The 461,373-nt window shown below is 29.1% G+C and carries 373 protein-coding genes, 38 tRNA genes, 8 rRNA genes, 1 other RNA gene, 10 pseudogenes, 4 riboswitches and 2 other annotated features (1 of these 436 only partly in view); of the genes and pseudogenes, 381 read left to right on the top strand and 49 right to left on the bottom strand.

All coding sequences use genetic code 11. The annotated features are described in order from the left end of the window. The 33 genes from dnaA to addA all read left to right on the top strand — a co-directional run bounded on the left by dnaA (position 1) and on the right by addA (position 38,438). Positions 1–1,359, top strand: a complete 1,359-nt coding sequence (gene dnaA, locus BTM21_RS00005) for a chromosomal replication initiator protein DnaA (RefSeq protein ID WP_021876887.1) — start codon at positions 1–3, stop codon at positions 1,357–1,359. A 257-nt stretch (positions 1,360–1,616) separates the two neighbouring features. After that, entirely contained in the window at positions 1,617–2,717 is a 1,101-nt protein-coding gene (gene dnaN / locus BTM21_RS00010) for a DNA polymerase III subunit beta (RefSeq protein WP_021876888.1), read from the top strand. A 58-nt stretch (positions 2,718–2,775) separates the two neighbouring features. Then, positions 2,776–2,982: a S4 domain-containing protein YaaA gene (yaaA, locus tag BTM21_RS00015; RefSeq protein ID WP_021876889.1), complete on the top strand. Its 207-nt coding sequence runs from the start codon at positions 2,776–2,778 to the stop codon at positions 2,980–2,982. An 84-nt stretch (positions 2,983–3,066) separates the two neighbouring features. Further along, positions 3,067–4,152: a DNA replication/repair protein RecF gene (gene recF, locus BTM21_RS00020; protein WP_079480989.1), complete on the top strand. Its 1,086-nt coding sequence runs from the start codon at positions 3,067–3,069 to the stop codon at positions 4,150–4,152. Between the two features lie 15 nt (positions 4,153–4,167). Continuing rightward, the gene (gene remB / locus BTM21_RS00025) at positions 4,168–4,428 is read left to right on the top strand and encodes an extracellular matrix regulator RemB (protein ID WP_021876891.1); all 261 of its coding nucleotides are present in this window, start codon (positions 4,168–4,170) and stop codon (positions 4,426–4,428) included. Positions 4,429–4,487: 59 nt separating this feature from the next. Beyond that, entirely contained in the window at positions 4,488–6,404 is a 1,917-nt protein-coding gene (gene gyrB, locus BTM21_RS00030) for a DNA topoisomerase (ATP-hydrolyzing) subunit B (protein WP_274536739.1), read from the top strand. Positions 6,405–6,425: 21 nt separating this feature from the next. After that, positions 6,426–8,987, top strand: coding sequence for a DNA gyrase subunit A (gyrA, locus tag BTM21_RS00035; protein WP_021876893.1), 2,562 nt, complete (start codon positions 6,426–6,428; stop codon positions 8,985–8,987). A gap of 586 nt (positions 8,988–9,573) precedes the next feature. Continuing rightward, positions 9,574–11,088 (top strand): 16S ribosomal RNA (locus tag BTM21_RS00040). Between the two features lie 230 nt (positions 11,089–11,318). Then, positions 11,319–14,221: ribosomal RNA gene (locus BTM21_RS00045) — 23S ribosomal RNA — on the top strand. A gap of 113 nt (positions 14,222–14,334) precedes the next feature. Continuing rightward, positions 14,335–14,451, top strand: a 5S ribosomal RNA gene (gene rrf / locus BTM21_RS00050). A 7-nt stretch (positions 14,452–14,458) separates the two neighbouring features. After that, a tRNA-Ile gene (locus BTM21_RS00055) sits at positions 14,459–14,535 on the top strand. Between the two features lie 5 nt (positions 14,536–14,540). Further along, positions 14,541–14,616: transfer RNA gene (locus BTM21_RS00060), tRNA-Ala, on the top strand. A 600-nt stretch (positions 14,617–15,216) separates the two neighbouring features. Further along, positions 15,217–16,731: ribosomal RNA gene (locus BTM21_RS00065) — 16S ribosomal RNA — on the top strand. A gap of 230 nt (positions 16,732–16,961) precedes the next feature. Next, positions 16,962–19,865, top strand: a 23S ribosomal RNA gene (locus BTM21_RS00070). A 50-nt stretch (positions 19,866–19,915) separates the two neighbouring features. After that, positions 19,916–20,032: ribosomal RNA gene (gene rrf, locus BTM21_RS00075) — 5S ribosomal RNA — on the top strand. The 16S, 23S and 5S rRNA genes sit together here with 3 tRNA genes alongside, the layout of an rRNA operon. Before the next feature lie 6 nt (positions 20,033–20,038). Further along, positions 20,039–20,114 (top strand) — tRNA-Ala (locus tag BTM21_RS00080). Positions 20,115–20,230: 116 nt separating this feature from the next. Continuing rightward, the gene (locus BTM21_RS00085) at positions 20,231–20,734 is read left to right on the top strand and encodes an HD domain-containing protein (RefSeq protein WP_021876649.1); all 504 of its coding nucleotides are present in this window, start codon (positions 20,231–20,233) and stop codon (positions 20,732–20,734) included. Between the two features lie 15 nt (positions 20,735–20,749). Then, positions 20,750–21,256: a transcription repressor NadR gene (locus tag BTM21_RS00090; RefSeq protein ID WP_079480990.1), complete on the top strand. Its 507-nt coding sequence runs from the start codon at positions 20,750–20,752 to the stop codon at positions 21,254–21,256. A gap of 24 nt (positions 21,257–21,280) precedes the next feature. Next, positions 21,281–22,693: an NAD(P)/FAD-dependent oxidoreductase gene (locus tag BTM21_RS00095; protein WP_021876651.1), complete on the top strand. Its 1,413-nt coding sequence runs from the start codon at positions 21,281–21,283 to the stop codon at positions 22,691–22,693. Between the two features lie 15 nt (positions 22,694–22,708). Continuing rightward, positions 22,709–22,942 carry a DUF1667 domain-containing protein gene (locus tag BTM21_RS00100; RefSeq protein WP_021876652.1) on the top strand — a complete coding sequence of 78 codons (234 nt, stop codon included), beginning with the start codon at positions 22,709–22,711 and terminating at the stop codon, positions 22,940–22,942. 104 nt (positions 22,943–23,046) lie between these two features. After that, positions 23,047–23,248: a binding site (T-box leader), on the top strand. 68 nt (positions 23,249–23,316) lie between these two features. After that, positions 23,317–24,594 carry a serine--tRNA ligase gene (gene serS, locus BTM21_RS00105; protein ID WP_021876653.1) on the top strand — a complete coding sequence of 426 codons (1,278 nt, stop codon included), beginning with the start codon at positions 23,317–23,319 and terminating at the stop codon, positions 24,592–24,594. A 271-nt stretch (positions 24,595–24,865) separates the two neighbouring features. After that, on the top strand, positions 24,866–25,657 hold the full coding sequence (locus BTM21_RS00110) for a Rossmann-like and DUF2520 domain-containing protein (RefSeq protein ID WP_242944824.1): 792 nt from the start codon (positions 24,866–24,868) through the stop codon (positions 25,655–25,657). Beyond that, positions 25,654–26,481, top strand: a complete 828-nt coding sequence (gene panB / locus BTM21_RS00115; protein WP_079480991.1) for a 3-methyl-2-oxobutanoate hydroxymethyltransferase — start codon at positions 25,654–25,656, stop codon at positions 26,479–26,481. The genes BTM21_RS00110 and panB overlap by 4 nt, the downstream gene beginning before the upstream one ends. Before the next feature lie 15 nt (positions 26,482–26,496). Beyond that, a complete protein-coding gene (gene panC / locus BTM21_RS00120) occupies positions 26,497–27,342 on the top strand; it encodes a pantoate--beta-alanine ligase (RefSeq protein ID WP_021876656.1) in 846 nt (281 codons plus the stop codon). A gap of 13 nt (positions 27,343–27,355) precedes the next feature. Further along, positions 27,356–27,742, top strand: coding sequence for an aspartate 1-decarboxylase (gene panD, locus BTM21_RS00125; protein WP_021876657.1), 387 nt, complete (start codon positions 27,356–27,358; stop codon positions 27,740–27,742). A 124-nt stretch (positions 27,743–27,866) separates the two neighbouring features. Continuing rightward, a tRNA-Ser gene (locus BTM21_RS00130) sits at positions 27,867–27,957 on the top strand. A gap of 119 nt (positions 27,958–28,076) precedes the next feature. Beyond that, positions 28,077–28,167: transfer RNA gene (locus tag BTM21_RS00135), tRNA-Ser, on the top strand. A 30-nt stretch (positions 28,168–28,197) separates the two neighbouring features. Next, positions 28,198–28,288, top strand: a tRNA-Ser gene (locus tag BTM21_RS00140). Between the two features lie 102 nt (positions 28,289–28,390). Continuing rightward, on the top strand, positions 28,391–29,395 hold the full coding sequence (locus BTM21_RS00145) for a LacI family DNA-binding transcriptional regulator (protein ID WP_021876658.1): 1,005 nt from the start codon (positions 28,391–28,393) through the stop codon (positions 29,393–29,395). A 175-nt stretch (positions 29,396–29,570) separates the two neighbouring features. Continuing rightward, the gene (locus BTM21_RS00150; RefSeq protein WP_079480992.1) at positions 29,571–30,515 is read left to right on the top strand and encodes an ROK family protein; all 945 of its coding nucleotides are present in this window, start codon (positions 29,571–29,573) and stop codon (positions 30,513–30,515) included. A gap of 174 nt (positions 30,516–30,689) precedes the next feature. Next, positions 30,690–31,208 carry a GNAT family N-acetyltransferase gene (locus BTM21_RS00155; protein WP_079480993.1) on the top strand — a complete coding sequence of 173 codons (519 nt, stop codon included), beginning with the start codon at positions 30,690–30,692 and terminating at the stop codon, positions 31,206–31,208. Between the two features lie 43 nt (positions 31,209–31,251). Then, the gene (gene addB, locus BTM21_RS00160) at positions 31,252–34,689 is read left to right on the top strand and encodes a helicase-exonuclease AddAB subunit AddB (RefSeq protein ID WP_079480994.1); all 3,438 of its coding nucleotides are present in this window, start codon (positions 31,252–31,254) and stop codon (positions 34,687–34,689) included. A gap of 2 nt (positions 34,690–34,691) precedes the next feature. Next, the gene (addA, locus tag BTM21_RS00165; RefSeq protein ID WP_021876662.1) at positions 34,692–38,438 is read left to right on the top strand and encodes a helicase-exonuclease AddAB subunit AddA; all 3,747 of its coding nucleotides are present in this window, start codon (positions 34,692–34,694) and stop codon (positions 38,436–38,438) included. 39 nt (positions 38,439–38,477) lie between these two features. Here the strand turns inward: addA and BTM21_RS00170 are convergent, their stop codons facing one another. Beyond that, positions 38,478–39,836, bottom strand: a complete 1,359-nt coding sequence (locus BTM21_RS00170; RefSeq protein WP_021876663.1) for a CCA tRNA nucleotidyltransferase — start codon at positions 39,834–39,836, stop codon at positions 38,478–38,480. A 205-nt stretch (positions 39,837–40,041) separates the two neighbouring features. Continuing rightward, positions 40,042–41,265, bottom strand: a complete 1,224-nt coding sequence (locus BTM21_RS00175) for a L,D-transpeptidase (protein ID WP_021876664.1) — start codon at positions 41,263–41,265, stop codon at positions 40,042–40,044. A gap of 168 nt (positions 41,266–41,433) precedes the next feature. Between BTM21_RS00175 and BTM21_RS00180 the strand changes: the two genes are divergently transcribed. The 5 genes from BTM21_RS00180 (at position 41,434) to BTM21_RS00195 (ending at position 44,674) form a co-directional block, all read left to right on the top strand. Further along, on the top strand, positions 41,434–42,201 hold the full coding sequence (locus tag BTM21_RS00180) for a DUF1189 domain-containing protein (RefSeq protein ID WP_161493074.1): 768 nt from the start codon (positions 41,434–41,436) through the stop codon (positions 42,199–42,201). 139 nt (positions 42,202–42,340) lie between these two features. After that, positions 42,341–42,760 carry a sensor histidine kinase gene (locus BTM21_RS13865; RefSeq protein ID WP_242969952.1) on the top strand — a complete coding sequence of 140 codons (420 nt, stop codon included), beginning with the start codon at positions 42,341–42,343 and terminating at the stop codon, positions 42,758–42,760. A gap of 65 nt (positions 42,761–42,825) precedes the next feature. Then, complete coding sequence (locus tag BTM21_RS13870) at positions 42,826–43,224, top strand: sensor histidine kinase (protein WP_242969953.1); 399 nt, start codon at positions 42,826–42,828, stop codon at positions 43,222–43,224. A gap of 106 nt (positions 43,225–43,330) precedes the next feature. Continuing rightward, positions 43,331–43,407: transfer RNA gene (locus tag BTM21_RS00190), tRNA-Arg, on the top strand. Between the two features lie 76 nt (positions 43,408–43,483). Then, entirely contained in the window at positions 43,484–44,674 is a 1,191-nt protein-coding gene (locus BTM21_RS00195) for a Card1-like endonuclease domain-containing protein (RefSeq protein ID WP_021876667.1), read from the top strand. A gap of 75 nt (positions 44,675–44,749) precedes the next feature. On the opposite strand, the gene BTM21_RS00200 is transcribed toward BTM21_RS00195, so the two are convergent. Next, positions 44,750–45,637: a phosphatidylserine decarboxylase gene (locus BTM21_RS00200; protein WP_021876668.1), complete on the bottom strand. Its 888-nt coding sequence runs from the start codon at positions 45,635–45,637 to the stop codon at positions 44,750–44,752. Between the two features lie 417 nt (positions 45,638–46,054). Between BTM21_RS00200 and BTM21_RS00205 the strand changes: the two genes are divergently transcribed. Next, a complete protein-coding gene (locus BTM21_RS00205; protein WP_096145302.1) occupies positions 46,055–47,782 on the top strand; it encodes a ferredoxin hydrogenase in 1,728 nt (575 codons plus the stop codon). A 69-nt stretch (positions 47,783–47,851) separates the two neighbouring features. Continuing rightward, positions 47,852–48,637 carry a Cof-type HAD-IIB family hydrolase gene (locus BTM21_RS00210; RefSeq protein WP_021876670.1) on the top strand — a complete coding sequence of 262 codons (786 nt, stop codon included), beginning with the start codon at positions 47,852–47,854 and terminating at the stop codon, positions 48,635–48,637. A gap of 102 nt (positions 48,638–48,739) precedes the next feature. Here BTM21_RS00210 and BTM21_RS00215 read toward each other — a convergent pair whose 3' ends face one another. Then, on the bottom strand, positions 48,740–50,347 hold the full coding sequence (locus BTM21_RS00215) for an ABC-F family ATP-binding cassette domain-containing protein (protein ID WP_021876671.1): 1,608 nt from the start codon (positions 50,345–50,347) through the stop codon (positions 48,740–48,742). 475 nt (positions 50,348–50,822) lie between these two features. Here BTM21_RS00215 and BTM21_RS00220 point away from each other — a divergent pair, with 475 nt between their 5' ends. Then, on the top strand, positions 50,823–52,136 hold the full coding sequence (locus BTM21_RS00220; protein ID WP_021876672.1) for a sodium-dependent transporter: 1,314 nt from the start codon (positions 50,823–50,825) through the stop codon (positions 52,134–52,136). A gap of 63 nt (positions 52,137–52,199) precedes the next feature. Here the strand turns inward: BTM21_RS00220 and trhA (BTM21_RS00225) are convergent, their stop codons facing one another. Then, positions 52,200–52,847 (bottom strand): PAQR family membrane homeostasis protein TrhA, encoded by a 648-nt coding sequence (gene trhA, locus BTM21_RS00225; RefSeq protein ID WP_079480997.1) that lies wholly within the window; start codon positions 52,845–52,847, stop codon positions 52,200–52,202. A 214-nt stretch (positions 52,848–53,061) separates the two neighbouring features. On the opposite strand from trhA (BTM21_RS00225), the gene BTM21_RS00230 reads away from it, so the two are divergent. The 3 genes from BTM21_RS00230 to BTM21_RS00240 all read left to right on the top strand — a co-directional run bounded on the left by BTM21_RS00230 (position 53,062) and on the right by BTM21_RS00240 (position 56,757). Next, a complete protein-coding gene (locus tag BTM21_RS00230) occupies positions 53,062–53,643 on the top strand; it encodes a DUF1836 domain-containing protein (RefSeq protein WP_079480998.1) in 582 nt (193 codons plus the stop codon). Positions 53,644–53,655: 12 nt separating this feature from the next. Further along, entirely contained in the window at positions 53,656–55,359 is a 1,704-nt protein-coding gene (locus tag BTM21_RS00235) for an ABC-ATPase domain-containing protein (protein WP_021876675.1), read from the top strand. Positions 55,360–55,518: 159 nt separating this feature from the next. Continuing rightward, positions 55,519–56,757, top strand: coding sequence for an IS256 family transposase (locus tag BTM21_RS00240; protein ID WP_079480999.1), 1,239 nt, complete (start codon positions 55,519–55,521; stop codon positions 56,755–56,757). Between the two features lie 193 nt (positions 56,758–56,950). Here the strand turns inward: BTM21_RS00240 and ispF are convergent, their stop codons facing one another. Beyond that, positions 56,951–57,430, bottom strand: coding sequence for a 2-C-methyl-D-erythritol 2,4-cyclodiphosphate synthase (gene ispF / locus BTM21_RS00245; RefSeq protein ID WP_021874541.1), 480 nt, complete (start codon positions 57,428–57,430; stop codon positions 56,951–56,953). A gap of 375 nt (positions 57,431–57,805) precedes the next feature. Here ispF and BTM21_RS00250 point away from each other — a divergent pair, with 375 nt between their 5' ends. From BTM21_RS00250 to BTM21_RS00270, 5 genes are all read left to right on the top strand, one after another. Beyond that, positions 57,806–58,390 carry a class D sortase gene (locus BTM21_RS00250; protein ID WP_242944822.1) on the top strand — a complete coding sequence of 195 codons (585 nt, stop codon included), beginning with the start codon at positions 57,806–57,808 and terminating at the stop codon, positions 58,388–58,390. Between the two features lie 18 nt (positions 58,391–58,408). Continuing rightward, a complete protein-coding gene (locus tag BTM21_RS00255) occupies positions 58,409–59,419 on the top strand; it encodes an anti-sigma factor domain-containing protein (protein ID WP_096145303.1) in 1,011 nt (336 codons plus the stop codon). A 20-nt stretch (positions 59,420–59,439) separates the two neighbouring features. Next, positions 59,440–60,213 (top strand): 23S rRNA pseudouridine(2604) synthase RluF, encoded by a 774-nt coding sequence (gene rluF / locus BTM21_RS00260; RefSeq protein WP_021874538.1) that lies wholly within the window; start codon positions 59,440–59,442, stop codon positions 60,211–60,213. Between the two features lie 389 nt (positions 60,214–60,602). Continuing rightward, entirely contained in the window at positions 60,603–61,334 is a 732-nt protein-coding gene (locus BTM21_RS00265) for a DUF3298 and DUF4163 domain-containing protein (RefSeq protein WP_079481667.1), read from the top strand. Between the two features lie 31 nt (positions 61,335–61,365). Next, the gene (locus BTM21_RS00270) at positions 61,366–62,742 is read left to right on the top strand and encodes an aldehyde dehydrogenase (RefSeq protein WP_021874536.1); all 1,377 of its coding nucleotides are present in this window, start codon (positions 61,366–61,368) and stop codon (positions 62,740–62,742) included. A 26-nt stretch (positions 62,743–62,768) separates the two neighbouring features. Here BTM21_RS00270 and BTM21_RS00275 read toward each other — a convergent pair whose 3' ends face one another. Next, entirely contained in the window at positions 62,769–65,435 is a 2,667-nt protein-coding gene (locus tag BTM21_RS00275; protein ID WP_021874535.1) for a cation-translocating P-type ATPase, read from the bottom strand. 373 nt (positions 65,436–65,808) lie between these two features. Here BTM21_RS00275 and BTM21_RS00280 point away from each other — a divergent pair, with 373 nt between their 5' ends. Beyond that, positions 65,809–66,876, top strand: a complete 1,068-nt coding sequence (locus tag BTM21_RS00280; RefSeq protein WP_021874534.1) for a mannose-1-phosphate guanylyltransferase — start codon at positions 65,809–65,811, stop codon at positions 66,874–66,876. Positions 66,877–67,076: 200 nt separating this feature from the next. Here the strand turns inward: BTM21_RS00280 and BTM21_RS00285 are convergent, their stop codons facing one another. From BTM21_RS00285 to BTM21_RS00295, 3 genes are all read right to left on the bottom strand, one after another. Next, the gene (locus BTM21_RS00285) at positions 67,077–67,340 is read right to left on the bottom strand and encodes a hypothetical protein (protein WP_021874533.1); all 264 of its coding nucleotides are present in this window, start codon (positions 67,338–67,340) and stop codon (positions 67,077–67,079) included. Positions 67,341–67,428: 88 nt separating this feature from the next. Next, on the bottom strand, positions 67,429–67,767 hold the full coding sequence (locus BTM21_RS00290) for a hypothetical protein (protein WP_021874532.1): 339 nt from the start codon (positions 67,765–67,767) through the stop codon (positions 67,429–67,431). A gap of 41 nt (positions 67,768–67,808) precedes the next feature. Next, positions 67,809–68,024 (bottom strand): hypothetical protein, encoded by a 216-nt coding sequence (locus tag BTM21_RS00295; RefSeq protein WP_021874531.1) that lies wholly within the window; start codon positions 68,022–68,024, stop codon positions 67,809–67,811. 287 nt (positions 68,025–68,311) lie between these two features. Between BTM21_RS00295 and BTM21_RS00300 the strand changes: the two genes are divergently transcribed. From BTM21_RS00300 to BTM21_RS00485, 38 genes and pseudogenes are all read left to right on the top strand, one after another. After that, on the top strand, positions 68,312–68,899 hold the full coding sequence (locus tag BTM21_RS00300) for a zinc dependent phospholipase C family protein (RefSeq protein ID WP_242944859.1): 588 nt from the start codon (positions 68,312–68,314) through the stop codon (positions 68,897–68,899). 123 nt (positions 68,900–69,022) lie between these two features. Further along, complete coding sequence (locus BTM21_RS00305) at positions 69,023–69,382, top strand: ArsR/SmtB family transcription factor (RefSeq protein WP_021874529.1); 360 nt, start codon at positions 69,023–69,025, stop codon at positions 69,380–69,382. A 14-nt stretch (positions 69,383–69,396) separates the two neighbouring features. Continuing rightward, on the top strand, positions 69,397–71,646 hold the full coding sequence (locus BTM21_RS00310) for a heavy metal translocating P-type ATPase (RefSeq protein WP_021874528.1): 2,250 nt from the start codon (positions 69,397–69,399) through the stop codon (positions 71,644–71,646). 523 nt (positions 71,647–72,169) lie between these two features. Then, on the top strand, positions 72,170–72,841 hold the full coding sequence (locus BTM21_RS00315; RefSeq protein WP_079481665.1) for a redox-sensing transcriptional repressor Rex: 672 nt from the start codon (positions 72,170–72,172) through the stop codon (positions 72,839–72,841). Between the two features lie 257 nt (positions 72,842–73,098). Continuing rightward, positions 73,099–73,881, top strand: coding sequence for a short-chain-enoyl-CoA hydratase (locus BTM21_RS00320; protein WP_021874525.1), 783 nt, complete (start codon positions 73,099–73,101; stop codon positions 73,879–73,881). Between the two features lie 82 nt (positions 73,882–73,963). Beyond that, positions 73,964–75,103, top strand: a complete 1,140-nt coding sequence (locus BTM21_RS00325) for an acyl-CoA dehydrogenase (RefSeq protein WP_021874524.1) — start codon at positions 73,964–73,966, stop codon at positions 75,101–75,103. Positions 75,104–75,122: 19 nt separating this feature from the next. Continuing rightward, entirely contained in the window at positions 75,123–75,902 is a 780-nt protein-coding gene (locus BTM21_RS00330; RefSeq protein WP_021874523.1) for an electron transfer flavoprotein subunit beta/FixA family protein, read from the top strand. Positions 75,903–75,923: 21 nt separating this feature from the next. Further along, complete coding sequence (locus tag BTM21_RS00335; RefSeq protein ID WP_021874522.1) at positions 75,924–76,931, top strand: electron transfer flavoprotein subunit alpha/FixB family protein; 1,008 nt, start codon at positions 75,924–75,926, stop codon at positions 76,929–76,931. A gap of 79 nt (positions 76,932–77,010) precedes the next feature. After that, entirely contained in the window at positions 77,011–77,859 is an 849-nt protein-coding gene (locus BTM21_RS00340) for a 3-hydroxybutyryl-CoA dehydrogenase (protein ID WP_021874521.1), read from the top strand. A gap of 118 nt (positions 77,860–77,977) precedes the next feature. Next, on the top strand, positions 77,978–78,409 hold the full coding sequence (locus tag BTM21_RS00345) for a C-GCAxxG-C-C family (seleno)protein (protein ID WP_021874520.1): 432 nt from the start codon (positions 77,978–77,980) through the stop codon (positions 78,407–78,409). A gap of 69 nt (positions 78,410–78,478) precedes the next feature. Further along, the gene (locus BTM21_RS00350; protein ID WP_021874519.1) at positions 78,479–79,423 is read left to right on the top strand and encodes a DNA-3-methyladenine glycosylase family protein; all 945 of its coding nucleotides are present in this window, start codon (positions 78,479–78,481) and stop codon (positions 79,421–79,423) included. Positions 79,424–79,669: 246 nt separating this feature from the next. Then, positions 79,670–80,626, top strand: coding sequence for an N-acetylglucosamine kinase (locus BTM21_RS00355; protein WP_079481664.1), 957 nt, complete (start codon positions 79,670–79,672; stop codon positions 80,624–80,626). A gap of 114 nt (positions 80,627–80,740) precedes the next feature. Beyond that, positions 80,741–81,301 carry a hypothetical protein gene (locus BTM21_RS00360; protein ID WP_021874517.1) on the top strand — a complete coding sequence of 187 codons (561 nt, stop codon included), beginning with the start codon at positions 80,741–80,743 and terminating at the stop codon, positions 81,299–81,301. A gap of 289 nt (positions 81,302–81,590) precedes the next feature. After that, positions 81,591–82,067, top strand: coding sequence for a PTS galactosamine transporter subunit IIB (gene agaB / locus BTM21_RS00365; protein WP_021874516.1), 477 nt, complete (start codon positions 81,591–81,593; stop codon positions 82,065–82,067). 92 nt (positions 82,068–82,159) lie between these two features. Next, positions 82,160–82,927: a PTS N-acetylgalactosamine transporter subunit IIC gene (agaW, locus tag BTM21_RS00370; RefSeq protein WP_021874515.1), complete on the top strand. Its 768-nt coding sequence runs from the start codon at positions 82,160–82,162 to the stop codon at positions 82,925–82,927. Beyond that, positions 82,917–83,735, top strand: coding sequence for a PTS system mannose/fructose/sorbose family transporter subunit IID (locus BTM21_RS00375; RefSeq protein WP_079481663.1), 819 nt, complete (start codon positions 82,917–82,919; stop codon positions 83,733–83,735). The genes agaW and BTM21_RS00375 overlap by 11 nt, the downstream gene beginning before the upstream one ends. A gap of 166 nt (positions 83,736–83,901) precedes the next feature. Beyond that, positions 83,902–84,630: a GntR family transcriptional regulator gene (locus tag BTM21_RS00380; RefSeq protein WP_079481662.1), complete on the top strand. Its 729-nt coding sequence runs from the start codon at positions 83,902–83,904 to the stop codon at positions 84,628–84,630. Positions 84,631–84,713: 83 nt separating this feature from the next. Continuing rightward, entirely contained in the window at positions 84,714–85,877 is a 1,164-nt protein-coding gene (locus BTM21_RS00385; protein WP_079481661.1) for an SIS domain-containing protein, read from the top strand. A gap of 48 nt (positions 85,878–85,925) precedes the next feature. Next, complete coding sequence (agaF, locus tag BTM21_RS00390) at positions 85,926–86,357, top strand: PTS galactosamine/N-acetylgalactosamine transporter subunit IIA (RefSeq protein WP_021874511.1); 432 nt, start codon at positions 85,926–85,928, stop codon at positions 86,355–86,357. A gap of 26 nt (positions 86,358–86,383) precedes the next feature. Continuing rightward, on the top strand, positions 86,384–87,241 hold the full coding sequence (locus BTM21_RS00395) for a tagatose bisphosphate family class II aldolase (RefSeq protein WP_021874510.1): 858 nt from the start codon (positions 86,384–86,386) through the stop codon (positions 87,239–87,241). 21 nt (positions 87,242–87,262) lie between these two features. After that, entirely contained in the window at positions 87,263–88,600 is a 1,338-nt protein-coding gene (locus BTM21_RS00400) for a class II D-tagatose-bisphosphate aldolase, non-catalytic subunit (protein ID WP_079481660.1), read from the top strand. Between the two features lie 213 nt (positions 88,601–88,813). Beyond that, positions 88,814–90,307, top strand: coding sequence for a 4Fe-4S dicluster domain-containing protein (locus BTM21_RS00405; protein WP_021874508.1), 1,494 nt, complete (start codon positions 88,814–88,816; stop codon positions 90,305–90,307). Between the two features lie 112 nt (positions 90,308–90,419). Continuing rightward, the gene (locus BTM21_RS00410; RefSeq protein WP_021874507.1) at positions 90,420–91,127 is read left to right on the top strand and encodes a TVP38/TMEM64 family protein; all 708 of its coding nucleotides are present in this window, start codon (positions 90,420–90,422) and stop codon (positions 91,125–91,127) included. Positions 91,128–91,414: 287 nt separating this feature from the next. After that, positions 91,415–91,699 (top strand): co-chaperone GroES, encoded by a 285-nt coding sequence (gene groES, locus BTM21_RS00415; RefSeq protein WP_021874506.1) that lies wholly within the window; start codon positions 91,415–91,417, stop codon positions 91,697–91,699. Between the two features lie 13 nt (positions 91,700–91,712). Further along, positions 91,713–93,338 carry a chaperonin GroEL gene (gene groL, locus BTM21_RS00420; protein ID WP_021874505.1) on the top strand — a complete coding sequence of 542 codons (1,626 nt, stop codon included), beginning with the start codon at positions 91,713–91,715 and terminating at the stop codon, positions 93,336–93,338. A 185-nt stretch (positions 93,339–93,523) separates the two neighbouring features. After that, positions 93,524–93,937, top strand: a complete 414-nt coding sequence (locus BTM21_RS00425; protein WP_021874504.1) for a type II secretion system protein — start codon at positions 93,524–93,526, stop codon at positions 93,935–93,937. Positions 93,938–94,002: 65 nt separating this feature from the next. Beyond that, positions 94,003–94,758 (top strand): prepilin peptidase, encoded by a 756-nt coding sequence (locus tag BTM21_RS00430; RefSeq protein ID WP_079481880.1) that lies wholly within the window; start codon positions 94,003–94,005, stop codon positions 94,756–94,758. Positions 94,759–94,819: 61 nt separating this feature from the next. Then, positions 94,820–94,917, top strand: a riboswitch (purine riboswitch). A gap of 158 nt (positions 94,918–95,075) precedes the next feature. Continuing rightward, positions 95,076–96,527, top strand: a complete 1,452-nt coding sequence (gene guaB, locus BTM21_RS00435) for an IMP dehydrogenase (protein ID WP_021874502.1) — start codon at positions 95,076–95,078, stop codon at positions 96,525–96,527. Between the two features lie 109 nt (positions 96,528–96,636). After that, positions 96,637–98,169, top strand: a complete 1,533-nt coding sequence (gene guaA / locus BTM21_RS00440) for a glutamine-hydrolyzing GMP synthase (RefSeq protein WP_021874501.1) — start codon at positions 96,637–96,639, stop codon at positions 98,167–98,169. Positions 98,170–98,412: 243 nt separating this feature from the next. Next, positions 98,413–99,765 carry a glucose-6-phosphate isomerase gene (locus tag BTM21_RS00445; RefSeq protein WP_021874500.1) on the top strand — a complete coding sequence of 451 codons (1,353 nt, stop codon included), beginning with the start codon at positions 98,413–98,415 and terminating at the stop codon, positions 99,763–99,765. After that, on the top strand, positions 99,765–100,208 hold the full coding sequence (locus tag BTM21_RS00450; protein WP_079481657.1) for a YaiI/YqxD family protein: 444 nt from the start codon (positions 99,765–99,767) through the stop codon (positions 100,206–100,208). Before BTM21_RS00445 ends, BTM21_RS00450 begins: the two co-directional genes overlap by 1 nt. A gap of 147 nt (positions 100,209–100,355) precedes the next feature. Continuing rightward, complete coding sequence (locus BTM21_RS00455) at positions 100,356–102,362, top strand: triple tyrosine motif-containing protein (protein WP_079481656.1); 2,007 nt, start codon at positions 100,356–100,358, stop codon at positions 102,360–102,362. A 54-nt stretch (positions 102,363–102,416) separates the two neighbouring features. Then, positions 102,417–103,130, top strand: a complete 714-nt coding sequence (locus BTM21_RS00460) for a lytic transglycosylase domain-containing protein (RefSeq protein ID WP_021874497.1) — start codon at positions 102,417–102,419, stop codon at positions 103,128–103,130. Between the two features lie 130 nt (positions 103,131–103,260). Beyond that, positions 103,261–103,977, top strand: coding sequence for a pseudouridine synthase (locus BTM21_RS00465; RefSeq protein ID WP_021874496.1), 717 nt, complete (start codon positions 103,261–103,263; stop codon positions 103,975–103,977). A gap of 606 nt (positions 103,978–104,583) precedes the next feature. Beyond that, positions 104,584–105,408, top strand: a complete 825-nt coding sequence (locus BTM21_RS00470; protein WP_021874495.1) for a hypothetical protein — start codon at positions 104,584–104,586, stop codon at positions 105,406–105,408. A gap of 162 nt (positions 105,409–105,570) precedes the next feature. Continuing rightward, positions 105,571–107,811 carry a DNA helicase PcrA gene (pcrA, locus tag BTM21_RS00475; protein ID WP_079481655.1) on the top strand — a complete coding sequence of 747 codons (2,241 nt, stop codon included), beginning with the start codon at positions 105,571–105,573 and terminating at the stop codon, positions 107,809–107,811. 109 nt (positions 107,812–107,920) lie between these two features. Further along, a pseudogene (gene ligA / locus BTM21_RS00480) lies at positions 107,921–109,911 on the top strand (NAD-dependent DNA ligase LigA). 5 nt (positions 109,912–109,916) lie between these two features. After that, the gene (locus BTM21_RS00485) at positions 109,917–110,204 is read left to right on the top strand and encodes a hypothetical protein (protein WP_021874492.1); all 288 of its coding nucleotides are present in this window, start codon (positions 109,917–109,919) and stop codon (positions 110,202–110,204) included. Between the two features lie 68 nt (positions 110,205–110,272). Here BTM21_RS00485 and BTM21_RS00490 read toward each other — a convergent pair whose 3' ends face one another. Further along, on the bottom strand, positions 110,273–110,575 hold the full coding sequence (locus tag BTM21_RS00490) for a hypothetical protein (protein WP_021874491.1): 303 nt from the start codon (positions 110,573–110,575) through the stop codon (positions 110,273–110,275). Positions 110,576–110,730: 155 nt separating this feature from the next. On the opposite strand from BTM21_RS00490, the gene BTM21_RS00495 reads away from it, so the two are divergent. Beyond that, on the top strand, positions 110,731–112,230 hold the full coding sequence (locus BTM21_RS00495; RefSeq protein ID WP_021874490.1) for an ABC transporter substrate-binding protein: 1,500 nt from the start codon (positions 110,731–110,733) through the stop codon (positions 112,228–112,230). A gap of 42 nt (positions 112,231–112,272) precedes the next feature. Here BTM21_RS00495 and BTM21_RS00500 read toward each other — a convergent pair whose 3' ends face one another. Beyond that, complete coding sequence (locus tag BTM21_RS00500) at positions 112,273–113,946, bottom strand: hypothetical protein (RefSeq protein ID WP_079481654.1); 1,674 nt, start codon at positions 113,944–113,946, stop codon at positions 112,273–112,275. 93 nt (positions 113,947–114,039) lie between these two features. Here BTM21_RS00500 and rph point away from each other — a divergent pair, with 93 nt between their 5' ends. The 25 genes from rph (at position 114,040) to BTM21_RS00625 (ending at position 120,524) form a co-directional block, all read left to right on the top strand. Next, entirely contained in the window at positions 114,040–114,789 is a 750-nt protein-coding gene (gene rph / locus BTM21_RS00505; RefSeq protein WP_021874488.1) for a ribonuclease PH, read from the top strand. Between the two features lie 2 nt (positions 114,790–114,791). Further along, entirely contained in the window at positions 114,792–115,403 is a 612-nt protein-coding gene (locus BTM21_RS00510; RefSeq protein WP_021874487.1) for an XTP/dITP diphosphatase, read from the top strand. A 9-nt stretch (positions 115,404–115,412) separates the two neighbouring features. Next, entirely contained in the window at positions 115,413–115,895 is a 483-nt protein-coding gene (locus BTM21_RS00515) for a metallophosphoesterase (RefSeq protein ID WP_079481653.1), read from the top strand. Between the two features lie 170 nt (positions 115,896–116,065). Then, positions 116,066–116,141: transfer RNA gene (locus BTM21_RS00520), tRNA-Pro, on the top strand. 14 nt (positions 116,142–116,155) lie between these two features. Beyond that, positions 116,156–116,229, top strand: a tRNA-Gly gene (locus tag BTM21_RS00525). An 83-nt stretch (positions 116,230–116,312) separates the two neighbouring features. Beyond that, positions 116,313–116,389 (top strand) — tRNA-Arg (locus BTM21_RS00530). 3 nt (positions 116,390–116,392) lie between these two features. Next, positions 116,393–116,468 (top strand) — tRNA-Pro (locus BTM21_RS00535). A 15-nt stretch (positions 116,469–116,483) separates the two neighbouring features. Next, positions 116,484–116,557 (top strand) — tRNA-Gly (locus BTM21_RS00540). A gap of 23 nt (positions 116,558–116,580) precedes the next feature. Beyond that, positions 116,581–116,657 (top strand) — tRNA-Arg (locus tag BTM21_RS00545). Between the two features lie 4 nt (positions 116,658–116,661). Next, positions 116,662–116,737: transfer RNA gene (locus tag BTM21_RS00550), tRNA-His, on the top strand. A 5-nt stretch (positions 116,738–116,742) separates the two neighbouring features. Beyond that, positions 116,743–116,817 (top strand) — tRNA-Gln (locus BTM21_RS00555). 4 nt (positions 116,818–116,821) lie between these two features. After that, positions 116,822–116,897, top strand: a tRNA-Lys gene (locus tag BTM21_RS00560). Between the two features lie 9 nt (positions 116,898–116,906). Next, positions 116,907–116,990, top strand: a tRNA-Leu gene (locus tag BTM21_RS00565). Positions 116,991–117,028: 38 nt separating this feature from the next. Then, positions 117,029–117,103: transfer RNA gene (locus BTM21_RS00570), tRNA-Gly, on the top strand. 3 nt (positions 117,104–117,106) lie between these two features. Then, positions 117,107–117,180 (top strand) — tRNA-Gly (locus tag BTM21_RS00575). Between the two features lie 23 nt (positions 117,181–117,203). Beyond that, positions 117,204–117,280, top strand: a tRNA-Arg gene (locus BTM21_RS00580). A 5-nt stretch (positions 117,281–117,285) separates the two neighbouring features. Beyond that, a tRNA-Lys gene (locus tag BTM21_RS00585) sits at positions 117,286–117,361 on the top strand. A 4-nt stretch (positions 117,362–117,365) separates the two neighbouring features. After that, a tRNA-His gene (locus BTM21_RS00590) sits at positions 117,366–117,441 on the top strand. A 5-nt stretch (positions 117,442–117,446) separates the two neighbouring features. Continuing rightward, positions 117,447–117,521 (top strand) — tRNA-Gln (locus tag BTM21_RS00595). A gap of 4 nt (positions 117,522–117,525) precedes the next feature. Then, positions 117,526–117,601: transfer RNA gene (locus BTM21_RS00600), tRNA-Lys, on the top strand. 9 nt (positions 117,602–117,610) lie between these two features. Continuing rightward, a tRNA-Leu gene (locus BTM21_RS00605) sits at positions 117,611–117,694 on the top strand. A 38-nt stretch (positions 117,695–117,732) separates the two neighbouring features. Further along, positions 117,733–117,807: transfer RNA gene (locus tag BTM21_RS00610), tRNA-Gly, on the top strand. Between the two features lie 3 nt (positions 117,808–117,810). Further along, a tRNA-Gly gene (locus tag BTM21_RS00615) sits at positions 117,811–117,884 on the top strand. A gap of 300 nt (positions 117,885–118,184) precedes the next feature. After that, on the top strand, positions 118,185–120,152 hold the full coding sequence (gene pulA, locus BTM21_RS00620) for a type I pullulanase (RefSeq protein WP_021874485.1): 1,968 nt from the start codon (positions 118,185–118,187) through the stop codon (positions 120,150–120,152). A gap of 24 nt (positions 120,153–120,176) precedes the next feature. After that, positions 120,177–120,524: a hypothetical protein gene (locus tag BTM21_RS00625; protein ID WP_079481652.1), complete on the top strand. Its 348-nt coding sequence runs from the start codon at positions 120,177–120,179 to the stop codon at positions 120,522–120,524. A 39-nt stretch (positions 120,525–120,563) separates the two neighbouring features. On the opposite strand, the gene BTM21_RS00630 is transcribed toward BTM21_RS00625, so the two are convergent. After that, a tRNA-Arg gene (locus BTM21_RS00630) sits at positions 120,564–120,640 on the bottom strand. 577 nt (positions 120,641–121,217) lie between these two features. Here BTM21_RS00630 and BTM21_RS00635 point away from each other — a divergent pair. The 10 genes and pseudogenes from BTM21_RS00635 (at position 121,218) to BTM21_RS00680 (ending at position 133,680) form a co-directional block, all read left to right on the top strand. Next, positions 121,218–122,732: ribosomal RNA gene (locus BTM21_RS00635) — 16S ribosomal RNA — on the top strand. Positions 122,733–122,834: 102 nt separating this feature from the next. Beyond that, positions 122,835–122,911: transfer RNA gene (locus BTM21_RS00640), tRNA-Ile, on the top strand. A gap of 128 nt (positions 122,912–123,039) precedes the next feature. Then, positions 123,040–125,943, top strand: a 23S ribosomal RNA gene (locus BTM21_RS00645). 54 nt (positions 125,944–125,997) lie between these two features. Continuing rightward, a tRNA-Asn gene (locus BTM21_RS00650) sits at positions 125,998–126,072 on the top strand. A gap of 303 nt (positions 126,073–126,375) precedes the next feature. Continuing rightward, entirely contained in the window at positions 126,376–127,278 is a 903-nt protein-coding gene (locus BTM21_RS00655; RefSeq protein ID WP_242944821.1) for a polysaccharide deacetylase family protein, read from the top strand. Between the two features lie 102 nt (positions 127,279–127,380). After that, a complete protein-coding gene (locus BTM21_RS00660; RefSeq protein WP_021876647.1) occupies positions 127,381–128,061 on the top strand; it encodes a response regulator transcription factor in 681 nt (226 codons plus the stop codon). Continuing rightward, a pseudogene (locus tag BTM21_RS00665) lies at positions 128,049–129,454 on the top strand (sensor histidine kinase). Before BTM21_RS00660 ends, BTM21_RS00665 begins: the two are co-directional and overlap by 13 nt. Positions 129,455–129,460: 6 nt before the next feature. After that, entirely contained in the window at positions 129,461–130,939 is a 1,479-nt protein-coding gene (locus BTM21_RS00670; RefSeq protein ID WP_021876645.1) for a hypothetical protein, read from the top strand. A gap of 1 nt (position 130,940) precedes the next feature. Continuing rightward, on the top strand, positions 130,941–132,320 hold the full coding sequence (locus BTM21_RS00675) for a TldD/PmbA family protein (protein ID WP_021876644.1): 1,380 nt from the start codon (positions 130,941–130,943) through the stop codon (positions 132,318–132,320). Between the two features lie 16 nt (positions 132,321–132,336). After that, entirely contained in the window at positions 132,337–133,680 is a 1,344-nt protein-coding gene (locus BTM21_RS00680) for a TldD/PmbA family protein (protein WP_021876643.1), read from the top strand. Positions 133,681–133,702: 22 nt separating this feature from the next. Here BTM21_RS00680 and BTM21_RS00685 read toward each other — a convergent pair whose 3' ends face one another. Continuing rightward, positions 133,703–135,565, bottom strand: a complete 1,863-nt coding sequence (locus tag BTM21_RS00685) for an LTA synthase family protein (RefSeq protein ID WP_021876642.1) — start codon at positions 135,563–135,565, stop codon at positions 133,703–133,705. 220 nt (positions 135,566–135,785) lie between these two features. Between BTM21_RS00685 and BTM21_RS00690 the strand changes: the two genes are divergently transcribed. Beyond that, positions 135,786–136,730 carry an NAD(P)/FAD-dependent oxidoreductase gene (locus tag BTM21_RS00690; protein WP_079481649.1) on the top strand — a complete coding sequence of 315 codons (945 nt, stop codon included), beginning with the start codon at positions 135,786–135,788 and terminating at the stop codon, positions 136,728–136,730. 39 nt (positions 136,731–136,769) lie between these two features. On the opposite strand, the gene BTM21_RS00695 is transcribed toward BTM21_RS00690, so the two are convergent. Continuing rightward, complete coding sequence (locus tag BTM21_RS00695; RefSeq protein WP_021876640.1) at positions 136,770–137,342, bottom strand: GDSL-type esterase/lipase family protein; 573 nt, start codon at positions 137,340–137,342, stop codon at positions 136,770–136,772. 24 nt (positions 137,343–137,366) lie between these two features. Beyond that, on the bottom strand, positions 137,367–137,990 hold the full coding sequence (locus BTM21_RS00700) for a RusA family crossover junction endodeoxyribonuclease (protein ID WP_079481648.1): 624 nt from the start codon (positions 137,988–137,990) through the stop codon (positions 137,367–137,369). 232 nt (positions 137,991–138,222) lie between these two features. Between BTM21_RS00700 and tsaD the strand changes: the two genes are divergently transcribed. From tsaD to BTM21_RS00735, 7 genes are all read left to right on the top strand, one after another. Further along, a complete protein-coding gene (gene tsaD / locus BTM21_RS00705; RefSeq protein ID WP_021876638.1) occupies positions 138,223–139,233 on the top strand; it encodes a tRNA (adenosine(37)-N6)-threonylcarbamoyltransferase complex transferase subunit TsaD in 1,011 nt (336 codons plus the stop codon). Positions 139,234–139,260: 27 nt separating this feature from the next. Further along, positions 139,261–140,283: an alpha/beta fold hydrolase gene (locus BTM21_RS00710; protein WP_079481647.1), complete on the top strand. Its 1,023-nt coding sequence runs from the start codon at positions 139,261–139,263 to the stop codon at positions 140,281–140,283. Positions 140,284–140,439: 156 nt separating this feature from the next. Beyond that, the gene (locus BTM21_RS00715; protein WP_021876636.1) at positions 140,440–141,702 is read left to right on the top strand and encodes a S1C family serine protease; all 1,263 of its coding nucleotides are present in this window, start codon (positions 140,440–140,442) and stop codon (positions 141,700–141,702) included. 196 nt (positions 141,703–141,898) lie between these two features. After that, complete coding sequence (locus BTM21_RS00720) at positions 141,899–142,198, top strand: PTS sugar transporter subunit IIB (RefSeq protein ID WP_079481646.1); 300 nt, start codon at positions 141,899–141,901, stop codon at positions 142,196–142,198. Positions 142,199–142,310: 112 nt separating this feature from the next. Continuing rightward, positions 142,311–142,727: a carboxypeptidase-like regulatory domain-containing protein gene (locus BTM21_RS00725; RefSeq protein ID WP_021876634.1), complete on the top strand. Its 417-nt coding sequence runs from the start codon at positions 142,311–142,313 to the stop codon at positions 142,725–142,727. Positions 142,728–142,842: 115 nt separating this feature from the next. Beyond that, the gene (gene eutH, locus BTM21_RS00730) at positions 142,843–143,931 is read left to right on the top strand and encodes an ethanolamine utilization protein EutH (RefSeq protein ID WP_096145304.1); all 1,089 of its coding nucleotides are present in this window, start codon (positions 142,843–142,845) and stop codon (positions 143,929–143,931) included. A gap of 8 nt (positions 143,932–143,939) precedes the next feature. Further along, a complete protein-coding gene (locus BTM21_RS00735) occupies positions 143,940–145,076 on the top strand; it encodes an ABC transporter substrate-binding protein (protein ID WP_021876632.1) in 1,137 nt (378 codons plus the stop codon). On the opposite strand, the gene BTM21_RS00740 is transcribed toward BTM21_RS00735, so the two are convergent. After that, entirely contained in the window at positions 145,060–146,187 is a 1,128-nt protein-coding gene (locus BTM21_RS00740) for a glycosyltransferase family 4 protein (RefSeq protein ID WP_079481645.1), read from the bottom strand. The genes BTM21_RS00735 and BTM21_RS00740 overlap by 17 nt on opposite strands. Before the next feature lie 152 nt (positions 146,188–146,339). Between BTM21_RS00740 and BTM21_RS00745 the strand changes: the two genes are divergently transcribed. The 3 genes from BTM21_RS00745 (at position 146,340) to BTM21_RS00755 (ending at position 149,173) form a co-directional block, all read left to right on the top strand. Further along, positions 146,340–147,332, top strand: coding sequence for a CotS family spore coat protein (locus tag BTM21_RS00745; RefSeq protein WP_021876630.1), 993 nt, complete (start codon positions 146,340–146,342; stop codon positions 147,330–147,332). 67 nt (positions 147,333–147,399) lie between these two features. Then, complete coding sequence (locus tag BTM21_RS00750) at positions 147,400–148,134, top strand: hypothetical protein (protein WP_131431664.1); 735 nt, start codon at positions 147,400–147,402, stop codon at positions 148,132–148,134. Then, positions 148,124–149,173, top strand: coding sequence for a CotS family spore coat protein (locus BTM21_RS00755; protein WP_242944820.1), 1,050 nt, complete (start codon positions 148,124–148,126; stop codon positions 149,171–149,173). The genes BTM21_RS00750 and BTM21_RS00755 overlap by 11 nt, the downstream gene beginning before the upstream one ends. A gap of 50 nt (positions 149,174–149,223) precedes the next feature. Here BTM21_RS00755 and BTM21_RS00760 read toward each other — a convergent pair whose 3' ends face one another. After that, positions 149,224–150,345 (bottom strand): glycosyltransferase family 4 protein, encoded by a 1,122-nt coding sequence (locus tag BTM21_RS00760; RefSeq protein ID WP_021876627.1) that lies wholly within the window; start codon positions 150,343–150,345, stop codon positions 149,224–149,226. A gap of 105 nt (positions 150,346–150,450) precedes the next feature. Between BTM21_RS00760 and BTM21_RS00765 the strand changes: the two genes are divergently transcribed. Further along, a complete protein-coding gene (locus BTM21_RS00765; RefSeq protein ID WP_021876626.1) occupies positions 150,451–151,452 on the top strand; it encodes a CotS family spore coat protein in 1,002 nt (333 codons plus the stop codon). An 89-nt stretch (positions 151,453–151,541) separates the two neighbouring features. Continuing rightward, positions 151,542–152,426 (top strand): sporulation peptidase YabG, encoded by an 885-nt coding sequence (gene yabG / locus BTM21_RS00770; RefSeq protein ID WP_021876625.1) that lies wholly within the window; start codon positions 151,542–151,544, stop codon positions 152,424–152,426. A gap of 364 nt (positions 152,427–152,790) precedes the next feature. On the opposite strand, the gene BTM21_RS00775 is transcribed toward yabG, so the two are convergent. After that, positions 152,791–154,230 (bottom strand): DDE-type integrase/transposase/recombinase, encoded by a 1,440-nt coding sequence (locus BTM21_RS00775; protein WP_079481036.1) that lies wholly within the window; start codon positions 154,228–154,230, stop codon positions 152,791–152,793. 178 nt (positions 154,231–154,408) lie between these two features. Between BTM21_RS00775 and BTM21_RS00780 the strand changes: the two genes are divergently transcribed. The 11 genes and pseudogenes from BTM21_RS00780 to rho all read left to right on the top strand — a co-directional run bounded on the left by BTM21_RS00780 (position 154,409) and on the right by rho (position 167,530). Then, positions 154,409–154,645: a Veg family protein gene (locus BTM21_RS00780; RefSeq protein WP_079481644.1), complete on the top strand. Its 237-nt coding sequence runs from the start codon at positions 154,409–154,411 to the stop codon at positions 154,643–154,645. Between the two features lie 496 nt (positions 154,646–155,141). Further along, positions 155,142–156,722 (top strand): DUF3794 and LysM peptidoglycan-binding domain-containing protein, encoded by a 1,581-nt coding sequence (locus BTM21_RS00785; protein WP_021876624.1) that lies wholly within the window; start codon positions 155,142–155,144, stop codon positions 156,720–156,722. A gap of 179 nt (positions 156,723–156,901) precedes the next feature. Continuing rightward, positions 156,902–157,738 (top strand): cyanophycinase, encoded by an 837-nt coding sequence (locus BTM21_RS00790; protein ID WP_021876623.1) that lies wholly within the window; start codon positions 156,902–156,904, stop codon positions 157,736–157,738. Next, entirely contained in the window at positions 157,719–160,343 is a 2,625-nt protein-coding gene (gene cphA, locus BTM21_RS00795) for a cyanophycin synthetase (RefSeq protein ID WP_079481643.1), read from the top strand. Before BTM21_RS00790 ends, cphA begins: the two co-directional genes overlap by 20 nt. A 139-nt stretch (positions 160,344–160,482) precedes the next feature. Further along, complete coding sequence (gene ispE / locus BTM21_RS00800; RefSeq protein ID WP_079481642.1) at positions 160,483–161,325, top strand: 4-(cytidine 5'-diphospho)-2-C-methyl-D-erythritol kinase; 843 nt, start codon at positions 160,483–160,485, stop codon at positions 161,323–161,325. A gap of 61 nt (positions 161,326–161,386) precedes the next feature. Further along, the gene (gene spoIIR / locus BTM21_RS00805; protein ID WP_079481641.1) at positions 161,387–162,040 is read left to right on the top strand and encodes a stage II sporulation protein R; all 654 of its coding nucleotides are present in this window, start codon (positions 161,387–161,389) and stop codon (positions 162,038–162,040) included. Between the two features lie 80 nt (positions 162,041–162,120). Beyond that, positions 162,121–163,110 carry a DUF814 domain-containing protein gene (locus tag BTM21_RS00810; protein WP_079481640.1) on the top strand — a complete coding sequence of 330 codons (990 nt, stop codon included), beginning with the start codon at positions 162,121–162,123 and terminating at the stop codon, positions 163,108–163,110. A gap of 9 nt (positions 163,111–163,119) precedes the next feature. Further along, the gene (locus BTM21_RS00815) at positions 163,120–163,536 is read left to right on the top strand and encodes a YwiB family protein (protein WP_021876618.1); all 417 of its coding nucleotides are present in this window, start codon (positions 163,120–163,122) and stop codon (positions 163,534–163,536) included. A gap of 136 nt (positions 163,537–163,672) precedes the next feature. Further along, on the top strand, positions 163,673–163,978 hold the full coding sequence (locus BTM21_RS00820; RefSeq protein WP_079481639.1) for a hypothetical protein: 306 nt from the start codon (positions 163,673–163,675) through the stop codon (positions 163,976–163,978). Between the two features lie 169 nt (positions 163,979–164,147). Beyond that, a pseudogene (locus BTM21_RS00825) lies at positions 164,148–165,754 on the top strand (CTP synthase). Between the two features lie 381 nt (positions 165,755–166,135). After that, positions 166,136–167,530, top strand: a complete 1,395-nt coding sequence (rho, locus tag BTM21_RS00830) for a transcription termination factor Rho (protein WP_021876615.1) — start codon at positions 166,136–166,138, stop codon at positions 167,528–167,530. Between the two features lie 14 nt (positions 167,531–167,544). Here the strand turns inward: rho and BTM21_RS00835 are convergent, their stop codons facing one another. Then, the gene (locus BTM21_RS00835) at positions 167,545–168,654 is read right to left on the bottom strand and encodes an MGDG synthase family glycosyltransferase (RefSeq protein WP_021876614.1); all 1,110 of its coding nucleotides are present in this window, start codon (positions 168,652–168,654) and stop codon (positions 167,545–167,547) included. A 137-nt stretch (positions 168,655–168,791) separates the two neighbouring features. Further along, on the bottom strand, positions 168,792–168,998 hold the full coding sequence (gene rpmE / locus BTM21_RS00840) for a 50S ribosomal protein L31 (protein ID WP_021876613.1): 207 nt from the start codon (positions 168,996–168,998) through the stop codon (positions 168,792–168,794). Between the two features lie 283 nt (positions 168,999–169,281). Between rpmE and BTM21_RS00845 the strand changes: the two genes are divergently transcribed. From BTM21_RS00845 to BTM21_RS00865, 5 genes are all read left to right on the top strand, one after another. Then, the gene (locus BTM21_RS00845; RefSeq protein WP_079481638.1) at positions 169,282–169,869 is read left to right on the top strand and encodes a thymidine kinase; all 588 of its coding nucleotides are present in this window, start codon (positions 169,282–169,284) and stop codon (positions 169,867–169,869) included. A gap of 25 nt (positions 169,870–169,894) precedes the next feature. Further along, positions 169,895–171,652 (top strand): peptide chain release factor N(5)-glutamine methyltransferase, encoded by a 1,758-nt coding sequence (gene prmC, locus BTM21_RS00850; protein ID WP_079481637.1) that lies wholly within the window; start codon positions 169,895–169,897, stop codon positions 171,650–171,652. 63 nt (positions 171,653–171,715) lie between these two features. Next, positions 171,716–172,801, top strand: a complete 1,086-nt coding sequence (gene prfA / locus BTM21_RS00855; protein WP_021876610.1) for a peptide chain release factor 1 — start codon at positions 171,716–171,718, stop codon at positions 172,799–172,801. Between the two features lie 56 nt (positions 172,802–172,857). Beyond that, complete coding sequence (locus tag BTM21_RS00860) at positions 172,858–173,445, top strand: hypothetical protein (protein ID WP_079481636.1); 588 nt, start codon at positions 172,858–172,860, stop codon at positions 173,443–173,445. 19 nt (positions 173,446–173,464) lie between these two features. After that, a complete protein-coding gene (locus BTM21_RS00865) occupies positions 173,465–174,508 on the top strand; it encodes an L-threonylcarbamoyladenylate synthase (RefSeq protein ID WP_021876608.1) in 1,044 nt (347 codons plus the stop codon). A gap of 292 nt (positions 174,509–174,800) precedes the next feature. On the opposite strand, the gene BTM21_RS00870 is transcribed toward BTM21_RS00865, so the two are convergent. Next, positions 174,801–176,240 carry a DDE-type integrase/transposase/recombinase gene (locus BTM21_RS00870; RefSeq protein ID WP_079481036.1) on the bottom strand — a complete coding sequence of 480 codons (1,440 nt, stop codon included), beginning with the start codon at positions 176,238–176,240 and terminating at the stop codon, positions 174,801–174,803. Positions 176,241–176,418: 178 nt separating this feature from the next. Between BTM21_RS00870 and rpiB the strand changes: the two genes are divergently transcribed. The 21 genes from rpiB (at position 176,419) to mreB (ending at position 193,785) form a co-directional block, all read left to right on the top strand. Next, positions 176,419–176,868, top strand: a complete 450-nt coding sequence (gene rpiB / locus BTM21_RS00875) for a ribose 5-phosphate isomerase B (protein ID WP_021876607.1) — start codon at positions 176,419–176,421, stop codon at positions 176,866–176,868. Between the two features lie 46 nt (positions 176,869–176,914). Next, entirely contained in the window at positions 176,915–177,544 is a 630-nt protein-coding gene (upp, locus tag BTM21_RS00880) for a uracil phosphoribosyltransferase (RefSeq protein ID WP_021876606.1), read from the top strand. Between the two features lie 182 nt (positions 177,545–177,726). After that, positions 177,727–178,221, top strand: a complete 495-nt coding sequence (locus tag BTM21_RS00885) for a deoxycytidylate deaminase (protein WP_021876605.1) — start codon at positions 177,727–177,729, stop codon at positions 178,219–178,221. A 17-nt stretch (positions 178,222–178,238) separates the two neighbouring features. Then, a complete protein-coding gene (gene wecB, locus BTM21_RS00890) occupies positions 178,239–179,390 on the top strand; it encodes a non-hydrolyzing UDP-N-acetylglucosamine 2-epimerase (protein ID WP_021876604.1) in 1,152 nt (383 codons plus the stop codon). A gap of 118 nt (positions 179,391–179,508) precedes the next feature. Beyond that, a complete protein-coding gene (locus tag BTM21_RS00895) occupies positions 179,509–180,690 on the top strand; it encodes an acetyl-CoA C-acetyltransferase (RefSeq protein WP_021876603.1) in 1,182 nt (393 codons plus the stop codon). A 724-nt stretch (positions 180,691–181,414) separates the two neighbouring features. Continuing rightward, positions 181,415–181,777 carry a hypothetical protein gene (locus BTM21_RS00900; RefSeq protein ID WP_079481635.1) on the top strand — a complete coding sequence of 121 codons (363 nt, stop codon included), beginning with the start codon at positions 181,415–181,417 and terminating at the stop codon, positions 181,775–181,777. Continuing rightward, entirely contained in the window at positions 181,778–182,458 is a 681-nt protein-coding gene (locus BTM21_RS00905) for a F0F1 ATP synthase subunit A (protein WP_021876601.1), read from the top strand. It begins immediately after the preceding gene. Positions 182,459–182,477: 19 nt separating this feature from the next. Further along, the gene (atpE, locus tag BTM21_RS00910; protein ID WP_021876600.1) at positions 182,478–182,711 is read left to right on the top strand and encodes an ATP synthase F0 subunit C; all 234 of its coding nucleotides are present in this window, start codon (positions 182,478–182,480) and stop codon (positions 182,709–182,711) included. 40 nt (positions 182,712–182,751) lie between these two features. Then, positions 182,752–183,231, top strand: coding sequence for a F0F1 ATP synthase subunit B (locus BTM21_RS00915; RefSeq protein WP_021876599.1), 480 nt, complete (start codon positions 182,752–182,754; stop codon positions 183,229–183,231). 2 nt (positions 183,232–183,233) lie between these two features. Next, positions 183,234–183,773 carry a F0F1 ATP synthase subunit delta gene (locus tag BTM21_RS00920; RefSeq protein WP_021876598.1) on the top strand — a complete coding sequence of 180 codons (540 nt, stop codon included), beginning with the start codon at positions 183,234–183,236 and terminating at the stop codon, positions 183,771–183,773. A 10-nt stretch (positions 183,774–183,783) separates the two neighbouring features. Then, positions 183,784–185,298, top strand: coding sequence for a F0F1 ATP synthase subunit alpha (gene atpA, locus BTM21_RS00925; RefSeq protein ID WP_021876597.1), 1,515 nt, complete (start codon positions 183,784–183,786; stop codon positions 185,296–185,298). Between the two features lie 36 nt (positions 185,299–185,334). Next, the gene (gene atpG / locus BTM21_RS00930) at positions 185,335–186,186 is read left to right on the top strand and encodes an ATP synthase F1 subunit gamma (RefSeq protein ID WP_021876596.1); all 852 of its coding nucleotides are present in this window, start codon (positions 185,335–185,337) and stop codon (positions 186,184–186,186) included. Between the two features lie 15 nt (positions 186,187–186,201). Continuing rightward, entirely contained in the window at positions 186,202–187,590 is a 1,389-nt protein-coding gene (atpD, locus tag BTM21_RS00935) for a F0F1 ATP synthase subunit beta (RefSeq protein WP_021876595.1), read from the top strand. A gap of 14 nt (positions 187,591–187,604) precedes the next feature. Then, the gene (locus tag BTM21_RS13875; RefSeq protein ID WP_242969954.1) at positions 187,605–187,811 is read left to right on the top strand and encodes a hypothetical protein; all 207 of its coding nucleotides are present in this window, start codon (positions 187,605–187,607) and stop codon (positions 187,809–187,811) included. Positions 187,812–187,870: 59 nt separating this feature from the next. Continuing rightward, positions 187,871–188,011: an ATP synthase delta/epsilon chain alpha-helix domain-containing protein gene (locus tag BTM21_RS13880; protein WP_242969964.1), complete on the top strand. Its 141-nt coding sequence runs from the start codon at positions 187,871–187,873 to the stop codon at positions 188,009–188,011. A gap of 192 nt (positions 188,012–188,203) precedes the next feature. Continuing rightward, positions 188,204–188,851: a hypothetical protein gene (locus BTM21_RS00945; protein ID WP_131431660.1), complete on the top strand. Its 648-nt coding sequence runs from the start codon at positions 188,204–188,206 to the stop codon at positions 188,849–188,851. 21 nt (positions 188,852–188,872) lie between these two features. Further along, complete coding sequence (murA, locus tag BTM21_RS00950; protein WP_079481633.1) at positions 188,873–190,132, top strand: UDP-N-acetylglucosamine 1-carboxyvinyltransferase; 1,260 nt, start codon at positions 188,873–188,875, stop codon at positions 190,130–190,132. Positions 190,133–190,306: 174 nt separating this feature from the next. Beyond that, entirely contained in the window at positions 190,307–191,356 is a 1,050-nt protein-coding gene (gene spoIID / locus BTM21_RS00955; RefSeq protein WP_021876591.1) for a stage II sporulation protein D, read from the top strand. Positions 191,357–191,544: 188 nt separating this feature from the next. Then, positions 191,545–192,288, top strand: coding sequence for a peptidoglycan DD-metalloendopeptidase family protein (locus BTM21_RS00960; protein WP_079481632.1), 744 nt, complete (start codon positions 191,545–191,547; stop codon positions 192,286–192,288). An 83-nt stretch (positions 192,289–192,371) separates the two neighbouring features. Beyond that, positions 192,372–192,623 carry a sporulation transcriptional regulator SpoIIID gene (gene spoIIID / locus BTM21_RS00965; protein ID WP_021876589.1) on the top strand — a complete coding sequence of 84 codons (252 nt, stop codon included), beginning with the start codon at positions 192,372–192,374 and terminating at the stop codon, positions 192,621–192,623. 127 nt (positions 192,624–192,750) lie between these two features. Then, positions 192,751–193,785, top strand: coding sequence for a rod shape-determining protein MreB (mreB, locus tag BTM21_RS00970; protein WP_021876588.1), 1,035 nt, complete (start codon positions 192,751–192,753; stop codon positions 193,783–193,785). Positions 193,786–193,842: 57 nt separating this feature from the next. Here the strand turns inward: mreB and yyaC are convergent, their stop codons facing one another. Next, the gene (gene yyaC, locus BTM21_RS00975; RefSeq protein ID WP_079481631.1) at positions 193,843–194,373 is read right to left on the bottom strand and encodes a spore protease YyaC; all 531 of its coding nucleotides are present in this window, start codon (positions 194,371–194,373) and stop codon (positions 193,843–193,845) included. A gap of 306 nt (positions 194,374–194,679) precedes the next feature. Between yyaC and BTM21_RS00980 the strand changes: the two genes are divergently transcribed. The 7 genes from BTM21_RS00980 to metK all read left to right on the top strand — a co-directional run bounded on the left by BTM21_RS00980 (position 194,680) and on the right by metK (position 196,781). Then, a tRNA-Tyr gene (locus BTM21_RS00980) sits at positions 194,680–194,764 on the top strand. Positions 194,765–194,785: 21 nt separating this feature from the next. Continuing rightward, positions 194,786–194,860 (top strand) — tRNA-Thr (locus tag BTM21_RS00985). A gap of 8 nt (positions 194,861–194,868) precedes the next feature. After that, positions 194,869–194,953, top strand: a tRNA-Tyr gene (locus BTM21_RS00990). A 29-nt stretch (positions 194,954–194,982) separates the two neighbouring features. Further along, positions 194,983–195,058 (top strand) — tRNA-Val (locus BTM21_RS00995). A gap of 22 nt (positions 195,059–195,080) precedes the next feature. Further along, positions 195,081–195,155, top strand: a tRNA-Thr gene (locus BTM21_RS01000). 5 nt (positions 195,156–195,160) lie between these two features. Beyond that, positions 195,161–195,245, top strand: a tRNA-Tyr gene (locus BTM21_RS01005). 138 nt (positions 195,246–195,383) lie between these two features. Beyond that, a riboswitch (SAM riboswitch) is annotated at positions 195,384–195,486 on the top strand. A gap of 119 nt (positions 195,487–195,605) precedes the next feature. After that, entirely contained in the window at positions 195,606–196,781 is a 1,176-nt protein-coding gene (gene metK / locus BTM21_RS01010) for a methionine adenosyltransferase (RefSeq protein ID WP_079481630.1), read from the top strand. 68 nt (positions 196,782–196,849) lie between these two features. Here metK and nagA read toward each other — a convergent pair whose 3' ends face one another. Then, entirely contained in the window at positions 196,850–197,986 is a 1,137-nt protein-coding gene (nagA, locus tag BTM21_RS01015; RefSeq protein ID WP_021876585.1) for an N-acetylglucosamine-6-phosphate deacetylase, read from the bottom strand. Between the two features lie 132 nt (positions 197,987–198,118). Here nagA and recD2 point away from each other — a divergent pair, with 132 nt between their 5' ends. The 13 genes from recD2 (at position 198,119) to BTM21_RS01075 (ending at position 213,967) form a co-directional block, all read left to right on the top strand. Further along, positions 198,119–200,350 (top strand): SF1B family DNA helicase RecD2, encoded by a 2,232-nt coding sequence (recD2, locus tag BTM21_RS01020; RefSeq protein WP_021876584.1) that lies wholly within the window; start codon positions 198,119–198,121, stop codon positions 200,348–200,350. A gap of 11 nt (positions 200,351–200,361) precedes the next feature. Then, positions 200,362–201,378, top strand: coding sequence for a hypothetical protein (locus tag BTM21_RS01025; RefSeq protein ID WP_079481629.1), 1,017 nt, complete (start codon positions 200,362–200,364; stop codon positions 201,376–201,378). After that, positions 201,351–201,602, top strand: a complete 252-nt coding sequence (locus tag BTM21_RS13885) for a ComF family protein (protein ID WP_242944819.1) — start codon at positions 201,351–201,353, stop codon at positions 201,600–201,602. Before BTM21_RS01025 ends, BTM21_RS13885 begins: the two co-directional genes overlap by 28 nt. An 8-nt stretch (positions 201,603–201,610) precedes the next feature. Further along, positions 201,611–201,997, top strand: coding sequence for a ComF family protein (locus BTM21_RS13890; RefSeq protein ID WP_021876582.1), 387 nt, complete (start codon positions 201,611–201,613; stop codon positions 201,995–201,997). 461 nt (positions 201,998–202,458) lie between these two features. Further along, positions 202,459–202,983 carry a ribosome hibernation-promoting factor, HPF/YfiA family gene (gene hpf, locus BTM21_RS01035; protein WP_021876581.1) on the top strand — a complete coding sequence of 175 codons (525 nt, stop codon included), beginning with the start codon at positions 202,459–202,461 and terminating at the stop codon, positions 202,981–202,983. 138 nt (positions 202,984–203,121) lie between these two features. Further along, positions 203,122–205,641 carry a preprotein translocase subunit SecA gene (gene secA, locus BTM21_RS01040; protein WP_021876580.1) on the top strand — a complete coding sequence of 840 codons (2,520 nt, stop codon included), beginning with the start codon at positions 203,122–203,124 and terminating at the stop codon, positions 205,639–205,641. Positions 205,642–205,699: 58 nt separating this feature from the next. After that, positions 205,700–206,798 (top strand): peptide chain release factor 2 gene (gene prfB, locus BTM21_RS01045; RefSeq protein WP_096145305.1). Its coding sequence is split into 2 segments (ribosomal slippage): positions 205,700–205,777 and positions 205,779–206,798, totalling 1,098 coding nucleotides; the frame shifts between segments, so codons are not numbered across the junction. 396 nt (positions 206,799–207,194) lie between these two features. After that, on the top strand, positions 207,195–209,735 hold the full coding sequence (locus tag BTM21_RS01050) for an NEAT domain-containing protein (protein WP_096145306.1): 2,541 nt from the start codon (positions 207,195–207,197) through the stop codon (positions 209,733–209,735). 77 nt (positions 209,736–209,812) lie between these two features. Continuing rightward, complete coding sequence (locus BTM21_RS01055; protein WP_161493118.1) at positions 209,813–210,523, top strand: NEAT domain-containing protein; 711 nt, start codon at positions 209,813–209,815, stop codon at positions 210,521–210,523. Between the two features lie 8 nt (positions 210,524–210,531). Beyond that, positions 210,532–211,161, top strand: coding sequence for an NEAT domain-containing protein (locus BTM21_RS01060; RefSeq protein WP_021876577.1), 630 nt, complete (start codon positions 210,532–210,534; stop codon positions 211,159–211,161). 113 nt (positions 211,162–211,274) lie between these two features. Continuing rightward, positions 211,275–212,150 (top strand): heme ABC transporter substrate-binding protein IsdE, encoded by an 876-nt coding sequence (isdE, locus tag BTM21_RS01065; protein ID WP_021876576.1) that lies wholly within the window; start codon positions 211,275–211,277, stop codon positions 212,148–212,150. 47 nt (positions 212,151–212,197) lie between these two features. Further along, positions 212,198–213,157: a FecCD family ABC transporter permease gene (locus BTM21_RS01070; protein WP_479927514.1), complete on the top strand. Its 960-nt coding sequence runs from the start codon at positions 212,198–212,200 to the stop codon at positions 213,155–213,157. Between the two features lie 33 nt (positions 213,158–213,190). Further along, positions 213,191–213,967 carry an ABC transporter ATP-binding protein gene (locus tag BTM21_RS01075; RefSeq protein ID WP_021876574.1) on the top strand — a complete coding sequence of 259 codons (777 nt, stop codon included), beginning with the start codon at positions 213,191–213,193 and terminating at the stop codon, positions 213,965–213,967. A 103-nt stretch (positions 213,968–214,070) separates the two neighbouring features. On the opposite strand, the gene BTM21_RS01080 is transcribed toward BTM21_RS01075, so the two are convergent. Together BTM21_RS01080 and BTM21_RS01085 are read right to left on the bottom strand one after the other, a co-directional pair. Then, a complete protein-coding gene (locus BTM21_RS01080; RefSeq protein WP_021876573.1) occupies positions 214,071–215,414 on the bottom strand; it encodes a M28 family metallopeptidase in 1,344 nt (447 codons plus the stop codon). 85 nt (positions 215,415–215,499) lie between these two features. Next, positions 215,500–215,841, bottom strand: a complete 342-nt coding sequence (locus tag BTM21_RS01085) for a hypothetical protein (protein WP_021876572.1) — start codon at positions 215,839–215,841, stop codon at positions 215,500–215,502. A 194-nt stretch (positions 215,842–216,035) separates the two neighbouring features. Here BTM21_RS01085 and BTM21_RS01090 point away from each other — a divergent pair, with 194 nt between their 5' ends. Then, complete coding sequence (locus BTM21_RS01090) at positions 216,036–218,207, top strand: Tex family protein (RefSeq protein WP_021876571.1); 2,172 nt, start codon at positions 216,036–216,038, stop codon at positions 218,205–218,207. Positions 218,208–218,256: 49 nt separating this feature from the next. Beyond that, a riboswitch (FMN riboswitch) is annotated at positions 218,257–218,374 on the top strand. A gap of 173 nt (positions 218,375–218,547) precedes the next feature. Continuing rightward, positions 218,548–219,144, top strand: coding sequence for an ECF transporter S component (locus BTM21_RS01095; RefSeq protein WP_079481626.1), 597 nt, complete (start codon positions 218,548–218,550; stop codon positions 219,142–219,144). A 59-nt stretch (positions 219,145–219,203) separates the two neighbouring features. Here BTM21_RS01095 and rimI read toward each other — a convergent pair whose 3' ends face one another. The 3 genes from rimI to tsaE are packed head-to-tail and all read right to left on the bottom strand — an operon-like array spanning position 219,204 to position 220,811. Continuing rightward, positions 219,204–219,653 (bottom strand): ribosomal protein S18-alanine N-acetyltransferase, encoded by a 450-nt coding sequence (rimI, locus tag BTM21_RS01100; protein WP_079481625.1) that lies wholly within the window; start codon positions 219,651–219,653, stop codon positions 219,204–219,206. Beyond that, positions 219,637–220,353, bottom strand: coding sequence for a tRNA (adenosine(37)-N6)-threonylcarbamoyltransferase complex dimerization subunit type 1 TsaB (tsaB, locus tag BTM21_RS01105; RefSeq protein WP_079481624.1), 717 nt, complete (start codon positions 220,351–220,353; stop codon positions 219,637–219,639). Before tsaB ends, rimI begins: the two co-directional genes overlap by 17 nt. After that, positions 220,350–220,811 carry a tRNA (adenosine(37)-N6)-threonylcarbamoyltransferase complex ATPase subunit type 1 TsaE gene (tsaE, locus tag BTM21_RS01110; protein WP_021876567.1) on the bottom strand — a complete coding sequence of 154 codons (462 nt, stop codon included), beginning with the start codon at positions 220,809–220,811 and terminating at the stop codon, positions 220,350–220,352. Before tsaE ends, tsaB begins: the two co-directional genes overlap by 4 nt. A gap of 186 nt (positions 220,812–220,997) precedes the next feature. Here tsaE and BTM21_RS01115 point away from each other — a divergent pair, with 186 nt between their 5' ends. Beyond that, complete coding sequence (locus BTM21_RS01115; RefSeq protein ID WP_021876566.1) at positions 220,998–221,924, top strand: metal ABC transporter substrate-binding protein; 927 nt, start codon at positions 220,998–221,000, stop codon at positions 221,922–221,924. A gap of 56 nt (positions 221,925–221,980) precedes the next feature. Next, positions 221,981–222,055: transfer RNA gene (locus tag BTM21_RS01120), tRNA-Trp, on the top strand. A gap of 103 nt (positions 222,056–222,158) precedes the next feature. On the opposite strand, the gene BTM21_RS01125 is transcribed toward BTM21_RS01120, so the two are convergent. Beyond that, a complete protein-coding gene (locus tag BTM21_RS01125; protein WP_079481623.1) occupies positions 222,159–223,226 on the bottom strand; it encodes an NAD(P)H-dependent flavin oxidoreductase in 1,068 nt (355 codons plus the stop codon). 210 nt (positions 223,227–223,436) lie between these two features. Between BTM21_RS01125 and BTM21_RS01130 the strand changes: the two genes are divergently transcribed. The 9 genes from BTM21_RS01130 to BTM21_RS01170 all read left to right on the top strand — a co-directional run bounded on the left by BTM21_RS01130 (position 223,437) and on the right by BTM21_RS01170 (position 233,921). Continuing rightward, a tRNA-Trp gene (locus BTM21_RS01130) sits at positions 223,437–223,511 on the top strand. Positions 223,512–223,682: 171 nt separating this feature from the next. Further along, positions 223,683–226,862 carry a ligand-binding sensor domain-containing protein gene (locus BTM21_RS01135; RefSeq protein WP_341429543.1) on the top strand — a complete coding sequence of 1,060 codons (3,180 nt, stop codon included), beginning with the start codon at positions 223,683–223,685 and terminating at the stop codon, positions 226,860–226,862. Between the two features lie 120 nt (positions 226,863–226,982). Beyond that, positions 226,983–227,264 carry a hypothetical protein gene (locus BTM21_RS01140; RefSeq protein ID WP_079481622.1) on the top strand — a complete coding sequence of 94 codons (282 nt, stop codon included), beginning with the start codon at positions 226,983–226,985 and terminating at the stop codon, positions 227,262–227,264. A gap of 58 nt (positions 227,265–227,322) precedes the next feature. After that, positions 227,323–227,775 carry a Cys-tRNA(Pro) deacylase gene (gene ybaK, locus BTM21_RS01145; protein WP_096145462.1) on the top strand — a complete coding sequence of 151 codons (453 nt, stop codon included), beginning with the start codon at positions 227,323–227,325 and terminating at the stop codon, positions 227,773–227,775. Between the two features lie 183 nt (positions 227,776–227,958). After that, entirely contained in the window at positions 227,959–228,807 is an 849-nt protein-coding gene (gene licT, locus BTM21_RS01150) for a BglG family transcription antiterminator LicT (RefSeq protein WP_021876561.1), read from the top strand. A gap of 174 nt (positions 228,808–228,981) precedes the next feature. Next, positions 228,982–230,661 (top strand): PTS transporter subunit EIIC, encoded by a 1,680-nt coding sequence (locus BTM21_RS01155; protein WP_079481621.1) that lies wholly within the window; start codon positions 228,982–228,984, stop codon positions 230,659–230,661. 78 nt (positions 230,662–230,739) lie between these two features. Next, on the top strand, positions 230,740–232,767 hold the full coding sequence (ptsG, locus tag BTM21_RS01160) for a glucose-specific PTS transporter subunit IIBC (protein ID WP_079481874.1): 2,028 nt from the start codon (positions 230,740–230,742) through the stop codon (positions 232,765–232,767). 223 nt (positions 232,768–232,990) lie between these two features. Beyond that, entirely contained in the window at positions 232,991–233,659 is a 669-nt protein-coding gene (gene trhA, locus BTM21_RS01165) for a PAQR family membrane homeostasis protein TrhA (RefSeq protein WP_021876558.1), read from the top strand. A gap of 13 nt (positions 233,660–233,672) precedes the next feature. Beyond that, positions 233,673–233,921: a DUF1653 domain-containing protein gene (locus BTM21_RS01170; protein ID WP_021876557.1), complete on the top strand. Its 249-nt coding sequence runs from the start codon at positions 233,673–233,675 to the stop codon at positions 233,919–233,921. Between the two features lie 346 nt (positions 233,922–234,267). Here the strand turns inward: BTM21_RS01170 and BTM21_RS01175 are convergent, their stop codons facing one another. Then, positions 234,268–235,896 (bottom strand): IS1182 family transposase, encoded by a 1,629-nt coding sequence (locus BTM21_RS01175; RefSeq protein ID WP_079481873.1) that lies wholly within the window; start codon positions 235,894–235,896, stop codon positions 234,268–234,270. Positions 235,897–235,995: 99 nt separating this feature from the next. Further along, a complete protein-coding gene (locus BTM21_RS01180) occupies positions 235,996–236,880 on the bottom strand; it encodes a phosphatase domain-containing putative toxin (protein ID WP_161493113.1) in 885 nt (294 codons plus the stop codon). Between the two features lie 187 nt (positions 236,881–237,067). On the opposite strand from BTM21_RS01180, the gene BTM21_RS01185 reads away from it, so the two are divergent. The 8 genes from BTM21_RS01185 to yaaA (BTM21_RS01220) all read left to right on the top strand — a co-directional run bounded on the left by BTM21_RS01185 (position 237,068) and on the right by yaaA (BTM21_RS01220) (position 246,710). Then, on the top strand, positions 237,068–237,250 hold the full coding sequence (locus BTM21_RS01185) for an alpha/beta-type small acid-soluble spore protein (protein WP_021876556.1): 183 nt from the start codon (positions 237,068–237,070) through the stop codon (positions 237,248–237,250). A gap of 290 nt (positions 237,251–237,540) precedes the next feature. Next, a complete protein-coding gene (locus BTM21_RS01190) occupies positions 237,541–238,671 on the top strand; it encodes a metallophosphoesterase family protein (protein ID WP_021876555.1) in 1,131 nt (376 codons plus the stop codon). After that, a complete protein-coding gene (locus BTM21_RS01195; protein WP_079481619.1) occupies positions 238,661–241,414 on the top strand; it encodes an AAA family ATPase in 2,754 nt (917 codons plus the stop codon). The genes BTM21_RS01190 and BTM21_RS01195 overlap by 11 nt, the downstream gene beginning before the upstream one ends. A 77-nt stretch (positions 241,415–241,491) precedes the next feature. Beyond that, positions 241,492–242,373 (top strand): metal ABC transporter solute-binding protein, Zn/Mn family, encoded by an 882-nt coding sequence (locus BTM21_RS01200; protein WP_021876553.1) that lies wholly within the window; start codon positions 241,492–241,494, stop codon positions 242,371–242,373. A gap of 37 nt (positions 242,374–242,410) precedes the next feature. Beyond that, positions 242,411–244,210, top strand: coding sequence for a MutS-related protein (locus BTM21_RS01205; RefSeq protein ID WP_079481618.1), 1,800 nt, complete (start codon positions 242,411–242,413; stop codon positions 244,208–244,210). A gap of 186 nt (positions 244,211–244,396) precedes the next feature. Further along, complete coding sequence (locus BTM21_RS01210) at positions 244,397–245,290, top strand: 3'-5' exonuclease (RefSeq protein ID WP_021876550.1); 894 nt, start codon at positions 244,397–244,399, stop codon at positions 245,288–245,290. Between the two features lie 113 nt (positions 245,291–245,403). Continuing rightward, positions 245,404–245,811, top strand: a complete 408-nt coding sequence (locus tag BTM21_RS01215; protein ID WP_021876549.1) for a CBS domain-containing protein — start codon at positions 245,404–245,406, stop codon at positions 245,809–245,811. Between the two features lie 131 nt (positions 245,812–245,942). After that, the gene (gene yaaA / locus BTM21_RS01220; protein WP_021876548.1) at positions 245,943–246,710 is read left to right on the top strand and encodes a peroxide stress protein YaaA; all 768 of its coding nucleotides are present in this window, start codon (positions 245,943–245,945) and stop codon (positions 246,708–246,710) included. Positions 246,711–246,754: 44 nt separating this feature from the next. Here the strand turns inward: yaaA (BTM21_RS01220) and BTM21_RS01225 are convergent, their stop codons facing one another. Continuing rightward, the gene (locus tag BTM21_RS01225) at positions 246,755–247,411 is read right to left on the bottom strand and encodes a hypothetical protein (protein WP_021876547.1); all 657 of its coding nucleotides are present in this window, start codon (positions 247,409–247,411) and stop codon (positions 246,755–246,757) included. 19 nt (positions 247,412–247,430) lie between these two features. Continuing rightward, positions 247,431–248,081 (bottom strand): PspA/IM30 family protein, encoded by a 651-nt coding sequence (locus BTM21_RS01230; RefSeq protein WP_079481617.1) that lies wholly within the window; start codon positions 248,079–248,081, stop codon positions 247,431–247,433. Between the two features lie 353 nt (positions 248,082–248,434). Between BTM21_RS01230 and BTM21_RS13605 the strand changes: the two genes are divergently transcribed. Together BTM21_RS13605 and rpsA are read left to right on the top strand one after the other, a co-directional pair. Then, positions 248,435–248,686: a hypothetical protein gene (locus BTM21_RS13605; protein WP_161493119.1), complete on the top strand. Its 252-nt coding sequence runs from the start codon at positions 248,435–248,437 to the stop codon at positions 248,684–248,686. Between the two features lie 386 nt (positions 248,687–249,072). Beyond that, entirely contained in the window at positions 249,073–250,215 is a 1,143-nt protein-coding gene (rpsA, locus tag BTM21_RS01240) for a 30S ribosomal protein S1 (protein ID WP_079481616.1), read from the top strand. A gap of 47 nt (positions 250,216–250,262) precedes the next feature. Here rpsA and pyk read toward each other — a convergent pair whose 3' ends face one another. Further along, entirely contained in the window at positions 250,263–251,681 is a 1,419-nt protein-coding gene (pyk, locus tag BTM21_RS01245) for a pyruvate kinase (protein WP_021876542.1), read from the bottom strand. A gap of 163 nt (positions 251,682–251,844) precedes the next feature. On the opposite strand from pyk, the gene BTM21_RS01250 reads away from it, so the two are divergent. The 26 genes from BTM21_RS01250 to BTM21_RS01375 all read left to right on the top strand — a co-directional run bounded on the left by BTM21_RS01250 (position 251,845) and on the right by BTM21_RS01375 (position 276,509). Further along, positions 251,845–253,299: an aminoacyl-histidine dipeptidase gene (locus BTM21_RS01250; protein WP_021876541.1), complete on the top strand. Its 1,455-nt coding sequence runs from the start codon at positions 251,845–251,847 to the stop codon at positions 253,297–253,299. Between the two features lie 185 nt (positions 253,300–253,484). Continuing rightward, positions 253,485–254,186, top strand: coding sequence for an SPOR domain-containing protein (locus BTM21_RS01255; RefSeq protein WP_096145309.1), 702 nt, complete (start codon positions 253,485–253,487; stop codon positions 254,184–254,186). 247 nt (positions 254,187–254,433) lie between these two features. Continuing rightward, positions 254,434–255,003 (top strand): Maf-like protein, encoded by a 570-nt coding sequence (locus tag BTM21_RS01260; RefSeq protein ID WP_021876539.1) that lies wholly within the window; start codon positions 254,434–254,436, stop codon positions 255,001–255,003. A gap of 35 nt (positions 255,004–255,038) precedes the next feature. Then, positions 255,039–255,728 (top strand): RadC family protein, encoded by a 690-nt coding sequence (gene radC, locus BTM21_RS01265; protein ID WP_079481615.1) that lies wholly within the window; start codon positions 255,039–255,041, stop codon positions 255,726–255,728. 17 nt (positions 255,729–255,745) lie between these two features. Then, positions 255,746–256,765: a rod shape-determining protein gene (locus BTM21_RS01270; protein WP_079481614.1), complete on the top strand. Its 1,020-nt coding sequence runs from the start codon at positions 255,746–255,748 to the stop codon at positions 256,763–256,765. Continuing rightward, positions 256,765–257,616, top strand: a complete 852-nt coding sequence (gene mreC / locus BTM21_RS01275; protein ID WP_079481613.1) for a rod shape-determining protein MreC — start codon at positions 256,765–256,767, stop codon at positions 257,614–257,616. The genes BTM21_RS01270 and mreC overlap by 1 nt, the downstream gene beginning before the upstream one ends. A gap of 10 nt (positions 257,617–257,626) precedes the next feature. Then, the gene (gene mreD / locus BTM21_RS01280; protein WP_021876535.1) at positions 257,627–258,118 is read left to right on the top strand and encodes a rod shape-determining protein MreD; all 492 of its coding nucleotides are present in this window, start codon (positions 257,627–257,629) and stop codon (positions 258,116–258,118) included. After that, positions 258,115–261,042 carry a penicillin-binding transpeptidase domain-containing protein gene (locus tag BTM21_RS01285; protein WP_079481612.1) on the top strand — a complete coding sequence of 976 codons (2,928 nt, stop codon included), beginning with the start codon at positions 258,115–258,117 and terminating at the stop codon, positions 261,040–261,042. The genes mreD and BTM21_RS01285 overlap by 4 nt, the downstream gene beginning before the upstream one ends. 173 nt (positions 261,043–261,215) lie before the next feature. After that, complete coding sequence (gene minC / locus BTM21_RS01290) at positions 261,216–261,860, top strand: septum site-determining protein MinC (protein ID WP_096145310.1); 645 nt, start codon at positions 261,216–261,218, stop codon at positions 261,858–261,860. A 17-nt stretch (positions 261,861–261,877) separates the two neighbouring features. Next, positions 261,878–262,675 (top strand): septum site-determining protein MinD, encoded by a 798-nt coding sequence (gene minD / locus BTM21_RS01295; protein WP_021876532.1) that lies wholly within the window; start codon positions 261,878–261,880, stop codon positions 262,673–262,675. A gap of 17 nt (positions 262,676–262,692) precedes the next feature. Then, complete coding sequence (gene minE, locus BTM21_RS01300; RefSeq protein WP_021876531.1) at positions 262,693–262,959, top strand: cell division topological specificity factor MinE; 267 nt, start codon at positions 262,693–262,695, stop codon at positions 262,957–262,959. Positions 262,960–263,105: 146 nt separating this feature from the next. Then, the gene (gene rodA / locus BTM21_RS01305; protein ID WP_021876530.1) at positions 263,106–264,233 is read left to right on the top strand and encodes a rod shape-determining protein RodA; all 1,128 of its coding nucleotides are present in this window, start codon (positions 263,106–263,108) and stop codon (positions 264,231–264,233) included. A 95-nt stretch (positions 264,234–264,328) separates the two neighbouring features. Then, on the top strand, positions 264,329–264,919 hold the full coding sequence (locus BTM21_RS01310) for a hypothetical protein (RefSeq protein WP_021876529.1): 591 nt from the start codon (positions 264,329–264,331) through the stop codon (positions 264,917–264,919). 79 nt (positions 264,920–264,998) lie between these two features. Then, positions 264,999–265,859: a M50 family metallopeptidase gene (locus BTM21_RS01315; protein ID WP_079481611.1), complete on the top strand. Its 861-nt coding sequence runs from the start codon at positions 264,999–265,001 to the stop codon at positions 265,857–265,859. Positions 265,860–266,026: 167 nt separating this feature from the next. Beyond that, positions 266,027–267,880, top strand: a complete 1,854-nt coding sequence (locus tag BTM21_RS01320) for a TIGR03960 family B12-binding radical SAM protein (RefSeq protein WP_021876527.1) — start codon at positions 266,027–266,029, stop codon at positions 267,878–267,880. After that, complete coding sequence (locus BTM21_RS01325; RefSeq protein WP_079481871.1) at positions 267,864–268,565, top strand: TIGR03936 family radical SAM-associated protein; 702 nt, start codon at positions 267,864–267,866, stop codon at positions 268,563–268,565. Before BTM21_RS01320 ends, BTM21_RS01325 begins: the two co-directional genes overlap by 17 nt. A 12-nt stretch (positions 268,566–268,577) precedes the next feature. After that, positions 268,578–270,026 carry an Rne/Rng family ribonuclease gene (locus BTM21_RS01330; protein WP_021876525.1) on the top strand — a complete coding sequence of 483 codons (1,449 nt, stop codon included), beginning with the start codon at positions 268,578–268,580 and terminating at the stop codon, positions 270,024–270,026. A gap of 129 nt (positions 270,027–270,155) precedes the next feature. Then, entirely contained in the window at positions 270,156–270,467 is a 312-nt protein-coding gene (gene rplU, locus BTM21_RS01335; protein WP_021876524.1) for a 50S ribosomal protein L21, read from the top strand. Positions 270,468–270,471: 4 nt separating this feature from the next. Further along, the gene (locus BTM21_RS01340; protein ID WP_021876523.1) at positions 270,472–270,858 is read left to right on the top strand and encodes a ribosomal-processing cysteine protease Prp; all 387 of its coding nucleotides are present in this window, start codon (positions 270,472–270,474) and stop codon (positions 270,856–270,858) included. Then, positions 270,852–271,151, top strand: a complete 300-nt coding sequence (rpmA, locus tag BTM21_RS01345; RefSeq protein WP_066674147.1) for a 50S ribosomal protein L27 — start codon at positions 270,852–270,854, stop codon at positions 271,149–271,151. Before BTM21_RS01340 ends, rpmA begins: the two co-directional genes overlap by 7 nt. Before the next feature lie 263 nt (positions 271,152–271,414). Continuing rightward, entirely contained in the window at positions 271,415–272,704 is a 1,290-nt protein-coding gene (gene obgE, locus BTM21_RS01350) for a GTPase ObgE (RefSeq protein ID WP_021876521.1), read from the top strand. An 11-nt stretch (positions 272,705–272,715) separates the two neighbouring features. Beyond that, positions 272,716–273,021 carry a ribosome assembly RNA-binding protein YhbY gene (gene yhbY, locus BTM21_RS01355; protein ID WP_021876520.1) on the top strand — a complete coding sequence of 102 codons (306 nt, stop codon included), beginning with the start codon at positions 272,716–272,718 and terminating at the stop codon, positions 273,019–273,021. Further along, positions 273,022–273,621: a nicotinate-nucleotide adenylyltransferase gene (nadD, locus tag BTM21_RS01360; RefSeq protein ID WP_021876519.1), complete on the top strand. Its 600-nt coding sequence runs from the start codon at positions 273,022–273,024 to the stop codon at positions 273,619–273,621. It begins immediately after the preceding gene. 4 nt (positions 273,622–273,625) lie between these two features. Beyond that, the gene (gene yqeK / locus BTM21_RS01365) at positions 273,626–274,192 is read left to right on the top strand and encodes a bis(5'-nucleosyl)-tetraphosphatase (symmetrical) YqeK (RefSeq protein WP_021876518.1); all 567 of its coding nucleotides are present in this window, start codon (positions 273,626–273,628) and stop codon (positions 274,190–274,192) included. Positions 274,193–274,213: 21 nt separating this feature from the next. Continuing rightward, positions 274,214–275,563 (top strand): LCP family protein, encoded by a 1,350-nt coding sequence (locus BTM21_RS01370; protein WP_021876517.1) that lies wholly within the window; start codon positions 274,214–274,216, stop codon positions 275,561–275,563. Between the two features lie 61 nt (positions 275,564–275,624). Continuing rightward, on the top strand, positions 275,625–276,509 hold the full coding sequence (locus BTM21_RS01375) for an RluA family pseudouridine synthase (protein WP_021876516.1): 885 nt from the start codon (positions 275,625–275,627) through the stop codon (positions 276,507–276,509). A gap of 40 nt (positions 276,510–276,549) precedes the next feature. Here the strand turns inward: BTM21_RS01375 and BTM21_RS01380 are convergent, their stop codons facing one another. After that, a complete protein-coding gene (locus tag BTM21_RS01380; protein WP_079481610.1) occupies positions 276,550–277,806 on the bottom strand; it encodes a D-alanyl-D-alanine carboxypeptidase family protein in 1,257 nt (418 codons plus the stop codon). Positions 277,807–277,962: 156 nt separating this feature from the next. Here BTM21_RS01380 and BTM21_RS01385 point away from each other — a divergent pair, with 156 nt between their 5' ends. The 12 genes and pseudogenes from BTM21_RS01385 to BTM21_RS01435 all read left to right on the top strand — a co-directional run bounded on the left by BTM21_RS01385 (position 277,963) and on the right by BTM21_RS01435 (position 291,443). Next, on the top strand, positions 277,963–278,658 hold the full coding sequence (locus BTM21_RS01385; RefSeq protein WP_021876514.1) for a helix-hairpin-helix domain-containing protein: 696 nt from the start codon (positions 277,963–277,965) through the stop codon (positions 278,656–278,658). A 122-nt stretch (positions 278,659–278,780) separates the two neighbouring features. Beyond that, positions 278,781–279,443 (top strand): hypothetical protein, encoded by a 663-nt coding sequence (locus BTM21_RS01390; protein ID WP_079481609.1) that lies wholly within the window; start codon positions 278,781–278,783, stop codon positions 279,441–279,443. Positions 279,444–279,532: 89 nt separating this feature from the next. Then, complete coding sequence (locus tag BTM21_RS01395; RefSeq protein WP_021876512.1) at positions 279,533–279,943, top strand: RDD family protein; 411 nt, start codon at positions 279,533–279,535, stop codon at positions 279,941–279,943. 24 nt (positions 279,944–279,967) lie between these two features. After that, positions 279,968–281,323, top strand: coding sequence for a 23S rRNA (uracil(1939)-C(5))-methyltransferase RlmD (rlmD, locus tag BTM21_RS01400; protein WP_021876511.1), 1,356 nt, complete (start codon positions 279,968–279,970; stop codon positions 281,321–281,323). 276 nt (positions 281,324–281,599) lie between these two features. Beyond that, positions 281,600–283,063, top strand: coding sequence for a type I restriction-modification system subunit M (locus BTM21_RS01405; protein ID WP_021876510.1), 1,464 nt, complete (start codon positions 281,600–281,602; stop codon positions 283,061–283,063). A 3-nt stretch (positions 283,064–283,066) separates the two neighbouring features. Continuing rightward, positions 283,067–283,513, top strand: coding sequence for a restriction endonuclease subunit S (locus tag BTM21_RS14260; RefSeq protein ID WP_341429538.1), 447 nt, complete (start codon positions 283,067–283,069; stop codon positions 283,511–283,513). A 92-nt stretch (positions 283,514–283,605) separates the two neighbouring features. Next, a complete protein-coding gene (locus BTM21_RS14265; protein WP_221257505.1) occupies positions 283,606–284,217 on the top strand; it encodes a restriction endonuclease subunit S in 612 nt (203 codons plus the stop codon). A 128-nt stretch (positions 284,218–284,345) separates the two neighbouring features. Then, positions 284,346–285,332 (top strand): site-specific tyrosine recombinase/integron integrase, encoded by a 987-nt coding sequence (xerA, locus tag BTM21_RS01415; protein WP_079481869.1) that lies wholly within the window; start codon positions 284,346–284,348, stop codon positions 285,330–285,332. Between the two features lie 23 nt (positions 285,333–285,355). Beyond that, a pseudogene (locus BTM21_RS13895) lies at positions 285,356–285,886 on the top strand (restriction endonuclease subunit S); the annotation flags it as partial. Positions 285,887–285,988: 102 nt separating this feature from the next. Then, positions 285,989–286,702: a Fic family protein gene (locus tag BTM21_RS13900; protein ID WP_096145464.1), complete on the top strand. Its 714-nt coding sequence runs from the start codon at positions 285,989–285,991 to the stop codon at positions 286,700–286,702. 33 nt (positions 286,703–286,735) lie between these two features. Then, a complete protein-coding gene (locus BTM21_RS01430; RefSeq protein WP_096145311.1) occupies positions 286,736–290,083 on the top strand; it encodes a DEAD/DEAH box helicase family protein in 3,348 nt (1,115 codons plus the stop codon). 154 nt (positions 290,084–290,237) lie between these two features. Further along, positions 290,238–291,443 carry a PucR family transcriptional regulator gene (locus BTM21_RS01435; protein ID WP_079481867.1) on the top strand — a complete coding sequence of 402 codons (1,206 nt, stop codon included), beginning with the start codon at positions 290,238–290,240 and terminating at the stop codon, positions 291,441–291,443. Positions 291,444–291,463: 20 nt separating this feature from the next. Here BTM21_RS01435 and BTM21_RS01440 read toward each other — a convergent pair whose 3' ends face one another. Together BTM21_RS01440 and BTM21_RS01445 are read right to left on the bottom strand one after the other, a co-directional pair. Then, positions 291,464–292,390, bottom strand: a complete 927-nt coding sequence (locus BTM21_RS01440) for a DMT family transporter (protein WP_021876504.1) — start codon at positions 292,388–292,390, stop codon at positions 291,464–291,466. Positions 292,391–292,417: 27 nt separating this feature from the next. Beyond that, positions 292,418–293,173, bottom strand: coding sequence for a creatininase (locus tag BTM21_RS01445; protein ID WP_021876503.1), 756 nt, complete (start codon positions 293,171–293,173; stop codon positions 292,418–292,420). A 264-nt stretch (positions 293,174–293,437) separates the two neighbouring features. Between BTM21_RS01445 and codA the strand changes: the two genes are divergently transcribed. From codA to BTM21_RS01460, 3 genes are all read left to right on the top strand, one after another. After that, positions 293,438–294,700: a cytosine deaminase gene (gene codA / locus BTM21_RS01450; protein ID WP_021876502.1), complete on the top strand. Its 1,263-nt coding sequence runs from the start codon at positions 293,438–293,440 to the stop codon at positions 294,698–294,700. 138 nt (positions 294,701–294,838) lie between these two features. Further along, a complete protein-coding gene (locus BTM21_RS01455; protein WP_021876501.1) occupies positions 294,839–296,845 on the top strand; it encodes a methyl-accepting chemotaxis protein in 2,007 nt (668 codons plus the stop codon). A gap of 148 nt (positions 296,846–296,993) precedes the next feature. After that, positions 296,994–299,771, top strand: coding sequence for an alpha-L-fucosidase (locus tag BTM21_RS01460; protein ID WP_079481607.1), 2,778 nt, complete (start codon positions 296,994–296,996; stop codon positions 299,769–299,771). A gap of 57 nt (positions 299,772–299,828) precedes the next feature. Here the strand turns inward: BTM21_RS01460 and BTM21_RS01465 are convergent, their stop codons facing one another. The 3 genes from BTM21_RS01465 to BTM21_RS01475 form a co-directional block, all read right to left on the bottom strand. Beyond that, complete coding sequence (locus tag BTM21_RS01465) at positions 299,829–300,461, bottom strand: hypothetical protein (RefSeq protein ID WP_021876499.1); 633 nt, start codon at positions 300,459–300,461, stop codon at positions 299,829–299,831. Between the two features lie 144 nt (positions 300,462–300,605). Beyond that, positions 300,606–300,986: a DUF4363 family protein gene (locus BTM21_RS01470; protein WP_079481606.1), complete on the bottom strand. Its 381-nt coding sequence runs from the start codon at positions 300,984–300,986 to the stop codon at positions 300,606–300,608. Then, the gene (locus tag BTM21_RS01475) at positions 300,983–301,756 is read right to left on the bottom strand and encodes a YetF domain-containing protein (protein ID WP_079481605.1); all 774 of its coding nucleotides are present in this window, start codon (positions 301,754–301,756) and stop codon (positions 300,983–300,985) included. Before BTM21_RS01475 ends, BTM21_RS01470 begins: the two co-directional genes overlap by 4 nt. A 199-nt stretch (positions 301,757–301,955) precedes the next feature. Between BTM21_RS01475 and BTM21_RS01480 the strand changes: the two are divergent. The 14 genes and pseudogenes from BTM21_RS01480 (at position 301,956) to BTM21_RS01545 (ending at position 327,889) form a co-directional block, all read left to right on the top strand. Then, a pseudogene (locus BTM21_RS01480) lies at positions 301,956–303,610 on the top strand (nucleoside kinase). A gap of 111 nt (positions 303,611–303,721) precedes the next feature. Then, complete coding sequence (gene sdaAB / locus BTM21_RS01485; protein ID WP_021876495.1) at positions 303,722–304,402, top strand: L-serine ammonia-lyase, iron-sulfur-dependent subunit beta; 681 nt, start codon at positions 303,722–303,724, stop codon at positions 304,400–304,402. Between the two features lies 1 nt (position 304,403). Beyond that, positions 304,404–305,282 carry an L-serine ammonia-lyase, iron-sulfur-dependent, subunit alpha gene (gene sdaAA, locus BTM21_RS01490; RefSeq protein WP_021876494.1) on the top strand — a complete coding sequence of 293 codons (879 nt, stop codon included), beginning with the start codon at positions 304,404–304,406 and terminating at the stop codon, positions 305,280–305,282. A 20-nt stretch (positions 305,283–305,302) separates the two neighbouring features. Then, positions 305,303–305,412, top strand: a riboswitch (TPP riboswitch). Between the two features lie 78 nt (positions 305,413–305,490). Continuing rightward, on the top strand, positions 305,491–305,991 hold the full coding sequence (thiW, locus tag BTM21_RS01495; RefSeq protein WP_021876493.1) for an energy coupling factor transporter S component ThiW: 501 nt from the start codon (positions 305,491–305,493) through the stop codon (positions 305,989–305,991). Positions 305,992–306,083: 92 nt separating this feature from the next. Then, positions 306,084–306,839, top strand: a complete 756-nt coding sequence (locus tag BTM21_RS01500) for a hydroxyethylthiazole kinase (RefSeq protein WP_096145312.1) — start codon at positions 306,084–306,086, stop codon at positions 306,837–306,839. Between the two features lie 251 nt (positions 306,840–307,090). Continuing rightward, positions 307,091–308,854: a DNA helicase RecQ gene (recQ, locus tag BTM21_RS01505; protein ID WP_021876491.1), complete on the top strand. Its 1,764-nt coding sequence runs from the start codon at positions 307,091–307,093 to the stop codon at positions 308,852–308,854. Positions 308,855–309,156: 302 nt separating this feature from the next. Then, on the top strand, positions 309,157–314,361 hold the full coding sequence (locus BTM21_RS01510; protein WP_096145313.1) for a discoidin domain-containing protein: 5,205 nt from the start codon (positions 309,157–309,159) through the stop codon (positions 314,359–314,361). A 685-nt stretch (positions 314,362–315,046) separates the two neighbouring features. Next, on the top strand, positions 315,047–321,271 hold the full coding sequence (locus BTM21_RS01515; protein ID WP_021876488.1) for an Ig-like domain-containing protein: 6,225 nt from the start codon (positions 315,047–315,049) through the stop codon (positions 321,269–321,271). Between the two features lie 183 nt (positions 321,272–321,454). Beyond that, positions 321,455–323,377 carry a PrkA family serine protein kinase gene (locus BTM21_RS01520; protein ID WP_079481603.1) on the top strand — a complete coding sequence of 641 codons (1,923 nt, stop codon included), beginning with the start codon at positions 321,455–321,457 and terminating at the stop codon, positions 323,375–323,377. A gap of 6 nt (positions 323,378–323,383) precedes the next feature. Next, positions 323,384–324,556 (top strand): sporulation protein YhbH, encoded by a 1,173-nt coding sequence (yhbH, locus tag BTM21_RS01525; RefSeq protein ID WP_021876486.1) that lies wholly within the window; start codon positions 323,384–323,386, stop codon positions 324,554–324,556. A 3-nt stretch (positions 324,557–324,559) separates the two neighbouring features. Further along, positions 324,560–325,927: a SpoVR family protein gene (locus tag BTM21_RS01530; protein ID WP_021876485.1), complete on the top strand. Its 1,368-nt coding sequence runs from the start codon at positions 324,560–324,562 to the stop codon at positions 325,925–325,927. A 140-nt stretch (positions 325,928–326,067) separates the two neighbouring features. Continuing rightward, complete coding sequence (locus tag BTM21_RS01535; protein ID WP_021876484.1) at positions 326,068–326,610, top strand: rubrerythrin family protein; 543 nt, start codon at positions 326,068–326,070, stop codon at positions 326,608–326,610. An 11-nt stretch (positions 326,611–326,621) separates the two neighbouring features. Further along, entirely contained in the window at positions 326,622–327,479 is an 858-nt protein-coding gene (locus tag BTM21_RS01540; RefSeq protein WP_021876483.1) for a hypothetical protein, read from the top strand. A 62-nt stretch (positions 327,480–327,541) separates the two neighbouring features. After that, the gene (locus tag BTM21_RS01545; protein WP_079481602.1) at positions 327,542–327,889 is read left to right on the top strand and encodes a hypothetical protein; all 348 of its coding nucleotides are present in this window, start codon (positions 327,542–327,544) and stop codon (positions 327,887–327,889) included. A 33-nt stretch (positions 327,890–327,922) separates the two neighbouring features. Here BTM21_RS01545 and pssA read toward each other — a convergent pair whose 3' ends face one another. Then, a complete protein-coding gene (gene pssA, locus BTM21_RS01550; RefSeq protein ID WP_021876481.1) occupies positions 327,923–328,444 on the bottom strand; it encodes a CDP-diacylglycerol--serine O-phosphatidyltransferase in 522 nt (173 codons plus the stop codon). Positions 328,445–328,711: 267 nt separating this feature from the next. On the opposite strand from pssA, the gene BTM21_RS01555 reads away from it, so the two are divergent. The 8 genes from BTM21_RS01555 to nth all read left to right on the top strand — a co-directional run bounded on the left by BTM21_RS01555 (position 328,712) and on the right by nth (position 336,288). Continuing rightward, the gene (locus tag BTM21_RS01555) at positions 328,712–329,593 is read left to right on the top strand and encodes a YegS/Rv2252/BmrU family lipid kinase (RefSeq protein WP_021876480.1); all 882 of its coding nucleotides are present in this window, start codon (positions 328,712–328,714) and stop codon (positions 329,591–329,593) included. Between the two features lie 75 nt (positions 329,594–329,668). Beyond that, positions 329,669–330,310, top strand: a complete 642-nt coding sequence (locus tag BTM21_RS01560) for a hypothetical protein (protein WP_021876479.1) — start codon at positions 329,669–329,671, stop codon at positions 330,308–330,310. A 370-nt stretch (positions 330,311–330,680) separates the two neighbouring features. Next, positions 330,681–331,937: a magnesium transporter MgtE N-terminal domain-containing protein gene (locus tag BTM21_RS01565; RefSeq protein WP_021876478.1), complete on the top strand. Its 1,257-nt coding sequence runs from the start codon at positions 330,681–330,683 to the stop codon at positions 331,935–331,937. A 66-nt stretch (positions 331,938–332,003) separates the two neighbouring features. Continuing rightward, positions 332,004–332,241 (top strand) — a binding site (T-box leader). 110 nt (positions 332,242–332,351) lie between these two features. Continuing rightward, positions 332,352–333,257 (top strand): cysteine synthase A, encoded by a 906-nt coding sequence (cysK, locus tag BTM21_RS01570; RefSeq protein WP_021876477.1) that lies wholly within the window; start codon positions 332,352–332,354, stop codon positions 333,255–333,257. Positions 333,258–333,299: 42 nt separating this feature from the next. After that, entirely contained in the window at positions 333,300–333,884 is a 585-nt protein-coding gene (gene epsC / locus BTM21_RS01575; protein ID WP_021876476.1) for a serine O-acetyltransferase EpsC, read from the top strand. A gap of 9 nt (positions 333,885–333,893) precedes the next feature. Further along, a complete protein-coding gene (queG, locus tag BTM21_RS01580) occupies positions 333,894–334,871 on the top strand; it encodes a tRNA epoxyqueuosine(34) reductase QueG (protein WP_021876475.1) in 978 nt (325 codons plus the stop codon). A 56-nt stretch (positions 334,872–334,927) separates the two neighbouring features. Then, on the top strand, positions 334,928–335,632 hold the full coding sequence (locus BTM21_RS01585; RefSeq protein WP_079481601.1) for a lysophospholipid acyltransferase family protein: 705 nt from the start codon (positions 334,928–334,930) through the stop codon (positions 335,630–335,632). An 8-nt stretch (positions 335,633–335,640) separates the two neighbouring features. Next, positions 335,641–336,288 (top strand): endonuclease III, encoded by a 648-nt coding sequence (nth, locus tag BTM21_RS01590; RefSeq protein ID WP_021876473.1) that lies wholly within the window; start codon positions 335,641–335,643, stop codon positions 336,286–336,288. Positions 336,289–336,302: 14 nt separating this feature from the next. Here the strand turns inward: nth and BTM21_RS01595 are convergent, their stop codons facing one another. Continuing rightward, positions 336,303–337,172 carry a DMT family transporter gene (locus BTM21_RS01595; protein ID WP_079481600.1) on the bottom strand — a complete coding sequence of 290 codons (870 nt, stop codon included), beginning with the start codon at positions 337,170–337,172 and terminating at the stop codon, positions 336,303–336,305. Positions 337,173–337,405: 233 nt separating this feature from the next. Here BTM21_RS01595 and BTM21_RS01600 point away from each other — a divergent pair, with 233 nt between their 5' ends. The 10 genes from BTM21_RS01600 (at position 337,406) to BTM21_RS01645 (ending at position 352,191) form a co-directional block, all read left to right on the top strand. Next, positions 337,406–338,311 carry a D-alanine--D-alanine ligase gene (locus tag BTM21_RS01600; protein WP_079481599.1) on the top strand — a complete coding sequence of 302 codons (906 nt, stop codon included), beginning with the start codon at positions 337,406–337,408 and terminating at the stop codon, positions 338,309–338,311. 171 nt (positions 338,312–338,482) lie between these two features. Beyond that, positions 338,483–339,199, top strand: a complete 717-nt coding sequence (locus BTM21_RS01605; protein WP_079481598.1) for a response regulator transcription factor — start codon at positions 338,483–338,485, stop codon at positions 339,197–339,199. After that, positions 339,189–340,733, top strand: a complete 1,545-nt coding sequence (locus tag BTM21_RS01610; protein ID WP_079481597.1) for a sensor histidine kinase — start codon at positions 339,189–339,191, stop codon at positions 340,731–340,733. The genes BTM21_RS01605 and BTM21_RS01610 overlap by 11 nt, the downstream gene beginning before the upstream one ends. Positions 340,734–340,811: 78 nt before the next feature. Beyond that, the gene (locus tag BTM21_RS01615) at positions 340,812–341,753 is read left to right on the top strand and encodes a glycoside hydrolase family 25 protein (protein ID WP_021876468.1); all 942 of its coding nucleotides are present in this window, start codon (positions 340,812–340,814) and stop codon (positions 341,751–341,753) included. A gap of 241 nt (positions 341,754–341,994) precedes the next feature. Continuing rightward, entirely contained in the window at positions 341,995–343,395 is a 1,401-nt protein-coding gene (locus BTM21_RS01620; RefSeq protein ID WP_021876467.1) for a VanW family protein, read from the top strand. A gap of 180 nt (positions 343,396–343,575) precedes the next feature. Further along, a complete protein-coding gene (locus BTM21_RS01625) occupies positions 343,576–344,415 on the top strand; it encodes a Cof-type HAD-IIB family hydrolase (protein WP_021876466.1) in 840 nt (279 codons plus the stop codon). 52 nt (positions 344,416–344,467) lie between these two features. After that, the gene (gene splB / locus BTM21_RS01630; protein ID WP_021876465.1) at positions 344,468–345,475 is read left to right on the top strand and encodes a spore photoproduct lyase; all 1,008 of its coding nucleotides are present in this window, start codon (positions 344,468–344,470) and stop codon (positions 345,473–345,475) included. A 133-nt stretch (positions 345,476–345,608) separates the two neighbouring features. After that, on the top strand, positions 345,609–346,070 hold the full coding sequence (locus BTM21_RS01635) for a tRNA (cytidine(34)-2'-O)-methyltransferase (protein ID WP_079481595.1): 462 nt from the start codon (positions 345,609–345,611) through the stop codon (positions 346,068–346,070). 19 nt (positions 346,071–346,089) lie between these two features. Continuing rightward, positions 346,090–346,926: a DegV family protein gene (locus tag BTM21_RS01640; protein ID WP_021876463.1), complete on the top strand. Its 837-nt coding sequence runs from the start codon at positions 346,090–346,092 to the stop codon at positions 346,924–346,926. A gap of 261 nt (positions 346,927–347,187) precedes the next feature. Then, on the top strand, positions 347,188–352,191 hold the full coding sequence (locus BTM21_RS01645; protein ID WP_079481594.1) for a glycoside hydrolase family 2 TIM barrel-domain containing protein: 5,004 nt from the start codon (positions 347,188–347,190) through the stop codon (positions 352,189–352,191). A gap of 159 nt (positions 352,192–352,350) precedes the next feature. Here BTM21_RS01645 and BTM21_RS01650 read toward each other — a convergent pair whose 3' ends face one another. After that, the gene (locus BTM21_RS01650; RefSeq protein ID WP_079481865.1) at positions 352,351–353,979 is read right to left on the bottom strand and encodes an IS1182 family transposase; all 1,629 of its coding nucleotides are present in this window, start codon (positions 353,977–353,979) and stop codon (positions 352,351–352,353) included. Positions 353,980–354,238: 259 nt separating this feature from the next. On the opposite strand from BTM21_RS01650, the gene rpoN reads away from it, so the two are divergent. The 30 genes and pseudogenes from rpoN to BTM21_RS01805 all read left to right on the top strand — a co-directional run bounded on the left by rpoN (position 354,239) and on the right by BTM21_RS01805 (position 388,269). Then, positions 354,239–355,615, top strand: a complete 1,377-nt coding sequence (gene rpoN, locus BTM21_RS01655; protein ID WP_079481593.1) for an RNA polymerase factor sigma-54 — start codon at positions 354,239–354,241, stop codon at positions 355,613–355,615. Between the two features lie 206 nt (positions 355,616–355,821). Further along, positions 355,822–356,844 (top strand): sugar-binding transcriptional regulator, encoded by a 1,023-nt coding sequence (locus BTM21_RS01660; RefSeq protein WP_021876460.1) that lies wholly within the window; start codon positions 355,822–355,824, stop codon positions 356,842–356,844. A gap of 51 nt (positions 356,845–356,895) precedes the next feature. Next, the gene (gene gap / locus BTM21_RS01665) at positions 356,896–357,894 is read left to right on the top strand and encodes a type I glyceraldehyde-3-phosphate dehydrogenase (RefSeq protein WP_021876459.1); all 999 of its coding nucleotides are present in this window, start codon (positions 356,896–356,898) and stop codon (positions 357,892–357,894) included. Positions 357,895–358,103: 209 nt separating this feature from the next. Continuing rightward, on the top strand, positions 358,104–359,279 hold the full coding sequence (locus BTM21_RS01670; RefSeq protein ID WP_021876458.1) for a phosphoglycerate kinase: 1,176 nt from the start codon (positions 358,104–358,106) through the stop codon (positions 359,277–359,279). Positions 359,280–359,353: 74 nt separating this feature from the next. Further along, the gene (gene tpiA / locus BTM21_RS01675; RefSeq protein ID WP_079481591.1) at positions 359,354–360,100 is read left to right on the top strand and encodes a triose-phosphate isomerase; all 747 of its coding nucleotides are present in this window, start codon (positions 359,354–359,356) and stop codon (positions 360,098–360,100) included. A 236-nt stretch (positions 360,101–360,336) separates the two neighbouring features. Next, on the top strand, positions 360,337–361,875 hold the full coding sequence (gene gpmI / locus BTM21_RS01680) for a 2,3-bisphosphoglycerate-independent phosphoglycerate mutase (RefSeq protein WP_079481590.1): 1,539 nt from the start codon (positions 360,337–360,339) through the stop codon (positions 361,873–361,875). 201 nt (positions 361,876–362,076) lie between these two features. After that, entirely contained in the window at positions 362,077–362,943 is an 867-nt protein-coding gene (locus BTM21_RS01685; RefSeq protein ID WP_021876455.1) for a DegV family protein, read from the top strand. Positions 362,944–363,214: 271 nt separating this feature from the next. Continuing rightward, positions 363,215–364,045: a 5-dehydro-4-deoxy-D-glucuronate isomerase gene (gene kduI, locus BTM21_RS01690; protein ID WP_021876454.1), complete on the top strand. Its 831-nt coding sequence runs from the start codon at positions 363,215–363,217 to the stop codon at positions 364,043–364,045. A 13-nt stretch (positions 364,046–364,058) separates the two neighbouring features. After that, positions 364,059–365,249 carry a glycoside hydrolase family 88 protein gene (locus BTM21_RS01695; RefSeq protein WP_021876453.1) on the top strand — a complete coding sequence of 397 codons (1,191 nt, stop codon included), beginning with the start codon at positions 364,059–364,061 and terminating at the stop codon, positions 365,247–365,249. A 16-nt stretch (positions 365,250–365,265) separates the two neighbouring features. Then, a pseudogene (locus BTM21_RS01700) lies at positions 365,266–365,759 on the top strand (PTS sugar transporter subunit IIB). Between the two features lie 85 nt (positions 365,760–365,844). Further along, on the top strand, positions 365,845–366,642 hold the full coding sequence (locus tag BTM21_RS01705; protein ID WP_079481589.1) for a PTS mannose/fructose/sorbose/N-acetylgalactosamine transporter subunit IIC: 798 nt from the start codon (positions 365,845–365,847) through the stop codon (positions 366,640–366,642). After that, entirely contained in the window at positions 366,632–367,444 is an 813-nt protein-coding gene (locus tag BTM21_RS01710; protein ID WP_079481588.1) for a PTS system mannose/fructose/sorbose family transporter subunit IID, read from the top strand. The genes BTM21_RS01705 and BTM21_RS01710 overlap by 11 nt, the downstream gene beginning before the upstream one ends. Positions 367,445–367,564: 120 nt before the next feature. Next, positions 367,565–367,978, top strand: coding sequence for a PTS sugar transporter subunit IIA (locus BTM21_RS01715; protein ID WP_079481587.1), 414 nt, complete (start codon positions 367,565–367,567; stop codon positions 367,976–367,978). A 4-nt stretch (positions 367,979–367,982) separates the two neighbouring features. Then, positions 367,983–368,258, top strand: a complete 276-nt coding sequence (yajC, locus tag BTM21_RS01720; RefSeq protein WP_021876448.1) for a preprotein translocase subunit YajC — start codon at positions 367,983–367,985, stop codon at positions 368,256–368,258. Positions 368,259–368,275: 17 nt separating this feature from the next. Next, complete coding sequence (gene kduD, locus BTM21_RS01725) at positions 368,276–369,055, top strand: 2-dehydro-3-deoxy-D-gluconate 5-dehydrogenase KduD (RefSeq protein WP_021876447.1); 780 nt, start codon at positions 368,276–368,278, stop codon at positions 369,053–369,055. After that, positions 369,052–369,684 (top strand): bifunctional 2-keto-4-hydroxyglutarate aldolase/2-keto-3-deoxy-6-phosphogluconate aldolase, encoded by a 633-nt coding sequence (locus BTM21_RS01730; protein WP_079481586.1) that lies wholly within the window; start codon positions 369,052–369,054, stop codon positions 369,682–369,684. The genes kduD and BTM21_RS01730 overlap by 4 nt, the downstream gene beginning before the upstream one ends. An 11-nt stretch (positions 369,685–369,695) precedes the next feature. Then, positions 369,696–370,712: a sugar kinase gene (locus BTM21_RS01735; RefSeq protein ID WP_021876445.1), complete on the top strand. Its 1,017-nt coding sequence runs from the start codon at positions 369,696–369,698 to the stop codon at positions 370,710–370,712. 70 nt (positions 370,713–370,782) lie between these two features. Continuing rightward, positions 370,783–372,801: a heparinase II/III family protein gene (locus BTM21_RS01740; RefSeq protein WP_021876444.1), complete on the top strand. Its 2,019-nt coding sequence runs from the start codon at positions 370,783–370,785 to the stop codon at positions 372,799–372,801. Between the two features lie 36 nt (positions 372,802–372,837). Continuing rightward, positions 372,838–373,878, top strand: coding sequence for a LacI family DNA-binding transcriptional regulator (locus tag BTM21_RS01745; RefSeq protein WP_096145314.1), 1,041 nt, complete (start codon positions 372,838–372,840; stop codon positions 373,876–373,878). An 875-nt stretch (positions 373,879–374,753) separates the two neighbouring features. Beyond that, entirely contained in the window at positions 374,754–376,049 is a 1,296-nt protein-coding gene (gene eno, locus BTM21_RS01755; protein ID WP_021876441.1) for a phosphopyruvate hydratase, read from the top strand. A 290-nt stretch (positions 376,050–376,339) separates the two neighbouring features. Next, positions 376,340–376,570 carry a preprotein translocase subunit SecG gene (gene secG / locus BTM21_RS01760; protein WP_079481584.1) on the top strand — a complete coding sequence of 77 codons (231 nt, stop codon included), beginning with the start codon at positions 376,340–376,342 and terminating at the stop codon, positions 376,568–376,570. 85 nt (positions 376,571–376,655) lie between these two features. Next, positions 376,656–376,922, top strand: a pseudogene (locus BTM21_RS01765) (PH domain-containing protein). A gap of 170 nt (positions 376,923–377,092) precedes the next feature. Then, positions 377,093–379,312, top strand: a complete 2,220-nt coding sequence (gene rnr / locus BTM21_RS01770; RefSeq protein ID WP_079481583.1) for a ribonuclease R — start codon at positions 377,093–377,095, stop codon at positions 379,310–379,312. 100 nt (positions 379,313–379,412) lie between these two features. Beyond that, positions 379,413–379,883, top strand: a complete 471-nt coding sequence (gene smpB / locus BTM21_RS01775; protein WP_079481582.1) for an SsrA-binding protein SmpB — start codon at positions 379,413–379,415, stop codon at positions 379,881–379,883. Positions 379,884–380,000: 117 nt separating this feature from the next. After that, positions 380,001–381,899 (top strand): sigma-54-dependent Fis family transcriptional regulator, encoded by a 1,899-nt coding sequence (locus BTM21_RS01780; protein WP_021876437.1) that lies wholly within the window; start codon positions 380,001–380,003, stop codon positions 381,897–381,899. Positions 381,900–382,131: 232 nt separating this feature from the next. After that, on the top strand, positions 382,132–383,298 hold the full coding sequence (locus BTM21_RS01785) for an iron-containing alcohol dehydrogenase (protein ID WP_096145315.1): 1,167 nt from the start codon (positions 382,132–382,134) through the stop codon (positions 383,296–383,298). A gap of 230 nt (positions 383,299–383,528) precedes the next feature. After that, on the top strand, positions 383,529–384,416 hold the full coding sequence (locus BTM21_RS01790; RefSeq protein WP_021876435.1) for a sulfide/dihydroorotate dehydrogenase-like FAD/NAD-binding protein: 888 nt from the start codon (positions 383,529–383,531) through the stop codon (positions 384,414–384,416). Next, positions 384,416–385,807, top strand: a complete 1,392-nt coding sequence (gltA, locus tag BTM21_RS01795; protein ID WP_021876434.1) for an NADPH-dependent glutamate synthase — start codon at positions 384,416–384,418, stop codon at positions 385,805–385,807. Before BTM21_RS01790 ends, gltA begins: the two co-directional genes overlap by 1 nt. A gap of 191 nt (positions 385,808–385,998) precedes the next feature. Next, entirely contained in the window at positions 385,999–386,394 is a 396-nt protein-coding gene (locus BTM21_RS01800) for an RrF2 family transcriptional regulator (RefSeq protein ID WP_079481581.1), read from the top strand. Further along, entirely contained in the window at positions 386,395–388,269 is a 1,875-nt protein-coding gene (locus BTM21_RS01805) for a glycerophosphoryl diester phosphodiesterase membrane domain-containing protein (protein ID WP_079481580.1), read from the top strand. It begins immediately after the preceding gene. 38 nt (positions 388,270–388,307) lie between these two features. On the opposite strand, the gene BTM21_RS01810 is transcribed toward BTM21_RS01805, so the two are convergent. Continuing rightward, positions 388,308–389,582, bottom strand: a complete 1,275-nt coding sequence (locus BTM21_RS01810; RefSeq protein WP_021876431.1) for an amidase domain-containing protein — start codon at positions 389,580–389,582, stop codon at positions 388,308–388,310. A 161-nt stretch (positions 389,583–389,743) separates the two neighbouring features. Between BTM21_RS01810 and BTM21_RS01815 the strand changes: the two genes are divergently transcribed. From BTM21_RS01815 to BTM21_RS01860, 11 genes and pseudogenes are all read left to right on the top strand, one after another. Then, positions 389,744–390,736, top strand: a complete 993-nt coding sequence (locus BTM21_RS01815; protein ID WP_021876430.1) for a Gfo/Idh/MocA family protein — start codon at positions 389,744–389,746, stop codon at positions 390,734–390,736. 103 nt (positions 390,737–390,839) lie between these two features. Continuing rightward, positions 390,840–391,192, top strand: a transfer-messenger RNA (tmRNA) gene (ssrA, locus tag BTM21_RS01820). A gap of 119 nt (positions 391,193–391,311) precedes the next feature. Next, positions 391,312–392,280, top strand: coding sequence for a hypothetical protein (locus BTM21_RS01825; protein WP_021876429.1), 969 nt, complete (start codon positions 391,312–391,314; stop codon positions 392,278–392,280). Between the two features lie 18 nt (positions 392,281–392,298). Further along, positions 392,299–392,571 carry an ABC-three component system middle component 6 gene (locus tag BTM21_RS01830; RefSeq protein WP_079481579.1) on the top strand — a complete coding sequence of 91 codons (273 nt, stop codon included), beginning with the start codon at positions 392,299–392,301 and terminating at the stop codon, positions 392,569–392,571. Then, the gene (locus tag BTM21_RS01835; protein ID WP_079481578.1) at positions 392,540–394,207 is read left to right on the top strand and encodes a DUF2326 domain-containing protein; all 1,668 of its coding nucleotides are present in this window, start codon (positions 392,540–392,542) and stop codon (positions 394,205–394,207) included. Before BTM21_RS01830 ends, BTM21_RS01835 begins: the two co-directional genes overlap by 32 nt. Before the next feature lie 187 nt (positions 394,208–394,394). Next, a complete protein-coding gene (locus BTM21_RS01840) occupies positions 394,395–395,360 on the top strand; it encodes an MBL fold metallo-hydrolase (protein WP_161493110.1) in 966 nt (321 codons plus the stop codon). Continuing rightward, positions 395,361–396,725 carry a trypsin-like serine protease gene (locus tag BTM21_RS01845; RefSeq protein WP_021876425.1) on the top strand — a complete coding sequence of 455 codons (1,365 nt, stop codon included), beginning with the start codon at positions 395,361–395,363 and terminating at the stop codon, positions 396,723–396,725. It begins immediately after the preceding gene. 136 nt (positions 396,726–396,861) lie between these two features. Next, a pseudogene (locus tag BTM21_RS14185) lies at positions 396,862–397,071 on the top strand (ABC-three component system middle component 1); the annotation flags it as partial. Positions 397,072–397,074: 3 nt separating this feature from the next. Continuing rightward, on the top strand, positions 397,075–397,299 hold the full coding sequence (locus BTM21_RS01850) for a hypothetical protein (RefSeq protein WP_096145316.1): 225 nt from the start codon (positions 397,075–397,077) through the stop codon (positions 397,297–397,299). Then, positions 397,292–400,342: an AAA family ATPase gene (locus BTM21_RS01855; protein WP_161493109.1), complete on the top strand. Its 3,051-nt coding sequence runs from the start codon at positions 397,292–397,294 to the stop codon at positions 400,340–400,342. The genes BTM21_RS01850 and BTM21_RS01855 overlap by 8 nt, the downstream gene beginning before the upstream one ends. A 495-nt stretch (positions 400,343–400,837) precedes the next feature. Next, positions 400,838–401,476 carry a nitroreductase family protein gene (locus tag BTM21_RS01860; RefSeq protein ID WP_021876422.1) on the top strand — a complete coding sequence of 213 codons (639 nt, stop codon included), beginning with the start codon at positions 400,838–400,840 and terminating at the stop codon, positions 401,474–401,476. A gap of 131 nt (positions 401,477–401,607) precedes the next feature. On the opposite strand, the gene BTM21_RS01865 is transcribed toward BTM21_RS01860, so the two are convergent. Further along, positions 401,608–402,057, bottom strand: a complete 450-nt coding sequence (locus BTM21_RS01865) for a MarR family winged helix-turn-helix transcriptional regulator (protein ID WP_021876421.1) — start codon at positions 402,055–402,057, stop codon at positions 401,608–401,610. Positions 402,058–402,454: 397 nt separating this feature from the next. Next, positions 402,455–403,044 (bottom strand): annotated as a pseudogene (locus BTM21_RS01870) (integrase core domain-containing protein); the annotation flags it as partial. Positions 403,045–403,280: 236 nt separating this feature from the next. On the opposite strand from BTM21_RS01870, the gene BTM21_RS01875 reads away from it, so the two are divergent. The 4 genes from BTM21_RS01875 to BTM21_RS01890 all read left to right on the top strand — a co-directional run bounded on the left by BTM21_RS01875 (position 403,281) and on the right by BTM21_RS01890 (position 407,427). Continuing rightward, complete coding sequence (locus tag BTM21_RS01875) at positions 403,281–403,553, top strand: hypothetical protein (protein ID WP_021876420.1); 273 nt, start codon at positions 403,281–403,283, stop codon at positions 403,551–403,553. A 161-nt stretch (positions 403,554–403,714) separates the two neighbouring features. Next, complete coding sequence (locus BTM21_RS01880) at positions 403,715–404,830, top strand: deaminase domain-containing protein (RefSeq protein WP_021876419.1); 1,116 nt, start codon at positions 403,715–403,717, stop codon at positions 404,828–404,830. A 208-nt stretch (positions 404,831–405,038) separates the two neighbouring features. After that, entirely contained in the window at positions 405,039–405,974 is a 936-nt protein-coding gene (locus tag BTM21_RS01885; RefSeq protein ID WP_079481576.1) for a sugar-binding transcriptional regulator, read from the top strand. Positions 405,975–406,245: 271 nt separating this feature from the next. Further along, entirely contained in the window at positions 406,246–407,427 is a 1,182-nt protein-coding gene (locus BTM21_RS01890) for a NupC/NupG family nucleoside CNT transporter (RefSeq protein WP_079481575.1), read from the top strand. Between the two features lie 93 nt (positions 407,428–407,520). On the opposite strand, the gene BTM21_RS01895 is transcribed toward BTM21_RS01890, so the two are convergent. Next, positions 407,521–408,357: an AraC family transcriptional regulator gene (locus tag BTM21_RS01895; RefSeq protein WP_021876416.1), complete on the bottom strand. Its 837-nt coding sequence runs from the start codon at positions 408,355–408,357 to the stop codon at positions 407,521–407,523. 261 nt (positions 408,358–408,618) lie between these two features. Here BTM21_RS01895 and BTM21_RS01900 point away from each other — a divergent pair, with 261 nt between their 5' ends. The 39 genes and pseudogenes from BTM21_RS01900 to eno (BTM21_RS02090) all read left to right on the top strand — a co-directional run bounded on the left by BTM21_RS01900 (position 408,619) and on the right by eno (BTM21_RS02090) (position 449,722). Further along, positions 408,619–410,103, top strand: a complete 1,485-nt coding sequence (locus BTM21_RS01900) for an amino acid permease (RefSeq protein WP_021876415.1) — start codon at positions 408,619–408,621, stop codon at positions 410,101–410,103. A 33-nt stretch (positions 410,104–410,136) separates the two neighbouring features. Then, positions 410,137–412,203, top strand: coding sequence for a beta-galactosidase (locus BTM21_RS01905; protein WP_021876414.1), 2,067 nt, complete (start codon positions 410,137–410,139; stop codon positions 412,201–412,203). A 190-nt stretch (positions 412,204–412,393) separates the two neighbouring features. Next, the gene (locus BTM21_RS01910; RefSeq protein WP_021876413.1) at positions 412,394–413,542 is read left to right on the top strand and encodes a 1-propanol dehydrogenase PduQ; all 1,149 of its coding nucleotides are present in this window, start codon (positions 412,394–412,396) and stop codon (positions 413,540–413,542) included. 327 nt (positions 413,543–413,869) lie between these two features. Continuing rightward, complete coding sequence (locus tag BTM21_RS01915; protein ID WP_021876412.1) at positions 413,870–414,706, top strand: MerR family transcriptional regulator; 837 nt, start codon at positions 413,870–413,872, stop codon at positions 414,704–414,706. 473 nt (positions 414,707–415,179) lie between these two features. Continuing rightward, positions 415,180–416,271, top strand: coding sequence for a hypothetical protein (locus BTM21_RS01920; RefSeq protein ID WP_079481574.1), 1,092 nt, complete (start codon positions 415,180–415,182; stop codon positions 416,269–416,271). Between the two features lie 2 nt (positions 416,272–416,273). Next, entirely contained in the window at positions 416,274–416,540 is a 267-nt protein-coding gene (locus tag BTM21_RS01925) for a hypothetical protein (RefSeq protein ID WP_021876410.1), read from the top strand. Positions 416,541–416,941: 401 nt separating this feature from the next. Further along, positions 416,942–417,238 (top strand): BMC domain-containing protein, encoded by a 297-nt coding sequence (locus BTM21_RS01930; RefSeq protein ID WP_021876409.1) that lies wholly within the window; start codon positions 416,942–416,944, stop codon positions 417,236–417,238. 25 nt (positions 417,239–417,263) lie between these two features. Beyond that, positions 417,264–417,569, top strand: a complete 306-nt coding sequence (locus tag BTM21_RS01935) for a BMC domain-containing protein (RefSeq protein ID WP_021876408.1) — start codon at positions 417,264–417,266, stop codon at positions 417,567–417,569. A 77-nt stretch (positions 417,570–417,646) separates the two neighbouring features. Then, positions 417,647–419,137: an aldehyde dehydrogenase family protein gene (locus BTM21_RS01940; protein WP_079481573.1), complete on the top strand. Its 1,491-nt coding sequence runs from the start codon at positions 417,647–417,649 to the stop codon at positions 419,135–419,137. 44 nt (positions 419,138–419,181) lie between these two features. Next, a complete protein-coding gene (gene cutC / locus BTM21_RS01945; RefSeq protein WP_021876406.1) occupies positions 419,182–421,722 on the top strand; it encodes a choline trimethylamine-lyase in 2,541 nt (846 codons plus the stop codon). A 57-nt stretch (positions 421,723–421,779) separates the two neighbouring features. Beyond that, entirely contained in the window at positions 421,780–422,733 is a 954-nt protein-coding gene (cutD, locus tag BTM21_RS01950; RefSeq protein ID WP_079481572.1) for a choline TMA-lyase-activating enzyme, read from the top strand. A gap of 36 nt (positions 422,734–422,769) precedes the next feature. Beyond that, complete coding sequence (locus BTM21_RS01955; RefSeq protein ID WP_021876404.1) at positions 422,770–423,123, top strand: BMC domain-containing protein; 354 nt, start codon at positions 422,770–422,772, stop codon at positions 423,121–423,123. Beyond that, on the top strand, positions 423,120–423,560 hold the full coding sequence (locus BTM21_RS01960) for a EutP/PduV family microcompartment system protein (RefSeq protein WP_079481571.1): 441 nt from the start codon (positions 423,120–423,122) through the stop codon (positions 423,558–423,560). Before BTM21_RS01955 ends, BTM21_RS01960 begins: the two co-directional genes overlap by 4 nt. A 13-nt stretch (positions 423,561–423,573) precedes the next feature. Beyond that, positions 423,574–424,248 carry a cobalamin adenosyltransferase gene (locus tag BTM21_RS01965; protein ID WP_172000987.1) on the top strand — a complete coding sequence of 225 codons (675 nt, stop codon included), beginning with the start codon at positions 423,574–423,576 and terminating at the stop codon, positions 424,246–424,248. After that, positions 424,230–425,075, top strand: coding sequence for an ethanolamine utilization protein EutJ (gene eutJ / locus BTM21_RS01970; RefSeq protein ID WP_021876402.1), 846 nt, complete (start codon positions 424,230–424,232; stop codon positions 425,073–425,075). The genes BTM21_RS01965 and eutJ overlap by 19 nt, the downstream gene beginning before the upstream one ends. Positions 425,076–425,089: 14 nt before the next feature. Further along, complete coding sequence (locus BTM21_RS01975; RefSeq protein ID WP_096145317.1) at positions 425,090–425,392, top strand: BMC domain-containing protein; 303 nt, start codon at positions 425,090–425,092, stop codon at positions 425,390–425,392. After that, entirely contained in the window at positions 425,389–425,649 is a 261-nt protein-coding gene (locus tag BTM21_RS01980; RefSeq protein WP_079481568.1) for a EutN/CcmL family microcompartment protein, read from the top strand. Before BTM21_RS01975 ends, BTM21_RS01980 begins: the two co-directional genes overlap by 4 nt. A gap of 17 nt (positions 425,650–425,666) precedes the next feature. Then, complete coding sequence (locus BTM21_RS01985) at positions 425,667–426,995, top strand: 4Fe-4S dicluster domain-containing protein (RefSeq protein WP_021876399.1); 1,329 nt, start codon at positions 425,667–425,669, stop codon at positions 426,993–426,995. A gap of 1 nt (position 426,996) precedes the next feature. Next, complete coding sequence (locus BTM21_RS01990) at positions 426,997–427,545, top strand: BMC domain-containing protein (RefSeq protein ID WP_021876398.1); 549 nt, start codon at positions 426,997–426,999, stop codon at positions 427,543–427,545. A 54-nt stretch (positions 427,546–427,599) separates the two neighbouring features. Then, a complete protein-coding gene (locus tag BTM21_RS01995) occupies positions 427,600–428,262 on the top strand; it encodes a cupin domain-containing protein (protein ID WP_021876397.1) in 663 nt (220 codons plus the stop codon). A 22-nt stretch (positions 428,263–428,284) separates the two neighbouring features. Continuing rightward, positions 428,285–428,896 (top strand): BMC domain-containing protein, encoded by a 612-nt coding sequence (locus BTM21_RS02000; protein ID WP_021876396.1) that lies wholly within the window; start codon positions 428,285–428,287, stop codon positions 428,894–428,896. A gap of 38 nt (positions 428,897–428,934) precedes the next feature. Next, a complete protein-coding gene (locus BTM21_RS02005; RefSeq protein WP_021876395.1) occupies positions 428,935–430,497 on the top strand; it encodes an acetaldehyde dehydrogenase (acetylating) in 1,563 nt (520 codons plus the stop codon). Continuing rightward, the gene (locus BTM21_RS02010) at positions 430,498–431,148 is read left to right on the top strand and encodes a phosphate propanoyltransferase (RefSeq protein WP_079481567.1); all 651 of its coding nucleotides are present in this window, start codon (positions 430,498–430,500) and stop codon (positions 431,146–431,148) included. It begins immediately after the preceding gene. Positions 431,149–431,223: 75 nt separating this feature from the next. After that, the gene (eutM, locus tag BTM21_RS02015; protein ID WP_021876393.1) at positions 431,224–431,514 is read left to right on the top strand and encodes an ethanolamine utilization microcompartment protein EutM; all 291 of its coding nucleotides are present in this window, start codon (positions 431,224–431,226) and stop codon (positions 431,512–431,514) included. Between the two features lie 355 nt (positions 431,515–431,869). Continuing rightward, the gene (locus BTM21_RS02020; RefSeq protein ID WP_021876392.1) at positions 431,870–432,811 is read left to right on the top strand and encodes a 2-dehydropantoate 2-reductase; all 942 of its coding nucleotides are present in this window, start codon (positions 431,870–431,872) and stop codon (positions 432,809–432,811) included. A gap of 18 nt (positions 432,812–432,829) precedes the next feature. Then, complete coding sequence (locus BTM21_RS02025) at positions 432,830–433,897, top strand: PTS sugar transporter subunit IIC (RefSeq protein ID WP_021876391.1); 1,068 nt, start codon at positions 432,830–432,832, stop codon at positions 433,895–433,897. A 132-nt stretch (positions 433,898–434,029) separates the two neighbouring features. Then, positions 434,030–435,136 (top strand): DEAD/DEAH box helicase, encoded by a 1,107-nt coding sequence (locus BTM21_RS02030; RefSeq protein WP_021876390.1) that lies wholly within the window; start codon positions 434,030–434,032, stop codon positions 435,134–435,136. A gap of 323 nt (positions 435,137–435,459) precedes the next feature. Continuing rightward, a complete protein-coding gene (locus BTM21_RS02035) occupies positions 435,460–436,605 on the top strand; it encodes a PucR family transcriptional regulator (RefSeq protein WP_021876389.1) in 1,146 nt (381 codons plus the stop codon). A 191-nt stretch (positions 436,606–436,796) separates the two neighbouring features. After that, positions 436,797–438,998, top strand: coding sequence for an ornithine decarboxylase (locus BTM21_RS02040; RefSeq protein ID WP_021876388.1), 2,202 nt, complete (start codon positions 436,797–436,799; stop codon positions 438,996–438,998). A 92-nt stretch (positions 438,999–439,090) separates the two neighbouring features. After that, positions 439,091–440,434 (top strand): putrescine-ornithine antiporter, encoded by a 1,344-nt coding sequence (gene potE / locus BTM21_RS02045; protein ID WP_021876387.1) that lies wholly within the window; start codon positions 439,091–439,093, stop codon positions 440,432–440,434. Between the two features lie 160 nt (positions 440,435–440,594). After that, a pseudogene (locus tag BTM21_RS02050) lies at positions 440,595–441,559 on the top strand (tRNA dihydrouridine synthase). A gap of 96 nt (positions 441,560–441,655) precedes the next feature. After that, entirely contained in the window at positions 441,656–441,982 is a 327-nt protein-coding gene (locus BTM21_RS02055; RefSeq protein ID WP_079481566.1) for a hypothetical protein, read from the top strand. A 128-nt stretch (positions 441,983–442,110) separates the two neighbouring features. Continuing rightward, positions 442,111–442,638 carry a sigma-70 family RNA polymerase sigma factor gene (locus BTM21_RS02060; protein WP_021876384.1) on the top strand — a complete coding sequence of 176 codons (528 nt, stop codon included), beginning with the start codon at positions 442,111–442,113 and terminating at the stop codon, positions 442,636–442,638. Position 442,639: 1 nt separating this feature from the next. Continuing rightward, positions 442,640–442,978, top strand: coding sequence for a hypothetical protein (locus BTM21_RS02065; protein WP_021876383.1), 339 nt, complete (start codon positions 442,640–442,642; stop codon positions 442,976–442,978). Next, entirely contained in the window at positions 442,963–443,649 is a 687-nt protein-coding gene (locus tag BTM21_RS02070; RefSeq protein ID WP_079481564.1) for a YbbD-related protein, read from the top strand. Before BTM21_RS02065 ends, BTM21_RS02070 begins: the two co-directional genes overlap by 16 nt. 277 nt (positions 443,650–443,926) lie before the next feature. Next, entirely contained in the window at positions 443,927–445,591 is a 1,665-nt protein-coding gene (locus tag BTM21_RS02075) for a glycoside hydrolase family 13 protein (RefSeq protein WP_021876381.1), read from the top strand. Between the two features lie 21 nt (positions 445,592–445,612). Then, positions 445,613–447,268 (top strand): PTS transporter subunit IIBC, encoded by a 1,656-nt coding sequence (locus BTM21_RS02080; RefSeq protein WP_021876380.1) that lies wholly within the window; start codon positions 445,613–445,615, stop codon positions 447,266–447,268. Between the two features lie 2 nt (positions 447,269–447,270). After that, on the top strand, positions 447,271–448,059 hold the full coding sequence (locus BTM21_RS02085; RefSeq protein WP_021876379.1) for an endonuclease/exonuclease/phosphatase family protein: 789 nt from the start codon (positions 447,271–447,273) through the stop codon (positions 448,057–448,059). 370 nt (positions 448,060–448,429) lie between these two features. Further along, positions 448,430–449,722, top strand: a complete 1,293-nt coding sequence (gene eno, locus BTM21_RS02090; protein ID WP_021876378.1) for a phosphopyruvate hydratase — start codon at positions 448,430–448,432, stop codon at positions 449,720–449,722. 35 nt (positions 449,723–449,757) lie between these two features. Here the strand turns inward: eno (BTM21_RS02090) and BTM21_RS02095 are convergent, their stop codons facing one another. After that, entirely contained in the window at positions 449,758–450,063 is a 306-nt protein-coding gene (locus BTM21_RS02095) for a hypothetical protein (protein ID WP_021876377.1), read from the bottom strand. 314 nt (positions 450,064–450,377) lie between these two features. Between BTM21_RS02095 and BTM21_RS13905 the strand changes: the two genes are divergently transcribed. The 7 genes from BTM21_RS13905 to BTM21_RS02125 all read left to right on the top strand — a co-directional run. Further along, complete coding sequence (locus BTM21_RS13905) at positions 450,378–451,190, top strand: alpha-glucosidase domain-containing protein (protein ID WP_242969956.1); 813 nt, start codon at positions 450,378–450,380, stop codon at positions 451,188–451,190. Between the two features lie 56 nt (positions 451,191–451,246). After that, entirely contained in the window at positions 451,247–457,189 is a 5,943-nt protein-coding gene (locus BTM21_RS02100; RefSeq protein ID WP_242969957.1) for a discoidin domain-containing protein, read from the top strand. Positions 457,190–457,276: 87 nt separating this feature from the next. Beyond that, a complete protein-coding gene (locus BTM21_RS02105) occupies positions 457,277–457,723 on the top strand; it encodes a thioredoxin domain-containing protein (RefSeq protein WP_021876375.1) in 447 nt (148 codons plus the stop codon). Positions 457,724–457,856: 133 nt separating this feature from the next. Further along, a complete protein-coding gene (locus BTM21_RS02110) occupies positions 457,857–458,660 on the top strand; it encodes a hypothetical protein (protein ID WP_079481563.1) in 804 nt (267 codons plus the stop codon). A gap of 310 nt (positions 458,661–458,970) precedes the next feature. Further along, positions 458,971–459,783: an N-acetylmuramoyl-L-alanine amidase family protein gene (locus BTM21_RS02115; RefSeq protein WP_021876373.1), complete on the top strand. Its 813-nt coding sequence runs from the start codon at positions 458,971–458,973 to the stop codon at positions 459,781–459,783. Positions 459,784–459,917: 134 nt separating this feature from the next. After that, positions 459,918–461,084, top strand: coding sequence for a class I SAM-dependent methyltransferase (locus tag BTM21_RS02120; protein ID WP_079481561.1), 1,167 nt, complete (start codon positions 459,918–459,920; stop codon positions 461,082–461,084). A 128-nt stretch (positions 461,085–461,212) separates the two neighbouring features. Then, positions 461,213–461,373, top strand: partial view of a GntR family transcriptional regulator gene (locus tag BTM21_RS02125; RefSeq protein ID WP_079481560.1) — the beginning only. It continues 241 nt past the right edge of the window; the window shows 161 of its 402 coding nt (coding positions 1–161); it begins with the start codon at positions 461,213–461,215; its stop codon lies beyond the right edge, outside the window.

Genomic DNA, 461,373 nt, shown 5'->3' on the forward strand with positions numbered 1-461,373 from the left:
ATGGATACTGAGCTAAAATCATTATGGGAAAAAACATTAAATATTATAAAAGGTGAAATGAGTGAAGTTAGTTTTAATACTTGGATCAAAAGTTGCGAACCAATTTCTATGTCTTCCCACGAAATAAAAATCAGTGTTCCTAATTCTTTTACCCAAGATATTTTAGAGAAAAGATATAAAGATTTAGTTGTAAACTCTATTGAAGCTGCTTGCTCTAAATTATATAAGGTAGAATTTTTAATAGAATCTGATCTTCAAGAAGCTGAAGAAGAAGTTGAAGTAAAAAAAGCAAATGTAAAAAATACATCATCTGTTACTGTAAATGATGAAATGTCTTGTACATTAAATCCAAAGTATACTTTTGATTCATTTGTAATCGGTAATAGTAATAGATTTGCTCATGCCGCGTCATTAGCAGTTGCTGAATCTCCAGCTAAAGCATATAATCCGCTTTTTATTTATGGAGGAGTTGGTCTTGGTAAGACTCACTTAATGCATGCGATAGGTCATTATATACAACAGAATAATTCAAATGCTAAAGTTGCATACGTATCATCTGAAAAATTTACAAATGAACTTATCAATGCAATTAAAGATGATAAAAATGAAGAATTTAGAACAAGATACAGAAATGTTGACGTTCTTTTAATAGATGATATTCAATTTATTGCTGGAAAAGAAAGAACTCAAGAAGAATTTTTCCATACTTTTAATGCTCTTCATGATGCAAATAAGCAAATTATTCTATCATCAGATAGACCACCAAAAGAAATTCCAACTTTAGAAGATAGACTTAGATCTAGATTCGAATGGGGTCTTATTGCTGATATTCAAGCTCCAGACTTTGAAACAAGAATGGCTATTTTAAAGAAAAAAGCTGATGTAGAAAAGCTTAATGTTGCAAATGAAGTTATGGTTTATATAGCGACAAAAATTAAATCAAATATCAGAGAATTAGAAGGTGCTTTAATAAGAATAGTAGCTTACTCTTCTTTAACTAATAGGGATATTACAGTAGATTTAGCTACTGAAGCGTTAAAAGACATTATTTCAAATAAACAAAATAAAAATATTACAATAGATGTAATTCAAGATGTAGTTTCTGGATACTTTAATCTAAGAGTAGAAGATTTAAAGTCTCAAAGAAGAACTAGGAATGTATCGTATCCTAGACAAATAGCTATGTACTTAAGTAGAAAACTTACAGATATGTCTTTACCTAAAATTGGTGAAGAATTTGGGGGTAGAGATCATACTACTGTAATTCATGCTTACGAAAAGATTTCTGATAGTTTAAATACAGATGAAAGTCTACAACATACAGTAAATGATATAACAAAGAAACTCACTCAAAATTAATCAACAAATGTACATAACTTTATAGAATTATGTGTGGATAACTTTTCGAAAGCATATTGCTTGTTATTAATGTGGATAACGTATTGTTTTTTTGCTCTACTTATCCACAATATTTTTTTATAAAAAATCTAATGATTATAAGGGCTGAGAGTACTTTTCCACATATCCACAGCCCCTACTACTATTATTATTAATATATATATCTATATTATCTTATTTAGTATACTAATCATTGTTTATAACTTAGGAGGTATTTTATGATTTTTATATGTGAAAAACAAAAATTACAAGAAGCTATTTCTATAGCAACTAAAGCTATAACTGGAAAAACAACAATGCCTATCTTAGAAGGTATATATATATGTGCAACTAAACATGGTTTAACTTTAATTGGTTCAGATATGGACGTATCTATAGAAACTAAATTAATAGCAGATGTTTTAGAAGAAGGTAAAATCGTTATTGATGCTAAGATTTTTAGTGAAATAATAAGAAAGTTACCAAATTCAGAAGTAAAAATAGAAACATTAGAAAATAATATAATACAAATAACTTGTGAGAAGTCAGTATTTAACTTAGTTTATATGAATGGAGAAGACTATCCATCTTTACCAAGTATAAATGAAAATTTAACAGTTGAAGTTCCACAAAACATATTAAAAAATATGATAAAAGGAACTGCTTTTGCTATAGCTCAAGATGAAACTAGACCAATTCTTCAAGGTATTCTTTTTGAAGTTAAAAACAAAACTCTTAATTTAGTTGCATTAGATGGATATAGATTAGCTGTTAAAAGTGAATTTTTAGATAATGATAACGAAATAGAAGTTGTTATACCTGGAAAAACATTAAATGAAGTTTCAAAAATACTAGAAGATATATCAGATATAGTTAAAATAACATTTACGAACAATCATATTTTATTTAATTTGAATGATACAAAAGTTATTTCTAGATTATTAGATGGAAAATTTGTTAACTATGAATCACTTTTACCTCAAGAATATAAAATACTTGTAAATGTTAATAAACAAAAATTACAAAATTGTATTGAAAGAGCATCTCTTATGGCTAAGGACGGAAATAGTAATTTAATAAAATTAGATGTTCAAGAGGATACGTTAATTATCACATCTAATTCTCAATTGGGAAAAGTAAGGGAAGAAGTTTCGATAAATCTGCAAGGTGAAGATATTCAAATTGCATTTAATTCAAGATATTTATTAGATGTTCTTAAAACTATGGAAGATGATGAAGTAGTTATGCAAATGACTTCAAGTGTAAGTCCTTGTGTTATAAAAGGAAAAAATATGGAAAATGCTAAATACTTAGTTTTACCTGTAAGATTAATAAGATAGAGATGGAGGTGTAAATTAGTGAATAAAATTAGAATAAATATTCACTGATTAGTTAGATATGCAAGAAATAAAAATAAATACTGAGTTTATAAAATTAGATTCATTTTTAAAATGGTGTGGAGTTGCTTCTTTAGGATCAGAAGCTAAAATTTATGTTCTAGAAGAAATGGTTAAAGTAAATGGTGAAGTTTGTACCCAAAGAGGAAAAAAAATTAGACCTGGAGATATAGTAGAATTTGAAGGAGCAGAATATAAGGTTATATAGTTGATTAATCTTATTATTACTTAAAAATTTTCTATAATCACTTTTTACTCATCTAACTATGATATAATTAAATAGGTGTTAAAAATGTATATTAAAAGACTACAAATGTTGAATTATAGAAACTATAAAGCACTAGATATTGATCTTGGAAAATATGTAAATGTATTTATGGGTGACAATGCTCAAGGAAAAACTAATATACTAGAAGCTATGTATTATTGTGCATTTGCCAAATCACATAGAACTTCTAGGGATAGAGAACTTTTAAATTGGGATAGCTCGAATGCATATGTAAGTCTTACTGTAGGTAAAGATAGATTAGATAAAAAAATAGATATAACTATTTTAAAAGACGGTAAGAAGGCAATAAGAATAAATAAAGTTAAAGTTACAAAAATAGGAGAACTATTTGGAAACTTTAATGTAGTTATGTTTTCACCAGAGGATTTAAAAATAATAAAAGATTCGCCAGGAATAAGGCGAAAATTTATGGATATGGAATTATGCCAATTAAATTCAAAATATTATTATAATCTAGTTCAATATAATAAGGTTTTAAATGAACGGAATATAATTTTAAAAAATAAAAGAATAGATGAAGAAATATTAGATATTTATGATATACAATTGGCAAATTATGGTCATAATATAATAATAGAACGACTTAAGTATATAGAGAAATTAAATCTTTACGGAAAAAGTATACATAAGGATATATCCTCTGGTAAGGAAGACATTGAGTTTAAATATATAACTTTAATAAAAAATTTAGAGAACGTAAAAGCTGATTTCTATGAACTATTAAAGAAAAACAGAAAAAAGGACATAGAAAGAAGAATAACTAGCGTTGGACCGCATAGAGATGATTTTTCAACTCTTATAAATGGTGTAGATACAAAGAGTTTTGGATCTCAAGGACAGCAAAGGTCAGCTGTGTTAACAATAAAATTTGCATCTTTAAAAATAATAAAAGAGTTAACTTCAGAATACCCTGTTCTTTTACTAGATGATGTATTATCTGAATTAGATTTTAGTAGGAAAAGATATATTCTTAAGACTATTGGCGAAATTCAAACTGTAATAACTTGTACAGGGATAGAGGATTTAACAGATTATTTAGATGAAAATTCTAAGGTTTTTAAAGTTAAAAATGGAGAAATCCTAAACTAGCAAGGAGGAATTCATATGTTTTTACATTTAGGAGAAAATGTAGTAGTTCCTATTAAAGACGTAATAGGGATTTTTGATTTACAAACGACTATGTATAGCTCTGATACAAGTGCATTCTTAAGAATGGCAGAAGAAGATGGATTTGTAGAGAAGATATCTAAAGAGAAACCAAAGTCTTTTGTTATAGCGGAAGTGAATAAAATGAGCAAGATATATTTATCACCAATATCATCTTCAACTTTAACCAAAAGAACAAATATAGATTATAATCCATAAGTCCAATATTTAAACCTTCAATGTGATTATAATAAAATATGTGATTTTAGGAGGAAATTATGTTGGAACAAAATAAACAAAATTATGATGAAAGTCAGATACAGGTTCTTGAAGGATTAGAAGCAGTTAGAAAAAGACCTGGAATGTATATAGGAAGTACAAGTTCTAGAGGATTACATCACTTAGTTTATGAAATAGTAGATAATAGTATTGATGAAGCACTAGCTGGATTCTGTAAAAATATAGAAGTTACCATAAATGAGGATAACTCTATAACAGTAATAGATGATGGTAGAGGTATGCCTACAGGAATACACCCTAAAATGGGAAAATCAACTGTAGAAGTAATTATGACTGTATTACATGCTGGTGGTAAATTCGGTGGAGGAGGATACAAAGTATCTGGTGGTCTTCATGGGGTTGGTGCATCTGTTGTAAATGCATTATCAGAGTGGTGTGAAGTTACTGTAAAAAGAGAAGGCGCTATATGGCAACAAAAATACTCAAGAGGAAATGTTTTAAGTGAGTTATCTAAAATAGGAGAATCTGATGAACATGGTACACAAGTAAAGTTTAAACCAGATTTAGAAATATTCGAAGAAACGGAATATGATTTTGATATTTTATCAAATAGATTAAGAGAGTTAGCTTTTTTAAATAAAGGAATAAGCATAACACTTAAAGATAAGAGAGAAGATGAAGAAAGAGTAGAAAATTATCTTTATGAAGGTGGAATAAAAGAATTTGTTTTATATCTTAATAGGAATAAAGAAGTTCTTCATCCAGAACCAATCTATGTTGAAGGTGAAAAAGATGGAATTATAGCGGAAATATCACTTCAATATAACGATGGATATAGTGAAAATTTATATTCATTTGCTAATAACATAGACACAATAGAAGGTGGGACTCACTTAGCTGGTTTTAAAACTGCTTTAACAAGAGTAATAAATGATTATGCTAAGAAGTTTGGTCATATAAAAGAAAATGATAAAAACCTTTCAGGAGATGATATTAGAGAAGGGTTGACTGCAGTTGTATCTATAAAGATATCAGAACCACAATTTGAAGGTCAAACAAAAACAAAGTTAGGTAATTCAGAAGTAAGAGGTATTGTTGATTCTATATTAGCAGAGGGAGCTTCAGTATTCTTAGAAGAGAATCCTAACGTTGGTAAGATTATAATAGAAAAGGCTTTAATGGCAGCTAGAGCTAGAGATGCAGCAAGAAAAGCAAGAGAATTAACAAGAAAATCAGTATTAGAACGTTCATCATTACCTGGGAAATTAGCAGATTGTTCATCTAAAGATCCTATGGAATGTGAAATTTATATAGTCGAAGGGGATTCAGCGGGTGGTTCAGCTAAGCAAGGAAGAGATAGAAAATTCCAAGCTATTTTACCTCTAAAGGGTAAAATAATGAACGTTGAAAAACAAAGATTAGATAAGATACTTAATTCTGACTCTATAAGATCAATGGTTACAGCTTTTGGAGCTGGAATAGGAAAAGACTTTGATTTAGAAAAGATAAGATACAATAGAATAATAATAATGACAGATGCTGATGTAGATGGAGCTCATATAAGAACATTATTATTAACATTCTTCTATAGATATATGAGAGAGTTATTAGAACAAGGGCACGTTTATATAGCACAACCACCACTTTATCAAGTTAAGAAGAACAAAAAGGAATACTATGCTTATTCTGATCAAGAACTTGAAAAGCTGTTAATTGAAGTTGGAGGTAAGGATAACTCAACTAATATTCAAAGATACAAAGGTCTTGGAGAAATGAATGCTACTCAATTATGGGAAACAACAATGGATCCAGAAAGAAGAGTTTTATTAAAGGCAACAATAGAAGATGCTATAGCAGCAGATGAAATATTCACTATTCTAATGGGTGATAAAGTTGAACCAAGAAGAGAATTTATTACAAAAAATGCTAAGAAAGTAAGCAATTTAGATATTTAGTACTAGAACGAGGTGAAGTACATGAGTTTAAACGAGGGAAAAGTTATACCTGTTGATATAAATAGGGAAATGAAAAAGTGTTATATAGATTATGCTATGAGTGTTATAGTTGGTCGTGCATTACCAGATGTTAGAGATGGACTAAAACCTGTTCATAGAAGAATACTTTATTCTATGCAAGAATTAGGATTATCTCCAGAAAAGGGATATAGAAAATGTGCAAGAATAGTAGGGGAAGTTTTAGGTAAATATCATCCACATGGTGATTCATCAGTGTATGATGCACTTGTAAGAATGGCTCAAGATTTTTCAATGAGATATATGTTAGTAGATGGACATGGAAACTTTGGGTCTGTAGATGGTGATAATGCAGCTGCAATGAGATATACAGAAGCAAAGATGAATAAAATTGCGGCTGAGATGCTAAGAGATATAAATAAAGATACTGTTAATTTTATTCCTAACTTTGATGGCGAAGAAAAAGAACCAGAAGTATTACCATCAAGATATCCAAATCTTTTAGTTAATGGATCTTCAGGTATAGCCGTTGGTATGGCTACTAATATACCACCTCATAACTTAGGTGAAGTTATAGATGGTACTATAATGCTTATAGATAATCCAGAAACTACAGTATTAGAATTAATGACTTTAATTAAAGGACCAGATTTCCCAACTGGAGCAACTATAATGGGTAAGGCTGGGATAAGAGCAGCTTATGAAACTGGTAAAGGTAGAATAGTTGTTAGAGCAAAGGCTGAAATAGAAGAAGAAAATAATAGACACAAGATAGTGGTTACTGAAATACCATATCAAGTAAATAAAGCTAAACTTATAGAAAATATAGCTGATTTAGTTAAAGATAAAAAGATAGTTGGAATATCAGATTTAAGAGATGAATCTGATAGAGAAGGTATGAGAATAGTAATAGAGCTTAAAAAAGATGCTAATCCAAATGTAGTATTAAATCTTTTATATAAGCATACTAAAATGCAAGATACTTTCGGTGTTATAATGTTAGCTCTAGTTAACAACGAACCACAAATACTAAATTTAAAGCAAGTATTAGATAACTACATAACATTCCAAAAAGAAGTTATTACAAGAAGAACTACATTCGAGTTAAATAAGGCTGAAGCAAGAGCTCATATCTTAGAAGGGTTAAGAATAGCACTTGATAATATTGATGAAGTAATTAGCATAATTAGAAGTTCAAAAACTTCAGAGATTGCTAAAAATACATTAATAGAGAGATTTGATTTAAGTGATAAGCAAGCTACTGCTATCTTAGAAATGAGACTAAGAAGACTTACTGGTCTTGAAAGAGATAAGATTGAAGAAGAGTATGCGGAACTTATGAAGTTAATAGATTATTTAAACTCAATACTTGCAAGTGAAGAAAAACTTTTAAGTGTAATTAAAGATGAATTATTACAAATAAAGGCTAAATACAATGATGAAAGACGAACTTCAATTGAAAAAGTTGTAAATGAAATAGATATTGAAGATCTTATTCAAGAAGAAGAAGTTGTTGTTACATTAACTCATACAGGATATATAAAGAGAATATCAGCTGATACTTATTCTGCTCAAAGAAGAGGGGGAAGAGGTATTCAAGCTATGTCTACAAAAGAAGATGACTTCGTAGAACATGTTAATATAACTTCAACTCATTCAGATGTATTATTCTTTACAAATAGAGGAAGAGTATACAAGTTAAGAGCATATGAAATTCCTGATGCAGGAAGAACTGCAAAAGGAACTAATATTATAAATCTAATAGCTATAGAACAAGACGAGAGAATTGAGACTGTGTTAACAGTTAGAGATGATGTTAGTGATGGATTCTTATTTATGGGTACAAAACAAGGATTAGTTAAGAAAACTCCATTATCTGATTTCAAAAATCTTAGAAAGAATGGATTAATAGCTATAAATTTAAGAGATGGAGATGAATTACTTAAGGTTAAAGTTACTAGAGGAGATGCAGATATAATAATTGCAACTCAAGATGGTAATGCTATTAAGTTCAATGAGCAAGATGTAAGACCAATGGGTAGAACAGCAGCAGGAGTTAAATCTATAAATCTTAGAGAAGATGATGTAGCTGTGTGTATGGATATAGCTGTAGAAGGTGAAGATCTATTAGTTATAAGTGAAAATGGATTTGGTAAGAGAACACCTGTTAGTGAATATAAGAGACAAAAAAGAGGTGGAACAGGTCTTATAACTTATAAAATAAGTGAAAAGACTGGTAAGTTAGTTGGAGCTACAGTATGTAAGGTTGAAGATGAGTTAATGCTTATAAATACAAGTGGAGTAGCTATAAGAATAAATGTTTTAGATATATCAGTAACAAGTAGGTCTGCTATGGGCGTAACACTTATGAGAACTAGTGAAGAAGAACAGGTTGTAGCTATAGCTAAAATAACAGGTGGCGATGAAGAAAAGGACGTTCAAATTTCAATGGATGAAAATAATAGCGAAGTCGCAGTAGAGACATCAGAAGCTGTTTTAGATGGAAATAAGGAAATTGACAATAATCTTAATGAGCTTATTGAAAGATCTGAAGAAGATAACTAATATGAGTATATATGTGCAAGGGTTGTATGTATAGGCCACAATATATAACAATAAGTTAATAAAGAGAGATGTAATGAATAGAATTATTCTATATACATTACATCTTTTTTTATTTAATAAATTTAAAATAAATCTCAATATAGTGGGTTTTTTATAGAAAATTTATGGTTAAAGCATAAAAAAAGAGGTTTTTAAATTGATATTAAAGTAAAAAACACATACTAATTGCAGTAACCTTAACCACGTGTATCATAAATAGAAAAACTAAGTAAAAATAAGAAAAATTAAGTAAAATAAAAATAAATTCATTTAAACAACATGAAAGACGAAAACAGATTTTGTTTTAGATGGTAAGATAAATCTCGTCGCTGAGAGATGCGGCAACAAATTGAAAACAACTTAGAAAATAAATTTTAAAAAAGTTGTTGACAATAACAAAAACAAATGATAAGATAAATGAGTCGCTTGAGGGCGATGAAGAAAATGGTCTTTGAAAATTGAACAGAATAAAAGTTAAGTATAACCAGCAATTCTTTTGAAAGTCTTAAAACAAAGACTCAAAGTAATTTGAGCACAGATTAAACTTTTTAGTGAGAGTTTGATCCTGGCTCAGGACGAACGCTGGCGGCGTGCCTAACACATGCAAGTCGAGCGAGGAGAGTTCCTTCGGGAACAAACCTAGCGGCGGACGGGTGAGTAACACGTGGGCAACCTGCCTTGTAGAGGGGAATAGCCTTCCGAAAGGAAGATTAATACCGCATAATATTGCAGCTTCGCATGGAGCAGTAATTAAAGGAGCAATCCGCTACAAGATGGGCCCGCGGCGCATTAGCTAGTTGGTGAGGTAACGGCTCACCAAGGCGACGATGCGTAGCCGACCTGAGAGGGTGATCGGCCACATTGGGACTGAGACACGGCCCAGACTCCTACGGGAGGCAGCAGTGGGGAATATTGCACAATGGGGGAAACCCTGATGCAGCAACGCCGCGTGAGTGATGAAGGTTTTCGGATCGTAAAGCTCTGTCTTCAGGGACGATAATGACGGTACCTGAGGAGGAAGCCACGGCTAACTACGTGCCAGCAGCCGCGGTAATACGTAGGTGGCGAGCGTTGTCCGGATTTACTGGGCGTAAAGGGAGCGTAGGCGGACTTTTAAGTGAGATGTGAAATACCCGGGCTCAACTTGGGTGCTGCATTTCAAACTGGAAGTCTAGAGTGCAGGAGAGGAGAGTGGAATTCCTAGTGTAGCGGTGAAATGCGTAGAGATTAGGAAGAACACCAGTGGCGAAGGCGACTCTCTGGACTGTAACTGACGCTGAGGCTCGAAAGCGTGGGGAGCAAACAGGATTAGATACCCTGGTAGTCCACGCCGTAAACGATGGATACTAGGTGTGGGAGGTATCAACTCCTTCCGTGCCGCCGTTAACACATTAAGTATCCCGCCTGGGGAGTACGGTCGCAAGATTAAAACTCAAAGGAATTGACGGGGGCCCGCACAAGCAGCGGAGCATGTGGTTTAATTCGAAGCAACGCGAAGAACCTTACCTAGACTTGACATCTCCTGCATTACTCTTAATCGAGGAAGTCTCTTCGGAGACAGGATGACAGGTGGTGCATGGTTGTCGTCAGCTCGTGTCGTGAGATGTTGGGTTAAGTCCCGCAACGAGCGCAACCCTTATTGTTAGTTGCTACCATTTAGTTGAGCACTCTAGCGAGACTGCCCGGGTTAACCGGGAGGAAGGTGGGGATGACGTCAAATCATCATGCCCCTTATGTCTAGGGCTACACACGTGCTACAATGGCAAGTACAACGAGATGCAATACCGCGAGGTGGAGCTAAACTATAAAACTTGTCTCAGTTCGGATTGTAGGCTGAAACTCGCCTACATGAAGCTGGAGTTGCTAGTAATCGCGAATCAGCATGTCGCGGTGAATACGTTCCCGGGCCTTGTACACACCGCCCGTCACACCATGAGAGTTGGCAATACCCAAAGTTCGTGAGCTAACCGCAAGGAGGCAGCGACCTAAGGTAGGGTCAGCGATTGGGGTGAAGTCGTAACAAGGTAGCCGTAGGAGAACCTGCGGCTGGATCACCTCCTTTCTATGGAGAAATCTAGTTAACAAGATGATTAACTAGTATATTTCAAAAGAAGAGTTATCTTAACTTCTGTTCAATTTTGAAGGACCAAAATCCTTCAAAATTTTGTTCTTTGAAAATTGCACATGAATTAAAACAACTTTATTAACAAATGTTAATTGAGAAGTGACAACAAGCCAAGAAAAATATTCTTTGTGATATAAATTGACTCTTTGTAAAAAGAGAACCGTAAAGGTCAAGCTACAAAGGGCGCATGGTGAATGCCTTGGCATCAGGAGCCGATGAAGGACGTGATAAGCTGCGATAAGCTTCGGGTAGGCGCACATAGCCAGTGATCCGGAGATTTCCGAATGAGGGAACTCACATGGGAAACCCCATGTATCCTGTAATGAATAAATAGTTACAGGAAGGTAAACCTAGGGAACTGAAACATCTAAGTACCTAGAGGAAGAGAAAGAAAAATCGATTTTCTGAGTAGCGGCGAGCGAAAGGGAAAGAGCCCAAACCAGAGATTTATCTCTGGGGTTGCGGACAGAACATTAAATAAACTAATTTGTAACCGAAAATAACTGGAAAGTTAGGCCATAGAGTGTAATAGCCACGTAGGTAAAACAGAAAGGTTTAGAGTTCTGATCCAGAGTACCACGAGACACGTGAAACCTTGTGGGAAGCAGGGAGGACCACCTCCCAAGGCTAAATACTACCTGATGACCGATAGTGAAGCAGTACCGTGAGGGAAAGGTGAAAAGAACCCCGGGAGGGGAGTGAAATAGAACCTGAAACCGTGTGCCTACAACCGGTCAGAGCACCATATGAGTGTGATGACGTGCTTTTTGTAGAACGAGCCAACGAGTTACAGTATGTAGCAAGGTTAAGTACTTAAGGTACGGAGCCGAAGGGAAACCGAGTCTTAATAGGGCGACTAGTTGCATGCCGTAGACCCGAAACCGGGTGACCTATCCATGGCCAGGTTGAAGCGGGGGTAAAACCCCGTGGAGGACCGAACCACGTTGCTGTTGAAAAAGCATGGGATGAGCTGTGGATAGCGGAGAAATTCCAATCGAACTCGGAGATAGCTGGTTCTCCTCGAAATAGCTTTAGGGCTAGCGTCGGATATGAGTAATGGAGGTAGAGCACTGAATGGGCTAGGGGCGTATCGCTTACCGAACCTTATCAAACTCCGAATGCCATATACTATTAGTCCGGCAGTCAGACTACGAATGATAAGATCCGTGGTCAAAAGGGAAAAAGCCCAGATCGTCAGCTAAGGTCCCAAAGTGTAAGTTAAGTGGAAAAGGATGTGGGATTTCTAAGACAACTAGGATGTTGGCTTAGAAGCAGCCACTCATTGAAAGAGTGCGTAATAGCTCACTAGTCGAGAGATCCTGCGCCGAAAATGTCCGGGGCTCAAACTTACCACCGAAGCTACGGGCTCATCGTAAGATGAGCGGTAGAGGAGCGTCGTAATCGGGCTGAAGTCGTACCGTAAGGAGCGGTGGACTGATTACGAGTGAGAATGTTGGCATTAGTAGCGAGATGTGAGTGAGAATCTCACAGGTCGAAAATCTAAGGTTTCCTGGGGAAGGCTCGTCCGCCCAGGGTTAGTCGGGACCTAAGCCGAGGCCGATAGGCGTAGGCGATGGACAATCGGTTGATATTCCGATACCACTACAATCGTTATTATCGATGGTGTGACGGAGAAGGATAGGATGTGCTAGCGATTGGAAATGCTAGTCTAAGCGTTTAGGGAGTTGAAACAGGCAAATCCGTTTCAACAATTCTGAGGCGTGATGGGGAAGGCCAAAAGGCTGAAGTATCTGATTCCATGCTTCCAAGAAAAGCATCTAGAGAGAGAAGTAGTGCCCGTACCGCAAACCGACACAGGTAGATGAGGAGAGAATCCTAAGACCAGCGGAAGAATTGCAGTTAAGGAACTAGGCAAATTGACCCCGTAAGTTAGCGAGAAGGGGTGCCTACGAGAGTAGGCCGCAGAGAATAGGCCCAAGCAACTGTTTAGCAAAAACACAGGTCTCTGCTAAAGCGCAAGCTGATGTATAGGGGCTGACGCCTGCCCGGTGCTGGAAGGTTAAGGGGAACACTTAGCGTAAGCGAAGGTGTGAACTTAAGCCCCAGTAAACGGCGGCCGTAACTATAACGGTCCTAAGGTAGCGAAATTCCTTGTCAGGTAAGTTCTGACCCGCACGAATGGCGTAATGACTTGGGCACTGTCTCAACTGCAAATCCGGCGAAGTTGTAGTGCGAGTGAAGATGCTCGCTACCCGCGATTGGACGGAAAGACCCCGTAGAGCTTTACTGTAGCTTAGCATTGAATTCCGATATTGTCTGTACAGGATAGGTGGGAGACTGGGAAACTAGGGCGTCAGCCTTGGTGGAGTCATCCTTGGGATACCACCCTGACAGTATTGGGGTTCTAACCGGACGCCATGAATCTGGTGACGGGACATTGTTAGGTGGGCAGTTTGACTGGGGCGGTCGCCTCCTAAAAAGTAACGGAGGCGCCCAAAGGTTCCCTCAGAACGGTCGGAAATCGTTCGAAGAGTGCAAAGGCAGAAGGGAGCCTGACTGCGACACCCACAAGTGGAGCAGGGACGAAAGTCGGGCTTAGTGATCCGGTGGTACCTCGTGGGAGAGCCATCGCTCAACGGATAAAAGCTACCTCGGGGATAACAGGCTGATCTCCCCCAAGAGTCCACATCGACGGGGAGGTTTGGCACCTCGATGTCGGCTCGTCGCATCCTGGGGCTGTAGTAGGTCCCAAGGGTTGGGCTGTTCGCCCATTAAAGCGGCACGCGAGCTGGGTTCAGAACGTCGTGAGACAGTTCGGTCCCTATCCGTCGCGGGCGTAGGAAATTTGAGAGGAGCTGTCCTTAGTACGAGAGGACCGGGATGGACTGACCTCTGGTGCACCAGTTGTTCTGCCAAGAGCATGGCTGGGTAGCTAAGTCGGGAAGGGATAAACGCTGAAAGCATCTAAGCGTGAAGCCCCCCTCAAGATGAGATTTCCCATAGCATAAGCTAGTAAGACCCCTTGAAGAACACAAGGTTGATAGGTCAGAGGTGTAAGTGTGGTAACATATTTAGCTGACTGATACTAATAGGTCGAGGGCTTGACCAATAACGAAATGGCAAAAATTCATGTGCAATTTTCAGAGAACATCTCTGAAAAGGTAACTTAGCTATGCTAAGTGCTTTACACCAACCAAATCATAGATTTGGGGTGACAATGCATCTGGTGATGATGGCGTAGAGGAAACACTCCTTCCCATTCCGAACAGGAAAGTTAAGCTCTACAGCGTCGATGGTACTGCATGGGAGACTGTGTGGGAGAATAGAACGTTGCCAGGTAAACTGAGGATCTTTAGCTCAGTTGGTTAGAGCAACCGGCTCATAACCGGTAGGTCCGGGGTTCGAGTCCCTGAAGGTCCACCATATTTGGGGGTATAGCTCAGTTGGGAGAGCACTTGCCTTGCACGCAAGGGGTCAAGAGTTCGAATCTCTTTATCTCCACCAAAAGCTACGAAGTATTTCGTAGCTTTTTTTGTGCTATAAAATAAATTATTTTAAATTATTATTAAGAATAGAGAACTATCTAAAACAAAAAATAGTTTTATGAAGTTAGATATAGAAATAATAAATTGTACTATAAAAAAGTATTATAATGGTTAAATTAAATAAAATATCTTATATTTAATATAGATATATAAGAAGAATATTCGAACTATTAATACAAAATATAGTAACTCACCCAGGTGTATCAGTATAAGAAAAATGTAGAATAATATAGAAAAAAAGAGTATATAGCTAATAATTTGAATATATAATGGTTATACACTCGAATTATTAGCTTTTAAGATGATATCATAAGTCATGTTCTCAGCAAGAGTGCTTGAGATTACATTAAAAGATAAATCAACAACTTAAATTGTTTTAAAATAAATTCAAAAAAGTGTTGACAAAATGTTTTAATGATGGTAAGATAAATGAGTCGCTTGAGGGCGATGAAGAAAATGGTCTTTGAAAATTGAACAGAATAAAAGTTAAGTATAACCAGCAATTCTTTTGAAAGTCTTAAAACAAAGACTCAAAGTAATTTGAGCACAGATTAAACTTTTTAGTGAGAGTTTGATCCTGGCTCAGGACGAACGCTGGCGGCGTGCCTAACACATGCAAGTCGAGCGAGGAGAGTTCCTTCGGGAACAAACCTAGCGGCGGACGGGTGAGTAACACGTGGGCAACCTGCCTTGTAGAGGGGAATAGCCTTCCGAAAGGAAGATTAATACCGCATAATATTGCAGCTTCGCATGGAGCAGTAATTAAAGGAGCAATCCGCTACAAGATGGGCCCGCGGCGCATTAGCTAGTTGGTGAGGTAACGGCTCACCAAGGCGACGATGCGTAGCCGACCTGAGAGGGTGATCGGCCACATTGGGACTGAGACACGGCCCAGACTCCTACGGGAGGCAGCAGTGGGGAATATTGCACAATGGGGGAAACCCTGATGCAGCAACGCCGCGTGAGTGATGAAGGTTTTCGGATCGTAAAGCTCTGTCTTCAGGGACGATAATGACGGTACCTGAGGAGGAAGCCACGGCTAACTACGTGCCAGCAGCCGCGGTAATACGTAGGTGGCGAGCGTTGTCCGGATTTACTGGGCGTAAAGGGAGCGTAGGCGGACTTTTAAGTGAGATGTGAAATACCCGGGCTCAACTTGGGTGCTGCATTTCAAACTGGAAGTCTAGAGTGCAGGAGAGGAGAGTGGAATTCCTAGTGTAGCGGTGAAATGCGTAGAGATTAGGAAGAACACCAGTGGCGAAGGCGACTCTCTGGACTGTAACTGACGCTGAGGCTCGAAAGCGTGGGGAGCAAACAGGATTAGATACCCTGGTAGTCCACGCCGTAAACGATGGATACTAGGTGTGGGAGGTATCAACTCCTTCCGTGCCGCCGTTAACACATTAAGTATCCCGCCTGGGGAGTACGGTCGCAAGATTAAAACTCAAAGGAATTGACGGGGGCCCGCACAAGCAGCGGAGCATGTGGTTTAATTCGAAGCAACGCGAAGAACCTTACCTAGACTTGACATCTCCTGCATTACTCTTAATCGAGGAAGTCTCTTCGGAGACAGGATGACAGGTGGTGCATGGTTGTCGTCAGCTCGTGTCGTGAGATGTTGGGTTAAGTCCCGCAACGAGCGCAACCCTTATTGTTAGTTGCTACCATTTAGTTGAGCACTCTAGCGAGACTGCCCGGGTTAACCGGGAGGAAGGTGGGGATGACGTCAAATCATCATGCCCCTTATGTCTAGGGCTACACACGTGCTACAATGGCAAGTACAACGAGATGCAATACCGCGAGGTGGAGCTAAACTATAAAACTTGTCTCAGTTCGGATTGTAGGCTGAAACTCGCCTACATGAAGCTGGAGTTGCTAGTAATCGCGAATCAGCATGTCGCGGTGAATACGTTCCCGGGCCTTGTACACACCGCCCGTCACACCATGAGAGTTGGCAATACCCAAAGTTCGTGAGCTAACTGCAAGGAGGCAGCGACCTAAGGTAGGGTCAGCGATTGGGGTGAAGTCGTAACAAGGTAGCCGTAGGAGAACCTGCGGCTGGATCACCTCCTTTCTATGGAGAAATCTAGTTAACAAGATGATTAACTAGTATATTTCAAAAGAAGAGTTATCTTAACTTCTGTTCAATTTTGAAGGACCAAAATCCTTCAAAATTTTGTTCTTTGAAAATTGCACATGAATTAAAACAACTTTATTAACAAATGTTAATTGAGAAGTGACAACAAGCCAAGAAAAATATTCTTTGTGATATAAATTGACTCTTTGTAAAAAGAGAACCGTAAAGGTCAAGCTACAAAGGGCGCATGGTGAATGCCTTGGCATCAGGAGCCGATGAAGGACGTGATAAGCTGCGATAAGCTTCGGGTAGGCGCACATAGCCAGTGATCCGGAGATTTCCGAATGAGGGAACTCACATGGGAAACCCCATGTATCCTGTAATGAATAAATAGTTACAGGAAGGTAAACCTAGGGAACTGAAACATCTAAGTACCTAGAGGAAGAGAAAGAAAAATCGATTTTCTGAGTAGCGGCGAGCGAAAGGGAAAGAGCCCAAACTAGAGATTTATCTCTGGGGTTGCGGACAGAACATTAAATAAACTAATTTGTAACCGAAAATAACTGGAAAGTTAGGCCATAGAGTGTAATAGCCACGTAGGTAAAACAGAAAGGTTTAGAGTTCTGATCCAGAGTACCACGAGACACGTGAAACCTTGTGGGAAGCAGGGAGGACCACCTCCCAAGGCTAAATACTACCTGATGACCGATAGTGAAGCAGTACCGTGAGGGAAAGGTGAAAAGAACCCCGGGAGGGGAGTGAAATAGAACCTGAAACCGTGTGCCTACAACCGGTCAGAGCACCATATGAGTGTGATGACGTGCTTTTTGTAGAACGAGCCAACGAGTTACGGTATGTAGCAAGGTTAAGTACTTAAGGTACGGAGCCGAAGGGAAACCGAGTCTTAATAGGGCGACTAGTTGCATGCCGTAGACCCGAAACCGGGTGACCTATCCATGGCCAGGTTGAAGCGGGGGTAAAACCCCGTGGAGGACCGAACCACGTTGCTGTTGAAAAAGCATGGGATGAGCTGTGGATAGCGGAGAAATTCCAATCGAACTCGGAGATAGCTGGTTCTCCTCGAAATAGCTTTAGGGCTAGCGTCGGATATGAGTAATGGAGGTAGAGCACTGAATGGGCTAGGGGGCGTATCGCTTACCGAACCTTATCAAACTCCGAATGCCATATACTATTAGTCCGGCAGTCAGACTACGAATGATAAGATCCGTGGTCAAAAGGGAAAAAGCCCAGATCGTCAGCTAAGGTCCCAAAGTGTAAGTTAAGTGGAAAAGGATGTGGGATTTCTAAGACAACTAGGATGTTGGCTTAGAAGCAGCCACTCATTGAAAGAGTGCGTAATAGCTCACTAGTCGAGAGATCCTGCGCCGAAAATGTCCGGGGCTCAAACTTACCACCGAAGCTACGGGCTCATCGTAAGATGAGCGGTAGAGGAGCGTCGTAATCGGGCTGAAGTCGTACCGTAAGGAGCGGTGGACTGATTACGAGTGAGAATGTTGGCATTAGTAGCGAGATGTGAGTGAGAATCTCACAGGTCGAAAATCTAAGGTTTCCTGGGGAAGGCTCGTCCGCCCAGGGTTAGTCGGGACCTAAGCCGAGGCCGATAGGCGTAGGCGATGGACAATCGGTTGATATTCCGATACCACTACAATCGTTATTATCGATGGTGTGACGGAGAAGGATAGGATGTGCTAGCGATTGGAAATGCTAGTCTAAGCGTTTAGGGAGTTGAAACAGGCAAATCCGTTTCAACAATTCTGAGGCGTGATGGGGAAGGCCAAAAGGCTGAAGTATCTGATTCCATGCTTCCAAGAAAAGCATCTAGAGAGAGAAGTAGTGCCCGTACCGCAAACCGACACAGGTAGATGAGGAGAGAATCCTAAGACCAGCGGAAGAATTGCAGTTAAGGAACTAGGCAAATTGACCCCGTAAGTTAGCGAGAAGGGGTGCCTACGAGAGTAGGCCGCAGAGAATAGGCCCAAGCAACTGTTTAGCAAAAACACAGGTCTCTGCTAAAGCGCAAGCTGATGTATAGGGGCTGACGCCTGCCCGGTGCTGGAAGGTTAAGGGGAACACTTAGCGTAAGCGAAGGTGTGAACTTAAGCCCCAGTAAACGGCGGCCGTAACTATAACGGTCCTAAGGTAGCGAAATTCCTTGTCAGGTAAGTTCTGACCCGCACGAATGGCGTAATGACTTGGGCACTGTCTCAACTGCAAATCCGGCGAAGTTGTAGTGCGAGTGAAGATGCTCGCTACCCGCGATTGGACGGAAAGACCCCGTAGAGCTTTACTGTAGCTTAGCATTGAATTCCGATATTGTCTGTACAGGATAGGTGGGAGACTGGGAAACTAGGGCGTCAGCCTTGGTGGAGTCATCCTTGGGATACCACCCTGACAGTATTGGGGTTCTAACCGGACGCCATGAATCTGGTGACGGGACATTGTTAGGTGGGCAGTTTGACTGGGGCGGTCGCCTCCTAAAAAGTAACGGAGGCGCCCAAAGGTTCCCTCAGAACGGTCGGAAATCGTTCGAAGAGTGCAAAGGCAGAAGGGAGCCTGACTGCGACACCCACAAGTGGAGCAGGGACGAAAGTCGGGCTTAGTGATCCGGTGGTACCTCGTGGGAGGGCCATCGCTCAACGGATAAAAGCTACCTCGGGGATAACAGGCTGATCTCCCCCAAGAGTCCACATCGACGGGGAGGTTTGGCACCTCGATGTCGGCTCGTCGCATCCTGGGGCTGTAGTAGGTCCCAAGGGTTGGGCTGTTCGCCCATTAAAGCGGCACGCGAGCTGGGTTCAGAACGTCGTGAGACAGTTCGGTCCCTATCCGTCGCGGGCGTAGGAAATTTGAGAGGAGCTGTCCTTAGTACGAGAGGACCGGGATGGACTGACCTCTGGTGCACCAGTTGTTCTGCCAAGAGCATGGCTGGGTAGCTAAGTCGGGAAGGGATAAACGCTGAAAGCATCTAAGCGTGAAGCCCCCCTCAAGATGAGATTTCCCATAGCATAAGCTAGTAAGACCCCTTGAAGAACACAAGGTTGATAGGTCAGAGGTGTAAGTGTGGTAACATATTTAGCTGACTGATACTAATAGGTCGAGGGCTTGACCAATAACGAAATGGCAAAAATTCATGTGCAATTTTCAGAGAACATCTGAAACATCTGGTGATGATGGCGTAGAGGAAACACTCCTTCCCATTCCGAACAGGAAAGTTAAGCTCTACAGCGTCGATGGTACTGCATGGGAGACTGTGTGGGAGAGTAGAACGTTGCCAGGTCATTTTGGGGGTATAGCTCAGTTGGGAGAGCACTTGCCTTGCACGCAAGGGGTCAAGAGTTCGAATCTCTTTATCTCCACCAAGTAAAAGCTACGATGATATCGTAGCTTTTTTTGTTATATAAAAACTTAAATTGATAATAAAAAATATAGTGTTATTATTTTTATATATGAATTTTATATAGATATAGGTGAGATTATGTCATTATATAGAGTAAAACAATTTTTATGGGCAATAGAATCAAATTTTAAAAGAATAGATTATGATTATTTAAGGAAATATTTAAATAGTGATGAAATTAAACTTTTTGATACTTTAAAACATAATGATAAACATCATTGTATAAGAGTATGTAAAGATTCTATTTTAATGAAGGAACAAGAGAATATAGATGTAGATGATTTTAAGCTTGCTAAAGCTGCATTACTTCATGATATAGGGAAAAGTAAGTTTAAATTAAATATATTTGAGAAGTCTATTGTAGTTCTTTTAGATAAAGCAACTAATGGAAAAATTAATAAATACGATAATATAAAGCAAATAGATATTTATTATAATCATCCTAAAATTGGAGAAAAAATTTTAAGAAAATATAATTATGATGAAGAGTTTTTACAGGTTATAAAACAGCATCATAATTATAATTATGATAATAACAATAAAATTTTAGAAATAATAAGTAAATGTGATAATAAAAATTAGAAGAGAGGTGGTTAGATGCGGTCTATACAAAGAAGAGAAGAAATAATGAAATTGTTAAAGGCAAGTAATTCAGCCATAAAAGGAATGGAATTAGCGAATAGATTTGATGTTACTAGACAAATTATAGTTAAGGATATAGCTATTTTAAGAGCTGCAGGAAATTCCATTATAGCAACTCCTGATGGATATATTTATAATGTTAGTAATAATAAAGTAAAATCGATAGTTGCGGTAAATCATAATACGAATGAAACTATAAATGAATTAGAGACTGTAGTTAAATATGGTGGAATAATAGAAGATGTTATTATAGAACATCCTTTATATGGGGAAATTAGAGGTAATTTAATGATAAAGAATCTTAATGATTTAAATAAGTTTGAACATGAGTTTATTAATAAGAACATTAAACCTTTATCTAACTTAACTAATGGGGTTCATTTACATACTATATCTACAGATACAGAGGATGATATGAAGTCGATAAAGATGGAGTTAAAAGAAAAAGGTTTTTTACTGTAAGTAAAGTCAGGAGGTATTAGGGGTATGGATTATGATATTCTTATATTAGGTGGAGGAATAATAGGGTGTTCAGTAGCTTATGAATTATCTAAATATAATTTTAATATAGCTGTTATCGAAAAGGATTATGATATTGCAGATGATATATCATTTGTTAATACATCTGTTGTTTATGACGGATCTGAAACATCGGATAATATAATGGCTGGATTAGAGTATATTGGGAATTTAATATTAGAAGATACATGTAAGAAGTTTAATGTTCCATTTAAAAATATAGGAGCATTAAGAGTTGTTAATGATGAAAATGGTGTTAAGAAACTTGAAGAAATGTATGCTAGAGCAAAAAATAGAGGCATAGATGGTGTTAGGTTAATAGATTCGGAAGAGGTATATAGTATTGAACCTAATATAAATACAAATATAAAAAAAGGATTATACTCAGAGAATGTAGCTATAGTTGCCCCTTATGATTTAGCTATTGCTTATGCTGAAGTTGCCTCTGATAATGGGGTTAATTTTAGATTAGAGGAAGAAGTTTTAAATATTCAAAATCTAAGTAAGGGTTTTAAGGTTACTACGAATAAAAATAAATTTTCTTGTAAGGTAGTTATAAACACAATACCTAATGAGATATATATACAGGAAAATGGGATAGTTGAAGAAAAGAATTCAGAAGTAAGTGAAAATGAATTTAAAAATATGAGCTATTTATTAGTAGCTGATAATTACAAGAATAAATTAAATAAAATTGTTATAGAAACTTTAGATAAAAATACTTTTGTATTAAGTACTCCTACAACAACAACGGGTTCATTGATAGGAATTAAAAGTACTGAAAAAACTAGTTTAGATGATAACTTGGATTATGTAAATAATCTACTTATAGGATTAGATAAAAGTAATATAAATAATTTATTTAGAGAAAGTTATGATAAAGATTCTATTTTAATTGATGATAGTGAAATTAAAAGAGGTTATATAAGAGTTACAGGAACACACTATGGAAAAATAACCATGGCACCAGCTATAGCAAAAATGCTTTGTGATACTTTAACTAATAATTTAAAATGTACTTTAAAGAAAAATTTCTTAGACAAAAGAAGATATTTTTATAAATTTAGAGAGATGGATAGAGAAGAACTTAATGAAGTTATAGCTCTAGATGAGAGATATGGGAAAATTGTTTGTGTTTGTAATAATATATCTGAAGGCGAAATTGTTGATTGCATAAGAAGACCATTAGGAGCTAGAACGGTTGAGGGTGTAAAAAGAAGAACTGGAGCTGGATTTGGTAGTTGTCATGGTTCATATTGTTATGAAAAAATAATAAATATTTTAGCTAGAGAATTGGATAAAAAGGTTACTGATATTGTAGATGATTCAAAGGAGTCTAAAATAATATCCAGTAGAATAAAGGAATTTGACGGAGTATAAGAAAGTGGGGTAGCTATGATGGAAAAGGAGATTTTTACTTCTATTGTAAGAGTAAAAGGGAGTGAAAAATATAAAGTGGTCCCTATAAAAAGTAGTGAATTTGTAGATAAGGCTTTATGGGTAGAGTTATCTAAAGTATTAAGTAGAATTTATGTTAATATACCTATCCAATCTGGTGATATTATATGCAAAAATATACTAAATACAGGAATTGATATAATTTGTACTAGAACTTTAGAGAGAGAATAATTTAAAAAAATAAGTCAATAATATAAATAAGAATAAATTAAATACGAGTAAAATATTGACAAGTTACCTATAGTATAATATATTAAAGTTAACTAAAATGTAATATTAAACCTATGAAGAGGCTAGTAATAGTATTATTTGTTTTAAGAGAGTCGATGGTTGGTGTGAATCGATAGCAAAGTATTATGAATCCACCTTGGAGGGACTGTGATGAGCAGTACGGATTTAACCGTTATATTTTTTAAGAGGATAGTATAATATTATATTATCAATTAGGGTGGCAACGCGGAGTCTTTCGTCCCTTTTATGGGATGAAAAGGCTCTTTTTTATTTTGAAAAAATAATATTCAAGTATCAAGAGAGGAGATATATAAATGTTAGATTTAAAAAGAATTAGAAATAATCCAGAAGAAATAAAAAAAGCATTAGCTAATAGAGGGGAAGATTTTCAAGAATCAACTATAGATGAAATAATAGCTTTAGATGAGCAAAGAAGAAATATATTAGTTGAAGTTGAAGCATTAAAAAGTAAGAGAAATCAAGTATCAGCAGAAATACCTAAATTAAAAAAAGCTGGTAAAGATGTTACAGCAATAATGACTGAAATGAGAGAGCTTGGAGACAAGATAAAAGAAGATGATACTAAAATATCAGAAATAGATGAAAAGTTAGAGTATATAATGTTAAGAATGCCTAATATACCAAATCCTCAAGTTCCAGAAGGTGAAACTGACGAGGACAATATAGAAATTAAAAAATGGGGAGAGCCAACAAAGTTTAACTATGAACCAAAGGCTCACTGGGATTTAGGAACAGATTTAAATATATTTGATTTTGAAAGAGCTGGTAAGATTACAGGATCAAGATTTACTATATACAAAGGTTTAGGAGCAAGATTAGAAAGAGCTATAATAAATTATTTCTTAGATAAGCACACCTTTGAAAATGGATATGAAGAAGTATTACCTCCATATATGGTAAATAGAGAGAGTATGACAGGTACAGGTCAATTACCTAAGTTTGAAGAAGATGCATTTAAGGTTGAGAATAATGGCTACTTCTTAATTCCAACAGCTGAAGTTCCAGTAACTAATATGTATAGGAATGAAACATTAAAGAGTACAGATCTTCCAATTAAACATGTTGCTTATTCAGCTTGTTTTAGAGCAGAAGCAGGATCAGCTGGTAGAGATACAAGAGGGCTTATAAGACAACATCAATTTAATAAAGTAGAATTAGTTAAGTTCTGTAAACCAGAAGATAGTTATAATGAATTAGATAAATTAGTAAAAGATGCAGAATCAGTATTACAAGGATTAGGATTACCATATAGAATAGTAAGAATATGCAAAGGTGACTTAGGATTCACAGCAGCATTAAAGTATGATATAGAAGTATGGATGCCAAGTTATAATAGATATGTTGAAATATCAAGTTGTTCAAACTTTGAAGATTTCCAAGCTAGAAGAGCTAATATAAAATATAAAGAAACTCCAAAAGATAAACCACAATTTGTTCATACATTAAATGGTTCAGGAGTTGCTATAGGAAGAACCGTTGCAGCTATATTAGAAAACTATCAAAAAGAAGATGGAACTGTAGAAGTACCAGAAGCTTTAAGAAGATTTATGAATTGTGATATTCTAAAATAAATTTTAAAAGAGGTTATAGGAAACTATAATCTCTTTTTTACAAAAATTATTTGTTAATTATTGAGTAAAATTACAATATATGATAATGTATATGTGGGTGGTATTAGAATAAACCACACCATTAAATTTATATTTGGTTATTTTTATTAGACAGCTCATATCATTAAGAATGAGACTAAAATAGTATCACATTCTAGCTTAGGAGGTGATAATTATAAAAATCGGATTTATAGGTGCAGGAAAAGTAGGGTTTTCTTTAGGAAAATATTTTATGGAAAATAATATTACTGTAACTGGATACTATAGTAGAAATGAGGACTCCGCATATGAAGCCTCAATTTTTACAAATACAAAAAAATATAATAATTTAGAAGACATCATAAATGAAAGTGATGCTATTTTCATTACTACCCCAGATGGAGAAATTCAAAGGGTTTGGAATGAATTAAAAGAACTGTCTATTCAAAATAAAATGATTTGCCATTGTAGTGGATCATTATCTTCAAATATCTTTTCAAATATAAACAAATATGGTGCTTATGGATATTCAATTCATCCTATGTTAGCAATCTCAGACAAGTATAATTCTTATAAAAATCTCAAAGAAGCTTTTATTACAATTGAAGGACATGATAAACATATAAGTGATTTTAAGAAAGTTATAGAATCATTAGGAAATAAAACAACTGTAATAACGGAAGAAAATAAGCCTTTATATCATGCTGCTTCCGTTGTTGTAAGTAACCTTGTTATAGGTCTTATTAATAATGGAATTAATTATTTAGAGAAATGTGGTTTTAATGAAGAAGACGCTATTAATTCTTTATATCCATTAATTACATTCAATATAAAAAATATAAAAGAAAAAGGTGTAGTAGAAAGCTTAACAGGTCCAGTTGAACGAGGAGATTTAAATACTATTAAGGCTCATTGTAACTCTTTATATGGTATAGATAAAGAGTTATATAAGATGTTATCTAAAAATATTTTAGAGATTGCAAAAATTAAGAATAAAGATAGAGATTATAAAGAAATAGAAGAATATCTAGGAGGCAAAAAATGAAAAATACAGCTATTACATTTAAAGGTGCGAAAGTAAAAAATGAAAGGTTAACAATGCTTACAGCATATGATTATTCAACTGCAAAAATAATAGATGAAGCAGGTATTAATGGGATATTAGTTGGAGATTCATTAGGAATGGTATGTTTAGGATATGAAGATACTTTATCTGTAACTATTGAGGATATGATTCATCATACTAAAGCAGTATCCAGAGGTGTAAAGAATACATTAGTTGTTGCTGATATGCCATTTATGTCATATCAGACATCAGTTTATGATGCTGTAGTAAATGCAGGTAGACTTATAAAAGAGGGGAGAGCTCACGTAGTTAAGCTAGAAGGAGGAGTAGAAGTATGCGACAAAATAGAAGCTATAGTTAAAGCATCTATACCTGTAATGGCACATATAGGATTAACCCCACAATCTGTCAATGCTCTTGGTGGATTTAAGGTTCAAGGTAAAAGTGAAGAAGCTGCAAGAGAGTTAATAAAGGCAGCTAAAGCAGTAGAAAGAGCAGGAGCTTTTGCTGTAGTTTTAGAATGTGTTCCAGCTAAGCTTGCAGAAATAATAACTAATGAATTAAATATTCCTACTATAGGAATCGGAGCAGGAAATAAATGCGATGGACAAATAATGGTTTATCAAGATATGTTAGGTATGTTTAATGATTTTACTCCTAAATTTGTTAAGAAGTATGCAAAGGTAGGAGATGTAATGAAGGATGCATTTAATCGATATATAGATGAAGTTAGAGATGGTATTTTCCCAGAAGAGTCACATAGCTTTAAAATTAGTGATGAAGTAATAGAAAAACTTTACTAATTAAGGTGTATATTTATGAGAATTTCAGAAAGTATAAAAGATATTAGATTACAGGTTAAAGAATGGAAGAAGGCTGGATTAAGTATTGGATTCGTTCCAACTATGGGATATTTACATGAAGGTCATGAAAGCTTAATAAGAAGAGCGGCAATTGAAAATGATAAAGTGATAGTCAGTATATTTGTAAATCCAATTCAATTTGGGCCTAAAGAAGATTTAGATAAATATCCAAGAGATTTAGAGAGAGATAGCTGTATATGTAAAGATGCAGGAACGAATTTGATATTCTATCCTAAAAAAGAAGAAATGTATTATGATGATTTTGCTACTTTTGTTGATATTAATGGGTTAACAAAAGAATTGTGTGGTAAAAGCAGACCAATTCATTTTAGAGGGGTTTGTACAGTGGTATCTAAACTATTTAATATAGTATCAGCAGATAAAGCATATTTTGGGGAAAAGGATGCTCAACAATTAGCTGTAATAAAAAGAATGGTAAGAGATTTAAATATAGATATAGAGATAATAGGATGTCCAATAGTTAGGGAAAAAGATGGACTAGCTAAGAGTTCTAGGAATACTTATTTATCACTAGAAGAAAGAAATGCAGCAACTATAATAAATAAATCGTTGAAAATTGCAAGAAATAAATTAAATAATGGGGAAAGAAGTGCTAAAGCAATAAGGGATATAATAAAAGAAAATATAGATAAGGAACCGTTAGCTAAAATAGATTATATTGAAGTTGTTGACAGTATATCTATGGAAATTGTAGAAGAAATAGATAGAAATGTATTAGTAGCTATAGCAGTTTATATAGGAAAAACTAGGTTAATAGATAATTTTACATTTGAAGTTTAATTGGAGGGGCAAAATGAAATTAAATATGTTAAAGGGAAAGATTCATAGAGCAACAGTAATTCAAGCCGAATTAGATTATGTTGGAAGTATAACTATAGATGAAGAATTATTAGAAGCAGCTGGAATATTAGAGTATGAAATGGTTCAAATAGTTGATATAAATAATGGAAGTAGATTTGAAACATATGCTATAGCAGGACAAAGAGGATCTGGAATGATCTGTCTTAATGGAGCAGTAGCGAGATGTGTTCAAGTTAGAGACAAAATAATAATAATGAGTTATTGTCAATTAGAGAATGATGAAGCTATAGATCACAAACCAAAAGTAGTTTTTGTAAATGAAGAAAATAAAATAAGTAGTGTTACAAGATATGAAAAACATGGACAATTATCAGAGTAAATTTTAACTTTAGATAGGTAGTTATAGAAATATAGCTACCTATTTTAAAAAATATATAATTTTTTTATATAAAGTGTTGACATAATTAATAGGTGCTGATATAATAATTTTTGTCGTGAGACGTGGAAAGATGGTCGAGTTGGTTTAAGGCACCGGTCTTGAAAACCGGCGTACCTTTGCGGGTACCCAGGGTTCGAATCCCTGTCTTTCCGCCATTTTTTTGTCAAAAATTAATGGTCGAAAAATAAATAAAAAAACAAAAAAATATTTAAATATATGTTGACAGTTAAAAAATACGTTGTTATAATAATAACTGTCGTAAGACGTGGAACATGGAAAGATGGTCGAGTTGGTTTAAGGCACCGGTCTTGAAAACCGGCGTACCTTTACGGGTACCCAGGGTTCGAATCCCTGTCTTTCCGCCAGTTTTATATTTAATATAATGTAAGGCACATGGAGAAATACTCAAGTGGCTGAAGAGGCGCCCCTGCTAAGGGCGTAGGTCGGGCAACTGGCGCCCGGGTTCAAATCCCGGTTTCTCCGCCAAGAACATCTAACTTAGGTTAGATGTTTTTTTTGTATTTAAATTTTAAAAAATAAATAATATAATTGTATTAATTAACAAAAAGGGTAGAGAGGAAAGGCTATATGAAAATAACGATCAAAGATGTAGCAAAAGAGGCAAATGTATCTCCATCAACAGTATCTAGAGTATTATCTAATAGTAATAGGATAAGTGAAGAAACTAAAACAAGGGTTAATAAAGCTGTACAAAAACTTAACTATACACCAAATATTATTGCAAGAGGATTAGCCAATAATAGAACTAAAATATTAGCAGCAGTATTACCACAAAGTGCAGAGGGGTTATTTGAAAATCCATTTTTTATTCAAGCAATGAGAGGTATGAGTATATATGCTCAAAAGGAAAATTATTATATAATGTATGCCTTTAAAGAAGATGACAAAGATGATGAAGTGTGGATAAGAAGATTTATTGATAGCAATTTAGTAGATGGAATATGTCTTTTAAATTCTAAAGAAGATGATAAGTGTATAAAGTATCTAAAAGAGCAATCAGTAGATTTTGTAGTAATAGGTAGACCTGAAGAAGCAAGTGATGTTTTATGGGTTGATAATAATAATGTTAAGGCAATGAAGGATCTTGTATGTCATTTAATAAAAAAGGGGCATAAGAGAATAGGCTTTATGGGTGCCAGAGGAAATTTAAATGTTTCTATAGATAGATTAAAGGGGTATCAAGAAGCATTAATTGACAATGGTATTAAGATAGATAGTAATTTAATTATGGATTTAAAAAATTTCACTGAAGAACAAGGATATAAAGGAGCTAAGTCATTATTAAGTATAGTAGAACCTACAGCTATTGTAACAACAGATGATTTATTAGCTTTTGGAGTACAAAAATATTTATTAGAAAAAAATATTACTACAATTGATTTAGTTGGATTTAATAATTCACCGTTATCTAAATATCAAAATCCACCATTATCATCTGTAGATATTAATTCAAATAAACTAGGATATTATGCTGCTAAGTTATTAATTGATAAACTAGAAGGTAGAATTGATGGCGTATCAAATTATATAATTGAAACAGAATTAATAGAAAGAGAATCAATTAAAAAATAAATTTTGCAAAAACTGTGCAAACGGTTGTATAATGAATATTATATTAAGCTAAATAAAGATAATTTAAGATTAAAAGTAAATTTAAATTTTATAAACGATTTTATCAATGATATACTATATAGTATAGAAATGAATATATATTAAAATATATGTAAAGGTATGTATGGAGGTAAACATGAATAAAAAATTTGTAATTGGTGTTGATTTAGGTGGGACTAAGATTTATACAGCTTTAGTTGATTTAGAAGGAAATATAAAAAAAGAAATAACAATTAAAACAGAAGCTGAAAAAGGCGAAGTTGCAGTTTTAGAGAAAATATTATATACAATAGATACTGTATTAGAAGGTACAGATATAAATGAAGTTAAAGCTATAGGGGTTGGATCACCAGGACCTTTAGATGTAGAAAAAGGACTAATAGTTTATACTCCTAACTTACCATTTAAAAACTTTAATATAGTTAAACCAATAAAGGATAAATATAAGGTAGATACTTATTTAGATAACGATGCTAATGTTGCAACTTTAGGTGAGTTCATGTTTGGAGCTGGTAAAGGAAGCAAGAACATGGTATTTATAACTGCTAGCACTGGAATAGGCGGTGGTGCTATATTAAACGGAAATTTATTTAGAGGTAGCACAGCAAATGCTCTAGAAGTTGGACACATGACAGTAATGCAAGGTGGTCCAAGATGTGGCTGTGGAAATACTGGTTGTGCAGAAAGTTTAGCATCAGGAACAGCTATAATGAAAAGAGCAAATGAGGCAGTAGCAAGTAATGCAAATACAAGTTTAAAAAACTATGATAAGGTTACAGCAAGAGAAGTATTTATAGAAGCTGAAAAAGGAGATCTTGTAGCTAAAGATATATTAGATAATGCATTATCATATTTAGGTATTACAGTAACTAATGTAGCAAATATATTTGACCCAGATATTATAGTTATCGGTGGTGGAGTAAGTAATGGCGGAAGAATCGTCTTTGATAAAATTCAAGAAGAAATGAATAGAAGATGCTTAAGAACTATAGCTACTAATTGTAAAGTTGAAAAAGCTGTTTTAGACAGTAAAGCAGGTGTTTTAGGAGCAGCGGCTTTAGCAATATTAGAAAGTAAATAGGATAAATAAGAGTTCAGTATAATACTGGACTCTTATTTTTACGTTAATATGAAAAATATTGAGAAAATAGATGTTACAAAGACTTAATAGAGAGAGTTTATATTCAATAAATTGGAAAAATGTTGAATGTGGGTGTATTATTCAAGTAGAAACAAGTATAAAGGGGTTGGGATAATGATTTTTGGAAATAAAATGTATTTGAGAAGTGTGGTTAAAGAGGATATAGAGGCTTTATATAATATTTGTACAGACAAAGAAGTTTTGAAATATAATTATGGTTCTGTAGGAATTCCATCAAAGGGAACTATTATGGATCAGTTTCAACATTTAAATAGACCTAATAGAGAAGAATTAACTATAGTAAATAATGATAGACAAGTTATAGGGTATGTTTATTACAAGGAAAATAGGTACACTATAGATACTTATTCAATAGGGATTACAATAGGACGAGCTTATTGGGGAGATGGGTATGGAAGAGATGCGACAATACAATTATGCAAATATTTATTTTACAAAAAGAAAGCTCATAAAATAGAATTAGAAGTAGTTAAGGAAAATGCTAGAGCCGTTAATTTCTATAAAGAACTAGGTTTTATAGAAGAAGGAGTTAGAAGAAGTAAGTATTATTTAAAGGGAGAATATTTGGATACTATAGTAATGGGTATGCTAAGAGCTGAATTTAAATTATAATTACGGTAATAATTAAAGTATATTAATAATTAGGAGGGTGGATATGGGAATAAGATTTATATTTGGTAGATCAGGAACTGGGAAAAGTAAATTTTGCTTAGAACAAATAAAAAAGAAAATAGATAATGGGAGTGATAGAAAGTTAATTTTATTAGTTCCAGAACAATATACCTTTGATACACAAAAGAAACTTTTAGATATGGTTGGTGAACCAGGTTTATTAACATCAGAAGTTTTAAGTTTTAAAAAAATGTCACATATGGTATTTGATGAATGTGGTGGACGTACAAATATAAGAATGCAAGATACAGGAAAAAATATGTTAATTTATAAGTTGCTTAAGGATAGAGGCGAAGAACTTGAATACTTTAATAGAATGTCAAAGCAACAAGGATTTACAGGGATAGTATCAAAAGCAATAACTGAATTTAAAAATTACAACATTTCCCCGGAAATGTTAGAGGAAAATGATATAGATATAGAAGATGAAGAATTAAAAAAGAAAATTAAGGATTTAGGTTTATTATTTAGAGAATTTAATGATACTTTGCATAAGAATTATATAGATGCAGAAGATGAACTAATACTACTTACAAAAAAGTTAAAGGATTGTAATTTATATGATGACTCAGAAATATGGATTGATGAGTTTATAACATTTACTCCACAACAAATAGAAGTTATAAAAATGTTAGCTAAAAAAGCTAAAACTATAAATATAACTTTATGTTGTGATAATTTAAGTCAAGGCTCTACAAGTGATGAAACTGATGTATTTGATATAATAAAAGGCACTGAGAATAAGGTTTTAAAAATGATGCAAGAAAATAATATTGGATATATGGAGCCTATAAATTTAAATAAAGGATTTTCTTATAGATTTAAAAATAGTAAAGAAATTCAGCATATAGAAAAACACTTTTTTACTTATCCTTTTAAAGAATATAAAGAGGATGTAAAAGATATAAGAATATATAAAGCTAACAATAGTTATGATGAAATTGAAGCAATAGCAAAGGACATACTAAGATTAGTTAGAGATAATGATTATAGATTTAAAGATATTGCAGTAGTATGTAGGGAAATAGATAATTATGAAAAAATAACTTCTGTAATATTTAATGAGTATAATATTCCATATTTCTTAGATAAGAAAAGAGATGTATTAAATAATCCATTAATAGTTCTTATAATATCAGCATTAGAAATATTAATAAGTAATTGGTCTTATGAAAGTGTATTTAAATACTTAAAAAGTGGACTTATAACTATAGATTCTAATTATATAGATATACTAGAAAACTATGTATTAGCTAATGGAATAAAAGGTTACAAGTGGACTGGAGAGTTGATAATACAAGACGAAGCAACACAAAATGAAATATTAATAACTGAAATAATGGAAGAGGTAAGAAGACCTTTAATTAATTTACATAACAAAATTAAGGGTGATAAGAAAGTAATAGAGTTATGTACATCTTTATATGAGTTTTTAGTAGAATTAGATGTATTTAAGGTTATGGAAATTTGGCTTGAAGAGTTTGATAAGCAAGGCTTACAAGATAAAATAAAGGAATATAATCAAGTTCCTGCTATGGTTATGGATATGTTAGATCAAGCTGTTGAAGTATTAGGTGATGAAGTTGTAGATATTAAAGAGTTTACAAAAATATTAGTTTCAGGATTTGAAGAAAAAGAAATAGGAGTTATTCCTATGTCATTAGATCAAATTAATATTGGTAATATTGATAGAATAAAAGGAAGAGAAGTTAAGGCTTTATATATAGTTGGAGTAAATGATGGAATTTTCCCATCTGCAAATAAAGAAGAGGGTATTTTATCAGATAGAGAGAGAAATTTACTTAAGGAAAAAGGTATAGAACTAGGCGTAGATACTAAGAGTAGAGCCTTCCAAGAACAATTTATGGTTTATACAGCCTTAGCAATACCATCAGAATATTTAATGGTTACCTATCCTATGGCAGACTTTGAGGGGAAATCATTAAGACCATCTATAATAATTCCTAGGATTAAAAAGATATTTCCAAGGTTAGAAGAAGAAAGTGATATATACAACAAGGGATTAGCTAAAGATAAATTCAATAAAATAACAGCACCTACTCCAACTTTTAACGAACTTATATCAGCTTTGAGAATGGATTTTGAAAAAGAAGAAGTAGAAAGTTATTGGGCAGAAGTATTTAAATGGTTTGAAGAAAGTGATGAGTTTACTGACAAGATAAAAAGAATGTTTAATGGGTTAAATTATTCTAATTTAGTTGAAAATATGCCAAAAGAAAAAATAAGAAAGCTTTATGCAAGTGATAGTGGAAAGCTTATGTTTAGTGTTTCAAGAATAGAAAAGTATTCACAATGTCCTTTTGGATATTATGTTCAATATGGATTAAAGGCTAAGAATAGAAAGGTATATGAATTTACAGCACCTGATTTAGGGTCTTTTATGCATGATATATTAGATGACTTTACCAATAAAGTTAAAGATGAAAAAATAGCTTGGGCAGATTTAGATAAGAAAAGATGTAAGGAAATTATAGGACAGTTAATAAGTAGAAAATTAGCAGAGGATTCAAACTCAATATTAAATAGTAATAAGAGATATATGTACTTTGCTGATAGATTTAAAAGAACTATAACTAAATCAGTTATGGTAATTGCTGAACAAATGAAAAGAGGCGAGTTTGAAGTATTCAAAAATGAATTTTCCTTTGGAAACTTCAAAGATGGAGAACCTATAAAAATAGATTTACCTTCTAAGGACACTGTTTATTTAGTTGGAAGAGTAGATAGAATAGATACCTTAGAGATGGATGGAAATACATATCTAAGAATAGTTGATTATAAATCAGGAGCTAAGAAGTTTGATTTAAATGAACTTTATTATGGACTTCAAATACAACTTTTAGTTTATTTAGATGCATTACTTAAGAATTCAAAGTATCTTTTAGAAAAGCAAGCCATACCTGGTGCTATACTTTATTTTAAAATAGATGATCCAATAATAAAATCTAAAAAGGAATTAGAAGAAGCAGAAATACAAAAGCAAGTTTTAGATAAATTAAAAATGAATGGATTAGTATTAAAAGATGCTAAATTAGTTAGGGCAATGGATAAAAATATGGAGACATATTCTTTAGTTGTACCAGCAGCATTTAAAAAAGATGGTGACTTTACAAATAAAAGTTCAGTAGTTACAGAAGAGCAATTTAGAATATTGAGGGAATATGTTAATAACAAAATGATTGAGATTTGTGAAGAAATGTTAAGTGGAGCTATAAAAATAGAACCTTGTAAAACTAAACAAACTAATTATTGTACTTATTGTGATTATTCATCTATATGTCAATTTGATACAGGAATAGAAGATAATAAGTATAAGGTTATTTTAAAGAAAGATAATGATGAGCTTTGGCAATCAATGAGAGATAAGGTAGCAGATATTAAAAAGGAAGGTGAAAAGTAACTATGGGTGAAACTAGATGGACTAAAGAGCAATTACAATCAATAACTACAAGGAATTGTAATCTTTTAGTAGCGGCAGCAGCAGGATCTGGTAAAACTGCTGTATTAGTAGAAAGAATAATAAGGATAATAACAAATGAAGAAAATCCTATAGATATTGATAGACTATTAGTAGTTACTTTTACATCAGCAGCTGCTGCTGAAATGAGGGAGAGAATAGCAGCTGCTATTTCTAAAGCATTAGAGGAAAATCCTAATTCTAAGGTACTACAAAGACAATTAACATTATTAAGTAGGTCTAATATAACAACAATGCATTCATTTTGTTTAGATGTAATAAAAAATCATTTTCATACAATAGATTTAGATCCTAGCTTTAGAATATCTGATGAAACAGAAAATACTTTATTAAAGCTTGAGATTATAAATGAATTGTTTGAAGATTATTATGAAGAAGAAGATAAGGATTTTAAAAACTTACTAGAATCTTATAGTGGTTATAGAGATGATGAAAAGTTAAAAGATATAGTTTTAGATTTATATAGATTTTCTATGAGTGGACCTTGGCCAGAAAGGTGGTTACTTGAAAAAGCAGAGGAATTTAATATAAACACTTTAGAAGAATTAAATAATACTGAATGGATAAAGGTATTAAAGGATAATATAGCTGTTGAAGTAAGTGGATATTTAAGCATGCTAAGAAAGGCTGTAGATATAATAAACGAAACTGAAGGGTTAGAACCTTATTTAGAAGCCTTTATAAGTGATATAGAGGCTTTACAGAATGTTTATTATTCTTTAGATGGAGGAATAGAGGATTTATTTAAAAGTTTATCATCAGTGGAGTTTATAAAGCTTAAAGTAGTTAGAAAAAACAAAGTAGAAGATGAAGAAGCACAAAAAAACGTTAAAAATATTAGAGATGGTATAAAGAAAAAGATAAATAAGCTTATAGAAGATAGTTTTTCAATGACACCAGAAGAATCTCTAGATGGTATAAGGAACTCATATCCATATATGAAAACATTAGCTAATATAACATTAGAGTTTTCTAAAAGGTTTGCTGAAAAAAAGAAAGAAAAAAATATATTAGATTTTAATGACTTAGAACATTTATGCTTAAAGATATTAATAAAAGTAGATGAAAATGGAGATATAAAACCTTCAAAGGTATCAGAAAGCTTTAGAGAATATTTTGATGAAGTATTGGTAGATGAATATCAAGATTCTAATAATGTACAAGAAACTATAATAGATTTAGTATCTAGAAAGACTATGGAAAATCCTAATGTATTTATGGTTGGAGATGTTAAACAAAGTATATATAGATTTAGGCAAGCGAAACCTGAATTATTTTTAGATAAATATAATAAATACCCATTAACTGAAGGTGAAATCAACAGGAAGATCCAATTATATAAGAACTTTAGAAGTAGAGAAGAAGTTATAAGTGGTGTTAATTTTATATTTAAAATGGTTATGTCAAAAACAGTTGGAGAATTAGAATATACGGAAGAAGAAAGCTTAAACTTAGGTGCTAGTTATAAAGAAATAAATGAAGATAATGTAATAACAGCAGGACCTATAGAACTTCATATATTAGATAAATCAGGTATTTTAGATGAAGAGGATATAGAGGATTATAGTGATGATAATTCTTCAGAAGAGGAAGAAGAATTAGATGGAATTACATTAGAAGCTAGAATTGTTGCAAAAAGAATAAATGACCTTATAAACCCTAAAAATGGAGAGGTTTATAAGGTAATAGACAAAAGTACAGGAGAATATAGACCTTTAAAATATAAAGATATAGTAATCTTATTAAGAGCAACTAAAAATTGGTCAGAAATATTCTTAGATGAATTAGGTTATGAAGGTATTCCTGTTTATGCAGATACTGGAACAGGATATTTTGAATCTATAGAGATAAGAACTATAATGTCTCTTTTAAAAATTATAGATAATCCAATGCAGGATATTCCTATGATTGCTGTATTGAGATCACCTATTATAGGATTTACAGCAGAAGAGCTTGCAGATATAAGACTTTTAGATAAGGAGAAGTATTATTATGAGATTATTAGTGGAATAGCTAATAGTGAATATGATGTTAATTCTAAATTAAAAGGAAAATGTATTGAGTTAATAAGAAACTTAGAAGTTTGGAGAAAAAGAGCTATATATACTCCTATAGATGAGTTTATTTGGTTTTTATATATGGATACTGCTTATTATGGATATGTGGGAGCTATGCCTAATGGTAAGCTTAGACAAGCGAATTTAAAAATATTATTTCAAAGAGCAAAGCAATATGAGCAAACTAGTTTTAAGGGATTATTTAACTTTATAAACTTTATTAATAAGCTTAGAAAATCTTCAGGAGATATGGGGAGTGCAAAAATTCTTGGGGAAAATGAAGATGTAGTTAGAATTATGAGTATCCATAAAAGTAAAGGGCTTGAGTTCCCTGTTGTATTTACATCAGGAGTAGGAAAGCAATTTAATCTTATGGATTTAAATAATCCAATTTTATATCATGATGATTTAGGATTTGGTCCGGAATATGTGGATTTAGAAAAGAGAAATGCATATAGTACACTTCCTAAAGAAGCAATTAAAAAAAGAATACGTCTTGAAACATTATCAGAAGAAATGAGAATTCTTTATGTTGCATTTACAAGGGCCAAAGAAAAGTTGATAATTACAGGAGCAACTAGTAATTTAGAAAAATCTATATCTAAATGGTGTTCAGCTGCTGCTTTAGATTCAGAGTTAGTATTACCTTCAGAGGTTTTAAAGGGGAAAAGTTATTTAGATTGGATTGGAATGGCTTTATGTAAGCATAGAGATGGAAATCCACTAAGGGATTATATAGGTGCATATAAAGATATAATAACAAATGACTTTTCCACATGGAGTGTACAGTTTTGGAATAAAAACTTATTAACTGTGGATAAGAAAAATGAGTCTGTGGATGAAAGTGAAGAAAGAAAACTGTTTATAACTTCTGAAGTAGAGGTTGTGGATAAAGAAATAGAAAGAAGACTTGGGTATAAATATAAATATTCAGCGTCAGGAACTTTACCAAGTAACATTTCAGTTTCAGATTTAAAAAGAGCAGCTTACGAGGAAGAGGATGAAGACTTAAGAACAGTTAAAATATTTGGTGATAAGGAAGAGTTTAAGCCAAGATTCCTTAAAGAAAAGAAAGGTTTATCAGGATCAGAAAAGGGTACGATAATTCATTTTGTAATGCAAAAACTTGATTTAGATAAAATTAATACTTTAGAGGATATTAAACAGCAAATAGATAATATGAAAGCTAATGAATTATTAACCAAAGAAGAAGCATCAGTAATAGATTGTAATAAGATAAAAGGATTTTTTGATAGTGATTTAGGAAAGAGATTACTAAAAGCCTATTATAGTGAAGGAATGCTTAAAAGAGAATTCCCATTCTTTACAGAGGTTAGTAGCTTAGATATAGATAAGACATTACCTAAAGAAATTTATAAAGATGAGAAAATAAGACTTCAGGGAATTATAGATTGCTTTTTTGAAGAAGAAAATGAAATAGTACTTTTAGATTATAAAACAGATTATGTTGAATTAGGTAAAGAAGAAAGTATGAAGGAAAAATATAAAATTCAAATAGAATATTATAAGAAAGCAATAGAAAAAGTTACAGGTAAAAGAGTAAAGGAAAGTTACTTATATTTATTTTACTTAAACAAAGAGCTAAAGCTATAAGATGAAGGTCATATATGGAAATTCATATATGACCTTTTATTAATTAGTTTTAATGCTATTTTCTAGATATAAAAAAGCTTTATTTAGAAGAATAGCTCTATTATTTAAAGTAGGATTATCTAAGACTAAATTTAATAGATATTCTAATATCTCACCAATTATTTTACCAGGAGTTAAATTAAAATTATTCATTAAAAATTTCCCGTCAATATCTAAATCTTTTATAGATAAAGGTTCTTTATTTTTTAATATATCTTTTACTCTAGCTTCAATAAAATCAATTTTAGCAAGAAAAGGCTCAGGAGCCCATAAGGCTTTTGTATCAGCTCGTTGTAGGTCAAATAATAAATAGATATTTTCCTTTCCAACCTTATTAATCAGTCTTTTAATTTCACCATCAGTAGGTAAATAATTAACATTTAATACAAGATGCTCAGCTATTATTGAACAAGATCTTTTTATAGTATTATTATCAAAGGCTAATTCAGATAATATTTTTTTAGTCATAATAGCACTTTCTTCACTATGCCCAGGAAAATAGCAATGACCATTTTCTAAAAAAGTCATTGTATTTAATTTACCAACATCATGAAATAATGCAGATAACCTTAAAAGTAAGTCATTGTGTGTATTATCTATAACTTTTAAAGTATGTTTAAATACATCTCTATTATGATTATTACAATTAGGAGTATAATTAACTAGTTCATGTATTTTAGGCAAGATTATTTTTAAGATGCCCGTATCTTCTAACATCTCAAAGCCTTTAGATGGATTATTAGAAATAAGAATTTTACAAAGTTCATCTCGTACACGTTCAGAACTAATATTACTTATTAATTTGTGATTTTTCTTTATTGAATTATAAGTATTAACTTCAATTTCAAAATCAAGCTGACAACTAAAGCGTATTGCCCTAAGCATTCTAAGAGCATCTTCTGTAAATCTTTTATCAGCATCTCCTACACATTTGATAGTTTTATTTAATATATCATTTATTCCATTAAAATAATCTATAACTCCAGTGGTTTGATTATAAGCTAGAGCATTTACAGTGAAGTCCCTTCTAGCTAAGTCCTCTTTAATATTTCTAACAAATGTAACTGATTCAGGGTGTCTATTATCAACATAGTCACCATCAGCTCTAAATGTAGTAACTTCATAGGATTCTTTATTTATAATAACAGTTATAGTTCCATGCTGTATTCCTGTAGGAATAGTTTTTTCAAATAGTTTTAGAGTTTCTTCAGGTAAGGCAGAGGTAGTTATATCATAGTCTTTAGGGTTTACTTTTAATATGCTATCACGAACACAACCACCTACCATAAAAGCCTCATATCCATTGTTATAAAAATTATCTATTATAAATTGAACATCTTTAGGTATATAAATATTCATTAATATTAATGCTCCTTTAAATTAAAGTTTATATTAATTATATTAGCATAAATAAGTATTTAGCTTTATATAAATTAAAAGATTACCTATGAAGAAATACATAGGTAATCTATAGAATAAATTTAACAGTTAAATTTAAATATGTCTATTTCAGAATAATACTATTATTAGCTATTTTAAATTAAGTATACTAATGTAAAGTTATTTAATTAATTATTATTTTAGTAGCATTTGGAGTATTGTCATATAACCATTTGGAGGCTTCAACTTCTAATCTTATACAACCGTGAGAAGCTGGAGTTCCTAAAGTTTTATCAACTACCTTGCTTTGATCTTGATTAAAAGGTATTGAGTGGAATAAGTAATCGCCCATAAACTGAACCCAGTACTTTCCACCTTGCATAAATTCCTCAGAGAAGAACCATTCACCTCTACCTGTTATTGCAAAGACACCTTTAGGAGTCTCTTTTCCAGGTAATCCAGTTGAAGAATTAAATGTCTTAACTAAATTCCAATTATTCATTGAACCTTGGTAAACAAAGGTTTTTTGTTGATCTAAGCTTACATAGACAAAATAAGGGGTTTTACTTTCTATATTTAATGTATTTACATTATCAGTAGTAATTGTTTTAAGTATAGCAGTAGATGTATATTCACTATCTTCATTGTTGATATTAGCTAAATATTCATCCTTAACCATTTTAACAAAATGAATTTTGTCTTGTATATCTTTATTATTTTCTCCTAAAATCTTAGTATCATAAGATGATAATAAGTTAATAGCTTTAGTATAATATTTATTAGCTATTAATTCATCAGATTTATCTATTAAATCTGTTTTATATGAGTCTTTAGCTTTTGATATATAATTTTGAGCTAAATCAAAATCGTCTTTATCATCTTTAGAGATACTATTGAAATATTTTAGAGCATTTGAATAATCTTTATTATTTAATGCATCTATACCAAGTTGTAATGATTTATTAGTTGTTTCTGAATTACTTTCTTTATTTGAGATTGAATAATTTTTTTCAAAAGATACAATTAATTTATCTAATGACGAATCTAATACACTATATTTTTTTATTTCATTTAATATAGTAAGTGCTTGGTTATCTGTTATTTCACCAGAATTAACAGAAGTACAAATTTTTTCTACAACACCTGTAAAGTATTTTGTCAAATCTTCATTGACTTTATCTTTGTGTAATTTTATGTATAACCCTTGAGAATCTAATTTTTCTCTTGCAGTATTGAAGTCACATTTATTAAATGCATAATAAAATTCATTTAATTTATTATAATAAGTATTTGAAAGATGTATATTGGTAAAAATACCTAATACAATAAAAAATAAGACTACAGTAATTAATCTAAATATAACTGAAGATTTTTTTCTCTTATTTTTAGTATTAGATTTTATTTTCATTTTCTTACCTCCTTAATAGATAAAGTTGTATATATATAATAATTAACCAAAAGCTAATAGTTTAATCTAAAAAGATAAAATTTATAAAAATTACATAGGTTTATAAATTTATATATGATAGAATATTTAATAACTGAAATAATACCAATTTTGCGGAGGTATGTAAAGGTGAAATTAAATTTTATTACAAGAATGCGAATTAGTGTAGTTAAAATAAAAGATTATCCAATGTTAATAAAAGAAGGTCTAAATAAGGCTTTAACATATATATTAATCTTTAGTTTAATTATAGGACTTACACTAGGAATATCTCAAGCTATATTTTTAGGAACTTTTCAAAAAATAGCAGTAGAGTTATTACAACAAGATGAATATGAATTTGAAATGGTTGATGGAACACTAGATTTTAAAGCTTCACCATATGAACAAGAAGAAGGAAGTACTATTAGTATATTTGATACTACAAAGTCAACTGATGATGCGGAATCTTATAGAAGTACTGTAGTACATAAAGATATGTCGGTAATATTTTTTAAAGATGGAATAGTTGCAAGGAATGATGGAGACGAGTATATTGCTAAGTTTAAAGATATTCCAATGATACCTAAGTATATTAATAATGAGAGTTTTATTAATACTATTAACAAATTATCACCAGTAAAGTATATTGTTATAGTAGTTATGATTTTAACAACTTACGCTAAAATATTGTTCCAGGCATTAATTATATCTGTTGCAGGAATGTTATTTAGTAAAATGAAAAATGCAAATTTAAAGTATGTAGATGTATTAAAAATATCATTATATTCAATGACCTTACCAATAATATTAAACTTAATATTACCTATAGGAGTGCTAACAATGATAATTTCAATCATATATGTATTAAAAGTAATAAACGACTTAGCTAATAAAAATGAAATAGAAATAATATAAAACGCCATTTGGCGTTTTTTTATGTGAAATATGTAAAAAAATAGTATAAAAGTAGTTGTTTGAAAAAAATGGATATGATAAACTATAAAGTATATGGTATAGTCAAAATGTTATAAAAGTATAAGAGGGGTTTGGGGAGATGAGTGATACTAAATTATTATCAAAATCGAATATTGAATTAAACGATATTACTTTGAACGCTAATTATATAAGATTAAAAGAGATGATAGAAGAACTAAAAGAAAAAAATGTGAGGCAAGAAGACTTTTTGTTAAATATCTCTCATGATATGAGAGCTCACCTAAATGTAATAATAAGTGTAATGCAATGTATTGATTATGGAAGTGTAGATATAAGTGATAAAAAGGCACTAGAGTACATGAATATAGTTAAAAGAAATAGTTTTAAGATGTTAAAACTAATCAACAATTTAATTGATACTACTAGACTTGAAAATAATTATTACATTTTAAACAAAAAGAATATAGATATTGTTTCAATGATAGAAGGAACTATAAGTTGTATAGACAGATATGCTAAACAAAAAATATACAATTAATTTTTGATACCAATGAAGAAGAATGCATAATAGCAGCAGATCCAGAAGTAATTGATAGAATAATAATGAATTTAATATCTAATGCAATAAAGTTTTCGCCAGAGTATAAAAATATATTTATAGATCTTTATGTAAGTAGAGAAGAAATTCAAATTAGTGTAACAGATGAAGGAATAGGTATTCCAGAAGATGAACAAAAAAGAATTTTCGATAGATTTTATCAAATTAAAAAGAAAAAAAGTAATGAAAATTTAGGTAGTGGAATAGGATTAGATCTAGTAAATTACTTAGTAAAAACACACAATGGAAGTATAGAGATAATAAGTAAAGAGTCAATGGGAACAACTTTTATCGTTAAGTTACCAATAACACGGATTAAAGAAACTAAAGAAGTAGTTAAAAGAAGTAGCAGTGAAAAGATTCAAATGTTAGAAATAGAATTTTCAGATATATATTTAACTTAAAAGTTAAATATATATCTAATTTTTAGTTTATTTTAAGAGCGTTTTTAGATGCTACTTGCTTTATTTCTATCTTTATGATAAGATAAAAAATGTTAAAAGAAGATATGCGGTGGTAGCTCAGTTGGATAGAGTAGCTGGCTACGAACCAGTTGGTCGGGGGTTCGAATCCTCTCCACCGTACCATTTATAAGGCTTTGCAGTATGCAAAGTCTTTTTTGTTGTATATTAATATTTTCTAACTACATAGAAAGTTTTAACTATGGGTAAATTAATAAAAATATATTTATTAAAAGAAGGTACGGTTATGGAAGTAGATACTTTAATTAATCAGCTTGATGAACATAATGAAGGTAATATTTTAGCAACAAAGAAATTTAAATGTAAAGAAGTTATATTTATAAGAAGTGCTAAAGAAGAAAGTTCAATGAAAGCTATAAAAGAATACTATAATACTTATATGCCTCAAGTTGTTTTAAAAGAGTGCATAATAGAAGAAGGAGAAAATGACAAGCTAAGAGGTTTAATAGATAATAATAAAAATAAAAATATTTTAATTAATTTAACAGGTGGAAGAAGAATTAATTCTCTAATACTTTTAATGCTATGTAGTGAAAGTAATATTAAAAGTGTATATGTAGATATTAAGAAAAAAGTTTTATATATAATTGATGATGGTGTAAAAATTAAAAGTGAAGAATTTGGAGACTTAGAAGTAGATGATATTATAAAAGCATCAGGTGGAGATGTACTTCAAGATTCTACTGCACTATGTGATAAAGAAGATTTAGTTTATTTAACTAAGGAAATATATAGAAATTTATCATTATGGCACAAGTATAAACAAAAACTATATGATTCTAATATTTTTATTCACGATTATCAAGACTCCAAAAGAGTACTAATAAAAACAAAGTTATTAGATAAAAGTGAAAAAGATTTATTAAACAAAATATTAAATAAGCTAAAAGAAATGAATGGAATAAGATATACAAATATAAATGATGATGAGTTAGAAGTATATTTTTTAAATGAATATTTAAAGGGATTTATATTTAAAAGTGGCACTTGGTTAGAAATGGCTACTAATATGATGATACAAGATATAAAAGATATAGATCAGGTTAAAAGTGGAGTTATATTTTTATGGAATAATGATGTTAAAGTAGTGAGAAATGAAGTGGATGTTGTGGCGGTAAAGGACTCGGTTCCTATATGTATATCATGTAAAGATAGTGATAAATATAACGAAATGGCATTAAATGAATTAAATGTTTATAGTGAAAAAATAGGTGGAGAAAAAGCATATAAAATTTTAGTTGCAACTAAGGAGCCTATAAAGGCATCAGTTAGAGAAAGGGCTAAAGAAATGGGAATTCATTTAGTTATATTTGATGGAGACGAAAATAAATTTAGAAAGAGTATTCAAAGTATAGTAAAAAATAATAATTAAAGAGCTGAATTAAGTATTATAATAAGGAGTTAGGATTTGTTCTAACTCCTTAATTTTGTTGAAATAAACTATAAATTAGAATCTTTTACCTATAGTTTCTCCCATTATAACTTTAGTTTCAAAACCTAATTTAGATTGCTCTAATATATCTGAATCTATTTTAACCTTATCCTTTTCAAAGAATAGTATTGTAGTAGAGCCTCCAAATTTAAAATATCCCTTTTCATCACCTTTTTTAACAGGATTATTAGGAGTATAAGTTTGAACTATTGTTCCAACACAAGTAGCACCTACTTCTACATGAATAATATCGCCAAAATTATCAGATTTAAATACTGACCATTCTCTTTTATTTTGACAATATAATTTTGGAATTCTCTCCAATGCTGTAGGATTTACAGAATAGTAGTTTCCATTTATAAAAGTAGTTTTTAAAGGAGTTCCATTATCTACAAAATGAAATCTATGGTAATCAGTAGGGCATAATCTTAAAACAAGACATACTCCCCCTTCATATTTTTTTACAATATCATTATCAGCTAATAATTCAGAAAGACTGTAGGTAATACCTTTAACTTGAACTAATTGATTAGTGTCTATATTAGTGAATGCTAATAATCTACCATCACCAGGAGAAGTTAAAATATCAGGATTTGTATTAATAGGTCTAGCATCTGTATTTAATGTACGGATAAAGAAATCATTGAAATTATTAAAGTCGTTTACATTTTGATTACATAGATTCATATCTATATCAAAATTTTTAATGAAAGTATCAATTTTTCCTTTACTAAATTTTGTATCACAATATGAGCCATAAACTTTAGAGAAAAATTTCTTTTTAATTAATAGCTCTAGAAGACTTTTTCCAATAGGAGACTCATAAGACCAAGTTATATAGTTTTCTCCTGCTACTTTTTCTACTTCATAGCTTTGCGTATTTCTATTAAAAACCTTTATCATATATTACATCCTCTTTAATTTTATAATAATATTTTATATTACTATATTAACACAAATAAGCAAAAAAATTCTTAAAATGTAGTTTCAAAACAAAATTAAGCAATAAGTTTTAAATTGTTAATATAATAACAATTGGTTTGTAAAAAAGGTATATTTAAAGAGCCTTTTTATTTTTTTATATAAAATCAATAGAAGTTAAAGTGAAATTTACTAAATAGTTTCAGTTGTATTTACAGAGAATTTGTCGTAAAATCAAAGGCAGAATATTAATAAAAAGAATGATATAATAATATTTATTAAGTGATAATTGATTAAAAGAATAATGCTATAAAATTATAATAATAACCAATTATGAACATTAAAATTCCAACTATTATTAAGAACTATATAAATTACTAATGGAGGGACTTAATTTAGATGAAAAATATAATTATTGATGGTAAAAAGATAGAAGCTAAGGATGATCAAAGTATATTAAAAATAGCTAAAGAAAATGGTATAGAAATACCAGCATTATGTTTCTTAGAAGAATGTAACAATATAGGACAATGTGGAACTTGCCTTGTTGAAATAGAAGGTCAAGAAAGACTAGCTAGAGCATGTTGCGTTAAACCTAAAGAGGGAGATGTAATAAGCACTAATAGTGAAAGAGTTCAAGAAGAGGTTAAAAAGACGGTTTCAGCACTTTTAGATAAGCATGAGTTTAAGTGTGGACCATGTAAAAGAAGAGAAAACTGTGAATTTTTAAAGTTAGTAATAAAAACAAAAGGAAGAGCTTCAAAACCTTTTGTTGTAGCAGATAAATCAGAATATATAGATGATAGAAGTAAATCAATTGTTTTAGATAGAACAAAGTGTGTTAATTGTGGTAGATGTGTAGCTGCATGTAGAGTTAAAACAGGAACAAGAGCTATAACATTCCAAAAAGTAAATGATGAAAGAATTGTAGGACCTGAAAACTTAAAATGTTTTGATGATACAAATTGTTTATTATGTGGTCAATGCGTAGCAGCATGTCCTGTTGATGCTTTATCAGAAAAATCACATACAGAAAGAGTAAAGGATGCGTTAGAAAATCCAGAAAAGCATGTAATAGTAGCTATGGCACCTGCAGTTAGAACTTCTATGGGTGAATTATTTAAGATGGGGTATGGAGTAGACGTAACAGGAAAATTATATACCGCATTAAGAAAGTTAGGATTTAACAAGATATTTGATATAAACTTTGGTGCAGATATGACTATAATGGAAGAGGCTACAGAATTAATCCAAAGAATAAAAGCTAATGGACCATTCCCTATGTTTACTTCTTGTTGTCCATCATGGGTTAGACAGGTAGAAAACTACTATCCAGAGTTATTAGAAAATTTATCAACTGCTAAGTCTCCACAACAAATATTTGGAGCAGCAAGTAAAACTTACTATCCAGAAACATATGATATAGATCCATCAAGAGTATTTACAGTTACAGTAATGCCTTGCACAGCTAAGAAATATGAAGCTGATAGAAAAGAAATGCAAAATAATAATTTAAGAAATATAGATGCAGTTATAACTACAAGAGAGTTAGCTAAACTAATTAAAGAAGCTAAAATTGATTTTGCAAACTTAGAGGACTCAGAGGCTGATCCAGCAATGGGAGAATATACTGGTGCTGGAGCTATTTTTGGAGCTACAGGTGGAGTTATGGAAGCGGCATTAAGAAGTGCTAAGGATTTTGTAGAAGGCGAATATTTAGAGAATATAGAATACAAACAAGTAAGAGGATTAGCAGGAATAAAAGAGGCTACAGTAGAAATTGGTGGATTAGATTATAATGTAGCAGTTGTAAATGGAGCTGCCAACTTATTTGAATTTATAAATATCGGAAGGGTTAAAGATAAAAAATATCACTTTATTGAAGTTATGGCTTGTCCTGGCGGATGTGTAAATGGTGGAGGGCAACCACATGTTAGTTCATCAGAAAGAGAAAAGATTGATATAAGAGAGATTAGAGCATCGGTTTTATATAATCAAGATAAAAATTTACCTAAGAGAAAATCACATGAAAATCAAGCTTTAAAGAAAATGTATGATACGTATATGGGAGAACCAGGTAAGGGGAAAGCTCATGAGCTTCTTCATTTTAAATATAATAAAATTTAGCAATGTAATAAAACCTAGATTATAATAAAATAATCTAGGTTTTATTATAAAAGTTAAGAGAGGTATAATATGAAATATTTAGCTTGTGATTTAGATGGAACATTGGTGGATAATAATTCCATAAAAGATGAGGATATAAAAGCTATACTAAAACTTAAAGAAAAGGGATATAAATTTATAATATCAACAGGGCGAAGTTTAAGTGGCATAGATAGTGTTTTTGACAAATATCCAGAAGTAAAATATGACTATATAGTATCTTGTAATGGGTGTGTTATATTAGATGAAAATAGAGAAATTATATATGATAATCACATTACTAGCGATATAGCAGAGGCTGTTTTTAAGGAATTTATTGATGAAAAAAATATATGCATTCATTTTGAAAGTCAGGGAAAGAATTATCTTGTAGATCCTATAAAAACAGATGACATAGAAGATTTAATTAATTATTTTCAAGAGATAATTAGTATAGAGGATTTGTTTAAAGACAAGAGAGATTATGCAATCATATCCTTGTTCGCAAGAAATAAAGATATGACTACTGCTGAAGTAGCTAAAAATAAACTGATAAATAGGTTTAGTGATAAATTAGAAGCTTTTAGGAATCAATATTTTATTGATATAGTTCCTAAAGACTGTTCAAAAGGAAATGGGATACTTAAGGTTTTAGAATTAGATGGTGGAGATATAGAGAAATTATATACTATAGGTGATTCTTATAATGATATTTCAATGTTTAAAATAACAGAAAATAGTTTTACTTTTAAAAACTCAGAAGATGGAGTTAAAGCAGAAGCTAACAATTATGTAGATAGTGTAAGTGAATGTATAGAAAAAATATTAGAATATTAATCACGAAAATATCTAGGACTATAAATAGAAAAACCCTATAGGGTAGACTTTTTTATACTGTCTACTCTATAGGGTATATTTTTAATTTTTATTTAAGCTAAATTAGTTTTTACCAGCAAATTCTAAGTACTCATCATAAGTCATTGTTCTATCAACTATTGAACCATCAGCTTTAATATCGATAATTCTATTAGCTATAGTTTGAACAAATTGATGGTCATGTGAAGCGAATAGTAAAACGCTCTTATAATCTCTAAGACCATTATTTACAGCTGTAATTGATTCAAGGTCTAAGTGGTTTGTAGGTTGATCTAAAACTAATACATTTGCATTTGAAAGCATCATTCTAGATAACATACATCTAACCTTTTCTCCTCCTGATAATACAGAAGCCTTCTTTAAAGCTTCTTCTCCAGAGAATAACATTCTACCTAAGAATCCTCTTAAGTAGCTTTCTGATTGTTCTTCAACAGTGTTTCCTGAATATTGTCTTAACCATTCTACAAGACTTAACTCACAACCTTCAAAGAATTCAGAGTTATCTTGTGGGAAGTATGTTTTAGTTATAGTTATTCCCCACTTGAATTCACCAGCATCTGGTTCCATTTCACCAGTTATAATTTTAAAGAAAGTTGAAATGGCAATTTCATTGTCACCAATAAATGCTATCTTATCATCCTTATTTACTCTAAAGCTTACATTATCTAAAACTTTAACTCCATCTATAGTTTTAGTTAAACCTTCAACTGTTAATATTTCATTACCAACTTCTCTTTCAGGTTTAAATCCAACGAATGGATATCTTCTACTTGATGGTTCAATATCATCTAATGTAATCTTATCTAAAAGCTTCTTACGAGAAGTAGCTTGCTTAGATTTTGATGCATTAGCACTAAATCTAGCGATGAATTCTTGTAATTCTTTAATCTTTTCTTCTTTTTTCTTATTTTGATCTTTAGACATTTGTAGAGCTAATTGGCTTGATTCATACCAGAAATCGTAGTTACCTACATATAGTTTAATCTTACCAAAGTCAACATCAGCCATGACAGTACATACAGTATTTAAGAAATGTCTATCATGGGATACAACTATTACAGTTCCTTCATATCTAAGTAAGAAATCTTCAAGCCAATTAATTGACTTAATATCTAAGTGGTTGGTAGGTTCATCTAGAACTAAGATACCAGGATTACCGAATAAAGCTTGAGATAAAAGAACTTTAACCTTTTCAGAGCCCGTAAGCTCAGACATTTTTTTATAATGCATATCAGTTCCTATACCTAATCCTTGAAGTAATGAAGAAGCTTCAGATTCTGCTTCCCAACCATTCATATCAGCGAATTCACCTTCAAGTTCTGATGCTCTTATACCATCTTCATCTGAAAAATCAGGTTTTGTATATAAAGCATCCTTTTCTTCCATTATTTCATATAATCTTTTATTTCCCATTATAACAGTTTGTAAAACTTCAAATTCATCATATTCAAAGTGGTCTTGTTTTAAAACAGACATTCTTGTATTAGGAGCAATTATAACTTCACCTGTATTAGGTTCTATTTCTCCTGATAATATTTTTAAGAATGTACTCTTACCAGCTCCATTTGCTCCTATAACTCCATAACAGTTACCAGGAGTGAATTTTAAATTTACGTCTTCAAAAAGTTTGCGTCCACCAAATCTTAAACTTACATTTGATACAGTTATCACTAAAAACCGACCTCATTTCTAATTTTATTCATTTCGTTATTATATCATAAACTTAACATATTTTCTTTAAAGAAAAAATAAAAAAACATGAAAAATTAAGGGAAAAGTACAAATTGAAGGATAATTCTGAAATGAAGCATTGACATTTACATATTTTGGTGGTAATATTAATGGGAAATGAAGGATAAGGAGAGCAAATATGAGTAAGAAAATTGGCTTTAAAACAATTAAAGTTAATATGGCATATTATTGTAACTATTATAGGTAGGTTCTGTGTTTATAATATTAATTATAGGTACAGGCCGTTGAAGAAATTTTGGTTTGTATCTATGATGGTTATAATTATTTGACGTACTCAAATTTGTGTAATTCATGTAACCACGTAGAGAATGCTATGTGGATTTTTTTATTCCTGAGATAATTACCACATAGCAAAGGCTATGTGGTTTTATTATTTTTAGGAGGATTGTAGGTTATGAAGAAAAGAGAAAACTTTACAAGTAGAGCAGGCTTTGTTTTATCTTGTATAGGAGCAGCAGTAGGCTTAGGGAACATATGGATGTTTCCTTACAGATTAGGACAAAATGGAGGTTCGGTGTTTTTAATACCATACTTTATATTTGTCTTAATTTTAGGATCAACAGGACTTATAACAGAATTTGCATTTGGAAGAGCCGCACAGGGTGGATCTTTAACAGGTATCAAAAACTCATTTAGAAATAAAGGGTTAAAAGGTGGAGTATTAGTAGGTGCTATACCAGCAATAGGTTTAGCGGGAGTTTTTATGTTTTATAACGTAGTAGTAGGATGGATTATAAAATACTTCACATTAAGTATCGATGGAAGAATAAATAAGATTGACATCTCATCTTTTTTTGATGGATTTTCAGGAAGTCCAGAAACTATCTTTTGGAACCTTTTAGCTATAGGAATAGCATTAGGCATAGTATGTATGGGAGTAACAAAAGGTATAGAAAAAATAAATAAAATAATAATGCCATTACTTTTTGTTATATTTGTAATTTTAGCTATTAGGTCATTAACATTACCTGGAGCTATGGAAGGAGTTAAATACTTATTAACTCCTCAATGGGAATACTTATTTAAAATTAATACCTGGGTTATGGCTTTAGGTCAAGCTTTCTTTACAGTATCATTAAATGGATGTGGTATGGTCGTTTATGGAAGTTACATGAAAAAGGATATGGATATACCAAGATCAGCTATAAGTACAGCAATATTTGATACTATATCAGCATTACTAGCTTCATTTGTTATAATGCCAGCAGTATTTGCCTTTGGATTAGATCCAGCAGCAGGACCTCCACTATTATTCATAACAGTGCCAACTATATTTAAATCAATGGCAGGTGGACAACTATTAGGTATATTATTTTTCTTAAGCGTAATATTTGCAGCAATAAGCTCTTCAATTAATATGTTAGAAGGCCCGGTTGAAGCATTAATGTCACAAAGTAAAATGTGTAGAGAAAAAGCCGCTATTTTTATAGCAATGACAGCTTTTGTACTTTCAATACCATTAAATATTAATATGGGTTTATTTAATAACTTTGCAGATTTGATGACAGTAATATTATCACCTGTAGGAGCATTAATAGTATTTATATCATTCTATTACTTAAATAATAAGGATTCTGTATTAGAAGAAATAAATTCAGGAGCGACTACTTGTTTAGGAAATAAATTTATAGCTTTTGCGAAATATGGTTTTACTATAATAACTATATTAGTTATAGTGCTTGGTATTATTTATGGAGGAATAGGTTAAAAAGAAAGCAGAGAGTATGTGTGATTACTCTCTGCTTTCTTTCTTTGAATGACTAGATTCAATTTATAATAAATATGTGAAAACACTTATAAAGTGGCTTAAACTACCTAATAAAATAAAAATGTGAAAAATCTCATGGAAACCGAAAGCTCCAAGTTGAAGTTTTTTAGGTTTTAGTGCATAAAGAATTCCCCCTAGAGTATAAAGAATACCACCTAGAACTAACCAAAATATACTTTCAGGAGCCATAACTTGTGATAAAGGTTTAATTACAAATATAGCACTCCAACCCATACCTATATATAGTGCTGTTTGAAGCCATCTTGGACAGTTAAACCAACAAAGTTTAAATATAACACCTAAAATAGCTATTAATATCATAACCAAAAAGAAAGATACACCAAGCTTACCACCAAGACCTATTAAGCAAAATGGAGCATATGATCCAGCAATAAGTATAAAGATTGTAGAATGATCTAACTTTCTAAGTTTAAGAATTATATCATCACTTGAAATAACAGAATGATAAGTTGCAGATACGCTATATAAGAGTATAAGACTTATTCCAAATATAACAATTGATAGTATTTGTAAGTTGGAAAGATTGTTAGTAACTCCTTTTATAAGCATTGCAATTAAAGCAAATATTGATAATATAGCACCCACCCAATGTGTTAAGCTATTAATAGGTTCTCTTAAATGTTTATCCAAAAAAACACCCCTTTACAATAAGTAGTTTTTAAAACTACGTTTTATTATATTGATATTATCTATTAAATTTGAGCTATAGTCAAAGATTATATTATGGAATTCTAAGGAAAATACAAGAGGTTTTTATCATTTTTCTTGAAATATCTTCTTAATACTATTATTATTATATATATAGATGATAACAAGTAGTTTTAAAAACTACATGGAGGTATATATGGATTCAAATATTTTAAAAGAGAAGTTTCAAGAATTACATTTAGAAAATCAAATATCAGCACAAGAAGTACCAGAGATAGATTTATATATGGATCAAGTTATTCAATTATTTGAAAACAAATTAGGAAGCACTAAAAGAACTGATGATGATAAGGTATTAACTAAAACTATGGTTAACAATTATGCAAAAGGAAAACTTTTAATGTCTATAAAAAATAAGAAATATAGTAAAGAACATATTATATTAATGAGTATTATATGTAATTTAAAAGGTAGTTTATCAATAAGGGATATAAAGAGTTCTTTAAATAACATAATTGCTAAAATAGAAAGTGAAGAAGAATATCCATTAAGAGATTTATATAATAAATACTTAGATCAATATAATAATGATTTAATTGATGCAGAAATATCAGTTAATGAAAAGAATGAGATTATTATCGAAAAACTATCTAATTCAGAAGAAAACTTAGGGGAATTTGAAGAAACCTTTTTACTGTTATGTTCATTAGTAAATATGAGTAATATTTATAGGAGAATGAGTGAGAAGCTTATTGATGATTATTTTAATAATTTATAGAGGGTGATTGATATGAAGAATTTAAATGACTTAAAAAGAGAGCTAACAAGAATAGATGGTCGAAGTTATAAGACGTATAAAGACTTAGAGGGGCAATATGATTTTAATAAATATATATTAAGTATAGATCATGTACAAGGTGATCCTTTTGCTTCACCATCAAGAGTTAGAGTAATAGTAAAACAAGATACTGCAAAGTTTCCAAAGGAATTATTTGATAATAAACATAGAAATATAGCTACTTCTGACTTTTTAACAAGACTTTTTTACAAAAATATAAATAGATATGGTGAAAAAATATTTGGTTCAGGAAAGAGTGGGTTAATTTCTATAAGTAAATGTCCTCAAGAAATATTAGAAAGAACAGCTATAATTATCGACAAGGAAAAGATAGAAGCTAGGTTTTATGTAGGGTTTCCTGCAAGAGGAAGAATGGTTTTATCAAGAGAGCTAGAAAAAATATTATATAATGTTATACCTAGTATAGTAGAAAATACACTAATTTATAGCAATATAGAGAAAAATAAATTAATAAATAGAGTTAAGTTAGTAGAGGATCAAGAATTTATAAGAAAAGAATTAAAGGAAAGAAATTTAATTGCATTTGTAGCTAATGATTCAATGTTACCTAGAGAAAGTGGAGTATCTCAAAAACCATTAAAGAATGGGAAGGTGTTTAAATCTCCAAAAGAACTTGAAGTTGAAATAAATACACCAAATAAAGGCATTATAAAAGGAATGGGAATAAAAAAAGGTATAACCCTTATAGTTGGTGGAGGATATCATGGGAAATCAACACTCTTAAAGGCTTTAGAACTTGGTGTATATAATCATATAGAAGGTGATGGAAGAGAGTTTGTTATCACAGACAATACAGCTCTTAAGGTTAGAGCAGAAGATGGAAGATGTATAAATAAAACAGATATATCATTATTTATTGATAACCTTCCAAATGGAAAAGATACTGTTAATTTCATTACTGAAAATGCAAGTGGAAGTACATCACAATCAGCTAATATAATAGAAGCTATAGAAAGTGGATCAAAGTTACTATTAGTAGATGAAGATACATCAGCTACTAATTTTATGATGAGAGACGACTTAATGCAAAAACTAGTATCAAAAGAGAAAGAACCAATAACGCCATTTATAGAGATTGTAAAACCTTTATATGAACAAAAAGATATTTCAACTATAATAGTTGTAGGAAGTTCAGGGGACTTTTTTGATGTAGCAGATTATGTAATACAAATGGATAACTATAATACAAATGATGTAACAAAAGAAGCAAAAGCCTTAATGAGAGGTGAAATATTAAAAAGAATAGATGCTAGAAAACTTAAAATAAGTTTTAATTTTAATAGAGTTATAAAAAGAGGAACTATTGAGCAAGGTCCAAAAGGCATAAAGCTTAAAACCATGGGAGTAGATACGATTTCTATAAATAGAGAGAATATAGATTTAAGAGCTGTAGAACAAGTGGTAGATAATGAACAATTAAATACTATAGGCTCTGTTATGAAGTGGGCAGAAGGCAACCTAATGGATAAAAATTTAATCTTTGAAGATATGATAGATAAAGTTATAGAAGAAATCAATAATAATGGGTTAATTTCAATAGAAAAAATAAAAGGTGGATATGGAAGCTTAGCTATGCCAAGAAAGCAAGAAATAATGGCTACTTATAATAGATATAGAAAATTGAAGATACAATAAAAGTTGCTTATTCGTAAATATGAAGTAAAAAAAAGAGCTGTTACACTAAATAATGAGACAGTAGATAGTTTTGTGTAAAAATAAAACTATCTACTGTTTTTTTGTATTAACAGTTGGAAGTTTTGGAATAATATACTATATAAATTAGGAGGAATTATTATGACAAGAAAAATTGATACCAACTTTGATTACAATGAGGAAATTAAAAGATGTAAAACAATCGATGATGTAATGGGTAAAAACGGATTAATACAAAGATTAGTTAAAGATGTCCTTGAAAATATATTAGAAGGTGAAATGGAAGAACATCTAGGAAGAAATAAATATGAACGTGTAGAAGCAGTTGATCAAACTAAGAAGAACTACAGGAATGGTTATAGTCGCAAGAATTTAAGAAGTTCCTTCGGTGACGTCGACCTAGACGTACCCCGTGATAGAAATGCTGAATTTGAGCCACAAATTATAAAAAAATATGAAACTGTGTGTACTGAGTTAGATAAAAAGATTATATCTTTATATGCTAAAGGTATGTCAACATCTGATATTCAGGCTGAAATTGAAGACTTATATGGAATAACTATATCACCATCGATGGTATCTAAAATAACTGATAAAGTGCTTGCTAGCGCCGCCGAATGGCAAAATAGAGTATTAGATAAAATATATCCAATAGTTTATTTAGATGCTATGTACTTTAAAGTTAGAAGTAATGGAAAGATAGTTAACAAGGCTGTCTATATATGCTTAGGATACACTATGGAAGGATATAAAGATATTTTAGGTATATGGGTTGATGAAGCAGAAGGTGCTAAATTCTGGTTAGGAATTTGCAATGATTTAAAAAATAGAGGTGTAAAAGAAATTTTAATTGCTTGTATGGATGGATTAAAAGGTCTTCCACAAGCTATAAAAACAGTATTTCCATCAGTAAATATTCAAACATGTATTGTTCATCAAATAAGAAATTCAATAAAATACATAGCTTCAAAAGATAAAAAAGCATTTATGAAAGATTTGAAGGAGGTTTATAAGGCTACAACAGAGGAACTTGCGTTAGCACAGCTAGATAATTTAAAGGAGAGATGGGGAGATAAATATGGAATAGTAATAGATTCCTGGTATAACAATTGGAGTAACCTTTCAACATTTTTTGACTTCTCTCCAACTATAAGAAAGATGATTTATACTACAAATATCTTAGAGGGTTTTAATCGTCAAATACGTAAATTCACTAAAGTTAGAGTCATATTCCCAACTGATGAATCTTTAAATAAGTGTGTTTACTTAGCAACAATGGAGATACTAGAAAAATGGACTCAACCTATACATAATTGGGGTGCTACGCTAGCGGAGCTATCAATAATATTTGAAGATCAATTAAAAGATGAATTAGCTTAAAAGCTTGTACTTTTTATAAATTATATGCATACTATTAGATTTTTTTGAAATACTAAAAAAGGTAATAAGAAACATTATTAGTATTTCTTAAATATAAAAAAATATTACTGGAAATGAAAATTTCCAGTAATGTTAAAATAATAAAAATGATAATTACACAGAATTATCTATTCTCTCCTTTTGAAGCTCTTATTTATTTCTCAATTTTATTTAGTAAACAAATGCTTTGAGAAGATATACCTTCTCCATTACCTGTAAAACCAAGGCCCTCTTCTGTAGTAGCCTTAACGTTTATCTGATCTATATTAATTCTTAAAGCATCAGATATATTTTTTCTCATAGTCATTATATGAGGAGCCATTTTTGGTTTTTGTGCAATTATGGTTGAATCTATATTATTTATAGAGTAACCATTTACATTTAATAATTTTCCTACTTCTTTAAGAAGTTCTATACTAGAAATCCCCTTATATTTAGGATCAGTATCAGGAAAATGCTTTCCTATATCTCCAAGTGCAGATGCACCTAATAAAGAGTCCATTATAGCGTGAATAAGAACATCAGCGTCAGAATGCCCAAGTAGTCCCTTTTCATAAGGTATATTAACCCCACCTAATATTAAATCTCTTTCTTCTACTAAACGATGTACGTCATATCCTAAACCTATTCTCATACAATCACCCCTATGATAATATAATAAACTTATTTTATCACAAATCCTTATTATATATTAATAAATTTACCAAATAGTAATTATAATATTTTTTTAAATTGATAAATTTTAGATTCTTGGGTAGTTTCTTTTTTTAGAATATGGTAAAGTAATTGCTTTAGTTTAATACTAAACTTTGATAAAAAATGAAATTTGCTTGATGAGGTTCTTTTTTTTCTAAAAACAAAGTCAACATAGATAACTTTTTTATGCATAGAATCACCTCGTAAGATAGAATTGATAAGTTAAAATTTATAGAATATATATAACAAAAAAATACAATGTTTATGATATAATATATGTAAAAAAATAAGAAATGTTATTTGGAGGGTAATTGTGGTGAAAGAAAAAATTAGAAGGGGAACAGGATTAATTTTAATTTGTGTGGGGATTTTTCTTATAGGATTTACTTTATATAATAAAATAAATACTAGTAATAAGCAAAAAGAATTACAAAGAGTATTACAGGATGTAATAAAAGATGAAGGGTCAGAAGGTAAAGAACCAGTTACAGTTGATGGAGTTCAACCGATAGCGTTAATAGAAATACCATCTATTGGATTATCACAAGGTTTAGTAGAAGGAATAACAGATGATATTCTTCAATATTATTTAGGTCATTTTGAAGGAACTGCAAATCCGGGGGAAAAGGGAAATTTTGCAGTAGCAGGACATAGGGTTTCTAATTATTCAGAAGCGTTTATAAATTTATATAAGGCTAAAAAGGGAGACGAAATTATAGTGAAAAATAAAGGGAAAGAATTCACTTATAAAATAGAGGATAGTTTTGTTGTGTCTCCAGATGATGTTGATGTATTAGAAAATACTAAAGATGCAACTATAACTTTAGTTACATGTACAGTAGGAGCTAAAGAAAGATATATAGTGAAAGGGAGTTTAGTATCAACAAAAGATATTTAGTGCTTATGGAGGGATAAAATGAGCGGTTTTGAAAAAGATAAATATAAGTTTTCTTTACACACTCCACTTAGTATAATTAGGGAAGGTGATTCTGAGAAACGTAGGGAAGAGATAATGTTATTATCAGATGAGCTTGATAACTATCAGATTTTATTTAAAGATTTATTATCAGATGAACCTTCATATTCAACTAGAAATAAAATTTTAAATATTGCTTATTTTATAATAGAAGAAGTTGAAATATATGATCAATTAAAAGAAAAATATGATTTACCTATAGGAAAATTAATTAAAAGGACTCCTATAAATAGAGGTTTTTTAGAAACATGGAGAGATTATATAATAACATATGTAACTATTTTAGCTAATCCTAATTATAGTTATATACAAGAATGTTTGAAGATAGAAGAAAATGTGAATATACTTGGAGCAAGTGAGATACAGGAAGAAAAGAATTTAAAAAAAATAAAGGAATATAAAGGTATAGTTATATCGAAAAAGTTAAGATCTTATATTATCATTACCCATAAGGGTGAGTTTAAGAAGGTAAAAGTAAGAGAAGCATATGAAGTTGGGATGGAAGTAACAGGAGAAGTTAAAAAGAGTATCAAAAATTATAAGGTGCAAATAGCAATATTAATTACATTAATAGTACTAATGACTGGAATTATAGTATTTAAATATAAAAGTGTAGATAAAACTGTAATAATAGAAACTACTTCTTCATTAAAATTAGAAGTTAATTATTTTAATAAAATAATTAAAGTGTATAGTCCAACAGCTAAAGGTGAAGACATGCTTACTTCTATAGGTGTAGTAGATAAAGATATAGATGAAGGTATATATAGGATACTAAATTATGCATCACGAAATGAGATGATTCCAGAGGATGGGGTAACAATAGTTATAACTGGAAAGCCCATAGAGTATGGAGCTTTGCATAAATCAGAAAAGTTTATAAATGAAAGTGGAGTTTATGTAAGATATAATAATTCTGGTAATCAACATAATTTTAATCCTAAACAATAACGATACAGAAGGGGATAAAAATGTATAAGAATTCTAATGTAAATAAACCTATAATTATACATAGTGATAGAGGCGAAGCAGTAAGGTTAAATAAATATATAAGTGAAACGGGAATTTGTTCAAGGAGAGAAGCGGATAAATTAATAGAAGCAGGAAGAGTAACTATTGATGGTGAAAAGGCTGCTATGGGGACTAAGGTTTTTCCTAAGCAAAAAGTAAGAGTAGATGGAAAGCTAATTAGTAAGGAAGAAGACTTAGTTTATATTGCGTTAAATAAACCTGTTGGAATTACATGTACAACAGAAAAAAAGATAAAAGGAAATATAGTAGACTTTATAAATCACGAGAAAAGAATATTCCATATAGGTAGATTAGATAAAGATTCTCAAGGATTAATCTTATTAACTAATGATGGAGATATAGTTAATAAAATTTTAAGAGCAGGAAATAATCACGAAAAAGAATATATAGTAACTGTAGATAAACCAATAGATAATACATTTATAAATAGAATGGCTAATGGAGTTAAAATACTAGGTACTGTAACAAAAAAATGTACTGTTACTAAAGAAGGGGAGAGAACCTTCAGAATAATATTAACTCAAGGAATGAATAGACAGATAAGAAGAATGAGTTCGGCTCTAGGATATAATGTAGTGAAGTTAAAGAGAATAAGAATAATGAATATTAATTTAGGTAATCTTAAAATCGGAGAGTGGAGAGATCTTACAAGAGAAGAGCTAGAAGTTCTTAGTAAATCAATTCAAAATTCTATTAAGACTAAAGAAGAGTAATAAAAGATATATAAACAAGATTAGAGAATTTGTCGTTTTCTAGTCTTATTTTTTTATTATAAGAAATTTTATGTAGAGTATAATTTTAAGATATTTTACTGATACTAATAAAAAATTAAGGTTTTATTAGTAAGCTATATAAGTTATCCACAATAAATAAAGATGAGTTTAAATGTAGGTATTAACAGGGTTTAGACATATAAATCTATAAATTAAAATCGCTTGTCTAAGGCAAAAAATGGATTTTGTGCACATAATCCACATGGGGGTGTGGATAACTTGTGCAAAAAATGTTGATATCAACATTAATAATTATCAACATTCATGTAGATAATAAGAAAAAGAATATAAAATTTATTAGTAATTGTAGAAAAAGGAGGAACTATAAAGTGAAGGTATTCAGTAGGTTTGTGCTAAGTTTTATAGTCATTTTAGGACTTGTCCACATTTATCCACAAGCGTTGTTAATAAATTCAAAACATAATGTTGTCGAAAATATATGTGTTGTGGATAAGAAAATTATAAAGGATTACAAGTATTTGAAGGTTAATGTCAAAATACCTCAAATAACTTGTTTGAAGGATAAAGAGCAAGAAAAAGTTATTAACAACAAAATTTATGAATGGACTAATATGTGGATAATGGATGTGGAAAAGTTAGCAAAGGAGTATTTTGGTGCTCCTAAGGTTGAACAACCTACGTTTCCTTATGAACTGACATCAAATTACATAGTTAAAAATAGTAATGAGATATTAAGTCTATGTATAGATTATTATCAGTACACAGGAGGAGCTCATGGAATAACAACTAGAGTTCCATATAATATAGATATTAAAACAGGAAAGGAATTAATGTTAAAAGATTTATTCAAGGAAGGTTATGATTATAAGAGTATAATTAATAATAGTATAAATAATGAAATTGCAAAGAATCCAGATAATTATTTTCAAGGTAAAGAAGGCTTTAATGGAGTAAATGAAAAACAAACTTACTATTTAGAAGAAAATAATATTATTATCTATTTCCCATATTATGAAATAGCACCCTATGCATTTGGGATGCCTGAATTTAAAATACCTTTAAAAACCTTTGAAAACAATTTGGTATATGATAAAATTTGATTTAAATAAATTTGAATCAAGAGGTTAGGGCATGAGAGAAATACTAGATATTTTTAATGGGCAAAAGAATTTTTATAATTTAGGTAATGCAAGTGATATAGAGTTTAGAATAAATAATTTAAAAAAGCTTAAAGCAATTATAAAAGAAAATGAAGATAAAATAATAGAGTCTCTTAAAAAAGATTTAGGAAAGTCTTCATTTGAAAGTTACGCTACAGAGATTGGAATAGTTTATGATGAAATAAATCTTCATATTAAGAATATAAAAAGATGGTCTAAAAGAAGAAAATTAAGAACATCAATAATACATTATCCAGCTAAGAGTTACATATATAAGGAACCATATGGAGTAGTATTGATAATAGGTCCGTTTAATTATCCTTTTCAATTACTTATGGCACCATTAGTTGGAGCTATTTCAGCAGGTAATTGTGCTATATTAAAACCATCTGAACATACTATAAATACATCTAGATTAATAGAGAAAATAATAAATGAAAACTTTGATAAAGAATATGTACGAGTTGTTAATCCTTTAGGGGGAAAGGAAGTAGTGTCTTATCTTCTAGAGTTAAAATTTGATTATATATTTTTTACTGGGAGTGTAGGTGTTGGGAAAATTGTTATGGAGAGGGCTTCTAAAAATTTAGTACCTGTAACTTTAGAATTGGGAGGGAAAAGCCCTTGTATAATAGATAAAGATGTTAAAATTGATGTAGCTGCTAAAAGATTGGTTTGGGGAAAGTTTTTAAATGCTGGACAGACCTGTGTAGCACCTGATTATGTATATGTACATAAAGACATAAAAGAAAAATTTTTGAAAGCTGTAGTAAAGGAAATTAAACTTCAATTTGGAGAGGAAATTAAAGAAAGTGATGATTTCCCTAGAATAGTAAATAAAAATTCTATAAATAGAATTATTGAATATATAAACCAAGGGGATATTTATTTTGGTGGAAGTTATGATTTAGAAGACCTTTATATAGAACCAACAATTTTAACAAATATAAAACAAGGTAGTAGGGTTTTAGAAGAAGAAATCTTTGGCCCTATATTACCTGTATTAGAATTTACTGATATAAAAGATGTTATAGCTTATGTAAATTCCAAAGAGAAACCTTTAGCTTTATATTATTTTTCAGAAAGTAATAATGATATAGAATATGTATTGAAAAATACTACCTCTGGGGGTGTAACTATAAATGATACAGTTATACACGTTGCATCATCATATTTACCGTTTGGAGGTGTAGGAAATAGTGGTATAGGATCATATCATGGCAAGGCTAGCTTTGATACATTTACTCATGAAAAATCAGTAATAAAGAGAGGAACATTTATAGAAATACCTGTAAGATTTGCACCTTATGGAGATAAAATAAAAATTTTAAAGAAGTTAATGAAATAAGGGTGCTAAGTTAGCACCCTTTATTATTAAGCTATATTTTCAAGATTTTCTTCATATTCTGATGAAGTATCTGAACTAGGTTTTTTCTTACTACTTAAAGCATCAATAATTATTTTTGCTAATTGAATAAATATAGTAGGGATAAAGGCTAATAAATATATTGAACCAATTTGTGAAGTTGAAAGTGGAGCAACTTCAAATAGTTTTTGTAAAAATGGAACAAATAAAACAGCATTTAATAAAACTAATCCTGTACCGAATGCCATCCAACTATATTTATTTGAAAATAAGCCAAGTTTAAATACTGACTTGTTACCTCTACAGTTAAATCCATGGAATAGTCTAGCTAAGCATAATGTAGCAAAAGCCATAGTTGAGCCAACGGCATTATTAGTTTTTAAACCTATATAAAATGATATTATTGTAAAAATACCTATTATTAAACCTTCAAAACCTATTTCTAAAATAAAGTCTTTAGAAAGAATAGAGTCATTATTTTTTCTAGGAGTATCTTTTAGAAGATCCCTACGAGATTTCTCCATACCTATTGCTATAGCAGGTAAGCTATCAGTCAATAAGTTTATAAATAATAAATGTACAGCGGCAAAAGGCATTGGTAAAGCCATTAAGGAAGCATATAATACAGCAATTATACCAGAAGTATTACCGGATAAAAGGAACTTAATTGAATTTTTAATATTACTATAGATATTTCTACCATTAGCTACAGATTTTACTATAGTTGCAAAGTTATCATCTGTTAATATTACTGAAGCAGCATCTTTTGAAACTTCAGTACCTGTTATACCCATTGCTATACCTATATCAGCTTGTTTAAGTGCAGGAGCATCATTTACACCATCACCTGTCATTGCAACTATTTGCCCTTTTTCTTGCCAAGCTTTAACTATTCTAATTTTGTGTTCAGGAGAAACTCTGGCATATACAGAAATATGATCTATATTTTGTTTAAGGTCTTCATCAGACATTTTATCCAATTCTAAACCTTCAATAGCTCTATCACCATCTCTTAATATTCCTATTTGTTTAGCTATTGCAGAGGCTGTTATTTTGTGGTCACCAGTAATCATAATCGGTTTTATACCAGCAGTTATACAATCAGCAACAGCATTAGCAGATTCTTCTCTTGGTGGATCTATCATTGAGATTAATCCTATAAATGTATAGTTATGTTCATCTTCAAGGGATAAATCTTTTATTGAACTTAATTCTTTATATGCAAAAGCCAAAACTCTTAATCCGTTCTCAGATAAGCTTTTATTGGTATTTATTATGTTTTGTTTATCTTCATACGTTATCTCTCTAACACCATCAGATGTTTTAATATATTTAATTCGGTTTAATAGTACATCAAAAGCACCTTTAGTAAACATTATATTTTTATTATCAAAATTATGAAGAGTACTCATTAATTTTCTATCAGAGTCAAAAGGAATTTCGCTTAATCTTTTAAACTCATCCCTTACTAGTAGCTCATCTAATGAAAACTTATGAGATAAATTAACAAGTGCAACTTCTGTTGGATCACCAATTTCTTTACCATTTTTTGAAGTTGAATCATTACAAAGGATAGAACAATTTAATAAGTAATTTTCTACTGAGTTATTACAATTTAAATCAGTACCATTAACAAGCTTGTTATCAACAAATACTTTTTTTACAGTCATTTTATTTTGAGTTAATGTACCAGTTTTGTCTGAACATATAATAGAGACACAACCTAACCCTTCAACAGCTTTTAATTTTTTTATTATAGCATTTTCTTTAGCCATTTTTTGAGTTCCAAGAGCAAGTACTATTGTAACAATTGAACTTAGAGCTTCAGGGATAGCAGCTACAGCTAATGCAACAGCAAACATCAAAGAATCTAGCATAGGAGTACCTCTATAAAGACTAAGTCCAAAGACTAAAATACAAACAGCTAAAATAGCAAAGGCTAATTTTTTACTAAAATCATCTAAATTAACTTGAAGAGGAGTTTTCTTTTCTTGAGTTTGCTCCATTAAATTTGCAATTTTACCTATCTCCGTATTCATACCAGTATTTGTTACAACTACTAAGGCTCTACCATAAGTTACAAGAGAACCAGAGAAGACCATATTTTTTTGATCACCTAAAGCTAGTTCAGTACTATTAATAATTTCATTTGTTTTATTTACACTTTCAGACTCACCAGTTAAAGAACTTTCATTAACTTGTAAAGAAAAATTTTCGATAATTCTTCCATCAGCTGCTATAAAGTCACCAGCTTCAAGTAAAAGTATATCGCCAGGAACAATATTTTTAGATGGAACTTCAATTTTAAGACCGTTTCTAAAAACCTTAGCAGACGGTGATGATAAAGCCTTTAAACTATCTAAAGATTGTTCAGCCTTAAAGTGTTGAACTGTACCAAGTATGGCATTAAGAATAATAACGGCAAAAATAACAAGCGTACTTTCAATATTACCTGTTGTCATAGATATAATAGCGGCTCCAATTAAAATGCATACAAGTAAATCTTTAAATTGGCTTAAGAAAACTTCCAGAACAGTTTGTTTTTTCTTTTCAGTTAGTTGATTGTATCCATATTTACTTAGATTTTTATTAACTTGAGAATCATTTAAACCTTCTTTAGTAACATTAAAGTCTTTTAATATTTCGTCGGAAGACTTGGAAAAGAATTTGTTCATGTATATCCCCCTAAATTTTATTAATTATATAGCTATTAGAGTTTGTATAAAAAAAGAGACCTTTAATATAGCTTTTATAAAATAAAAACTATATTAAAAGTCTCGTAACCCAAATAGGTATATAACACCAGGCGATTAAGCCGAGTATGTTGATGCTATATTTAATACTACTCCCTCTTAATAAATATATGTTGTTTAATAAAATTATATGGCTGCAAATTATAAAAGTCAACAAGATAATTAACTTACAATTGTAAAATTTATGTAAAAAATTTCGTGAAAATATAGATTTAAGATAAATAAAACTAATATTTCACCAAAATATAATAAAGTGCATATAATTAAGTATAGTATTACATGGAGTTGAAAATTCGTGATATACGGGCTTATATTAGCTGGCGGAAAGGGAACAAGATTATATCCTTTATCAAGAGCGAATAAACCGAAGCAGTTTTTAAAAGTTATAAACAACAAAAGTTTTTTAGAAAATACTGTAGAAAGAATTATTCCTTTAATTAAGAAGGAGAATATTTATGTAGTTACAAATCAGGATTATCAAGACAAAATAAGACTAGAGCTAACTGACATAGATAATGAAAATATTTTTACTGAACCTCAAAATAAAGAAACAGCAACTTGTATAGGCTTATCAGCCGTTAAACTTTTGAAAAAAGATGGAGATGCTGTTATGGTAGTTTTACCTTCTGATCATCATATAGATGGTCAGAAAGATTATATAGAAACATTATCACAAGCAGTAGATATTGCTAATAGGAGAAGAGGTATAGTAACATTAGGAATTGAACCTAATAGACCAGAAACTGGATATGGATATATAGAAATGGGACAAAGAATACAAGGCGAACGTCCAAGTTATAAGGTTGCTAGGTTTACAGAAAAACCAAATGCCGAAGTCGCAAAAGATTTTCTATTAAAGGGAACCTATTTGTGGAATTCGGGTATGTTTGTTTTTAGAGCTGATGTTATATTAAGAGAGATTGAAAAATATCTTCCTGAGTTATACAGGTCACTTATGCAAATATATAAGCATTTAGGCGAAGAAGATGAGGAGCAAGTTATTCGAGAACAATATGATTTAATAGATGGAATTTCTATTGATTTTGGAGTAATGCAAAAGACTAGAAAAGCATATGTAATAAAAAGTGATTTCCTATGGGATGATATAGGAAGTTTCTCAGCTTTAAGTAGATATAATGATATTTTTAGAAATGATACCTCTAGCAATAATATTTATTTGCAAGAATGTGAGAATTGTTCTGTATTTGCAGAAAAAAATCTCGTAATAGGATTAGGTGTTAAAGATTTAGTTATAGTTGATGCAGGGGATGTAATATTAATAATGGATAAAAATAAAGATCAAGAGATAAAGCATTTACTTAATGATCTGAGTAAAGAAGAAGATTATGAAAAATTTATGTAAGTTAATAAATTAATTATAAATAGACCTCTTAGTAAATGATTAAACAATTATTTACTAAGAGGTCTATTTGTATTGTAATATGATGATTAATTAAGTAATTTATATTATAAAAATTAAAAGGATTAGTCCATGTTTTCAGTAGACAATGTATTTTTTAATTCTGAATATATTTCATTAAGTAAATTATCCCACAATTTATATTATTTACCTGTCAATTCTCTCATTCCAAAAGTGGTTTGATATTTTTCATCATTATGAGGCAATTTATTAATTTCGTTTTGAATATCTATAAATTTAAATAAATATTTTTTAGATAATCCAACAGTTGGAGATTCAACTTCAACTATTTTTTGAACTTCCTTTTCAATTAACTTTTCTTTTACAGGAGAAGTAAATCTTCCAATAATAATTCCAAGTAATAATGTTGATATTAAAGCTAAGGTTATAATTATGTATTTTTTCATTAGAGTAAGTCCCCCTTAAAATATTTTTTTAGTTAGTAAATAAATTATGAAAAACTAGCTTTTATGTCAAAGCTAGTTTTAAAAAAACTTAATTAAAAGAATTTCCCATATCTTTAGAATTGCCACTCTCAATTACTTCTTTAGTAGAAGAGTCAATAAAATTTACAGTAGTATTGATTTTATCCGAGCTTACGCAATTCATAGCTTGATACATATTACCTGTAAAATAAAATGCTAAAACCCCTAATGATTGTATAGAGTTATAAGATTGTTTATCCACAAATATATTAAACTCTGTTAAATCATCATTATAAGTAATATTGTCAAAAGAAGGAAAATTTTTCTTGTCTTCAATTATTTTTGCAATAGATTCATCAGTACCCTTTTTTAGATTTTCTAATAATTTTTTATGCGTACTTTTATTCATTTTATAAGTTACTGACCCATTATTATTTACTTTAACATCTTTTATTCCTTCAGCTTTAGCTTCTGTTTCAATTGTAGATGCATCTTTATCACTAAAAAACTTTTTGGTAAAGTTACTTCAACATTAAGTAAGCCTTCCTCAGAAGAAATAGTATCACCAGATGATTCTTTTGTAGAAGTATTCTTATTTTTATTACATCCTATAAAGATAATTGAAATTGATATTATTAATAAAGTAGTTAAAAATTTTTTCTTCATATTCTCCCCTCCATTCTTATTATATTAAAAAATAATTTATAATAAAATAAATTTTAATATAATAAAACAAAAAGTAAATAAAAACACTAAAAATTTATTTATTTGGGAACTTTTAGAATAAAAAAGAGTAAAATAATAAGTGAGATTTTTTAGAATAAAAGTTGCATTTTTATGTAAACTAAGTTGTGGATAATAATGAAATAAGAATTACTTGTTTTAATATTAAAATAGGACTAATATTAATGTATACATTATAGATGTATGTAAGTGAGGTGATAAAATTGCTAATGAATACTCACAAGATGCTAGCAAATAATTTTATAGAGAATGTAGATGAAAACAAACTTTTTTTAATAAAAGAATCACACTTTGTTTGGGGAAATCTTAAACCAGATTGTGCATCAAAATATAAATTAAAAAAACATTATTTTGATGAAAGTTTTGATATGATTGTTAAGAAAATAGAGTTTTTATCTTCTTTAACAGTGCATGACATATATTATAGATACTCAATAAATAAGTTTAATCAAGAACTAGGAGTTGTTTGTCACTTCTTATGTGATTACTTTTGTGTACCACATAATCAAAGATGGGAGTTTAAAAATCCTAATGCTATGAAAGATCATATTATTTATGAAAAAGATTTAGCTAAAGTAGCTAAAGAATTTAAAATTACAAAAGACATAAATTCACATTTAACTTCAGAAGAAATAACTAAATATATTTTAAAGCTTCAAGACGAGTATGAAGGTAAAATTGATTTTAATCATGATTTAACTTTTGCATACTATGTTTGTGATAGCATAATAAATATGATTTTAGATGAAGTTATGTTAAATGAAAAAATAAAAGAACATTTTTCAATGGTAATTTAGCTTGGATAATCCAAGCTTTTTTTATTTATAAAAAATAATAAAATGTTGACAATTTTACTAAGATAAGAATATAATAAATACAAATAAACATATGAGCAGTTGTTCATATGTAAGGAGGAAAATATGGAAGAAAAAAAAACTGAAGCTTGTACTTGTAATATAATTCATAAAAATATAGTAGATAAAGTTAGAAAAAGTATCCCAGATGAGGAGATTTTATATGATGTTGCAGATTTATTTAAAGCTTTTAGTGATTCAACCAGAATAAAAATAATCTGTGCATTATTTCAGTCTGAAATGTGTGTTTGTGATTTAGCGGCATTATTAGGAATGAATCAATCAGCTATTTCACATCAATTAAGAGTTTTAAAATCTAGTAGATTAGTTAAATTTAGAAGAGAGGGAAAAGTTATTTATTATTCATTAGATGATGAACACGTAAAGCATATTTTTGATGAAGGATTTAGGCATGTTACGGAATAAGAAGGAGGGGTATAATGAAAAACTCAAATATTATTAAGCTTACTTTGGAAGGTTTAACTTGTGCTAATTGTGGAAATAAAATTGAAGGAAGAGTAAATAAGTTAAATGGAGTTGTAGAAGCAAATTTAAACTTTTCCACTTCTACATTGATAGTAGAAATTGATAGTAGTGTACCTAAAGACAAAATAATAGAAGAAGTTAAAGATATAGTAAAAAAATTAGAACCAGAAGTAATAGTATTAGAAAAGGGTAAAAGCAAGATAAAAAGAGCAACTAATAAAAATATCTGCAAAGATTTTTGTTGTGATATTAAAGAAGGACATCATAACCATAATCACTCTCATAGTGGTAATTGTTGTAATGAACATCATCATCATGAAGACAATAAAAAAGGTGGACATGAACATGAGCATAATCATGAGTCTATAAGCTTTAAATTAAAGGATAATTGGAAGCTTATAATAGGTGCTATATTATATATAATAGCTATGATTTTATCTAAAGATTCTATAGTAGCAGCTATATTATTTGTAGTTAGTTATGTATTAATAGGAGGAGGAGTTGTATATTCTGCCTTTAGAAATATAATAAGAGGTGAATTATTTGATGAAAATTTCTTAATGACAGTAGCTACTTTAGGTGCTTTCTTTATTGGAGAGTTTCCAGAAGGTGTAGCAGTTATGTTGTTTTATCAAATTGGAGAAATGTTCCAAGGATATGCGGTTAATCGTTCAAGAAAATCAATAACATCATTAATGGATATAAGAGCTGATTATGCAAATTTATTAGTTGGAGATAAAGATACTAAAGTATCACCAGAAGATGTAAGTGTAGATGATATTATAATTATAAAACCAGGAGAAAGAGTTCCTTTAGATGGAGTTGTAATTGAAGGTAGTAGTTTAGTAGATACATCTGCATTAACAGGTGAATCAGTACCAAGAGAGATAAAAGTAGATGAGCAAATCTTAGCAGGTTGTATAAATAATAATGGAGTATTAAAAGTAAAAGTAACTAAAGGGTTTGGAGAGTCAACAGTATCAAGAATATTAGAATTAGTTGAGAATGCATCTAGCAAAAAAGCTCCTACAGAAAAGTTTATAACTAAGTTTTCAAAAATATATACTCCTATAGTAGTATTTTTAGCTTTAGGTTTAGCTTTAATTCCACCACTTGTAATTTCTAATGCAACTTTTGATGTGTGGATTTATAGAGCATCAATATTTTTAGTTGTATCATGTCCATGTGCATTAGTTATCTCTGTTCCATTAGTATTATTTGCAGGTATTGGTGGAGCTTCTAAAAAAGGAATACTAGTAAAGGGTGGAAATTATTTGGAAGCCTTGAAGGATGTAGATACAGTAGTTTTTGATAAAACAGGAACTATAACCAAAGGGGTATTTAAAGTGACAGAAGTAAATCCTATAAATATAGATTCTGATAAATTACTTGAAATTGCAGCTTTAGGTGAAGTTTTTTCTAATCATCCAATTGCTCAATCAATAGTTAAAGCATATGGAAAAGAAATAAATAAAGATAATATTAAAGAGTATGAAGAAGTATCAGGACATGGAATAAAGGTTTCAATTGATGATGAGGAAATTTTATTAGGAAACTATAAGTTAATGAAGAAGTTTAATATTCAATATGAAGAAGTGGATTCAATTGGAACTATAGTATATATTGCAATAAATAAAGAATATAAAGGAAATATAATTATTTCTGATGAAATAAAGAAAGAAGCTAAGGAAGCTATAAAAGAATTAAAAGAAAATGGAATAAATAGAGTTGTAATGTTAACAGGTGATAATAAAGTTGTCGCAGAAAAAGTTGCAAAGAGTGTAGGAATAGATAATGTATATTCAGAACTTCTACCAGTAGATAAGGTAGAAAAAATTGAGGGCTTACTAAAAGAAGGTTCAAATGTAAGCAAGGTTGCTTTTGTTGGGGATGGGATAAATGATGCACCAGTTCTAGCAAGAGCTGATATTGGAGTAGCTATGGGAAATATAGGTTCGGATGCTGCAATAGAAGCTGCAGATATAGTATTAATGAATGATGAACCACAGGCTTTGGTTGAAGCAATTAAAGTAGCAAAGAAAACAAATAAAGTATTATGGCAAAATATTATATTTGCCTTAGGAATAAAAATATTTGTATTGTTACTTGGAGCTTTTGGAGTAGCAACGATGTGGGAAGCTGTATTTGCAGATGTTGGGGTTACTATATTAGCTGTTTTAAATTCAACTAGATGTCTTAAATAATAGATGTATATAAATTAAATTTAATTTATAGTACACATATTGACAAAATTCATCATATTAAATATAATAAGTTAGGTTGAGAACATTCAGGCATAAGGGAAGCATACAAGATTTCTGATCTTGGTTACAAAGCTGAAAGACGCTTTGTATATACTATAGACTTATGTATAACGGATCTGCTACGTTATACATAAGTCTTATTTTTTTATAATAAACAAATCTAAATATAGAAAAATATTATATTTTGAAGTTTAATATATTTAAATAATAGGCAAAATAATAATAAATTAAAATAGAAAATTAATAATTTAGTAGACACAATATTGTTATTTAAGGTAATTAACTTTACATTTAAAAATATATTTAGGTTATAAAATATACAATGTTTGTTAAATAGATAACTAAAAACATTCAAATAGTTATATAAAAGTGTTAAAATATAGATTATATGGATTTCATATGATATTATTATGTATATACATAGAGAAATTTAAAATAATAATGGCTAAGGAGACGGTACAGTATGGAAAAAAAGAAAAATATTTCTATGGCTGTAATTAAGAGATTACCCAAATACCATAGATATTTACAGGAATTGATGAGAAATGATGTCGATAGAATATCATCAAAAGAACTTGGGGAAAAAATAGGATTTACAGCTTCTCAAATACGTCAGGACCTAAATTGTTTTGGAGATTTTGGACAGCAAGGATACGGATACAATGTAAGAGATTTATATAAACAAATAAGCATGATACTTGGATTAAATAAAGAGTATAAAACATTAATAGTAGGGGCTGGAAATATAGGTCAAGCGGTAGCTAACTATAGTAGATTTTCAGAGCTAGGCTTAAATCTTAGAGGTATATTCGATGCTAATCCAAAGCTAATTGGTTTAAGGATGAGAAGCATAGAGATTCAAGATATAGATTATTTAGAATCATTCCTAAAAAATGATAGTATAGACATTGGAATGATTTGTGTTCCAAGAATAAATGCACAAAAGGTTTGTGATGTACTAGTTCAAGGTGGGGTAAAAGGAATCTGGAATTTTGCTCCTGTAGATTTAGTTGTACCAGAAGATGTTATAGTTGAAAATGTGCATTTATCAGAAAGCTTATTAACTCTAATTTATCTACTTCATAAGGATGATAAAGAAGATGAAAAAAAGATTGAAGATGGCCAAGATAAATAAAGATAATTAACTGTAAAAAATAGTATAAAATAGAAATAGTTATTGCAAAACAAAAATCTAAAGTTTATAATCATAATTGAAGCTGGTGCTTCAATTATTTTTTTTTATTAAATTGTTACAATATTAACAAAAGAGATTTCTGAATGTTCAATTTTTTTTCGCAAAATTCAACAATCTGAATTTATCAAAAATTAAATGTTCAAATATGGTTAACATCAATTGTATTAATTTTTTATTATGAGAGGGAGGACCTGAATATGGAATTAAAAAATGTAATTCTTGAAAAAGAAGGCAACTTAGCTATTGTTACAATCAATAGACCAAAAGCATTAAACGCTTTAAACTCAGAAACTCTAAAAGATATTGATACAGTAATATCAGACTTAGAAAAGGATAGCAACATATACTGCGTAATATTGACAGGTGCGGGGGAAAAAGCATTTGTAGCAGGTGCTGATATTGCAGAAATGAAAGAATTAAATGAGGAACAGGGAAGAGAATTTGGTCTTCTTGGAAACAAAGTATTCAGAAGATTAGAAAAATTAAACAAGCCAGTTATTGCAGCGATTTCGGGTTTCGCTCTTGGTGGTGGATGCGAGCTTTCTATGTCATGTGATATAAGAATTGCTTCAGAAAAGGCTAAATTTGCACAACCAGAAACAGGACTTGGAATAACTCCAGGATTTGGTGGTACTCAAAGATTACCAAGATTGGTTGGAGAAGGTAAAGCAAAAGAATTAATATATACTGGAGCAATAATAAAAGCTGATGAAGCATTAAAAATTGGGTTAGTAAATAAGGTAGTACCACTAGAAAGTTTAATGGATGAAGCTAGGGCTGTTGCGAAAAAGATTATAGAGAATGCACCAATAGCAGTTAAACTATGTAAAGATGCAATTAATAGGGGAATGCAAGTAGATATAGATAATGCTATTGAAATAGAAGCAGGAGATTTTGGAAAGTGTTTTTCAACAGAAGATCAGTTTGAAGGAATGACAGCCTTTATTGAAAGAAGAAGTAAAAATTTCCAAAATAAATAGTCAGAAGATTAAAAAAACAGATAACGAAGTAATTTTCCAATTATTATTGAATAGAGGTTTTAATAACAAGGAGGTATAGTAAATGAATTTTCAATTAACTAGAGAACAAGAATTAGTAAGACAAATGGTTAGAGAATTCGCAGTAAATGAAGTAAAGCCGATTGCTGCAGAAATAGATGAAACAGAAAGATTTCCAATGGAAAACGTTGAGAAAATGGCCAAGCTTGGAATGCTAGGAATTCCATTTTCTAAAGAATATGGTGGAGCTGGTGGAGATACTCTTGCATATATACTAGCAGTTGAGGAGTTATCAAAGGTTTGTGCAACAACAGGAGTTATATTATCAGCTCATACTTCACTTTGTGCATCATTAATAGAACAATTTGGTAATAAGAATCAAAAAGAAAAATATTTACCAGATTTAGCAACAGGTAAAAAGATTGGAGCATTTGGTTTAACAGAACCAGGAGCAGGTACAGATGCTGCAGGACAACAAACAGTAGCAGTTTTAGATGGTGACCATTATGTGTTAAATGGATCAAAAATATTTATTACAAATGGTGGAGTTGCTGAAACATTTATAATTTTTGCAATGACTGATAAGAGTAAGGGAACTAAGGGAATATCAGGTTTCATAGTTGAAAAGAACTTCCCAGGATTCTCAATAGGAAAGAAAGAAGAAAAGCTTGGAATTAGAGCATCTTCAACAACTGAATTAGTTATGGAAAATTGTATAGTACCAAAAGAAAATCTAATTGGTCAAGAAGGAAAAGGATTTGGAATCGCAATGAAGACTCTTGATGGAGGAAGAATTGGTATTGCTGCACAAGCTTTAGGTATTGCAGAAGGTGCACTTGCAGAAGCTATAGCTTATATGAAAGAAAGAAAACAATTTGGTAGACCGATAGCTGCATTCCAAGGATTACAATGGATGATTGCAGAAATGGATACTAAGATAGAAGCAGCTAGACATTTAGTATATAAAGCTGCATGTTTAAAAGAAGCTAAGATGCCTTATTCAGTAGATGCTGCTAGAGCTAAGCTTTATGCTGCTGAAGTTGCAATGGATGTTACAACTAAGGCGGTTCAAATATTTGGAGGATACGGTTACACTAAAGAATATCCAGTAGAAAGAATGATGAGAGATGCTAAGATAACTGAAATTTACGAAGGAACTTCAGAAGTTCAAAAGATGGTTATTTCAGGAAGCGCATTAAGATAGTAAGGGGAGGACTTAGATTATGAATATAGTAGTTTGTTTAAAGCAAGTTCCAGATACAACAGCTGTAAAAATTGATCCAAAGACAGGAACACTTATAAGAGATGGAGTTCCTTCAATAATAAATCCAGAAGATAAGCATGCATTAGAAGCTGCGTTAAGAATAAAAGAAACTTCCGGTGCTCATGTTACTGTAATAAGCATGGGACCTCCACAAGCACAAAATGCTTTAAGAGAAGCATTATGTATGGGTGCTGATGAAGCAGTACTTATTACAGATAGAGCTTTTGCTGGTGCTGATACTTTAGCAACTTCAAAGGCTTTAGCAGGAGCATTAAAAAGATTAGAATACGATATAGTATTCGCAGGAAGACAAGCAATCGATGGAGATACTGCTCAAGTAGGACCAGAAATTGCAGAACATTTACACATACCTCAAGTAACTTATGTTCAAGATGTAAAAGTTGAAGAAGATGGATTACTTGTAAATAGAGCTTTAGAAGACGGATATGAATTAATAAAGGTTCAAGCTCCAGTTCTTTTAACAGCTATAAAAGAATTAAATGAACCAAGATATATGAATGTAAAATATATATTTGAAACAGCAGGAAAAGAAATAAAAGTTTGGTCAGCAGATGACATTGAAGTAAATAAGGCAGAATTAGGTCTTAAGGGTTCACCTACAAAGGTTAAAAAATCAATGACAAAAGAAACAAAGGGTGCGGGAGAAATCGTAAAAGAAACTGCGCCAGAAGCTGTAAAATATGTGTTAGGAAAATTAAAAGAAAAACACTACATCTAAGAATTATGGGAGGTAAGGAAGATGAATATAGCAGACTACAGAGGCGTTTGGGTATTTGCTGAACAAAGAGAGGGAGAACTTCAAAAGGTTTCTCTTGAATTACTTGGTGAAGGTAGAAAAATTGCAGATAAATTAGGGGTAAAATTAACAGCTCTTTTATTAGGAGATAACGTAAAAGCTTTAGCAGAAACTCTTGGTAAGCATGGTGCTGATGAGGTTTTAGTTGCTGAAAGTGAATTATTAAAAAATTATACAACTGACGGATATACTAAGGTAATTTGTGATTTAGCTAGTGAAAGAAAGCCAGGAATAGTATTTATAGGAGCAACTTTCATTGGTAGAGATTTAGGTCCAAGAGTTGCAGCTAGATTATCAACAGGATTAACAGCTGACTGTACAGGCCTAGATGTAGAAGTTGAAAATGGGGATCTTTTAGCTACTAGACCAGCATTTGGTGGTAATTTAATGGCAACTATAGCTTGCCCAGATCATAGACCACAAATGGCTACAGTAAGACCAGGAGTTTTCTCAAAAATTCCAGAAGAAGCTAGAGATTTTAATATAGAAGAAGTTGAAGTTAAATTATCAGAAAGCGACATCAGAACTAAAATCGTAGAAATTATTAAGGAAACTAAAGATGTTGTTGATATAAGTGAAGCTAACTTTATCATATCAGGTGGTAGAGGTGTTGGTTCAAAAGAAAACTTTGCATTACTTGAAGAACTTGCAGAAGTTTTAGGGGGAACAGTTGCTGGGTCAAGAGCGGCTGTAGATAATGCATGGATAGAAAAAGATTATCAAGTAGGTCAAACTGGTAAAACTGTAAGACCAAATATCTATATTGCATGCGGTATTTCAGGAGCGATACAACACGTTGCAGGTATGCAAGAGTCAGATATGATTATAGCAGTTAATAAGGATGAAAGTGCTCCAATCATGAAGGTTGCAGATTATGCTATCGTTGGAGATATTACTAAGGTATTACCTGAAATGACAGCTCAATTAAAGGCTATGAAGGAAGCAGAATAATAAGGTCAATAAATTATATGAATTTTAGGGTATAAATAATATAAAAACAAGTGGTATGAAAATTTAGGAGGTAATTATTATGGAAAAGATTTTTGTAATTGGTGCTGGTACTATGGGAGCTGGAATTGTTCAAGCTTTTGCACAAAAAGGTTATGAAGTTATCGTTAGAGATATAAAGGACGAATTTGTTGAAAAAGGAATTGCTGGAATTAATAAAGGACTTAGCAAACAAGTAGCTAAAGGAAAGATGACTGAAGAAACTAAGGAAGCTATATTATCAAGAATTACAGGAACAACTGATATGAAATTAGCAGAAGACTGTGATTTAGTTATAGAAGCAGCAATTGAAAATATGCAAATCAAGAAACAAATATTTGCTGAATTAGATGAAATCTGTAAAGAATCAGCTATTTTAGCATCAAATACTTCATCATTATCAATAACTGAAGTTGCATCAGCAACAAAGAGAGCAGATAAGGTTATAGGAATGCATTTCTTTAACCCAGCTCCAGTAATGAAATTAGTGGAAATAATCAGAGGGATGGCTACTTCACAAGAAACTTTTGATGCTGTTAAGGAATTATCAGTAGCAATTGGTAAAGAACCAGTAGAAGTTGCAGAAGCTCCAGGATTTGTAGTTAATAGAATACTTATCCCAATGATTAATGAAGCAACATTTATTCTTCAAGAAGGAATTGCTTCAGCTGAAGATATAGATAGTGCTATGAAATATGGTGCTAATCACCCAATGGGACCTTTAGGTTTAGGAGATCTTATTGGATTAGATGTTTGTTTAGCTATAATGGATGTTTTATATAATGAAACAGGAGATACTAAATATAGAGCAAGTAGCCTACTAAGAAAATATGTTAGAGCTGGATGGCTAGGTAGAAAATCAGGAAAAGGATTCTACGACTATAGCAGATAATTTTTTTAATATTAAAAGTAAGAGATTCTTGTATGAATCTCTTATTTTTTTATAAATTATACAAATACATAGTTTGGGTATGATATAATTTTAAAAAGTGAAATAGTAGAGGTGAAATATGTTAGTAGAAAAAACTAGAGAATTATATGACAAAAAACATGATTTAAATTGTGCAGAATGTATATTAAAAGCAGCAAATGAGTGTTATGATTTAGACCTATCAGCTCAGACGATTAAAGCTATGGCTGCATTTGGTGGGGGAATGGCTATAGAAAGTATCTGTGGAGGAGCTACTGGTGCTATAGCTGCTATTGGAATTATGTTTACAGAAGAGAGGGGACATCAAAGTCCACATGTTAAGATGATGACATCTGAATTTATGAGTATTTTTAGAGAGAATTTAGGTACTTTAAATTGTGATGAATTAAAGTTAAAATACAGAGAAAATGAAGAAGACAGATGTTTACATATGATGTTAGTTGCTGCAAAATCATTAGAAGAAATTATAGAAAAATACAAAGAGGATTATAAAATAATAAGAGTAAAGTAAAGGGGAGAATACTTTACTTGTTTTTGAGGGATAATTAATGTATTGATGTATAATACATGAGGTGAAAATATGGATTTTAAAGAAGTTATTTTTGAAGATAATAAGGTCATATTAAAAGGAATGAAAAATTTTAATATAAAACAAATCTTAGAATGTGGTCAATGCTTTAGATGGGATAAGATAACCGATACCAATTATATTGTAGTAGCTTGTGGTAGAGTTATAGAAGTTCAACAAAATGAAAATGAAGTAATTATTTTGAATGCAAATAAAGAAGACTTTAATAATATTTGGATTAGTTATTTTGATTTAGAAAGAGATTATAGTGTTATTAAGAGGGAATTAGCAAAAGACGAAATACTAAAGAAAAGTGTTGAGTTTGGATATGGAATCAGGATATTAAATCAAGATCCTTTTGAAATGTTAATTAGCTTTATAATATCAGCTAGAAATAGTATTCCATCAATAAAAAAGACAGTAAAGAAAATATGTGAAATATGGGGAGAGAAAATAATATATAATGATCAAGAATATTATACTTTTCCTAGACCTGAACAAATTAAAGAGGCGACTTTAGAAGAAATACAAGCAACAGGAGCTTCATTTAGAAGTAAATATATAATAAGTACAATTAATAATGTTAATGAAGCTTTGAGAGTAAAAAAGGATATGATAAGTAATCCTGATAAATACAAAGAAAGACCAGAAATATTGGATTATGATTTAGAATACATAAGCAATCTAAATGATGATGAGTGCCATATAGCTCTTCAAAAGTTTATGGGGGTTGGAGCTAAAGTTTCAGATTGTATAATGCTATTTTCTATGGCAAAACATTCAGCCTTTCCTGTGGATGTCTGGGTAAAAAGAGCGATGATTCATTTTTATGTTGCACCAGATGTTTCTTTAAATAAAATGAGAATATTTGCAAGAGAAAAATTTGGTTCTTTATCAGGTATGGCACAACAATATTTATTTTATTATGCAAGAGAAAATAACATAAAGGTAGATTAATAAAAAGTAGCTTTTAAAAGGCTACTTTTTTATTAACGAAAATTTAAATTTACAAATCGGAATTGTAAACTTTATTATAAAAATGTAAAAAAGTAATATATATTTATAGTAAGATAGTATAAAATATAATGTATAGACAAATATAAGCTACTTGAAAAGGTTTTCTGGAAATTGTACTATAGTAATAGTAAATTATAATGAAAACCACAAAAAATATTTTATCAATAGGCAATGGAGGAGAAGGGTATGTATTATTTAGGAATTGATGGTGGAGGAACCAAAACAAGATATATTCTTGTTGATGATAAGTTAGAAAAAGTTGGGGATGTTGAAAGCGGGACAATCCACATACATCAAGTAGGTGTAGAAGGAATAAAAAAAGAACTAAGAGAAAATATTTCAAAAATATGTTCTAATGTAAATATTGAACCTAAGGATATTGCATTTATATTTGCAGGAGTACCTGGATATGGGGAAAGTTTAGAAGATAAAGTAAAAATTGATCAAGCTATTAGAGAGGTTATGGAAGCTCCATATATGATAGATAATGATGCAGTTAATGGTTGGGCGGCAGGCACTGCATGTAAAGCAGGTATTAATGTAGTTGCAGGAACAGGAAGTATAGCCTATGGAAGAAATGATGAAGGTATGTTAGCTAGATGTGGTGGCTTTGGACCTGGAATTGGTGATGATGGTAGTGCGTATTGGATTGGACTAAGAACAATAAATGAATATACAAAGCAAAGAGATGGCAGAGAAGAAAAAACTGCATTATTAGATGTTTTAGAAAGAGAATATAATATTTCATATGATTATGAAATAGTTGATATAGTATTTAATAAATTGCAACGAGATAGAACTAAACTTGCAACTTTTTCAAAAATATGTTTTTTAGCAGCAGAAGAAGGATGTCCTGTTGCTAGAAAAATATTTGAAGATGTAGCAGAAGAGCTATTCAAACATATAAGATCATTATCAAAAACTTTAAAGTTTGATGGGAAGTTTGTTGTGTCATATACTGGTGGAGTATTTAAAGCTGGAAAATATGTATTAGAACCACTAAAGGCGAAGGTAGAAGCTGCAGGGTTAGATTGTATAATACAAGAACCAGAACTAGATCCTTGGAATGGAGCAGCATTATTAGCTTATAAATTAGCTGGAAATGAAGTTCCGTCAAATGTTAAAGAAATTATGTGTGATTAAAATTTATAATATAAAGGTCACTTATTCTTCTATGAGATAAGTGACCTTTAATATAATGACTATATTGGGTAAGGCTTATACATATAAAAGGGATATATAAGAGGGAGTGGGTTTATGAATTATTTAATATTAAGTGTTTTATTACTTTTATTAGTTTTTATAGCGACTTTATCATTTACAATGGTTGCGAATAAAAACAATTCTTTTAAAGAAAATATCAGATTTTCTGGAATGATGTTAGCAGTTTCTTTACCTATTATATCTTTAGTGGGAGGGACGTTGTTTTTAATATTTAAATTAGTTTCTATGGTTGTACCTATGCAAATAGATACAATTCAGGTGTTTTTGATTGCGTTAATAGGTGTTTTTATAATATTTGCTTGTGATTTGGTAAGTAAACAAATATTAGCAGGAATAAGTTCTAGAATTTTTGCAACAAAGTATAAAAATCAAGATTTAACAGAGAAAGAAATGCTAGATATAATAAATAAGTCTCAAGGAATTTTTAATATCTTTGAACTAGTAATAATGTTTTTTACAAGTGCTATTTTATATTTAGGAGTAATGAAGCTTATTTCTATAGATATAAATTTAATATTTTTATCAATTATTTCATTGATGAATGTTATAAGTTATAGAGTGTTTTTTAGGAGTAAAATATCAACTGGTAATTAACAGTTGATAGTGGTAAATTGGTTTAGTAAGTCGAAATGTGAAGAAGTACCGATTCGTTTTTAATGAATTGGTGCTTTTTTTAAGTTGAATTTAAAAAATAAAAACATTTAAAAACCCTTTAAAATACAGGATTACATAAGAAAACAATTGAATAAAATAAATATTTTGAAAATTTAATAAAATTATTGACAAGCTATCGGAAAACATTTACAATATAGATAAGTGGTACGTACCACTTAGAAATAATTTTAAATTATAAGATTTTAAAAGAACTTACGGGGGTGCAGTTATGCCAAACATATTATTAACAAGAGTAGATAATCGTTTAATTCATGGACAAGTAGGAGTAACTTGGGTAAATCATTTAGGAGCAAATTTAATTTTAGTTGCTAATGATAAAGTTTCTGCAGATCCAGTACAACAAAGTTTAATGGATATGGTAGTTCCGGATGCAATTCAAACAAGATTTTTCTCAATAGAAAAAACTATAAAAGTAATAAATAAAGCATCTGCTAAGCAAAAGATTTTCTTAGTATGTAAAACACCTCAAGATGCATTAAGATTAGTAGAAGGTGGAGTTCCAATAAAAGAAATTAATATTGGAAATATGCATTTTAGTGAAGGAAAAGAACAAATATCTTCAACAGTTTCAATTGATGAAGATGATAAGAAGACTTTAAGAAAGCTTATCGATTTAGGAGTTAAAGTAGAACAAAGAAGAGTTCCTGATGAAAGACCTGAAATTGATATAGCAAAATTTGTTTAGTTTAACTTAATACTTAAAACCTTTTAAATTAGTTTTTCATTTTTTTAAAATCATAAATTTATAAAAATCTATTAAAAGGGGGATGAATTTAAATGTTTGTTCAAGCACTATTAATCGCTATTTGGGCTGGTATAGCTGGTATCGATATGTTCGATGGATTAACCCACATACACAGACCAATAGTAACAGGACTTATTGTAGGACTTATTTTAGGAGACATGAAAACAGGACTTATTGTCGGTGCAACTTTAGAACTTGTATGGATGGGTATGGTACCATTAGCTGGTGCACAACCACCAAACGTTGTTATTGGAGGGATAATTGGTACAAGCTTAGCTATTATAGGTAAACTTGATGCCCAAGCAGCTGTAGGTTTAGCAGTTCCATTTGCAGTAGCTGCTCAAGCTGGTATAACATTACTATTTACTGCTTTCTCACCAATAATGCACAAAGCTGATAAATATGCAGAAGAAGCTAATACTAATGGAATAAATAAAATAAATTATTTAGGATTAGTTATCTTATTTGTATCATATTTTATCTGTGCATTCTTACCAATTTATTTTGGTTCAGACAAAGCAGCAGAAATAGTTCAAATGATACCACAACCAATTATAGATGGCTTATCAGTAGCAGGTGGAATTATGCCAGCTATCGGATTTGCAATGCTATTAAAGATAATGTTAAAGAAAGAATACATTACTTTCCTATTAGGTGGATTCTTACTAGTTACTTACTTTAAGATTCCAATCTTAGCACTTGCTTTAATTGGATTATGTATAGCACTTTATGATTATCACAATTCAAAGAATAATCAAACAGTACAAGTAGTAAAGGAGGAGTTTGAAGATGGAATCTAATTTAGGATATAAGAATCCGAGTACAGATAAAGTTATAACTAAAAAAGATCTTAATGCAATGGCATGGAAATCATTATTTCTACAAGCATCATTTAACTATGAAAGAATGCAAGCTTGTGGATGGCTATACTCCTTACTACCAGGATTAAAGAAGATTCATACAAATAAAGAAGATCTTTCAGCTTCAATGAAAGATCATCTTGAATTCTTTAATACACATCCATTCTTAGTAACATTCATTATGGGACTAATAATAGCAATGGAAGAAAATAAAGAAGATAGAAATACTATAAGAGCAATCAAGGTTGCAACAATGGGACCTCTTGGAGGTATCGGTGATGCATTATTCTGGTTAACAGCTTTACCAATATGCGCTGGTATCGGAGCATCATTAGCAAAAGAAGGTAATGTTGCAGGTCCGATTATATTCTTAGTATTATTCAATATTATACATTTTGGTTTAAGATTCTTCTTAATGAACTATGGTTACAATACTGGTGTTAAAGCTGTAGCAACATTAAAAGAACAAACTAAGAAGATATCACATGCTGCTTCAATTGTTGGATTAACAGTTGTTGGAGGATTAATAGCTTCAATGGTTAACTTAAAGACTACTTTAGTTATAACAGCTGGGCAAGCTGAAGTTGTTCTTCAAGAAGGGGTTTTAGATGCAGTAATGCCAAACCTTTTACCATTAGCATATACTTTCTTAATGTATTCTTTACTTAAGAAGGGTAAATCACCAGTTATGCTAATATTATTTACAATAGTATTTGGTATAGCAGGTAAATTCTTAGGAATATTATAAAATAAAATTATAGACCTATATCTAGTGAAAGCTAGATATAGGTCTTAAAAGTTAAAGGGGTAAATAGGGACTAACTTAGAAGTATGTAATATATTACATAAATATTAGTGGAATTTTAAAAAAATTATGATATAATTGGGGTATAAAATAATGAGGTGGTAGTAAAATGGGAGTTATTGATAAAAGCTCAAGGATACCATTGTATTTACAATTAATGGATATACTTATAGAAAATATCGATAAGAACCTAGAAGAACATCAACAAATTATTTCAGAAAGAGAGATATGTGAAACATACGATGTTAGTAGAACTACAGTGAGACAGGCTTTAGATGAACTTGAAAGAGATGGATATATATATAAGGTTCATGGAAAAGGAACTTTTGTATCACCAAAAAGGTTAAATCAAGACTTAATGTCATTTTATTCTTTTACAGAAGAGATGAAAAAGATTGGTAAAGAACCTACTTCAGAGGTTATTGGATTTGAAATAATACATACAGATGAAAAGTTATCTCGTATTTTTAAAATAAAAGAGACAGATCTACTGTATAAAATTACAAGAATAAGAAAAGCAGACAATATTCCAATGATGTATGAAATAACATATTTACCGTTTGAGAGATTTGAAGGGTTAACAAAGGCTGAATTAGAAAAATCACCTATGTATGATGTTTTAATAGGAAAATTTTTAGCTAAATTAACAGCAGCTGAAGAGTATTTTGAACCTATACTTACTAATAAACTAGAAAGTATATATTTAGATATAAATGAAGGAGAACCGAGTTTGAAAATCGAAAGATTTACTTATGAAAATAGTAAATTAGTAGAATATACTATTGGTGTGGCTAGAGGCGATAAGTTTAAATATAGAGTTCAATTAAAAAATAATTAGTTATTAACTTAATTTAAATAAAAAATAAAATTTTTTAAAACAACTGGTAATGACGACATTATCAGTAGTGGGAGGTAGTTTAGATGTTTTTTGGTTTGACAAAAGAAAGATTACAAGAAATAGGAGCAACTTTTACAGCTACAGAGGTTAGACAGCAACCTGAAACTTGGAGAAAGACTTATGAAATAATAAAGGAAAATAAAGAGAATATAGAAAACTTTTTAAAGAAGAATTTAAAGGCTAATACAAGAATAATATTAACGGGAGCAGGTACTTCTGATTATGTAGGAGATACAATATATCTGTATTTAGCTAAAAAATTAAAGGTAAGAGTTGAAGCTATTGCAACAACAGATTTAGTGTCCAATCCTCATGAGTTTGTTGAAGAAGATACGCCAACTATCTTAGTATCCTATGCAAGATCAGGAAATAGTCCAGAAAGTGTTGGAGCTTATGAAGTTTTTGAAAAGAATGTTAAAAATATAACACAACTGGTAATTACGTGTAATAAGGGAGGGCAACTTGCTAAAAAGGCTACACAAAATGAAAAAAATCTTTGTTTACTTATGCCAGAAGAATCAAATGATAAGAGTTTTGCTATGACAAGTTCATTTAGCTGTATGCTACTTGCATCATTATTAGTTTTTGATATTGAAAATATTGAAGAAAACAAAAAATACGTTAATACAGTAATTAATCAAGGAAATTATATTTTAGATAACAAATGGGAAGATATTAAATCATTAGTAGAACTAGGATGTGAAAGAGTAGTTTATTTAGGCTCAGGAGCCTTAAAAGGACTTTGTCAAGAAATGGCTCTTAAGAACTTAGAATTAACAAGTGGAAAAACAATAACTGTTTGTGAGTCAGTATTAGGATTTAGACATGGCCCAAAATCAATAATAAATGATAATACATTAGTGATATTTATGAATTCAACTAATGAATATACAAACCTTTATGATATGGACTTAATAAAAGAAATTCATGGAGATGTAGGAAAACATAAATTAGCAGTTATTAGTTATAAAGATAATGAGGAACTAAACAATTTATGTGACAAATATTTAAGTATAAATGGTGCAGAAGTTCCAGAAATTTATACAGTATTTAATTATATGTTATTTGGTCAAATGTTTGGTTTATTTAGTTCATTAAACCTTGGAATTTCACCAGATAACCCAAGACCAGATGGAACAGTTAATAGAGTAGTAAAAGGTGTAATTATACATCCATATAGCAAATAGATAAAACAAAAGAATATTAATTTATAAATAAGGGAGGAATCTTTAATTATGGTAGGGCTAATAGTAACAGGGCATGGAAATTTTGCAACAGGACTTTTAAGTTCATTGAAATTAATTGCAGGAGAACAAGAAAATTTAATTGGAGTAGATTTTACAGTAGATGATAATACAGAAACTTTAGAAGTAAAGTTAAGAAATGCAATTAATACATTAGGAGAAGAAATAGTAGTGCTTTCAGACTTAGCAGGGGGGTCTCCTTTTAAGGTATCTGTTGTATTAAGTCAACAATTACAAGATAAAAAAATTAGAGTAATTTCAGGAACTAACCTAGGAATGATACTTGAAGTTTCATTATGCAGAGAAGGTATGGCTGCAGATGAGTTAGTGGATTTTGCTATTAATTCAGGTAAGAGTGCAATCAAAGCATTTGAAATTAAAGTAGAAGAAGAAACAGAAGAAGACGAATTTGACGGAATTTAAATAATTGGAGTATAGGAGAGATTATAATGGGAAATATTTTATCAACAAGAGAAATGTTAAAAAAAGCACAAAGAGAAGGATATGCTGTACCAGCATTTAATATTCATAACTTAGAAACACTTCAAGTTGTTGTAGAAACAGCAGCAGAATTAAAATCACCAGTTATATTAGCTGGTACACCATCAACAATAGTATATGCTGGTGGAGAGTATATAGTAGCAATGGCTGAAGTTGCAGCCAAAAAGTATGATATTCCAGTAGCTATTCACTTGGATCATTATGAAGATGTTGATGCAATAAAACATTATGTTGACTTAGGATTTAAATCAACTATGATTGATGCTTCACATGAAGAGTATGAAAGAAATATTGAAATAGTTAAAGATGTTGTCAACTATGCACATAGATTCGATGCAACAGTAGAAGCAGAACTTGGAAGACTTGGCGGACAAGAAGATGATTTAGTTGTAGATGAAAAAGATGCAATGTACACAAATCCAGAGCAAGCAAAGGATTTTGTTGATAGAACAGGAGTGGATTCTTTAGCAATAGCTATAGGAACAGCTCATGGATTATATAAAGGGGTAGCTAAATTAGATTTTGAAAGACTAAAAGAAATTAGAGCTATAGTAGATGTTCCACTAGTATTACATGGGGCTTCAGATGTTCCAGATGAGTTAGTAAAAAAAGCTATTTCACTTGGAATATGTAAAGTAAATGTAGCAACTGATTTAAAGATACCTTTTTCAGATGCTGTTAAGAAATATTTTATAGAAAACCCAGAAGCTAATGATCCAAGAAAATATATGACACCTGGTAAAGAAGCAATGAAGAAAATAGTTGCACATAAAATAATGGTATGTGGAAGTAACGGCAGAGCTTAATATATTATGAGAGGTGAGGGTATGGTACATCCTATTAAGGAGATAGTAACTAGGTATAAAAATGGGGAAAATGTGGGGATTTTCTCAGTATGTTCTTCAAATAAATATGTAATTGAAGCTGCTATGGAGAGATTAAAGGATAAGGATATGTGTCTTTTAGTTGAATCAACTGCAAATCAAGTTGATCAATTTGGTGGTTATACAGGAATGAAACCAAAGGATTTTGTTAAGTATATTCATGAGTTAGCAGAAAAAAATAATTTTCCAATAGAAAGAATAATTCTTGGGGGAGACCATTTAGGCCCATTAACATGGACAAAGATTGCTCCTATAGAAGCTATGGAAAATGCTAAAGATTTAATTAGAGAGTATGTACTAGCAGGGTTCACTAAAATTCATATAGATACAAGTATGCCTTTGAAGGGCGATATAGAGAAGGGAATCTTTGGTGATTCATTAATAGCAAATAGAGCTTCTATTCTATGCAAAGTAGCAGAAGAATCATATTTAGAACTATTAGAACAAGAAGAAAATGCTATACATCCAGTATACGTAATAGGAAGTGAAGTTCCTATTCCAGGAGGAGCTCAAGGAGAAGAAGAGGAAGAAGAAGGAATTGTAGTAACTAAAGTTAGTAACTTTAGAAACACTATAAATACTTTTAAAGAAGCTTTTGAAAGCTTTGGTGTTGGCTTAGCTTGGGATTATGTTGTAGGTGTAGTTGTACAACCAGGTGTAGAATTTGGTAGTGATCATGTTTGGGGTTACAATAGAGAAGCAGCTAAAGAATTAACAGAAGCAATTTCAGAATACCCTGAATTAGTATTTGAAGCACATTCTACTGATTATCAAACTCCTAAAGCTTTAAAAGAAATGGTGGAAGATGGCTATATAATTCTAAAAGTAGGACCAGCTTTAACCTTTGGATTTAGAGAAGGTGTATTTGCCTTAAATGCTATAGAAAATGAGTTGTTTAAATATAACTCAGATAAAGAATTATCAAAATTTATGGAAATACTTGAGTTTAGTATGATAAAGGAACCTAAAGATTGGAAGAACCATTACTCAGGAACTAGTGAAAAAATTAAACTTGATAGAAAATATAGTCTATCAGATAGATGTAGATACTATATGCCAAAAGAAAATGTTAACTTTGCTTTAGAAAAATTATTGGATAATCTAAATGGAGTAGAAATTCCAATAACTTTAGTAAGTCAATTTATGCACAATCAATATAAGAAGATAAGAGATGGTGAATTAGAACTTACAGCAGAAAGTCTATTAAAAGATAGAATAGGTGAGTATATAGATGATTATATATTTGCTACTGAAGAAGCAAAAGTATTACAAACAATTTAGAAGTAATATAAGCTAAAATTGAAGCTCTAAATAAGTTTAAAACTTATTTAGAGCTTTTTATTTCTAAAAATAAGAATTATTTTATGCAAAATAAATAATATTATTCATTTATCTTGTGAAAAAATAATTAAAATTTAAAAAAATAAACAAAATAATCCATAATGTTGATATAATATTGTTGGAAACTTTATAATAAGAAGGGAGATTTTGTATATGTTTCAATTTGAAAGTCAATTAAAAAAGCTTAAGCATGAAGTGTTAACAGAGGTAGCAAAGCTTGCTAAAGCAGATAAAGTTACTCCAGAAGAAATTGAAAAAATTCCTTATGAAGTAATTAAAGGGGATAAGGCTAGATATAGATGTTGTGTGTATAAAGAAAGAGCAATTGTATTAGAAAGAGCAAAACTAGCTGCTGGATGTTTAGCTAATGGGGATAATATGATTGAAGAATTTGTAGATATACAAGAAGATGATCAAATAATATATGTTATTGAGGCTGCTTGTGATAGATGTCCAATAAATAAATATAGCGTAACGGATTCTTGTAGAAATTGTTTAGCTCATAAATGTAAAGAAGCTTGTAATTTTGGAGCAATATCTTATGTTGCAGGAAGAGCATATATAAACCAGGAAATATGTAAAGAATGTGGAATGTGTCAAAAAGCATGTCCGTATGATGCTATTTCAGAAGTTATGAGACCTTGTAAAAAGGTTTGTCCAACAGCTGCTATAGAAATAAGCCCAGAAGATAGACGAGCAGTCATAAAGGAAGAAAAGTGTGTTAATTGTGGAGCTTGTATGTCAGCATGTCCATTTGGAGCTATATCAGATAAAAGTTTAATAGTTCCAGTTGCTAAGAATTTAGCAAAAGGAGAAAAAGTATACGCAGTAGTTGCGCCAGCTATAACTGGTCAATTTGGTATGAAAACTACTTATGGACAAATCAAAAATGCAATAAAAAAATTAGGATTTATAGATATGGTTGAAGCGGCATGTGGAGCAGATGCGGTAACAGTTCATGAGAGTAATGAGTTTATTGAGAGGATGGAAAATGGAGACAACTATATGACAAACTCATGTTGTCCTGGATTCTTAAGCTATGTTGAAAAAATGTTCCCTTCAGAAATAGGAAAAGTATCAGGGACAGTATCGCCTATGGTAGCAGCAGGAAGATATATAAAACATATGGATCCTGAAGCTAAGGTAGTATTTATTGGACCTTGTACAGCAAAGAAAAGTGAAGCTGTGAGAGAGTCAGTAAAAGATGCTGTAGATTATGTATTAACATTTGAAGAATTATTAGCATTATTTGATGCTTTTGAAATAGAATTAGAAAAATGTGAAGAAGAGATTGTTGATGATGCATCAATATATGGAAGAGGATTTGGTGCTCATGGTGGATTAACAGCTGCAATACAAAACTATATTAGAGGAAAAGGCTTAGAAGCAGATTTTAGACCAGTAAAAGCATCTGGTGGAGTAGAAATTAAAAAAGCAATGACAATGGCTAAAATAGGAAAGCTTCAAGGAAACTTCATTGAAGGTATGATATGTGAAGGTGGATGTATAAATGGGGCAGGTACAGTAGTTACATCTATGAAAGCAAAAGCTTCATTTAATAAGACTAATGCACAAGCAACTAAAAAAGCGGTTTTAGATAATGATAAGTTAGAAGAGTATAATAATTTAAATTTAGAGAGAGAATAATAATTAAATAGAATCTTATAATAATTAGCAGTGAATAGAGATATAAATGGGAATATTTACTTATATAAATATTCATTGCTAATTATAAAATTTAAAATAGATGGGGTGTTTTATGAACAAAATAAAAGATTTTTTACATAAAAATAAATATAAGATTGTGGGGATAATTTTTTTATTAGGTTTATTAATTTGTTTTTTTGAATATTATCAAAAATATGCAGTGTTTTTCAGAAATCCTGAAAGCATAAAGAATATGATATTAGGATATGGAAAGTATTCTTTTATAGCATATATAGTACTACAATTTTTACAGATAGTAGTGTTCTTTATACCTGGAGAATTAGTTCAAATAGCAGGTGGATACATATTTGGATCTTTTGAGGGATTTTTATTATCTTTTATAGGTATTTTAATAGGAAGTGTTTTTAGTTTTTTAGTAGCAAGAATACTTGGAAAGCCTTTTGTTGAAAAAATAGTTTTTAAAGATGATAAGTGGATATTTAAAAAAATAGAGGAAATAAAAAAGGATAAAAAGAAGTTTAAAGAGCTTGTATTTATAATGTATTTAATTCCTGGAATACCTAAGGATATTTTAGGGTACATATGTGGAATAACAACATTAAGCTTAAGAGAATTTACAATAATATCAATGATAGGTAGAACTCCAGCATTATTTATATCATGTTTTTTTGGAGATAAAATGTCTTTAGATAATTTATGGATATTGATATCTATAGGAATTGTAGTAGGTTTAATATTTATAATTAGTCTTATAAAAGGTAAAAAATTTATTAGTGATTATGGTAATAAAAATAAATAACATATTTTTTATTAAAAGATATATTTTTATTAGTAATAGGGGGAGGGCCCTATAAAAAGAAATAATTAATAGAATATACTCATTTATTAAAGAAATTGGTTGATACAATAAGAGACTTTAAAATAATCAGTCCTAATTGGTAATATTTGAGGGATATAAGAGAATAATATATTAAGTAATGTTTGATAAAAATTAAATGAAATATTATTATAATTTTATTAGCACTTGGGGATAATGAGTGCTAAAATATAGATAAGAAGTAATTAATATATTGAGGAGGGGTTTTTATGAATATTAAGCCACTTGCAGATAGAGTAGTAATTAAAAAATTAGAAGCAGAAGAAACTACAAAAAGTGGAATAGTTTTAACTGGTACAGCTAAGGAAAGACCACAAGAAGCAAAGGTTGTAGCTGTAGGTCCAGGAGCTATTGTAGATGGAAAAAGAGTTGAAATGGAAGTTAAAATAGGAGATAAGGTGCTTTATTCAAAGTATGCAGGTACTGAAGTTAAAGTATCAGGAACTGAATATACTATATTAAAACAAGATGATATATTAGCAATAGTTGAGTAGGGAGGAGATTTATATGGCAAAGATGCTTATGTTTGGAGAAGAAGCAAGAAGATCAATGCAAATAGGTGTTGATAAACTAGCTGACACAGTTAAAGTAACATTAGGACCTAAAGGAAGAAATGTTGTATTAGATAAAAAATTTGGTGCACCACTTATAACTAATGATGGTGTTTCTATAGCAAGAGAAATAGAACTTGAAGATCCATATGAAAATATGGGAGCTCAATTAGTAAAAGAAGTTGCAACTAAAACTAATGATGTTGCTGGAGATGGTACTACTACAGCTACTCTTTTAGCGCAAGCTATTATAAGAGAAGGTCTTAAAAATGTAACAGCTGGAGCAAATCCAATGTTAATTAGAAATGGTATAAGAATGGCTGTTGATAAAGCAGTAGAAGAAATTAAAGGTATTTCTAAACCAGTAGCAGGTAAAGAAGATATTGCTAGAGTTGCAGCTATATCAGCAGCAGATGAAGAAATAGGTAAGTTAATTGCTGATGCTATGGAGAAGGTTGGAAACGAAGGCGTTATTACAGTAGAAGAATCAAAATCAATGGGTACTGAATTAGAAGTAGTTGAAGGTATGCAATTTGATAGAGGATATGTATCACCATATATGGTTACAGATACAGAAAAAATGGAAGCTGTATTAGATAATCCTCTAATCTTAATAACAGATAAAAAGATTAGTAACATACAAGAAATACTTCCTATATTAGAACAAATAGTTCAAGGTGGTAAAAAGCTTCTTATTATAGCAGAAGATATAGAAGGAGAAGCGATGGCTACACTAGTAGTTAATAAGCTAAGAGGAACATTTACATGTGTAGCAGTAAAAGCACCTGGATTTGGAGATAGAAGAAAAGAAATGCTTCAAGATATAGCAATATTAACAGGTGGAACTGTCATAGCAGAAGAGTTAGGCTTAGATCTTAAAGAAGTAACTCTTGATATGTTAGGTCAATGTGAAAGTGTTAAAATTACAAAAGAAAATACTACTATAGTTAATGGAAAAGGTAATTCAGCAGATATTAAAGATAGAGTTCATCAAATTAAAGTTCAAATAGAAGAAACTACTTCTGAATTTGATAAAGAAAAACTAACAGAAAGATTAGCTAAATTAGCTGGTGGAGTTGCTGTTGTTAAAGTTGGAGCTGCAACTGAAACAGAGCTTAAAGAAAGAAAACTAAGAATAGAAGATGCTTTAGCAGCGACTAAGGCAGCAGTTGAAGAAGGAATTGTTCCTGGTGGTGGAACTGCCTATGTAAATGTAATAAAAGAAGTAGCTAAGCTTAAATCAGATATTGCAGATACTCAAGTTGGTATAAATATTATAGTAAGAGCTTTAGAAGAACCAATGAGACAAATTGCAACTAATGCAGGAGTAGAAGGTTCAGTTATTATAGAAAATATTAAAAATAGTGAAGCTTTAATTGGATATGATGCACTTTATGGAACATATACAAATATGATTAAAGCTGGAATAGTAGATCCAACTAAGGTTACTAGATCAGCACTTCAAAATGCTTCATCAGTAGCATCAACATTCTTAACTACTGAAGCTGCGGTAGTTGAAATCCCACAAAAAGAAACTCCTATGCAAGGAGCACCAGGAATGGGTATGGATGGAATGTACTAAAAAGTTTAAAAAAGATTTGCAATTTGCAAGTCTTTTTTTATTTATTCTTAATTAAGAAAAGGTTATAATATGATTTGTAATAATAAGAGTTTATTTTTGATAAAAAGTTAAAAAATACAAGAATATATGTATAGATTACTATGCAGATGATAATAATTATAGAAAAATAGTAAAGGAGGGATAGCGTGAATAAAATAAAGTTATTAAATAAAAAAACATCTAAAAAGAAACCAGCATTTACATTAATAGAATTAATAGCAGTAATGGGAATAATAGCTATATTAGCTTCAGTATTAATACCTAAAGTAACAGTATATGTTAAAGAAGCTAGAAAAACACAAGTTATAGATCAAGCAAGAAAAGTTATATTAGCAGTAGAATCAGTTAATATGAAATCACCAAATACCATAGCTGATGATAGCAACGTAGAAGATGCAGTGGAAAAATCTGGTGGATTATTAACTAACGATGATATTACAAAGTTAAATGCAAGTAAAACTAATATAGCAACTTGTAAAGAGATAGTTGATACCGAAAAGTATAATTTTACTCTTGATGATAACAATAACTTAGGTGATGTAAAACCAATTGCTCAGTAAAACAGATTATATTAAAATCTCCTTTATATATTAAAAGGAGGTTTTGACTATATTTGGAGGAAGTTTTGAGTTTATTTTTTATATTATTAATAGGTTTAGCTATAGGGAGTTTTTTAAATGTGTGCATATATAGAATTCCAAGGGACGAGTCGATAATTTTTCCAGCATCAAGGTGTATAACTTGTGGTTATAATCTTAAGATAAGTGATTTAGTTCCTATATTTAGTTATATATTTTTAAAGGGCAAATGTAGGTGTTGCAAAGAGAAAATATCAATAAAATATCCAATTGTAGAACTTATAAATGCAAGTTTGTATTTAATAATATTTTTAAAGTATGGATATACACTAGAGTTTCTAAAATATTCTGTTTTAGCATCCCTTTTAATTGTAATAGCATTAATAGATTTTAATACTAAGTTTGTATATAGATCTACTGTAATGTTTGGATTAATTTCAGGGATAATATTTTGGATTGGTGAATGTTTAATAGCTGAAAAAATAATAGTAAATAATATTTTTGGTGCTTTAATTGGATTTACATTTATCTTTTTAATTGTAATAACAACAAGAGGTATGGGGGAAGGTGATATAGAGATAGCTACTATTTGTGGATTATTTTTAGGAGTAAAAGGAATAATTATTACATTATTCCTTTCTATTATAATTGCTGGAATAATAGCAATTTCTATTTTACTTTTTAAATTAAAAGATAAAAAAGATGCTATTGCCTTTGGTCCTTATTTAGCGATAGGTGCTGTTATATCAATTACATTTTCCAATCATATTTTCCAATGGTATGTAAGCTATTTATTGCAATAATTATTGCAATAAATAGCTTGACAATGATATTGCCTAGCTATATAATGATTTTAAATTAAAAATAGTCGCACATTTTATTACTCGTATATCCCCTGAATATGGCAGGGAGTATCTACCGGAAACCTTAAATTTCCGACTATGGGTGAATTTGATATAGCTATAAGTATATGTACGCATATATTTTTTTTAGCATATTAACTTCACTTAGAAAGTTAATGTGCTTTTTTTATACTTAAAAATAACTATAACTAGAAAGTTAACTTTCAATTACATAAAAAAATGAAAGAAATCTTTCATTAATAGGGAGGAACAAACTTATGGCAAAAATAATTAAAACAGCTTATACATTTGATGATGTATTATTAGTACCTAATAAATCAGAGGTGTTACCTAATGAAGTTAGTTTAAAAACTAAATTAACAAAAAAGATAACATTAAATATACCTTTAATGAGTGCAAGTATGGATACTGTAACAGAATCCAAAATGGCAATTGCTATGGCAAGAGAAGGTGGTATAGGCATAATTCATAAAAATATGACTATAGAAGAACAAGCAAAAGAAGTTGATAGAGTTAAAAGACAAGAAAATGGAGTAATTACAGATCCAATATTTTTAACTGAAGATCATACTGTAAGAGAAGCACTTGCTTTAATGGCTCAATATAGAATATCAGGTGTGCCTGTAACAAGAGGAAGTAAACTAGTTGGAATAATAACGAATAGAGACATAGTGTTTGAAACAAACTATGATAAGGTTGTTTCAGAAGTTATGACAAAGAGTCCATTAGTTACTGCAGGAGAAGGTACAACATTAGAACAAGCTCTTGAAATATTAAAGAAGCATAAAATTGAAAAACTTCCTTTAGTAGATTCAGAAAATAACTTAAAGGGACTTATTACAATTAAAGATATAGAAAAAGCTAAAGCTTACCCAAATGCGGCAAAAGATTCAAAGGGAAGACTATTATGTGGAGCATCAGTTGGAATAACTAAAGATATGTTAGAAAGAGTAGAAGCTTTAGTAAAAGTTAATGTAGATGTTATTACATTAGATACTGCACATGGTCACTCAAAAGGTGTTATAGATGCAGTAAAAACTATAAAAAATAAATACCCAGAACTTCAAATAATAGCAGGTAATATTGCTACAGCAGAAGCAACAAGAGATTTAATAGAAGCTGGTGCTGACTGTGTAAAAGTTGGTATTGGACCAGGATCAATTTGTACAACAAGAATTGTTGCAGGGGTTGGAGTTCCACAATTAACAGCAGTTATGGATTGTGCAGAAGAAGGTAGAAAATATGGTGTACCTGTAATAGCTGATGGTGGACTTAAATATTCAGGAGATATAGTTAAAGCTTTAGCTGGAGGAGCTGCTGTTGCTATGATGGGATCAATATTTGCAGGATGTGATGAAGCTCCAGGAGCTATTGAGATTTATCAAGGCAGAAGCTATAAAGTATATAGAGGAATGGGTTCATTAGCAGCAATGGAAAAAGGTTCAAGTGATAGATACTTCCAAAATGGAACAAAGAAATTTGTACCAGAAGGTGTAGAAGGAAGAATTGCTTATAAGGGATATGTTACTGATACTATATACCAACTACTTGGAGGAATTAGATCAGGAATGGGATACTTAGGAGCTGCTACTTTAGAAGATTTATATGAAACAGCACAATTTGTAGTTCAAACATCTTCAGGAATTAGAGAATCTCATCCACATGACATAAATATTACTAAGGAAGCACCAAACTATAGTGTAAAATAAAAATTAAAAAGTCTCTTTATTAAAATGAATAGTAAAGATAAAAAATAGATTAAAATCTCGTAAATTATAATACATAATATAATTATACGAATAAAACTGGAGGATACTCATGAAAAGAGAATTAGTTTTAGTTGTTGATTTTGGTGGGCAGTATAACCAATTAATAGCAAGAAGAGTAAGAGAATGTGGAGTTTATTGTGAAATAATTCCTTATACATATACTTTAGAAAAGATAAAAGAAAAAAATCCAAAGGGAATAATATTCACTGGTGGACCTAATAGTGTTTATGGTGAAAATACTCCAAAGGTAGCAGAAGGAATATTTGATTTAGGAATTCCTGTTCTTGGTATTTGTTATGGAGATCAACTTATGGCTCATATGCTAGGCGGAAAGGTTGATACAGCTCCAGTTAGAGAATATGGAAAAACTAATGTTAACTTAGATAATTCTTCAAGATTATTCAAAGGAATAGAAAAAGAAGAAATATGCTGGATGAGTCATACTGACTATGTTAAAGAAGCACCAGAAGGTTTTAAAATTACAGGTCATACAGAAGTTTGTCCTATAGCAGCAATGGAAAATGAAGAAAGAAATCTTTATGGAGTTCAATTCCACCCAGAAGTTGAACATACTCCATTCGGACAAAAAATGCTTTCAAACTTTTTACATGAAATCTGTGGTTTAGGTAATAATTGGACTATGGCTTCATTTGCAGAAGAAAAAATAAACGAAATAAAGAAGTTAGTTGGAGATAAAAAAGTACTTTGTGCTTTATCAGGTGGAGTTGATTCATCAGTAGCTGCTATGTTAGTACATAAAGCTATAGGTCATAACTTAACTTGTATATTTGTAGATCACGGTCTTTTAAGAAAAGATGAAGGTGATACAGTAGAAAGAGTATTCAAAAAAGAATTTGATATGAATATCATAAGAGTTAATGCTGCTGATAGATTTCTTGGAAAACTAAAAGGAGTTTCAGATCCAGAAACAAAGAGAAAGATAATCGGTGAAGAATTCATAAGAGTATTTGAAGAAGAAGCTAATAAATTAGGAGAAATTGATTATTTAGTTCAAGGAACAATTTATCCTGATATAGTTGAAAGTGGAACAGAAACTTCAGCTACTATAAAGTCACACCATAATGTTGGAGGACTTCCAGAAGATATGCAATTTGATCTTATAGAACCTTTAAGAGAATTATTTAAAGATGAAGTAAGAGCTGTTGGTGAAGAATTAGGAATCCCTCATAAATTAGTATGGAGACAGCCATTCCCAGGACCAGGTTTAGCTATTAGAGTTCTTGGAGAAATTACAGAAGAAAAGTTAGAAATAGTTAGAGAAGCAGATGCTATATTTAGAGAAGAAATTGCAAATGCACAATTAGATGAAAGTATATGGCAATACTTTGCTTGTCTACCTAATATAAAATCAGTAGGAGTTATGGGAGATGAAAGAACATACTCACATACTATAGCACTTAGAGCAGTTACTTCAAGTGATGCAATGACTTCAGAATGGGCAAGATTACCATATGAATTAATAGATCTTGTTAGTCGTCGTATAGTAAATGAAGTTAATGGTGTTAATAGAATAGTATATGATGTTACATCTAAACCACCAGCAACTATTGAGTGGGAATAAAAATATAAGAAATCCATAAAATTAATTTATATAGGTAGTTGTGATGAGTTTAACATAGTAAGAACATCATAACTACCTAATTATTTTTTAGATATATGCATATACAAAAATAAAATTGATAAACTAAATAATGAAAATTTAGTTTTAAAAAACAATTAATTTTTATGAGGAATTTATAAAATATGATATAATGTACTTGTTATAGATGGACAAAAAATTCCAGAAAAATTGGAGGTATTATTTATGAATAAGGGTTTAAGATTAGATCTATCAAAAGTAGAACCATATGCAAAGCAACATGAATTAGATTATATGGAAGCAATGCTAAATGGAGCACATAATGTTCTTCATGAAAAAACTGGAGCAGGAAATGACTTTTTAGGATGGTTAGATTTACCTGTTAATTATGATAAAGAAGAATTTTCAAGAATAAAAGCTGCTGCTGAAAGAATAAAGAAGAATTCAGAAGCGTTAATAGTTATAGGAATAGGTGGTTCATATTTAGGACCTAGAGCTGCTATAGAAATGTTAAATAGCAATTTCTATAATGTATTAGATAATAAGAAGAGAAATACTCCAAGAGTATTCTTTGTTGGTAATAACATAAGTTCAACATACTTAGCAGAACTTTTAGAAGCTATAGATGGAATGGATATAAGCGTAAATGTTATTTCTAAATCAGGAACAACTACTGAACCTGCTATAGCATTTAGAATATTTAAAGAATACATGGAAAATAAATATGGAGTTGAAGGTGCAAAGGAAAGAATATTTGCTACTACAGACAAGAGCAAGGGTGCTTTAAAATCTCTTTCAAATGAAATGGGATATGAAACTTTCACTATTCCAGATGATGTAGGAGGAAGATTCTCAGTTCTAACTGCAGTTGGTTTATTACCAATAGCTGTTGCAGGAATTAGCATAGATGAAATGATGCAAGGTGCTGCTGATGCTAGAGAAGCATATTCAACTTGTGATTTAAAGAACAATGATTGTTATAAATATGCTGCTATGAGAAATGCTTTATATAATAAAGGTAAGAAAGTAGAAATACTAGTTAACTATGAACCAGGTTTACATTATTTTAATGAATGGTGGAAACAATTATATGGAGAATCAGAAGGTAAGGATAACAAGGGAATATTCCCAGCAGCTGTTGATTTTTCAACTGACTTACACTCAATGGGACAATTCATTCAAGAAGGTTCAAGAATAATGTTTGAAACAGTTCTTAATGTAGAAAAGGTTAGAAAAGAAATTTCTATAGAAAAAGCAGATGGAGATTTAGATGGATTAAACTTCTTATCTGGAAAAACTATAGACTTTGTTAATAAGCAAGCATTTAAAGGAACTTTACTAGCACATAATGATGGGGGTGTTCCAAATATGGTATTAAACATTCCAGAAATGACTCCATATTACTTTGGATATATGGTTTATTTCTTTGAAAAAGCTTGTGCCATAAGTGGATATATCTTAGGTGTTAACCCATTTGATCAACCAGGAGTTGAAGCATATAAGAAAAATATGTTTGCTTTACTTGGAAAACCTGGATATGAAGAATTAAAAGCTGAGTTAGAAGCTAAATTAAAATAATGAGAATTATAGTAGATGGAGATGCCTGTCCAGGTATCTCCATTATTCAAAATATAGCCGAAGAATATAAACTTGAACTTATTTTATACTGTGATATTCATCATTTTATAATGTTGGATTACGGAGAAGTTAAAGTTGTTGATACAGGGTTCCAAAGTGTTGATATGTATGTTGTTAACAATTGTAAATCAGAAGATATAGTAATTAGTCAGGATTATGGGGTTGCTGCAATTTGCTTAGGAAAAGGTGCTAAGGTAATTAATCCTAAAGGATATGTTTATACTAACGAAAATATAGATAGAATGTTAGAAGAAAGACATATTTCACAGAAGATTAGGCGAAGTGGGGGAAGAACATCTAATCCTAAAAAGAGAACTACAGAAGATGATATGAGACTTGAAAAGAATCTAAAGAGAATAATAGAATGTAGTATAAGGAGATAAACTGTAGAAATATAAACTATAGTTTACTCCTATTTTTTTATTTCACCGACAAAATTCAGTTTATATTTTGTTATGTAATCTGTATAATATAATTAGGAAATATATGTGAATTTTTTTAGGATTTTAATATATAGAGGGTGAATGGTTATGGGAGAGGTATTAATAACATTTGACAGAGAGAGTATTGCAGAAATAAATGATGAAATAAATATAAAGGCTATAGTAGAAGAGGAAGGCATAGAATACAAATTTCTTGAAGGGGTGGATGCTTTATGGAACCCAATACAAGATTTTTCAAGTAGTAACATATGCAAATGGAGGCCTAAGGAAGAAGGTAAGTATATAATTATGGTGCAAGCTAAAAGGGAAAAATCTAAGAAATCTTTCGATTTTTTAGGAAAAAGAGATTATGAAGTTAATATAAAAAAAGGTAAAGAAATACTTGAAGATATAATATTAGATAAAAATTCATTAATGGTAGGGGAAAAAATAAATATAGAGGTAAAAACAAAGGAAGATGTAGCTTTATACAGGTTTTGGATAGGTGGAAAACAGGGATGGGAACTATTAAGAGATTACACAACAGAGAATACGTTAACTTATACAGCGTGTAATCCAGGAGAGCAAGAAGTACTTGTAGAATGTAAAATGCCAGAGTCTGAAAATAATGTAGATGAATTTAAAACTTTAAAGTTTAATGTTAGTGAAATTGTAAAAGTAGAAATAGTAGATTTTAAATGTTTAACAGAAAACCTATTGGTTGGAGAAGAAATATTATTTAAAGTAATTAGTAATTGTGATGATAGTAGGACTTTACTATATAAATTTTTAAAAGTAGACAAAAATGGAAGAGTGAAGTGTGTTCAAGATTATTCAACAAGAAACATAATAAGCTTTACAGAAAAAGAACAAGGGGAATATAAGCTGCTATGTTTAGTTAGAGATATTTTTTCTAATAAGGAATATGATGATAGAGCAATAATGCTTTACGAAATTAGACCATACAATGAAATAATGATAAAAAACTTTTCAAGTGATATTATTTCGCCACAAATTTCAGGAACTAAAATAAATTTTAAGGCTATAGTAGAGGGCGGAAAACAAAAAGTCTATAGATATATAATTGAAGGCCCTATTGCAGAAGATACAGGATATATAAGAAGAGAAGAGTTTGAATGGGAAACAAAAGCAGAGGGTGAATATAAGATAACTTTACAAGTAAAGGATTTATCTTATGATGGAGAATATGAAGATAAAAAAACTATAACTTATAATGTAGAGAAAAAAGCAGACAAGCCGGTTAAAATAGTAGATATAATATCAACTAAAACAAGAAATTGCGTCATTGGAGAACCTGTAAATATAAAAGTTAAGGCTGAAGGAGGAACTGCTATTAGATATTCTTTCTTAGTATTTAAAGATGGGGTTGAGAAAGAAAGGTCTGATTATGGTAGCTCTAATTGGGTTAATTTTACGCCAGAGGAACATGGCGAATATGAAGTGGAAATTAGAGTATTAGATAAGTATTCCTCTAAAGAGTATGATAGTCATAGCTTTTTATATTTAAGAGTTAGAGAGTATATGCCAGCAGAAATAGATTATGTACTATTATCACCGAAGGAAACTTATTTAGTAGGAGATAATGTAGAGTTAGAAACTATAGTACAAAATACTAAAAGTGTACTTTTAAGATATGTAACTAAAATAAATGGTCATGAAGTTGAAGATACTGGATATGTAAATACAAAGAGGCTTAAAATAAAACCTAAATGTCCAGGAAAATATACATTTAGTATTTATGCTAAAAATGTTAAATGTAAAGAAGAATATGATTCTAAAAAAGAAATTTCATTATATGTTCATGAAGCAACTCCAGTTACAAATACAAAGATAAAGCTTATTTCAGAAGAGGTAAAAGTAAATAAAGAGGTAGCTTTTGAAATAACTAGTGAAGGTGGAAAAGAGGTCTGTTATGAAGTATATATAATGGAAAGAGGAAATTGGGTAAGAACACAAGAATATAGCAGGAAAAATTATTATACATTTATACCTTTTTCTATGGGTAAATATAGATTAATGGTATTAAGTAAAAGCTACTATAGAAATAGTACCTATGAAGATTATGATAGTATAGAATTTGATGTTGAGTGTTAAGTAATTACAAAATAATCCGATAATTATAAAAAATGATGATCGGAGGGAGATAATTTGAAAGTACCTAAAGTTGAGGATTTGGTTAAGATGTCTTATAATAAAGAGCTTTTGAAAAAAACTATAGGCGATGGTCCGGAATTTGACTTAGTTTATGAAACTTTATTAAATAAAATGCAATCTGATCCAAAAGAAAATAATGGTGAAGTTTCAGAAGAGTATATAGCTCAACCTACAGGAGCAGGAGTTAGGATAGATAAACTTCCTATGAGAATAAGAAAAGAAAATGAAGTTTTAACAAATTACTATAAAACAAATGAAAATGTTAATATAGAAAATATTAATTTAAATATTGATAATGTTGATAATAGTGAAAGAATAAATAATGCTGTGAATAAATATTCAAAAGAATGTGGAGTAGATAGAAATTTAATTCTTGCAATAATAAAACAAGAATCTAATTTTGATCCAAATGTAGAGTCAGGTGCAGGTGCTAAAGGACTTATGCAATTAATGGATTTTAATTGTGAAGCTTATGGTGTAACAGACCCATTTAATATAGAACAAAATATTAAGGGTGGAGTTAATCATATTAAAGAGTATCTAGATATGTTTGATGGAAATGTTGAAATGGCATTAATGGCGTACAATGGTGGACCTGGTACTATGCAAAGAAGAGGGGTAACATCAACTTCTGATCTTTATAAAATGCCAGGAGAAACTCAAGCTTATGTACCAAAGGTTATGAACTATTACAAAAATGGCTTTTAGAAGATAAAAATTTTATTTTTATCTTCTTTTTTGTATATAAAATTAAATAGTTGTACTTTTATTATATTAATAATAAAATAAAGGTTATATGATAAAAATAATGTTAAATAAATAAGGATGAGGTGTTTAGATGGAAAGATTGGATAAGGTTTTATCTAATTTAGGATATGGAACAAGAAAAGAAATAAAGCAAGCTGTAAGAAAAGGTTTTATTGAGGTAAATGGAATTATAATTAAAGATAATGGAATGCAAGTAGATCCTGAAAAAGATAAAATTATAGTAAATGGAGAAGAAATATTCTATAGAAAATACATATACTTAATGATGAATAAACCAGCAGGAGTAATTTCAGCTACACATGATGGTAGGGACGAAACAGTTGTAGATTTATTAGAAATAGAACATCAAGTATTTAATCCATTCCCAGTAGGAAGATTAGATAAAGATACAGTAGGATTATTATTATTAACTAATGATGGTGAACTGAATCATAGATTAATTTCACCAAAATGGAAAGTAGATAAAGTTTATTTTGCAGAAATAGACAAAAAGGTTACTGAAGAAGATGTAGAGAAATTTAAAAATGGAATAACTTTAGATGATGGATATACATGCAAAGAAGCTAAGCTTGAAATATTAAAAGCGACAGAAGAAGGTTCAGAAATTTTAGTGACTATTCAAGAAGGAAAATATCATCAAGTTAAAAGAATGTTTGAGGCTGTAGGTAAAGAAGTTGTTTATCTAAAAAGAATAGAATTTGGAACATTACCATTAGATGAAGACTTAGAAGAAGGTGAGTACAGAGAGTTAACGGAAGAGGAATTAAGTGTTTTAAAGCAATTCTAGCGAATGATATAATAAAATGAATAAAAAACATTCATAATTATGGTAGTTTATAATAAAATTTCCTAAAAAACTTGCATTTTATGCAGAATTGGACTATAATAATCTCTGCAAGGATAAATAAAAGGAATAAATAGCCCCCTTTTTATTTATTGCTTATTGCTAAAGCGCAACCTAGCCCCAAGGGTTGCGTTTTTTGTTGTATATAAATATAATTATGTAACAAAAAATTTTAATGTAGTAAATTAGTAAGATAAATTATGAATTTTAAAAGTTAATTTGAAAATAAAATGAAATATATATTGCAAAAATACATTTACTAAGTGTATAAAGATACAAAATAGTAAAATATTAGAAAAAAACAAGTGATTTTATTAATTAAATATATTTTAATATTAAATTTAATAAAGTTTAAAAAATGAAATAAATTATGGAAAATTAATATAGTAGCATTATTATGGTTTAATTCCTAGTGAATTATAATTCAAGTTGTTAAAATAGTAAAAAAACCTTATAATTTTAAAGTACTGTTAAAACTTATAAATTGACTCTATGGGAAAATAAGGTATAATCGGGAACAGAATTATAATTTTATAAGGGGGATTTAAAATGCAAACTATACCAGCTTGGCAATATATATTTTCTATGATAATATATACAGCTATTTTATATGTAATAGTTGAATTAAGTAGAAAATACTTAAAGGCCACTACTATAGTAGGAATATTAATTTTATTTACCTTTCCATTATGGATTAAAACTTTTGGAAACGATTGGTTTAGATTAGGAAAGGTTTTAATAGTAATTATTCCAACAACTTGTTTTGTTAATGTACTTAGAATAAATAATAAATATGATGGAAAAGGAATTGCATTTTTAAAGAAAAATTGGGTATTATGGGCGTTATATGTAATACTTTTTTGTAACATATTAGAAGCGTCAATTAAAGATTTTACATTAGGAAATTATTTTAATTTTATTGCAGGAATATTATGTTGTATAACTATACCGCTTCCACCTAAAAATTGGAGGTTTGGAGCAAAAGAAGGTTTTGGAGAACTTATATGTGATATACCATTAATGTGGTGTTTACTTTATACAACTTGGAATATGGGATTTGTCTATGCTGAAAATACAGGATTTTTTGCAAGTTCATTATGTATATTAGCTGTACCAGAGATTTACTCAATCATAAGAAAAAGATCTGATCTCTGGTTACATGCTAGAGTATATACATTAGCAGCTCATATGTTTATAAGAGCTACTTTTGGTGACATATTTAACCCAATTATGGGATCAATAGCGTGGAGAAATGAAGCTATAATTCCTTGGATAGGAATATTTAATATGGTGTTTGCTATAGCTTATACTATATGGTGGTTTAGAAAGTTAAATATAGATAAAAAACAAAATCAAGGTTCTTTAACAGCCTAGAAAATGAGTCATAATGCTTTTGAGTATTATGACTTATTTTTTTTTAAAAGCAAAATAGAAGATAGAGCCATTAACTCTTTTAGTATTTTACATAGTTTTTGGCAACAATATATAAGGTATGTATGTTATAATATGTTAGTAATAGGAAAGGGGTCTATGGATATGGATTTAAAAACATTACTAAATAAAGAACAGTATGAAGGTGCAACTACTATTGAAGGTCAAGTTTTAATACTAGCGGGGGCAGGTTCTGGAAAAACTAGAGTTTTAACTTATAGAATGGCGCACATGATAGACGATTTAGGAATACTGCCATATAAGATATTAGCAATAACTTTTACTAATAAGGCAGCCAAGGAAATGAAGGATAGAGTTAAGGCTTTAATTGGAGATAAAGCAGATGATATGTGGATATCAACTTTCCATTCAACTTGTGTAAAAATCTTAAGAAGAGAAATAGATAAGTTAGGATATAAAAAAAGTTTTACAATATACGATACTTCAGATCAAAAAACACTTGTGAAAGAGTGTATTAAGGCACTTAATATAAATGATAAAGATATAACAGAGCAAGAAATAATGAGTAAAATAAGTAAAGCAAAGGATAGAATGCAAAGTCCTGAAAGCTTTATGAGAGAAAGCGAAAGCAATTTTAGAGAAAAGAAAATAGCTGATGTATATGATATGTATCAAAAGAGATTAAAAGAAAATAATGCTTTAGATTTTGATGATTTAATATCAAAAACGGTTGAATTGTTTAAAAAAGACAAAGAAACTTTAGAATTCTATCAAAGAAAATTCCAATATATTATGGTAGATGAATATCAAGATACTAATGGAGTTCAGTATGAGCTTGTAAGACTTCTTGCAGATAAATATAAAAACATTTGTGTTGTTGGAGATGATGACCAATGTATTTATCAATGGAGAGGAGCAGATATTACTAATATATTAGACTTTGAAAAGGATTATCCTAATACTAAGGTTATTAAATTAGAGCAAAATTACCGTTCAAAAGGAAATATTCTAGATGCAGCAAATGTTGTTATAGTTAATAATTCAAATAGAAAAGATAAAGCTCTTAGAACGGAACAAGAGCCTGGAAACAAAATAAAGATTTATAGAGCTTATTCAGATTCAGATGAAGGGGATTTTGTAGCTACTCAAATAAATAAAATAAAAAGTGATGAAGAGAAAAAGTTTAAAGATTTTGCAATACTTTATAGAACTAATGCACAATCACGTATATTTGAAGAAAGTCTAAGAAGAAAATCTATACCTTATAAAATATTAGGTGGAACTAGATTCTACGATAGAAAAGAAATTAAAGATATGATTTGTTACTTAAAGACTTTAATTAATCCATCAGATAGTATTAGTTTAAGAAGAATAATAAATGTACCTAAACGAGGAATTGGAGATGCAACTATAAATAAAGTAGTGGATTTTGCAGACGATTATGAACTACAATTATGGGATGCATTATCAGAAGTAAGAAGTATTCCAACATTAACTCCAAGAAACTGTGGTGGAATAGAAGCCTTTATGGAAATGATGGAACACTTTATGGATTTAAGTGAAACAGTTCCAGTTTCAGTTCTTATAGAAACTATATTAAAAGAAACTGGTTATATTTCAGAATTGGAAAAATCAAAGGATATAGAAGATAAGAGTAGAATTGAGAACTTAAAAGAATTAGTATCCGATGCTGTAGATTTTGAAAGATCTAGTGAAGATAAAAGTTTATTAGCTTATTTAGAAAAAGTATCATTAGTTCAAGATACAGACAAATTAGAAGAAGAAGAGGATACAATAGTTTTAATGACAGTTCATAGTGCTAAGGGGTTAGAGTTCCCAGTAGTATTTATGGTTGGAATGGAAAATGGTATTTTTCCAGGGAATGCATCTTTTGAAAAAGAATCAGAGATGGAAGAATCAAGAAGACTTTGTTATGTTGGAATAACAAGAGCTAAGGAAACATTATTTATGACATCAGCTGAAGTGAGAAGACAATTTGGTAGAACTGTTGCATATGCACAATCTGATTTTATTGCAGAAATAAAACAAGAGCTTAAAGAATATGTAACAGGGGAAAATGGTTCAGTAGCATCAAGAAATAAAATGTTCCAAAGAAACGCTGCGTATAGTAATCCGCATAGTTTAAGGAATAATATAACTTCAAATAAAGAAGTATCAGGAGTCAATATATCTCACGGTTCAACATCAGGAAATATTACTAATGAAGAGGCTACAGTAGGTAGAAAAGTAAAACATGAAAAGTTTGGAGTAGGGACTATAGTATCAGCAACAAATTCAGGTTCAGATAAAAAATTAACTATAGCCTTTGACAATCAAGGTATAAAAATACTATTATTATCTTTAGCTAAGTTAGAATTACTTTAGAATAAAATAGAAAGAAGGATTAAAATCCTTCAAAATGGAGGAGTTAAATATTAATTCCTCCATTTGTCCATTTAGAGATTTCTAAATTATAAGAAGAAAGGTGAGTTTTATGGATAAGGAGCAACGTATAAACGAGCTTGTAGAGGAATTAAACAAGTATGCATATGAGTATTACTCTTTAGATAACCCATCGGTATCGGATAAAGAGTATGATAAAAAGTATGATGAATTAAAGGCTTTAGAAAAGGAAACAGGATATGTATTACCATATTCACCAACATTAAGGGTTGGAGATAGAGTTTTAGAAGGCTTTAATAAATATACGCATAAGGGTAGACTTTGGAGTTTAGATAAAGCTCAAAGTTTTGATGAAGTTAAAGATTGGCATAATAGAAATGTAAAATTTGTAAATGAAATGAATGCTAATGGTGAAAATCTTCCACCATTAAGATATGTTGTAACTAAAAAATTTGATGGCCTAACAGTGAATTTAACCTATGATAATAATGGTATATTAGCAGTAGCTGCAACTAGAGGAACTGGAGAAGTGGGAGAAGATGTTACTGCACAAGTACAAACAATAAAATCAGTACCATTAAAAATAAATTGCAACGATGTATTTGAAGTACATGGTGAAGCTATAATGACTACAGAGGCTTTTGAAAAATATAATAAAACATCAGAGAATCCGCTTAAAAATTTAAGAAATGGTGCAGCAGGAGCTTTAAGAAACTTAAATGTTAAAGAAACTGCTAAGAGAAATCTTTCAGCTTTCTTTTATGATATAGGATATAAAGAAGGAACTAAATTTAAAAATTATCAAGAAATGCTTGAATTTATAAAAGCAAAAGGATTCCCTATGGATGAGTATGTTAGATACTGTAATACAATGGATGAAGTAGAAAAAGAAATAGAGTATATAAAAATATAAGATTTGATTTAAATTATGATATTGATGGAGTAGTAATTGCTATAGATGATATTAGAACTAGGGAATTACTTGGATATACAGTTAAATTTCCTAAATGGGCAATTGCTTTCAAATTTGAAGCACAAGAAGTAACAACAAAACTTCTTGATGTAGAGTGGAATGTAGGAAGAAGTGGTAGAGTAGGACCTACAGCAATATTAGAACCAGTAGAATTAGCAGGAGTTACTGTAAAAAGAGCAACATTAAATAATATAGATGATATTAGACGAAAAGGTGTAAGAATAGGAGCAGAAGTATTCGTTAGAAGATCTAATGATGTTATTCCAGAAATAATGGGCGTTGTAGAAGAAAGCTTAGAAGGGACAATAGAAATAAATGTACCTAATATATGTCCAGCTTGTGGAGGACACGTAATTCAACAAGGAGTACATTACTTCTGTGAAAATACATTATCCTGTAAACCACAAATGGTAAAAACAATAGTACATTTTGCATCAAGAGATGCTATGAATATAGAAGGATTTTCAGAAAGAACAGCAGAACAGCTATTTGAAAAATTAGATATAAAGTCAATATCAGAAGTATATAAATTAGAAAAAGAATCCCTTGTAACACTAGAAAAGTTTGGTCCTAAAAAGGCTCAGAATCTTTTAGATGCTATTGAAAAAAGTAAAAACTGTGAGTTACATAGATTTATATATGCTTTAGGCATACCAAATGTAGGTGTAAAGACAGCAAAGGACTTAGTAAATAAATTTAAATCAATAGAGGGCTTAAAAAATGCTACATTTGAAGATTTAGTGGAAGTCCAAGATGTAGGTGATATAGTGGCTAAATGTGTGATGGAGTTCTTTAAAGAAGAAAAGGTAATTAGCACAATTAACGAACTATTAAATTTAGGGGTAAATCCTATATTTGAAGAAAAAGAAATAATAGAAAGTTTATTTGAAGGAAAAACTGTAGTTGTAACAGGAACGCTTCAAAATTATTCAAGAGGTTCTATAAAAGAAAAACTAGAAGGGTTTGGAGCAAAAGTTGCAGGTAGCGTTAGTAAAAAGACAGATTACGTTATAGCGGGAGAAGAAGCCGGTTCAAAACTTAAAAAGGCTCAAGAGTTAGGCGTTAAAGTGCTTTCAGAGGAAGAGTTTGAAGAAATGATAAAGGGGTAAGTAATATGGGGAGAATAAGATTAAAAGATGTATTTACCTTCATATGTACATTAGCTGTAGTAATAACAAGTGGGATAATAATATGCACATTTTTGACTATATATCAATTCTTTATAATAGGTCAAATATTTAATTCATATTTTTTATTACAGTTAGCAATTTCTATAACTATGGCATTATGGTCAATAAGATTCTTTATATATAGAAAAGGTAAAGAAAGATATATTTATTCAGGGGCATTTATGCTAATATCCATTATATTTATATTTTTCATGTCTAATTTAATAAAATAACTTAAAAAAATGTAACCACCATTAATTAGTATTTATAATGGTGGTTACATTTTTCTATAGAAATAAAATTAAAATGAAATTATATTATGTTGGTTATCAGAATCATCATTAAATAATTCCTCTTCATTTATAACTTCATCTACATTAAATCCTTCGTTAGAAGGATCATTGTTAGGATTTTTAGCTTTAGTATAAGCTAAATGGTTAAGAGATTGGTAAACTTTATCTAATAAGAAATTTTGAATTCTTTGGTTTTTATACATTTTATTGAATATTATAAATCCCCATATACCAATTATGGTTAATGAGATCATAAATAATATTGCAACAGAATAAAATACTATTTGAAAAATTTGTACTGCTAATAACATTTAAAAACCTCCATTAAAAATATAAATCTATTATATCATAATGTTAATATTTTTACTTTATTACCAAAAAGTATTTCTTAAATTAGTATGGAGTGATTAGTTATAGGATTAAGTGGATATAATTAGAACTATAATTAGCAAAAGGAGAGACCTAAATGAAAAAGATATTAATAACAATAGTCTCAAGTATATTATTAGTAGTATTTTTATTAGGTTTTGTAGATATAGTAAAAGAGAAACCTACAGAAAGTAAAGCAGTATTAACATATTCAATATCTACAATTCCACAAGACTTAAAGGTAATAGGAAAATTAGATAAAAGGGAACAAGATATTGTATGTGCTACAAGTAGGGCCTTAGTAGACTTAGATAAGAGTGGCAATATTCTACCGTCATTAGCTGAAAGTGTAGAAGTTCATGATGAAGGGTTAGAATATGATTTTAAAATTAGAGATGATATTTACTGGAGTGATGGAAGCCAAATTACACCAAAGGATATTGCAAGTTTTTTTAGAGAGATACTAACAGAAGAGGATGAAAATAGCATAGAAGCATTATTAAATGTATATGGAGCTAGAGATTTTAGAAATGGAACAGGTTCATTTAATGAAAATGTGGGTATTAGAACAACAGATACTAATTTAGTAATTAGACTAAATACAAAAGATGAGAATTTTGTAAAAGAATTAAGTAATCCACAATATAGATTAAGAAAGAATGTTTTATTATGGCAAGATATACAAAATAATTATCAAGAATTAGTATATTCAGGAGATTATAGCATTTCATCTATGAATATAAGTGAAGTTATATTAAAAAGAAATAATAAAATAGACTCAAAATTAGTTGAATCTATACATATTGCTAAGGATGAAGGTGAAGAATTAGCAATGGCAGCTTTTGAAGTTGGAAATAGAGATATAGTTATAAATCCACCTAAAAGTCAACTAGATAGACTTAAAAGTGAAAGTAAATTAGTAACATTAGAATCAACTAAAGGGATGTATTTAGCCTTTAATCCAAATGGAGAAAGTATACCTGTAGAAGGGAAAAAGGATATTTATAGATTACTTAATGAAGCTATAGGAGAATATCAAATTCAAAATAGCTCTTTTGTTGAACTAGCAGAAGGGAGTTATTTTAGAGATGATAAGGATGATTTAGCAAAATTACAATCAAGAAAAGTTATGAGTAACGAAGTAGATAAGTGGGAGCATTTGAAAGAGGTTGTATTAATAGCAGAAGAAACTACAGAAAATAAAAATTTCTCCGAATTTTTGTCTAAATGGTTTGAAAAAAATACAGATATGATACTAACTTATAACTTAGTACCAAAAGAAGAATTTAAAAACATACATGAAGAAACTTACTATAACATAGCATTATTACAATGTGAGTCATCTTTAAGTGGTGAAAATTCATTATTTAATGAAATGATAAACTTCTTGCCAGATAATTACAAAAAAGAACTTAAGAATATACAAAGTGAAGAAGAGAGAAAAAATAAGTTTGTAAGTATTGAAGATAGTTTATTTAATACTTATCAATTATTACCAGTATTATTTTATAATGATAATATAGCCATAAGTGATAAAATAAAAAATATATCTTTAGACAGAAATGGAAATATAGATTTTAATAAATTAGAAAAATAATAAGAGACCGTGTTTAAATTTAAACACGGTCTTAAATAATAATTATTTATCATGATCTTTAGAAGTTTTATCATCTTTAATTTCTGTTTCAATTAAAGAGCTTGAGTTTTCTGAAATGACTGTTTGGCTTATTTCTTCCTCAAAAATTTCTTCTATAGAGTTCTCATTATTATTTTCAGCAATGACCTCGATGTCTTCAGTATCAGATATTATTTTGTCTTCAATATCTAAGGTTGTAATTTCTAAATCTTCTTCTAAACTATCTTTATGGATATCATCTAATTTAACAGCTTGCTTTTCTTCTTTAATATTAGTATTTAAAGTAACTTCATTCATAAAATCATCTTTAAATACTAATATTAACATATAAAATATAAACATATTTTTATAACTATCAAAGGATGAACCACTTATAGAAAAAGTATCTTTCTTTTTTACGTAATTCATAGTTTTATTGAAAATTGGTGCTACGCCAATACTATTAGGTGATGGTAAGCTAGGCATTCTAAATAAGCTTTCATCTAACATATCACTTGAATTAAGAGTTAATCCTCTATATCTTTCATAATCATCTAAAGTAGGCGCAGTTGGCCAAGTAGGTATTAAACCTGAATTTATAAAGTACTTTTTATATAAAGCAGATAGCATATGTTTATATTCATTATAGTTATTAAAAGTATTTGCATACATATTAAATGCTAAGAAATAAAAAACTATATCAAAGCAAGAATATTTTAATTCTTTTTTTCCAGAAAGCTTAAGGAAAATTTCTTTGTCATCATCATATAAGTCAGTTAATCTATTTAAAATCTCCGTAGCTTTATCACTAAAAGTGATTATTCCAGTATGTTTATAGGATAAAATTAAGTTTATTGACAATAAAGATGTAAAATCAAGAGCATCAACATAATAATCTTTTTCATCAAATTTGTTTATTAAAAAATCAGTTAAATCTACAATTAGCATTTTGCAATCTAGGTTATTAGAATATTTATAGAAAATATTAATTGCAGTAAGAACTTTACATAGTTCTTCAAAAGAACATTCATAAAGTTTTTCTTTGAAATCTACAAGCATTTGAAGAATTTCTAAAGAGAATTTTTTGTAATCTTCGGATATAGATTCTTCAGGGAATTTAGTAGCATATGAATAATAAGCTATCATCATAAATGCTTGGTCTGAGAATTTAAACTTTTTACTTTTATCAACTAGATTAAATCCTTTATAGTTATTTTCAGAGATATTTTTCTTTTCAACAAAAACACCTTCAGCATTTCTTAAATTAATAGAATAAAATTCAAGTTGATCTTTTGCAAGTTTTTTATATATTTGAGATAATGAGTAATTTCCTTTATCTACATTTTCAAAATGTCTATAATAACTAATAAGTTCTAACACATTTAGAGTCATTAAAGCATTAGTAGTTGGATTTATATCCTTTTTGAAAGTATCTTCGTCAAATCCATTTGAATTCTTGCTATGGATGTAGTTTGGTGACGATTTTTTGTAAATACATAGTAGTGGAGAAAAGCTATTAAGTGTGGTAATATCAATTGAGGAAGACATTCTTTTATAACTCTTTATAGAAGAAACTAATCCACACTTTGATTCAAGAACCAAGGTTCTTATGGCTTCTTTTGATAAATAAAAAAGTTGGCCACTAATCTCTTTTTGAGATAAACTATTCATTCTAAAAAATGGTCCGATATATCGCAATTTATTCACCTCTTAATTAATCCTTATATTAATAATATGAGGTAAGTAGTGAAATAGTGCATAAATTTTAATATATAAGTTGGAGGAATCAATATGAGAGTAGATGGCAGAAAAAATGATCAGGTAAGGAATACTAAAATAAGCAGAAATTATACAAAATATGCTGAGGGATCAGTTTTAATAGAGGTAGGAGACACAAAAGTAATTTGTACTGCTTCAATAGAAGATAAGGTTCCACCATTTTTAAAGGGAAAAGGTGAAGGTTGGATAACTGCAGAATATAATATGCTTCCAAGATCTACTGGAACTAGAAAGCCAAGAGATATAGCAAGATTAAAACTTGATGGAAGAACAATGGAGATTCAAAGATTAATAGGGAGAGCATTAAGATCAGTTGTAGATTTTAAGGCTTTAGGAGAAAGAACTATTTGGATAGATTGTGATGTTATACAAGCTGATGGAGGAACTAGAACTACATCAATAACTGGTGCATTTGTAGCTTTAGTAGATGCTGTAAATAAGATTCATAAAGAAAAGCCTTTTAAGGTATATCCTATAAGAAATTTTGTTAGTGCAACAAGTATAGGTGTAGTAAACGGTGAAAAGATAATAGATTTATGTTATGAAGAAGATTCAAATGCAACAGTAGATATGAATGTTGTAGCTACTGAAGAAGGAGAATTTATAGAAATTCAAGGGACTGGCGAAGAAGCTCCATTTAAGAGAAGTGAATTAAATGAGTTATTAGATTTAGCAGAAAAGGGTATAAAACAAATGGTACAAATCCAAAAAGAAGCATTGAAAATGGATTGTCTTTGGATAGGTACAGGGGAGAGTAAGTAACTATGAAAAAATTAATAATAGCAAGTAATAATCAAAAAAAAATAAAAGAAATAAAAGAAATTCTTACGGGGATTTCTTTAACTATATTATCATTAAAAGATGAAAATATAGATATAGATGTAGTTGAAGATGGAAAAACCTTTGAAGAAAATGCTAAGAAAAAAGCAGTAGAAATATGTGATTACTTATTAAAAAGAGGAGAAAGTAATTTTATAGTACTTGGAGATGATTCAGGTCTAGAGGTTGATTATTTGAATGGAGAACCTGGTATATACTCAGCAAGATATTCAGGTAGTCATGGAGATAATGAAAAAAATAATGAAAAATTATTAGAAAGACTAAGTGGAGTTAAGAGAGAAGATAGAAAAGCAAGGTTTGTATGTCAACTTGCTTTAGTTGATGATAAAAAAAGATATAAGGCTATTACAGGATATGTAGAAGGTTATATATTAGAGGCTTTAAATGGAGCTGGTGGCTTTGGATATGATCCATTATTTTATTATGAACCACTTAAAAAGTCTTTTGGAGAAGCGACTGCTGAAGAAAAAAATGAAATTTCACATAGAGGAATAGCTTTAAAGAAATTTAAAGAAGAAATAAAGGGATTTTTATAGGAGGGCTATATGAAAATTGCTGTTATAAGTGACTCACATTATAATGAAAGCTCAAGCGTGGCTGTAAAAGCCTATATAAAAGAGGCTGATGTGTTAATACATTGTGGAGATGGTGTACCTGATTTAGAGAAGATAGCTGAGGGATTTAAAGGAGAAGTGTACGGTGTACAGGGGAATTGTGATTTTGCTAAGGGATTTCCTAAGGAAAGGATAATAGAAATAGCCGGTCAAAAAATATTTGTGTGTCATGGACATTTTTATAATGTTAAAAATGGCTATAACAATATATTTTATAAAGCACAAGAAGTAGGAGCAAATATAGTTTTATTTGGTCATTCACATCTAGCTATTATTATAGAACATGAAGGAATACTATTAATGAATCCTGGTAGTATGTCATTACCATATGGAACTAAAAAGAAGAGTTTAGGGTTTATAGAGATTGAAGATGGTAAAATTATTAATTCATATATAAAAGAAATAGGTAAATAAGAGTAGTTTTATTTAGATTTATATACGTCAAATACCGACAAAATTTTTAAATATCTTTAAATATCTTTAATTTACTAGTATATTTAAAGATATTTTAAAAAAGGTATTGACGTATTAATATTCATATTGTAAAATAAACAATGTCGCTAAGAGATGTAGCGGAAACACTTCGGGGTGTGGCGCAGATGGGAGCGCGCGTGGTTTGGGACCATGAGGTCGCAGGTTCAATCCCTGTCACCCCGACCACTTAAAACATATATGCGGGTGTAGCTCAATGGTAGAGCCCTTGCCTTCCAAGCAAGTTACGTGAGTTCGATTCTCATCACCCGCTCCAATTTTTCAAATAACATTTGAAAAAATATGTTGACAAGTGATGAAAGATAAGTTAAAATAACAAATGTTCTTCAAAGAAAATAAGCGTCTTTAGCTCAGCTGGATAGAGCAACGCCCTTCTAAGGCGTGGGCCAGGAGTTCGAATCTCTTAAGACGCACCATATCGGGGTGTGGCGCAGATGGGAGCGCGCGTGGTTTGGGACCATGAGGTCGCAGGTTCAATCCCTGTCACCCCGACCACTTAAAACTTAATATGCGGGTGTAGCTCAATGGTAGAGCCCTTGCCTTCCAAGCAAGTTACGTGAGTTCGATTCTCATCACCCGCTCCATAAACCATTAATTTGGTTAGTAAGCGTCTTTAGCTCAGCTGGATAGAGCAACGCCCTTCTAAGGCGTGGGCCAGGAGTTCGAATCTCTTAAGACGCACCATATGGTGAACGTAGTTCAGTTGGTAGAGCGCCAGTTTGTGGCACTGGTTGTTGTGGGTTCGAGTCCCATCGTTCACCCCATATGCTGGGATATCGCCAAGCGGTAAGGCACCGCACTTTGACTGCGGTATTCGTAGGTTCAAATCCTGCTATCCCAGCCAATTTGGTTTACTAGCTCAGTCGGTAGAGCACTTGACTTTTAATCAAGGTGTCCGGGGTTCGATTCCCCGGTAAGCCACCAAATATATAAGCAGATGTGGCGGAATTGGCAGACGCACTAGACTTAGGATCTAGCGCCATTGGCGTGGGGGTTCGACTCCCTTCATCTGCACCATATATTTAATTTGAAAACTAAATTACCATAATTAATAAGCGGAAGTGGCTCAATGGTAGAGCGTCACCTTGCCAAGGTGAATGTTGCGAGTTCGAGTCTCGTCTTTCGCTCCACATGCGGGTGTAGCTCAATGGTAGAGCCCTTGCCTTCCAAGCAAGTTACGTGAGTTCGATTCTCATCACCCGCTCCATAAACCATTAATTTGGTTAGTAAGCGTCTTTAGCTCAGCTGGATAGAGCAACGCCCTTCTAAGGCGTGGGCCAGGAGTTCGAATCTCTTAAGACGCACCATTTAAGCGTTATTAGCTCAGTTGGTAGAGCACCTGACTCTTAATCAGGGTGTCCCGGGTTCGAATCCCTGATGACGCACCATATGGTGAATGTAGTTCAGTTGGTAGAGCGCCAGTTTGTGGCACTGGTTGTCGTGGGTTCGAGTCCCATCGTTCACCCCATATGCTGGGATATCGCCAAGCGGTAAGGCACCGCACTTTGACTGCGGTATTCGTAGGTTCAAATCCTGCTATCCCAGCCAATTTGGTTTACTAGCTCAGTCGGTAGAGCACTTGACTTTTAATCAAGGTGTCCGGGGTTCGATTCCCCGGTAAGCCACCAAATATATAAGCAGATGTGGCGGAATTGGCAGACGCACTAGACTTAGGATCTAGCGCCATTGGCGTGGGGGTTCGACTCCCTTCATCTGCACCATATATTTAATTTGAAAACTAAATTACCATAATTAATAAGCGGAAGTGGCTCAATGGTAGAGCGTCACCTTGCCAAGGTGAATATTGCGAGTTCGAGTCTCGTCTTTCGCTCCACATGCGGGTGTAGCTCAATGGTAGAGCCCTTGCCTTCCAAGCAAGTTACGTGAGTTCGATTCTCATCACCCGCTCCATATTAAAAGTTAGACAACTGAAATAGTTGTCTTTTTTTATTCTACTGATATTAACATAATGTGTATAAAATTAAAAGTTTTCCACAAAAATTAAAATCGAAATTTAAATTCTGTGGATAAAATTCAGAAATATAACAAAATTTAGTGGATAACTCTAAATTGTCTGTTAATAAATATAGATTATTATAAGTAGCAATTGTCTAACAATTGCTACTTTTTTTATATAATAGTATTTACAAATAATTGCATAAGGAATAAATTTTATATTATATAAGTATTAGTTAAAAGTGAGGTGAGGGAATGAAGTATAAAAAAAATTATAATACAGAAGAATTTAAAACTTTATATAAATATGATGGCAATTTAGGTGCAATTTATTCTAAAGAAAAAACTAAATTTATATTATGGTCACCAACAGCAACTTTAGTTAAATTATATTTTTTTAGAGAAAAAGGTTATAAAGAAACTATAAATATGAATAGAGAAAAATATGGAGTTTGGTCAATAGAAATAAAGGGTGATTTAGATGAAGTATATTATAACTATTTAGTCACTATTGATGATATGGAAAATGAAGTTGTAGATCCTTATGCAAAGGCGGTTGGTGTTAATGGTACTATTGGTATGGTAGTAGATTTAAAATCTACTAATCCAAAGAACTGGGATAAGCATTTTAGACCTATATTAGAAAGTCCAACTGATTCAATAATATATGAAACACATATAAGGGATTTTTCTATAGATGAGTTTTCAGGTATAAATAGTGAGCTTAAGGGGAAATATCAAGGGATGTGCCAACCTAATACAAAATTAATAAATACTAATATAAAGACAGGCATAGATCATATAAAAGATTTAGGAATAAATGTAGTACATTTATTGCCATGCTTTGATTATAAATCAGTAAATGAGAGTAATATAGATAATCAAGAGTATAACTGGGGATATGATCCACAAAATTATAATGTTCCTGAAGGTTCATATTCTACAAATCCATATAATCCAAAGGTTAGAATAAAAGAATTTAAAGAGATGATAATGAAATTCCATGAATGTGGAATTAAAGTAGTTATGGATGTTGTATATAATCATACTGCAGAAACAGATAACTTTGATAATATTGTACCTGGATATTATTATAGACAAGATATATATGGAAATTTATCTAATGCATCTCAATGTGGAAATGAAACTGCCTCTGAAAGGTATATGGTAAGAAGATTTATAATAGATTCTGTATGCTATTGGGCGAAGGAATATAAGATAGATGGATTTAGGTTTGATTTAATGGGTATTCATGATATAGAGACTATGAAAGAAATAAGAAATAGATTAAATGAAATAAATAGTAATATCTTAATTTATGGAGAAGGGTGGAAAGCTGGAGAGTCTCCTATAGACGCTGAAAAATTAGCTTTAAAGCAAAATATTTTAAAGTTTAATAAATTACAAATAGCAGCTTTTAGTGATGATATAAGAGATGGGATAAAGGGCGGTGTGTTTGAAAAATATAACAAAGGTTTTGTAAATGGAAGTTTAGGATTAGAAGAGACAATAAAATTTGGTATAGTAGCAGCTACAAAACATGAGGATATAGATTATAGTAAGGTGATTTATTCAAATAAACCATGGGCAAATGAACCTTATCAAACAATAAACTATGTATCATCACATGATAACTATACATTGTGGGATAAATTACAATTAACTAATGGAATAGATAATGAGGAGAATAAAATTGCTATGAATAAATTAGCAGCAGCTATAGTATTGACTTCTCAAGGAATCCCATTTATGCAAGCTGGGGAAGAGTTATTAAGAACAAAAGAAAGAGCAGATGGAAGCTTTGAAGACAATAGCTATAAGTCTCCAGATAGTATAAATAAAATTGATTGGAAAAGAAAAGAGAAATATTATAATGTTTTTGAATATTATAAAGGGCTAATTAAATTAAGAAAAAGTCATATTGCATTTAGAATGAAAAGTACTGAGGATATAAAAAATAATATAGTATTTTTAAAGAAAAATGAAAATTTTTATGATGATAATGTTGTAGCGTACATGATTAATTCAAAAGGAGTTATAGATAAATGGGATAATATTATTGTTATTTTCAATGCAAATAATAAAGATGTAAAAATAAATTTATCTAATGATAGATGGAAGATAATTGTGAATAAAGATTTTGCAGGAACAAAAGAGTTAAATAATATAGAAGGGAACAGCTTAATAGTCGAAGCAATTTCTGCATGTGTATTAGTAAAGTAAAATACAATGTTGAGGTAGTGAGTTATGGGAAAATTAATTATAACGCCAAAAGGTATTTTTAGAATGTTTTACTGGCAAGATATCGAAAGATCTAATATATTTATACGAATATTAAATTTAATATTTGCTATTGTGCTAAGTTTTGGAGCTTATTCAACAGTATATTTATCTAATATGAATATTATATTGAAAATAATTATTGGAAGTTATTTAATAGTTAATATTATGTCATATTGGCCAACTGAATATTTATTAGATGAAAAAAATAAAGTTGTTAGTGCTACATTTTTTATTTTTCAAAATAACTTTATTTTATTTTCATTTATAATTCTCTTAAGATATGTTCTTAAAGAACAAAAGTTATTATTATAGAAAAAGAGTATATATCAGATTCTGATATATACTCTTTTTTGGTGCACCTAGAGGGATTCGAACCCCCGACGCCTGGATTCGAAGTCCAGCACTCTATCCAACTGAGCTATAGATGCAAATTATACTTAATATATTATAATACCTTATTGAAAATATTTCTATATTGATTTTTATTTAATTGATAACTAATTAGTTTGAAACTTTTTATTAAGACTACATAGAAGTAACATTTATTTTGATATTTTATCTAAGTAAAATAGTTCTATAAAAAGTAATTTAGTTATTTTTCATAGAACTATTATCAATTAAAATACATAAATGTATTTTAATTGAATAAGTAATTTCTTAAACTTTACCTAGTGTATCAATATAAGAAAAATCAAGGAAAAATCAGTATAATTGTAGAAAAATAAGAATAATTTGATTAGAATAGAGCAAAGATATATGTATATATTAAATGCTATGATAGAATAGTCCTTGTCCTTGAGAGACGGGTCGCAAATGACTCGGAAAACTCTTTAAAACATATTAAAAAATATGTTGACAAGAAATTCTTAAGGTGGTAAGATAAACAAGTCGCTTGAGGCGATAAGATCTTTGAAAATTGAACAGAATAAAAGTTAAGTATAACCAGCAATTCTTTTGAAAGTCTTAAAACAAAGACTCAAAGTAATTTGAGCACAGATTAAACTTTTTAGTGAGAGTTTGATCCTGGCTCAGGACGAACGCTGGCGGCGTGCCTAACACATGCAAGTCTAGCGAGGAGAGTTCCTTCGGGAACAAACCTAGCGGCGGACGGGTGAGTAACACGTGGGCAACCTGCCTTGTAGAGGGGAATAGCCTTCCGAAAGGAAGATTAATACCGCATAATATTGCAGCTTCGCATGGAGCAGTAATTAAAGGAGCAATCCGCTACAAGATGGGCCCGCGGCGCATTAGCTAGTTGGTGAGGTAACGGCTCACCAAGGCGACGATGCGTAGCCGACCTGAGAGGGTGATCGGCCACATTGGGACTGAGACACGGCCCAGACTCCTACGGGAGGCAGCAGTGGGGAATATTGCACAATGGGGGAAACCCTGATGCAGCAACGCCGCGTGAGTGATGAAGGTTTTCGGATCGTAAAGCTCTGTCTTCAGGGACGATAATGACGGTACCTGAGGAGGAAGCCACGGCTAACTACGTGCCAGCAGCCGCGGTAATACGTAGGTGGCGAGCGTTGTCCGGATTTACTGGGCGTAAAGGGAGCGTAGGCGGACTTTTAAGTGAGATGTGAAATACCCGGGCTCAACTTGGGTGCTGCATTTCAAACTGGAAGTCTAGAGTGCAGGAGAGGAGAGTGGAATTCCTAGTGTAGCGGTGAAATGCGTAGAGATTAGGAAGAACACCAGTGGCGAAGGCGACTCTCTGGACTGTAACTGACGCTGAGGCTCGAAAGCGTGGGGAGCAAACAGGATTAGATACCCTGGTAGTCCACGCCGTAAACGATGGATACTAGGTGTGGGAGGTATCAACTCCTTCCGTGCCGCCGTTAACACATTAAGTATCCCGCCTGGGGAGTACGGTCGCAAGATTAAAACTCAAAGGAATTGACGGGGGCCCGCACAAGCAGCGGAGCATGTGGTTTAATTCGAAGCAACGCGAAGAACCTTACCTAGACTTGACATCTCCTGCATTACTCTTAATCGAGGAAGTCTCTTCGGAGACAGGATGACAGGTGGTGCATGGTTGTCGTCAGCTCGTGTCGTGAGATGTTGGGTTAAGTCCCGCAACGAGCGCAACCCTTATTGTTAGTTGCTACCATTTAGTTGAGCACTCTAGCGAGACTGCCCGGGTTAACCGGGAGGAAGGTGGGGATGACGTCAAATCATCATGCCCCTTATGTCTAGGGCTACACACGTGCTACAATGGCAAGTACAACGAGATGCAATACCGCGAGGTGGAGCTAAACTATAAAACTTGTCTCAGTTCGGATTGTAGGCTGAAACTCGCCTACATGAAGCTGGAGTTGCTAGTAATCGCGAATCAGCATGTCGCGGTGAATACGTTCCCGGGCCTTGTACACACCGCCCGTCACACCATGAGAGTTGGCAATACCCAAAGTTCGTGAGCTAACCGCAAGGAGGCAGCGACCTAAGGTAGGGTCAGCGATTGGGGTGAAGTCGTAACAAGGTAGCCGTAGGAGAACCTGCGGCTGGATCACCTCCTTTCTATGGAGAAATCTAGTTAACAAGATGATTAACTAGTATATTTCAAAAGAAACGTTATCTTAACTTCTGTTCAATTTTGAGGGATTTTTCCTTCAAGAGTATGGGTCTATAGCTCAGCTGGTTAGAGCGCACGCCTGATAAGCGTGAGGTCGATGGTTCGAGTCCATTTAGACCCACCATTGTTCTTTGAAAATTGCACATGAATTAAAACAACTTTATTAACAAATGTTAATTGAGAAGTGACAACAAGCCAAGAAAAATATTCTTTGTGATATAAATTGACTCTTTGTAAAAAGAGAACCGTAAAGGTCAAGCTACAAAGGGCGCATGGTGAATGCCTTGGCATCAGGAGCCGATGAAGGACGTGATAAGCTGCGATAAGCTTCGGGTAGGCGCACATAGCCAGTGATCCGGAGATTTCCGAATGAGGGAACTCACATGGGAAACCCCATGTATCCTGTAATGAATAAATAGTTACAGGAAGGTAAACCTAGGGAACTGAAACATCTAAGTACCTAGAGGAAGAGAAAGAAAAATCGATTTTCTGAGTAGCGGCGAGCGAAAGGGAAAGAGCCCAAACCAGAGATTTATCTCTGGGGTTGCGGACAGAACATTAAATAAACTAATTTGTAACCGAAAATAATTGGAAAGTTAGGCCATAGAGTGTAATAGCCACGTAGGTAAAACAGAAAGGTTTAGAGTTCTGATCCAGAGTACCACGAGACACGTGAAACCTTGTGGGAAGCAGGGAGGACCACCTCCCAAGGCTAAATACTACCTGATGACCGATAGTGAAGCAGTACCGTGAGGGAAAGGTGAAAAGAACCCCGGGAGGGGAGTGAAATAGAACCTGAAACCGTGTGCCTACAACCGGTCAGAGCACCATATGAGTGTGATGACGTGCTTTTTGTAGAACGAGCCAACGAGTTACGGTATGTAGCAAGGTTAAGTACTTAAGGTACGGAGCCGAAGGGAAACCGAGTCTTAATAGGGCGACTAGTTGCATGCCGTAGACCCGAAACCGGGTGACCTATCCATGGCCAGGTTGAAGCGGGGGTAAAACCCCGTGGAGGACCGAACCACGTTGCTGTTGAAAAAGCATGGGATGAGCTGTGGATAGCGGAGAAATTCCAATCGAACTCGGAGATAGCTGGTTCTCCTCGAAATAGCTTTAGGGCTAGCGTCGGATATGAGTAATGGAGGTAGAGCACTGAATGGGCTAGGGGGCGTATCGCTTACCGAACCTTATCAAACTCCGAATGCCATATACTATTAGTCCGGCAGTCAGACTACGAATGATAAGATCCGTGGTCAAAAGGGAAAAAGCCCAGATCGTCAGCTAAGGTCCCAAAGTGTAAGTTAAGTGGAAAAGGATGTGGGATTTCTAAGACAACTAGGATGTTGGCTTAGAAGCAGCCACTCATTGAAAGAGTGCGTAATAGCTCACTAGTCGAGAGATCCTGCGCCGAAAATGTCCGGGGCTCAAACTTACCACCGAAGCTACGGGCTCATCGTAAGATGAGCGGTAGAGGAGCGTCGTAATCGGGCTGAAGTCGTACCGTAAGGAGCGGTGGACTGATTACGAGTGAGAATGTTGGCATTAGTAGCGAGATGTGAGTGAGAATCTCACAGGTCGAAAATCTAAGGTTTCCTGGGGAAGGCTCGTCCGCCCAGGGTTAGTCGGGACCTAAGCCGAGGCCGATAGGCGTAGGCGATGGACAATCGGTTGATATTCCGATACCACTACAATCGTTATTATCGATGGTGTGACGGAGAAGGATAGGATGTGCTAGCGATTGGAAATGCTAGTCTAAGCGTTTAGGGAGTTGAAACAGGCAAATCCGTTTCAACAATTCTGAGGCGTGATGGGGAAGGCCAAAAGGCTGAAGTATCTGATTCCATGCTTCCAAGAAAAGCATCTAGAGAGAGAAGTAGTGCCCGTACCGCAAACCGACACAGGTAGATGAGGAGAGAATCCTAAGACCAGCGGAAGAATTGCAGTTAAGGAACTAGGCAAATTGACCCCGTAAGTTAGCGAGAAGGGGTGCCTACGAGAGTAGGCCGCAGAGAATAGGCCCAAGCAACTGTTTAGCAAAAACACAGGTCTCTGCTAAAGCGCAAGCTGATGTATAGGGGCTGACGCCTGCCCGGTGCTGGAAGGTTAAGGGGAACACTTAGCGCAAGCGAAGGTGTGAACTTAAGCCCCAGTAAACGGCGGCCGTAACTATAACGGTCCTAAGGTAGCGAAATTCCTTGTCAGGTAAGTTCTGACCCGCACGAATGGCGTAATGACTTGGGCACTGTCTCAACTGCAAATCCGGCGAAGTTGTAGTGCGAGTGAAGATGCTCGCTACCCGCGATTGGACGGAAAGACCCCGTAGAGCTTTACTGTAGCTTAGCATTGAATTCCGATATTGTCTGTACAGGATAGGTGGGAGACTGGGAAACTAGGGCGTCAGCCTTGGTGGAGTCATCCTTGGGATACCACCCTGACAGTATTGGGGTTCTAACCGGACGCCATGAATCTGGTGACGGGACATTGTTAGGTGGGCAGTTTGACTGGGGCGGTCGCCTCCTAAAAAGTAACGGAGGCGCCCAAAGGTTCCCTCAGAACGGTCGGAAATCGTTCGAAGAGTGCAAAGGCAGAAGGGAGCCTGACTGCGACACCCACAAGTGGAGCAGGGACGAAAGTCGGGCTTAGTGATCCGGTGGTACCTCGTGGGAGGGCCATCGCTCAACGGATAAAAGCTACCTCGGGGATAACAGGCTGATCTCCCCCAAGAGTCCACATCGACGGGGAGGTTTGGCACCTCGATGTCGGCTCGTCGCATCCTGGGGCTGTAGTAGGTCCCAAGGGTTGGGCTGTTCGCCCATTAAAGCGGCACGCGAGCTGGGTTCAGAACGTCGTGAGACAGTTCGGTCCCTATCCGTCGCGGGCGTAGGAAATTTGAGAGGAGCTGTCCTTAGTACGAGAGGACCGGGATGGACTGACCTCTGGTGCACCAGTTGTTCTGCCAAGAGCATGGCTGGGTAGCTAAGTCGGGAAGGGATAAACGCTGAAAGCATCTAAGCGTGAAGCCCCCCTCAAGATGAGATTTCCCATAGCATAAGCTAGTAAGACCCCTTGAAGAACACAAGGTTGATAGGTCAGAGGTGTAAGTGTGGTAACATATTTAGCTGACTGATACTAATAGGTCGAGGGCTTGACCAATAACGAAATGGCAAAAATTCATGTGCAATTTTCAGAGAACATCTGAAAAAATGTTCCGTGGTAGCTCAATGGTGGAGCACTCGGCTGTTAACCGATAGGTTGGAGGTTCGAATCCTCTCCACGGAGCCATTATTTTACTAAAATAGTTTTATAAGAATGGATATTATCTGTTTTTATAAAACTATTTTTTTTGTAGTAATAAAATGTAATATTATGTATTATAAATGGCGAATATTCAACTTCAAGAATAGTTAATTAATATGGAATTATGTAAGTTTATATCAAAAAAACAACTTTATAGAAAATATATAATGAAATATTGTAACTATTTTGTAACTTTTGGTTAACAAAATGTAATGATTTGAGGGGGACAAGGGTATATAATTAATTTAGATGAATTTATTAGCTTTGAATAGGAGTGTGCTAGAATATATGAAAAAAAAGAAGAGATTTATTGCATTTATAGGGGTGTTAATTCTTTGTATAGTTACAGTTACGATAATTTCTAGTAAAATAAAGAATAATACTGTGGATATAAAGGCAGATGAAATAGAACAGAAAAAAGATAAAGATGATTCTAATGCTGATAAAAATACTACAAAAGAAATTACTTTAGATAACTCAAATTATTTATCTTTAGAAAATGATCCTAATGCAGACGATGCATCAGTAGTATTACCAGAAACTATGTATAAATGGAATTTTCAAAGAACAGATAATAGAAAAATTGCATATCTTACTTTTGATGATGGTCCATCAGAAAATGTAACTATACCAATATTAGATGTCTTAAAGGAGAATAATATTAAAGCTACATTCTTTACTTTAGGAACTTCAATAGAAGATACTCCTAAGTCAGGGGAGATCCTTAAGAGAATGGCAAAAGAGGGACATGCAATAGCAAACCATGGATATTCTCATAATTATAAACTTTTATATCCAAATGGTTGGATAGATGTAAATACTTTCATGAATGATATGAATAAAAATAGACAAATACTTAAAGAAAAATTAGGAAAAGATTTTGATACAAGAGTAATTAGAATGCCTGGTGGACATTGTAGTTGGAATGGAATAACAGCATTAGATCAAGAACTAGCTAAACAAGGGCTTTATCAAACTGATTGGAATACATTAAATGGAGATGCAGAAGGAAATAATCATACTCCGGAACAATTATTATCAAGATTAAAAGATACACTTGAACAATTTGATTATGATACAGTAATAGTTTTAATGCATGATTCAACTTCAAAGCAAACAACTGCACAATATTTACAAAGTGCGATAGATTATTTAAGAGCAAAAGGTTTTGAGTTTAGAACATTAAAATAAAGAGGCGGATACACCGTCTCTTTATTTATATGTTTATATATTTGGAAAAAGCAAATAATTAAAGTATTATATAAAGTAATTAGTAATTTAAGAGGTGAGTTTATGGGGAAAATTTTATTAGTTGAAGATGAAGATAGTATTAGAGGATTTTTAAAGATAAATTTAAAAAGAAATGATTTTGATGTATTAGAAGCTGCTACTGGTGAAGATGGATTAAAAATTGCTGAAATAGAAAAGCCTTCTATTGCTATTTTAGATGTTATGTTACCAGGAATAGATGGGTTTAAGGTATGTGATAAATTAAGAAGAAAATATCCTAATATGGGAATAATAATGTTAACAGCTAAAGGGCAAGATATAGATAAAATTATGGGTTTAGAATATGGAGCAGATGATTATATAGTAAAGCCATTTAATCCTTTAGAAGTAGTTTTAAGAGTTAAAGCATTATTAAGAAGAGTTTTAGAAAAAAAAGAAAAAAAAGATAAGTTAATAGTAGGAGACTTTACGATAGATTTATATGCTCAAAAGTTATTAAAGAAGGAAGAGGAAATAGATCTTACTCCAAAGGAGTATTTATTAATGAAATTATTTTTAGAAAATCCTAACAGAGCTTTTACACGGGATGAATTATTAGATTTAGTATGGGGAGAAAATTATTTTGGAGATTCTAAAATAATTGATGTTAATATAAGAAGGCTTAGAAGTAAAATAGAAGATGATTCATATGAACCTAAATATATAGAAACTGTATGGGGAATAGGATATAGATGGAGACTTTAAAAACTAAGAGTATTAAAAGTAGATTAATAAGAAATTTTTTTGTTGTAATTTTTCTATAGTAGTATTTTTAAATATATTATTATTAATTTTTGTACGTAAGTACTATTATGATAATACAGAAGAGTTATTAAGAAATCAAATTAGGGTTTCTACCACTTTCTATAACAAATATTTTTCAGCATCATCACTTGTAGATGCTATTTATGACAATGTAGATGCCTTTTGGAATCAAAGCAATGCACAAGTTGAGATTTTAGATATTAATGGAAATCTACTTATGGATTCAATAGGGGCAAAGGATAAGGTACTTTTAAATACTCCAGATATAGAAAAAGCTATTAATGGACAAAGCAGTCGATGGATAGGTAAAGTAGATTATTATGAAAATAAAATAATGGTAGTATCATCACCAATAGTATCTAATGGAAATCCTATAGGAATAATACGACTTATTACATCATTAGAAGAGGTTGATGGAACAATAGAAGTAATAGTAGTATTCTTTCTATTTATATCTATTGTTGTATTGATAATAGGTGTAATGTTGAGTATATTATTATCTAATAGTATAACAGAACCTGTTAATTCTCTTATATTTGTAGCAGAAAGAATGGCAGATGGCGATTTAGGTATAAGAAGTACTGTAAGAGGAGAAGATGAGGTGGGCAAACTTGCCAATACGTTAAACTATATGGCTGATGAGTTAGAGAAAAGAGAGCAGCTTAAAAATGAATTTATATCATCAGTTTCTCACGAATTAAGAACACCACTTACGGCTATAAAAGGTTGGGCAATTACTTTAAATGATGAGGCTACAGATAAAGAAACCTTGAAGGTTGGATTTGACATAATAGAAAAAGAAACAGATAGATTAACTACTATGGTTGAAGAACTATTAGATTTCTCAAGATTAATAAATGAAAATATATCATTAAGGAAATCATATGAAGATGTTGATAATTTAATTGTATATATAAAAAACTATATGTCTCCGAGAGCACAAAGAGAAGGTTTAGAATTTAAAGTAAATAAAATAAATAATTTAGGTACTGCGTATTTAGATGTAGATAGATTAAAGCAAGTTTTGATAAACCTATTAGATAACTCATTTAAGTTTACTAAGGCAAATGGGAATGTATCTTTAAATGTATTAAGGGAAGATAATTATATAAAGTTTATAATAGAAGATAATGGAGTAGGTATCTCAAAGCAAGATCTTCCAAAGGTTAAAGAAAAATTTTTTAAAGGAAAAAATTCTAAATCACAAAATGGAATTGGATTATCAATATGTGATGAGATAATAAAGTTACACAATGGGAAGTTTATAATTAATAGTACTATAGATAAAGGTACGAAAGTAGAAGTAATTATTCCAGTTGATATTAAGGAGTAATATAATATGAAAAAATTTATTTATTATGTAGGAGTAATGATATTATTATTTACACTTATAGGTTGTGAAAAAATAGATGGAAAAAATATTGGAACAACTAAGATACCTAGAAATAATTTATTAAGTGTAGAAGGTGTTTGGAGAGTTGACTTAGTAAATATAGTAGATGAAACTCTAAATACTACAGAGAATGATGATATGGTAGGAACCAATATCAAAATAGGTAATAAAAGTGTTGAAATGAGAGATAAGGTATATATTAAGCCAGAGTATAAGTTAAAAGTAGTTGATAAAGATTATATATTATCATATGAAGTTGGATTAACAGTTGAGCCTTTTATGAAAAACGAAGATAAGATAGATATAATTTCTATAGTAAGTAAAAACAACTTAGTAGGTGAATTTATACTTCAAGATAAAGATAAAGGATTTTTATTATATAAAGGTTTAGTTTTAGAGTTAAGTAGAATAAAAGATAATATTGAAGAAAAGGATTATAAAAAAAATGATGAGAATCATATAGAGAGTATAATAACAGCTGATTATAATAGTGATGTTGGAGTAATGATAGGGTTAAAGGTACCAAGAAAAGAAACTGAAGATGGAGAATATACCAAAGAAGAGTATAGAACTTTATGGATATCTTTTAAAGATGGAGAATTACAACCTATAATAGAGAAAAGAGATATAATTTTTCCGAGAATGAATGGAATATGGACGTTAAATAGTAACTCTATTAACTTTAATGGACATGAGGTAGAGTACTTTAATGTAAAACCAATAGAGGGAAAAGAATCAACTAGTGTTAGTTATGATAAGAATAATAACATTTATAAAAATATAAAATTCATAGGGAATGATTATATAGCTATAGAAAAATATGAAGGAAATAATTTTAAAAATAAATTTCCAAAGTATCAAATTGTACCTATAGATAACATTAATTCAGAAAATGGTATAATAATAGAGGAGATATACTCCAAAGATGCAGTAGAAAAATATAAAATGACTTATGAAAATGAAATAAATAACTTAAGTGAAGAAAGTAAGGCAAAATTAAATACAAATATAGATTATAGTAATTTTTCTATTTTAAGAAAAGATGGTAAGTGGAAGTTAGTAGGCAAGATATCTCCATTAAATGGAGAGGATAATGGTATTGATTATATGATAGGATTAAATCCAAATAAAAAGTTATTAAATTATGATTCATTAATTACACCATGGAAAACTTTAAAGGGTGAGTTACCATTTATAAGAGATGCTTATATAGCTCCAACAGGGAGAATTGCTATAATAATATTTGAGGATAATTTAGCAGTTTACGAAGTGGAAAATAGAAGATTAAAGGGATCACCTTTAATAAATATAAGTTTAAATCATGATGAACAGGTTATAATGGCAGAGTGGAGTAGAGATAGCTATGTAGATAGCTGGTCAAAGGCATTTAGTGATGGTGTAAACATAATGGAAAAGGAGGAGTAGTATGTTATCAAAAAGTGTAGCATCTAGGGTATTAGCTAGATGTTTAATAACAGGTGGAGATTTTGCAGAAATATTTGAAGAGGATACAATAGATACCTCTATAAGTATATTAAATGGAAAAGTTGAAAATTCAGTAGCAGGTAGAAGTTATGGAATAGGTATAAGAATATTTAAAGGATTTAGAAGTATATATGCATATACAAATAGTAATAATTTAACAGATTTATTAAACACTGCACAAAAGGCGGCATTAGCTTTAGGAGAATTAAAAGAGGATGGAAAGATTATTTTAACAGAGAAATTTAATAATAATATTCATCCTATAATATATTTACCATCATCAATTTCAATACAAAAGAAAATTGGTGTTATGAAAATTGCATACGGTGCAGCAAAAGATTATAATAGTGAAATTTCACAAGTATCTGTAGGATATGCTGATAAAGAGCAAAATATATTAATAGCAAATACAGAAGGTTTATATACAGAAGATAAAAGAGTAAGAACTAGGTTAGCTATAAGCTCAGTAGCATCTCTGAATGGTGAAAATCAAACAGGTTTTGAAGGTCCAGGAAGACATATGGGATTTGAAATGTTTAAGGAAATCGATCCTGAATATTATGGAAAAGAGGCTTCAAGAGTAGCTTACACTATGTTACATGCTAAAAATTGTCCAGCGGGGAAAATGCCAGTTGCAATAGATAATGGATTTGGTGGTGTTATATTCCATGAAGCCTGTGGACACTCATTAGAAGCAACTGCAGTAGCAAAAGGAAATTCAGTATTTACAGGTATGATAGGAAAGCAAATAGCATCCTCTAAAGTAACAGCTATAGATGATGGAACAATTCCAAATGCATGGGGATCATTAAATATTGATGATGAAGGTAATAAAACTAGAAAGAATATACTTATAGAAAATGGTATTTTAAAATCATATATGATAGATAAATTAAATGGAAGAAGAATGGGTATGGAAGCAACAGGAAGTTCAAGAAGACAAAGCTATAAATATGCTCCTACTTCAAGAATGACCAACACTTATATTGCTTCAGGAAGTGATACTCCAGAGGAAATTATAAAATCAATATCAAATGGATTATATGCAAAGAAAATGGGTGGTGGATCAGTAAATCCAGTAACTGGTGAATTTAATTTTGCTGTTTCAGAAGGATATATTATTAAAAATGGAATTATCCAAGAGCCTGTTCGAGGAGCTAGCTTAATTGGTAAAGGTAGTGAAGTTCTAATGGATATTGATATGGTAGGAAATAATTTAGCTCATGGTCAAGGAATGTGTGGATCTTCTTCAGGAAGTATTCCAACTAATGTAGGTCAACCGATGATTAGAGTTAAAGAAATTACAGTAGGTGGAAGATAAGGAGGGAGGATAGACTATGGACTTTGATATTTTTGTTAAAAAGCTTTTCAAAGAAGCAAAAGAATTGGGTTTTGAAGAATATGAAGTATACTATATAGATAGAGAAAATCTAGGGATAAATATTTATAAAGAAGAAGTAGAAAAATATAGTTTAAATAGTTCTTATGGCTTATCTTTTAGAGGTAAAATGAATGGTAAAATAGGATATTCATATACAGAAATACTAGATAATGAAGCTATAGAAATGCTTGTTCAAAAAGCTAAAGAAAGTGCATTAGCTATAGAAAGTGAAGATGTTCATTTTATTTATGAAGGAGACAAAGAATATATAGATGTAAAAACTTATCATAAAGAATTAGAAAATCTTCCAGCAGATAAATTAATAGAATTAGCTATACAAATGGAAAAAGAAGCTAAGAAATTAGATAGTAGGGTTCATAATTTTAGTGGATGTGGAATAGGTTATAATACTTCTTCTTATGGAATTATTAATTCAAAAGGATTAAATATAAAAAATAAAGCTAATATATTAACAGCATATGTAGCTCCTATTATTAAAGAAGGAGAAAATATGCATGATGGATTTGGATATGTAGTAGCTAATTCTTTAGAAGATGTAAATCCTAAAAAGATAGCTGAAGATGGTGTTAAAGAAGCAATTTCAAGAATTGGAGGTAAGTCAATACCTTCTTCCAAGTATAGATGTGTAATTAGCAATGAAGCTATGGTTTCTTTATTATCAACTTTTGCCTCTATATTTAGTGGGGATGCAGCACAAAAAGGTTTAAGTCTTTTAAAAGGTAAAGAGGGAGAAGTTATTGCAAGTTCAAAGGTGAACTTAGTAGATAATCCTCATTTAGAAAATGGGTTAGCATCAGTTTCTTTTGATGATGAAGGAGTAGCTACAGTTAAAACAGACATTATAAAAGAGGGAACATTAATTACTTTACTGCATAATTTAAAAACTGCTAATAAAGGGAATACTAAAACTACTGCTAATGGATTTAAAAGCTCATATACATCTCCAGTTGGAGTATCACCTACTAATTTTTATATAGAAAATGGAAGCAAGACTTTTAAGGAATTACTTGAAAATGTAGGAGAAGGCTTATTAATTACAGAGTTTGCAGGGTTACATTCAGGAGCGAGTTCTGTAACAGGAGATTTTTCATTAGCGGCTAAGGGGTTTTATATAGAATCAGGAAAGAAGACATTCCCTGTTGAGCAAATAACAGTAGCAGGAAATTTCTTTACATTATTAAAGGATATAGAAGAGATAGGAACAGATTTAAAGTTTCCAATGAGTAGTGTTGGAAGTCCATCTGTTATTATAAAAGAACTTGCTATTGCAGGTAAATAAAAAAGGCGCTTGGCGCCTTTTTTTATTCTTTATTAAAATAATTTGCTCTAATCATTTTATCAGAAAGCTCAACCATACTCTTATAGATTTCTCTTTGTTCTTCAGTTAAGCCATTTTCAAATATATCTAAGTTTGTTGTTACTGCAAATGATCTATTTGTATTTAGTAGATTTCTTCCTAAAGCTGTACCTTCATACTTTTCATTAGGTATTCCCATTAAGTATAAAAGTGTAGGCATAATATCTATTTGACCACCAATTATATCAGATTTTTTTGGATATTGAACATCTTTTGACCATATTATAAATGGTATAGTATGATGACCATTATCTAAATACCAGTCTTCTTTTTCGCTTAGAGCTTCGATACTATGATTATAGTATTTATGAACTCCTGTATGGTCACCTTCAATAACAACAACAGTATTATCTAATATGCCTTCTTCGTCTAGCTTTTTAAGGAACATTCCTATTTGCTTATCTGTATATTTAACACTTTCAAAATAACCACCAAGTTCACTATTACCTAATTCTTCATTAAGTCCAAGTGTTCTATATTTATCTGGTAAATCGAAAGGACCATGACTTGTTAATGTTACAGTGAATGCATAAAATGGATTTGGTGTTTGTTTTAGCATAGGAACAACTTGTCTAAAATAACTTTCATCACTTAGTCCCATACCGATTTGTTCATCTATATCAAAGGAATAATAATCAGTAAATTTCTTAAATCCTATACCAGTTAAGCCATTTGTATAGTTCCAGAAAGATCCTTTATCTGGATGAATAGCAGAAGTTTCATAACCTTGTTCTTCTAATAATAAAGGCAATGAATTATATGTTGTATTAGGATATCTAAAGAAAGTACTACCCCTTCTAAGTGGGAACATTGAAGTATTTATCATTAAATCACAATCAGAGCTTGTACCTTCATTAACCTGTTCATATATATTAGGGAAATAAATACCTGTATTTACTAAGTTGTTTAAAACAGGAGTTATTTCTTGATCATTAATCTTTTTATCTATTACAAAGCTTTCTAAAGATTCTACCTGTATAACAATTAGGTTTTTACCTTTAAAAAGTCCTGCGTATTCATTGTTTGGTAAATTTTCTTTCTTAATTTCAAAGAATTTATTAACTTGTGCTTGTTCCTCATCAGTTAGTTCATAAGGTTTTGAATCTTTATATACATTGTATACATCAAAAATATGATAACCAACAGGAGATAAATATCTAGCTGTATTAGTTGGATCATAGTTATCAAAAATTGATGCATTTTTGACCTCTTTATTTCCTAATACAAATAGATTGAAAGGAACATATGCTATATATAATATACTTATAATTAATGAAATTATAAATGTTAAAGGAGCTCTTCTTTTTATTTGGAAATGTGATTTTCTTGTAATAAAAATGAATATACCCATTATTATAAAATCAATAAACAATAAGTAGTCCTTATTACTAAACATAGACATTATAGTTGAACCCATATTATCCATATTAGATGTTTGCATTAAAAGTAAAGCTGAAGGCATTGTTAAAAAGCCTCTAAAATAACCTAAATCTACTAAAATTAAAATAGTTATAATTAGGTCAACTACAAATAAGTAAATAACTCTACCTCTACCTTTAAAAAGTAAAGCAAAGCTTAAAAATAATAATGCAAAGGCATAATAATAAAGTAAGTAGCTTTTAGAAACTACATGTCCCATATGCATATCAAGTTCATATGGATTTTGATTAATTACAAATCCTTGAAATATAATTCCTTTAATAACGATTGAAACTAATGGAATCATAAAAAGAATAAATCTTACAATTCCATGAATACCTATTTTATTTTTAAAATAATCTTTTGTTTTATCCCATAGATTGTCCACAATATCACCTCTTTTGTAATTTTAAGTTCTATTATAAATTTTACAGCACTTAAATTATAGTATATAGGCTTTTATAAATCAAATATAGAAGACCCCAATTTTATAGGGAATATAAAATTAAATTTGAATATTATATAGATTTTTACAATTTTAGAGAGTAAGATAAATGTAATATGGTATAATATTGATGTATTTTTATAAAGCAATATGGAGGTATAATATGCTTCAATATGATTTAGTTATAATTGGTGGGGGAGCCTCTGGTCTTTCAGCAGGAGTTTCATCATTAAAACAAGGAATCAAAAATGTATTAATCTTAGAACGAAATAGTGACTTAGGCGGTAATTTAAATTTATTTATACATAAGGGGTTTGGGAAGTATTATTTAAATAAAGAAGTAACAGGCCCAGAACTTTCAACAATATTAATAAATGATTACAAAAGCTTAGGTGGAGCTTATAAAACGGATGCACAAGTTTTAAAAGTAACGGAAAATAAAATTATAACTTTTGTAAGTCCTAAAGATGGAGTAGTAGATATAGAAGCAAAGAGTATAATACTAGCTTCAGGATGTAGAGAAAAATATACTGGTAATGTAATAGTACCTATTCATAAATATACAGGGATTTTTACAATAGCATCAGCGCATAAGCTTATTAATTTTCAAGGATACTTACCAGGAAAGGAAGTTGTAATTTGGGGCAGAAATGAATGGTCTTTATTATTAGCCAGAAGATTAATAATAGAAGGTGCTAAGGTAAAAGTTTTAATAGATGATTCTGAAAATGAATTAATAACAGAACATGAAGAAAAAATAATTTCTGGTTTTGATATTAATATAATACAAAATTCTAGAATTATAGAAGTATCAGGTAATGAAAGAATTCAAAATGTAGTAATTGAAAATATAGATAATGGTTTATTATCTAATATTGAATGTGATTCGTTAGTTTTAACAGTTGGGTATTACCCTGAATTAGACTTTATATCAAAATCAACAAATATAGATTTGGATGAGGACTATATTCCAGAAGTATTGGATTATGAAACATCTATTAAAGGGATATATGCTTGTGGAACTATATTACATGGTGAAGATGGAATTATATATAGTGGAGAAGAAGGATATAAAGTAGGGAAGATAGTAGCAGATAATTTAAAGTAAATATGTAAAAAAAGAACTTTAGGTTTAGTATTATACTACCTAAAGTTTTATTATTTTAAGAGCTTCTTCAAAAAGTAAGTTTTGTCCATGAGAATTTAAATGTATTCCGTCAGAAAAAATATTTTTATTTAAATTATCAATTGTTAATTTATAAAAATCTATAAAAGATAAATTATATTTTTTACATAAATCCATTAATTTATTTTTTAGAATAGGTAAGGAGTGTTCACAATAATTATAGGTATTACTTGGAGCAAATAACTCATTAGCATCACATCCTATTATTGTTGGTGGAATTCCTAAAATAACTTTAGAATTAGATTCTAATCCTTCTTTAATCATTAATTCTATATTGCTAATTATAAAATCTACAGGTCTATTAGAAAGAAGATCATTTGTCCCCCCCATTAAAAAGATAAGTTTAGGTTTATTAGAGATTACATCTTCTGAAAATCTAACCAACATATCTGTAGTTGTATTACCATTAATCCCTTTATTAATAATATTAAAATCTAAAGCATCATTAAGTTTAGTTACCCAATTTTTATTTTTAGGAACTCCATAGCCAAAGATTAAGCTATCACCTATAAAAACAAAATTTTTATTATCCATAAAAAACATCCTTTCAAAAAATAATTAAAATAATTTATTAAAGCATTTTCTACAAATTAAAGTTTTTCCACCATTAGCTTTTACTGGATTATCTTCTTTTATTTCTTTTTTACAAATATCGCAACAATATTTATTACTATTTGAGGAAACTTTATTATTAGAAGTCTCTTTAGGAATAGGTATTGCCTTTTTTATTGGGGAATATAATATTTTTTCATCAGAAATATTTTTTTTTGTAATTTTATAAGAAACTTCATATTCACTTTCGCCAAAAAACTCTAACTCAAATCTAGGATTTTCTTTATCATAAAATTCTTCTGTTATAATTCTTCTAATTTGAGCATCATTTACTATTAAACCGCTTTTTTCTATTCCATCAAAAATACTTTTAGTTATATTAGCGGTATCTGGATGTCTTTTTTCACTTTTGTAATAGACTTTGAGAATTGCAATAAGTGATTCCTCTAATATTACACCAGGATTTTGAATATTTGCATAGTATGCTATTTCCTCTTCATATAAAGCATATCTATCGTGTGACTTACCAGTATTATATGGCAATATAGCTCTTCCACTTTTATTATGCAACTTAAAATTTGATTTTGAGATGGGTGATCCAGGTACTATTATTTTTGCATATGAACTCATTATGTAAACTCCCTTAAAATTTTATTAAAATATCCTTAAAAATCCATAAATACTAACAAAAAATAATGAATAAATTTCTTATTAGGTATATAATAATCATTAGTATTTTTCTCATTTAAATATACATTAGTAATTTTACTTTAACAAGCTATAAAAATTGATAATAAGCCTTTAATGGAGTATAATACTTGTGTTAAATAAAGGATTTAAGTAAAAGTTGAGGTATAGATATATGGAAAAAAAATTAATATTGTCAATAGAATCAAGTTGTGATGAAACATCAGCAGCAGTAATAAAAAATGGAAGAGAAATTTTATCAAATATTATTGCTACTCAAATAGATACACATATGAAATATGGTGGAGTTGTCCCAGAAGTAGCTTCTAGAATGCATATAGAGGTAATAAATGGAGTTGTAATGGAAGCATTAGAGAAGGCTAGCGTTACATTAGATGACATAGATGCAATTGGAGTAACTTATGGTCCAGGGCTAGTAGGAGCTTTGTTGGTAGGTCTTCAATATGCTAAAGGATTAGCCTTTGCAACAAAAAAACCTTTAGTTGGTGTAAATCATATAGAAGGTCATATTAGTGCAAATTACATAGAACATAAAGATTTAAAGCCTCCGTTTGTTTCTTTAGTAGTATCAGGAGGGCATACTTTTATAGTTCATGTTAAAGATTATGGTGAATATGAAGTTATAGGTCAAACAAGAGATGATGCAGCAGGAGAAGCATATGATAAAGTAGCAAGAGCTTTAGGACTTGGATATCCTGGTGGACCTAAGATAGATAAGTTAGCTAAAGAAGGTAACGAAAATGCTATAGAGTTTCCAAAAGCTAATTTTCATGAAGAAACATTAGATTTTTCATTTAGTGGAGTTAAATCAGCTGTATTAAATTATCTTAATAAATGTAAGATGCAAAATATTGAGGTTAATAAAGCCGATGTAGCGGCATCTTTCCAAAAAGCTGTAATAGAAGTTTTAAAAGAGAATGTAATTAAAACTTGTAAAAAGAAAGATGTTAAGAAAATAGCAATTGCAGGTGGGGTAGCATCAAATTCAGCTTTAAGAAAAACCTTAATAGATGCGGCAGAAAAGATAGGAATAGAAGTATTATTTCCATCACCAGTATTGTGTACAGATAATGCAGCTATGATAGGAAGTGCAGCATATTTTAACTTTATTAGTGGAAAGATTAGTCCTTTAAACTTAAATGCAAAACCAAATTTAAAGTTATAGTAATATAATAGGGGGAGAGGAATAAGGATGAAGTTATTGCCACATTCTAACGGGGTGTATAAAGTCAATATGAGAACGCCAATGAAACCGAAAGATATAATAAAAAGAGTATTAATTATATTAGGTATAATTTTACTTTTTGGCTTTATATTTCAAAAGGTTAGTAATTTTATCGCTAAAGAAACCCTAAAAGATAGGGTTGATTATACTAGAGTAGACGATAAAAGATTAGACTATATAGTTAAAGGGGACGGAAAATATACAGTTATTTTTGATGGGAGTATTGGTGGAAATTTAAATCAATGGAATGCAGTTTGTGATAAATTATTATCAGAATACGACGATATAACTGTATTTGTATACAATAGAAGAGGATATGGATTTAGTGACGGGGGAGCAACTAGAACTCCTTTAGATCAAGCAAATGATTTAAAAATATTATTAAGAAAAGCAGCAGCACCATCACCTTATATTTTAGTTGGGGAAGAATATGGTAGCTTAATTTTAACTAATTTTGCAAAAGAATATAAAGATACAGTAGCAGGAGTGGTTTTAGTAAATCCACTTATAGAGGAACAAATAAAAAATAAAAACTTCTCAAAAGGAATTAGGTTTGAAAAGTTTAGAAGGAAGATTGAAGACTTTGGTTCACATATAGGACTTACAACTTTATTAGATAAGTTGAATTTAGATGCTAAAATAAAAGGCTTTGAAGATAAAATAGAGGGAGACGAACTAGAAGAATTTAAAGTACATAGAACTAAAAGTGATTATACAAGTGCTGTATATAATGAGTTGGGAAATATTACTAAGGGGTTAAGTAATAGCCAAGAAGAAGGATTATTTTCAGGTATTCCATATTATCTTATTGCAAAAGAAGGACAGGAATCGTTGCAAAATTTAGGAGATTCAGCATTAACAAAAGTATATAAAACTAATTGTGAAACAAATTTTATATCATTAGAAGATCCAGACTCAGTAATAATAGGAATAAGACAAGTTATTAAGCAAGTTAATGATATAGAAAGAAAGAATAAAAAGAATAATTAAGAGGATTTTACAAAAGATGTCTATGATATTAAAATTATAATAGATGTCTTTTTAATTTTTATTAAAGATAAAATAAGAAGAGAATAATGTCATATAATTGACACAAAAACAGGGTATATTATATTCATAGAGTTAATGATTAAGGAGGCATAACATATGAGTGATGATAATAAAATATATGATGTTGATAATTATGAAGATTTAAGTAAGGTAGAGGAAAAAGAGGATACTTATATAGAAAAAGAAAATAACATTAATGATTTTGATTCGGAAGAAAAAGAAAGAGAAGAACAAGAGAGTATTAATGATGTTAATTTAGAAGATAATAATAATAGAAAGAAGAAAAAGAATGGGTTAAAGAACATAGCTCTTATATTAGTAGTAGGACTTTTAGGTGGTATAGTTGGAGGGGGAGCTACTTATTATGCTGTTAAAAATATAAATGGTAATACTGGAAATGTAACATCAACTCCAAATCCACCAACATTTAATACAGATGGAGAAAGTGTATTAACTAAAACACAAGCTTTTGAAAAAGTTGCACCAGCAGTTGTTATAGTATCTACTAAGGGAACAACTAATTATGGAGGATTTATACCACAAAAAGTAGAGGGGATAGGGTCAGGATTTATAATAAATGAAGAAGGTTATATTTTAACTAATTATCATGTTATAGAAGGAGCTCAAGAAGTTACAGTTACTTTAAGTGATAAAAGGGAAGTTAAAGCAAAAGTAGTTAATTACGATAAAAATCAAGATGTAGCAATGATTAAAATTGTTGATAATATAAAGGTTCCAGCAGTAGTTCAACTTGGAGATTCAGATGCATTAAAACCTGGAGAAGAAGTTCTTGCAATAGGAACACCACTTTCAAAAGAATTTTCTCAAACAGTAACAGGCGGTCTTGTTAGTGCTATTAACAGAAATGTTGAAACTAAAAATGGTGTTAAGTTAAACTTAATACAAACAGATACAGCTATAAACCCTGGTAATAGTGGAGGACCTTTAATAAATACAAAGGGTGAAGTTATAGGAATAAACACAATGAAGATTAGTGGTGAAGCAGAAGGTATAGGATTCTCTATTCCAATTAATGAAGTAAAAGATAGAATAGACTCTTTATCAAAACCTATCTTAAATTTAGGAGTATCAATTAGAGAAGTAAATTCAGATTTATCAAAACAATATGATATGCCAGAAGGATTATATGTAGTTGAAGTAATGCAATTCTCACCAGCAGAAAAAGCAGGAATAAAAGGTGGGGATGTAATTACAAAATTTGATGGTCAAAGAATTAAAAACTTTGATGAGTTAAAAAAGATTAGAGATTCTAAAAGTGAAGGAGATATAGTAAAAGTAGAAGTTGTTAGAAATAAAGAAAGTATAAATGTGGATTTACAGTTAACTGCACAACAATAAGGATTAATAGGGATAAGAAGTTAATTTTTAACGTCTTATCCTTTAACTATTTTTTTTGTAATAATAATAGTGTTGATTTTAAAATAATTTGTGATAAAGTAGTGTATATTGATATTTAAAATAATTTAGTGAATATATAGTTTGTAAAAAACACAAAGTATAATATTAAGATTAAATTTAAGGAGGATTACTAAATATGAAAAGAATAATGCTAGTATGCTCAGAAGGTATGTCAACTTGTTTTCTAGTATCAAAGATGAAAACAGAGGCAGATAAACAAGGTTTTGAATGTACAATAGATTCTTGCTGTGAATCGGATTTAGATTTATATAAAGATAAAGTAGATATTTTACTTTTAGCACCTCAAGTTAAATTCTTAAAAAATGCAATTAGTGAAAAGTTTAATAATATTCCAGTTGAAGTTATAAGTTCTATAGATTACGGAACAATGAATGGTGTCAAAGTATTTAATCAAATATTAAATTTATTAAAGTAAATAGACAAAAAAGTAAATTACATTTAAATTAAGCTCGTAATTCACCTTTTTACTCCTAAGGCATATTCTATATTATAAACAAATTTTAGAGATAAACTTAGGAGGCAAAGTTATGAGCGGAAGAATAGCATCATGTCCTTTAACAACAGGTGTTAATGAACAAATAGAGGCAATAGTTAGATTACCAGAAGAAAAGAGATCAGTTATATTTGGAACTGTATTAGATCCTAATGGAAACCCAGTACCAGATGCAGTAGTAAAACTATTAAAAGTAGTAGATGGATGCAAATATCCTTATCCATTAACCCATACATTCACTGATTGTTATGGTCAATTCTTATTAGGACCTTTATGTCCAAACACTAAATATATGCTAAAGATTTATAAAGATAATATAAATATAAAATTTACAACATTACAACCAAACCCATATAATGGTCAATGTTTAGGAAAGAATGTATGTGAATCTAATCCAGAACCAGAAAATCCACCATGTGGATGTGGCTGTGGCTGCGGTTGCGGTTGTTAAGATAACTGAAAAAAGTTAAATAACAAAAAAGCTTTTTACTTTTGTAAAAGGCTTTTTTGTTATTTAAAAATCTGTTAAAATCTTATTAATTGTGATAAGGAGGAAAAATTAAATTATGGAAAAAATAGTATTATATATAGTTTCTATATTTTTTATTATTGGAGTACTAGATTACATATTAGGGGATAGGTTTAAATTAGGAAGATATTTTGAAGAAGGAATTAATAATATGGGTCCATTAGCATTATCAATGGTAGGAATATTATCTGTTACTCCGATAATTTCAGAATTAATTCTTAAATATATAGTTCCTATAACTAATAAAATTGCTATTGATTCATCTATAGTGGCATCTAGTTTTATAGCTATAGATATGGGAGCTTTTAAAATAGCTGAGAATATAAGCTCTACGCAGGAGATGATTTATTTTTCAGGAGTACTAATAGCATCTATACTTGGATGTACCATTAGTTTTACCCTTCCTTTAGCATTAGGTATGATAAAAGAAAAGCGTTTACCTATATTATGTAAAGGGATTCTATGTGGAATAGTAACTATACCAGTAGGATTATTTATAGGTGGATTAATGCTAAGAATTGATTTTAAGATTTTATTGATAAATTTAATGCCTATAATATTATTATCTATCTTAGTATCTGTAGGTTTATATATTGCATTAGATAAAGTAATACGAATATTTACATATATAGGTAAGGTGATTATAACTATTGGCTTTATAGGACTTGGACTTCAGGGGTTTACTTCTATATCAGGAATCGTAGTAATAAAAAATTTATTACCTATAGGAGAAGCTTTAACTACTGTAGGAAAGATTGCAATTTTTTTAGGTGGAGCATATGTTATGCTAGAAATAGTAAAAAGATTACTAGGAAAGCAATTAGAACTAGTAAAAGAAAAAATAGGAATAAATTCATCTTCAATAGCAGCTTTGATAGGAAGTTTAGCTTCAGCTATAATAGTATTTTCAACTTTTGAAGACTTAGATGATAGAGGAAAAGTTATCTGTTCTGCATTTTCAGTAGCAGGAGCTTATGTATTAGGAGGACAGCTAGGCTATGTTGCAACAGAGGCTAAAGAAATTGTTTTGATTTATATTGCAACTAAGTTAATTTGCGGAGTATTAGCAATTATGTTAGCATTTTTAATAACTAAGAAAAATAGTATAGTGATTAAAGAAAGTTAGGAGAAAAGATGGATAAAAATAAAAAATATTTATTAGCATTAGCATTTATAATACCGTTACTTTTAATAATATATATATTTCAAATTAATTCTCATGAATCTGTAAAAGGAAATATAACAGTATGGGCAGATGAAAATACTTATGATTATTTATCTAAAATTGCAAAAGAATTTGAAGAAAGTAATAAAAGAGCTAATATTAAAGTAGTTAACATATCTAAAGAGGAGTATCTAGATAAGATAAAAGATACAGAAGAAGAAAAATTACCTAATATAGTTCATTTGGATTTTATTGGGATAAATGATTTTAAGGATAAAATAAAGATTGTTAATGAAACTAATGAAATAATTGAAACCTATAATAAAAATTTTAATAAGAATAGACTGAAACAGGTAGAATGTGATGGTCAGTATATGGGGGTTCCTTTAACTTCAAAGCCTATGGCATTATTTATTAGGGAAGATATTTTAAATAAATATGGATACAAAGTAGAAGATATAAATACATGGAATGATATGTTTAAAATAGGTGTTGAAATATTTAATAAAACAAATGGTGAAATTAGATTGTTTTCCAAAAAGGATATTGATAATTTAAAGCTTCTAATATCAGCGGAAATAATGCAAGAAAGTAATAATGAAAAAGAACTAAAAGCGAATATAGAGAAAAATATAAAATCTATTTTTAGTAGTGAGCTTATAAGTTATTATGGAGACTCTAATTATGTAGCAAGGATATCTTCTTTAGAAATTATTAAAGAACTAAATGAAGAATTAATACCAGGAAAATGGATATGTAAATTACCTCCAAGTATTAATTTAGGGGCTAATAAATTTTATGATTTAGGTGGAGAAAATTTAGTAATATTAAATTGTAATAATGATAACATAAAGTTAATAAGAAGCTTTATAAGTTATGCAGCAACAGATATAGAGTTATTACAGACTCAATTAATAGAAGGAAATATGTTTCCAAGTTCTTTATATACTTATAAAGATAAAAGTTTAGAGAGTAAAGTTAAAAATACTAATATACAAGGAAGTAGCCCTTTCGTAATATTTTGTAATATATCAGAAAGAGCTCCTATTTTAAAAGATTATAAATTAATTCAAGATATTAATAGCAAAATTATTGAAGAGAATTAAATATAGATTCATATGCTTTTAAAGTATTATTTGCTGTATGCCTCCATGAAAATTGGAGGCTTCTTTTATAACCTTTTAAGGCTAATGAGTTTTTTAAATCATCATTATTTAGTATATCAATTAAAGATTTTGCAAGTTCATCTTTATCAAAGGGATTTATAAGACTTGCTGTATCGCCTGTTACTTCAGGAATAGAAGTTAAATTAGATGTAATAACGGCAGTTTGACAGCTCATAGCTTCAAGCGGTGGTAAGCCAAATCCTTCATATAAAGATGGATAAGCAAAAACTTCAGCTCCATTATACAAAATTGGTAATACATTAGAATCTATAAATCCAGTAAAGGCTACAGAATCTTCAATATTTAAATCCTTAACTAGCTTTACTAATTTTTGACCTTCATCCTTAACAGCTCCACCAAGAAGTAAGGTATGAGGTATTTTTAAATCCTTTTTTATATTATTAAAAGCTAAAATAAGTTCTCTAACATTTTTTCGCGTACTAAATCCTCCTATGTATAGTATATAGGGGTTATTAATTTTAAAGTTCTCTTTTACATAGTTTTTGCAGTATTGTTTATCTAGAGGTTTAAAAGAGGAATTTGCAGCTAATGGAGTAACAAAAATTTTATCTTCAGGAAATCCATTAAAGAATCTTAAAATATCTCTTTTAGAATATTCAGAAACAGTAATGATACCTTTAGTTTGATTTATTATTTTAGGCATATCTCTAAGAAATCTTTCTAAGTAACCCTTACCAACAGTTTCAGGCATAAGATATGGAATTAAATCATGTATTGTGACTACACAATTAGTTTTATAATCATCAGTTAAACCTATTCCGTTTTGAGGTATATGATGTAGATCAATTTCATTATCTTTAATATAGTTAGGAAAGTAAAAATTTTCATAAAATCTACCATGTTTTCTAGAGGAAAAAACGATTTTACTATTATTATTTTTATAATTGTTATAATCTTCTCCAGTCCAAAATAGAGTATAATCATTATCTTTGTCTATATTAAGTAGTTCGGTAACTACATTTTCAGTATATGTTCCAATTCCCGTGCCTTTATACATGTTAATTCCTCTAGCATCTATTGAAATTTTCATAAAGTATCCTCCTTTTATCCTTATATTATTATAGATATTAAGTTTTTTAGTTTATATAACAGTATATTATTAATAATTTTATTAGGTGATAATAAACACAATAAAATATAAATTTCATATAATGAATTGAACCAAATCTTAAGGAGTAGTTTATGAATTTTTTAGATGTAAAAAATGTAATAGAAGATAATTACTCGTTAAATGTTATAGATATAGAAAAGGTTAAAAATACCTATAAGGTTAAGGCGGAAGAGGGAATTTATGGTGTTAAAGTAGTTAAATATGAATACCCTCATTTTTATTTCATCTTTTCTGCTATAAAGCATTTACAAAATAGAAATTTTAATAAAATACCAGAAATAATAAAAACAAATGATAGGTTAGATTTTATAAAGCTTGGAAATAACTATGCTTATTTAAATGAGTGGATACCATCAAGATCAACTAAATATGATGATTTATTTGAACTTAGTAAAGTAGCTGAAAAATTAGGAGAGCTTCATAAATGTAGTGAAGGGTTTTCTTTGGATATAAGTATGAAGCCAAGAATAGGTTGGTATTCATGGATACATGTTTTTGAAACTAGATGTGAGGAGATTTTAGATTTTAAAAAAAGAATAAGTCAAAAGGCATATAAATCAGAATTTGATAGCTTATATCTAGAAGCTGTTAATAGTGAAATAGAGAGAGGAAGAAGTGCTATTTTATCTTTAAAAGAAAATAAATATATAGAAATGATGGATAAAGAAGTATGTAAAAGAGGTTTTTGCCACCATGACTTTGCTAATCATAATGTTCTTTTAGATGAAGAAAGTAATATAAACATAATAGATTTTGACTATTGTATTTTAGATTCTCATTTACATGATTTATCTTCATTACTTATAAGAGCTATGAAAGGTGGAAAATGGAGTATTGAAAAAGCAAATTTAATATTAGAAAGCTATAGCAAAACTCATGATTTATATGAAGATGAATTAAAACTAATGAAAGGATTTATAGAATTTCCACAAGGATTTTGGCAAATAGGATTACAATATTATTGGGAGCAACAACCTTGGGGAGAAGAATTTATGGTAAATAAAATAAATAAATATTTAAGTGATAGAGAAAATAGAGAGAAATTTATAGAAGAATTTTTTTGATTGATATGGGGTGGTTAGCATAGAAAGTAGAGATATAAATACCTATTTAAAAAATAGAAATATAAAGGTGATAAATAAAAAAATTAAGAATAAAGAAAATATCAATGAAGAGGAAATAGCTAATCAAATTAATTTAATAGTACAGTTTCATAAGTTTATAGGAGAATATAGAGAAAATATAATGCCTAGAATAGGAAGCACAATAGGAAAGGATGTAGAAGATTACAAAGTTCAATTAAAAAAACTTACTTTAGATTTTAAAGAAAGGAAAGAAAAAAAAGATAAAAATGAAATAGACCTATATATAATTTCAAATGGTGAAAATTTATTAAATAAGGGTAATATTGCTATAAATCATATTATTGATAATAACTATAAGGACTTAATAAAAAGAAGTATGATAAATTATGAGGTGTGCTTAGGAAGAGTTGATGAAAGTAATTTAAAAGATTCTAAGTTAGAAAATTTTATAGAAATAAGTACGGTAAAATACCTATCTTATAATCTAATTGAACATGACCTATATAACTATATAAAAAAATTAAAGAAAAAGTTTATTCCTATAGAGGTTAATAAAATCATAGATTACTATGTAGATAAGTTAGGACTTTCAATATATAGTAAAGAATATTTAAGAGGTTTAATATATTATCCAAATGAAAGTTTAAAAGTATGGGAGAAATATATTTTAAATAAAAAAAACTTATCAAATGAAGAGTATTTAGAAGAGTTTAAAAAAGCTCAAATAATAGATGGAATATATAGTGATGGAGTGATTGGGGGAGATTTTTTTGATAAATAAAACAAGGTATATAGACAAGAGTATTTTATGTAAATATGACTTAAGTCAAGAGCTTTTCTCAGATTTGGGAATAGAGGTTGAAGATGTAATACCTTTAAGAAAAGTATTTATATTAACAACTCCTGTAGGAAAAAAAATTCTTAAAATTGTAGATTCAAGCGAAAGAAGATTAGAGTTTATAGACGAGTCTTTAAATTATGTTTCTAATAAGTACAAAAATATATTAAGTTATTGGAAAAATAAAGACGGGAAAATTTATAAGAAGTGGAATGGAAATACCTATGTTATATTAGATATGATTGAAGGAAGAGAAGCTACATTCTCAAATCCTATAGAAATTTCCATTTGTGCAAAAGCTATAGCAGGTATGCATAATGCATCTAAAGGAATATTTAAAGAATTAGATAATTCTTTAATACAAGGAAATGTAGGATGTTATTTACCAAAATATTTTGAAGAAAATTTAAATGATATGTTAGAACTAAAGAATTACGTTAGTAGATTCAAGTATAGAAATAAATTTGATGAGTTATTTTTAGAAAATGTAGATTACAATATTAATTATATAAAGAAAGCTAAGGAGCTACTTGCTTTATCTAATTATAATAGTCTTTTAGAAGATGATGATAAAAGAGTATTATGTCATAATGATTTAGCACACCATAATTTTATAATAGATGGTGAAGATGTAAAGATAATAGATTTTGATTATTGTAATATAGATACAAGAGTAGTTGATTTAGTTAATTATACGTCTAAGGTAATTAAGAATTTAGCTTATGATAGTGAAAAAGCTAAATTAATAATAGAAAGCTATAATAAGGTTAATACATTGACTAAAGATGAAGTTAAGGTATTTTATGCTTTAATAACATTTCCAAGAGATTTTGTTACTTCCGTTAAGGATTATTATTATAGTCAAAAGACTTGGGAAGAAGAAGTGTTTTTAAATAGATTTAGAAATAAATTATCAAATGAAGTATATAGAAGAGAGTTTTTAGATAAATTTATAGAAAATTTTAAGGATTATTTATACTAATAAAAAAGGTTGTATCAAAAAATATTTTTGATACAACCTTTTTATTAGTATTATGATAATTTAATTATAGATTTATATGCATCTATAGTATCTATAGCTGTGTTTTCCCAAGAATAATTAGAACTCTTTAATAATCCTTTTTTTATTAAATTATCTTTCAAAATAGGATCATTTAAAATATTTTCTATAGAATAGCTTATAGCATCTATATTAGAAGGATCAACTAAAATAGCAGAATCACCACATATCTCAGGCAAGGAAGTGACATTAGAGGCTATTACAGGGGTGCCACAAGCCATTGCTTCTAATGGAGGTAATCCAAAGCCTTCATAAAAAGAAGGGTAAATTAGAAGCTTGGAAGCATTATAAAATATGGGCAAATCATTTAAAGGAATAAAGCCTGTAAATATTACTGAATCACTTAAACCTAATTCATCTGCACGGTTTTTATATCTTTCATAGGAAATGCCTTTTTTACCTGTAATAACTAATTTAAGGTTTCTTTTTAAATTAGACTTTAAAAGTGAAAAAGCTTCTATAATACCGATTATATTTTTTCTTGGACTAAAGCCCCCAACATAAAGAATAAAATCTTTATCTATACCATATTTATTTAAAATTATTTTTCTACAAGTATTTTTATTTAGAGGTTTATATATATCTTCTGCTGCTAAATGGGTAACAAATATTTTTTCTTTTGGGAAATTAAATTCTTTTGCAATATCCTGTTTAGAGAATTCAGAAACAGTTAATATTCCTTGAGAATTATTAATAATATTAGGTAACTCATTATTAAAAATATTGAGATATCTATCACTAACAGTTTCAGGCATTCTAAGAGGAATTATATCATGTAATGTTATTGCTTTTAGACAAGATATGTTATTAGAAAGTCCTACTCCATTTTGTGGAACATGATAAAGTTCCATATTACTATCTTTTAATAGATTAGGAACTTTTACTTCTTCCCAAAAGTTATCCTTTGATGTAGATTTTAAGGATTCTATCTTAAAATTATTACCTAGATCCAGAGAGGAGCCTTCAGGTAAAAAAATAGAGTAGTTATTTTTTTTATCAAATTTATTTAAATTATTTATAAGTTGATACGTATAAGTGCCTATACCAGTTCCTCTATACCATTTAGCAGCTCTACCATCTATACCTATTTTCATAATTTAATCCTTTCAAAGTAATATTAGTTTATTATATTGTTAATAGTTAAAAAATGTTAATAAAAGTATGGATATACACATATAAATATAAAGGGGGTGAGCACTATGATGAGAGAATTCGAAATAGAAAGACAGTTTGATATTAAAATCGAAGTAATTAAGGCTAATAAAGGGGTTTACTATCTGAAAACTAATAAGGGAGAAAGATGTTTAAAGAAAATAAATTATGGTCCACAAAAATTATTATTTGTTTGTGGGGCAAAACAACACTTAATAGATAATGGATTTAAAAATGTGGACAAATATTTTTTAAACATAGACGGGGAACCGTATGCTCTAGTAAATGAGGATCTTTATACATTATCAGAATGGCTAGAGGGAAGAGAGTGTGACTTTCACAACATAGAAGAGGTTAAATTAGCAGCAAGAACATTAGCTACAATGCATGAAGCCTCTAAGGGATATGATCCTCCAGAAAATTCAAAACTTAAGAGTGACTTAGGTAGATGGCCTCACCTTATGACTAAAAGAATCAAGTCTCTAGATAAAATGAGAGACATGGTAAGAAAAAAGAATGGTAAAAACGACTTCGATTTATTATATCTAAAATCAATGGAATTTTATAAAGATATGGGAAGGAAAGCTTTAAAAACATTAGAAGAGTCTGATTATATGAAATTATGTGAGATTGCCGAGGAAGAGAAGAGCTTTTGTCATCATGATTTTACCTATCACAATATAATTTTAGATAATGAAGATCAAGCACACGTTATTGATTTTGATTACTGTAAAAGAGAAATAAGAACTTTTGATGTTTCAAACTTTATGATTAAGGTTTTAAAAAGAGTAGACTGGGATATAGAATTTGCAAAGGCGATAATAGACTCTTACAATGAAGTATATCCATTAAGAGAGGAAGAGTATAAAGTATTATATGCATTTTTACAATTCCCACAAAGATATTGGAGACTTGCAAATAGATATTATTACAATGAAGTAAATTGGGGACAAAATACTTTTAGTAATAAAATAGAAGCTATAATAAATGAACAAGATAAATTATTAAAGTTTTTAGAAGAATTTAAAAATGCATATACAATATCATAAAAAAGTGCGTAAAAGCACTTTTTTTTATTCACAAAAATATAAAATTATACATATTATGGAGAATAAACAATTTTAAAAGAGGAAGTTTTATGGTTGTAGGTGATTTAGTTGTAAGAAAATCTTATGACAAGGATATTACTTTCAAAATAATTGATATTAAAGAAGATGAAGAAGGCAATCCTATATATATTCTTAAAGGGATAAGCATAAGAATAATTGCAGATTCAACTAAAGATGATTTACAAAAAGTTGATGATGATTTTGTAGGAGAAAAAGAAAAAATACTTAACACTAGAGTAACTGAGGCAATAGATAAGGCAATTTCATTAAGGGGGGATACCAGGGCTATTAGAGCAATCAATAGCCGAGGAACCAAAAACTTAAAAGAAACACCCAATAAAGAATTAGTATTTGGAAGACCAGGAAAGATACTTCATATAGATGGCGATAAAGAGTATTTAGAAACTTGTTTAAAGGTATATAAACAATTATCTTTAGAAGCAGTTGGAATTTCTATACCTGAGAGAGAACAACCTAAAAAGGTAGTGGACTTAGTAAAAGAAATAAAGCCTGATATAGTTGTATTAACAGGACATGATGGAGTTCTTAGAGTTACAGATGATTATTTGAACCTAGATAACTATAGGAATTCAAAGTATTACATTGAAGCAGTTAGAGCTCTTAGAAATTATAATTCAAGTTATGATGAATTAGTTATTTTTGCAGGAGCTTGCCAAAGCTGTTATGAATGTATGTTAGATGCAGGAGCAAATTTTGCAAGTTCACCTAATAGAGTATTAATACATTGTTTAGATCCAGTTTTTGTATGTGAGAGAATTGCATATACAAGAATAGATAAGGTTGTATCCATTACTGATGTTATAGATAATACTATAACAGGTATAAAAGGTATTGGAGGACTTCAAACAAGAGGAAAATATAGAGAAGGTTATCCTAAATCAGCATATATTTAAAAAGATCCCTAAAATGGGATTTTTTTATTGAATATAAAAATAAATAAAATAAGTAGTATAAAAGTCTTAGATATAGAGATAATAATAAATGTATGTGTTATTTATAAATAAGTTTAAAGTTTACATTGACAAATGCATTGAAAAAATGTTAAAATATAAATTTTATTTGACAAAAATAGGGGGATGGGGTATAATGAAAAATAGGATAGTGTAAAGTTTCGTATGAAAAAATAGCTTATGGCTAATTTGGAATAATAGTTAAAAATATCTTTATAATATCTAAGAAAATTTTAAAATTGAATATGCTAAAAAGACCTTCGGTAACGGAGGCAAAAACTTAATCAATATTTGATTTTATGATTTATCAAGAAGTTTGTGATTCTTGCATATGTAATATGGTTTGTTGACCGAGACTGATAAGAATTTGCCACTTTGCAGACATATTGTCAATACCATCTAGTTGCTTTAATTCGTTTAAAGGGCGCCAGTAATTGTAAGGATGCGGGCGTAAGAAGTTGTAATAAGCAACCCAAAGGGAGAAGCCATAAAGAGCACCTTCATCACTTCCATAACCACAGGTACCCCTGTAGGAAGATTTAAAGGTACGGTTTAAACGCTCTACAACTTGCTTAACCCAACGAAATTCTTCAGATACTGGATCATCGTTAGTAAGTCCGATAACTTGAGTTAGATTAAATTCTTTATTTTTTTCTAATTCAAATTGTTGCTTCGCTAACGGATATGAACTGTAACCATCGGCAACGAAGTTTAAAGCTTTTCCAGGGAAGTCTTTAAACTTATCAAAAGCCATACGCATTGCTAGTATACAAGGGCCAGTATCTCTTGTATCAGATACTTGATAACCTAGAATAGACCTTTTACAAGCATCCATTACAATCCAGACATAATGCTTAATGCCTTTTACTTTTATATAAGTTTCATCGGCAGAAAGTATTTTAGAGGGTTTGTAATCAAAGGTATCAACAAACGGCTTAATAACAGCAGCTGCTGTTAGAGCATAATTAGCAACAGTTCTATGTGAAATTTTTATTCCATGAACTTCTTTTAAAACATGAGCTGTTTGTCTTGTAGACATTTTACAATTAACGTGATAAGTCAAGCATAGTCCCATTATATGCGGGCTAAACTTCTTAAAACTAAATCCGGTAGCATGTTTTGATATTGGATATAGATCCATTTTAAAGAAGTTAATATTAAATTCACGATATATGTAATGAAGCTTATACTTGTATTTATCACAAGGATCAATATTCTTTGGAAGATTCTTAAGATTTCTTTGATAGTATAAGCATTTAGAATTATTGCATTTATGTATTTTAAAGTGCTTGCGTTGCTTTTGTTCCGTAAGCGTAGCACCGCAATAAGGACATATAAATACTATTGGTTTAGTTGTGTGATTAGTTTCTTTAAATGTAAGACCACAAACTTTACATTGAAACTGTCCTTTACTGCCATTGTTATCGTATATATATTCATGTGGTGCACCACACTTAGGACATTTAGTTTTTTTAGGGATAGACTTCCCGTTCCGTCTTTGGACGGGTTTTACGGTCTTGTTATATTTATGTTTGTAATAAGCTAAAAGTAATATATAGTCTACCTTTTCAAATCTAATAATTGTGGGTAGCTTATCTACTTTGAATTTTTGGTATTCTGGACTATTAGAATCATCAAATATCATCTGGTTAAGTGGAATATGTTTTGAGATGAATAAAAGTAATTGACCGATAATGGCAATTAAATATTGATTATAAGTAATTAAATAAGTTATAATTGAATCCATAATAACGACATCCTTTCATGTGTGATTTTGTTTGGTTAGAGATTCAATTTTAACATGAAATTAGGGGGTCGTTATTTTTTTATACAAAAAAACTGGCGAAACCTTGATATATAAAGATTTAAAAAGAAAAGTAGTGTAAAAAACTTTACACTAACAAAAATAGAAAGAGGGTGTTTATATGGAAAAATTAAAAACAATAGCCACCATAAAAAGAGATATTGAAGATCATGTAGGCCAAAAGGTAACTTTAAAGGCTAACGGTGGTAGAAAAAAAATCCTAGTAAACAATGGAGTAATAGAAAGTACTTATCCAAGTATTTTTGTGGTTAGACTAGAAACTGACACCCAAAGGACCGTGACATATAGTTATTCAGATGTATTAACAAAGACCGTACAATTATATTTTGCTGTATAGAAGATGGAACTTCGTATTGACGAAGTTCCATATTTTTTTTTATTAAAAAACTTGGAGGTATACTTCTTCAAGTTTTTTAATATAATGTTATAGATAAAAAAATTACGTAATTCCTTTTAAATTAAAATAGTAGAATTATTATATATTATAAACGACTAGTAACTAATAAATAAATTTTTATAAAAAAAAGAAAGATGGTGGGTTTCCATCTTTCAACTATGGTATAAAAGGGTATTGAGAATTTATGAGAGGTTATATGGTCAATAACCACCTTTATAATACGACATAATTCTACTCTTGTCAACACATAAAACTAAAATAATTTTAAAAAATATTCTTTTTCGACAATCAATGCTTAAAAATAAGGAAAAATGATTATTAAATTACTGAAAATGTAAAAAAAAGAGTATGATTTTTGAAACAATATATTTATATATGAATAAATATATATCGATGTAAATATAAATTATAGTAGTTATTCTATAGGAGGGATAATATGTCACAAATAGATATAATAAAAGAGAGTGTTCAATATGAACAATTGATAAAAGAAAGTTCATCTAATCATGTGTTAAAAGGAGAATATTTAATTAGAGATTCACACCCAGATATGAAAGAAGTACTAGGGGTAGAGGGAAAAGCGAGTATTACTAACAAGGAAGTCCTTGGAGATAAAGTTATGGTAGAAGGTCAATTAAATTACACTGTATTTTATTTACCAAAAGATGAAGTAACATCTGATGCTCCATCAAATAAGATACATTCAGTAGAATTTACTGAGAAGTTTGCTAATTATCTTGATCTTGATAATGATGAACATAGAGTATTATGCGAAGTTGAATGTGAAATAGAACATATTGAAGCAAGCTGGATGAATGAAAGAAAAGTTGGAATTGATGGCTTACTTGCATTAAAGTGGGAACTTTATAGAAGTGGTGAGTTTGAATATGTAAAAGATATAGAAGGAAAAGAAGATATACAAATACTTAAAAAAGAAGAAACTATTAATTCAGTAAAAGGACAAAAAGATTTAGAGTTAATTGGAAAATCTATGATGAAGGTTACAATGGACAAACCTGAAATAGAAGAAGTATTAAAATGTTCAATGAATCTTCATAAAAAGGAAATTAAAGTTGGAGAAGATAGAATTTATGTAGGATGCTATTGTAAGATAGATGTTTTATATAAAGGGAAAGAAAATAAAGAACTTGTAACATTACAAGATGATGTTTATCTATCTAAAGAAGAAGAGTTAGTAGGTATAGGCAGTGATATGATAAGCACATTAGGACTAGAAGTTAAAAATAGTGAATGTACTATAGCAGCTGATGACTTAGGAGAAAGTAGAGTAGTTAATATTGAATTCCAAATTAAAGGTAAAGTTAAAGTATACTCTAAAGAGAAGATTGAATTATTAAAAGATGCATATTCTCCATCAATGAATGTGGAATTAAGTAAGGTTAATAATGAATTAGGCATAATTCAAGGAACAAATTCCACTGAGGTAATGGTAAAAGATAATATTTATGTGAAAGACGAAAAGGTTAAAATAGAACAAATAATTTGTACATCAGGAAATGCAAGCATACTAGAAAAGATAGTAGAAGACGATAGAGTTAGAGTAGAAGGCGTGATAAAAGCTATTGTACTATATAAATCTACTGATGAAGAAGTGTGTTATGGAATTGCAAGTGGAGAAATGCCATTTTCAACTTCAATAGAATTTAAGGGTGCAAAAGAAGGTATGGATGTAATAGCTAAAGCTTCACTAGAAAATATAGATGCAAGTATTGAAGCTAATACTATAGCTATAAGAGCTACAGTAGCTGTATCAGCAAAAGTATGTTATAAAATAAATAAAGAATGGGTTACAGACATAATAGAGGGACCAGAAGAAAAGAAAGAGAAAAAAGCTTCAGTTACTATTTATGTAGTAGGTAAAGAAGATACTTTATGGAATCTTGCTAAAAAATATTGTACAACAATAGATGAATTGATGAAATTAAATGATTTAGAAAGTCAAGAAGATTTAAAAGTTGGAGATAGAATTATAATTCCTGGAAGAGCAATATTTTAGTATATAAAAATATACAATTATCAATGGCTATATTGGTTATAAATGGATATCTAGAAACTATATGTTTTTAGATATCCATTTTTATTTTAATCCTAGAATTAACTTATAATTTTATTAGTTTATGAATAATAACAAAGAAGGGTGGATAAAATAACAAATGCAAGATTAGAGGTGAATTTATGAGAGAAAAGATAAGTGGAAACCTAATAATAATCGGGGGAGCGGAAGACAAAGAAGGAGATAAAGAAATTCTAAAAAAGGTTTGTAATTCGATAAATAAAGATAAGGACATAATTTTAGTAGCAACAATAGCTACTGAATATCCTAAGGAAGCTCTTCAAAAGTATAAAGAAGTATTTACTAAATTAGGCGTTAAAAATATAGAAAGTTTAGATATAACAAATAGAAATGAATCATTTGACAGTAAAAATATTAAAAATATTGATAAAGCTAATTTAATATTTTTTACAGGAGGAGATCAACTAAGAATAACAAGTTTAGTTGGAGGCACTCCTATTTACGATGGATTAAAAAGAGCAAGTGAAAGAGGTTGTATTATTGTTGGGACATCAGCAGGAGCATCAGTGATGAGTGATACTATGATTGTGCAAGGGGAAGATGAAGAATCACCAAGAAAGTGCACATTAAAAATGTCTCCTGGACTTGGTTTTATAGATAATGTAATTATAGATCAACATTTTGCACAAAGAGGAAGAATAGGAAGATTATTAACTGGTATAGCACAAAATCCAGAGGTATTGGGTATTGGAATAGATGAAGATACGGCTATTGTAGTAACAGATAAAGGAATAGCTGAAGTTATAGGAACAGGTGCTGTTTATTTTGTAGATGCAAGTTGTATAACACATAGTAATGTATCAGAGCAACATGGAGACGAAATATTAAGCATGTTTAATGTTAAATTACATGTGCTTAACGAAGGAAAAAAATTTAACCTTTTAAAAAAGTCACCTTGTGAGGAGGAAATTCGTAAAAATGAGAATGATAAAAACTAAAGTTTATGATGGGAGAAATATATACTCTCATAAGAAGTGCATTCGAATTGATGTAGATCTAGAAGGTTATTGTGAAATACCAAGTAAGGATATTGAAGACTTTAATTTCAATTTATTAAATATGATCCCAGAGTTAAATAATCATAGATGTGGAATTGATGAAGATCATGGTTTTGTAAAAAGACTAGAAGAGGGAACTTATTTAGCTCATATATGTGAACATATAATAATTGCAATACAAAACAATTTAGGAATTGAAGTATCTTATGGTAAATCAAGAGAAATAAAAGATGATTTATATTATATAATTTTTCAATATGGATACAAAAAACTTGGACTAGAAGTTGCTGGATTAGCTATAGATATAATAAATGCTTTAATAAATAAAGAGCCAATAAATCTAGAAGAAAGAACAGAAATATTAAAAGCAATATTAAAAGAAGAGGAAATTGGACCAAGTACAAAATCTATTTGTGATGCAGCAGTAGCTAGGGGGCTTCCCGTAACTAAATTAGGAGAAAGCGGCTTTTATCAAATAGGTTATGGTAAGCAAGGTAGAATTATAGAAGCATCTATTGCAGCTAATACAAGTTGTGTAGCTGTAGATATTTCTTGTGATAAATTATTAACTAAAGAACTATTAGAAATACAAAATATCCCTGTAGCAAGAGGCGAAAAAATATACAATATTGTAAGTTTAATTAAAAGTGCTGAAGAAATTGGGTATCCTCTTGTTATTAAACCTCAATATGGAAACAAAGGAAAAGGGGTAATTTTAAATATAAAAAATAAATATGAACTTATAAATGCATATAATAAATTATCTAGTGAATTTAAAAATTTAATGCTAGAAGAATACCATAAAGGAAATGATTATAGAGTATGCGTTATAAATTATGAAGTAGTTGCAGCTTCAAGAAGAATTCCTCCATTTATAATAGGAGATGGAATTAAAACTATAGAAAATTTAATAGATGATTTAAATAGTAGCCCATTAAGAGGAGAAGATCATGAAAAACCGTTAACTAAAGTGAAGATAGATAGGGGATTAGAAGAATATCTAAATGAACAAGGGGTAGGATTATATACAATTTTACCGAAGGGATTAAAAATAAAATTAAGAGAAAATGCTAATTTATCTACAGGAGGTGATTCTGTAGATTGTACAGATATTATTTGTAAAGAGAACAAAGAATTATGTATAAGAGCAGCTAAAGCAATAGGTTTAGATATTTGTGGAATAGATATATGTACAGAAGATATAGCGATTCCTATAAAAGATAATGGAATAGTAATGGAAGTAAATGCAGCACCAGGTTTAAGAATGCACTCTTATCCAAGTAAAGGAGAAAAGAGATGTGTAGGTGATGCTATAGTTAATATGCTATATAATAATAAACCTAAAAATATCCCAATAATATCAGTTACAGGCACTAATGGAAAGACAACTACAACTAGAGTAATTAGTCATGTTATTTCTAAAATGGGATATAAGATAGGTATGACTAGTACAGATGGAGTATATATTAATGATACGTGTATCCATAAAGGTGATGATACAGGAGCACAAAGTGCTAAAACTATATTGTTGAATAAAGAAGTAGAGGTAGCAGTTTTAGAAACTGCTAGAGGTGGTATTATAAAAAAAGGATTAGCTTATGATATAGCAGATGTAGCTGTAATAACTAATATCACTGAAGATCATTTGGGTATAGACGGGATAAATACAATGGAGGATTTATGCTTTACTAAATCTTTAGTTGCTGAAGCAGTTAAGGAAGATGGATATGTTGTATTAAATGCTGAGGATAAATGGACTAAAGAAATTATTAAAAGAGTTAAAGCACAAAAAGTATTCTTTAGCAAAAGAAAAGATAATAAATTAATACAAGAAAGTATAAAAAATGGTGGCATTGCAATATATATAGAAAATAACTATCTTACAGTAACTAATAACAATAGAGTATATAAAATATGTGATATAAATGAAATTCCTATAACATTAAATGGAAAGTTATCTTTTAATATAGAAAATACATTAGCTGTATGTGGAGCTTTAGTAGCTTTAGAAGTAGATTATTGTATGATTAAAAATGGATTAAATAGTTATGGTCTTAATTCAAAGAATAATTCTGGTAGATTTAATTATTATGATGTAAACGGAATTAATGTTATTTTAGATTATGGCCATAATATAGAAGGATATAGATCTGTTTTATCATCAGTAAAAGAAATAACTAAAGGAAAAGTATATGGAGTTATCGGAATTCCTGGAGATAGAAGTAATGTTATGGCAGAAGAAATAGGTAAAATATCATCAGGACTTTTAGATAAAATAATAATAAAAGAAGACTTAGATAGAAGAGGAAGAAAATCTGGAGAAACAGCTGATTTTATCTTCAAGGGAGTTAAAAATAATAATAAAAATATATCTACAAAGATAATATTAAATGAAGTAGAGGCCTTTAAAACTGCATTAAAAGAAAGTATTAAAGGAGATACTGTTATAATATTTTTTGAAGAACTAGAGCCTTTATTAGAGGTTATTAAAGAATATAAAGGGAATAAAAAAGAGAGTGAAAACTTAAGAATAAGTTCATTATAAAAATCTTAAATATTCTTATATTTACTATATTTAAAAAATATATATAATTAATATATGAAATTCAGGGTTATATAAAAACCCTGAATTTTATTTTAAATCTTACTTAGTAATAAAGATAAGAGTGAAAGGATTTGAATATATGAAGATTAAAGCATATGCTAAGGTCAATATATCACTAGATGTAGTTGGAAAGAGAGAAGATGGGTATCATCTATTAAGGATGATAATGCAAAATATAGATTTATATGATGAAGTTACTATAGAAAAACAAAAGGAAGGGATTTCTCTAAAGTGTAATAAACATTATATACCGATTGATGAAAGAAATTTGGCATATAAAGCAGCACAGTTATTTAAAGATACATACAAAATAAAATCAGGGGTTTGTATAAATATAAAGAAAAATATTCCCGTAGCAGCAGGATTAGCAGGTGGAAGTACTGATGCAGCAGCAGTATTTAAAGTTATGAATGATTTATTTAATATTAATGCTCCAGAAGAGGAATTAATGGAATTGGGTTTAAAATTAGGAGCAGATATACCGTACTGTATTAAAGGCGGAACTGCACTTTGTGAGGGAGTAGGAGAAATTGTTACTAGTTTAAAACCTTTTAAAAATAAAATATTAGTTTTAGTAAAGCCACCATTTGGAGTATCAACTAAATGTGTTTATCAAGAATTTAATTTGGCAAAAGCAATAAATCATCCTAAAACAGAAGAACTTATTACTGCAATGAATAGAGATGATTTAGGTTTTGTTAGCAACAATATGAAAAACTTACTTGAAAATGTAACTTTAAGAAAACATAAAATAATTATAGGAATAAAGGAAGAAATGAAAGCACAAGGGGCTATAGGGTCTATGATGAGTGGTAGTGGACCAAGTGTATTTGGATTTTTCGAAGATATGCTAAAAGCACAAAGATGTTTTGAAAAGATGAAAGAAAAATATGAAGATGTATATATAACAAGAACAATTTAAAAATCAATGTATAAACCTCCTAGAAGTGGCAATACTTTAAGTCATAAGGGGGTTTAGTATTATGAGAAAGAGATTTTTAACAGTAATTAGTTTTATAATTATAATGGGTTTATTTATAGGTTGTGAAAAGCAAAAGATTGGACAAGAAGTAGATGGAAAATTAGAAGTAAATTATGAAGATGTAGCAGATGAAATTATTAGGTTTCATGTTATAGCAAACAGTGATAGTGATGAAGATCAAGCTTTGAAACTTAAAATAAGGGACAAGGTTGTTGAATATGCATCAACTAAAGTAAGTGGATGTAAGACTTTAGATGACGCTAGAAAAGAAATTCTAAATAATCAAAAGGCTATGGAGGATATTGCCAGAGCAGTTATTAAAGAAAATGGTTATAATTATGAAGTAACAAGTATGTTATCAAGAGAGAATTTCCCAGACAAAATGTATGGTGATTTAGTATTTCCACAAGGTGAATATGAAGCTTTTAGAATATTAATAGGTAAAGCTAGTGGTCAAAACTGGTGGTGTGTAATGTTTCCGCCATTATGTTTTGTAGATGGAACAAAGGATGCTATTACAACAAATAAGACAGAAGAAAAGTTAGAAGAGTTAATGGATGAAGCTAAAGCAAAAAAAGATGAAGAGAAAAAAGTTCAGTTTAAATTTAAGTTATTAGAATCATTAAAAGGTAATTCTAATAAAGAGAGTAAATAGAATTAAATCTCTTGATTAATTCAAGGAAGAAATTTAAACTATATGATAGGTAAAATAAATTAATTTTAGGGGGAAACAAAATGACAAAAGCATTGGCTATGATATCTGGAGGACTAGATAGTATACTAGCAGCTAAGTTAATTAAAGATCAAGGAATAGAAGTTATAGGGATTTGTTTTAAATCATATTTCTTCAGTGAAGAAAGTGCAAAAAGAATGACAAAACAAATAGACATACCTTTAGAGGTTATAGATTTTTCAGAAGAACATATGAATATGGTTAAAAATCCTAAACATGGATGGGGTAAAAATATGAATCCATGTATAGATTGTCATGCTATGATGATGAGACACTCAGGTGAATTATTAGAAAAATTTAAAGCAGATTTTATAATTACTGGCGAAGTTTTAAATCAAAGACCTATGTCTCAAAATAGACAAGCGTTAAACATAGTAAAAAAAGAGTCTGGTTTTGCAAATAAAATTTTAAGACCACTATGTGCTAAGAATCTAGATGAAACAGAAATGGAACGTGATGGCTTAGTAGATAGAGAAAAGTTATTAAACATAACAGGAAGATCAAGAAAAGCTCAAATGGAATTAGCTGAAAAATGGGGAATTACTGAGTATCCATCACCTGCTGGTGGATGTAAATTAACAGAACCAGGTTATGCAATAAGATTAAAGGATGCTTTAGATCATTCTGATATAGTATCAGAAAATGAAATAGAGTTATTAAGATATGGAAGACATTTTAGAATATCAGAAAACGTTAAGGTTATTGCAGCAAGAACAGGTGATGAAGTAAAAGAAATAAAAAAATACATAGACGATAGCTTTTTAGCTATGAATGCGTCAAAATATACAGGAGCATTAGTTGTTGTTCAAGGTAAGCCATCAAAGGATGAAATTGATTTTGCAGCAAGAATAGCAGCTAGGTATAGTAAAGGGAGAGAAGAGCAAGAAGTAGAAGTTATATATGGAGTATATGGAACTAAGTTTGAAGACTCTATAAAAGTATCGCCTATAACTGATGAAGAATTACAAAAATATTTAATAGTTATTAAATAGGAGGCATATATGGAGAAAAATGCTGTTATTTCAGTAAAAAGTTTTACTGACTTAGATAAAAAGGATATTATAGAAGTTGTTACGCCGGGAAAGTTTTTAATTGATGAAGATGGATTTAAAGCAATTTATGAAGAAACAGAAATTTCAGGAATGGATGGAACTACAACAACATTAAAGATATTAGGAGATTCTTTTGTTTTAGAAAGACAAGGAAATGTAAGTACAAAGATGGATTTTAAGAAGGGTGAAACTTCTGTATCTTTATATAATACACCTTATGGAATGATGGATTTACAAATTCATACTGATTATCTAGAAATAGATATGGACGAAAATGGTGGAGATTTAATTGCTAAATATTCCATGGCTATATCAGGCCAAGAGCCGATAATGACTAAAATCTCAGTTAACGTAAAAATTCAATAATTTATATCTTAAAGACTTTGTATAATGATTAAATATACAAAGTCTTTAATTATTTTTAAAATAAAATTATCAAATAAATGTATATGGAATAAATAAATAGGACAGTATACAAAAAAAGAAGTTGTGAGGTGGTATTATGGTTAATTACACCCCAGGGATAGACAAGACAACTATAATTGTAACTGTTTTATGTAGGTATTTTAATATTACAAAAGATGAATTTCATATATTTATAAAAAAGAAAGAAAATAGATATTTATTATTGTTATTGTTAAAAAATTATAAATGTTTAGAAAAAGAAAAGTTACAAGCAATAATAAATGTAATTAGTGGAAAAACTATTAATTATAATTTAAGAAAAGCAGAGGAAAAACTCTTGATTAATAAGGATTTTAGAGAATTGTATTTTGAAATTGAGGAAGGATTAGATAAAATTATATAAAAAAACACGAAAAAAACACTAGATTTTAAAAAACAAGTGTGATAATATATAATCTATAATTTTAGACGCAAATTACCCATTTTATTTAGTGGGTGATTACTATTATATCAAGATAGAGTTATAGTGTCAACAGTAATTATAAAATATATTTCTCACAGGGAGGAAATTAATGAATACTAAATATATTTTTGTAACTGGTGGTGTAGTATCATCATTAGGAAAAGGAATAACAGCAGCTTCTTTAGGAAGACTACTAAAAAATAGAGGATTAAAGGTATCAATACAAAAATTTGATCCATATATAAATATAGATCCAGGAACAATGAGCCCATACCAACATGGAGAGGTTTTTGTAACAGATGATGGTGCAGAAACAGATTTAGATTTAGGTCACTATGAAAGATTCATTGATGAAAACTTAAGTCAAAACAATAATGTAACAACAGGTAGAATTTATTGGTCTGTTATATCAAAAGAAAGAAGAGGAGAATATCTTGGTGGAACAGTACAAGTAATTCCTCATATAACTAACGAGATAAAAGAAAGAGTTTATAGAGTATCAAAAGAAAAAGATGTTGATGTAGTTATAACTGAAATAGGTGGTACAGTTGGAGATATAGAATCATTACCATTTTTAGAAGCTATAAGACAAATAAAATACGATGTTGGTAGAGAAAATGTATGTTTTATACATGTAACATTAGTACCTTACTTAGGAAAAGCTGGAGAATTAAAAACAAAGCCAACTCAACACTCAGTTAAAGAATTAAGAAGTATAGGAATTCAACCAGATATAATTGTATGTAGATCAGAACAAGAATTATCAGATGATCTAAAATCAAAAATAGGTCTATTCTGTAATTTAGAAGGTAGATGTGTAATACAAAATTTAGATGCTGAACATTTATATGAAGTTCCACTTATGTTACATAAAGAAGGTTTAGATAGATTAGTTTGTGAAAAGTTAGAATTAGGATGTAGAGACATAGACAATAGTGAATGGACAGAAATGGTTGAAAATGTTAAAAATCTTAGTAAGAATGTAAAGATAGCTTTAGTTGGAAAGTATGTAGAATTACATGATGCATATATTTCAGTAGTAGAAGCATTAAATCATGGTGGATTAGCCAATGATTCTAATGTTGAGATAAAGTGGATTAATTCTGTTGATGTAACTAAAGAAAATGTTAATTCTTTATTATCTGATTGCCAAGGGTATTAGTACCTGGTGGATTTGGAGATAGAGGAATTGAAGGAAAGATAGAAGCTATAAGATGGGCAAGAGAAAATAAAAAACCTTTCTTAGGAATATGTTTAGGAATGCAATGTTCAGTAATAGAATTTGCAAGAAATGTATTAGGATTTGAAGGTGCTAACAGTTCAGAAATAGATAAGGATACTAAATTCCCTGTAATTGATATAATGTCAGATCAAAAGGATATTGAATATTTAGGTGGAACTATGAGACTAGGTTTATATCCATGTAAACTTAATGAAAATAGCACATCTTATAAAGAATACAATGATGAGCTTATTTATGAAAGACATAGACATAGATATGAGTTTAATAATGAATTTAGAAAGAGAATTACTGAAGCTGGAATGAAGATTGCAGGAACAAGTCCAGATGAAAGATTAGTAGAAATAGTTGAAGTAGAAGATCATCCATGGTATGTGGCAGTACAATTCCATCCAGAATTAAAATCAAGACCAAATAGACCACATCAATTATTTAAAGGATTCATAAAAGCAGCGGTAGAAGATAGTGAAAAATAATCATTAAATAATATAGAGTAGAGATTTAAATTTCTACTCTATATTATTTTTTTATACAAAATTATATCTATCGTATATCTTTATAAAGAGAAATTTTATATTATTTTAGTTTAAATTATAAAATATAGGGGAAAATTTATAGAGTAAGTAGGCAAAATTATCTTGAAAAAAGTATTTAATTACATCATAATGTATACTACAGATAGAAATCTTAAAAGCATATCTTTTAGTTATAAGTATATAACAATTTTCCCAAAATTTAAGTTTAAAATTAAATATGGTTTTAGTGTTGTATATATAAGAGAGTTTAATTATAACAAGAATAATTAACAATTTATATAAAATATGTAAATTAGTTTAATATAAGGTGGAGGTGCCATTTTGACCAAAGAGGTATATGAAAAGAAAACATTAGCTGAGTTAAAAGAAATAGCTAAAGAAAAAGGAATAAAAAACATAAGTAAATTAAAAAAGTTAGAACTTATAGATGCTATTATAGATAATTCACCTAAAGCTATAGAAAAGAATGGAGTAATTTTACAAGAAAGAATAATGCCAAAACAAGGGAACATATTAGAAAATAAAACTGATATTAGGGAAGAGAATAGAGAAGAAAAGAAAGAAAGACTTAAGGTTATGATAAATGAATCTAATACAGCAAAAGGTGTTTTAGAGATTTTAGAAAATAATAATTTTGGCTTTTTAAGATGTAATAACTATCAAACAGGTGAAAATGATATTTATGTATCACCATCTCAAATTAGAAGATTTAATCTTAGAACTGGAGATGAAGTAGAAGGTAAGGTTAGGGAAGCTAAAGAAGGAGAAAAGTTTAAAGCATTACTTTATGTAGATAGAGTAAATGGAGAAAATCCAGAAAGAGCTGTAGGAAGAAAATCCTTTGAAACATTAACTCCAATATATCCTAAAGAAAGATTACATTTAGAAACAAATAATGAAAGAGATTTATCATCTAGATTAATGGATATTGTTTGTCCTATAGGAAAAGGTCAAAGAGGTATAATAGTAGCTCCACCTAAAGCTGGTAAAACCACATTGTTAAAGAAAATAGCTCAAAATATATCTAAAAATTATCCGGAAATAACTTTAATAGTATTACTTATAGATGAAAGACCAGAAGAAGTAACAGATATGAAGAGATCTATAAATGGTGATGTTATTTATTCTACTTTCGATGAAGAACCTCAAAATCATACTAAAGTTTCTAGAATGGTTTTAGAAAGAGCAAAAAGAATGGTTGAACAAGGTAAAGATGTAGTTATATTATTAGATAGTTTAACAAGATTATCTAGAGCTTATAATCTAACTATAACACCAACAGGTAGAACATTATCAGGTGGTCTTGATCCAGGAGCATTACTTATGCCAAAGAAATTCTTTGGAGCAGCTAGAAATATTGAAGAGGGTGGTAGCTTAACTATATTAGCTACAGCATTAGTAGATACTGGCTCAAGAATGGATGATATGATTTTTGAAGAATTTAAAGGTACAGGAAATATGGAAGTACATTTAGATAGAAAACTTCAAGAAAGAAGAATATTCCCAGCTATTGATATTTATAAATCTGGCACTAGAAAAGAAGATTTAATATTAAATGAAGAAGAAAAAGAAGTAGCTTATTCAATAAGAAAAGTAATGTATAAAGAAGGTAATGTTGAAAATGTAACGGAAAAACTTATAAATATGTTATCTAAAACTAAAAATAATAATGAGTTTATAAGTATATTTAATAAAAGTGAAATAGAACGTAAATAAAAAGAAGGGACTTATTATCCCTTCTTTTTATTTATTAAACTATCAGCGAGTTTAACAATATTACTTTTAGAGTAACTACTAGCTAATAAGTTAAGTCTATCACGCATATCTTGTAATTTTTTTGGGTTATCTATTAAAGAATCTACAGCTAGATTAAGTTCTAGTAAATTATCAATATACAATGCATATCCTTCGGATGTAAGGAATTCAATGTTTTGAGTTTCTTGTCCAGGGATTGCAAAAGGTATTAAAATAGGTAACTTTTTATTTATTGATTCTGTAACTGTTAATCCGCCAGGTTTACTTATTATTAAATCTGAATAGTCCATTAATGAATCAATATCTCTAGAAAATCCTAATATATGAAGTTTTTTATCTTTAATAATATGTTTATATTCTTTAAGCAAATCTTCTTTAAGTTTATGATTATTTCCACATACAACTGTAATTCTAAGCTTATGAGAATTATTTAATAGTTCTTTTAGTACATAAGATATATTTTTAAGTCCCATACTACCGCTCATTAATAATATATTAAAATATTCATTATCTTTAGTGGCATGTATAATTGAATTGTGTTGAAGAAATTCATCTTTAACTGGGATACCAAAAGGGAAAATTTTCTCTTTAGATATTCCTCTTTTAGATAAATCTTCTTTAGTAAAATTACTAGCAGTTATATAAGCATCTATATTTTTATCTATATAAGTAGAATGGGCTTTAAAATCTGTTACTATAGATATAACAGGGGTTTGTAAGCCTTTTCTTTTTAGAGTTCCCATAATATTAACTGCAAATGGATGAGTAAGTAAAATAACATCGGGATTTACAGTATTGATATATTTAAACATTTTTTTTCTAAGTAAAAAACAAATTACTGTAAGAGCCTTATTACTAAGGAAACTATCAGTAAGCTTATAAAGAAAGCCGTAAGTTTTTTGGAAAATAGAGGCGGATATTTCATAACCACCAACAAAGGCTTTGGTTAATAATTTGCTGTTACTTACTAAGAAATCATTTATTATAACTTCATAACCATTAGCTTCAAAAGTTTTAGAGATTGACTTTGCAGCTTGATTATGACCTTCTCCGGTTGAAGTACTAAATATTAAAATTTTCTTCATAATTTAAAAACACTCACTTTTTACTAATATAAAATTTAGAATGAATATGTATAGTATTCATTATTATATCATAAATGAGAAAGAAATTATTTTAAATATAAGAAAAATGGGAAAGAACAAGTCTTTCCCAGTATTTTCTATTTGTTAAGGTTGAATCTCTTGTTGAACTTATCAACTCTTCCGCCAACATCAACGATTTTTTGTTTTCCAGTGAAGAATGGGTGGCATTTAGAGCATATTTCTACTTTAAGTTCGTCTTTAACAGAACCAGTTGTAAAAGTATTTCCACATGCACACTTAACTACAGCTTCATGGTTGTATTCTGGATGTATGCCTTCTCTCATATTTTTCACCTCTTTCGATTGTTACATAACTTCTAGAGTATAGCATAACACTAAAAAACAGTCAATAAGAATAGCTATTAAAGGAATGTGTTTAAATAAGTAATTTTTAGTAAAAGTATGTAAAGTGGGAGAAAATAGTGAGACATAAAAATTAAAAATATCAATTAATACAAGTGAAATAAATATAGCTATATGGATTACATAATAGCAAATATTTTCTTTGTTAATATGAATTTATAATGTTATAATCGATATTATATAGATAAAAAAGGAGTAGATTAGTGTGAGTAAGTTATATTTTAGATATGGGGCAATGAATTCAGGAAAATCAACACATCTCATGCAAGTTGCCCATAATTATGAAGAACGAGGAATGAAAGTAGCCTTAATAAAACCATCAACAGACAAAAAAGGTGGAGAGAAATTAGTTTCTAGACTTGGAGTAGAAAGAAGCGTTAATTTAGTAATAGGTGAAGATGATAATATACTTGAAGAAGTTAAGAAATATCGAGATAAAGTTGGTACTTTAGATTGTATATTAGTAGATGAAGTTCAATTTTTAAAAAGTTATCAAATAGATCAATTATTTGAAGTAGCAGTAGTATTAGATATACCTGTTGTATGTTATGGACTAAGAACTGACTTTAAAATGCAAGGTTTTGAAGGAAGTACAAGATTATTACTTGTTGCACATAGTATAGAAGAAATGAAGACTATTTGTAAGTGTGGAAGAAAAGCTTTATTAAATGGAAGAAAAATTAATGGTAGTTTTGTTTTTGAAGGGGAGCAAATAGCTATAGATCATATAGATAATGTAGAGTATGAATCATTATGTGGTAATTGCTATTTTAAATATCGAAATAAAAATTAAAATATGATGTGAGAGTGTGATAAAAATGAAAAAATGTGAGGTTGGGGGCCAGGCAGTTATTGAGGGTGTAATGATGAGAGGGAGCAAAGGTCAAGCTACAGCTGTTAGAACACCTAATAATGATATAGAAGTTGAGTTTGAAAAAATAATACCGATAACTAAAAGGTATAAATACTTAAATATACCCTTTATTAGAGGAATATTTATACTAATAGACTCTTTAATTACAGGTATAAAGACGTTAAATTATTCAGCATCATTTTTTGAAGAGGATGACGAGCCATCAAAATTTGAAATCTGGCTTAAGAATAAGTTTGGTGAAAAAGCAAATGATTTAATAATAGGAGCTACCTTAGCTTTCTCAATGGTTCTTGCTGTTGGATTATTCGTTGCTATACCAACAGGGATTGCTTCAATTTTTAAGGGGATAGGGCTTAATCCCATACAATTAAATCTTATAGAAGCAATAATTAGAATAACCATATTAATTGTATACATTTATGGAATAAGTAAAATGGACGATATATATAGGGTATTTCAATATCATGGAGCAGAACATAAAACTATATTTTGTTATGAATCAGAAGAAGACCTTACAGTAGAGAATGTTAAGAAACATAGTAGATTCCACCCAAGATGTGGAACAAACTTTTTATTTTTAATAATGTTTGTAAGTATAATAATTTTTACCTTTACTGGTTGGGGGAATTTTATAGAAAGATTAATTTTAAGAATAATACTAATACCTGTAGTGTCAGGAATAACTTATGAAATTATTAGATGGCTTGGAAAAAATGATAATAAGCTGGCTAGAATAATAGCTTATCCTGGACTGAAGTTACAAGAGTTAACAACTAGAGAACCAAATGATGATCAAATAGAAGTTGCAATTGCAGCTTTAATTAGAGCAGAAGGAATTGAAGAACCTAAAAAAACAATAGGTCAATTGCTTGATATTGGAGTAAAAACATTAAAAGATAATGAAATAGAAACATATCTTTTAGACACACAACTTTTATTAGGTAAGACTTTAGAAAAAGATAAACTTTATTTGATTACTCATAGAGAGGAAAAGGTAGATAATAAATATAAGATAGAATTTTTAAATCTTATAAATAAGAGAAAAGATAAGATGCCTATGAAATATATTTTAGGTGAAACTGAATTTATGGCATTAAATTTCTATGTAGAAGAAGGAGTATTAATCCCAAGAGCTGATACAGAAATACTTGTAGAAGAAGTATTGAAATTAATACCAGAAGACAGTAATTCAAAAATATGCGATTTGTGCTCTGGAAGTGGAGCTATAGGTATATCATTGGCTTATTATAGAAAGAATATAGAAGTAGATGCTATAGATTATTATGATATTCCAGAAAAAGTAACAATAAAAAATATAAAAAGAAATAATCTAGAAGAACGTGTTAACTTTATTAGAAGTGATTTATTAAATAAAGTTATAGAAGAAGGGAAAAAATATGATTATTTAGTTTCAAACCCACCTTATATTAAAGAAGAAGTAATTAATACATTAATGGATGATGTTAAAAAATATGAGCCTCATACAGCTTTATCAGGGGGTGAAGATGGCTTAGATTTTTATAAGAGAATAATAGAAGAAAGTAAAAAAGTTTTAAAAGATGGTGGCGTGCTTGCTTTTGAAATAGGACATGATCAAGCACAAGATTTAAAAACATTAATGGAAGAAAATTTTATAAACATAAAAATTATAAGAGATTTAGCAGGCTTAGATAGAGTAGTGATTGGAAACTTTCATTCTTGATAAACTGATAACTCCTATGATATAATAAAAAAATGTGAAAAAATATAGTACGGAGTGATACTTATGTTATTAAATAAATTAGCTTTTATAGAAAATAAATATGAAGAACTATCAGTAAAAATATCTGATCCTTCAATTATGGCTAACCAAAGTGAATGGAGAAAGCTATGTAAGGAACATGCGGATTTAGAAATTATAGTAACAGCATATAAAGAATATAAAACTGTAGTTGAAGATTTACAAGCTAACAAAGAAATGCTATCAGAAGAAAGTGATAAAGAAATGAGAGAAATGCTTTCAGAAGAAATTTCAATGTTAACAACAAGAGAAGAAGAATTAGAAAATGAAATACAAATACTTTTATTACCTAAAGATCCAAATGATGATAAAAACGTATTTGTAGAAATAAGAGGTGGAGCAGGTGGAGATGAAGCAGCTTTATTTGCAGCTAACCTTTTTAGAATGTACACAAGATACGCAGAAAATCAAAGATGGACTGTTGAACTGATGAGTTCAAATGAAACTGATATCGGTGGATTTAAAGAAGTTGTATTTATGATTAAAGGTCATGGTGCATATTCAAAGCTTAAATATGAAAGTGGAGTTCACAGAGTTCAAAGAGTTCCAGATACAGAATCAAGTGGTAGAATACATACATCAACTGCAACAGTTGCTGTTTTACCAGAAGTTGATGATGTAGAAATAGAAATCCATGACAAAGATTTAAGAATAGATGTTTATAGATCTTCAGGTAATGGTGGTCAATGTGTTAATACTACAGATTCAGCAGTTAGAATAACTCACCTTCCAACTGGTATGGTAGTAGCATGTCAAGATGAAAAGTCACAGCTTAAAAATAAAGAAAAAGCTATGAAGGTATTAAGATCAAGATTATATGAAGCAGCAGAAGCAGAAAGAATGGCTGGTATAGCTGAAGATAGAAAGAGCCAAGTTGGATCAGGGGATAGAAGTGAAAGAATAAGAACATATAACTATCCACAAGGTAGAGTTACAGATCATAGAATTGGATTAACATTATATAAGTTAGAAACATTTTTAAATGGTGATATAGATGAAGTTCTTAATGGATTAATGACAGCGGATCAAGCAGAGAAGATGAAACAAATGGGAAATACAGACGCTATGTAATATTAAAAGCCTTGCATTATAAATGTAGGGCTTTTAAAATAACTGGGGGAAGAGAGATGAGAATAAAAAGGGCATTAAAAAAAGAAAAGAATAGAAAAAAGCTTTTTTTTCTTATGATGTTGATACTATTTGTAATTCTTCCAACAGTATTGTATTTATCAAAAATACAATCAATATTTATATGGAGTTATTTAAGTATTATTGAATTACTAATAGTATTAGCAGTATTAATTAAAGCAAATTATTATAAATTAGATTTCACATGTAGCAATAATAAATTAAAAATGAAAAATGGATTATTCTTAAGTGAAAATTTAATATTATGTGATAAAGTAAAGATAGTACATACTGAAAAAGCAAAAGATGATTTAGAAATAATAATTGTAACAACTGTTAGATTTAAAAATAAATCCTTAAGACCAATTACGAAAGTATTTTTAAAAAGGTATCCAGAGACTGGTGATAAATATTTAAAGCTTAAAAAGCTAGAGCCTGAAGATATATATTATTTTCAAATAATTAAAAGAGGCGGATATAGGAAGTATGAGTTATTAGACTGTATTTATAGAAATTGTGTTAGAGCAACATATACCTCCTCAGCTATAGAAAATATAAAAATAGCAAGAGATCAAATTGAATTTTAATTGAAAGAAGGTAGAACTTTTGGAAACAAGGGTAGCTGTCATAAAAGATATTGACAAAGATAAAAAATATATTGAAGAAGCTGCTAAAATCATAAGAGAATCGGGAATAGTAGCTTTTCCTACAGAAACAGTATATGGTTTAGGTGCAAATGCATTAGATATAGAAGCAGTAGCGAAAATATTTAAGGCAAAAGGTAGACCACAAGATAACCCATTAATAGTACATGTAGCATCAAAGGATATAAATAATATTGTTTCTGATATACCAGAAATTGCTCAAAAGTTAATTGAAAAATTTTGGCCGGGTCCATTAACAATTATTTTAAATAAAAAAAAGGTAATACCGGATGTTACAAGTGCAGGTCTTAATACAATAGGGGTTAGAATGCCAAGTAGCGATATAGCATTAAAGTTAATAGAAACTTCAGGATGTCCAATAGCAGCACCATCTGCAAATATTTCAGGAAGACCAAGTCCTACAGAAATGGAAAGATGTGTAGAGGACTTATCTGGAAAAATTGATTATATACTAGGCGGAGAGAAAAGTGATGTCGGAGTAGAATCTACAATTGTTGACTGTACAGTAAATCCACCAGTAGTTTTAAGACCAGGTGGAATAACTATAGAGATGCTTAAAGATATTAATGAAGAGATAGAATTAGACCCTGCTATTAAAGGGAAACCTTCAGAAAATTTAAAGCCTAAAGCACCAGGAATGAAGTATAGACATTATGCTCCGAAGGCAAACTTGAAAATAATAAAAGGAAAAAATGAAAAAACTATTGAAAAAATCAATGAAATGATACACAATTATATAGAAAATCATAAGAGTGTAGCAATTTTATCTACTGAGGATAATATAAAGAATTTCAAATATGGAAAAGTAGTTTCATTAGGCAATGATTTAAATGATGTTGCAAGAAATATATTTGAGTCTTTAAGATATTGTGATGATTTAGGTGTAGATGTTATTTTATGTCAAGCCTTTGAAGAAAAAGGCGTAGGTGTTGCTATAATGAATAGATTAAATAAAGCAGCAGGATTTGATATAATCGAAGTATAGTTTAAGGGAGGAAGGAGGTAATCTTTTCTTCCTTTTTTTATAGATAATTAATGTTTAACAATTAATTATAAATATAATACTAAAAAAGGATATCTTTAAAGTATCCTTAAGACAATTAATTACTAACTAAACGATAGTGTAAAGTTTCGTATGAAAAAATAGCTTATGGCTAATTTGGAATAATAGTTAAAAATATCTTTATAATATCTAAGAAAATTTTAAAATTGAATATGCTAAAAAGACCTTCGGTAACGGAGGCAAAAACTTAATCAATATTTGATTTTATGATTTATCAAGAAGTTTGTGATTCTTGCATATGTAATATGGTTTGTTGACCGAGACTGATAAGAATTTGCCACTTTGCAGACATATTGTCAATACCATCTAGTTGCTTTAATTCGTTTAAAGGACGCCAGTAATTGTAAGGATGCGGGCGTAAGAAGTTGTAATAAGCAACCCAAAGGGAGAAGCCATAAAGAGCACCTTCATCACTTCCATAACCACAGGTACCCCTGTAGGAAGATTTAAAGGTACGGTTTAAACGCTCTACAACTTGCTTAACCCAACGAAATTCTTCAGATACTGGATCATCGTTAGTAAGTCCGATAACTTGAGTTAGATTAAATTCTTTATTTTTTTCTAATTCAAATTGTTGCTTCGCTAACGGATATGAACTGTAACCATCGGCAACGAAGTTTAAAGCTTTTCCAGGGAAGTCTTTAAACTTATCAAAAGCCATACGCATTGCTAGTATACAAGGGCCAGTATCTCTTGTATCAGATACTTGATAACCTAGAATAGACCTTTTACAAGCATCCATTACAATCCAGACATAATGCTTAATGCCTTTTACTTTTATATAAGTTTCATCGGCAGAAAGTATTTTAGAGGGTTTGTAATCAAAGGTATCAACAAACGGCTTAATAACAGCAGCTGCTGTTAGAGCATAATTAGCAACAGTTCTATGTGAAATTTTTATTCCATGAACTTCTTTTAAAACATGAGCTGTTTGTCTTGTAGACATTTTACAATTAACGTGATAAGTCAAGCATAGTCCCATTATATGCGGGCTAAACTTCTTAAAACTAAATCCGGTAGCATGTTTTGATATTGGATATAGATCCATTTTAAAGAAGTTAATATTAAATTCACGATATATGTAATGAAGCTTATACTTGTATTTATCACAAGGATCAATATTCTTTGGAAGATTCTTAAGATTTCTTTGATAGTATAAGCATTTAGAATTATTGCATTTATGTATTTTAAAGTGCTTGCGTTGCTTTTGTTCCGTAAGCGTAGCACCGCAATAAGGACATATAAATACTATTGGTTTAGTTGTGTGATTAGTTTCTTTAAATGTAAGACCACAAACTTTACATTGAAACTGTCCTTTACTGCCATTGTTATCGTATATATATTCATGTGGTGCACCACACTTAGGACATTTAGTTTTTTTAGGGATAGACTTCCCGTTCCGTCTTTGGACGGGTTTTACGGTCTTGTTATATTTATGTTTGTAATAAGCTAAAAGTAATATATAGTCTACCTTTTCAAATCTAATAATTGTGGGTAGCTTATCTACTTTGAATTTTTGGTATTCTGGACTATTAGAATCATCAAATATCATCTGGTTAAGTGGAATATGTTTTGAGATGAATAAAAGTAATTGACCGATAATGGCAATTAAATATTGATTATAAGTAATTAAATAAGTTATAATTGAATCCATAATAACGACATCCTTTCATGTGTGATTTTGTTTGGTTAGAGATTCAATTTTAACATGAAATTAGGGGGTCGTTATTTTTTTATACAAAAAAACTGGCGAAACCTTGATATATAAAGATTTAAAAAGAAAAGTAGTGTAAAAAACTTTACACTAACAACTAAACAGGAGGGACTATTATATGAAAATAGCATTAGGTTCAGACCATGGTGGAATAGAATTAAAGGAAGAAATAATTAAATACTTACAAAGTGAAGGATATGAAATAAAGGATTTTGGTACTAACACTAAGGATTCATGTGATTATCCAGACTATGCAGTACCAGTTGCAGAAGCAGTAGTAGCAAAAGAATTCGATTTTGGTATTCTAGTATGTGGTACAGGAATAGGAATTGGTATAGCAGCAAATAAAGTTCCAGGTGTAAGAGCAGCTTTATGCTCAGATACTTTTAGTGCACATGCAACTAGAGAACATAATAATGCCAATATATTAACATTAGGTCAAAGAGTTGTTGGACCTGGATTAGCATTAGATATAGTAAAGACTTTCTTAAATACTAACTTTGAAGGCGGTAGACATCAATTAAGAATAGATAAAGTATCTGAAGTTGAGAAAAAATATAGCAAATAATTTTTAATAATTATTATAGAATTATAGATTAGAGGAGGAGACAAAAATGAGTAAAGTAACACAAATCGATCATCCATTAATACTTCACAAATTAGCTTTTATAAGAAACAAGGATACAGGTGCAAAAGATTTTAGAGAATTAGTTGAAGAAGTTTCAATGCTTATGGCATATGAAGTAACAAGAGATTTAAGTACTGAAGAAGTAGAAATAGAAACTCCAATCTGTAAGGCGAAATGTCAAATGCTGTCAGGGAAGAAAATGGCTATAGTACCAATATTAAGAGCAGGTCTTGGAATGGTAGATGGTATGTTAAAGCTTATACCAGCAGCTAAAGTTGGTCATGTTGGATTATACAGAGATGAGGAAACATTACAACCAGTAGAGTATTTCTGTAAACTTCCACAAGATATTGCAGAAAGAGATGTAATAGTAGTAGATCCAATGTTAGCAACAGGTGGCTCAGCAGCAGATGCAATACAAATATTAAAGAAAAGAGGAGCCAAAAACTTAAGATTAATGTGCTTAATTTCATCACCTGAAGGAATTGAATTAGTACAAAAAGAACATCCAGATGTAGATATATATGTAGCTGGAATTGATGAGAAACTAAATGAACATGGATATATTGTACCAGGCTTAGGAGATGCTGGAGACAGATTATTCGGAACTAAATAATTAATTAAAAGGGGTTTAAAGTTTGCTATGCAATCTTTAAACCTTATTCTTTAATAAAATTAAATTTCTACATAGTTACAGTAAATGTATCATCTTTGAAAACAAAATTATTATTGGTATAATTAAAATACATAAAAATTAAACTTTTATAAGTATCATATAAATATTGAGGTGGATAAATTTTGGATAGGAGAGATAAACATAATTATTATTTAGACATTGCAGAAACTGTTCTAGAAAGAGGAACATGTCTACGTCGTAATTATGGGTCTATAATAGTAAAAAATGACGAAATAATATCAAGTGGATATACAGGAGCACCAAGAGGTAGAAAAAACTGTATAGATATGAAAACTTGTATTAGAGAAAAGTTGAATGTTCCAAGAGGAACTCATTATGAGTTATGTAGAAGTGTTCATAGTGAAGCTAATGCTATAATAAGTGCATCTCGAAGAGATATGATTGGAGCGACTTTATATTTAGTAGGAAGAGATGCTAACAGTAGGGAATATGTTTTAAATGCTAATTCTTGTTCTATGTGCAAAAGAATGATTATAAATGCTGGAATAAAAGAAGTAGTAATAAGAGATAGTAAAAATGAGTATAGGACAATATTAGTAGAGTCTTGGATAGAGGAAGATGATAGTTTAGCTATTAAATTAGAAATGGGATATTAATAGAGGAGGATTTTAAAGTGAATAAGAAAAAAATAATAACAATATTTGGTACTAGGCCAGAAGCTATAAAAATGGCGCCATTAGTGAAGGAATTAGAAAAAAGAGAAGGGTTAGAAGCTAAAGTATGTGTAACAGCACAACATAGAGAAATGTTAGATCAAGTGTTAGAATATTTTGATATAACTCCAGATTTTGATTTAAATATAATGAAATCAAAACAAACATTAACTGGAATAACTAATAGAATCTTAGAAGGTTTAGAAGAAATATTTACAGAAGAAAAGCCAGATATGGTATTAGTACATGGAGATACAACAACGACTTTTTCAAGTGCTTTAGCAGCGTTTTATCAACAAGTTCCAGTAGGTCATGTTGAAGCTGGGCTTAGAACTTTTGATAAGTATTTTCCGTTTCCAGAAGAAATGAATAGAAAACTTACTGGTTCATTAGCAGATTTACATTTTGCTCCAACTAAAGGTTCAAAAAATAATCTTCTAAGAGAAGGTATAAAGGAAGATGATGTATATATAACTGGGAATACAGTAATTGATGCTATGCTTCATACAGTAAAAGATAATTATATTTTTGACAATGAAGAACTAAATGAAATAGATTTCAAAAACAAAAAAATTATTATGATTACTGCTCATAGAAGAGAAAATTGGGGCGAAGGTATAGAAAATATTTGTGATGCTCTAAAATTAATTGTAGAAAAAAATAAAGATGTCGAATTAGTGTATTTAGTACATTTAAATCCTATAGTAAAAGATATAGTAACTAAAAAGCTAGGAGATATAGAAAGAGTACACTTATTATCACCGTTAGATACAAAAGAAACTCATAACCTAATGAACAAATGCTTTATGGTTATGACAGATTCTGGTGGGTTACAAGAAGAAGCACCACACTTAGGAAAGCCAGTATTAGTGCTAAGAGACGTAACAGAAAGACCCGAAGCTGTTAGCTATGGAACTGTAAAATTAGTGGGTACAGATATAGAAAAAATTGTATCAGAAGCAAATAAATTATTAAATGATAATGAAGCTTATAATGATATGAGTAAAGCTGTAAATCCATATGGAGATGGATTAGCATCAAAAAGAATAGCTGATGCAATAGAAAAATATTTTGGTATTAGAGAAGAAAAAGTGGAAGAATTTGTTAGATAAACTGGAAATAAATATAAAAGATTAGGTTGATTATAGAAATAAAAGTGGTATAATGAAATTGTGTTAATTGTTTAACAAATAAGAAAATTCTAACGACGAACTTAGGGAGGTTATAATAATGAGAGAAGTAGTTATTGCAAGTGCAGTAAGAACACCAATAGGATCTTTTGGAGGAGCACTAAAAAATGTATCTGTAGCAGATTTAGGTGCTTTAGTAATTAAAGAAGCTATAACTAGAGCTGGGGTAAAAGGGGAACAAATAGAAGAAGTAGTAATGGGTAATGTTATTCAAGCTGGACTTGGACAAAATGTAACAAGACAAGCAGCTGTTAAGGCTGGGTTACCAATAGAAATTCCAGCTATGACTATTAATAAAGTATGTGGATCAGGTTTAAGAACTGTAGCATTAGCAGCTCAAATGATAAAAGCTGGGGATGCTGACATCGTAGTTGCAGGTGGTATAGAAAATATGTCACAAGCACCATACCTATTAAGAACAGCAAGATGGGGACAAAGAATGGGCGATGGAAAAATGGTTGATTCAATGATTAACGATGCTTTATGGGATGCATTTAATAACTACCATATGGGTGTTACTGCTGAAAATATAGCTAAACAATGGAACATAACAAGAGAAGAACAAGATGAATTTGCTCTTCAATCACAATTAAAAGCAGAAAAAGCTATAAAAGAAGGTAAATTTAAAGATGAAATTGTTCCAGTTTTAATTCCTCAAAGAAAAGGAGAACCTAAAGTATTCGATACTGATGAATTCCCAAGATTTGGTTCAACAATAGAAGGTATGAAAAAATTAAAACCTGCATTTATAAAAGATGGTACAGTAACAGCTGGTAATGCATCAGGCATAAATGATGGAGCAGCAGCATTTGTTGTAATGAGTGCAGAAAAAGCTAAGGAATTAGGAATTAAACCTTTAGCTAAAATAATCTCATATGGACATAAAGGTGTAGATCCATCAATTATGGGATATGGACCTTTCCAAGCAACAAAGAAAGCTTTAGAAGTTTCAGGATTAAAAATTGAAGATATAGATTTAATAGAAGCAAATGAAGCATTTGCAGCTCAAAGTATTGCAGTTGCTAGAGATTTAAACTTTGATATAAGCAAAGTAAATGTTAATGGCGGAGCTATTGCACTAGGTCATCCAGTTGGAGCATCAGGAGCTAGAATTTTAGTAACATTACTTCACGAAATGCAAAAAAGAGATGCTAAAAAAGGTTTAGCTACTCTATGCATAGGTGGTGGAATGGGAACTGCTATGATAGTAGAAAGATTATAAAAATTATCTTTTAAAATAAAATAGATTATATATTAAAATAGTTAAAAAGACTTTCAATTTAATTTGAAAGTCTTTTTTGTATTAAAAAAATAAAAAAACATATAATAATAAAGAATAATATCGACATAATTATACAGTAAATTTTACTATTTTCAAAAATATTAAAAAACTTATTAAATAGAATGAAAGTTCATTATAAACATTAAATTATAAATTATTATACAAGAATATAAAACCTTTAATTTGGTGCTAAATCATTGTAATTAAAGGTTTAACAGGTATTCACCTATATTATTAATAGTATAATAATAATATAAAAATAAGAAAAAAAATAAAAAAATGAATAAATTAAAAATAAATTATTCATTTATAGAAAATATTATATTAATAAGTTTTTAGGTATATATATATAACTATAATAAAAAATGATAAAAAAAAGACTTTGTCCCAAAAAAAACGTATTTAAAGACAAATGAAAATGTTAACATAAAAAGAAAGGTGAAAATTCAATGTTTATAATATTCTGACAAATGAATAATTGTGGTTAAATTTGCCTGTTTGTTATAAAAAACTTATTATTAGTGAATTGCATTAAGTAAAATGATAATAAATGATTATAATCATTGGAAATAGAGAAAAAAGAATAAATTTAAAGAAAAACGAAGTTTTCATTAATGTTTTACGAGGTCTATAATAACAAGAGTCAGTTGGGGGGAAAGATAAAATGAGTAGAGAAATGAATAATTTGCTGAGTAAAATGATAAAATGTGATTTAGTAGGAGGAATCATTTCTGCACTTATAGTATCTTTATTAGTAAACTTACAAATTGCAAGTATATTTTTTATGGGAGTATTAGTAGCCTTAATAAATTTTATAGTTAGTGGAAAAATTTTAGAATATTCATTAATAAGAAATAAAAGACTATTAATAATATGTAGCTACTTCATAAAAATAATGGTGATAGTTTGTTTAGCACTACCATTTATGTACAACTTACAAAAATTAATAGCATATGTTGGAGGATATATAATTCATTTTGTCTTTTTAACAGGCTATTGGCTAAAAAATGAGAAAGGAAGTGATTAGGTGGAACCATTGAAGCCTATATTTTCCTTTGGACTTGGAGGGTTTACAGTAGATATAACTCCTGATATAGTAGTCCAATGGGTTATAATTGTTTTGATAGCTATCTTGGCATGGTGGGCAACCAAAGATTTAAAGGTTAAACCAACTAAAAAACAAGTAGTTGTTGAATCAATATATACTACAATTAGAAATGTAGTATTAGAAAATGTTGGTCAAAATTATAGTGATATAATTCCACTTATAGGTTCTATGGGAATTTATTTACTCCTAATGAATCTTGTAGGTTTAATCGGTATAGTACCACCAACAAAGAATTTTAGTGTAACCTTAGGTATGGCTCTTATAACATTTTCTGTTGTTCAAGCTTATGCTATTAAAAAGCATGGAGTTAAAAGCTACTTAAAGGGATATACACAACCAATTCCAGTTATGTTACCAATAAATTTATTAGAGAGAATTATGTTACCAGTTTCTCTTTCATTAAGACTTTTTGGTAACGTGTTAGCTGCTACATTTATTATAGAATTAGTATATGAAAATCTACATAAGATAGCATGGATAGCACAGATTGGTTTACCAATAGCCTTACATGGATATTTTGATGTTTTTGATGGAGTTATACAAATGGTAATATTTGTTATGCTAACAATGATAAATATAAAAATAGTTTCAGAACACTAATTTTAAGGAGGATTTTATAATGAATGAAATAGGAATGAGAGCATTAGGTGCAGGTATTGCAGTATTAGTTGGTTTAGGAGCAGGTATAGGTATAGGTAATGCTACAGGAAAAGCTGTAGAAGGTATTTCAAGAAATCCAGAAACTAATGGTAAGATCACAACAGCTTTAATCATTGGTGCAGGTTTCGCAGAAGCAACAGCTATTTATGGTTTATTAGTATCAATACTTCTAATATTTGTTGGAGTAAAATAATGAATTTTAGTGACTCCAGAAGGGAGGCAATGTATATATAATGGATATAAACATTAGTGTAGTTTTAGCAACTATAATAAATTTCATTATTCTATTAGCTATCCTAAAACATTTCTTCTTTGACAAAGTTAAGGCAATAATCAATGAAAGAGAAGCTAATATCTCACAAAAATTAGATGGTGCTGAAGAAGAACTTGAAAAAGCCAGAATGTTAGTTATTGAAAATGAAAGAATATTAAAGACTGCTAGAGAAGAAGGAAAGAAGATTACTGAAAGACATAAAGAAAAAGCTGAAAAAGTATATGAAGAAATTCTTGATGAGGCAAACCAAGAAGCTAAAATCATTTTAGAAAGAGCTAAGGTGGAAATCAATAGAGAAAAAGAAAAAGTAGAATATCAACTTAAAAAGGAAGCTATAGATTTAGCAATTGAACTTTCAAAAAAAGTTATCGAAAAGAATATTAATGAGCAAGATAATAGAGAGTTAATTGGAGACTTTATTAATAAGGTAGGTAAGTAATTATGTATGAATATCTAGACCGAAGATACGCTTTAGCTTTATATAAAGTAGCTGAAGAAAAAGGGAAAGTTCAACAATACTTACAAGACTTAAGAGAAATTTGTGATTTAATAGATACAAATAAGGAATTCTACGAAGTAATCAAACATCCGCAAATTAGTACGAAAAAGAAAAAGAAAACATTTATTAATATATTTAAAGGTCATATAGATGAAGAATTATTATCATTTTTATTAATTCTTATAGAAAAAGACAGAATACTTTATCTTAGAGAAAAGCTAAAGGAAATGGAAAAGATAGACTTAGAACATAAAAATACCTTAAATGGAATTGTAAGAACTACAGTTGCATTAACTGATGAGGAATTTAATTCTCTAAAGTCTAAATTAGAAAATAAATATAATAAGCACGTTATTTTAGAACAAATTATTGATGAAAGTATTCTAGGTGGAATATATGTAAGAATCGGTAATGATGTTATAGATGGTACAGTTAAATCCAAATTAGATGAATTAAAGGATTTAATGCTTAGCACAGAATAGAGGTGAAGTCATGAATATTAAGCCTGAAGAAATAACATCCATAATTAAAAAAGAAATCGAAAGATACGAAAAAGAGATAACAACAGTTGACTCAGGAACTATTATTCAAATAGGTGATGGAGTTGCTAGAGTTTATGGTTTAGATGACTGTATGGAAGGTGAATTATTAGAATTCCCTAACAATGTATATGGTATGGCTTTAAACTTAGAACAAGATAACGTTGGATGTGTTCTTTTAGGACCTGAAGAAGGTATAAAAGAAGGCGATATTGTAAAAAGAACAAATAAAATAGTTGAGGTTCCAGTAGGAGAAGCTTTACTAGGAAGAGTTGTAAACTCATTAGGAGAAGCCATTGATGGAAAAGGACCTATAAATCATTCAGAATATAGAGCCATAGAAGTACCAGCACCAAGTATAATAGCTAGAAGTTCAGTTAATGAACCTCTTCAAACTGGTATTAAGGCTATAGATTCAATGATTCCAATCGGTAAGGGACAAAGAGAACTTATAATTGGAGATAGACAAACAGGTAAAACTGCAATAGCAGTTGATACAATCTTAAACCAAAAAGGTAAAGATGTTATTTGTATTTATGTAGCAATTGGACAAAAACAATCAACAGTTGCTAATATAGTTAATACTTTAGAAGAAATGGGAGCTTTAGATTATTCAATAATCGTAAGTGGTACAGCTTCTGAATCAGCACCATTACAATATTTAGCACCATATGCTGGATGTAGTATGGGAGAATATTTCATGCATCAAGGAAAAGACGTTTTAATTATTTATGATGATCTTTCAAAGCATGCAGTAGCTTATAGAACAATGTCATTATTACTAAGAAGACCACCAGGTAGAGAAGCGTATCCTGGAGATGTATTCTATATCCATTCAAGATTACTTGAAAGAGCAGCTAAGCTTTCAAAAGAAAATGGTGGAGGATCATTAACAGCTCTTCCAATAATAGAAACACTTGCAGGAGACGTTACAGCATATATACCTACAAATGTTATTTCAATAACAGATGGACAAATATTCTTAGAATCAGATTTATTCCACTCAGGTCAAAGGCCAGCAGTTAACGCTGGTATATCAGTATCAAGAGTTGGTGGTAATGCTCAAATAAAAGCTATGAAACAAGTTTCAGGTACTTTAAGACTTGAACTTGCTCAATATAGAGAATTAGCAGCATTCTCACAATTTGGTTCAGATTTAGATAAAGACTCTAAAAAGAGACTTGAAAAAGGTAAGAGATTAGTTGAAGTTTTAAAACAAGATCAATATTCTCCAATGCCTGTTGAAAAACAAATCGTAATCTTATATGCAACAGTTCATGATTTCTTATCAGATATCAAAGTTGAAGATGTAAGAAGATTTGAAAGAGAACTTTTAGAATATGCAGATACTCATTATAGAGATTTATTAAAAGCAATAGTTGAAGAAAAAGTTCTTAGTGATGAAGTGAAATTTGAATTAGATAAATGTATAATAGAATTTAAAAAATTATTTTTACAAGATGCATAGCTTAAAAAGCTATGCAATTCTTTAGGAGGTGGAAGTTTGGGATCAGCAGGACTTATTGAAATAAAAAGAAGAATGAAGTCAGTTGAAAGTACAAGAAAGATAACAAAAGCTATGAATCTTGTATCCACTTCTAAACTTAGAAAGGCAAGAAAAGAACTTGCGGCTAATGAAAAATATTATAATTTATGCCATGAAATAGTAAGCGAATTAATGGCTTCTTTACCAATGGATTATGAAAGTAAATTCTTTAACAGCAAGGTAAAGACTTCTGATAAGCTTTATATTGTTATAAGTTCAGATACAGGTCTTTGCGGAGGTTTCAATGGTAACATAGCAAGTAGATTAAATGATATGATTGAAAATAAGAGTCAAGCAAAGATTGTTGTTGCAGGAAGTAAAGGAATTTCATATATGAAAAGGTATGGATTTGATACTGTTGGTGAATATGTAGAAATTCCAGATGTACCTACTGTAAGAGAAATAAAAGCAATATATCAAGATGCTCTATATATGTTTAAAAAGGGAGATGTTAGCGAAGTAAATATAGTATTTACTGAGTATACATCACCAATTAAACAAGAGGTAAAAATAGAAAGACTTTTCCCGATTGAAAGAGAAGGAAATGTTCAAAGTGACTTTTTAATTGAACCTAGCTTAGATGAGGTTTTAAATTCAAGTTTAGATGTGTATTTCAAAAGTAAGCTTAGAAGAGCAATGCTACATTCAAAGGTTAGTGAGCAAAGTGCTAGAATGACTGCTATGGATGGAGCTACTAGAAATGCTAATGATATATTACAAGGATTAAGCATTAAATACAATAGAATAAGACAAACAATGATAACTCAAGAGATATCAGAAATTGTAGGAGGAGCTGAAGCTCAAAAATAGTAAGGAGGTATTACTATGCCTAAAGTAGGAAAGGTAGTTCAAGTTATTGGACCAGTTGTTGATATAAAGTTTGATTCAGATGCACTTCCTAATATCTATAATGAAATTAGAATAGATATGGGAGACAAAATATTAGTATCTGAAGTTGAACAACATATAGGAGATGACATAGTAAGAACAATAGCTATGGAGTCTACAGATGGATTAAAAAGAGGAATGAAAGCTACTGATACAGGAAAATGTATTTCAGTACCAGTTGGTAAAGAAGTATTAGGTAGACTTTTCAACGTTTTAGGTAATCCAATAGATAATGCTGGTGATGTTGATATAAAAGAAGTTTATCCAATTCATAGACCAGCACCAAGTTTTAAAGAACAAGCTTTAGAACCTGAAATGTTTGAAACAGGTATTAAAGTTATAGATTTATTAGCACCTTATCAAAAAGGTGGTAAGATAGGACTATTTGGAGGAGCAGGTGTAGGTAAGACTGTTCTTATCCAAGAACTTATAAATAATATAGCTAAAGAACACGGTGGACTTTCAGTATTCACAGGTGTTGGAGAAAGATCAAGAGAAGGTAATGATTTATACTATGAAATGAAAGAATCTGGAGTTATAGATAAAACAGCTCTAGTATTTGGACAAATGAATGAATCACCAGGAGCTAGAATGAGAGTATCATTAACAGGCTTAACAATGGCTGAATATTTCAGAGATCAAGGTCAAGACGTTCTTTTATTCATAGATAACATATTTAGATTTACTCAAGCTGGATCAGAAGTATCAGCTTTACTTGGAAGAATACCATCAGCTGTTGGTTACCAACCAACATTAGCAACAGAAATGGGAGCACTTCAAGAAAGAATTACTTCAACTAAAAATGGATCAATAACTTCAGTTCAAGCGGTATATGTACCAGCGGATGACCTTACTGACCCAGCTCCAGCAACAACATTTACTCACCTTGATGCAACAACAGTTCTAGCAAGAAGTATAGCAGAACTTGGAATCTATCCAGCAGTTGATCCATTAGAATCATCATCAAGAATATTAGATCCAAGAATAGTTGGAAAAGAACATTATCAAATAGCAACTGATGTTAAGAATATACTTGAAAGATATAAAGAATTACAAGATATAATTGCAATTCTAGGTGTAGATGAATTATCTGATGAAGATAAAAATGTAGTTGCAAGAGCAAGAAGAGTTCAAAGATTCTTATCACAACCATTTACAGTTGCAGAACAATTTACAGGAATGCAAGGTAAATATGTACCTATAAAAGAAACTGTAAGAGGATTTAAAGAAATATTAGAAGGTAAATACGATAATTTACCAGAATCAGCATTTTTATTTGTAGGTAGTATTGAAGAAGCAGTTGAAAAAGCTAAAACCTTAGGATAAGGGGATGAAAAATTATGGCTAAGACTTTTAATGTAGAAATAATTACCCCTGGCACTGAACCAATTCGTATTGAAGTAGAGGCACTTCAAACTAATACTTCAAGTGGTGAAGTAGAATTTAAGGCTCATCATACTGCAATAATATTAAGTACTGTTCCAGCAACAACAACTATTACAACAGCAGATGGAAAAAAGAATATTTATTTACATCAAGCGGAATAGTTTATCTTAAAAATAATGTATTAAAATTCTGTTGTGATGCAGCTGAAGATGCATCAGATATAGATTTTAATAGAGCTGAAAACGCTAAGAAAAGAGCGGAAGAAAGATTAAAAGAAGATAAAGATATAGACATAGAGAGAGCAAAAATGGCATTAGCAAGAGCTAATGCTAGACTTCAAACTATAAGTATCAATCAATAAAGAGTGGTTTTACCACTCTTTTTTTTATAAATTAATTTATTAAGATATAAATTTTAGATATATACTAAATATAGAAATACTTTGACAATCTATCACAAATTTCAACTAAATTTATATACTATATTATAGGTTTAAATTTTGTATAATATTTCAAAAATTAGACAATAATTTAGAGGAAAGGTAGGGATGGATATGATAAGAAAGTTAAAACTAATCCCTTTTATAATCTTTTCTCTATTGTTTATTGGAGCAGTACCGTTAGCTCAATCAGAAGAGTATAGTAGCTTTAATAAATTAGAAGATAAAGTTATAAAAGAATGTGATTTCATTCAAAATGGAGTAAAAATGGAATATTGCTCAAAGGAATCTTTGGAATATGAATATGCTAGATTAGCAGAGACTTTAAAGAAAAATATTAAAAGCAATTTACAATTAGAACAAAATAAAATTATATACAAGGATCTAGAACGAGAAATTAGTGTAAATATATGGAGTGAAGGTAGTAAAACAAAAGTTGAAGTTATTTATTTAAATAATTTAAATACCAAAAACTCTTTTGATTTAAATAAAGAATTAGCAAAATTACAAAATAAAAAATCTATGCAAGTAAGATATTTTAGTTTCATAAAGGGAAAGATAAAATCATCAGATAGAAATTATGTACAAGAAATACTAAATAATGAAGTAAAAGAGGGTACATTAGAAAGCTTAGATATTCATAATGGTTATGTAGCAAAAGCTAAATTAAAAGATAACCAAAAAATAAATTTAAGCTATGTGAGATACAATACGGGTGAATACATAGTTGTAGGTACACCTATGATATTCATAACATACTAACAATTTATTGTGGAGGATAATATGGAAAAAATTATAGTTAAAGGTGGAAAAAAACTAACTGGTGAGGTAGATATAAGTCTAGCAAAAAACTCAGTTTTACCTATAATGGTAGCTAGTATATTAAGCCCAAATGAAGTAACAATAAAAAATGCACCTTTATTAGAAGATGTTTTAGTTTTAGCAAATTTACTTGATGGATTAAATTGTGATGTAGATTTTTCAGAAGTAACTGGAGATTTAAGAATTAATACTAATAAACTAAATCCTATGGATACAAATAATGATTTAATAAGAAAAATGAGAGCTTCTTTTTTGATTATGGGTCCTATGTTATCTAGATTTGGAAGTTGTAAAATATCGCTTCCAGGAGGCTGTAACATAGGAAGTAGACCAGTAGATTTACACTTAAAAGGCTTTAAAATGTTAGGAGCAGATATTGAAATAGGACATGGTTTTGTAGAAGCAAAGGCAAAACAATTAAGAGGTAATAGAATATATTTAGATTTTCCGTCAGTTGGAGCTACAGAAAATCTCTTAATGGCATCTGTATTAGCAAAAGGAACAACAATAATAGAGAATGCAGCGGAAGAACCAGAAATTTGGGACTTAGCTAACTTTTTAAACTCTATGGGAGCTCATATTGAAGGAGCAGGAATGGGAAGAATAACAATAGAAGGGGTAGAATCATTAAAAGGAGTAGAGTATAAACCTCTTTATGATAGGATAGAAGCAGGAACATTTATGGTTGCAGCAGCTATAACTAATAGTATAATTACTATTAATGGCGTTAATGAAGAACATTTAAGACCAACTATTGAGAAGCTAAAAGAATGTGGAGTAAAATTTGAAACAAAAGGAAATAGTATGATTGTAGATGGAAGAGGCCCTAAAAAGCCTGTTGATATAAAAACATTACCATATCCAGGTTTCCCAACAGATATGCAACCACAAATGATGAGTTTATTATCATTGACTAAAGGCTCTAGCGTAGTTACTGAAACTGTATTTGAAAATAGATTTATGCATGTAGCAGAATTAGTAAGAATGGGTGCTAATATAAAAATAGATGGAAGAACGGCAATTATAGATGGGGTAGAATCATTAACTGGTTGTGATGTCAAAGCCACAGATTTAAGAGCTGGAGCAGCTATGATTTTAGCAGGATTAACAGCTCAAGGAGAAACTCAAATTGGAGATTTATATCATATAGATAGAGGATACACTAATATTGAGGAAAAATTCAGAAAATTAGGCGCAGATGTATATAGAATTGATAAATAAAAATAAATACATCTATCCAGTTAAAGAACTTAGATTTTATGTCTAAGTTCTTTAACTTTTAAAAGATAATTTTTCATTTATATAATAGAACTTTACATAGAAAAAATAAAATAAAGTATATTTTAAAAAATAAAATAATATATTAAACTGTAGAAAATTTACAGGAGGGCGAAGATGAAAAAAGAAATAACATTACCTGAAGGAGTAACGCTTTTAATTACAATTAGTGTATTAGTTTTATTTTTTATGATTGCAATACCGGTTGTTGTTATAAATTCAGCGGATAAATCTAATAGTAAAGAAGCACCAACAAAGCCACCAGAAGTCGTTACAGAAAAAGCTACGACTATAGAAATGGATGGCAGTGAAACAATAAAGGTTTTTATAACTAATGAAAATAAGGTTATAGAAGTTCCTTTAGAAGAGTATGTACAGAGTGTAGTATCTGGAGAAATGCCTGCAAGTTTTGAACCAGAAGCTTTAAAAGCACAAGCTATAGCAGCTAGAACATATGTAGCAACTAAAAAATTAAAACAATGTGAGAAAGCTAAAAGCGTAGGAGCGGATGTTTGTGATACGACACATTGCCAAGTATATTTAACTAAGGAAAGCAGGATGAATAAATGGAGTGAAGCAGATAAGGAAAGTAATTGGAAGAAGATAGAGGAAGCGGTAAGTGCTACTAAGGGACAAGTTTTAACTTATGATGGTAATCTAGTTATGTATCCACAATTTTTTGCAACAAGTTCAGGTAAAACAGAAAATTCCGTAGATGTTTTTTCAAATAGTGTACCATATTTAGTTTCAACAGAGAGTTCAGGGGAAGAAATAGCACCTAAGTTTACAAGTGAAAAACCTATTAATATAGATGAATTTATAAATACTATAAATTCAAGTTATCCTAATGCTTCTTTAAGTGCAGATAATTTATCTGGAAATATTGAGATTATAGAAAGAAGCGAAGCTGGTGGAGTAAAACAAATAAGAGTTGGAAAAGAGAAAATTAAAGGTACAGATTTTAGACATTTACTTAAGTTAAACTCAACTAATTTTCAATTTGAAGTAGCTGGAAATGAAGTGGTATTTAAGTGCAAAGGCTATGGACATGGGGTAGGTATGAGTCAATGGGGAGCAAATGTTATGGCTAAAGAAGGAAAGGGATATGAAGAGATATTAGCGCATTACTATACAGGTATAGAATTAAAAGAATTAGTATTTAAATAATAAAATATAGTCAAAAAGAAGGTTTAGAAATGATATTTTCTAAACCTTCTTTTTATACAAGAATTTAGAAATTAGATATTAATTATCGTTATATTTGGCAAATAATGTTGAAATTTGATGTAAATAAAACTTTTAATATGTGTATTAATTCAGGAGAACAGGCAAGAATACAAAAAGGAGGTGTTGATATGGACCAAAATAAAAAAGATAAAGTAAAAAACTTTTTTAGAAAGGAGGGCTTTTATTTAGTTCTATTCCTTTGTTTATGTTTAGTAGCAACTGTAACAGTTGTAACAAGTAAGAAAAACAAGATTTCAAAAGAAAAAGTACAACAATCAGAAAAGGAATTTACATTAAATGTTGATGATAAAGCTACATCTGAGGCTCAAAAGCAAAATGCAGATAGAGTTAAAAATAATACAGAAAAAGAAGTAGCTCAAGCTCAACAAGAGGAAGAAGTTGCAACAACTGAGGAAGATACTAATGTTTCAGCAGGAACTACTACAGAAGTAAAGTTCAGTAACCCAATTGAAGGGACTATTTCTAGAGTATATTCATATCCAAAACCACAGGAAATGAAAGATGGAACAAGTAGAAACATTAGAGGAATAGACATAAAAGCTACAGTAGGAACAGAAGTTAAATCTGCTGCTGTTGGAGAAGTAAAAGAAATTTCAAAGAGAGCAGAAGAAGGGAATTATGTTGTTATTGCACATGCAAATGGCATTAATACCAAATATTGTAATTTAGGTTCAGACATGAAAGTTAAAGTTGGGGATAAGGTAACAGAAGAAACTGTTATTGGAACAGTTGGAGATACTTCAAAAATATTTTCAAATAATGAATTTGGCGAACATTTAAATTTACAAGTTCAAGATTCAAATGGAAAAGATTTAAATCCAACAACATATTTCAATTATAAAGCACAATAAAACATAAAAAAGTATTTTCATCAGTCATTTTTATAGAAAAGACTGATGAAAATACAAAATTAATTTAATAAGGAGGTAGCATTTTGAAAGATTATATTCAAGAAAGGGTATTAGAGGTAGCGCAATATATAATAGATTCTAAGGATACAATAAGAAAAACAGCAAAGGTCTTTGGTGTAAGTAAAAGTACTATACACAAAGATATGACAGAAAGGCTGCCAAAGATAAATCCAGTAATAGCAGAACAGACACATACAATTCTAGAATTAAATAAAGCAGAAAGACATATTAGAGGTGGAAAAGCCACTAAATTAAAATATAAAGCAGTAGATTAATAAGTAAGATTAAAGTGTAAAGGGTAAAAATTATTGAATCATTACCATATTCCATATATAATAAAAAAATGAGAAAAAATTTTGTGATATTTTAGTATGATTTAAATATAATAGGAGTGAGTAAGGAATGTGGTTTTGGAGAAATGGGACTAACTTAGGAATTGATTTAGGAACAGCAACGGTTTTAGTTTATGCTAAGGGAAAAGGTATAATCTTAAAAGAACCATCAGTTGTTGCTATTAATAAAAGCAATAATAAAGTACTTGCTGTAGGCGAAGAAGCGAGAAAAATGATTGGAAGAACTCCAGGTAATATAGTTGCAGTTCGTCCATTAAGAGATGGTGTTATATCAGATTATGACATAACAGAAAAAATGTTAAAAGAATTTATAAAAAAAGCATATGGAAAAAGTAAAATTACTGCTCCAAAAGTAATGGTTTGTGTTCCTTCACAAGCAACAGAGGTAGAAAAAAGAGCTGTAATGGATGCTACAAGAAATTCAGGAGCTAAAAGAGTACATATTATTGAAGAACCTTTAGCAGCGGCAATAGGTGCTGGTTTAGATATAACCAAGCCTAATGGGTCAATGGTAGTTGATATTGGTGGTGGAACAACTGATATTGCAGTAATATCTCTTGGTGGAGTAGTTGTTAGAGCTTCAATAAAGGTAGCAGGAGATACTTTTGATGATGCTATAATAAAATATGTTAGAAATAAATATAAGATTATGATTGGAGAAAAAACAGCTGAAGATTTAAAGATAACAGTTGGAGCGGCATTTGTAGGCTCAAGAGATTTAACTACTACTATGAAAGGTAGAAATTTAGTTACAGGATTACCAGATGAAGTTACAGTTGCAACGTCGGAAATAGCTGAAGCTTTAAAAGAATCAGTAACTTTAATTGTTGAACAAGTTAAGTCTGTTTTAGAAAAGACACCACCAGAACTAGCTGCAGATATAATAGAAAAAGGAATTTTAATGACAGGTGGAGGATCTTTATTAGATGGTCTAGATAAGTTAATAGAAAAAGAAACTGGCGTAGGGGTTTCTGTTGCAAATAATCCAGTGGAAGCAGTAGTAGAAGGAACAGGAAAAGTTTTAGGATATTTAGATAAATTAGATTCATCATTAATTGGACAAGAGATAACATTAATTGATTAATATTATATAACATATAGGTATAGAATTAGAATTCTATACCTTTTTTATATGTTTGTTCTAATTATCAATATTTGATAAATAATATCCTTTGCATATACCTCGAGCAATTACTTTAGCCATACTCATAATTAAATGAAGACGAATACTTCTAGATGTGAAGAATTCAGCATTATCACTAGAATCAACTATTCCTATAATTGATGTAGAACCAACGTCAGGAAGTCGTTTGCCAACCCCTTTACCAGGATGGATAGGATAGTTTCTTACGTGAATTTCACCTATTGACTTTGCATCACCTAAACAAGCATCAATTCCAATTATATTAGCGTTAGGATGAAGTTTTTTTATTTGTGATAGGCGATGTTCTATATTTAAAGCATGGATAGGTGCCTCTATGGTTCCATAAACAGGTAACTTAAATTGGTTATCTATTAAGTATGTACCTACTAAAGGTCCTAGACAGTCACCAATGCATTTATCAGTACCAATACAAACTATTACTGTATTTTTAGATATATAGTTTTTCAACACATTAGCTATTTCGTAGTAAGCTAAATCAGACTCATAAAAAACTTTATGTTTTATCAAAGCTTCACCCCCTATGGATAATATATATGAGAAGAGTATTAAGAATATAATAGTTATTGGCAAAAAATACATAAAGAAAAGTAAGGTTTTATAAGATAATAAAATAGATGAGCATTAGTAATTAAAAAAAATGCTAATAGGATTAAATGGGAGAAATATAGAGATAAAACAAGAAAAATAAAAATAATTTTAATAAATAACTATAAATAACACTTGAAATTAATACTTAATGATTATATACTAGTCATTGTCAGTTGAGCGGATATAAATTTGTTCAGGGGACATAAGAAATTAAAAGTTAATTATGGGGGAGTTCCCGAGTGGCCAAAGGGGGCAGACTGTAAATCTGTTACGTTTCGTTTCGATGGTTCGAATCCGTCCTCCCCCACCATTTTTAACTTTGAAAAAATATGCTGGCATGGCTCAACGGTAGAGCAGCTGACTTGTAATCAGCAGGTTGTAGGTTCGATTCCTATTGCCAGCTCCAAATAAAATGGGGGAGTTCCCGAGTGGCCAAAGGGGGCAGACTGTAAATCTGTTACGTTTCGTTTCGATGGTTCGAATCCGTCCTCCCCCACCATTTTATTAAAACTAACTTAAATTATTTAAGGGCGCATAGCTCAGCTGGGAGAGCATCTGCCTTACAAGCAGAGGGTCACAGGTTCGATCCCTGTTGTGCCCACCACTTAAATTAAAATAAAATATACGCTGGCATGGCTCAACGGTAGAGCAGCTGACTTGTAATCAGCAGGTTGTAGGTTCGATTCCTATTGCCAGCTCCAATAATGGGGGAGTTCCCGAGTGGCCAAAGGGGGCAGACTGTAAATCTGTTACGTTTCGTTTCGATGGTTCGAATCCGTCCTCCCCCACCATTAAAGCAAGATATTAATCTTGCTTTTTTTATTTTTCTAAAATAGTATTTTAAATAATGTTTTGAATTAACAGAATAAAAAATGTTGACCTATAGAATAAAAAATGTTATAATCTGTTTCGAATAAAATTGATATTAGTTCTTATCCAGAGAGGTGGAGGGAAAGGGCCCTACGAAACCCGGCAACCTGTGATTTCACAAAGGTGCCAATTCCTGTGGAATATTATTTCACAAGATAAGAAAGAGTTTGACGTTTATAGTCTCTTCTTATCGAAGAGACTTTTTTTATTTTAAAATTAACTTTAGATTATAACAATTGTATATAGAATTAATATCAAATAAATTGAAGGGAGTTTATTATATGAGAAGATTATTTACATCAGAATCAGTTACAGAAGGGCATCCAGATAAAATCTGTGATCAAATTTCAGATGCTGTATTAGACAGTATATTAGAAAAAGATCCTAATGCTAGAGTTGCTTGTGAAACAGCAGTTACTACAGGTATGGTATTAGTTATGGGTGAGATATCAACTAATTGTTATGTTGATATTCCAAAAGTTGTTAGAGAAACAATAAAAGAAATAGGATACGATAGAGCTAAATATGGATTTGATTGTGCTACATGCTCAGTTTTAACATCAATAGATGAACAATCAACTGATATAGCAATGGGTGTAGACGAAGCTTTAGAATCAAGACAAGGTGAGAAGGATGCTGTTGAAGCTGTAGGGGCTGGAGATCAAGGTATGATGTTTGGTTTTGCAACAAATGAAACAGAAGAATATATGCCATTACCAATAGCTATGGCTCATAGACTATCTAGAAGATTATCAGAAGTAAGAAAAAATGGTCAATTATCATATTTAAGACCAGATGGAAAGACTCAAGTTACAGTAGAGTACGATGATAATAAAGTTATAAGAATAGATGCAATAGTAATATCAACTCAACATGGAGAAGATGTTACACAAGAACAAATAAGACAAGACTTAATGGAACATGTAATAAGAGCTGTAGTTCCAGCAGAATTATTAGATGAAAACACTAAATACTTTATAAATCCAACAGGTAGATTTGTAGTTGGAGGTCCTCAAGGAGATTCAGGATTAACAGGAAGAAAAATAATTGTTGATACTTATGGTGGAGCTGGAAGACACGGTGGTGGAGCATTCTCAGGAAAAGATCCAACAAAAGTTGATAGATCAGCAGCCTATGCAGCAAGATGGGTAGCTAAGAACTTAGTAGCAGCAGGAATTGCTGATAAGTTAGAAGTACAATTAGCATACGCTATAGGAGTTGCTAAACCAGTATCAATATCAATAGAAACTTTTGGAACTGGTAAAAAGTCAGAGGAAGAAATAGCTTCAATCGTAGAAAAAGTATTTGACTTAAGACCAGGTGCAATAATAAGAGATTTAGGGTTAAGAAGACCATTATACAAACAAACAGCAGCATATGGCCACTTTGGAAGAAATGACCTTAACTTACCATGGGAACAATTAAATAAAGTAGAAGAAATAAAAAAATATATCTAATAGCAATTAGATATAAAGAAAAGATATAGAGTATGTAACTATCATATTCTATATCTTTTTTATTAATTTTATGCAGTATGAACAACTTTTCCGTTAACGATTACTTTCTTTACATTTATATTTTCATCAAATAATACTAAGTCAGCATCATAACCTTCTTTTATAAGACCTTTTCTATCTTCAACTTTACAATGTCTAGCTCCATTAAATGTTGCCATTTTTACTACTTCATTTAATGAATAGTTTGTATTGTTATACACATTTCTAATAGCTTTATCTAAAGTTAATACTGAACCAGCTAAGCTACCAGTAGTTAATCTTGCAGCACCATCAGAAACTACAACATCTTGGCCACCAAGAGAATACATACCATCAGGCATTCCACATGCCATCATAGCATCAGTTACTAATAAAACCTTATCAGTTGTTTTTTGATTATAAGCGACTCTTAATGATGGGTATGAAATATGAATTCCATCAGAGATAGTTTCAGTAGTTATATTACTATCAAAAATTGCTCCAACAACACCAGGTTCTCTATGAGAAAATGGAGTCATAGCATTAAATAAGTGAGTTGAGTGACAACATCCGCATTTAATACCTTCCATAGCTTCTGCATAAGTGGTTTTTGTATGACCCATTGAGCAAACAATACCTTCAACAGATAAGTGTTTAATTAAATCAGTTGCTCCAGGAACTTCAGGGGCAATTGTTATTGAAATAACAGCATCCTTAGCATCGCCCACCATAGAGTTATAATTTTCAATAGTTGGAGGAATTAAAAATTTAGGATTTTGAGCTCCAATAGCACTAGGACTTATAAAAGGACCTTCTAAGTGAGCTCCCAAAACTATTGCTCCATCAGTACCGTTTTCTTTACATTTTTTTATAGATTCCATAGATTTTCTTATATCATCTATAGAAACAGTCATAGTAGTTGGTGTAAATGAAGTAGTCCCATGTTTTACTATTGCTTTAGATATTTCATTTATAGCCTCAACAGTACCATCCATAGTATCGTAACCAGCAGCACCGTGAATGTGAACATCTATAAATCCAGGAGATAAATATAATCCTTCTCCATTAATAACATCATTACAGTTTATGTTAGTTGGGTTAATTTCTTTAATTTTACCATCTTCTATTAGTACAGAACCGTTTTCAATTCTGTCTAAGAAAATAATATTACAGTTTTTAATTAACATAATACACCTCCATATTTTTTTTCTTAAGTCCACAAATTATTAGATAATAAATTTTTGAAATTAGACTTATGTTATAATTATATAATAAAAAGTATAAGATTAAAATATTATTAAAAGATTTGGAGCGATAATATGGAAATCCTAAATGGAGTTATTGAAACGATTGTATTTAAAAGTGAAGATACAGGATATGTAGTTTCAAAAGTAAGAGTAGATAAAGAGTTAATTAATGCAGTTGGTGTAGTACCTTTATTAAAGGAAGGTCAGCAAGTAAAAATTAAGGGTGATTGGGTACTGCATAAACAATTTGGAAGACAATTTAATATAAATGAATATGAGGAAGTATTACCAAGTTCAGTAGAAGGAATAGAAAAGTATTTAAGTACAGGTATAATTCGAGGAATAGGTCCAGTAACAGCAAAAAAAATAGTAGGGAAATTTGGTGAAAAAACTTTAGATATTTTAGATAATCATATAGAAATGTTACAAGATATAGAAGGTATAGGAGAAAAGAAGTATAAAATAATATACGAATCTTATCTTGAACAAAAAGATCTAAAAGATATTATAATTTATTTTCAAAATAATGGTATGACAACAAATCAATGTATAAAGATATACAAAAAATATAGTAATGCAGCTATAGATGTGGTAAAAGAAAATCCCTATGTACTTTCAGATGAAATTTCTGGTATAGGGTTTATAACAGCAGATAGAATAGCGAAAAGTCTTGGTATAGAAAATACATCACCCTTTAGAATACAAAGTGGAATTAGATATGTATTAAATCAATTTTCTGCTGCAGGGAATACATATATGCCAAAGGAAATGTTAATTGATGAAACTTCTAAGGTTTTAGTTGTTGATAAGGAATTAGTTGAAGAAAATATTTATAATGCAAGTTTAGATGGCAAAATAAAAATTGAAAAAATAGGAGAGATAGAAGGTGTTTTCTTAATACCATATTATTATTGTGAATTAGGTGTAACAAATAAAATAATAACTTTAGGGATAGAAAACTTTAGAACTATAAATACAGATGTAGAATTTGAAATAAAATCCTTTGAAAAGAAAAATAATATAGAATTTGCTCAATCACAAAGAGAAGCAATAATAGGTGCTTTTGATAATGGTATAGAAATAATAACAGGTGGACCAGGGACGGGAAAAACTACAATAATAAAGGCTATAATAGAGATTTATGAAAATAACGGAATGAAAGTTTTACTAGCAGCACCAACAGGAAGAGCTGCAAAAAGAATGACAGAGTCTACAGGTAGAGAAGCTAAAACTATACATAGATTATTAGAGATGGGGGTAAGTGATGAGGAAAATTCCTTTTTTGGAAAGGGAGAAACATCACCATTAGAAGGGGATGTAATAATTATAGATGAAGCATCCATGATTGATATAATGCTTATGCATAGTCTTTTAAAGGCTGTAAAATTAGGAACTAGATTAATTATAGTTGGAGATGTTGATCAGTTACCATCAGTAGGACCAGGAAATGTCCTTAAAGACTTAATAGAAAGTGAGTTTATTAAGGTAGTAAGGCTTAAGGATATCTTTAGACAGGGCAAAGAGAGTATGATTGTAACTAATGCGCATAAGATAAATAATGGGGAAATGCCAGAAACTAACAAAAAAGAAGGAGATTTCTTTTTTGAAAATAAGCAGGAATTAGACGATATATTAAATACAATTATAGATTTAATAAATAGAAGGCTACCTAATTTTAATAAAAGTTGGGATAAACTTAGAGATATGCAAGTGTTAACTCCTACAAGAAAAGGAATTTTAGGAGTTCAAAATTTAAATAATAAACTCCAAGAAGTTTTAAACCCTAAATCACCAAATAAAAAAGAAAAAGAATCGAAAGAAATGGTATTTAGGGAAGGGGATAAAGTCATGCAGACTAAAAACAATTATTCCCTTAAATGGTTTAGAATAAATGGAGATGGAGATAATGAAGGTGTTGGAGTCTTTAATGGAGATATGGGCTTTATAGAAAAGATAAATGAATCAGAAAAGACTATAACTATAATATTTGATGATGAAAGAAGAGTTATATATGATTACATATATCTAGATGAATTAGAATTAGCATATGCAATAACAATTCATAAAAGTCAAGGAAGCGAATTTAAAGTTATAATTACACCCGCATTTATGGGATCACCTTTTTTAATGAATAAAAATCTTTTATATACAGGAATAACAAGAGCTAAGGAACTTGTAGTAGTTGTTGGTATTCCGAAAGCATTAAAGTATATGGTTTCTAATGTTAGGAGTATGGATAGATATTCTTCTCTTAAAGAAAGAATCCTAGATGTAAAATCAGAAGAAGTTTTTAGTGAAGAATAAGGAGATTTATTATGGGGTACGAGAAAATAATTAATCATAAAGAATTTACTAATTGTTTAACTAAAATAAATAAATGGTATTTAAGAAAGTCAAAAATATTAAACATTATTACAAGCCCATATAATAGCACCTTAATATATTCTAGTATAATAAATGAAATTGCACGAAAAGGCGGAAATATACTGTATATATGGGGAAATAATTCGCCAAATGATGAACTTATAAAAGAAATAAAATTAAAGGATAAAGGAATAACTTATTCTTATATAGAAAAAGGGGAATCAGAAAAAACTATAACTTTTACAAGCTTTAAAAATATGATTAATGTAAGAGGAGAATATGATTTATGTATAATAGATGATATAAGTAAATTTTCATTAATGAATAAAGATGAATTAATAGAATTAATAGAGGCTATGTATATATATAGTAAAAGAATAATAGTCTACTCTATAGAAAGAATAGTTTCTATGGGAGAAAAAGTAGAGATATCATCCTTAATAAGTAATAAACCATATGTAGAACCTAGAATATTAAATACTAGAATTAAGCTAGATGATGATATTCCATACAGTTTATATGATTATTTACTTTGGTTTAGGGATAATAAAAGCAAGGTAATTATATATGCTCCAACTGAAGAAAAAGCTAGAAGAGTATATAAGCAGTATTCTAATACAATTAAAATATCAGGGGCGAAATTTTTGTTATTACTTAGAGATGGACCATTAAAAGAGTTAGAATCATCTTTAAAAATTAAAGATAAAGGAGTCTTTATAATAACAAATTATTTTGGAGATTATTTAAAAGCAATAACAGAATTAAATATTGTAGCACTTTTTTCAGATAATAGATTTTATTCTTATAAAAAAATAATATACTTATGTGCAGAGGCAGGAAAAAATCCTGAAAAGCATGGGGAAATTCTATTAGTATCTAGAGATATATCAAATGATATGGAGGAAGCAAAAAAATTCTCAAGGAATTTAAATAAAAAGATATGGGAAAAAGGTTTATTAAGATATTAAAAAACATTATAGAATATGTATTAGACATAATATATCCACCAGAGTCACAATGTATTTATTGCTATAAAGAGGATTATATAGGCTTATGTCCTCAATGTTTAACTAAGATAAAAAGAGTTAATGATGAGAATGAAATAAAATCATTTGCTTATTATAATGGGGTAGTTAAAAAACTTATCTTGGAATTAAAATATAAAAATAATTTTTATCAGCAAAAATTTTAGGGGAATTTATGTGCAACTTAATAAAAGAGAATGAAATTTTAGCAGATATAATTTTATATGTTCCATTATCAAAAAAGTCTTTAAAAATAAGAGGTTATAATCAAGCGGAGATAATTGCAAAAGTAATTTCAGAAAAGTTAGATATTCCAATATCTAATACATTAATAAAGGTTAAAGAAACAAAAGAACAGAAAACTTTATCTAAAGAAGAAAGAAGTATTAATTTAATAAATGCTTTTGATATAAAAAAGCCTAGTGACATAGAAAATAAGAGAATTATTTTAATAGATGATGTACTAACAACAGGTGCTACACTAAGAGAATGTGAAAAAATTTTAAAAAAATTTCGAGCTAGTACAATAAATATATTGACAGTAGCGAAAAGTAATATATAATATATTATTGTAATGTTAGGTCTGTGGATGAAAGTCGATGCCAGTCGCAGGCGAAACGATCCACGTAAGTTAGGAAAAGATTCTGATGAGCATGGTGCGGTATAGATGTAAGTCCTACCAATGAAAGTTGAGAGTGTTAGTAGTGAGAGGTTAAGTCCGAGTAGCAAAAGCTCCAGTAGGCGAGTGTGGGGGCAAAATCCAGGTCAGCTAGCATTATAATGAAAAGACTATTAATTCAAATGAGTTAAGGGTCTTTTTGTTGTATATTGAATAAAAAAAGAAGAAATATGGAGTAAAAAGAAGTGATATGAAGTAATAGGGGGTAATTTTCAGTAAATTCAGAATATTAAAATTGATTAAAAGATCTACTTAGGGGTATAATATAAATAACAAAACAACATAAATTAAATTTTGAAATCTTCTAAGTAAAACTTAGAATTTAGAGAGGGGATGACCTTATTATGAAAGTAACAGTTGTAACAAGAAATACCAAGTTAACACCAGCATTAAAGGAAATGGTAGAAAGAAAGATTTCAAAGATGGATAGGTACTTTGAGCCACATGTATCAGCTAAAGCGACATTAACAGTTCAAAAGAACAGACATATTGTAGAAGTAACGATACCTTTTAATGGCATAATATTAAGAGCAGAAGAAGCTACTGATGATATGTATAAATCAATTGACTTAGTAGAAGAAAAGTTAGAAAGACAAATAAGAAAGCAAAGAACAAAACTTGCTAGAAGGAATAATGAATCATTAAGATTCTCACATATAGATGAAGTTGCAATGGAAGAAGACGACGGAAAGGTTGTTAAAACAAAAAAGTTTGGTTTAAAACCAATGTCATCAGAGGAAGCTGTACTTCAAATGGAATTACTAGGTCATAGCTTTTTTGTATATCAAGATGCAGATAAAAATAAATTATGCGTTATGTATAAGAGAAAAGATGGAGATTATGGTCTGTTAGAACCAGAATATATTTAAAAAGAAGTGCCGTGGCACTTCTTTTTTTGTTAACAATCATATAAAAACTTATTTCTTGAATTGTTTATAAATAAAATGGTATAATTTATAAATAATATAAAATGATATAAAATACAAACAGTTGAAAGGATAAGAAATATGGGATTCTTAGAAAAATTATTTGGGTCATATAGTGATAGAGAAGTTAAAAGATTAGAGAAAACAGCAAATCAAATAGAAGCACTAGATGCTGATATGCAAAAGCTATCAGATGAAGAATTAAAATCAAAGACAGACGAGTTTAAAAAAAGAATACAAGATGGAGAATCATTAGAGAGTATTCTACCTGAAGCATTTGCTGTTTGTAGAGAAGCTTCATGGAGAGTTCTTGGTATGAAGCATTACAAAGTTCAATTAATTGGTGGTATGGTATTACACCAAGGAAGAATAGCTGAAATGAGAACTGGTGAAGGTAAAACACTTGTGGCTACATTACCACTTTACTTAAATGCATTAACAGGCAAAGGAGTACACCTTATAACAGTTAATGATTATCTTGCTAAAAGAGACCAAGAATGGATGGGTCAATTATATAGCTTTTTAGGATTAACATCAGGATGCATAGTACATGGCTTAACAGCAGAACAAAGAAGAGAAGCATATGGATCAGATATAACATATGGAACAAATAATGAATTTGGATTTGATTATCTAAGAGATAATATGGTTATATATAAAGAAGAAAGAGTTCAAAGAGGCTTAAACTTTGCAGTAGTAGACGAAGTGGATTCAATTCTTATTGATGAAGCTAGAACTCCACTTATAATTTCAGGAGCAGGAGAAAAATCAACAAAATTCTATAATGTTGCAGATAACTTTGTTAAGCAATTATTAGCTGAAAGAGATTATACTATCGATGAGAAAGCTAATGCTGTAATGTTAACAGAAGAAGGTGTAGAAAAAGCAGAAAGAGCTTTTGGAATAGAAAACTATGCTGATGCAGCAAACTTAGAATTACAACACTATATTACTCAAGCTTTAAAAGCTAACTATTCAATGAAAAGAGATAAAGACTACATGGTAAAAGACGATCAAGTAGTAATAGTTGATGAATTTACAGGTAGACTTATGGAAGGTAGAAGATACTCAGATGGACTTCACCAAGCCATTGAAGCAAAAGAAGGAGTTAAGATTGAAAGAGAATCAAAAACTCTTGCAACAATTACATTCCAAAACTATTTTAGAATGTATGATAAATTATCAGGAATGACAGGTACAGCTTTAACAGAAGAAAATGAATTTAGAGAAATATATGCACTAGATGTTATAGTAGTACCAACACACAGACCAATAGCAAGAATAGATAATCCAGATTTAATATATAAAAATACAAATGGAAAATATAATGCTATAATAGAAGACATAATTAAATCATATGAAAAGAAACAACCAGTTTTAGTTGGTACAGTAAGTATAGAAAAGTCAGAAATTATATCAGCATTATTAAAGAGAAGAGGCATAAAGCATCAAGTCCTTAATGCTAAATATCATGAACAAGAAGCAGAAATAATTTCTCATGCTGGAGAACTAGGAATGGTTACTATAGCAACTAATATGGCTGGTAGAGGTACCGACATTAAACTTGGAGAAGGAGTTCTTGAAGTTGGTGGATTAAAAATTATAGGTACAGAAAGACATGAATCAAGAAGAATAGATAACCAATTAAGAGGTAGAGCTGGTCGTCAAGGTGATAAAGGTGAATCAACATTCTATATTTCATTAGAAGATGACTTAATGAGAATATTTGGATCAGAAAGAATTCAAGGATTAATGGAGAAATTAGGACTTGAAGACGATGAAGCTATAGATCATAAGATGGTAAGTAAAGCACTAGAAAATGCTCAAAAGAAAGTTGAAGGTAATAACTTTGATATAAGAAAGAATCTTATAGGATACGATGATGTTATGAACATGCAAAGAGAAGTTATCTATAAGCAAAGAGCAGAAGTGTTAGAAGGAAAAAATCTTAAAGATCAAATACAAAATATGATAAGTGAAATAGTTACATCAGCAGTTAATTCACATTTAACAGGTGAGGAAGATGATTATGAAACAGAGATAAATAAACTTCTTAAGTATTTAGAAGATATATGTTTACCTCATGGTGTAATTGCACTTTCAGACGTAGTAGACTTATCAAATGAAGAAATAATAAATAAAATAAATGCTATTTTAAGAGAAATATATACAGGAAAAGAATTAGAATTTGGTGAAGAACATTTTAGAGAAATAGAAAGAGTTGTACTTTTAAGAGTAGTTGACCAAAAATGGATGGCTCACATAGATAATATGGATCATTTAAAACAAGGAATTGGATTAAGAGCTTATAAGCAAGTTGATCCAATACAAGCATACCAAATGGAAGGTAGTGCAATGTTTGAAGAAATGATAGAAGGAATAAAACTAGATACAGTTAGATTCTTATTCCATATTCAAGTAGAGAGACCAGTTGAAAGAGAAAGAGTTGCACAAGAAACTTCAGCTAGTCATGCTAGTACAGGAGATAGCGCAGAAGTTAAAAAAGAACCAGTAAGAAACGAGGATAAAGTAGGTAGAAATGAGGTTTGTCCTTGTGGAAGCGGTAAGAAATATAAAAACTGCTGTGGTAGAGAAGCATAAAAAATAAAAGTGCCTTAGGGCACTTTTTTAATTAAGATATAGTATAGGATGTGATTAAATGTTAATTAAGCTAGAAAATGAGTTAGCAAAGCTTAGTAATATAAAAAACAATATAGAAGAAATGGGGGCTTCTCTTTGACAAAGAAGCTTTAGAAAAAAGAGTTCAAGAACTTGAAATGCAAATGCAAGAAAAAGGTTTTTGGGATAATGTAAAAAGGGCAGAAGAAGTAACAAAAGAGACTAAACAAATAAAAGGTAAAATAGAACGTTATGAATTACTTAAAAGTAGGATAGAAGATGTTGAAGTCCTATCAGAATTAATGGAAGAAGATGATCTAGAGTCAGCAGAGGAAATAATAGCTGAAATAAAGTCAATAGAAAAGACTCTAGATGAATATAAGGTAGAAATACTTTTATCAGGAGAATATGATAGAAATGATGCAATACTGACACTACATGCTGGAGTTGGTGGATCTGATGCTAATGATTGGACGGATATGCTTCTTAGAATGTACACTAGATGGTGCGAAAAGAAAGGTTTCAAAGTCGAAGTAATTGATTTGCTTCAAGGAGATGAAGCAGGAATAAAAAGTGTTACTTTAAAAGTAAAAGGTGAATTTGCGTATGGATATTTAAAAGCTGAAAAAGGCGTTCATAGATTGGTTAGAATATCACCTTTTAATGCTAATGGGAAAAGACAAACATCCTTTGCATCTCTAGAAGTTTTACCAGAGCTTACAGAGGATCAAGATATAGATATAAAATCAGAGGACTTAAAAATAGATACTTATAGGGCTAGTGGTGCAGGTGGACAGCATGTTAATAAGACAGAATCAGCTATTAGAATAACACATATTCCAACAGGTATTGTGGTTCAATGTCAAAATGAAAGAAGTCAATTTTCTAATAAAGATACGGCTATGGCAATGTTAAAATCAAAACTTATTGAACTAAAAGAAAGAGCACATAAAGAGAAAATAGAAGATTTAACAGGAGAACTTAAAGATATGGGATGGGGAAGCCAAATAAGATCTTATGTATTCCATCCATATAATATGGTAAAAGACCATAGAACTAATGAGGAAACTTCCAATTTAAATGCCGTAATGAATGGAGAAATAGATAATTTTATTAAAGCTTATTTAAATAACTTTTAATATTTTAAAGAAAAAGAGAATGGATTAATCAAATCCATTCTCTTTTTCATAAATTTTTTATTAAAATCATATTAAATATTATAAACTTTACATATTCTTTTGAGAAACAATAAATGAAAACGATTATTACGATAAATATTATCAATTAATATGAGAAAAAAATAATTATTTGATAAAAATTTCTATAATATAGCAAATGATATTGAAAATCTTTATCATCAGAAGTATAATACGGATTATACGGAAGAATAAGGATATTACACGAGAATTAGAATGTAATCTTCGAAGGAAATTTAATAAAAGGAGGATAATCTTAAAAACTGACATAATAAAATTAAAATAAAAGGGGGGAAAGTCGTACTATATAGATTTATATAGTATAGGACTGCTTTAACAATGAAAAAGAATTTATCAAAAACTTTAGCTATGCTAGTATTTATAACAAATGCAGGAGTAATGGTAACTCCAACATTTGCAGACACTCTAAATCCAGAATCAAAGGTAGTAAGTTCAGAGGGAAAAGTGGAATTAAATATGCCAGTAAAAGCATTAAAAGCCACTGCAAAGGTAATTGAAGATAAAGATAAGAGTGAAAATCAATGGTGTCATGATTTATTAATAGAATTTGATTCAAGTGATGAAGATAAGGAAAGAGATTTCTATGATAAGATTACTTCAGTTAAGGTAAACGGAGTAGAATATACAAGGAGTTATTCAAGTGAAGATAAGACTTATACAGCTAGTAAGCTTTACGGTGGTTTAGATATTAGAAGCTTAAATTTTAAAGATGATATAAATGCTATAGAAATTAAGTCTACAGGTTATTATGATACACTTATAGAAGTTAAAAAAGATGGAAGTGAATTAACTTCTAAATTAATAAACAATGAAAATGTGGATAGTGAAAATCAAGAAGATATAAAAAATAATGATAATAAATCATTAAATTCCAATGTATTAGAGACAAGTGTAAAGAAAGAAAAAACTGACAATGAGAATTTAGAAAAAGATAATACTATAGAAAATAATCTTAATAATCTTGAAGATGGAGTTTATACATTAAACTTTGAAGCTTTTAAAGAAGAGAATCCAAGTGAAAGTTCAATGCTAGGTGGATTTTTTGATAAGAATGTAAAACTTGAAGTTAAAGAAGGAAAGAAGACCTTAACATTTTTAAATATAATTATGCCAAGTATGCTTTATGATTTTAGGTTAGACTGTAATGGGGAGTTTAAAGAAAGTAAAGCAGAAGATCTTGGAAATATTAATGCAAATGGAGAACATAAGTATAAGAGTTTTACAGTAGAAGCTGGTGATTTAATGGTATCAAATACTGTAGCAGTTCTTGTTAGCGCTATGGGTGGACAAAAAAATGATATAGGTACTATGGGAAAATACAGAAAAGCTATACTTAACTTTGATAGTAATTATATAGAAGGCTGGAATGGATTTGAACAAATAAATAATGAAGTTGAAGAAGGTCAAAGATTAAATAAGGTACTTATTGAAAAAGGTTTTGATATAGATAAAAATGGTGAAGTTACAGCAGAGGAAGTAGCTAAATACTCTCAAGATACTTTAAGTTTATCAGGGAAAGAACTAACAGACATATCATTATTGAAAAATCTTAATTCAAATATAGAAGAATTAAATTTAGCAGCCAATAATATTAAAGAATTACCAGAAGGAATATTTGATAATTTAGTTAATTTAAAGACATTATCTTTAAATTCAAACTTAATTGAAAGTTTACCAGAAGGAATATTTGATAAATTAACTAAATTAGAAGAGTTACAAATAAGTAATTTAAAAATAAAAAGTTTAGATGCTAATTTATTTAAAAATCTTAAGAGTCTTAAAAGCTTAGAGCTAGTAGAAAATAAAGAATTAGAAGAATTACCAGAGGGTATATTTAACGGATTAGATTCACTTGAAGGAATTTATATGTATGATGGTTCCTTAAATAAATTACCTTCATCAATATTTACACTAACTAATTTAAATGGCTTACATTTATGGAATAATAAATTAGAAGTATTACCAGATGGATTTAATAAACTTACTAATTTAAGAGAGTTAACTTTAAATAAGAATGTTATAAGAGAACTACCTAAGTCAATATATCAACTTAAAAATTTAACTTCTTTAAGTTTAGAAAATAATGAATTAACATCAGTACCAAATAATATAAGAGAATTATTCCCTAAATTATATGGATTAGATCTTACTTTAAATAAACTTGAAAATACAAAGGATATAGATGGAGATGTAAAAGTTACACCACAAAAAAATTCAATGAATTTAAAGCTAAAAGCAGAAAATCAAAAAATTTCTCTAGAGTATGATTTATCCGCATTAGATATAATGGCTTGGGCATATTATGGTGATGAAAATATTAAAACAGTAGAAGATTATAATAAGTGGATTGACGGAAAAAACATTGTAGACTTTTTAGATGAAAAAGGTAATGATTGGAGTATAGTTACTGAGATTCAAAAGAAAGATGCAAATGGAAAGTATAAAACTATTGAGACAATATCTATATCAGACAAAGCAGATGAACCTATAGATTATATTGATAAAACTATGAAAAATGGTGATGAATATAGAATTATAAAAAAATTAATTAAAACAGGTGGAATGGATTTTGTAGTATTTAAAGATGTACAAGAAACAATTGCCAAAGTTGATAACATAGAAGTTAAGAGTGATAATGAAAATCAATCTAATGATGGGATTTACGAAATTAAAAATAGCATAGAAGATACAAGTGAAACTGGTAAGTCAATGGTAAGAAGAGTATTGAAAGATACAAGCAATATGGAAATTAAAGATGGAAAGAATTATTTAACTTTAGAATTAAACCCTCAAGGAATGTTAGATAATTATAGAATTCTTGTAGATGGGTCACAAGTTAATTATGAAAAGAAGATTTAGATAATGGATTATTAAAGATAAAGTTTGAAGTACCAAGTTTAGATTCCAAAGTATCTATGAAGTTGTATGTAATTCCAATGGCAAGAGATGTACAATTTACAGTAGCACATGATAAAGATAGTGCAAAATTAATTAGTGGTAATAATGAAAATAAAGATAATAAACCAGTAATAGATAATAGTAATGATATAAAGCCAAATACAACTAAGCCTATAGAAAATAAAACTTCTAATAATGGATTAAATATTGCAAAGGTTGATAGCAAAGCAACTGAAAAACTTGAAGATGAAGTTATAAAAGGTAAATTATATAGTGTACAAAATACAGTTTCTCATGATAGACAAATTGGAAGAGAAATGGCTAGAAAATATTTAGAAAAGACTTCAAAGATAGAAGAAATAGATGGAAATATGTATGCAACAATTACATTTAATAACTCACAATTTATGAAGGAATTTAAAATAGGAGTAAATGGACAAGATGTTAACTATGAAATAGTTGGAAGAAATGGGGACCTATTAAGCTTACGATTTGCGATTCCTAATATAGATGCTAATGTTAAAGTAAGAATGTTTGTAATACCTATGAATTCCAATGTAGAATTTGGAGTTAATTTCTTAAAGGATACTTTAAATCTTGAAAAAGAATATGAAGTTAAAAAGTCAGAATTAAAACAAGGCGGTAAGTTACCATATACAGGTGGAATGGCATCAGGTGGATTAGTTACTGCATTAGGTTCAATGTTATTAGCAGCAGGATCATTTATGAGTAGAAGAAAAAGAAAGTAGGTAATTAAATGAGACATTTTAGAATTATATTTTCAATATTTTTAATAGGAATACTTGTTAGTGTTTTTAGTACTACTAATACTAAAGCAGTTGAAAATAATGCGATTGAGAGCGGTATATATGAACTAGAAAATGATGTTTATCATAGTTCAGAAATAGGAAGATCTATGGCAAGGACATATTTAAATAATATTATGACCTTAGAAGCTAGAGGTGGAGAATTATTTTGCACAATTGGCTTTTCATCAAGTGATTATATGGAAAATTATAAAATGATAGTTGATGAACAAGAAGTTGCAAATGAGATAGTAGATAAAAATGAAGAAAATAAAACAGTTAAAATAAAGTTTAAAATTAATTCTTTAGATTCTAAAATAAACGCTAATATGTATGTAATACCTATGGGGAGAGATGTTAGCTTTGATATAATTCCTAAAAAGGATACATTAAAATTAATTGAGAAAATAGAAGAACCTAAAGTTGAAAGTAGTGATTCTAAAGAGAAAGACGTTGAAGAAAAGGACAAAGAAGAAAGTATGGGAAAAACATCAACAATAACAGTTGGAGCAATAATTATAGGGTTAGCAGCTATGGTTATAATTGGTTCAAAAGTTAAAAATAAATATAAGCAAGTGTAATTTTTATAAGTCAGTAGTTATATAGTTGTATATAATTACTGACTTATAAGCAAGTTAATTTAAAAATAATTTATATAAGTCAATATATATGGCTTTATAGGGGGAATATGACGATGAAAAGACTATTATCAGCAATAATAGTTGGTTTAGTTATGACATCTTTTACTGGATGTTATGGTCCAAAAGAGGGAAATGAAGAGTCAAAAAGCAAGCAAGAGGGTGACGTTGTAGTAGCAACATCAGTAGCTGTTACAGAAATACTTGATAAATTAGGTGTAAGTTTAGCAGGAGTACCGACTACAGCTTATACGCTTCCAGAGAGTACAAAAGATGCCGTAAAGGTTGGAAATCCTATGAATCCAGATTTAGAAAAAATAAAATCATTAAATCCAACGGTAGTAGTATCAGTAGATACATTAGGTGATGATTTTAAAAATACATTTATAGAAAATAATATACCAAGTGAATTCGTAACTCTAACGAGTTTAAAGGGATTAAAGGAAGCAATAAAAACACTAGGAGATAAATTTAATAAAGAAACAGAAGCAGATAATTTATTAAATGACATTAGTGCTAAAGAAGGAGAAATCGTTAAAAAAAATGATGGAAAAGAAAAAGAAAATATATTAATTATTTTTGGAGCACCTGGAAGCATAATGATTGGGACTAGCAAATGCTATGTAGGAAATTTAGTTGATGTTGTTGGTGGTAAAAATATAGTTGAAAATAACTCTACTTCCTTTGTGCAGTTAAATATAGAAGAAGTTTTAAAAAGCAATCCAGATAAAGTTTTAGTAATGACTCATGGAAATCCAGAAGAATCTAAAGCGATGGTAGCAAAAGAATTAAAAAATAATCCTATGTGGCAAAAACTTTCAGCAGTTAAAGAAGATAAAGTTTACTATTTAGATAGTAAAAAGTTTGGGATGAGTGCAAATCTTAAGGTTACAGAAGCTTTAGATGAATTAGCGAGTATTTTAAACAACTAGATAATTTAGGAGCAATATATGAAAAATAATAATATTAGAAAAAATATATATACATTGGAATTTCTATAATAGCTTTAATCCTTTTATCACTAACTTCGATGAAGATAGGTAGTATAGATATAACTCTAAGAGAATTATTAATAGGTATCTTTACTAATAATGGGAGCGAAACTTGGGAAATTATAAGAGACTTAAGAATGCCTAGAGTAATATCTGCAATTTTAGTGGGGGCTAGTTTGGCAGTATCAGGGGTTTTATTACAAGCGGTTATAAGAAATCCACTAGCAGAGCCATCAATTACTGGTATTTCTTCAGGAGCAAGCCTTTTTTCAATTTTAATTATGGTATTTTTACCATCATTAAATCCATATAGATACTTATTTGGATTTTTAGGTGGGATTTTAGCATGCATAATTGTTTATTCTTTAGCATTTAAAAATACATTATCTCCAATAAGGATTGTTCTCTCAGGGATAGCTGTAAATGCTATGCTTGGGGGATTTATATCTATAATGACTATATTTAATGGGAATAATGCATCAAGTGTTCAAATGTGGCTTACAGGTAGTTTAGTAGCTGTAACATGGAAAGATGTAATTCCGCTTCTTATATATACAACGATAGGGTTAGTTTGTGCTTTAATTTTATGCAAAACTTGTAATGTAATAGTATTAGGTGATAAAACTTCAAAAGGACTTGGATTTAATGCAGATAAGACAAGGATAATTATATCTTTAGTAGCTGTTTTTTTAGCTGGTATTTCAACATCTATAGCAGGAATTATATCATTTGTAGGACTAGTAGTACCACATATTTGCAGAATTATTATAGGTTCTGATCACAAATATTTAATACCATTTAGCTGTACGTTAGGTGCTATATTACTCTTAATTGCAGATACATTAGGAAGAATAGTAGCAAAACCATATGAAATTCCTGTTGGTATAGTTATGGCAATTTTAGGAGCACCATTTTTCTTATATCTTTTAAGAAAAAGTAATGTTTAAGATTAAAGTAACTATTAAAATTGAGGTGATAATATGTTAGCAGGAGAAAAGTTAAGTTTTTCTTATGATGATAAAGAATTTATAAATAATTTAGATATAAAAGTAGAGAAAGGGAAAATAACTACTATAATAGGACCTAACGGAAGTGGAAAATCAACTTTATTAAGTATGCTTTGTTCGGTTAATAAAATAAAGAAGGGTTCTATTTATATAGATGGTAAAAATATAGTTAACTATAAAAGTAAATCATTGGCACGAATTATTGCTACGGTATATCAACAGAATAATGTACCAGAAGATATAATAGTAGAGGATTTAGTTGGTTATGGAAGAATACCACATAAAGGATACTTTGAGAAAAATAATGAGGATGATAATAAAATTATAGAGTGGGCTATAAAAAGTACTAATGTAGAGCATTTAAAAAACAAGCCTATTTCACATTTATCAGGGGGAGAGAGGCAAAGAGTATTTATAGCTCTAGCTTTGGCTCAAAAGCCTAAGATATTATTTCTAGATGAACCTAATACTTATTTAGATATTTTTAATCAAATAGAACTTTTAGAATTAGTAAAGAAGTTAAATGAAGAAAATAATATAACAGTGGTTATGGTTCTTCATGATATAAATCAAGCTGTAAAATATAGTGATAACTTAGTAATTATGAAAAATGGAAAAATAATAAAAGTAGGTAAGTCAGATGATGTAATAAATGCAGAAATAATAGAATCAGTTTATAACGTAAAAGGGATTGTAGCAGAAGTAGAATCAAAGGAAAAATATTTTATTCCATTAAGTGTAGTACATTAAAATATATAAGATTACTAGCCGATAAAAAAGGGAATTCGTATTTCGAATTCCCTTTTTGTGCATAATAGTATCATTATGAAAAACTTCTCTAAGAATGTGATACCTATGCAGTTTTCTTTTTTCTTATTCCATAAGCTATTAATAAAATTAACAATACTGATGAGAATATAATTGAAACTTTATCATAGAAGAATTTAGTTAAAAATCCATAGGAAGAATCTAATATTTTTGTTTCAACTACTTGGTAAGCTGTATCAATAGCATCTGTACTAATAAATTCTACAGTATCTTTAGGAGTATGAATTTTTGATGTATCACTATGACATAAACTTACAGAATCAATTCCAGCATTATTAAAGCTTGCATGATCACTTGCATCTTCGTAAGCAACTTCAGTTTGTACACCTTTCTTTTTAGCTATCTTTTCAATAGATTTTAATAATTTAGAATCCTTATCTTTAAAAGATAGACCTTGCATAAGGGTTATAGGATAACCTTCACTACCAATCATATCGAAATTTATAACTTCAGCTCCATTTAATTTATCTAAATTCTTTTCAGCAAATTCTTTAGAGCCTAAAAGACCAAACTCTTCTGCATTTAATGCAACGAAAATTATATCTCTTTTTGGTTTTCCATAAGTAGATAAACTTCTTTGAAGTTCAAGTAAGAAAGAAGTTCCAGAAGCATTATCTAGAGCTCCAGAATAAATATTTTCTAACCCATCTTTACCTAAATGATCGTAATGGGCTGTTAACACAAGTGGTGGAAGTTTACCAGAAGATCCTTCTATAACACCAACTATATTAGAAATTGTTTTTTCCTCATTTTTAAATGGAACATGTACTGAAACTTCAAGACCTTTTCTTACAGAATCTAATATTTTATTATAGGTATCAGTAGTTATACATATCACCATATCATAAGGAAACTCACTGCAAAAAGAGCTTCTAAAAGAAAAACCATCTTTAGTATTTACATAAAATAGGCATTTTCCATTAGGAGTAATAACATCTATAGATTTTTTGTAGATATTTACATTATCAGCTTTTGAAAAACTTATAGTATTATTTTTAAAGTTAAGCATATCATCTTTAAAATCAACACCATATTTTAGTTCTTCTAAAGTAATGCCATTAGCTGATATTTGCATATATGGCATAGTATTAGTTTTAACTGGACAAATAGTATTAAAGCTTTCTTTATAATCATCATTTAAAGGAACTAGTTTATTATCTTGGAAATCTTTCCTTATTATTTCAGCAACTAAATTATTTTCGTCACTTCCAGGTAAACGCCCACTATAAGTTTGAGAAGAAAAACTTGCTATGTTTTTCTTAACGTTATCTGAGTTAAATGATGAGTATGTAATATTAAAGAAAATAGAAAAGCCAAAAGCTATAGTAATAATAAATAATAGTAAATAGTATGAAACTTTTTTCTTCATAAAAATACCTCAAATAATAGTTTTAATTAATACTATTACTTGAGGTATAAAATTATGAGAAATAATTTCAAATGGTCAAATTTAGTTAAGCTTTTTTATATACTAAATCAACAAAACCGTAAACTACAGAAAATAATATACAAGTATATAAAAATAAATTTAATTGTTTGGATATAATAGCAAATACACCACCAACAATTGAAGTAAATAATATTACACCATTAATAAATCTAGAAAGACCAGATTTATTAGTTAATAATTCTTTCATTGCAGAAATTAGAATTAAAATCATTGTAAGAAAAGCTATAACATTTCTTAGAGTAGCGGAAAATTCTACTACATAATATTCATTTAAAACTAAAAACACAACAAAAAAGATTAATAATATATTTATAGTTTTATTTAAAATTGAAGCTAATTTATTCATACCATCACCTATTTGTAAAATATTTACAATAATATTATATCTATTTATTTACATAATATCAATAGGGTAGAATAAATTTATAACTTAGTAACTTTAATTTATCATTAAGGTTATGTATAGTTGTATTAATTATAAATAATATTATAATTATAGTAGTGTTATGCAAATTTTGGTTAAGAGTTTAGGAGGAAACAATGGTTAAGATAGAAGATAGATTAGCAGAAGAACTAGGGATAAAGTTATCTCAAGTAAATAATGTAATTGGACTTTTAGATGAAGGTAATACAGTACCTTTTATATCAAGATATAGGAAAGAACAAACTGGTGGATTAACAGATGAATTACTAAGAAAATTTCAAGAGAGATTAACTTATCTTAGAAATTTAGAAGAAAGAAAATCAGATGTTTCAAGACTTATAGAAGAACAAGGTAAACTAACAGAAGAGATAACTAATTCATTAAAAAAGGCAATGACTTTAACAGAGGTTGAGGATATATATAGACCTTATAAGCAAAAGAAGAGAACAAGAGCTACAATTGCTTTAGAAAAGGGATTAAAACCTCTTTCAGAATTAATAATAAATGGAGAATTCAAAGGAAATCTTTTAGAGGAAGCATCTAAATTTGTAAATGAAGAAAAAGGTGTTAAAACTAATGAGGAAGCTTTATCTGGAGCTTTAGATATAGTTGCAGAGATGATTTCAGATGAAGCTAAATATAGAAAATGGATTAGAGAGCTTGTACTAAGAGAAGGAAAAATTGAATCAAAAGGTGGAAGTGATGATACGACTCAATATGAAATGTATTATGAATATAGTGAAGATGTTAATAAGATACCACCACATAGAATTCTTGCTATAAATAGAGGAGAAAAAGAAAAAATACTTTCAGTTAAAATTATAGTTAATGAAGAAAAAATATTAAACTACTTAGAAAGAGAAGTATTAAAAGGAAATAAGGTAACTGATGATTATTTAAAACTTGCAGTTAAAGACTCTTTAAAGAGATTAATATACCCATCAATTGAAAGAGAAGTAAGAGCAGAACTTACTAATATTGGAGAAGAGGGAGCAATAAAAATATTTAAAGAGAATTTAAAGGCATTACTTATGCAACCTCCTATAAAAGGAAAAGTTGTTATGGGGTATGATCCAGGATTTAGAACTGGTTGTAAAGTTGCTGTTTTAGATAGTACAGGTAAATTCTTAGAAAAGGCAACAGTATTTCCAACAGTACCAAAAAGGGATATAGAAGGTACTAAAAGAATACTTAAAGATCTTGTGAAAAAATATAATGTAGATGTTATTTCTTTAGGTAATGGAACTGCATCAAGGGAATCAGAAGAAGTTATATCAGAAATGCTTTCTGAAATTAAAAATGAAATGGGAAAAGAGTTAGCATATGTTATAGTTTCAGAAGCAGGAGCATCTGTTTATTCAGCATCCGAATTAGCAACAAAGGAATATCCTGATTTAGATGTTACTATAAGAGGAGCTATTTCTATAGGAAGAAGATTACAAGATCCTATGGCAGAACTTGTTAAGATAGATCCTAAGGCTATTGGGGTTGGTCAATATCAACATGATGTAACTCAAAAAAGATTAGAAGAATCTTTAGCAGGGGTAGTAGAAGACTCAGTTAATAAGGTTGGAGTAGATTTAAACACAGCAACACCTTCATTACTAAATCATATAGCTGGAATAAATACAACTATAGCAAATAATATAGTGTTATATAGAGATGAAGTTGGTGGATTTAAAACTAGAAAAGAGCTTTTAAAAGTAAAAAGATTAGGACAAAAGGCTTATGAACAATGTGCTGGATTTTTAAGAGTAATGGAAAGTAAGGAAGCACTAGATAATACTTCTGTTCATCCAGAGTCATATGATATAGCTAAAAAGTTAATTGGATTGCTAGGATATACAAAAGATGATTTACAAAATAAAAATCTTAATGATATAGAAAAAAGAGTAAATGAAAAAGGTTTAAGCAATTTAGTTAAAGAATTAGAAGTTGGGGAACCTACTCTTAGAGATATAATTAAAGAATTACAAAAACCAGGAAGAGATCCAAGAGAAGAGATGCCTAAGCCAATATTAAAGACTGGAGTAATAGAATTAAAAGATTTAACGCCAGGAATGGTTCTTATGGGAACTGTTAGAAATGTTTCGGATTTTGGAGCATTTGTAGATATTGGAGTTCATCAAGATGGTCTTGTTCACAAAAGTCAAATGGCAAATAGATTTGTAAAACATCCTTTGGATATAGTTAAAGTAGGGGATGTAATAAAGGTTAGAATAATGGAAGTAGATGAAAAAAGAAATAGGATTTCTTTATCAATGAAAGATATAAAAGAGGAAGAATAAAATACTTGAAAAATTCAGACAATAGTAATATAATGGAAGTACAATAAAATATTATCTTCAGGGCGGGGCGAGATTCCCCACCGGCGGTAAAGCCCGCGAGCTAATAATTAGCATGATTCGGTGAAACTCCGAGGCCGACAGTATAGTCTGGATGAAAGAAGGTAGAAAGTTAGATTAAAGTTAAAGGTATATTAAAATACTTTTAGTTAATCCATTTTATTTAGAAGCTTTTCGCCCTGATGTATTAAAGTGCATCAGGGTTTTTTGCATTTTGAAGTGGTAAGCATAAAATTTCTAACTTAATGCCCCAGAGGATAGACTTTTGGGAGGAGAGAAAACCATGAATAATCAAAACAAAAATTTGAACAAGTTTGTAAAAATCTCATTACTAGGAGCAATTGCCGTTGTACTAATGTACTTAGATTTTCCTGTAATACCGTTATTTCCTTGGTTAAAAATAGACTTAAGTGATGTTCCAGCACTTATGGGAGCATTTGCTTTTGGACCAGTTGCAGGTATTGTTATAGAACTTATAAAAAATTTATTAATTTTAATAGTTAAGGGAACTGGAACAGTGTTTGTAGGGGAAATTGCTAATTTTATAGTAGGAATTTCATTAGTAGTACCAGCATCATGGTTCTATCACAGAAATAAGAGTAAAAAGACAGCTCTTATAGGAATGGCATTAGGATTTATAGGAATAGAAATAATGGGAATAATAGCAAATGTATATTTCTTATTGCCAGCTTATGGAATGCATATGGAATCAGCTCAATTATTAGAATATGTAACAGTAGGACTACTACCTTTTAATGGAATAAAAGCTGTTTTAGTATGTGGAATAACTTATATGTTATACAAAAAAGTATCAATGGCAATATTTAAAGTTGATTCACATTTTGAACCTAATAAAGATAAAAATCTTACAACAGTATAATATAATTAAAATAGTCATAGTAAATTGAAGTTAATCATTTTACTATGACTATTTTTGTTTTAAAATTTATTATATTGCATTAACACAGCATTTTCTTTATTATCTTCGTAATAACCTTTTCTAAGACCTATATTTTTAAATTCAAAATTTGTATATAAATTTTGTGCTGGAATATTAGATTCTCTTACTTCTAAATTAATTGTGTTGCAATTTAAATCTTCACATAACTTAAATAAACATTGCAATAAATTAGTGGCTATATGATTTTTTCTATAGTTAGGGTGAACCCCTATATTAGTTATGTCACCTTCACCAGCTATAATCCATACGCCAACAAATCCAATAATTCTATTAGATGCTATTTCTTTAGCTACTATATATTTAGCAAGTGGATTATTAAGTTCAGATTTAATAGATTCAATGCTCCATGGCACTGAAAAACAAAGATTACTTATTTCATAAACACCATCAATATCATTAGAAGTCATAAGATTATAAGCTATTTTCATTTTTTAAAGCCAACCTTTTTTCAAGTTCTCTTTCAGCTTGAGGTTTTTTAAGATAAAATGGTGAAGAATTTATATCATCTGATTTACCTTCAAGTAACATTTTAAGTCCAAGTTCACCTAAAGATGAAGCTCTAATTATACTTAGGTGATTCGGAGCAAAGAAAGCATTAGGTAAATTGTCTTTTAAAAACTCTTTATGTTTTTCTAAACCATCACCAGTAAAAATAACTTTTTCATTTTTTTCTTTTAATAAAGCAACTAGATCACTTAAATCAAGTGCATCATAATCTGTTATTGCTTTAAGGTTTCCGTCTTCATTTTTATATAAACAAGTGTAAACACTATCTCTTAAAGCATCCATAATTGGACATATAATTCCATCGAAACATATTAAGGAATATGCAAGAGCATCTAAACTAGAAACACTTATATAAGGTTTATTTGATCCAAAACTTAGACCTTTGACTGTAGCCATTCCTATTCTTAAACCTGTAAATGAACCAGGACCTTTTGAAACAACAAAAGCATCTATGTCATCTATATCTAAATTATTATCTTTTAGAAGCATTTCTACCATGTCCATAATTAATATTGAATGTTCTCTTTTATTATTAAGAGTATATTCACCTATAAGACTATCATCTTTTACAATAGCAGCTGTAGCTACTTTAGATGAAGAATCTATACTTAAAACTATCATATTTCTAACTCCTTTACGTAATTATATCTATCTCCATATGGAGTTATAGTGATTTTTCTAAAATTTTCACCTTTGTCTAAATCTTTTTCTATTAATATATGAATATAGTCATTAGGTAAAATATCTTCTATGTAATTTGCCCATTCAATAATTGATACACCATCTGAAAAAATGTAATCATCAAAGCCTATAGCGTATATTTCATCAGGATCACTTACTCTATATACATCAAAATGAAATAATTTTAATCTTCCGGAATCATATTCATTAACTATAGTAAAAGTTGGACTCGTTATATGCTCATCTATTCCAAGACCTTTAGCAATTCCTTTAGTAATATGAGTTTTTCCAGTACCTAAATCACCAGTTAAACATACTATATCACCAGCTTTTAATACTTTGCCAAGAGCATAACCTATAGAAGTTGTACTTTCGACACTATCAACATTAAAATACATAAAATAACTCCCTTCTATAAAAATCTTATATTAATATATTCTATCCAAATTCAAGGGAAAAAGAAAGGTAATTTATTCTCATTGTAACAATATTGTAATATTATTAAAAAAGTGATATAGTATAATACTATTAGGATAATATAAAAATGGTATAGAATAAATTGAATTTTAAAAAGAGGTATTACTATGAAGAAGCTTACTTATTTAATGGTTATAGTAACTCTAGCTTTATTTTTAGGCTTAGGTTTATTTTCGAATCCATTGTTAGTAAATGCAACTAATGAGTTTGATAAAGAAAAAGAAGTGTTCTTAAATATAACAACTGTAACTAAACCACAATATTATATGGTTAAGTCTTTAGTTGGAGATAAACATAATGTAGAATACTTATTTAAATCAGAAGATGAGATAGAAAAATTTAAAGTTGATGAAAATATAATAAATAATATTTCTAATATAGATTTATTTATATATACAGGTTTAAACTATGAACCTTGGATAAATGACCTAATTGAGGATTTGAAAAAGAGTAGCTTAGGAATAATAAACATAAGTAGAGGAGTTAGACCTTTATCTTATGATTTAAATGCAGAAAATAAAGAAAATCCTTATTATTTACTAAGTTACAATGACTATAAAATAGCATTATACAATATTAAACAAGCTTTACAAGAAAGAGATATTAAAAATAAAGATTTTTATGAGAATAATTATGATAAGACTATTAAAGATTTAAATGACTCTTTAAAGGCTTTAAGAGGAGAAGTTAGTAAGTATAAGAATTATACTGTAGTAACAGATACTGATGTTTTCGATTATATATACAAAGATTTAGGAATTAATTTTATAAAGGTTAAGGATCATGAGATTAGAAAAATCTTAGAAGAAAAAAATATAGATGAGACAAAAGTTATATTTGTAAAAGATAAAAATCATGTCAAAAAATCAAATAATGAAGATAAAAAAGAAAGTGAAAGTGAAAAAATCGAAGAGCCATTAAAGTGTGAAACTATTGAATTAGTAAGATTTAATGGAGATATTTCATTTGAAGAGCTAATATTAAAGAATACAAAACTAGTGGTAGATACTATTAAAAAACTACCACTAGAATAAATTAAATAAAACAGTTGATTTTTATATAAATATGATATATAATATGTATTGTTCAAAGGGGTATGGCTCAACGGTAGAGTAGTGGTCTCCAAAACCATTGGTTCTGGGTTCAAATCCTAGTGCCCCTGCCAAGGTTCTAGCAATTAAGTTGCTAGAACCTTTTTTGTTTTAAAGTGTAATAAGTTGAAAGAAGCTATATTAGATTAATCTTAACCTAATATAGCTTCTTTATTACTATGCTAACTGCATTTCAATTGTAAGCTCATCCATAAGCTCTTGAACAGATACTATTTTATCTATTTTTGAAGCATTTTCCCCACAAAAGATTAATCCATTTTCTAGATTGCCTTTTACGGCATTAATTAATGCTTCTGTTATGCAATAGGGTGTTGTATTAGGATTACAAGGAATTAAGCAATTATAACATTTAGATACATTTATATTTCCAAGTTGAGTTTTCTTAACAAAATTATTAACAATAGCTCTTCCAGGCATTCCCACAGGACTTTTTACAATATTAATATCGGAGTCAGAACAATTAATATAGGCTTCTTTAAATTTAATATGTGCATCACATTCATTTGTAGCAACGAAACGTGTAGCCATTTGTACTCCAGATGCTCCAAGCTTTAAATATTTAGCTATATCATAACCATTAAAGACACCACCTGCAACTATAACAGGAATAACTTTATTATATTTACTTTCAAAACCTTTAACGACTTCAATGATATCAGTAATAGTTTTATTGAAGTTAGAAATTTCTTCTTCAAGTTTTTCTTTAGCAAACCCTAAATGACCACCAGCTTTGGGGCCTTCAATAACTACCATATCAGCTGTTACATTATGATGTTTATCCCAAATATTTAAAATAACTTTAGCGGCTTTACAAGAAGATACTATAGGGGCAAGTTTTACTTTATATCCTTTTGTATATTTAGGTAATTTTGTTGGTAATCCAGCTCCAGATATAATTAAATCAACTCCAGCTTCAAGAGCTGCTTCAACATGTTCTTTATATTTATTCATTGCAACCATAAGATTAACTCCAATGATTCCGTTATTAGATTTTTCTTTTGCAAGCTTTATATGTTTTTTTAGTGCCCTTAAATTTGCTTCAAGAGCATTTGTTTCAAAATCGTCTTCATTATAGCCAGTTTGTGCACCAGAAATAATACCAATTCCACCAGCTTTAGCAACAGCGGCAGCTAAATTTGAAAGAGAAACACCGATACCCATTCCACCTTGTACTATAGGTATTTTTGCTATTAAATCTCCAATTATAAGTGGTTTTATATCCATAATAAAACTTCCTTCCATATAAATTAATTTGATTATTAAATAGTTTGATTATAAAACTATTTTAAAGTTATTATAACAAATTTTCAGAAATTAACAAGGTAAATTTATATGTATATATCTTTTGTAGTAAAAAGTTAATATTTTATCATTTTTACTATAATATAAATATTGACATATGTTTAAATGTCATGGTAAAATAATTTTTGTTAAAGGGGTATGGCTCAACGGTAGAGTAGTGGTCTCCAAAACCATTGGTTCTGGGTTCAAATCCTAGTGCCCCTGCCAAAAAAGAGAGTATTTTATATACTCTCTTTTTTTTATTTGTTTTTTTATGTAAAAATAGTGATAAATTTGTTATAATTAATTTTAAGGAAAAAACTTGCTGAGAGGTAACATAATGAAAAATACTATTAAAAGGATTGGTTCAGTATTAATTTTTTTATTATTAGCTTAGGAATATTAACAGAATCAGCATTAGCTGTAAATAATGTAGATAAAAATATAAATTTTAAAAGTATTACAATAGAAGATGGTTTATCACAAACATCAATAGAGTATTTATTCCAAGATAGTAAGGGATATATGTGGATAGGAACAGTTGATGGACTTAATAGGTACAATGGACATGAATTTGAAGTTTTTAAATATAAAGAGGATAGTGAAAATAGTCTTATTGGTAATTATATAGCAGCTATAAATGAAGATACTGATGGTAACATATGGGTAGGGACGTCAAAAGGGTTAAATAAAATTAACCCAACAACTAAAGAAATAAAGTCATATTTTCCAGGAAAAGATGGCTGTAATATATCTCACTATAATATAACAGAAATATTATTAGATTCTAAAGGTGATATTTATGTTGCAACTGTAGATGGTTTAAATAAGTATGATAAAAATAATGATAATTTTATAAGAGTATATAATTCTATTAATACAGAAAAATCATTAAGTAACCAATTTATATATTCAATAACTGAAGATATTAATGGGTGTTATTGGGTTGGAACAGAAAATGGATTAAACAAAATCGAAAAAGATGGAAGGGTTACAAAGTATTATCAAAATGAATCGAAAAATAGTATTAGTGATAATGTAATATTCAAAGTTTATGCAGATAAAAGAGGTTCTTTATGGATAGGAACTTATAGTGGAGGATTAAATAGATTAGATTTAAATACTAATACTATAGAAGTATTTAAGAATATACCAGGGGATTCTAAATCTCTACCAGGAAATTATGTTAGATCAATTTTAAGAGATAGTAGAGATATGTTATGGGTTGCAACAGACAATGGGTTTTGTAAGTTAGATGAAAAGAAAAAAGAATTTACTACTTATGAAGCAAGAATATATGATCCTCAAAGTATATTAAGTAATAATATTTTAAGCTTATGTGAAGATAAATCGGGTACAATTTGGGTTGGAACTTATGATGGAATAAGTTTATTTAATCCAGATAATATATTTAGACATTATAAAAATGATCCATTTAATACTAACTCATTAAGTGAAGATATGATGGCAGGTATTTATCAAGATAATGATGGACTATTATGGGTAGGAACAGTGCATAATGGGATTAATATAATAGATAGAGACAAGAACATTATACAAAGAATTAATAGTAATCTGAAAGATCAAAATAGTATTAGTGATAACAATATAAGAGAAATTGTAGGTATAGATAATGAGATTTGGATTGCTACAGAAAATGGATTAAATAAATACGATAAGAGTACAGGGAAATATACAAGATATAATTCAAATGGTAGTGAAAATAGTTTAATACATGATGATGTAAAGAGTTTATATATTGATAATGAAGGAATACTTTGGATAGGTACTAGAGATGGATTGTGTAGCTTTGACAGAAAAAATAAGTTTACACATTATACGGATATATTAAAAGCTAATGGTGTAGATGATACTATGTTTGCAGATATTTATCAAGATAAAGATGGAATAATGTGGTTTGGACTAGGTTTAGAAGGTGGACTTATAAAATATAATAAGACTACTAAAGAAATGAAAGAATATAGAAATAATGAAAAAAATAAGAAAAGCTTATCTTATAATGCGATAAAATCTATTATTTCAGATAGCAAAGGGAATTTATGGATAGGAACTCAATATGGGTTAAATAAATTTGATAAAAATAAAGAAGAATTTACTAGATATACAGAGTCAGATGGACTTTGTAATAATTTTATATATGGGATTTTAATTGATAGTGAATATAATCCTTGGATAAGTACTAATTATGGGTTATCAAAGTTTGATATAGAAGATAATAAATTTATCAATTTTAATGTTACAGATGGGCTTCAAGGTAATGAATTTAACGGACATTCTTATTATAAAAGCCCAGAAGGAGAAATGTTTTTTGGGGGGATAAATGGATTAACTACTTTTTACCCAGAAGATTTAGTAGAAAAGAAATTTATACCTATGGTTAATATTGAAAGTATCTATAATAATGGGGAAGAAATAAATGTTGAGGATAATATTTATTTGAAATATGATACAAATCAATTTCAAATAAATTTTTTCATGCCAGACTATAGAAATACCAGTAAGATACAGTATGCATATAGATTAGAAGGCTTAGACAATGAATGGGTTTCTTCTGAAAATAGGAATTATGCTAACTATACAAATTTACAACCAGGATCATATAAATTCTTAGTAAAAGGTAGAAACTCTACAGGGGAATGGAGTGAAGTAAGAGCTATAAGAATAAAGGTCAGCAATCCACCTTGGAGAACACCTATAGCATATATAATTTATATAGTTATTTTAGTAACTGTATTATATATTGTGTGGAATAGAGTTAAAATATTAGATAGTTTAGTAGAACAGAGAACAAAGGAATTAGATAGCAAGTTAAAAGAGAATGAAGAACTTTATGCAAAGTTAATAAGAAATGAGAAGTATAAAAATAATTATTTTGTAAACTTATCACATGAGTTACGAACTCCGTTAAATGTAATTTTATCAACTCAACAACTAATAACAAAATTGAATGAGGATGAAAAGCCTATACCTAAGGAAAAAATAAACTATTATATGAATACATTAAAAAGAAATTCCAATAGATTATTAAAATTAATAAATAATATAATAGATACCTCAAAGATTGAATCAGGATCATATAAGCTAGATATTAAAGAAAATGATATTGTATATTTAGTTGAAGAAGCTGCACTTTCAATGAAAGACTTTATAGAGAATAATGGTATAGAACTTATAATAGACCCAGAAGTTGAAGAAAAAGTTATTGAGTGTGATTATACAGAGATAGAAAAATCGGTAGTAAATCTTATTGCTAATGCAGCCAAATTTACTCCTTATGGGGGAAAAATACAAGTTAAATTATTTGACTTAGGAGATATGGTGGAGATTACAGTTAAAGATACAGGCATAGGAATAGATGAAAAATATCATGAAGCCATATTTAACAGATTCGGACAAGCGTATAATGAAGCTTCAGAAGAACATGGTGGTAGTGGGCTTGGATTAACTTTAACAAAACAATTAGTAAATTTACACTATGGAGACATTAGGGTTAATAGTAAGATTGGAGAAGGTAGTGAATTTATAATTACATTACCAGTTAAGCATAATAGAAATTAGAGTATAAAGGAGATTTAATATTTTAAATCTCCTTTATAATTTGCAGACTTTCATTTTAAAGTGATATAATATAGAATGTGTTTTTTATAATTTATTTAATAGATTATGAGGGGTGGTAAAATGAGAGTAATAAAAGCAGAAGTTATTGCAAAAAGGCAAAGTGGAATTGATATAAAGTTTAGTAATGGAATGAGAGATTTTATTGCAGCCATAGATAAGGAAAATTTACAAATAGAAGACATTAAAAATCATGATGTTTTTGTAAAAGTATATTCAATGTTTAGAAACTGTTGTAATGCATATCCAACTAATGTTTTAGAAAGTGGTACTAGTAAAGAGGATGATGAAGAGATAAAAGATCTTTTAGATAGAATATTAGAATTATTAGATTATAATATATAGTTAATAAATTAATTTAGGAAGGTTTGAGGAATTAGTGGCACAAGTAAAAACAAATGCTATGAGGATACTTGATAAAAATAAAAGTATATATGATGTAATAACATATGACATTAAAGATGGTAGAATTGATGGAGTATCTGTAGCTGAAAAAATTAATAAACCTGTACAAGAGGTGTACAAGACATTAGTAACTATAGGAAATAGTAAAGAAATCTATGTATTTGTTATTCCTGTAAATGAAGAATTAGATTTGAAAAAATCGGCTAAAATAGTTAGTGAAAAGAAAATAGATATGATTCAAGTAAAAGATATTCAAAAATATACAGGTTATATAAGAGGGGGCTGTTCACCATTAGGTATGAAAAAACAATATAAAACTTTCATAGATAGTACAGCGAAAGAATTAGATAAAATTATAGTAAGTGGTGGGAAAATTGGTATTCAAATAGAAATGAACCCTAATAATTTAACAGATATTTTAAATGCACAATTTGAAAACATAATAAAGTAGCAGAAAAATATAAAAATAAAGAAAAAATGTTGACAACGCTTACTGTGAATGATATTATTAACTCATAAATCACATGTATGGATTGTTACTGTAAAGCAGGCAATACCTAAATTAAGATTATGGGTTACACATATCTTGATTTAGGTTTTTTTAATTTTCTGCTTTAAGGAGATAGAAGTTTATATGATTGTAGAAAAGATTTTAAACAACAATGTAGTTGTTTCAGTAGACCCTAGAACTAAAAAAGAAGTTATCCTTATGGGATGTGGAATTGCTTTTAAGAAAAAAGTAGGTCAGGAAGTTGATGAAAGTAAAATAGAAAAGATTTTCATGGTTGATGATAAGAGGTTAGGGAATAAACTTAAAAAACTAATCAATCAAATACCAGATGGAGTATTTGAGTTATCACACGAAATAATTTGTCATGCAAGTAAAGAATTAAACAAAAAACTTGATAAGCAAATTTATATTTCACTTTCAGATCATATAGCTTTTGCTTTAAAAAGATATAAAAATAAAATCCAAATAAAAAATGATTTATTAGATGAAATAAGGCGTATCCACAAAGAAGAATATAAGGTAGCTCATTGGGCAGTAGAATATTTAAATAAAAAATTAAAAATTCAATTACCAGAAGATGAAGCCGGCTTTATAGCATTACATTTAGTTAATGCAAGTTATAATGAGACAGCTAAAGAATCAGTTATAGCAACTAACGTTATAAAGGGTATTTTAAATATAATAAGATATTATTACTCAGTAGAGTTTAATGAAGATGACTTAAACTATGATAGACTTTTAACCCATCTTAAGTATTTTGCTAAAAGAGTAATAACTAATACCCAACATACAGAAAGTGATAACACATTCTTAGAATTAGCATCTCAAACTTATCCAGATGCATTTGATTGTGCTTTAAAGATAAGATATTATATTGAAAATAATTATGATTATGAAGTAAATAATGATGAAATAGTATATTTAACTATGCATATTCACAGAGTTATCTCAGTTTTAAAAGATAACAATTAAATAATTAGATTGTTACTGGTTATGCAGGCAAGACTTAGATTTATTGGAGTAATTTTATATCATATATTTAAACCAATTGGTTAATAATATAGGTGTATAAAAATATACTGCTCTAATAAATTTAAGTCTTTATTTTTATATTATTATATTTATAAATTAAGGAGGAATTATAAAATGCTACAACAATTACAAAGAATTGGTAAGGCGATTATGCTTCCAATAGCAGCCCTTCCAATAGCAGGTATTTTACTAGGAGTTGGTGGTGCATTACTAGGTATTGCAGGATTAACTGATCCACCAGCAGTATATCAACCATTAATAGCTTTTGTTTCTATTCCAGCAGTTACTGCTATTCTTACAATAATGAAAAATGTTGGGGATATAGTTTTCGGTAACTTGCCAATATTATTCGCAGTAGGTGTTGCTGTAGGTCTTGCTAAAAAAGATAAAGGTACAGCAGGTTTAGCAGCAGTATTTGGTTTCATAGTAATGAACCAAGTTATAGGAACACTTTTAGGATTAGGTATAACTCAATTAGGTACAATTACTCCAGATAGCGTTGGAGAATTTGGAACTTATGTAACTACTACAGTGGGTATATTTACTTTAAATATGTCTGTATTTGGTGGTATTATAACAGGTATAGTTACTGCAATATTACATAATAAGTATTACAATATTCAATTACCACCAGTAATAGGATTCTTCTCAGGATCAAGATTCGTTCCAATAATCACAGCATTAGTAATGGCTTTAGTAGGTGCAGTTTTAGCATTCTTATGGCCACTAGTTCAAAATGGTATAACTATAATAGCTAACTTTGTTAGAGATGCAGGATTCATAGGTACATTCTTATATGGTGTTGTTGAAAGAGCGTTAATCCCATTCGGATTACATCATATATTCTATACTCCATTCTGGTTTGGTTCTTTCGTTGAAGGACAAGTGTTAGTAAATGGAGCATTCCAAACAATTGCTGGAGCTAATACTGCATACTTTGCTCAATTATCAAGTATGTCTGATTTAGTAGGAGCTTCACCAGAAACAATGACTACTATCGTTCAAGGAACTACTAGATTTATGGCTGGTAAATTCCCATTCATGATGTTTGGTTTACCTGCAGCAGCATTTGCAATGTATAAAACAGCTGCTCCAAGTAAGAAAAAGGTTGTTGGATCATTATTAATATCAGCAGCAGTTACATCATTCTTAACAGGTATTACTGAACCATTAGAATTTACATTCTTATTTGTTGCTCCAGTATTATACGGAGTTCACTGTGTACTTGCAGGTTTATCATTTATGTTAATGGATATACTTAGAGTATTTATAGGTATGACATTCTCAGGTGGATTTATAGATTTCGCACTATTTGGTTTACTTCCAGCAGGAGCAGGAGTACCAACTAGATGGTATATGATTATTTTAGTAGGTCTTGTATATGCAGTAATTTACTACTTCTTATTCACATTCATGATTAAGAAATTCAACTTAAAAACTCCAGGTAGAGATGAAAGTGAAGAAGAAACTAAGTTATACAGCAAAGCTGATTATCAACAAGCAAAAGGTTCAAATAAAGTAAGTGGTTCAAATAAATCAAATGCTTCAAATGAAATAGTTGAAAAAGCTCCATTAGTTTTAGAAGCACTAGGTGGAGAAGCTAATATAGTTAGTGTTGATGCTTGTATTACAAGATTAAGAGTAGAAGTTAAAGACAAAGCTCAAGTAAATAAAGATCAATTAAAGAAATTAGGTGCAGCAGGTGTCGTTGAAGTTGGTAACGGTATTCAAGCAATATTTGGCGCAAAAGCTGATGCATACAAACATGAAATTAATGGAATTCTAGGAGAATAAACTATAATTTTATTGGTGTTCTAAAGTTGTACTTTAGAACACCTTTTTGTAGTTTAATAAGGAGCAGTTATGAAGGAGATATTAAAAAAAATATTTGGAATTCTACAGAGAATTGGTAAAGCATTAATGTTACCAGTAGCATTATTACCAGCAGCAGGACTATTGCTTGGAATAGGCGTTATGTTACAAAATCCAGATTTTTTAAAAATTATTCCAGCTCTAGACGTAGAGTGGATTCAAATAGTAGCAACTATAATGGAGCGTTCAGGAAATATAATTTTCAGTAATCTTCCATTAATATTTGCAGTAGGAGTTGCAGTTGGATTATGTAATGGAGATGGAGTTGCTGGTCTTGCAGCTATAGTTGGATTTCTAATTTTAAATGTAACTATGGGTATAGCTAAAGGAATAGAAGCAAATATGATTTTAAATAATCCAATATATACTGAAGTATTAGGAATACCTACTATTCAGACAGGTGTATTTGGAGGAATAATAATAGGGCTTGTCTCAGCTGCGCTATATCATAAATTTTATAATATTCATCTTCCAGAGTTCTTAGGTTTTTTTTCAGGTAAAAGATTTGTCCCTATAATTTCAGCAATATTTGGACTAATTATAGGATTAATAATGTCAGCTATATGGCCTACAATACAATATGCTTTATTAAATTTTTCTAGAAGTTTAATATATACAAATCAAACAATGGCATCATTTATATTTGGAGTTGTAGAAAGAGGATTAATTCCATTTGGGCTTCATCATATTTGGTATAATCCGTTTTGGTATCAATTTGGAGAATATATAAATGCTTCAGGGCAGTTGATAATGGGAGATCAAGCAATATTTTTTGAGCAATTAAAAGACGGGGTTGCTCTTACGGCTGGTACATTTATGACAGGGAAATTTCCATTTATGATGTTTGGATTACCTGCAGCAGCTTTAGCAATGTATCATGAATCCTATTCAGAAAATAGAAAGGGAGTAGCAGGATTATTATTTTCTGCAGCTTTAACATCTTTTTTAACAGGTATTACAGAACCAATAGAATTTATGTTTCTTTTTGTAGCACCAGTATTATTCGCAGTTCATTGTATATTCGCTGGACTTTCTTTTATGATAATGCAAATTTTAAATGTAAAAATAGGATTAACTTTTTCAGGGGGACTTATTGATTATTTAATGTTTGGAGTACTTCCTAATAGAACACCATGGTATTTAGTAATTTTAGTTGGGATAGTATTTTCAATAATTTATTATTTAGGATTTAGATTTATTATTAGAAAATTAGATTTAAAAACTCCTGGAAGAGAAGAAGAGGATATCGGAACAGAAATTAATATAGAGGGTGGAGATTTAGCAAAGAAAATTTTATCAGCATTGGGTGGGAAGAATAATATAACATATTTAGATTCCTGTATAACAAGATTGAGAGTAACAGTAATAGATTTGAATGTAGTTAGAAAAAACACACTAAAATCTTTAGGTGCAGCAGGGATAATGGTTGTTGGAAATAACCTTCAAATCATATTTGGGCCTAAATCAGATATAATTAAAGAGCAAATTAAAGATTTAATGGAAGGAAAAAAAATTAAAGAAACTCCTAAGAAAAAGATAAAGCAAATAAATAAAGGTATTGATACTGGGATAGAAATTTCAATTCCTATTACAGGAAAAGTTATTCAACTTGAAAAAGTACCAGATGATATTTTTTCTATGAAATTAATAGGGGATGGTTTTGCTATAGATCCTATAGATAATATATTATATTCACCAGTAGAAGGTAGAGTTGTAGCTATTCTTCCAACAAAACATTCAATTACAATAAAAACTACGGATGGATTAGAGGTATTTATGCATATTGGAATAGATACTATAAAGCTTAATGGAGAAGGCTTTAATGTTTTTGTAAAGGAAAATGATTTAGTTAGTATTGGTGATAAGTTAATAGAATTTCCTATTGAAGAAATGAAGGAAAAAATAAAATCAAAATTAATACCTATAATATTTAAAAATTTGCATAGGGGTAACTTTATATACTTTCAGCCTGAAGCATTAGTTCAAGCTACGGAAAAGAATAGGATTCAAATACATAAGAAAGAATAATTGAAATTTTAGAATTATTAAAAATTTTAGCTTTATAATAATTAAAATATAAAGTATAATTAATATTATAGTAAGCAAATATCTAAAATTTAATTATATGAACAAAAGGGAATGGTAAGCCAAACCATTCCCTTTTTAACTTATAGAATAATATAATAGCTAATGGAGAAAATTATAATTAGGAATTAGTATAATTAAAAAATGATTTTAAGGGGAAGAGAATATGTCAAAGAGAGAGATTAATAAGAGTGTAGAATATAACTTCTATACTAAGGGGGAAGAAATTGCAAATGCAATAACTCATGGAGTAGGAACAATATTAGCTATAATAGGAACTGTATTTTTACTTATGCTTGCAATTGAATCTAAAAATATGTACAAAATAATAGGGGCATCGGTATATAGCTTTTGTTTAATAATATTATATTTAGATTCTACTCTATATCATTCTTTACCAGGAAAAGTTACTAAAAGAGTTTTTAGGATTTTTGATCATTCATCTATATATTTACTTATTGCAGGAACATATACACCATTACTACTTATTTTATTAAATCAAGATAAAAGATCTATGATAATATTAACTTGTATTTGGATTATGGCGGTAATAGGGATAATATTTAAAGCTATTTGGGTTGGTAGATTTGAATTATTATCAACACTTATTTATATTTTTATGGGATGGGCTATAGTATTTAACGTAAAAACAATATTATTAGTTGTACCAGGAAATATTTTATTATATTTATTAATAGGTGGAATAGCTTATACATTAGGATGTATATTTTTTAGTTTGGATAAAATGCCTTATAATCATGCGATATGGCATTTATTTGTTATGGCAGGTAGTGTATTGCATTATATAGCAGTATTTTTATGTGTATTACTATAAAGGAGACGGTAAGATGAGGGATATTTCAAAAGCAAAAGGGAAGATATTTAGACATTTTAAGGGTGATTTATATTTATTAGAGGATTTTGTTACACATTCAGAAACACAAGAAAAATTAGTTTTGTATAGAGCATTATACGGAGAATGTGGATTATATGTTAGACCATATGAGATGTTTTTAGAGGAAGTTCCTAAAGAAAAAGTTAATCCTACTGGACAAAAATATAGATTTGAAGAATATTTAGTTAAAAGTAAGAAATAAATTATTAATAAAAAGTAAATTTAAAAGAAAAAATAATTTAGTATTAAAATTGTAACTAAGCAATTTAGTTTAGCAATTAATATTGATATTGTAATGTCTTACATTGGAATTTCAGTAATTTCAACTATAATATCAATTGTATTTTTATTAAAGGCTATAGAGAAAATAGGATCAACAAAATATCTAAATTAAAGGGGCTGTCGCATAGCGGGTAAAAAAATCCGCTAGCGATAGCTCCTTTTCTATATTTTTATAAAATTTATTACACATTTTATAATATAAATAAACTCTATTTAAAAATAGACTCACTTTAATAAAGCTAATAAAAAAGACTTAAAAAATTTAACTATAAAGCTTCTTTTAGCTCAAATAAATGCTTACCAGTTCGGTTAGATTGTATTTTGTTATGTAATTTATTAACATTATGAGCCATAGCAATTAGGATGCTTTCTGCTAAAACATTCTTTTGACCACGACACATAAATCTTCTGAAATTCATATCATGTTTTACTTGTGCAAAAGAGCCTTCTGCTTTAATACTTCTATTCATTCTAAGTAAGATGCCTTCATCAGTAATAATTCTTTCTAAATCTTCTTTTCTTTGACGATTAAACTTTTTTGAAGTTTCAAGTTTCTTAGTTCTTTCCCCCAATGGAATTTTAGAATTATTTCCTTTAATACATTTACTCTTAAAGCTACAATTACTACAGTCCTCACATGAATAAATTGTTTTTTCACTTTCATATCCTGTTTTAGATTTCTTGAACTTTATACCATTGACTTTTAGAGTCTTACCATTCTGGCAAATAAATAAATCATTCTCAGCGTCATAATCCATATTTTCTATTCTGCCAATATCATTCTTATACTTTCTTGTCTTTGATATTTCATAATTAGAAGGTTTAATAAATGCTATTTGATTATTATCCTCAATAAATGAGTAATTCTCTTCACTTTCATAGCCAGCATCAGCAACTATTTTTGAATATTTAAAATTTAGATGCCATTCCATACTTTTTAAAAAGGGTATTAATGTAGTAGTATCTGTTGGCTGTGGTCCCACAGTAAGCCACGAAATATATTCTGCATCAACACCGTGTTGTACATTATAAGCAGGTTTAAGTTGACCATTTTTCATAGCATCTTCTTTCATTCTCATAAAAGTAGCGTCATTATCTGTTTTTGAATAACTATTTCTTTCTCCGCAGGTGTATACTTTTTGGTTATATTCTTTGAATTTTGAAAGATACTCTTCAAGCTTCTCTATAGATTTTTGAAGTGGTGATTTTCTTTTACCACATCCGTGGACGAATTCAATAGTTTCAATTTTCTTTAATTCATAAAGCCTTTTCTTTAGCTTTTTTACGTGCCTCATTTGAACTTTATTTTTATAAATCAATTTAATACCATAAAGTTCTTCGCATTCTTTTACAAGGTCGCCTATTTTTGTTAATAATTTAGCCATGTTTTTTGTCACAGCTTTTTTCCAAACGAATGTATATTTATTTGCATAAGCTTCTATTTTAGTACCATCAATAAATATTGATCTGCCTGATATTTCTCCAATCTCATAAAGAAAATTAGACATTTCAGCCAATATCTTTTCAGCACATGGAGCAAAATGTAAACTTCTAAATCTTGCAAATGTTGAGTGATCCGGAGCAGATGCCCCTTCGAGTAAAAACATAAAATTTATATCTCTAAGACATGCTGTTTCCATATCTCGTGAAGAATAGAAACCATTCATATATCCATAAAGCACAATCTTTAACATGTTCGTTGGCGATACTTGATTTTCTCTTATTTTAGAATAAGTAGAATATAGGTCAGTTAAATCCATCTCCTCTACAAACTGACTTAGTAATCTCACCGAATCATTTTCTGGAATTATGCAATCTATATCAAAAGGAAGTTTTAATTGATAAAACTTTCGATTTACAGTATAATTTTGTTGTAAAATATTTTTTAGTTGCATAAAAAACATTTTACCATAAATCCTAAACTATTGAGTTTGGGATTTATTTTTTTTTGCATCAAAAAGGAGCTGTGCACTATTATTTAGTGCGACAGCCCCTTAATTTTTAATATTAGATTGAGAAATCCAAGTAGAGTAAGGGGTTTTAAAATGGGTATCTATATTCTCTAAAGTATAGTTGTAAAAATGTTCTAGAAATTTTGATCTAGATTTACTTTTAGTAAGAACTTCACCACCTGCACTTACTTGCTCATTTAATATTTCTTCTAAAGAAAGTTTATCTGTATTTTTTATCATTTGATAAAGAGACATAAATGTTGTAGTGCGACCTAAACCTTCATGACAATGAAAATGCAAATGAATTTCAGGGTCTAAATTAACAACAAAGGATACAAAATCATCAACTACTGTAGGTGTTGGAATTCCACCATCTTTAACAGCAAAACGATGATAATTAAGATTAGCATTTTTTACTGAATTATGTTCAGATAAAATTTTATTTGCATTAATAGTTTCCTTTAAATAAGCATCTTTATCATATAAATTTATAGGATTATCTTCTTTTATAGAAGAGAGAGCTTTTTTTTCAGATTTTAAAGTATCTTTAGTTGATAATCCGCAATTAATTAATTTAAAAAGACTATAAAAACTTATAGGAGTATCATTTATAAATCCATGAGATTCCTGTCTTAAATCAACAATTGTTATATTATCTGTGCCAATTTTTTCTTTTAAATTATCAAGTTGAATTGGATTAAATTGAGCACTACCAGAGATATTTAATTTTTCAATATCTCTAAACCTATTAGGCAATTCAGTTTTAACATCAGTATCTACAATTATAAATTCATCATCAATAAAAGGAGAAGATATAGATGGAATTGAATCATCTAAAATATTAGCGCTTGTAATGAAATTAGCTAATAAACAAAGGGGTAATAAGCAAAGAGAAACTTTAATAAAAAATTTTTTAGAATGAGTCAAATTAAACAACCTCCTAAAATTAAATTGCAATTATAGTTTGTACATATATAAAACAAAATATCCAACTTTTACTTAGGATATAAAAATTTAAAGTGGTTAATATAATAGTGTAAACAAAATAACTTATTAAAATTTAATAAGTTTAGTTTACAAATAAATTAGCCAAAGGCCAAAGGAGGAATTGCAAATGTCAAAGACATTAGTTCCAGAAGCAAAAAATGGATTAAGTGCATTTAAAAATGAGGTAGCAGCAGAATTAGGAGTGCCATTCTCAGATTATAATGGTGACCTAACAGCTAGACAATGTGGTTCCGTAGGTGGCGAAATGGTGAAAAGAATGGTTGAACAATACGAAAGCTCACTAAAATAAGCCATACGGACAACATTACTACAATAATAAATATGGTTATGGATAGACCACCCAAGTTTTAAGTAATGTCAACCATTCAACAAAAAGAGAGATACTTTTTAAGTAGCTCTCTTTTTGTCTATTAAATTATATAATTGTAAGTATTCTCATTAGGAATTAATATTTTATTATAAATAAAAAAGGAGCCATAACAAAATGATTAAAAATCATTTTGCAACGGCTCCTTTTCGTTGTATATGAAAATTATTTATGATAAAATTAGAACAGAAGTTCGAAAGAAGGTGATCTAAATGAAAGAAGTAAAGATATTACAATGTGGTGATTTACATTTTGATACTCCATTTAAAGAGTTAAGCAATAAACTTGCATTAATAAGTAAAGAGGAGTTATTAGAAGTTTTTAATAAAATAATAGATATATGTGAAGAAGAGCTAATTGATATTTTTCTATTATCAGGAGATATTTTTGATAATTTAACAGTTAATAAGAAAACTTTAAGTTTTATAAAAAATCAGTTGCAAAGGATACCTATGGTTAGGGTTTTTATTTCTCCAGGAAATCATGATCCTTATCATGAAAAGTCATTTTATAAAATGATAGATTGGCCAGAAAATGTCCATATTTTTAAGGGAGAAATAGAAAAAGTATTCATCGAAGAATTGCAAACAGTCGTATGGGGTGCTGGATTTAATTTTCAACATGTGAAAAAAAGTTTACTTAAAGGAATTGAAGCGGTAGAGAATTATATAAATATAGCTGTTATACATGGAGATATTTCTAATGTAGAAGGTGGAAATGAATATAATCCTATTACATTAAAAGAAATAGGAGAGTCTAATGTAGATTATATAGCATTAGGTCATAGACATGGATATAGTGGGATTTTAAGAGAGAGAAATACATGCTATGCATATTCAGGGTGTCCACAAGGTCGTGGATTTGATGAATTAGGAGATAAGGGAATAATAATAGGAAAAGTTTCTAAAGGAGCAGTAGATTTAAGATTTTCTAAAACATCTAAGAGAAATTATTATGTTGAAAAAATTAATGTTACAGATTCAGTAGGATATGAAGAAATAAAATTTAGGATTCTAGATTCCATAGATAAAGAAAAAAGAGAAAAAAATCTATATAAGATTAATTTAATTGGGGAGCTAGATGGAGCTTTTAATTTAAAAGAAGAAATTGTTTTAGATAAAATAAAAGAAGACTTTTATTTTGTTAAAATAGTGGATAATACAGAGGTAAAGTTAGATTATACAGAGATAGCAAGAGATTTTTCAGTAAGAGGAATTTTTGTTAAAAAACTATTAGAACAATTAGAAGATGCAGAGGAGTCAGATAAAGAAATTATCAAGATGGCTATTAAATTAGGTATGCAATGTCTTTCTGAAGAGGAGGTGAAAATAGATGATTATTAAAAAAGTAAATATAATAGCTTTTGCTGGGGTAACTAATAAAACAATAGATTTTTCTACTGGTGTAAATATCATATATGGAGAAAATGAAGCAGGAAAAAGTACTATTCAGAACTTTATAAAGATATGGTTATTTGGAATGAGTTCTAGAAGAAGCAAGGACATAAAAAATAATGAAAGATTAAAATTTTCTCCGCTTTCAGGAGAAAAAATACGTGGTGAATTATATATAGAGCATTTAGGAAGGCTTTACATAATAAAAAGAAGTTTTGGACTATCTAAAAAAGAGGATACATCAGAAATTTTAGATGCTTTATCTGGAGAAGTTGTAAATGAAATTCCTAAGGATGAACCGGGGAAATATTTTTTAGAAGTTAACTCATCAACATTTGTTAGAACATTATTTATTAGCCAATTAGGGGTTTCAGTTGGAAAAGATAAAGAAGATGAAATAATGGAGAAGGCTGCAAATCTATTAGGAAGTGGAAATGAGAATGTATCTATTCAAAAAGCTATGGAGAAGTTAGAGTTTATTAAAAAGACGTTAACTACACCTAGAAAGAATGGAGAATTAGATTTATTAAGAATTAAACATTCTAATTTATTAGAAGAAAGATATGAAAGATACAAATTATCAGAGCAAAATATAGACAATGAAGAAAAGATTATTTTATTAAAAGATCAAAGAAAATTTTTAAGAAAAGAACTTAAAAACTTAGATATCTATAAAAAATACAGAAAGAAAATTAAACTTCAAAAAGAGTATGAAGAAATTACAGAGTATCTTAAGAAAAGTGAAGAGCTTAAGAAGAAGGAGAGATATATAGAAGCATCTATTTCACCAAAAGGAGAAGTAATTGATTTAGGAGTCTTAAATGATATTAAAGAAGAAAATTCCTTGTATTTAAGTTTATTAGATTTAAAAGCTCAAAGTTATGAAAAAATTAACATAGATGAAAATTATTATAATGAAAAAAGAGATGAAGTTAAAGAACTGTTATTTATAGATGAATTAGATGAGAATATAAAAGAAAAGTTTTTAAGAATTACTATGGAGCAGGAAGTTTTAGAAGAAAAGCTTAAAGTTTATAATGTTTTGAAAAAAGATATTGAAGATATTAGTTTAGAAATAGAAAATAGAAAAAAGAGCATAGGGGACATAATAAAATTTAAAGATGTACGAGAAAATATATCTAATTTATTAAAGCTATATGAAGATAAATTAAAAGAGTTAAAATTCAAAATGGAAAACTATAACTCGAAATCATTAGAACAAAGTAGTTTAAAAGCTATTAAAAGGGATTTAAATTTAAATAGAGTTATTTTTTTTACATCAATATTATTAATAATACTCGCTATAACATTATTTCCAAGTAATATTTTTATAATAATTCCTTTAGTATTAATATCTATATTGTTTGGTAAAAGAACTTTTGATATTAGTGTAAATCTTAAAGGTCATGAAAATAATAAAAAAAATACATTTGATATTGAAGATATGAATAAAGAAATATCAGAAATAGAACAACGTTTATTTAGTTATAAAAATCAAGTTAAAGCAAATGATTATGAGGACTTTATAAGAAAATTAAAGGTTTTTGATGACTTTGTTGCTTATGAAGATAAACAAAAAATAAAAATATCAGAAAAAGAAATGCAGTTGGCAGTTATAGATATAAATAAAATAAAAGAAAAATATAATGAAAATCTTAAAAAATTACAATATATTTTTAATTTAGCTAAAACAGAAAATATAGATGAAATAATAAATATGTTATCAAGATATGAATTAGTAAATAAAGAATTATTATCTTTAAAGATAGAAATACAAAAGGAAAAAGAGTCTATAGAACGTTTTGAGGAAGAATTAAATATAAGAGAAGAGAGATTAAAAGATAAGTTAGAAGAAATAGGCTTAGGAAGTTTAGAGTTAATTAATTTAGAGGAAAAATTATTAGAAATAAAAAATAAAGTACTTCAAAGGGAAGACTTAAAGAGATCATTAGAAACTATAGAGGAAACTTATAAAGTTTTGACTAAGGGAAAAGATATTGAGTCAATTAAGATGGAACTTAAGGATATAATAAATGAAGATATAAGTTACTCCTATACGTCAGAAGAAGAAATTGACACTCAGATAAAAGAAAAATCTAATGAATTAATAGAAGTTGAAAAAGCTATTAAAGATGTAGAAAATGAAATAAATACTAAATTCATAGGAAAAAGAGATTTATCTACTATAGAAGAAGAATTAGAAAATACTACTTTTAAAATTAATAAAAATGAAAAAAAATTAAAAGCAACTGAAATTGCAATAAAGACATTAGAAGAGTCATTTAGAGAGGCTAGAGTAAACTTTGGACCTATGCTTAATGAAAAGGTATTAAGTTATTTTAAAGAGTTTAGTAATGATAAATATAGTGAAGTTATGGTTTCGGATTCTTACGAAATAAAAGTTAGAGATAAAAATAATACATTACTTCCAGGAGAGCTTTTAAGCAATGGGGCTAATGATCAATTATATCTTTCATTAAGGTTAGCCTTTATAGATATTCTATATAAAAACCAAGCTGTTCCTATAATTTTAGATGATGCATTCGTTCAATATGATGATGAAAGAGTTAAAAAAGTATTAATAGCATTATATAAACATGAGTTTAATCAGCTTTTAATATTCACCTGCCAAAATAGAGAAAAGCAAATATTAGAAAATAAAGAATTAGATAAAAATTATATTTGTTTATAATCTTGACAATAATAAAAAGGGAAGGTAAAATTATACCAAAATATAATGCAAATCATTTGCATTTGAAGAGGTGGATTATGAAAAAGAAATTAGTAGCAATAAGTTTAGTAATATTAGGTATGATGACAGCAATGGGATGTAGCAATAAAAAACAACCAAACAAGGAAACAGGTAAGTTAAGGGTTGGAGTTACAATAAGCCCTTTAAAAGAATTTGCAGAAATTATTGGTGGGGATAAGATACAAGTAACTTCAATTATTCCAGATGGAAGCGAACCTCATGATTTTGAGCCAAAACCACAAGATTTAGAAGCAATTAACAACAGTGATGTTTTTATATACAATGGTTTAGGAATGGAACATTGGATTGATTCAGTATTAGATACAATAGGAAATAAAGATATAGAAATAGTTGATTCAAGCGTTGGAGTTAATATACTTAAAACTGATGGAAAAGATGATCCACATGTTTGGCTTAGTTTAAAAGAAGCAACTAAACAAGCAGAAAATATAAAGAATGCTTTAGTTAAGAAAGATAGTGCAAACAAAGAATTTTATGAAGCTAATTTTAATACCCTAAAGAAAGATTTTGAAATGGTATATTCAGATTATAAAACTAAATTTGAAGGAATTAGCAATAAAGACTTTATAACTGGTCATGCAGCTTTTGGTTATCTTTGTAGAGATTTTGGATTAACTCAAAAGAGTATAGCAGATATATATGGAGAAGGTGAACTTACTCCAAAAACATTAGAAGACTTAGTGAATTACTGTAAAGAAAATAAAGTAAAAACTATTTTTAGTGAGTCAACTGCTAGCTCTAAAGAATCAGAAACTTTAGCAAAAGAAGCTGGAGCAAAAGTTGAAAAAATATATAGTTTAGAAACTAAAGAAGAAGATAAAACTTATTTAGACGGTATGAAATATAATTTAGATAAAATATTAGAAGCATTAAAATAACATATTGTGGTAAAATAAGGGTGGAGGGGTGTGGGAAATGAATAATTCTGAAAAATTTTATAAAGAAAATATAGATAAAGGTAATTTAAAAGAAGAAGAGTTAAAGAAAAAAATATCTATTTTTTCAGTTAGCAGACTTATACTAGTTATATTAGCTATATTTACAACTTATATGCTGTATAAAGCTAATAAACCTATAGAAATATTTATTGAAATAATTGTATATTTAGCTTTATTTCTTTTAATTGCTTATTTTCATAATAAAAAGATTGAAGAAAAGAGAAAAAATGATATCTTTATACAAATAAATGAAGATGGATTAAAGAGACTTAATGGAACATGGAGAGAGTTTAAAGATACAGGAAGTGAATATTTAAACGAGAAACATGGATTTGTTGATGACTTAGATATATTCGGAAAGAGTTCATTATTTCAATGGATTAACTCTACTAAAACAAAGTTTGGAAGAAAAGCACTTTCAGATATGTTGAGAATAAATAAGCTACCTACTAGAGAAGAGATAAATAAGAAACAAAAAGGGGTTAGTGAGCTTGCTAGCAAAGTAGAGTGGAGACAAAAGCTTATTATTGAATCTACCTTTAATAAAGGTGGAAAAACAGATGTTGATGAGCTGTTAAAATGGGCAAAAGAAAAGAAACAAATAGGTTCTAGTTTGAAATTTGTTCCATATTTCTTTATAGCTTTAACTATAGTATCCATGTTTTTAGTTGCAGTTAAAAAAATACCTTTTACGTATTTAATTTTAGTATTTATGCTTAATTATCTAGTAGTAAAAGTTTTAACAAAGCCATTAAATGAAGTTATACAGTTATTCCATAAACATAAAAATGATATTGAAGCATATGGAAATATATTAAAATTAATAGATGAAGAAGATTTTGAATCAGATATATTAAAAGAATTGAAATTCAAACTTAAAAATTCTAATATAAATTGTTCTAAAGAAATTAAAGCATTAAAAGAATTAGTAGATTGGCTAGGAGATAGTTCTTCTAATGCATATTATCTAATAATAAATGTAATTATGTTATCAGATACTTTTATTTTAAGGAATCTAGAAGAGTGGAGACAAAGAAATGGAATCTACTTAGAAGAATGGCTTAAAACAATGGGAGAATTTGAAGCGTTAGCTAGTATTGCCAATATATCATATGATTTTAATAATTGGAGTTATCCAAATATTTTAGATAGTAGTGAGGTATATGGTAAAAATATAGGACATCCAATGTTAGGGGTAAAGGCGAAATCAAATAATTTTAATCTTAATGGTAAAGAAAAGGTAGCATTAATTACAGGATCTAATATGTCAGGTAAAAGTACTTTTTTAAGAACTATTGGAGTTAACTTGGTATTAGCATATATTGGTGCACCAACATATAGTGATGAATTTAATTGCGGAATTTTTAGTATATATACGTGTATGAGGACTAAAGATAATTTAGAAGAAAGTATATCATCATTTTACGCAGAAATTCTTCGAATTAAAAATGTAATAGAAGCATCTAAGCATGGAGAAAAAGTATTATTTTTACTAGATGAAATATTTAAGGGAACTAATTCAATGGATAGACATGAAGGGGCTAAGGTATTAATAAATCAATTAGTTACTTTAGGGGGCATAGGACTTGTCTCAACACATGATTTAGAATTATGTGATTTAGAAAAATCTAAGGATTGGCTTGTAAACTATAATTTCCAAGAGTACTATGAAAAAGGGAAAATAAAATTTGATTATAAGCTTAGATTAGGCAGAAGTACTACGCAAAATGCAATTCACTTAATGAAATTAGCAGGAATAGAGTTTAAAGATAATTAAAGATTTTATTATAGAAAGTCTCAAGGATATATTTTCTTGGGATTTTCTATATTAAAAGTAATTAATAAGGGCAAGATAGCTATTATTTCTAAAAAATATATGAAATTAATAAAAGTAACTAATGAATTTTCTACTAATTAATGTCATAATATACCTATAAGCATAAATGGGGAAAGGGTACAATATATGGCATTTATAATAATTGATTTAGAGTTTAATAATTTAACAGGGATAACTAAGTATTATCCCGACATATATGAAGAATATTCCAATTTGAGAGATATAGAGATTGAGAATGAGATAATAGAAATTGGTGCAATAAAATTAGATAATTATATGAAACCATTATATAAGTTTAAAACTTATATAAGGCCTACAGTTCTTCCAGTTTTAAATCCTAAGGTATTAGAAATTACAAAAATAAAAGAGGAGGATTTAAATGGAGGAGTTTCCTTTGAAGAGGGAATAAATATGTTAAGAAATATTATTAATGAGGGTGATATAATATGTTCTTGGGCTAAAGATGATATAGCAGAGATAATAAGAAATGCTATATATCATAAATATAATGATTTAAATTGGATTAACAATTATTTAGATATACAAGAGTATTCTACTAAAATACTAGCGAAGAAAAAATCATTAAGTCTAAAAAATGCACTAGATGACTTAAAGATAAGAGTTGACCAGAATAAACTACATGATGCTTTAAATGATGCTATTTATACATCTTATGTTTTTAAAGCTATATACAATTCGAGAATAGTCAAGAATTATATAATTAAAGATGTATATAATATGCCAGCCTTAGAAATAAAAAACTTAAAAGATTTTCAAATAGATACTGATTTTGTAGAACAAAAGTGTCCTAAATGTAATGTAGAAGTTGAGATTGAAGTTCCACTTAAAGCAATGAGTTGGAGATTTGTATCTTTAGGTAAATGTCCAAAGTGTGATAGTAGAGTACTAAATGAAGTACAAATAAAGAAAACAATAAGTGGTCAAGAAGTATACAAAGAAATTTCAACTATAATAAACGAAGTTGAATATATGAATTACTATTATAAAATAAACAAGTAGTATGATTGATGAATTAATAATAAATATGTTTATTACAACATTTACATTGTAAATGCAATAAAGATATTGTATACTTTAGATGACTCACTAAATGTGTAAGAGGAAGGATAATAATGAATATTGCGTTTTTTTTAACACCTAAGAACGAAGTTATATATGAATATTTAGATGCAACAATGAGACAAGTAATAGAAAGAATGGAACATCATGGATATACAGCAATTCCTTTAATAGATAAAGAAGGAAAGTATGTAGGAACCCTTACAGAAGGTGATTTATTATGGAAACTTAAGAATACGCCAGAATTAAACTTTAAAAATACAGGTAGTGTAAAAGTTACAGATATACCACGTAAAAGAAAACATAGAAGTGTATCCATTAATGCTGATGTAGAAAGTTTAATATCATTAGCAACAACTCAAAATTTTGTTCCTGTGGTAGATGATGAAGGAACATTTATAGGTATAATAAAAAGAAGTGATATTATAAACTATTGTTATACTGAAATGAAAAAAATATAAAGTAGAATTTTTATGAGGATTTGTTTTGCAGATCCTTATTTTTATATAAAAGAATGATAAAAATAATTAATTGAAAGTAATTATCGATAATGGTATTATGATAAATATATAGATAAGAGAGGTGGTTTAATATGCTAATAGTTATATCTCCAGCAAAAAATCTAGATTGTGATGGAGCAAATAATAATATTCCAATGAGTGAACCTAGATTTTTGACTAAATCAAAATTTATTATAAAGGAATTAAAAAAATTAGATACTTATGCTATAGGAAAGCTTATGAAGATAAGTGATAAGTTAGCAATTTTAAATAAAGATAGATTTCAAGAATGGACAGAGAGTTTAGATAAAGCTAAACATTGTTTACTTGCATTTAAGGGGGATGTATATAGAGCTTTAGATGTAGGTAGTTTTACAGAAGAAGATTTATTTTATGCCAATAGTCATCTTAGGATATTATCTGGACTATACGGAGTATTAAGACCTTTTGATGGGATAAATGAATATAGATTAGAAATGGGTACTAAAATAAAAGTAAATGATAATAAGGATCTTTATAGTTTTTGGGGAAATGATTTAAGAGAATGTTTAATAAAAGAATTGGATACACATTCACAAAAAATACTTATAAATTTAGCTTCACAAGAATATTTTAAAGCTGTAGAAGGAATTGAAGAAAATTCAGAAATAAGGATTATTACGCCAGTTTTCAAAGAGTGGAGAAATGGACAATATAAAATAATTTCATTAAATGCAAAAAGGGCAAGAGGGCTTATGAGTAGATATATAATTCAAAATCAAATAGAAGATATAGAGATGATAAAGAATTTTTCAGAAGAAGGCTATTCCTTTAATAAAGAAATGTCTACAGAAAATCAGTGGATGTTTATAAGAGAGTAAAAAATAAAAGATGCTACAAAATAAATTTGTGGCATCTTTTAATATTAGTAATCAGATTGTTCAAAAGTATTAACAATAAAATCGAATTCATCAGCATTAGTGATTTCACCAAATTCATCAGAAGAAATTGATGGATAATAATAAAGTATGAATTTATCACTAGTATCCATTATATTTTCAAGAATTATATATAATTTATCTAATTCTTTATCTTCAAGGGTAGCTAATACTTTGTATTTACTAGCTTTTCCAGTATTATTATTGGTTAAATCTAAGGTGAAGTTGTTATGAGTTCTAATATTGATTTTTTCTTTATCACATTTTTTTATATATGAATCAGGTCTACATCCTAAGCACCCTTTAAATTCACAATCTCTAACACAATTTAAACAGGCACATTTAGAGCAACTTTCAAATTGTAAAAAAGCATCTTTATTTTGATTTTTATAATTTTCTACATCTCTATAAGAATTATCAGAGCTTAAAAAATTAAAGAACTTTTTTTTACTTGATGTACTTGAGGCTGTATTTAATTTTTCTATATAGGTTTTTAGAATGCTTATTTTAGAGTAATATTTTCTTTTAAGTAGTTCATTTTCATCTAAAAAAGGAGAAACTTCACTTATACCATAAGTTAAATCTGTATATATTTTTCCAAAGTGTTCAAGTTCTTCCCTTATGAAATCTGAATTATTAGCCATTTATATCACCTTTTATATTTTATGAATTTTTATATTTTTCAAGTTCTAAATCTAAATCCACACTATCTAGTGCTTCAAACTCGCTATCAAAAGTATCGGTATTTCTAAGTTCACCTAGGCCTTTCGCTAAAGCTTCTTGCTTTTGAATTTTTCTTTCAATATCATCTATTTTTATAGAATTTGATTTTGTTTGAACATTAGAAAGTACTTCGTTAACTTTCTTGCTTGCTTCAGCATTACTAAATCTTGCAGCAGCTTCATCTCTATAACTTCTAGTTCTAGTTATTTCATCTTCTAAATCAGATAAATTTTTCTTAATTGCATCAGCTTGATTTCTTGAAGTTTCGTAAGTTTCTTTTAATTTATTAAATTTCTTTTCAGTTTCAATCTTTTTAGCTAAAGCTCTTTTAGCTAAATCTTCATTTCCTTTAGATAATGCTAATTTAACTTTTGATTCTAAGTCATTAACCTCTAATTCAGTAGCATCCATTTTTCTTTTAACTTCATGAGCATTACCTATAATTTGAGCTGAGTTTAATTTTGCTTTATTAAGTTGATCTTCCATATCCTTAATTTTTTGATCTAGTAATTCTATTGGATTTTCCATTTCATCTAAAGCAGAATTAACCTTTGATTTAAACATATTTGACATCCTATTAAAAATTCCCATAATAAACCTCCTGGATATTTTAAATTTAATATTTTCTTTTCTTTAAATAAATTTTAATTATGATAATTATTAATACAAATATAATAGCGATGGTAAAGACTGTTCCAAGTGAAAAGCCTCTGCCGTAACCATAATTGTAGTAACGTCTGCTTGGGAAAAAGCTAAAGGGGCTTCCCGAGTTATCATTATTTTTATTTGTATTGCTCTTATAATCTTTATCTTGGGTTGTAGTTTGATTTTTATCATCATTATTAGTTGTTGAAAAAGATCCGCTACTAAATCCCTTAGAGCTATTATTTTCATCTTTTTTAGATTCACTAAAGCTACCAGATTTAAATCCACCAGTATTTTTTTTGCTAGAATCTGAATCTTTAGATGTAGTAGAAGACTTAGAACTATTATTATTAGATTTAAAACTTCCACTTTTAAAGTTGCTAGAACTTTTGGGTTTAGAGCTACTACTTTTACTTGATGAACTACTCTTACTTGAAGAACTGCTTTTACTTGACGAAGAAGCAGCTAGAACAACATTTTCTCCACCTGTGATTGAAGAAAATATAGCAAAAGTATCTATAGTAAAACTAGATATTAAAAAATTAATGTAAGAAAAAATGTTAATAAAAACTTATTTTTTTTAGTTAAGTATTTCTTTATAGTTGTTCACCTCCAAGAAAAGATTATAAACCTATATTATACTATGTATTAAAATCCTTCAAAGTTCATTTTAGGCAATTTTAGGCTGAAATAGGAATTTAACTAACAATAGTATAAAATAACTATAAATATCGTAATATATCTAATATATAAAGATAAATTAAAATATATAAAGAGGTATATTATAACCTTTAATAAAAAATATTATTTTTCTCATATTATAACATAGGATAATAATTAACAGTATTAGTAATTTATACTCTTGTAATCAATAACATATTAGCTTAAAATTATATTTATAATGAAATAAAGTATAGTTTCAAGGAGTGAAGAATACATGATTAACCAAACGGGTGAAAATTCAATGAAAGAGTTACTAAATGACTTTGATGTAAAGCGAATAAATAAAGGTGATATATTAGAAGGTAAAGTTATAGATGTTAATGATAAAGAAGTTACAGTAAATATTAATTATGCTTTTGATGGAGTTATATCAAAAGAAGAGTTAACAACAACTTCAGAAAATCCATGTGATGTCGTAAAATCAGGAGACAAGATTAGTGTATATGTTATTTCACCTAATGATGGAGAAGGATATGTATTACTTTCAAGAGTAAGAGCTTTAGCAGTAGTTGAAAAAGATCAAATAGTTAAAGCTTTTAAAAATGAAGAAGTTATAAATGTAAAAGTTAAAGAAGAAGTAAAGGGTGGATTAGTTGCATATTATGGATCTACTAGAGTATTTATACCAGCGTCTTTAGCATCAAGAGAAAGAGTAGAATTAAAGACTTTAATAGGAAAAGATTTAGAAGTTAAGTTAACAGAAGTTGATTTTAAAAATAGAAGAGTTGTTGCTTCAAGAAGAGTTTTAGAAGATGCAATTTATGAAGCAAATAAGAAAAAAATATGGAACAGTTTAAAAGCTGGAGAAAAGAGAAATGGAGTAGTCAAAAAAATATTAAAAGTAGGAGCTATTGTTGATATTGGCGGAATAACAGGACTTATTCATATTAATGATTTAGCTTGGGGTAGAGTAAAAAGAGTTGAAGATGTAGTTAATGTTAATGACAAAGTAGAAGTTGTAATTGGTCAAATAGATGCAACTAAAGAAAGAGTTTCTTTAATATTAAAAGATGTAAGTAGTGATCCATGGGTAGTAAATACAAGCAACTTAAAAGTTGGAGATGTATTAGCAGGTAAAGTAGTTAAATTACTTTCATTTGGTGCATTTGTAGAATTATATCCAGGAGTTGAAGGGCTAGTACATTTAAGTGAAATAACAGAAGAACATATAGCTAAACAATCAGATGTTTTAACAATTGGCCAAGAGGTTAAAGTTAAAGTTTTAGATTATAATAAAGAAAATAAAAAGATTGCATTAACTATAAAAGATGCAGAGGAAAAATCAAAAGAATATCTTAAATATAATGATAGTGATGAAGGTGTTTCATTAGGAGATTTATTTAAAGGGATGTTCTAAAATAAGTTTAAAAAAAGGAATTTAGCTTGGCTAAATTCCTTTTTATATTAAACTTTTTCTATTTTTAACATATTTGTACCACCAGTTTGTATAGTAGGCATACCGGCTGCAACTATAATTTCATCACCTTCATTTGCAAAGGAACAACTCTTAGCAATCCTTCTAGATTCAGATAAAATCTCATCAGTTGTTGAAAAGACTTCGCATAATTTAGGGAATATACCAAAGTTTAAGTTTAAACTACGAAGAACTTCTTCTTTTGGAGTTATAGCTATAATTGGACATTTAGGTCTATATTTAGAAATTAGTTTTGCTGTTGCACCACTAGTAGTAGCAGCAACTATTGCTTTTGCATTAAGTAGGTTTGAAGTTCTACATGCAGAATAACTTATAGCTTCTGAAAAGTCTTCTAAACCAGGTTCTTTTAATCTCTTATTTAAATAATTATAATCTAAGTGAGCTTCTGTTTCCTTTGCTATTTTTGACATGGTAGTAGCAGCTTCAATAGGGAAGTTACCACTAGCACTTTCACCACTTAACATTATTGCATCGGTACCATCAAAGATAGCATTACATATATCACAAGCTTCAGCACGTGTAGGTAATGAATTTCTTATCATTGAATCTAACATTTGAGTAGCTGTTATTACAATTTTACCAGCTTGATTACATTTTCTTATTATAGATTTTTGTATAATAGGAACACGTTCTATAGGAATTTCAACTCCCATATCACCTCTTGCAACCATAATACCATCAGCAGCTTCAATAATAGAATCTATATTATTAACACCTTCTTGATTTTCAATCTTAGCAATTACTTGAATGGAATCTCCGCTGTTAGCTTTTAAAACCTTTCTTACATCGTCAATATCTGAAGCCTTTCTTATAAAGGATGCAGCAACAAAGTCGATTTGATTTTGACAGCCAAAAATTAAATCCTCCTTGTCCTTTTCAGTAATAGAAGGTAAGTTTATACTCACATTTGGTACATTTACTCCCTTATGATTTTTAATCATACCTCCAACTGTAACTCTACATTTGATTTGCTTTCCTTCGACACCTATAATTTCAAATCGTAGTAAGCCATCATCAACTAATATTTCTCCTCCAACTACAACATCTTTATAAAGTTCATCATAAGAAATAGAACATCTTTCAGTATTACCTAAAAGTTCTTCACCACAAACAAAAGTAAATTCATCACCAGTGCGCAGTTCTACACCATCATTTATAAAGTTATGAGTTCTAATTTTAGGACCTTTTATATCTAAGATTATAGCTGTTGGGGAATTCAATTCTTTACGTACCTTTTTTAAAAGATCAATTTTCTCCTTATGAGTTTCGTGAGTTCCATGAGAAAAATTTAGTCTAGCAGCGCTCATTCCAATTTTTATAAATTCTTTTAAGGTTTCTTCATTGTCACTAGCGGGGCCAATTGTAAAAATCATCTTAGTCTTTTGCATAAAAACACCTCACAAATTAATAATATTAATGAATTAATTTATAGATTATAAAAATAATATATAATACTTAAAATTAATTTAATTTTAAGTATTATATATATTATGATATACTTATTCTTATATATTAATTCTAACATAATTTAACAGGAAGGAAGATATAAAAATGAATATTTTACAGAATATAGAACCACATGATGTTTTTAGATATTTTGAAGAAATTTCAAGAATACCTAGAGGGTCAGGAAATGAAAAAGGTATAAGTGATTATTTAGTTAAAGTTGCAAAAAATTTAAATTTACAAGTTATTCAAGATGAAGCTTTAAATGTTATTATAAAAAAACCTGGAACAAAAGGATATGAAAATTCACAAACTGTAATTATTCAAGGACATATGGATATGGTTTGTGAAAAAAATAAAGGAACTGACCATGATTTTGAGAAGGATCCATTAAATTTAAGAGTTATAGATGATATGGTATATGCTACAGACACTACTTTAGGAGCTGATAATGGAATAGCTATTGCATATGCATTAGCATTATTAGATTCAAAAGACATTCCACATCCACCATTAGAAGTTTTAGTTACAACTGATGAAGAAACAGGAATGTCAGGTGCTATGGCTATTTCAAAAGAACATATCGATGGAAAGCTTCTAATAAATTTAGATAATGAAGAAGAAGGCGATTTATTAGTTAGTTGTGCTGGTGGAATAAGAAGTAAATTTATAGTAGAAATAGAAGAAGAAGTTGCTAATGAAGATACTATTCTTTTAGAACTTACAGTAAGAGGACTAAAAGGTGGTCATTCAGGTATGGAGATAAATAAAGAAAGAGGAAACTCCAACAAAATAATGGGAAGAATTCTAAAAGATTTAATTTCAGAAGTAGATTTTAGATTAGTATCATTAAATGGTGGATCTAAAGACAATGCAATTCCAAGAGAAATGGATACAGTAATTTCTATTTCAAAATCTGATGAAGATAGAGTTAAATCCTTAGTTGAAAAGTGGCAAGAAATTTTATTAAATGAATTAAAAGCTCAAGACTCTGGAATTAAAGTTAACGCAGATAATTTTAATGAAAAAGTAGAAAAAGTATTTTCTAAAGAAACTACTGAAAAAGTAGTAAATCTTTTATATTTAATACCAAATGGAATAAACACTAGAAGTGTTGAAATAGAAGGCTTAGTAGAAAGTTCAACCAATATTGGAGTAGTTAAAACAATAGGAAATCAAGTTACTTTTGATAGTGCAATAAGAAGTTCAGTTGCATCATTAAAGGATGAAATAATATTAAGAAGTAAAACTATAGCTGAATTATTAAATGTAAAATTCCAAACAAGTGCAAGATATCCAGAATGGCAATATAATAGTGAGTCTAAATTAAGAGAGCTATGTAAAGATGTATATAAGAAAATGTATGGAAAAGAAGCTAATATAGTAGCTATTCATGCAGGTGTAGAATGTGGATTATTTAATGAAAGACTAGGTGGGTTAGATATGATAAGCTTCGGGCCTAACCTTTATGATGTTCATACACCACAGGAACATATGAGCATAGAATCAGTTAAGAATGTTTGGGAATATTTAAAAGAAGTGTTAAAAGCTTTAAAATAAAATGTTTTTTATCTCTTTAAAATCTATAAAGGATTTTAAAGAGATTTTTTCATGGAAAAATTTACATAAAATATTAAGGGTGTTATACTAAATACGAGAGGAAAAAATGTAAGTTTTTACATAATGAATATTATTGTTTATTTAGTAATATACATTAATATGAGTTTAAAGATAGGGGGAGGAGTATGAGGTACACCAAATATCAATACAAGAAAAAGAAAAATGGAATAGGTTTTGCTACATCCATAATCATGACTATAGTGGCAGCTGGAATTATTGGATTAGTAATAGCAAAGATAATATTTAAGTTTATTCCAGTAAAAGAAGATGGATCTATAAATACTGTAATAGAAACACCTACTCAGCAGCAAGTAACAGTAGAAGAGGGGAAAGAAGAAACTTTTAGTTTTGTACAATGTGGATTATTTTCTAAAGAAGATAATGCTAAAAAAGCTTTAAGTGATGTAGGAGGTGACTATAATTCTTTTATATTAGCAGATGATTCGAAATTTAGAGTTTCAGCAGGAATATTTGATGAAGAGCAAGGTAACAAAGTATCTGAAGAACTAACTAAAAAAGGAGTAACAAATGCTCAAATGAAATTTGTATTAAACAAAGGTGATGAAGTTCAAAGTCAAATAGCTGCAATTACTGATGGATATTTAGATATTATAAACGCTTTAAATGATAAAGAAGTAAAGGCGGTAAAAACTACTGATTTTAAAACATGGACAAAAGATTTACCTGAAATAAAGGAAGGGGAAAATTTTGAATTAGTAAACGAATTTAAAGAACATATAGGAGCATTACCAGACGAATTGAAAAAAGTAAACGTTATTGTAGAATTACAGTATATTTACACTATATTAGTAAAATATAAAAAGTAAAATTGTAGTAAATGGATATAATTGGATAAAATATTACAAATAAATAAAAATTAAATAAAGAAAGGCAAAGTCACTTGTTTCGATTACTATATAATGATAAACTATATGGGATATAGTAATAGGGATAATATGGCTTTGCCTTTATATTTTTAAATTAACACATTTGAAAAATTTTTTACTTTATTATGTGTAAGAAATATATGTTTTTGGCAATACTATAAAATATGTACAAATAGGATGTGATGATTTGAAGTATATTTTAGCGTCAGCCTCAGAACGAAGACAAGAATTACTACATAGATTAATAACTGATTTTGATATAAAAGTTAGTAATTTTGATGAATCAAGTATTTCTTTTGATGGTTATAATATTTCTGAATATGTTATTAAATTAGCACAAGGCAAGGTTTTAGACGTAGCAAAAACTACAAATGATGAAGCAGTTATTATAGGTGCTGATACAATTGTTGCATTAGATAACAATATATTAGGAAAACCAAAAGATGAAGAAGATGCATTTAATATGTTAAAATTACTAAGCGGAAAAACACATAGAGTTTATTCAGCAGTAGTTATTTTAAATACAGATAATAAAAAAATAGAAAAAGAATGTATTTATACAGAAGTAAAGTTTTCGGATTTAACAGATGAGGATATTATAAAGTACATAAAAACTAGAGAGCCGCTAGATAAGGCTGGAGCTTATGGAATACAGGGATTAGGAGGCATATTTGTAGAAGGCATTAATGGATGTTACTACAATGTTGTTGGATTGCCTTTAAATATCCTTAATAAAATGATTAAAAAAGTTATATAAATAGGGATGGGTATATTATTAATAAGGAGTGTTAAATGAATATTAATATTAAAGTTAGTGATATACCAAAGAACGAGAGACCTATAGAGAAACTATTACTTATAGGACCTGAAAGTTTAAGCAATGCTGAGTTATTAGCAGTAATACTTAGAACAGGAACACGAGGAGAAAATGTTATTTCATTAAGCACTAGATTGCTTGCTGAAGTTGAAGGATTAGATGGGTTATTTAATAGTAATTTTAAAGATATGACAAGCATAAAAGGTATTAAAAATACTAAAGCTAGTCAATTAATTGCAATGATAGAACTATCTAAGAGATTTAACACATTAAGAGCGAACAAAGAGGACAAAAAAATTTCTTCACCAAAGGATGTAGCAAACTTACTTATGAATGAGATGGCAAATTCTAACCAAGAGGTTCTAAAATTAATAATGTTAGACACAAAAAATAAAATTATTGGGTTTAAAGATGTATTTAAGGGAACTCTTAATTCATCTATTGTACATCCAAGAGAAATATACTGTGAAGCTATTAAGCGAAGCAGTGCAAATATAATAGTGTGTCATAATCATCCATCAGGAGATCCAACTCCAAGTAAAGAAGATATAAATATAACCATAAGATTAAAAGAATGTGGTAAAATTATGGGCATTGATTTATTAGATCATATAATCATAGGAAATGACAAATTTATAAGTTTAAAAGAAAAAGGAATAATTTAAGCGAAAGGGGAATTCAAATGGGATTTTTCAGTAGTAATAAAGACATGGGAATAGATTTAGGAACAGCAAATACGCTTGTATTTGTAAAAGGTAAGGGAATCGTATTAAGTGAACCTTCAGTTGTAGCAATAAATAGTGCAACTAGAAAACCTCTAGCTGTCGGAGCAGAAGCAAAGTTAATGATTGGTAGAACACCAGGAAATATAGTGGCAATAAGACCATTAAAAGATGGGGTTATAGCTGATTTTGACGTTGCACAAACAATGTTAAAGAAGTTAATAGAAAAAGTAATAAGCAAGAGTGCTTTTACAAGCCCAAGAATAATTGTGTGTTACCCATCAGGAGTTACAGAAGTTGAAAGAAGAGCAATCGAAGAAGCAACTAAAAATGCAGGAGCAAGAGACGTAGTTCTTATGGAAGAGCCAATGGCAGCTGCAATTGGTGCTGGACTTCCAGTAGGAGAACCAACAGGAAGTATGATAGTTGATATCGGTGGAGGTACAACAGAAGTTGCTATTATTTCATTAGGTGGAATAGTTACAAGCAAATCATTAAGAGTTGCTGGAGATGAATTAGATCAATCAATAATAGCATATATCAAAAAAGAATTTAATTTAATGATCGGTGAAAGAACTGCAGAACAAGTTAAAATGGAATTAGGTTCAGCATATAAGATAGATGATGAAGTTAAGACTATGGATATAAAAGGAAGAGATATGGTAACAGGATTACCTAAGATAGTAACAGTTTCAGAAGATCAAATAAGAGAAGCGTTAAAAGAACCTGTTTATGCTATTATAGAATCTATAAAAACAACTTTAGAAAAAACACCACCAGAATTAGCAGCGGATATAATGGAAAAAGGAATAATGCTAGCTGGTGGAGGAGCTTTATTAAAAGGACTAGATATGCTTATTAACCACGAAACAAATATGCCTGTTCATATAGCAGAAACACCACTTGATTGTGTTGTATTAGGAGCAGGAAAAGCCCTAGATAATTTTGATGAATTAAGCAAAACTCAAAGAGGGCAATAATGAAGTTTTTCAAAAACAAACTGGCAGTTACTATAATAGTGCTGTCAGTTGCCTTTTTAAGCGTAATTGTATATACAGTTAGTAGTCAACAAAAAGATATAGTATCTAGTGGCGTAGGTAGTGTGGTTAGTCCTTTGCAAAAGGTAGTCTATAAAATTAATGACAAAATAAAAGGTAGTTTGGGTTTTGTTTTTAATTTTTCAAAAGTTAAACAGGAAAATGAAGATTTAGCTAACAAAAACATAGAGCTTGAAAACAAACTACTAGAATATGATAAATTAAAAGACGAAAATGAAAGATTAAGAGAAGTTTTAAACTTTAAAAACTCTAAAAATAATTATGATTATTTAGGTTGTGAAATAATAGGATACAGTGGCGGAAATTTCACAGATGGATACATAATTGATAAGGGGGAAGACCAAGGTTTAAAAAAAGGAATGGTAGTGATTGCTAACAAAGGATTAGTTGGTCAAGTTACATCTACAGGCTCTAATTGGGCAATTGTAGAAAGTCTGATTAATGAGAATATAGCAGTTTCTGTAATGGTAAATAGTACAAGAGAAACTACTGGTATCTTAAAAGGATATAGAGATCATAATAATCAAAATCTAACTCAAGTAACAAACCTTCCAATGGATTCAGCTATAAAAGAAGGAGATGTAATATTAACATTGGGGTTAGGACAAATATATCCAAAAGAAGTTAGAATTGGGGAAGTAATATCAGTAGAAACTGATAATGTTAAAGTAATGAAAAGTGCTATAGTAAAACCATATGTAGATTTTAATAAACTTGAAGAATTATTTGTAGTTGTTCCAAAGGAAACAAGAGAAATAAAATACAAGAATTAAGAGGTAGTATATGAAAAAGTGGATTTTAATTTTAATTTCAATAGGACTATTAATTTTAGATAATTCTCTTATGCCATTTTTAGCAATAAAAGGAGCTTTTCCAAGTTTATTATTTATGTTTGCTATAGCGTATTCTATTATTAAAGGTAAAAAAGAAGCTATATTTATAGGAGTTTTAGCAGGGATACTTCAAGATATATTTTTTTATAATATGTTTGGAGTAAATGCACTATCAAACATGTTATTATGTTATTTAGCTGCAATTATAGGAGAAAACATTTATAAAAATAGAAAGTTAATACCTGTAATAACAGGATTAGTAGCATCTTTATTAAAGGTATTACTTATATATGTGATTTTTAGATTTAGTAAACAATACTTAAATATTAATATAGCATTGTTTTCAACAATATATAATACTGTTGTAATGTTTATTTTCTATAATCTTGTATTTAAACTTTGTGATAATGAATATAGTATTAATTCATGGAGGATTAAATGATAGTAAAAGGACTCAAAAAGAAAAGGACTATATCTAGATATTTGGGGCTAAATATCATAATGCTTATAATCTTTTTTGTAATAATTTCAAAACTTATATATATTCAAGTTTATAAAAATGAAGAGTATAAGGAAAAAGCTGATATTAGTTCAACAAGATTCATATCAGAAAAGGCACCAAGAGGTAAAATATATGATAGTGAAGGAAATATATTAGCTACGAATATCCAAACTTATGCTTTGACATATACAAATGCAGAAGAATCGGAAAAATATTTTTATAGAACAATGGATTCTGTATTTAAGATATTAAGTGATAATGGGGAAAAATTTCAAGATGATTTACTACTAAAGATAGATAGTAATTCGAAATTTTATTATGAATTTAAGTCATCAGATGCAGAAGTAAGAAAAAGCGTAGAACTACGTTTTAAAAGAGATAGAGGATTAAATGAGAATATAGAAAAAAGATTATATGGTAATAAGAAAGAAGATTTTACAGATGAAGAAGTAGCAAAAGTAGATGAAGAATTACTAAAAATTTCTTCGCAAGATGTTTTTTATGAGTTAGTAAAAATTTATAATATATATGAACTTATAAATTCTGAACCTACTAAAGAAGAGCAAAAAGCTTTTGATGATATGAGTGGCAAAGAAATGACAGAGTTACTCCTTCAAAAATACTCAATTTACGATATAAGAAATTATATGGTTATTAAAGATGCAATAAAAATGCAGAGTTTTAAAGGATATAGAGCTGTTAATATTTCTTCTAATATAAAGAAGGATACAGCCTTCATAATTTATCAAAAACTTAATGATCTACCAGGTATAGATGTTACACTAGAGCCAATAAGATACTACCCTTATAATAATTTAGCTTCAGCAGCTATAGGATATGTATCATCAATTGATAGTTCAAATAAAAAGAATTATGAGTTAAGAGGCTATGATGTATCATCAGATTTAATTGGGGTTTCTGGTATAGAATCAGCTTTTGAAAATGAACTTAAAGGTGATAAAGGTGGTACAACCGTTAAGGTAAATTCAAAAGGTAGAGTTACTGAAGAACTTTTTAAATTAGAATCATATCCAGGAAACGATGTTCATTTAACAATAGATAAAAGGGTTCAATATGCAGCTCAAGAAGCTATGAAAGATACTTTAGAGCGTATAAGACAAGAAGGACAAATAGGAGCAACAAGAGGAGCAGCTGTAGCTATAGAAGCTAATACAGGAAGAATTATAGCTATGGTTAGTTATCCAGACTATAATCCTAATTTATTTTCAGTTCCAGGAAGTTTAACACCAGAGGAAACACAAAAATATTTTAGTCCTGATTTAGATTCATTTGGTAAGGAATATATAGCAAAAACTAATGCCGCAGGGGGATTAAATGGCGTATTTCCTTTAAATGAAGAAACAGGATTAAGAGAAGATAAATATGATATTTATCCTAGAAGCTTCTTCAATTATGCTACACAAGGGTTAATACCTCCAGGATCAGTATTTAAGCCATTAACATCAATAATAGGATTACAAGAAGGAGTTATAACTCCAAATGAAATTATAGTAGATAGAGGAGAGTTTAAGGAACATCCAGATGTCTTAGGAGAAGGCTTTGCTCCACAATGTATGATATATACAACATCAAGATCTACTCACGGAGCAACAGATTTAAGAAAGGCTTTACAAGTTTCATGTAACTATTATTATTATGAAGTTGGATATAGATTATATATGAAAAATGGTGCTAATATTGGAGCTTTAGATAGTATAGCAAAATATGCATGGAAATTTGGATTAGGTGTTGACCCAGAAAGCAAACAAAATGCATCAACTGGATTAGAGGTAAATGAAAACTTTGGACAGACTTATAATTTTGAGTCTTGGAAAAATAGATTTATACCATCTGTTATGTTCCAATTAGTGGATTACTTAAAAACAGGTAATTATAATGGTTGTGTGTACTTTGTACCATTAGATATTGAAAAATCAGAATCAGATAGTGAAGAACTAATGGATGCAAAGAAAGCTTTAAAAGATAAAATAACAACTGCCTTAGGAAAGGTTGGAACTAAAGAACAAAGAAGAGATACTGATAACTTCGCTAAAGAGTTAGAACCAGATATTAAGAATATTATGAAGGTATCAGATAAATACAAAGAAGAAGTAAAAGCATACGAAGTTAAAAATGGTAAAAAGGTAAACTTAGATGATGAAGTTGAATCAGTAGCAGAAGCTATTGCTAGATTTACAATTGATGATAAAACTACAGAAATTATTTCAGCAGCACAAATAGTTTACGATTCAATAGGACAAAGTATGAATGCATTTACTCCAGTACAAATAGCAAATTATATGGCTACTTTAGTAAATGGAGGAACAAGATATAAAGTTCACATGGTGGATAAAATAACATCGCCTACAGGTGAAGTTATGCAAGAATTTAAGCCAGAAGTTTTAGATACTATAAATATTTCACCTGATAATGTACAAGCGATTAAAGAGGGAATGTATGGAGTTAATACAGATCCTGCCAATGGTGTGGCTTATCAATGTTTTGGAAATTTCCCATTTAAAGTAGGGGGTAAGACAGGTACGGCCGATTTTAGTACAGAAGGAACTGAGGTTGGACAATATGGATTCTTAGGAAGACAACCTTATGGTAATTACTTAAGCTTTGCTCCATTAGAAAATCCTAAACTTGTAGTATTTACAACAGTTTATGATGGTAAAAAAGGTAGTTCAGCAGCTACTATAGCAAGAGCTATATATGAGTCATATTTTAAGGATGAATTACTAAAAATGGATCCAAATTATGCAGCAAAATCAGCATCATTTAAAAAGTATGTGGTAGATTGTCCATTAAAAGATAATAAACCTAAAGATGATGTAGATAAAACAAAAGATAAAGCACAATAATATTAAAAAATAAATAAGGAAACCTAGCATTAGTCAAGGTTTCCTTATTTTTTATTTTAATATATTATTTATTGTTGTTTAATGATATAATTAAAAGGTATAATTATAAATATGGAATAAATTATTAAATAATTATAGTTTTAGAATTTATACGAGTTGGTGGAGGGTGACCAATTATGGATGACAGGATTCAAATAAGAGGTAATAAAGAAGGTATCAATGCCATAATAGAGATGGAGAAGTTTAGTAACTTTAACGAAATGTTAGACTTATTAATTGATAAGTTAACTGCTGGGAAAAGTTTTTATAAAGGTTCTTCACTTAAAATCACAGCAAACCTTAACAAGGTAAATGAAATTGATATTAAAAAATTAAAAGATACTCTTTTTGAAGAGATTTTAATTAAAGAATGTACCTTTGAGGAATACAAAAAAGATGAAGAAAAAGACAGTAAAATCTTTAATGGTGTATACGAAGGTAAAACAAAATTTATAAAAAAGACAGTAAGAGGCGGGCAACTAATAAATTACCCGGGGAATATTGTCATAATAGGGGATATAAATAATGGGGCAGAGGTACATGCTGGAGGAAATATTGTAGTTTTAGGAACAATAAAGGGGAAAGTACATGCCGGAGCATCTGGGAATAAAAAAGCGATAATTTCAGCTTTTAGTCTTCAACCAGAAATTCTTCAAATAGAAGATATTATTACAATATCACCAGAGGAAAGTTCTAAACCATTATATCCAGAAATTGCGAAGATTAAGGATGATACAATAGTTGTAGAACCTTATTTGCCAAATAAATATATATATTAACGTTGGAGGGATAAAAAATGGGAATTTCGATAGTTATTACGTCAGGTAAGGGTGGCGTTGGAAAAACAACAACTACAGCGAATATTGGGACTGCTCTAGCTGCACTAGGTAAAAAAGTAGTAGTAGTAGACGGTGATACAGGGCTTAGAAACCTAGATGTATTAATGGGCTTAGAAAATAGAATAGTCTATACTATAACAGATGTTATTGAAAATAGATGTAGACTTAAACAAGCATTGATAAAAGATAAGAGATATCAAAATCTTTGTTTATTACCAACAGCTCAAACAAAAGATAAAGATGATATTAGACCACAAGATATGTTAAAGCTAGTTAATAGCTTAAAAGAAGATTTTGATTATATTTTAATAGATTGTCCGGCAGGTATAGAGCAAGGGTTTGAAAATTCAGTTGTTGGAGCTGATAGAGCAGTTGTAGTTGTAAATCCAGAAATAACATCAGTTAGAGATGCGGATAGAGTTATCGGAAAATTAGATGCAAAAGGTTTAGAAGAACATTCAGTTTTAATAAACAGATTAAATTACGAAATGACTCAACGAGGAGATATGTTAGATATTTCAGACATAATAGAAACTTTATCTATCGAATTATTAGGAGTTGTTCCGGATGATAAAAATATAACAGTTTCAACTAATAAAGGTGAACCAATAGTATTAGATGAAAAGTCTATGTCAGGACAAGCTTTTAGAAATATAGCAAAAAGGCTAACAGGAGAAGAAGTTCCTCTAATGGATTTAAGAGAAGAGAATGAAGGATTCTTTGCGTCATTAAAGAAATTATTTAAGAGAAAATAAAAAGGGGGATGTGAGAGGTGGATTTTTTCAAGAAATTTTCTAATAAACCAACTCCAAAAGAAGTTGCCAAAGATAGATTAAAATTAATACTAATACATGATAGAGGAGATTTATCACAAGAAACATTAGAAAAGATAAGAACGGAAATATTGGGAGTACTATCTAAATATATAGAAATAGAGGCTGAAGATGTTGAAATTGCAGTAAGTAAGCCTGAGACGATAGAAGGAAATAACCCAGCGTTAATTGCTAATATTCCTATAAAAAACATAAAGGGAAGATAGTGGAAAAGTGCCTAGTGGCACTTTTTTTATTTAACTATAAAAAATTAATTATTAATTAAGATTATGTAATATAAACAGAAAAAATATAGAAAAAGTTATTAAAAAGGTTATAATATAGGTTAGAACTATTAAATAGGAGGTGAAATATGTTTTCTAAATTTAAGATAAATTTAAAGCAGTTAAAAGAAATAGATAAAGCTATTTTATTTTCTATGATATCATTGATGTTATTTGGAATATTAAACATTTATCTAGCCAGTAGAGCAGAACACGGAACACTATTTTTAGTTAGACAGTCAGTATGGTTTGTTGTATGTATGATTGCATTATATTTTATAATAGCAATAGATTATACTGTTTTAAAGGGATATACACCTATATTTTATTGGGGCTCAATTATATTATTGATTATAACTATGTTTATAGGAACAGATATAAATGGAGCTAGAGGATGGATTAGATTAGGGCCATTATCATTCCAGCCAGCAGAACTTGCTAAAATAGCTACAATTATGATGCTAGGAAGGCAACTAGATGATATGGATGGAACAATGAATGAGCTAAAGAATTTCATGGTAATGGCTTTTTATGCAATAGTACCAGCTGTATTTATTGTAATACAACCTGATATGGGAATGACCATGGTTTTATTCTTTATAGTAGTTGGGATATTCTTTATAGGTGGATTAGATATTAGAATAATTGGTGGAGGCTTATTATCCTTATGTTTAGTTGTAATACTTGTATGGAATTCAGGTCTAATACAGGATTATCAAAAAAAGAGAGTTACATCTTTTTTAAACCCTGAAGCAGATAGTTCAGCATCAGGATATCAACTTAGACAATCATTAATAAGTATAGGCTCTGGAGGAATTGCAGGTTCACAGAATGCAAAACTTAAAGAATCAAGCAATGGATATGCAGCACAATATGTTCCAGAAGTACAAACAGATTTTATATTTGCTAGTATAGGAGAACAGTGGGGACTATTAGGATCATCCTTCTTATTGTTATTATATGGAATATTGATTTCTAAAATGATTGCAATAGGCAGAACTGCTAAAGATAAATTTGGTTCAATTATTTGTGTTGGATTGGTAGCATATTTTTTATTTGCTATACTTCAAAATATAGGAATGACAATAGGGCTTATGCCTATTACAGGAATAACTCTTCCATTAATAAGTTATGGTGGTAGTTCACTTTTAACAACTGTTTTATCAATAGGATTAGTTATAAATATAGGTATGAGAAGAAAGAAGATTTACTTTTAGGAGTAAATCTTTTTTTTGTAATGAAATGTTAATTAATCATAAAAGAAGTTTTTTCTAAATATAATTTAAATATTAAGGTGTTAGGAGGAAACAGGATGGGGGACTATAGTGAAGAGTATAGAAAGTATTATCAAGAGTTAAAGAGTAAAGCAAATATAAAAGAAAAAGGTTATGAAGAAAGTCCTAAAGAAGAACCTATTATATTAAATCAAAAATATGATGTTTATCCAAATACAAGCTCTTCATATAGAGGAACTTATATTAAGAGTTATCCTGGAAACTATCAAGGCAATTATAGAGGGAATTACAGAGGAACAGGTATGGGATATAATAATAGGAATCAAGAAATCCCTAAAGTTAATAGATATGTAAGAGGAGTGATTATTAGATTAACTGGGACAGCATTGTTATTTATTTCAGTTTTGGCTTTAAAGGTAATGCCCTATGAACAAGCAAGAGGATTTTATGGAAAATGCAAAGCAGTTGTAAGTGAAAATTTTAATTATTTAGGGTTTATGGAGACTATAAAAAAGTTTGGTGGCGAAACAGCAAAAGAAGTTCAAGGAAAAATAGATGAATTACAAAAAGGAAATATGTTTGACGTTTCTAAGGATGAAGATGACGTTCAAGGATTTAAAGAAGAGGGGCAAAAAGAAAATGTTGATAATATAAATAATAAAAATTAAGAAATTGATATATTTTATTAAGAAACATTAGATAGAAGGTGATTATAGAAAGTTTATAGCAATTTTTAGGGAGATATAAATGAAGAAAGAAGCAAGAATATTTTTAGCAGAGATAGTACTAATTATATTGATATGTTCTAGCAGTGAAGTAATTTTATCGGCTTTTTTATGGGTAATTTTACATGAAGTTTCACATATAGTATTAGCATGTATGTTAGGATGCAAATTTTATAATATAGAATTACATGTTTTTGGTGCAAAAGCTGAATTAGGAGACTTAGAGATACTAACGGATGTAAAAAGAATATTTATATATTTAGCAGGACCACTATTTAATTTTATAGTATTTATAATATTTTTTATAATTAGCTTTAGATATGACTCTAAATGGATAACAACTAGTCTAAATTTAAATTTAGGGTTAGCTATTTTTAATTTGTTACCAGCCTATCCATTAGATGGAGCTAGAATATATGAAATATTGATTTCAAAAAAAATTTTATATAAAAAATCTCAAAAGATAATAAGATTAAGTAGTTACTGTATAGCTATGAGTTTTATTTGTATATCATTATTACTTTTTATATTAATACATAAACTAAATATAAGTATGGTTATTGCAGCTTTTATAATTATATATGTTACTAGAGCAGAGCAAAAAAGTACTATGTATATAACTATGGGGAATATGGTTAAAAAAAGAAAGAAGCTTATTAAGAATAATTATATTGAAAATAAAAGTCTATCTGTTTATTATAAGAGTTATCTTGTTAATGTACTAGGTTTAGTAGATAGGAATAAATTTAACACTTTTTATGTTTTAGATGATGATATGGAATTATTATATATATTACAAGAGAATGAACTTATAAGTGCATTAAAATTCTATGGTAATATAACTTTAGAAGAGTATAGGGAGATAAGAGAACAGGACAAGTAATACATTTACTTTTTATTAGTATGTATGCTAGAATAGTAAGATATAAAGAAGTATAGTGATATACTTCTTTTTTTAATTGCACAGAATTAAAAAGCATAAATAATAGATTAAGTTTAATGAAGTTAAAAGATATAAGAGTCTAACTCTAACTTATAGGAGGAAAAGTAATGAATAAAATTACAGATCATATTTTACATAGGGTTGAAAAACCATCAAGATATGTTGGTGGTGAATTAAATCAAGTAATTAAGAATCTAGATGAAATTGATATAAGATTTGCATTTTGTTTTCCAGATGTATATGAAGTAGGTATGTCTCACTTAGGAACAAGAATACTATATCATACAATAAACGAAAGAAAAGATACATATTGTGAAAGAGTATTTGCACCATGGCCAGATATGGAAGCAGAACTTAGAAAAAATAATATTCCTTTAATGACTTTAGAAACTAAAGATCCACTAACAGCCTTTGATATATTAGGATTTACTCTTCAATATGAAATGAGCTATACAAATATATTAAATATGTTAGATATGTCAGGAATAACTTTAAGAGCATCAGAAAGAAGAGAAGAGGAGCCTATAATTATGGCTGGTGGACCATGTGCATATAATCCAGAGCCATTATGTGACATTGTTGATTTCTTCGAAATAGGTGAAGGTGAAGAAATTATGAATGATGTTCTTGATGTTTATAAGAAGTATAAGGGTAAGGGAAAGAAAAAGGAATTCTTAAGAGAAATATCAAAAATAGAAGGTGTATATGTTCCTTCATTATATGATGTTACTTATAATGAAGATGGAACAATAAAGGAATTTAAACCTAAGTTTGAAGATGTAAAGCCTAGAGTTAAAAAGAGAATAATAAACAATTTCGATAAGGTAGATTTCCCTATAGATATGATAGTTCCTTATTCAGAAATAGTACATGATAGAATAGTTTTAGAAACAACAAGAGGATGTACTAATGGATGTAGATTCTGTCAAGCAGGTATGATTTATAGACCAGTTAGAGAAAAGAGTACTCAAACTTTATTAGAACAAGCTAGAAAGATGATAGATGCAACTGGATATCAAGAAATTTCATTAGCTTCTTTAAGTATTTGTGATTATTCAGATATACAAAACCTTGTAAGTAGTTTAATTCTTGAGCATGCTTCAAAAAATGTTGGGGTTGCTTTACCTTCAATAAGAGTTGATGCTTTTTCAGTTGATTTAATAAAAGAGATTCAAAAGGTTAGAAAAACAGGTTTAACTTTTGCTCCAGAAGCAGGATCTCAAAGAATGAGAGATATAATAAATAAAGGGTTAACAGAAGAGAGAATACTAGAAGCTGCAAAAAGTGCTTTTGAATCAGGTTGGAGTACAATAAAACTATACTTTATATTAGGATTACCATATGAAGAAATAGAAGATGCAGCAGGAATAGGTGAATTAGCTCAAAAGATGGCGGATGTATATTATGGAATTCCAAAGGAAAATAGACAAAAGGGATTAAAGATAACAGTAAGTACATCAATATTAGTACCAAAGCCATTTACTCCATTCCAATGGGCTAAGATGGCTAAGCCAGAAGAAATATGGCAAAAGATTGATGCAGTAAAAGGTGCAATAAAATCAAGAGCTATAAATTACAATTATCATGAGCAAAAAACTTCACTTATGGAAGCAATATTTGCAAGAGGAGATAGAAAGACTTGTGATTTATTAATTAATGCTTTTGAAAAAGGTGCTAAATTTGATGGATGGTCAGAATACTTTGATTATGATTTATGGGTTGAAGCCATGAAAGAGTGTGGAATAGATCCAGAATTCTATGTATATAGAGAAAGAAACTACGATGAAGTACTTCCATGGGATTTCATTGATATAGGAGTAAATAGAAAATATCTTGAAATTGAAAATGAAAAGGCTAAGAGAGCAGAACTTACTCAAAACTGTAGAAAAGGATGTACAGGATGTGGGGTAAATGTAAACTTTAAAGAAGGGAAGTGTTTTGAAGGTGCGTTACATAATTAAGTTTACTAAAGAATCAAGTGTAAAGTTTATATCTCATTTAGATTTAATGAGAACTATACAAAAGGTAATTAGAAGAGCAGATCTTCCTATGCAATATTCAAAGGGATTTAATCCACATATGGCATTATCAATAGCACAACCTCTATCTGTAGGAGTATATTCAGATTCTGAATATATGGATATAGTTTTAGTAGAAGAGTTAGATGAAGATGAAATAATAGATAGATTAAATAAAAGAACAGCTCAAGGTATAAAATTTATAAGTGCACATAAAGTTATAAATGTTGAGGGAGAAAAGAAGCTTCCACAAACTATGGCATTAGTAGATGCAGCAAGATTTACAGTAAAAATGCTTTGTGAAAATTCAGAAGAAGTAGCTTCAAAAATGGATTCATTAATAAAAGAAGCTACATGGACTACTATTAAAAAGAGTAAAAAAGGTGAAAAAGAAGTAGATTTAAAAACTATGATTAAAGAAATGAAATACTGGGTAAAAGATGATGAACTTATACTTAATATTTTAATTTCTTCAGGAAGTAGAGAACATTTATCTCCAGATTTAGTTGCATCATATATAAAAAGTAAAATAGACAATATAATAGAAGATGCCTTTGTAGATATAAAAAGAGAAGAAATGTATATATTAAAGGGAAAAAATTACGTGCCAATATATAAAAGTATTTAGGAAGTGTGATTTATGAAGAAGATATTCATTGAAAGGAAAAGAGACCTTTTAAGGATAGCTATAAAAGAAAAGGGGATATTATCAGAGTGCTTCGTAGAGGAGCGCTCCTTAGAGCCTCAAGTGGGAGAGATATATAAAGGGCGAGTTAAGAATATTATTCCTGCAATTAACTCAGTTTTTGTAGATATAGGGTTACAAAAAGAGGGTTATATGTATTTAAGCAATGAACTTAAAAGTGAAGGTATTAAAAAAGGTGATGATATTTTAGTTGAAGTTCTTAAAGAACCATTAAATAATAAGGGAGCTAAATTAACTAAAAATGTTAGTATTTCAGGAGAATTTATGGTTTTAACTCTAGGTGGATATGGAGTTAGTTTTTCAAAAAGAATTACAAATAGTAATGAAAAAGAAAGACTATCAGAAGTTATTAATCCAATAGATGGATATGAAATAATATTAAGAACAGATTCTATAAATGCAACTAATGATGAATTATTAGAAGAACAAAATAATTTACTTTCAAAAATGGATGTGCTTAAAAGAAAGTTACATTATAGCTTAAATCTTGGAAAAGTTTATGGAGAAAACATAATTTTAAATAAGGTTTTAAGAGATAAGATAGACGATGAAACAAGCATATTAGTTAATAATGAAGAAGATTATAATCAAATAAAAGAATTTTTAAATGATGAAAAGAAAGACAAGGTCTCTTTATTTAATGAAGAAAGAGGACTTTTACATTATTATGGAATAGAAAAGGAGATTTTAAAGCTTAGACATAATAAAGTAAACCTACCATGTGGTGGTAACATAGTAATTGAAAAAACAGAAGCAATGTATGTAATAGACGTAAATACAGGTAAAAATATTAAAGGAAGATCCTTTGATAAAACTATCCTAGAAACAAATGTAGAGGCAGCTAAAGAAATAGGCCGTCAAATACGTCTTAGAAACTTAAGTGGAATCATAGTGATAGATTTTATAGATGTTAGAAATAAATCTCATAAGTCTATAATAATGAATACATTAAGAGAAGCTTTAGCACCAGACAAAGGAAATGTTAAAGTGTTCCCATTTACAGAACTTGACTTAGTTCAAATTGCTAGAAAAAGAATAGGAAAATCAATTTATAACTATTTAGACGAGCCATGTAAGAGATGTAAAGGTCAAGGTGAGGTTTTAAAAATAGCATATATAGAAAATTTACTAGAAAATGAAATTATTAAATGCAATGAAGAAAATTCAATTACAGATTTTTATATAGAACTTGATAAAAATTATCAAGAAGAAGTAGAAGGAAATATGTTTAGTTTCTTAAAAAATATTCAAGGATTAGACAAAGAAATTTACTTAAATTTCGTTGATGGAATTGAAGGATATAAAATAGAACCATTAATTTTTAACAGTCAAAAAGAAAATGTTAAGAATTTTAAAGTTAAAGCTTACGAAAAATGTGAATAAACTTCTTTACAAGTAACATAATAATGTGATAAAATATCAGATGTTAAACCGCACATAAGAGGTTTTAAAAAACAAAGTTAAATCTTTGTACCTTAGTTGGCGAGACCGTAATAAGAGGAGGTGTTTTTAATGTACGCAGTATTAACTACAGGAGGAAAACAATACAGAGTTCAAGAAGGAGACGTAATATACGTTGAAAAACTTAACGCTGAAGTTGACTCAACAGTTGAATTAACAGAAGTTTTAGCTGTTTCAAACGGAGAAACTTTAAAAGTTGGTGCACCAGTTGTAGAAGGAGCTAAGGTTGTAGCTAAGGTTGTTGCTCAAGGCAAAGCTAAGAAAGTAACAGTTTTCAAGTACAAACCAAAGAAGGACTACAGAAAGAAAACTGGACACAGACAACCATACACTAAGTTAGTAATCGAAAAGATCGAAGCTTAATATTATGATTAAGGTAACGATATTTAAGAAAAGTAACTTAACTCTAGGCTTTAAGATTAAAGGTCATGCTTTATCTAGAGAAGAAATGAAAAAAGCAACTGGAGATGTTTTTGATTTAGTTTGCAATTCAGTTTCTGTATTATCTCAAAGTGCTGTAATAGGCATGGAGGAAGTTTTAAAACTTCCAGTTAAGTATGAAATTAATGATGGATTTTTAAATGTAAATTTATCAAATCTTAACTTAGAACAAATTAAGAGTGCACAAGTCATTCTTTTAACCTTTGAAAAAAGTTTAGAAAGTTTGATTATGACTCTTGAAGCAAGTTTTGGAAAAAACAAAGATAGTGAATATATAAAATTATTGAAAGAGGAGGTGCAAGAGATATGTTAATGATGAACCTTCAATTATTTGCTCACAAAAAAGGGGTAGGTAGCTCAAAGAACGGTAGAGATTCAGAATCAAAGAGATTAGGAGTTAAAGCTGCTGACGGAGAGTTCGTTTTAGCTGGAAACATTCTAGTTAGACAAAGAGGAACAAAGATTCACCCAGGAACTAACGTAGGTAAGGGTGGAGATGATACTCTATTTGCTAAAGAAGACGGAATCGTAAGATTCGAAAGAATGGGTAGAGACAAGAAAAAGGTTAGCATTTACCCAGTAAATGTTGAAGAAATAGCAGAATAATATTATTTTTTCATAAAGCACCCTAAACTTAGGGTGCTTTCTTTTGTTAATTTGCTATAGAGGGTTAATAATGAATAATGAATAATTAGTAATGAATAAGTTTTAAAAGTATTTATCATTCATTATTAATTATTAATAAAGTGATTATATCACTTTATTTCTTTATGGTATAATAAACATTATAAAATAATGGGATAATATAAAGATGAGAATTTATATTATTACGTGAAATAAAAAATTATTTCAGAAAGATAGGTGAGTATATGTTTATAGATAAGGCCAAAGTATTTATTAAATCTGGAGATGGTGGTAATGGATGTGTTTCTTTTAGAAGAGAAAAATACGTACCATTAGGTGGACCAGATGGAGGAGATGGAGGAAAAGGTGGAAGTGTTGTATTCAAAGTTGATACAGGATTAACTACACTTTTAGACTTCAAATATAAAAAGAAATTCGTAGCTCAAGAAGGTGGAAAAGGTGAAGGTTCTAAGTGCTATGGTAAAGATGGAGAAGACCTTTACATAAATGTTCCTATGGGAACTATAATAAGAGATTTTGAAACAAACAAAGTAATAGCTGACCTTTCACATAAAGATGACATATTTGTTCTTGCAAAAGGTGGAAAAGGCGGAAAAGGTAACTGTAAATTCTGTACACCAACAAGACAGGCACCACACTTTGCAGAACCAGGAATGCCAGGAGAAGAAAGATGGATAACTTTAGAATTAAAATTATTAGCTGATGTAGGATTAGTTGGATTCCCTAACGTTGGTAAATCAACATTATTATCAACAGTAACGGCAGCTAAACCAAAGATAGCTAACTATCACTTTACAACTTTAAAACCAAATCTAGGGGTAGTTAAGGTTGAAGGAATAAACGCTTTTGTTATGGCAGATATTCCAGGTATTATTGAAGGGGCAGCAGAAGGTGTAGGATTAGGATTAGAATTCTTAAGACATATTGAAAGAACAAGATTATTAATACATGTTGTTGATATTTCAGGAATTGAAGGTAGAGATGCTTTTGAAGATTTTGAAAAAATAAATGAAGAACTTAAGAAGTATTCAGTAAAATTATGGGATAGACCACAAATCGTTGTAGCTAATAAAGCCGATATGCTTTATGATGATGAAATATTTGAAAACTTCAAAAAGAAAGTAAATGAATTAGGCTTTGATAAGGTATTTAAAATGTCAGCAGCAACAAAAGCTGGTGTTGAAGAAGTAATTAAAGAAGCAGGTAGAATGCTTTCAGAAATTCCAATAGTAGATTTAGAAATACCAGAAGAAGAAAGATTTATACCAGAAGAAAAGAGATTTACTTACGAAGTATCTATCGAAGATGGAGAAGATGATAATAAAGTATATGTTATCACAGGTACATTCGTTGATAGATTATTAAATTCAGTAAATATCCATGATGCAGATTCATTAAGATACTTCCATAAAGTTTTAAGAAACAAAGGTGTCTTAGATGAAATAAGAGAAATGGGAATAAAAGACGGAGATATGGTTAGACTTAACGATTTTGAGTTTGAATACATATTATAGGAGGATAAAGAATGTTAACAGGAAAACAAAGAGCTTACTTAAGAGGCTTAGCTAACAGTATGGATCCTATATTCCAATTAGGAAAAAACGGAATAGAAGAAACTTTCCTAAAGCAAATAGCAGAAGCTTTAGAAGCTAGAGAGTTAATAAAGATAAAAGTTTTGGAAAATAGTGGATTAGAAACAAGAGAAGCTTCAAACTATATTTGTGAAAAAATAGGATGTGAAGGAATTCAAGCTATAGGAAGCAAAATGGTTTTATATAAGAAGTCATCAAAGAAGCCTAAAATTGAATTACCGGTAGCTAAAAACAGATAGATGAAAAGAATTGGTATAATAGGAGGAACCTTTAACCCTATTCATTTGGCTCATTTATACATAGCATATGAGGCAAAACACCAACTAAATTTAGATAAGGTAATTTTTATGCCAGCAGGAAGCCCACCACATAAGGATACCAAAGGTATCCTTAAGGCTTCCTTAAGGTATGATATGGTTAAAATGGCTATAGCTTCTTATAAAGATTTTGAAATAAGTGATTATGAGATAAAGAAACAAGGATATAGTTATACATTTGAAACATTAAACTATTTAAGTTCTCCAGATAATAAAATATTCTTTATAACAGGTGCAGATTGTTTAATGGATATAGAAAAATGGAGAGAACCAGAAAAAATATTATCCACTTGTAATTTTGTAGTTTTTAATAGATCAGGATATAATAAAGAATTATTAATAAATCAAAAAGAAAAGATAGAGAAAAAATATAAAACAAATATTAGTTTTTTAGATACAATAGATTTAGAGATATCATCCTCTATGGTCAGGGAACGAATAAAAAATAATAAAAGAGTAGATTTTTTTGTTCCAAAGGAGGTTTTGGATTTCATTAAGAAGAATCAATTGTATGAGGGGTGAGAATATGTATGATATAGATAAGATTAAAGAATATCTTAAAAAAAATTTAAGAGAAAGTAGATTTATTCATACTTTGGGAGTAGTAGAAACTGCTATAAAGTTAGCAGAAATAAATAATGTTGATTTGAAGAAAGCTGAAGTTGCAGCTTTAATTCATGATGTTGCTAAAAATTCAACAGTAGAAGAAATGAAAAATATAATAAAAGAGAATAAAATAGAATTATCTTATGATGAGGAGAAAACGCCAGAGTTATGGCATAGTATAGTAGCTCCAATTATCGCAAGAGAAGTTTTTAATATAGAAGAAGATGAAATATTAAGTGCTGTAAGATGGCATACTACGGGAAAAGAAAATATGTCACAGTTAGATAAAATAATTTATTTAGCAGATATGATAGAACCAAACAGAAGATTTCAAGGTGTAGAAAGGCTAAGAGACGTTGCTTTTAGAGATTTAGAAGAAGCAGTTTTAATGGCTTTAACACATACTACAAGATATTTATTAGACAAAGGTTTTACTATAGATATTAATAGTATTAAAGCTAGAAATTATTTGATTTTAAATAAATAAAATGTAGAGGTAATATTAAATATGAGCAATAAGAGAGATGCGATGCAACATTCAAGTCCTAAGAAAAGCTTAAAGAATGAGCAATTAAGAAGAAAAAAAATGAAAATACAGATGAGAAAAAGAAAAATTAAAAGAGCAATAATGTCTTTTATAATTTTAATATTAGTACTATTTATAGGGGGAGGCTTATATACTTACTCGTTTTTAGCAAAACTAAATAATGATACAAAGCTTTCTAACCCAGTAACTCCAGAGAGAAATGAACCAATAAATATATTAGTAGTAGGAATGGATATTGGAGATGCTGAAAACCTAGGTAATAAAACAGCTAGAAGAACTGATAGTATAATGGTAGTAAACTATAATCCATCAACTAAAAAAATGCATATAGTATCGGTACCTAGAGATACTATGATTGAAGTAGATGCTTATATTGATGATGGACAATATCAAAGATATTGGAAGATAAATGCTGCTTACACTTTAGGTGGAGAAGAAGAATTAATAACTCATGTACAAAATCTTTTAGATATTAAAGTTAACTATATGGTTGAAGTAGATTATCAAGCATTTAGAAACTTAGTAGATGCAGTTGGTGGGGTAGATATGTATATAGAACAAAATATGTTCTATGATGACACAGTTCAAAATCTTCATATAAAATTCAATGCTGGAGAAACTGCACATTTAGATGGACAAAAAGCGGAAGAATTCTTTAGATGGAGAAAAAATAATGATGGAACAGGTCTTATAAACGGAGATATAGATAGAATAAAAAACCAACAAAAATTTATTGGAAAATTAGTAGAGAAATGTTTAACTCCTTCAATAGTATTTAAAATTCCTAAAATTTTTAAGGCAATTAATGACAATGTAGATACTAATCTAACAGCTAACAGAATGGTATCTTTAGGCTTAAAGGTATTAAGACTTAAACCAGATGATATAATAATGACAAGTTTAAAGGGAGATTTCGAAGAAATATATAAACAATCATATTTAGTTGTTGATAAGAGTCAAAATAGAGAATTAATAAACGCTTTATCAACAAAAGAAGTAACGGAAGATTCTGTATCAAGCTCTAAGAATAGACAAGAAGTTAAAATCATGGTATTAAACGGAACTAAAGTAAATGGATTAGCTAGTAATATGCAAACAGAACTACATCATCTAGGATATACTTCTGTAGATGTAGGAAATGCTTTAAGTCCAAGTGAAAAGAGTATAATACAAACTAACGATAAAGAGATAAAAGAGTTATTAAAAGCTGATACTGATATAAGTAAAACAGCAAAAATTACAGATGAAGAATATAAAGACTATGATGCAGTAATAGTACTTGGAAATGATTATGCTTTATTTGGTGAGTAAATAGTAATTTAAAAGGGTAGAAGATCAGATGATTTTCTACCTTTAATATTAGGAGGAAGTAATGAGCACTATAAAAAAAGTTGTAACAAAAGATTTTGAAGGAAGAAAAATAAGAGAATACTTAAAAGAATATTTAGGATTATCATCAAGACTAATTAAAGGTGCAGCTATAGATAAAAGAATATTTGTAAACAATAAAGCGGTAAAAATGAATTATGTTCTAAAAGAAAATGAAGAAGTACTTATTAATTTATGCAAAGAAGAAAGCCAAAATATTACTCCAGAACCAATAGATTTAGATATAGTTTATGAAGATGAAGATATAATAGTAATTAATAAAAGACCTAATATGGTAGTACATCCTACTAAAAGATATCAATCAGGAACTCTTGCTAATGGATTATTATATTACTTTAAAGAAACAAATCAAAAATGCATAGTTAGATTAGTTAGTAGACTTGATATGGATACTTCAGGATTAATTATAGTAGCAAAAAATCAATATGCTCATATGGAATTATCTAAAGATATGAAAAACAATATAGAAAAAAGATATTTAGCTGTAGTTCATGGACATTTAGAAAATATGGAAGGAACTATAGATTTACCTATATATAGACCAGAAGGGGAAGGTATAATAGGTAGAGTTATAGACGAAAGAGGTCAAAGAAGTGTAACCCATTATAAAGTTGTTCAAAGATTAGAAGATAGAGATGTAGTGGAATGTTTACTAGAAACAGGAAGAACTCATCAAATAAGAGTCCATTTAAAAGCAATAGGGCATCCTATTTATGGAGATACTTTATATGGATATGAAGAAGATACAGAAATTATTAAAAGGCAAGCATTACATGCATATGGTTTAGATTTTAAATCACCAAGAACTAAGAAACCATTATCTTTAAGAGCTGACTTACCAGATGATATAAAAAGTCTTTTAAAATAAAATACATATAAAAAAGTGAGGAGAAATCCTCACTTTTCATTTAAAATCTTCTATATTTTACTTTTCTTCTTATCATAACTATTAATGTTATTATTAATATTAAAATAAATAGAGCAATACAACTAAACGTGATTAAAGCTATTTTATTTTTATTTAAACTTTGAAAAGACTCTTTAACTACTATTTTAAAAGTATAATCTCTATCAATTCCACTAGCTAAATCCATTTCTGAAACCTTTTTATTATCAGCAAGTATAGATCCTTTAAATAACAAATCACCTTTAGCTATAGCTTCTTTTGTAATATCTCTATTTTCATAATCAACTGAAATATTAGGAGCAGGATCGAATTTGCATTTTGTAAAATATACATCTTCTGTAGCTATAAGAGGTAGTGTAATTTCATCATTAATTTTATAATCAGATAAAACATCACCTTTTTTAACTATTTTAAGAGTTTCAAAATTATCAAAGCCATATTGGAATAACTCTCCAACACTTCTAAATTGAGCATCTTTGTTAACTGCATTTAAAAAAGATGCAACTAAAACTTGATTATCCTTTTTAGCAACAGCTGTATAAGTATGGTTAGCTTCAGGAGTATATCCTGTTTTACCACAAAAAGCATATTTATAATAATACGGTGTATTTTCATTTATACAATGATTTCTATTATTAGCCCATTTTTCAGTTCCGTCATCATTAGGATTCGTTTTAAAAATATAATATGGCGTTCTTGAGATTTCAATAAAATCTGGATTATTATATGCCGCCTTCATAATTAGTGATAAATCATAAGCAGTAGTTACATGACCTGCTTCATGCAAACCACTAGGATTTTTAAATACTGTATCTTTTGCTCCAAGCTCGTGAGCCTTTTTAGTCATAAGTTCGCCAAATGCAGCATTTGAACCAGAAATATGTTCAGCTAAAGCTTCTGCACAATCATTTCCAGACTCTAAAAGTAAACCAAGTAACAATTCTTTTACTGTGTAAACTTGGCCCTCTCTTACACCTATAGCAGTACCCTCTACCAAAGTTGGATTTTTACCTATAGTAACTTTTTCATCTAACTTACATTTTTCTAACGTTAACAATGCTGTCATTACTTTTGTTGTTGAAGCTGGTTCATATTTAACATGAGAGTTTTTTGAATATACAACCTCTCCTGTAACTCCATCCATTAATACTACCCCTTGAGCATCAAGTGGAGGAACCGTACTAGCGTTAGTAATTTTTTCATTAATATTAAAAATCACTAAAAATACTAGTAATAAATTTAAAATAAATTTTTTCATAATTAATCTCCCAATACTTAAAAGTTTATCAACATTTCTATTTTATCAAAAAGGTGAAAAATATTCCACTTTATAACACTAATTTATAAACATAAGGAATTAAATTACTGTGAATATGTTAATAATTATAAGAAAATATAAAAAGAGAGGATTTAAATGAAAAGTTTTAAATTAAAATATAATAAACAATTAAATTTATATAAAAATAAGAAATTTTTAGGTGGTTTAACATTGTTAATAATTTGTATTGTATTTATAGTTTTTAAATATGATTCAAATAAGGGTAAAGTTTTTAAAGATGAGTATATGAAAGATATTTTTGTTGATGAAGAGATTCAGGGGGAGGTAGAAGAAGCTATTTCAGAAGTTGTAGTAAATAAAGATGAAGTTTTAGAAAAAGAAACCTTAACAGTAGAGATAAAAGGAGAAGTTAAAAAACCAGATGTTTATATATTAAATAAAGGGAGTATAATAAAAGACTTAATAGAAGCTTCAGGTGGATTAACAGAAAATAGTGATATTTCTAAAATAAATAGAGCTGATGAATTACAAAATCATCAATTAATAGTAATACCTAATATAAATGACAAAGACAAAGAGGTAGAGGTAGTTCAAGGTGGAGATAATAATAATGTAGAAAGTAATTCTTCTAAAACATCAAATAAAGTAAATATAAATACAGCAGATTTAAATGAATTAAAAACTATAAATGGAATTGGTGATTCAAAGGCACAAAGCATAATAACTCATAGAGAAAAAAATGGAAAGTTTAAAACTATAGATGATATAAAAAATGTAACATGGATAGGAGAAAAAATATTTGAAAATATAAAAGATAAAATAGATATTTAAATTTAAGAATTGATTATTATGTGTCAAATATATGTCAGAGTCTTTTAATATACTTGGCTAGATGTTATAATTAGAGGGATTTAGGAAAGAATAAACATAAGAATAGATCCATGGAGGTCAAAATGAAAAAAAATATAATTAGTTTTTTATTAAGTGGAGTTTTAGTGATGTCATTAGTTTCATGCACTAATAAAGCTGATAAAAAAGTAGAAGAGCCAAAAACAAAGACTCAAGTAGAAGAGAAAAAAATAGAAGGTGAATGGGCAAAAAATTATTCTAAAGAAGAAGTTACAAAATATAATAATGAAATACTTACAAAAATTGAAGAGTTAACTCAAATTTTTGAATTAGAATATGAGAAAAAAGAAGTGGTAAAAGAGGAAAATGGAGAGACTGTAAACTCAAATTACATATATGTAGATAATTTAAATCCAGAACCTAATAGATTAGAAAGTATGGATTATAGATTTAAAATTTATGGATCAGATATGTCAAAGGGTCAACTTGTATTAAGAATAGGTTTTAATTTAGATAAAAAGACAATAAAAGAAGATGGAAGTTTTGACTTTAAAGAAACTTCGATAGCATCATATTCAGAAGCTATGACAGGTGTTGAAGATAGAGATTATACTGAATTAAATAAACAAATTTATGATATAGTAAATAGTGATAAATCAGAAGGTACTATAGAAAATAACTTAAATGGTTTATTAGAAACTATATCAATAAAAGACAATATTCTATTATATAAATTAGAAACAAAGAAGTATGATTTCAAAAAATAATAAATTTTATATAAATTAGATTCAAATTTAAGTTATATACATATTCAATTTGTCTTAAAATAAAGGCGGGAAATGGGAGGAAGTAAGATTTGTTAGATAAAGATACAACAAGTAATAATGAAGAAATTTTAAACTCAGAAAATAATGAAGAAGTATCAGTAGAGGAAGTATTAGTAGAAGAACCTTTAGTTGAGGAAACTTCAGAAAATACTTTAGTTACAGAAGAAAAAATAGAAGAAGATGTTGTTAAAGAAGAGTCTAAAGCTATGAGAGGTATTAGAAAGTTATTAGTTGGTGTTATAGATCAAATAGTAATTTTTGCTGCATCATTAGTAGTATTAATGATTTTTGATTTTATATTAAGATTAACAGGATTCTTTGTAGCTCAAAAAGAACAAGTAATTTTAATTATATATGCTTTATTAAATGTTATATACATTCCAATTTGTGAAGCAACAAAATTAAAAAAGACTATAGGAAAAAAAGTATTATTTAAGTAATAAACATATGATTAGGAGAAAAACATGAGAAAAGGTAGTGCACTACAAGTTAAAATAGAAAAAACAGAGTTTCCATCAGTAGGAGTAGGTACAGTTGGAACTAAAAAAATATTTGTAAAAGGAGCTTTTCCAGGTCAAACTGTAACAGGAAAAGTGAAAAAGAAAAGACAAGAATACGCAGAGTTAAAACTTTTATCAGTAGATGAAAGAGCAGACTATGAAATAGAGGCACCATGTGAATATTTTGGAGTTTGTGGAGGTTGTAGTTCACAAAACCTTACTTATGAAAAACAATTAGAATTTTTAAGTGATGAAGTTAAAGAACTATTTGAAAAAGCAAACCTACCTATGGGAGAATACCTAGGAGTTGTTGGAAGTAAGAATCAATGGGAATACAGAAATAAAATGGAATTCACTTTTGGAGATTTTGAAAAAGGTGGAGAACTTACACTAGGAATGCATATGAAAGGAAAATCCTTTGGTATCATTACAGTTGATAAGTGTATGATAGTAGATGAAGACTTTAGAACAGTTATAAAATCAACTGTTGATTACTTTAAAGATAAGGAATTACCTTATTATAGAGTAATGAGAAGAGAAGGATATTTAAGACATCTAGTTATAAGAAAAGCTATTAATACTGGAGAGTTAATGGTTAATTTAGTAACTACAACTCAAGTTGACTTTGATTTAAGTGGATATGTAGAAGTATTAAAAAGCAAGGATTATAAAGGTGAGTTAGTTTCTATATTACATACAGAAAATAATTCATTCTCAGATGCCGTTATTCCAGAAAAAATAAACTTATTATATGGAAAAGACTATATAGTAGAAAATCTATTAGGTCTAAAGTTTAAAATATCACCATTTTCATTCTTCCAAACTAATACTCAAGGGGCAGAAAGCCTTTATAGTATAGTAAGAGACTTTATGGGAGAATCTTCTGATAAGGTAGTTTTCGATCTTTATTGTGGAACAGGAACAATAGGTCAAATAGCAGCATCAAGTGCAAAAAAAGTTATAGGTATAGAGCTTATAGAAGAAGCAGTTGAAGCAGCAAAGGAAAACGCTAAACTAAACGGATTAAATAATTGTGAATTCTTAGCTGGTGATGTAGGAGAAATAATAAAAACTGTAAAAGCAAAACCAGATATAATTATATTAGATCCACCAAGAAGTGGAGTACATCCTAAGGCATTAGAATACGTAATAAAATTTAATGCAAAAGAAATAATTTATGTTTCATGTAATCCTAAAACTTTAGTTGAAAACCTAGAAACATTAATAGCTTGTGGATATGAAGTAGTTAAGAGTACTGTTAAGGATATGTTCCCTAATACACCACACGCTGAATCAGTTGTTAAGCTGATTAAGAAATAGGTATTGAACACTTAGTGAAGTGATAGCTGAACTTACTGTGAAAGCCCGTATTCTTAAGCTTGTTGTATGAATATGTTCCTTTTAAATATAAGGTTTAGCGGGTTTAAATTAAATATTGAAATATGTTCATTTTAAAAATCCCCCAAACTTAGAGTTTGAGGGATTTTTATTTAAATAAAGATTAAAAAAGAACAAAAAATTGATTTTACTATTATAAATAGAAAAAATCTGTAAAACATAGTAAAATAGAGATACATAACATAGGAGGATACAACAATGATTACAGGTGAATTAAAAAGTAAAGTAGATAAAATTTGGGAAACTTTTTGGACTGGTGGAATAACTAATCCATTAGAAGTAATTGAGCAGTTTACATATCTTTTATTTATAAAAGGATTAGATGATATTGAAACAACTAAAGAAGCAGAGGCTTCAATATTAGGGATAGACTTTGAAAGAACATTTCCAGAGAATAAGCAATATTTAAGATGGAGTAAATTTTCCAATGAAGGTGATCCAGAAAAAATGTATTTAATAGTACAAAATGAGGTATTTCCATTTATAAAAAATCTACATGGAAATAAAGAGTCAGCATATGCAAAGTATATGGGAGATGCAATATTTAAAATTCCAACACCGCTTATGCTTTCAAAAATAGTTGATGGAATTAACAACATTAAGTTTGATAAAGATAAAGATACTAAGGGAGATTTATATGAATATCTATTATCAAAAGTAGCTACAGCAGGAACGAATGGACAATTTAGAACACCAAGACACATAATTGATATGATGGTTAATTTAATGAAACCAACACCAGAAGATATTATTGTAGATCCAGCAGCAGGTTCAGCAGGATTTTTAGTTTCTTCACAACAATACTTAAGAGAAAATCATGCAAATTTATTCTTAGTTCAAGGGTTAAAAGAACATTTTAATAATAATATGTTCTTTGGATTTGATATGGATAGAACAATGCTTAGAATAGGTGCTATGAATATGATGCTACATGGTGTTGATAATCCTAATATAGAATATAAAGATTCATTATCTGAAGTAAATACTGATAATGATAAATTCACATTAGTCTTAGCAAATCCACCATTTAAAGGTAGCTTAGACTATGAAGCAGTATCAGCAGATCTTTTAAAAGTAACTAAAACAAAGAAAACAGAACTTTTATTTTTAGCACTATTCTTAAGAATACTAAAAATAGGTGGAAGATGTGCATCTATAGTACCTGATGGAGTTTTATTTGGATCAACAGGTGGGCATAAATCCATAAGAAAAGAAATAGTTGAAAATCATAAATTAGAAGCAATAATATCAATGCCATCTGGAGTATTTAAACCATATGCAGGAGTATCTACAGCAATAATGATATTCACCAAAACAGGCACAGGTGGAACAGATAAAGTATGGTTCTACGACATGAAAGCAGATGGATACTCTCTAGATGATAAAAGAAATCCTATAGAAGATAACGACATAAATGATATTATAGAAAGATTTAATAACCTAGATAAAGAAGATGAAAGAAAAAGAACAGAACAAAGCTTCTTCGTACCAGTAGAAGAAATTAGAGATAATGGATATGACTTATCAATAAATAAATATAAAGAAATAGAATATGAAGAAATTCATTATGATTCACCACAAGAAATAATGTTAAGACTTAGAGAGCTAGAAATGGAAATTACAGCTGGAATAGAAGATTTAGCAGAAATGATTGGGGAGTAGACTATGGAATATAAAAAATTAAATGAATTATGTGAAATAAATATAGGCAAAACTCCGTCTAGAAGTAAAAGTCAGTATTGGGGAGAGGGTATAAATTGGTTATCTATTTCTGATTTAAAAGATAAATTTATAAGAAAGACTAGGGAGCAAATAACTAATGAAGCCATATCTGAATGTAATATGAAGATTGTTCCTAAAGATACTGTAGTTATGAGTTTTAAACTTTCAATTGGAAAAACTGCTATCTTGAAAGAAGATATGTATACAAATGAAGCTATTGCAAATTTTCCAATTAAAAATAAAGAGTTATTTCCAGAGTATTTATATTATGCTATAAAGACTTTAAATTTTGATAATACAGATAGAGCAGTTATGGGAGCTACGCTAAATAAGACCAAACTAAACCAGTTAAGGATACCTTATTGTAAGCTAGAAGAACAAAAAAAATAGTAGAAATATTAGATAAAGCGCAAGAATTAATAGATAAAAGAAAAGAGCAAATACAAGCATTAGATGAATTAGTTAAATCACAATTTATCGAGATGTTTGGGGACCCAGTTACTAATTCAAAAGGATGGGAAAAAGTAAGCCTTAATGAGTTAGGGGAGTTATCAAGAGGAAAATCTAAACATAGACCAAGAAATGCTCCTGAATTGTTAGGAGGACCATATCCATTAGTGCAAACTGGGGATATTGCAAATGCAGGCATATATTTGAAAGAGTACACACAGACTTATTCAGAGTTTGGACTTAAGCAGAGTAAGATGTGGAATAAAGGAACTTTATGTATTACTATTGCAGCGAATATTGCAAAGACCAGTATATTAACTTTTGATGCTTGTTTCCCAGATAGTGTAGTTGCTTTCATTCCAAATGAAAAGACTAATAATATGTTTATTCAATTTTGGATGTCATTCTTACAAAAAATATTAGAAGATTCGGCACCAGAATCAGCACAAAAAAATATAAATCTTAAAATATTAAGTGAACAAAAAGTTATTGTGCCACCAATTGAACTTCAAAATCAATTTGCTGATTTTGTTGAACAAGTCGATAAATTGAAATTTGAAATGGAGAATAGCTTAAAGGAATTAGAAGATAATTTTAATTCATTAATGCAAAAAGCTTTTAATGGTGAGTTATTTAGTGAATAAATATCAATATAACTAAACAATTGGTAATCTTTAAATTAACTTAGGCAAAAGTATATTAGAAAAAATATAAAATAATAAAGTATATGGCAATAATCATTATATCTATAATATTTAAAAGTGAGGTAGATATAGTGGAAGAGGCTATTATTAAAATAGAACAAGAGATGGTTAGTTTACTTGATGATAGACAAATGAAAGAACTTCATAATGTATTAGTTAATAGTTTAGGAGAGTTTAGTATATCCAAAGAAGAAAAGAGAAAAATTATAAAAAAAGAAATAAATTATTGTGATATATTTATTTGTGCCAAAAATGTAGAAGGGTGTTCTGAAAAATCTATAAAGTATTATAAATCAACTATAGAGAAGATGTTAATTAAAATTCAAAAAGATGTGAAAGATATTACAACAGAAGATTTAAGAGAATATTTAGGTGGATATAGTAAAAAGAATAATTGTAGTAAGGTTACTATTGATAATATTAGACGTATTATTTCAACTTTTTTTTCATGGCTTGAAGAAGAAAATTATATTTTAAAGAGTCCTGCAAGACGTATTCATAAAATAAGGACAGGAAGAGTTGTTAAAGAAACTTATAGTGACGAAAATATAGAAGTAATGCGTGACAAGTGTGAAGAAATAAGAGATTTAGCTATAATTGATTTACTTAATTCTACAGGAATGCGTGTAGGGGAATTAGTGAAACTAAATATTTCTGATATAAACTTTATTGAAAGAGAATGTACTGTTTTAGGAAAAGGTAATAAACAAAGAAAAGCCTATTTTGATGCAAGGGCAAAAATTCATTTACAAGATTATTTAAATACTAGAACAGATACAAATGAGGCACTATTTGTTTCTTTATTAAAACCACATAATAGATTGGAGATTAGTGGTGTTGAAATCAGAATGAGGCAGCTTGGAAGAAAACTTAATATTAATAAGGTACACCCACATAAGTTTAGGAGAACTCTTGCTACAAAAGCAATAGATAAGGGAATGCCTATAGAGCAGGTTCAACAACTTTTAGGTCATTCTAAAATAGATACAACATTACAATATGCTATGGTCAATCAAATCAATGTGAAAAACTCACACAAAAAATATATTGGTTAACTTGTAAATCACAATTTATCGAGATGTTTGGTGACCCAGTTTCAAATCCAAAAGGATGGAAGAAAGTAATTTGCAAAGATATTACATCTAAGATAGGTTCTGGAGCTACGCCAAGTGGTGGGAACTCTAGTTATAAAGAAGAAGGAATTTCTTTAATTAGAAGTATGAATGTTCATAATAATAAATTTATTTATAAGGATTTAGCATTTATTGATGATGAGCAAGCTAAAAAGTTAAAGAATGTAATAATTGAGGAGAATGATATTCTTTTAAATATTACAGGAGCTTCAGTAGCTAGAAGTTGCATTGTGCCATCAGCTATAATTCCAGCAAGAGTAAATCAGCACGTTTCCATAATACGTTGTAAACATGAAGAAATATTACCTGTATTTTTAGTGTATCAGTTTACAAATGAAAGCTATCAAAGAAAGCTTTGGGATATTGCAACAAGTGGAGGAGCCACAAGAGAAGCTATTACTAAGCAACAATTAGAAAATCTAGAATTAATAGTACCACCTATAGAAATTCAAAATAAGTTCATAGAATTTATTAAGGTAAACGACAAATTGAAATTTGAATTTTGGATTTTAAAATTAAAAATGGAGAAGTGGGTTTATAATATTTTAATTTATGATATTGAAAGGAGTGATTTAGAAATGGAAAAATCAATAGATTATAATAGTTTTTTACAGGTATTAAATGAAACTAAAGGAATACACAATTCATTAAATGAATTATTAAAATATGATTTTATATATCATTCCAATAAAATAGAGGGAAGTACATTTACTACAGAAGCTTTACAACTATTATTTGAAAAAAATATAGTTACAGGAACTCATACATTAGATGATGTACAGGAAACAGTAAACTCTTTCTATACATTTGATTTGGTAATAGAGAGTATAGATAAGGAATTAACTTTAGATATGATAAAAGAATGGCATTCAAGCCTTATGTATAGAACTAGATTATATGATTTAGGTTTAGCAGGTGTTTTTAAAAAATATCAAAATAAAATATATGGAGCAGATTTTGATACTGCTAATCCTTGGGAAGTTGAAGATAATTTAAATGCATTAATAGAAGAGTATTATTCCTTAGAAAAAGCAACAATAGAGGATATAGCTAAATTTCATTTAGAGTTTGAAAGAATTCATCCATTCCAAGATGGTAACGGAAGAATTGGAAGGTTTATATACTTAAAACAATTATTAGAGAATAGATTAGCTTTAAAATATATGAATGGTGAAACATCAAGTGATTATAAAAATGCATTAGGATTATCATCAAGTAATAATATAAAACCATTAGTAGAGTATATAAATAAGCAAAAAGACTTTATTATTGAAAACAAAAATATGTTTTAATTATTAGAAGCATATTTAAATAAAGGGGATGAGATTTTGAGTAACTTTAAGTTTTTAAAAGGAAAAAAGAATTTTGAGAGTTTTACTAATTCTTGTTTAGAAGCAGAAAAAAGTATATTAGTTAGTCCAGCTACAACTGCAATTTTATCAAGGAGAGCTTTAGAGTTAGCTGTTAAGTGGGTATATAGTTTTGATTCAGAGTTGATATTACCATATCAAGATAATATAAGCTCATTAATTCATAATAATAGTTTTATTGAGCTTATAGATTATGAAATGTTACCTGTAATAAAATATGTTATTAAGCTTGGAAATGTTGCAGTTCATACTAATGCTAGTATTAGCAGAGGTGAAGCTATTTTATCATTAAATAATTTACATAAGTTTGTAAGTTGGATTGATTATTGTTATGCAGATGAATACACAGCAGAAGAGTTTGACGAGGATGTTTTACTTGAAGGTGGAGAAAAGAGAATTAGACCAGAAGAGTTAAAGGATTTATATGAAAAGCTTAGCTCCAAAGATAAAAAGATAGAAGAAATAAGAAAACATAATGAAGAGTTAATAAAAGAATTAACAGAGAAAAGAAAATCAAGCAAGGAAAATTATGATTTTAACATAGATGAAATAAGTGAATTTGAAACAAGAAAGAAATATATAGATGTAGAATTAAAACTTGCATGTTGGAATATAGGTTCAGATGTAGGCGAAGAAGTTAAAGTTACAGGTATGCCTAATAATGAAGGGGTAGGCTATGTTGATTATGTTCTTTATGGAGATAATGGAAAACCTTTAGCAGTAGTAGAAGCAAAGAGAACTTCTAAAGATCCAAAGGTTGGACAACAACAAGCAAAATTATATGCTGATTGTTTAGAAAATCAATATGGGCAGAGACCTGTTATCTTCTTTACAAATGGTTTTGAAACGTACATATGGGATGATTATAATGAGTATTCAGAGAGAAGAATATATGGATTTTATAAGAAATCAGAGCTTCAATTGCTTATTGATAGGAGAAAAAGTAAGATTTCATTAAGTAAAATAGATATAAAAGATGAAATATCAAATAGGTATTACCAAAAAGAAGCAATAATAAATGTATGTGAAGCACTAGAAAGAAGAGAAAGAAAAATGCTTTTAGTATGTGCTACGGGAACAGGAAAGACAAGAACTGCAATTTCATTAGTTGATGTACTTTCAAGACATAATTGGGTTAAAAATATATTATTTTTAGCTGATAGAAAAGCACTTGTAAGACAAGCTAAAAATAACTTTTCAAAGCTTTTACCTAATTTACCATTATGTAATCTTCTTGATAATAGGGACAATCCAGAAGAAGCAAGAATCATATTTTCAACGTACCCAACTATGATGAATGCAATAGATGAAACTAAATCAAAGGATGGAAAAAGATTATTTACTCCAGGACATTTTGATTTAATTATTGTAGATGAAAGTCATAGATCTATTTATAAAAAATTTAAAGCAATTTTTGATTACTATGATTCATATTTAATAGGACTTACAGCTACACCAAAGGATGAGATAGATAAAAATACATATACTGTTTTTGATCTTGAAAATGGAGTTCCAACTTATGCCTATGAGTATGAAAAAGCTGTAGAAGATGGATATCTTGTTGATTATTCTACAATAGAAGTTAAATCAAAGATTATGGAAGATGGAATTAAGTATGATGATCTTTCAGAAGAGGAAAAAGAAGAGTTTGAAGCTACTTTTGAAGAGGATGAAAGTATTGATAAAGAAATAGGAAATACAGCAGTTAATGAATGGTTATTTAATGCTGATACTATTGATTTAGTATTAAATAAACTTATGACAGAAGGTTTACGTATTGAAGGTGGAGAAAAGCTTGGAAAGACAATAATATTTGCTAAGAATAGTAGACATGCAAAAGCTATAGTAGATAGATTTAATACTATATATAAAAAATATGGTGGTAATTTTGCTAAGGTAATAGATTATAGTACAAACTATGTAGAAACTTTAATTGATGATTTTTCAGATAAAAATAAACTACCACAAATAGCTGTTAGTGTAGATATGTTAGATACAGGTATAGATATACCTGAAATTTTAAATCTTGTTTTCTTTAAAAAGGTAAGAAGTAAAACAAAGTTCTGGCAAATGATAGGTAGAGGAACAAGATTATGTGAAGATTTATTAGGTTTAGATGAAGATAAAGAGAAATTTTTAATTTTAGATTTCTGTAATAATTTTGAATTCTTTAGAGTAAATCCAAAGGAATTTGAAGGGGGAAAAGTAGAAACAATTACAGAAAAGTTATTTAATATTAAGGTAGAAATAATTAAAGAGCTTCAAGACTTAAAGTGTTCTGATAGTGAATATATGGATTTAAGAAAAGAATTAGTAGATGAGCTATTAAATAGTATTAAAGGGTTAAATGAAGATAATTTTTTAGTTAGAATGAATTTAAACTATGTGCAAAAGTTTAAAAATGAAAAAGAGTGGGAAGCTTTAGGTGCTGTTTCAGTTAATCAATTAAAAGAGTATGTTTCAATGTTGATTACTCCATTAAATGATGATGAGTTAGCTAAAAGATTTGATTTAGTAATGTATAATATACAATTTGCATACCTTAAAGGTACTAATGCCACAAGAGGAATTAAATCAGTTATAAATACAGCAGAGCAGTTATCAAAACTTGGCACTATACCACAAATTCAACAGCAAAAGTATGTTATTGAAAAGGTCATGACAGAAAGTTTTTGGGAAAGTGCAGATATATTTGAACTAGATGGAGTTAGAGAAGCGTTAAGAGATCTTATAAAATATTTAGAAAGAAAAGGTCAATTGATTTATTATACAGAGTTTAAAGATATAATAATTTCAGAAGAAAGAAACACTTCTATATATAATGTGAATGACCTTAAAAATTATAGAAAGAAGGTTGAACATTATTTAAGTGAACATAAAGATGAAATATCTATATATAAACTTAGAAATAATAAGAAATTAACTAAGGAGGATATAACCCATTTAGAAAATATAATGTTTACTGAGTTAGGTAGTTTATCAGATTATCAAAAAGAGTTTGGAGATACTCCGATTACAAAGCTTGTTAGAAATATAGTGGGATTAGATAGAACAGCAGCTAATGAAGCTTTTTCAGAGTTTTTAAATAATGAGAATTTAAACTCATTACAAATTAACTTTGTCAAATTAATAGTTGATTATGTAGTTAAAAATGGAATGATAGATGATAATAGAGTCTTAACAGAAGATCCTTTTAGAACTATAGGTAATATAGTTGAATTATTTGAAAATGATATAGATATAAGAGGTAATTTATTAAAGGTAATTAAAGAAATAAAGGATAACGCAATAGAGGTTAGTTAGATTATAAGAGCATTTTGTATGATTATTTATACTATTTTGATAATAATACATAGCTAAATTTAAGAATTACATATAAAATCATAAACCTTATTTAAATTCATAGAAGAAAATGGTAAAATTAGAAAGTCAAAATGAAACATTAGGGAGTGATTTTATGGCTCTTTGTTGTAGAGATTTATTTCAACTTAAGCATTTTTCAAAAGCAAGATTATTGGCAGGTAAGAGTGGGTTAAATCGAGAGATTTCTTTGCCATATGTAAGGAATACAGAATCAATTTCTAAATGGCTTTATGGAAGGGAGCTTTTATTTGTTACATATGAAAGTAGTAAAAAAGAAAGTGATGATCTTTTATTATTACTAGAGGAGTGTATTGATAAAAACCTTTCAGGAGTTGTTATTTTAATTGATGATAAGGATATAGAAAATATTCCTAAAAAAATGATAGATAGAGCTGATGAGGAGAGGTTACCTTTATTTATAATGCCTTGGGATATAAAATTAATAGATATAATACAAGAGATATTTTTAAAAATAGAGGAAAAAAGAGAAGAGAGCAAAAATGCAAAGCATTTCCTTGAATCTATTCTTTTTTCTCAAGACCAAGCTTATGAAGATATAAATACTTTAGCAGAATTCTATAATATAAATTTAAGACCGTATCATTTTATCTGTATATTTAAAGTAAAAGAATTTAACAATATATCTTACGAGTCAGAAAATGTTAGTAAAAGTATCTTAACTTCTTTAGAGGAAATGTTAAGTATAAAGGATCACACTATAATTCCAATGCAGTATGCAAATCATTTAATGGTATTAGTGCTTGCAGATAATAGTGAAGAAATAAAAAATTCATTAAAGGCTACAGAAGCAGTATTTAATATTATGAATTCGAGGTATTCTAATGTGGAAGTTAACTTAAGTTTTAGTAGGATTAGAGATACTTATTCTGAAATAAAAACTAGTTATAAAGAAGCATTTAAAGCATTATCGCTTATTGATATATATAGTAAAGAAACTTCGGTAATTAAATATAATGAGCTTGGGATTGTCAAATTATTTGTTGAGTTAAATGATATTAAGGAAATACAACAATACTGTTATGAAAATTTAGGTCCAATTTTAGAATATGATAAAAGTCATGGAATGAATTTGATAGGAACATTAAAATGTTATTTTGAGAATAATAGACATTTAGTAAAAACATCACAAGCCTTATTTATTCATAGAAACACATTGCTTTATAGATTAGCTACCATTAAAGAATTAATACAAAAGGATTTAGATGATGCTATGAATAATCTAGAATTATTTAATAGTATATTGATATATGAGTTTTTAAATTTACAAAATAAAAAATAGGAGCCTGTGACAATTTCTTGTCACAGGCTCTTTGATTCTTCATCTGCTTCCAATTGAGCTTCTTTATTCTTAGAAAAAGATAAAGTTAAAACACCAGCAAAAATTAATAAACATGCAATGATTTTTATTAAAGTTATTTTTTCACCTAACAAGATTGCCCCAAATATAACACTTGTTATAGGTTCAAATGTAGTTATAACAGCAGCTTCGCTGGCTCCTACATATTTTATACCAAGTTGTAATAATGATAGTGCAACAACTGTACATAAAAATGCAAATAATGCAGATATAATCCATGCTTTAGTAGTTAGAGTTGAGAATACAAGCTCTTGTGTAGCTTTACCATATAAGTACATACCTATAGTTGAAGCTAACGCTACATAGAATGTTATTTTAAATGGTGGTTCACTCTTTAGGCCACTTTTATCCATAAATATAATATAGAAGGCATAAAATACGCCTGAAACTATAGCTAAAATTAATCCCATTAACGCACTAGAGCCAAATGAGGCTGAAGTAAGTGCTGAGACAAAGAAACAACTTATACCAGACATAGCTATAATTAGAGCTAGAACTTTTTGCTTACTTAGTTTTTCCTGGAAGAACATAACACAACCTAATGTTACAAATATTGGGTAAGTAAAATGTATTGGAGTTACTATACCAACATCAATATGAGCAAAAGCCATATTTAATAATAATGTTGTAATAGCATTACCAACAAATCCTAAAATAACTAAATCTCTAAATTGTTTCTTAGTTACTTTTAAATTAATTCTTAAAAGTAAAACTATAATTAATAAGAATGGTAAACTTAAAAAGTTTCTTAAAAATGTTAAAGTTACAGGATTACTTCCTTCAACGCCATATGTTAAAGGTCCTAGGGTAAAAGCAAACCCGAATGTGATAGAGGATAGCATTGTAAGAATTATTCCTTTAGTTTTCATAATCTACCTACTTCTTTCTAATTAATTTTATTTATAAGCTTCATTAATAATCTTAACAATATTTTCTACAACGTCGTCAACCATAGTCTTTCCTTTTTCAGCTGAAGAAGACTTAGCAGATGCTAATATACCAGTTTCAGGAACGATACCTTTTTCTATTGGATATTTGAAATAAGTTCCTGGAGTAGCATTTTCAGTATCTAAAATCTTATCTTCTCTAACAAGTTCAGGTGCAAAGTACATCATTAATGAAGTTTCAGTAACAGCTGCATGTTCTAAAGCCCAACCTGGGAATGGAACTTCATCAAATATTTTATCGATTAAATCAGGTGACATTGGATCCCACCAGTTAGTAAGAACGATTTGAACTTTATCTCCATATTTAGCTGAACATAAGTCCATAGCTTCTACAACGAAAGCTTCATTTTCAAAGTGAGCACTTAAAATGAAGATTTTCTTGAAACCATCACGAACGAATTCATCAATAATATCCATTACTAAAGCTTGTAATGTTGATCCATTTAAATCGATAGTTCCTGGGAATAATGGGCCACCACCACTTAATGGTTTTGATTTGTAACCATATGAAAGAGTTGGAGCAACTACACCATTTACTCTTTCAGCTATACGATAAGCAAAGCCTTCAGCTAATACTGTATCAACACAAGTTGGTAGATGAGGTCCATGTTGTTCAGTTGATCCTATTGGTAATATGATAACATCATCCTTTTTCTTGGCAAATTCCATCCATGTCATATTTGTCATTTTTACATTTTCATACATAATAACATCTCCCTTTAGTTGTCTTCTAATATTTACAATAAATTTTTATAAATTTGTTTTGCATGCATTCAGTATACTTGAGATGGATTTTATACACAATGTACATAAAATACAAATATACCAAAAAAAATATGTTCTTTAAATGCACAGTAAAACTAAAGAAATATTAGATAGTTAGTACAATGACTCTAAGTTAGATTGGTGATAGACTTCCACATATAAGTACATTAAATATAACCTAAAAATGAAGGGAGATTATTTATAATGAAAGCTATTATATTTAAAAATGCTAGATTAAAAGGAAAGGAAAGCTTAGTAGATCTATTTGTTGAAAATGGAGCTTATAAGGAAATAGGAGAAAATCTTTCAGAAAAATATAAGAATATAGAAACATATGATTTAGAAGGAAATCTTGTTGTACCTCCTTATGTTGATCCACATATACATTTAGATTATGTATACACAGCTCGTATGCCTGGTGCAAATAATGGAACAGGAACTCTTTTTGAAGGTATTCAAAGATGGTCAGAAACTAAAGGTAATATGACAGTAGAAGAAGTAAAAGAAAGAGCTAGAATTGCATTAAAGAAAGAAATTTTATATGGAACTCAATATATTAGAACACATGTTGATGTAACAGATCCTAAGTTTACTTGCTTAAAAGCAATTATGGAATTAAAAGAAGAAGTAAAAGATATTGTAGATATACAAATTATAGCCTTCCCACAAGAAGGAATGTATTCATATAAAGATGGAGACAAGCTTGTAGAAGAAGCTTTAAAAATGGGTGCAGATGTAGTAGGAGCTATTCCTCATTTTGAATATACAAGAGAAATGGGAGAAAAGTCAGTAAAGAAATCAGTAGAACTTGCTATGAAATATAATAAGTTAATAGATCTTCACTGTGATGAAACAGATGATGATCAATCAAGATTTGTTGAGTTATTAGCAGCAGAATCATACATGAATGGAATTGGAGAACTTACAACTGCTAGCCATACTTGTGCAATGGGATCATATAATAATGCATATGCATTTAAGTTATTTAAACTTCTTAAATTATCAAATATGAACTTTATATCATGTCCAACTGAAAATATACATTTACAAGGAAGATATGACACATATCCAAAGAGAAGAGGACTTACAAGAGTTAAAGAATTAAATGATGCAGGAATAAATGTTTGTTTTGCACAAGATTCAATTTCAGATCCATGGTATCCTTTAGGAAATGGAAATCTAATGAACATTTTAGACTCAGGGATTCATATATGCCACATGATGTCTTTTGAAGAAATAAATAATGCTTTAGATTTAATTACAGTAAATGGAGCTAAAACTCTTCATATCCAAGACAAATATGGTATAGAAGTAGGAAAGGATGCAAACTTTATTGTATTAAATGCTAAAAATGAATTTGATGCAATTTTAGAAAGAGTAGGCGTTAATTGTTCAGTTAGAAAGGGTGAATTCTTATTTAAGAGAGAGCCAGAAGTAATTGATACAAATATTACATTATTAAGATAGAAAAAAGTTAAGGGTTAGGCTGTAATAGCTTAATCCCTTATTTTTTTTAGAATATATAGAAAATTTAATATAACTATATATAAATATGATTCAAAATTATCCGATAATATAAGATATAAGTTTATAGAGGGGGATAATATGAGTAAATTTAAAAAGAAAAGTTTAAAAAGTGAAATATTAAAGCTTTTACTTTTAACATCAATAATACCAATTTTAATAATAAGTATTTCAAACTTCTATATTATAAATAGAAATTTGAAAAAAGAATTAAGTACTAATATAGCAAGTGGAACAGAAGCTGTAAAGCAAGCATTAGTAAATGGTCATAAAACAAGTATGGCAGATGTGGATTATTTAGCTTTAGATCCAAGTGCTAAGGCAATGGCTAGTAATAAAAATGGTGAAGAAGCAGCTCTAAAGGAAGTTTTAGATGGATATATGAAAACTACTGAAGATATAACATGGGTTTATATTGGAACTAAAGATGGTAAATATATATCTAAGCCTGATAGTACATTAGGAGACGCCTTTGATCCAAGACAAAGAGAATGGTATCGTGGTGCAGTAGAGCATCCTTCAGAGGTTGTTATGTCAAAACCATATATAGATGTAGAAAGTAGACAAATGACTATTACATATTCTAAGGTTGTAACAAATGATAAAGGTGAAATTCAAGGTGTTGTGGCATTAGATAAAAAGTTAGATACAATGTCAGATGTTATTAATGAAATAAATTTAGGTAATCACTCATTTCAAGGTATAATAAGTGAAGATGGAACTATTGTAGCTCATAAGGATAAAAGTTTAATAGGAAAGACTTCTAAGGATTTACCATGGATAGAAAATGTTCAAAATATTGAAGATAATCAAACAGAGAAAGTTGAAATTGATGATAAAGATTATGTAGTTTATAAAAAAATAGATAGTATTACAGGTTTAAGCATGGTAGTATTTATACCTAATGATGATGTTATTAGAACATTAGTAAGGGGAATGGTTATACCTGTACTGATACTTATTATAGTTATGATATTTGCTTTAATAGCAACAAAATTTTTCACACATAAATTAACTGATCCAATTATGAAGGTTGTAAAAATATTAGATAAGATAAAAGACGGTGATTTTACTGAAAAAGTTGAAGACAAGGTTAATTACAATACAGAGATAAGTTCAATTATTGAGGCTTTAAATACAGTAATTGATGATATGACTATAGTTTTAACAGGAGTTAAGGAATCTTCTAATAATGTTAAAGAGGGATCAGAAACTCTTTTTGGAATAATAAAAGAATCAAGTTCTGTAGGTGAAGAGGTTGCAAAATCAGTTCAACAAATTGCAGAAGGTTCAACCAATCAAGCAGCTGAATTAGATACAAGTGTAAGTGTGGTAAATGTATTAGAAAATGAAGTTAATAAGTCAATAAGTAACTCAAAAAATATGAGAGATGCTTCAAATAAAGTTAAAAATTCTACAACAGAAGGTACAATTGCTATAGAAAATTTAAGTAACACATATGAAGAAAATATAAAAGCAAGTTCTAATATAGCAGCTAAAGTAGATATATTAGCTAATAAATCAGAACAAATAGGAAGTATAGTAGATACTATTGAAACTATAACAGAACAAACAAGTCTTTTATCACTAAATGCTAGCATAGAAGCTGCAAGAGCTGGAGAAGTTGGTCGTGGATTTGCTGTTGTAGCAGAAGAAGTTAGAAAGCTAGCAGAAGAATCAGCAAACTCAGCTAAAGAAATAAATAATGTTATAGAAGAAATAAAAGGTAGTATAGATGAGTTGTATAAAGAAACTAAAACTACAGATGTACTAAACAAAAAGACAGAAGAAAGTTTAAATATAACAAAAGATAAGTTTAATATAATAGATGAAATGATTGATGAGTTAGAAAAAATAATAAAAGATTTCTCATCTTCATTAGAAGTTATAAATAACAGTAAGAATACAGTTGTTAACAAAATATCAGAAATTGCAGCTGTAGCTCAAGAATCAGCAGCTATTACAGAAGAAGTTAGTGCTGCAAGTGAAGAACAATCATCAGGATTACAAGAGATGACTGTACAAGCAGAAACTCTAAATGTATATGCAGAAAACTTAAGATTACTTATAGATAAATTTAAAGTTTAATTTTAAAAGAGAAAGAGTTCTAGAAAAAAATAGAACTCTTTTTTTGTTTGAATAATTTTTCAAAAATTTTGAAAAATTAGAAGGTATATGAAAACGAATGCCGAATATGTTTAATTATCCGTAAGAGAATATTTTAAGGGGGATTTAGATGAAAAGAAAATTTTTATTTAGGTTATTTGCATCAACTATGACATTTTGTTTTTTAGCATTAGGAATGAATCCAATAGCAGCTATTAAAAAAAGTGAAATTTCACAAGAGGTAGAAAGTCCTTACGGACCTACACCTACAGAATTACAACTTAATTATCAAAAAGAAGAATTAACATCATTTATTCACTTTGGGATGAACACATTTACAGGTAGTGAATGGGGAAATGGAAAAGAATCTCCTTCACTTTTTAATCCGACAGAACTTGATGCAGATCAATGGATAAAAACATTATATGATGCAGGCTTTAAAAAGGTAATTTTAACAGCAAAGCATCATGATGGATTTTGTTTATGGCCAACTAAAACAACAGAACATGATGTATCTAACAGTCCGTGGAAAGATGGTAAAGGAGATGTAGTTAAGGAAGTTTCTAAGGCTTGTGAAAAATATGGATTGAAATTTGGATTATATTTATCACCATGGGATCAAAACTCTAAAGATTATGGAGAAGGAAATGGTGGAGATTATAATGACTTTTATGTTGAACAATTAACTGAACTTCTAGAAAACTATGGAGAAATATCAGAAATATGGATGGATGGAGCTAAAGGTTCTAATGTAGTTCAAGAGTATGATTTCGAAAGATGGTTTAAATTAATTAAAGAGAAACAACCTAATTGTATTATATGGAGTCAAGTAGGCCCTGATGCAAGATGGATAGGAAATGAAAGTGGATATGCAGGGGAACCTTGTTGGTCAACTATAGATATAGCAAAAATGAAGGAAAAAGAAGTTCCAAGTTATTTAAATACAGGAGAAGAAAATGGACCAGATTGGGTAGTAGGTGAATCAGATGTTTCAATAAGACCTGGTTGGTTTTATCATGCAAATCAAGATAACGATGTTAAGTCTTTAGAAAAGCTTATGGATATTTATTTTAAATCAGTAGGAAGGAATTCAGTATTATTACTAAATATACCACCAGATAAAAGAGGTAAATTTCATGAAAATGATGTGCAAAGAATTAAAGAATTTGGTGATGCAATAAAAGGTACTTTTGATGAAAATCTAGCATTAGGAAGCAAGATACTAGCAGAAAATGTAGCAGGTAATAATGAAAAATTTTCAGGAGACAAAGTAATAGATTATAATTATGATACGTATTGGGCTCCAAATAATGAAAATAAAACTGGCTCTTTAGAAATAGATTTAGGGGAAGAGAAAGAGTTTGATATTGTTAGTCTTCAGGAATATATACCACTAGGTCAAAGAGTAGCTGAATTTGATATTGAAGTATTTGAAAATAATGAATGGAGCAAAGTATTTTCTGGTAAAACTATAGGTTATAAAAGATTAGTTAGAATACCACCTACAACAGCATCAAAAGTTAGAATTAATATAAAAAGGTCTTTAGCAACACCTTTAATAAATAATATAGGTATATATAAGCAACCTATGGATATAGAATTACCTTCAGGTCCACCAGCAGGATTAGATTTTTTAAATGATGGGAATAAAGGTAGTGCGATTGGAGAGTTTAATTTTAGCAATGGATGGGTTTATGAGACTTTAGATAGAGATAGAGAAGGAGATTCTCATTACACAACAACAACAGGAGCAACAATAAATATAAAATTTAATGGAAGTAAATTTTATTTATCAGGGGCAAAAGATCCTAAACATGGAATAGCAGAAATATCTATAGATGGAGGAGAAGTAGTAGAGGTTGATACTTACGCACAAAGTAGAATAAATCAAAGTATTTTATATGAATCAGAAGATTTAGAAGATGGAGAGCATGAAGTTACTATTAGATGTACTGGAAGAAAAAATACAAATTCTGGTGGAACTGCTATTCATACAGATGGAGCCTTTGCATTGAATAATGGTGGAAAAGGAATGTTTGAGATGGAAAAGCTTTCTTATACAGTAAAAGAGAATATAGGAAAAGCTGTGTTTAAAGTTGTAAGAAAGGGTGGAAGTAAGGGAAGAGCAGAGATAAATTATGAAACATTACCAGGAACTGCATTAAACGCAAAGGATTATCAAACTTGGTCAGGAACATTAGCTTTTAATGAGGGAGAAACAGAAAAAACTTTCGAAGTAAATATAATAGATAATAAGGATTTAGAAGAATCAAGATATTTCTTTGTAAAGTTAAGTGATCCTATAGGTGGAGCTATATTAGGCTTTGATAAACAATCAAAAGTAACTATAGAAGATGATGAGCTTATAAAAATAGAAACAGCAGATACAGGAGATGGACTGCACAAATTTAATTTAAGTAATGGGTGGTCTCAAGAAAAAGGAGGTATGTGGACTAAGGATATGAATGCAAACTTTACTATAAAGTTTGTAGGAAGAAAAATATCATTAGTAGGTGCAAAAGATCCTAATCATGGAGTATTCCAAATTTCTATAGATGGAGGCGAATATGTAGATATAGATCAATATGCTGAAAATAGAGAAACTAATGCAACTATATTTGAAAGTAAAGAATTAGAATATGGAGAGCATACTTTATCTTATAGATTAAAAGGGGAAAATCCACATGGTGGTAGATCAGATGGTCAAATAAATTATGCATTAGTAGATTCAAGTATTGTAGAATCAGAAATAAATGGAGATTTTAATGCTAATGGGAAATATGATATAGGAGATTTATCTATAGTATCTAAACATTATGGACAAAATAAACCAGAATATGATTTAAATAAGGATAATGTTATAGATGAATTTGAAGTTAACTTTATAACAAATAAAATTCTAGAGTAATAAATAGTATAAAAAATAGTCTTGAAAAATTTTTCAAGACTATTTTTATATTAATTATTAAAATAAATGAGCAACTAATTTTCCGTCTTGTTCAAATAATGTAACAGTATAAGAGTTAAATGGAACTGCATAAGCTCCTACTTTAGATATAGCAACTCTCATTTTTAATACTATTCCAGTATTAGTTTTAGAATTTGTACCATCAAAAGTAACTGTATCTAATGATAAAACCATAGGTTCTCCATTTTCCATATGCATTTGACTTCTAAGAGATTCAAGGTCAGATTTTAAGTTGTTTTTATCTTCTTCAGTAATAGGAGTAATTCCATCTTTAGCATTAGTATCAAAAGATACTAAATGATTATAAACCTCATCACTTTGATTAACATATGAAGTTAATAAGTCTTTAGCAAAGTCAACTTCTTTATATTCTCCTTCAACATAAGGTGCATTAATATTATATATATCCGTTGATTTTTCAAAAGAAGTTATATCTTTAGAAGAAGTATAGGTTTTTCCAAAAGCATCAAAGGATGTAACTGGAGGTGGTGTTGTTTCTTCAGGAACCTTTTCCTCAATAGGAGTTTCATTAGTTGAAGGTTCTTTATTAACATTATTGTTATTAGAGTAACTTACAAAAGTTAATAAAATTAAAGATGATAATGTAATAGATAAAGTTCTTTTTAACATTTTAAATTCTCCTCTATAAATAAAGTTATGTAAATATATATTATAGTAACATATTTTGGAAGGTAATTGTTGAAAAAAATTATCTTTATAAAAAAATAGATTTAAATTTTAGAAATAATTTAAATCTATTTTTTATATATTATATTACAGTATATTTTTAAAGTTTGGCTTTTGTAAATCTTTAAGATGTTCTGCACCATATCGTAATAGATGTAATGAAGATAATGATTCAGCTTTATCATTTCCTTTGATATATAAGGATAGTTTTAAAGATTCATTCATTAACATATCATAATCAATATGATTTAAATAAATAGCAGGAATAGCATTTTTTTCTTGAATAATATTTAATAGAGAAACAGCGTCATCATAAGCTGTTACTTTATCATTTTCATCAATAGAGTTTTCGATTTCTTCGCATTTTACCATTATCTCATCACATAAAGAAACGAAATTTGAATCAAGATAGAATATTCCTCCTACTAAAAGGATAAAAAGCATTATAGAAATTATAGTATTTTTCACTGCTTACACCCCTTTTCATAATCTTCATAAAGTTGATATATAAATTTCCCTGTAGTATCTGTCATAGCAAGTAATACCTTATCCATAGAATCAATTTTATGCTTTTTAAGTTCATTTTGAATCCATACTTTATTTTTGCCAGAAGTAGTTAAGGCATTATTATTAACCTCTCCATCTAATACATAAATTACAGGCAATCTAGGTTTAGGATTATTGTTTGAAGATTTAGAGTTTCCACTAGATGTATTAGTTTGATCAGTAGAAGAACCATTAGTATTAGCTTTTTGGGTACCACAATCTGTATCGCTTGAAGAATTACTAGAGGAACTTTGAGATGTTAAAAAGGAAAGTTGACCGTTATTTTCTAATATAGCGTACTCTATTTCATTAAGGTCAAAATATCCTGCAAGTCTTAGCTCTTCCATAAGTTCATCAAGATTAATTTGTTGTTTTTTTAAGGCAGAGAAATTAACTTTACCTCTACAAATTAAAATACTTGGTTCACCCTCTATTATTTTCCTAGCAAGCTGACTTTTTAGCTGTAATTGAGTTAATAGAGTTTTAACAAATAATAAAGTTATTATAGGTATTACACCTAAAATTAAAGGTAATCTGGTATCTTGCATAGGTAATGCGGCTAAATCTGAAATCATTATAGTTATAACAAATTCATAGGGCTGTAATTCTCCAATTTGTCTTTTACCCATAAGTCGCATGACAAATACTACTAATGCATAAAGTATAATTGTTCTTATAAGTACTATAAACATATTGCCAATCACCTCTCAAGATAGTGTGTCACGCAATTTAGAATTTTATTCTAAAGGTATAAAAATCAAATAAATAGTATAAATTGTGGATTTTTAGTATATTAGCTAATTTGGTTACTTTTTCAAAATAGTAGTATAATATACATAAGGACTAATTTTTTTTAATATAATTAAATATATTAAACCTGGAGGTATTTTAATGAAGAATTTTAGCATTTTTTATAAGGATAAGGTTTTAGAAATAGGCGAAGGAACTACTTTTAAAGAATTATTAGAAAATGATTTAAAATTAAACTATCATGATATTGCATTATGTAGATTAAACGGAAATTATTATGAACTATTTAAAGAAGTAAAAGAAGATGGAAATTTAGAAATATTAGAATTTGATAGTGTTATAGGAATGAAAATATATTCAAGAACACTTCAATTTATATTTATAAAAGCAGCACTAGATTTATTTGAAAACTCTAGGATTACAATTGAGCATAGTATTAATAAGGGGTTATTTGGAGAAATTCATAAAGAAGAGGCGTTAACTAAAGAAGATATTTTAAATATAAAAAATAGAATGATTGAAATAATAAAAAAGGATATCCCTATTAAAAAGATTAAAATGAAAAGAGAAGAAGCTATAGATATATTCAAAGGATATGGAATGGAAGATAAGGTTCTATTATTAGATTATGTTAATTTCGATAACGTAAATTTATATGATTTAGATGGTAGATATGATTATTTTTATGGACAAATGGCTTATTCAACAGGAATAATTAAGGCTTTTGATTTAATGTACTATGAACCAGGTTTCATTCTAAGAACACCAGAAGAAACAAATTTAAATGAGCTACCACCATATGAAGAAAATAAAAAATTAGCTCAAATTTTCTTAGAAACTGAAAGATGGCTTGATATTTTAGAGGTAGGAGAAGTTGGTTCTTTAAATCAAAAGGTAGAAAGTAGAGAATTAAGAAATCTTATAATGGTTTCAGAGGCTTTACATGAAAAGAAAATAGCTAATATAGCAGATATGATAAATAATAGAAAAGAAACAAAGGTTGTTCTTATTGCAGGACCTAGTTCATCAGGAAAGACAACATTTGCTAATAGATTAGGAATTCAACTAAGAGTAAATGGATATATTCCAATTCCTATATCGTTAGATGATTATTTTGTAAATAGAGATAAAACTCCAGTTGATGAAAATGGAGAATTAGATTTTGAAAGTATATATTCATTAGATTTAGATTTATTTAATAAAGATTTAAATGATTTATTGCATGGTGAAGAAGTAGAAATTCCATCATACAATTTTAAAAAGGGAGAAAGAGAATGGGTAGGTAATAAATTAAAGTTACCTCAAAATGGAATAATTATTATAGAAGGAATTCATGGATTAAATCCAATATTAACATCAGCTATTGATGATAAAAATAAATTTAAGATTTATATATCAGCATTAACACAATTAAATTTAGATAATCATAACAGAATAGCAACTACTGATATAAGAAGAATAAGAAGAATGGTTAGGGATTATCTATCAAGAGGATATGGAGCAGAAGAAACTTTAAAAATGTGGCCATCTATAAAAAGAGGAGAAGAAAAAATATATTTGTATATCAAGAAGAAGCAGATGTTATGTTTAACTCCACTTTAGTTTATGAGTTATGTGTATTAAAGAAATATGCATTAGCACAACTTGAAAAAATAAAACCAGAAAGTCCAGTTTATTTACAAGCTACTAGATTAAAGGCATTTTTAGGATTTTTCAAAGAAATAGAAAAAGAGTATGTACCAGAAAATAGCATTTTAAGAGAATTTATAGGTGGAAGTATATTCTATAAATATTAATAAATATTAGTTAACGTTTATAGAAAGTTATTGTAATAAATTTAATTTTTACGTAAACTTAATTTAAAAGAGTTATAAAGAGTTAAGTAACTTATGATAAGGAGAAGTGTTATGAAAGATGTAGGTGTATTTGATATAATGGGGCCAATAATGATAGGGCCATCTTCATCTCATACTGCTGGAGCAGCAAGACTTGGAAAAATTGCAAGAGCTGTTTCGGAAGGAGATATAAAGGAAGTAAAGTTTTTATTGCATGGATCTTTTGGAAAAACGTATAAAGGACACGGAACAGATAGAGCTTTAGTTGCTGGTATATTAGGAATGGAGCCATCGGATATTAGATTAAGAGATGCTATTGATATTGCAGAGGCACAAGGTATAAAGGTAAGTTTTGAGGAATTTGATTTAGGAGACGCACACCCTAATACTGTTAAAATATTAATTACAGGAAAGACAGGTAATAACTATGAAGTAATAGGTTCCTCAATAGGGGGAGGAAGTATTCAAGTTTCTGAAGTTAATGGTAATAATGTTGAATTTACAGGTGCATATCCAACATTAATTATTTCACATATGGATATACCTGGAGCAGTCTCAAAGGTTACAGCAATTCTTTATAAAGATGATATAAATATAGCTTTTATGAAGGTATTTAGAAGTCAAAAAGGAAAAGAAGCTACCATGGTTTTTGAGGTTGATCATTCAATGCCAAAAGAAATGATAGAAGAAATAAAGCAAATAGATTCAATAAAGAAGGTAATAATGATTAATCCAGCAAAGGATGGTGAATAGAATGTTAGCAAGATCAGGAGAAGAGCTATTAAAGATTTGTAATGATGAAAAAATAAGTTTAAGTGAATATGCTATAAGATTTGAAATGGAAAACAAAGAAATTTCAAGAGAAGAAGCTTATGCTAAGATGTATAAAAATCTTGAAGTAATGAAAGCTGGAGCGTTAGAAGGTAGAGAAAAAGCTGTTTATTCTGTAAGTGGTCTTATAGGTGGAGATGGGTATAAACTACAAAAATATTTAGATAGTGGTAAATCTTTAACTGGAGATACTATGATAATGGCAATGGCTATGGCATTATCATCTTCAGAAGTAAATGCATCTATGGGGAGAATAGTTGCTTGTCCTACAGCGGGATCTTGTGGAATAGTTCCAGCTGTAATTTTAACAGCAGGAGAGAGATTATCTAAGACAGATGAAGAGCTTGTAGAAGCATTATTCTCAGCTTCAGCTGTGGGCATGATAATAGGAATGAATGCAACATTAGCAGGTGCAGAAGGTGGGTGCCAAGCAGAATGTGGTTCAGCAGCAGCAATGGCATCAGCCGCAGTTGTAGAGATGATGGGTGGAACGCCTAAAATGGCATTAGATGCTGGAGCTATAGTACTAAAAAATATTTTAGGACTAGTTTGCGATCCAGTTGCAGGATTAGTAGAAATACCATGTGCTAAAAGAAATGCATCAGGAGCAATTAGTGCTTTATGTACGGCAGATTTAGTTATGGCAGGAGTTGAATCAAAAATACCGTTTGATGATACAGTATCAGCAATGTATAAGGTTGGTAAGAGTTTACCAGCAGCTTTAAGAGAAACAGCTTTAGGTGGAGTTGCTGTTACAAAAGCTGGTCTTGAGCTTAAAAAGAAAGTATTTGGAGATAAGTAAAGTATTTAAAAATTAAATTTATTTAGAGCTAGGGGAGCTAATATTTTTAGCTGAGAATGAAGATTAAATCTTCTAGACCCTCGAACCTGATATGGCTAGCACCATCGTAGGAAAGCACAAATAATACTAAATTATTATGTTTAATTAAGGTGTAGCTATAGCTACACCTTTTTTTATTTATTTTATATATAACATTGGAGGAGACAAAATGAACAAAGAGAAAAATTTAACAAAAAGACTAGCATTAAGTGGCATATTCATTGCAATAGCCACAGTATTGGGAACATTTTCAATACCTTTTTTTGGAGCTAAAATATCACCAATTCAACATTTTATCAATGTTTTAGCATCAGTTACTTTAGGTCCACTTTATGGGGGAGGATGTGCTTTTATAACATCATTATTAAGAAATATTTTGGGGACAGGTAGTTTACTTGCTTTTCCAGGAAGTATGATAGGAGCATTTTTAGCAGGATTTATATATAATAAAGTAAACAAAGTAGAAGGGGCATTGATAGGTGAAGTTATAGGAACTGGAATATTAGGTGCAATAGTAGCATTTCCGATAGCATCTATGATACTAGGAAAGGAAGTAGCATTATTTTTTTATGTAACTCCATTTTCTTTAAGTTCTATATTTGGAGGATTGATTGCTTATATACTTATTAAAGTTCCAGCAATTAAAAAAATTTTATTAGAAAAGAAATAATACAATTTATATAAATTTTTAACATAAACAGCTAAATTAGAATAGTATAAAATAAACTTAATATTTATTCCTATTTGAGAGAGGAAACAAATATGCAAATTAGTATAGAGGCTTTAACCGATATTCTAGACGTTCAAAGGGATAACCAACCTCTTATACATTGTATTTCTAATTTGGTTACTATAAATGACCTAGCACAAAGTATTTTATGTTACAACGGTAAGCCTATAATAGCTCATGGAATAGAAGAAGTTAATGAAGTAGCTTGTAATGCTAAAGGGTTATTGTTAAATCTAGGAACATTAGATAGCAATAGGGTAGAAGCAATGGAAAAATCACTCAAGGCAACAAGAAAAAAGAATATTCCAGTGTTATTAGATATAGAAGGAATAGATATGTCTTTTTTTAGGAGGCAAACAACTTTAAGTTTTTTAACACGATACAATATAGATATATTAAAGGGAAAACTCTCTGAATTTAAGAGGTTAGTTAAAACAGATAACGTAAGTAATACTGATTCTAAAGATATTACAATGATAGGGAATCATAAAATAAGATCAGAAATTAAAGAGATAGCAAGGAAGTTTAGGAATATACTAGTAGTAATAGACGAAGAATGTTATGTAACAGATGGATTTAGTGAATTTTTTATAATGAATGGAGATAAAAAATTTAGAAATATACTTGGTATAGATAGTATATTTAATGGAGCAATTGCTACTGGAATGGCATTAGCAAATACAAAGGCAGAGATGATTAGATATATTCTAATATCTATTACAATAATAGGTGTCTGTGAAGAATTAGTAATACAAAAGAAAAAGAAAGCGATGGATTATTTACTTTAAAACAACATCTACTAGATGAAATATACAATATAAAAAAAGAAGATTTAAATAAAATGGGAAATATAATATATGAGTTTAAAAGATAAAGAATCTAGTTAGTTTTTAGCCAAAATAAGTGATATTAAGATTTTGTATCACTTATTTTTTTATTTCTCGCAAAGGAATTTTTACTATGTTATAATTTACTAAAAATAGGATAAGAATTTAAAAAGAAATACTTACTACATAAGAGGTAAAAGGAGAGACGGTAGATGAGTACTCCAATAGAGATATTAAAAAAATACTTTGGATATACTTCATTTAGAGAGGGTCAATTTGAGATAATATCTAATATTTTAAGAAGAAGAGACATTTTTTGTATTATGCCAACTGGTGGTGGAAAGTCACTATGTTATCAAATTCCAACTATGATTCAAGATGGATTAACAATAGTTATATCACCTCTTATTTCTTTAATGAAAGATCAAGTAGATAATGTAAATGATATAGGGATAGAAGCAGAATATATAAACAGTACACAATCTATGGAAGAAATTAAGAATATACTTAGAAGATGTTATAGTGGAAAAGTTAAACTTTTATACATTGCACCAGAAAGATTAGAGAATGAATTTTTCAATAGAATGTTAAGAAAGTTAAATATAAGCCAAATAGCTATAGATGAAGCACATTGTGTTTCTATGTGGGGGCATGATTTTAGAAAAAGTTACAGAAGCATAGCTCCATTTATAAACAGTTTAAATAAAAGACCAATAGTTACAGCTTTTACTGCAACAGCTACAGAAGAGGTAAGAAAAGATGTTATAAAACTTCTACAACTTGAAAATTATTATATGCATTTAGGAAGCTTTGATAGAGAAAACTTAGCTATATCAATATATAAAGAAGAAGATAAAGCAGAATTTGTTAAGGACTTTATTAAAGAAAGAGAAGAACAATCAGGAATTATTTATTGTGCCACAAGAAAAGAAGTAGATGCATTATATTATTACTTAAAAGAAAGAAATATTAACATAGCTAAATATCATGGTGGGTTAAAGGATCAAGAAAAAGAATATTATCAAGAAGAATTTTTAAAGGATAATATTCCTATAATGATTGCAACTAATGCTTTTGGAATGGGAATAGATAAATCTAATGTTAGGTATATAATTCATTTTACCCTATGCAAAAATATAGAAAATTATTATCAGGAAATTGGCAGGGGTGGGAGAGATGGAGAGAAAACAGAGTGCATCTTATTATATAATAGGGCTGACATTAGAACCTTAGAATATTTAATATATACAACAGCAGGGAATGATAGAAAAGAAATAGAAATAAGAAAGCTTCAAAAAATGATAGATTTTTGTGAAACTCATGATTGTTATAGAATGTTTATATTAAATTACTTTGGAGAAATAAATGGTGTAAATTATTGTAGTAATTGTAGAAATTGCTTAAATAATGATGATTTAAGAGATTTTACAATAGAAGCTCAAATGATATTATCCTGTGTATATAGAACTAGAGAGCAATATGGAATATCTGTACTTATAGATATATTAAGAGGGTTTAAAGGGCCCAAAATAATACAATATAAATTAGATAAATTAACTACATATGGAATAATGAAAGAGTATAATAGTAGATTTATTAGAAATTTAATAAAGACATTAATAGACTTAGGGTATGTAAACTTAAAGGAAGGAACATATTCTATGTTAAAGCTAAATAATAAATCTATAAGAGTTTTAAAATCAAAGGAAAAAGTTATTTGTAAATTGATTGATGAAAGTGAAGAAAAAGTTATAGATAAAGAATTATTTAATAAATTAAGGCTTTGGAGAAAAGAAAGATCTATTAAAGAAAATATAAAACCATATATAATTTTCTCAGATTCAACTCTTATTGATTTAGCTAATAATAAACCTAAAAATAAAGAAGAGTTGTTAAATATAAGAGGTATGGGAGAAAAGAAGTTTGAAAAATATGGAGAAGAGGTTCTTAATTTAATTAGTGGTATTTTAACTTGATAGAATAAGTAAAACTGAAGGCTAATAACCTTCAGTTTTTTTATATAAAAAACTAAAGAAAAACAGTTTAATCAATAAATGTAAAAGTTGACATAATAAGGTAAAAGGTGTCATAATATAATTAATATGGTGTTTATATAATAAGAAAGGTAGTTTTTTAAATTTGAATATTTCATAGACTTAAGAAAAATTGCATTTTAGAAGATTTAATTTTAAATTTAAAAGTTGTAATTTAGTTTTGTATGCTAAATTATTTAAAAATTTAGTGTTCAAATATATTTAAAAAGGGGAGGATTAAATTAATGCAGAGTCTAAGAAAAAGAAAGGCACTTAAAAGAACTTTACCTTTATTTCTTGTATTTGCTATGATATTTGGAAATATTTCAACTTATGCAAATGTTAGTATTATAGCAGAACGGGAAAACTTAGCACTAAACAAAGATGCATTTGCATCAAGTGAGGAAACTGCTACATTTACAGCAAGTAAAGTAACAGATGGTCAAATAGACAGAGATGGAGAGCATGTATCTAGATGGGCATGTGAAAGACATGAACAAAACCCATGGGTTGCAATAGACTTCGGATCAAAGACTAAGTTTAATGAAGTTGTAATTGAATGGGAAAGAAAAAACATTAACTCTTATAAGATAGAAACGTCAGATGATAACGAAACATGGACAACTATATATACAGGAAGTAATGTTACTGCATATAGAGATGTAATAGAGGTTGGAGAACAGGATGCAAGATATGTAAGAGTTCTAGTATCAAGTTATTCTCCAGCAGAAGAAGGTTCAGATATTCGTTGGGAAACAATTTCTATATATGAAATAGAAGTTTATAGAAACGTAGATGTTGTACAACCTGAAGAAGGAATAAACATAGCTTTAAATAAGGCAACTACAGCATCAACTGTTGAAACAAATAATTTCACTGCAAATAAAGCTACTGATGGAGTTATAGATAGAACAGGTGCTAAAACTTCAAGATGGGCAAGTGCTGTAGCATCAGATGATCAATGGCTTAAAGTTGATTTAGGTGAAAATACTCAATTTGAAAGTATAGTAATTGAGTGGGAAAGAAAAAATGCAACTAAATATAGAGTACAAGTATCAGAAGATGGTAGTAATTGGGCAGATATTTATACTGCAACTTCAGCACCAACTAACCATAGAGATGCTATTGATTTAGGCGAAAAAGTAAGTGGCAGATATGTAAGACTTTATATTGATGAGCATGTTTCTAATTCAGAAGGTGTTAATTGGAATAATATTTCTGTATATGAATTAGAAATATATAATGGTACTCTTCCAGAGCCGCCAAAAACTGCAGATGAAGTAGCTAGAAATTTAACAGTTAATGAGTTGACTTCAGAAGATACAAAACTTACAATGCCAACTGTTCCAGATGGATTTAGTATAGAGTTTATTGGAGCAGATTATGAGGAAGTTATTGATTATGATATGAACATTCATAAACCACTTGTAAATACAAAGGTAGTTGTAAATTTTGAAGTTACAAAAGGAAATGAAAAAGCAACTTCACCAGCTATTGAAGTAATAGTACCAGGAGCTAATGAAGTAACTGGAAATGCTAAACCAATAGTAGTGCCTGAACTTAGAGAGTGGGCTGGAAGAACTGGAAACTTTGAAATAACAAATAATTCAAAGATAGTAATAAATCCTGCTTCAGAAGCAGCAGTAAGAAATGCTGTAGAAGTTTTTGCACAGGATTATAAAGATATAGTTGGAAAAGAAATTGCCATAGTTGTATCAAATGAACCGAATAGCGGAGACTTTTATTTTTCATTAAGTTCAAATTATCCAGAGCTTAGAAAAGAAGGATATTATATGGATATTTCTAATGCAGTTAGTGTTGAGGCTAATGAAGAATCAGGAATATTCTTAGCAACAAGAACTATACTTCAAATTCTTAAACAAAATGAAAGTTATATACCAAAGGGATTAGTTAGAGATTATCCACAATATGATGTAAGAGGATTTATGTTAGATGTGGGAAGAAAGTTTGTTTCTTTAGATTATTTATATGAAATAATGAAGACTATGTCATGGTATAAATTAAATGATTTTCAAGTTCATTTAAATGATAATTATATCTGGCTAAGAGATGATTATGGTAGTGAAGCTTTAGAAAATGCGTATGCTGCCTTTAGACTTGAGTCAAATGATGTTGGAGAAAATGGTGTTAAATTAACAGCTCAAGATGGACACTATACTAAAGAAGAGTTTGGTAATTTTATAGATGATTCCAAACTGTATGGAGTAAATATAGTGCCAGAATTTGATACACCTGGACATGCATTAGCATTTACAAAAGCACATCCAAGCTATGCATATGAAGATGGAAATGGCGAAAATGCGGCAATGTTAGATGTTACAAATCCAGAGGTTGTTCAATATATAAAAAGCATATTCAATGAATATATGGATGGAGAAAATCCTGTATTTAGAGATTCTACAATTCATATAGGAACAGATGAATTTTATGGAAATTCAGAACAATACAGAAAATATGCTGATGAAATGTTAAAGTTTATAAGAGATGACAAAGGTGCAACACCAAGATTATGGGGAAGTTTAACTAATAAAAGTGGTTCAACTCCAGTAACAGTAGATGGTATTGAAATGAATATATGGAGCCTTGGATGGGCAAATCCTAAGGCTATGTATGATGCAGGATATAAGCTAATAAATACTGAAGATACTAATCTTTATATAGTACCAGGAGCTAATTATTATAGAAATTATTTAGATACTCAATGGTTATATAACAATTGGGAAGTAAATAAATTTAGCAATGGAACTGTTTTACCAGAAGGATCTCCAAAGATGATTGGTGGAATGTTTGCTTTATGGAATGATTTAATAGATAAAAGAGCAAATGGAATAGTACAATATGATCTTTTTGATAGAATATTCCAAGCAATGCAAGTATTATCAGAAAAAATGTGGGGAGAAGCTGATGATAAAAACTTTGATGAATTTAAACAAGCAGCTAACAAAGTTGGACTTGCTCCAAATACTAACCCCAAATATGAAGTAGAATCAGCAACTGAAAAGGTAGTGGAATATGATTTTGAAAATGCAACAGGAAATATTGCAGAAGATAAATCAGGAAATAACTATAATACAGTTACTGCAACTAATTCGGAAATTAAGAAGGGTTCAGTTAATTTAAAGGGGGAAAATAGTTATATTGAAACTCCACTTAATAATATTGGACCAAATTATTCAGTTTCTTTTAGTGTAAATAGATCAGCTGAAAGTAGTGAGGAAGAGCAAATTCTTTTCGAATCTAATGAAGGATCATTTAAAGCCGTTCAAAAAGAAACTGGAAAAGTAGGTTTTTCAAGAGAAGCTTATGATTATTCATTTAACTATACTCTTCCTAAAGGAGAATCGATCGATATAACTATAGTTGGGAAAATAAATAAAACTGAGTTATATGTAAATGGTGAATATGTAGATGAAATAAGTCAATCAAGTACAACAAATAAATTTGGAACCTTTGTATTTCCATTAGAAAAAATAGGTAGTGAAAGTAAAGCATTTAAGGGATTAATTGATAATTTATTAGTAACTAATAAAGCAGCTATGGAAGATCCAAATAAGATTCCACAAGTAGAGATGACAGCAACTGCAACTAGTGAACACCCAAATGTAGGTAATGAAGGTTTAGCAACATTTGCTATTGATGGAAATGAATCAACAATTTGGCATACTAATTATAATTCTTCAAATCCATTGCCACAAAGTATAACTTTAAGTTTAGGTGGAACTTACAATGTTGATAGATTAACTTATCTACCAAGACAAGCTGGGGGAGTAAATGGAACTATTACAGGATATGAATTACATGTAAGTACAGATGGTTCAACTTTCGAAAAAGTCAAAGAAGGGACTTTAGAAAATAACTCTAAAGTTAAAACAATAAAGCTTGATGAACCAACAGAAGCAAGTCATGTGAAATTAGTTGCAACAGCAGGAGTTGGAGGTTTTGCATCAGCATCAGAATTAAATGTTTTTAAAACTAAAGAAGCAGTTGATCCATCACCAGAACCAACAGAAGTAGGCTTTAAGGTTACAGCTAACGATAGAGTACAGGTTGAAGAAAACCTTGAAATTAAAGTTGGAGTAAATAACATAGCTTCTAACATGTATGCTATGGAATTTAATGTAGATTATGATAAAACTAAATTTGAATTTATTGAAGGAACTTCAATAGATGATTCAAAATATATAGTTAAAATAGCAGAGAAAGATGGAAAGTTAAAAGTATTAATTGCAACAAAGGGAGTAGAGATAGAAAATAGTAAAGATGTGGTAAACTTAGTATTTAAGGCAAAGGCTACAGGAGAAAATATTACATTTAATATTATTGATGGAAAGCTTGGAGATGGGGAAGGAAATGAGCATGCAGTTGATAACTCAACAGTAACGACAACAGTAATTTCAGGTGAAGTAGATCCTAATCCAAGTGTTGATAAAAAAGCATTGGAAATAGCTATAAGCTATGCAGAAGAAGTAGTAGCTAATGGAGGTCTTGTAGGAGTAGTTCCAGCAGTAGTTAACGAGTTTAATACTTCATTAATAGAAGCAAGAATAGTATATGCAAATTCAAACGCAACAGTTAGCGAAGTGGAAAAAACCTTTGATAGACTAATGAAGGCAATTCATATGCTAGAATTTAAACAAGGAGATAAGGCAGAGCTACAAAAACTAGTTAATATTATAGAAGCTTTAGATAAGACTCTTTATACAAAGGAAACATGGACTAATTTAGAAAAAGTTTTAGAAGAAGCCAAAACTGTATTAGCAGATGAAAATGCTATGGTAGATGAAGTAAATAAAACTTTTGATAAGTTAATGGATACGTATAGTAAATTAGAAAAGGCTGTAGATAAGACAGAACTTGAAAAGATGGTAAATAAAGTTGAAGAGATAGATAAGAATTTATATATACCGTCAACATTAAAATATTTAGAAAAAGCACTTGAAAAGGCTAAGGAAGTATTAGCAAAGGAAAATGCTACACAAGATGAAGTAGATAAAGCCTTTGAATACTTAGTTAAAGCTTATGCTAAGATAAGATTAAAGCCAAATAAAGATATGCTTAATGGGTTAATAGAAGAAATTAAGAGTATAGATTTATCAAAATATACTACTTCTAGTGTTTCAAAGCTTAATAAAGAGCTAAGTAAAGCTATGAATGTATTAAATAGTGAAGAAGCGACTCAAAAAGATGTTGATAAGGCCTTTAATAATCTTAAAAAGGCTAAAGATGATTTAGTAGCTAAAGCAGATAATGTAAATCCAACAAACCCAACAAATCCATCATATCCAACAAAACCAGGAAATGGAGGTAAAACTCCAAGTGGTGGAAAACTACCAAATACAGGTGGAGCTATGGGGTCATTAGGATTATTAGGAATAGGTGGAGCTTTAGCAGTAGCAGGATTAACAATAATTAAAAAAAGAAAAAATTAGGTAAGTAAAAGGAGAATGTTATGTAAAAGACATTCTTCTTTTTATTAAATAAAATAGTATAAAATGTAAATCTTGACATAATAATGTTTATAATGTCATAATATAATTATAGTCAAATAGAAGTAAATATTATTTAAGAACAACTTCAATTAAATTAATAAATTTTAGTAAATGAGAAAGGTAATTATCAAATTTATAGTAACACTTATATATTTCAAATTAGTTTGAAATACTTATTTAACCTTAAATAAGTATTCATATAAATTAGACAAATAGGGTGATATATTGATCCATAGGTGAGAAGGGGGGACGTAAAGAAAATCAATATAAAAACCAGCTATTACAACTTTATTGTGATGAATTTAATTAAGAAACTTGGCTGAAAAATTTATAACTTACAGAAGAACTAATTTGAGAAAATATTATAAAAAGTATTTTCCAATGGATGAAATCATACAAAATAACCTAATAAACAAAAGAATGAAGATATACTTAGAAAATCTAAAGAAAAACTAAAAGCCTAAGTAGCATTTATGCAAAAATGTAAAGGGTTTAAGTAAAGTAACAATGCTGAAATAATGAAAGAATTAAATTAATATATTCTTTCAAAATTACTAATAAGATTATTAGTAACTATCAAATAAAAATTATTAAACTGAAAATAATAAGGTTAGGAGATAGGCACATGAAGTATAAAAAAATAATAGCTACAATTTTATCAACATTGTTAATAACTACATCTTCAGGTATAACTACATTTGCAGAAATCATTGGAAGAGAGGGTAATGGAATAGTTAACAATATAAACAAAGAATCTCAAAGAAAAATATTATTTAATGATGGATGGACATTTAATTTAGGTGATGTTCCAGCTGCTAAAGAAAAGGATTTTGATGACAGTAGTTGGAGAAGCTTAAATTTACCTCATGATTGGAGTATAGAATTAGATTTTAATAAGAATTCTCCAGCAACACATGAAGGAGGATTTTTAGATGGTGGTATCGGATGGTATAGAAAAAGCTTTGTACTTCCACCTTCAATGAAAGGAAAAGAGTTAACAATTGATTTTGAGGGAGTTTACATGGATAGCTATGTTTATGTAAATGGAACTCAAGTGGGAAATCATCCATATGGATATACTCCATTTTCATTTAATATAACAGATAATTTAGTATGTGATGGAGTTACTGAAAATGTTATAGCTGTAAAAGTTAATAATAGACAGCCAAGTAGTAGATGGTATTCAGGAAGCGGTATATATAGAGATGTAAATTTAACTGTTACTAATAAAATTCATGTAGAAAAGAACGGAACATTTGTTACAACACCAGATCTACAAAACAATTATTCAAAAGGAAAAGCAAAAGTTAACATAAAAACTGATATTGTAAATAAGGAAAGTGAAAATAAAGAAGTAAAAGTTAAATCAGTTATATTAGATAGAGACGGAAATAATATTGGCGAAAATATAACTACAGAACTAGTAGAAACAGGCTCAACAAAGAAATTTAATGCAGACGTAGAAATTAGAAATCCTATACTTTGGTCAACTGAAAATCCTTATATGTACAAAGTAGTAACTACAGTAATGGATGGAGAAAATATTGTTGATGAATATGAAACTGATTTCGGTGTAAGATGGTTTGAATTCACAAATGATAATGGATTCTATTTAAATGGTAAGCAAATGAAACTTGAAGGTGTATGTATGCATCATGACCAAGGAGCTTTAGGAGCTGTAGATAATAGAGCATCCATAAGTAGACAAGTTAAAAAGTTAAAAGAAATGGGAGTAAACTCAATAAGAGTTACTCACAATCCAGCTTCTCAACATTTAATAGATATATGTAATGAAGAAGGAATACTTCTTATAGAAGAAGCATTTGATACTTGGTACGATGGAAAGAAAACTTATGATTATGGAAGATTCTTTGAACAAAAATCAATTCATGGAGATATGACTTGGGCAGAATTTGATATAAAACAAATGGTCAATAGAGGTAAAAATGCTCCAAGTATAATAATGTGGTCCTTAGGAAATGAAATATGGGAAACTAATCAAACTAAAGCTGTTCAAACAGCACAAAATTTACATGATTGGGTTAAAGAAGTTGATCCAACAAGACCTACAACAATGGGAGAAGATAAATTTAGAATGGGTACAGGACAAGGAGCACATGAGAATGTAGCTAATATTATCGATGTTGTAGGATTCAATTATGCTGAAGACAACTACGATAGTCTTCGTTCTAAACATCAAAATTGGAATATATATGGATCAGAAAATTCATCTGCAGTAAGAAGTAGAGGAGTTTACTCACATCCAGAACAAACTTTATCAATGCATACACATGCAGATAAGCAACAATCATCTTATGATAATGATCATGTTGGTTGGGGAAAAACAGCTGAAGAAGCATGGAAGAGAGACAGAGATAGAGGGTATGTGGCTGGAGAATATATATGGACAGGTTTTGATTATATAGGAGAACCAACTCCATATTATAATGCTTTCCCAGCAAAATCATCATACTTTGGGGCTATAGATACAGCTGGTTTTGAAAAGGATGTATTCTATTTCTATCAAAGTCAATGGTCAGATAAGCCAATGGTTCACTTATTACCACATTGGAATTGGGAAGACGATAATAGTATAAAAGTAGACGGAGATAAAATATTAGTTTACGCATATACAAATGCTAATAAAGTTGATTTATATTATAACTCAGATGTAAATAGTGAAGAATTAGGCGAATTAGTAGGAACTGATAAATATGAAGTAACTAATGCAGGATATAATGGAACTTATAAAGAAACAAATGATGGTAAGCTTCATTTAGAATTTAGAGTTCAATATAGACCAGGTAAATTAACAGCTGTAGCTAAAGATTCAAAAGGAAAAGAAATTGCAAGAGATGTAGTTAAGACAGCAAAAGAAGCTAAGAAAGTTAATTTAACTGCAGATAGACAAGTTGTAGAAGCTGATGGATATGATCTTTCCTTTATAACTGTAGATATAGTTGATGAAAATGGAAATATAGTACCTAATGCAGATAATCTAGTTAACTTTGAAATTTCAGGCAACGGAAAAATAGTTGGTGTTGATAATGGAAATGCAGCTAGTGTAGAAAGATTTAAAGATAATAAAAGACAAGCTTTTAATGGAAAAGCTTTAGTTATAGTTCAATCTACTGATAATGCAGGTTCATTTACGTTAACTGCAACAAGTGAAGGACTTTCAGCAGATAATATAACTCTTTATTCAGTTGAAAAAGATGATATGAATAAAACAGAAATATTAGGATATGATGTTAGTGATATTATTGTACCAGTTAATGGAGAATTAAATCTTCCAGAGAAAGTTACAGCATTATATAGCAACGGAAGTAGTGGAGAGGTAAAAGTTACTTGGGAGGAAGTTTCAAGTGATAAGTTATCTAAAGCAGGTATATTTAAAGTTACTGGGACTACTAAAGATAGTGAAAAGCCAGTAGTAGTTAATGTAATTATTAAAGATATTATAGGTGTATTAGATTCAAGAATCTTAACACCAGTTGGAGAAATACCAACACTTCCAACAGAGGTATCAACTGTTTATAATGATGGTGGTATCGAAAAGAATAAAGTAACATGGGAAAGAGAATTAGTACAAGCTGATGTAGATGCACCTAAAACTATTGAAATTTTAGGAACATTAGAAGGTATTGATGGCCTTAAAGCAAAAATGATAATAGTAGTTTCTGATAACTATGAACTTAAAAATATAGGATTAAATGAAGGTAGTATTTACCCAAAAGCAAGTACATCATATCAAGGTCCTGATAGTGTAAATGCTATAAATGATGGAGTAATTTCTAAAGGTAATTCTCCTAAGAATAGATGGACAAACTGGGGAAAACCAGGTGGAAATTATGATGATTATGTAACAATAGAATTTGATAAAGAACATTCAATTAATAAAGTAGGATTATCCTTATATAGAGATGGTGGAGTAGAAATTCCAAGTGAAATCATAATAGAATATTTTGATGGATCAAATTGGATTCCAGTATCAAACCAAAGTAAGAAAAATGGATTCTCAGCTGATGGAACAGAAGAAATAAGCTTTGATTCAATAACAACAAATAAAATAAGAGCTTTATTAAAAGAAGATACAAATGCAAATAAAGCTATTGGACTTACTGAATTTGAAGTTTATTCAAATGTTATAACTATGGAAGGAACTGCATTATTACAAGATATAAAAGTTAATGATGTATCTATAGAAAACTTTAATGAAAATAATGCTGAGTATATAGTAGATCTTCCATATGGACAAGAAATTCCTGTTGTTTCAGCAGTAGCTAAGGATAATGCAAGTATATTTGTAATACCATCACTTACTACAAATGGAACAGCAAAAATTCTAGTAACAGCAGCGGATGGAATAACAAAGAAAACTTATTTAGTTAAATTTAGAGAAAGTGCACCAACTTTAGAAAGTGCAAGTATTTCTTTAGATAAGGAAAATGTAGTAGAAGATGATATAGTTAATGTTTTAATTGATGCTAGATTACAAGATGGAAATAAAATTGATAGAAATAATTTAGATATTAAATATAATATATCATCAGAAAATGGAGCAGAAGCTAAAATAGTTGACAATAAGCTTTATGCATATACAGCTGGAGATATAAGTTTATCTGCAGAAGTAACTTATAAAGGAGTTACAAAAACAACAAATACTATTAATATAAATATTGCAACAAATACTACAGCTAAGAAGATAATTTCTTATGAAAAGGTAACAGTTGAAACAGAAAAGGGAATAAAACCAGTATTGCCTGAAAAGGTAAAAGCAACTTATGATACTGGATTACCAAGAGATGTTAAAGTTACTTGGAATGAAGTTAAAGAAGAAGATTATAACAAGTATGGAGTATTTGAAGTAGAAGGTACTGTTGAGGGACAAGAATTAAAACCAACTGTAAAAGTATTAGTAAAAGGAATATCAGCAGTAAACAATGTTTCTATGGCAACTAATATAGGAGTAGAACCTAAGCTTCCAGAAACTGTTAAAGCATATTATACAGATGGTACAAGTGTAGATATGCCAGTAGTTTGGGAATCATACAATAAAGAGTTATTACAAACAGAAGGAACATTCGTTATAAATGGAACTTTAGAAGGTTTAGATATTGTAGCTAAAGCAAATGTTAGAGTTACATCAAACTTTATAAAAGGAGACAATATAGCTAGAGGAAGAAATGGTTATGATTTACCAATGGCTATAGCATCATATACTAATGATAGAACAGTTGATCCAGCATCACAAGATAGCATTTTAAAGGTTAATGATGACATAATTGAACATGATCCAAGTAGAGCTAATAATAGATGGTCAAATTGGAAGAGATCAGATAAACATGAAAGCGATTGGGTTGGAATTATATTTGGATCTGGAGTTGTTGAAGAAAAATATATAAATAATTTAGAAGTTGATTATTTTGAAGATGGGGGCTCAAAGGTTCCTCAAAGTGTAACAGTTCAATATTATATTGGAGAAGAGTTACCATTACCATCAAATCAAGGTCAAATTGGAAGTGATTCTAATTCGCCTTTAAATGATGATAATAATTGGAGAGATGTAGCTAATTTAAGTGTTAATCCAGAAGAAACATCAGGATCAGCAACAAATTTATATACTTTTGATATGGTTAAAACAAAGGCTTTAAGAGTAAAAATGAATGCTAAACCAAACATGGCATTAGCAATAACTGAAATTAAAGCATTTGAACAAAAAGTAGTTCCAAATTCAGATTTTGTTGTAAATATGATTAAGGTAAATAACAAAGACTTAGAAGGATTTAGTGAAGATAGATATAATTACACAATAAAAATAAATAAAAATGACAATTTACCAGAAATAGCTGTAGATACAACTAATAATGCATCAGTTTCAACAGTATATACTACAAATGATTATGAAAAAATTGATGTAATTATTAAGTCAGAAGATGGTTTAAAAGAAAAGAAATACTCAATAACAATAGAGAGAGAAGAGAGTAAAGAAGAAGTAAGTAAAACTGCTTTAAAGATAGCTATAGATTATGCAGAAGATATTAAGTTAAATGGTGGTCTTGAAGGGGTAGTTCCAGTAGTAGTTAAGGAATTTGATGACGGTTTAAATTTAGCTAAGGAAGTTTATGCAAATGAGAATGCAACTATAGAAGAAGTAGATGCAGCCTTTAAGAAATTAATGAATGCAATTCATATGCTTGAATTTAAGCAAGGAAATAAAGATGAACTTCAAAGAATGGTAGATATAATAATTGCTTTAGAGAAAGATAAATTTATAGAAACAACTTGGGTTAAATTAGAAGCAGAGCTTGAAAAGGCAAATAAATTATTAGAAGATGAAAATGCTATGCAAGCAGAAATTGATAAAACTTTTGACTCATTAGTAAGAGCTTCTCTTGAATTAAGATTAAAGCCTAATAAAGCTTTATTAGAAGAGTTAATAAATAAAGCTAATAATATGGATTTATCAAAATACACAGAAGAAAGTGTAGGAAAGCTTAAACTTGAGTTAAATGAGGCGGGTAAAGTTTTAAATGATAAAGATGCAACTCAAGAAGTTGTAGATAAGACTGTTGAGAATTTACAATTAGCATTAGAAAATTTAGAAGAAAAGTCAGAACCAAATAAGCCAGAAGAAAAACCAGAAAACAAACCAGAAAACAAACCAGAAATTAAACCAGAAAATAAGCCGAATAACGGAAACAATAATTCAAATAGCAATGGAACTTCAAATGGTTCAAGTGCAGGTGGAAAGCTACCTAATACAGGAGGAGCTCAATTGGGTGTATTTGGATTAGTATCAGTTTTAGCTGGTTTAGGAATTTACAAAAAGAGAAAAGATAATAAATAAAATATAAAAAGGGCTGTTTAATAAAGTAACTAGTCCCTTAAACAGGAGAAGGTGGATTCAATAGAATCCACCTTCTTTGCATAAATAAATTATTAAATTTAAATATACTTTTAAAAGTAATTATTAATTTGTCATATATAACTGGTATTAATGAATATATTTTAAATATAAGGAGGGATGGCTATGAATTTCAAAGAGTTTATCCAAAATGATAGAGAGAGCCGTAATAAAGAAAAATTTGAAGGTACATTTCTTGATTATTTAGAAATATTAAAACAAAACCCTGATCTAGCAAAGCTTTCTCATAAGCGTATTTATGATATGGTTGTTAGTAAAGGGGTAGAAGTTTTAAAGGGTGAAGAAAACCCTAAAATAAAGAGAATATATGGAAATGACGTCATAAGAAGATACGGGTTCTTTAGGGATGATTTTTTTGGCATTGATAAAGTAATTATGAAATTAGTAAATTATTTTAATTCTGCATCAATGAAAGGTGAAGAAGCAAGACAAGTTCTATATCTTGTTGGACCGGTAGGAGCAGGTAAATCATCTCTAGTAGAAGCGCTTAAAAAAGCCCTTGTAGAGTGTGAACCTATATATTCATTAGAAGGATGTCCTATGCATGAAGAGCCATTACATCTAATACCAAGACATTTAAGACCTAAGTTTGAAGAATTATTGGGTGTACAAATTGAAGGGGATTTATGTCCTGTATGTAAATATAGATTAATGCATGAGTTCGAAGGTGAATATGAAAACTTCCCAGTTGTAAGAAAAGACTTTTCAATTAGATCAAGAAAGGGAATAGGTGTTGTACCTCCAGTTGATCCTAACAATCAAGATACATCTATTTTAACTGGATCTGTAGATATTTCTAAAATGGATATGTATCCAGAAGATGATCCAAGAATTTTTTCATTAAATGGTGCATTTAATGTAGGTAATAGAGGTCTAGTAGAATTTATAGAAGTATTCAAAAATGATGTTGAATATCTTCATACAATAATTACAGCTACCCAAGAAAAGTCAATTCCATCACCAGGAAAAGGTTCAATGATTTATTTTGATGGACTTATTATAGCTCATTCAAACGAGGCTGAATGGAATAAATTTAAGTCAGATCATACTAACGAAGCTATTTTAGATAGAATTGTTAAAATTGAAGTACCTTATTGTTTAGAGCTTGAGGAAGAAGTTAAAATATACAATAAAATTCTAAATAAGAGTAATTTTAATGCACATATTGCACCTCATACAATTGAGATTGCAGCTATGTTTGCTATCCTTTCAAGATTAACACCATCAGCGAAGATAGATCCAATAACAAAATTAAAAATTTATAATGGTGAAGAAATAGTTGAAAAAGGTACTACAAAGAGAATGGATATTATGGAACTTAGAGAAGAAGCAGGTCCATATGAAGGTATGAAGGGTATTAGTACAAGATTTATAATTAAAGCTATAGATAATGCACTTTCAAATTCAGAACATGACTGCATAAATCCTTTGAGCATTATGGAAAGCATAATTAAATCCGTTAAGGAAATGGATATTTCAGCAGAGGATAAAAAGAAATATCTAGGATTTATCCAAGATACAATTAGGAAAGAATATAACAAGATATTAGAAAAAGAAATTACAAAGGCATTTATACATTCCTTTAGAGAACAAGCTGATAGTTTATTTAATAACTATATAGATAATGCTGAAGCTTTTGTTAATAAGAGTAAAATAAAGGATGTATCAACTGGTGAAGAGTTAAATCCAGATGAAGACTTTATGAGAAGTATAGAAGAACAAATAGGAGTTTCAGAAAGCTCATCTAAGGGCTTCAGAGCGGATGTTACATCATATATGTTCTATTTAGTTAGAAATGGAAGCAAGATAGATTATACCTCATATGAGCCATTAAAAGAAGCTATTGAAAAGAAGCTTATGGCATCAGTTAAAGATTTATCTAGAATAATAACAAAATCTAGAGTTAGAGATGAAGAACAAAAAGAAAAATATAATACTATGGTTGAAGAAATGCAAAAGAATGGATATTGTCTACATTGTTGTGATGTAATACTTAAGTATGCAGCAAACAATTTATGGAAGGACTGATAGAAGATGGCCATTTTTAGGGATGCATCTGATAATCCATTAGAGCATGATAGATCAATAGAAGATAGAAGAAGACATAGGCAGTTAGTAGAAAAATCCATAAAAGAAAATCTAGGAGATATTCTATCAGAAGAAAGTATTATAGGGGAAAGTAAAAATAAAAAATTTAAAATTCCAATTAGGGGTATAAAAGAATACCAATTTGTTTTTGGAAAAAATAATAAAGGGGTTGCAACTGGAACTGGGGAAGAAAAGCGTGGAGATAAAATTGGTGAAGGAAAACCAGGTGGGAAAAATGGAAATCAAGGTGCTGGTAATAGTAGAGGAGAAGACATTTATGATACGGAAATAACATTAGAAGAATTAATGGACTATATTATAGAAGATCTTGATTTACCTAATTTAGATAAGAAAAAATACTCTGATATAATTACAGAAAGTGCAGGTAGAAAAAGAGGTTATCAAAGGTATGGTATAAATCCAAGACTTGCTAAAAAGAAAACTGTAATGTCTAAAATAGCAAGGAAACAAGGTAAAAAAAGAGCCTTAATTGAGGCTGGATTAGATAGTGAAATAGAAAGATTTCCATTTAGGGAAGATGATCTTAGGTATTATAAAGTTAAGAAAAAGCCTAAGAAAGAAAGTAATGCTGTAATGATATTTATTATGGATGTATCTGGTTCAATGGACTCTACAAAAAAATATTTAGCCAGGTCATTTTTCTTTGTTTTATCTAGATTTATTAAAAGAAAATATAATAATATAGCCTTTGAATTTATATCTCATACAACAGTTGCTAAACTGGTTAATGAATATGAGTTTTTTCATAAGGCTGAATCAGGGGGAACCTATATATCTAGTGGGTTAAATGTTGCATTAGATTTAATAAAAGAAAAATATTCACCAGATATGTGGAATATTTATCCGATATATGCTAGTGATGGGGATAACTGGAGTGAAGATAATGAAAGAGCCATAAAATCAGTTAAAGAATTATGTGAAGTAAGTAATATGTTTGGATATGCTGAACTTTTACCTTCAACATATTCGACTACTATGTACTATAGATTTAATAAAGAAATTCAATTCAAAAACTTTCAAGCTGTAATTGTAAAAGAAAAGAAGGATTTATGGGAAGCCTTAAAAGTTATGCTTTGCAAGGAATTAAAGGAGGAGTAGAGAGTGGAATATAATCTTAAGGATTTAGAAATTTGGAATAATATTATAGAGAAAAAAGCTATAGAAGTTGGTTTGAATTTTTATCCTCAAGAGTTTGAAATAATAGGTTTTAATGAGATGCTAGGATATGAAGCCTATGTTGGTATGCCATCTAAATATCCTCATTGGAGTTATGGTAAAGCCTATGATAAAAATAAAACTCTATATTCCTTAAATATGACAGGGTTACCATATGAGATGGTTATAAATTCAAATCCTTGCTTAGCTTATTTAATGAGAGAAAATACTTTATTATTACAAATATTAACTATGGCTCATGTATATGGACATAATGACTTTTTTGCAAATAATAGAATGTTTAAAGAAGGTACAAAAGCTAAAAATACTTTAGAAATGTTTAAATTAGATGCTGAAATAATAAGAGGATATATAAATAATCCTAATATAGGTTATGAAAAAGTAGAAAAGATTTTAGATGCAGCACATGCAATAAAGTTTCAAATTCCTAGAGCTGTTGGTATTAAAGAATTAACCCAAGAGGAAATTAGAGAAAGTATGATAAAAGATTATAACTCTAAGATAGAAAATAGAAATATTTTAGATATAGATCAAAAAATATCAATGCCTAATATTGATAAAATACCTTTAGAGCCTTGTGATGATGTTATGGGATTTATAATAAAATATAGTGACCTAGAAGAGTGGGAAAAGTCCATATTAAAAATTGTAAATAGGGAAACAAAATATTTTATGCCTCAAATAGAAACCAAAATAATGAATGAAGGTTGGGCTAGTTTTTGGCATTATAATATCTTAAAAGAATTAGAGCTAGAAGGAGGCTTATATTTAGAATTTTTAAAAAGACATAATGATGTAGTAGCACCTGTAGTAGGTGGACTTAACCCGTACTATATAGGTTTTAGGATTTTTGAAGATATAGATAGAAGATATGGAAGAGATAAAATATTTGAAGTAAGACAGTTAGAAAGAGATAATTCATTTTTAAGAAAGTATTTGACTAAAGATTTATGTAATGAATTAAATTTATTTCAATATGCAAAAAGAAGCTTTGAGTTTGTAATAGAAGAAGTATCAGATGAAGAGGGATGGAAATCAATAAGGGATAATTTAGCTATAAATTGTGGAGTTGGATCAATACCTTATATAAGAGTTATTGAATTAAATAAAAAAGATAATTCTTTAATATTAGAACACTTCTTTGATGGAAGAGAATTAGAAATACCTTATGCTAAGGAAACGCTAAAGTATATTTATGATTTATGGAAACATAGGGTGGTGCTTAGAACAAAAACTAAAGAGGGAAGAGATATTGAAATAATATGCGATGAGAGAAAAGTTTTTGTAAATTAACTTATTTAAGGGTGAGTAATATTTTATATATTATTCACTTTTTTTAGTAATAATATAGTTTTAAAAGGAGAGTTTGTTATTGTAACAAATGATAATATTATGAATAATTTATAAGGAGAAATATTTTTTAGGAGAATAAAATGGATTTAAAGGGAAGTAAAACAGAGAAAAATCTTTATAGAACTTTTGCAGGCGAATCAAGAGCCAGAAATAAATATAATTTATATGCTACTAAAGCTAGAGAAGAAGGATATCAATGGGTTGGAGAAATATTTGATGTTACAGCAATGAATGAGTTTGCACATGCTAGAGAGGTATATAAGAAATATCTAGGATTAGTTGGTACGACTAAAGAAAATTTAATTGATGCAATAATGGGAGAAACAGAGGAATATAAAGATCTATATAAGAGATTTGAAAGAGAAGCAAGAGAAGAGGGTTTTATGGGAATTGCTGATTTTTATAAAGAATTAGCTGAGGTAGAAGAACATCATCAAGAAAGATATAAAAAATTATATGATAAATTAGAAGATGGAACAATGTTTAAGGGTCCAGAAGAATCTAAGTGGATTTGTATGAATTGTGGATATATACATGAAGGTAGTGATGCACCATTAGTTTGTCCTCTATGTAAATACCCTAGAGCATATTTTAAACCATACTGTGAAATTACTAATGCTTAAGGAGGAGACTTATGTTTATTTCAATGCCTAAGGATTTTTTTGTGCCAGTACTTTTTAATGATAAATTCGAATTTGACTTAGAAACTGGGCAAATGCAATATGATACAAATAAAAGAGATAAAATTAATATAGATATTAGTATGGATAGAGGTGAAGATGCATCTACTTATCAATTAAAAGATACAGAAAAAGCTATAAAGGAAAAAGTGAATACATCATTAACACCTGCTAAAAAGGAAATCAAAAATATTAGTGAAGAAGAAGTTATAGATATTCAAATTGAAGTTCTAGAAAATATATTAATTAAGACTATAAACGATAAAGCAGATTTATGTAACTTAGATAAAGTAAGTATAAATGGTAAAACTTTTAAAGATGCTTTGGATGACTATTTAGATAGAATTGAAGATATTATAAATCAACACATTAAAAAATATTCATGTGGAAATATTCAAAATGATGAAGCTGATGAAAATAAAAAGGCAGAAGTATATAAGAAGTTATCAGATATAACTAATGAACACTTTGGTTTTATAAAGGGTATTACAGCTAATATGAAACCAGAAGAAGAGTTAGAGGTTATATTACTTTATTTTAAAGTTATTTTAATGTGCTATATTGAAAATATAGGTGGAGAAAATAATAAAAATATAAATAGCGATAAAATTGAAGAATTAGTGCAAATGAATTTAAATAAAATAAATGATATTTTTAGTAACAATTATAAGTTATTAAAATGTAATAGATGTATAGAAAATGATGAGGATGAAGAAGAACTTAATATGAAAAATATAGAAGATAAAGTTATTTATGAGGACAACTTAATAGCAGAAATAGATGATGAATATATAGATTCATTAGGTAGATAAAATTATAAACCGCTATATTTATACTAATAAATATTGCGGTTTATTTACAGATAGGGGGTATTATGTCATACAGAGAATTAATAACTGATCATTATAACGATTTAAACAACCTAAATAGTCTTTTAAGTAGTATGGTTAATTCATATAGATTATTAATTGGTGGAGCAAGTGAGCTATATAATATATCTCTAGTGAAAAAAAGTGATGTAAAAGATGCAATAGATAGAGTTGATAAACTTGGAGAGATAATAGATGATTTAATAGGAACTATTCAAAATTGTGGAGGCTCTTATTTTAAGTATTGTGAGATTATGAGTAAATATATAAAGGCTCAAACAGATAAAGATGCTATTTTAACAGAAATAGATTATGAATTAGATTTTGATAATTCTAAAAGAGAAGAGGACTAAAAACAAAAGAAAACTCCCTAAAAGGGAGTTTAGCTAGAATTTTTTAATTTCAAATGTACTAACCATTAAATATGATCCTGAAAGCATTAAAGCAATCATGATCCATACATTAATTGTTAGATTTAACGTTAACAAAATAAATAAAGCTATAAAAGCACCAGCTATAGTAATTGGAATTCCTCTAAATGTGCCATCAAAATCTGTAGCGTTATATCTAGCAAGTCTAAAAGCACCACATATTGGGAATGTTAGTAAAACTACTAATCCAATTATTCCAGCAGGACCTACTTTTATTAATTCATAGCTTATAAAAACTAATATAGATGGTGCAACACCAAAAGATACTAAGTCAGCTAAAGAATCTAATTCTTTACCTAAATCACTAGAAACATCTAGCCATCTAGCTACTCTTCCATCATATCTATCTACAAGTCCTGCAATTAGTATAAATATACAAGCTAATAAATAATTTTTATCAAATGTACATAAAATAGATATAATACCGCAGGATAAGTTAATAAATGTAAATATGTTTGGAATACAACTTTTTCTCATAAAACCACTCCTGTATTAAACCTTTAAGTTTAATTTGATTTATTAAATACTTATTATAGCATATAATACCAATAAATATAAGGGCTTTATATTTATTTAGTAAATAAATAAATATTTTATTGATAAATATATGATTTTAATAGTAATATACTATACAAGGTTATTTTGTCACAATAATTAAAATTTAATTAGGACATTCTATATGTAAACTCGACAGTATTTGGTATAAATGATATAATTTAATCAGTTTCGCCTAGGAGGGATATTGTGAAAAAGGTAAAATTTATTTATAATCCGTATTCGGGAGAAAATGCCATTTTAGATAAAATTGATAGTGTTATAAAAATACATCAAGAAGCAGGATACACTATTGTTCCTTATAGAATAGAAAAAGATGTAGATGTAATAAAAGCTTTTCAGGACTTTAAAGAAAGTAGCTATTATTACGTTTTAATCGCAGGTGGAGATGGAACTATAGATACTGTAGTAAATGCTATGGCTAAATGTGGTATATCTATTCCAATAGGAATATTACCAGTAGGAACTGCAAATGATTTTGGAAAATTCTTAGGAATGCCATCAGATATTACAAAAGCTTGTAAACAAATTTTAGGATCAGAAGTAACTACAGTAGATTTAGGAAGTATAAATGATAAATATTTTGTAAATGTAGCAAGCGCAGGTCTTTTTACAGATGTTTCTCAAAAAACAGATGTTAATTTAAAAAATACAATAGGAAAGCTTGCATATTATTTAAAGGGTCTTGAAGAATTACCAAACTTTAGGAAGTTGAAAATTAATATACGTTCAGAAGAATGTATTTATAATGGACAAATATATTTTATGTTAGTATTTAATGGACAAACGGCAGGGAATTTTAAATTAGCTACTAGAGCAAAAGCTAGTGATGGTAAACTTGACGTAATAATATTTAAGGCTATACCAATAATAGAACTTATACCGTTGTTTGTAAAAGTATTAAAGGGTGAGCATTTAGATTCTGATAATGTAATATATTTTAAGACAGATAATTTATTTATAGAATGTGATGAAAACATAGTTACAGATATAGATGGTGAAAGAGGACCGGATTTTCCATTAAATATAAAGTGTATAAAAGGTGGACTTAAAATTTTAGGTGTAAAATAATAGAAAACTAGAATAAAAGATAAAGAATTTTAATAATTATAAGTAATAGTACTGTGAAAGGGTAGGAAGTGTAAATTGATAGGATTCAGCTACTTATGCATATTATTATTTATAATTATATTTATTTTATATCTAATAAAGAAAAATATAACAAAGTCTCCTAAGAAAATAAAATTATTTGTTACAGTATCATTGATACCGTTAGTATTAAGATACTTAGTTTTAATAATAGGTGTTATAGTAGAAAAACACTCTGTTATTTATTTATTAAGACAATTAGTATTTTTAAATTATTTTAGTATTCCATTAATAATACTAGCTACATTATTTATTTTCTTAAGGGATGAAAAATTAAAATTTAATTTTAATTTTATTTTTTTAATAATATTATTAATTGGTTATATCTTCATGGTTTCATATAGCAAGATAGATATATCAATAAATAATACATTTGGTTTTGTTTTAAGCTTAGAAAATTATCTGGTACCAACACTTATATACTTAATAATAATAGCTTCTTTATCTGTATTTAATTTATTATATGTAGATAAGCCTTATAGTAATAAATCAGGAATGAAGATTTTGCTTTTGAGTCTTGTTGTATGTATAGTAGAATTTATATTGTTTTTAGGGGGAGTAAAAGTATTCCCATACCCAATAATAGGAGAAGTTTTAATATTAATATCATTATCTAAAGGATTGAGAACTTTTAAATAATATTAAATCAATTAGTAATACGAAAAGAGATGTTATGCAAAGTATCATCTCTTTTTTATAGTTAATATATAAAAAGGGTTAGTTATGATAAAAAATTAACGATTGGAAAAGTGTTGCCTTTTCATACTATTTTAATATAATATAGTATGGGAAATGAAATACCACTACTAGGTATTGTAATTTAAATTAAGAAAACTTTTTAAAAACGAGGAGTGAATTTAAGATGGAGGGTGTCCCTCAGAGTATTAAATTATTAAAATTGAATAATAACTATTTTAGAGGAGACAAATTAAGTCTAAATTCATTATTAATTTAAGAATTTTTAAAGTTGTAAAGCTTATGTTTCCTCTAGAATTAAGGAGGAAGCTATATGAAAAAACTATCAGTATTTTTATACACTAGCATACTAGGAAAGAAGATTTATGATGAGTTTGATGATGTTTTAGGAGTGTTAAGGGATGTTTATGTAACAACTGAAGACGGTTATCCTAGAATTATTGGTTATAAAGTCAAAAGAGATGGTCATATCTTTGATTACGAGTTTAGAAATATTTATTTTTACCAGAGTGAAAGTAAAGTAAAAATAATGACAAGAGGTAGTAAGGAAATACTTCCAAGAACCTATTCATATTTATTATCAGAAAACCTTTTAGATAAAAAGATTGTTGATATTAATGGAAAACAAGTTGTTAGAGTTGATGATTTAAGAATTGCTGAAATTGCTGGAGAATATAGAGTTTTAGCAGTCGAAACAGGTCCATCAGCTAGGTTCAGAAGAATTAATTGTGCTAATTTAGGAAAATTCTTATATAAAATAATAAATAAGGATTATGAAGATAAAGTATTGATGTGGGATGATGTTGAATCATTAGAAATGGTTGATAATAACTTACAAATATCAGTACCTTACAAAAAATTATCTACACTACATCCAGCTGATTTAGCTGATATTTTAGAGGATTTAGATGAAGGGTCAAGAAAACAAGTATTTGAATCTCTAGATGAAGACCTAGCAGCAGATACATTAGAGGAAATAGAACCAGAATATAAAGGAAGTATTATTAAAGAGTTAAGTGACAGTAAAGCAGCAGAACTTTTAGAAAATATGCCAAATGATGAAATTGCCGATCTTTTAGATGAATTAGATGATGAAGAAAGGGAAAAAATTCTTATAAATCTAGAAAGAGAAGATGCGGAAGAAGTTAAAGAATTACTACAATATGAAGATGAATCAGTTGGTAGTATAATGAGTAAAGATTTTATATCATTTAATATGGATATAACAATAGGTGAGATAATAGAAATATTAAGAGAAATGGAAGATCCAGAAGAAGAGGAGTTATATTGTATTTATATAACAGATGAAGAAGATAGAGTTCTTGGAGCTTTAAAGCTTATGGACTTAATATTAAATAAAAATGATATTAAAGCAAAGGAAGTTATGGATACCAACATAAATGTAATAAGACATGATGTTGAAATTCAAGAAGCTGTAGAATTAGCAGCTAAATATGACTTATTAACTATACCTGTAATAGATGAAAATGAACAATTAATAGGTGCTGTTAGCACTCATGATTTAATAGATGAAGTATTATATCCTACATGGAAGAAAAAATTTAAATAATTTTTTGTTGACAATTAAAGTAAAAGGAATATAATAAAAGTATAAAGTTTATCAATTTACTCGGAATTAAAGACTATGAAAAAGGAAAGTAACATAGAGGAAGTTTACAGAGAGAAGAGGATGCTGAGAACTTTTCATCAAGAATTTATGTGAAGTGCCCTTTGGAGTTTAAGCCTGAATTTATAGTAAGGTTTTACGGGTTCACCCGTTATAGTGATCAGGTATAGTATTGTACCGTAAGCAAGAGTGAGATTATATATATAATCTAATTAGAGTGGAACCGCGAAGTAACTTCGTCTCTATATTTATAGAGATGGAGTTTTTTATTATATATTTAGTTTATTAGGCACAAATTAAAGTAAATAGGATTTAATATGAAAATAAATATTGAGAAAGTATTAGGAGGTATTATAAATGATATATAATGGAGTATTAGAATTAATTGGGAAAACACCTATTTTAAAAGTAAATGGATTAGAAGAAAATAGTGCAGAGGTATATGTAAAATTAGAAAAGTTTAATCCAGGTGGAAGTGTTAAAGATAGAGCAGCATTAGGAATGATTGAAAAGGCTGAAAAATTAGGACTATTGAAGCAAGGAGATACAATAGTTGAACCAACAAGTGGAAATACGGGTATAGGTTTAGCTATGATAGGAAGATTAAAGGGATATAAAGTAATAATAGTTATGCCAGAAACTATGAGTAAAGAAAGAAGAGATTTAATTAAAGCATATGGAGCTGATTTAGTATTAACAGAAGGAGTTAATGGCATGAAGGGAGCTATTGAAAAAGCTAGTGAATTAGTAAAAGCAAATGGTTACTTTATGCCACAACAATTTGAAAACTTAGCCAACCCAGAAAAGCATTATGAAACTACAGCTGAAGAAATATTTAATGATTTAAATGATTTAGATGTATTTGTTGCAGGTGTTGGAACTGGTGGTACAGTTACAGGAATAGCAAAAAATTTAAAAAATAAAATAAAGAATTTAGAAGTTGTTGCGGTAGAACCAGAAAAATCACCAGTAATAAGTGGAGGAAAGCCAGGGGCTCATAAAATACAAGGTATAGGAGCAGGTTTTGTACCCAAAATATATAATGCTGAATATATAGATAAAGTAATGAAAGTATCAGATGAAGACGCATTTAAAGCAACAAAGGACTTTGCGCAAAAGCAAGGCGTATTAGTTGGAATATCTTCAGGAGCAGCTATATTTGCAGCAATCGAAATTGCAAAAACACTAGGAAAAGGTAAAAAAGTATTAGCTATAGCACCTGATGGAGGCGAAAAATATATATCAATGGGAATATATGATTAATTTTTTATTAATCTTATTCAAAAGAAAAGGAGGAGTAGAGCTGTGTTTAATAGATTAAGATATGATTTGAAAAATATACTAGAAAATGATCCAGCAGCTAGAAGTAAGCTAGAAGTCTTTCTTTTATATCCTTGTATTCATGCATTAATAGCATATAGAATTGCACATTATTTTTATAAGCATAAATTATTTTTTATTGCAAGACTAATATCTCAAATATCAAGATTCTTAACAGGTATAGAAATTCATCCAGGAGCAACCATAGGAAAGGGATTATTTATTGATCATGGAATGGGTGTAGTTATTGGAGAAACAGCTGAAATAGGAGATAATGTAACACTTTATCATGGAGTAACTTTAGGTGGAACAGGAAAAGATAAAGGTAAGAGACATCCAACTGTTGAAGATGGAGTAATAATTGGAGCAGGAGCTAAGGTTTTAGGACCTATAACTTTAGGAAAAGGTTGTAAGGTAGGAGCAAATACAGTTGTTCTTAAAGATGTACCAAAGGGTGCAACAGCTGTAGGATGTGCAGGTAAAAATCTTATTAGAAATATATGTGATATAATAGATTTAGTAGATGAAGATGGAAATAAGAAAACTATATATAACGATATGATAATATAGAGGTTAAAGATGGGAATAAAGGAAGATATAATAGCATACTGCTCCTCATTAGGTTTAGATACTATTGGCTTTATTAAGTGTAGAAGATTTGAAGAGCTAAAAAGTTTTTATGAAAATAGAAAATCTTTAGGATTACAAAATGAATTTGAAGAAGATAATATAGAAAATAGAATAAATCCAAATGTTTATATGAATGAAGGGAAAACTATAATTTCTATAGCTTTCCCTTATCTTCATAATGTAGACTATATAGATAATGGATTTTCTATGTATACTAGAGGCTTAGATTATCATAGAGTATTAAAGAGCTATTTAGAAAAAATCTGTAATTATATAAATTCATTAGGTGGAAATGCTATGGCTTTTGTTGATAGTAATACACTACCAGAAAGATATATTGCATACTTAGCTGGAGTTGGATTTATTGGTAAAAATAATATGATTATTACAAAAAAATATGGTTCATACGTATTTCTTGGAGAAATAATAACAGACCTAGAAATTAGTTGTGAGGATGTTAGAACTTTTAAAGAAATCGCTAATTTTAAAGAATGTGGTAATTGTGAACTTTGTTATAATGAATGTCCAACTAAAGCTATAAATAAATCAAGAAAAAACAGTAATATATGTGTATCATATTTAACACAAAAAAAAGATTTAGAAGATAAGTTTATAAAGCTATTAGATGGAAGAGTATTTGGATGTGATAGTTGTCAAAAGGAATGTCCCTATAATTTACATATAGAATATTCTAAAATACAAGATTTTTATCCTTTAGATTTTATGAATAAGGATAATAATGAGTTTTTAATTAACATAAACAATAAAAATTTTAAAGAAACATTCTTAACAACCTCATGTGGATGGAGAGGAAAAAATGTTTTAAAAAGAAATGCTATCATAAGAAAGAAAAATAATGGAGATAATATAGGTGACATAAAAAGTGATTCACCATATCTTAAAGATTATATAGATAGACTTTTTTAAAGGAATAAAATATAATATTACATAGACAAAATTTACAAGAAGGTGGGGGATTTACATTGTTGTCACCAACAATTGTTAAAATTATAAACATATTACCTGATGCTTTACTTATTAAAGTTATAAAAAGAACTATAAGTGGGTATCTTAAAAAACATGCAAGGTTAGACGTACAAGGAATAGAAAATATAGATAAAGCAAAAGGTGCTAAAATATTCATTTGTAATCACTTAAGTAACGCAGATGGATTAGTTTTAGATAAACTTTTAAAAGAAAAATACGATCCAACCTTTGTAGCAGGAGTAAAACTTTCAAATGATCCAGTAACAAGATTAGGAACAGAAATAATAAAACATATTAATATAAAACCAAATTCTGCAGATAAAGAAGCATTAACTAAAATGGTAGCTGTAGTTAAAGAAGGTGGAAATTTATTATTATTTCCAGAAGGAACTAGAAGTAGGAGTCAGCAAATGATAGAAGGTAAAAAAGGCGTTTTATTAATAGCTAGATTAACTAAAGCTGAAATAGTACCAATAGGTATGTGGGGAACAGAAAAATTATTACCTATAAGTGAAGAAGGAAATATGGCATCAGAAAAGTTTAACGATGCTGATGTACATGTTAGATTTGGTGAGCCAATAACTTTACCTAAAAAGTTAGAAGGCGAATCTAAACATGAATTTGAAGCAAGAAGTATGAACCATGTAATGAAATCTATTGCTAATTTGTTACCTGAAAATTATAGAGGAATATATAAATAGGTGATTATATGAAACAAAGAACTAAAACTATATTAGAAGTTTTGAAAGAAGAATATCCAGATGCACGTTGTGAATTGAATCATGAATCTCCATTTCAGTTATTAGTTGCAACTATTTTATCAGCGCAAACTACTGATAAAAAAGTAAATGAAGTAACAGAAACTTTATTTAGAGATTATAAAGATTTAGATGCTTTTTTAACTTTAACTATAGAGGAGTTAGAAGCTAGAATAAAGCAAATAGGATTATATAGAAGTAAAGCTAAGAATATTCTTATGATGTGTAATCAATTAAAACAAAACTTTAATGGAGAAGTACCTAAGACTATGGAAGAAATAACATCTTTAGCTGGTGCAGGAAGAAAAACAGCTAATGTAGTTCTTTCAAATGCTTTTGGAGTCCCTTCTATAGCTGTAGATACTCATGTTTTTAGAGTATCAAACAGATTAGGATTAGCTGATTCAGATAATGTTTTAGAAGTAGAAAAGCAACTACAAAAAGAATTGCCTAAGAGAGAATGGAGCGATACTCATCATCTTTTAATATTTCATGGAAGAAGATGTTGTATAGCTAGAAATCCTAAATGTGATATTTGTAGATTAACTAAGCAATGTAAATATTATAAAGAAAACAAAAAGATTGTTGCTAAAAAATAAGCAACAATCTTTTTTTATTTAGTATTACTATAAATTTCTTTACGTTTATTATAAAAAAACATATATATTGAAGCTCCTATTATAAATAGATAACCTATAATACTTAAATAATCAGGTATTTGATTAAATACTATAAATCCAATAATTGCAGAGAATATAATTTGTGAATAATCATAAATTGATATTTCTTTTGCAGGAGCATTTTTATAAGCTTCTGTTAATGCAAATTGAGAAGAAGATGCACAAACACCAGCAAATAAAAGATATAGTAATTGAGTTATAGTAGGTGGTTTAAAGTTTAATATTACAAGAGGTAATGTTGTTATACAAGAAAAAGCAGAAAATATAAAAACTATAGTAGCTCCCTTTTCTTTACCTCCTAAATATCTTACAAAGGTATAAGCAGCACCAGCAAATATAGCAGATGAAACACCTATTAATGCAGGAAGTATTTCAACACTAAAGGTAGGTTTTATAATAAATAAACTACCAATAAAAGCAACCATCAATGATAGGATTTGTTTATTACTAATTTTTTCTTTAAGAAAAATAAAAGAGAAAATTATAACAAAGAATGGTGATAATTTATTTAGCATATTAGCATCAGCTAAAATTAAATGATCAATGGCATAAAAGTTAGCAATTATTCCTAAAGTACCAAAAAGAGATCTAAGAATTAGAGCTTTTCTATTTTCAGCTTTACCTACAAAAGAAGCTTTACTTTTAAAGATTATATAAGTAGCAACTATAAGACTTATAAAATTTCTAAAAAAGCTTTTTTCTATAGAGGGTAAATCCCCTGCAAGTTTTACAAAAGAACTCATAAGTGCGAAACCAAGTGCGGATATGAGCATTAATATAATGGCTTTATTTTTATTTTTCATTTTTCCTCCTTATGTTAATAAAAAATTTAGATTATTATTTATAATATCATATTTATATATGTAAAATAACAATTTCATGTGAATAAAATAGCATTAATAAAATTATAGAAAAAATATGCTGTTTGTTACGGATACTAACTTTTACTATATAATATATAGTGATATAATTATAAAGACTTGTATAAGCAAGGCTTTATTTTAAGAATAAGTTTCATAAGATGGAGGAATTTAACATGAAAATCGGAGTAATAATGGGAGGAATATCTTCAGAAAGAGAAGTATCCTTAAATAGTGGAAACTCAATTGTTGAAAATATAGATAAAAATAAATATGAAGTACTTCCAATAATAATTGATAAAAAAGAAGATATTATAGAGAAGGTTAAAGGAATAGATTTTGCTTTATTAGCTCTACATGGAAAATTTGGAGAAGATGGAACAGTTCAATCAGTTCTTCAAACTCTAGGTATTCCATATTCAGGATGTGGACCATTAAGTAGTGCTTTATGTATGGATAAGGATCTTACAAAGAGAATTTTACAAGCTAATAATATAAGAACTGCAAGATGGTTAAATGTATCAAATGTAGATGAAATAGATTATGATAAAATAGAAGAAATGAAGTATCCTGTTTTTATAAAACCAACAAACGGTGGTTCAAGTGTTGCAACCTTTAAAATTACTAAAAAAGAAGATGTAGAAGAGGCTGTAAGAGAAGGCTTAAAATGGGATAATGAAGTTATGATAGAAGAATTCATTAAGGGGGAAGAAATTACTTGTCCTGTATTTAAAAATGAAATGTTCCCAATTATAGCAATAAGACCTAAAACAGACTTTTTTGATTATACTCAAAAGTATTCTGGAGATGGAGCAGATGAAATAATAATAGAACTAGAAGAAAAGCTTCATAATGAAGTAGAACAAATGGCTTTAGACACATATAAAGCATTAAAATGCTCAGTTTATTCAAGAATTGATATGATAATAACAGAAGAAGGTGTTCCTTATATTTTAGAAGTAAACACACTTCCAGGAATGACAAAAACAAGTTTATTCCCTAAAAGTGCAGCAGCAAAAGGATTTAACTTCACTCAATTTATAGATATGATAATTGAAAATTCAATTAAAGAAAATAGATAATTTATATTAAATGAAAGTAGGATGAATAATTAAAATTTATCCTACTTTTTTTGTTAAGGTTTTTTTAAGAATTAGATACAGATTTAATTAAGAATTAGTAAGTACAATAAAATTAAATAATTAATAGTATATATGTTAAAATTAATCTATATAGAATTGGAGGTTAGATTAATGAGCAGAGAAAGAATTTTAATAGTTGATGATGAAAAAGAGATAAGAGATTTAGTAGAGATATATTTAAAAGGCGAAGGGTATGATACTGTAAAAGCTGAAAATGGAGAAGAAGCTTTAGAAATGCTTAAGTTTAATAATATAGATTTAATAATTTTAGATATAATGATGCCAAAATTAAATGGAATAGAAGCTTGTTTAAAGATAAGAGAAGAAAGAGAAATGCCAATAATAATGTTATCTGCAAAATCAGAAGACTTGGATAAAATACTAGGTCTAAATACAGGAGCAGATGATTATCTAACAAAGCCTTTTAATCCTTTAGAATTAGTAGCGAGAGTTAAGTCACAACTTAGAAGATATAAAAGATTTAATAAAGTAACGGTAGTAGAAGAAAATATAATAGAGCAACAATCAAATATTTTAGAAATAGATGAAATAAGTATAAATTTAGATACCCATGAAGTTTTTAGAGATGGAGTTGAAATAAAACTTACTCCAACTGAATTTGATATTTTAGTTTTACTTGGAACTAATAGAGGAAAAGTCTTTAGTATTGAAAATATATATAATAGCGTTTGGAAACAAGAATTTATGAAATCAGATAATACAGTAATGGTTCATATAAGAAAGGTAAGAGAAAAAATAGAGGAGGATCCAAGAAAGCCTAGATATATAAAAACTGTATGGGGGGTAGGTTATAAAATTGATAGGTAAAAAAAACAAAGAAAAATTAGGATTCTTTAAAAGAATTGAAAATTTAATAATAAGACTATTTTATAAGATACATGATTCAAAATTAGGACGGTTACTTAGAAAATACTTAGATTGGATATTAAAGAAAGTTGAAAAAAGTATAAGATTTGAATTAGTTGTTGTATTCGGTATATGTTTCTTATCAGCCTTTATGTTTTATGGATTTGCTAATAACTTATTAGCAAGAGAACATACTAATACAAGGTTAGAATATGATTATGGATCAATACAATCTAATGCAAATAATATTATAAATATATTAAGCAATCAGGAAACCTATCCGATAAAAGGTTTAAGTGATAACAAGCTAATAGAAGAAATACTAAATCATTACAAGGATACTAAGGCAAAAATCTACTTAACTGATTTAGATGGTAAAGTTATTTATAAAATAAATGGTGAAACTCAAGATAAATTAGATATATATTCTATTATGGATAAAAGTAATAACAACTTAGAAAATGGAGAAGAGAAAACTTTAATATATCCAGTTAAGATAGGAGAAGATAGAGCATATCTTATATACTCTAAAGTACCAAAACCATATATTACTTATGATAATTATATAGTTGAAAATTCATTTTTAGCACTTGTTTTATCTGTATTAGTATTTATATCTATTTTTATAATAGTTACTAATAGAAAGATGAAATATATAGATGAAATAGCTAAAGGTGTTAAAATAATTTCATTAGGAGATCTTTCTTATAGAATTGAAGAGAGAGGGAAGGATGAAATAAAGAATTTAGCTACAGATATAAATATTATGGCTAATGAAATTGAAACAAGAATAGAAAATGAAAGAAAATCAGAAAAGACAAAATCTGAACTTATAACAAACGTATCACATGACTTAAGAACACCATTAACTTCAGTAATGGGGTATATTGGGTTAGTTAAGGATGGAAAATACGAGAGTGAAGAAGTTATGAGAGAATACTTAGATATTGCTTTTAACAAATCAACACAACTAAAAGATCTTATAGAAGATTTATTTGAGTATACAAAGCTTAATAATAGTGGTATACAACTTAATAAAAGCAAAGTAAATATAATAGAATTCTTATCACAACTTATAGAAGAATATATTCCTGTCTTTGAAGAGAGCAATTTAGAAGTGAAAAAGAGATTTGTGGATGATAATAGTATAGTAGAAATTGATGCAAGTAAGATGGTAAGAGTATTTGAAAATCTATTTTCTAATGCTATTAAATATTCTTTTAAACCAGGAGAAGTTATAGTATCTGTATATGAAAATAATGATTATGTAAATATTGTAATTAAAAATAAAGGGGAAAATATTCCTAAAGAAAAGGTAGAAAGATTATTTGATAGATTTTACAGAGTAGATGAATCTAGAAATTCTAATAATAAAGGAACTGGCTTAGGATTAGCAATATCTAAAAATATAGTAGAACTACATGATGGTTTAATTTGGGCAGAATGTGTGGGAAATGATGTTAGTTTCTTTGTTAAGCTTAAATGTATTAAATAAATATTTTAATAAATGTAACTTTTAATATAGAAAAATAATACTCTAATAAAGAGTATTATTTTTTTATTTGGAGGAAAAATGCAAAATAAAAATCCTAATAGCCTTTTTGGCATAGACATAAATGAGTACACTCAAGGAGCAGACTTTGCTACTTTGGCTAGAACAATAGATTTTTTATATTTAAGATCATCAGGTTCAGGCTCAGGGAGATTTAGAGTAGATAAAAAATTCTTGGAGTTTGCAAAATCTTCAAGAGAATATGGAATCCCAGTTGGAGCATATCATTTTGGAGTACCATCTTATGATTTAGTAACTGCAGACTCACAATGTGATGACTTTATAGGAATATTACAAGAGGGATTTGGAAAGAAAAACTATGGAGATTTATTTCCAGTATTAGATGTAGAAGTGCCTATAGATAAAACTATCAGTACAAAAGCTTTGGTAGATTGGATTGATAGATTTAGAAAAAGATTTGAAAGAAAGACTAGAAGAAGATTAATGCTATATACAGGTTTATTTTTTATAGACTTATATAATAACTTTACTGTTCCGGGTGGAGCACAACCTTTAAAAAATATGCCATTATGGATTGCTATGTATACTAAAGTTCCTAGTAATCCAGTTTATCCACCAGATGTTGGAGGATGGACTAAGTGGAGAATATGGCAATATAGTGAAGATCAAAAAGTAAATGGAGTAAAAAATCCTGTAGATGCAAATTGGGGTCCTGATAATATAGATCTTTTAACTCAACCTAAAAATGTAAGAAATTTAAGAGTAGAAAAGATTGGAGATAATATAAAGATATATTGGAAAAAGAATACTGATGTAGACTTATTAGGATATAATTTATTTGCTAATGGGTATTGGATAGGAACAGTAGATAAAACCGATACTAACTTTGAAGTAAGTACAAGAAACTTACCATTTATACCAAAAGGACCAATAACTATTAGCATAGAAGCTTTTGATTTTGATGGAGATACATCCCAAGATAGAACAAAAGTAACAGTTTAAAATCCAATAATAAAAACCCAGATTATTCTGGGTTTTTTATTATTAATAAATAGCAACAAAAAGTTAATATTTATTAATTAAAATTTTCGAGAAAACGTATTAAAATAAGAGTGGAAATATTATATAATAATAAATACATATTATTAATAAAAAGGTATAAACTATTAATTAGTATTAAATTTATATTGTTTATATATTAATATTTGTAATAATTAAATTAAGGATGCGAGGGTTTAAGGGAGTGGAAAATAACACTGAAAATGCTAAAGGCAAGGAATGGATAGTAAAAAATAAAAAAAATATTTATATTTCATTAGCAATAATATCTACTATTATAACAATAAGTTTCATTTACATATTTTCTGTCAATAGCAATGTAAAACAATGGCAAAGTAAAATATACCCTAATATTGTTGTTAATGGGGTGGATATTGGTGGTTTAACTAAAGAAGAAGCAAGCTTAAAATTAAAACAAGAATTATCGGCTCCAATTATGGATAAAATATTAAAAATAAGAGTTGGGGATAAAGAAGTAGATTTAAAGTATTCCGAAATAGAACCAGTATATGATATTGATTCTATAATTAACGAAGCTATTAATTTTGGGAAAATGGGTAGTATCTTTGAACAAGATAATTTAATAGAAGATGGTGCAGGACATAAAATAGATGCACAAATAGCTTATAATGAAGACAAGTTAAAAGAATTCGAAGAAAAAGTAAAAACCGAAGTTAATGTTATACCAGTAGATGCAACTATTTCAATAAATAATGGGAATATAGCAATAACTAAAGAGGTTGTTGGTAAAAAAATAAATGAAGAAAATCTTCATAATAAGCTTGTAGAAAATATAAATGGTAATCCGAAGGATTTAGTAGAATTAAACTTTGAATTAGAAGATTCATTAGCAAAAGTCAAAGCATCAGATTTAGAAAAAATAACAGGAAAGATAAGTGGATTTACAACTGGATATACTAGTACTGGCGATGGAAGAGTCACTAATATGAGTATTGCGTTGAAAGCTGTTAATGGAACAGTTTTAATGCCAGGTGAAGAATTTAGCTATAATAATATAGTTGGAGATACAACACCAGAGAAAGGATATGAAAAGGCGAATACTTATGTCGGTAATGAGATAGTTCCTGATTATGGTGGAGGGATATGCCAAGTTTCAACAACTTTATATAGAGCAGCGATGAATGCTAATTTAAAATCAACAGAAAGAGCTAACCACACATTAACAGTTTCATATTCAGATCCAGGTTTAGATGCTACAGTAGCTTATGGAGTAGTAGATTATAAATTTGTTAATTCATATGATTTTCCAGTATATATAGAAGGATATATTGGTGGAGGAACTGTAGGATTTAATATTTACGGAAATAAAGAGGCTTTAAGTGGAAAGACATATCAACTAGTAAATGAAGTACACGAAAAATATAATCCAGAAGTTGAATATATTGATAATCCAGCTTTAAAAGAAGGAGAGCAAAAAGTAAAAATTAATGGTATGCCAGGCTATAAGGCAAGTTCTTACCAAATAACATATGAAAATGGAGTAGAAGTTTCTAGAGAATGGATATCTACAGATGTATATAGAACAACTAACACTGTAATTGAAAGAGGAACTAAAAAACAGTAATAGTAAATAAAATTATGTAACATAATAAATATTAAAGTAGAGGAGTTAGTTTGTACTAATCCTCTATTTTAATATTAGATAAAATATACAAATTTATCCTGTAAACATACTCTTTCTTCAACATTAGGGTAAGTAAAATCATATAATAAAATATTACTTAAGGTTACAAAGGAGAGTTTTATGAGATATAAAATGATTTGTATAGATATGGATGGAACTTTATTAGGTAAAGGAAGAGAAATATCTGAGGAAAACAAGAGAATTATAAAAGAAGCTTATGATGAAGGGGCTAAAATTGTTGTAACCACAGGGAGAATATATAATAATGCAGCATATTTTTCAAATATTCTAGGTGTGGAATCTCCAGTAATAGCAGCTAATGGAGCAATTATAAGAGAAAAGCATGATGATCATATAATATATCAAAATACAATCCCAAAAGAAGAATGTAAAGAACTTGCAAAATTACTATATAAAAACAAAATGCACTTTCATTTTTATACTATAGACAGTATTTACTGTAGTAGTAATTTTGTTGAATTTGGGACTAAATTATTTATGACTAAACAAATAGGTTATGAAAGTTTAAAAATTAATTATTATATTGCTAAAAATATAGATGAATGGGAGGAAATATTTAATAATAATAGTGATAAGATAACAAAATGTATTGCCTTTTCTTTAAATAAAGATAAGATAAAAAACTTTAAAAAAGAATTAGATAGTATAGATGAAGTAGTTTATTTTGGAGCAGGAGCACACAGTATAGAAATCAATCATAGAGGTGTATCTAAAGGAAATGCAGTAAAAGAATTGGCTAAGTATTATGGATTTAATAAAGATGAAATAATGTGTATTGGAGATAATGAAAATGATTTGTCTATGATACAGTATGCAGGATTAGGAATAGCAATGGGAAATGCAATAGAAGCAGTTAAAAAGGCAGCAGATTATATAACAGATACAAATAAAAGACACGGTGTAGCTAAAGCTATAAAAAAATTTGTTTTAAAAAAATAAATTATAGTATTCAAAGTTTAAGCTATAAGCATAATAACATTGAGGTGATTTTATGTTTATACCAGAAAAAGTAGTTTTTGATGAGAAAGCTTTAAATTACACATTAGGAATTGAACTATTAAATAGATTCAAAAAAGAAAAGATTGAGATACAAATAAATAAAACAGGAAGAGTTACAGGAGATACTAAAGAAAGTGATACAGAAAAATTTTTTAGTGGTAAAAGAACATTAGTTGTTGGAGTAAGAGGAGATAGTAAATTTCAAACTTGTAAACCATCCGCACATTATCAGTTACCTTTAGTTAGTGGGTGCATGGGGATGTGTGAATATTGTTATTTAAATACTCAATTAGGTAAGAGACCGTATACAAAAATATATGTAGACATAGATGAAATTTTAAATAAAGCTTTTAACTATGCAGAGGAAAGATTGCCAGAAATAACTATATTTGAAGGTTCAGCAACATCAGATCCTATCCCAGTAGAAAATTATACACATGCACTTAAAAAAGCTATAGAAGCTTTTGGAAGTAACGATAACACCAGATTTAGATTTGTAAGTAAATTTAATGAAGTACATGAACTTTTAGGGATTAAACATAATGGACATACAACAATAAGGTTTAGTATTAATACAAATGAAATTATAAAGAAATATGAACATGGAACTAATTTAATTGATGAAAGGCTAGAGGCGGCTAAGAAAATAAAGGAAGCAGGATATAAGCTAGGTTTTATAATAGCTCCAGTTTTTATATACAAAGGATGGAAAGAGGAGTACTTAGAACTTATAAATAAAGTTAAAAATATGTTTGATAAAGAATATATAGAATTTGAGGTAATATCCCATAGATTTACTGAAAGAGCTAAGAAAAATATATTGTCAATATATCCAAGTAGCACATTACCTATGAGTGAAGAAGAAAGAAAATTTAAATTTGGTCAATTTGGATATGGTAAATACATATATAAAGATGAAGAACTTAAGGAAATAAAAGGATTTTTCAAAGAAACTCTTAGCAGTAACTTTGGAGAAAAAAGTATAAAATATATAATATAAAAATTAAAAATAATTAGTAAATTATTTGTATTTTCTTTGACTAATATATTAGTATATAGTATCATTTTCAGTAGACAAAATTTTAATAAGTAAGGTGAGGCCATCTTGCTTTTTTAGTTGGAGGGTGAAAAACTTGAATTTAAACATAGTATTATATCAACCTGAAATTCCTCAAAATACAGGTAATATTGCAAGGACATGTGTTTTAACAAACTCAAGACTACATTTAATAAAGCCAATGAGTTTCACTATAGATGATAAACAGGTCAAAAGAGCAGGTCTTGATTATTGGAAAGATTTGGACTTAGAGATACACGAGAGTTACGAAGATTTCATTAAGAAGTATGGAAACGAAAGAATATTTTTAGCTACAACACATGGTGGTGTACATTATGATGAAGCATCATTCAAAGAAGGAGACTTTATAATGTTTGGTAGAGAATCATCAGGTGTTCCAGAGGATGTACATAATGTACATAATGGAATAAGAGTACCTATGATTAAAAGTAGTACTAGAAGTTTAAATATATCTAATACAGCTGCAATTATAGCTTATGAGGCATTAAGACAAATTGGTTTTCCAGGAATGAAATAGATATTAGGGGGAGAGCTATATGCAAAAAATAAAAATTGTTACAGATAGTTGTCTAGATATTCCACAAGAAATAATAATGGAAAATAATATAGAAGTTTTACCAGTATTAATTAATTTTGGTGAAGAAAGTTATATAGATATAGAAGAAATAAATTTAAAAGATATGCAAGAAAGAATAGAAAGAGAAAATATTCTTCCTACAACAGCACAAATAATTCCAAGTAGATTTGAAGAATGCTTCAGTAGAAATCTTGAAGAAGGATATAAAGTTATTGCTATTATAATGTCTTCAAATATGAGTGGAACTTATCAATCAGCATGTTTAGCTAAAAATATGATAGAATCAGATGACATAGTTGTTATTGATACTCAAACAATAACTTCTGGCGAAGGATTACTAGTATTGAAAGCATGTAGATTAAGAGATCAGGGGCTATCAATTGAAGAAATAGAAAAAGAAATTTTAGATACTGTACCTAAAGTTAAAAGTTCTCTTGCTTTTGAATCTTTAGAGAACCTTGTTAAAGGTGGAAGAATTTCAAAAACAGCAGCAGCTATAGGAACTGCTCTAGGTTTAAGAATTATTTTAGAAGTTAAAGATGGTATAATGTCTGTAAAAGATAAAGTTAGAGGTGGAAAGAAAGCTTTAAAGAAAATAATCTCAGATTATGAAGCAGGAAATCCAGATCCAAATGAACCAGTAATATTACTTCAAAATGCAAATCCAGAGCTTTCAAAGGCACTAAAGGAGTATTTAACTGATAATAATATTAAACATATTGATGCAACAGTAGGTTGTGCAGTTGGAATACATTCAGGTCCTAAAGCAGGGGGATTATTCTTTATAAGTAAATAAAAATTAGTATTATATAAAAAACGCTAAGTAGTATATATTATATACAAATTAGCGTTTTTTTGAATTTGTAAATAATTAGAATAAATGTAAAGATATATTTAATAAATAGGAGGGTTTTTAGTATTTTATGTTGAATATAACAATAGTAAACTTAAGACGGAATATAAATTGCCATGGAATTTTGGCGGAAGGAGTGTTAATTAATAAAGCATTATAACAATTATTAAATATATAAGTAAAAAGAAATAGGTGGAGGGGAAAATGAGAAAAGGAAGTAAGAGGAAAATTTCGCTAGCTATGGCCACGACACTTTTTATTTTAGCATCAGAAGGGGCTTTATGGGGAGGAGAAATAAATGTAGGCGCATTTATAAGGGGAAACTCTGAATGGAATAATAACCCACAAGTCTTTCAGGTAAATAGAGAAGAAGCACATTCAACTTTTGTTTCATATAAGAATGCAAATATAGCATTGGAGTATGAACAAAAGCCAGTAGGAGAAAGAGGTATAAGAGTAAATTCAGATTATCATATGTTATTAAATGGACAATGGGATTTTAATATGGTTGATAAACCTGACTTAAGACCTATTGACATCGAAGAAAACGGTTTCGATACAATGGGATGGGATACTATAAAAGTTCCGAGCAATTGGCAAACACAAGGATTTGATTATCCAATATATACAAATGTAACCATGCCATGGACTGGAAGAGAGAATCCACCACAAGGAGGAGCACCAGTTAAATATAATCCTGTAGGAACATATCAAAGAAAATTTGAAGTACCAGAAGGGTGGAAAACAGATAGAAGAGTATATGTATCTTTCCAAGGAGTAGAGTCTGCTTTTTATCTTTGGATAAATGGAGAAAAAGTAGGGTATTCAGAAGATAGTTATACAGCTAAAGATTTTGATATAACTGATTACTTAAAAGATGGAGAAAATACTATTTCAGTACAAGTATTTAGATGGTCAGATGCAAGTTGGGTAGAGGATCAAGACTTTATAAGATTAAGTGGTATTTTTAGAGATGTTGCAATTTACTCTACACCAGAAGTACGTATAAGAGATTTTGGTGTAGTTACAGAGTTAGATGAAAATTATAATAATGCAAGTTTGGATATAGAATTAGATTTATCAAATTATTTGAAAACTAATGATAATTATACTGTAGAAGCTATGCTTTATGATGGTGATTATAATAAAGTATTTAATGAACCATTGCAAGCAAATACAGATTTTTCAGATTCAACTAAATTAAATAAAAATGCTAAAAGAACTATTTTAAATATGAGTAAAGAAATAGAGAATCCAAGGAAATGGTCAGCAGAAGATCCATATTTATATACATTAATTTTAAGTTTGAAAAATGGAAATGGTGAAGAGTTAGAAGCTGTTAGTACAAAGCTTGGATTTAAAAAGATGGAATTAAAGGATAGACAAATCCTTATAAATGGAAAACCTATATATTTTAAAGGTGCAAATCGTCACGAAACAGATCCAACAGATGGTAGAGCTGTATCTATGGAAAGTATGATAGAAGATATAAAAATAATGAAATCATACAATATAAATTCAGTTAGAACATCACATTATCCAAATAATCCTGCATGGCTTGAATTATGTGATGAATATGGATTGTATGTTGTAGATGAAGCTAACATTGAATCACATGCAGCTAGACTTTCAGGAGATCATATACCAGGTAATAAAAAACAATGGTATGAAATGTGTTTAGATAGAATAAAGAGTATGGTAGAAAGAGATAAAAATCATGCATCAGTAGTTATGTGGTCACTAGGAAATGAGGCAGGAGAAGGATCTGGCTTTGTAAAATTAGCAGATTGGATTAGAGAAAATGAACCAACACGACCAATTCACTATGAAGGAGATTATAATCCGGAGACTAGAGCCTCAGATGTATATAGTATGATGTATTCTAGTCCAGGAGCGTTGGAATCCTATAATGGTAGGAGCAAACCAGTTATATTATGTGAGTATGCACATGCTATGGGAAATAGCATAGGAGATTTAAATAGTTATATGCAAGTTTTTGAGAAATACGATAATCTTCAAGGTGGATTTATATGGGATTTTGTAGATCAAGGATTATATAAAAATATAGAAGAAAAATTTAGTGTTCTTGATTCAAGCAAAAATAATCTCAATGCAGAAGTTAAAGAAGGTGGAAAAACTGAGGGGAAATTAGGGAATGCATTGAAAGGATATGCGGTACTCCCTAAAGATGAAAAATTAAATATAACTGGCAAAGGAATAACTGTTGAAGCAACAGTTAAGCCAGAAGAATTGACAAGTGGACATAATATTTTTGTGTCAAAAGGGGATCATCAATTTGCATTAAAAGAAAGTGCTAATTATGAGAATTCAGGAAAAAGAGGTTTAGAATTCTTTATATATGATGCTAGTATTCCAGGTAGCTATACTCAATGGGTAGCTGCAAGTACAACTAACTTACCAAGTGATTGGCAAGGAAATTGGCATGATATAGCAGGAACTTTTGATGGTGAAAATGTAAGATTATATATAGATGGAAAAGAAGTTGCTGTTAAGACTAAAGCAGCTAATATAAGTTCATCAGATTATGCAGTAGCAATAGGAGGAGATACTCAGTTAAATAGAAGAAGCAATTCTGCTATAGATAATGTAAAAATCTATAATAGAGCATTATCAAAAGATGAGCTAAATAATACAGAAAGACAACCAGATGATAGTACAGTACTTTGGATTGATTTTGAAAATTGGAGATCAAGTAAACCAGAAGGAGTAGAGCAATTTATTGCATATGGTGGTGATTGGGGAGATAACCCTAATGATGGTAACTTCTGTGCAAATGGATTACTTAATGCAGATAGAACAATAAAACCACAACTTATAGATGTAAAATATCATTATCAAGATATTGAAATAAAAAATATAGATATTGAGAATAAAAAAATATCCATTGAGAATGAAAGCTTATTTACTAATTTAAACAAGTATAATGGAGTTTGGGAGTTAATTAAGGATGGAGAAATTATTGAAACTGGAGAATTAAATGTTGATATAGAACCTTTAACTACAAAAGAGGTTGTTGTACCATTTACAGTTCCAGAGGTTGTTGATAAAGGATCCGAATATTTTGTTAACATAAGATTTGCAGAAAAGGAAGCTACAAAGTGGGCAGAACCAGGGCATGAAGTAGCGAAACAACAATTTAAAGTTAATTTAACTGATGAAGTTAAAGATGTACTAGATATATCAAGTATGGAAAATTTATCAGTAGAAGAAACAGATTCAAATATAAATATTAATGGAACAAACTTTGAATTTAATTTTAATAAATCAACAGGAAATATAGACTCATTTAAAAATAATGGAAAAGAACTTTTAAGTAGCCCTATAGAACCAGATTTCTGGAGAGCACCTAATGATAATGATAGAGAAAATGGAATGAAAAATAGAACAGGTACTTGGAGAGATGCAGGTGCAAATAGAATAATAGAAAATATAACTGTAGAAAAAGGTGAAAAGCTTGTTACTATAGAGGTGGAATCATCTCTTCCTACTACAATAGAATCACAATATAAAAATACAATTAAGATTTATGGAAGTGGAGATGTTGTTATAACATCAGATTTAAAACCAGGCTCTGAATCATTACCAGAAATACCAGCAATAGGCATGGAATTTAACATGCCATCAGAATTTGAAAACTTAAAATGGTTTGGTAGAGGACCATATGAAAATTATTGGGATAGAAATATGAGCACTGATGTTGGTGTATATGAAAGTACAGTAGAGGAACAATATTTTGAATATATTGAACCACAACAAATGGGGAATAAAACAGATGTAAGATGGTTAACTTTAACTAATAATGATGGTGTTGGCTTAATGGTATCAGGTGATGATTTAGTTGAAACTTCAGCACTTCATTATACAGAACAAGAGTTAGAAACTAAAGCACATCCATATGAACTTATTAGACAAGATGAAGTTAATGTTAATATTAACTATAAACAAATGGGACTTGGTGGAGATGATAGTTGGGGAGCAAGACCTCACAATGAATTCCAATTAAAAGCTAATAGAGATTACACTTATAGAATGAGAATTAGACCTATAGATACAAAGGTTCAAAATCCAATGGAAATAAATAAATTTGCATTACCATTTGAATTAAAAGAAAATCAAGAGATTTCAGTAGATGGAATTAAAGGTCATAAGCCTACGTTACCTAACAATATAGAAGTAGAAACTACAGATGGAATAATAAAAGAAGTTTCAGTTAATTGGAATGAAATAACTGAAGCTGATTATAATTCAGTTGGAAAGTTTAATGTAGAAGGAAAAATTAATGGAACTTCAAATAAGGTAATAGCTATAGTAACAATTAAAGAATTAGAAGAACCTACTACTAATATAAGTTCAAAAATAGGTGAAAAAGTATTTTTACCAAAGGAAATAGAAGTAAAATATACAGATGGAACTAAGGTTTTGGTTCCAGTAAATTGGGCTGAAATTAGTGATGATATATTTAACACAGAAGGAATTCATAATATAAAAGGCAAATTTACTTTATTAGGAATTGAATTTGATATAACTGCTAAGTTAAATATAGCAGAAGGAGATTATGCTAGTGATTTAGAATGGGAGAGTGCAACTGTTGGTTGGTCAACCATAAAAAAAGACAAATCAATAGATGGAAATCCATTGAGATTATTACTTGGAGATAATGTAGAGATATTTAAAAAAGGATTAGGAACTCATACGGATTCTACTATAATTTATGACGTTTCAGGAAGTGACTATAAGTATTTCCAAGCGTATATTGGAAATGACCAAGAGATGGCAGGATCTAATAGTGATGGTATTAACTTCTTAGTTTATACAGATGGAGAACTTGTTTATGAAAGTGGTAAAATGATGTCTAATACCCCAGCTAAGTTTATAAATATTGATATTGAAGGAAAAAATAAAATTAAATTAGTTGCAGATAAGATAGGCAATAATGGAAGTGATCATTCAGATTGGGCTGATGCTTTATTTGTAAAAAAATCTAGTAATATAGTAGATGGAAAAGTTGGGGATTTTAACAAAAATGGAATTTTTGATATAGGAGATGTATCTTTAGTATCTAAAAATTATGGTAAAAAATCAGATGATAGAGACTGGAAAGATGTAAGTAAATTTGATGTAAATAAAGATGGAGTTATAGATGACGCAGATGTTGATTTTGTAGCAAATAAGATATTAAATAATTAATAAAAAGGGGCTGTCGCATAGCGGGTAAAAAAATCCGCTAGCGATAGCTCCTTTTCTATATTTTTATAAAATTTATTACACATTTTATAATATAAATAAACTCTATTTAAAAATAGACGCACTTTAATAAAGCTAATAAAAAAGACTTAAAAAATTTAACTATAAAGCTTCTTTTAGCTCAAATAAATGCTTACCAGTTCGGTTAGATTGTATTTTGTTATGTAATTTATTAACATTATGAGCCATAGCAATTAGGATGCTTTCTGCTAAAACATTCTTTTGACCACGACACATAAATCTTCTGAAATTCATATCATGTTTTACTTGTGCAAAAGAGCCTTCTGCTTGAATACTTCTATTTATTCTAAGTAAGATGCCTTCATCAGTAATAATTCTTTCTAAATCTTCTTTTCTTTGACGATTAAACTTTTTTGAAGTTTCAAATTTCTTAGTTCTTTCCCCAAATGGAATTTTAGAATTATTTCCTTTAATACATTTACTCTTAAAGCTACAATTACTACAGTCCTCACATGAATAAATTGTTTTTTCACTTTCATATCCTGTTTTAGATTTCTTGAACTTTATACCATTGACTTTTAGAGTCTTACCATTCTGGCAAATAAATAAATCATTCTCAGCGTCATAATCCATATTTTCTATTCTGCCAATATCATTCTTATACTTTCTTGTCTTTGATATTTCATAATTAGAAGGTTTAATAAATGCTATTTGATTATTATCCTCAATAAATGAGTAATTCTCTTCACTTTCATAGCCAGCATCAGCAACTATTTTTGAATATTTAAAATTTAGATGCCATTCCATACTTTTTAAAAAGGGTATTAATGTAGTAGTATCTGTTGGCTGTGGTCCCACAGTAAGCCACGAAATATATTCTGCATCAACACCGTGTTGTACATTATAAGCAGGTTTAAGTTGACCATTTTTCATAGCATCTTCTTTCATTCTCATAAAAGTAGCGTCATTATCTGTTTTTGAATAACTATTTCTTTCTCCGCAGGTGTATACTTTTTGGTTATATTCTTTGAATTTTGAAAGATACTCTTCAAGCTTCTCTATAGATTTTTGAAGTGGTGATTTTCTTTTACCACATCCGTGGACGAATTCAATAGTTTCAATTTTCTTTAATTCATAAAGCCTTTTCTTTAGCTTTTTTACGTGCCTCATTTGAACTTTATTTTTATAAATCAATTTAATACCATAAAGTTCTTCGCATTCTTTTACAAGGTCGGCTATTTTTGTTAATAATTTAGCCATGTTTTTTGTCACAGCTTTTTTCCAAACGAATGTATATTTATTTGCATAAGCTTCTATTTTAGTACCATCAATAAATATTGATCTGCCTGATATTTCTCCAATCTCATAAAGAAAATTAGACATTTCAGCCAATATCTTTTCAGCACATGGAGCAAAATGTAAACTTCTAAATCTTGCAAATGTTGAGTGATCCGGAGCAGATGCCCCTTCGAGTAAAAACATAAAATTTATATCTCTAAGACATGCTGTTTCTATATCTCGTGAAGAATAGAAACCATTCATATATCCATAAAGCACAATCTTTAACATGTTCGTTGGCGATACTTGATTTTCTCTTATTTTAGAATAAGTAGAATATAGGTCAGTTAAATCCATCTCCTCTACAAACTGACTTAGTAATCTCACCGAATCATTTTCTGAAATTATGCAATCTATATCAAAAGGAAGTTTTAATTGATAAAACTTTCGATTTACAGTATAATTTTGTTGTAAAATATTTTTTAGTTGCATAAAAAACATTTTACCATAAATCCTAAACTATTGAGTTTGGGATTTATTTTTTTTTGCATCAAAAAGGAGCTGTGCACTATTATTTAGTGCGACAGCCCCTTTTTGCAAAAAATTAAAAAATATTAAATTATATATTGATAAAAGTTAAAAAATAATAACTTGATATAATAATTAATTACAGTTTATACTAGTAGTAAGAATTCCTAATATATACTTATGCAAATATATTAGGTTATTTTTTTGGAATGAGGGTGTTTTAATGAAGCTAGATTTTAAATTAAATCTCTCCCAAGAGCAAAAACTTATAATGACTCAACAAATGCAACTATCTATTAAGTTGCTTCAAATGCCTGCATATGAGTTAAGAGAGTACATAGATAAAGAATTTGCTGAAAATCCTATGTTAGAAGGAAATTTTGATATGGTTCAAGAAGAAAGTGCATATCAAGATAAAATTGATTATAAAGAACTAATTAAGTATTTAGAATTTGATAATTATGGATGTAAAAATTATATTGATTATGATAATGATCAAATATCTCCATTTAATTTTATTGCAGAAAAACATACATTAAAAGAATATTTATATGATCAAATTAATGAAAGCAATGAAAATGATTTAATAAAAAATATAGTTAAATATATGATTGAAACATTAGATAGTAAAGGATATTTAACTATGTCATTATCTGAAATGGAAAATGATTTAAATATTAAAGAAGAAATACTTAAAGAAGCATTAGAAGTTCTTCAAGATTTTGAACCTAATGGAATAGGTGCAAGAGATTTAAAAGAATGTCTAAAAATACAACTTATGAGATTAGGAAAGTTAGATGAAGAAATAGAAATTATAATAGATGAGTATTTAGATTTAGTAGCAGATAATAAATTTGCAATAATAGCTAAAAAAATAAAAATAGCACCTAAAAGAGCTCAAGATTATGGGGATATTATAAAATCTTTAGAACCTAAACCAGCAAGAGGTTTTTATACTGGAGATGAAGTGAAATTTATAATTCCAGATGCGTCTATTAGAAAAATAGATGGAGAATACTTCGTTATTATGAATGACAATGTTATTCCGAAACTGTCTATAAGTAATGTTTATAAAAAAACATTATCAGAAAAAGGAGATAAAAAGACTGAAGACTATATAAAAGAAAAATTCAATAGTGCAATGTTTTTAATAAAAAGTATAGAACAACGGAAAACTACTTTAGTTAGAGTATTAGAATCTATAGTTAAAAAACAAAGAGAGTATTTTGATAATGGTGAAAAATATTTAAAGCCAATGACATTAAAAAATATTGCTGATGAATTAGGTATTCATGAATCCACAGTAAGTAGAGCTATAAAAGAAAAGTATGTTTTAACAAATCATGGAACAATTAAAGTGAAAGATATGTTTACAACTGCTCTTACAACAAAAGATGATAATGAGGATGCAAGTGTTATAAATATAAAAAAGGCTATAGAATCATTAATAGACAAAGAAAACAAATCAAAGCCTTTATCAGACCAAATTATTTGTGATGAATTAAATAAAAATGGGTTGAATATATCTAGAAGAACTGTGGCAAAATACAGAGAGGAATTAGGAATCAAATCATCGAGTAAAAGAAAAAGAATAGAATAAATAGTGAAAGTTAAAAGGGGAATATCTAAGCAAAAATTAACAGTTTTACAAAATTTATGTTAATATTTATGAAAGTTTTAGAAAAATTTTATAAACCCCTTTTAAAATATAAAGAAGTGTTTTATAATAAGAAATGTGGGACACATAAAAAATATGTGGGACATTTTAAGGCCAAAGGAGTGTTAGAAGTGCAGGAAATATTGTCTATGCAAAAAAAAATAGTTCCTGAACTTGTAGAAGTCCTAGAGAAAAGATACAATGTATTAAGAACTATATATTATAATCAACCAATAGGAAGAAGAGTTTTAGCTAATCAACTAGATTTAGGTGAGCGTATAGTAAGAACTGAAATAAGTTTTTTAAAAGCTCAAAACCTAATAGAAATTAATACCCCAGGTATGACTGTCACTGAAGAGGGACAAGAAGTAGTTGATAAATTAAAAGATTTTATACATGAAATAAAAGGATTGTCAGATATTGAACAAAATATAAAATCTTTCCTAGGTTTAAGAGAAGTAATAATTGTTCCAGGTGATGTAGAAACAAACCCTATGATATTTAAAGAGCTTGGTAAAGCTACTGCCAATTATTTAAAATCAATTATAAAAGATAATAATATAATTGCAATAACAGGTGGAAATACCATAAAGGAGTTTGTAGAAGCTTTTCCTAAGATAAATAATGTAAACAATACTCTTGTTGTTCCAGCTAGAGGTGGAATGGGAAGAAAGGTTGAGATACAAGCAAGTACTTTAGCAGCATCATTAGCTAAAAAGCTAAATGGAGCTTATAAATTACTTCATATTCCAGAAAATTTAAGTTTAGAACTTTTAGATACTTTACTTAAAGAAAAGGAAATAAAAGAAGTAATTGATTGTATTCATAAAGCAGATATATTGATTTATGGTATTGGTAATGCTCTGATTATGGCAGAGAAAAGAGGAGTTTCATCTAAAGAGTTTAATAATCTTAAAGAGCTTAAAGCTGTGGGAGAGGCCTTCGGATGCTATTTCAACAAAGATTGTGAAGTAGTTTCAGAAAATACCACCATTGGTATCAATATTAATGATGCGAGAAAAATTAACACGCATATTGCTGTAGCTGCCGGAGAAAATAAAGTAGAGTCGATTTTGGCTACTATGATGAATAATAGTAATGCTGTATTAGTAACAGATGAAGCGGCAGGAAGAAAGATACTTGATTTTATTAAGGAAAAACACAATAAATAAGTTTAAAATTTTAAATTTTAATATATAACTATTTTTAGGAGGTAATTGCAAATGGTAAATGTAGCAATTAATGGTTTTGGAAGAATAGGAAGATTAGCTTTAAGATTAATGATTGAAAACCCAGAATTCAACGTGGTAGCAATCAATGACTTAACAGATGCTAAGACTTTAGCACACTTATTCAAATATGATTCAGCTCAAGGAAGATTTAACGGAGAAATCGAAGTTAAAGAAGGAGCTTTCGTAGTTAACGGAAAAGAAATAAAAGTAACTGCTGAAAGAAATCCAGCTGACCTACCTTGGAAAGAATTAAACGTAGATGTAGTATTAGAATGTACTGGATTCTTTACATCACAAGAAAAGGCTGGCTTACACTTAGAAGCTGGTGCTAAGAAAGTTGTTATCTCAGCTCCTGCAAGCGGAGATATCAAGACTGTTGTTTTCAACGTAAACCAAGAAATTTTAGATGGATCAGAAACAGTTATTTCAGGTGCTTCATGTACTACAAACTGTTTAGCTCCAATGGCTAAAGTATTAAACGATAAGTTTGGAATTGAAAAAGGATTCATGACTACAATCCACGCTTACACTAATGACCAAAATACTTTAGATGGTCCTCACGCTAAGGGTGACTTAAGAAGAGCTAGAGCTGCTGCTGCAAGCATCGTTCCAAACTCAACTGGAGCTGCTAAAGCAATCGGATTAGTTATTCCAGAATTACAAGGAAAATTAGATGGAGGAGCTCAAAGAGTTCCAGTTATCACTGGTTCATTAACTGAATTAGTATGTAACTTAGGAAAGAAAGTTACTGCTGAAGAAATTAACGAAGCAATGAAAGCTGCTGCAAACGAATCATTTGGATATACTGAAGAACCATTAGTATCATCAGATATAATCGGAATTAGCTTCGGTTCATTATTCGATGCTACTCAAACTAAGGTTATGGAAGTTAACGGAGAACAATTAGTTAAAGTTGCTTCATGGTACGACAATGAAATGTCATACACTAACCAATTAATCAGAACTTTAAAATATTTCGTTACTAGATAATTAAATATAAAAGTTTAAGAATTTAATTTAAAAATCAAATTTTATATTTGAATTTTTAATGAGGACATAGTGATTGGTCTGGTTTTATAGTTAAAGCTATGAGGCCAGGCCAATTTTAACATAAAAACAAATTAAATAAAGTAATTTACTTGTTCTATTTATATAGAATAAGATTTCATTATATAAAAATTTATTAAGAGGTGAATAAAATGAACTTCAATAAGAAAACTATCGAAGATATCGATGTTAAAGGAAAAAGAGTATTAGTAAGATGTGACTTCAACGTACCACTAAAAGATGGCGTTATAACTGATGAAAACAGATTAAATGGTGCATTACCAACAATACAATACTTAATAAAGAATGGAGCTAGAGTTATACTTTGCTCACATTTAGGAAAAGATGCTTCAAAATCATTAGCACCAGTTGCTAAGAGATTAAGCGAAATGTTAAACCAAGAAGTAGTTTTTGCAAGAGATGAAGAAGTAGTTGGAGAAAACGCTAAGAAAGCTGTTGCTGAAATGAAAGACGGAGATGTTGTATTATTAGAAAATACAAGATGCAGAAAAGAAGAAACTAAGAATATAGATGAGTTCTCAAAAGAATTAGCTTCATTAGCAGAAATATTCGTTAACGATGCATTCGGAACAGCTCACAGAGCTCACTGCTCAACAGTTGGAGTAACTAATTACTTAGATACAGCTGTTTGTGGATACTTAATTCAAAAAGAATTAAAGTTCTTAGGAGATGCTGTAAACAATCCAGAAAGACCTTTCGTTGCTATTTTAGGTGGAGCTAAGGTTTCAGATAAAATCAATGTTATAAACAACTTATTAGAAAAAGTTGATACATTAATAATTGGTGGTGGAATGGCTTATACATTCTTAAAAGCTCAAGGATATGAAATCGGAACTTCATTAGTTGAAGCTGATAGAGTTGACTATGCTAAAGAAATGATAGAAAAAGCTGCTGCTAAGGGAGTTAAGTTCTTATTACCAGTAGATCACAGAGTTGCTGCTGAATTTAAAGATGTAGCTGCTGTAGTTACAGAAGATCAAAATATTCCAGCTGGACACATGGGATTAGATATCGGACCTAAGACAGAAACTTTATATGCTGATGCTATAAAAGATGCTAAGACAGTTATCTGGAATGGACCAATGGGAGTATTCGAATTCGAAAACTTCAACAAAGGAACAATTGCAGTTGCTAAGGCTATGGCTGATGCAGATGCTACAACAGTTATCGGTGGAGGAGACTCAGCTGCTGCTGTTAACATCTTAGGATTTGGAGATAAGATGACTCACATTTCAACAGGTGGTGGAGCATCATTAGAATTCTTAGAAGGTAAAGTATTACCAGGAATTGAAGCTTTAAATAACTAGAATTAAAAATATAAAAGTGGCGTAAGCCACTTTTATTGATAAATTTATAAATTATTAATTATGAGGTGAAGAAAATGAGAAGACCAATAATTGCAGGAAATTGGAAAATGCATTACACTCCAGAAGAAGCTGTTAAAGTAATTACAGAATTAAAACCATTAGTAAAGGATGCTAACTGTGATGTAGTTATATGTCCAACTTTTGTTTGTTTAGATGCTGCTTTAAAAGCTGCTGCAGGTTCAAACATAAAGATAGGTGCTCAAAATATGCACTTTGAAGAAAAAGGAGCATTTACAGGAGAAGTAGCTCCAGGAATGCTTCAAGCTATGGGAGTTGACTATGTAGTTTTAGGACATAGTGAAAGAAGAGAATATTTCAATGAAACAGATGAAGCTTTAAACAAAAAGGTTAAAGTTGCATTTGCTCATAATTTAACTCCAATTCTTTGTTGTGGTGAAACATTAGAACAAAGAGAAAATGGAACAACTAATGAAGTTGTTGGAGCTCAAATAAAAGCTGATTTAGAAGGATTATCAAAAGAATTAGCAGAAAAAGTTGTTGTAGCTTACGAACCAATCTGGGCAATCGGAACTGGTAAAACTGCTACTAATGAACAAGCTAATGAAACAATAGCAGCAATTAGAGGAATTCTTGCTGAAATGTTCGGAAAAGAAGTTGCTGATAAAATAAGAATCCAATACGGTGGATCAGTTAAGCCAAACACTATAAAAGATCAAATGGCTATGTCTGACATAGATGGAGCTTTAGTTGGTGGTGCTAGCTTAGTAGCTTCAGATTTCTCACAAATAGTTAATTTCTAATATTTTAGTGAGAATACTATAAAAAAGAAACTCAGTTTAGCTGAGTTTCTTTTTTATACAATTAACGACTAAATGTGAATTATTTGAAAATTGATTAAAATAATTTTTTGCAATTGTTTACGTAATTACGTATTTAGTTGTTACTAATATATAAATATAGTATAATAAAGTAGAATTTAAAGAAAGATAATATTATATATTGTCAAATATAGATTTTTTATAATTTGGAGGGACTTATGGCGAAGAAACCTGTAATGTTAATGATATTAGATGGATTTGGAATAGCTCCAAAATCAGACGGAAATGCTGTTGAAGCAGCAAAGAAACCAAATTTTAATGGATTAGTAGAAAAATATCCTCATACTGAATTACAAGCAAGTGGATTAGCTGTTGGATTACCAGAAGGTCAAATGGGTAACTCAGAAGTTGGTCACTTAAATATAGGTGCAGGAAGAGTAATATATCAAGAATTAACAAGAATCACTAAAGAAATAAATGAAGGTGGATTCTTTAAGAATGAAGCATTAAACTTAGCTATAGAAAATGCAAAGAAGAACAATTCAGCTCTTCATTTAATGGGACTTTTATCAAATGGTGGAGTTCACTCACACATAGATCATTTAAAAGGTTTATTAAAATTAGCTAAACAAGCTGAATTACAAAAGTTATATGTCCACTGCTTTATGGATGGTAGAGATGTTGCACCATCATCAGGTAAGGAATTTATAGTTGAAATCGAAAACTACATGAAAGAAATCGGAGTAGGTAAGATAGCAACAGTATCAGGAAGATACTATGCAATGGATAGAGATAATAGATGGGAAAGAGTTGAATTAGCTTATAATGCAATGGCATTAGGAAAAGGTGAAACTTCAACATCAGCAGTAGAAGCTATTGAAAGATCATACCATGATAATAAGACTGATGAATTCGTATTACCAACAGTTGTTATGGAAGATGAAAAGCCAGTAGGAACTATTAAAAACGGAGATTCAGTAATATTCTTCAACTTTAGACCAGATAGAGCTAGAGAAATAACTAGAGCTATAAACGATAAGCAATTTGATGGATTCAATAGAGAAACATTAAACTTAACTTTCGTTACTATGACACAATATGATAAAACTTTAGAAGGTGTTTCAGTAGCATACAGACCAGAAAGCTATACAAACACTTTAGGAGAATATGTAGCTAGCAAGGGATTAAATCAATTAAGAATAGCTGAAACAGAAAAATATGCACACGTTACATTCTTCTTCAATGGTGGAGTTGAAAAAGAAAATAAAGGTGAAGATAGAGCTCTTATAGCATCACCTAAAGTTGCAACTTATGATTTAAAACCAGAAATGAGTGCATATGAAGTAACTGATGAATTAATTAACAGATTAGATTCAGATAAATATGATATGATTATACTAAACTATGCAAATCCAGATATGGTTGGTCATACAGGAGTAATAGATGCTGCAATTAAAGCTGTTGAAACTGTAGACGAATGCTTAGGAAGAGTAGTAAATAAAGTTTTAGAAAAAGATGGAACAGTATTTATAACAGCTGACCACGGAAATGCTGAAACTATGATTGATTTCTCAACAGGAAATCCATTCACTGCTCATACAACAGATCCAGTTCCATTTGTTTGGGTAGCAAATCATACAGAAGGAAAAACTCTTAAGGCTGGAAAACTTGCAGATATAGCTCCAACAATGTTAACTGAAATGGGATTAGAAGTTCCTTCAGAAATGACTGGAGAAAATTTAATAGTAAATAAATAATATAAAGCAAAATATTTATACTATAATTAATACTAAAAACAGAGTGTCTATTAATAGATACTCTGTTTTATTTTAGATATAAAAATGAGGAAAATAAGAAGTCAAATATTTTGATAATCAAAACATTTGACTTGAGAATTAAATCTATGTATAATAAGTAAATAAATTAGATTATAACCTTTGATAATAGGAGTGAATAAAATGGGAATTAAAATTATAACAGATTCGGCATGTGATTTACCAATAGAGTACATAAGAGAAAATAATATAGATGTAGTATCATTAACAGTTAATATAAATGGAGAATTTATTCCAGATGATTTAGGACAAACTTTAAAATATGATGAATTTTATAAGATGATTAGAGAAGGGGGAATGCCTTCTACAGCTCAAGTAAATGTTGGAACTTTTGAAGAAGTTTTCAAAAAGTACATAGAAAAAGGTGATTCAATTATATACATAGGGTTATCATCATCTTTAAGTGGAACTTTTAATAGTTCAAATATTGCAATGCAAGGACTTTTAGAAGAATATCCTAATGCAGATATTTCAATAATAGATTCATTAAGCGTATCTTTAGGAGAAGGTGCTATAGTTTATTATATTTGTGAAATGATTAAAAATGGATCTACAAAAGAAGAAGTCATTAGATGGGCAGAAGAAAATAAAAGAAAAATAATACATGCTATAACAGTAGATGATTTAAATCATTTAAAAAGAGGTGGACGTATTTCAGGGGCTACAGCTGCAGTAGGTAGTTTACTTGGAATTAAACCAACATTAATTTTAGATAATGAGGGGAAGGTTGTACCGGGAGCTAAGATTAAGGGAAGAAAAAAAGCTATGAGATATTTAGTTCAAGAAATTAGAGATAAAGCTGTTAATATAGAAGAACAAGTATTATTTATTTGTCATGCAGATTGTATAAAGGATGCTGAAGAATTAAAAGAAATGGTTTTAGCAGAGTTTAAAGTTAAGGATGTAATATTAAACTCTATAGGTGCAGTAGTTGGAACTCATGGTGGGCCAGGAACATTAGCAACAATATTTATAGGAACAAGTAGATAAAACATATAAAAGGACATTTGATAAAAGAATTTATCAAATGTCTTTTTATATTTCTACGATTAATTTATAACTTATAGAAATATAATTCATTGTATTATGGTAAATGGTACTATTCAAACAATTTTCAAAAATAAAAAAAATATGCTACAAAAATGTTGACATCCTTTACATAGATATGTATAATAAAATCATAACAAAGGTAAACCAGTTTACTAAGTTTACTAAATTGATTTACTAAACAAAATAATTAAGTTAAATGTAGGAGGTAGTTATGAATAACAGATATGCGAATCATCCAGAGGATTCAAAAAAATACACTACAAGCGAGCTAAGAAAACATTATTTAGTAGAAGAAATATTTATTGATGATAAAATAGAGCTTACTTATAGCCATGTTGATAGAATAATTTTTGGTGGTATAAAACCGGTTTATAACGAATTAAAGTTAGAAGCTGGAAAAGAAATGGGAGTTGATTACTTCTTAGAAAGAAGAGAACTTGGAATAATAAATATAGGTGGACCAGCTGTAGTAACTATAGACGGACAAGCTTATGAATTAAATAGAAGAGATGGATTATATGTAGGAAAAGGAAACAAAGAAGTTAGCTTTAAATCAGTTGATGCTAATGAACCAGCTAAACTATATATAAACTCAGTTCCAGCACATAAAGAATATAAAACAGTAAAAATTGAAATAGAAAAAGCTAACCCAGTTAGATTAGGAGATAACAGCACATTAAATAAAAGAACAATATATCAATATGTTCATCCAAATGTTTGTGAAAGCTGTCAATTATTAATGGGATTAACTATGTTAGAACCAGGAAATGCATGGAATACAATGCCATGTCACACTCATGAAAGAAGAATGGAAGTTTACTTCTACTTTGATATGGCAGAAGATACAAGAGTATTCCACTTAATGGGAGAAGCAGATGAAACAAGACATTTAGTTGTGAAAAATGAACAAGCTTTAATTTCACCAAGCTGGTCAATCCACTCAGGAGTAGGTACAAGCAATTACACATTCATTTGGGGTATGTGTGGAGAAAACAAAACATTTGATGATATGGATGCTGTTTCAATGGAAACTTTAAGATAATCCAGGAGGAAGTATGATTAAGGAAATAAATGTAGAAGAAATCAAAAAAAGAGAAGAGTTTTTAAAGTCTGAACTTTTAAGTAAAGAAGAAGTAAAGACAGCAATAGAAGAAGCAATAAAACAAATAGATGCTAATATGGAATATTTCAACGATAAATTCCCATCATCAGCAACTAAGGAAAATAAGTATGGAATTATTGAAAATATAGAGTGGACAGATGGATTCTGGACAGGCCTTTTATGGTTAGCTTATGAGTACACAGGAGATGAGAAGTACAAAAATCTTGCTGATAAGAATGTAGCATCATTCAAAAATAGAGTTGATAAAGATATCGAAATTGATCATCATGATTTAGGATTCCTTTATTCATTATCATGTGTAAGTGGATATAAATTAACAGGATCAGAGACTGCAAAAGAAGCTTCAATAAAAGCTGCAGATAAACTAATCTCAAGATATCAAGAAAAAGGTGAATTTATTCAAGCTTGGGGAGAGTTAGGAAGTAAAGAGCACTATAGATTTATAATAGATTGTCTTCTAAATATTCCTTTATTATACTGGGCTTCAGATGTAACAGGAGATAATAAATATAGAGAATTAGCAGATAAGCACTTTGTTACTTCATGTAATAATGTTATAAGAGATGATGCTTCAGCATACCATACATTCTATATGGATCCTGAAACAGGAAATCCAATTAAAGGTGTTACAAGACAAGGTTATAGTGATGACTCAGCATGGGCAAGAGGTCAAGCTTGGGGAGTTTATGGAATTCCTTTAAATTATAAGAATACAAAGAATGAAGCTTGTTTCAACTTATATAAAGGAATGACTAATTACTTCTTAAATAGATTACCACAAGATAATGTTTGTTATTGGGATTTAATCTTTAATGACGGAGATGGACATTCAAAAGATTCATCAGCAGCTGCTATAGCAGTATGTGGAATGCATGAAATGAATAAGGTTATACCAGAAGTAGATGAAGAAAAAGAAGTTTATAAATATGCAATGCATAATATTTTAAGAGCATTAATTAACGGCTATACACATAAGGATGTGCAACCTGGTAAACCGATTTTATTACATGGAGTTTACTCATGGCATTCAGGAAAAGGTGTAGACGAAGGAAATATATGGGGAGATTATTTCTACCTAGAAGCATTAATAAGATTCTATAAAGATTGGGAATTATACTGGTAAATAGGAGCAAATAGATATGAGTAATGTAAATATTGAAATGATGAGAATAGATCAAAGATTAATACATGGACAAGGTCAAATGTGGTTAAATGCACTTGGAGTTAACACTGTTATAGTTGCTAACGATGATGCAAGTGAAGATAAAATACAACAAACGTTAATGAAAACTGTAGTTTCAAAATCAATAGCAATGAGATTTTTCTCAATTGAACACACATGTGAAATTATACACAAGGCATCACCTAAACAAAAATATTCTTAGTTTGTCAAACACCAGAAGATGCATTAAAGCTAGTAGCTGGAGGAGTTCCAGTTAAGGAAATTAATATTGGTAACATTCATAATGCTGAAGGAAAACAACAAGTTACACGTTCAATATATTTAGGAAAAGAAGATAAAGAAGCGTTAAAAGAATTATCACAAAAATACGGAGTTAAATTCAATACTAAGACAACACCATCAGGAAATGACGGAGCGCTACAAGTAGATATTACAAAATACTTAGACTAATTAATTAAAAACTTAAAGTGAGACTAACCTGCTAAAGAAATTTAGCAGGTTAAGATAAAAAATAAATCTATGGAGGGGAATTCATATGGAAATCACTTTATTTCAATGTATTCTGATTGGATTATGGACAGCGTTCTGTCTATCAGGTATGTTACTTGGAATTTATTCAAATCGTTGTATTATTTTATCATTAGGTATAGGTATTATATTAGGAGATATTCCAACAGCTTTAGCAATGGGAGCTGTATCAGAAATTGCGTTTATGGGATTCGGTGTTGGTGCCGGTGGAACAGTGCCACCTAACCCAATGGGACCTGGAATAATTGGTACATTAATGGCTATTACAATGAAGGGTCAAGGAATGGATCCAGCAACAGCATTAGCTTTATCATTCCCATTTGCAGTAGCTTTCCAATTCTTAATTACAGCTACATATACAGTAGTTTCAGGATCAACTGAATTTGCTAAAAAAGCTATTAAAAAAGGTGAATTTACAAAGTTTAGAATCGCAGCTAACTCAACAGTTTGGGTATTTGCTCTAGTTGGATTTATTATAGGATTTGCAGGAGCGTACAGTGTAGAAGGTTTAAAAGCAGTTGTAGAAATGATACCAGCATGGTTAATTACAGGCTTATCAGTAGCAGGTAAGATGTTACCAGCTATAGGATTTGCAATGATCTTATCAGTTATGGCTAAGATAGAATTAATACCATTCGTTATTTTAGGATATGTATGTGTAGCATACTTAAATTTACCAGTAATAGGTATAGCATTTATAGGAACAACATTTGCATTACTAGAATATTTCAGAAGAAATAATAAGAGCAATAATAATGATGAATCACAAGAAGAAGAGGAGGTTGTGTTTGAAGATGGAATCTAAAGCAATTTTAACTAAAAAAGATTACTTAAGAACAAGTTTAAGAGCATTCTGGTTACAAAATGGTTTTAACTATGGTAACTACCAAGGTTTAGGATATGCTAATATCTTATATCCATCATTAAGAAAGATATATAAGAATAATGAAGAAGGCTTAAAAGATGCACTTACAGACAACATAGAATTCTTCAACTCAAACCCACACTTCCTACCATTTATAACAAGCTTACACTTAGTAATGCTTGAATCAGGAAGAACTTCAGATGAAGCTAGATCAATTAAGATGGCTTTAATGGGACCATTATCAGGTATTGGTGATTCATTATCACAATTCTGTTTAGCACCTTTATTCTCAACAATAGCAGCATCATTAGCACAAGATGGAATGATTGCAGGACCAATCTTATTCTTCTTAGCAATGAATGGTATCCTATTAACTATTAAACTATTAACTGGTTTATATGGTTATAAATTAGGTACAAGTATTATAGAAACATTAAGTGATAAAATGTCTCAAATATCAGCAGTTGCTAGTATGATAGGTGTTACAGTTATCTCAGGATTAGCAGTATCATTTGTTAAGATAAACATTCCAATTAAATATGTAGCTACAATGCCAGATGGAGCTGAAAATATAGTTTCAATCCAAACTATGTTAGATAAAATAGCACCAGCATTATTACCAGCTATATTTACAATCATAGTATTTTATTTAATCAAAAAACGTAAATGGACAACATACCAACTAGTTATATTAACAATAATAATAGGTATTATAGGATCTGCAATAGGAATCCTAGCTTAGTAGATAAATCCAAATAAATCACCATAAGTAAGTTACACTGCTAGTTATTTATAATAGTTGTGTAACTTACTCTTATAAAGAAAATATAATCAAAGATTATTAAACGAGAGGATGAGCAATATGAAAATATTAATAGTAGGACATGGAGAATATGCAACAGGAATTAAATCAGCAATAAAATTATTAACAGGTGTAGATGAAAACATAGATGCGATAAACCTTAATAACGAATTAACACATGAAGATTTTACAATTATGATTAAAGAGTATGTAAAAGAAAACAAGGAGTTAATTATATTTGCAGACATTACAGGTGGAGCACCATTCCAAATAACATCAAGAGAAGTGTTATTAAATGAAGAATCTCAAGACCAATATGTTGTTGGAGGAGTTTCAGTAGCTTGTATCCTTGATATAGTTATGAATACAGTAGTTATAGCTTCAGAAGATGATACAAGACAAATAATTAATAATGCAGTAGATGGAGTAAGAGAAATGGCATCAGTAATGTGTAGAAAGGATTTAATGGAGTAGTATCATGAGTAACTGGTTAATAGGAGTTATAATTTTCTTAGCTGCTTATCCAATCATAATATCAATGATTATGCCAACAATAAATAGAAAAAAACTTCAAAAGCAAGAAGAACAAAGAGAAGAGTATTTAAATACTCTAAGAGTTAAAGACAGAGTAGTTACTATATCTGGTATTTATGGAACTATCAAAGGTATCCACAATAATATTGTAAGATTAGAAGTGGCTAAAAACGTAGAAATAGAAATAGACAAAGCCAGCATAATGGGGTCTTTGAAATAGTAAGGAGATGGATATAAATGAATAACAATAATGAATTTTCACTAAATTTCTTTAACTTAGAAGGTAAGGTAGCTATCGTAACAGGTGGTAATACTGGTTTAGGTATGGCTTATGCAGAAGCATTAGCAGCTGCTGGAGCAGACCTTTTAGTAACAACATTTGATAATAACGTAGAAGAAGTAAAAAATAAAGTAGAAGCTTTAGGAAAAAAGATTACTTTTGTACAAGGAGATTTAACTAAGAGAGAATTTGTTCAAGAAGTAGTTGATACTTGTGTAAAAGAATATGGAAAAATAGATATTTTAGTTAATAATGCAGGAACAATTAGAAGAGCACCTTTATTAGAATATAAAGATGAAGACTGGGAAGCAGTTATGAATATCAACTTAAATGCAGTTTACTACTTATCAAAGAAAGTAGCTGAAATAATGGTTGAACAAAAATCAGGTAAGATAATAAATATAGCATCAATGCTATCATTCCAAGGTGGAAAATTTGTACCACCATATACAGCAAGTAAACATGGGGTAGTAGGTATCACTAAGGCTTTTGCTAATGAACTAGCAGTACACAATGTTCAAATTAATGCAATAGCTCCAGGATATATAAAGACGGCTAATACAGCTCCAATTAGAGCTGATGAAAATAGAAATAAAGAAATACTTTCAAGAATACCAACTGAAAGATGGGGAGAAGTTTCAGATTTAATGGGAACAGTTGTATTCCTATCAAGTAGAGCATCTGACTATATAAATGGTCATGTTATAGCAGTAGATGGTGGATGGTTAGTAAGATGATAAATAAAGTTAGAGTATTAAGTGGATTAGAAAAAGAAGCATTTGTATTAGTTTTAAGAACTGATACATGTAAAGATGGTATAGAAGTTGCAAAAGCTTCTATAGAAGGTGGTTGTAATGTAATTGAAGTTACATTTACAATTCCTAATGCAAGTACTGTAATTACAGAACTTTGTAAAGACAAAAAAGATGGAGTAATAATAGGAGCAGGTACAGTATTAGATTCAGAAACAGCAAGAATAGCTATTCTTGCTGGAGCAGAATTTATTGTAAGTCCAAGTTTCAATAAAGAAACTGCAATCCTTTGTAATAGATATGGAGTTCCATATATTCCAGGATGCTTTACAGTAAGAGAAATAGTTGAAGCTAAAGAAATGGGAGCAGATGTAATAAAATTATTCCCAGGTTCAGCATTTAAACCTTCAATAATAAAAGACTTTAAAGCACCAATTAAAGGATTAAGCGTTATGGTTTCAGGTGGAGTAAGCTTTGACAATATGGAAGATTGGTTTAAAAATGGATGTGATGTTGTTAGCATAGGAAGTGCCATTGTTAAATTAAAAGATCCAAAGGTTGTAAAAGAAGAAACTAGAAAGTATATAGATAGAGTAAAAGAAATTAAAAAATAAAGAGGTATACAATGAGCAAGGTTTTAGTATTAGGAGAAGTGTTATTAAGATTAACTCCCCCAAATAATTTAAAAATAAGCCAAACAAGTAATTTAGATATTTGTTTTGGAGGAGCAGAGGCGAACGTAGCTGTAGGTCTAAGCCATTTAGGAGTTAATTCTAGAATACTGACATGCTTGCCTCCAAATGAATTAGGTAATTCAGCAAAAAGCTTTTTAAAAGCTAATAGTGTTGATTGCGAAAATATAGTAATAAAAGGCGAAAGATTAGGGTTATATTATTACGAAGAAGGCTGCTCAGCAAGAAAAGCCAATGTAATCTATGATAGAAAATATTCTTCAATAACGGAATTAAGATATGAAGATATTAATATTGATGAAGTTTTAAGAGACGTTGAACTTCTTCATGTATCAGGAATTACATTTGGATTAACTGATGAAGTAAGAAAAGTAGCAGCTAAAGTTATAAACGAAGCTAAATCAAGAAATATAAAAATAAGTGTTGATTTAAATTATAGAGCAAAATTATTTAATAGTTATGAAGAATTCGTATCTATTATGAAGCCTATAGTAAAAGATAGTTATTTATGCTTTGGTTGGTTAAGTAAGGATGTAAAAAACTTTAAAGTTTTAGATCCATCAAGTGTAGAAGTAACAGATGATATGTTAGTAGAACAATTTAAATATATGACTGATGAACTAAATGTAAAAAATGTAGCAACAACATTAAGAACAGGTTCACCATATAATTATCATTCACTAACAGGAGTTCTATTCAACGGTGAAAAGCTATATAGATCATCTAAATATGAATTTAGCATGGTTTCAAGAATTGGTGGAGGAGATGCCTTTGCAGCAGGTGCAATTAGAGGATTAATTTCAGAAAAAGAAAATATGGAAAAAATCATAGAATTTGCAACTGCAACAGCGGTATTGAAGCAAGCACAAATAGGAGATGTAAGCTTATCAACTATTGAAGAAGTAGAAGGGCTAATGAACAATAAGAATTTAGGAAGCGTAAACAGATAGTTTATGTAAAAAAAGCTACTTGAAATTTTAACTTCAAGTAGCTTTTTTATTAAAGGAGGAGTTAATAGCTATGAAGTTTGAAAATGAATTAAGACTATTAAGAAGCAATATAAAAGAACTTATGAAAGATTATAATATTGAGTTTGTAAAAAACTATATAAAAAATGAATGTAGAGAAGAATACTCAAAAAAATTAATTGGGGCTAATCTTTTGCTAAATAACTCCTTTATTTTTGATGAAACTTGGGATATGGAACAATGTAGAATTCCATATGTAAATAATCCTATCAATTGGAGTTTTACACCTAATGGAGATGAAGAATGGATATTTATGCTTAATAGACATGAATATCTAAATAAATTAATTTTAGCATATTATATTGAAAATAAAGACATCTATATAGAGAAGTGGAAACATCTAGTTTTAAATTGGATAGATAATAATGAAATAAAACTAGAGGGTGGAAAGACAATAAGAACAATTGATACTGGTATCAGATGTCAAAGTTGGATTAATTCTTTAATGCATATTATAAATGAAGATAAAATTAATGATGAGGAACTTTTGAAAATAATATTAAGCATAAAAGAACAACTTTTATACTTAAATAAAGCATATATAGATAAATATATTTTAAGTAATTGGGGAGTACTCCAAACTACAGCTATAATGAATTGTTATTTATTATTTAAAGATTTTATACAAAACGAAGAACTATTTAATTGGGCTTTAGAGGAAACATATAAGCAAATGGACATTCAAGTTTTTGATGATGGATCTCATTGGGAACAATCAGTTATGTATCATGTTGAAGTTTTAAATTGTTCTATGAAAGTAATAAGTATGTGTGAAAAGTTTAATTTTAACTTAAATAATGATTATAAAGAAAAAGTACACTCAATGGCTAGATATTTAATGTATTGTGGAGGTCCTAAATCAACACAAGAAGCTCAATGTGATAGTGATAGAACTGATATTAGAGATGTATTAGTAAAAGCCGCTATTTTATTTAAAGATGAAGAGTTAAAAGGTATGTCTTTTAATAAAATAGATTTAAGTAGCATATATATGTTTGGAAAAAATGGGTATGATAAATTTGAGGCCATAAAAGGTAAGATACCAAAAGAGAGAAATAAATCTTTTATAGATTCAGGCAATATTTATCTAAGAAGTGATTTTAAAGAAGATGCAAGTTTTACTTATATTCAAAATGGAACATTAGGTAGTGGTCATGGTCATACTGATTTAGGTCATTTTTCTATATACTACAAAGGTGAACCATTTCTTATAGATAGTGGTAGATATACTTATGTAGAAGATGATATAATGAGAGAATTTTTAAAGTCAGCTAAAGCTCACAATGTATCAGTTATAGATGATGAACCTTTTGGAATTCCTAATAAATCATGGGGATATAATAAATACGGAGATGTTCTTAAAAATTATTTTATAAATAAAGAAAACATAAACTATGCAGAAATAGCATATTTAGGAGAGCTAAAAGACAAAACACAATATACAGTTATAAGAAAAATCTTATTTATAGAACCTAAAATATGGGTTATAGTAAATGAAATAAGATGTACAGGAGAACATAATTGTAAAAACTATTATGTCTTAGATAATAATGTTAAAATTGAAAAACGTGATGATTATCTAGTAGCAGTTAATAATTCCAGAAAAATAAAGTTATATAATTATAATATAGATAAGCTTAATATTAAAAACACATATATATCTAAAAACTATAATGAGATACAAAATAGTAAAAGAATAGAGACAAATACTAAATTTAATGGTAAGCTTATAAATTATGATATAATTATAGGAGATGAAGGTTTCGAAGATATAATTATAAAAGATGGAGTATTAAAACAATATAATAGTAAAGAGCAAGTTTCTCTTGAAAGAGCAATGGTAAAAAATATTATAGTAAGTGATGAAGAAGAATACGTAGTAGTTATTTTTAATGAAGAAACCTATAAGGGTGGAAAAGTATATTTTTATGATAAAACACCAATTTACGGAAAAGTGGTAGTAATTCATAAAAATAAAGGTATGAGTAAAGTTATAAGGTTAAAGGGATAATAATATAATATGTTTAGAAAGTAGAGGCATTTACTAATGGTAAGAGAAAAAAAAGTAACAATAAATGATATTGCTACGCAGGCTGGTACTTCTAAGACTACCGTATCTTTCTATTTAAATGGTAAATTTGACAAAATGTCTCCCGATACGAGAAGAAGAATAGAACAAGTCATAAATGAAACGAAGTATAGTCCAAGTATAATGGCAAGAAGTTTGAAGTCTAAAAAATCAAATTTAATAGGGGTAGTTGTAGCAGATATAACAAATCCATTTAGCAATATTATTGTAAAAGGTATTGATGATATAGCTATAAAAGAAGGATATCAAATTTTAGTTGGAAGTAGTAATTTCGAATATACTAATGAAAAGAAGTATATAGATAGAATGTTAGATATGGGTGTAGATGGATTTATAATTCAACCTACATTAAAATTTAATAAATTAATAAATAAAATACAAGATAGAGGAAAGAAATTAGTATTTTTAGACAGCGTTATAAAAGACTTCAAAGGAAGATGGGTAAAAACTAATAATTATGATATAACAAGTGAAGCTACTAAAACTCTCTTTAATGAGGGGTATGAAGAGTTTATTTTTGTTACAGAAGATCCAGAGTTATTAATGGCGAGAATGGAAAGAAAAAATGGATTTGAAGATTCATTAAAAGCAGTAGGGGCAAAGTATTCTATAATAGTTGTAGATAATGAAATAGAATATCTAGAGCTTTCAAAAAAATTAAAAGAAAAGATAAATAATGATAAAAAGACATTAATATTTGCTGTAAATGGTAGAATTCTTCAAAAGGTATTTAAAACTGCTAAAAAGGAAAAATGGAGTGTTCCAGATAACATAGTAATTATAGGTTTTGATAATTGGGATTGGACATTTTATGCTACACCTTCAGTAAGCACTATAGATCAACCAACATATGAAGAAGGAACTTATGCTGCAAGCATTTTAATAGATATGCTACAAGAAAAAGAAATAATAGAAGAGTCAGCTATTTTTAAGTGTAATATAAATTGGGCAGAATCAACTAATATAAATAAAAAGACTTTAAAAAACAGAGAATTTTAAAGATTAATAGAGATAAAGTTTAGAGGAGCTAACTTTATCTCTATTATTTTTACATAGAACTATTAATAATAGGAACATCTATAGAATAGTATATAATAATAGGACTATTTATAAGGAGTATAGTATGGTTAGGACATATGCTTATTCTGCAAATTTAGATAGAGAAACAGAGACTTTATTTAGGGAGGCAGAATTTTAGGCGAAGGGCACAATGGTATTGTATATGAATTACCAGGAAATAAGGCTATAAAAATATTTCAACAAGCTAAATGCTGCTTAGATGAAGGAAGGGTTTTAAAAAGAGTTAGTAAATCTAAGTTTTTCCCCAATGTATATTCAGTAGGTAAGCATTATATTGTAAGAGAAAAAATAGGCGGTGAAAGATTAGATCATTATATAAAAAAACATGGTTTAAGTGATAAACTATCTAAAAATTTATATGATTTAATTAAGGAATTTAAACGTTTAAGATTTACAAAATTAGATGCAAGATGCAGGGATATTTATGTTTTAGAGGATGAAACAGTTAGAGTAATAGACCCAAAACAATGCTATACAAAAAAAGTAACTTATCCAAGACACTTAATGAAAGGATTTAAAAAAATAGATTGTTTAGATGAGTTCTTGGAAAACATTAAATCTATAGATAAAAAGATCGGAGAAGATTGGGAAAAGAAAATAAGCAGATATTTTCATGATAGCGAATTAGAATAAGACGCCTTTTGGTGTCTTATTTTATTTTGAATTATGTATATTTTGCTTTTCCTAGGAAACACTAAATAAAGTAGGAAACAATTACTAAAATATTATTAGTAAACTTTGAAGATAATAAAAAAGTATTAGTTTTAATACTTAAATATAAAGGAGGAAAAGTAATGAAAGATTATTGCGAAATAGTAGATGTTGTAGCTAGACAAATTATAGATTCTAGATGTTTTCCAACAGTAGAGGTAGAAGTATATCTTGAAGATGGAACTATGGGAAGATCAGCAGTACCATCAGGTGCCTCAACAGGTATGTATGAAGCAGTTGAGTTAAGAGATGGTGATAAAGATAAATACATGGGAAAAGGCGTATTAAAAGCAGTTGAAAATGTAAATGATACAATTGCAGAAGAATTAATAGGATGCAATGTATATGATCAAACATACATTGATAAAATGCTTATAGAATTAGATGGAACTGACAACAAAGGGAAATTAGGAGCTAATGCAATTTTAGGAGTTTCATTAGCAGTTGCTAATGCTGCAGCAAATTCATTAGGAATGCCTTTATATCAATATGTAGGTGGAGTAAATGCTAAGGTTTTACCAGTACCTATGATGAATATAATAAATGGTGGATCACATGCTGATAACTCAGTTGATTTACAAGAATTTATGGTTATGCCAGCAGGCGCTTGTTGCTTTAGTGAAGCATTAAGAATGTGTGCTGAAGTTTATCATGTATTAAAGAAGATACTTAATGATAAAGGATATTCAACAGGAATAGGTGATGAAGGTGGATTTGCACCAAATCTAAAATCAAATGCTGAAGCAATAGAAGTTATATTAGAAGCTATAGAAAAAGCAGGATATAAACCAGGAGAAGACATGTTTATAGCTATTGATGCAGCTTCATCAGAATACTATAAAGATGGAAAATATGTACTTGAAAACGAAGGAAAAACTTTAACAGCTACTGAAATGGTTGATTTCTTTGAAGATTGGGTAAACAAATATCCAATTATATCAATAGAAGATGGTATGGCAGAAGAAGACTGGGAAGGATGGAAGCTAATCACTGAAAGATTAGGAAAGAAAGTTCAACTAGTTGGAGATGACCTTTTTGTAACTAATACAGAAAGATTAGAAAGAGGAATTGAAATGGGAGTTGCTAATTCAATTCTTATTAAGTTAAATCAAATTGGTACATTAACAGAAACATTAAATGCTATTGAAATGGCTAATAGAGCAGGATATACAGCAGTTATATCTCATAGATCAGGTGAAACTGAAGATACAACTATTTCAGATTTAGTTGTTGCTGTTAATGCAGGTCAAATTAAGACTGGTGCACCAGCAAGATCAGAAAGAGTTGCTAAGTACAATCAATTATTAAGAATAGAAGAAGAGTTAGATGATGTAGCAGAATATAGAGGAAAGAAGGCTTTCTTTAATATTAAAAAATAATAATCTAATATTTAAGAAGTAGTTAATTATAAGATGCACAATATTTAATTTCTAGTATAATGTTGTGTGTCAAAATAAGACTACTTCTTATTTATTTTTATTAATTTAATTAGATTAATTAAATTAATAATTGTATTTATTATATAAATATATACAAATAGTAAATTAATAATATATGGTCAATATATTCCCTTTAATTTACAATGAATCTCTTGTTTTTTAATATTTATTATGTTATGATAACCTTACGTAAATACGACTGTTTGGAAGATATCGTGGGAGGTGTAACTATGAAGAATTTTCTATTTGTATTAGAAGGTATTTTAGGATTAATAGTTATAGTATCAATATTATTACAACCAAGTAAAGCTGATGCGTTAAATGGATTAATTCAAGGGAGTAAGACAGAAACCTTTTTCTCAAAGAATAAAACAAGAACTAAAGAAGCTATGCTTTTAAAGTTAACAGTTATTGCTATGGCTGCATTTGCTATTAATACTATTGTATTAAATTTAGTATAAGACGGAATAAGAATATAACAAGGCTACTATAAATATTATGGTAGCTTTATTTATTTAAAAAATATAAATTAAAAAGGAGAGTATTATGGGATTATTTAATGGTATTATGGGAAACGCATCTGAGGTTAAGCTTGAAGAAGTAACAAAAGAATAGGGTAAAAAAACAGAATATCATTAAATACCATATAGAGCCATAACTCATTTCAAAATAGAAACAGCAGGACATTTTGGTTTAGACGCAGAACTAAAAATTTGGATATCAGGAGCAAGTATGCCAATAGAAAAACAGTTTAATAGTAGTCTAAATATATATGAACTTCAAGCAGTATTAGCAGAGTACTGTTTAAAATAAGGTTGCCATAAGGTAGCCTTATTTTATTTATCAATAAAAATTGCTTAGAAGCATATATTATCCTAATTAATTGTATAAAATATATTGTGTATGGTACTATTATAGTGTATGATAAGAAAATTATGGATACACTTTAAATATAAATAATATTAATGGAGGAACTTAAGCATATGGGAATAAAACAAACTGTATTAAGCTTTATGAGAGAAGAAGCTTACAGACCTATGGATATTCAAGAGTTAGTTACTGTATTTGACATAAACCCAGACGAATATAAGCCTTTTAAAAAGGCATTAAAAGCTATGGAAAAAGAAGGATTAATAGTTAGAACTAAAAAAGATAAGTTTGCACTACCTGAAAGATTAGGATTAATAACAGGAAAACTTCAAGTTCATCAAAAAGGATTTGGATTTCTTATACCAGAAGTTGAAGGAGAGAAAGACGTATTCATTGCTAGCTCATGTATGAATGGAGCTATGAATAACGATAAAGTTATTGTTCAAGTAACAAGAGAAGACTTAAATGGTAAGAAAAGAGAAGGAGAAGTTCTTGAAGTTTTAGAAAGAGCAAACACTAAAATTATAGGAGTTTATGAAGACAGTCGTAACTTTGGCTTTGTAGTTCCAGAGGATTCAAGATTAAATCAAGATATATTTGTTTCTAAAAAGGATAGAGCTAATGCTAAAACTGGAGATGTAGTTATTTGTGAAGTAACTAAATGGCCAGAAAAGAGAAGAAGCCCAGAAGGAATAATAAAAGAAGTCCTTGGTCAAAAAGGTGAAAAAGGATTAGATATTCTTACTATAATAAAAAAATATGGATTACCAGAAGAATTTTCAGAAAAAGTATTAAGTTATGCTGAAAATATTTCCGAGGAAATTGACGAAAAGGAATATAAAAGAAGAAAAGATATTAGAAATTTAAGAATGGTTACAATAGATGGAGAAGACGCAAAAGATTTAGATGATGCTGTATCTATTGAAAGACTTGAAGGTGGGAATTTTAGATTAGGAGTTCATATAGCTGATGTAACTCATTATGTTCGAGAAAAGAATCCACTAGATAAAGAAGCTTTAAAAAGAGGTACATCTGTTTATTTAATAGATAGAGTTATTCCAATGTTACCTAAAAAACTATCTAATGGTATTTGTTCATTAAACCCTCAAGTAGATAGATTAACATTAAGCTGTTTTATGACTATAGATCAAAAAGGAAAGGTGTTAAGTCACGAGATTGCTGAAACAATAATTAAAACAAATGAAAGAATGACTTATACAGATGTAACTAAAATTTTAAGAGATAATGATGAAGAACTTATAAAGAGATACGACTATTTAGTTGATGATTTTAAAGCTATGGAAGAACTTTGTTTAATTCTTAGAGAAAAGAGAATGAGAAGAGGCGCTATAGATTTTGATTTTGAAGAGTCAAAAATTATCTTAAATGAGTTAGGAAAACCTATAGATATAAAGCCTTATGAAAGAGCTATTGCTAATAGAATAATAGAAGAGTTTATGTTAGTTTGTAATGAAACAGTAGCAGAGCATATGTTCTGGACTAATACACCATTTGTATATAGAGTCCATGAAGATCCAGATGAAGAAAAATTAGAAAAGTTTAAAGAATTTGTTTATAACTTAGGATATATAGTAAGATGGGGTCAAGAAACTCATCCAAGAGCTCTTCAAGATTTACTTGAAAAAATAAAGGGTAAAAAAGAAGAAACAGTAGTAAATACACTTTTATTAAGATCAATGATGCAAGCTAAATATTCCCCAGAATGTGTAGGTCACTTTGGTCTTGCAGCTAAATACTATTGTCACTTTACATCACCTATAAGAAGATATCCAGATTTACAAATACACAGAATAATAAAAGAGCATATAAATAGTAAAATAGACGATAAGAGAAGTACTAGATTAACTAATATAGTTGAAGTAGCATCTAAACAAGCATCAGAAATGGAAAGATTAGCACAAGAAGCAGAAAGAGAAGTAGATGATCTAAAGAAAGCTGAGTATATGTTAGATAGAGTTGGTGAAGAATTCAATGGAATTATATCATCAGTAACTTCATTTGGATTATTTGTTGAATTACCAAATACAATAGAAGGTCTAATTCATATAACGGCTTTAGATGATGACTACTATATATATGATGAAGCACATCTTTGCTTAATAGGTGAAAGAAGAAAGAAAGTTTATAAGTTAGGTGATGAAGCTAAAGTTAGATGTAGTAGAGTTGATATAGAGAATAGAGAAGTTTATTTTGATTTAGTAGAAGATGAAGAAACAAAAGAAGAAATAAAAGCAACTCAAGAACTAGTAGATAAGTTACCAGAAGTAAAAGAAGATATGAAAACAAATTTTTCAGAAGAAGTAACAGAGTAAGTACTTTTCCTAAGACTAAAAAAGCATAGCATAGCTACTTTAGATTATGTTATACTAGAGTTATTAATAAATAGGATAAAGAAATTGTGTGGTGAGAAATATGGTAAGAAAGAAAAATAGCAATACGTTAGCAGATAATAGAAAAGCAAGACATGATTATTTTGTTGAAGAAACTTTAGAAGCAGGAATAGCTTTAGTAGGGACGGAAGTAAAATCAATTAGAGCAGGAAGATGTAATTTAAAGGATTGCTATGCAGATATATATAATGGAGAAATATTTATTAAAAGTATGCATATAAGCCCATATGAACAAGGAAATATTTTTAATGTAGATCCATTAAGAGAAAGAAAGCTTTTACTTCATAAAGAACAAATTGCGAGATTCGCAGGATTAGTGGCACAACAAGGATATACACTAATACCTTTAGCATTATATTTAAAAGAAGGTAAAGTAAAAGTAGCTTTAGGTTTATGTAGAGGTAAGAAGAACTACGATAAGAGAGATTCTATGATTGAAAAAGCTCATAAGAGAGACATAGAAAGACAATTAAAAAATTCAGGAAGATATTAGTTAATATAAAGCATGTAGTTTTAATAGCTACATGCTTTTTTTGTGGAAAAAAGGTGTATAAAAGGTTAAAATGTTATTAGAACATTAATTCAGTTTTGGAATAAGTATGGGGGTATTATGGAAGAGAGAAGATTATTAATTGAAAAGTCCAATAAAAGAAGTGAAAGTTATGGAGTAGAAAAAAGCTCAAGTCACTCAAAGAAAATACTTATGGGAGAAAATCTAGAGAGAGTTTTAGCAAAACATAAGGAATTAATAGAAGTGTCAATACCATATATAGATATGGTATTTTCAGCAGTTCAAGATAATGAGTTTATTATAGTATTAACTGATAATGAAGGCTGCATTTTATATATAAGAGGAGAAGAAGAGGTAACAAATCACTTAAATAAGCTAAATGTTAAAGTAGGAGCTTATATGGACGAGCAGAATATAGGTACTAATGCTATGGGAACAGCTATAAAAGAAGATAAATGTGTTCAAATAACAGCAAATGAGCATTATATAGAAATATTTCAAAACCTAACTTGTTCAGCGGCACCAATACATAATGATAAAGGCGAAATTATAGGGACTTTAAATTTAACAGGTAATTGCACTTTAAAACATCCACATACATTAGGGTTAGTAGTATTTGGAGTTAAAGCAATTGAAAATGAGTTAGATAAAAGAAAAATAAATGATATTTTAAATCAAACCTATAACTACATGGAAAGTGTAATCGATAATGTGGATAAAGGTATAATGATTGTGGATATTGAAGGAAAAATAACAAATATAAATAAAGTTGCATCAAGGCTTTTAAATAAAGACAAAGAAGATTTAATTAATGAAGAGATAGATCATATAATATCAGATTTAGGAAATATATTAGAACAATTACAAGGGGATGAAAATATAATCACAAAGGAAGTTAAGTTTAAACATACAAGTAGACATAAAACAAAACTAACTTTTAAAGGTATTAGATATAAAGGAAAAGTAATTGGGATAGTAGTTACCATGAGTAAAGAAAGAGAGCAAGATGATATAAAGGATATAACAGGAGCTTTTTTTACATTCAATGATATTATTGGAGATAGTGCAGCAATAACAAATGTAATCACAAATAGTAAGATAATATCAAATAGCCCATCAACAGTACTTATTGAAGGAGAAAGTGGAACAGGTAAAGAGGTTTTAGCACAATCTATGCACAACTATAGTTTAAGAAGAAAAAATAAATTTGTAGCTATAAATTGTGGAGCTATACCAGCTAATATAATAGAAAGTGAATTATTTGGATATGAAGATGGTACATTTACAGGTGGGAAAAAAGGCGGAAAGCCTGGAAAGTTTGAAATTGCAAATGGAGGAACGCTATTTTTAGATGAAATAGGGGAAATGCCTCTTGATATGCAAGTGAATTTATTGCGTGTACTTCAAGAAGGAAGAGTTACAAGACTTGGAGGAAGCGATGAAATACCTATAGATATTAGAGTAATAGCAGCAACAAATAAAAATCTAAAGAAAGAAGTGAAAAAGGGAACATTTAGAGAAGATTTATATTATAGACTATGTGTTATTCCTATAAAGCTACCACCTCTTAGAGAAAGAAAGGGAGACGTGGAAAAGCTTATAGAATATTTTCTAAGAATAAAATCTTTTAAACTGAATAAGGAAGTTCCAGAGATAAATTCAGACTTATATAATAGATTATTATCATATGGTTGGCCAGGTAATATTAGACAACTGGAAAATTATATTGAGAATATAGTTAATTTAGATGGAAATTTATCTTTTGATATATGGGATGATAATGAAGAAAAAAAATATGAAATAACTCCTAAAGAAATAATTGAAGAAAAAAATAACAAAGAAGAGCGAGAAATTCTCAATTTATCAGCACTTGAAAAAGAAACTATAGAAAAGGCTATAAAAATTTATAAACATAATATGACTAAGGTAGCTAAGGTATTAGGAATAAGTAGAAATACATTATATTTAAAAGCTAAAAAGTATGATATAAAATTGTAATAAAATAAGACAATGTCCTAAAATGATACACATAATTTAAAAAATATGTATTATTTTAGGACAATATTATTTTATCTTATTTTTTATAAATCAAAAAACTGTTGAAAATAGGCGGTTGATAAAAAAATAACAAATTGGCACGAAATTTGCTATACATATTATTGTAAAAATAATAATAAATTATTAAGAATAAATTTTTAAATAAATTTTCATAATTTTAGGAGGCAAAATAATGGCACGTTTTACATTACCAAGAGATTTATATCATGGAGAAGGATCATTAGAAACACTTAAGACTTTAAAAGGAAAGAAAGCTTTCGTAGTAGTTGGTGGCGGATCAATGAAGAGATTTGGTTTCTTACAAAAAGTTGAAGATTATTTAAAAGAAGCTGGAATGGAAGTAAGAATATTTGAAGGCGTTGAACCAGACCCATCAGTTGAAACAGTTATGAAGGGTGCTGAAGAAATGAGAGATTTCCAACCAGATTGGATAGTAGCAATGGGTGGTGGATCACCAATAGATGCTGCAAAAGCAATGTGGATATTCTATGAATACCCAGACTTTACATTTGAACAAGCTGTAGTTCCATTTGGATTACCTGAATTAAGACAAAAAGCTAAATTTGTAGCTATCCCATCAACAAGTGGTACTGCTACAGAAGTTACTGCTTTCTCAGTAATAACAGACTACAAAGCTAAGATTAAATATCCTCTAGCTGATTTTAACATAACTCCAGATATAGCTATAGTTGACCCAGATTTAGCTCAAACTATGCCTGCTAAATTAGTAGCACATACTGGAATGGATGCTTTAACTCATGCTATAGAAGCTTATACAGCATCATTAAGATCAAACTTCTCAGATCCATTAGCTATGAAAGCTATTGAAATGGTAAGAGAAAACTTAGTTAAATCATACGAAGGAGACAAAGACGCTAGAAACTTAATGCATGAAGCACAATGTTTAGCTGGTATGTCATTCTCAAATGCATTACTAGGAATAGTTCACTCAATGGCTCATAAAGTAGGAGCTGTATTCCACATTCCTCATGGATGTGCAAATGCAATATTCTTACCATTTGTAATTCAATATAACAGAGTAGAATGTGAAGACAGATACGCTGATATAGCTAGAATGTTAAAATTAGAAGGAAATACAAATGCAGAATTAACTGATTCATTAATCAAGATGATAAATGGATTAAATGATTTATTAAATATTCCTCATACAATGAAGGAATATGGAGTTACTGAAGAAGACTTAAAGAACAATGTTAAATTTATAGCTCATAATGCAGTATTAGATGCTTGTACAGGATCAAATCCAAGAACAATAGATGATGCAACAATGGAAAAATTATTAACTTGCACATACTATGGAACAAGAGTAGATTTCTAATTTATATAGACAAAAAGATAATCAATGCACTAAAATCTAAATGAAATAAAAATCCCTAAGCAAAGGCTCTCAACGCGAGGGCTTTTGTCATTAAAAAATATAAATGTCAAAAAGATAAAAAAATACTGAATTTTATAAAAATTTATCAAAAATAGTTATACACTTATACAAAAGTTTAAATTTATGTTAATATTAATTAATGTTACAAAGATTATAGGGGGATACAGGGGATGTACAAAATAGTTGGTAAAAGAGAACTTACAAATAATATCTTTTTAATGGATATTGAGGCACCTAGAGTTGCAAAGTCTGCACAACCAGGACAATTTATAATAGTAAAGAATGATGAAAAGGGTGAAAGAATACCTTTAACAATAGCAGACTATGATAGAAAAAAAGGAACTGTAACTATAGTATTCCAAACTGTAGGAGCAGGTACAAAGGAATTAGCTACTTTTAATGAAGGAGACTATGTTTGCGATTTCGTTGGACCATTAGGACAACCAAGTGAACTAGTTCATGAAGATATAGAAGAATTAAAGAAGAAAAACTTTATCTTTGTTGCTGGAGGAGTTGGTGCTGCACCAGTATATCCACAAATTAAATGGATGCATGAACATGGAATTAAATGTGATGTAATTGTGGGTAGTAGAAACAAAGAATTATTAATATTAGAAGAAGAAATGAAAAAAGTTGCTGGGAATTTATATGTTGCAACTGATGATGGATCATATGGTTTTAATGGTAGAGTTACAGATTGCCTAAAAAGTTTAGTTGAAAAGGGAAATAAATATGATCATGCTATAGTAATAGGACCTATGATCATGATGAAATTTATGTGTGTACTTACAAAAGAATTAGAAATTCCAACAACAGTTAGTTTAAATCCAATTATGGTTGATGGAACAGGTATGTGTGGTGCTTGTAGAGTTACTGTAGGTGGAGAAGTTAAATTTGCATGTGTTGATGGACCAGAATTTGATGGTCACTTAATTGATTTTGATGAGTCAATGAGAAGACAAACAATGTATAAGACTGAAGAAGGAAGAGATCAATTAAAGAAAGAAGAAGGGGACACTCATAGCCATGGTGGTTGTGGATGTAAAGGTGATAAATAATGGATATAAAAGATAGAATGAAAAGAACGCCTGTTACTGAACAAGCACCAAAAATAAGAGCAACTAATTTTGAAGAAGTTTGTTTAGGATATGATGAAGAAAGAGCTATTAAAGAAGCTAATAGATGTTTAGGTTGTAAAAACCCTAAATGTGTAGAAGGATGTCCAGTATCAATAAACATTCCAGCATTTATATCAAAGGTTAAAGTTGGAGATTTCGAAGCAGCAGCTAAAGAAATAGCTAAATATAGTGCATTACCAGCAGTTTGTGGTAGAGTATGTCCACAAGAAAGCCAATGTGAAGGTAAATGTGTATTAGGAATAAAAGGTGAAGCAGTAGCTATAGGTAAATTAGAAAAATTCGTTGCTGACTGGGCAAGAAAGCACAATGTAGATTTAGCTCAAACAGAAGAATCAAAAGGTAAAAAAGTTGCAGTTATAGGAAGTGGTCCTGCTGGATTAACTTGTGCTGGAGATTTAGCAAAGAGAGGCTATGATGTAACTATCTTCGAAGCTTTACATGAACCAGGTGGAGTTTTAGTTTATGGTATTCCAGAATTTAGATTACCTAAAGATGAAGTTGTTAAGGCAGAAATAGAAAATATAAAGAAGCTTGGAGTAAAAATTGAAACTAACGTTATTATAGGTAGAACCATAACTATAGATGAGTTAATGCAAGAAGAAAACTTCGAAGCTGTATTTATAGGATCAGGTGCAGGTCTTCCTAAATTCATGGGAATCCCAGGAGAAAATGCTAACGGAGTATTTTCAGCAAATGAATTTTTAACAAGAGTAAACTTAATGAAGGCATATAAAGAAGATTACCATACTCCAGTTAAAGTTGGTAAGAAAGTTGCTGTAGTTGGTGGCGGAAACGTTGCTATGGATGCTGCAAGAACTGCATTAAGACTTGGTGCTGAAACTCATATAGTTTACAGAAGAAGTGAGTCAGAACTTCCAGCAAGAGCAGAAGAAGTACATCACGCAAAAGAAGAAGGTATAATATTCGATGTATTAACAAACCCAACAGAAATCGTAACAGATGAAAACGGATGGGTTAAAGGAATGAAATGCGTTAAGATGGAATTAGGTGAAGCTGATGCATCAGGAAGAAGAAGACCTGTAGTTGTAGAAGGTTCAGAATTCGTTATGGAAGTAGATACAGTAATAATGTCTCTTGGAACATCACCAAATCCATTAATATCATCAACAACTAATGGATTAGAAACAAATAAGTGGAAATGTTTAGTAGCAGATGAACACGGCTTAACTACTAAAGAAGGAGTTTATGCTGGTGGAGATGCTGTTACAGGAGCAGCAACAGTTATATTAGCTATGGGAGCTGGTAAAAAAGCTGCTGAAGCTATAGATGAATATCTTGCTATAAAATAGCATTAAATAGAACATAATATTTAATAAAGGTATAAGATATAGGAAAAAGTCTATATCTTATACCTTATTTTTTTCTTAAATAAAAATAAGGATTTTAAAGATTTTAATATAAAAATATAAAAAGCCTTTTAACTTTGTAGATAAATAGTTAAAATATGCTTATAACAATAATAAAAATGCGAGGTATAAAAATGTATTTATCTAAATTTACAGATTACTCATTTAGAGCGCTAATATATTTAGCAATTAATAGAGATAAGCTATGTACAGTGGAGGAATTAGCTTCTAACTTAGAAATATCAGAACATCATCTTAAAAAGATTATTCATAAGCTAGCCAAAACTGATTATATAATTTCAATAAAAGGCAGATCAGGGGGATTAAAGCTAGGTTTAGAACCAAAGGATATAAATTTAGGGGAAGTATTAAAAGTTACAGAAGATAACTTAAATATTGCAGAATGCTTTAACAAAGAAAACACATGCCCATTTATAGTGGGGGGCTGTAAATTAAAGGGGATAATGAATAAGTCTTTAAAGTCTTTTGTTGATGAATTTTCAAAATACACATTAGAGGATGTGTTATAGATGCCTCATAATAATTACTCAGAGATAAAAAATGAAACTAAAGGGTTATTAAGAAATACATATAAAAATTTTACTTTTAATATAAAATCATTACTATATTTTGAATTAATTTATAGACTAATAAGTACATTTTTATTTGTACCTATTAATATGTTTATTTTAAATAGATTTATGGGGCACATTGGAGTGAATAATATAACGAATAAAGATTTTCTTAAGTTTGGATTAACTTTTGAGGGTATAGTATATTTTGCTTTATTAGTAGTGGTTTCTTTTATTGCAATTTTTATAGAAATGGCAGTATTAACGTACATATCAGCTAAATCATATAAGAGAGAAAGGGTAACATTACTAGAAGCTATTATAAATAGTATAAAAATAGTTCCCCAAACTTTAAGCTATAGTATGATTTTTATAGTCTTAGTAGCAGGTATTATAGGACCATTAACTGGAATAGGATTACATAGTTCATTAATTAAAAATCTTAGTATTCCATCCTTTATAACTATAGAACTTTTTAAAACTAGCGGAGGAACTTTATTTTACTGTGGGTTTATAGTATTTATAGTAATACTATTTTTAAGATGGGTTTTATCTATACCAGCTGTAATTATAGAGAATAACAAATTAAGAGTTGCTATTAAAAATAGTATAAAGATATATAAAGGTAGTAGATTCAAGATATTTGGATATGTTTTATCATGGATTATAATATCATTTATAATACCAGCCATAGCTTTATTTATTTATACTGCTACTGGTTACTATGTTATGACTTTACTTGGTAGCGAAAGCATTTTAAGTGCAGTTTTTATGGGAATCTATATACTATTATTTTATATTGCATATATTTTAATATCTCTTATAGGTATTCCTATTTTTATTTCATTTATAGTAGAACTTTATTATAGATATAGAAATTATGAAGTTTCTGAAAGACAATTTAAGAGTATAGATGAATATAAGAATAATAAAGTATTAATATTTGTAAACGCAAAAAAGAAATTAATAAAGGTAATTACTATAGGAATATTCGTTATAATGGTTAATTTACTTGGAATTAATGCAATCTTTTTTAGAGTAGTAGATAAAGAAACTTATGTAACAGCTCATAGAGGAAGTGCTATAAGTGCACCAGAAAATAGTATTTCATCTGTGAAAAATGCTATTATGGAAGAAGCAGATTATGCAGAAATAGATGTTATGACAACAAAAGATGATGTTGTTGTATTGTTCCACGATACAACATTAAAAAGAATAAATAAATCAAATAGAGCTATAAAAGATATGACCTTTGAAGAAACACAACAAGTAGACAATGGTTCTTATTTTGACGAAAGCTTTTCAAGTGAAAGAATACCAACATTAGAAGAAATCTTAAAACTATCAAAAGGAAAGATTAAGCTTAATATTGAATTAAAACCTATGAAAGAAAAGGAGACGTTAGCTGAAGAAGTAGTAAAACTTATAGAAAAATATCACATGGAAGATGAAGTAGTTATTACTTCATTAGATTATGACATACTTCAAGAAACTAAAAAGTTAACTAATAAAATTCCAGTAGGATATATATTAATGGCAGGATTAGGGGATTTAACTAAGCTTAATGTAGATTTTTTAAGTGTAGAAAAATCAGTTCTTAAAGCAAAACTTGTATATGCAATGCATGCTTTAAATAAAGAGGTTCATGTATGGACCATAAATGATCCAGAAGAGATTGAAGAAGTAATTTCTTTAGGCGCTGACAATATAATTACAGACGATGTTGAATTAGTAGAAGACGTTAAAGAAAGTTTAAAACATTCAGGAGAAAAAGACTATATAACTATATTTTATGAAACAGTAAATACAATATTAAAATATATAAAGATATAAATAAAAGCTATCTAATTTTACTTAGATAGCTTTAAAATTTATTCAGTAATAGATAATAAGCTAAATGTAATATCATCATTACTCCAACCTAAATCAAAGGGGATTTGATATTTATCAATGGAGTTAGCATTCACTAGAGGATACCCCTTATTGTCAAAGCCTGTAATTATAGCACTATGTTCAACAGAATTATTTATATTGTAAGATATTAAATCACCAGGTTGAATCTTAGGAAAACTATCCATTAAAATTTCAAAATTTCCTGTGTTTATTAAATTACATCTGTTGTTATTTAAAAGATAATTTATTAATTTACTTGAATTAACCCAAGTTTCACTTACAGTAGGAGGTTTAGATGATTTGGGTTTATATAGCCAAGTTTTATCTTGTTTTAATTTACCTCCCTCAGTTTTATCAGCTAGACATTGAGATATAAAATTTGTACAGTTACCACAGGATGCAGTATAAACATAGTAATTACTGTTATATCCTTTAGATTTATCATTAGCCCAAGATATACCACAATATTTATTGGCATAATTAACAGCAGCTTTTCTATCATATATTTTATTAGAATCAAAATTTAAACTGTCTCTATTAAAATTAATATTATAAGTTTTAAATTTAGTTAGTGGTATTTCTTTTTCGGTAAGGTCAAATTTATAATCTTTTAAACCTTCTTGGAAACAATCTAAATAATAATCCTTTTGAACTATAAAGGAATTACCTACTCTTTTTAAATCTACAGTATGAAGTAATACCACACCAAAGTCGTTTATTATATCGGGAGTATCTTTATAAAAATATTTAAATTTATATTCTTCACTTAAAACTATAGAGTAAGTACCATTATTTATCTTAAGATCTTTAATCTTAGGAGTAGATTCAATAGTTGAGAAGGTTATAGCTCTTTCATTAGCCCAATCTCTCAAATAAGCAATTCTCTTAAATTCATGAAGAAGTGAATATTGACTATAAGTGTGAGATTTATCATAAAACTTATATAATTCTTCAACATTACCAGTCAAAAAAGCCTTATTACGAGTAGAAAATAATTCATTAAAAAAAGTTATAATTTCATCTTCAGTAGGTTCTTCACCATCAGTAATAAAAGTACCTACATTAGCAGTTGCTTCATATTCAAGATTTTCTTCAAATTGACAAGATGGAACTAAAATTAGTTTGTTAGTTCTGCTTAGAGAATAAAGAAAACTAATAAATAATGTTGCAATCAAAAATATATTTAAAAACATAGAAAAAAAGTTTTTATTATTTTTAAAAAACTTTATTAAGTCTTGAAGCCAAAGTCTCATTTTAAATCCTCCTTTATTTAATAATAGATAACAATAGTATGTGCATTACAAATATAAATATTTATCTTTAGAATTTTATATTTTATGTAAGGTTTTTATCTAGTATAATTATCTTAAAGTTCTAAGGAATAGTAGTTTAACTATAAAGGAGAGGGTTATATATGGATAATGAGATTGTTAGATTTGGGGTTATAGGTACTAATAATATTACAGAATGGTTCTTAAAAGGGGCTAAAGATGTAAAGAGGTTTAAATTAGAAGCTGTTTATTCAAGGACAGAAGAAAAAGCAAAAGCTTTTGGTGGTAAATATGGAGTTAAAAATATATTTACAAATCTAGAAGAAATGGCAAAGAGTAATTTAATAGATGCAGTATATATAGCATCTCCTAATGCATTACATGCTAAGCAAACTATTCTATTTCTAGAAAATAACAAACATGTTTTATGTGAAAAGGCTTTTGCTTCTAATGAAAAAGAAGTAAATGAAATGATAAAAAAAGCTAGAGAAAATAATGTTGTTTTAATGGAAGCTATGAAAACTACATTATTTCCAAACTTTAAGTTAATAAAAGATAATTTACATAAGATAGGTAAGGTAAGAAGATATTTTGCAAGCTTTTGTCAATATTCTTCAAGGTATGATAAATATAAAGCAGGAGAAGTTTTAAATGCTTTTAAACCAGAATTATCAAATGGATCATTAATGGATATAGGGGTTTACTGTATAGCACCAATGGTTAATCTTTTTGGTAAGCCAAATACAGTTAAAGCAACTGCAATGATGCTTGAATCAGGTGTAGATGGTGAAGGTAGCTTAATATTAGGATATGATGATATGGATGGAGTAGTAATATACTCTAAAATAAGTAATTCATATCTTCCATCAGAAATTCAAGGAGAAAAAGGAAGTATAATAATAGATAAAATAAATGCTTTTAATAATGTGAAGATAATATACAGAGATGGAAATACAGAAGAAATTTCGGTAAATCAAAAAGAAGATGATATGTGTTATGAAATAGAGGAATTTATAAATTTAATTTTAAATAAAAAATTAGAATCAGATGTAAATACTCTAGAAAATTCTAGAATAGTTATGAAAATAATGGATGAAGCCCGTAAACAAATAGGATTAAGGTATATAGCCGATTAGAGAAGCATTGTATCAAGTTGACAGAAAAACGTATATAATATATAATTACTACACAAGATAGAAACAAAATTGAATAGCGATGCGTTAAACTTAATTTTAATCTGGGGGCGTTTTGGCTTCGACGGGGGTAAGATGGGTTTGATAAGCGGGTGGAGGCAAGCATGTCACCTCCTTAATAAAGTATGCATTAAAGATAAACGCAGAAGACAATTTTGCATTAGCAGCTTAATATAAGCTACTCATCAGTCCGGGATGCCCACGTTTCGGGTAGCTGGTGTCATAGAGTGGGAAACGAAGTCTAACAAAGCTTTGAGTTAGAGGGGTATTTATGAAGCTAGGAAATAGGAAGTTTGTTTGTGAGCAACCTAGGACCGAAACCTTAATCACAAACTACACTCGTAGAAATTCAGATTGGTCTGCTTTCGGACACGGGTTCGACACCCGTCGCCTCCACCAAAAAATCCACGATAGTAATATCGTGGATTTTTATTGTTGTAAAAAGGTACAAATGATATAATTTTTACTATAGAAGGTATTAGATTAACTATTACAAAGTATGATAAAGTGGGGAAAAGATGGATAAGTATGATTATATAGAGGGAATAATGATAGCTCAGAGAGGTATAACTGGGATTAATTATCAAAAATGTTTGAGAGATATTTTAAAGAGATATTATAAGTATAAAAATAAAACATATGAAATGCCAGATGCTTATGGCGGGGATGATAAAAATGATGGATGGGTAGTTGAGGATGCTTTATTTTATCAAGTATTTGCACCTACTAGATTGAAAGAATCGTTAAGAAAAGAAATGCAAAATAAGTTTTCTGATGATTTAGAAGGATTAATAAAAAAAGTATATAAAGAAGGTAAATGGAATGGGCAAATTAAGAAATTTATTTTTCTTGTAAGTACTTTTGATGGAGATTTACCTCATGATAGTGAAAGATTTTTTGAAAATAAGGTTAATGATTTGAAGAGAATATATAATATAAGTTTTGATTATGAAGTAACTAATGGGGAATACATAAGAGATATATTATATGAGATTGAAGATATAAAGGTATTGGAACAAATATCATCTCAAATGAGGATTAGAGGACTGATAGATTATAACGCTATTACTGAAGAACTTATTATAAATTTAATAGATGAAATAGCAGGAAATATAATTACTAAATATATGACTAATGATACAATCAATACATATAATAGAGTATCAAGTCCTAGAAAAATAGAGATTAATAAATTGGATGAAAAGAAGGATGAAATTGAAGCTATAATTGAAAAATTAGATATAGTAGAGAATGCAATAAATACAATAAACCAAGATATCTTAAGTGAGGACAGGTTTGAACGGGTTAAGGGAGCAATAATAAGGAGTTATAGCGAATTGTGTTCAGAATTATCTGGTGTTGAATTGTATGATAAAATTATAGAGGAAGCATTAAAGTTTACAAATAATAAATCAGGTAAAAGTGGTCCAGTAAAATTTTTAATTGTATATGTTTTTGATAAATGTGATATATTTGAAAAAGAATAGTATAAGGAGGGATGAACAATGATCTTACCTAATAAATATGTGATATTAAGTGAGAGTTATATTGGCATTAGCGCATTAATATTAGATACATTATTAAATAAAAAAATGAAAATAGATAAGTTGTGGAATAATTTTGAAAAAAAATATGTTAAAACCAATATAGTTAAAAACCCTCCGACATATCAAAAGTTTATATATGTAATAGAGTTTATGTATCTTTGTGGAATGATATCTTATACGGAAGGAGGGGAAATTTTAAATGAAAATATTGAATTTAAAGATAATAAATAAGGAAGATATTATATTAAGAGACATAAATTTTAATGAAAATGGTATTTCATATATTTATGGAGATATACAAGATCCCAAAAATAAAAGGGGAACGAGTAACAGTTTAGGAAAGACGTTATTGTTAAAATTTATTAATTATATATATGGTGCAAATGAGGACTCTTCGATTTCTAAAGGTGAGTTGAATGGATATAAGTTGAGTGCTACAATAAAATATAATGGAAAAGAGCAATATGTTTCCAGAATAATTGGAAATTCAAAAGAAATTACATTAGATGGTAAAGTGAAGACTTTAGGTGAGTATAAGGATTTGTTAAACATAGATAGAGGACTTTATAGTAAGCAAATTATAATAAATAAAAAATCTAGCATAATCAGTTTCAATTCTAATCCAAATAAGGAAGATAATATTAATTTTATCAATTTATTAAATATTGATGGAATTATTAATAATATAAATGAAATTTATAAGGCGCAGAATAAAATAAAGAGTTTAAAGAATAATAAAATGGAACTAATAAGTCTTTATGATGGCATAAAGAGTGATACAATTGATGAAGAAATTTATTTTGTTGAAAAAGAAGTGAATAAACTTGAAAGTCAGATTGAAGAAGTTTCTAATAAGATTAAGTGTATTGAAATATCAGGGTTACAAAGAAATGTAATAGAAGAATATGAAATTAAGAACAAAGAATTAAAAAAATTAAATACTTTAATAAATAGATTAAATTTAGAATTAGAGAGATTAACTAAATTTATTGAGGATTCTAATAAAATAGATATAACAAGTGAACATATAATTGCAATATATAATAAATCTATGATAGAGGTACCACAATTAGTTAAAAAAAAGCTTAAAGATGTAGAAGTCTTTCATAAAAAGGTTTATGAAGAGAGAAAAGATTTTCTTGGCAAAAAGAAAGAGGAAATTCAGAAAGAAATTATAGAAAAAGAAGAAAAGACTTCTAAGTTAGCTAAACAAATAGATAAGTTAGGTGAAATTTTAGCAACAAATCAAATATATCAAGAATCTGTAATGTTATATGAAGATTTTAATAATAAACTTCAGAATTTGAAATTTAATCAAGGAAAACTATCTCAAATAAAAGAAATTGATGATGCTATTATGACAGAGGATAGTAAGTTAACTGATAATTTCGAAAGCTCTAGCGAAGAATTGAAAAAGTATTATAGTATAATTGAAGAGTATAGAGATTATATATATAATATTACTAAAGATATATATGATGAAAATGTAAATTCATATTTTGATATAAAGATTAGGAAAAAACATCAAACAAGCAGACCTCTAAACATTGAATTTACTTTGAAGGGGGATACTGGGGAAGGTGTAAATGAGGTTAAGAAAAATATAGTTGATTATTTAATATTAAAATATAACAATATTATTGATATATTAATACAAGATTCGGCTTGTTATAATGGAATAGATCCTAGACAAGTATGTGGACTATTACGAAATTTAAGTGAATTCTCATCGGAATTAAATAAACAAACTATAATAGCTATAAATAAGTATCAACTAGGAGATAATACAGAATTTATAAATAAAGTAATAGAAAATAGCGCAATAATTTTATCAGAAAAAGATAAATTATTGAAGTTTAATTTTTAAAATACGGATATTAAATTTATGGTGGATTTTAAAGGTTACGTATCGCCTCCACCAATAAATCCACGACAGAAATGTCGTGGATTTTTTTATGTGTATTATGTTGATAAAAAGGGAAATATATTTAAATTGGTTGTTTTATATAGTAAAATATAGTTATATGAAATAATGAGAAAATATGGAGGCAATGGTGAGTATAGAGATTAGAGTTGAAAAAGCCTTTAATGGAGATTGTATTTGGTTAAGATATGGAGGAAGAGAGAAGGCTAATATTATAATTGATTCAGGACCAGGAATTTTTGAGAGAGGTTTTAAAAAGGTAATAGATGATATAAAGGAAAAAAAGGAGGAGGTAAATCTATTAATTCTTACGCATATAGATAATGACCATATTTTGGGAGCGAAAAACTATATAGCTAAAAATGATTGTGAAGTAATAAGAAAAATATGGTTAAATGGTGAAGGTGTAAAGGTATACAGTACTAATCAGACACTGTCACCAAAAAATGTAGGAAAATTAGTAGAAGTTATTAAGGAAAAGGGAATAGAATTAATAACTCCAATATATGAAGGGTATGAGGATATAATTAATGGAGGGGAACTAAAAGTGATTACTCCTAAAAAGGAATCTGTTTTAGAAGTAGCAAAATTAGTTGATAAGTTTAATTTGAATTCAAGTAATTCTACATATACAGATTTAGAAACACTTTATTTAGAGGATAAATATGAAGAAGAAAATACACCTACTAATAAGGCATCGATATCTGTTGTTTTTAAATATGAAGATAAAAAAATAGCTTTTTTAGGCGATTCAGTTGCTACTGATGTAATAGAAGGATTAAATAAATATTTTAGTGGAGATGAAATGGATTTAGTTAAAATAGCTCATCATGGTAGTAAACACAATACAAATTGTGATTTAATAAGAAAATTAGGTTCAAAAAAATTTGTTATAAGCAAAAAAAATAAGGTTGATAAAGAGACTATAGCAAGAATAGTAAATTGTTGCGAAAAATCTGAAATATATTGTAATTATAATTGGTGGAGAAATAGAAATTATTTTAGTGAAAATGATAAATTAAGATATATTGATACAGGAAATTTATCTATAGATGAAAAAAATCTAATATTAATTTCTGATGGGGAGAGTTTATAGATGATTATAGAGAATGAATTACAAAATTTTTCAGTTAGAATAGAAAGCTTTAAATCAGAAAGTAATAATGAATTATTAGGAAGTGGAATATGGTGGGAACCAGAGGAAACTTCGGAGTATATATACATATTTACTGCGGCACATGTGGTATTAGATAAAAAAGATATAGTTGTTAGATATATAGATGAAAATCAAAATGAATTAGAGGTTAGAATAGAGGATAATAATATAGCTTATCATAAAGATAAAAAAATAATAGAAGGAGAATTACCAAGTCGAGATGTTGCTGTTCTAAGATGTAAAAGGCAGGAGGCTAATAAAGCAATTGTGAATACATACAAATTACAAAAGGTGGAAAATTTAAAGAGCAATAGGGAGATGATTTTTAGCGGATTTCCAGATGCTCTACATCAAAAGAGTTCGTTTATCTTTTCTAATAGAATTGTAAATGCTACTTTAGGAAATATAGATAAGCGAGAAAAGAGATTTACTTATGGAATTTCATCTTCAGTGATAGTTAATCCATATGAAGCTAATGAGCAATTGATTGGTTTTTCTGGTGCAGGTATATTCTTGAATGATAATTCAGAACTTTTATTATTAGGGATAAATAGTAATAGTCTTGGTAAACAGGCTGATTTAGGTACTTGTGCTGCTATGTCATCTGAATTAATAGTTGAGATATGTGAAGAAAAAAAATGGGATATACCTATTATAGCAAATAGTGTGATAGGGAATTTAGAAGATGCTATTGAAAATTTTTTAGATGAGATAGATAATGATGAACTACAGGAAATAATGAAAGAAATAATAGAGAACGATTTTGAAAAAGTAATTAAAGGTGATTTTTGCGGTATTTCTAAGGAATGTGAAAAAGCTAATTGTTCACATGAGTGTCAAACATTTAGGAATTATTTGTTAATTATTCTATGTATACTAAAATATTTAAATGATTCAATTAAATTTGAGAAAGCTTGGATAGAAAATGAAGGTGAAAGAATACCAGTAAAGTATATATGCTGTGATGGAGAATTACAATTAAATAAAGTAACTTTAAGTAGTTTTATAAATTCTTTGAAAAATGACTATCTTATAAATAATAAAATAGATGAGAAAAGTTTAATTTTATGGGGAACCAAGAAACCAGTTAAGGGGATAGAGAAATATTGCACTCCAAAAAATTTTAGAAGGATTATAAAAGATATAAAAGGAACATATACATCAGGTAGCAGATTTGATATAAAAAGAGGTCTTAGCCAACCTAAGGATTTAGCGATTATTGAAATTAGTACATTAATTGAAAAAATTAATGATCATACACTAGAAGATATGGTTAATCTTATAAAAGAAAGCCTTGCAAATTAAATTAGGAGTTCGAAATGATAAATATAAATAAAGATATAGAATTAATAAAAGAAAATATTGAATGTGATAGAGTAAAAGTTGTACGTTTTGAAGAAAAAATTAAAATAATAATAGAAAAGAATATAAACTAAATATAATATGCTGTTCTTTTGATAACGAGCAAGATTTAAAAGATTACTGGAGAATAATAGTTGATAATGTAGCTTTATATATACAAAGTAAATTAGAAAAAGTTATAGAGCTTTATAATGTTTATATAATTTTTTTTATCGATGATATTAATGAAGAACTATTATATAAAATAGAGCAAGATAAGTATTCATCTAGAAAGATAATAATTAAAAAAGCTATGCCTGAATCTGAAGAAAAATTAAAGTCTGTAGTAAACAAGAGATTATTTTATTTTAATATAGAAAAAGCAGTAAATAATTTTTCTATACTAGAAATATTAAACAATTGTGAAAAAGAGTTTTATGAATATATAGATAGTAGAGACTTGCTAAAGGATGAGAATATAGATGAAATTGTAAATATCTTAAATAAGAATAATTTAGGAGGTGATTTTATTGAGTAAAATTTCAAAAGTTAAGCTATCAAATTTTCGTATATTTACAGATGATTTTAATCAAGTAGATTTTAATAATGAAAATGGATTGCCAGCTGATTTTATATGTATTTATGGACAAAATGGAATGGGAAAGACTTCATTTTTTGATGGAATAGAATGGTTTTCATCTGGAACAATTTACAGATTTGAAGATAAAAATATGAAAAAGGAAATTAAAAGATATAAAGGATATGTTCTTTCAAATAGAAATATCGATGGAAATAATGATAAATCGTATGTTGAAGTTAATTATTCAGATAATTGTACTGTAAAAAGAACTGTTACAAAATCTAGTAAAGATATAAATGAAAAAGGATATAGAGATTATAATAAGGGAAGATTAAATCCTCAAAAATTTAAAATGAATATAATGGCCAAGCAGATATTACCTCATAATAAAATAGATAGTTTTATACACGCAAATAGTCCTAATGATAAATATGAAGAATGGGGAAAGTTTTGGGATAGTGATGGAAGTCAAAGAAAATTATTTACTAAGGTCTATAAAGTTAAAAAGTTAATTGCCAAAAGAATTGATTTAATCAAGAGAGATTGTGAAGATGCTATTGAAGAATTAAGAGAATTGACAATAAGCGATGAAAAAATAAAAGAAATAAATAATAAAATAAATGATTTCAATATTTTAGAGACAATAAGTGGATTAAAGTTAAAGGAAGTAATAAAATCTGAGAATGAAATAATCAATATTCCTGATAAAAATAAAATACGAGAATATAAAAATAGTGTAAATAAAATAATTGATAATGAAAAATTAAATATTGATAAACTTATATATCTATTGAATTATTACGGGGAGGACTATACTCAAAAAAAAATAGAGCTGAATAATAAAATCAAAAAGATAATTGATAATATTGATAGATATAAGCAATTGAATGAGGCCGGAGATATATGGTTTAAAGAGTATAATCAATGGAAGCAATTGGACTCTAACCTAAAATTAATTAATCGACAATTAAAGTTTAAATTATCAAGTCTAGAATTTAAATATAAAGAGTTAGATAATATTAATGAAGAAATAAATAAGTTGAAATCTTCTTTTGAAATTTTAAATGATAAAGAAAATTACTTTTTAACTAAATGTAAGTTTATTGAAGGAATAATAAATGAAATATCTAATAAAAAGTATAAGAATAAAGTAAATATTGATACTTTACAAAAACTTGATATTATAAAAAAACATAATCAAAAGATAATTAGTAATTTAGAAGAAGCTAAACTGAATAAGGAAAGAAAGAATTTTGATATACATATATCATCAGTAGTTGAAGATGATGAGAGATTTATTTTATTAAAAAAAATATACATTGATAAGTATAAGAACTTAAAGAATAAAATTGAAAATAATTCTAAAGAAGTTATTAAGAAAAAAGAACTATATTTTTCATGCAAGAAAAGTTTTGATGAATTACAGAATATACTTATGCAGGTTAAAGGTTACATTGAAAAAGAAGATTTAAATAATTGTCCAGTATGTCATACCCCTTTTAAAGATATTGGACTATTATTATCTAAGATTAATTTAGATGAACAAAGTAATAATTGTAAAAAACTATATGATAATTATCAATTGGCATTATCACATAAAGAAAAAGCTTTAAATGAAGAAAAAGAGTTAATAGATAAATGGAATGAAGAATGTGAAAAATATAAGGTAGTGCTTGGGGAGGAAATTTCGAATTTAACACAAAAAATAACTAGAGTTATACGTGAAAACGAAAAGTTAAAAGAGGATATAAAGTTAGATGAATTAAAAGTTAATGAATTTAAGGAAGAGTTAGATAAAATAAGTAAATATGAAAAAGACTTTTCACAAGATTCTATTAAAGAATGGTTAAATATAATTAAGAAGTCTTACAAAAGTAAGTTAGATAAAAGTATTAGAGATAAAGAAAAATTATATCTAATGGTAAGAGAATTAGATAAAGAAAGTAGAGAATTAAAATTAAATATTAAAGAATTAGAAGATAAAAATGATGATTTTAATCAAAAAGATATTAATAAAATTTTAGTTGCTAAATTAGAAGAAATAAATACTATCAATAAGAGTAAAATAAAAGAATGGATAGATTTTGAGAAATATTATAGTTCATTAATTATTAAAAATGAAGAACTTAAAAAACAAATTAAAGATATAGATAATTATATTAGAGGATATGAAAAAAATGATTACAAAGATATATTCAAAGAAAAATATTTAAAATATAATAAAAATAGTTATAGAGATTATATGTTACAAATATTTAAGGGGAATTATATTGATTTTAGTAATTTAATTCTTTTATGTAAAGAAAAGAAACATATTATCGAAAACCTTAAGAGAAATATTGATATATTAGACTATATTAATATTGAATTATGTAATTCTAACTATAATGAAAAATATTCTGTTATAAGTAAAAATATATCAATAAAAAAATATGAATTAAAAAAGTATGAAGCGTCTAAAAATAAAATTGATGGTATATTTTATAATCTAAAAAAATATATTGAAGAAAATATAGAAGAAGTGTTAGGAAGTAAGCCAATGAATCAAATTTATTCAATAATAGAACCTAATAAAGAATTTAAAAAGTTAAAAATAGAGGTTTCTTTTACTAATAGTGAAGATGGAGAAGATATACCAGAATTATATTTAAAAAGTTCTGGAGATGAGAATGAAGACATTTTACCTGAATATTTTTTCAGCACAGCTCAATTAAATACAGTAGCATTGAGTATATTTTTGGGTCAGGCCTTGTCTATGGACTTAGAGGTGAAAACTATTTTTATAGATGATCCTGTTGGACATTTTGATGATATTAATGTTTTAGCTTTTGTAGATTTATTAAGGAATATAATTAAAGATGGAGAATGGCAAATAGTAATTTCAACTCATGATGAGTCATTTTATAATATTCTAAAAAATAAAATATCAGATGAGTATTATAATTCGAAATTCATTACTTTTAGTTCTGTAGGAAAATTATCTGAATCAAATATAAATTAGAATAGTGAATTAAATATGGTGGATTTTAAAGGTAACGTATCGCCTCCACCAAATAAGAACGCAAGTAAGGATACAATGGTAAAACCTTGAAATATCAAGGTTTGGCCATTGTATTTTGCTTTTTAAGTGAGAATCCAAATTTTAATTTGGCTATTTGAACTTACTCATTCGACGACAATAGAAGGAGTTTCTTTTTAAAATAAACTGATTTTAATAGATAATTTAGCCACTTTTAGGTTTTTGAGTATTTGCGCACACCACTTAGTAGAAGTGTTACTAGGGGGTGTGCATTTTTATATGTAAAGAAGAATAAACTACTGGAAAAAAGGTTTGACATCAAACCAGTATTGATATAAGATTAGTTTGACATCAAACTAATCTTATATCAATACATAAAGTATACTCTCAAATAACATATTAGTTTTATAGAGATTATTATTTTAAATTGAATAAAGTGAAAATTTTACAATAGGGATACAGACGAGGAGAGTTAATATGAATGTTTTAGAAGCTATATATGCTCGTAAGAGTATAAGAAAATTTAAAGATGAAATTGTTCCAAGAGAAGATATAATAAAAATGATAGAAGCAGCAACACAAGCTCCATCGCCAAAGCATCAACAGAACTGGAATTTTATTGTACTTACTAACCCTGAAATAATAAATAAAATGGCTGATATAGTAACAGAAAGCCATGAAAGACTAGGTGAAATTGCAAAGACTGAAAAAGATAGAAAAATTCATATGAGTGTAATAAAATATTATACAAGTTTTAAAAATGCACCTGTAGTAGTAATGGTATATGGTTCAGAGTATAAAATGATAGAATATAAAATATTAAAAGAAAATAATGCATCTCAAGAAGTGTTAGATATGTTAGTATCTCCACAATCTGCAGCACAGGCAATAGGGGCAGCAGTTCAAAATTTTCTATTAGCTGCAACAGAAATGGGATATGGAACATGTTATATGACAGGACCTACTCACGCTAAAGCTCAAATAGAAGAATTAATAGGTTTTGATAAATCAGGATTTGAATTAATGTCTATGATATCTTTAGGTGTGCCAGAAGAAGAAACATCAAAAAAGCCACCACGTAAGCAACTTGAAGAAGTAGTAACATTTATAGATTAATTAAAAATAAACTGAAAATAAAGAAATCCCCTATAAAGTAGATATTTATTAATAAACGCTACTTTATAGGGGGTTTTAAATATGTATGAAAAATATTAAGTAACAGTTTATTAAATCTAAACATGTAATATCTATTTATATTTTTCATTTGCAGTTTTGAAATTAGAATTGAGCTTTTTAAGTAATCTTAAAAATTCAGCTTTTTCTTCTTTAGTAAAGTCTTTATAAGCAGTATCTTTGACTTGAGAAGATATAGAATTAAATTTATATTCAATAGACTTAGCTTTAGGAGTTAAACTTATATGCGTAACTCTTTTATCGCTAGGGGATTGCTCTTTTTTTATGTAGCCTAGATTTATAAGCTTATTTACTAGTGCAGTAACTGTAGATTTATCTTTACCAATTCTCTTTGATATTTCTTTCATAGTAAGTTTATTAGGACTTTCATAAAGTGCAGTTAATATATTACCGTGTGTAGGTATCAAATCCGTTAATTCATTTTCCACTAATTTATTTTCAATAAATTTAATCATAGATGCTTTTGTTTTACTAATAAAATAAATAATATATTTATCTTTCATTTATAATTCTCCTGTTCATATAAAAGAATATATCTATATAATATCATATTTTTTATAGCACCCCAATAACTTAAAAGTGGAATATACTTTTATATTCCATAAGACTATATATACTGAGACAGTTGTAAGGCTATTAAGAAATATCTTAATGTTCCCTAAGACTACGGCTTGGGGGGGATTTTTGTGTTATGGGGTAACAATTACACTAAATAAAATATTAAAAGTTAGTAATTAAATTATTAAAAAGAGGAATCTGTTAAGTAGTTATGAAAAAATAGCTTGATTTTTCATAGAATTACTTGCTCTTTGAAAATTATATAAGTTTGAATGTTTTATTGTATGGCAAATAAGTCTACAATAGCATTGATTTTTTGCAGGTTAATCAAAGGTATTAAATTTAATTAAGATGCTGAAAACCAAGAGTTTTTAGTAAAGCTATTGCTGGAGTACAGTTATTTAATGATCCATGTGGTCTAATAAAGTTATAGTGAAAGATAAATAAATATATAAGGTTATTAGCTTTTTGAAAAGAGTTGAATCCTTTCTTGGTTTTATACCAGGCTTTAAATTTATCAGCCTTTTGTTTAAAGAAAGGTGCAAAGTTATTAGTCCAACTGGCTATCGTAGCATGGGATACCTTAATACCAGCGTTAATCATCAAGAATTGAGAAATAGCCCTTGTTGATGAATTGTTTAAAAAATATAGTGTTAATGCAGTTAATATTACATGAAGTGGAAACTCATTTCTTTCATAGAAAGGGAACCGGTAATCAATTCATTAGAGGCTATATCAATATTTGTAGTATGATGTTTAACTATTAGGTTATTACATTTCTTATTACCACATTTATAGCGATTGTAGTGCTTACATTCATGATGAAGGAATGTAGCCTTATTACATTTAGGACATCTAGGATATTTAGATATTATCGGATTGCTGACGGAGTCAGGAGCAAATTGACGGTTATATTTTTTACTAGGATTTTTTTAGTATGTTAATTATTTTTTAGGATTTAATAAGTTTGAGAGCAATAAAATTAAGAAATAGAGGCATTAAATTTATCTTAGAAAATAAAGAATATGAGCTAAAGACTAAATAGGATCTAATGTATTAATATCTATGACTTAGTTTACTAAATTTAAATAGGGAATCTACAGCTAATATATATAATTGTTGTAATATAAGGGATATATTGGTATAATCATGAAGACAATTAGTTAACTTGACAGGTGAATGGAAACAAGAAAATAGTAAATCTGATGATTCTTATCAAGTTGCAACAATAAATGGTGATAACATTGAAATTTACTGGGTAACTGATAATGGTGATACAAAATCTCTTTATTGGGCAGGTTCATTTACTGCACCAACAACTAATGACGAACCTTATTCATGGGATTCAAAAAATGATCATAGCAAAACTGAAAGTGCTTTACTAGCTTCAAGTGATGATACTAAAACTATAACATACCAAGATGATGTATTAAGTTTATGAAGTTTCTGCTATGGGAACAACTACAAAGGTTAAATTGAAAAAGCAACAATAATAACATAAAAAAGGCTGAAAGTTAGATAATATCTAGCTTTCAGCCTTTAAATATGTTAGATTAAATTATAAGTTAGAGGAGAAATGTCGCGAATTCAAAGGAGGTAGTAATGCCAACAAAAAAGAGAAAAAATGAAAGAATAAAGATTTGTAATATAGATGATTTAAAGAAAGCATTAATATTAGAAGGTCACAATTTAGAAGTAGTAGATTATTATATTTTAAAGGAAAACTTTATAAAGGCTTTTGATATAACTGAAGATGTATTTATTAAGTTATATGAAAGTCTTAAGGAAGAATCAATTACTTATAAAGTAGATGATATTAACGATTTAATAAATTACATAAAGAACATTATAGTTTTTGAGAATGAACATAAAATGTTATGTGAAAAGATAAAGAATATAAAGGCATTACATATTTATAGAGTTGAATATGAAAGGATTCCAACCCCTCAAGATGATGTTGAACATATCTTGAAAATAGTAGAAGAGACCAAGAATGCTGTATCAACTAAAATTAATGAAGAAGGAAAGCTAAAATTAAAATTATTAGAAAAAGAAATAGATAGAGATTATGTGTATGCAAAAGATATAGAATTATTAAAAAGAATTCTTCTTTGTAACAGTGAAAATGTAAGCGAGAATTATGATAAAGATAATCAAACTAAAATTTTATTTATTGATGTTCCTAAAAACATTACTTTTAATTATATAAAAGCAGAGAAGGGATCAATAGAGTATCATAAACATATTAAAAGTTATATTCCTAGAATGAAAAGGCTTATTAAAAATTTAGATAAGTATATTACAGAGGAAGAGCATGGAGTATTTAAAATTAATCAAAGTATGGTAATTCAGGATTCTGTAAATAAGGCTATTGCAGTATTTAATAATAAGGAGTTTAGAGCTGTTAGTGGGAAAAATGATATTGAAGATAGCTGTACATTAATACCAATGGGAGAAGAATACTTTAAAAGTTGTAAAGTTAATAAACTTGGGAAATTAGGAATTGGTTATAATAGAATAAATGATAGTGAAAAAAAGATTTTAGAAAAGATAAATAGACTTATAAAAGAAGGAACGTTAGCTAATGAAGGAGAACTAATTTTATATAGTAAATGGGAACCCTGTCCCAGCTGTTATTATGTAAGTAGGCAATTTTGTGAAATGTATCCTAAAATAAATTTTAATATTATGTATTATAAAAACTATGGAGAAAAATAGAAAGATAATAAATTGGATTATGTATATTTAGTAAGTTTATTGAAATAAAGATATGTTTTTAGTATAATTGAAATATTAAGAATTTTAAGGGCTAGTATTATTAGATAAGGTAGTACGTAGCCTATAGTTATTTTTGAAAACGATTAGTTTAACAATATTATAAAGTGATGGATTGTGTACAGTGGAAGAATGAGAGGAAGTGAAACTGATGGATAATGCAAAACAAGAATTGAGTGTTGAAGTGGCAAGACTTTATTATCAGTTAAATTATAGTCAGCAACAGATTGCATCACGTCTTGGGATATCGAGACCAACTATATCAAGGCTTCTTAAATATGCAAAGGAAAAGGGTTACATTACTATTAATATAATTGATCCATTTTCTGATTTGGATAAGTTAGCTTGTAAATTAAAAGAAAGATATGCATTAAGTGATGTTCGTATTGTGCTTTCATCAAATAATGAATATGAATCTATTTTAGAATCTATTAGTAAGGAAGCAGCAGAATATTTAGAAGAAAATATAAAAGATGGGGATATTATTGGAGTAGGTGCAGGAACAACTATGAATAAAATTGGGAAAGAACTTACTTACAAAAATACTAAAGAGATAAAGGTAGTTCAGTTACAAGGATTAGTTACTAATTTAGAGGTAAATAAATATGAAGCTGAAATAGTTTCTGCTTTTGCAAAAGCTTTTCAAGCTATCCCTAAATACTTACCATTACCAGGATTTTTTGATAATAATAATATAAAGCAAATGGTAGAAAAAGATTGTCATATTCAAAATACTTTAGAAATGGGTACAAAAGCTAATATAGCTATTTTTACAGTTGGAAATGTTGATGAAAATGGAGTACTATTCAATTTAGATTATTTAAGTGAAAAAGAGAAGTTAATTTTAAAACAAAAAAGTGTCGGAGATGTTTGTTTACGTTTTTTTGATGAAGATGGTAAGATTTGTGATGAAGAAATTAATAATCGTACTATGTCTATATCATTAGATAGTCTTAAAGAAAAGGAAAAGTCTATTTTAGTTGCTGGTGGAGAACATAAAGTACAAGCAATAAAAGGTGTACTAAAAGGAAAGATTTCTAATATTTTAATTACAGATCAATATACTGCAAAAAAGCTTTTAGAATAAAGTATGAACAAAATTTCATATATTTAAAGGGAAAATATATACCCTCTTTTATGATTGTTTTAGCATAAAAGAGGGTATTTTAATATAAAAAATATATTTACTTAATTTTCATTAAAATATTAATATTTAAATTTTCTATGAACAAAATTTCAAGAGATGCTTTACAAATGTTCAGAAGAAACTTATAATAAATATGTTTGTAATTATGGGGAAAAATATCTATTAATATTTATATTATTATAAATTTATACTATTAAAAAGGAGCATGAAAATGAAGTATATTATTGGAATCATAGGATTAGTCGTTATTTTAGGCTTTGCATGGATTGGAAGTAGTGACAAGAAAAATATAAAGTATAAACCAATTATTACAATGATTATTCTGCAATTTATATTAGGTTTTGCTTTACTAAATACTGAATTAGGAAATTATCTGGTAGGTAGTATAGCAAACGGTTTTGAAGTATTACTTAAATGTGCTAGTGAAGGAGTAAACTTTGTATTTGGTGGATTAGTTAATAATGATCAATTCTCATTTTTTATTAGCGTTCTTTTACCAATAGTTGTTATTTCAGCCTTAATTGGTATTTTACAACATTTTAAGATACTACCTGTTGTGGTAAAGTACATAGGATTAGTTTTAAGTAAAATTAATGGTATGGGTAAGTTAGAATCTTATAATGCAGTAGCATCAGCTATATTAGGACAATCAGAAGTATTTATTTCAGTAAAGAAACAACTTGGGTTATTACCTAAACATAGATTATATACTCTTTGTGCATCAGCTATGTCAACAGTATCTATGTCTATAGTTGGTTCTTATATGGTTCTTTTAGAGCCTAGATATGTTGTAACAGCACTTGTTTTAAATTTATTTGGTGGATTTATTATAGCATCAATTATAAATCCTTATACTGTAACAGCAGAAGAGGATATTTTAGTAGTTGCTGAAGAAAAGAAACAAACATTTTTTGAGGTTCTTGGTGAATATATTTTAGATGGATTTAAAGTAGCTGTTATAGTATCAGCTATGTTAGTTGGATTTGTAGCAATAATTGCTATAATTAATATGCTATTCCAAAGTATATTTGGAATTACATTCCAACAAATACTTGGATATGTATTCTCTCCATTTGCATTTTTAATGGGTGTACCATTAAATGAATCAATACAAGCTGCAAGTATAATGGCAACTAAACTAGTATCTAATGAATTTGTTGCAATGAATTTATTAGCAAGTGGAAGCATACACTTAACAGAAAGATCACTGGGAATTGTTTCTGTATTCTTAATATCTTTTGCTAACTTCTCATCAATTGGAATTATTTCAGGAGCAGTAAAAGGTCTTAATGAAGAACAAGGAAATGTGGTTGCACGTTTTGGATTAAAGTTATTATATGGAGCAACATTAGTAAGTATGTTAACAGCAACTATTGTTGGATTAATTATATAGATAATAAATACATATTAAAACAATACAATATTAACAAAGTAGCAATAATATTTAAGGTATTATTGCTACTTTTTTGTGTTATTAGAAGTTTTATTAAGGTGTTGGTTGTTTTATAAACATACTTCTATATTCCATTGGAGACTTATTAAAATACTTACTAAATATTTTTGAAAAATAAGATGGACTATTGAATCCAACTAAATAGCTAATTTCACTAATGGAATAGCTACTTTTTCTAAGTAAGTCACAAGCTTTGTTAAGTCTATAATTTATTAGATATTCTTGAGGACTTATATTCATATGTTTTTTTATTAATTTAAATAGATGGCTTCTATTTATATTTAAATGATTAGATATATCAGAAATTGAAATGTTTTGGTGATAATTATCACGTATATAATCAACAAAAAGTGATATATATTTTTCGTAAGAATTAGGTGCAAGAGCTGAAAGATTATTATTTTTAAGTATTAATTGGTTAAAAAATAAATAGAGATTTCCTAGAGCTTGAAAATACTGATCATTATTACAACCATCTAAAATATTTTTAAAGCAATTATTAACAAAATTATCATCAGTATAATTAAAAGTGAAGTTAGAATTGTTAAATCCACAAGATTTTAAAATTTTTGAAACCTCACTTCCATTAATACCAATCCAGCGATAGCACCAAGGATTATTTGTATCTGGATAGTAATTGTTGTCAGTATGTGGAGGAATTAAAAATCCATCGCCTTTTTTTAGTTTATATACTTCACCATTAATAAAGAATAGACCTTCTCCAGATAAAACGTAATGTATCAAATAATAGTCTATCTGTTCATATTGATAAGGAATACGAGGTTTACATTCTTCGTATCCACATTCATAAATATATAATTCTTTACTTGCTTGTTTATCTGTAGTAAAAACTTGAATTTGTGTATTCATATAAAAAACTCCTTTGAAGGTAAAAGTTTACAAAAGCAATGATTAATTGCAACATAAGTACAAGTTTTAGCAACATTCGTATATTGTTGCAATAAACATAACATAATATAATTAACATATCAAGTAAACGATTTTACAAGAAAATTACATATGTTACGTAAGGAGATGATATAGAAATTACCATTTGAATTTTGGGAATTATAAAAGTATAAAAAAATATTTTGTAAACAAAAGTACAAACGATTAAAAGGGAGAATTAAAATGAGTAATAGAAGACAAACCTTAAGCTCAGGAGCTTTAATGTTAATGACTTTCACAGCAGTATTTTCATTTGGAAATATTATTGATAGTAGTGTAAATGTAGGACTTGCTACCATTCCTTCATACATATTCGGAACAATATTTTACTTCTTTCCATTTGCATTAATGATAGGAGAGTTTGCTTCAGCTAATGGAGATTCAGAGTCAGGAATTACTAGTTGGATAAAAACCTCATTAGGTGCAAAATGGGCATTTTTAGGATCATGGGCATATTTCTTTGTAAATTTATTCTTTTTTACATCATTATTACCAAAGACATTAATTTACGGATCATATGCACTAGTAGGAAGAAATGTTTTTGATGGAAAAACAGTTTTAATTTCAATAATTTCAATAATTCTATTTTGGGGCGTAACAATAATATCTACTAAGGGTGTTACTTGGGTATCGAAAATAACTAGCTTATCAGGTATAGCAAGAATACTATTAGGGATAGGATTTATCGTTTTTTCTTTTGGAATTATAATTTTCTTAGGAGAATCACCAGCACAAGAATTCACAGCACAATCTATGACGCCAAAGTTTGATTGGAAATACTTCATGGTATTAGCATGGATATTACAAGCAGTAGGTGGAGCAGAGAGTATAGGGGTTTATATAAAAGATGTTAAAGGCGGAAACAAAGCATTTATAAAGACAATGTTATTATCAACAATAGTTGTTGGGTTATTATATGCTTTAGGTGCAGCAGCAGTAGGTATAGTTGTACCAGAAAGTACATTACAAGGAAATTTCTCAAATGGATTATTTGATTCATTTGTTTTATTAGGAGCTCATTATGGAATTGGTAATATTATAACAAATATTGTTGGATTCATAATGTTACTTGCAAGTTTAGGTTCATTAGTATTATGGACAGCAGCACCAGTTAAAGTTTTATTCTCAGAAATACCTGAAGGAATTTTTGGAAAATGGGTTGCTAAAACTGATAACCAAGGAAATCCAGTTAATGCATTATACCTTCAAGCAGTTATAGTTACAATACTTTTAATAATACCAGCATTAGGAATAGGTTCAGTAGATTCATTATTAGAAATATTAATTAATATGACAGCATCTACATCATTAATACCAGTTTTATTCTTCTTAGTTGGATATATTGTATTAAGACTTAAGAAAGATAATCTTGTAGATAGAAGTTTTAAAGTAGGATCAAGAAAATTTGGAGTAGCTATAGGATCATTATTACTTGCATTATTTACTTTCGTATTTGTTATTTCATCAGTGCCATCACCAGCAGAAATAAGTGCATATTTTAATGGTACATTAGAAGCAGGTGCAGTTAATCCAATGTTTGTGCTTATATACAATGTATTAGGATTAGTAGTATTCTTAGGATTTGCTTTAATTTGTTGGAAGAGATATGAAAAAAGAGTTGGAAAAGATGTAGCAAATGAAGTTGAAAATTTATGTACAGCTCAATAATAAGAAAAATATAGACAATAGTGGAGGGTTAAAATGAAAAATTACGGACCAATAAGCTCTAAGATTAATAAAATGCTTCACGGAGCAGATTACAATCCTGAACAATGGATTGATGTTCCAGGAATTTGGGGTGAAGATGTTAGATTAATGAAACTTTCTCATAGTAATGTTGTAGCAGTAGGCATATTTTCATGGACAATGTTAGAGCCAGAAGAAGGTAAGTTTAACTTTGAATGGCTAGATGAAGTAATGGATTTAATGCATAAAAACGGAAATTACGTTATACTTGCAACACCTAGTGGAGCTAAGCCAATATGGATGGCTCATAAATACCCAGAAACATTAAGAGTTGCACCAAATAGAGTAAGAAATTTATATGGAGAACGTCATAATCATTGTTATACATCTCCTATATATAGAGAAAAAATTGCTATTATAGATAGGATGTTAGCGGAAAGATATAAAGATCATCCAGCTTTAATTATGTGGCATATTTCTAATGAGTTTGAAGGTCAATGTAGTTGTCCTTTATGTGAACAAGCATTTAGAGAGTTTTTAAAAGAAAAATATGATAATAGTTTAGAGAAATTAAATGAAGCATGGTGGACTAAGTTCTGGAGCCACACTTATGGATCATGGGATGAAATTGAAGCTCCAGCACCTCATGGAGAGCCAGCATTACATGGATTAAATTTAGATTGGATGAGATTTGTTACTCATCAAACACTAGATTATTATAAACATGAAAGAAGTATATTAAAGGAAATTACACCAGATATCCCTGTAACTACTAATTTCCACGATTATGTATCTCTTCAAAGAGGAATTGATTATTGGAAATTTGCACCTTACTTAGATGTTGTATCATGGGATAACTATCCATACTGGCATGGTGAAAGAAGTGATGACCATGAAGGAAGTAGAATTGGATTCGTTCATGATTTAAATAGGGCACTTTTAAATGGTAAGCCATTTATGATGATGGAAAGTTCTCCAAGTTCAACTAACTGGCAACCAGTTGCAAAGCTTAGACGTCCAGGTATGCATGTATTATCATCAATTCAAGCTGTTGCTCATGGATCAGATACAGTACAGTATTTCCAATGGAGAAAGAGTAGAGGTTCTTCAGAAAAGTTCCATGGAGCAGTAGTTGACCATTGTGGACATGAAAATACAAGAGTATTTAGAGATGTAACTAGAGTTGGAGAAATTCTATCTAAACTTAATGAGGTAATTGGAACATCTGTTGAGCCAGAAGTAGCAGTTATTTATGATTGGGAAAATTTTTGGGCAATTGATGATGCACAAGGCCCTAGAATTGAGAAAAAAGATTATTATGATACATGTCAAAAACATTATAAAGCATTTTGGGATATGTCAGTTCCAGTTGATGTTATAAATATGGATTGTGATTTTTCAAAATATAGAGTAGTAGTAGCTCCAATGCTTTATTTAGTTAGACCTGGTGTAGGTGAAAGACTTGAGGAGTTTGTAAATAATGGAGGAACTTTAATAACAACTTATTGGAGTGGAATCGTAAACGAAAATGATCTATGCTTCTTAAATGGATTCCCAGGACCTCTTAGAAAGGTTACAGGAATATGGGCAGAAGAGTTAGATGCTCTTTATGATGAAGATGTAAACTATATAGCTATGGAAAGTGAAAATAGTCTTACTATGAAGGGAGAATATGAAGCAAGAATATTCTGTGATTTAATACATGCTGAAGGGGCTGAAGTTCTTGCAACATATAAAACTGATTTCTATAAAGGAAGACCAGCCTTAACTTGTAATAAGTTTGGAAAGGGAGAAGCATATTATATAGCTTTTAGAAATAATGATGAATTCTTAAGAGATTTCTATAGAAGTTTAGCTAAAAAGATGAAGTTAGAGAAGGCTATAGATTTAGATTTACCAACAGGAGTTAATGCTCAAGTTCGTAGAGATGAAAAAAATGAATTTGTATTCTTATTAAATTTCTCTGATGAAAATAAAGTTATCGATACTAAGGGTATGAAATTAACAAATGTAGAAACAGGAGAAAAAGTAGGAAATAATATAGAAATTGAATCTTATGGAGTTAGAATATTTAAGAAATAATATTTATAAATATTTTAATTTATCTAAATAATTTTTGATACTAGTCTTTTGTTGTAGTATAATAAAAATAATAAAGATTTATGTTACGTTAATTATAATTGTTATATTTTATAGGAATTATTATTTTGGAAATTAAAGAATAACTAAATTTTTCATATTTTATAAACTTAGGAATTAGGAGAAAATATATATGAAAGAATTTAGTATTAGTACAAATATTTATTTTGGAGAAGGATCTTTAAATAGATTAAGTGAACTTAAAAATAAAAAAGTAATGATTGTATGTGACAAGTTCATAGAATCTTCAGGGATGGCACATAAAATACAGGAGAAGCTAGTTAATTGTGAGGTAACTATATTTAGTGATATAGTACCAGATCCATCAGTAGAAATTATAGCTGCTGGAATTCAAACATTAAAAGCTTGTGGAGCAAAGATAATAATAGCTCTTGGTGGTGGATCATCAATTGATGCAGCAAAAGCAATAAGAGAGTATTCTAAAAAGTTATTAGGACAAGATGCTGAAATAGAAGAATGTTTTGCTATACCTACTACAAGTGGAACAGGTTCTGAAGCTACTCAGTATGCAGTAATAACTAATAAAAAAGAAGGCTTAAAATATGCTTTATCAGATAAATCACTACTTCCTATGGTGGCTATACTTGACCCGGAACTTGTAACTTCTGTACCTAAGGCTATTACAGCAGATACAGGAATGGATGTAATTACACATGCTATAGAAGCATATGTTTCAAAGGATGCTAATGATTTTTCAGATGCTTTAGCAGAGAAGGCCCTTTCTTTAGCAGTTAAATTTTTACCAGAGGCTTTTGATAATGGAGCTAATTTGTTAGCAAGAGAAAAAATCCATAATGCATCTTGTTTAGCAGGTATGGCATTTAATTCAGCAGGACTTGGTATTACACATAGTTTAGCACATGCAGTAGGTGGAAAACTTCATATATCTCATGGAAGAAGTAATGCAATAATACTTCCTCATATAATAGAATATAATGCAAAATTGAATAAAGATTTCTATAATAAAGATTATGAAATAGCTGCTAGAAAATATCAAAGGTTAGCAAAAGTATTAAATTTACATGCTTCTACAGTAAGTATTGGAGTTAATAATTTAATTAAGTGTATTGTTGATTTACAAAAAAAATTAATGATTCCAACTACCTTAAAAGAACAAGGTGCTGATTTAAATTTATTAGAACAGGTAAAAGAAGAAATATTAAATGCTGCTATGAAGGATATTTGTACAACAGCAAATCCTAGAGAAGCGACAAAAGAAGATTTATTAAATATTTTAAATAAAGTATCAGGAAATAAATAAATTTAACATATACGGATTTTAAAAAAGTGGATTCATATCGAATCCACTTTTTTTTGTAGTGCCAATTATAAATAATTAATAAAATATACATAAATATATAGAGAGTTTTATGGAATTATAGAATATTTTTCATTCAATTTTTATCAGATTTACTAAGATATCTATAAAAAGATAATAAAAATTTTATGAATATAAACTCATATCTACATATGATTTCTAAATATTGAAAAACAAATGAATTTTATGTAAACTTATATTAAATATGAAATACAAGACTGAATTTCATTACATCTAGATTTCTGGGGAGAAAATAGGGGAGGGTTGTTTATGAGAGAAAGTGGATTGTATTGTATAGGAAAGGTAGGAGAAATATGTAAATTATCAAGGAAGGCTCTTCGATATTATGACAAAATGGGGATATTATCACCGGATAAAGTATCAGATGAAAGTGGGTATAGATATTATAGTAAAAAAACTTTATTGTCTGTACCAATGATAAAATATTATAAACAAAGCGGATTTAAGCTTGAAGAAATGAAGTCATTGCTTGAAGGGACAACTTATTCAGTTTTTGAAAAATGTTTTAGAAGTAAAATAGGTGAACTTGAGGATAGAGAAAATGAGATAAATTTAAAACTTAAATCTATAAAAGATTGGTATGAACTTATAGTTGAAGCACAAATGGTTATAGAAAATGATGTTAAAGAAGTATCAGTAAAATATTTAGATAATTCTAGAATGGTATATTTAAATCAAGATTTTAATTATGATTATATGGAGTCTATAATAAATATTGAATTTACCAATTATATAGAAAATATAAATAATGCAATAACAGGGCCTGTAATAATAGAATTTCCATCTTTAGAAGATAAAATGAATGGAACTTGTAATAAAATGAAAATAATGCAGGAAACAATATTAAAGTGTAAAGACAATGAAACAGTTGATTTTGGAGGCTTTATGGTGGCATCTTGTTATCATGTAGGTTCTCATGAAACAATTAATGAAACCTATGAAAAGATAAAAAGTTGGATAGAAAAAAATGGATATAATTATGAAAATAATTCATATGAAAGGTATGTTACAGATTATTGGACAACTAAAAATACTGATAAATTTGTAACGGAAGTAATGATTAAAATTAGTAAGGGTAAAAAATAATATTTCAATAAAAAGTTTTCCCTATAGGGAATATATAACTCAAAAATAAAAGCATTTTAAGCGATAAAAATATAAAGATTTATTACTTAAAGTGCTTTTTTATATGGAAATTTTTCGCCTTTATATAGAGATTTTTAAGCTTTAAATTTAACTAAGAGTACTAAATCTATCGAAAATAAAGGGGTGGGATATAGTTTGAAAATACTGACAATAAGAAAGAATTATTGTTAAAAAAGTATAAGTATATTATAGAAAAATATGGTTAAAACACATATTGACTTTACCCCCTAGGGAAAGGATTATAATTTAATTGAAGAAAAAAATACATAAGATGAAAAGTTATTCGATAATTTCAAAACAAATAAAATGTCCATATATAAAATTATAACAATTTTTAATAGATCATTATAAATCTTTATTTAATGATATATATAATCAAAACTGATAACGTTTAAATGGAGGGAGTTTTATTTATGAGTGAAATGTCAGGAGCAGTTAATTCGTCTGCAATTGCTGCTAAAAAGAAACTATCATCTAATTTTCTTAAAAAAGGTATTTCAATCGCATTATTCTCAGGTCTTATGTATGGATTTTATTCAGCATTTATGACATATGGAATGACAAAAGGTGTTTGGGCTGATTGGAAAGGTGATAATAGTACACTATCCTTACTTGTAGTTATGTATCTACTAGGTGCACTTGGAAGTGCAGTAAACGATACTTGTAGTGCTATTTGGGCAATAATTTATGCAGCTATAAAAGGAAAACTTGGAGACTTTTTTAGATGTATTAAGACAACACCAGGTGGAGTAATGATTTTAGCAGCTCTTATTGGAGGGCCAATTTCAAGTACAGCTTATGTTGTTGGTCTTCAAATGGCTGGATCTATTGTTATTCCAATTACTGCACTTTGTCCAGCTATTGGAGCTATACTAGGAAGAATCTTATTTAAACAAGAATTGAACAAGCGTATGATGCTTGGAATTGTAATTTGTGTTACTGCAAGTTTTATTATTGGTAGTTCAAGTCTTTTAGGAGATGCGCCAGATGGAATGCTTTTAGGAATATGTATTGCATTTATAGCTGCTCTTGGATGGGGATTTGAAGGTTGTGTGGCAGGTTATGGTACATCAATGATTGATTCAGAAATTGGTATAACTATACGTCAAGCAACATCAGGATTAGCAAATTTATTAATTTTAGTTCCTATCTTTGGTATGATTTTTGGCGATGGTATTAGTTTTGCCAATAAATTAGTTGTTGATGCGTTTACAAGTGGACCAGCTATGATTTGGTTTATATTAAGTGGTCTTTGTGCATTTATTTCATACATGTGTTGGTATAACGGTAATAGTATGTGTGGTGCTGCACTTGGTATGGCATGTAATGGTACTTTTTCATTCTGGGGACCATTCTGTTGTTGGATTGTACTTGGAGTATGTGCAGGAATAGATGGTTGGGCATTACCAATTAGAGTTTGGATTGCAGCTGTATTAATGATTTTTGGTATTTTAGTTATTGCTATGAATCCATTAGATCTATTTAGAAAAAAGGAGGTAGAGTAGTAATGAAGCCACTAAATTATGCTATATTAAAATATTTTACAACTGTAAAAGAAGCTTGTGCAGATGATGTAATTAATGCATTGAAAGATGTATATGGTAACTTTAAAGCTCTTAATAAAAAGGATGTAATTACAGCATTAATGACAGCTGAAGCAAATGGACTACTTGAAGAAACGAGATTTGATATGGATATTAATGGAGAATTAAGAGTTTATTATCATGCACCAGAAGAAGGCGCAGCTACAATAAATAAGTATATTAAAGATTAATAATATTTTTTAACCAGTTATTATTTATAAAGATTCTCTTTAATAAAAGTGTAAATAATATCTGTTTAAAGGGAGTCTTTATTTATAAATAAAGGTAACATTACCCGTAGGGGTAATGATTGTTTATAAATTAAATAAAAAAATCAAATATATTTATAGGTAAATTTGAAAGTTATTAATATAAAAATATATATTTTTACGAAATTAAACTTGTAAATAAAGGATTTATCACAAAGATAATGTATAGGTTTACCTAAAGAAATGTGTAAGTTTTAGTTATTAAAAAGATATTGACTTTCCCCCAAAGGGAAAGGGATATAATAAATTTAAGGACAAGAAAGAGCATAATAAAAATTAAAATTAATCAGAGAATTTGTTAGAAGGAGAGGTGGGAACTGTAGATGAGATATTATGGTGATGAGGCGCTAGGCCTTGTAGAAACAATAGGGTTAGTCCCAGCACTTGAGGCGGCTGACAAAATGTTAAAAGCTGCAAATGTTGAATTAATATCATATGAAAATGTTGGGTCTACTTTAGTTACGATTATGGTTAAAGGTGATGTAGCAGCAGTTAGATCAGCTGTAGAAGCAGGGGCTGAAGCAGCAGCCGCAATAGGAAAGTTAACAGCAAAAAATGTTATGCCACGTCCTATTAGAGGAGTAGGAGATATTGTTTCAGTACATGATATAGATTCATAAATTTAATGAAGGGAAAGATGTTTAAATGGCAAGTCATGAAGCTTTAGGATTAATTGAAACTTTTGGTTTAGTTTTTGTTTTAGAAGCAGCAGATGCTATGTGTAAAGCAGCAGATGTTGAGCTTATAGGATATGAAAATGTCGCATCAGGATATATATCGGTACTTGTTAGTGGGGATGTAGGAGCATGTAAAACAGCTGTAGAAGCTGGAGTTAAAGCAGTTGAAGAAATGGAAGGTGCAAACCTTTATAGTTCAGTTGTTATTGCAAGACCTCACCAAGATCTTAGTAAAATTATTGAACGTTATAAAATTACTAATTTAATACCTTAAAGATAAAAAATAGGTGTTAAATACAAAATATAAAAGAGAATATATTATAGTTATTTTAAGAAAAAGGAGAGAAAAAAATGAATATAATTGATAACGATTTACTCTCCATACAAGAATCACGAATTCTTGTTGAAAATGCTCGAGAAGCTCAAAAAAAGTTAGCAACTTTTTCACAAGAAAAGCTTGATGAAATTGTTGAAAGGATGATTGAAGAGATAGAAAAGCATACTTATGAACTTGCGATGATGTCTAGTGATGAAACAGATTACGGAAAATTTGAAGATAAGAATATAAAAAATAACTTCGTTTGTAAGTATCTACGTAATAGACTAAAGGGTATGAAATGTGTTGGAATAATTAGTGAGGATAAAGAAAATAAAACTATGGATGTAGGAGTACCTATGGGGGTAATAATAGCCTTTTGTCCATCAACAAGTCCAGTTTCAACTACAATATACAAAGCTTTAATTGCAATAAAATCAGGAAATGCAATTATATTTTCACCTCATCCAAGAGCAAAAAAAACTATTTCAAGAACTTTAGATATTTTGATTCGTGCAGCAGAAGGATATGGATTACCAGAAGGTGCACTTACGTATCTTCATAATGTAACAGTTAGTGGAACATTAGAATTAATGAATCACAAGGATACTTCACTAATAATAAATACAGGTGTACCAAGTATTTTAAAAGAAGCTTATAAATCAGGAAAGCCTGTAATATATGGTGGTACTGGTAATGGACCAGCTTTTATAGAGCGTACTGCGGATATAAGACAAGCTGTTAAAGATATAATTGCTAGTAAAACCTTTGATAATGGGGTTGTTTCAGCAGCAGAACAGTCAATTGTTGTTGATAGCTGTATTGAGTCAGAAGTAAAAATGGAACTAGAAAAAAATGGTGCATACTTTATGACAGAAGAAGAAGCAAATAAGCTTGGCTTACTTTTTTTCCATAGCGATGGAAGTCCAGAACCAGAGGTTGTTGGTAAATCAGCGCAGGAACTAGCAAAAAGAGCTGGCTTTAGTGTATCTAATGATACAAAGATTCTTATTTCAAAACAAAAGTATGTTTCACAAAACAATCCGTATTCTAGGGAAAAACTTTGTCCGGTACTTGCGTATTACATTGAAGATGATTGGATGCATGCTTGTGAAAAGTGTATAGAATTATTGTTAAGTGAAAGGCATGGACATACGTTAGTTATACATTCAAAAGATGAGGAAGTTATCCGTCAATTTGCACTTAAAAAACCAGTAGGTAGGGTGTTAGTAAATACACCAGGAGCTTTAGGGAGTATGGGAGCAACAACTAATTTATTTCCTTCAATGACTTTAGGTAGTGGATCAGCAGGACAGGGAATGACATCAGATAACGTTTCTCCAAAGAATCTAATATATATAAGAAAAGTTGGATATGGAGTTCGTAAAGTTGATGAAATAATTAACTTTAAATCAGTAGAAAATAGAGAGCTATCAAAAGAATATGAAGAAAATAAAAACTACAACCTAGAAAATACAGAATTTTTAGAAAAGATGCTAAAGAAAGTATTAGAAAATTTAAAATAAATTAGATTTTAATCTAAAATATATAAAGAATGTGAGGTAAGGATTTGGATATTCAAGAGTTTTCAAATAAATTTAAAGATGCTACTAAAAATATGTCTTCTGAAGAACGTGATTGTTTAATGAAGATGTTTGAAAGTATTTCAAAAGAAATTATAAAAGAAGAGCCTACAACAACAGTACCTCTAAGTGCTGAAGGAGATAAGATTCCAGATGGAATAACAGAACGTTTAGTAAGATTAAAAGATAATTATTTAAAACAAGTTCCAACAATAACAACATATCGTGCACGTGCTATTACTAAAATAGCTAAAGAAAATCCAGGTATGCCTAAAATTTTATTACGTGCTAAATGTTTTAAATATTGCTGTGAAACGGCACCACTAGTAATTCAAGATAATGAATTAATTGTAGGGGCACCTTGTGGATCACCACGTGCAGGAGCTTTTTCACCTGATATAGCATGGAGATGGATGGTTGATGAAATTGATACTATTGGTACTCGTGCTCAAGATCCATTCTATATTTCAGAAGAAGATAAAAAAATTATGCGTGAAGAACTATTCCCATATTGGGAAGGTAAATCAGTTGATGAGTATTGTGAAGACCAATATCGTGAAGCTGGTGTTTGGGAACTTTCAGGAGAATCCTTTGTTTCAGATTGTTCTTATCATGCTATAAATGGTGGGGGAGATTCAAACCCAGGTTATGACGTTATTTTAATGAAAAAGGGTATGTTAGATATTCAACAAGAAGCGAAAGAACATCTTTCAAAACTTGATTATGAAAACCCTGAAGATATAGAAAAAATTTATTTCTATAAAGCAGTTATAGATACTACAGAAGGTGTAATGATTTATGCTAAACGTTTATCAGAATATGCTGCACAATTAGCTACAAAAGAAACAAATCCTAAGCGTAAAGCTGAGTTGCAAAAAATATCAGAAATTAATGCAAGAGTACCAGCACATAAGCCAAGTACATTCTGGGAAGCAATTCAAGCTGTTTGGACTATTGAATCTTTATTAGTAGTTGAAGAAAATCAAACAGGTATGTCTATAGGTCGTGTGGACCAATACATGTATCCATTATATAAAGCAGATATCGAATCAGGAAGAATGAATGATTTTGAAGCATTTGAATTAGCAGGTTGTATGCTTATTAAAATGTCTGAAATGATGTGGATTACAAGTGAAGGGGGATCTAAATTCTTCGCAGGATATCAACCATTTGTAAATATGTGTATTGGTGGTGTAACAAGAGATGGTCGTGATGCTACTAATGATTTAACTTATTTACTTATGGATGCAGTTCGTCACGTTAAAATTTATCAACCATCATTAGCGTGTCGTATTCATAATAAGTCACCTCATAAATATCTTAGAAAGATAGTTGATGTAGTTCGTGCAGGAATGGGATTCCCAGCATGTCACTTTGATGATATTCATATAAAAATGATGTTAGCTAAGGGAGTTTCTATTGAAGATGCAAGAGATTACTGTCTAATGGGATGTGTTGAACCTCAAAAAGCTGGTAGATTATATCAATGGACATCAACTGCATATACTCAATGGCCAATATGTATCGAACTTGCCCTTAATAATGGAGCTCCAATTTGGTATGGAAATCAAGTTTGTCCAGACATGGGTAATATAGATAGCTTTAAAACTTATGAGGAATTTGAAAATGCAGTTAAAGAACAAATTAAGTATATAACTAAGTGGACTAGCGTTGCTACTGTAATTTCACAACGTGTTCATAAAGACCTTGCACCAAAACCTTTAATGTCTATTATGTATGAAGGTTGTATGGAAAAAGGTAAGGGTGTTGAATCAGGTGGAGCAATGTATAACTTCGGACCTGGAGTAATATGGAGTGGATTAGCAACTTATACTGATTCCATGGCAGCTATTAAAAAATTAGTATTTGAAGACAAAAAATATACATTAAGAGAATTAAACGAAGCTTTAAAAGCTGATTTTGTTGGATATGAAAAACTTAGAAAAGATTGCTTAGAAGCACCTAAGTATGGTAACGATGATGACTATGCAGATTATATTGCAGCTGATTTAATTAATTTTACTGAGATGGAACATCGTAAATATAAAACATTATATTCAGTTCTTAGTCATGGTACTTTATCAATTTCTAATAATACACCATTTGGTCAAATAACTGGTGCATCAGCAAATGGTCGTAAAGCATGGATGCCATTATCTGATGGTATAAGTCCATCACAAGGATCAGACTATAAAGGACCTACAGCAATAATTAAGTCAGTATCTAAAATGGCTTGTGACAATATGAATATTGGTATGGTTCATAACTTTAAACTTATAGCTGGACTTCTTGATACTAAAGAAGGTGAAGATGGAATTATAACTTTATTACGTAGTGCTTGTGCCCTTGGTCTTGGTGAAGTTCAATTTAATTATTTAGATAATAAAACTCTAATTGAAGCACAAAAACACCCAGAACAATATCGTGATTTAATTGTCCGTGTTGCAGGATATAGTGCATTCTTCGTTGAGTTATGTAAGGATGTTCAAGATGAAATAATTAGTAGAACAATGCTAACACATTTCTAAAATATAAGAATTATCTTGGAAATTTAGAGTAATAAAATAGACTGGAGATTGAATAGTATGAGAAATAAAAACTTAGGTATAATCGAACGAAAAGCAACAATTTTCAATGTTCAAAAATACAATATGTACGATGGGCCAGGAGTAAGAACTCTAATATTTTTTCAAGGTTGTCCATTACGTTGTAAATGGTGTGCTAATCCAGAAGGCATGATAAAGAAATCTAGAGTTATGTTTAAAAGCAATTTATGTGTTGATTGTGGTGCTTGCGTTTCTGTTTGTCCAGTTGGAATACATACTATTTCCAATGACAGCCTAAAGCATGAGGTAAATCGTAATATTGATTGTACTGGATGTGGAAAATGTGTTGATGCTTGTTTAAAATCAGCTTTATCTATAGTAGGAGAAGTAAAGACTATTTCTGAGATTTTAGAAATTATTGAAGAAGATAGAGCATTTTATGAAGTTTCAGGTGGTGGAGTTACCTTAGGTGGTGGTGAAGTTTTAATGCAACCAGAAGCTGCTTGTAGTTTACTTATGGCATGCAAACAGGAAGGTATAAACACTGCAATTGAAACTTGTGGATATGCAAAAAAAGAGACAATATTAAAAGTTGCTGAGTTTACAGATTTATTTCTATTTGATATAAAGCATATTAATTCAGATAAGCATTTCCAATTAACAGGAGTAAGAAATGAACAGATATTAGAAAATCTAAAGGAAGTTCTTCGTCATAAATACAATGTTAAGATTAGAATGCCTTTATTAAAGGGAGTAAATGATTGTAAAGAAGATATTGAAAATACTATGGAATTTTTAATTCCCTTTAAAGATTATAAAAACTTTAAAGGAATAGATTTACTTCCTTATCATAAGATGGGGGTAAATAAATACAATCAATTAGGAATTGATTATCCAATTAAAGGAGATCCAAGCTTGAGCAATGAAGATTTAGATAAAATTGAAAGTTGGATTAAAAAATACGATTTGCCTGTTCAAGTGATTCGTCACTAAACAATTTCAAATAAATAAAAATGGAAGGTAAGGTTTATGGGAGAAATTTTTGAAAGAAATATGCAGCGTGTTATACAGGAATCAGTACCAGGTAAGCAGATTACAATAGCTCATGTTATTGCCTCACCTATGCCAGATATATATGAAAGATTAGGAATTGATGAAAAAGGAGCTATAGGAATTTTAACATTAACACCTTATGAAACTGCTATTATTGCAGCTGATATTGCAACAAAAGTTGCTGATGTTGAAATAGGTTTCTTAGATCGTTTTACCGGATCTTTAGTTATAAATGGTGATGTACAAAGTGTTGAAACTGCTCTTAGTGCTGTAAATGATACGTTTAGTAATTTACTTGGATTTACAACTGCTCCCATTACAAGAACATGAGAAAGAAGAGAATTATGGTAATAGGACCTTCAAGGTGTGGCAAAACTACATTAGTAAATGAATTAAATAATTATCACGGTGAATTAAGAAGGACACAAGATATGATTTATGGTGAAAATACTATTGATGTACCAGGATCATATATAGAAAATTCTTGGATGTATAAACATATAATTGCAGCAGCTCAAGATGCTTCTCATGTATTAATTTTAGTTGATCAATCTAAATGTACAGATGTATATTCTCATGGATTTGCAAAATCTTTTAGATGTCCTGTGATAGGTGTAATAACTAAATGTGATTTAATGCCAGAGAATGAGGAAAATTGCTTAAGGCAATTAAAAATGATAGGAGTTTCAGAACCATATTTTCATATTAGCTTTTCCAATAGAAATGGCATTGATGCTTTGAAAAAATATTTATTTGAAACAAGGTAATGTAAAGGGGGCAATGATGAAATTTATTACTGAAGAGTATTTAAGAGATTTGTATAAGAAAGAACCTTTTAGTACCTATGAATTAAATCAGGGAGAACGTCTTACACCAGGAGGAAAACAATATCTTTCTGATAGAGGTATAAAAATGTTAGATGAGGTTTCATACAATAATAAAAAAATTTCTGAAGTAAAGCAATCAAAAACATTGCCAGTAGGAAATAAAAATAGTAAGAAGAAACTTTATTACAAATTAAAATCTATAGAGGCGTTATTCCTTATAACAAGCAGTGATATTTTAAAAGAAGATATTGCTCTAGCTCAAAGCATTATTACTTTAAGAAAAAATATTACAAATATCAGAAAATTTATAGAAGGAAAAGGGGAAATAGAGAGTCTTAGTTGTCAATATTGTACTGGAATAAATGAAACTAATTTTTACGATGACATTGATGACTGCTTTGAAATTACAGAATTCTTTATGCAACTTGAAAGAAGCAAAGAGATTCTAAAATTACATGCACTTCGTTGTAGTGTCCATGAATTAAAACCGTATGTTACTGAGGTGTATGAAAATGAAGAAAATAATTTAGGGAATGAAGTTATTAAAAATATTAATTCAATTATTAATTCATTATCCCAAATGATTTGTTCAATTATTGGAGGAAAAAGATGTCAGAGAAAAAATTAACTTTTGAATATTGTGATAAGCTTGTTCAAGATTTTGAAGAAGTTATAGATAAAACAATTAAGAAAAAATCATCAACTTATTATACAGGAGTTGATTTAGGAACTGCATGTATAGTATTAGCAGTTTTAGATGAAAACTATGAACCTGTTGCAGGAGCTTATAGATATGCAGATGTAGTTAGAGACGGTATGATTGTTGACTATATTGGAGCAGTAAAGATTGTAAGAGAATTAAAACAAGAAATTGAAGAAAAGTTAGGTGAAGAGCTAATTTATGCAGCAGCAGCAATACCACCAGGAACTGATGCTCTAGATTCAGGAGCTATTAAAAATGTAGTACAAGCAGCTGGATTTGAGCTTACTAGTATATTAGATGAACCTACTGCAGCCAATGCAGTACTTAAAATTGAAAATGGAGCAGTTGTAGATATAGGTGGTGGAACAACAGGTATTTCCATATTGAAAAATGGAAAGGTTGTATATGTAGCAGATGAACCAACGGGAGGAACTCATTTTTCATTAGTTATTTCAGGAGCTTATGGTATGTCTTTTAAAGAAGCAGATGTATTTAAAAGAGATGAAATAAATCATAAAGAATTACTTCCAGTGTTAAAACCTGTAGTTGAAAAAGTTTCATCTATTATTAATCAACATATAAAGGGACACGATGTTAAAGAAATTTCTTTAGTAGGTGGAACTTGTTGCTTAACAGGAATAGAAGAAATTATTGAGAAGCAAACAGGAATATATACACATAAACCTAAGAATCCAATGTTTGTTACACCATTAGGAATAGCTCTTAGTTGCACAAAAGAAATTATTGAATAAGAGGAGTGATAAATATGGAATTTAGAATTATAAAGTCACCCTCTGAAGGTACTATAGATATCTTAAGAAGACGTATGGGAAATAACTGTAAAACAGATTTAAATATTGCTGATGCAGTTGGTCTTGTCCAAAGAAGAATGATAGAAATGATTTATGCAGCTGATATAGCAGAAAAAGCTGTTGGAGTAACAGTTGAAGATATAAGAGGAAGTTGTCCTCAAAATATGATTTTAATTGCTATTTTTGGAGATACAGCTTCTGTAGAATCAGCAATTAATGAAATTAAAATGAAGATGGAAGAGGGAAAAGCATTATGATAACAGCAAAACTGATTGGTAATGTGTGGGCAACTAGAAAAGCAGAATCTCTTAGTGGATTTAAGCTTATGCTAGCTGAGGAATTTGGTGGAATTAATGAAGGAAGAAGATTGATAGTAGTAGATACTATTAGTGCAGGGATAGGGGATAGAGTAATTATATGTACTGGTTCCTCTGCTCGTAGAATGTTAGAAGATGATAATATTCCAGTTGATGCAGTTATTATAGGCATTATTGATGAAGATTGTAATTTATAATTTTAGGAGGTATAACAATGAGCCTTTTAGATAAAGTAAAGGATGCAGGCGTTATTGGTGCTGGTGGAGCAGGGTTTCCAACTCATGTTAAATTAGCAGCAAAAGCAGAATATATACTTCTAAATGGAGCAGAATGTGAGCCGCTTTTAAGAGTTGATCAACAGTTGATGGAGATTTTCCCAGATGAAATAATTAAAGGCTTTGAAGCAGCTAGAAAGCTAGTTGAAGCAAAGAAAGGAATTATAGGAATAAAGGGAAAACATAAAAAAGTAATTTCTATTTTAAAAGATAGAATTATAAGTTTACAACTAGGAGATTTAATTGAGGTAAAAGAACTTCCAGATATTTATCCAGCAGGTGACGAACAAGTTCTTGTTTATGAACTTACAGGAAGGATTGTTCCGGAAGTCGGCATTCCGATTCAGGTTGGTTGTGTAGTTGTTAATAGTGAAACAGCATTAAATATTTATAATGCGTCTTTAGGGAAACCAGTTATAGAAAAATATATCACTATTTCAGGTGATGTTCCAAAGCCTATAACTGTAAAAGTACCAGTTGGAACAAAGACTATAGATGTACTAAAGCTTAGTGGTATAAAAGATTTTAGTGATTATGCAGTTATTGATGGTGGACCAATGATGGGACCTGTAATGAAAAATTTAGATGGATATATAACTAAAAAAAATAAGGGCTTCATAATACTTAGAAAAGATCACTCATTAATACGTAAAAAATCTGTTAAAATGAGCCAAGCTAAAAGAATAAATAGATCAGCTTGTGAACAATGTAGAATGTGTACAGATATGTGCCCACGTTACTTATTAGGTCATAATACTCAACCACATAAGATGATGAGAGCTATAGCGTACAATATGGATAATATGGAAGAACAAAAAATATCTCAACTATGTTGTCAGTGTAATTTATGTGAATTATTTTCATGTCCAGCAGGACTATATCCTAAAACTGCTAATTTATATTTTAAGCAAAAACTTGCTGAAAAAAATATTAAATATAAGCCAGTAAAAGATAAATTTGAAGCAAGACAAGCTCGCGAATATAGATTAGTTCCAAGTAAAAGACTTATTTATAGGTTAGGATTAAGAGATTTTGATAAACAAGCTCCTTTAACAGATGTCCTAGTAGAACCTGATACAGTTTGTATTTTAAAGCAACAACATGTAGGAGCTCCTGCTGTTTGTAGTGTGAATATAGGAGATCATGTTCAAGCTGGAGATTTAATAGGAAAAATTAAAGAAGGCAGCTTAGGTGCAAATATTCATGCAAGTATTTCAGGAACTATTACAGACATTGGAAATGAATTTATAACCATAAGGAGGGATTAATTTGGCTAATGCAATAGGAATGGTTGAATTTACAAGCATAGCACGTGGAATTTATGCAACTGACCAAATGCTTAAGACATCAGAAGTTGAAATAGTTACTGCTACTTCAGTTTGTCCAGGAAAATACATTGCAATAGTTAATGGTGATGTTGCTGCAGTAAAAGAATCTGTAGATGTAGGAGAAAATATGGCAGGAGAGTTTTGGATTGATTCAATAGTTATTCCAAATGTAAGTCCATTAGTTTTTCCAGCAATTACAGGAGCAACAATGCCTGATAGAATACAAGCACTTGGAATTCTAGAATCCTTTTCTATAGCTAATATGGTTATAGCAGCAGATGCTATTTTAAAGGCTGCTAATTTAGATCCAATAGAGCTTAGATTAGGGACTGGATTAGGAGGAAAATCTTTCTTTACTTTTACAGGTGATGTAGCAGCAGTTGAAGCTGGTATAGAATCAGGAAAGTCAATTATGCAAGAAAAAGGTTTGTTAGTTAATGCAGAGATTATACCATCTCCTTCAGATAGATTACTACAGTCTTTACTTTAAAGGTAAGTAAAAACATTATATAAAAATAATTTTACAATGAAAGGATGTGAGTAAATGAAAAAGTTAATCATTGCAAAAGATATTGAAGATTTAATAAAGCAAGGTGAAACAAGATTTAATATTGATAGTAATGTAATTATTACACCAGCAGCTAAAGATTTAGCAAAGGCTAATGGTATAGAATTTACTACAGAGGAGACTAAATGCGAAGTAAAAGCATTTGATCCAATATCAAAAGCTTGTATAGAAGGATTAGATAGTGAAATGCTTCTAGCTTTCTTTAAAACTATGATGGATAAAGGACTTTTACAAGAAATGCTTAATTGCTTAAACAAGCCTAATAAACCTTATACTTTTGAAAGTGATAAAGGAGGTTTAAAGGTTGTTAGAGGTAATACAGTTAAAATGGATGTTTTTGATACAGGTGATCCAAAGGTAAAAGCTTATTATCAAGAATTAGTTAGTAAAGAAGAATCTAAAATGAGTGCAGGTTTTTTAACAATAGAAAATTCACGCTTTGATTGGGAATTAACTTATGAAGAAATTGATTATGTAATAGAAGGGACATTGACAATAGAGATAAATGGAAAGACCTATACTGCATATCCTGGTGATGTATTATTTGTACCATCAGGCTCTAAAGTAGTTTGGGGTTCACCTAATAAAGCAAGGGTATTTTATGCTACTTATCCTGCAAACTGGGCGGATCTTTTATAGTAAACTTTGGGAGGATTAAGCTATGAAAGCACTTGGATTAATAGAAACAAGGGGACTATTAGCAGCAATTGAAAGTGCAGATACAATGCTTAAAGCAGCAGATGTTAGTATTTTTGATAAAACCTATGTTGGAGGTGGCCTTGTTTCAGTATCAGTAACAGGAGATGTAGGTGCAGTAAAAGCAGCAGTTGAAGCTGGTGTTGCAGCTGTTAAAAAACTTGATAGTTCATTACTTGTTTCAGAACATGTAATACCTAGACCTCATGAAGAATTAGATAGCATTATTGGAATTAAAAGTACAATAAGAAATATAGATGATTCTAACAATCAAAATGAAGATCTAGATGAGGATAATTCAAATTTTATATTAGATAATTTATTTGATGGTAATTTAGAAGATGAAAAAAAAGCTAATTCTGAGAAAGTAGATTTAGATAATTTACAAAAAGAGAGTATAGATAATTTAGTAAAAGATAATGGAATAGAAAAAACTATTGAAGTTTTAAATAAGCTTAAGCTAAGAAAACTTAGAACTTTAGCTAAACAATATACAGATTTAGGAATTACAAATGAAATGATTTCTAAAGCAAGTAAAAAGTTATTAATTACAAAAATAGAAGAGTATTATAAATAACTTTGATATAGACAGATTCTAAAAGGGGGAATGACAAAATGGAGAATTTTGATAAAGATTTACGATCTATTCAAGAAGCAAGAAATCTTGCCAGACTAGGAAAAGTTGCAGCAGAAAAAATTGCTGATTATAGTGAAGAACAAATTGATAGAATTTTGCGTAATATGGTTAAAGTTGCAGAAGAGAATGCAGCATGTTTAGCAAAAATGGCAGTAGAAGAAACAGGCTTTGGTAAAGTTGAGGATAAAACTTATAAAAATCATATGGCATCAACAATTTTATATAACGCAATAAAAGATATGAAAACTATTGGTGTAATTAAAGAAGATGAAGTAAATAAATTAATTGAAATTGCAGAGCCCGTTGGTTTAGTAATGGGAATAGTACCATCTACAAATCCAACATCAACTACTATTTTTAAAGCAATGATTGCAATTAAATCTAGAAATGCAATAGTATTTTCACCACATCCATCAGCTGCAGAATGTACAATTAAAGCAGCTAAATTAATGAATGAGGCTGCAATTGAAGCAGGAGCTCCTAAAGATATTATTGGATGTATTTCTATACCAACTCTTGGAGCAACAAATGAATTAATGACCTGTAAAGAAGTTGCAATTATTATAGCAACTGGAGGTCCAGGGATGGTAAAGGCTGCTTATAGTTCAGGTAAGCCTGCACTTGGAGTTGGAGCAGGTAACTCTCCTGCATATATAGAAAGAAGTGCTAATGTTAAGCAAGCTGTTACAAGTATAATTGCAAGTAAGACCTTTGATAATGGTACAATCTGTGCATCAGAACAATCAATTATATGTGAAGAATGTAATTATAATGAAGTTGTTGAAGAATTAAAAAATCAAGGTGGATACTTTATGACAACAGAAGAAACTAATAAGGTTTGTAACTTGTTGTTTAAGAATGGACATAGTATGAATGCTAAGTTTGTTGGTAGATCACCTAAAGTTATTGCAGATGCAGCAGGAATTTCTATTCCAGAAGGAACTAAAGTGCTTATTGGAAAGCAAGAAGGGGTAGGGGATGGTTATCCTTTATCATTTGAAAAACTTACTACAGTACTTGGTTTCTACACAGTAAGAGATTGGCAAGAAGCATGTGAATTAAGTATTAAGTTACTTCAAAATGGAATTGGTCATACAATGAGTATTCACACTGAAGATAGAGATATAGTAATGAAGTTTGCTAGAAAGCCAGCGTCACGTATTTTAGTTAATACTGGAGGTAGCCAAGGTGGAACAGGTGGAAGCACAGGTCTTATACCATCATTTACACTAGGTTGTGGTACTTGGGGTGGTAGCTCAGTGTCAGAAAATGTCACTCCAATGCATTTAGTTAATATAAAGAGAGTTGCTTATGGTCTGAAGAATTGTGCAACGTTAGTTGCTGATGACCCAACTTTTAATTGCTTAAAAACTACTGATAACTGTCATTCTACACATAATCAATATGAAACATTAAGTCCTTCACAATATGCGGCTGCATCAAAGTGTAATAATACTACTGATAATAGTACAGGCACTAATAATGAAGAACTTATGAAATTAGTTAATGAGATAGTAAAGGCAATGAAGGGGGACATCTAAATGGATGGATGTGAAGCTATATTGAAACTTTTACTGGAGGCTGTACAAAATAATTCAGTTAATGAAGTATCAAAAAATAATTCATTAGAAATTCCAGTAGGTGTTTCAAATAGACATATACATCTTTCAAAGAAAGATTTAGACACTTTGTTTGGTGAGAATTATCAGTTGACAAAAATAAAGGATTTATCACAACCTGGTCAATATGCATGTAAGGAAACATTAACAATTTGTGGACCCAAAGGTGCTATTGAAAAAGTTAGAATTCTTGGACCTACAAGAAGTAAAACACAGGTTGAAGTATTAGCAGGAGATTGTTTTAAGCTTGGTGTTATTTCACAACCAAGACTATCAGGTGACTTATGTAGAACACCTGGAATAACTTTAATTGGTAAAAAAGGTTCAGTTCAAATTGAAGAAGGATTAATAGTTGCACAAAGACATATTCATATGACACCAGAAGATGCTAAAAGATTTCAAGTCTCTGATGGGGATATAGTTTCAATTAAATTTGATGACCTACGAGGTGGAATTTATAGCAATGTAGCTATTAGAGTAACAGATACTTCAAGTCTTGAGTGTCATATTGACACAGAAGAAGCAAATGCTATGAATATTAATTCTAATTCAAAACTAAAAATTATAAAGTAAAAAATAAAAATTCAAATATAAAAGCTATTAATAAAAATATTAAATAAAAATGAAAGAAAATAGGAGGATTTTAAAATGAAATATGATGCATTAGGAATGATAGAAACAAGAGGTTTAGTTGGTTCAATAGAGGCTGCAGATGCTATGGTTAAGGCAGCAAATGTTTATTTAATTGGTAAAGAGTATGTTGGTGGAGGTCTTGTAACAGTTATGGTAAGAGGTGATGTAGGAGCTGTAAAAGCTGCTACTGATGCTGGTGCTGCAGCAGCACAACGTGTTGGAGAATTAATTTCAGTTCACGTTATTCCACGTCCACACTCAGAAGTAGAAGTAATTCTTCCAACAGCTAAAGAAATTACAAAATAAATTAAAATTAAAAATGATAAAAAGAGGTGTTGCAAAATAATTTTTCGTTATTTTGTAGCATCTCTTTTTGAATTTAAATATATAAAACGAAAAATAATATCATTAAATTAATGACTTAACTTTCGAAAATTAATAGAATATACATAAAAAATTAAACAAAAACACATAAAAAATTAATTATTTTTTACAAAAAGATAATTTGATACTAAAAATATTTAAAAAAGTCGATTTGTGTAGAAATTTAAAGAAAAAAACAGTAAGAATAATTTAATTTTACTAAAAGCTATTTATTAATAAAAACTATCACTTTCCAATATGTTATTATTTTAACATATTAAAAGAAGAGGTGATACAAATGAAAATAGCAATCGCTGGCGCTGGAGCTATGGGAAGTAGATTTGGACTTATGTTACATAAAGCAGGAAATGAAGTTATATTAATTGATAAGTGGACTGAACATGTAAATAAAATAAAAGAAGTAGGTTTAAAAGCTAATTTTAATGGAGAAGATATTGTTGAACAAATACCAGCATTTTTCCCAAATGAATTAGAAGGAAAGGTAGGATCTATTGATACTGTTATATTATTTACAAAAGCTATGCAATTAGATGATATGTTACAATCAATAAAATCAATATTATCAAAAGATACTAAAGTATTATGCTTATTAAACGGATTAGGACATGAAGATACTGTTAAGATGTATGTATCAGAAGAAAATATTTTACTTGGAAATACTATGTGGACAGCTGGATTAACTGGTCCTGGAGAAGTAAAACTTTTTGGAAATGGAGAAGTAGAACTTCAAAACGTATATTCAAGTGGTAAAGAATCAGGATTAGAAGTTGTAAAGGTATTAAGTGAAGCAGGATTGAACGCAAAGTATAGTGAAAATGTAAAGTATTCTATATGGAGAAAAGCTTGTGTAAATGGAACTTTAAATGGAACATGTACTATTTTAGATTCAAATATTGCAAGTTTTGGAGCATCTAAAGCAGCAGATGAAATAGTTCGTACAATTATTAATGAATTTGCAGATGTAGCAGAAAAAGAAGGTATTATTCTTGATCGTGAAGAAATAGTAAGCCATGTTAAGAGTACTTTCGATCCAAATGGAGTGGGTAAACACTATCCATCTATGCATCAAGATTTAATTAAAAATAATCGTTTAACAGAAATTGATTATATTAATGGAGCAGTATGCAGAAAGGGTGCAAAATACAATGTTTCAACACCTTACTGTCAATTCTTAACTCTATTAGTTCATGCAAAAGAAGAAATTTTAACAGCGAAATAATAAAGGAGATATATAAATATGTCTGAAATTAAAAGACTTACGCCTAAGGATTTTTTAAATAAAGTTCTGGCTGGAACAGCTTTAGGAATTATAGTTGGACTTATTCCAAATGCTGTTTTAGCATCTATTTTAAAACTTTTTGAACAAACAGACTTTGTAGTTTTATTAACTAGAACTGTTGTTATGTTTCAATTAACTACTCCATTATTAATAGGAGCTCTTATTGCATTACAATTTGGATTAAATCCAATGAAGATGGCTGTTGTTGCAGGAGCAGCATTTGTAGGTTCAGGTGTTACTATGTTTAACCCACAAATGCAAAATATGGCAACAAACACTATGGGTGCATATGTAAGTGCTGGAACTGGAGATATAATAAATACTATGCTTACTGCATCAATAGCAGTAATTCTAATATTATTAGTTGGAGAAAAGTTTGGTTCAGTAAGTATAATATTAACACCTATTCTTATTGGAGCTGGATCAGGGTTAATAGGATTGCTTATACTTCCTTACGTTAAAGGATTTACAGCAATTATTGGAAATGGAATAAATTCATTTACAAATTTACAACCTATATTAATGAGTATTTTAATAGCTTGTTCATTTGCAGTATTAATTATTTCACCAATATCAACAGTTGCTATTGGTATGGCAATTCAATTAAATGGTATATCAGCAGGAGCAGCAGCAATGGGAGTTGCAGCAACAACAATAGTATTAGTTGTTCACTCTTGGAAAGTTAATAAACCAGGCCTTACAATGGCAGTAGGTTTAGGAGCAATGAAAATGATGATGCCAAACTTGTTCCGTTATCCTATTATTTTAGTGCCTGTTTTATTTACAGCAGCTATTTCAGCAATACCAGTTGCGCTATTTAATGTTATGGGAACAGCTTCATCATCAGGATTTGGACTAGTTGGATTAGTTGGACCATTAGCATCAATTAATGCAGGTCTAAATATAATACTAGCAATAGTGGTATGGTTTGTTATTCCTACAATAGCATCAATAATATCATTAGTATTATTTGAAAAAGTACTTAAATTATATAAAAAAGAAGAAGCTTTTGCTTATCTTGGATAAGATAATTAGAAATACCAAAGTCGAAATAAATCGTCTTTGGTATTTTTTTAGTACATATGGAAATAAAATTTTAAACTTTTAAAGCTATTATTATGTTATAATTAGTGGAAATTTAAATAAGAGGGAAAAGAAATGAACTTTAAAGAATTAGGAATAAATGAAAATATAATAAAAACATTAAAAAATAATGGGATAGTAAGCCCGACTGAGATTCAAAAATATAGTATCAAAGATATATTAAATGGTAAGGATATTATAGCGGAAGCACAAACAGGTACAGGTAAAACATTAGCCTTTTTATTACCTATATTTGAAAATATTTCACTATCATCTAAAGATATTCAATGTTTAATAATAACGCCAACAAGAGAGCTAGCAATACAAATTACTGAAGAGGCTACAAAACTAAAAGAAGGTAAAGATATTGGTATTCTAGCAATGTATGGAGGCAAGGATATAGGAGCACAGTTAAATAAGTTAAAAGGCAATATTCAAATTATTATTGCTACACCAGGAAGACTTCTTGATCATATAAAGAGAAAAACTGTCGATTTAAAGAAATTAAAAACTATAGTTATTGATGAAGCGGACCAAATGTTACTTATGGGCTTTAGAAATGAAATAGATATAATAATGAAGGAAAAACCTAAAAAAGTTCAAACTTTATGTTTTTCTGCAACTATGGATTCAGCAGTTAAAAAACTAGCATATAGATATATGAGTGAACCATCAGTTATTTCTGTTAAGAAAGAAGAAGTAACATTAGAAAATATCAGACAGCAAGTAGTAGAAACTACAGACAGATTAAAAAGAGATGCTTTATGTAAAGTTCTAGATGAAGATAATCCTTTTATGGCTATTATATTCTGTAGAACAAAAAGAAGAGCAGACGAGCTTGAAGTAGTTATGCATAGAAGAGGATACAACTGTAAGGTAATACATAGCGATATACCACAAAACAAACGTGAGAGAATTATGAAGTCCTTTAGAAATGCAGACATACAATATCTAATTGCAACAGATGTTGCTTCAAGAGGTTTAGATATAGGGGGAGTAAGTCACATATACAATTATGATATTCCTGAAAAGGTAGAAACATACATTCATCGTATAGGTAGAACAGGTAGAGCTGGTGAAGATGGATATACATGCCTATTTGTAGATAAGAAAGATTTAAGGTTATTAGGGGATATAGAAAAGGAAATAAAATTTACAATACAAAGAAGAGTTTTTGAGTAAAATATGTAATGTTATCTATTTTTTGTATAAGATTTTTTTGAATTAAATAAAATAACTAAAAATTTAATATTGGTTAATGGAAATTACCCCCTTTTTATAAAATCCATATATTATTATAATAAATTGTGATGAATATTAGTAAGAAATCATTTAGATTTAAATAATTTTAAATAAATAAGTAATTTTTTTAAAAATTTCAACAAATTACTTTATTTGATTTTATAAATTTTGTTATTTATAATTTATAAATCGTCAATTTAATAACAAATAAAATGCTTTAATAAAAATTAAAAAATTTAATTATCAAAGTAGGGGGTAGTTTTGTGGCTATAACAGTTAAGGAAGCTCTTGAACTTCAGATACTAGATGGGTTTGAAGTAGTAGCAGGAAAAAATGGTTTATCTAAAGAAATAACAAATGTAGCTGTTTGGGATTATGAAACAGGGGACTTGATAAAGAAAAATTTTAGAGCGGGAGATTTTGCATTAAGTACATTAGTAGCAATAAAAGATGATATAAGAAAATTATATGACAGCGTACAAAGGATGATTGATATTGGAATAACTTGTTTAGCTATTAAAAATATATATTTCGATTATATTCCAGAAGATGTATTGGATATTGCAAATAAAAATAACTTTGTACTAATGCTATTTAAGGATACGTTTACAGAAGATGTAATAGTAGAAGTAAATAAAGCGATTATAATAAAGAAAGAATTTGAAAATTTAGCTCTACAAATAGATAAAATATTATATGATAATTTAAATGAAGCAACTATAAAAAAACTTGCTTATAATATAAATGTTAATTTTAAAGAGAAAAATATAGTTGCATATTGCAAGAAAAAAAATAATAAGCTAATTGGATTAAGAGAGTTTTCTCATGAAGAAGCTCAAGATGTTTATAGTAGAGTAATTCACTATAAAGGTGGATACTTAGTCATTAATACTTTTAATGATGTTGATTTAGATGATATTGAAAATATTATTTTAAGAAGGCTAGAGTGGTTAGGATTTTCAAATAAAGAATATTTTATAGGAATTAGTAATTTACATGAGAAGCTTTGTGATTTGGACAAGTCTATTCAAGAAAGTTTATATGCATTTAAGCATTCCAAAACTTATAACAAAGATATTGCATTCTTTAGAAAGATAGGATTAAATAGAATTTTTATACCTATTTTAGATAATCCTTGGGTGCAAAAATATTATAGTGAAGTAATTGAACCGTTAATTCAATATGATAAGAGTAATGATACTGAATTAGTAAAAACAGCTATAAAATATATTGAAAATAATGGAGATATAAAGACAACAGCTGAAGAATTATTCCAACATGGAAATACTGTAAGGTATAGAATTGATAAAATAAATAAAATAATTAGTGCCCATTGCAAAAATGAACACTTCTATGAAGAGTTAGCTGTAGGTGTTAGAATATATACCTTGCTTAATAATCCATTGTAATTTTTACAATGGATTATATTTTTTATTTTTAAATATTACAAGACCAAGGGCAGTAATAAAGGTGTATTATATGTACTGTAGTAAAACAAATCACGAATCTAAGCGGTCGTAAGACACTTAGAGATATTTAAATATAAATTCTTATAGTGATTATTTAAGTATGATTAATATGATTTTACAGGGGGAAAACTATGAATAATTTAAAAATTGCTTATATGCCAGAATCAAAAAAATATTTTGATACTAAAAGAGAATTAGTTTTAGCAAATGAAACAGATTTTACAGATGTAGCAGCAGTAGTATTAACTGATTCAGATGTAGAGTTAATAAATGCAGCTTACGACACTAAATTTGGTATTCCAATATTTATTGTATTAAAAGATACAGACAAGTTATCAAGTGACTTTGCTGAAAAAGCATATCGTGTGATAGATGGAAACACTTTTGATGCTAAACTTTATACAAGAGTTATTGAAAATGCAGCAGTTCAATATGAAGAAAAAATGTTACCTCCATTCTTTAAAACTTTAACTAGCTATGTAGAAAGAGGAAATGTTCAATTTGACTGTCCAGGACATCAAGGTGGACAATATTTCCGTAAACATCCAGCTGGTAGATATCTTTATGAATTCTTTGGAGAAAATGTTTTTAGAGCAGATATATGTAACGCAGACGTTGCATTAGGAGATTTATTAATTCATGAAGGTCCAGCAGTTGATGCAGAACAAAATGCAGCTAGAATTTACAATGCGGACAAGACTTACTTTGTAATGAATGGTACTAGTGCATCAAACAATGTTGTTGTAGGATCATTAGTTTCACCAGGAGACTTAGTATTATTTGATAGAAATAATCACAAATCAGTATATAACTCAGCTTTAGTTCAAAATGGAGCAACTCCTGTATATTTAGAAACAGGACGTAATCCATATGGATTTATCGGAGGAATCGACGCTCATTGCTTTGATGAAAAATATATAAGAGAAGAAATAAGCAAGGTTGATCCAGAAAAAGCTAATGAAAAGAGACCTTTCAGATTAGCAGTAATTCAACTTGGAACATACGATGGAACTATTTACAATGCAAGACAAGTTGTTGATAAGATAGGACATCTATGTGATTATATCTTATTTGACTCTGCTTGGGTAGGATATGAACAATTCATTCCAATGATGAGAGACTGTTCACCATTACTACTTGAATTAGATGAAAATGATCCAGGAATATTTGTAACTCAATCAGTTCACAAACAACAAGCTGGTTTCTCACAAGCATCACAAATTCATAAGAAAGATAGTCATATAAATGGACAACGTCGTTATGTTGATCATAAGAGATTTAATAACTCATTTATGCTTTATGCATCAACAAGTCCATTCTATCCTTTATATTCAACTTTAGATGTAAATGCTAAGATGCAAGAAGGAGAAGCAGGAAGACGTTTATGGGCTGACTGTATAAAACTAGGTGTTGAAGCTAGAAAATCAGTTCTTAAGAACTGTTCAATGATAAAACCATTTATTCCACCAGTAGTAAACGGAAAGAAATGGGAAGATTGTGATACAGAAGAAATAGCAAATAACATTGATTTCTTTAGATTTGTACCAGGCGAAAAGTGGCATTCATTTGAAGGATATGGAGAAAACCAATACTTCGTTGATCCAAACAAATTCATGTTAACAACACCAGGTATCAATGCTGAAACTGGAGAATATGAAGATTTTGGTATCCCTGCTACTATATTAGCAAACTATTTAAGAGAAGTAGGAATAATTCCAGAAAAGAATGATTTAAACTCTATATTATTCTTATTAACTCCAGCAGAAACTTCAACTAAAATGGAAAACTTAGTTGCTCAATTTGTAAAATTTGAAAAACTAGTTAAAGAAGATGCACCATTAAGCGAAGTTTTACCAAGCTTATACAAAAAGAATATAGAACGTTACAAAGGCTATACTATAAGACAATTATGCCAAGAAATGCATGATTTCTATAAGAATAGTGATGCTAAGAATTATCAAAAGAGATTATTTAGATCAGAATACCTACCAACTAGAGGAATGGTATATGACAAAAATGAAACAGAAGCAAGAGTAATGACAGCTCAAGATGCTAAATGGGCTTTAATAAGAAATAATGCTAAATTAGTTCCATTAGAAAATATAGTAGGTGAAATAGCATTAGAAGGTGCTCTTCCATACCCACCAGGAGTATTCTGTGTAGTTCCAGGTGAAGTTTGGAGTGAAACAGCTAGAGTATACTTTACAATATTACAAGATGGAATAAATCAATTCCCAGGCTTTGCTCCAGAAATTCAAGGTGTTTATCTTGAAGAACAAAATGATGGTAAAGTTAAAGCATTTGGATATGTATTAGATAATAAGCATATTTAATTATTAAAAGTAGCTTATAGATAAGCTATAAGCTACTTTATACTCAAATCAAAATTAAAGATTAAAATAATAAAAAGGATTGGGTAATAATTATGGAAAAACAAAAAAATAAGATGAGTGTAATGCAGTTAACTATGATAACTGCAATAAACATGATGGGATCAGGTATAATAATGCTACCAACTAAGTTAGCAGAAGTTGGTACCATGTCTATACTATCATGGGTAGTAACAGGTATTGGATCTATGGCATTAGCTTATGCTTTTGCTCAATGCGGAATGTTTAGTCGTAAACCAGGTGGAATGGGCGGATACGCTGAATATTCACATGGAAAATCAGGAAACTTCATGGCAAATTATTCATACGGTATATCTTTATTAATAGCTAATATAGCAATAGCAATATCAGCAGTTGGATATGCAACAGTATTATTTGATTTAGACCTTTCTCCAGTGGCAGTAGGTTTATGTACAATATTTACTTTATGGCTTGCTACTGTATTAAACTTTGGAGGAGCTAGAATAACAGGTAAAATTGGTTCATTTACAGTTTGGGGAGTAATAATTCCAGTATTAGTAATGTCTACAGTTGGTTGGTTCTGGTTTAGTGGAGCAGACTATGCAGCAGCTTGGAATCCTCACAATTTCTCATTCTTTGATGGTATAGGTAAATCAATTTCAATAACATTATGGGCATTTTTAGGATTAGAATCAGCTTCAGCTAATATGGATGCTGTTGATAACCCACAAAAAAATGTTCCAATAGCATGCTTAGGTGGAACTATAGGCGCAGCAATTATATATATTATATCTACAAATGTTATTGCTGGTATTGTACCAAATGCAGATTTATTAAACTCTAATGCACCATTTGGATTAGCTTTTGCAACAATGTTTACTCCAGTAATAGGTAAAATAGTAATGGGTATGATGGTAATGTCATGCTTCGGGTCATTATTAGGATGGCAATTTACTATAGCAGGTGTATTTAGAACATCAGCTATTGAAGGATATTTCCCAAAAATATTCGGAAAAGTTACAAAGTCAGAGACACCAATAATTGGTATGGTTGTAATAACTATAATCCAATCTTTACTTGCATTAATGACAGTTAGTCCAAGTTTATCAAAACAATTTGATGTACTTGTTAACTTAGCAGTAGTTACAAATGTAATCCCTTATTTATTATCAATGGGTGCTGTTAATGTAATTTTAAGATCAGAGAATGTAGCAAATAAAAAAGTTAAGATTACAACATTTATTTCTATAATTGCATCAATATATAGTTTATATGCATTATATTCTTCAGGACTTGAATCAATGTTCTATGGATCAATAGTAACATTTGCAGGTTGGGTATTATATGGATTTGTTTCATATAAATTCGATTTAAAGAAGAATCAAATAGAAGTAGATAAGGTTAATATACAATCTTAAATAAATTAATAAGTGTTTTTATGGAAAAGGATGTTAAAAAATGATTTAGTCATTTTTTAACATCCTTTTTCTATAGTAAATATTAAGTGGATAAGTAAAAAGAAGATTGATATAATATTTTTGGAAGAAATTAAGGTTTGATTTACAAAGGAGTTATTAAATGAAATACTATTTAGCACCAATGGAAGGAATTACAGGGTATATATATAGAAATTCTTATGAAAAATTCTTTCATAATATTGATAAATATTTTACGCCATTTATTGTTCCAAATACAAGTAGAAGTCTTAAAACTAAAGAGTTAAGAGATGTGTTACCTGAAAATAATAAAGGTATGAATATAGTGCCTCAAATACTTACTAATGATTCAGAAGGATTTATTGTTACCTCTAGAAAGTTAAATCAGTTAGGTTATAATGAAGTAAATTTAAATTTAGGTTGTCCTTCAGGAACTGTTGTCTCAAAAAATAAAGGAGCTGGATTTTTAGCTAAAAGAGAAGAGTTAGATAAATTTTTAGATGAGATATTTAAAATAGATAATATGAAAATTTCAGTAAAAACTAGAATAGGTAAAGATAGTCCAGAAGAGTTTTATGAATTAATAAATATATATAATAAATATCCTATAGAAGAATTAATTATTCATCCAAGAACAAGAGAAGATTTTTATGGAAATAAACCTAATTTAGAAGTGTTTAAAGATTCATTATCTTTAAGTAAAAGTCCTGTATGTTACAATGGGGACATTTTTACTAGCGATGATTATAACAAGTTTACAAAAGCTTTTCCAGAAGTAGAATCAATAATGGTAGGGAGAGGGATATTAGCTAACCCAGGGTTAATAAACAATATAAAAAATAACACTAATATAGATAAAAAGATACTAAGAGAATTTCATGATGAAATTTTATCTGAATATATAGGATTATTTAATGAAGATAAAAATGCAATGTTTAGAATGAAGGAACTATGGGGATACATGATTTATCTCTTTTCAGATAATAAAAAGTATGCTAAAAAAATAAAAAAAGCAAAAAGTTAAATGATTATAATGAGGCTGTTTCTAGTTTATTTGAAGAACAAGAAATTATAGAAGGAGCAGGATTATTTTATAATCAAGATTAAATAGATTACAAAATGTTTTATACTATTGGTAACCAATGGCATAAATTCTACATAATATAATAGTACAAAATAATAATTATGTAGGAGGCATTTTATATGGGAATTTGTAATGTATTTTATAATGTAAATAAGATAATAGTTAAACCTGGATTACAATGTTCATATATAAAGTTTTCAAAACAATTAAATCAATATTTAATTAATAGATATTGTAAGTATTATTTGGGATTACAACTTTATGAAAGCAAAGAGAATCCTTGCGTATTTTATGTTGTAGCATCCTATAGAGATATACCTGGTGTGTATGAAGCAGCAGAAAAAATAGGAGAGGATATAAGCAATATTTATGATGAGTGTTGGGGTAATTCAGTTAAACGTATTTCAATCTTAAGTTTTGTAAATTGTAAAAGAATAATCTCATAGTAAATTAAAATAATAAACAATAAAAATACTTCAGTAAAATTAAACTGAAGTATTTTTTATAAATAATTATAAAAAAATCCAACCTTATATAAAATCAATCGTATATATATGGTGAAGGAGGTGATAGATTGCAGTTTGAATACTTAATAAAGCTTTATCAAAAGGACATTTATAGGCTTTGTCTAAAGTTAACTAAAAATGAAGGTGAAGCAGATGATTTGTTTCAAGAAGTTTGGTTAAAGGCGTTTAAAAATAGAGAATCTATTATTACAGAATCTCATAAAGTGAAATCATGGCTAATAACTATTTGCATCAATACATATAGAGATATATATTCAAAAAGAAAAAGATGGCTTAATATTATTCAAGACTTTTTTGATTCAGAGGAAAAAGATTTTAAGATAAATTCAGCAACAAGAAAAGAAGAAGAGATAGAAAATATATTTTTTAAAAAGGAAGATGCTTATATTATTGAAAGCTTATTAAAAGAAATAGATGATAAATATAGAATACCAATTATATTACATTTTTATCATGATCTTAAGTATGAAAATATTTCACAAATTTTATCTATACCTATTGGAACTGTTAAATATCGCGTACATATAGGAAAAAAGAAATTAAGGGAAAAGTTAATTTTAAAAGGGAGGAATTAGATTGACTAAATATACTTTAGAGGAACTTATAAAAATAGATAAGGAAGAAGATAAAGCTATAGAAGTAAATGATAAATTAATAGAAAAGCTAAATAAAATCATATTAAAAGAGAGAAAACGTGAATTATTAATAATGCGTTTAGGAGTTATAGGGGTATTAACATTATCAATAATTTCATTATATAAAGTTTACAACATTCTTAGTAGAATGGGGTTAGACAGTTTACAAAAATATTTTTTATTGTTTGCTTTAGTTGGAAGTATAATTTTTGTTAGTCAAATACGTTACATAATAAAGTTTATTTTTGGAAGAGGTGAAGCAAGTTGGACTTATTTATAACAGGAATAATATTATATATTCTTTATATAACTTGTAAAGCTACGTTGTCTATAATTATTTATAATATAGAAAAATCAAATAAAAGAAAAGCTATATGTTGGATGATTTTATCTTTCTTTATGCCTTTTTACTTAGGATTTGTAATTTTTTATATAAAAGAATTTACAATTAAGCAGAATTTAAACAAAGTTAAAGAAAATGAGGGGGAAATATATATGATTAAAAAATATAAAAAAATTATAATAAAGATAATTTTACTTTCTATAATTTTATTAGGGAGTGGACTATATACAGTTAACAAATTCTTAGATACAACATATGAATATAATTTTGGGAATTATTCAGAAGCTAGAGATATTGTTGAAAAAGGTTGGATTCCTGAAAATATGCCAAAGGATTCTTCAGATATTTATAATGTACATAATTTAGATACAAATGTATCAAATGGATTCTTTACAGTAAAAGTAGAAAAATTAAATGAATATAAAAAATCATTAGAAGAGATTAACATGGAAGATATTAAAGATAAAAGAGAAATTAATAGTAAAGCTTGGAGAAAATCAAAGGAACAAGGAAATAGTGATAGTAAAGTAATTTTTTACGGAAAGGATAAGAATTTCTATTATGAAATTACTATATCAGGAAAGGTATATTATTGGAGTATAAATTGATTAACAACTAAATAAAATCCTAATGGTATATTGTGTACCATTAGGATTTTACTTTTTAAAAAGTAAAATCGTGCAATCGATTGCACGATTTTAAGAAAACAATAGATATTCAAAGATAAATTCTTAAAAATTAGTAAAAACAGCCTATTTTAAATTTTGCAAAAATTCTCTTTAGTGGTATAGTTTATACATAGAGATAATACAAATAATATTTTAATTGCTAAGGGATAACAAATTTTTTTATGCATTTGTGCAAACGATTGCTCAAGGAGGGAATATGAAGAGAAAATGGTGGAAAGAAGCTATAGGATATCAAATCTATCCAAGAAGCTTTATGGATTCAAATGAAGATGGAATAGGTGATATTCCTGGTATTATATCTAAGTTAGATTATTTAAATGATTTAGGCATAGATGTTATTTGGGTATGTCCATTTTATAAATCACCAAATGATGATAATGGATATGATATTAGTGATTATAAAGAAATAATGAGTGATTTTGGTACAATGAATGATTTTGATAATTTACTTAGAGAAGTTCATAATAGAGGAATGAAGTTAATAGTTGATTTAGTTGTTAATCATACTAGTGATGAACACCCGTGGTTTATTGAATCAAGATCATCAAAAAACAATCCTAAAAGAGACTGGTATATTTGGAGAGAAGGTAAGGATGGAAGAGAACCCAATAATTGGGAAAGTATCTTTAAAGGGTCTGTATGGGAGTTAGATAAAAAAACAGAAGAATATTATTTACATCTCTTTACTAAACGACAACCTGATTTAAATTGGGAAAATGAAGAAGTAAGAAATGAAATTTATAATATGATAAATTGGTGGTTAGATAAAGGTATTGATGGATTTAGAGTAGATGCAATAAGTCATATAAAAAAGGAACCAGGGCTTAAAGATATGCCTAATCCTAATAATGAAAAGTATGTATCATCTTTTGATAAACATATGAATGTAGAAGGTGTACAAGCTTTTCTAAAGGAGTTAAAAGAAAATACTTTTGATAAATATGACATAATGACTGTTGGAGAAGCAAATGGAGTTAGTTCTAAAAATGCTGAAGAATGGGTTGGAGAAAAAGAAGGAAAATTTTCAATGGTATTTCAATTTGAACATTTAGATTTATGGAATAATGCAAATGATGAAAAATTTGATGTAAGAGAATGTAAAAAAGTATTATCATCTTGGCAGAATTCTCTTGAAAATGATGGATGGAATGCATTATTTATAGAAAATCATGATATCACAAGAGCAGTTTCTTCTTGGGGAAATGATAAAGAATATTGGAAAGAAAGCTCTAAGGCATTAGGATTAATGTATTTTATGCAAAAGGGAACTCCGTTTATATATCAAGGCCAAGAAATAGGAATGACAAATGTTAATTTTAAATCAGTTGATGAGTACAATGATATAAAAGGTATAAATGATTTTAAGAAGAATTTATCAAATGGAATGGACAAAGAAAAAGCATTTAAGATAATGGCAGTTACATCAAGAGATAATGCACGTACACCAATGCAGTGGGATGCTACCCAAAATGCAGGTTTTACAAAAGGAACTCCTTGGATAAATGTGGCTGATAATTACAATTATATAAATGTGGAAAAAGAATTAAAAAGTGAAGATTCTATATTGAATTTCTATAAAAAAATGATTAAGTTAAAAAAAGAAAGTTTAACATTAACTTATGGTAAATATGAACTTATTTTAGCAGATGATGAAAATATTTATGCGTATGAGAGAATTCTAGAGGAAGAAAAATATATTATAATTACAAATCTTTCAGAAAAAAATGTAAAGTATTCATATAATAAAGCAATATTAAATTCTAGTAAATTACTTTTAAGTAATTATAATGTTCAAGAGCATGGTGATATTACAGAATGTGATTTAAGACCTTACGAGGCAAGACTATATAAAGTAAAATAGGATTTTAGGGGAGAGATTACTATGAAGGAAAAAGTTGAAAAATCTAAACTATTTACATTTGATTTTTGGCAAAAATTTGGGAAAGCATTAATGGTAGTTATTGCTGTTATGCCAGCAGCAGGAATAATGATATCTTTAGGAAAAGTTGTTGGTATGTACACCGATATAACTATATTAGATACAATAGCTAGAGTTATGGAAGATATAGGTTGGGCAATAATAACTAATCTACATGTATTATTTGCAGTTGCAATAGCTGGTTCATGGGCAAAGGAGAAAGCTGGTGGGGCATTTGCTGGATTATTAGCATTTGTGCTAATAAATCGTATAACAGGAGCTTTATTTGGAGTAAATAATGCCATGTTAGCAGATGGATCAGCTACGGTAAATTCATTGTTTGGAACGAGTTTACCTGTTGCAAATTATTTTACTAGTGTTTTAGGAGCTCCAGCTTTAAATATGGGAGTTTTTGTTGGAATTATTTCAGGTTTTGTTGGTGGAACACTATATAATAAATATTATAACTTTAGAAAGTTACCAAAATCATTAGATTTCTTTAATGGGAAAAGATTCGTTCCATTTGTAGTTATTCTTTGGTCAACAATTGCAGCAGTAGTACTTTCAATTTTATGGCCTTTTGCACAAAGTGGGTTAAATGCTTTTGGTGTTTGGATTGCACAGTCAAAGGATACAGCACCTGTATTTGCACCATTTGCATATGGATGTTTAGAACGTTTATTACTTCCATTTGGATTACATCATATGTTAACGATTCCTATAAATTATACTGAGTTAGGTGGAGTATATCAAGCTTTAACAGGTACAAATGCAGGGGCTATGGTAGCAGGTCAAGATCCATTATGGTTAGCATGGGTAACAGATCTTGTAAACTTTAAAAGTGCAGGAAATATGGCAGAGTATAATAACTTATTAGCAACAGTAGTTCCAGCTAGATTTAAAGTAGGTCAAGTTATATTATCATGTTCTTCATTACTTGCTATTGCATTAGCAATGTATAAAAATGTTGATGAAGATAAAAAACCTAAATATAAAACAATGTTTTTATCAGCAGGTATTGCAGTATTTTTAACAGGTGTTACAGAACCTATTGAGTTTATGTTTATGTTTGTATCACCAATACTTTATGTAGTTTATGCAATTATAACAGGAATAGGATTTGCTTTAGCAGATATAATATCACTTAGAGTTCATGCCTTTGGATTTATAGAATTATTAACAAGGGTTCCAATGAGTATAAATGCAGGCCTTGTAAAGGATTTAATCAATTTTATAATTACATGTGTTGTTATGTTTGGAGTAAACTTTACAATATTCAACTTTTTAATTAAGAAATTTAATATAGGGACTCCAGGACGTAAAGGAAATTATATAGAAGAGGAAGACAATTCTTCAAAGGAAGATAAAAAAGCTACTGAAGATAAGCAAGCTTTAAGTATAATAAATTTACTTGGAGAAAAAGAAAATATTGAAGATGTAGATGCATGTATGACAAGATTAAGAGTTACAGTTAAAGATATTAATAAAGTAGCTGATGAAAAAGAATGGAAAAAGAATGGAGCATTAGGACTTATAAGGAAAGATAAAGGGGTTCAAGCTGTGTATGGCCCTAAGGCTGATGTATTAAAATCAAATATACAAGATATATTGGGGATGTAAAAATGAAATTATTAACTTTAAATTGTCATTCATGGCAAGAAGATAATCAATTAGATAAAATAAAAATTTTAGCACAAGCAATTAAAGATAATAATTATGATGTAGTAGCATTACAAGAAGTTAGTCAAATAATTAGTGGTGAGTTAATTAATGAAACGTCAAAAGATAATTATATATCTATATTGTTAGAAGAATTAAAATCTCTAGAGGAAACTTCATATAAATACATTTGGGATTTTTCCCATATAGGTTATGATATTTATGAAGAAGGATTAGCGATACTTACGAAACATGAAATAAAAGAATGGAAATCATTTTATGTATCTAATGATACGAATATTAAAAACTATAAGACAAGAAAAATTATTGAAGCTAAAATTGAAGTAGATAATAAAGATTATAAGTTTTATTCATGTCATTTAGGGTGGTGGGATGATTTAGAAGAACCATTTAAATATCAAGTAGATAAATTAATAAACTCTTTAGATGAAAAATATATAAATATTATTATGGGTGACTTCAACAACGATGCGCTTATAAGAAATGAAGGATATGATTATTTATTATCAAAAGGTCTATTTGATACTTATAATTTAGCTAAAGACAGAAGTGAAAGATATACGGTTCAAGGAAAAATAGATGGCTGGGAAAATAACAAGGCTAATAAGGTTTTAGATTTTATATTAGTAAATAAGAAAATAAAAGTTAAAGAATCAAAAATTATTTTTAATAATAAAAATCAAGTTAAAGTATCAGACCATTACGGAGTAGAAGTTAAAATAGAAATTTAATAAGAAAAAAAATCACGTATTAAAAGATAAAATTTTAATACGTGATTTTTTTATAAATATCTAAATTTTTTTATAATTTTATATTGACAAAAAAGCAAAAAGGAAATAAAATATAAATGAAATTGATAATTGATAATTGATATCAATTATAATTAGTTTTATAAATTGTGCAGATTAAGATATTTAAATTAAAATAGTTATTATATATAATGCACACAAATATATAACAACTTCCAAGAATACATCATATCAAATATCTAACCCTTGTTTCCATTTGCACAGTTATGATTACAAAATATAGCAAAAGACCTATGCAATTTTGCGTAGGTCTTTTTCAATAATATTAAATTAGATTTTAAGGAGTGTTTTTATGAAAAAAGATTTAAAAATAGTAAATGTAGTCGGTAGACAAATTTTAGATTCAAGATGCTTTCCAACAGTTGAAGTTGAAGTATATTTAGAAGATGGAACAGTTGGTAGAGCTGCAGTACCTTCAGGTGCATCAACAGGTATTTATGAGGCTGTTGAACTTAGAGATGGAAATAAAGATTTATTCCAAGGTAAAAGTGTTTTAAAGGCAGTAGATAATGTTAATGATATAATAGCTAAAAATTTAAAGGGGATTAATATTTATAATCAACCATACATAGACAAGCTACTTATAGATTTAGATGGAACTGATAATAAAGGTAAGTTAGGAGCAAATGCTATACTTGGAGTATCATTAGCTTGTGCTAAAGCAGCTGCAGAAAGTTTATCTTTACCACTATATCAATATATAGGTGGAGCAAATGCTAAGGTTTTACCTGTTCCTATGATGAATATTTTAAATGGAGGATCTCACGCAGATAACTCAGTTGATTTACAAGAGTTTATGATTATGCCAGTGGGAGCTGAAACATTTAGCTTAGCTCTTGAAATGTGTGCAAATGTTTATCATACACTTAAAAAGATTTTACTTGAAAAAGGTTATTCTACAGCAATTGGAGATGAAGGTGGATTTGCACCTAATTTAAAATCTAATGAAGAAGCACTAGAAGTAATAATTGAAGCTATAGAAAAGGCTGGATATAAAGCTGGAGAAGATATGTTTATAGCAATAGATGCTGCTTCATCAGAATATTACAAAGATGAAAAGTATGTATTAGAACATGAAGGTAAAGTATTAGATGCAGAACAAATGGTAAACTTCTTTGAAGAATGGGTAAATAAATATCCAATAATTTCAATAGAAGATGGTATGGCAGAAGAAGATTGGGAAGGGTGGAAGCTGTTAACAGAAAGACTTGGCAATAAAGTACAACTTGTAGGTGATGATTTATTTGTAACTAATACAGAAAGATTAAGTACGGGAATAGAAAAAGGAGTTGCAAATTCAATTTTAATTAAGTTAAATCAAATAGGAACATTAACAGAAACTCTTAATTCAATTGAAATGGCAAACAGAGCTGGATATACAGCAGTAGTATCACATAGATCAGGAGAAACAGAAGATACAACTATAGCAGATCTTGTTGTTGCTGTTAATGCAGGACAAATAAAAACAGGGGCACCAGCTAGATCAGAAAGAGTTGCTAAATATAATCAATTACTTAGAATAGAATCAGAATTAGGTGAAATTGCTGAGTATAGAAAGAAGAAAACATTCTTTAATATAAAATAGAAAAAAAAATCCACGAATCTAATCGTGGATTTTTTTTAGCTATTTATCCATTCAACTACACCTGGAGTTAAAGATGATACATTATCTTTAGTTACTTCAGTAACAAAAAGTAAATCTTTTTCTTCAATAAATTCTTTAAGCTTCGCTAAAATATCTTCAGCACTTAAATCAGTTTTAACTAGAAAACTAGTAGGCATAATGTGTGCCCATGCACCTAAAGCCTTTATATTTCCTGTAATAGAATAGTCATCACGAGTATCGTGATGATGATGATGATCATCTCCACAACCACATGAATGGGAATCTTCCTTTAAATGATATGTAATTGCATAAATTGTCATATGTTTACCGCCTTTATTTTAAAATTTATTTATAATAATCATAATATATATTGAGATAAAAATCTATAGTTATTAAAAAATAATGATAATTAATTTCAATACTAACAGCATAATTTATAAAATATAAACGAATAGAGTATATTTTAATTTTAAATTAAAATACTAAAAAACTTATATAAGAGATATTTAATTTACATAAAAAATATAATATGGAATTAATTGACATAATATTTAACTATGTATAAAATTATATATGAATAACAGTATATTATGTTAAATAGCTACAAAAATGATTAATTTAGGGAGGAGAGAGAATGAAATGCAAGGAATTAATGCTAAAAATTGGAATGTTGACTTTAAGTACTGTCTTTACATCAAATTTTTTATTACAGCCAACTACATTATATGCATATAATTTAATTGCAAATTTGGACGAAAATTCTAGCTTGGAAGATAGTTATAACGTAAATGGTTATAACCAAATTGGTGGAGTTGAAAGTTATAAAAAATCAAGAAACAAAGTTACACTAAAAATGACAACGGGGGAAAAAGTCAGAGTATCATTTTTAGAAGAGGGGATATTCCGTATATATATGGACCCTACAGGAGAATTTCAAGAAGAACCTACACCTAATGGAAAAGACCATATTACAAAGATTATCTATAAACAAGAGGATGAGTATCAAAAGGTTTCACCTAAGGTAGAAGACGGAGATATAATTAAAATTTCTACTGAATTAATTGAGCTAAGGATAGAAAAAGCCACTGGTAAAATGGAGCTATTTAACAAAGCGTTAAATAAAGTAATTTGGAAGGAAGCAGAACCGTTAAAATATAAATCAAATGAAACAGTTCAAACTTTAGAAACAAATAATGATGAATATTTTTATGGTGGAGGGCAACAAAATGGACGCTTCTCTCATAAAGGAAAGACAATAAATATTAGAAATGAAAATAATTGGGTAGATGGAGGTGTATCTAGTCCAACACCATTTTACTTTTCAACTAATGGATATGGTGTAATGCGTCATACTTTTAAGCCAGGACAATATGCATTTTCATCAAATGAAAAAATAAAGTTATTACAACTCATGAAGAAAAGCGTTTTGATGCATATTATTTTATAGATGAAAATCCAATAAATATAATAAATGAATTTACTGAATTAACAGGTAAGCCAATATTGTTACCAGAGTATGGATTTTATTTAGGTCATGCAAATTGTTATTCTCGTGATTGGATTAATGATGAAACAGGACAAGAGTCTCAGACTCAAAGACCAGGCTTTGATCGTCAAGAATCCTTAATGGTAGATGCGAAAAAAGTTATAGATGAGCATGTTGAAAATGATACACCGATAGGATGGTTTTTACCTAATGATGGGTATGGATGTGGATATGGGCGTGAAAATACAATAGACGGAAATATTAATAATTTAAAAGAGTTTGTAGATTATTCTAGATCAAAGGGAATACAAACGGGATTATGGACACAAAGTGATTTAAAACCTACAGGTAATGGTGAAGTTTATTTAGAGCGTGATATAGATAAGGAAGTTGGAGTAGCTGGAACTAATGGAGTAAAAACTGATGTTGCTTGGGTAGGAGCAGGTTATTCGTTTGCTCTTAATTCAGTAAGACAAGCAGCAGAAGGAATAATAAATAATTCAAAGGATAATGCTAGACCATTTATTGTATCTTTAGATGGATGGGCAGGAACTCAACGTTATGCTGGTTTGTGGTCAGGAGATCAATATGGTGGTAATTGGGAGTATATTCGTTTCCACATTCCAACGTATATTGGATCTGGATTATCAGGTCAACCAAATGTAGGGTCGGATATGGATGGAATTTTTGGAGGAAATAATTTAATACAAACTAGAGATTTTCAATGGAAAACATTTACTCCAATAAAAATAGATATGGACGGTTGGGGAAGTAATGCGAAGAATCCATATGTATTTGGGGAACCATATACTTCTATTAATCGTATGTATTTAAAATTAAAAGCAGAAATGATGCCATATAATTATAGTATCGCAAATGAAGCTAGTAATACTGGTATGCCAATGGTAAGAGCCATGATGTTAGAAGATGCAAATCCATATACTTATGGAACAGACACTCAATATCAATATATGTGGGGACCTAATTTATTGGTAGCGCCAATATATGAAAATACATCAGCAGATGCACAAGGAAATGATATACGTAATGGAATATATCTTCCAGATGAAGAGCAAATTTGGATTGATTATTTCACAGGTAATCAATATAGAGGTGGGGGAGTATTAAATAATTTTGATGCTCCAATGTGGAAAGTTCCTGTATTTGTTAAAAATGGAGCTATTATTCCTATGAGTAATGAAAATAATAGCCCTGAGTATATAGACGATTCACAACGTATATTAGAAGTGTATCCTAGTGGAGAAACAAGCTTTGAAATATATGAAGATGATGGCTTAACTACAGATTATACATCAGGAAAGTCAGCAACAACCATGATTACTTCATCAGCTCCTAAGACAGGCAAAGGAAAAGCTATAATAACAGCAGAAGCATTAAAGGGTAATTATGAAGGTATTGTTACAGAAAGAACAACAGAATTTATAGTAAATGTCAGTGAAAAACCAACAGATTTATCTTTAGAGATAGGTAATAATAATATTTCATTAACAGAAGTTAATACAATGGAAGAATTTGAAAATGGGACAAATGTATATTTCTATGATAAAAGTCCAAATCTTAATAAATATGCAACCGCAGGTTCAGAATTTGAAAAGGTAGAAATTATTACTACGCCTAAATTATATGTAAAGACAGAAAAGACTAATGTAAAACAAAATAAAGTTAAATTAACAATAAATGATTTTGTAAATACACAAGAAATTGCAAAAAACGAGGAAAATACTAGTTTAAATAGTCCTTTAAATTTTAGAGCTCCAGAAGAAGAAATAACACCAGAATCTATTAAACTAGAATGGGACAATGTTGAAGGAGCAACATCATATGATGTTGAAATTGATGGTGTAATATTTAAAAATATTAATATAAATTCATATATAGATACGGAATTAAACTTTGATACAGAGTATAGTTACCGTGTTCGTGCAGTAAATAATGATGGTTATTCTAAGTGGAGTGAAAAAATAATAGTTAGAACAGCTTTAGATCCACATCGTAATGTACCAAAGGATATGACTATAAATTGGACAGAGGGTCATTATGGTAGTGAAGAGCCGAATAATGCTATAGATGGTAATGATACTACACAATTCCACTCAGCTGGAAATGCTATTGATAAACCAGTTATTTTTGATATGAAAAAAGCTTATCAAATTGAAAAATTAGATTTATTATTTAGAGCTAATGGAAATGGTTCTGTAAAACGTGCTGAAATTTATAGTAGTTTAGATGGTATTACTTATGAAAAAGTATTTAGTAATGCATCAGATTCAGAAAACCCAGCATGGACTACAGATGGTACAGTGAAAGCTATAGAATTTAAAAAGCCAATAAAAGCACGTTACTTTAAAATTGTAACAAAGGAATCTATAGGAAACTTTATTGCTATGAGAGAATTTCGTCCATATAAAGTAGATGGAACTAATGGACAAGTTGTTGGGGATTGGAATAATGGTGGTACTATCGAGGAAGGAGATTTAACTTTCCTTGAAAATTATAATGGTTTATCATCTGTAGATGCTGATTGGGATTATGTTTCAATGGCTGATTTAAATTTAAATAAGATTATTGATTCATATGATATTTCATATGTAGCTAGTAAGCTACAGGGGGGAATTGTTCCTACTGAAGGGGGAAAAGTTTCTGGAGAAATAATGTTAATACCAAGTAAAAGTGAAATTTTGGCAAATGAAACTTTTACAATTGATGTAGTAGGAACTGGACTATCAGATATGAATGCATTTAGTGCTGAAATTCCATTAGATCCAAATAAATACGAGTTAGTTGGAACTCCAGAAGCAACAGTTTCTACAGCTAGTATGAGTAATTTATCTAAACTTAGATTACACAGTGATAACTCACAACATATCTACGTGACATTTACAAATGTTGGAGATAATGTTAAAGTTAGTGGAACTGAAACAATTGCTAGAGTTACATTAAAAGCTAAAAAGGATATTAGCTTTGACATGGAAATGACACATGCATTAATAGTAGATAGTAACTTAAATTCTAAAGCTGCAATTGGAAAGATAACTGATCCAGAGGCTCCACTACCAGAGGGAGCAGAATCAATAAGTAAGATTACTAAAGAAAGCATAACTGTAATTGGAGATGAATCACAATTACAACAAGGTATGGGATTAAATAAGTTAATAGATGGAACAACAAGCAGTGATGATAGCTCACGTATGGATTTAAAGTGGATATATAATGCAGACCAAGTAGATAAAGGTACTCTTCCATTTAAAATGACATTCCAATTCAATGAACCAAAGACCTTTGATAATTTTATTATATACAATCGTATAAATTCTAAAGGAAGTAATAATATATCAGCTCTTAAAAAAGTAAAAGCTATAGGTTATTTAAATGGAGTAGAGACTGATTTAGGAGAAAAAGCTAATATTACAACATCACAAACTAAATATGAATTAAATAATCAACAGTTTGATAAGATAGTAATTACAGCGTTAGAATCCAATAAGGATATTCATACATTAGCTATAAATGAAATTGAATTCTATGAGAAAAAAGGCGTAGATCCAACAGAAATTAAATTTGCAGAAGATACTCAATCACAAATATATCCTAATAAATTAGTTCCTATATCTGCAAATGTATTGCCGGATAATTCAAATAACTTAAATTATAGAATTACTTCAAGTAATGAAGAAATTATAAAAGTAATACGTGTGGATAGTGATAATACTATAAATTATTATTTAAAGGGAGTTAATCCTGGAGTGGCAACAATTACAGCTACAACAGCAGATGGAAAATTAAATGATAAAAAAGAAATAATAGTAACAGATGGTTTAGATAAGACATTATTAATTGAAACTATTGAAAAAGCTAAATCATATGCAAGTTTAAGTGAAATTTATACACAAGAAACTTATTCAGTTTTAGTTAAAGCAATAGAAAATGCAGAAAACCTATTAGAAAGTGCAAAAACAGAATCAGAACTTAGTGCTGCAATTATTTCATTAAGAACAGCTATAAATGGATTAAAAGAGCGTGATACAGTAGAAGAAGATATAATAGATTTTAACAAATTAACTGCTATAGATGCTACAAGTGAAGCAGATAGAGACTTTAAAGAAAATGCCATAGATGGTGATGAAAATACAATTTGGCATTCAAGTTACCAAGCAGCAGATACTTTACCAGTTTCTATTACTGTTGAATTAGATAAAGCCTATACCTTAAATCAAATAGATTATATGCCAAGACAAAATAGCATTAATGGACATATTACTGAATATAGAGTTGAAACCAGTTTAGATAATGAAAATTGGACAGAAGCTAGAACTGGAACTTTAAAAGAATCAAGTAATGGAACTGGATTACTTGATAGAGGATACAATCCAATTCGATTTAATACTGTAAAGGCTAAATACGTTAAGTTTACAGCTCTTAAAACATTAGGAGGAACTCCTAATAAATATGCTAGTGTTGCAGAGTTAAGATTCTATGGACAAAGTGCACCAGTAGCAGCAGAATCTATTACTTTAAATAAGGAGTCATTAAGTCTTAAAGCTAATACATCAGAAAAGCTAATAGCTAAATTAAATCCAGTAGAGAGTAATGATAATATTATATGGAGTTCAAGTGATGAAAGTATTGCGGCTGTAGATGAAAATGGTAATGTTACGGCAATTGAAGTTGGTAAAGCAACAATTACGGCTGCAATTCCAAATGGTATAAAAGCTACAGCAACAATTACAGTTATAGCTAATAGAGACGAGTTAGATACAGAAATTATAGAGGCAGAAAAAATAATGAATGAAGAAAATGCAAAAGATAAATATTCAATATCTTCTTGGAAGGTATTTGAGGATGCATATAATTCTGCTAAAGTATTAGGAGAAGATGCAACTCAAAAAGAAATAAACAATGTAAAAGATACATTAAAATCAGCTAGAGAAGGCTTATCACCTCGTACTAATAAAGATGAATTAAAGGTTAAAATAGAAGAGGGAAAAGTATTCTTATCAGAGGCTAACAAATATTCTAAAGCAACATTAAAGGTTTTAGCAGTAGCAATAGAGAATGCTGAAGCTATATTAGCAAGTGATGCTTCAACAGAAGATGATTTTTCAGCAGCAAATAAAGCTATTACTATTTCAATAGAAGGACTTTTTGATATTACAGATATTAATAAAGTTTTAGAAGAAGCAAGTTCAAAGGTTGAAGAGGAATACACTCCAATTTCATACCTAGAATTTATAAATGCGAAAGCTGAACTTCAATCATTATTAGAAAGAGATGATGTTGATAGTAAAACTTTAGAAGATTCTAAAGCAAAGCTTCAAAATAAAATGAATCAATTAGTTAAACGTGCTGATAAATTAGAATTAAACAATATAATAAAGGATGCTGAAAAATTAGTGGAAAATGATTATACACCAGCTAGTTTTGAAATATTTAAGAAAGCTCTTGAATCAGCAAAACAAATATTAGCAGATTTATCAGTTACACAAGATCAAGTTAACGAGGCGATATCAATATTAGAGGATTCAATTAAGAATTTAATTGAAAAGGATGATACAGATCTTCCAGTAGAAATTGATAAAACTAAATTAGAAAAACTTATTAGTGATGCTAATAAGTTAAAGCAACCAGAGTATACTAAGGAAACTTGGAATAAATTTAAGGATGCTTTAAATAATGCTATTAAGGTATTTGAAAATAAAGAATCAACTCAAAAGGATATTGATGATGCAGTAAAATTATTAAAGGAATCTATGAATTCTTTAAAGAAAATCTCAGCAGGTGGAAATACAAATAACAATCAAAATTCAACCACAGGTGGAGGTAAGGGTAATAATGGAACAGATTTACCAAATACAGGGGGGATACCATCAACTGCTGTAGGAGTATTTGGATTATTGTCTTCAATATTAGGATTAGGAATAATTAAAAGAAGAAAGAAGTAATCAAAAGTATAAAATGTAGATGCAAGATGTGATTTATTATCACATCTTGTGTTCTAATACTTATAAACAAGAATGGTGGTATAAAGGATGAAAAAGCAAATTAATATTTTAGTAATTATATTAGTAGCTATTCTATTTGTAGGATGTCAGAGCTATAAAAGGGATACAGCCCCTGGAAAAATAATTGAAATTTCATTAGATGATGCAATAGAAAAATCTAAGACGGAAGATGAGATTATATTGCTTTTTACTCAATCAACATGTAAAGATTGCATAAATTTAAAAAAGATAGTAAATCCTTATTTAGAAAATCATAATATTAAAATTAATGAAGTTATTTTAGATAATGAGGGGACTTCAGATGAAGAAATACAAAATAATCGTGAAAAAATAAATTCAATATTTCCAAAGTTTAATTCAACTCCATCAATGTATTATTTAGAAGATGGAAAAATTATTGATGAGATTTTTGAAGTTACAAATGAAAAGGAATTAGATGAATGGGTAATGAGGAATAAATTAGATTTAAAATAAATATCTGAGGATACAATAATAGTAAAGATTATTGTATCCTTTTTTATTAAAAGCAAAATGATTAAAAAACATAAAGAAAAATCGATAATTATAAAGTAATCAATAATATATAAGGATATATAAGGGGGAACTAATGAGGAAGAAACAAAAAAGAAATTTATCTATATTTATATTGATAATATTAGTAATAGGAGTGGTAAGTGGAGGGAGATATAGTTCTAATAAAAAATCAAAAGAATTATTTACTGAAAATATAGGTGATGAAAATAAAGAAATACCATTAATTAAGGATAGTAAGATAATTATAAAACCTATAGAAAATGACATAGAAGTTATAAGACCATCTAATAATAACTATAATATTACAAGTAATGAAAAGGAAATAACCTTCACAGGAATGGCGGATCCAAAGTTGCCTTTAACAATTAATGGAGAAGATGTAGATTTATATTTTACAGGAAACTTTACAGTTATTAAGCCATTAAATGTTGGAAATAATTCTTTTGTTATTTCTAATGGAGAAAAAGTTATAACATACAATATTAATAGAAATTTTCAAATTATAGAGTCAACTATACCTTCTGAAAAGATGGTAGTAGATAGTGACACAGAAGCTATTATTGAAGCAAAGCTTTATAGCGGATCTAAAGCTTATGCGATGATAAATGGTGAAAAAGTTAGATTAAAGCAGGTTGAGACAGATGAAGAAATAGATGCTAAAGATACTTCATATGCAAGATTTGAAGGGATTTATAAAATACCTAACACAGAAGAAGATTTAAATTTAGGAAAAATAAAGTTTGTTGGAGAAGCTGAAGGAGCTGTTCAAGAAAAAGTTGGTGGAGAACTTATTGTAAATGGTAATAAAAATAAAATTAATAAAAAGATAAAAGTAAAAAATTATTCAGCGAAATTATATGATATAAAAAATATATGATATAAAAAATATATCATATATACCACTAAATAATATTGGTTCATTACCAAAAGGAACGATAGATTGTGCAACTTCAACTATTATTGTAGATAATAAAAAGTATTATAATTTATCTTCAGGGTTAAGAGTTAAAGAGCAAGACTTAGAAGTAATTAAAGAAAATAATAATATAGAAAATAATATATCTAAGATTGAAATAACCGAAGATGAAAAATATGTTTCAGTTAAAGTTAAAGAAAGTGAAAAAGCATCATATATATTAAAAGTAAATGGAATAGATTATGACAATAAAAATACTTCAAATTATGGTGTGAAAAATATTAATTTTGATAATATATCAATTGAATTTAATAATAGTATTTTAATAACTGATAAAATTAAATTTAATAATAATGAAATATTTAAAGATGCGGAATTAGTTAAAGGAGAAAAACCAACTTTAAAATTAAGTTTTAAAAATAAAGATGGATATTATGGACATCTAGCTAATTATGATGACGAAGGAAATTTAATAATTAAATTTAGAAAAAAAGTTAAATCAATAAAAGATTTAAAGGTTGTTATAGATTCAGGACATGGATTAATTGAAAATGGAATAAATGATCCAGGTGCATTAGGTTTTAATAATATAAATGAACACGACATAAATGTAAAAATAGCAGAGCAAGTTAAAAATGAATTAGTAGAAAAGGGAGCTACAGTAGTTATTTTAGATACTAGTAATAAATTTTATAGTTTAGGAGAGAGACCAGAAGAAGCAGCAAAAATGGATGCAGATTTATTTATATCAATTCATAATAATTCAGGAGGTTCTGGAGAGTTTAATGCAAATGAAGTTTATTATAATAAGCCATTTTCAAAAGCATTAGCACTACAAATAAATAAAGAAATATTAAGCGTTTATAAAAATGATTTATTTGGAGGAAATGAAGATAAGTATAATAGGGGAACAAAGTGGGATTATTATACTGTTATTTTAGAAGAACATTGTCCTTCTGTATTAGTAGAAGTAGGTTATGTTGACAATGAAGTTTCTTTTAATAAATTAATTGACCCTTTATATCAAGAAAAACTAGGAAAAGCAATAGCTAGTGGAATAGAAAAATATATAAATATAAATTAAGTAATAAAATGGTTATTGGAAAAATCCAATAATCTTTTTATTTTATAAATCTACTAAAGTATTTTAATTAATTGATTTGACATATATAATAATGTTATCATATAAAAAATTAAAAAATATAAGGTGTGTTAAATATGGAAGATTTAAAAAAAGCAATTCATGAAATTATAGAAGATAATATAATAAAAATAGTAGTTAGTAATAAAATGAATAAGGATGTTGAATATAATAAAATAAATTTTACATTAAAAGAAAACTCTAAAAAGAAAAATTATTATCAAGTTGAAAAGTATACTGATAAACAAGTTTTTCATGAAAATATTGAAGTAAATGAATTAGAAAAAAAGCTTGTAAAATATGTATCATCTAATTATAAGCAAGTAGGAGCTTGGTCAAAAGAAACAACATTTGATTTAAAAATATCTAAAAAAGGGAAAGTTCATTTAGGAAAGAAAAGAAGTAGTAATATAAAGCTTGTTAATAAGGGACATAATAAAGAAAAAAATTATATACTTAAAGAAGGGATGATAATAGAACCTCTTATAGATTTAGGTGTTTTTACAAAAGAGGGAAAAGTTATTAATTCAAAGTATGATAAATATAAGCAAATAAATAGATTTGTTGAAATTATCGATGATGAAATTAAAAAGAATGATTATAAAGAACTTACGATATTAGATTTTGGTTGTGGAAAATCTTACTTAACTTTTGTACTTTATTATTACTTTGTAGAAATTAAAAAAATTAATGTTAAAATGATAGGATTAGATCTTAAAGAATATGTAATTAAAAAATGTAATGAAATAGCTAAAAGATATAAGTATGAGAATCTACATTTTGAATTAGGAGATATAAATGGATTTAAATATAACAATAAAGTTGATATGGTAATTACATTACATGCTTGTGATACTGCAACTGATTATGCTTTATATAATGCAATAAAGTGGAATAGTAAAATGATCTTCTCAGTTCCTTGTTGTCAACATGAATTTAATTCACAGATAAAAACAGAGGATTTATCTATATTAACGAAGTATGGAATAGTACAAGAGAGAATTTCTGCACTTATGACAGATTCTGTAAGAGCTAATTTGTTAGAAGTATTAGGGTATAAAACACAATTACTAGAATTTATAGATATAGCCCACTCTCCTAAAAATATATTAATTAGAGCATCTAAAGCTAATATATCTAAAGATAAGAGATCTAAATCCTTAACAGAAGTTACTACTTTAATGAAAGAATTTAATTTAAACCCAACATTATTTAATTTATTGAAAAATGATAATTTAGTTTAATATTATAAGCATTACTATTTAAATGGTGATGCTTATTTTTTTATATATACATATAGGGGGTTATTTACAATTTGTATTGTTTGTATTATAATAAATAATACAAACAATACAAATAGAAGGTGAAATTTATGTTGATAAATTTAGATATGACTAGTACTGTTCCAATTTACGTTCAATTACGTAATGAAATTGTTATGGGAATAGGAAGAGGGGAGTTAGTTGCTGGACAGGGGCTTCCCACAGTAAGACAATTAGCAGAAGATATTGGAATAAATACTATGACTGTAAA

The organism is Clostridium chauvoei (genome assembly GCF_002327185.1).
Lineage (GTDB): Bacteria > Bacillota > Clostridia > Clostridiales > Clostridiaceae > Clostridium > Clostridium chauvoei.

Bases quoted from the DNA above. Each gene is read 5' to 3' on its own strand.
- BTM21_RS00695 (WP_021876640.1), bottom strand. From the start codon at position 137,342: ATGGATAATAAAAATTTTGTTTTTATAGGTGATAGCTTAATCTTTGGC.
- BTM21_RS01500 (WP_096145312.1), top strand. From the start codon at position 306,084: ATGCAAATTAGTATAGAGGCTTTAACCGATATTCTAGACGTTCAAAGG.
- BTM21_RS01125 (WP_079481623.1), bottom strand. From the start codon at position 223,226: ATGGATATAAAACCACTTATAATTGGAGATTTAATAGCAAAAATACCT.
- BTM21_RS01805 (WP_079481580.1), top strand. From the start codon at position 386,395: ATGCCTCATAATAATTACTCAGAGATAAAAAATGAAACTAAAGGGTTA.
- BTM21_RS13900 (WP_096145464.1), top strand. From the start codon at position 285,989: ATGGAAAAATCAATAGATTATAATAGTTTTTTACAGGTATTAAATGAA.
- panD (WP_021876657.1), top strand. From the start codon at position 27,356: ATGAAATTAAATATGTTAAAGGGAAAGATTCATAGAGCAACAGTAATT.
- BTM21_RS00220 (WP_021876672.1), top strand. From the start codon at position 50,823: ATGAAGAAAAGAGAAAACTTTACAAGTAGAGCAGGCTTTGTTTTATCT.
- BTM21_RS01850 (WP_096145316.1), top strand. From the start codon at position 397,075: ATGCCTGAATCTGAAGAAAAATTAAAGTCTGTAGTAAACAAGAGATTA.
- BTM21_RS00745 (WP_021876630.1), top strand. From the start codon at position 146,340: ATGAATTTTTTAGATGTAAAAAATGTAATAGAAGATAATTACTCGTTA.
- BTM21_RS01535 (WP_021876484.1), top strand. From the start codon at position 326,068: ATGGATTTAAAGGGAAGTAAAACAGAGAAAAATCTTTATAGAACTTTT.
- atpA (WP_021876597.1), top strand. From the start codon at position 183,784: ATGAATATTAAGCCTGAAGAAATAACATCCATAATTAAAAAAGAAATC.
- BTM21_RS01050 (WP_096145306.1), top strand. From the start codon at position 207,195: ATGAAAAAGAATTTATCAAAAACTTTAGCTATGCTAGTATTTATAACA.
- BTM21_RS01880 (WP_021876419.1), top strand. From the start codon at position 403,715: ATGCCAACAAAAAAGAGAAAAAATGAAAGAATAAAGATTTGTAATATA.
- BTM21_RS01985 (WP_021876399.1), top strand. From the start codon at position 425,667: ATGAGCCTTTTAGATAAAGTAAAGGATGCAGGCGTTATTGGTGCTGGT.
- BTM21_RS01930 (WP_021876409.1), top strand. From the start codon at position 416,942: ATGAGATATTATGGTGATGAGGCGCTAGGCCTTGTAGAAACAATAGGG.
- groES (WP_021874506.1), top strand. From the start codon at position 91,415: ATGAATATTAAGCCACTTGCAGATAGAGTAGTAATTAAAAAATTAGAA.
- agaW (WP_021874515.1), top strand. From the start codon at position 82,160: ATGTTTGTTCAAGCACTATTAATCGCTATTTGGGCTGGTATAGCTGGT.
- BTM21_RS00495 (WP_021874490.1), top strand. From the start codon at position 110,731: ATGAAAAAGATATTAATAACAATAGTCTCAAGTATATTATTAGTAGTA.
- BTM21_RS01340 (WP_021876523.1), top strand. From the start codon at position 270,472: ATGATTAAGGTAACGATATTTAAGAAAAGTAACTTAACTCTAGGCTTT.
- BTM21_RS02000 (WP_021876396.1), top strand. From the start codon at position 428,285: ATGAAAGCACTTGGATTAATAGAAACAAGGGGACTATTAGCAGCAATT.
- BTM21_RS00680 (WP_021876643.1), top strand. From the start codon at position 132,337: ATGGACTTTGATATTTTTGTTAAAAAGCTTTTCAAAGAAGCAAAAGAA.
- BTM21_RS01835 (WP_079481578.1), top strand. From the start codon at position 392,540: ATGAAAATATTGAATTTAAAGATAATAAATAAGGAAGATATTATATTA.
- BTM21_RS00210 (WP_021876670.1), top strand. From the start codon at position 47,852: ATGAAATATTTAGCTTGTGATTTAGATGGAACATTGGTGGATAATAAT.
- BTM21_RS01965 (WP_172000987.1), top strand. From the start codon at position 423,574: ATGATGAAATTTATTACTGAAGAGTATTTAAGAGATTTGTATAAGAAA.
- kduI (WP_021876454.1), top strand. From the start codon at position 363,215: ATGAATAACAGATATGCGAATCATCCAGAGGATTCAAAAAAATACACT.
- BTM21_RS01600 (WP_079481599.1), top strand. From the start codon at position 337,406: ATGAAAATCGGAGTAATAATGGGAGGAATATCTTCAGAAAGAGAAGTA.
- BTM21_RS00085 (WP_021876649.1), top strand. From the start codon at position 20,231: ATGTCATTATATAGAGTAAAACAATTTTTATGGGCAATAGAATCAAAT.
- BTM21_RS01085 (WP_021876572.1), bottom strand. From the start codon at position 215,841: ATGAATAAATTAGCTTCAATTTTAAATAAAACTATAAATATATTATTA.
- BTM21_RS01380 (WP_079481610.1), bottom strand. From the start codon at position 277,806: ATGAAAAAATTTATTTTAAATTTATTACTAGTATTTTTAGTGATTTTT.
- BTM21_RS00335 (WP_021874522.1), top strand. From the start codon at position 75,924: ATGAATATAGCAGACTACAGAGGCGTTTGGGTATTTGCTGAACAAAGA.
- BTM21_RS00735 (WP_021876632.1), top strand. From the start codon at position 143,940: ATGGATAAAAATAAAAAATATTTATTAGCATTAGCATTTATAATACCG.
- BTM21_RS02025 (WP_021876391.1), top strand. From the start codon at position 432,830: ATGTCTGAAATTAAAAGACTTACGCCTAAGGATTTTTTAAATAAAGTT.
- BTM21_RS02020 (WP_021876392.1), top strand. From the start codon at position 431,870: ATGAAAATAGCAATCGCTGGCGCTGGAGCTATGGGAAGTAGATTTGGA.
- BTM21_RS01510 (WP_096145313.1), top strand. From the start codon at position 309,157: ATGCAGAGTCTAAGAAAAAGAAAGGCACTTAAAAGAACTTTACCTTTA.
- BTM21_RS01515 (WP_021876488.1), top strand. From the start codon at position 315,047: ATGAAGTATAAAAAAATAATAGCTACAATTTTATCAACATTGTTAATA.
- tsaB (WP_079481624.1), bottom strand. From the start codon at position 220,353: ATGATAGTTTTAAGTATAGATTCTTCATCTAAAGTAGCTACAGCTGCT.
- BTM21_RS00145 (WP_021876658.1), top strand. From the start codon at position 28,391: ATGAAAATAACGATCAAAGATGTAGCAAAAGAGGCAAATGTATCTCCA.
- ispF (WP_021874541.1), bottom strand. From the start codon at position 57,430: ATGAGAATAGGTTTAGGATATGACGTACATCGTTTAGTAGAAGAAAGA.
- BTM21_RS00870 (WP_079481036.1), bottom strand. From the start codon at position 176,240: ATGGATTCAATTATAACTTATTTAATTACTTATAATCAATATTTAATT.
- BTM21_RS00945 (WP_131431660.1), top strand. From the start codon at position 188,204: ATGATAAGAAAGTTAAAACTAATCCCTTTTATAATCTTTTCTCTATTG.
- BTM21_RS01320 (WP_021876527.1), top strand. From the start codon at position 266,027: ATGAATAAAATTACAGATCATATTTTACATAGGGTTGAAAAACCATCA.
- BTM21_RS00395 (WP_021874510.1), top strand. From the start codon at position 86,384: ATGGGAAATATTTTATCAACAAGAGAAATGTTAAAAAAAGCACAAAGA.
- BTM21_RS00095 (WP_021876651.1), top strand. From the start codon at position 21,281: ATGGATTATGATATTCTTATATTAGGTGGAGGAATAATAGGGTGTTCA.
- BTM21_RS14260 (WP_341429538.1), top strand. From the start codon at position 283,067: ATGGAATATAAAAAATTAAATGAATTATGTGAAATAAATATAGGCAAA.
- rplU (WP_021876524.1), top strand. From the start codon at position 270,156: ATGTACGCAGTATTAACTACAGGAGGAAAACAATACAGAGTTCAAGAA.
- guaB (WP_021874502.1), top strand. From the start codon at position 95,076: ATGGCAAAAATAATTAAAACAGCTTATACATTTGATGATGTATTATTA.
- BTM21_RS00490 (WP_021874491.1), bottom strand. From the start codon at position 110,575: ATGTTATTAGCAGTACAAATTTTTCAAATAGTATTTTATTCTGTTGCA.
- BTM21_RS01825 (WP_021876429.1), top strand. From the start codon at position 391,312: ATGGATAAGTATGATTATATAGAGGGAATAATGATAGCTCAGAGAGGT.
- queG (WP_021876475.1), top strand. From the start codon at position 333,894: ATGGGAATAAAGGAAGATATAATAGCATACTGCTCCTCATTAGGTTTA.
- BTM21_RS01900 (WP_021876415.1), top strand. From the start codon at position 408,619: ATGAGTAATAGAAGACAAACCTTAAGCTCAGGAGCTTTAATGTTAATG.
- BTM21_RS01615 (WP_021876468.1), top strand. From the start codon at position 340,812: ATGCAAAATAAAAATCCTAATAGCCTTTTTGGCATAGACATAAATGAG.
- BTM21_RS01955 (WP_021876404.1), top strand. From the start codon at position 422,770: ATGGGAGAAATTTTTGAAAGAAATATGCAGCGTGTTATACAGGAATCA.
- BTM21_RS00510 (WP_021874487.1), top strand. From the start codon at position 114,792: ATGAAAAAATTAATAATAGCAAGTAATAATCAAAAAAAAATAAAAGAA.
- BTM21_RS00915 (WP_021876599.1), top strand. From the start codon at position 182,752: ATGGATATAAACATTAGTGTAGTTTTAGCAACTATAATAAATTTCATT.
- spoIIR (WP_079481641.1), top strand. From the start codon at position 161,387: ATGAGAAAGAGATTTTTAACAGTAATTAGTTTTATAATTATAATGGGT.
- BTM21_RS00765 (WP_021876626.1), top strand. From the start codon at position 150,451: ATGATGAGAGAATTCGAAATAGAAAGACAGTTTGATATTAAAATCGAA.
- BTM21_RS01905 (WP_021876414.1), top strand. From the start codon at position 410,137: ATGAAAAATTACGGACCAATAAGCTCTAAGATTAATAAAATGCTTCAC.
- BTM21_RS01925 (WP_021876410.1), top strand. From the start codon at position 416,274: ATGAAGCCACTAAATTATGCTATATTAAAATATTTTACAACTGTAAAA.
- BTM21_RS00110 (WP_242944824.1), top strand. From the start codon at position 24,866: ATGGAAAATAATATTACTGTAACTGGATACTATAGTAGAAATGAGGAC.
- addA (WP_021876662.1), top strand. From the start codon at position 34,692: ATGGGTGAAACTAGATGGACTAAAGAGCAATTACAATCAATAACTACA.
- ispE (WP_079481642.1), top strand. From the start codon at position 160,483: ATGAAGATTAAAGCATATGCTAAGGTCAATATATCACTAGATGTAGTT.
- BTM21_RS01270 (WP_079481614.1), top strand. From the start codon at position 255,746: ATGGGATTTTTCAGTAGTAATAAAGACATGGGAATAGATTTAGGAACA.
- BTM21_RS01390 (WP_079481609.1), top strand. From the start codon at position 278,781: ATGAAAAAAAATATAATTAGTTTTTTATTAAGTGGAGTTTTAGTGATG.
- BTM21_RS00465 (WP_021874496.1), top strand. From the start codon at position 103,261: ATGGAAAGATTGGATAAGGTTTTATCTAATTTAGGATATGGAACAAGA.
- BTM21_RS01315 (WP_079481611.1), top strand. From the start codon at position 264,999: ATGAAGAAAGAAGCAAGAATATTTTTAGCAGAGATAGTACTAATTATA.
- BTM21_RS01310 (WP_021876529.1), top strand. From the start codon at position 264,329: ATGGGGGACTATAGTGAAGAGTATAGAAAGTATTATCAAGAGTTAAAG.
- BTM21_RS01995 (WP_021876397.1), top strand. From the start codon at position 427,600: ATGAAAAAGTTAATCATTGCAAAAGATATTGAAGATTTAATAAAGCAA.
- BTM21_RS13875 (WP_242969954.1), top strand. From the start codon at position 187,605: ATGGCTAAGACTTTTAATGTAGAAATAATTACCCCTGGCACTGAACCA.
- BTM21_RS00960 (WP_079481632.1), top strand. From the start codon at position 191,545: ATGGACCAAAATAAAAAAGATAAAGTAAAAAACTTTTTTAGAAAGGAG.
- BTM21_RS13905 (WP_242969956.1), top strand. From the start codon at position 450,378: ATGAAATGCAAGGAATTAATGCTAAAAATTGGAATGTTGACTTTAAGT.
- BTM21_RS00150 (WP_079480992.1), top strand. From the start codon at position 29,571: ATGAATAAAAAATTTGTAATTGGTGTTGATTTAGGTGGGACTAAGATT.
- BTM21_RS02105 (WP_021876375.1), top strand. From the start codon at position 457,277: ATGAAAAAGCAAATTAATATTTTAGTAATTATATTAGTAGCTATTCTA.
- BTM21_RS01545 (WP_079481602.1), top strand. From the start codon at position 327,542: ATGTCATACAGAGAATTAATAACTGATCATTATAACGATTTAAACAAC.
- BTM21_RS02005 (WP_021876395.1), top strand. From the start codon at position 428,935: ATGGAGAATTTTGATAAAGATTTACGATCTATTCAAGAAGCAAGAAAT.
- pssA (WP_021876481.1), bottom strand. From the start codon at position 328,444: ATGAGAAAAAGTTGTATTCCAAACATATTTACATTTATTAACTTATCC.
- BTM21_RS01445 (WP_021876503.1), bottom strand. From the start codon at position 293,173: ATGTATGAAAATGTAAAAATGACAAATATGACATGGATGGAATTTGCC.
- BTM21_RS00375 (WP_079481663.1), top strand. From the start codon at position 82,917: ATGGAATCTAATTTAGGATATAAGAATCCGAGTACAGATAAAGTTATA.
- BTM21_RS01940 (WP_079481573.1), top strand. From the start codon at position 417,647: ATGAATATAATTGATAACGATTTACTCTCCATACAAGAATCACGAATT.
- BTM21_RS00235 (WP_021876675.1), top strand. From the start codon at position 53,656: ATGAAGAATTTAAATGACTTAAAAAGAGAGCTAACAAGAATAGATGGT.
- BTM21_RS01475 (WP_079481605.1), bottom strand. From the start codon at position 301,756: ATGTTTATAGTACTTATAAGAACAATTATACTTTATGCATTAGTAGTA.
- eutM (WP_021876393.1), top strand. From the start codon at position 431,224: ATGAAATATGATGCATTAGGAATGATAGAAACAAGAGGTTTAGTTGGT.
- BTM21_RS01710 (WP_079481588.1), top strand. From the start codon at position 366,632: ATGGAATCTAAAGCAATTTTAACTAAAAAAGATTACTTAAGAACAAGT.
- BTM21_RS01650 (WP_079481865.1), bottom strand. From the start codon at position 353,979: ATGCAACTAAAAAATATTTTACAACAAAATTATACTGTAAATCGAAAG.
- recQ (WP_021876491.1), top strand. From the start codon at position 307,091: ATGAGTACTCCAATAGAGATATTAAAAAAATACTTTGGATATACTTCA.
- BTM21_RS01140 (WP_079481622.1), top strand. From the start codon at position 226,983: ATGAGAGTAATAAAAGCAGAAGTTATTGCAAAAAGGCAAAGTGGAATT.
- radC (WP_079481615.1), top strand. From the start codon at position 255,039: ATGAATATTAATATTAAAGTTAGTGATATACCAAAGAACGAGAGACCT.
- BTM21_RS01170 (WP_021876557.1), top strand. From the start codon at position 233,673: ATGAGGGATATTTCAAAAGCAAAAGGGAAGATATTTAGACATTTTAAG.
- BTM21_RS00740 (WP_079481645.1), bottom strand. From the start codon at position 146,187: ATGAAAATTTCAATAGATGCTAGAGGAATTAACATGTATAAAGGCACG.
- BTM21_RS00710 (WP_079481647.1), top strand. From the start codon at position 139,261: ATGAAGTTATTGCCACATTCTAACGGGGTGTATAAAGTCAATATGAGA.
- BTM21_RS00660 (WP_021876647.1), top strand. From the start codon at position 127,381: ATGGGGAAAATTTTATTAGTTGAAGATGAAGATAGTATTAGAGGATTT.
- BTM21_RS01695 (WP_021876453.1), top strand. From the start codon at position 364,059: ATGATTAAGGAAATAAATGTAGAAGAAATCAAAAAAAGAGAAGAGTTT.
- BTM21_RS01625 (WP_021876466.1), top strand. From the start codon at position 343,576: ATGAGATATAAAATGATTTGTATAGATATGGATGGAACTTTATTAGGT.
- dnaN (WP_021876888.1), top strand. From the start codon at position 1,617: ATGATTTTTATATGTGAAAAACAAAAATTACAAGAAGCTATTTCTATA.
- BTM21_RS01225 (WP_021876547.1), bottom strand. From the start codon at position 247,411: ATGGCTAATAATTCAGATTTCATAAGGGAAGAACTTGAACACTTTGGA.
- BTM21_RS01055 (WP_161493118.1), top strand. From the start codon at position 209,813: ATGGCAAGAGATGTACAATTTACAGTAGCACATGATAAAGATAGTGCA.
- cphA (WP_079481643.1), top strand. From the start codon at position 157,719: ATGAGAATGATAAAAACTAAAGTTTATGATGGGAGAAATATATACTCT.
- BTM21_RS01115 (WP_021876566.1), top strand. From the start codon at position 220,998: ATGAAGAAGCTTACTTATTTAATGGTTATAGTAACTCTAGCTTTATTT.
- BTM21_RS13870 (WP_242969953.1), top strand. From the start codon at position 42,826: ATGAATTTAATATCTAATGCAATAAAGTTTTCGCCAGAGTATAAAAAT.
- BTM21_RS00290 (WP_021874532.1), bottom strand. From the start codon at position 67,767: ATGAATAAAAGTACGCATAAAAAATTATTAGAAAATCTAAAAAAGGGT.
- mreD (WP_021876535.1), top strand. From the start codon at position 257,627: ATGAAAAAGTGGATTTTAATTTTAATTTCAATAGGACTATTAATTTTA.
- BTM21_RS01660 (WP_021876460.1), top strand. From the start codon at position 355,822: ATGCAAAAAAAAATAGTTCCTGAACTTGTAGAAGTCCTAGAGAAAAGA.
- BTM21_RS00330 (WP_021874523.1), top strand. From the start codon at position 75,123: ATGAATATAGTAGTTTGTTTAAAGCAAGTTCCAGATACAACAGCTGTA.
- BTM21_RS00355 (WP_079481664.1), top strand. From the start codon at position 79,670: ATGTATTATTTAGGAATTGATGGTGGAGGAACCAAAACAAGATATATT.
- BTM21_RS01455 (WP_021876501.1), top strand. From the start codon at position 294,839: ATGAGTAAATTTAAAAAGAAAAGTTTAAAAAGTGAAATATTAAAGCTT.
- BTM21_RS01255 (WP_096145309.1), top strand. From the start codon at position 253,485: ATGAGGTACACCAAATATCAATACAAGAAAAAGAAAAATGGAATAGGT.
- BTM21_RS00720 (WP_079481646.1), top strand. From the start codon at position 141,899: ATGAAAAGAATAATGCTAGTATGCTCAGAAGGTATGTCAACTTGTTTT.
- BTM21_RS00900 (WP_079481635.1), top strand. From the start codon at position 181,415: ATGAGTAGAGAAATGAATAATTTGCTGAGTAAAATGATAAAATGTGAT.
- BTM21_RS01910 (WP_021876413.1), top strand. From the start codon at position 412,394: ATGAAAGAATTTAGTATTAGTACAAATATTTATTTTGGAGAAGGATCT.
- tsaE (WP_021876567.1), bottom strand. From the start codon at position 220,811: ATGTATTTTAATGTTGATAGTGTCGAAAGTACAACTTCTATAGGTTAT.
- pulA (WP_021874485.1), top strand. From the start codon at position 118,185: ATGAAGTATAAAAAAAATTATAATACAGAAGAATTTAAAACTTTATAT.
- BTM21_RS00195 (WP_021876667.1), top strand. From the start codon at position 43,484: ATGGGTAAATTAATAAAAATATATTTATTAAAAGAAGGTACGGTTATG.
- BTM21_RS00300 (WP_242944859.1), top strand. From the start codon at position 68,312: ATGAATACTCACAAGATGCTAGCAAATAATTTTATAGAGAATGTAGAT.
- BTM21_RS00350 (WP_021874519.1), top strand. From the start codon at position 78,479: ATGGATTTTAAAGAAGTTATTTTTGAAGATAATAAGGTCATATTAAAA.
- rpsA (WP_079481616.1), top strand. From the start codon at position 249,073: ATGATTAACCAAACGGGTGAAAATTCAATGAAAGAGTTACTAAATGAC.
- rpmA (WP_066674147.1), top strand. From the start codon at position 270,852: ATGTTAATGATGAACCTTCAATTATTTGCTCACAAAAAAGGGGTAGGT.
- pcrA (WP_079481655.1), top strand. From the start codon at position 105,571: ATGGATTTAAAAACATTACTAAATAAAGAACAGTATGAAGGTGCAACT.
- rpmE (WP_021876613.1), bottom strand. From the start codon at position 168,998: ATGAGAGAAGGCATACATCCAGAATACAACCATGAAGCTGTAGTTAAG.
- BTM21_RS01155 (WP_079481621.1), top strand. From the start codon at position 228,982: ATGCTACAACAATTACAAAGAATTGGTAAGGCGATTATGCTTCCAATA.
- BTM21_RS01735 (WP_021876445.1), top strand. From the start codon at position 369,696: ATGAGCAAGGTTTTAGTATTAGGAGAAGTGTTATTAAGATTAACTCCC.
- BTM21_RS00725 (WP_021876634.1), top strand. From the start codon at position 142,311: ATGAGCGGAAGAATAGCATCATGTCCTTTAACAACAGGTGTTAATGAA.
- rpiB (WP_021876607.1), top strand. From the start codon at position 176,419: ATGAAAATAGCATTAGGTTCAGACCATGGTGGAATAGAATTAAAGGAA.
- BTM21_RS02120 (WP_079481561.1), top strand. From the start codon at position 459,918: ATGGAAGATTTAAAAAAAGCAATTCATGAAATTATAGAAGATAATATA.
- BTM21_RS14265 (WP_221257505.1), top strand. From the start codon at position 283,606: ATGTTTGGGGACCCAGTTACTAATTCAAAAGGATGGGAAAAAGTAAGC.
- BTM21_RS00275 (WP_021874535.1), bottom strand. From the start codon at position 65,435: ATGAACAAATTCTTTTCCAAGTCTTCCGACGAAATATTAAAAGACTTT.
- BTM21_RS00810 (WP_079481640.1), top strand. From the start codon at position 162,121: ATGACAAAAGCATTGGCTATGATATCTGGAGGACTAGATAGTATACTA.
- BTM21_RS01790 (WP_021876435.1), top strand. From the start codon at position 383,529: ATGTACAAAATAGTTGGTAAAAGAGAACTTACAAATAATATCTTTTTA.
- BTM21_RS01080 (WP_021876573.1), bottom strand. From the start codon at position 215,414: ATGAAGAAAAAAGTTTCATACTATTTACTATTATTTATTATTACTATA.
- BTM21_RS00690 (WP_079481649.1), top strand. From the start codon at position 135,786: ATGCTTCAATATGATTTAGTTATAATTGGTGGGGGAGCCTCTGGTCTT.
- BTM21_RS00255 (WP_096145303.1), top strand. From the start codon at position 58,409: ATGAGCGGTTTTGAAAAAGATAAATATAAGTTTTCTTTACACACTCCA.
- BTM21_RS01200 (WP_021876553.1), top strand. From the start codon at position 241,492: ATGAAAAAGAAATTAGTAGCAATAAGTTTAGTAATATTAGGTATGATG.
- BTM21_RS00090 (WP_079480990.1), top strand. From the start codon at position 20,750: ATGCGGTCTATACAAAGAAGAGAAGAAATAATGAAATTGTTAAAGGCA.
- pyk (WP_021876542.1), bottom strand. From the start codon at position 251,681: ATGCAAAAGACTAAGATGATTTTTACAATTGGCCCCGCTAGTGACAAT.
- BTM21_RS01250 (WP_021876541.1), top strand. From the start codon at position 251,845: ATGAATATTTTACAGAATATAGAACCACATGATGTTTTTAGATATTTT.
- agaB (WP_021874516.1), top strand. From the start codon at position 81,591: ATGCCAAACATATTATTAACAAGAGTAGATAATCGTTTAATTCATGGA.
- BTM21_RS13885 (WP_242944819.1), top strand. From the start codon at position 201,351: ATGGGAAAAAGGTTTATTAAGATATTAAAAAACATTATAGAATATGTA.
- addB (WP_079480994.1), top strand. From the start codon at position 31,252: ATGGGAATAAGATTTATATTTGGTAGATCAGGAACTGGGAAAAGTAAA.
- BTM21_RS01595 (WP_079481600.1), bottom strand. From the start codon at position 337,172: ATGAAAAATAAAAATAAAGCCATTATATTAATGCTCATATCCGCACTT.
- agaF (WP_021874511.1), top strand. From the start codon at position 85,926: ATGGTAGGGCTAATAGTAACAGGGCATGGAAATTTTGCAACAGGACTT.
- BTM21_RS01980 (WP_079481568.1), top strand. From the start codon at position 425,389: ATGATAACAGCAAAACTGATTGGTAATGTGTGGGCAACTAGAAAAGCA.
- BTM21_RS01205 (WP_079481618.1), top strand. From the start codon at position 242,411: ATGAATAATTCTGAAAAATTTTATAAAGAAAATATAGATAAAGGTAAT.
- BTM21_RS00175 (WP_021876664.1), bottom strand. From the start codon at position 41,265: ATGAAAATAAAATCTAATACTAAAAATAAGAGAAAAAAATCTTCAGTT.
- BTM21_RS00820 (WP_079481639.1), top strand. From the start codon at position 163,673: ATGGTTAATTACACCCCAGGGATAGACAAGACAACTATAATTGTAACT.
- BTM21_RS01865 (WP_021876421.1), bottom strand. From the start codon at position 402,057: ATGAAAGATAAATATATTATTTATTTTATTAGTAAAACAAAAGCATCT.
- secG (WP_079481584.1), top strand. From the start codon at position 376,340: ATGAAGAATTTTCTATTTGTATTAGAAGGTATTTTAGGATTAATAGTT.
- BTM21_RS13890 (WP_021876582.1), top strand. From the start codon at position 201,611: ATGTGCAACTTAATAAAAGAGAATGAAATTTTAGCAGATATAATTTTA.
- yqeK (WP_021876518.1), top strand. From the start codon at position 273,626: ATGTATGATATAGATAAGATTAAAGAATATCTTAAAAAAAATTTAAGA.
- upp (WP_021876606.1), top strand. From the start codon at position 176,915: ATGAGTAAAGTAACACAAATCGATCATCCATTAATACTTCACAAATTA.
- BTM21_RS00775 (WP_079481036.1), bottom strand. From the start codon at position 154,230: ATGGATTCAATTATAACTTATTTAATTACTTATAATCAATATTTAATT.
- BTM21_RS01440 (WP_021876504.1), bottom strand. From the start codon at position 292,390: ATGAAAACTAAAGGAATAATTCTTACAATGCTATCCTCTATCACATTC.
- mreB (WP_021876588.1), top strand. From the start codon at position 192,751: ATGTGGTTTTGGAGAAATGGGACTAACTTAGGAATTGATTTAGGAACA.
- BTM21_RS00445 (WP_021874500.1), top strand. From the start codon at position 98,413: ATGAATAAGGGTTTAAGATTAGATCTATCAAAAGTAGAACCATATGCA.
- BTM21_RS01285 (WP_079481612.1), top strand. From the start codon at position 258,115: ATGATAGTAAAAGGACTCAAAAAGAAAAGGACTATATCTAGATATTTG.
- BTM21_RS01685 (WP_021876455.1), top strand. From the start codon at position 362,077: ATGGGAATTAAAATTATAACAGATTCGGCATGTGATTTACCAATAGAG.
- BTM21_RS01095 (WP_079481626.1), top strand. From the start codon at position 218,548: ATGAATAATCAAAACAAAAATTTGAACAAGTTTGTAAAAATCTCATTA.
- BTM21_RS01975 (WP_096145317.1), top strand. From the start codon at position 425,090: ATGGAATTTAGAATTATAAAGTCACCCTCTGAAGGTACTATAGATATC.
- BTM21_RS00295 (WP_021874531.1), bottom strand. From the start codon at position 68,024: ATGAAGAAAAAATTTTTAACTACTTTATTAATAATATCAATTTCAATT.
- BTM21_RS00155 (WP_079480993.1), top strand. From the start codon at position 30,690: ATGATTTTTGGAAATAAAATGTATTTGAGAAGTGTGGTTAAAGAGGAT.
- BTM21_RS01845 (WP_021876425.1), top strand. From the start codon at position 395,361: ATGATTATAGAGAATGAATTACAAAATTTTTCAGTTAGAATAGAAAGC.
- prfA (WP_021876610.1), top strand. From the start codon at position 171,716: ATGTTATTAAATAAATTAGCTTTTATAGAAAATAAATATGAAGAACTA.
- nth (WP_021876473.1), top strand. From the start codon at position 335,641: ATGAAACAAAGAACTAAAACTATATTAGAAGTTTTGAAAGAAGAATAT.
- secA (WP_021876580.1), top strand. From the start codon at position 203,122: ATGGGATTCTTAGAAAAATTATTTGGGTCATATAGTGATAGAGAAGTT.
- BTM21_RS02075 (WP_021876381.1), top strand. From the start codon at position 443,927: ATGAAGAGAAAATGGTGGAAAGAAGCTATAGGATATCAAATCTATCCA.
- eutH (WP_096145304.1), top strand. From the start codon at position 142,843: ATGGAAAAAATAGTATTATATATAGTTTCTATATTTTTTATTATTGGA.
- recF (WP_079480989.1), top strand. From the start codon at position 3,067: ATGTATATTAAAAGACTACAAATGTTGAATTATAGAAACTATAAAGCA.
- yhbH (WP_021876486.1), top strand. From the start codon at position 323,384: ATGGCCATTTTTAGGGATGCATCTGATAATCCATTAGAGCATGATAGA.
- eno (WP_021876441.1), top strand. From the start codon at position 374,754: ATGAAAGATTATTGCGAAATAGTAGATGTTGTAGCTAGACAAATTATA.
- BTM21_RS01435 (WP_079481867.1), top strand. From the start codon at position 290,238: ATGGCTCTTTGTTGTAGAGATTTATTTCAACTTAAGCATTTTTCAAAA.
- gyrA (WP_021876893.1), top strand. From the start codon at position 6,426: ATGAGTTTAAACGAGGGAAAAGTTATACCTGTTGATATAAATAGGGAA.
- gyrB (WP_274536739.1), top strand. From the start codon at position 4,488: ATGTTGGAACAAAATAAACAAAATTATGATGAAAGTCAGATACAGGTT.
- BTM21_RS01385 (WP_021876514.1), top strand. From the start codon at position 277,963: ATGAAAAGTTTTAAATTAAAATATAATAAACAATTAAATTTATATAAA.
- BTM21_RS00675 (WP_021876644.1), top strand. From the start codon at position 130,941: ATGTTATCAAAAAGTGTAGCATCTAGGGTATTAGCTAGATGTTTAATA.
- nadD (WP_021876519.1), top strand. From the start codon at position 273,022: ATGAAAAGAATTGGTATAATAGGAGGAACCTTTAACCCTATTCATTTG.
- yaaA (WP_021876889.1), top strand. From the start codon at position 2,776: ATGCAAGAAATAAAAATAAATACTGAGTTTATAAAATTAGATTCATTT.
- metK (WP_079481630.1), top strand. From the start codon at position 195,606: ATGAGAAGATTATTTACATCAGAATCAGTTACAGAAGGGCATCCAGAT.
- BTM21_RS01640 (WP_021876463.1), top strand. From the start codon at position 346,090: ATGCAAAAAATAAAAATTGTTACAGATAGTTGTCTAGATATTCCACAA.
- BTM21_RS00325 (WP_021874524.1), top strand. From the start codon at position 73,964: ATGAATTTTCAATTAACTAGAGAACAAGAATTAGTAAGACAAATGGTT.
- eutJ (WP_021876402.1), top strand. From the start codon at position 424,230: ATGTCAGAGAAAAAATTAACTTTTGAATATTGTGATAAGCTTGTTCAA.
- BTM21_RS01185 (WP_021876556.1), top strand. From the start codon at position 237,068: ATGTCAAAGACATTAGTTCCAGAAGCAAAAAATGGATTAAGTGCATTT.
- BTM21_RS00400 (WP_079481660.1), top strand. From the start codon at position 87,263: ATGGTACATCCTATTAAGGAGATAGTAACTAGGTATAAAAATGGGGAA.
- BTM21_RS00270 (WP_021874536.1), top strand. From the start codon at position 61,366: ATGAGAGAAATACTAGATATTTTTAATGGGCAAAAGAATTTTTATAAT.
- BTM21_RS00200 (WP_021876668.1), bottom strand. From the start codon at position 45,637: ATGATAAAGGTTTTTAATAGAAATACGCAAAGCTATGAAGTAGAAAAA.
- kduD (WP_021876447.1), top strand. From the start codon at position 368,276: ATGAATAACAATAATGAATTTTCACTAAATTTCTTTAACTTAGAAGGT.
- BTM21_RS01810 (WP_021876431.1), bottom strand. From the start codon at position 389,582: ATGAGACTTTGGCTTCAAGACTTAATAAAGTTTTTTAAAAATAATAAA.
- yabG (WP_021876625.1), top strand. From the start codon at position 151,542: ATGGTTGTAGGTGATTTAGTTGTAAGAAAATCTTATGACAAGGATATT.
- BTM21_RS01780 (WP_021876437.1), top strand. From the start codon at position 380,001: ATGGAAGAGAGAAGATTATTAATTGAAAAGTCCAATAAAAGAAGTGAA.
- BTM21_RS00410 (WP_021874507.1), top strand. From the start codon at position 90,420: ATGAACAAAATAAAAGATTTTTTACATAAAAATAAATATAAGATTGTG.
- BTM21_RS00485 (WP_021874492.1), top strand. From the start codon at position 109,917: ATGGGGAGAATAAGATTAAAAGATGTATTTACCTTCATATGTACATTA.
- BTM21_RS01460 (WP_079481607.1), top strand. From the start codon at position 296,994: ATGAAAAGAAAATTTTTATTTAGGTTATTTGCATCAACTATGACATTT.
- BTM21_RS00345 (WP_021874520.1), top strand. From the start codon at position 77,978: ATGTTAGTAGAAAAAACTAGAGAATTATATGACAAAAAACATGATTTA.
- gap (WP_021876459.1), top strand. From the start codon at position 356,896: ATGGTAAATGTAGCAATTAATGGTTTTGGAAGAATAGGAAGATTAGCT.
- BTM21_RS00700 (WP_079481648.1), bottom strand. From the start codon at position 137,990: ATGAGTTCATATGCAAAAATAATAGTACCTGGATCACCCATCTCAAAA.
- serS (WP_021876653.1), top strand. From the start codon at position 23,317: ATGTTAGATTTAAAAAGAATTAGAAATAATCCAGAAGAAATAAAAAAA.
- BTM21_RS01215 (WP_021876549.1), top strand. From the start codon at position 245,404: ATGAATATTGCGTTTTTTTTAACACCTAAGAACGAAGTTATATATGAA.
- BTM21_RS00790 (WP_021876623.1), top strand. From the start codon at position 156,902: ATGAGAGAAAAGATAAGTGGAAACCTAATAATAATCGGGGGAGCGGAA.
- BTM21_RS01920 (WP_079481574.1), top strand. From the start codon at position 415,180: ATGAGTGAAATGTCAGGAGCAGTTAATTCGTCTGCAATTGCTGCTAAA.
- murA (WP_079481633.1), top strand. From the start codon at position 188,873: ATGGAAAAAATTATAGTTAAAGGTGGAAAAAAACTAACTGGTGAGGTA.
- BTM21_RS00860 (WP_079481636.1), top strand. From the start codon at position 172,858: ATGAGAATAAAAAGGGCATTAAAAAAAGAAAAGAATAGAAAAAAGCTT.
- BTM21_RS00515 (WP_079481653.1), top strand. From the start codon at position 115,413: ATGAAAATTGCTGTTATAAGTGACTCACATTATAATGAAAGCTCAAGC.
- BTM21_RS00310 (WP_021874528.1), top strand. From the start codon at position 69,397: ATGAAAAACTCAAATATTATTAAGCTTACTTTGGAAGGTTTAACTTGT.
- BTM21_RS00670 (WP_021876645.1), top strand. From the start codon at position 129,461: ATGAAAAAATTTATTTATTATGTAGGAGTAATGATATTATTATTTACA.
- BTM21_RS01605 (WP_079481598.1), top strand. From the start codon at position 338,483: ATGAGCAGAGAAAGAATTTTAATAGTTGATGATGAAAAAGAGATAAGA.
- splB (WP_021876465.1), top strand. From the start codon at position 344,468: ATGTTTATACCAGAAAAAGTAGTTTTTGATGAGAAAGCTTTAAATTAC.
- BTM21_RS00815 (WP_021876618.1), top strand. From the start codon at position 163,120: ATGGAGAAAAATGCTGTTATTTCAGTAAAAAGTTTTACTGACTTAGAT.
- BTM21_RS01075 (WP_021876574.1), top strand. From the start codon at position 213,191: ATGTTAGCAGGAGAAAAGTTAAGTTTTTCTTATGATGATAAAGAATTT.
- BTM21_RS02080 (WP_021876380.1), top strand. From the start codon at position 445,613: ATGAAGGAAAAAGTTGAAAAATCTAAACTATTTACATTTGATTTTTGG.
- BTM21_RS01745 (WP_096145314.1), top strand. From the start codon at position 372,838: ATGGTAAGAGAAAAAAAAGTAACAATAAATGATATTGCTACGCAGGCT.
- trhA (WP_021876558.1), top strand. From the start codon at position 232,991: ATGTCAAAGAGAGAGATTAATAAGAGTGTAGAATATAACTTCTATACT.
- BTM21_RS00715 (WP_021876636.1), top strand. From the start codon at position 140,440: ATGAGTGATGATAATAAAATATATGATGTTGATAATTATGAAGATTTA.
- BTM21_RS00240 (WP_079480999.1), top strand. From the start codon at position 55,519: ATGACAAGAAAAATTGATACCAACTTTGATTACAATGAGGAAATTAAA.
- hpf (WP_021876581.1), top strand. From the start codon at position 202,459: ATGAAAGTAACAGTTGTAACAAGAAATACCAAGTTAACACCAGCATTA.
- licT (WP_021876561.1), top strand. From the start codon at position 227,959: ATGATTGTAGAAAAGATTTTAAACAACAATGTAGTTGTTTCAGTAGAC.
- BTM21_RS00405 (WP_021874508.1), top strand. From the start codon at position 88,814: ATGTTTCAATTTGAAAGTCAATTAAAAAAGCTTAAGCATGAAGTGTTA.
- BTM21_RS01670 (WP_021876458.1), top strand. From the start codon at position 358,104: ATGAACTTCAATAAGAAAACTATCGAAGATATCGATGTTAAAGGAAAA.
- BTM21_RS00340 (WP_021874521.1), top strand. From the start codon at position 77,011: ATGGAAAAGATTTTTGTAATTGGTGCTGGTACTATGGGAGCTGGAATT.
- BTM21_RS00230 (WP_079480998.1), top strand. From the start codon at position 53,062: ATGGATTCAAATATTTTAAAAGAGAAGTTTCAAGAATTACATTTAGAA.
- BTM21_RS01885 (WP_079481576.1), top strand. From the start codon at position 405,039: ATGGATAATGCAAAACAAGAATTGAGTGTTGAAGTGGCAAGACTTTAT.
- isdE (WP_021876576.1), top strand. From the start codon at position 211,275: ATGAAAAGACTATTATCAGCAATAATAGTTGGTTTAGTTATGACATCT.
- panC (WP_021876656.1), top strand. From the start codon at position 26,497: ATGAGAATTTCAGAAAGTATAAAAGATATTAGATTACAGGTTAAAGAA.
- rpoN (WP_079481593.1), top strand. From the start codon at position 354,239: ATGAAGCTAGATTTTAAATTAAATCTCTCCCAAGAGCAAAAACTTATA.
- BTM21_RS01715 (WP_079481587.1), top strand. From the start codon at position 367,565: ATGAAAATATTAATAGTAGGACATGGAGAATATGCAACAGGAATTAAA.
- cutD (WP_079481572.1), top strand. From the start codon at position 421,780: ATGAGAAATAAAAACTTAGGTATAATCGAACGAAAAGCAACAATTTTC.
- BTM21_RS01645 (WP_079481594.1), top strand. From the start codon at position 347,188: ATGAGAAAAGGAAGTAAGAGGAAAATTTCGCTAGCTATGGCCACGACA.
- BTM21_RS01890 (WP_079481575.1), top strand. From the start codon at position 406,246: ATGAAGTATATTATTGGAATCATAGGATTAGTCGTTATTTTAGGCTTT.
- BTM21_RS01090 (WP_021876571.1), top strand. From the start codon at position 216,036: ATGGTTAAGATAGAAGATAGATTAGCAGAAGAACTAGGGATAAAGTTA.
- BTM21_RS01935 (WP_021876408.1), top strand. From the start codon at position 417,264: ATGGCAAGTCATGAAGCTTTAGGATTAATTGAAACTTTTGGTTTAGTT.
- BTM21_RS01915 (WP_021876412.1), top strand. From the start codon at position 413,870: ATGAGAGAAAGTGGATTGTATTGTATAGGAAAGGTAGGAGAAATATGT.
- BTM21_RS01540 (WP_021876483.1), top strand. From the start codon at position 326,622: ATGTTTATTTCAATGCCTAAGGATTTTTTTGTGCCAGTACTTTTTAAT.
- gpmI (WP_079481590.1), top strand. From the start codon at position 360,337: ATGGCGAAGAAACCTGTAATGTTAATGATATTAGATGGATTTGGAATA.
- BTM21_RS00450 (WP_079481657.1), top strand. From the start codon at position 99,765: ATGAGAATTATAGTAGATGGAGATGCCTGTCCAGGTATCTCCATTATT.
- prmC (WP_079481637.1), top strand. From the start codon at position 169,895: ATGAAAAAATGTGAGGTTGGGGGCCAGGCAGTTATTGAGGGTGTAATG.
- mreC (WP_079481613.1), top strand. From the start codon at position 256,765: ATGAAGTTTTTCAAAAACAAACTGGCAGTTACTATAATAGTGCTGTCA.
- atpE (WP_021876600.1), top strand. From the start codon at position 182,478: ATGAATGAAATAGGAATGAGAGCATTAGGTGCAGGTATTGCAGTATTA.
- BTM21_RS00385 (WP_079481661.1), top strand. From the start codon at position 84,714: ATGTTTTTTGGTTTGACAAAAGAAAGATTACAAGAAATAGGAGCAACT.
- BTM21_RS02030 (WP_021876390.1), top strand. From the start codon at position 434,030: ATGAACTTTAAAGAATTAGGAATAAATGAAAATATAATAAAAACATTA.
- BTM21_RS01175 (WP_079481873.1), bottom strand. From the start codon at position 235,896: ATGCAACTAAAAAATATTTTACAACAAAATTATACTGTAAATCGAAAG.
- rnr (WP_079481583.1), top strand. From the start codon at position 377,093: ATGGGAATAAAACAAACTGTATTAAGCTTTATGAGAGAAGAAGCTTAC.
- yajC (WP_021876448.1), top strand. From the start codon at position 367,983: ATGAGTAACTGGTTAATAGGAGTTATAATTTTCTTAGCTGCTTATCCA.
- BTM21_RS00625 (WP_079481652.1), top strand. From the start codon at position 120,177: ATGGGAAAATTAATTATAACGCCAAAAGGTATTTTTAGAATGTTTTAC.
- obgE (WP_021876521.1), top strand. From the start codon at position 271,415: ATGTTTATAGATAAGGCCAAAGTATTTATTAAATCTGGAGATGGTGGT.
- BTM21_RS00920 (WP_021876598.1), top strand. From the start codon at position 183,234: ATGTATGAATATCTAGACCGAAGATACGCTTTAGCTTTATATAAAGTA.
- BTM21_RS00305 (WP_021874529.1), top strand. From the start codon at position 69,023: ATGGAAGAAAAAAAAACTGAAGCTTGTACTTGTAATATAATTCATAAA.
- ybaK (WP_096145462.1), top strand. From the start codon at position 227,323: ATGAGGATACTTGATAAAAATAAAAGTATATATGATGTAATAACATAT.
- BTM21_RS01895 (WP_021876416.1), bottom strand. From the start codon at position 408,357: ATGAATACACAAATTCAAGTTTTTACTACAGATAAACAAGCAAGTAAA.
- yhbY (WP_021876520.1), top strand. From the start codon at position 272,716: ATGTTAACAGGAAAACAAAGAGCTTACTTAAGAGGCTTAGCTAACAGT.
- BTM21_RS02055 (WP_079481566.1), top strand. From the start codon at position 441,656: ATGGGAATTTGTAATGTATTTTATAATGTAAATAAGATAATAGTTAAA.
- cysK (WP_021876477.1), top strand. From the start codon at position 332,352: ATGATATATAATGGAGTATTAGAATTAATTGGGAAAACACCTATTTTA.
- BTM21_RS00320 (WP_021874525.1), top strand. From the start codon at position 73,099: ATGGAATTAAAAAATGTAATTCTTGAAAAAGAAGGCAACTTAGCTATT.
- rluF (WP_021874538.1), top strand. From the start codon at position 59,440: ATGTATAAGAATTCTAATGTAAATAAACCTATAATTATACATAGTGAT.
- minD (WP_021876532.1), top strand. From the start codon at position 261,878: ATGGGAATTTCGATAGTTATTACGTCAGGTAAGGGTGGCGTTGGAAAA.
- BTM21_RS00315 (WP_079481665.1), top strand. From the start codon at position 72,170: ATGGAAAAAAAGAAAAATATTTCTATGGCTGTAATTAAGAGATTACCC.
- BTM21_RS01960 (WP_079481571.1), top strand. From the start codon at position 423,120: ATGAGAAAGAAGAGAATTATGGTAATAGGACCTTCAAGGTGTGGCAAA.
- sdaAA (WP_021876494.1), top strand. From the start codon at position 304,404: ATGTTAGCAAGATCAGGAGAAGAGCTATTAAAGATTTGTAATGATGAA.
- BTM21_RS00655 (WP_242944821.1), top strand. From the start codon at position 126,376: ATGAAAAAAAAGAAGAGATTTATTGCATTTATAGGGGTGTTAATTCTT.
- BTM21_RS00205 (WP_096145302.1), top strand. From the start codon at position 46,055: ATGAAAAATATAATTATTGATGGTAAAAAGATAGAAGCTAAGGATGAT.
- panB (WP_079480991.1), top strand. From the start codon at position 25,654: ATGAAAAATACAGCTATTACATTTAAAGGTGCGAAAGTAAAAAATGAA.
- BTM21_RS01740 (WP_021876444.1), top strand. From the start codon at position 370,783: ATGAAGTTTGAAAATGAATTAAGACTATTAAGAAGCAATATAAAAGAA.
- rlmD (WP_021876511.1), top strand. From the start codon at position 279,968: ATGAGAAAAGGTAGTGCACTACAAGTTAAAATAGAAAAAACAGAGTTT.
- BTM21_RS00455 (WP_079481656.1), top strand. From the start codon at position 100,356: ATGGGAGAGGTATTAATAACATTTGACAGAGAGAGTATTGCAGAAATA.
- gltA (WP_021876434.1), top strand. From the start codon at position 384,416: ATGGATATAAAAGATAGAATGAAAAGAACGCCTGTTACTGAACAAGCA.
- BTM21_RS01565 (WP_021876478.1), top strand. From the start codon at position 330,681: ATGAAAAAACTATCAGTATTTTTATACACTAGCATACTAGGAAAGAAG.
- BTM21_RS01705 (WP_079481589.1), top strand. From the start codon at position 365,845: ATGGAAATCACTTTATTTCAATGTATTCTGATTGGATTATGGACAGCG.
- BTM21_RS01190 (WP_021876555.1), top strand. From the start codon at position 237,541: ATGAAAGAAGTAAAGATATTACAATGTGGTGATTTACATTTTGATACT.
- BTM21_RS00785 (WP_021876624.1), top strand. From the start codon at position 155,142: ATGTCACAAATAGATATAATAAAAGAGAGTGTTCAATATGAACAATTG.
- rimI (WP_079481625.1), bottom strand. From the start codon at position 219,653: ATGAAAATAGCTTATAATCTTATGACTTCTAATGATATTGATGGTGTT.
- BTM21_RS01210 (WP_021876550.1), top strand. From the start codon at position 244,397: ATGGCATTTATAATAATTGATTTAGAGTTTAATAATTTAACAGGGATA.
- BTM21_RS02040 (WP_021876388.1), top strand. From the start codon at position 436,797: ATGAATAATTTAAAAATTGCTTATATGCCAGAATCAAAAAAATATTTT.
- BTM21_RS00100 (WP_021876652.1), top strand. From the start codon at position 22,709: ATGATGGAAAAGGAGATTTTTACTTCTATTGTAAGAGTAAAAGGGAGT.
- guaA (WP_021874501.1), top strand. From the start codon at position 96,637: ATGAAAAGAGAATTAGTTTTAGTTGTTGATTTTGGTGGGCAGTATAAC.
- BTM21_RS00470 (WP_021874495.1), top strand. From the start codon at position 104,584: ATGCAAACTATACCAGCTTGGCAATATATATTTTCTATGATAATATAT.
- BTM21_RS00170 (WP_021876663.1), bottom strand. From the start codon at position 39,836: ATGAATATTTATATACCTAAAGATGTTCAATTTATAATAGATAATTTT.
- BTM21_RS01785 (WP_096145315.1), top strand. From the start codon at position 382,132: ATGGCACGTTTTACATTACCAAGAGATTTATATCATGGAGAAGGATCA.
- BTM21_RS02110 (WP_079481563.1), top strand. From the start codon at position 457,857: ATGAGGAAGAAACAAAAAAGAAATTTATCTATATTTATATTGATAATA.
- yaaA (WP_021876548.1), top strand. From the start codon at position 245,943: ATGCTAATAGTTATATCTCCAGCAAAAAATCTAGATTGTGATGGAGCA.
- BTM21_RS00895 (WP_021876603.1), top strand. From the start codon at position 179,509: ATGAGAGAAGTAGTTATTGCAAGTGCAGTAAGAACACCAATAGGATCT.
- BTM21_RS01465 (WP_021876499.1), bottom strand. From the start codon at position 300,461: ATGTTAAAAAGAACTTTATCTATTACATTATCATCTTTAATTTTATTA.
- BTM21_RS01815 (WP_021876430.1), top strand. From the start codon at position 389,744: ATGGATAATGAGATTGTTAGATTTGGGGTTATAGGTACTAATAATATT.
- BTM21_RS01860 (WP_021876422.1), top strand. From the start codon at position 400,838: ATGAATGTTTTAGAAGCTATATATGCTCGTAAGAGTATAAGAAAATTT.
- potE (WP_021876387.1), top strand. From the start codon at position 439,091: ATGGAAAAACAAAAAAATAAGATGAGTGTAATGCAGTTAACTATGATA.
- BTM21_RS02085 (WP_021876379.1), top strand. From the start codon at position 447,271: ATGAAATTATTAACTTTAAATTGTCATTCATGGCAAGAAGATAATCAA.
- BTM21_RS01060 (WP_021876577.1), top strand. From the start codon at position 210,532: ATGAGACATTTTAGAATTATATTTTCAATATTTTTAATAGGAATACTT.
- nagA (WP_021876585.1), bottom strand. From the start codon at position 197,986: ATGTTAATTAAAAACTGTAATATTATTTTCTTAGACAGAATTGAAAAC.
- codA (WP_021876502.1), top strand. From the start codon at position 293,438: ATGAAAGCTATTATATTTAAAAATGCTAGATTAAAAGGAAAGGAAAGC.
- BTM21_RS01520 (WP_079481603.1), top strand. From the start codon at position 321,455: ATGAATTTCAAAGAGTTTATCCAAAATGATAGAGAGAGCCGTAATAAA.
- BTM21_RS01405 (WP_021876510.1), top strand. From the start codon at position 281,600: ATGATTACAGGTGAATTAAAAAGTAAAGTAGATAAAATTTGGGAAACT.
- tsaD (WP_021876638.1), top strand. From the start codon at position 138,223: ATGGAAAAAAAATTAATATTGTCAATAGAATCAAGTTGTGATGAAACA.
- atpD (WP_021876595.1), top strand. From the start codon at position 186,202: ATGCCTAAAGTAGGAAAGGTAGTTCAAGTTATTGGACCAGTTGTTGAT.
- rph (WP_021874488.1), top strand. From the start codon at position 114,040: ATGAGAGTAGATGGCAGAAAAAATGATCAGGTAAGGAATACTAAAATA.
- BTM21_RS00285 (WP_021874533.1), bottom strand. From the start codon at position 67,340: ATGAAAAAATACATAATTATAACCTTAGCTTTAATATCAACATTATTA.
- BTM21_RS01230 (WP_079481617.1), bottom strand. From the start codon at position 248,081: ATGGGAATTTTTAATAGGATGTCAAATATGTTTAAATCAAAGGTTAAT.
- BTM21_RS01330 (WP_021876525.1), top strand. From the start codon at position 268,578: ATGAAGAAGATATTCATTGAAAGGAAAAGAGACCTTTTAAGGATAGCT.
- thiW (WP_021876493.1), top strand. From the start codon at position 305,491: ATGAACAAAGAGAAAAATTTAACAAAAAGACTAGCATTAAGTGGCATA.
- BTM21_RS00780 (WP_079481644.1), top strand. From the start codon at position 154,409: ATGGAAAAATTAAAAACAATAGCCACCATAAAAAGAGATATTGAAGAT.
- BTM21_RS13865 (WP_242969952.1), top strand. From the start codon at position 42,341: ATGAGTGATACTAAATTATTATCAAAATCGAATATTGAATTAAACGAT.
- rodA (WP_021876530.1), top strand. From the start codon at position 263,106: ATGTTTTCTAAATTTAAGATAAATTTAAAGCAGTTAAAAGAAATAGAT.
- eno (WP_021876378.1), top strand. From the start codon at position 448,430: ATGAAAAAAGATTTAAAAATAGTAAATGTAGTCGGTAGACAAATTTTA.
- BTM21_RS00835 (WP_021876614.1), bottom strand. From the start codon at position 168,654: ATGAAGAAAATTTTAATATTTAGTACTTCAACCGGAGAAGGTCATAAT.
- groL (WP_021874505.1), top strand. From the start codon at position 91,713: ATGGCAAAGATGCTTATGTTTGGAGAAGAAGCAAGAAGATCAATGCAA.
- BTM21_RS01800 (WP_079481581.1), top strand. From the start codon at position 385,999: ATGTATTTATCTAAATTTACAGATTACTCATTTAGAGCGCTAATATAT.
- spoIID (WP_021876591.1), top strand. From the start codon at position 190,307: ATGAAAAAAGAAATAACATTACCTGAAGGAGTAACGCTTTTAATTACA.
- BTM21_RS01195 (WP_079481619.1), top strand. From the start codon at position 238,661: ATGATTATTAAAAAAGTAAATATAATAGCTTTTGCTGGGGTAACTAAT.
- smpB (WP_079481582.1), top strand. From the start codon at position 379,413: ATGGTAAGAAAGAAAAATAGCAATACGTTAGCAGATAATAGAAAAGCA.
- sdaAB (WP_021876495.1), top strand. From the start codon at position 303,722: ATGAAAGATGTAGGTGTATTTGATATAATGGGGCCAATAATGATAGGG.
- BTM21_RS00360 (WP_021874517.1), top strand. From the start codon at position 80,741: ATGAATTATTTAATATTAAGTGTTTTATTACTTTTATTAGTTTTTATA.
- BTM21_RS02010 (WP_079481567.1), top strand. From the start codon at position 430,498: ATGGATGGATGTGAAGCTATATTGAAACTTTTACTGGAGGCTGTACAA.
- BTM21_RS01375 (WP_021876516.1), top strand. From the start codon at position 275,625: ATGAGCACTATAAAAAAAGTTGTAACAAAAGATTTTGAAGGAAGAAAA.
- dnaA (WP_021876887.1), top strand. From the start codon at position 1: ATGGATACTGAGCTAAAATCATTATGGGAAAAAACATTAAATATTATA.
- BTM21_RS01025 (WP_079481629.1), top strand. From the start codon at position 200,362: ATGGGGTACGAGAAAATAATTAATCATAAAGAATTTACTAATTGTTTA.
- recD2 (WP_021876584.1), top strand. From the start codon at position 198,119: ATGGAAATCCTAAATGGAGTTATTGAAACGATTGTATTTAAAAGTGAA.
- tpiA (WP_079481591.1), top strand. From the start codon at position 359,354: ATGAGAAGACCAATAATTGCAGGAAATTGGAAAATGCATTACACTCCA.
- BTM21_RS01830 (WP_079481579.1), top strand. From the start codon at position 392,299: ATGATCTTACCTAATAAATATGTGATATTAAGTGAGAGTTATATTGGC.
- remB (WP_021876891.1), top strand. From the start codon at position 4,168: ATGTTTTTACATTTAGGAGAAAATGTAGTAGTTCCTATTAAAGACGTA.
- BTM21_RS02095 (WP_021876377.1), bottom strand. From the start codon at position 450,063: ATGACAATTTATGCAATTACATATCATTTAAAGGAAGATTCCCATTCA.
- BTM21_RS01370 (WP_021876517.1), top strand. From the start codon at position 274,214: ATGAGCAATAAGAGAGATGCGATGCAACATTCAAGTCCTAAGAAAAGC.
- BTM21_RS00760 (WP_021876627.1), bottom strand. From the start codon at position 150,345: ATGAAAATAGGTATAGATGGTAGAGCTGCTAAATGGTATAGAGGAACT.
- BTM21_RS01730 (WP_079481586.1), top strand. From the start codon at position 369,052: ATGATAAATAAAGTTAGAGTATTAAGTGGATTAGAAAAAGAAGCATTT.
- BTM21_RS00380 (WP_079481662.1), top strand. From the start codon at position 83,902: ATGGGAGTTATTGATAAAAGCTCAAGGATACCATTGTATTTACAATTA.